Source organism: Sediminitomix flava, from assembly GCF_003149185.1.
GTDB classification, from domain to species: domain Bacteria; phylum Bacteroidota; class Bacteroidia; order Cytophagales; family Flammeovirgaceae; genus Sediminitomix; species Sediminitomix flava.
In genome coordinates, this window is the sequence record NZ_QGDO01000006.1 from 1 (window position 1) to 349,624 (window position 349,624).

Below are 349,624 nucleotides of genomic sequence, written 5' to 3' on the forward strand. Positions count from 1 at the left end.
TTCACCTCTTCCCATTCCGCACAGAGCAGTTAAGCCCTACCGCGCCGATGGTACTGCCGTAACAGGTGGGAGAGTAGGTCATTGCCAACCTTATTCAAATAGCAAATGCTACAAGCGAAAGCTATAAACAAAAGCTCAGTTGACACAAGATGTTAGCTGAGCTTTTTTGTTTTATATATACCTGATCTTTTAGTTTTCTTATTAAACTATAAGTCATGTTTTTTTAGCTTTATCATTACTTTAGATCAACAGGTTAGATAAAGTAATTCGATTACTTTTTAGCTCAATACTTAGATAAATAAGCACTGAAATCTACTTTTAGGAACAATTTTTCCTAAAAGATGAAAAATTACACTTAAGCGTTTAACTTTATTAGCAAGTCTTTTGGATTAAACACATATATCTATAGTTTTGCACTTGGAATCCCTGAATGTGATTTAAATCATTCAGAATAGTTCCATTTTTTGTCTTATAAAATTTGAATGATATTCTAATACTTTATAAGGCAAAGGAGAAAGTAAGTTCATATTGAAACAAACTATATTAGAATGTCAAATCTTGGTAAGATTACTCAGGTTATCGGACCGGTAGTTGACGTGAGCTTCGAAGGAGGCCAACTGCCTGCCATCTATAACGCTTTGTCTGTTAAGAAAACAGACGGTACTGAAGTGATCCTTGAGGTACAACAGCACTTAGGTGAATCAAGAGTGCGTACGGTTGCAATGCAAGGTACTGAAGGGTTGAAAAGAGGAGTGGATGTATTAGACCACGGCGCACCAATTTCTGTCCCTACGGGAGACGAGGTTAGAGGACGTCTTTTCAACGTAGTAGGTGAGTCTATTGATGGGTTAGAAACTCCTAAGTCGGAGGTCACTTTACCGATTCACAGACCTGCTCCAAGCTTTGACCAGCTTTCAAACTCTACTGAGATCCTTAATATTGGTATCAAAGTAATTGACTTGTTGGCTCCTTATCCTAAAGGTGGTAAGGTAGGTCTATTTGGTGGTGCTGGTGTTGGTAAAACTGTATTGATTCAGGAATTGATCAACAACATCGCTAAGGCTTATTCTGGTATCTCTGTATTCGCCGGTGTAGGTGAAAGAACTCGTGAAGGTAATGACCTTTTGAGAGAGATGCTTGAGTCTGGTATCATCAAGTATGGTGATGAGTTCATGGAGAGCATGGAAGAAGGTAAGTGGGAATTGGATAAAATTGACAATGAGAAATTGAAAGAATCTCAGTGTACAATGGTATTCGGTCAGATGAACGAACCTCCAGGTGCTCGTGCGCGTGTAGCACTTACTGGTCTTACTCTAGCGGAATACTTCCGTGATGGTGATGGTGAAGGACAAGGTCGTGATATCCTTTTCTTCGTAGATAACATCTTCCGTTTTACTCAAGCAGGTTCTGAGGTATCAGCCCTTCTAGGTCGTATGCCTTCAGCGGTAGGTTACCAACCAACGCTTGCTACTGAAATGGGTGCAATGCAAGAGCGCATTACTTCTACAAAGAGAGGTTCTATTACATCGGTACAAGCGGTATACGTACCTGCCGATGACTTGACTGACCCTGCTCCGGCAACAACTTTCGCCCACTTGGATGCTAAGACAGTATTGAGTCGTAAGATTACTGCAAAAGGTATTTACCCTGCGGTAGATCCATTGGATTCAACTTCTCGTATCCTTACTCCAGATATCGTAGGTCAAGAACACTACGATGTTGCACAAAGAGTAAAAGAGATCATCCAACGTTACAACGAATTGCTTGATATCATTGCAATTTTGGGTATGGATGAACTTTCAGAAGAAGATAAAAACGTAGTACACCGTGCTCGTCGTGTGGAGAGATACTTGTCTCAACCATTCCACGTAGCAGAGCAGTTTAACGGTATGCCAGGTGTATTGTGTGATATCAAAGACACTATCAAAGGATTTAAAATGATCCTTGACGGTGAACTTGATCACTTGCCAGAAGGTGCTTTCTTGTTCGTAGGAGCAATTGAGGAAGCTATCGAGAAAGGTGAGAAAATGCTTGCTGAAGCAAAATAAGACAAAACAATATAAGACTAGGGAAAGAGTAGTAAACTCTTTTCCTATTCTTTTGCCTTTAAAATCTGATCATTATGCATTTAGAATTGCTAACTCCGGATACTAAAGCTTTCGACGGCGAGGTAGAATCTGTAAAGGTTCCTGGTTCAAGAGGTACTTTCGAGATCCTTCACAATCACGCTGCAGTAGTAAGTACTTTGGTAAAAGGTGAAGTACGCATCCTTTCAAAGGCCAAAGGAGATCAGGTCTTTACCATCGATGCTGGTACGGTAGAAGTGTTGGACAACAAAATTGTTGTTTTAGCAGAATCTATCATCAATGAGTAATAAATCTTTTTCTTCCTAAAATGGGAGGCAAAAGTATTTTATATAAAAAGCGATATAGGAGAAGTCCTGTATCGCTTTTTTATTTTAAAGGAAAACAAGATAACCTCTCTTCTGTGTTGTTTTGATAATAAGTAGAAAAATATTGAGAAATGTGTGAATACTTATCTCTTCTAATTTTTAGATGTAGATTTGCAGAAGGTAATATGATTTTGTAGAATGCGCATTTCCAAATTCATAATTGAAAGCAGAAGTACTGAAAAGTTGTAATTGATATGAAGTTTGAACTAGATGCAAAGTTTAAACCGATGGGTGATCAGCCGAAAGCCATCGAGACTTTAGCTAAAGGAATTGAAGACGGAGAGGAATCTCAAGTTTTGTTAGGGGTTACAGGTTCTGGAAAGACATTTACAATGGCAAATGTGATTCAGGAGGTGCAACGTCCTACACTTGTTTTGAGTCATAACAAAACTTTGGCGGCACAGCTTTACAGTGAGTTCAAACAGTTTTTTCCAAATAATGCTGTTGAATACTTCATTTCATATTACGACTATTATCAGCCCGAAGCTTACATTTCAACAACGAATACTTATATAGAGAAAGATCTTTCGATCAATGAAGAAATTGAGAAGCTTCGATTGGCAGCTACTTCTGCGTTACTTACAGGAAGACGAGATGTAATTGTGGTAGCCTCGGTTTCTTGTATTTATGGTATCGGAAACCCAGATGAGTTCGGGAAAAATGTATTGAAAATAAAGGAAGGAGATATCATCACTCGAAATCAAATGCTCTTTGGTTTGGTGGACATCCTTTATGCAAGAACAGATGCTGAGTTCAAACGAGGGAATTTTAGAGTGAAAGGAGATACAGTAGATGTTTATCCTGCCTATGCAGATTTTGCTTACCGTATCTATTTCTGGGGAGATGAGATTGAACGAATTCAACGAATTGAGCCTGAAACAGGAAAGAAAATTTCTGATGAAAAAGCAATTACAATTTTTCCTGCAAACCTTTTCGTAACAGGAAAAGATACTTTACAACAGTCAATCTATGAGATTCAAGATGATTTGGTTGAACAGATTAAATTCTTTGAATCAGAAAATAGAATGGCTGAAGCAAAGCGAATCAAAGAACGTACAGAGTTCGATTTAGAAATGATGCGTGAACTAGGTTACTGTTCGGGAGTAGAGAATTATTCAAGGTACTTTGACCGAAGAAAGCCTGGACAGCGCCCTTTCTGTTTGCTCGACTATTTTGCGGATGATTTCATTTTGATGATTGATGAGAGTCACGTGACTTTACCACAAATCAGAGCAATGTGGGGAGGTGACCGTTCACGAAAAGTATCTTTGGTTGATTATGGATTCCGTTTGCCATCAGCATTGGATAACCGACCGCTTACTTTTAATGAATTTGAAAGCTTAGTAAATCAGACTGTTTTTGTGAGTGCTACACCAAGTGATTATGAACTTCAGAAAACAGAAGGTGTAGTAGTAGAGCAAGTAATTCGTCCGACAGGATTACTTGATCCAGAAATTCAAGTTCGTCCTACGCTCAATCAGATTGATGATTTGATGGAAGAAATTAATCTGACGATTGAGAAAGGAGAAAGAGTATTGATAACGACCTTGACCAAAAGAATGGCAGAAGAGTTAACGAAATACTTTGAACGAGTGAATGTAAAAGCGAGATATATTCACTCCGAAATCAAATCTTTGGAGCGTGTTGAGATATTGAGAGATCTTCGATTGGGACTTTTTGATGTATTGGTCGGAGTCAATCTTTTGAGAGAGGGACTTGATTTACCAGAAGTTTCTTTAGTGGCAATTATGGATGCCGATAAGGAAGGTTTCCTTCGAAATGAGAGATCATTGGTACAAACAATTGGTCGTGCTGCTCGTAACTCAGAAGGAAGGGTAATCATGTATGCTGATAAAATTACGAAGTCAATGGATAAGGCAATTAGTGAGACTAATCGACGTCGTAAGATTCAGATGGCATATAATGAAGAACATGGTATTACCCCAAAAACTGTGAAGAAGAATATCGATATGCTAGATCAAAGTCCTGCTGAAAGTACAACATCGAAAGAAAGTACTTACTATGAAGAGCCAACTCCAACGGTTGCTGCAGATCCTGTAGTAGCTTATATGAATTTAGATCAGTTGGATAAATTAATTCAGCAGACAAAGAAGAAAATGGAGAAGGCTGCAAAAGATTTAGACTTTATGGAAGCCGCTCGTTTGAGAGACGAGATGTTTGAATTGGAAAAACTGAAGAAGAAACAAGCTAGTAAATAGATGAGAGCGATAGGTAAATTAACATTGTGGAGCATTACTCTTTTGCTATTGTTCTCCTCGTGTCAGAATGATATTAATCAAAGTGAGAAAGTAGTTCTTGACGAGACTCTAGGTGAGTTAAGTTTAGAAAATCAAGATGAGCGTTCTCTAGCTTATTTGAATAGTTTACTTGATGAGCAAGGAGATCGAACAGCTCAGAACTATTATCAACGAGCGAGAATTTTTTTAGCTCAAGAGCAATATCAACGTTCAATGGAAGATATCCAGAAGGCAATTGATAAATCGCCGAATGAAGGGAAATTCTATTTCGTACTAGGGAAATTACAGTATCAGAAAGGTTTATATAAAAAGGCCTTTGAGGCCATTCAAAAATCAGAAGCATTTGGTTATCGTCACCCCGATAATTTTACAATTGAGGGAGTGGGTACTTATGAAGAAGGAAATCACGAACTAGCATTGACATTTCTGAAGCAATCAGATATTCTTCATGACAACGATAGTGTTACTTATTTATACCTTGGGCTGATTTATCAAGAACAGAACGATACTACTCAAGCAATGCCGATGTTTAGAAGAGCTGCACAATTTAAGTCATTGGAAGCTCAAGCTTACGGAAATATGCAGTTGACCTATAATAGCCTCAGGCAACCATATAAATCGTTAAGTTTATTGGAAAACCTAGATGAGCAAACAAGGAATAATTCCGAAGTTATCTGTCTTCAGACTGCAAAAGCGTTGGAAATGATTGGGAGGAGGGATAGTGCCAATGTTTGGTATGGCAAAGTTTTAAAGCTTAATCCAGGACAATGGGATGCCCAAGAAAAATTAGGCGAATATTATTATCAGAGAAGGGATATGGAAGTAGCTGCAGAAATTTATGCAAATGCCATTAAAACCAATCCTGAGAAAGCCTTACCTTATTTTAAATTGGGAGTCATTCAAGAATTCTACAAAGCCAATATTGATAGTGCTCAATCTTTATTTATAAAAGCAGCTAAGCGTGATACATTAGATAGCTCAATTCAGATGGCCGTTCGTAGAATTGATAAAAAAGTAAGTAGAAGGAATTATTTTAGAGATAATCCTGAAGCTTTGGTGAGGTATAGGGCAAGGCAGAAAGCAAAGCAAGATTCTATTCAGAAAGCTCAACAAGCAACTCAAGTAGTTACAGAAGAGGAATAATAGAAAAATGAAAATCTCGATTGATCGTTCTTGAATCAATCGAGATTTTCTTCTTTAGGACTTAAAGAAAAACGGATGTTTCTCTCCAGGCCTTCTAATTTTGTTCTTTTTACAGCAGACTTTCTAAAAATCTCATTGAATACCTCTCTTGTGATTTCTTGCCAATCTTCTTTTTTCATTTGTGAAAGCTGTTCATGGGGCAGAAATTCGGATGTAGAATGTGGCTTTGAGAAACGATTCCAAGGACAAACATCTTGACAAGTATCGCAGCCAAAAATCCAATTGTCTGTTTTTCCTTTAAATTCTGATGGTATATTATCTTTTAACTCAATAGTCAGGTAGGAAAGACATTTACTTCCATCAACCACACCTTCTTTTACAATTGCATCAGTAGGACATGCATCAATACATCGTGTACATCTTCCGCAGAAATCTTTGGTAAATGGAGTATCTGCTTCTAATTCTAGATCAAGAATAAGTTCAGCTAAAAAGTAGAAACTCCCATTTTGTTTACTGAGCAGCAGACTGTTTTTTCCAATCCATCCCAATCCACTTTTTTGTGCCCAAGCACGCTCCATTACGGGTGCTGAGTCTACAAAAACTCTTCCGTCAACTTCACCTATTTCGGCTTGAATGTCGTCTACGAAAGTTTTGAGTTTATCTTTTATAATAAAGTGGTAATCCTTGCCGTAGGCGTATTTAGCAATCTTAAGTTCGTTTTCTTGAGCAAGGTCTTTTTCAGGATAATAGTTGAGCATTAGCATTACAACAGACTTGGCTCCGGGAACAAGTTTTCTAGGATCAAGACGTTTATCGAAATGGTTTTCCATGTAGCTCATTTTGCCATGCATTCCTTGCGTCAACCATTTTTCCAAACCTTGAGCTTCTTCTTCTAAAAAGTCAGCTTTTGCAATACCACAAAAGTCAAAGCCTAATTCGTTGGCTTTGTGTTTTATCCATTCTGTTCTTTTTCTAAGCTGATGATTCATTGTCTAATTCCCTTCAAAACAATCACAAAATTACGAAATGTAATTGGGATTAGAAGTCTTACTTAGCGGTTGATAACCATTTTGGTGCTTGAAAAAATGAAGATGAAGGGAAATGGTCATGAAACCCAGGAAGGTCTTGAAAAGGTGCTATCGTTTCGGGCATTGAAAGATGACGGGTATGTCGAGACTCAGTAGTTAGGCAAAAGTCGGTAAGTAGGTAATGTTGGCTAATCACTTTTTCTTGCTGATAAAAACTAGCTGAATCCGCAATATAAGAATATGCAAGTAGCCCAAAGAGGAAAATACTTTCTAAACCCAAAAACCAAAATAACTTTTTCCTTAACATTGCTTGTTTGTCTTTATCTGAGAGGTAGTTGTCTTGATAAAACAACCTTTAAACAAAATTACACTCTATACGTTTAATATGCCTGTGTAAGATTCTTTTTTAGAATCTTAGAAGTACATTGAAAGTGAATTATTAAGACTGTTCAACTGTTCATAGTAGTGCTTCGCCCAAGCTCATTTAGGAATATTAGGGAGGTAAAAGTAGCAATTACATAATAAAACTAATCTTTTTCTAAAGAATAAAAAGAAAACTTGTTCCAAGTATAGGGATTGGGTAATTTTAAAATTGTTAATGTTGTGTAAGTTCCAAAGTGTTTTTGTACCGAATCGGACTTATAAAATGTTACGAAGAAGAGAATAGGTAATTTCTGGAAATATAATAGCAAGAATTATGATCATGAGCACCCAAGAAGAAATTGAAGTTCTAGAACTAGATGAGACCGAGATTGATTCTTCGCTCAACCGAGAGTTGATTGTATATAATGATGATGTTAATACTTTTGAGCATGTGATCAGTGCTCTTGTAGACATTTGTAATCATACTTCTCATCAGGCAGAACAATGCACATTGATAATCCATTATAAAGGAAAATGTGCTGTGAAAAATGGAACATTCGATGAATTGGCTCCAATGAGAAATGCGATCTGTGACCGAGGTATTTCTGCTGAGGTTTTGTAAAGATTTGAATTTCAAATTATAATAATTGCCGTATTTGACTTAAAAACTGAGACAGATACGGTATTGTATTTTTAAATAAACGTAAAACAATACAAATGAACTTTCCTTCTAAACTTGTAGAAGATGCCGTAATGGAGGTGGCCAAATTACCTGGGATAGGGAAGAAAACGGCTTTAAGATTAGTTCTTTTCTTACTTCGTGAGGAGAAAGATACTACTGCTGATCTTGCTTCTGCTCTAGTAAAACTTAGAGAGGAAATAAAGTATTGTGTGAGGTGTCACAATGTATCAGATCAAGAACTTTGTTCTATTTGTAGCAATAAAGGGCGAGACGAACAAGTGATTTGTGTGGTTGAAAGTATTACTGATGTGATGGCAATTGAAAACACATCGTCTTACAATGGACTATATCATGTTTTAGGAGGTGTCATTTCTCCAATTGAAGGAATTGGGCCTACAGACCTAAACTTAGATCATCTCATCGAACGTGTAAAAGAAGAAAAAACATCAGAAATAATATTGGCGCTAAGTGCTTCAATGGAAGCAGATACGACTGCTTTTTATATTACACAAAAGTTGAGTATCTTAGGCGTTAAAGTTTCAACTATTGCGAGAGGAATCCCAGTTGGTAGTGACTTGGAACACACCGATGAGGTAACTCTTGGACGAAGCATACTAAGCAGAGTAACATATCAAACGCAATAACTATGTTTGACTAACACCAAAAAATCATATGGAGCAGATATTCAATTATAAGTCTTTATATTCCTTTTTCTTGGTATTCTTTATGAGTATAGGTATTACTCTTGCGCAAACTAGTGTGGTTGATCAAGTGGGGAAAGCAATGAAAGCGCACGATGCATCTTCAATTACATCATTGATGGCATCTAAAGTAAAAATTAATATAAAGAATCAGAAAGGAGAGTACGATCAGAAAGGAGCTGAAGCGATCTTAAATAATTTCTTCAAAAATTATCCTCCATCATCATTCCAATATCTTCATAAAGGAAATGATAGTAGTGTACAAGCTTACACCATCGGAAGATATAAATCTGATAAAGGTAGTTTTCGAGTCTATGTATTGATCAAAGATGGAAAGATAGATACATTAGATTTCAAAGAAGAAGGGTGATCTTAAAAGATCACCTTTTTTAATTCAGTCTCTTTTGGTAGCAAAAAAGAACCTCTATTTTTGCAGTCATATCATTTGGAGACTTTTTTTCTGTTTAAAAATTTAGGTTGTGAAATACGATTACTTAACGAAAGAAGCCATTGAAGCCTTTATTAAAAGTGCTTTAGAAGAAGATATACAATCAGGAGATCATTCGACTTTAGCCTCTGTACCAGCAGATGCTAAAGACAAAGGGCAGATCTTGATGAAGGATGAGGGAGTTATTGCTGGTTTAGAAATGGGGCAATACATTTTTGAACAGGTAGACCCAAACTTAAAAGTCGAGATACATTTTAAAGATGGTGATCTTGTGAAGAAAGGAGATGTGGTGATGAATATCGAAGGCTCAGCACGTTCTATCCTAATAGCAGAAAGACTTGTCTTGAACTGTATGCAACGTATGAGTGGAATTGCTACGCATACACGCAAAATTGTAGACTTATTAGAAGGAACAAAGACACAAATTCTTGATACCAGAAAAACAACACCTAATTTCCGAATGATGGAAAAGTGGGCTGTGAAAATTGGTGGAGGGAATAATCATCGATATGGATTGTTCGATATGGTCATGCTTAAAGATAATCATATTGATTATAGCGGAAGTATCACAAAAGCAGTTCAACAAACTCAAGCTTACTTGAAGGAAAATAATCTAGATCTTGAAATAGAAGTAGAAACTAGAGATTTAGATGAAGTAAAAGAAGCTTTGGAAGTAGGAGGAGTAGATGTAATCATGCTTGATAACATGGACTATGATACCATGAAGACTGCTGTTCAGATGATTGATGGAAAATGTCGTACTGAAGCCTCTGGAGGAATTACTATTGATAAGGTAAGATCTGTAGCTGAATGCGGAGTCGATTTTATTTCATTAGGAGCACTTACGCACTCAAGTGGTATATTGGATATCAGTTTAAAAGCGGTAAAATAAAAAATCATCTTTCTAAGAAGAGATTTTAATAATCAAGGATCACAAAAGTCATTCAGATTGCTTTAATTTGTGTTTTGATTACGAAAAACGTATTGACATTTAGTATAGGATTGTTTTAAGATGATTATTAAGACTAAAAAATATCAGCTGGAAACACAAACATTCGTGAAGTTGGGAATGGAGAGTATTCTCAAACAAACGTGGTGGGTGTGGTTTATTCCTGTCGCAATTATGCTTATTCCTATCTTCGTAGAAGGTGCTTTAGGATGGTGTATCGGAATTGCATTGACTTTGAGTATTCTTTATGTATTGTTCTGGTGGATTCAGTTTACTGGAATGACGCAAATGGAACAGAATAAGGTGTTATTTGAAAAGCTAGCTTACGAAATTGACAGTCGTCAAATTATGATGAAGCTAAATGCAAAACAAGGAATGCCAATGGGCTGGGATAAAATTACAAAAGTAGAGAAGAGAAAAGATGCTTTTGTACTTTATATGAGTAGAGTTCAGTTTATCCATTTGCCATTCAGAGTTTTCAAGAATGAGAATGACATCAGATTCATGGAAGCTATTTTGAAAAGAAAGAATTTTCTAGCGGCATAATTAAGTACTGAAAAGGTATAAAAAAACTTCTGGAGTAAATGAACTTCAGAAGTTTTTTTATGTAGTAGCTGGCGGGCTATCATTATGCTTTTTGCCAGTGGTAAAATCAATGTTAGACGGAAATTGACCTTTTCTTCCTGACGCCTCCCAAATCCTTCGATAAGTGTCAAAAACCTCTGCATTTGCTTTACTTTTTGTAGCCCAACCTTCTAAGGCAGAACGTTCCTCTATGGTACATTCACCTGCGAAATATCTGGCAACTAATCGCAAATTATTCATGCTTAAGGTTTTAAAGTTTAAGAAACTAAAACAAAGAATAGTCCAATAAGATGGACTGTCTACATTAATACGATCAATTTAGATTCCTTTAATATATTAAATATTATGCTTTCTAATCCAAAAAGGGAGCAGATTCCAATGATTACATTGGAATAATTCAATTTTTTTACTGTTTAATAGATTAAAAAGTGGTGAAATTGATCGTTTAGAAATGATTTTGTCCTGTTTCCCTAAAATGAATTGAACCTCTATGCCATTTGAATTTATATATTCAGACAAGGATATGTTATCTATGCGAAAATCAAAATAATACAACCAAGTTGATTGTACTTTTTTTAAATGATTGATGTTAGAGCCAATTTCAAGTCCAAGTTTACGAGTGTTTTTATCTAAAAAGAATAAATGTTTTACAGTCTGTTGAAATAGATTCTGTAGTAAACTAGAGTTGATGAAATAATCAAATAGGTATTTACCAGATTTATTACCAGCTAAAAAAGAGAATAACACATGATTTCTTATGCCATCTGGGGCTATAAGGGTGACTTTTTGTATATTTAAAATTCGTAAGCTTAAAATTTTAAGGCAAGGTCTTGCCCCGATTGAGAAAGCAATCAATTCGAGAGAAGGGCTTTCTAAGCTTACCCAATACTGTAAGATCTGTTGAAGCCATTCTTCTTGGGAATAAGGTTTCAAGTTGCCTCCATGATATGCGAGGTCAAAACAATGAAAGCTTTTGTTTGGATATTTCTTAGCTAAATTTTTGAAGACTCTGTGGTCTTGACCAAAACCATGAAAGCACCATACATGGTGTTCACCTTTGCCGTAAATATGGCAAAATAAGTCTCTTCGTAAATGCGTTTCTTGGTTATGCATATAGATTCTTCAAACAATTTTGCGTGTCACTGAGTTGGAAAGAAGTAATCACAAGGGAGCTACTGCTTATTGCACTTAAGCGAATTTAACAGATTCTTTATAGTATATCATTTTAAATATATGCTTCTGTAAAGGTGTTTCAATAGAATTTCGCCAATAGGAACTCTCTCAATGAAATCTTTTTAATACAAAAAGAGGGAAAACCAATTGCAGCTATGAGTACATATTCTATTCGAGATCTAGAGTATCTCACGGGCGTTAGAGCCCATACAATAAGAATTTGGGAACAAAGATATGACATCATATCTCCAAAAAGAACAGATACAAATATCCGATACTATGATTCGGATGATTTGAAACATATGTTGAACATTTCTTTGCTAAATAATCACGGTTATAAGATATCTAAGATAGCCAAGATGAGCAAAGAAGAGGTTTCACGTACTGTTTTCGAAACGATGAACTCTCAGAGAGGAGACTCGCAAGAAGATCAAATCAGCAGTTTGACAATTGCGATGGTGGACTTGAATGAGGATCGTTTTGAAAAGGTCGTGTCAACAAGCATTTTGCACCTTGGTTTTGAGGCTACAATGCAGCAAGTAATTATTCCATTCTTGGTGCGTATTGGTTGTCTTTGGCAAACAGGTTCAATCTCGCCTGCTCAAGAACATTTTATTACTAATCTGATCAGGCAAAAACTTTTAGTGGCTATTGATGGTCAGTGTCCTGATTATTCAGAATCGCACAAAAGAGTATTATTGTATTTGCCAGAAGGTGAAATGCATGAGCTAACACTTTTATTTGCCTATTATTTAGTGCGTTCTAGAGGACATAGAGGATTTTACTTCGGACAAAATTTACCAGACGATGACTTGAAGTCGGTGGTTGATTTGGTGAATCCTGATATGATTTTGACCGCTCTTACTTCAATTCCAAAAATTGAGTGTGTTAAGAAATACATCAATATGCTCAAGGAAACTTATACTGAAATACCTGTATTGTTATCTGGTTCTCAAGTATTAGGTTTAGAGTTAGACCTTCCTTCAAACTTCCAGATCATTCCTAATTTTGATACATTCACTGAGATCTTAGAAAATTTTCATTCGAATAACTCTTAAAATAAGCCAATAAGCACTGCAATAATTTATTATTATGTAATTTCGGGAATCTTATAAACTGTCTTTGTAGGATGGTTTGATGCTTTGAGAAGGCAAGAAAAATATTATTTGATGAAGCGTTTTTTTCGAGTTACAAGCAGTATTTATTTTATTCTTTTCTTTGGAGCTTGTGTAGAGTGTGACCCTGTGAGCTTTCCTGGAAATGAAGCCCTATTGAAATTTGTAGATGCAGGAGAAGATATGGATGATACTACTATCCCAGCTCTTGATATACAAGTAGAGAGTATCCGTACTGAAGATGGGCGTGAAGTTTCTTATAATGCTACAGCTGGAGCTTACTTTTTACCTCTCAACCCAGAGGATACCATCAGTAGTTTTATAATAGAAGTGGCAGGAGCCAATGGCGTGGATAGTCTTCCGATTGTCTACAATCAGCAACTGATAGTTCAAGGTCCAGAATGTACTGCATTTGAGCAAATCAATAAATTAAGGTTTTCTTTTCTGACAGAAGAAGGCGAAAAGGTTCAGTCTTCTACAATTGACTACGACACTGAGAGTTCACTGGATTCTTCTGTTGTATTGATGAGTGGTCTTCAGAATAATATAGTTGATCCTAACATCGCTGTATTTGTAACGACTACAGGTGTAGCAACGAGTAATAAAAGATTAAATATTGGCTTCTTTGATAGTACTACTGGAGAAGCTGTCGATCAATCATTTGAAAGTATTTTTGCAAGTAATGCAAATAAAGAACTTAGTAGATCGGGCAATTCGGAAGTATTTCTAGATCTTGTTACAGATGCTTCTGGCGAAACCATCACATTTTCTAGATCAGGTGAAGAGCAAGTGATTAATATTTCATATGCTCAGAATACATTTATGATTGATGTAATTGATGATAATGAGACAGAGGCTACGGTAATAGATGGCATAAGTAAAATACGTTACCTAAATATTATACCAGATGGAGAAGATGAAGATGGTGACCCTATTTTTAGGTTTGAACCAGAAATTGAAGCTGATTTAGATGGTGCATTCTTTTCGCGTATAGAAGTGGTTACTGATCGTTTGCTTACAAATGCATCTGAGGTAGAAGTGAAGTTATTTATCAATTAGTCCGTATTTTTTGATTTTATATCCTAGCGTTTATGCAGTTCAATAAATATAGTCTCATTCTGTTTTTAGTCTTTTCTCATTTTGTCGTCAATGCTCAAGAAGTAATTGAATGGGATAAGGGTAAACCACAGACTTTAACAGATAATGAGCATGTAGATATAAAAGTAGAGTGGCCAAAGGTTCCAATTCTTGGGGTTCGTTTAGGAACGGAAGTTGTTGGACCAGCTACTTCAGTATTAAAATCGGGTTTTACTTCCTTTGAAATAGCCGGAGAACTTCTTTTTAGAAACCGTTTCTTTTTGAGCTTAGAATATGGAAACACTGATGTTACCCGAGATGATTTAGATACGGAACAGACTATTTTTCCTGGAGATATCCAAAACCCAAGTAAGGCTACTTACACATCAAATGGGAATTATTTTAGAATAGGTCTTGATTATAATTTCTTGCATAGGTCGTCAATTAATGATGCTGTCACTTTAGGTTTTAGATATGCGCAGTCAAGTTTTGATCAGTCTGCTACGGTATTTTCTGAAGGCAATGATTTTTGGGGACAACCTCCTGGATTCAGAACTTTTGAAGATAAAAACCTTAGTGTAAAATGGTTTGAAGCGGTAGTCGGCTATAAAATTATGGTCGTAAATAATTTATACATTGGAGCATCTCTCCGATTTGCGGTACTTTTGGATGAACCACAAAATCCGAATGTGACACCAAATGATATTCCGGGTATAGGTTATTACAACGGGGACGATAGCAAGATTAATCTCAATGGTTATATCGCATATCGAATCCCTATAGGTAAGCCTAAAGTTACTTATACCGAGAAGAAGTAAGACAAAAAGCAGACTTAGGTTCTGCTTTTTTGCTTTTATTGAAGATCAATTTTTCATTCAAAGTTGATTTTCTATCTTATGTAAGATTTTTTGTACAAATCCACTTTTCAGTCCTAATTCGAGATTAATGATTGCGAAAACTTTTGGTAGTAGTGTTTTGGGTGTCAATGCGTCTATGATAACCATAGAAGTGAATGTATTGAATGGCACAGGGTTTTATATGGTTGGACTACCAGATAATGCAATTAAAGAAAGCTTTCATAGAGTAGAGTCAGCCTTAAAACATGAGGGGTTTATTATCCCTAGACAGAAGGTTGTCGTTAATTTAGCTCCTGCCGATATTAGAAAAGAAGGCGCTGCATTTGACCTTCCGATAGCCCTAGGAGTAGCAAAAGCATCTGGGCAGATTCATACCGAAGATTTAGACAAATATGTCATTCTTGGAGAATTGTCACTAGATGGAAAACTTAGACCTGTCAAAGGAGTATTACCCATTGCGATAGAAGCTCGAAAAAGGGGATTAAAAGGATTTATTTTACCTAAAGAAAATGCACATGAGGCAGCAATCGTAAATGAGCTGGATGTCATTCCTGTAGGTAGTTTACAGGATGCGATTGACTTTGTAGAAGGAAACAAAACGATCGCACCACTAAAGGTTGATACAAGAGAATTATTCTTTGACACACAAGGTGATTACTCAGAAGATTTTGCTACAGTTCAAGGGCAAGAAAATATAAAAAGAGCATTGGAAATAGCTGCTGCAGGAGGACATAATGTGATTATGATTGGCCCTCCGGGTGCAGGTAAGACGATGTTAGCTAAAAGATTACCAAGTATTTTGCCACCTCTAGATCTTTATGAAGCTTTGGAAACCACAAAGATTCATTCAGTAGCGGGGAAATTAGGAGATGATGCGGCACTTATTTCAAGAAGACCTTTCAGAGCACCTCATCATACTATCTCTGATGTAGCACTCGTTGGTGGCGGTGGTAATCCGATGCCAGGAGAAATCTCGATGGCTCATAATGGGGTACTATTTTTGGATGAATTGCCAGAGTTTAAACGCACTGTTTTGGAGGTCATGCGTCAACCTTTGGAAGAAAGAATGGTGACGATTTCAAGGGCGAAAGTATCAGTTGATTACCCTGCTAATTTTATGCTGATAGCGAGTATGAATCCGTGTCCGTGTGGGAACTTGAATCATCCCGAAAAAGAATGTGTATGTGCTCCTCCAACTATTGAACGTTATTTGAATAAGGTAAGTGGCCCTTTAATGGATCGTATTGATCTGCATGTAGAAGTCACGCCTGTGTCATTTGATGAAATGACTTCTGACCGAAAAAATGAGAGTAGTGAAGAAATTCGAGAACGAGTAATTTCTGCAAGAGAACGTCAGAAAGAGCGTTTTAAAGAGGTTACAGGAGTTCATTCCAACGCAATGATGGATGCTGAAGATTTGAAAGAAAATTGTCAGATTGATACAGTGAGTAAGGCATTACTAAAGTCTGCAATGGAAAAGTTAGGGCTTTCAGCAAGAGCTTATGCTAGAATTCTAAAAGTAGCTCGTACGATTGCAGATTTAGCAGGAAAAGACCAAATTATGGCGGAGCATATAGCCGAAGCTATTCAATATAGAAGTTTAGATAGAGCTGATTATTTCAAGTAGAATTCTTTTGATGAAGAAGTGTTGCCTGTGGGGTTGAAAGCGGAGATAAGCTCATTTTTTTAAATTATTGAGTCCCAATAAACCAAATAATAGTGGAGCACGTTTTAAAAACTTTTCAGAAACGGCTGACAAATTTGAACAGCCGAAATCGTACTATTTTTTTAGGTAAACTCTACAAAAAGCAGTTTCTAGACATTCATGCTTTAGATCATCTGTTGGGGAAACCCTCGTTTTTTATCATAGAACAACTTCTGAAAAGTAATAAACGCTTCGCAATCTCTGAGTTGATTGACAACAGAGATGAAGATACCAATAAAGTGAGTCAGCTTTTAAAAGGTATCTATAGAACTGAGCGATTGATTTATGAGGAAAGAGGAGCTAAAGATCTCTATTTGGGCGCTCTGTTTGTTGAAGGAAAACTGAAAGATGGGACAATTATTCGTGCACCATTTATCTTTTTCCCTGTTCAGTTGCAAATAGAAAATGGAAAGTGGTATCTCAAAAGAAGGGAGAATGTAGCTATATCTTTCAACAAGACATTCCTACTTGCTTACAGTCATTACAATCAAGTTCCATTGGAAAAAGACTTAATTGATTTTGACTTTGACAGAATGCCAACCGATCCCAAATTATTTCTTTCAGAACTTTATCAACTTCTTGAAGAATCGGGCTTATCTATTTATTTCTCTCAAGATATTTTATCAACACGTTTAAAGACTTTTAGCGATAAGAAGAAAAGTGATATAGACCTCATCTACAAGTTTGGAGAGGTTCGTTTAAAGCCACAGGCTGTATTAGGACTTTTTCCTCAGGCAGATTCTTATTTGATGCCCGATTATGAAGAGCTTTTAGATGATGGAAACACTAGAGATCTAGAAGACTTTTTTATTTCTGCCGAAGAGTTAAGAAACCGTCCGGGAGTCAGAGAAACAATGGTTCGAAAGGCTCAAAATGAAGAAGAATTATTCACACCTTTTGCTATTGATGCATCTCAAGAACGAATTCTGAAAGCTGTAAAAAGTGGACATTCTTTAGTTGTTCAAGGCCCTCCTGGTAGTGGAAAGTCACAACTGATTTGTAATATGGTAGCCGATGCGATTGGGAAAGGGAAAAACGTATTGGTTGTTTGTCAGAAGAAAGCGGCACTTGATGTTGTTTACGATCGTCTGGCACAAGAACAGTTAAGTGACTTTGTTGCAATGATCTCTGACCATCGGAATGACAGGAAACAGACTTATGAGAAAGTAAAGCATCAGATTGACCAATTGGAACATTTTCAGCTTGAGAATAATAGCTTGGATGCGATTTTTTTGGAAAGAGAGTTTTTAAAGGTTAGTCGAGAAATTGATCAAATTGTAGAGAAATTACAGGAGTTCAAAGAGGCTCTGTTCAATGATAATGAATGTGGAAAGTCTCCAAAAGAGCTTTATTTATCATCAAATCCTTATAAAAGACATATCATTTTAAATGGGCTATTTGACCACTTTCACTTCAAAAATTACGAGAATTTTCGTACAAAATTATCAACCTATATAGATTATGCAATTGTACTAGAAGCAGAGTTTTACCCTTGGAAAGATCGAATTTCCTTTAAGGATTTTGATACAGAAGATTACATAAAACTGCTTGAAATCGTACGCGAAATAAAACCTCGTCAGCAACAACTCTCAAGGGCGTTGAAGGACGTGCTTAATGTTGAGTTTGATCTAGATGATTGTGTTTGGTTGGCTGATAGAAAGCCCCAAGTGGAGAGTTGGTTAGCTGTTTTAGAAAATCCGCAAGATTTTGCATTATTCCGTAAACTGACAGCTTCAAAAGTAACCGTTCAAGAATTGGAAAAAATCCGATTCAGACTAGAAAAAGCTTATGGAGAAGAAGGAGTTGAGGCGACCTTACCACAAGAAGATTTAGGGAAGTGGCAAGAGATTTTAGAGAGTACGTTGAACATCTTTAAATCTTGGGATAGACGTTGGCGTTGGAAGATGTTCTCCAAAGAGAAGCAAGCTGTTTACAGACTTCTTGAGGCAAATCAGCTAGAGGCTACAGAAAAAGATATTCGATTGTTGATGCAGAGAATCGATAATCGAATGAATTTAGAACATATACTTAGTAAACTCAGAAAACTGCATGAAGCATTTGATATTCCTAAAACATTTGAACTGTCAGTATTAACCAAGTGCATCGATAATTACATTGAGGTTGTAAGAGGGCTTGAATTATACCGAGAGTTGAGAAAAGCATTACAGTTTCTAGATCTCAATGAACTCAGCTATTCTAAAATAAAAGAGAAAATAGAGCGAGCATTTGAGTTGGTAGGTTCTATACCTCACCTGAAATCTCATTGGATGCATTGGCTAGGTAAAAACCAAATGAGTCGGATTCTCACGGGCGCAATGCCTGCTGAAGATTTTATTGAAGCTCTACAACGCGACTTCGATAAGCTCTGTGCTTTTGATAAAATGAAAGCAGATTTATATCATTTTGAAGAAGAAGTGATTTCTGCTTTAGAAGATAAGTTAGGTTTCTTTCATCTTGAAAAAACAGTAACTCTTTTTGACAATAGCATTCATCTCAGTTGGGTTAAATATTTGGAAGCAAAATACCCTATTCTACGAGCTGTATCGAGTGGTGAAATAGAACAATTAGAAGAAAGGCTACAAAAGCTTACAGCCCAAAAACAGAAACTTTGTGGGGATATCGTTTTACTTCATGCACGTGAAAGAACGTATAATGATGTTCAGTTTAACCGCTTGAATAACAGAGTTACTTACCGAGATTTGTACCATCAAGTCAATAAGAAACGTCATGTTTGGCCTTTGCGAAAACTGATATCTTCTTTCTCTCACGAGTTGCAAGATTTGATACCGTGTTGGCTGGCATCCCCCGAAGCTGTATCTGCTTTATTTCCACTTGAACAATATTTTGACCTTGTCATTTTTGACGAAGCATCTCAATGCTATGCAGAGAAGGGTATTCCTGCAATTTATAGAGGAAAACAAGTTGTTATTGCAGGAGATAGTCAGCAGCTGCAGCCATTTGATTTGTACAGAAGCCGATGGGAGGAATTGGATGAATCTGAAGAGGTCGATTTTGAACTAGAAGTTGAATCGCTTCTCGATTTGGGAACAAGGTATCTTTCTCAGTTCAATTTAAATGGACATTACAGAAGTCAATCAGCTGATCTTATTGCATTCTCAAATAAATACTTTTATAGCAATATGCTTCAGTATGTACCTTCTAGGCAAAGTAGTACAAAAACTTCCTTAGCGTATATCTATCTTTCTGAAGGTATTTGGGAGAAGCAACGCAATTTCTTAGAAGCTCAAGAAGTTGTATCACAGGTCAAAACTCTAATTGAAGAAGGAGAAAAAAGTATTGGTGTTGTAACTTTCAATTATCAGCAACAAGAGTTGATCAGAGACTTATTGGAGGATGCTAAAATTGCATTGCCAACTGAGTTGTTCATCAAAAATATTGAAAATGTACAGGGAGATGAAAGGGATTTCATCATATTCTCGATAGGCTATGCAAAGAATACCAGAGGAACTGTTCAAGCTAATTTTGGTACCCTAAACAGGTTGGGTGGAGAAAACCGTCTGAACGTAGCGATAACAAGAGCTCGTAAAAAGATTTGTGTGGTAAGTAGTTTGTTACCGCATGAATTACATGTTGACGAAACAAAACATGAAGGACCAAAACTATTAAAAGCATATTTAGAATATGTTTATGACATCGCCAATGGAAACTTGAAAGTGAATGATATTCAACTGAATCATACGACAAGATATTCTAAGAGTTTGAAAGATGTACTGCAACAAGAACTCGAAGGAAAATCTTTCGATTTAAGTTTAAGTTATGCTGATCTTGTGCCCAATGATTTGGAGTCAGATAAGGTAATTTTGACAGATGATAATTTATTCTTTGATAGTATTTCAGTCAAAGATGCCCATGTATATCAGATAGATATGTTAAAAACAAAAGGTTGGTCTTGTAAGAGGTTCTATACAAGAAACCAATGGATTAATCCTGACAATCAACGATCATTACTTAGTAAATTCTTTTCTGAATAATTTTTTTCCCTTCTATTTATCTATATAAGGTGTTTTTTACACTTTTCTCTTCTAAAAAAGAAAATCTGAAATAAAATATTATGCATGCATAACAAATTTTTATATATTTGATTTGTGCGAGGTAGTAAGATACCTCCAAACGACCAACTAAGAACAGTCTATTTAAGTCAGTCAGACTAACAATCAATTAGAAGTGGATGAATGCATATCAGAGTGAAAAACAGAAGAAATCGATCGACTTTAGCATAAAAGCGACATGGTTAGCGATTTCGAAGATGTATAATGTGCTTGGGGGAGATTATGATATAACTCACTCGACTGGATTTGTACTATTGAATATTGATAAAGAACATGGTACTCCTGCAACCAAGATAGCTCCGATGATGGGGATGGAAGCAAGAAGCTTGACGCGAATGCTCAAGACCATGGAAGAGAAAGGCTTTATCTACCGAGAGGCAGATGAGCACGACCGAAGAAAAGTAATGATCAAATTGACAGAAGAAGGACGTCGTAGACGTGAAATGTCAAAACAAACGGTAAAGGTATTTCAGGGCAGAATCAATGACGTAGTAACGGACAGAGAGATGCAGAACTTCTTCAAAGTGATCGATAAAATACATGGTGTGATTAACCATCAGCAATCTATGTTGCAGGAAATTCAATCAAACTTAGCCCTTAAAGGGATTAAAGACGAAGATTTAAAGAAGGCCTAGTGCTCGACTTTTTATACACATGCTATTACCAAGGCTTAGAAGCCTATAAAACTAACTAAGCCAGATTTTAACACTTAACCAAAAAATGAAAAACAGAAAGATCAACCGCGTAGCCGTTCTTGGCTCAGGTGTAATGGGATCACGTATTGCGTTACATTTTGCCAATATCGGAGTTGAGGTACTTCTGCTCGACATAGTACCCAAAGAATTGGATGAGAAGGAAAAAGCAGCAGGACTAACATTAGAAAGTAAAGCAGTTCGTAACAGGATTGTAGATACTGCTTTAAAAACAACACTAAAATCGAAACCATCAGCGATATATCATTCTAAAGTAGCAAAACTTGTTACGACAGGAAACTTCACAGATGATATGCCAAAGATCGCTAATTGCGATTGGACAATTGAGGTTGTAGTTGAGCGTTTGGATATCAAGAAGATCATTTTTGATGAAGTAGAAAAATACCGTAAGCCTGGTACTTTGATTACTTCAAATACTTCGGGTATTCCTATGCAGTTTATGACAGAAGGTAGAAGTGAAGACTTCCGTAAAAACTTCTGTGGAACGCACTTCTTTAACCCACCAAGATACTTACGTTTATTGGAAATCATTCCAGGTCCTGATACCACGAAGGATGTTGTAGATTTCTTGATGCACTATGGAGACCTTTACCTCGGTAAAGAAACTGTACTTTGTAAAGACACACCAGCATTTATCGCAAACCGTATTGGAGTTTATTCAATCATCTCGGCTATGCACACTATTGAGGAAATGGGCATGACTGTAGGTGAGGTTGATAAATTGACTGGCCCACTTATCGGTAGAGCTAAATCAGCTACTTTCCGTACAATGGATGTAGTTGGTTTGGATACTATCGTAAACGTAGCTAATAACCTTTACGAAGGTTTACCACATGATGAGTCTAGAGAAAGATTCAAGCTTCCTCGAGTAGTAAGTGAATTGAGCGAAAGAGGATGGCTAGGTGATAAAACAAAACAAGGATATTTCAAGAAGACCAAAGATGAAAATGGTAAGAAGAAAATTCTTGAGTTGAACCTTGGCACATTGGAGTATGGAGATCGTACGAAAGCTAAATTCAAAGCTGTAGAGGTAGCAAAAGATATCGAAGACTTAAAAGAAAGAATTTTCAAGCTTGTCAACTTTGATGATAAGGCGGGTGAGTTCTTGAGAACTACTTTCTATGATGTTTTCAAATACTGTTCTTTCCGTATGCCAGAAATTGCTGACGATCTTTATAAGATTGATCAAGCAGTAGCTGCTGGTTTCGGTTGGGAAATGGGACCATTCCAAACTTGGGATATACTCGGCGTAAAAGACACAGTAGAAAAAATGGAAGCGGCAGGGCAAAAACCTGCACAATGGGTATATGATATGTTGGCTTCAGGTGCTGAAACATTCTATTCAGCAATTGATGGTAAAAAAGCATATTACCATATTGAGAAACAATCTTACGAAGTTGTACCAGGTACAGAAAGCCTAGTATTACTAGAGTCTTTGAAAGAAACAAATGTAGTATGGCAAAACGCAGGTACTACCTTGTATGATATCGGAGATGGCGTATTGAACCTAGAGTTCCATACAAAAATGAACTCAATCGGTGCGGAAGTGATCGAAGGTTTGAACACTGCAATCACAAGAGCTGAAGAAGAAGGTTGGAAAGGCCTTGTAATTGGTAACGAATCACAGCAATTCTCAGCAGGAGCAAACCTTGCGATGTTGTTCATGTTTGCTTGTGACCAAGAATGGGATGAAATCAACATGATGATCGCTCAGTTCCAAAACACAATGATGCGTATGCGTTACTCAGATGTACCTGTAGTAGCTGCAACATCTGGTTTGGCACTTGGTGGTGGTTGTGAACTTTCATTGCATTCAGATGCGATCCAAGCACATACCGAAACTTACATGGGATTGGTAGAAGTTGGTGTAGGTCTTATTCCTGCAGGTGGTGGTACAAAAGAATTGACACTACGTGTTTCTGACCGCTACATGAATGGAGATGTTGAGTTCAATGCTCTTCAAGAAGCATTTATGAATATAGCTACGGCTAAGGTGGCAACTTCAGCATACGAAATGAAAGAGATGGGCTTCATGAATGCTACTTCAGCATTTACTTTGAACCGCTCAAGAGTTATTGCAGATGCGAAACAAAAAGTGTTGGAGCTTGATGCAGCTGGATATACGCAACCATTCAAACGTAAAGATATCAAGGTTCACGGACGTTCTGGTATCGCTACATTTGAGGCTGGTATCGCAGGTATGCAGTACGGACATTGGGCATCTGAGCACGATGCAAAAATTGCTCGTAAAGTAAACTACGTAATGAATGGTGGTGACTTGTCAATGCCAACTACAGTTTCTGAGCAATACTTGTTAGACTTAGAGCGTGAAGCATTCTTGAGTCTTTGTGGTGAGCAAAAAACGTTGGAGCGTATCCAAAGTATCCTTTTCAAAGGGAAACCACTTAGAAACTAAGTCATTCAACTCATTCATTTACCAAAAACAACAAATTGCAAAAACATGGAAGCTTACATTGTAGCTGGATATAGAACTGCAGTTGGTAAATCAAAAAAGGGTGTTTTCCGTTTTACACGCCCTGATGATCTAGCAGCTGACGTAATCAAACATTTGGTGGCTGATGTTCCAGCCCTAGATAAGAAAAGAATTGATGACCTAATTGTAGGTTGTGCAATCCCTGAGGCAGAACAAGGGATGCAAATGGCGCGTATGATTTCTTTACTTTCATTCGCTCCAGATACAATTGATGTACCAGGAGTTACCGTAAATCGTTACTGTGGTTCGGGTATCGAGACTATCGCAATGGCAACAGCTCGTATCAAAGCAGGTATGGCAGATTGTATCATTGCTGGTGGAGCAGAGTCAATGTCTATGGTTCCGATGCTAGGTCATAAGGCGGCATTGAACTACAAAATGGCAACAGAAACGCCTCAGTATTACTTGAGCATGGGATTAACTGCTGAAGAAGTAGCTAAAGATTTCGGCGTAACAAGAGATCAAGCAGATGAATTTGCTGTAAAATCTCACGAAAAAGCTTTGGCTGCAATTGCAGATGGGCGTTTGCAAGATGGTGTAGTGCCAATTACAGTGAAAGAAACATACTTAGACGGTGACAGAAAGAAAACTAGAGAGTATGTAGTAGATAGAGACGAAGGACCTCGTAAGTCTTCTGTTGAAGGTTTGGCAAGACTGAAGCCTGCTTTCAGAATGGGCGGACAAGTAACTGCGGGTAACTCTTCTCAAACTTCAGACGGAGCTGCATTTGTGATGGTCATGTCTGAAAAAATGGTGAAAGAGTTGAACATTGAGCCTATCGCGAGATTGGTTTCATATACTGCGGCAGGAGTTGACCCTCGTATCATGGGTATCGGGCCAGTAGCAGCAGTGCCAAAGGCATTGAAGCAAGCAGGTCTTCAGTTGAATGACATCGAGCAAATTGAGTTGAACGAAGCATTTGCAGCTCAAGCTTTAGCCGTTATCAAAGAACTAGACTTGAATCCTGATATCGTGAATGTAAATGGTGGAGCGATCGCATTGGGTCACCCACTAGGATGTACAGGAGCGAAGCTTTCAGTTCAATTATTCAATGAAATGAGAAGAAGAAACCAGAAATACGGAATGGTTACTGCCTGTGTAGGTGGTGGTCAAGGTGTAGCTGGTATCTACGAGCTTTTGAAATAAAATATTAAAGATAATATCACCCTCTGATGTTGCCCTCTCCGAATGGTTTCGACCGAAAGGAGGGGGATTTTTTTATTCATTTTTCAGATACTCCGAATATTTAGGAAGTTCAACTATAAAAGTACAACCTTGAGAAGGAGAAGAATTGAGGTAAATTTTTCCACCCAATTTTTCAGTCGCTTCTTGCGCGATGTATAACCCAATACCAGAACCATGACTTGTATCTGTAGCTCTGTAAAAAATATCAAAAACTTTAGACTGATGCTCAGGTAAAATACCAGGTCCATTATCACTCACTCTAATCATAAAGACATCCTTTTTTTCTTCCAGATGGACATGAACCCTAGGTGTATCCGTAAAATTTGAGCTGAATCTAAAAGCATTTGAAAGTAAATTATTCAGAATAACATTTATCCTAAAAGTATCTGTGTAAAAAGGCTGATCAATATTGATAAAAACTTTATGAATGACTTTTGGATAGTTGATTGTCAGTGGTGCGATTACCTCATTGATGACATTCTTAAAATTCAATACTTTCAAATTTAAGGAAGCACGAGTATTTCTAGAGTATTCAATAATGTTGATAATGAATTCGTCTAGTTTATTGATACTCTTTTTTTCTAAGTCTAAGTAAATTTTGGATTGCTTGGTATTTTGCTCGTTGCTGTGCAATTCGATTAAGCCTTTGATAGACAGTAGAGGTGCTCTTAAATCATGAGAAACTCTGTAAACAAAATTATCTAGTTCATTATTCGTTTTTACAAGTTGTCTATTATTCTCAGTCAAGTCACTGACAGAGTTCTGTAAATGCTCATAAATAAAGTTGATTGCATAGGAAACTGTACTTACACATATAACGAAAGAGGCAATTGAGGTCAGCCAAAATGATTTAGAAGTTTCAGTATAGATTAGATCAAATGGAGATACTTTTAGAAAAGACAGTCCTGTTAGCGATAGTAATGAAATTAGTGTTATTCCAATAGATATATACGAGCCTCTTTTTCCAAATAAAACGGCTGAAAGTACTGAAAAACTAATAAGGAAAAGTAAACCATTTCCTTTACTATAAACATGACCAATACCTACTATACCCGTAATGTAGAACAGTGTGACTAGAATGATTCCTTTCAGATTATAGCTCAATCGTTTGGTGCATAAACTCAATGTAGTGAGTATGGCCATGACTACTAAATGTACATTCATGACACCCAGCCACCCAAGTTCGAAGTAACGACTCAGAGAAGCAGCTAAACCAACATATCCTAGAATGGTGGAAAGTTTTAATAGGCGATTTAAAAGTTTGTTTTTTGTATCTAAAAAGTATTGATCTTCTAAATTCATTACGTAAAAATAGGTCAGTAATAGTTACACGCAAGTTATAGCTTTTTAGCTGGTCTTTTAATAATAACTCTAAAAGAGGAGGAAATGGTATATTAAATTCGCTTTGTATTTAAGGAAAGTTGTATGAAAAAGAGTTTATGATCAACTATTTTTTATAAATAAACCTAGAAACCCTGTGTAAGCGATTATTAACAGCTTAATATATTGAAGGTTAACATCTTGGCGTAAAAGCATTTCTTATTCTCACTGATTTAATGTAAGTTTGAAGAATCCATTGTTGTCAATTTTGTGAGTCGAAACTAAAGGAAGCGCAGAAAGCATATGAAAGTATCTACGGATTTACCTTACCAAATTGTTTACTCTCTCTTCGAGCATCAGTACCTCGGGTACTTGTTCGAATCCTTTGTGGTGCAGTTGGATTCCAACAATAAACTAACATTACAGTATCAAAATATTTCTCATCTGAACGCCAATGAGTTTTCTGAAAAGCTAGATGAAAAGGATTATGAGCTGATTGAGTTGATGGATGCTATCCAACAAGATGCAATTATTAAGAAGTTTGGGAAGCGTTTCAAGAAGATCTCGACTGAAAAATTCTTCCTAACTATTTACGATAAGGAAAAAGGAGACAAAGCACTCCAACAACTTATTCATGAATATATTGAAGAGCGCAGAGCTAAAATCATGAATTTGTTGGTAGGCAAGCTTGTCTTTGAAATGGGTAACGATGGTGTTCCTCATGCAAAAACAATCCGTGTACAAGCTGAAAAAGCAACGGTTCGTTTCCATTTCCACAGAAACCCGGATAATACTCATTACTATCCGACAATTAAGCACGAAGGGCAAGTACTTGATTTCCGCCAGAAAGGAGGAATGGTTATTTGTCACCATCCGGCTTGGCTACTACTCAAAAAAGATAGTACTTCTTTTGATTTATATTCTTTTGAAGGAAATGTAGATGGTAAAAAGTTACAGCCATTCCTTAGAAAGAAATTTATAAATATTCCGAAGAAAATAGAGGCAAGTTACTATAGCAAGTTTGTAGCACCACTCTTGGAAGAATATGATATTCTAGCAAGAGGGCAGGGCTTGTATATTGAAACTGAAAAATTTGACTGTGAGCCTGTTTTGGAATTTGCAGAGATGCAATCTTCATCTGAGAATCTATTTTCAAAATCATCGGAAAATAATACCAATGAGCAAATTTCTTTCCACCTCAATTACCAATATGGGCCCTATAAAGTTAGTGGAGGGAAAAACGATAAACGCTTTTTAGTAGAGTTGAAGGAAGAAGAAGATTCTTTTACATTCTACAAAATTGGTAGAGATGAAAATTATGAGAAAAGAGTATTAGATCTTCTTTCTCAAAAAGGACTTGACCTTACAAGAGGTACAACTTATATCGGTAAAAATGAAGCTTTTTCATGGCTGTCAGAATATGCTCATGAGATGGAAAATCTTGGAGTTGCCGTGAAACAAGTAGCGAATAGTGATAAAAAATATTTTGTAGGACAGGCGACAATTAGTGTAGAAATCAAAGAGAATAAAGACTGGTTTGATATTCATGCTATTGTCAAATTTGGCGCTTTTGAGATTCCTTTTATTCAATTAAGGAAACTCATTCTCAACAATACAAAAGAGTTTGTCTTACCGAACGGTGAAATTGCAGTTATTCCAGATTCGTGGTTTGCGAAATATGGCGATTTACTTCACTTCATGGATGCACAAGAAGATGTTTTAATGCTTAAAAAACATCATTTGGCTGTGGTTCATGATTTACAGGATAGTAATCTTGCGAGTGTTTCATTCAATCGAAAATTGGAGAAACTAAGAGACTTTGAGAAGATTGAAGATTTCGCTATGCCTGAAGGCTTTAAAGGTGAATTACGACCTTATCAGAAGGCAGGGTATAACTGGATGAATTTCTTGGCATCTTACAACTTTGGTGGTTGTTTGGCTGATGATATGGGACTTGGTAAAACAGTTCAGACACTTGCTATGCTTCAGGCACAGAAAGAGTCTTCGGGCGGTTTGACCAACTTATTAATTATGCCAACCTCTTTGCTTTATAACTGGGAAATGGAAGCAAAGAAGTTTACACCAGAGCTGAAAGTATTGAATTACACAGGTTCAAACCGAAATAAAAATCCTCAGATTTTTGATTGGTACGATCTTGTGATTACTTCTTATGGTATTGCTAGAATTGATAGTCATATTCTTCAAGAGTATTTCTTCAATTACATCATTCTAGATGAATCTCAGGTGATTAAGAACCCTAACTCAAATATTGCAAAGGCAGTAAAAGAGTTGAAATCTCGTAGAAAACTGATTCTTACAGGTACACCAATTGAGAATAACACACTTGATTTGTGGTCTCAGATGACTTTTGCTAACCCAGGATTGTTGGGTACGCAAAATTTCTTCAAGAAAGAATATCAGACCCCTATTGAGCGTAAGAATGATGAAGAAAAATACCAAAAGCTTCATGCGATCATTAAGCCGTTTATTTTACGTAGACATAAATCGCAAGTAGCGACAGAGCTTCCTGGTAAAATTGAGAAAGTACAATATTGTGAAATGAGTGATGCTCAGAAAAAACGTTATGATGAGGTGAAATCATCTTATCGTAATGAAATTTTAGAGCAGATCGAAACACAAGGTTTGAAAGGTTCTCAGTTTATGCTTCTGAAAGGTCTGACAGAACTGAGACAGTTGGCTAATCACCCTAAAATGGTTGACGAAACGTATGATCAGACATCTGGAAAAATGGAAGAAGTACTTAGAGCTTTAGATAATGCACTAGGTAAAGAACATAAGATTTTGATTTTTAGCCAATTTGTCAAGCATTTACATATTCTGAAAGGGCATCTTGATGAGAACAAAGTAGACTATGCTTATTTGGATGGTTCAACAAAAGATCGTCAGCAAGAGGTGAATAAATTTCAAAATAATAAGAAGTGTCAGGTATTCTTGATTTCACTGAAAGCAGGAGGGCTTGGCTTGAATTTGACTGCTGCAGATTATGTATTTATCCTTGATCCTTGGTGGAACCCTGCAATTGAAGCACAGGCGGTGGATAGAGCACACCGAATAGGACAAGAAAATCAGGTCTTTATTTATAAGTTTATAACTAAAGGTAGTGTAGAAGAAAAGATCTTAGCATTACAAAAAAATAAATTAGATCTAGCCAATAACTTGATATCAACTGAAGAGAGTTTTATGAAAAAACTCACAAAAGAAGACATCGAAGCCTTGTTGAACTAGAAAACTGAAAAAGAAGAGTTACTTTACTGAAGTAACTCTTTTTTTTAGCCCAAAACTTGAAATGAAAGCAGTATTATTTTTACTGATAATTTCTTCTAGTCTTCTTTCTCCACTACTGGCTCAATCTGCTTTAGAAATCAGAACGTCAGCTCCTACCTATCCAAATTATGTCCGAGTAGATGATACTCTAAAGGTTTTTTCCAATGAACTATCTTATGTCAATGGAGTCAAAATTAAAGATCAATATTCGGTCGCAATTCCTCCAATGGAAGAAGACACAGTTGTCGAGTTTCGCTTGAAACAAGAAATAGAAAATACGTTTACAGTCAATCAAGACCGAGCATTTATTTTAGCAGAAAAAGGACTTTATGTCTTTTTTGCCGATAGTGTAGATAAGGTGAATACTCAATCTGTTTTAGTCACTCGCAAAGATTTTCCAAAGTATAAAAGTCTCTTCGAGTTGATGAGAAGTTTAGCTTACATTACAAATGATGAAGAGTATCGAGCAATTTGGAAATCTAATGATTCGTTGGAAGCTTTTGGCGGCTTTTGGCTGAAACTTGGAAAGACTGAAGCAAAGGCACAAAAGCTTATCAAAGAGTATTATCAGCGTGTTGCATATGCCAATGAGCATTATTCGTCTTATAAAGAAGGTTGGAGAACTGATAGAGGAATGGTGAGGATAGTCTATGGCAAACCTCAGAATATCAAATCAGAAAATGGAAAAGAAACTTGGTATTACACCATTGGTGGAAAATCTGTAATTTTTGAATTTGTATACACCCCTAACAAACTATCTCAAAAGACGTATATCTTGACTAGAAGTGAAAGATATAAAGAGAGTTGGTATTCAGCTATTAAAAAGTGGCGCCAAGGAATTCTATAATTTTCTCTTTCATTTTTTTATATTGACCTCAAATCAAAAATAAGTAACTCCCTATGATTTTCTCTGCAAATATAACTGTTGATCCATCTCAACTTACACAAATCCATAAGGTGGAACCTACAGGTTTATTTAAAAAAGTATTGTTTAACCTTACAAAGGGCTTAGTAGCTGATCAGGAAGAACATGAAACGTTTACTGCGGTTTCAATTCTTCAACAACTCAATGGTACATTCTCAAATTTGGGAATCGATAACATCGTACGTCTTTCGCATGATGATATAGATTTTTATCTGGATACTGAGGGGAAAAAAGGAGATTTACAAGAGGCTTTTGATAGTTACGATCTCAAGATTGATGAGTCGATGTCTACGGTTTTCAATCGACTAAATTTGGTTTTAGAGCATGAAGCTCGCTCAATTTATTATCTAATTGAGATAGATATAAACAGGACGCATAAAGTAGGAGAGTACCCAATCGAGATCAAGGTTAATGGTTTATTGTCAGAGTTTAAGGCAGATAACCAAGATACAGCCGATGACCTTAAGAATAAGATGGATGCTATTTTTAAGAACCAAGACAGTTATAATGCTTTTCAGTTGAAAAAAGAAGCTGAGTTCAAGCAGTTTACTGGAGAATTGAAAATGGCAATTATGCGAAATATTCGTGTAGATGATGTACGAGTTGTACACAAAAAGAAATTAGTAGCCTCACAATCAAAAGTGACAAACAGAAAGGAATATCAGCCCACTCAACCTACAGGAGGATATTACGAACCTGTATTCTATCCTTATTTTGGCGTATTAGATATGTTGTTCTATACTTCAATTTGGTCATCTATGATGCACGATAATCATATCCAGATCAATGATGTAGATGTACTGAATGATAGTGGTGAATTACTACAATCTATCGGGGACGAAGGTTTAGATACCGCTGATTTGAATGTATTTGATGAAGAAATTCCATATGATGAAGCTGTAACAGATTTAGAAACAACAGCAGGAGATATGATGACTACTGAAGTGGCAGGTGATGAAAGTTCTTGGTTTGACTTTGGTGGAGATTCGGATTTTGGCGGGGGAGACTTTGATATGGGAGGTTTCGATTAATGAATAATTCTAAGTTTAGAATAAACAAAGGTTCAAGTATAGACATACTTGAACCTTTGTTTTTATATGAAATACTGAGTTTTATTTTGAGAATTCTTCAACCATTTCTTTCCCCATATTCTCACCTACTTTTGAGAATGAGTAGTTAAGCGCTTCCATTGTCATATTTATAAAATATTTTGAAGCAGGATCCTTCCAAACTGCAACATATTTCTCTAAATCAGCATCGCTAATATCTTTATAAGTATAGATAGACATAGCAACCAATTGACTAGTCAATTGTTGTTCAAACCCAGCTGGGAAAGCTGATGCAATACCTTTCAAGATTTCATCTTCGGATACTCTTTTGTCTTCTGGCTGCAGCGTATTCGCACCTTTCGCGATAGATACGATCATATTCTTCATTATGCTTACAGTCATTTCAGCTGTTCCTAATTCTTTATGAAGCTCTACAACAAGTTGTGCTCTTTCTGGCGAAGGAGGGGATGATTGAAAACCTTGGAAGAAAGCAAGCATTTCAGCTTGTTTGGATGGATCATTTGCAGATGTTTCTGTTTCCTTCATTTTCACCACTAATGGATTTTCATAGATTTCAGAAACTATCTGTAATGTATCTTCATTTGCTTTTTGCTCAAAATAAGAAATAAAGTCTCTTTTTAGTGACTCAGAGTTAAAAGCGCTTTTCATGAATTTCGAAAACTTTTCGAAGTCTTCTTCATTTTCAAAACCTGCTTTTCGAGCAGCTACTTGAGCATCAATCATAGCATCTATTTGATTGAATTGTACTAGAGAACCCGACTTTTCTAATACCTCAGCAACTGTTTCTTTCGGTGTTTGTGCAAAAACTTGACTTGTTAGTAAAGTCAGAATGATTGTTAGATTTAAAATATATTTCATACCTCAAAAAAATTAATGTTTTGTGATTAGCTAAGATAAGTGGAATTCAATTACAGGAATGGTAATAGAATTTATTTAAGACAGCTTAACGCCTTTATAAATAAAAACTCCAAACCAGCCGAAGCCAATTTGGAGTTTTTGTATGTTGAATCGCTACACTTTAGGAGTGTAGGGAAGAATTATCTACCAGTAGAAACTCTTACGAAAGATTTAACAGTAAGACCTGAAGCAACGCCTCCTAGGTATTGAGCTACAGTTTCTTTGTTAGAACCTTTTACGAATTCTTGAGCCAACAAAGTGTTGTCTTTCAAGAATTTCTTAGCGTTTCCTTCTGCAATTCTGTCAAGGATAGCCTCTGGCTTACCTTCTGCAGCAGCTTTCTCACGAGCGATTTGCTTTTCTTTCTCAAGAACTTCAGCATCAACTCCGCTTTCGTCAACTGCAAGAGGGTTCATTGCAGCAACTTGCATAGCTACGTCTTTACCAGCAGCAACAACAGCATCGTTGTTCGCACCAGCTAGCTCAACAGCTACAGCAATTGCTCTACCGTGAAGGTATGCAGCAACAGCCTCACCAGTTACGTAAGCGTAACCTGCGATAGTGATTTTCTCACCCATTTTACCAGTCAACTCAACGATGTGCTCGTTTACAGTGTGACCTTCTACTTCAATAGCCAAAAGCTCTTCTGAAGTAGCAGCTTTGCTAGCTACAGCAGCTTGAAGGATCATGTTACCCAATGCAGCGAAGTTTTCGTTTACTGCTACAGGCTCAGTTTCACAAGCCAAAGCCAATACGATTACTTCAGTGTTAGTGTCGTTGTTCCATGAGAAAACAGCACCTTCAGTAGTTTCGTTGTCAGCTCTTTTTGCTGCTACTTTTTGTCCTTTCTTTCTTAGGATTTCGATAGCCGCATCCATGTTTCCTTCAGCCTCTTGAAGGGCTTTTTTACAATCCATCATACCAGCACCAGTTGCTTTTCTTAGTGCTTGTACATCTTTTGCAGTAATTGCCATTGTATGTAAAAATTATTATGTGTTAAATGTCCTTATAACCTGAACAAGATAGAAGATGAATATCAAAATAGTTGAAAAACAGTTTTTTGATAGGCTCAAATGAAGTTGCAAGATAGTTTTTTATATGATTTCAAGATGAATTCGATATGAACTTCAAGCAGTAATTTGCGCGTACACCTTCTATGGTAGAAAGCCCCACAAGAGAAAATAAGCTTCTTGGGGGGCATTTTTATTTCTAATTGAGCGGATTACTTCGCGTATGCAGAAGTAGCTTGTGCTTTCAGCTCGTTCAATTCTTTACGAATTGCTTCCAAAGCTGCAGCGTCACGGTCAGCTTTTTTCTTGCTGATGATCTCAGACTGCTTACCTTTTAGCTCAACGATTTTTGCTTCGATTTCTTTGATGTTCATTCCATCGGTGATTTAGGCGATCCGAAGACCGCAGTTAGCGAATAAATATCGATTACGAAACAGAAAGATTACTCTTTGTCACCTTCAGCGTCAGCAGCAGGTGCTTCTGGAGCTTTAGCCTCTTCAGCTTTGTCAGCAGCGATTTTCTCTGCTTCCAATTCAGCTTGGTTAGCCTCTTCTTTCTCTTTCTTTCTTTCTTGGATTCCTTCCTCAATTGCAGAACCCACCGCTTTAGTCAACAATGCGATTGACTTGAATGCATCATCGTTACCTGGGATAACGTAGTCGATGTCTTCTGGGTTTGAGTTAGTATCTACGATTGCAAATACAGGGATACCCAATTTTTTCGCTTCTTTCACAGCGATGTGCTCACGCTTCACGTCGATCACGAAAAGAGCTGCAGGAAGACGAGTTTGGTCAGCGATACCGCCCAATACTCTTTCTAGCTTTTCTTTTTCACGCTCAAGCATCAAACGCTCACGTTTTGCAAGGTTCATGAACTCTTCAGACTTCATCAATTTGTCGATAGAGTTCATTTTCTTCAATGACTTACGTACAGTAGCGAAGTTAGTAAGCATACCACCCAACCATCTGTCAGTTACGAAAGGCATTTTCAAACGTGCCGCCTCAGTCGCAACCACTTCTTTCGCTTGCTTCTTAGTAGCAACGAACATGATTTTACGACCAGACTTTACAATATTTTTAATTTGCTCCTGAGCTTGCTCAAGAGAAACTTTAGTTTTGTTCAAGTCAATAACGTGGATACCGTTACGCTCCATGAAAATATATGGAGCCATTCTTGGGTCCCACTTTCTTGTCAAGTGTCCGAAGTGAACACCAGCGTCAAGAAGCTCTTTATATTCAATCTTTTGCATTGTCTTACAAATATGATATTAAAGTATTAGTAAACTCTAATCTGTCGTACTCCCTTTAGAAGTATAACAAATAAAATAGCTGGCCAATACGCAAATGACGTATTGACACAAGCTGGTGGATAGAGATTAACGTTTCGAGAATTGGAATTTACGTCTCGCTTTTCTTCTACCTGGTTTCTTACGCTCAACCATACGAGAGTCACGAGTAAGGAATCCTTCTGGTTTCAATACCAATCTGTGCTCAGCGTTGATTTCACAAAGCGCTTTAGAGATCGCAAGTCTTACTGCTTCAGCTTGACCTTTGATACCACCACCTTGTACGTTTACTTTGATGTCATATTTGCCACCTTCATTTGTAAGATCAAGCGGTTGGTTAACGATTGTTCTTAAAATGTCTGATGGGAAGAAATCAACAAGTTCTTTTTTGTTGACAGTAATAGTTCCTTCACCTTCGCTCAGGTAAATTCTCGCGACAGATGTTTTTCTTCTGCCTGTAGTGTTTATTACTTCCATCTCTGGTTCTTAATAAAATTAAAATTTAAGTTCTTTAGGCTGTTGTGCCTCATGTGGGTGCTCTGCACCAGCGTACACGAATAGGTTTCTGTAGATTTTACGACCTAAAACACCTTTTGGAAGCATACCTTTAACAGCATTTTCTACCATTTTGAAAGGTTTTTTAGCCATAAGCTCTTTAGCAGTCAACTGACGTTGTCCACCTGGGTAACCTGTGTGGCGGATATACAATTTCGCATCCCACTTGTCACCTGTCAATTTCACCTTGTCTGCGTTAATGATAATCACGTTATCTCCGCAGTCTGCATGTGGCGTGAAGCTAGGTTTGTGCTTGCCTCTAAGGACTTTAGCAACTTCTGAACCTAAGCGACCCAACACAAGATCCGTAGCGTCTACGATAAACCACTCTTTTTTGATGTTTGATTTATTCGCAGATTGTGTTTTGTAACTTAAAGTATCCACTTTTCTACTAGATTATTTTAGAAAATAATTCACGTCATTAAACACTGAAAACCAAAGGTTTTGTCGTGCTTCTTGAACAAATTCAGCTTTTTAGGGCTGAAAAATGACTCGCAAATGTAAGGCTTTATTTTGTAATCACCAACTCACTTGCGGTAAAATATTGTAAATGAATCTTTTAATTCTACTTGTTTTCAAGCATTTCTTAAAACAGGAAGCCAGACTTAAGTCTTTGAAATGTAGTTAGATGACCTAAGTCATCATGGAAAGTAAGTGCATAAAAAAATCCCGATAGCTGATTCCTATCGGGATTTTGATGTAGAAATGAATATTTCTTACAATTTATGGATGCACAACAATCTTTACGAAAGCAACAATAAATGGCATTGCAATCAAGATACTGTCAAATCTGTCTAAGAAACCACCATGACCAGGAAGTACATGTCCTGAGTCTTTGATCTTGATACTTCTTTTGAATAATGATTCTACCAAATCTCCGTAAGTACCAGCTACCACAATAATACCAGCAATAGCAGCCCATTGCCAGTTCACGAGGATATCCCAATAATAAGCACAACCTTGGCTGACTAGTAGCGCGCAAACAGCTCCGCCAATACTTCCTTCCCATGTTTTCTTTGGAGACACTCTTTCGAAAAGTTTATGTTTTCCGAGCATTCTTCCTGAGAAATAAGCACCAGAGTCACTAGCCCATTGTATAAATAAAGAACCAAGTAGAATTTCGAAGTGATAATGTTGTTCGATGAGCACAATTTTGTGCATCAAAGAGAATGGTAAGGCTACATAAAGAATCCCTAAAAAGGTATACGCAATGCTTCGGAAAGGCTTCACATCTCTTTTGCTGTATAGCTTGATCATGTAGGTAGAAGATAAGCCAATAAGCAAGAAGTAATATGAGGTGTCAGTCACGAATTTCTTTTCGACACAAAAAGAAATGGTATAAAGTGCCAAACCTAAAAATGTACCATAAGATTTCAACGGTAAGTTACCATTGATACCAAGCAGTTTGAAAAATTCCCGCATGGTAAGGGTACAGACAAGGAAGAATATACCAAAATACGTCCACTCATTATAAGCAAGACAAAACAAAATTAGTGTACCACCAATGAGTGCAGTTATTACTCTTTGCCAGAGTTCCGAGAGCTTATTCAAATTCGACATCTTGTTCGATGATTTTTTGCGCTAGTTCTACTTGTTCTTGAAGGACGAATACTTCTCTATCACCAAAGTCTTGATAAGAAGAGTCCATTTTATCTATAATTATAGCTTCAACACCTCTTTCGATAAGCGTATCCTTTACTATAATAGCATGTGCAAAGTTGCGATCTTTAAAGATACAAACCCAATCTTTTGATTCAGACATTCAAAGAATTTTTAAAATTTTTACGGAAAAATAACAAAATCAGGCTACTTACGACGATAGAAATGCCAATACTGAGCAGTGAAAGCTCTGTATTTTCCTCCATTGCTTTCTCAATTGGGTCGAATCCGGCTACGTAAGTCATGATGACCATATAGCCATTATTAAAGATATGTGCTAAAATTGGATAACGAATATCCTTTGACCACCAATAAAAATATCCGAATACTGCGCCAAGAAGCATTCGAGGGAAAAATCCGTAAAATTGGAAATGAATAGCACTAAAAATAAATGCAGTGAGCCAAATAGCTACGTGCATATTTTTTGTGATTCTATAAAACAAGGGTTGAAGTAGTCCCCTAAAAACAATTTCTTCCCCTACACCAGCCAAAACTGCAATGACAAAGAAAGAAAATAAGAAATCGCCAAAGGAAGTGAATTCTAGCATTCCTTCGGTCAAACGCATAGCATTAGCTTCTTTTTCCTTAAACCATGCTTCTAGATCTTTTAAGCTTTCTGGGAAAACAAAGGCTTCATTCCATTCAACTAATGCTTGCAGTGCTGGTCCCATGAATAGCATAAATAGTACCATTAAGAATAGAGGAGGAATGGAAAAGTGATCTCTTTTCACCAATACTTCAGAAATATCTTTCTTTTCAACCCACTTGATGTAGGCTAAAGGGGCTAAGATAAATGTGAATGTAGCAGTAATTCCTTGTGCTATTAAAAGAACTTTTTTGTCAGGTTGGGAACCCATTGCCGCTTGCAAAACGTTTGTTACTTCGTTGAAGTCGTAGTTCGAAAGAGGTAGAAGTGCAATAAAAACCACAAATTGCCCCACAAAAGCTGCCGCAATTACTAATAAAGCAAAACGTAATAGGGCTGAAAAGGGAGAATAAGGGGAGTCTGACAGTGGTATTTTCCAATCCTTCATTTTCTTCGTATTTTTGTGAGCTTCAACAACAACTAAGCTTGTAGCTGTTTGGAGGACATGACTTTTGAGTCATAAACATAATCGCTCCCAACAGAGTTGAAAAAGCTGGTTATCTGATATTAAAAATATTCAATTCAAAATATAACAGTGGCAAAGATAGGAAATTTAGATTTAGGAGATTTTCCTTTATTGTTAGCACCAATGGAAGATGTAAGTGATCCTCCATTCCGTGCGGTATGCAAAGAGAACGGTGCTGATGTGATGTACACAGAGTTTATTTCTGCAGAGGGTCTGATCCGTGATGCAGCAAAGAGTGTACAGAAGCTTGATATTTACGATTACGAACGCCCTATCGGGATTCAGATTTTTGGAGATAACATAGAGTCAATGATTGAGGCGGCCGCAATTGCTGAAGAGGCAGGTCCTGAAATTATTGATATAAATTATGGTTGCCCTGTAAAAAAAGTAGCTTGTAAAGGTGCTGGAGCAGGAATTCTGAAGGATATTCCTAAAATGCAAAAGATGACTGAAGAGATCATCAAAAGAACATCTATTCCTGTAACGGTGAAAACACGTTTGGGATGGGATAGTAACAGCATCAAAATTCATGAGGTTGCTCAACGTCTTCAAGATGTCGGAACGCAAGCGCTTACTATCCACGGACGTACTCGTCAGCAAATGTACAAGGGAGTCGCAGATTGGAATCCTATTGCTGAGGTGAAAAAAGATCCAAGCATCACAATGCCAATTTTCGGTAACGGAGATATTGATTCACCAGAAAAGGCCGTAGAATACAAGGAAAAATACGGTGTAGATGGAATCATGATTGGTCGAGCTGCGATTGGTTATCCTTGGATTTTTAGAGAAATCAAACACTATCGTGAGACAGGGGAGTTACTACCTCCTCCAACTTTGGAAGAAAGATTAGCGACTTGTCGTAGACATCTTGATTTTTCTATTGAATGGAAAGGCGAGCGTAAAGGTATTTTTGAGATGCGTCGTCATTATACGGCATATTTCAAAGGTCTAAATAACTTTAAGCCTTACCGTATGCGCCTTGTGACTTCAGATACTTATGAGGATACTCAGAATATTTTGAAAGAATTGGAAGATGAATTTTTAGGGAAGGATATTATTGTATAAACAATACCTGTATTGACTATAAATATGAGCCACAGCTTTTGAGAGTTGTGGCTTTTTTTCTGCTGATTACTAAACCATCTCCCCGTCCTTCATTTCTATAATTCGATCAACTGAAGAATGTTCTTCTACCAAAGGGTCGTGCGTAGTCATCACAATAGTTTTTCCTTGATTTTTGAGTTCAGTAAAGACATCCATGATGTTTTGTGAGTTCTCACGGTCGAGGTGAGCAGTAGGCTCGTCTGCAAAAAGGATTTCTGGATTTCCTACCAATGCTCTAGCAATGGCTACTCGCTGTTGTTCTCCTCCAGAAAGTGTATCTACCTTAAATTGAAGACGCTGGGATATATTTACCTTTTCAGCAGCTAAACTTGCTTGAGCTTTTAATTCTTTAGCAGATAGTCCGAGTGGGAGAAGAGGGGTATAAATGTTTTGTTCAACACTAAGACCTTTAATAAGATTGAAATGTTGAAATACAATTCCGATATGTTTTTGACGAAAGCGAGTTAAGAACTTTTCAGTCCATCGAGAAACTTGTTCTTCCATGCACCAATAACCTCCAGAACTTGGACGAGACAAGCAGCTCAATAAGGTGAGAAGTGTTGTTTTACCAGAGCCGGAAGGACCTTTTAGTACCACACATTCTCCTTTTTTGATAGAAATCGAGATATCTTTTACAGGAGTGACTTCATTGAGTTTTCCTTGATTGAACGTTTTTGTTAGTGCTTTAGTCTCGATGATGTTCATGTTGCTTCCTCTTCAAAAAGTATAAATAGATACAGAATGAAGTCCAAAGGTAGGAAAAGGATTTAGCTATCTGAAGAGACAACATAGAAAAAGCAAACTGCCGAATAGACAATAGTCAATCCGACAGTTTGATGATAAGAAACGTTCTTTATTTGTAGCCTACAATGACTTTTTTCGCATAGCCTAATTTCTCGTTTACCTTAAACTCTAGTAGGTAAGTGTCTTTTTGTAAGTTGTAAAAGGCTTTATTTAGTAATTCTTCGACTTCTTTTTGCTTTCCTTCGGCAGAGAAAACAATATCTCCACTTTCAGAATATAGCTTTAACCATAACTGCTGAAACTTTGGTGGAATTCTAAAACTGATTTCATCATAAGCTTCTGGTGGAGTATCAGGTAATTGATCAAAAGGAACAAATTCTGAGCTAGGAATCGGCTTAAAGTCATCTCTTCTAACGACAAATTGCAATGGACTGTATTCGTAAGTTCCGTCTTCCCTAATGATCTTTAGGCGATAATAACAGGATTTATCAAACTCAAAATCATTGAAAGTATAGTATTGTACCTCGTGATTGTAACCTTTGGCCATCATATTCCCGACAGGATAAAAAATAACTCCATCGTGGCATTTTTGTACTTCAAACTTTCTTACATTTTCTTCACTCATCGTAGACCACAGTAGTCTCGATCTTTCCATGTCAACTTCATAGCCCCATATAGAACCAAGTGAAACTCCTTCAAAACGATAAACTTGAACTTTCTTTGTAGGACTAATTGTCCATACCCCTGCTAATTCGGTTCCTGTATGAGCTATACAATTCTTGATTTGGTCATGAGGAATTCCAAGTCCGTATTCCCAATCAAGTGTTTGATGGGTAAGTGTAAAGCGCTCTGATTTATCTTTTAGATCAGAGATTTCAGCGTAATCTGAAGGCGTATATTTAAACATCAGACTTCCACCTTCAATGTGCCCTTCCACGAGTTGTATTTCAAAGTATTTACGAATGCTTTTTGTGTCACGACCAATGCGTCTATGTCCTCTCCATATATCTACAACCATTTCTTTTGTATGATTATGTTGAAGGAAAATTCCTAGTCCAGCAATATCTTTTTCAAGGTTTTTATAATCGATACTTCTTTGGTTGGCTACAATCATTCCTTTACCACCATCTTTTTCGCTATCATCATAAAAAATATGGTAAGGAGCATTCGAAGTCTGTTCTTCAATACTCCCAGTCATTCCTAAGATAAGATTATAACCATTGAGGTTTACAGAGGCACCTTTCAAGATCGTTTTACCAGCTGCATATACGCTTTTTCTCAGTTTGATTGGGTGCATGATATAAATATCTTTTTTGTACCCTTTCGGAGGTTCTTCACTTTCGATCCAGTTTCTTCCATCAAATTTAGACCAAACAGCATTAACGGATTGGTTGTTTGCGGCTTTATCACTTGGCCAGAAACCTCCTTTTGTGGTCATGTAGTCTCCTTTTTTGAAGGAAAGACTTTCGATGTCGACACCGCTACCTTTCACTGCAATTGAAAATACAGCGGAGTCTTTCAGTATATAGTTTAGAGATAACTGATGTTGAAAAGCTTGGGCTGAATTGGGCTTAAAGTTTAGCTTGAATTCTAAAGCTTTTTTTCGCTTTAGTGTAAAAGGCGTACTTACCTCCAGTCCGCGAACAGAAAATGGAGCTTTAGACAAGAATGATAGATCAGTAATATTGATTTCTTTACTCGAAGTATTACTCAGCTTAAGCTTGAGAGTCTTGGAATTATTCACTGGAATGCTTCCAAAATCAATATATTTTTTAGCCTCAATCCAATTACCATCACTCTCATAATACAGAGTTAAGTTAGAAGAGGGCTTAGCAAAAACATTGTTCAGAGAAACACCAACTATAAACAACAATATGAAAATAGAGGGTCGCATACGCTAGTCGGGTTAAATGGGTTTTAGGTAGAAATTCAAATCTGGGTTGGCAAGTCCTTTAATTGCACTTACAAAGGTCTGAAGTTAGAAAGGGCTTGCTGTCTATTTCTAAAGTAAGCAAGCATGAAGTCATTTACAACCAGCTAATTCTATAATGAAAAAAGTATCTTGATAAGTACAAAGATAATTCGGTAGGGTAATAAAATTTAATATTTTTTTAATTTTTCAGAACATCATTCTACAAATTTATTAATCTATATCTGAAAATGCTGTTTGTACTTCTTTGAGTTCTGAATAGGAATATTGTCATAATCGAAAAGCGAAAATGCTGATCTCAAATTATGGGTATAAGTGGTTTAGCTGAATAAATAATGATTCAAATGTGAATATTCTAAGGGTTTGGGTCTTGTTTGCTTTTTAAATGCAGATGAAAAAATAGAATAATCAGAAGATGAACCATAGAGCTTTATTCTACTGAAGCCAAATTGTAAAACCGATATAAAATGAAATAAGAAGGACAGCACCTACAGTTACAAAAATAAAACTAGAGCGTCTGTCTTCACGATCACGTCTGTACTGAGAAAAGTCTATACGGTTCTTCAAGTTTTCTCTCTGCTTTTCTAAGCTAGCCCTTGTTTGACTATTTTCAGCATCAAGTTCTGCTTGAATTTCTTTTTTACGGTTTTCTATACGCTCTTTGTCAGCATCATAGAATCGAGTAGGGAAATCGAAATGTTTATTACTTGGTAACTTGATAAATGAAGGTAGTCTCATGGCTATTCTTTCTTTAGTGATACCTAACAAAAATAAGGAATTATCTTCAGAACTGCTTTAGTTTTTGAACAATTCCATGAATAAGTCTGTCCTTATGTACTTTATCTAGTGATTTCTATCAAACTGATTTGTAGATATTTATTAATTTACAATTATGCCAAATACTAACTAGTCATACCTACTACAATTATTAACCTAATTTGAATGCTACTCTGCTCCATTTTATACCCAAAGATGAAACAGGTTATCAGACTTATACCTTTACTTATTGTAAGCACATTGTTATTTGCTCCTCGACCCATTTTGGCTCAAGCAAATTATGACCCTTCGGAACAATGGGCTGATAGCCTCTTGAATACCCTCAGTTTAGAAGAAAAGATAGGACAACTATTTATGGTTGAAGTACGCCCCAATGTCAAAGGAAGCCGAGAGAGTGTACAAAGAATGATAAGAGATTATAAAATAGGAGGAGTAGTTTTTTCTCAAGGTAAAAGTAAGAAGCAAGCCGAGATTACGAATCAATATCAGTTATCTAGCACAATCCCATTACTTGTTGGTATTGAAGGCGAAAATGGATTAGGTGAGCGTTTAAGTGATGCCATTACTTATCCCAATGCCCTAACTCTTGGAGCTATTCAGAATAATATTTTTCTCTATAACATGGGGGCTGAAATAGCGCGTCAATGCCAGAGGATTGGAGTTAATATGAATTTTGCTCCAGCACTTGATTTCAATAATGAGGCAGATAAAACATTGAATGGGGAGAGGTCTTATGGTGAAAATAAAGATTGGGTAGCTAGAAAAGGGCTAGCCTACATGAAGGGAATACAATACAATAAAGTATTGGCTTGTGCAAAACACTTTCCTGGAAATGAGGGCTTAGAAAGAAGTGAAAAGCTTTTACCTGAAATTGATAAAAATATAGAAGAGCTGAAAGGGGAAAGTATGTTTCCTTTTAAAAGACTGATAGATGCTGGCTTGAAGAGCACAATGTTAGGGCACTTGAGTGTTCCATCTATAGATGACCAAAAAGGTATGCCTTTGTCTTTTTCTGCCAAAAGTATTGAAGGTATACTCCGTGAAGATTTAGCTTTTGATGGTTTGGTTGTCACTGAAGCGCTAAATCAGCAAAAGATTTCAAAATTATATTCAGGAGGGAATGCTGAGTTAAAGGCCTTTATGGCAGGGAATGATGTGATCTTAAAACCGATCAGCTTAAGTAAAGGCGTGAAAGCAATTAAATCAGCGTTTGATAAGGGCGATTTCAACATTGAAGTATTAGATGAAAAGGTTCGACGAATTCTAAAGGCGAAATATTTTGCTGGACTTCACAAAAGAAAGAAAATTAAGACTCAGAATATTGAGTCGGACTTGCATTCTCCTGCAGCAGAAGCATTACGAAGAGATTTGTATGAACAAGCCATCACTGTGGTAAGGAATAAACAAGATGTTATTCCGATTAAAGGTACATACATGAAGAAGTTTGCTGTAGTGACAGTAGGAGGTGACTCATCCCCCTTCGTTAAGGGTTTAGAAACATATACGGATTTCAAAAAGTATGTTTTTAAAGGGAGTACTTTCCCTGCTGAAAAATTGAAGAGTTATTTACCGACTCTAAAAAGTCAAGACGTAATTGTACTTGGTATTTATCCTTCCTCCAACAATGCGAATAAGCGTTTTGGAATTAGCTCATCTGTTATAAATGCTATTCAAACTTTACAACAATACACAAAGGTAATTACTGTTGTTTTTGGCTCACCTTATGGTATGAAATACTTGCAAGATGCAGAACATCTGATTTGTGCTTATGAGCAAATACCGATTATGCAAGAATCCGTTGCTCAATTGGTTTTTGGAGCTATAGAAGCAAAGGGAGTATTACCTGTTTCTGTAGATACAGACCTTCCAGTTGGTACCGGAATTAGATTGAAATCAATAGGACGTTTAGGTTATGCTTATCCAGAAAATGTAGGGATGGATAGTGAGGTATTGAAAGGAATTGATGAGATCGTGAAGAAGGGAATAAAAGAAGAGGCGATGCCAGGTTGTCAAGTATTGGTGGCTAAAGATGGAAAAATAATCTATGAAAAAGCCTTTGGTTATCAGACGTATAAAAGAGCGAGGAAGATTAATAAGAACTCAATTTATGACCTAGCTTCTATAACTAAAGTAGCAGGAACCCTACAAGGTTTAATGTACCTGACTGACCAAGGTAGTCTAGATATTCATCAGAGAGTAAGAGAACATTTACCCGAAACAGATACTACCAATAAAGGAGATATGGTCATCAAAAATATATTGATGCATTGTGCTGGGCTAAAAATTGGCTATTTCTTTTGGGGTAAAGTGAAGAATGGAAGATCATTTAATTATAAATACATCAGACGAAATCCAGCACCAGGATTTTCAGTGAGAGTTTCCAATAAGGTATATGCAAAAGATAGTATCAAAGATGATATGTGGAAATGGTTTTTAGATGGAGGGATTTCTTCAGACCCGAATATTAACGGCATTTATCCTTATAAGTATAGTGACTTGGGCTATTATATTTTCCAAAAAATCATAGAAAGACAGACTGAGCAAAACCTAAATGATTTCTTGAGCGAAAAGTTTTACCTTCCATTGGGGTTACGAACAATGAGCTATAATCCACTTGATAAGTTTAACTATTATAGAGTAGTACCAACTGAGCTAGATAATTATTATCGGAAAAACCTTGTGAGAGGATATGTTCATGACCCTTCTGCTGCTTTATGGGGAGGGGTGGCAGGGCATGCAGGTCTGTTCAGTAATGCATATGATTTAGCTGTACTGATGCAAATGAATTTACAAGGAGGGTATTATGGCGGACAACGCTTTTTCAAAAAGGAAGTAATGGAACTCTATAATTCTCAGCCCTATAGCGATATCGGAAATCATAGAGCTTTAGGTTGGGATAAACCTCGTTTTAGCTTAGAAAAAGGTTATGGACCAACTTCTTTTGCCGCTTCTCCCGATACTTTCGGGCATACTGGATTTACAGGAACTTGTGCATGGGCTGATCCTGAGTATAATCTTGTCTATGTGTTTCTTTCAAATAGAGTATATCCTTACGCACGTAATAAGAAGCTAGTAAAAAAGAACATCAGAGAACGTATACAATCCGTAATTTATAGATCTATGGGAATTGTGAAGGAGGAAGACCATGTGTTTGAACAAGAACAGTAAGATCTAACGGTACAATAATGAAACGAAAGGAAAAAATTCGAGCGAGTTTAAACTCTTTATTTCAAAAGGTAGATAAAGCAGGGAACGATGAAAAAGAGTTTGAAACCACAAAAAGTGAGACAGTCAAAACTTTCATTCATGAAACAACCGTTGAAAAAAAATCAGAAGAGTTAAGTATAGAATTAGAAGAAACTAGTGAAAAGGAGCGATCAGCATTTATAGATAATGTACTAGAAATCAAATATAAAAAGCTAGCAGATTTACGAAATAAAAGTATTGATGAAATTTATAAAGAAGCATTAGACTTCTATTTGGAATTTCAGCTAGATCTTCCCGAAGAGTAAAATAAAAACCCTTTGTACTGATGTTTAGTGCAAAGGGTTATTCAATTAGAAACTTTTCTTTTTGAAAACTGTGTATCCATAAATCAAAGCACCAATCATCGGAGGTACCATAAAACAAATGGCAGCGATTGCTAGGATATTCATAGTTAAGATCTATTTTAATATTTGTCAATAATGCAATTTTAGCTAATAAATATATAATGAACAAGTAAAAGCGAAGTCCTAACTATTATATGAGAAGGAATAGAAAGACTTGGTTATGTGAAAATTGCTACAATTTTATAAATTTTGCTGTTTAACCTTTCATATATTAAACTTTCTTTCGTAATATAATGTTTGAACATATGAACTTACTACCAAGCTCTTATGTGTAATCTCGTAAGAACAAAGTTTTTATTACTATATCTCCTTAAGGGGAACTAACTATTAACGATCAGAATTTCCCGTCAGAAATTTAATGATCAAAGAGACTATATATTAAATATCTATCGTGTAATTCTACACATAAACAGTCGCAATAAATCTATACTTATTAATACAATCCAAACCAAAAAGGGTTATGAATAAAAAAGAATTAAGGAGAAAAGTAGACATGCTTATCGGTAAGGTAGGCAGATTGTCTGGAAATCTGCTAGACAAACATTTCGTACAAGCAGGTTACAATATCACTCGCGAACAATGGGCTGTACTTCAGTTTTTGAAAGACAATGAAGGTGTACCTCAACAAGCACTTGCTGAGGAATTTCAGAAAAATAAAGCAAGTATCACAAGTTTGATCGACAACTTAGAAAAAAGTAATATGGTTGAGCGTAAAGCTCACGAAAGTGATAAGCGTAAGAAGTTGTTGTTCTTGACGAAGAAAGGGAAAGGTGTTCAAGATGAACTTGCTGAAATTTCAGTAAATACGAACAAAATTATCACAAAAGGCTTAGACAACGACCAATTGAATGTCATCGATCAGAGTTTGACTGTTATGATTGACAATATCATAGCGGCATACGAAGAGAAGAAATAATAAGGTTTGGATACAATTTTTTATAATTAGATTATCAATTTTTGGGGTATAAGAAAGTCAGTGTATTATGCACTGACTTTCTTTTTTCTAGACATCTTCATGAATAATGTATTCTTTGAATTGCTTGATATAACTTTCTTCTCCAACAGTTAGAAGCCTGTGATTTTCTTGAAGAGGTGTATTCTCAAATCCCCAGCTGTATGTATTGCAAACTTGCTTTGAGCGTTCTTGATGATCTTCAACGATTTCTTTTAAAGCGATAATGTTCACACGATGTGTTGAACGAATTTGAAGTTCGTGAATGGTTTTTCCAATGAACTTAGAAGGAATTCTGAATTCTGTAATAAAGAAATTAGGTGCAATTTCGTCCATTGAAACAACTCCTTTATTTAAGAGCTCTAAGGCAAATCTTTTCGCTTCTAGTTTTTCAGGGAAAAGAACACGAGTCAGTTCCATTCGACTCATGATTTTATATTGAATATCTTTGGCTGCACGCGCGTATATTTTCTTAACGCCTAAGTCTTTCAACATTTCAGCTTGTAATAGTTTATCCTCAAAAGCATCACCTCTTGAAAGAATAACAATATCGTCTTGTTTGACAAATTTACGGAGAAGTGTCATGTCCAATACAGGTGCATGGACGACATATTCAAAACCTTCTATTTTAAGCTGATTTACATTATCAGATAAATGATCAATCACCAAAACTTCAGCATGGTGTTGGGTCAGTGTCCTTGCAATTTCTTTCCCGAAAGCGCCAATTCCTATAAGAACAAATCTTTGCGAACTACTAAACATTATAAATTCAATTTTATTTTAAACCTTTCAATCTGCTCTTTTTATCCGACACTAATATTTGTGATCGGATATTGATAAACAGGATCTTGACTTTTCCCTCCTAAGGCAAAAGCAAAGGTAAATAGCCCTACACGTCCAAAGAACATAACAATAGTGAGTGTCAGTTTTCCTAGTGGAGAAAAAGAGGCTGTAATTCCTCTGCTGACACCTACTGTACTTAAGGCAGAAATACTTTCAAAAACTAAGTCTTCGAATGCAAACTGACTGTCTGTTATAGTGAGTGTAAGTATGGTGAAAAATATCGTAATCATAGAAAGAACAAACACAATGAGTGCTCGCTGAATACTACTTTCTGAAATCGTATGCCAATCGATATGAACTTGACTTCGCCCTTTAATTTTAGAAAAGAAATATGACACAAGGACAAATAAAGTTGTGACCTTAATCCCTCCGGCAGTTGAGTTTGGAGCTCCACCAACATACATGAGCAAGATCATAATCATGAGTGTCGGGTAAAGCAAATCACCCATTTCTACAACTGAAAAACCGGCAGTTCTACAGGTGACACTTGAAAACATGGAGTAATGAAGCTGTTGCCACCAAGGTAAATCTTGCCAACTACTCCACTGACAAAGCCATATAAGAAATGCTCCTCCAAAAGTCAGGATAAATGAAATTTTTAGAATCCATTTACTTTGAAAGCTAAGTCCTCGGTTCATCGAGAGTTTGTTTTTCTCAACTGTAAACAGATCACTGATTGTATATGAACCTATTCCTCCAATACAGATGAGCGCACAAATGACAAAGCCAGATGGAATATCATTGGCGAGTTCTGGTGCTTGAAGTCCTTGAGGGAAAGTACTAAATCCTGCATTACAGAAAGCCGAAATGGAGTGAAATAAGGCATGGAAATAAACATCTGGAGTATCATGAGAGAGAGAATTTTCCCAAATAAGATATAAGGTTAGGGCACCTATAATCTCCGTCATGAGTGTCAGAATAATAATATTTTTGAGTGTTTTCCCAATGAAATTAATATTGTCTTGGTCTAAGGCTTCCTGTAGCATGAATTGATCTTTCAAGTACATATTCCGACGAAGAAGTAGAACAGCAAAGGATGTCAATGTCAGAATTCCGAGTCCTCCGAGTTGGAATAATATCATGATGACCACTTGTCCAAAAGTAGTGAAATCAGTGGCTAGGTTTAGTGTACTTAATCCTGTGACACAGACAGCAGAAGTAGAAATAAACAGTGCATCAATCCATTCTATACCGTTTGTTGTTGCATTGGGCAATTTGAGAAGAAGTGTACCTGCTATGACTAGGTTTAGAAATGAGGAAACCATCACTCTCACTGGTTTTTTAGAGAAATAAAGCCACTTTTCTCGGTGGAGAATGAGGTAGATGAGTGCTTTTAGGAAAATATAAATTTGAAGAGCTTGGACATAAACGGTTTTTATATGCCTGACAAACTGTTCATCTCTATGAGCTAGAAATATATTTTCTGTAAAAATAAAGAGTAAAATTACACTGGAGAGCAATAGGTCAAGTATGTCTTTGCGGAGATAATGATGTAGTTTCTTTTTTCCTAAAATGACCTTTCCGTAGGTAAATGCTGTAAAAAGAAGAGCGATTACCTCACTCATAATAAGAATGAGAACATTTACATTGTGATTGAATTCAAAGCCCCAGTAGCTAATCATAAGTACTAGTGCACATCCCCCAAGAATCACCTCTGCTTTATCGATGTACCGTCGGAGTACTTCATAAGATGTTTCCATACAACTTAACTACAAATTAATCCCGTCTACTTATCGTATTACATGTTTGATTGCAAAGTACCCCTCTAAAGAAGTAAAAGAAAAATAATCAGCGCATTAATATTTCCTAATCTGATTAGAGGGAGTAACAAATAGAGAACACTTTATTTGAGAAAAAAATGGTCGGATGTGTTGAATTTGATTTTTTAGGAAGACGATAAGTTGAAAGTGGCCTATAAAAAAACTCCCAAAGATGAAATTTCACCTTCGGGAGTTTAATTTTAAGAGTCAGTCGAAAGACTATTTATGATTAGCTATACGGCTAGATTTCTTATTTATTCATGATCTCAAGGTCACGAGCGATAAAAGCAGAAAGCTCAGCACCTGTCAACAAACCTTGTGACAATTGAGCCAAGTCATACGCATGACGAGCCAAAGTGTTTTGTGCAGTTTCATCCTCTGATTTCAAGATACGCTCAACCATTGGGTTGTTTGCGTTGATCACGATGTTCTTAGAACCTGGCATATCGCCCATTCCGAACATTCCGCCTCCGCCTTGCATTTCTGCCATTTCCTTCATTCTACGCATGAATTCTGGAAGAACGATACTTACTGGCATTTCTTCAGCAGGAAGTGCTTGAACTTGTAAGTCCATGTTGTCATTACCCAATGCCTTCTTGAAGATTTCAACTACTTTGTTTTGATCGTCTTCAGAAAGTAGAGATTCCATAGAAATTTCTTTTTCTACCAATTTCTCTACGGTATCCGCATCTACACGCTTCAATTGAACTTTCTCTAGCTTTTGCTCAACGTTGCTCACAAAGTGATTGTCGATCATGCTATCGAACTTCAATACATCGTAGCCTTTACGTTTTGCAGACTCGATGTAAGTGTGTTGCTGACCTGGGTTTGTTGTATATAAGAATACGTGATTTCCGTCTTTATCAACTTGTTCAGCCTCGATTTTCGCTTTGTACTCGTCGAATGTGAACAACTTGTCGTCCATGTTCTTGTACAAACAGAATTTCTTAGCCTTGTCGAAGAATTTCTCATCGCTCATCATTCCGTATTTTACGAACAAACCGATGCTTTCCCATTTCGCTTCGAAACCTTCACGGTCAGAGTTGAACAAGCTATTCAATTTGTCAGCTACTTTACGAGTGATATAGTTGCTGATTTTCTTCACGTTTGCATCCGACTGCAAGTACGAACGAGAAACGTTCAATGGAATATCTGGAGAATCAATCACACCGTGCATCAAGCCCAAGAACTCTGGCAAGATGTCTTTCACTTCATCAGTGATAAACACTTGGCGAGAGTACAATTGTACCTTGTTTTGGTGTTGAGTGATATCGTTTTTGATCTTAGGGAAGTAAAGGATACCTGTTAGGTTGAATGGGTAATCAACGTTCAAGTGAATCCAGAATAGTGGCTCTTCTCCGTAAGGGTAAAGCTCTTTGTAGAAGTTTCTGTAATCTTCGTCCGAAAGCTCTTTAGGGTCTTTAGTCCAAAGTGGAGCCGTGTTGTTGATTACTTTTTCCTTCTCGATTTTCTCTTCTTTCGCATCATCGCCTTCACCTTCTTTGATCGTTTCAGTCTCAGTACCGAAGATCACAGGGATAGGCATGAACTTACAGTATTTGTTCAAGATCTCTGAGATGCGGTGATCTTCCAAGAATTCTTTAGAATCCTCATTCACATAAAGAATAATGTCAGAACCTCTTTCAGCTCTTTCAGCATCAGTGATTTCAAACTCAATAGAACCATCACAGCTCCATTTTACGGCTTGTGAACCTTCTTTGTATGATTTAGTAACGATCTCTACTTTGTCAGACACCATAAATGCTGAGTAGAAACCAAGACCAAATTTACCGATGATGTTAGAAGTGTCTTCGTCTTTGAATTTCTCAACGAATTCAGTTGCACCAGAGAACGCGACTTGGTTGATGTATTTTTCTACTTCCTCAGCAGTCATACCCAAACCACGGTCAGAGATAGTCAATGTACCCGCTTCTTTGTCGATTGAAATTTTTACGTTCAAATCGCCAAGCTCTCCATTAAATTCTCCCATTGAAGCCAATTTTTGTAGCTTTTGAGAAGCATCCTCAGCATTGGCAACTAATTCTCTTAAGAAAATATCATGATCTGAATAAAGAAACTTCTTAATGATCGGAAAGATATTCTCGGTGTTTACTGAAATTTTACCTTTAACAGCCATAACGGTTTTTATATTTTTAATTTCTTGATTTTCGAATATAAAAGTGAATAATTCTGCTTGACCGATAGACAGAATCTGTTCCAATCCGTTCAAGTCTGTAATTTTGACAGTTTTATGTAAATGAAATAAGAAAAGGCATGACATTTTTTAGGTCTGACAGGTCAGAATAAGAAAAAACCTACCCTTAAGTCAGTGACAGGGTAGGCTTTAAAATTGATGTTCGATGAGTAATATTATAGCGTGGTTGATGTTCTTTAGTGTGGCTCGTGTTTATATCTCGCAACCATCAGGACCACAAGCATTGGCATCATCCAATGGGAGTCCTTCAATTTGTTCAAAGGCTTGTTTCCATACCTCGGCAGGTTGAGCACCTTGAATCATGAATTTGTCATTGATAATGAATGTTGGTACTGCAGAAACTCCAGCATTTCGGAATTGTGTTTCTTCCGCAATTACGCTTTGAAGAGCTTCTTCTGAGCTATCAAATTTGCTAATCGCTTCTTCCGAAAGTCCAGCTTGTTTTCCGCATTCAACCAAAATGTCTTTATTTTCCATATCCTTTCCTTCTACGAAATAGGCTTTGAATAAAGTCAGAGAAAGTTCTGTGTCTTTCTTTTCCTCTCTAGCGTAATGCATCAAACGATGCGCATCCAACGTATTTGGGATGTTCAATACTTTATCGAAGTTCATTTCTACCCCTTCTTGATCGGCAACTTGCTGCATCTGATCAATCATAGGCTGAGGGTCTCTTTGGTATTTATTGCCTAAAAATTCAGCTGCATTTAAGTTTTGTCCTTTCGCCACATCTGGGTGAAGTTGGAACGGATGCCAAGTGATTTCGGCCATGATATCTTTATTTTCTGCTAAAGCTTTTTCCAAACGACTATTCCCTACATAGCACCATGGGCAAACAACGTCTGAAACAATATCTATTTTTAGTTTTTTAGTCATTTCTCAGTTCTGTGTATGATTTTTATTTACATAACAACTTTTTAAACGTCATATAATTCATATTGTTTAGAATTACTATTCATTTAGGTTATGAGGTATGAAACGGTGTGTTCATTTTGGAAGATGATATATCATTTGAATTTAAAGTAGACTTAATTCTAGAGCGAATTGTGCGTGACAAGTTTGTGGAAATCTGAAAACAAACTATTGTAACCAAGAACAAATGAAACAATTTTTTCAAACTGTGGGCTTATTAGCCTTGCTAGCAACTCAAGCTTGTACAAGTGATGATGATAATACTGGCGGTTTTGAGATTCCAAATGAAGAACCATCGTCATTTACTCAAGTGAGTAAAATTGAATTGGAAGGTGGTGAAGGAGCAGCTGAAATTGCAGCTTTTGATGCAAAAACAAATCAACTTTTTGTGGTAAATAATGCTGGTGATAGTCGTATTGATGTGGTTGATTTTTCAGACCCTACCAATATGTCTATAGTGTCTTCAATCGATATTACTAGTTTTGGAGGTGGAGTAAATAGTGTAGCAGTAGGTGGAGATTACTTAGCTGCAGCTATTGAAGCTGATGAGTCAACAGACAACGGTAAAGTGGTGGTGTGGAATACTTCAGACCTTTCAAAAGTAGCCGAAGTAGAGACAGGGGCATTGCCTGATATGGTAACCTTTTCACCAGATGCAAAATACATTTTAGCTGCCAACGAAGGAGAGCCAAGTGATGATTATTCAGTAGATCCGAAAGGAGGAATAACGATCATTGAAGTAGGAACTTTCTATGAAACTCAGCTTAATTTTACTTCTTTTAATAATGAAGAAAGTAGTTTGGAGGCTGCAGGTTTTAGAGTCGCGGGACTTGACGCTTCATTGGATGCTGATGTAGAGCCTGAATATATTTCAGTTTCCTCTGACTCAAAAACAGCATACATAGCGCTACAAGAAAATAATGGTTTAGCTATTGTTGATATTGCTTCAAAGTCAATCACTGATTTGGTTGCTTTAGGTACAAAAGATTACAATGCTTTAGGACTTCAAGTAGACCCTTCTGATAAAGACAATAAAATAGAGTTGAGAGATGTGCCTGCAAATATTTATGGTGTTTATCAACCTGATGCAATTGCTACTTTCAACGTAAATGGAGCCGAGTATATCATTTCTGCAAATGAAGGTGATGGTAGAGAGTATTTCTATGATGCAGATGAAGCTACATGCGATGCAAACGGAGGTGATTTTGATGAAGAAGATGGCTGTCTATCTTTTACAGATGAGTCAAGATTAAAGAAATTAGATTTAGACCCAGTAGCATTTCCAAATGCTGATGAAATCCTATTGGAAGAAAATTTTGGTAGATGGAAAGTGATGACTACTGAAGGGGATTTAAATCAAGATGGTCTTTATGAAAAAGTGTATACTTATGGTGCAAGATCATTCTCAATTTGGGATGCAAACGGACAATTGGTGTTTGATTCTGGAGATGATCTGGACCGTAGAGCAATTGCGGCAGGAGTTTATGAAGACGGCAGATCAGATGATAAATCAGTAGAACCAGAGGGCGTAGTAGTAGGTAGTGTAAATAACCGTATGATTGCTTTTGTAGGTTTGGAAAGAGTTGACGCTGTAGCGGTTTACGATGTGACAACTCCTTCGTCTCCAGTATATTTGAGTATGCTTTCTGTAGGTGATGCTCCTGAAGGAATGTTATTTATAAATGCAGAAGATAGCCCAACAGGTGAATCTATCTTAGTAGTTACTTGTGAAGATGATGGAACTGTTTATGCTTTTTCTCCAAAATTAATTGAAGGGTAGTATTCTTCTTTTATATATTTTTAAAATGGGTAAGTCACAGATTGGTGGCTTACCTTTTTTTATCTCATATACTAGGTTCGACCTTCGAGTATTTTACTTTTTTACATATCTCAAAATCCTCAAAAATGTGTTTTTAGTGTTGATTTTACTGTTATTTCAATTTTCGTCGATAATTTTCTCTCAAATTATTATGCATGCATAATAATTTTTTTATATTTGCTAAAGCAGAAAGTTATGCATGCATACTAAAAAGCATTCGTAATTCTCTTAGACAACACTAACTATAATTACAACACACATATACCAATGAACACATTTGCTAACAAGAAAAGCGCTATCAAAGGTGGCGAGTTTTTGATCAGAGCTACTGATGCACAAGATATTTTTATCCCAGAGGACTTTACAGAGGAACAACGTATGATGGCGCAAGCCACTAAAGATTTTGTTGACACTCGTATTAACCCTGTGGCAGAGCGTCTAGACAGTATGAAAGAGCCAGAGCTTTTGCTTGAACTTTTCAAAGAAGCTGGTGAACTAGGATTACTGGGTGTATCTGTACCAGAAAATTATGGTGGATTAGGAATGAGCTTTAATACTTCACTTCTAATCGCTGATATTATGGGAGCTTCGGGTGCGTTTTCAACAACCTACGGAGCACATACAGGAATTGGTACTTTGCCTATTCTTTACTACGGTAACGAAGAGCAAAAATCAAAATATGTTCCTAAGCTAGCAACGGGTGAGTGGGGTGCTTGTTACTGTTTGACAGAGCCAGACGCAGGATCGGATGCTAACTCAGGAAAAACAAAAGCAGTGCTTACTGATGATGGAAAGCACTACTTGATCACAGGACAAAAGATGTGGATCTCAAATGCAGGTTTTGCAGATATCTTCATCGTGTTCGCGAAAATTGAGGACGACAAGAACTTGACAGCATTCATCGTAGAAAAAGATTTCGGTGGAATCACTTTCGGTGAAGAAGAGAAGAAAATGGGTATCAAAGGTTCTTCTACACGTCAAGTATTCTTTAACGAGTGTAAGGTTCCTGTAGAAAACATGCTTTCTGAAAGAGAGAATGGTTTCAAAATCGCAGTGAATATTCTTAACATCGGTCGTATCAAATTGGGATCGGGTGTATTGGGTGGTTGCCGTGAGGTAATCAAAAATGCAGCTGTTTATGCAAAACAACGTAAGCAGTTCAAAACACCAATCGCAAACTTCGGAGCGATCAAGCACAAATTAGGAGAAATGGCGATCAAGACTTTCGTAACGGAAGCATTATGTTACCGTGCGGGTCAAGACGTTGAAGATAAAATTGATGCTTTAGTTGCAGATGGCATGGACTCAGAGCAAGCAAAACTGAAAGGAACAGAAGAGTTTGCTGTAGAGTGTGCAATTGCTAAAGTATTCGGATCGGAAGCATTGGACTACGTTGTAGACGAAGGAGTTCAAGTTTACGGAGGAATGGGCTTCTCGGCGGACGCGCCAATGGAGAGAGCTTATCGTGATGCTCGTATCGCTCGTATTTACGAAGGTACAAATGAGATCAACCGTATGCTTCTTGTAGGTATGATGGTCAGAAAGGCAATGAAAGGTCAGCTTGACATCATGGGACCTGCAATGGATGTAGCGAAAGAATTGACTTCTATTCCTTCATTCCAAACAATTGATACTTCAGTGCTATTCAATGAGGAAAAAGAAATTCTGAAGAACTTGAAGAAAGCAGCCTTGATGGTAGCGGGTAAATCAGTTCAGAAATTCGAAGCAAAATTGAATGATGAGCAAGAAGTATTGATGAACATTGCTGATATGTTGATTGAAATCTATGCAGCAGAGTCAGCAATCTTGAGAGCTGAGAAATTGGTTGCTCAAAAAGGTGAAGAAGAGTGTAAGCTTCAAATCAATATTGCAAAAGCTTACTTGCAAGAAGCAGTTGAGAAAATTGCTCAAAATGCAAGAGAGGCTATTCCAGTAATCGCAAGCAGCGATGAAATGAAAGTAATGTTGATGGGCTTGAAACGATTTGTGAAGATTGATTACAAAAATACACACGCTATGCGCAGAGAAATCGCTGATGCAATAGTGGATAAAGAAGAATACATTTTCTAGTAGAAATACAGATGATTATCAAATACTTGGTTACACGTGGAAAAAGTGCTATCGATTCGATAGCACTTTTTTATTGTCCAAAATCAAGAATGTTTTACTTGTAAAGAGTCAAAAGAATTCTGCATATTGTGATAGAAATAGTTAGAATATAATTTTTAATAACCAATAGGAATATGAATCAGATTAAAGGACTAAACTTTCTAGTGGTCTTGCTAGGAATCCTACTTTGTGCTTGCGATGCTCAAGCTCAAAAATTCTCAGACTTGGATAAGTCACCAATGGATATGGTTTACTACCGTGAAGGTGGAAGACAAGGTGAAGTTGTAGCAAGAGTGCTGTACAGTCGTCCACAAATGAAAGGAAGAGAAGTTTTCGGTAAACTTGTGAAATACGGAAAAGTATGGAGAACAGGAGCGAATGAAGCTACTGAAATCACATTTTTCCAAGATGTGAAGTTTGGTGGAAAAGAGGTTAAAGCTGGTTCTTATTCGCTTTATACTATTCCAAATGAAGATAAGTGGACTGTGATTCTGAACTCAGATTTACACGTTTGGGGGGCATATTCTTATAAAGAAGAAAATGATGTAGTTCGTGTAGAAGCACCAGTTACAAATGATGGGAAAAGTTTAGAAGCATTTTCTATTACTTTTAATAAAGATGGTGATGCTACTGATTTGGTTTTGGGCTGGGATACATTACGTGTAGCTGTTCCAATTACAAAATAATTCAGCGATTCTTAAAAAATAGAAACTCACCTCTTTTTGCATAAGGAGGTGAGTTTTTTTGTGGACTTTTGACTATAAGTCAAGGTCGAAAGGCGAGTCTTCATTTTTCTTTTCTTGTAAGTGATAATGAGCTAAAAGACTACCGCCGCCACCGACCATAATCATAGAAAAATAGCAGGCTGCATCTTCAAATGGAGTGACAGCAGCAAATACGCCACCGAAGAAAATTCCAGCGCCCACACCAGCAATTAGAAAAGCTAGTTTTTTGAGAAATGGGCTACTTTGTTTTTTAGGAGCACTAAGATCGATACCTCTTTCGATCATTGCCATACGTTCTTTATGGCGTGTAGAAATAATTAAGTAGGCTAACCCGAAAACAGTCGAGAATAGAGCCATCATGACGAACATTTCTGAAGCAGGCATATGATAAAGTTTAATGTTTCAAATTTTGTATATTGATTCACCTCAATTTTTTGGGTGCTTCTGTTGGTATGACCACACAAACCAGAGTAGGTTACAGGTCTTAATCAGATTTTTTCAAAAAACTTTTTTTACCAAAAAATGGAAAAAGACTGTAACCAGAAGAAAACTCTTTGGTCTAATCCCATGAGATGAAAAACAATACACCAGAAAAAGAACTAATCATTATTCAACAGGTGCTCAATGGGCAAAAAGATGCTTTTCGCTATTTGGTTGAAGAGTATAAGAGCTTTGTGTTCAATTTGGCTTTCCAATTATTGAAGAATAAAGAGGAAGCTGAAGAGGTTGCACAAGATAGCTTTATCAGAGCCTATAAGTATTTGAGTTCTTTTAATGGGAAAGCCAAGTTTTCAACGTGGTTATACAAGATTGTTTATAATACTGCACTTACACAGCTCAAAAGAAGGAAAAAGTTTATTAGCTCAATGGATGATGTTGCTAGTTCGGAGTTGCCGAAGACAGCAGCAGAGCAAGCAGCAAATGAAATACATAAAGAAGATCAGAAGTATTACCTTGAAAAAGCAATTGCAAGGCTTTCTTCTGAAGATCAGGCTTTGATTACTTTGTTTTATATGCAAGAATTATCTTTGCAAGAGGTGAGTCAAGTCGTTAATTTGCCAGAGAATACCATAAAAGTGAGGTTACATCGTATCAGAAAGCGTTTACAAAAGCACCTTCAAATATTGTTACCTGCAGAAACTCAAGAAATCATATGAAACCAGATATAAATACTACCGATCAACTTCTCAAAGATTACTTTCAAGAAAGTAAACAGATCGCTCCAGAGAAAATGACTGATGAAGTGATGCGAAAGATTGAGGAAGTAAAACCTTTAGAGAGTACAGCGATTCACTTTTCTAAGAAAATTTTAGGAATGAGTGTCTTTGTTGCGCTTTTGTTCTTTGTTTTGGCTATTGCTTTTGGTGATCATTCTACAACTTCTTCTTCTTTGCAGATTAGCGTTCCAAGTATTGGACTAGATGCTGCAATGAAGCCAATTTTGATAGGGTTAGTAGTTGGTGTTTGGGGGCTTTTACTTTTCGATAAGGTATTGAATATTTTCTCTAAAAAGAGCCGTTCAAATACTTAGTTATTTGAAGGTTCGAGCTTTCTTTCGTTGCTTAATTTTATCAATAACCCAATAAGATACGTGAGTTGAAAGTAAGCCAATACCTGCCCCAACCAATACATCTGAAATGTAATGTTTGTTATTCATTACTCTCAAGACTCCTGTAAAAGCAGCTGTAGTATAGCCCATAGCAGTGAGCCAATGGCTTTCATCTCCTATTTCTTTATGTAAAATACTCGCAGCCATAAATGCTTGGGCGGTATGTCCTGAAGGGAAGCTATCAACTTCTTCAGAAGGGTGTGGACGTTTATGTCTAGTTGTATTTTTGATGGTGTAAACACTTCCTAGCATTAGAGCTTCAGCAAGTAATGTTTTGGTAAGACTCTCCTGCCAATTATCATAATCTTTATTTCCTATTTTATATCCTAATGTGATGGCAAGAGGAGCAAATTGGAGGTAGCTATCGAGTTGAGTATTAAAGTCAGCATACTTATTCTGAATACTTCTCTGTACCTTAAACTTGTTTAATTCTGTATTGGTATAAACTGTCCAAACGCCTGTTCCAATTAGTAATGTAGGAACAATACTTTGTTCTAGGAGAGATTCTTTATGCTTAGGAATATCTAATTGATAATTTTTATCCTGACTGTATGATGGAAACCCTAAAATGAGCAATAAGAAAAGTGAAAAGTAATGTTTCGGCATAGTTGAGAGTTTTGTCTTCGCTAAAAAATAAATTACCAATTCAATACTTTAGATAAAGCTTAAAAAGCCTCGATAGAATACATAGGCTAGTATTATGTAAGGTTTTTACTTTAAATCATCGAAGATTAAAATCAAGGTGTATTCATTTAATCCTTATAAGAAATGAAGAGCTTCACACTAGAAAAATAATTGTGTAGGCTGTTTTTAATACTTCTTGGGAAGGATTCTTAGATAAAATATGATTCACTTTATTCACAATCTTACTTATCTTTCACTTTTAAGTCATTTTTTGATAAAAAATACCTTCGAATGCATACAGAATTAGACCTCAAAGCACTTCAGTATCCTATTGGTGAATTTGTCTCTCCAGAAAATATAGACGACAAACAAGTAAAAGAATGGATTGAAGATATTGCACTTTTCCCTTCAAGACTTATTGAATTGGTTGAAGAATTAAAAGATGATGAACTAGCATATATCTATCGTCCAGAGGGCTGGTCAATCCTACAATTGATACATCACTGTGCCGATAGCCACATGAATTCTTTTATCCGTTTCAAGTTAGCTCTTACTGAAGATACACCTACTATCAGACCATACTTGGAAGACAAATGGGCGAAATGTCCAGATACACTTGAAATGCCAATAGAAACTTCATTACAGATTCTTACAGGGCTTCACGCTCGTTGGTCACACCTTTTAAATAGACTAACTGAAGAAGGGTTGAAGAGAACTTTTGTACATCCTGAACATGGAAAGCAGTTTTCATTGGCGGAGGCTATTGGGATGTATGCTTGGCATTGTTACCATCATTTAGCTCATGTCAGTTTAGCATTAAAATTTAAAGGTGAATTTTAAATATGAAAGAGCTATCTATTCGCCCCTTAAAAGCTGAAGACTGGAAACGCGTTGCTCATATTTATGAAGAAGGAATCGCGACAGGAAATGCAACTTTTCAGCAAGAAGCTCCAACATGGGATAGCTGGGATAATTCCCACATGCAATCTTGTCGATTTGTAGTAGAAGTAGATACGAAGGTTGTTGCTTGGGCTGCATTATCGAAAGTTTCAGACAGGTGTGTATATGCTGGAGTAGCGGAGGTTAGTGTGTATGTAGGTTCTGAAGCTCGTGGAATGAAGTTGGGGCAAAAGCTTTTACAGAAACTGATAACTGAGAGTGAAAATAGAGGAATATGGACGCTACAAGCTGGTATTTTTCCTGAAAATGAAGTGAGTATCTATTTACATGAAAAATTAGGCTTTAGAAAAATAGGTTACAGAGAGAAAATCGGTCAGATGAATGGAGTCTGGCGAGATACTGTACTTTTAGAAAGACGCTCGAAAATTATATAAGAATTTGTGGATAGCAGCATTTAGAAATTGGCTTCGAGGGATCAGAAATTATCTGTATTTGAAGTTTATGAAAAAGACTTTTGCAGATCAGGGTGAAATTCTGATTTTCAGCGAGGCAAGAAGTGGAAGCACTTGGCTTATGGAAATCCTAAGCCAATTGCCTAAAACAGTCACTAATTGGGAGCCTTTGCATCAGAATTTTGGTACAATTCCTAAAAAACTGAATTGGGGGTGGCGTCCTTTCATTCCTTTTTCGGACAGAAATCCACTTTTTGTAAAAATTATAGAAGACAGCTTATCACTATCGACTTTTACTCCTTGGACTGTACAGTTTAATTCTCTAACACAGTTGAGGGAAGGAGAGATTGTCATTACCAAGTTTGTCAGAGCAAATATGCTTTTACCTTGGTTTTTAAAACGAATAAGCCTAAAACGAAAGCCTATATTACTCCTTCGTCATCCTATAGATACTTGTCTTTCACAGGTAAATACCTTTGATAAAGGGAAAGATATAAACATTCCCAATTGGATAAATAATGAACGTTTCATAACACATCATTCTTTCTTAAATACACTTGAAACCAAGCTGGAAATAAGGCTTGCTAATTGGTGTATAAATAATGTGAGTGTAGTTCAGAATAAAGAGGTTTTGAGGGACGTAATTCCTGTTTTTTATGAAGATTTATTACGTGATCCTAAGAAGGAACTAAATCGAATTTTAAAGGAACTAGAAATAGACACTGATGCAAAAAATCTTCTAAAAAATATCAAGAAAGGAAGCTATACCGATTTTCAGAAAACCTATTTAGAAGACTCAGAGCAACAATTGGAAAAGAGGATTCTTCAATTAGATGAACAAACAAAAGAGCGAATTCAGCGAATCTTTGATCATTTCGGACTTACAATTTATAATGCTTATTCTCCTATTTCGTCGAAAAAAAACATTAATCTTGCATAGTTAAGAGCAAATAATCAGCCTTTTGAAAGAAAAACAGGCGAATAAGTTTTTCGCTTGTCGAATGTCATTTTTTTTGTTGATTATTAATTAGTAAAATGCAATACCTTGTTGTATTAAACAGAAATACTTAAGGTTACGCCTCTAAAGGTAGTTATTCGTTTGTCAACTATTCTGATCTATATTCAGCGATAAACTACCAATTAAAAAGGTGTGTGTACAAGAAATTCCAAGTCAGAAAAAGACAATCATTGCAAATAACTTTCGAGTGTTTTTGAAGGAGTGGAATTCCTATTATTTTAGATTTAGCTTCAGCATTATAACCACTAATATTTGAAGTGAAAATCATACAATCATCTGTACCAAGTAGACAGATAGATGATCTGTAAAGATGAAAATGAAATGAATTAAAAACTTAATAACCAAATTATACCTACCACATGAAATTACGATTTAAGGTCAACTATTATACGCAATGGGGGCAAAGGCTGTATATCGTTGGTTCTGTACCAAGTCTTGGAAAATCAGATTATACAAAAGCGATACCTATGAATTCATTCCCAAATGGAAATTGGGAGCTAGACGTTGAATTTAAGGGAAGATCGAGCAAACTCGAATACAGATATTTTGTAAAAGACGAAAATACGGGTGCGATTATAAAAGAAGAGCACGGAGATGACCGTATTCTTAAAGTTGATAAGCAATTTGATCTGATCGAAATTAATGATGCTTGGCGCAGTAAAGATGTTTATACTTCATCTTCTTTTACAAAAGCGGTCTTTGGAGGGAAACGTACTTCAGCAAAAGCAAAAGCGATTAAAGTATCTTCAAAGCAAAAAGAGCTCGTTCATCGTTTTGAGATATTAGTCCCAAGAATTGGTGATAATTATGAAGTTCATATGGTTGGTAATATACCTTCTTTGGGCGAATGGGATAATTCAAAAGCTATTAAGTTAGTTGCTGATGAAGATGGTGTGAGATGGTCTACGACTGTAAATCTTCAAGTTAGCCACGAACATGTAAGATATAAATTCTTCTTAGTAGATTCTAAAACAGGTGAAGTTGTTAATTATGAAGCTGGTGACAACAGATATTTGTACGTTACAGCGGCAGGTGATGAACATATTCTTCAAATTATCTCAGAAGGAATTTTCAGATATGATGCCAATGCATGGAAAGGTACAGGAGTAGCAGTTCCTGTATTCTCTCTGCGTACGCATGAAGGCATGGGAGTAGGAGAGTTCAACGACATTAAACTGTTGGTGGATTGGGCAAAGCGAGTAGGAATGAAGATGGTACAGATTCTTCCTGTAAATGATACAATTGCATCTCATTCTTGGATAGACTCATACCCTTATGCAGCTATTTCAGTTTATGCACTTCATCCTATTTATATCAATCTTGAAAAAGTTGGTTCATTAAAGACGAAGAAAAAAATGGACGAACTAGAGAAGAAGCGTAGAGAACTAAACGCTCTTCCTGAGATTGACTATGAAGCGGTCTTGAATACTAAAATGACTTACTTAGAAGCTTTATGGAAAGAAAAGAAAACAGCATTCTATAAAGCCACAAAAGTTAAAGCATTTATCAAAGAGCATGAGCATTGGTTGAAACCATATGCTGCATTCTCATATTTGAGAGAAAAATTTGGTACACCAGATTTTAATACTTGGAAAGGATATCAAAAGTATTCAGCAAAGAAAATTGATGCTCTTTTCACAGATAAAGCCTCTAAAGATGCCGTACATTTCTATATTTTCTTGCAATATCACCTTCATCTACAATTGTTGGAGGCAGCTGAATATGCAAGAGAAAACCATGTGGTGTTGAAAGGTGATATTCCGATTGGTATCTACAGAAATAGTACTGATGCTTGGTTTGAGCCAGAGCTATTTAACATGGATGGACAAGCTGGTGCTCCACCAGACGACTTCGCGGTGAACGGTCAAAACTGGGGATTCCCAACCTATAATTGGGATGAAATGAAAAAAGACGGGTATAAGTGGTGGGTAAGCCGAATGACACATCTTTCTCAGTATTTTGATGCATTCCGTATTGATCATATTCTTGGCTTCTTCCGTATTTGGGAAATTCCATTACATTCAGTTCAAGGACTTCTTGGTCAGTTCAGTCCTGCGGTACCTCTTCATATCGATGAGTTTAGACACAAAGGAATGTACTTTGATTATGACAGATTATGTAAACCATATATCAGAGGTCATTTCTTAGGCGATTTGTTCCATGAGTCTACAGACATGGTTCGTGAAACTTACTTTGATGAATATAAGTTTGGTGAGTTTCAGTTTAAGGAAGAATTCGATACTCAACGTAAGCTAGAGGCTCATTTTAATAAAATGAAGCCAAAGTCTGATGGAGAGAAAAAGCATAATGATTGGCTTAGAGATACACTTTATCATTTGCATAATGAGGTAATTCTTATTGAAGCCAAAGGTCACGATGATAAGCAACATTTTGTACCTAGAGTATCTTTAGATCGTACAAGGTCATTCCAAGAACTAAGTAAGAATGAGCAGAATATTATCCGTGAATTATATCTAGATTACTTCTATCATAGACAAGAAGGACTTTGGAGAGAGCAAGCTTTAGAAAAGCTTCCTGCAATCACCAATGCTACAAACATGCTGATTTGTGGAGAAGATTTAGGTATGGTTCCAGATTGTGTACCTGGAGTAATGGATGAGTTAGACATCCTTTCTTTGGAAATTCAGCGTATGCCTAAAGATCCAAAAATTGAATTTGGACACCCTGCCGATTATCCATATATGTCAGTAGGTAGTACTTCTACCCATGATATGGCTACTGTAAGAGGCTGGTGGGAAGAGTCAGGTGATGCAACCCAACGATTCTACAATCAATGGATGGGACATTGGGGGGAAGCACCATTCTACTGTGAGGCTTGGGCAGCAGAAGAAATTCTGAATATGCACTTGTATTCACCAAGTATGTGGGCTGTATTCCCAATTCAAGATATAATGGCAATTGATGCTGAGCTTCGCCGTAATGATGCAAAAGCAGAACAAATCAATGTTCCAGCAATAAAACATCATTATTGGAGATATCGCTTCCATATGTATTTGGAAGATCTGTTGAAAGAAGATGCATTCAATAATAAGGTGGAAACATTGATCAAGAGATCAGGTAGAAATACACCATTCTAGAAAAATTGATATTTTCAAATTGAGATATATAGCTCCTGTCTTTTGGCAGGGGCTTTTTTTATGATAAAAAAAAAGGGAGGTGAACCAAAGTTTACCTCCACAGTTTCTATCCCCTTTAAATAATTCACATGTAGTCAAAAAAGAACTAAAAAAGTTATGTATACATAGTCTTACTCCTCAAAAATTTAAAATGATTTCATTTGAAAAAGTCATCCGTACTAGACGGTGGAAAAAAGTAATGAACCACTTTTTCACCTTAATCTTAACATGATAAAGCACAAGTTTCCCCCATTTGTGACTTTACCGTATTCTTAAAAAAATTAAACTTTAAAAAATTAGGTTAATCAGAAAAAATCTAAAGTTTTATTCAAAAACAAACGTGAAGTCTATAACTAAAAAATGGAACTATGATAGACTTGTTATACGTTGTTGACTAATGATAACATTACAAAAGTAGAGAAATCAGTAGCTTGAGGATTGCAAAAAAAACGATAATAGTTGCAAAAAAACATTAAACTAGTTAACGCGACTACAATGTTACGGTAAAGTTAAAAATCGATGGATCAACTAGTTAAGTTTACCTTAGGAAGAGGCGATATGAGCCACGTATTGTCAGAAATAAGTCAAACCTATCCAGGAAGCAGTTGGGATGGGCAAGTTTTTACGGTAGATACGCCCAATACAAGTGTAAAAATCACTAATCTAGATAACCTTCCTGGGGTGAATATGAGTATCAACGAAGTATGGTTTGATTACGATGTATTATTCCAAGAAGAAGCCCAAGAAGAAACAAGTATTCTTATCCGATTTGTACATGATTCTGTTCTTTTCCATCAAGGAACAGGAAACGGAGCTGTAGGGGAAAATCAACTTAACAGTGCCGCAATGTATAATACTTTAAGAGCCCATCAAGTTTTTATACCAAGACACCGTAACATCCGATGGCTTACTTTTAGAGTAAGCATTGAAACTTGGAAAAAAGTTACTTATGGTTTATTGCCAAGTATAGATCAATTGCTTCAAAGAAAAGAAGAGTGGATCATCTTTGAAACAATCGATTACAATATGGAGAAGTGCATTCGCCGTATTTTTGAGGTGCAAAGTAAAAACAGAGCTGAGAGACTAGGTTTTAGTTTAGCTAAAGGTATGGAGCTGCTAACTTATTTCTTCAGACAACTTTCCAAACGACTAGAAAATGATCATAGTGTAGGATTAGTCACAATGGATGTGGATACCATCTTTCTTATAAAAAATGATCTCATCAAGAATATTCAAAGTCCACCGAGTATTGAAGACCTTTGTAGGAAATATGGAATGAGTGCAGATCGTCTCCGTAATAACTTTAAGAAAGTATTCGGATTACCTCCGCGTCAGTATGTGCTCAAAAAGCGTTATCAAGAGGCTTATCAACAAGTAAAGCAAACCAACGAATCCCTTAGCTCTATTGCACATTCTTTAGGCTTTTCTCATTCGAGTCATTTTGCCAATGGTTTCAAAAAACACTTTGGCGTAAGCCCATCTGCTTTAAGAGAAAATAAATAAAGCATACGTTCTGCATAGAATAGAACAACAAAGACACTCTATTTTTTAATTCATGCTTTTTTATCTGAATTACTTCGAAAAATACTCCAATCACTTTCCTTAGGCGATATATAACATTCATAATATTTCGATTTATAGTCGGAATTTATTTGAAAAAGTCACTGTTGCAATCAGTGTGAAGTTGGTATGTGTAAAGACTGAAACCGAAAACTAAAAACAAACATCCTAACTAAATAGGAGGATAAACCAACATTCATGAGAAGACAACATAGGCTAGAAACGACTTTTCTCGTATTAGTCATCCTACTTTTTTCTGCCTGTAAAGAGGTCAAGCAAAAGCCTCCTGCTCCTGTAGTCTCCATTACCAAATCGCATCAACGCGATGTCGAAATTTTTGGTGAATATGTAGGGCGAACAAGAGCATTCCAACAGGTTGAAATAAGAGCAAGGGTGAGTGGCTTTCTTCAGAAAGTAGCTTTCAAACAAGGAAGTAAAGTCAAGAAAGATGATCTTCTTTATATCATTGATCCCCGACAATACAATGCTGATTATAACCGAGCACAAGCCCAACTTGAGCTTGAGAAAGCGGGTGCTCTAAAAGCACAAAGAGATTTGGAGCGTTTAAAACCGCTTTACAAAGAAAATGCAGTCAGTCAGCAAGATTATGATAATGCGATTGCAGCAAAAGCCTATGCAGATGCTTCGGTAAATAGGAGTAAGGCAGAGCTCAATCGGATGGCACTTCAACTAAGTTTTACAAAAATAAAAGCACCAACCGATGGTTTTATCACAGAATCATTAGTGGATTTGGGTACACTTGTAGGTGGCGGAAGTGGAGAAACATCTCTGTTGGCAACTATTGTAAAGACTGATCCAATCTATGTAAACTTCAGTATGACGGCCTTGGATTATTTAGCTTCTCAACGAAGAAATGTAGGAGGTGGAGATAGTACTAATCTTACAAAGAATGTAGTGACAATCACACTACCAGATGATACAGAATACAAGCAGAAAGGTAGTCTTAACTTCACAGAGCATAAACTGAATCCTGAAACAGGTACATACTCTGTACAAGCTGTATTCCCGAACCAAAGAGGAGTTTTACTTCCAGGACAGCCAACAAGAGTGAAACTGTTACTAGATATTGTAAAAGATGCAGTAGTAGTACCGCGTAAATCAGTTCAGATTGAAGATGGTGGTGCTTATCTGTTCTTAGTTAGAAAAGATACAACGGTAGAAAGACGCTTTGTAGAGTTAGGTCCTGAAATTGACAATGAAATTATCATTGAAAGAGGACTGAATCCGCAAGAAACGGTTATTTCTGAAGGAATGCATAAAATTAAAGCAGGGCAAAAAGTAAAAATAGCAGAGCCAGAAGCAGAAGAACCAGAGGAAAACCAAAAAGAAACTTCCAAAGAAAAATCAACAGAAGCAGTTTCTGAAAATAAAGCTGAGAAGGAGGCAGCCAAGTCATGAATGTATCAAAGTTTATTGATAGACCAGTACTTTCAATGGTAATCTCGGTATTGATTGTGCTTGTAGGTGTGATCTCTCTTTTCCTTTTACCTATTGAACAATATCCAGATGTAACACCACCAGCGGTTCGTATTAGGGCAGTCTATCCGGGTGCGAATGCGAAAACGGTAACAGAAGCGGTTGCGACACCAATCGAGCAAGAATTGAATGGTGCTCCAAATATGATTTACATGGAGTCTAAAAATACCAACAATGGTGGTATGACCATTATGGCTACGTTTGCTGTAGGTTCCGACCCCGATCTTGCTGCTGTAGAAATCCAAAACCGTATCAAATTGGCAGAGGCTCGACTACCTATTGATGTAGTTCAGAATGGTATCGAGATTGAAAAAGTCTCTCCGAATCAGTTGATGACGGTATCCCTCATTTCAGATGATCCAAGATATGATGAAGTCTACTTGAGTAACTTCACGAGTATCAATGTACTTGATGTATTGCGTCGAACACCAGGTGTAGGTAGGGTAGTGAACGTGGGTAAGCGTAACTATGCCATGCGTATTTGGGTGAACCCTCACCTTATTGCCTCATACGGACTTACAATTAAGAATATTACGGATGCTATTAAAGATCAGAACCGTGAATCTGCGGTTGGTGCTTTAGGTATTCTTCCCAACAAAGGAAATATAGATATAACCCTGCCAATTACCAGTCAAGGACGTCTTTCCACGACAGAACAATTTGGAAATATAATTATCAGAACTGCAGATGATGGTTCGGTTATTCGGATTAGAGATGTAGCAAGAGTCGAACTTGGAGCATCGGCTTATCGAGATGCTTCCAGTTTGAACAATGGTAATGCTGCTATGATGGATGTATTTCTTCTTCCAGGAGCAAATGCCATGGAAGTTTCAAAATATATCAAAGAAAAAATGAAAGAGTTGTCCAAATCCTTTCCCGATGGTTTGGATTATGTGTATTCCTACGATGCAACTCAGTTCATTGAAGCTTCTATTAATGAGGTATATCAAACGCTTTTTGAAGCGATCTTTTTGGTAATCCTAGTAGTTTATCTTTCCCTTCAAAGTTGGAGGGCTGCACTTGTTCCAACTATTGCGGTACCCATCTCTTTGGTCGGAACATTTGCCGTCATGCTCGCTTTCGGATTCTCCTTGAATACACTTACCCTTCTAGGGCTTATTCTTGCCATCGGTATTGTAGTAGATGATGCCATTGTGGTGGTAGAAAGTGTAGAGCAGATTATGGAGGAACAAAAAATTGGAGCAAGAGAAGCTACACACATTGCGATGAAAGGACTTTCGGGAGCTTTGATAGCAACCTCTATGGTATTGGCCGCAGTATTTATTCCTGTAAGTTTCTTAGCTGGTATTACTGGAGAGTTATTCCGACAATTCTCCGTTACGATTGCTGTATCTGTACTGATTTCTACGATTGTAGCACTTACGCTCAGTCCTGCCTTGTGTGCAATTATAATGAAACCGAGAACAGGGAAAAAAAATTGGTTATTCCGAGCAATTGATCAAGGACTAGAATATGGAAATTCAAAATACACAGGCTTAGTAAAAGCTACGATCAATAACCATCGAAGAACATTAGCTTGCTTTGGTGTATTGATTGTCTTGACGGCATTTATCATCAAAATAGTGCCTTCAAGTTTCTTACCTGAAGAAGACCAAGGGTGGTTTACAGTAGAGATGGAACTTCAAGAAGGAACTGCTTTTCCTAGGATGAGTAAGGTGATGGATAAGGCCAATGATTTCTTACTTACACTCCCAGAGATTGAATATGTCCAATCTTTAAAAGGACGAAGTAATCGAATTGGAGGTAGTGAAGCAAGAGGTGTTTTGACGGTAGTTTTAAAGCAATGGGAGGAACGTTCAGAGTTACGTTCATTAAACGAAATAATTGATGTAGTAAGAGCTGAATTCCAAAAATATCCCGAAGCAATAGCCAATATTTCGAAGCCTCCAGTAATTCCAGGATTGGGTACAGGTGGTGGTTTTGAGTTTCAGTTACAAGACCGTTCGGGAGGGAACTTTCAAAATTTGATGGCAGCCTCTGATACGATGATGTATTATGTCAGACAAAGTCCGATGCTGCAAGACGTGAGTACGAACCTACTACCAGAAATCCCAATGCTTTATTTTGACCTTGATCGTGATAGGGCAAGATTCTTAGGTATTCCTTTAGGTGAAATATTTACAACGATGAAAGCCTTACTCGGTTCGGTTTACATCAATGACTTCAACCTTTTCAATCGTATTTATCGGGTGTTCCTTCAAGCGGATGAAAATTACCGTTTACGTCCGAGTGATCTGAACAACTTTTATGTGAAAGCGGATAATGGAACGATGGTTCCACTTTCTGCACTCGGTAAAGCTGAATTGAGTACAGGACCTGGTACAATCACAAGATTCAACCTTTTCAACACATCCACTTTTGTAGGAGTCCCTGCAGCAGGTTACAGTTCGGGGCAAGCCATGGATGAGTTGGAAGATATTGCTGATAAGCATTTACCCGAAGGAATCGGTTATGAGTGGAGTGGGGTTTCGTATCAAGAAAAGCAGTCGGCAGGGCAAACAGGGCCAATTATGTTGGTGGTACTCTTATTCGTCTTCCTTTTCTTGGCAGCACAATATGAAAGTTGGATCATCCCGATAGCCGTTCTTCTCTCTATGCCTGTTGCTGTATTTGGAGCATTTCTAGGCGTATGGATGAGAGGTTTGGAAAATGATGTTTATTTCCAGATTGGTTTGGTTGCACTGATTGGTCTAGCAGCAAAAAATGCCATTCTGATTGTAGAGTTTGCCAAAGAAAAATATGAGTCGGGAAGTACACTGACCGAAGCAGCGTTAAGTGCTGCAAGTCTCCGATTCAGACCTATTGTGATGACATCCCTAGCCTTTATTTTGGGTATGATTCCATTGGTGACAGCCACAGGTGCGGGGTCTGCAAGTAGACATTCGATCGGTACTGGAGTATTTGCGGGAATGCTTGTCGCAACTTCTCTAGGAATTGTATTTGTTCCGTTATTCTATGTTGTCATTGGTAAAATGAAAGAAAAATGGAATAAGAAATTGGGAAAAGAGAACACCACTAAATAGGTCTTTTATGAGAAAAATGTACCGTCCAAATTATGTAGTCTCTCTTTTCTTTAGTTTGAGTTTTCTCTTACTGTTCTCGACTTGTAAAGTAGGACCAAATTATACTCGTCCTACCATTGAGTCACCAGCAAAGTGGCAGTTGTCAGAAGAAGAAACAGAGACTTTAGCAGAAAAACCTTGGTGGGAATTGTATCAAGATACTGTACTTACCAATTTGATAGATGAAGCACTTTTTGCCAATAGAGATTTGAGAATTGCAGCCGCAAGAATCAATGAAGCGGCTGGTATCAGAAGAATTGCAACGAGTAATCTGATACCAAGTGTAAGTGCTGTTGGTGATGCAGAGTTTGAATCAGATCCTGTAGATGGAAATGATAGCAGTCCCGATGGAATAGAAACCATTCAGTTTTATGGAGGACTTAGATGGGAAGTAGACCTTTGGGGTAAACTAAGACGAGGGAGAGAAGCTGCCATTGCTGAATTTATGGCATCAAGAGAAGGGCATCGAGCTTTAGCAATCCTAATTACGAGTAGTGTCGCACGAGCTTACTTTGAATTACTAGATTTAGATTATCGACTAGAGATTACAAATAATACGGTAGATGCCCGTATTGAAGCTTACAGAATTGCTGAGTTGCGATTTAAAGGAGGGCTTACATCTGAACTAGAACTCCGACAGGCTGAGGTAGAATTGATTCAAACCCGAACAAGAATACCATCTCTTGAAAAGTTGATTGTATTTAAAGAGAATGAATTGAATGTGTTATTGGGTAGAAATCCAGGGGCAATTCAAAGAGGTCTGCAATTGACTTCTCAACCTATTCCCCCAACAGTACCTGCAGGTCTTCCTTCAGAACTATTACTTAGAAGGCCAGATATCATACAAGCAGAGCAGCAGCTTATTGCAGCCAATGCTTTTATAGGAGTGGCAAAGGGTAATTTTTATCCTTCATTGACACTGACAGCAGAAAATGGTTTCGAGAGTCTTTCTTTACGAGATTTTAATCTTATTCCTTATTGGGATGATATTATAAACCTTGACCTTCCCATTTATACAGGTGGAAGAAACAAAGGACAATTAGCTGCGGCAAAGGCACGGTATGAGCAGAGTCTGAATTTCTATCAACAGACAATTTTGATTTCCTTTCAAGAAGTGAGTAATGCACTAACTGATTACCACAAATCGAAAGAAAATAAAAACCTTCAAGTCAGATTTGCAGCTACTTCTGAGCAATACCTTCGTTTGGCAACCTTACAATATATGAATGGGCTCAAAAGTTATATTGATGTACTTGATGCCCAACGTCGTTTGTTTGAAGCCGAGTTGGCAGTCAGTGAAGCTATCCGAAGCGAGTTACTATCTGTTGTAGACCTGTACAAATCTTTAGGTGGAGGTTGGCAGACATTACCGAAAGAGGAAGAAACAACTTCGGAGAACTGATAAATTTGAATGAAAGAAACTTTTAACTACTTAAAAATAAATAACATGTAAACATTTTTATTTATTTTAAGTTTTAAGAGAGACTATGACCAAAAACGCTATTGTACATGATCCGTTCAAGTATTTTTTTAGGTATAATATCTATCCTTATATCTTCATGCATTGGAGATGATATCAAATTTGATACAGTAGAGCAAAGTGTAAGTATTTCAAATCCTATTGACTCCCTTAAAGTTGGAGCTAGTTATCAGTTTGAGGCTATTTATCTGAATAATGTTGGGCAAGAAGAAGCTCAAGATATTATGTGGGAAAGCTCAAATGAAGAAGTTGTAAGTATTACCAGTGGTGGCCTTGTAGAAGGTTTGACCGAAGGTATGACAACTATTTTCGCTTCTGTTCAGATGCCTGGAGATAGTTTTGTCGATTCGATAAAACTAGCCGTTGATGAAGATTTGGAGCAAGAGGTTATAGGTGGTGCTAAAGGTGGGACAATCCAATCAACAAGCTCTTATTTATTGGAAGGAGACTTTACCGTATCATCTATTAACGGAGGAGGTATCCAAATTGATATAGCTGACAATTACAGAGCATCAACAGCTCTTCCCGACTTGGTACTTTACCTCACAAATAACCCATCAACAAATGCCGGAGCTTTAGAGATAGGTTCAGTACAAGTTTTTGAAGGGGCACATTCATACATTATTCCTAATGTAGATATAGGTACCTACGAATATTTGCTTTACTACTGCAAACCATTTAGAGTTAAAGTTGGTGACGGAAAAATTGAATAAAACCATAGCTAAAAATATACGAACATGAGATTCTTTCTAATACTATCTTTTTTGCTCTCGCTATCTTTTTCAGCTATGGCGGGAGGACCTTGGCCACAGAAAAAAGGAGAAGGCTTTTATAAGTTATTCCAATATTGGGTTATAGCAGATCAACATTATACGGATACAGGTGAAATTGATCCGAATGTAACAACAGGGTTTTTCAGTACAAACCTATATGCCGAATACGGAATTACAGATCGTCTTACTGCGGTAGCTTATCTCCCTCTTTTTGTTCGAACCTATTATAATAATGAGGTTTCTGCTACAACTGGAGAAACTTTAGAGCCTGGAGATGATTTTAATAGTATCGGGGACATTGATCTGAGTTTTACGTATGGAATAATTAGAGATAGAAGAGTAGTGATGAGTGCATCGGTACTATTGGGAATTCCATCGGGGCAGACAGGAAAAGGTGGGTTAGGTATACTACAAACAGGAGATGGAGAGTTTAACCAAATGTTGAAAGTTGATGTAGGTACAGGATTTAAATTAGGAAGTCTGAATATGTACTCTTCGGCTTATGCTGGTTATAACAATCGTACGAATGATTTTTCGGATGAATTTCGTTATGGTTTCGAAGCTGGAGCGACATTCTGGAATGATAAGATTACAGCTATTGCACGTTTTACAGGTATTGAGTCGATGCAAAATGGATCAGCTCCATCTTTATCAGAGGTTTCAAGTCTATTCTCAAATAATCAAGAGTATTTGGCATTCTCTCCTGAAGTAGCTTATAATTTCAGCGAAAAGTGGGGTGTTTCAGCCACTTACAATACAGTATTCTTCGGAAAACTTATCATGGCAAATCCTGCATATTCTGTGGGTGTTTTCCTTAAAATGTAATTAACCAATTCAACTATACATTAAAGAGAGGTAATAAAGGTCGCTGATCATCTGAGGATGATAGCGACCTTATTCGTTTTAAACTTTTACTTCATGATTGATTTCCGAATCATATCAATCGGAATGATTGAGAATGCAAAACCAAAAACAAGTCCCCATTCTTTTAGATTCAATGGAACAGTACGCAGAATGCTTCCGCCAATGTAGGTAAATACAATTTGCAGTACTGCAATTCCTAGCATCACTTGGAAGAACATCAAGTTCTCTTTTAGGTGTTCAAACAAGTTCCTCCTTTCAGTACGCACATTGAAGGCATTGAATAGGATAAGGAAAATGAAGATATTGAAAAAGGCGGTAAGGAATACTTTTTCATTGAATACACCGTCTCGAAGGAATAATTCTTTGAAGAATGGAACGGTCAAGAATAGGATTGAGAATAGCGTGATATAAATTCCGCTAGAGAGAATGGAAGTTCGCATATTTTTGGTGAGAATATGTTCTTCACGATCAATCGGAGGTTCATTCATATAACGATGTAAAGCAGGTTCACCACCAAAGGCAATAGCAGCCAAAGTATCCATGATCATATTGATCCAAAGTAATTGGATAATGGTCAATGGAAAATCGACACCAATCAGAGGGCCTAGAAAGGCGGTACTCACTGCAGCCACGTTTACGGTAAGTTGGAAGGTTACAAACTTTCTGATTGAACGGAAAATAGTTCTTCCGTAACGAATAGCATTTCCGATAGACAAGAAGTTGTCATCAAGAATGACGATACCACCAGCTTCTTTAGCAACTTCTGAACCACTACCCATAGCAAAGCCTACATCCGATTTTTTCAAGGCAGCAGAGTCATTTACGCCATCACCTGTCATACCGATTACTTTACCGATACTTTTAGAGATTCTGACCATTCTACTTTTATCGGTAGGTAGCGCTCTTGCAATGACTCTCAAACGAGGAAGAATTCCTTTTACCTCTTCATCGCTCATTTTATTCAGATCGGCTGAGGTAATGACAATATCATCCTCAGACTGAAGTAGGTTTGTTTCTTTTGCTATCGCTTGTGCAGTTCCTTTACGGTCGCCTGTCATCATGACTACTTGCACACCCGCTTCCTGTACTTCTCGGATTGCACTTTTCGATTGTACCCTAATTTCATCTCTGATACCTAATACACCAACCAAACTGGTATTAGAAGGCATTTTCTTTTCAATCGGATCAATCGATTCTTCTGAAACGGCAAGAGCAATGACACGAATACCTTGATCTGCCAATTCATCTAAATGTTGACTAAAAGCTTCTTTATTGTCAAAAGATACTTTCTTTCCTTCAGCATTGAAATAAGAATTACAGTGGTCAAAAATTGCTTCTGGAGCACCTTTGATCAATGTGATTTCTTTTCCTAGTCCATCAAAGATAGTCTCGGCACTCTGAACTTGAGTAGCTGAAAACTTAATGGTACTATTGAATTGAATTTGATTGATGGTTTGTGTACTGACTTTACTCTCTTTTTCTAGTACTGAGCGAGAGATATAAGCTAAAAGTGCTTTCTCAGAAACGTTTCCACCAATAATTTCTCCACTAGGATCAATGTGCGCTGTCGCATTTTCTTGGATAGTGAATTCGCAATATTCCTTTAGCTTTTCTGGGATTTTGAAGAAGTCGTGGTAAGAATTGCCATCGGGAGAAAGAAATTGTGTTACCTCCAATTTACCTTTGGTGATTGTTCCTGTTTTGTCAGAAAAGAGAATATTCAGACTACCTGCTGTTTCGATACTCAATAACTTTCTGACCAAAACTTTCTCTTTCAGCATTTTTTTCATGTTGAGAGAAAGTACAATAGCCACCATCATAGGAAGTCCTTCGGGAACGGCTGCTACCACAATAATGATAGAAAGCACAATTGCATCCATCAAGTCTTTGATGACAACATCGGTATTCTGAAAATATTGAGAAATCAGATCGGGGTCAAAACCATTGGCAAAAATCGCTTTGTTGGCAAAAAAGACAACAGCAATTAGAACCGCAACTCTGTAGCCAATATTACTTATGAGTTTAGCCAACTCTTTTAGTTTGACTTGGAGTGGAGAAAGTCTTTGCTCTGACTCGCCTAATTCTTTAGCCAATTTTCCATAGAAAGTGTGGTCGCCTACATTTTCGACAAGCATGATCGCTTCTCCTTCTTCAACCAAAGCACCTCTAAACACAGAGTTGGGATCAGAGAAATCTCTCTCCAATGCAATACGTTCTTCGGGAATAGGCGTACGTTCTAGGGCTTCGCTTTCTCCCGTAAGTGATGCTTGGTTGATTTTGATTCGTCCATCAACCAAATAGCCATCGGCAGGGATTTTATCTCCTGCTTGAAGTAACACGTAATCTCCTTTTACGATTTCTCCGACAGGAACAGCTTGTACGTTACCATCTCTGATCACGTTGTTATTAATTTTGGAAGCTTCCCTTTGCAGCTCTTGGAAGGATGATTCGTTGCTGTACTCTGAGTAGGTGGATACAAGAGTGGAAAGTAGTACAGCCAAACCAATTGCGAGGGCTTCATACCATTCTGTTAGCTCATAGAGCGATAGTACAATCATGGCTCCTAATGCCACTAACAAAATGATGATAATAGGGTCTTTAAAATTTTGGATCAGTTTATCCCCGAAAGTCTCCGACTGAGGGGGCGTAAGCTCATTACTTCCGTGTGTGTTGCGAGAAGTATTGACCTGATCATTGCTTAAACCTTTTATTTTATAGTGCATGATCACTAAAAGTTAATCTTTGGACGTCCTCTTTCCTAAGTTCGAAATAAATCGAGAGAATAGTGCAGACGTCCCAGATTTTGTTTGCGTTCAGATTATTATGCAGAACGGAAATTCATCAAAGCTTTTGAATGATTTCCTTTTTTCCACACGAACGTAATCTTTCGCTTAAAGTTGGCGTCTGTGATCGGTAAAAATTTTACACCAACATTTTCTTTTCTAGGTTTAGGTAAAAGTGATACACCAATTCCCGATGCAACGAGTGCCAAAGCAGTGTCATCGCCATTGGCAGTAAACACATAATCAGGCTCTATTTGCTTTTCTTCAAAGGCAGAACTCACTTCTTTGAAAAGAGAACAATTACATCTTTTGATAAAAGAAATTTTATGCAGCGCATTTAGTTCTACTTTATCTTTCATGGCCAACGGATGTGTGTCGGGAACACCTATCATCAGTTTATCTTCCGAAACAACACAATGCTCCAGTTGCTCCTCTTCGGGTATAGCTTTGCTAAAGTACCCATCCAATTCATTCCGCTGTAATTTTGAAGATAGGTATTCATGATCTCCTTCTATGAGGTTGACTTTACAGCCACTATGTAACTCTTTGAAGGCTTTCATTTTCGGAACAATCGTATCGAAATCTAAGGTGTTGAGTACACCAATATTGAGTTCTTTTATGGTTTCGTGAGCAAATTCGGTCTCCATACTGTTCCATATAGAAAGCATCGATTTTGCTTTTGGAAGTAAAATCTCTCCTTCTTTTGTGAGGCTTACATTTCGTCGGTCTCTAAAAAAAAGTTGGCAGCCTAAATGTTCTTCTAGCTTCTTTATTCCTGTTGAAAAGGTAGACTGAACAACGTGTACTTTGTCGGATGCTTGCGTGAAATTCTGCGTTTCTGCTAGCGCCACGAAGTATTTTATAAATTGAAGATTCATGTTATCGCTAAAATAGATTACTGTGATTGAATAAATCTATTTTACAAATATACAAAATATACTTTCCTTTGTATCGTCAAAAGGGATTAGTAGATCAGAAAAAATTCATAATAACGATTAAAATAAATATTCCATGGCAACACTAAACGAAAGACTTGAACAATTAAAAGAGCGCCTTGAAGGAAGTATGCCTCCTGAAGCTCTAAAGATCATGCATGGAGCAACGGACGATCTTCGTGCCTCTGGAATTATGGAAAAAGTAGCTAAAGTGGATGATACATTTCCAAGTTTTACTTTGGTAAATCAAGATAATGCAGAGGTGAGTTTAGCAGATCTTTTAGCAAAAGGACCTGTAGTAGTGACTTTCTACAGAGGAGTTTGGTGTCCGTATTGTAACGCTGATTTGGCAAACTTGAAAAAGTATGCTGAGGAAATTGAGTCTTTGGGTGCTTCGGTGATTGCTATTTCTCCTGAGAAACCAGAATTCTTGAAAGATATCATTGCTAAGCAACGTCTGAACTATGACATTCTTCATGATGCAAATAATGAGTTAGCAGCAGAGTTGGGCTTGAAGTTCCACTTGCAAGAAGATTTGAAAGTCTTGTACAGAGATGCATTTAAAATTGACTTAGCAGGACATCAAGGAAATGACGAATGGGCATTGCCTATGCCTGCTCGATTCTTAATTGATAAGGATGGAAAAATTCGTTTTGTGGAAACTGATCCAGACTACCGAATCAGACCAGAAGTAGAACCTTTAATCGAGGTTCTGAAAAGTATTTAAATAGAAACAGACAACAACTTCAGAATAAGAAAATATTAAAATGAAAAAGGTACTTATTATCAACGGACACCAGTATTATCCGTTTTCAGAGGGGAAACTTTCAAACACGCTTGTAGACAATGCAAAAGCCTTTTTGGAAGGAAAAGGTTATGAAGTAAAAACAACAACTATGCGTGAGGAGTACGATGCGCAAGCGGAGATTGACAAACACCTTTGGGCTGATGTCGTGATCTTGCAGTCTCCTGTAAACTGGATGGGTGTTTCTTGGTCATTCAAAAAGTACATGGACGAAGTTTATACCTTGGGTATGATGGGACAGCTTTGTAATGGTGATGGTCGTACGGAAGCAGAACCAAAGAAAAATTATGGTTCTGGAGGTTTGATGCAAGGTAAAAAATATATGCTTTCACTTACATTCAATGCACCAAAAGAATCTTTCAATAACAAAGAAGAGAAGTTCTTTGACGGAGGAAGCGTAGATGATTTGTTCTGGCCAATGCACCTAAATTATAAGTTCTTTGGTTATGAGCCGCTAGAAACATTTGCGGCTTATGATGTAATGAAAAATCCAGACGTAGAAGAAGATTTCAAAAGATTTGAAGCGCATCTAGCAAAGCATTTCTAATCGATATCAATAGCTATATTATTAACCCAGTTTTTAGTGCTTAATAAGCATTGAAGACTGGGTTCTTTATTTTTGGGAAAAATTACTTTGAACCAAAGCTCTAATTCTTTGAGCTATTTCTCCCATTCTTTCCTTTTTCTAAAGCTCACCTTTGTAGTGTACCAAAGACAAAAAGGAAATGAATCAAAGCTTAGTAAAACTCAAACTCATTGTTATCGGATTATTATTCAGTACTGTAGTATTAGCCCAAGAGCAAAAAACACAGGAATTTACAGTTGAAAGAATTATTCCTGTATCGGCAGAACGTGTATGGAAAGTAGTCGGATTAGAGTTTGCGGATATCGCGAAGTCTCATCCAAAACTAGCCGATTCGCATTATGTGGAAGGAACACCCATGACAGGTGAAGGTTGTGAAAGAATCTGTACATTTTCTGAAGATGGAGAGAAGTACACAAAAGAAAAGATTGTAAACTTTGACCCAGAAAATTATTCTTTCAGAGCTGAAATTAATGGAATAGCAGGTTTACCGCTCGAAACAGATATTAGCTATGTCATTTATGATGTTGACCCGATTTCTGAAAACTCATGTAAGTTAAGCTTGAAGATGGTTTATCGTACAAACCCAGCGGTAATGGGAGTATTAGCGAAAGGTCGATTCAAAAAGAACTTAACCGATTATACGATTGCAATTGAGCATCATGTAAAAACAGGCGAAGATGTAAACCCAGAAACATTCAAGCAGATCAGAAAGCAGTATTTATAATAAGGAGAATTGTCATTCTAAAATCCCTGTATCTGAAAAAGATATGGGGATTTATTTTTTCTATTGGTACAATCTGAAGCTTCAACGTCAGAATGAGAAGGAATTCGAGAACTAATTTGGGTATGACTTTACAGCCTTTTTTATAACTGTAGCTTGCAAGTAGTTTAATCTTTCCAAACAAGAGAGTGAAGTTTATATGCCTGAGGAAAAGAAAAACACAGACCCATCTAAAGAAATAAAAAACCCAGAAGTTCAGCTCGAAGTTGATGCGATGATCGAGGAGTATGAGATTGAACTTCGGAGGGAAGCTGATTTAACGCAATCAAAGTCTTTTCGTGAGATTGAGCGGAAAAAGAAGACCTTCTACCAACGTATTTTGGAATATGAGTTAGAAGATATCCGCAGAGATGTAAAAGAGATTGAGGAAGAAGAAGAAACCATAATCGGTTATAACTTTTGGATAAGTTTAGGAATCTCCATTCTGATTATTGTCTTAGCATTAATTGCAGGAGATCGATTGATTGAGATATCGGATAGTATTTCAAAGTTCATTACACACAATCTCAATTGGTTTTATGTTCTGATCAGTTCCGTATTCTTAATATTCCTGATCTATATTGCTTCTAGTCGTTTTGGGCAAGTAGTTCTAGGTCCTCCCAACGAACGCCCTGAGTTTAGCGACTTTTCGTGGTATTCTATGCTGTTTTCGGCAGGGATGGGTGTTGGTATTTTATTTTGGGGAACAGCAGAACCTTTACATCATTTCTTCTCCCCTCCTGTAGGAGAATCTAAAAGTATTTTGGCTGCTCAAAACTCTATGGCAATCTCTGTATTCCATTGGGGTTTACATGCTTGGGGAATTTATACGATCTGTGCTGTAGGAGTGGCTTATTATGGTTTTAGAAAGCGAAAGAAATACTTAATTTCTTCAAGTATTATTGATTTTTCAGCTAAACGTAATACAAGAAAACTAACCAGATCAATTGTAGATCTGATCTCTATTTTGGCTGTCATTTTTGGTGTGAGTACTTCTCTAGGAATGGGAATCATACAGATGAGTAGCGGAATAGAATTAATCTTTGGAATCAATTCTGCGAGTACCGCAGGCTATATAATCATTTCAGTAGCAGTAACGGCTGTTTTTATAGTTTCCTCTTCTACAGGTTTAGATAAAGGCATTAAAATACTCTCAAATACCAATATTATTGTCGCTATAGCACTCATGCTTTTTGTGTTTTTCACAGGACCAACATTATTCAACATAAAGGTATTTGTAGACAGCATAGGACAGTATCTTTCTCAAATTACCCTTTTCAGTTTTAAGGTAGACCCTTATGAGCCTCAGTTTGAAGAATGGATGGGAAATTGGACATTGAGTTATTTCACATGGTGGATTTCATGGTCGCCTTTTGTTGGGATTTTTATTGCAAGAATTTCCAAAGGCAGAACAATCCGAGAGTTGATTTTTGGTTGTCTGCTTATCCCTACCATTTTTAGTATTTTCTGGTTTTCTGTATTTGGTGGTTCTGCTATTCATATGGAAATGGTAGAAGGTGTGTCTATCGGAGATAAAATCTTGAAAAATGCAGATTTGGGTACTTTCTTACTGTTAGATCAATTGCCTCTTTCTAAGATTACATCTTTTATAGCTGTTTTACTGATTTTTACATTTCTAGTTACTTCAGCTGATTCTGCCACATTTGTGATCAGTATGATGACTTCCAAAGGAGATTTGGACCCAAGTATGAAAATGAAAATCATTTGGGGAATTGTATTGGCAGCTTTGAGTCTGATCCTTTTACTTGGAGGAGGTTTGAAAGCACTACAGGCAGCAACACTCATTTTTGCATTCCCATTTTCAATTGTTTTGATCATGATAGCACGATCCTTCTATTTCAGACTTTCTATTCAAATAAAGAGTAAAAGGAAATAGAAAAGCTGTTGATTACGTATTTTATACAAAAATGATTTGTAACATAGGTCACTGACTTACTAGGGAAAATGTCGGAACTTTGCATAAAATAAATAACGTACATAAAGAAAACGATCATGGCTACAATAAAAATGACAGCAGAGGTATTCAAGGAAAAAGTATTTGATTATACCACTGAAAAAGAATGGAAATTTAAAGGAGAAAGACCTGCTATCATTGATTTTTATGCAGATTGGTGTGGACCATGTCAGATGGTTGCTCCAGTATTAGAAGAACTTTCTGATGAGTATAAGGACAAGGTAGATATTTATAAAGTTGATACAGAAGTAGAAGAAGAGCTTTCAGCTGTTTTTGGTATCAGAAGTATTCCATCTCTTTTGTTTATTCCGATGGATGAAACACCAAAAATGCAAGCAGGAGCATTGCAAAAGCAAGCTTTTGTGAATGTGATTGAGAAAGAATTATTGAAATAAACAATGCAATATTTTATTGCCGACTCAGCAAGTATATAGTTTTAGGAAATCCCAGCTTCGGTTGGGATTTTTGTTTTTATGAGTTTTAGCCTCTTTTACCTAAGATTTTCACACAACTATTTACCATTGGAAATTCCTTTAATTCTCGCAATAAAGGTACGTTGGATAAATTTTAATAATAATTGGAGAATAAGGTTAAATATCTAGATCAACTTCAGACTTGATTTTACTCTAAGTACTTAATTATTAATATGTAATTGAAATAAAGTACATGAACTAAAAATATGAGTTGACCAATAAATACTAACCCTATGATCGCTAAAGAAAACCAAACTATAACAGCTGAAGCAGAAAGAAAGGAATGGTTATTTGAAAACATCATTGAGGGAAGCCTAGCAGGTTATTGGGACTGGCTTGTTCAAGAAGAGTATGTCTATTATAGCCCAACATTGAAGAAAATGTTAGGTTATCATGAAGATGAACTTGAACATAACCTAGAAGCCTTACAATCAAAGCTTGTACCTGAAGATAAAGTGAGGGTGATAGAAACTTTTGAGAAGCATATATCCCTTCAAGGAATGGTCCCCTTTGAGGTTGAGGTTCGTTATTACCATAAAAATGGAGGGATTGTTTGGGTAATGTGTAAGGGGCAAGTCGTTTCTTGGGATGAAAATGGCCATCCTTTACGTATGATCGGCTGTCATATTGATATTACAGATTCTAAAAGAGCTGAGGAAACACAACGGAAGTATACAAAGCTTTTAGAATCAAAGTATAGGGAGATGGAACAGTTTGCTTTTATCGCGAGTCATGATTTGAAAGAGCCTCTAAATACATTGATGGGATTGACCAATATTCTGCATAAGGAATATGCCGATAAACTCGGTATATCGGGAGAAACTTACTTGGACTATATTAAGCAGACTACAGATCGAATGAGTGGATTAGTTCAAGGTTTATTAGAGTATTGTCGATTGGGAGGAAATAAAGAACGAGAAAAAATAGATACAAACATATTAGTCACTGAAGTACTAAAAGACTTGGGTTTAGAGGCAGAGCTTAGCTCAATTAAAGTAGTCTCAGAAAACCTGCCCACCATTTATGGAAATCCTACTGATATCCGACTATTATTTCAGAACTTGATTTCTAATGCCAAGAAGTTTAGTCGATATTCTGAAAATCCTGAAGTAAGGATTTCTGCAACTAAAAAAGGAGAGTGTTGGCAATTTGCGATAAAAGATAATGGTATTGGAATTGACCCGAAACATCATGGTGTTGTATTCAATTTATTTAAGCGACTTCATGATCAGAGTCAATTTGAAGGAACAGGAATTGGACTCACACATTGTCGTAAAATAGTTGAAAACCATCATGGAAAAATATGGGTAGAGTCTGAAAAAAATAAAGGTGCAACATTCTATTTTACGCTATCTGTAAATTGTAGCTAACTGAAAATAAGAATCCATAAAAGAACCCTCTGCAAGACGAATTGCTGAGGGTTCTATTTTATATCTTAATAAGAAGGATATTTATACCTATTTTACATACTCGCCATTATATTGACCAGTAAGTGTGTGTAAGAATAGTACAATCTTATCTACATCTTCATCAGGTAATTCTTTTCCTACTTGATACTTCAACATCTTTTCAGTCGCTTCTTTTAGTGTTTCAACGCTACCATCGTGATAATATGGAGCAGTTTGAGCTACATTTCGAAGTGTAGGAGTTTTAAAACGATGTTGGTCAGTTTCCTTTTTGGTTACGCCAATACGACCGTGGTCAGCTTCAGTTTCATTGCCTCTATCAGCAAAGTAATCTTCTTTTAAGCCCATAAATTCAAAAGATTGACCACCCATAGCTTGACCTACGTGACATGTAGCACAGTTATTATCTTTGAAAAGTTCATAACCTCTAATTTCATCAGCAGATAGCGCATCTTTATCACCTTTCAAATACTGATCAAATCGGCTATTTGGAGTAATAAGTGTTTTCTCAAATTCAGCGATAGCTTCTGTAATTGTTTCCTCAGAATAGCCCTCAGGATATACTTTTGAAAACTCTTTCGTGAATGATCGATCTGCTTCTAGCTTTTGAATGATCTTTTCCCAAGACTGACCATCCATTTCAACTGGGTTCATAGGAGGGCCTCCAGCTTGTGCTTGTAAGTCATCTGCTCTACCATCCCAGAACTGATGGCTATTGAACGCTGCATTGTAAACCGTTGGAGCGTTGATACCGCCTTCTTGTTGACGGATACCAATCGAATATTTCTTTTTATCTACACCACCTGTACCAAGGTCATGACAAGAGGCACAAGAAACCGTATTGTCTCCCGAAAGTCTTGTATCATGGTAAAGTGCTTTTCCTAAGGCAACCTTCCCATGATCAACTTCCATGCTGTCTAAGATTGGTTGAATAGGTTCGTTCGCAAATTCTTTGGAAGCTGTTCCTGTAGCATAATAAGCAGCTCTGCTTTGTGAAATCCATTCTTGCATACTTCTTTTTTCATCAGAACTAATAAAGTTAGTCCAGTGCATTAGTTGGTATTGTGCAGGAGGCATTGTATTGTCCTCCAACATTTTTTCCAACTTTGCTAGATAAACTTCAGAAACGGCATTATCATTTTCTAAGGCACTTATAACGGGACTTAGGTTCGCATGTTTTAAAGCCTGATTCACATCTTTTTTTACCAAATCTCCAACTACAGGGAATTCAGCATAAAATGGAAGTTCAACTTTTTCAGCATGGCAGCTCATACAGCCATTGTCTGTTATAATTTTTTTTACAGTTTGATTTAGCTCGTGAGAAGGTTGTAATTCTTCAGTATTTTTTGAATGAAATTGAGCTTGAATAAAGGGAATACTCAACATTGTCGAGAGTCCAATTATGAAGATTGCTTGTTTCGCTTTCATTATTGTGAATGTTGTTGTCGCAAAATAAGTTGCGAAACTAAAGAATTGTTTTTGTTGTGTACATGATGTTATACTTTATTAGGTAATTGATTTGTAGTGTTCTTATAGAACTGTAAATAGAAATGATCGGGGTCATTATTTCAGACTTTTTTGCGATATTTTATGTCGTGAATGTGGTTTATGTGAGTTCTAGTCTTGGCTTTATATTTGATAAAAAGAAGGGAAACTATTAAACCAAAATAATGAACCGTATTAAGATTTTTAAAACCTTTTTATTTCTAATACTGGCTATCTTGAGTGCTTGTTCGTCCGATGATGATCCTCAAAAAGCATGTAGTGATCTTTCACAATATTTATTTCAAGAACAAGATTCATTGATTTTAGCAGAATTTGAAGACGCTATTTTTGAGGGAGAAGATTGGAAACTGGTTAAGTCAGATCAAACTACAGGTAGCGGTTATATGGTTTGGCAAGGAGATGATTTTCTTGGGAATCCAGGGAATGGTTTAGCAACTTTTAAACTGAATATAAACAATGTTGGCACTTACCGTTTTATTTGGAATTCGGCGGTAACTAAAGGGGATAATGGGACCGAACATAACGATACTTGGCTACGATTTGCTGATGCTAGTGATTTTTATGGAAAGAAGAATGGGCAAAGAGTATATCCTAAAGGTACTGGTAAATCACCGAACCCGAATGGCTCATCAAAAGATGGATGGTTTAAAATATATAGAAGCGGAAATGATTTAGACTTTAAGTGGCAAGCGAAAACATCAGATAATGACGGGCGGGATATTTATGTAGTGTTTGATGAACCCGGTACCTATTTGATGGAAATTGCAGCGCGTTCATCTTGGCATGGCATTGATAAATTTATGCTTTTCCAAGAAGAAGCATATACAGAAAAAGAAGCGGTTGAAATAACTGATTTTAGTACAATTAGCTGTGAATAATTGAATTCCTATTAAAATAAAAACCACAGTACATGGAGTACTGTGGATTCTTTTTATACAATATATTTTGTGAACAAATCTTCTAAGATTTCAGCAGGTTCGTTACACATACCCGGATGAACCTTAGAACTTTGTATAATCGTACTTCGGGTAGCAGTCAGCCAACGGAATCGTCCTCCCATATCAAGTTGGGCGATATGTCCTCCTTTTACACTTCCTTGGCATACCAAATCCCAAGAATTGAGATAATTCAGCAGTTGTTCGGAAGTACAATGCTCTGGAAAGGCAGCTAAGCGCTTTTCATCTATCTGATATTTTAAGCCTAGATATTTTTTATTCTTACAATAAAGGATAACTCCAACATTGATAAATTCTTCTCGCTCTACTCTAGGGACGTAGCGAATTACGGCATACTCATACACTTGCTTTTCTTGCATCCTTAGCTTCTTTCGTTAGTAATTCAATATTCGCAAATCGTCTACTCAAAAATTCGGTATAGACAGTTCTCTTTTCTTCAGCAGTGATATCACTTCCTTCTTCGGTAAGTAAATCAGCTGGAATATGCGAAACTATCTCTTTAATCACAGATTTATCAATAGATTGTACAATTTCTTTTGCAGCTTCATCCAACTTAGATGCTTCAGCTAATAATACATGATCTTTGATTGCAGGGAAAAGTCGTCCAGAATGTTCTTCCCAATTGTCCCACATATGATGGAAATAAAGACTCGCGCCATGGTCTATAAGCCACAGTTCTTTTTTCCAGTTCAATAAGTTTGTATTTCTGTGTGTACGGTCAATATTGGTAATCAAGCTATCAAGCAATACCACTTTAGATGCAGTCATTGGATCTGCAATAGGCAAAAGTGGGTCGTAAGTGATAGCACCCGATAAAAAGTGTAAGCCAACGTTAAGTCCAACACTAAAATCTAGTAGATCTTGAATTTCTTCATCAGGCTCTGTTTTGCTGAATGAGTCATTCAAAGTCATAAATACGATTTCAGGAACTTTAAGTCCCATAGCTCTAGCCAATTCCCCTCCAATAAATTCGGCGATCAAAGCTTTCTTGCCTTGCCCAGCCCCGCGAAATTTGATGACATAAGGAAATTCGTCATCAGCCTCCACAATTGCAGGTAAAGAGCCTCCTTCTCTCAGTGGTTTTACATATCGAACCACATCGACTGTACGTATTTCTAGTTTTTTCATACCTCTTATACACTAAATCGTGTGCGATTGTTTGTGCTGTTTAATATTTAAAACACAATTAAGTTATTAAAGTATAAATGTGCTTTTTTAGCGTGATTGAGAAGGTAGAAATGGCGTGATATCTAGCTCGATAAGTATGAGAGATTTTTTGACTTCTTTTTTTAGTTCTGTCATATTAATGATAACAGTTCCATTTACGGCATTCTTATGAATAGCACTCAGTTTCTCAGTTTCACGTTTCTCTTTATATACATAAATACTTTCGATCATGTTAGGATCTATAAATGATGTGATATTATCATTATTATCTGAATAATAAGCTTGCTCCTTGTGAATGAGAATGAAAAGGGGGGCATGATCTGGGATACTTGTTGAATTCTGCAAACGTATGCTTTTAATATCATCTTTATGTTCTGCATCTAATTTTCCTTGCTGAACAAGTTCATCGAGTAGCTCTTCTTCATTACATGAAAAAAATGCGAATGTGAGTAGAATTAAAATAGAGGACAATAAGTATTTCATATGTGATTCGTTTTTTTTGATTTAGTATTAAATTTTAATTCTTTAAACTGTATTTCCCTAGTCTTTTAAATTGATTTAACGATAGTTAGTGGTTTTTACCAATGTGACCAGAATATTAATTAAGTTGAATAGGTCTTGTGAAAAAATCTAAAACCCGTTTCTTTGCGAGGCATTAAAATTAGCGCAATGACAACTTCAGAAATTTTAGAGAAATACGAAGGAAAAGCATTAACAGAAAATGATATAAGCTCTTATGAAAAATGGTCTCTGAATTTTTTTCATGAACCTCAAATTGTAAGAGAACCTTACTTGCAGATGACTTTACAGTTAGATGTCACTGAGGCATTAAAAGTTTACAAACAAAAATATGCAGGTCATAAGGAGGCTTCTTTCACTGCTTATTTGATGTGGCATCTTGTACAGACACAGAAAGCACATCCATATTTTAGATACAGAAAGATTGAGGATAAATGGTATATATTTGAAAATCTACCTGTTTTTGCTCCTATTGCAGTGGGTGGAGATAAAAGGTTCTCTGACATTGTATTAGAAAATCCTCTGTACTTAAGTTGTGAGGACTTTTTTAAGGCTTATAGAGAGCAAATTTATCTGAAAAAAGAAGGCCAAGATTTTAGTCCAATTGATGAAAAAGTCTGGCAGATAGCACATTTTGTGGGTAATTTACCTAATCTTCAATTTACAGGTTTTACTTTACACATGTCGGCTATCAATTCTGGTAGACCTTATTTCTATTTTGGAAAACGATATGTTCAAGAAGGGAAAACACAAATCCCACTCTTAGTATCTTTCGATCATGCAAACCTAGATCCGTTTGTGTTGTCAGCATTTATTGCCGATTTCGAACAAAGTATCAAATCGTAGCCTAAGCTTTATTTAGAAAATTGGAATCCACATTACGTAACTCGTACTGTGGATTTGTTGTATATATAGTTCTAAAAAAGTGATATGAAAAGACTACGTTTATTTACAACAGAACATGATCATTTTCAAAAAGCTTGGCAACTTTATGAAGATGCCTTTCCTATTGATGAAAAAAGAGAATTAGGTTTACAAAAAGAGATTATTAAGAATCCGAAATATCACTTTGATGTCATCTTTGATGAAGATGATTTTGTCGGATTTTTACTTTGGTGGGAGTTTGAAAGCTTTCGGTATATAGAGCATTTAGCTACGCTTTCAGTTCATAGAGGGAAAGGTTATGGTAAGCAGATTGTGAAGCAGTTTATTTCGGAGTCTGAAGATGTGATCATTTTAGAGGTAGACCTTCCAAAAGATGAGGTCAGTAAAAGACGAATAAATTTCTATGAACGAATAGATTTCAAGCTCAATCAATATCCTTACAAGCAATTGCCTCTAAGAAAAGGTGGGGAATATGTTGATATGCTTCTTATGTCATCCCCTCAAATCCTTTCTAAACAGGATGTAGACAGGTTTAAAGAACAATTTAAAACAGAATGTTATGAGCCATATTTCTTGGGATAGAAAAAATCCACAGTTTTCTATGATGAAAATTGTGGATTTTGAGTACTCAAAACTACTGTAACTTTGCTCTTATTTTCAGTATTTGCCTGTAAATGAATTTATTGAAAAAGACATTTAATTGATAGTTCCAAGTATAATGACTCTTGTAGTAGGTAGTTGGTAATGAGGTGTTTTTGAGTTCTTCTTGGTGTTCTTTTATTCTTTTTGGGTAGAGCTCATTTTTTACATATTCGTACAACTGAATGTCTAGCTCATTAGCCTCTGTTAATAGTTTTAGTTTAGTCGGATTATTTAAGATCTCTTTCTTGATAGAGTTATCTTGAGCAATATTCATCTTTTTAAACTTAAGATTAAGCTTTTCTGGGCTAGTAATCTTAAAAAGTTTCAAAGACTCATCAAAACGTTCAGTTAACCCAATAAAGAAATATTGTTCATTTAAAAGCCGTTTAGCTTTTTCTAAATCATCGTTACCTGCAATTCGCTTAACTTGTAGGTTACGCATATCTTTATTTTGAATCCATGTCTCAAAGTCCATTTTAAGACCATTTCGAAGACATTGATCCTGGTAATGAGAAGCGGTTCTAGTAAGAGGATCTCTTAAGAATGTAAATATGTGAAGGTCTTTATCATTAAGGTTTTTTGTGGGTTCTACTAAGTTGTGACCCGCCAAGCATTCAACATTTCCGAATATTTTTTTTGCAAAGTTGAGATCATCTTGGCTGAAAATGGCTTTTTTATTTTTTAGGGTATCAACCTGTCCTTTACCAAAGGTATTTCTAAATATAAACTTCAATGAAGTACCAGCAGTTTTTTCGATATGTACGAATACTAACATAGTGATCAGTTTTAAATATTTAAATATTACTCAGAGTGAATGCAAGAAAAGAGAAAAGGAAAAAAACTGAGATCTATAGTTTATTCGAAGAACTTAAGACCAAAAAATACCTTTTGAAAATCATCATTCGGGCTAAAAGTAATTGTGCTTTTATATAGATTGGTACAAAAGTAATAATAATTAAAGACATAAAGCCACAGAACGAATTGTACTGTGGCTTTATATCTTTTTCTGAACAGAAAAATTAGAATTTTCCATTCTGGTTTTTCCAATTGCTTTTAGCTGGGATTTCCTCTATTGTATCCCAATGTTCCACAATTTTCCCACCTTCAATTCTGAATAGATCATAGAAAGCGACATACTTCTTCATGAAAATCCCTTCAGATGCAGATAAAACGAAATTTCCTTCACCAAGAATGAAGTGATTTTTCTCGTAAGTCATTGGTGTTCTCGCTTCAGCCATCGCAGAAAGTGCTTCACCAAGTCCTTTAAGTCCATCTTTCACATGTGGGTTATGTTGGTGGTATTGAGTAGTTGAGATGTACTCTGTGATTTTGTCTGGATTTCCACCCATCAGAATATCTTTTACAAAGCCTTCAATAAGTTGTTTGTTCGCTTTAGTTTTATCTAAATCTTGAATTTCTGTAGGGCCATCAAATTGCGTTCTTCCAGAAGCAGTTTCGTCTACAATGTCTTGGAGATTATCCCAGTGCTCGACAATTTTTCCATCTTCAAAACGGAAAATATCAAAGCCAGCTTTAGGGCCAAAGAAATTATATTTTGTATGTGTGACTACGTAATCACCATCTTCGAAAACTCTTTGGATGTCAACTTTAGCTGAACCTTCGGGTAATTGTTGAAGAACAGCTCCAAAACCTGCTAAGCCATCAGCAACGGCAAGGTTATGTTGAATGTATTTATTCGGGTTGATAAATGTGACAGGAGCAGAGTCTCCAGTTTCAATGCTTTTAAGAAGAGCTGTAACTTGTTCTTTTTTTGGAGTAGTCATTTTGGCTTTAGGTTCAGATGTTGAAGTTTTGTTTTCTGTATTTGTACAAGCACTAAATAAAGCAATAGCACTTAGGAGAATTAGCTGTATCGTTTTCATTTTTCTTTCTGTTTTAATGACAATACAAAGCTCCGAAATCTGACCTAGCACTTAAAGGTTCTTTTTTCTTCTTGAATGGTACTTTTCTCCCATCTGATTACTTCAATTGTGTTTTGAAGTGAATAGGGGATTGTTGAGTATGCTTTTTAAAGTACTTTGTGAAATAAGAAGGGTCTTCAAAACCTAGTTCGTAACTGATTTCTTTTACATTTTTCTGATCGTGAACAAGCATTCTTTTAGCATGAAGAACGATACATTCATCAATCAACTGTTTTGGTGTTTTATCGATGAGGTTTGTTGTGATTTTGTGCAGTTGCTTTTCAGTTTGATTGAGTTGAGACGCATAGAATTGAACAGACTTTTCTTTCCAGAAATTTTCTTGAAGGAGCTGATGAAAGGATAGTAGAACTTCTTTCTGAGGACTATTTTCTATGATTTTTATTCCTGTTTTTTGAAAAACACGCTCTGCATGTAGCATGAAATTGTGTAAGTCATTTCTAAGGATACTCTCATCGATTTCATCAAATGGTAGAGCCAATTCAGTCGAAATGCTCTTTATGACATTTTTAAGAGAAACTTCTGTACCTATAAATAATGGAAGTCTTTCATATAAAGAATTCCAAAGTAAAGAGCGGTTTAAATAATTGCTGTGCGTTTGTGTGGCACAAAAGAAATCATCTGTGAATAGTATAATTTTACCATCGTAAGAATGTCCTCCATTCGCCCCAAATTTATTGATTGCATTGAATGGGATGAAAAGAAGATCGTTTTCATTCAGCTTATGGTCAATAAAGTCGACTTGATGAATCGTTTCACCTTTTTCAATCCAGAGTATCTGAAAAAATTGAGCACGATGAGGCGTTTCTAGAGGTGTATTTTTTTGAAATAGATCAGATATTCGGATAATCTCAATCCCGATAGGTTGCTTCTGGTTGTTGAACTGGACTTTAGAAATTTCTTCGTGCATCTTTTCTGATTTTGTGGTAAAAATATGATTTAAGAGTCTATATGGAAAGTTGACTTTCTGAGTGTTTAATGTTATTAGAATGAAGAGTGTTTGATAAGTTGTGAGATAAAAGTAAATACTCTAATATTCAATTGTTTTAAACTTGATAATCAGATATGTTTGTACTTTGTTAATACAAAATTCTATTATTTTTTAATCAACCCTTTTTATACTAAATACACCCAATTAATTATGAAACAAACATTTTACAAATGGCTAACTATTGTATGCATTGCATTCTTGATAACTAATGTTTCATGTCAAAATGAAGAAGTAATCGATCAATATTTGAGTGGAGATATAACTCTTAATCTGAAGATGGGTAATGAAAATAAAATTACTCAAAGTAGATTATCGTCAGAGGTTTCTACTGATGATTTTTCTATACTTATTAACCTGGTTGGCTCAGAAGATACTACTGCATTTTATCCTCGATATGTAGATATGCCTTCTAGTATTACGTTGAGACAAGGAGGTTACATTTTGTCTGCTTATTCAGGAACTGAACAAAGTGCCTCTTTTGAAAATCCAGTTTATTACGGAGAGACTGAATTTGAGGTAACAGCAAGTAATGAAACGGCAGTAAGTGTAGAGTGTTTATTATCTAATGCTAAAGTAAGAGTAAGTTTTACTGAAGATGCTATTACTCGTTACCCCGATATTTATGCGACTATTAATCATGGTATTGATACTTTGATATATACTCAAGGTGAGAATCAAGCTGGATATTTTGGATTAAGTGATAATGATTCAATTTATCTAGATATGACGATATATTATACTGAAAATGATGTATTGGAAACTTATGAAAAAAGCTATGAAGGAGTAAAGGCCAATGACTTCTATTCTATAACGATCAATGCATCTTTAGACGGGCAAGCCTCAGTAGGAGTAAGCATAGGTGATGAGAATGTTATTGAGGATGAAATTATACTTGGTGAAGAGACTGAGATCTTGACTTGGAGTAACTATTTTGGAGATATAGATAAAGATGAAGAGGTATTTAGTCTGATTGAAAGTATAAATGGAGGTTATATTTTAGCAGGGTACAAACAAGGGGATGCATGGCTTTTTAAACTTGATGAAAAAGGTGAATTACTTTGGGAGCAAGAACAACTATCAGGTGATGAAATTAGAGGTATAGCAGAAGATGATTTAGGAAATATATTAATTGTTGGAGTAACGAGTACGCTTGGTAACGGAGAGGATGATATTCTTTTTGCTAAACTAGATCATGATGGAAATATAGTTTGGGAAAAAACATTTGGAGGAGACTATAATGATATTGCATTCTCTATTGAGAAAAGTAAAGATGACAATTACTTTATAGTTGGCAGTAAAGAGGTCGAACATAACGAGTATGATTTGTGGGTTATGAAGATAGACAGTGAAGGGAATCTAATATGGGAATATACTTCATCTATTTTAGGAGGATTCACAGGAGCTCAGTCAATTTCAGAAAATACTGAATATGATTTATTTATTTCGGGTTACACTAATAAGAATAATCTAGTTATCTCAAAGTTGAATTCTGATGGTGTATTGATTTGGGAAAAAGTTTTTAATGATACAGTTTTTTTTAGCAATCCAGGGGGGATGACTCATAAAGCTAGTCTGATTGTTTCTAGTGAAGGCTATATTTATTGGGTAGGAAATAAATGGTCCAATAATAATATTGATTTTTGGTTATTAAAACTTGATTCATCTAATAATGTTTTATGGGAGACAAGTATTGGTGGAGGAGGTTCTGATTATGGAAACTCAGTAACAGAGGATGTTGATGGAAGTCTATTACTTGTAGGGAGAACATATAGTAAAGGAGCTGGTAGCACTGATGCATGGGTTATAAAAGTTGACACTGAAGGAAACCTTCTTTGGGATATTACTTATGGAAACACAAGCTTGGATGCAGCTAATGATGTTATTAAAAGTAAGGGTGGAGAAATAGTAACCGTAGGCTATACTAGAGTACCAGATACAGGGGATAATCAGGCTTGGGTGCTAAAGTTAAATGAAAGCGGAGAATTATAATTCTTTGTTTGAATTATATTGAAATAAAAAATCCACAGTATTCTTATTTGAACACTGTGGATTTTTGTATTGAATTGGTTTAGAAAAGAAGATTATCTAGCTGCTTTATCATTTACAAGTAGACCTCTTTTCTTCAATAAAGGCTCAATGCTAGGCTCTTTACCTCTGAATTTCTTGTAAAGTGTCATTGCTTCTTCTGTTCCACCTCTTTCAAGGATATTTGAACGGAATTTAGCTGCTGTCTCTTTATCAAATAATCCATTTTCTTTGAAGGCTTCAAAAGCATCAGCATCCAATACTTCAGCCCAGATGTAGGCATAGTAACCCGAAGAATATCCTCCGTAGAAAATGTGGTTGAAGTAAGTTGAACGGTAACGAACTGTGATTTCAGGAATCATACCTAATGCGTTCATAGCTTTGTCTTCAAATGCAGCTGCGTCTACTTCTTCTTCAGAAGTGATTGTGTGCCATTGCATATCCAAGAATGAAGCCGCTAAGTATTCTACAGTTGCAAATCCTTGGTTGAAGTTTCCTGCTTTTCTTACTTTCTCGACTAGTTCAGTAGGGATTACTTCGCCAGTCTCGTAGTGTTTTGCATATAAAGCAAGCATTTCTGGCTCACCTGTCCAGTTTTCCATAACTTGAGATGGAAGCTCTACAAAGTCTCTCGCTACAGAAGTACCCGAAAGACTGTTGTACTTACAGTTAGAAAGCAATCCGTGAAGTGCATGACCGAACTCGTGGAATAGCGTTTCAACTTCGTCCATGCTCAAAAGTGCAGGCTTATCACCTACAGGCTCAGAGAAGTTACAAACCATAGAGATTACAGGAGTAACACCTTCTGATTGCTTACGGTAGCTCGTCATCCAAGCACCAACACGCTTAGAAGCACGAGGGTGGAAATCTGCATACAATAATCCTACGTGCGTACCATCAGCTTCTTTTACTTCATAAACGGAAGCCTCTGGGTGATATTTAGGAATATCAGTTCTTTCAGTAAATGAAAGACCATAAAGTTTTTCAGCCAAAAGGAATGCTCCGTCCAATACGTTTTCCAATTGGAAATAAGGACGTAATTCGTTTTCGTCTAGGTTGAATTTTTGCTTCTTCAATTTCTCAGCATAAAACCACCAGTCCCAGCCAGCAAGTTTGAAGTTACCACCTTCTTTATCAATGATTTTTTGTAATTCAGAAGCTTCACGCTTAGCCATTGGAAGAGCAGCGTCCCAGATTTCTGTCAAGAAATCAGTTACTTTCTGAGGCTCTTTAGCCATGTTTTCAGCCAAAATGAAATCTGCATGAGAGTCATAGCCCAATAGGTTTGCTTTCTTCAGACGAAGAGAAGCAATTTTAGAAATGATGGCTTTGTTGTCGTTCTCATTTCCGTTATCACCTCTTTTGATATAAGCCGTATAGATTTCCTCTCTCAATTTTCTGTTTTCAGCATATTGTAAAAAAGGAATCATACTTGGTTTCTGAAGCGTAAACAACCACTTACCTTCATGACCTGCTGCTTTTGCTGCGCTTGCCGCTCCACCTTTTACCGCTTCAGGAAGACCCGCCAAGTCTTTTTCATCTTCAATGATAAGTTGGTAAGCATTTGTTTCAGCCAATACATTCTCACCAAACTTCAACGAAAGCATAGAAAGCTCTTTGTTGATTTCACGGAAAGAAGCTTGCTTATCTTCTGCAAGGTTTGCTCCACCTCTTACAAAACCTTTGTATGTTTTCTCAAGAAGAACTTTTTGCTCTTCAGAAAGCTCTAGTTTATCTTTTTGCTCATAAACCGCTTTTACTCTTGCAAAAAGAGCTGGGTTTAGGTTGATGTCATCTGAATGAGCTGAAAGTAATGGCGAAACTTCTTTCGCAATTGATTGAAGCTCGTCATTGGTGTTCGCTGACATCATGTTGTAGAAAACAGTAGACACTCTGTCTAACAATTTTCCAGAAAATTCAAGCGCTTCAATCGTATTAGCGAAAGTAGCCGCATCTTTATTATCAATGATCTTTTGTATTTCAGCCTTATGTGCTTCCATCCCCTGTTTGAAAGCCGGTAAGTAATGACCATTTTGAATTTGCTCAAATGGAGGAACTTCAAAAGGTGTTTCGTATGCTGAAAAGAATGGATTTTCTTGATCTAGCATGTTATCATTTTTCGGTGTACTGCAAGCCATCATGAGACTACCTGCAGCTAAACTCATTAAGATTTTTTTCACTATGATACCTTTCTTTAAGTAAAAAAATAAACGTTATACCAGAGGTATGAAAACACTTTTTTTTACAAACTATTTTCAAAGAGCGTCAGCGTGAAATGCGTCTTCCTCTTGGTAAACATGAAATTACAAGGAATTAGAATATTATATCCTTAATAAATGCAAAATTCTAAATAACTGTAAATTGTGAATGTGTGTTTTCAGCGACAATACGCATTCTTCAAATAACTAAAATGTGTAAATTGCTAGATATACAAATCTTTGGTTAGAGCTAACGAACGGTGAACATTCCTGAAGAATATAGATTTATTGTCCAACTCGGACGTGCCTTGCACAAGTATGGCGTTCCTTCTTATCGAATTCAAGAGTACTTGAAAGAAGTTTCTGCGACTCAGAATATTCAAGGTGATTTTATGGATTTACCCACATGGGTAAATTATGTATTTTATGATTCTGAAGATCAGCACACCTATAATTATATCCGTAACGTTCAGCCCGGCGAATATAACTTAAGTGCTTTGGGGGAAACGGTGGATATTACCAATCAATTTCTTTCAGGAGAATTGAAAGTTTCTGAAGCGAGACAGGCTTTGAAAGACTTGGAGCAGAAGCCAATGCTACATCGTAAAATGGTACAAGCTTTTGCTTATGGCGTGACTGCTTCTGCATTTTCAATTTTGATGGAAGCGAATTATATCACGATTATCACTTCTTTTATCATTGGTTTTGTGATAGGTGCTTTTGCAATCATGGCACAGCGTTCGTCTTATCTCAATTCGGCACTCGAATCTTTAGCCGCATTTATTGCTACAATTTTAACGGGTTGTATATACTTTTTCTTTCCGCAAGTAAATCTATTACTGACAGTTATTGCCTCTATCATCGTTTTTGTACCTGGTATGGCAATTACGCGTGCTTTAGAGGAAATCACCTCTAAGAGTTTAGTTTCGGGTACCGCAAAATTGTTTGATGCTTTAGTTTCTTTATTCAAGCAGTTTTTTGGTGTAATGCTAGGGCTTTCAATCTGGAAATATATTTTTGATCTGCCACCAATGACGGCTGGTACTGTTCCGCCATCTTGGTTAGGCTGGATAGCAATACCCTTATTTTTATTGAGCTTAGTTCCTATTTTCAATATTCGAAAGAAAGATATTGTAGGTTGTGTTATCATTGGTTTTATCAGCTACGGGTTGATGCTTTCTTTGGATGAACTAGGTCCAATGGTCAGTACATTTATTGCATCTGTATCTGTGATTTTGATAAGTAAACTAATCAAGAAAATTACAGCATCTCCAGAAATTATATTTTCTACTTTAGGTATTCTAATGCTCGTGCCAGGAAGTAAAGCTTTTCTTGGTTTGAGTAGTGCTTTTCAAATCAATGAAACAGTAGATAATGCGAGTCAGATCGGTTTGCAAGTAGCTTATATTTTGATGGGAGTAATTGGAGGATTAATATTCTCGGGTGTATTTAAACAAACGAAGGGCTAATATAAAAATAGGTTTTATTTAATTTATAGTCTTACTACTTTTGTGGCGTAGTCTCACGATGAGGTGAGAAATTTTTTAGATAAGATAAATTATATAGAAACTATTTTTTATGAAAAAGCTAGTATTACTTTTCACAGTATTGATTGCATCAATATCGTATTCTAATGCTCAAGAAAAAGGACAATTTATTCTGGGAGGAAGTTTGTTGATTTCAACTAGTTCATTAGATTTTTCTCAAAGTGGAGAAACAATCTATGAAGAGAAGTCTAATGCCATTCGTATCAGCCCAACAGTAGGACTTATGGTAAGTGATAAGACTGCAGTTGGTCTTTCTTTAGCGTATGAAAAGAGCAATATTGAAGAAGGTCGAGATCAATCCTTTGAATCAAAGAATCTTGCTATTTTTGGTTTTCTGAGAACCCATCAAAAGATTTCTGAACGATTTACTAGTTATGTGGAGCCTTATTTCGGTAAAGAAATAAATTTAGAAGATGAGGATATAAAATTACCATTCCAGTTGGGTTCTAATGTAGGTATACTATATTTTCTATCTCCGCAGCTAAGTTTAGAAGCAACGCTCTTAAGTCTCAATTATTCAACATTGGTAGAAAAAGAAGACGATACTAAGCTGAGTGTAAATGAATTCACTTTTGGTTTTCTATTAGATAATCCAGTAATCGGTTTAAAATATTATTTCTAATCTTAGAAGAATTCTAATATTGATAATCCCATCCATACATTTAGTATGAGTGGGATTTTTTTGTTTTAAATTCTAGAATTATATCCTAAAAAGTACACTAAGGAATATTGCGTATAGCAATCCAAGTTTTTATCGGTAGACCAATGAGACGCAATTATGATGGGTAAGATTAGAAACTTGGCATTCACTATTTTCAGTTTTTTGAGTTTATCGTTATTATCTGCTTGTTCAGATAGTAGTGATGGAGACATAAATATTGCCTCTGATTTTGAAAACTCACGTACGTACTTTTCCACCAGTACGAGTGTAGAATTAGAGGTTGTTTATGAACCAGATGCAGCACCTTTGACAGAAGATACATTTGGAGGTGGAATACCGATTTGGGGAATTACACAAGCAAATATTGAAGAGGTATTTTCAGATAGACCCTTACCTGTATTTGTAAATGTACCAACCTCTTTAAGTCAAATGACTCAAGTTCCAACTCAGAATAAAACAAGGTGGACAGTAGAAGACATCTTGCAGTTTACAGATGATTTCAGAAGAAATCGTTCTTCAGCTATTCAGACCTATTTCTTTGTAGCATTTGTAAACGGAATTTTTGTGAATAATGACGGAGTGGAACAGCCCTCTACAATTGGGCTAAATGTTACAGGAACGCCAATCTGTTTTATTTTTAAAGATGTGGTGAGTGCTGGGTCTTCTGGTGATAATAATGCTCTCGTAGCTTTTTTAGAACAATCGACTTTAGTTCATGAACTTGGTCACGCTTTTGGTTATGTAAATAATGGTATTCCTCTCGCTTCTGACCATTGGGATGAAGAAAATGGAGCACATTGTACCAATGAAAACTGCGTGATGTTTTGGTTAAATGAAGGGGTGAGAAATCTGACACAATTTGTTGAGCAGTATATGGACTCTGGAAGTCTGATTCTTTATGGCGAAGAGTGTATATTGGATGCAAGGGAATATTTGCCTTAAACATTTTTTGCAGAAAATATCTACTAACTTGCCAACAGAGTGTAGTCAGAAAAGTTAGGAATAAGTATGCGAGTAATTGTTCATGAAAAATTCTGTCGTTTGATCAAAGTTCAAGGAATAACCCTATATCCGTGGGTCATTCTGCGAGATCAGTATAGTAAATCAGATCTGGTTTTGCTCAATCATGAACATATTCATATTAAGCAACAGAAAGAGCTTTGGATTCTTCCATTTTACATCTTTTACCTCACACATTATCTGTGGAACTTGCTCAAATACAGAGATCATTATAAAGCTTATCGAATGATTTGTTTTGAGAGAGAAGCTTATGATCATGAACATGATTTCACTTATCCCAATAGAAAGAAGTGGGGCGCGGCTTTTAGATATCTTATCTCATAAAAGCTCGAAATCTTCCAATATTTTCCACTTTTAAGGTATTGCTTCATGGGCTAGATTTTGGTAAACTTCAATACGAAAGTTACATCAACCTAGCCCATGAATTATGCCCAAATACCTAATCATAATCCTACTATTTACTCGCTTTTTAGCTAGCGCTAGCTCACCTCCTCAAATTGTGTCCTCAGAAATAGGTATTAATGGATTGACCTGTTCTCTGTGCAGTCAGAGTGTGGAATATGCACTCAAGCAACTCCCTTTTATTGATAAGGTAGAAATGAATTTGAGCGAAACTACCGCGCTTATTTATTTCAAAGGAATTGGACGAGTAGCACCCGATCAAATAGCTAAAGCCGTTCAAGATGCAGGTTTTTCCCTCAGATATTTAAATCTAAATGTGGTTTTTGATCAGCAAGAAGAGCCTTGTATCGAAATCGCTTCTTATCAGTATTACCTCCTTTCGACAGAACAGCAAACCTTGAATGGTACAATTAGCATTCAATTGTTACATCAAGATTTTTTATCCCGAAAAGTCTTTAAGCAATGGAAAGAAAAACTCCAAAATACAACTCCATGCCACACTACATCAAATACCTATTTTGCTGCCTTACTTTAATCATATCAATAAATGGTGCTAATGCGCAAGAGCTATTTATTCTCAATGATGCTGCTACGCCTATGCCCAAAGGTGTTTGGGGCGTTAGAGGACAGGTGGAATATTATGAAGAAGGTACAGCCCAAAGATATATGACTTCTGTACGTCTGATGTATGGTGCATTCTCAAAGACATCTATTTATTTGACGCTTACAGGAAGCAATCATCATGGGAGTAAGCTAGAAGACGATTTTATTAGTCATACGCATTCGGGTTCTGGATTAGCTCCTGAATATCCTTTTGCTTTTGCAGGAATTCATCTTTTCGGGAAATACAGTTTTTTATCTTTAGATGAACAGAACAGGCATTTCAGAATGGCAGCTTATGGCGCAATTTCATCTTCAAATGCCGCACATGATGAAACAGAACCGCGCTTGATGGATGATACAAGTGGGGGAGAATTAGGGCTAATCACAACGTGGCTCAATAAACGCTTTGCTGTCTCTCTGACTTTAGGTGGTATTTTACCTTTAGCATACACAGAAACACAATTTCCGAATACCATTTATGAACGTGATGTGGAACTTCAATTCGGAAGGGCTGTCAAGTATAATCTATCTTTTGGTTACCTTCTCTATCCTAAAAAATACAAGGATTACGAACAAGCAAACTATAATGCTTATGTCGAATTTTTAGGAAAGGCTTTTGAAGATGCTGTTGTACTTTTTGATGGAGAACCACAAGAACTACAAACCGCTTTTTTGAGACAAGGACATTATGTCGAAATGCATTTAGGGATTCAGAAAATCATCAGATCGAAGAGCAGAATAGAACTTTCTGTAGGTTTTAGTTTGATTAATGAAGCTCTTATTCATCAAACACCAATTGTGAACTTAGCCTATCAAGTATTTTTATTTAAGGAAAGAAAATAGGTGACTATCGATTTTTAAGGAAAAGAAGTGATCAGCTATTTTTAATTTGATATTCATTAATTTAGAATTTCTTTATGATGTAAAATCAACTACTTAAGCTGATGAATTACCACAATAAAACTTTTAGACCTGTCTCAAATACAGAAAATGGAGAGACTTCCGAGGAGACACTTTTTTACTATAAACAAGAAGGTAACATTCTGACTTCGTCTTATAAAGGAGGTAAAATAGTAGAAGGACATCTGATAGGAACAGTAGATGAAAATGGTCAGATTGATATGCGTTATCATCAAGTCAATACCGATGGAGAACTGATGACAGGAAAGTGTATTTCTCGACCTGAGATTTTAGCGAATGGAAAAATTAGATTACATGAGACATGGGAGTGGACATCTGGAGATTTTTCAAAAGGGGAGTCAATCATTGAAGAAGTATGATACAAGAGGCCGTATTCCTTTACGTCAAACCCGAATTGACCACACAATTTGAGAAAGATTTTGTAGAAGCAAGTCAATATATTTCCTCCATTGACGGCTATATCTGTCATAGTTTACAGCGATGTTTGGAGCAAGAAAATAAATATCTGCTTCTGGTAGAATGGACGAATCTAGAAGCACATACCATTGGCTTTAGAGAATCGGAAGTTTATCAGAAATGGAAGAAAATACTCCATCATTATTATGAGCCATTTCCAGTAGTGGAACACTTTGAGATGGTCTTTAAACAAGCTAAAAAATGCTATGATTTTTAGAATATATATCCGTTGCATCGGACATTTATTTTCTATAAAAAAAACACTACTTTTATCGAAACTAATGACTGGATATTTTTTGATTATTTAAAACTATCAGATAATCATTTGGTTGAGTTTTATTGCTTGTTCATTTTTTATACTAAACAATATTTTATCTCTATTTGCTGAATATCTGCTTCTGAGAGGTGTATCATTAAACGATATGTTATTTAGATATACACTTACAGTCGATTACTAAACATTGTGCACAGAATGTAGGAAGTGTGGTTTTAATCTAAAAATGTCTCATAAGATGCTGTGATACATTTTTTTAGTTTTGGGATTTCTGGTGATACATTTTCTTTTTCACTTTTGCTCATAATGAAGCTATATACAGACTCATTATGCTGATACCTATTCCATTACCACCACCTTGGAGTCTGGTATATTTTTAATCTTAATCTCTACTGATGGTAGAGTCCCAAAACTATATTTTTAATGATGAAATTTTTTTTAAGAACACTCACAGTTATCTCGCTAGTTATTATTGGTTTTTCTTGTAGTCAACAAGAGGAATTAAAACAGACGACAAACACAAATTTATCAGATTATATCATTAACCTGTCTTCTGATTTTGAAGGTGATTTGACAGGTTTATCAAATGTTCTTGGCTTAGACGAAAGTGCAATTACTGCAAATTATGATTTACTAAACACAGTTGTTGTAAAGCTTACAGAAGAGCAAGCGGATCGTTTAGCAGGACATCAGTTAGTAGATGCTATTTCATTGGATGAGAAAGTGGAATTTGACTTTTCTCAAACAATCAATACTGCAAATGTTTCAAGTGTAAACTCAGGATTCCCTTGCGAACTACCTGATTTTTACGCAGATGAATACATTGGGCCTGGTATGAAAAATAAGGCATGGATTTTATCTACAGGAATTAATGACCATAAAGATCTAAATGTGAATAGAGCATTGGAAGCAAACTTTATTGGCGGCTCTAATTACGATATTTATGGACATGGAACAGCAATAGCTGGTATTGTAGCTGGGAAAATTTATGGCATAGCTAAAGGAGCTGAAGTTGTTTCTGTAAAAGTTTTAACAGATGCAGGCTCAGGTTCTACCTCAGGAATTATTGATGCCCTTAATTATACGGTTGGTCAGATTATCAATACAGGAACAGCAGATGTTATTGTGTTACCAATTGGAGGCGGTAAAAACTCTGCTTTGAATTCCGCTGTAAATGCAGTTTCAGCTGCAGGGATTAGAGTAGTTGTACCTGCAGGAAATTCAAATTCAAATGCATGTAATTTTTCACCAGCTAGTGCAGAAGGCGATAATGTATATACAGTTGGAGCTGTAGATTATAGTAATACATTGGCTCCTTATAGTAACTGGGGGATTTGTATCGATCTTGTGGCTCCAGGAGGTCCTTATACTACTTTAAGTAATACTTCTACTAATGGTTATTCAACTGCTTATGGTACATCTTATGCATCAGCATATGTAGGTGGTTTATTCTTACACACACTTCCTGGAGATACACTACCAACTAGTGACGATTATAATAAGAGAGGAACACCTACAGTAGCCCCAAGTATTGTACAGTGTAAATAATTAGAGCTTATCAGGTATCAGCATAGGCATAAAAACAGCTCAGCTTTAGAAAAGAAGTTGAGCTGTTTTTATGCTAAAAAAAAATTCCCTAACATACAGGGTATGCAGGGAATTGAAGTTTGTTAGTTTGTTTATTAAAGTGGTTCTACTGATTATTCTTCGTAGAACGTAATATAATTCAAGTTAAATGTTGATGTCGCTCCAGTAATTTTTGATCCCACATATCTGAAAGCGATATAGACATTCTTATTCGCATAGGCAGAGAAATCAATATCTTCAAGAGGAGTCCAAGCTTGGGCTTTAAGATCCCCAGACTTAACAACCGCAACTGGTTCACCCCATGCGTTTTTATCTATTTCTAATTCATCTGGATTATATGTTTCCGAGATGTAGATTTCTAATAATGTATGAGGCTCAGTAAGTGAAGGAGTTGTTTCTCTTAGCATCAACTCTGCTTTAGGTGCCGAATATCCCGATAGTGAAATAGGGTCTTCCGAAATTAACCAAGTCACATTCTGAGCGGCGTCAACTCCGCCGTAATATGCCGATGCAGAAACATAACCAGATTCACCCATCCACGAAATCTTTCCATGCTCGATGATGTTTTGCCAGCCTTCAAATTCAGTATCCTTAAACTTCACATCAGCGAAATCTTCTCGATAAAAGATATTGTAATCAGTACGAGGCTCGTCTAATTCTACATCTTCTACCTCATTTATATAAAGGCCATATTCACCATCTACTTTTCCAAGAATTGCAGTTATTGAACCTTGTCCATTAGGCAAAGTTTGAGAAGCAAAATTAGCTGAGGCATTCGTGAATACATATTTTGTGCCTCCAGTAGGTCCTTCCAAAGTCCTTTTTGTTGGCTCATCACCAGCTTCGGCGTAACTCATTCCTACTTCAACAAATTGTGCTCTATTGATCTTGACAAGGCTACCTACAAGAGTATCGCTCAATACTGTAGTAGGGAAAATTTCATGTGCTTCAATCGTATTGCTAGCGCCAGTTCTTGTAAAGTGATTGCGGACTTCGGTTTCAGTGATTCCTCGATATGAGCTATCGCCACTACCTTCATCATAACCACCAATTTCAACACCATTTTTAGCGTCTTTATTGAAGTATAAGCCTTTTGTACTAATCTTGATTTCTTCTCCAAGTACAAAATTCTCATATATTTTATCTTCATCAATATAAATACGAATACCTCCTGTCGAGTCTTGTAGATAAAGGCTATTCGCTAGGTTTCCAGAAGCATCATTTCCAATCACAACCCCAGTTACAAAACTTGAATCTGATACTACACCATGTGCTCTATTCTTGAATGACTTAATATCGTATTCCAATACCGGAATCGTCTCATCATCATCGTCATTACATGAATAAATGAATAAGGGTAGTGCTAGAAGTAGATAGATAAGTCTCTTTGAAATTGTGTTTGTCATCACTTTACTGTTGGTTAAACCGTTCAATTTTCAGTAAGAGAGACAAAGTTTTTCTAAAATTCGTTGTACTGATTTAGTTTCTTTTGCAATTGGATAGCTTTAAAATAGCTCTATACCAAGATAGGTAGGAAAAAAGAAGAGTAAACGTAACTTTGTTTTTGGACGAACAAGATATAAAGACGATGAAGAGAATTTGTTTTGCAACGAACAATCAGAATAAACTGCATGAGATAGCTGTACAACTTGGTGAAAAGTTTGAGCTAGTAATACTAAAAGAAATTGGCTGTGATGAAGATGTACCTGAAGAGCAAGAAACTTTAGAAGGAAACTCAAAACAAAAGGCTGAATACATTTGGGAAAACTACAACCATTCTTGTTTTGCAGATGATACAGGTTTAGAAATAGAAGCTTTAGGTGGAGAACCAGGTGTTTACTCTGCCAGATATGCAGGCCCACAAAGAGAAAGCGAAGATAATATGGCCTTGGTGCTAGAAAAAATGCAAGGACAGACAAATAGAAATGCACGTTTTCGCACTGTTATTACATTGGTCATTGATGGAAAATATGAGCAGTTTGAAGGTATTTGTGAAGGTGAAATTATAGAAGAAAGGACAGGTGATAAAGGTTTTGGTTACGACCCGATCTTTAAGCCAAAAGGTTATGATGTGACTTTTGCTCAGATGAGTACAGAAGAAAAAAATAAAATTAGCCATAGAGGATTAGCTGTGGCTAAACTAGTAGAGAGACTTAAAAGTCTGTAAAGTATAAAGAAACAAAAAGAGGCACTGTTCAATGAACTGTGCCTCTTGTATTGTAATCTAATCTATCTGTAGAATGCACAAATTAGAAATTAATCTGTGCCTGTAATCTCAAAATATTACCAGCTTGATAATTTGGTGTATAAACACCGTCATTGAATGATGAAGCAGAATCGTCATAACGACGGTCAGCAAATACATACATTGCAACAAGCTCAAAAGCTTTGTGTGGTTGCCACTCTATACCAATCTCAAGGTCATTAACCTCGTAGCTTCTAGCATCCAACTCGAATTTCTTACCTCCATCATAGTAAATATAGCGAGTAAAAGGGAAAAATGTATGGTGTCCAATATCAAATTTACCCATTACCATAGCATATGCGCCATGTAAGTCTTGTACTTTGATGGTATTAGTTGCACCATCGTACTCAGGACCTTCACCATAGTTATATTCAGCTTGGAAACCGATTGGTTGAGGATACCAAACAAAAGTAGCTCCTACACGACGGTCAATAAAGTTGTATCCATTAGCATCGTCAGCAATTCTTTCGCCACTAGCATCAGAAACACCTACACCTTCACTTACTGAAGTTGTAACATATTTACCCGTATATGCATGAACTGAAAGTTCCATGATTTGATCATTCGCAAATTGGAAAGGATAAGATGCTCTTACAACAGTGTGTAGATTATCATTTTCATCTTTCTTATTTGCAGTTTGACCATTGAAAGCACCCAAAGCAAAAGCACCATAGTTACCACTATGTTTCAAATTGTTTGCCTTTAGGTATTTGTATACCTCACGAGCAGGCTCTGGAGTATAATATAACACAGCCATCATATCACGCTCATTTTTCAATGCAGAGTTAATTGCATCAGAACGGTCAAGAGGTAGACGGTGTTGAGAAGACTGCATGTTTTCGTAACCGAAAGGTACTTTAGATTGACCTGCTCTTACCCAAAGACTTTTGTTGTCATCTAGGTAAAGATCCATATATGCATCTTTTAAAGAGAATTCTCCTGCAAAGTCTCCTTGAATGTACATATAAACTTTTTCATGGATCCATCCACTCACTTTTACACGTACACGTCTTAATGAAAGACCTTTATCTGCACCCCAGTTTTTATCCATTTGCTCAACGGCTAAATCTGGATTTGTTTCAAACAAACCGTTGTATCTAGATTGTACATATCCAGAGATTTTGATCGTTTCAAACCACTTTCTCGGAGGAGTAGGCATTTCTACCTGTGGTAATTCTTGATTAATAGAATCTTCTACTGAAACAAGTTTGTCTTGAGCAACAGACGTGCGCGAAAGACCCATCACAGCCAATAGAAGGACTGTGATAAACCCAAAGTTTGAAAATTTCATGTTAGTTATATACAAGCATTATTTATTACACGCTGCAAGTCTAGTACATAGCTCTGAACGGTCAAACTCAAAGGCTTATAATTAACATTAAGTTCATTTTGAGTTTTCTTTAAATTAAGTTAAAGTCACTTTTCGGTGAACGAATGTAAATATAAAGTGAACGAGCTTCGTTATTCACAAAAATATATGAGAAGAATTCAATGGTGTTCATTTTAAGTTTAAGTGTTTTTTGAGCACTTTTTAAGCTTGTTTTTCTTGCTCTTTTAACAAAATAAGTTGGATGTCTTCATCTATCTTTTTTCGGAAAGTGAAAAATTGAATGATACCAATGATTAAGCAAGCAGAACTGAGTCCGGTCATAAGAACGAAGGTTCCAAATACAAGTGGAGTTTCATGTCCGAAGTGAAGTATGGCTAGTCCTAAACCTAAAAAAGCAAGTCCTGTTCGTATCCAAGCAAGTAGCGTACGCTCGTTGGCCAAGGAAGTTCGTCTTTTTGCTAAAATATCTGTGATTTTCATACCCATTACCCTCATATTCGATCTTCTATTCAACAAGGAAATCTTGATCAGTTGTTCCAGACTTAGCAATTGACTTTCAAAGCCTTTTAAGGAATCTGTTTTGGTGATCTTGATCAATAAAAGCTGTTGGTGCCTTTTGTAGTTTTGCTAGTAGGTGTTAATACACACCGATCTCATAACATCATCGCATTATAAAGTGGGGAGAAGAAACTAACGATACATGAATCATAACATCACAACTACCGACCATGACAAAGATGCCAAGTGTTTCCATTGTGGCGAAGATTGTCTGGATGAAATTATAAAAGAGGACGATAAAAGTTTTTGTTGTACAGGTTGCCATACAGTATATAGTTTGCTTTCGGCAAATGATATGGGAGCTTACTACGAAATGAACCTTCAGCCTGGAGCTTCTCAAAAGGATACCGTTGAAAATAGTCGTTTTGCATTTCTTGACGATGAAAATACACGAGCACAACTTATCGAATTTACAGATGGAACAATTACAAAGGTAAGTTTCAGTCTACCTCAAGTGCATTGTTCATCTTGTATTTGGCTATTAGAGAAACTTCCGATTTTTAATAAAGGAATATCTCAATCTAAGGTGAATTTCATGCGAAAAGAAGTCTATGTGACTTTTAATGAAAATGAAATTAGCCTACGTCAATTGGCAGAGCTGTTAACTTCACTTGGTTATACACCTCATATTAATCTTGATGCTTTAGGAAAAAGTAAAAAAGAAGAAGAAGAGAAAAAGAAAAGTCGTTCGTTTTATATAAAGCTAGGCGTTACAGGTTTCTGTTTCGGAAATATCATGTTGCTTAGTTTCCCTGAATACTTAGGAATTGGAATTCCCGATCGTCAGTTTGTAGAGCTTTTTGGTTATCTGAATTTGGTGTTATCGCTTCCAATCTTCTTTTATGGAGCTTATGATTATCTCCATTCGGCTTGGGCAGCACTTTCGCATAAATCAATCAATATAGATGTACCGATCTCACTCGGAATTTTTGCATTGTTCTTCCGTTCGGTGTATGAAATCTTATCGGCTACAGGGGCAGGATATTTGGATTCTCTTGGTGCACTCATATTTTTATTATTGATAGGGAAGTGGTTTCAGCAAAAGACTTTTACCAATATTTCCTTTGAAAGAGATTATAAGTCCTATTTCCCAATTGCAGTTACGGTATTGAGAAATGGAGAAGAAAAAGTAATTCCGATAGCGAACCTTGAAATTAAAGATATTCTGAGAATTCGTAGTGGAGAGCTAATACCAGCTGATGCACTTTTGTTGAAAGGAAAGGCGCATATCGATTATAGTTTTGTGACTGGAGAATCGAAAGCAATTCCGATAAAGGAAGGAGAGCATATTTATGCTGGAGGAAAACAAAAGGGAGGAATGATAGAGGTACAAATCATTAAAGAGGTATCTCAGTCGTATTTGACAAGATTATGGAATGATGAAGCTTTCCAGAAAGATCATTCTCAAAGTTTGAATAACCGAACAAATAGGCTTAGTAGATATTTCACAGCCGTAATTTTGGTTGTTGCCTTTTCTGCAGGAATTTATTGGTGGATGCAAAATGATGTAGCAGCGGCTGTAAATAGTTTTACTGCTGTATTGATTATTGCGTGTCCGTGTGCTTTAGCTCTAAATATTCCATTTACACTCGGAAATGCTCTTCGTTTCTTAGCTCGAAATGGACTATATGTAAAAGATACCGATGCTATAGAGCAAATGGCTGAGTTAGATCATATGGTTTTCGATAAGACAGGGACAATTACTGTGGCTGAAAAAAGTAGTGTAAGTTATGTTGGTACCACACTGACGGAGGAAGAAGAGCAATGGGTAGCAGCTTTATGTAATCAATCGACTCATCCAGTAAGTCAGCAAATCCTAGATCGATATGCACACAGAAAGTCTAATGTAAAAGTAGAAGACTTTAAAGAACTAAGCGGAAAAGGAACAGAGGCTATTATTGGTGGTAAAAAAGTGAAGATTGGGAAAAGGTCATTTGTTTGTCCTGAAAAAGAAGTTGATCAATCCATCCAGTTTGAAACACATTCTTATTTCTCTATTGATGACGAGACAAAAGGATATTTCTTATTGAAACAGCAACTTCGTTACGGAGCTGATAAGCTAATTTCAGATTTGTCCGAAAATGTAGCTGTTTCCATGCTTTCCGGGGATAATAAAGGAGAGGAGGAAAGATTGAAGGAAATCTTTGGAGAGAATGCAACACTTCGTTTCCAACAATCGCCTCAAGATAAGATGAACTACATTAAAGCTTTACAGGCTAAATCTGAAAAAGTGATGATGCTTGGTGATGGTCTGAATGATGCAGGTGCTTTGAAACAAGCAAATTTGGGAATTGCAGTGGCAGAAAGTGTTCATCAATTTTCTCCAGCTTGTGATGCCATTTTATCTGCGAAGTCATTTCATCAACTTTCTCAGTTTGTGAAGTACACCAAGAGCTGTATGAAAGTGACCTACATCGGGTTCGCTTTTTCTATCCTATATAATATAGTAGGTGTAAGCTTCGCGGTACAAGCAGAGTTGTCTCCTGTAATTGCAGCTATTCTGATGCCTTTGAGTTCTGTGACTGTAGTAGGACTTGGTGTGTTGCTATCATCTATTGTAGGATGGAGAACATTGAAGAATTAGTAACTGCTTTTGATAAAAAAGAATCCCGACCTCTGAGCAAGAAGTCGGGATTTATTTTTTACTGATAATGTTTCGGATCTAATGCATTTGGTGTCCAAAGCTCAAAGAAACGTTTTACTTTAGCTTCATCATAACCTTGACCACTTTCCAAGTATCCAGAATCTTGTGTGTGCAGACGGTTTCCATTGCCATCTAAGATTACAAATGAAGGATAGCCAAAACGTTGAGGATAGTTGAGCTGAGCTAATGCTTTCTCATTCTTATTATCATTACTGTAATTGAGTTTTACAACTACGTAATTATCTTCCAAAATCTGTTTTAGTGTTTCATTTCCTCCAACAAATTTATGGAACTTGATACACCAGCTACACCAGTTACCTCCCACTTGAACAAATACATGTTTACCATCTTGTTTCGCTAGTGCAATAGCTTCTGTAAGCTGCTTTTGTCCGTCTAGAGAAGGATCGTAGATTTTGTGTTTTTGCGCCATTCCCAATAAGCATACAAATTGGAACAAGGCTACTAATAATATCTTTTTCATCATATTCTTAAAAATTGGGCTCAATTTAGAATACTCAAAGATATCCAATTTGTTAGCGCTAGTCGTGTCAATAAAAGTGAATGGCTAATTTTGAAAATAAAAAAAGGAAACCGTTTTCGGTTTCCTTCATTCTAAGACTCCTTATTTTTTTTGAGGTTTTTCTAGTACCCCATTTCCTCCTGAATCATTTGCGCTTTCAGTCTCTGGAACTCTTTTTTTTTTAGGACTCTTAGCTCTTTACTTTTTTCTGTAACCCATTTTTCACGGCTGTATTTGCCATCAGGGTGAACCATCTCGTAGTAGGTGTATTCTTCACCTAACGCATTGTATTCTGTCTCGAAGTTTTCTTCGATCAGAATAAAGTTCATTACTACATTTGATTTTAAGCTAGAGATTTCTGCAGATTCTTTTAGCATCTGAGATTCGATTTCTTTGAAGTGAGCTTCTTGCTCGGCAGCAAGCTTAACTTCTTCAACGTGCGCAATTTCTTCTTGAGATTGCCCTTCTCCCCAAACTTTAGATACTGGTTGCGCTTTTTCTTCAGCTACAACTTTTTCTTCAATACTAGCTTGAATAGTAGCAAGAAGTTCAAGCTTCCAGCTTTCTACTCTTTCTTTTTCGTTGTAGGTAAGTGTAATCCAAGGCTTACCAACGTATGTACTCCACAAAAAAGTACTTCCAGGGTCAGAAGTTAACATTCCCCAGATTTCAGGCTTATTAAGAGGGTCAGTACCCTCTTCGGCTTGTGCGAAAGAAGTTCCTGCAATAGTGATCGCGAGAGAACACAATAGTAATTTAAAGAGTCTTAGAATGTTCATTCTCATGGTTTTTGTTTTTGTATTTCACAGCAAAAAAGTTGCCGAAATATTGCTTGTTGCCTATTAAATATAAATATATTGTATTATAACTCCAATTTTTTTCACTTTACCGTTGTTGAAGTGTTTATTTAACACATTTAATTCGCTTGTTTCCAGTAACGTGAAGCAATCATGTAATCAACAATTTTTTTTGCTTCATCAAGTGTGTCAGCCATCTGAATTACTTCGTAACGTTTCTCTGGGATATTAATCAACTGCATGATAATGTATTTGTTTTCTGCTTTATGCACTTTATATCCTCGGTAATTGATATCTATTTGATTATTCATAACCACAGTGATTGTTTGGTTCTCACAATAATGAAACACCACGAGTAAATTTTGGGTTTATCTGAATCCGACTTAAAAAAGAAAGAAGAATACTTCTGTAAGTATTCTTCTTTTAGTTTAATCAATTTTTCCGACTAGAGTGAAAAGTTCGGTGTTTTTACCATTTATAAATTTAAAAAGGCAAAATGCCTATGTAAGATTTTAGCGAGAAGGTAAAAGTTTTGAGCGTACCTCACCGAAACCAACGCGAAGATCACCTTTTTGGCAATGAGCGCTCATAACCACAGTATCTCCATCACGTAGAAATTTTCGAGTTTCTCCGTTTGATAAAGGGACTTCTTTTTGTCCTGCCCAAGAAAGTTCGAGCATAGAAGCAAAGCTATCTGGAGTAGAACCACTAAGGGTACCAGAAGCCATCATATCTCCAACTCTAATGTTACAGCCATTAACGGTGTGATGTGTCAATTGCTGCGCCATAGTCCAATACATATATTTGAAATTGGAATTACAGACAACCGTTTCTTCACTATTTTCGGGAGCAATGGCTACACTCAAGTTGATATCATAGCTTTTATTTCCTTCATATTGTAAGTAAGGAAGAGGTTTTGGGTCTTGAGTAGGACTTTCTACTCGGAAAGGTTCAAGAGCATCCATTGTCACGATCCAAGGGGAGATAGAAGAGGCAAAGTTTTTTCCTAAGAACGGACCTAAAGGAACGTATTCCCATTTCTGAATGTCACGAGCAGACCAATCGTTAAAAACCACCATTCCGAAAATATGATCTTCGGCATTTTCTGTGGAAACAGTTTCTCCTAGTTCCGTATTTTTCCCAATGATAAATGCCATTTCCAATTCGAAATCCATTCTTTTTGAAGGACCAAATTCGGGTGTATCAGCTTCTGCAGCTAAAGTTTGCCCTTTGGGTCTGTGGATATCTGTGCCCGAAACTACGATGGAAGATGCTCTACCATGATAACCAACAGGTAAATGTTTCCAGTTTGGCATAAGTGCATTATCAGCTCCTCTGAACATCGTCCCGACATTTGTGGCATGTTCGATAGAGGAATAAAAATCTGTATAATCTCCGATTTCTACAGGAAGAAGCATTTCTGCATCAGCCATTTCAACCAAGACATCTGTTTTGAAACTTTGTAATGCATCATTCTCACTATCCAATAACTCTGTTAGTTTCTGTCTGACAGCAGTCCAATTTTTCTTACCTAAAGAAATAAAGTTATTGAGAGATGAAGAAGAGAAAACACTAGTGTCAATATTTAAGTCATCGAAGAATCCTAGACGAGCAACTTCTTCGAGCACCAATATTTGTTCTCCAATGGCAACGCCTACGCTCGCTCCTCTTTTTTCAGTTTGGAAAATGCCATAGGGCAGGTTTTGGATAGGGAAGTCTGAGTTTTCAGGAACATGTACCCAAGAGTCTTGTAGTTTTTGTGTTGTTGTTTTCATGGTTTATTGTGTTTATCACTTTATAAATCGGTGATAGTGTGAATTGTTTTTGAGTTATGCTTCTAAAAGATAGAAAGTTCCTAGCTTTTTTTGAGTGCTTATTCCGATTAAAATCGGTGTGAATGAGTCAATGAAGCTGTTTCTTATCATATGAAAAGTACAAAAGCATCTAAACTGAAGATATAAATCCTTCACCATTGCAGCAATGTTTGTATTTTTGTCTGAAGGAGCTAAATAAAAAGGAGAAGATGATAGTTATTGAGCAAGCCCAAGAAGCGCTAAAAAAGTATTTTGGTTACGATCAATTTCGTCCCCATCAAGAAGAAGTCATTAAGGCTGTACTTGAAGGGAAAGACGCTTTGGTGCTGATGCCAACAGGTGGAGGTAAGTCAATTTGTTACCAAATACCTGCTTTGGTGAAAAATGGCGTAGCTATTATCGTATCGCCTTTGATTGCTCTGATGAAAGATCAGGTAGAAGGGCTTCGAAACAACGGTGTGGCTGCAGCTTATCTGAATTCTACTCAGAGTGGACAAGAGCAGCAGATGATTGAAAATAGTTTGCTGAATGGCCAACTGAAAATGTTGTATGTTTCTCCAGAGAAATTATTGACACAGCATTTTATCCGTTTGGTTTCTCATGTTCCTGTGAGCCTTTTTGCCATAGACGAAGCACACTGTATTTCGCAATGGGGGCACGATTTCAGACCAGAGTATACACAGCTCTCATTTATGAAGTCGCAATTCCCAAATATCCCACTGATTGCGCTTACTGCTACTGCCGATAAAATTACACGAAGGGATATTCTTCATCAGCTCCATATTCCGAATGCAGAAGTTTTCTTAAGTTCCTTTGACCGTCCAAACTTGAGTTTGACGGTTGCCGGTGGTCAGAAGAGAATTCAGAAAATCATTCAGTTTATAGAGAAACGTCCTTATCAGTCGGGAATCATTTACTGCTTGAGTCGAAAATCTACAGAAAGTGTAGCTTCAAGTCTTCGAAAAGAAGGATTGAAAGTAGCCCATTATCATGCAGGAATGAGTGCTCAGCAACGAGCGAAAGTACAGGAAGATTTCCTTCGAGATAGAACACCTATTATTTGTGCGACCATTGCTTTCGGGATGGGAATTGATAAATCCAATGTTCGTTGGGTGATTCATTATAACATGCCTAAAAACTTGGAAGGCTATTACCAAGAAATTGGCCGTGCAGGTCGTGACGGACTTCCGGGAGAGACTTTACTTTTCTACAGTTATGCTGATGTGATTGCGCAACGCAAGTTTGTAGAAGAAAGTGGGCAACGAGATTTACAGCAAGCCAAGCTGGAACGCATGAAGCAATATGCGGAGTCGTTGACTTGTCGTCGAAAAATCTTGTTGAGTTACTTTGGAGAATCTTTAGAGCACAATTGCGGAAACTGTGATGTCTGTAAAAATCCTCCGAAGTTCTTTGATGGTACAGTGATCGCACAGAAAGCACTTTCGGCATGCGTTCGTCTGAAAGAGGAAGTTTCTACAGGTATGCTGATCGATGTATTGAGAGGCTCAACCCGAATTGACCTTCGTCAGAAAGGTTATGATCAGATCAAGACTTATGGCGCTGGACGTGATTTATCTTTTATTGATTGGCAACAGTATTTCCAACAAATGCTCAATTTGGGCTTGGTGGAAATTGCCTACGATCAAAACAGCCATGTGCGAGTAACAGAGGCAGGGCGTGAAGTCCTTTTTCAAGGAAAGAAAATAGAATTTACACATCTATCCGAATTTGAAGAAAGAACTCAAAAGCAGAAAGCTGCCGAAAAACCAAAAACAAAAGAACAGTTATTCAGAGAAGAACTGTTCGAACAACTTTGGAAACTTCGTAAAGAAATTGCAGAACAAGAAAATCTGCCACCTCACCTTGTCTTTAACGATACGACGATCTCAGAAATGGCAAGTGACCGTCCGTACACAATCACAGATGTCAGAAATATATCGGGTGTCAGTGAAGAGAAACTTCGTAAATATGGTCGTCCATTTATCTCAGCTATTGCGAAGTTTATCTACGATAAATATGTAGATGGAAACAGAATTAAAGGAGGGACACAACTGTGGAGTTACAATCTTTTGAAAAGAGGAATGCCTGTTTCAGAAATTATAAAGGTAAGAAAGCTATCGGCTGGAAGTGTGTATGGACACTTTGCTTTCCTCTATGAGCATGGATACAATATTGATATTTTTAAATATATCAGCCATGATGAGCTAGACCGAGTGAAATTGGTTTGTATGAAACTCGGCACTAAGGACACGCTAGAAAGAAAAATAGGAGAGAGTATCAATCCAAAACTTGAACAGTATAAAGTTGGACTAGCATTAGCACATTTTAGAAGGTTTGGTTTAAATTAGGAGAATATTAGAAAGTTGTGTTCACGCTTTGATGTGAATACAACTTCATATTACTCTTTGTTGATTAGCTAAACTTTTTAAAGTTAAATGGAAATTTTTCTGAACTCAGAAACATGGGTAGCCTTACTTACCCTTACTTTTTTAGAGATTGTTTTAGGGATAGACAATATTATTTTCATCTCAATTGTCACGAATAAACTACCAAAAGAACAACAACCGAAAGCAAGGAATATAGGATTATTACTAGCACTCGTTTTTAGGGTTGGATTGTTGCTTGGTCTCTCTCATATTATTGGAATGACAAAACCTTTGTTTACGGTTTTAGAGTTTGAGGTGAGTGGACGTGATTTGGTACTATTTATTGGAGGACTTTTTCTTATCTATAAATCCACCTCAGAGATCCATCATAAAATAGAAGGAGAAGAACATACCGAAGAATCTTCGAATGGAAAGAAACATAGTTTTAATAGCATCATTACTCAGATTGTATTGTTGGATATAGTCTTTTCTTTCGATAGTATTCTAACAGCAATTGGTTTGACTGAGCATGTTCTCATCATGATTACGGCTGTAATTATTTCATTATTTATCATGATGGCATTCTCTGGAAAAATAGCAGATTTTATCAATGCACATCCGAGTCTTCAGATATTAGCTTTATCATTTCTAATTCTGATTGGTTTCATGCTAGTGCTAGATGCATTCCATAATCATGTGCCAAAAGGATATATCTATTTTGCAGTTGCTTTTTCGCTTGGTGTAGAGTTCTTAAATATGAGATTTAGGAAAAAAAATGTTCGAACTCAGTCGAAGTAGAAATATGCTTTTAAAGTACTTTTTTGTACGATATAAAGATATTTAAGGATAATTAATAAGTGTGTATGATGTTAGCTAATCGAATATTTTTTTAAGAATTTTTTAAAATATTATTAAAAAATTTATATATTGCATACATACCAATTCAATTATTTATCAATATAGAAATTCATGGAATTTCGTTTTTACTACTTATACTCATTGCAAAAGCCTATTCCTTTTAGGGAATAGGCTTTTTCTTTTTAATGAATAAAAAGTTTGAATTCATTTTTTTATTTATTCAATGGAATAAACTTTTCTTTTCCCCTTAGAAGGTCAAAAAACATGACAAAATCAGATGCTAAGCTGTAGAAAGGATAGGTGAAAGTGGCGGGTTTATTTTTCTCAAAGAAAGCATGACCAACCCAAGCAAAACCATAACCAGCCAAAGGCATTCCCCATAAATAGTTAGCATTTTGAAGATAGACTGAAAGGCCAAGAAAAATAAATACGATGAAAGTTCCGATAAAGTGAAGCGTACGACAAGTTGTATTTGAATGCTCAGCTAAATAGTAGGGATAAAATTCTTTAAAGCTTTTGTATTTCTTTTCACTCATGAGTAGTTCGTTTTTGTGTTGATAAGTTGGTGATTTTAAATGATAGAAGATACAAATTTTTCATTTGAAAGTTATAAAAAATAAAACCCCAAAGAGCAATTAAGCTCTTTGGGGTAAACACACTACATTTATTCTGAGAGTAATTATTCGTTGATTGTGATCGTTAATTTACCATCATAATAAGTGGTCTCAAGATCAACATCAGCAATTTCAGTACCTGGGTCATAGCCATTCCAGTAGATATCAATTTCTACTTTTCCTGTAGCAGGATCATATGTACCATTTGAAGAAGACATGATCCAATAATCATCGCCATTACTTTCTCTAGTTCCGTAAAGTTGCTTAGGAATAGAAACTGTGCCATTCTCTTCATCGATTACTAGTTCGAATGAACCTACGAATAGGTAAACAGCATCACCCGTGATTTGAACTCTATCACAAGCTAAGCTTACTGGCTCTGCAGCAGAACCATCAGTATCTGTTCCACTGTATGCATCTGCATCAAAGAAATCTAGATAGTCAAGTGTAAGAGAGCTACCGATCAACATTTCACCTAAGCTAGTACAAGCTTTAAATGCACCCAATGAAATAGTAAGCTTACCATCATAGAATGAATCTTCAAGATCTACTTCTGAGATGTCAGTACCTCCAGCGTAACCATTCCAGTAAATGTCAACGTCAATTTCACCTGTTGTTGGATTATAAGTACCATCTGAAGAAGACATGATCCAATAGTCATCGCCATTGCTATCTCTAGTTCCGTAAAGTTGCTTAGGAATAGAAACTGTACCATTTTCCTCATTGAAAATCATTTCAAAAGAACCAACAAAAAGAGCAACAGCATCTCCAGTGAATCTGATACGGTCACACTCTAAAGAAGTTGGTTCAAGTGCAAGACCATTTTCATCTGTACCACTATAAGCATCAGCATCATAGAAGTCTAAGTAGTCTAAAGTAACAACTTGATTTAAATAAAGGTCAGATACAGAAATACACGATTCATATTCTGGGAAGTCATCGTTCATTAGCATAACTGAAGCTGATGAATAAGAATCTGCAGTACCAAGACCAACAGTTGCTCCAGTAGCTCCTGTAAGACTTACAGTTACACTGATATTTTCATCAATTAAATCATTATCGATTGCTTCTAGTTGAATAGTACCAAGGTATTCACCAGAACCCAATGTAACAGTTCCTCCAGTTACATCTTTCAATCTAGATTCCCAACCATCGGCACCCGTAATAGCATAAGTTACACTAACACTTCCAGAAGCATCTGTAGATGTTAATCGAACTGGGATTTGAATTTGTCCTGCAGTTCCATCAACTGATTCTGTAATGGTGAAGCTTGTTTCAGTAAGAGAAACGTATGCATCACCGCTGTAAATTACATCCGTATGTTCTTCACATGCCGCTAGACCTAGCGCCATTGTGGCACCAAAAAATAGCGATTTGATATATTTTTTCATCATTGAATTTCGCTTTTAGAGTTAAAAATTATTGCCACATTGGAGATTGAACCAAGTTTGGATTTACAATCAATTCTCTTCTTGGAATTGGGAATACCCATCTTTTATCTCCAGCAGGTAGGTTATTAACAGTAACCTTTGGCTCATCAGCCATAGCACTTCTATCTAAGTCCTTACCCAAACGTTTGAGGTCATAGAAACGATGACCTTCAAAAGCTAACTCTCTTCTTCTTTCATCCAAGATTTCTTGCTCACTAAGAGAAGTAAGGTTTGCAACACCTCTGTTGGCTCTCAACGTATTTAGTCTTGTTAGAGCTTGAGTGGCGTTATTTGTTCTGAAGTGTGCTTCAGCACTGATTAAATACATTTCACTAACTCTAAGGACATCTAGAGATCTATTTTGAAGAAATGCTCCACCATCGTTAGTAGAGAATTTTTTGACTAAAGTACCAAGAGTAGCATCCTCTAAGAAGAAAGCATCATATCTAGCATCACCAGCTTCGTATAGATCAATTAACTCTTGAGAAGCTCTTCTCGTTACACCTGCTTCATTCGCAGCCCAATATCCTGTAATGTATTCATCATCTACTTTACTGAAAGCTCTGAAAAGAACTTCTCCTTCACTCACACTACTCCAATTTGAGACAAAAGCATCAGCTCCTAAAAGTGAAGTCTCAGTAATCACGTCATCAGCATATTTTGCAGCATTGGCATAATCTCCAGCATAAAGTGCTACACGTGCAGCAAGAGCTTTTACACTAACTTCATTGAAACGGTAGATATCAACAGCGCCTTTTCCACTTAAAAGCGAAATAGCTTCATCAAGATCTGCGAAGATTTGATCATATACTTCAGCGACTGTATTTCTTGAAGGGTAAGAAACTTCAGAAGCTAACATTACTGGAATACCTGAATTTGCTTCAGAATGATTTCGATCTAATGATGTACCAAAGTTTTTCAGAAGATCAAAGTGTCCCATCGCTCTCAAAGCAAGAGCTTCTCCTCTGATTTGTTCCTCTAGATACGCGTCTTCACCTGTAAATTCTTCAAGTTTAGCTATAGTGAAGTTAGCTCTGTCGATTAAGATGTAACCATCAAACCACGCATTTTCTAATCCTCCACTGATCACTGTGAAATCAAAGTTACCAAAGATAAGTACAGTACCTCCACCAGTACTTGGTGTGTTGTATACATTATCAGACATCATTTCAGGGATATTCATACTGTAGTGCAAGTAGTCTGCCCCTACCTCAATAATTGAGTTGTATGAACCAATCAAGGCTTTCTTAACATCCTCTACAGATTGGAATGCATTTAATTCCGTCTGACTTTCAAATGGCTCTTCTTCCAAAAAATTCTCACAACTGCTAAAAGCCATAGAAGCAGCCATAAGTGCTATGATCGATTTATTTATGAATTTCATATTTATTCTCTTTAAGGTTTTAGAAAGTCAAGTCAACACCGAATGTAAGTACCTTACTCAATGGGTAAGCGTTGTTTACATTAGTACTTCCTGTACCGTTATTTGTTGACTGAACAGCCGTTGACATTTCAGGGTCAATACCCGTGAAAGATGTGAAAGTATACAAGTTCTCTCCTTGAGCGTAGAATCTAGCTTTTTCAACACCTAGTTTCTTTGTCCAAGTTTGAGGAAGTGTATATGCCAACGAAAGGTTTTTCAATCTTAAGAAAGAAGCATCTTCCCAATGGTCAGTTGTTGCGAATAATGCTTGACCTGACTCTGCTTTAGGGTAAGCAGAAATGTCTCCTGGCTTTTGCCAAGAATCTAACAGTTTAGTTGAGTGGTTTTGATCTGCATAAAGCACTCTTTCAATCTCAACTCTATCCCAGTTTAGTTTTGTTGCTCCTTGCTCCCAGTTGAAAAGAGCTCTAAGCTCAAGTCCTTTCCATGTGAACGTAGTTCCAAATCCACCAAACCAAGGTGCTTCAGTAGTTCCAAGAACAATTCTTTCAGCTTGGTTGATATCATCAACAATGCTTCCATCAGAATTTCTGAAAAGTAAACGACCAGTAGCAGGGTCTACACCTACTTTATCGTAAGCTCTAGCTAAGAACAATTGCTCTCCTTCAATATTTGCAAGTTCATCAACTTGAAGTTGTCCAACACCTCTGTATTCTACACCTTCTTCATTCAACTCAACTGCTTTAGACTGATTACGAGTTAGGTTAGCAAAAAGTGAAACTCTCAAATCTTGAGTTAAGTTAAACTCAGAATTTAATGTAAGCTCAACCCCTTGGTTATTCAAGTGAGCATTGTTTCTTGTTTGACTGCTGAAACCAGAAGTGTAAGGTAGTGGCGTATTGATGAATGATTCAAAGGAGTTATTGTTGTAGTAGTTGATACTACCTCCAAGTTTTCCTCCGAATAAAGCAAAGTCAACACCAGCATTCAATTGCTTAGAAACTTCCCATTGTAAGTCTGGGTTTGAAGGCTTATCTCTGTATAAACCAGCTCTACCATTATAACTGATAGGGCTAAGAGTTGCTAGAGAACCGTATCTGCTAATTGCTCCTTGGTTACCAACAGTACCATAAGATACGCGAAGCTTAAGGTTGTCAATCAATTCTGAATCTTGAAGGAATGCCTCGTCAGAAAGAACCCAACCAGCACCAATACTGTAGAAATCACCCCATTTTTTGTTTTCACCAAATACAGAAGTACCATCTCTACGATAAACCCCTCTTAAGATATATTTTCCTTTGTAGTCATAATCAACATTTGCGAAATAAGACATTTGAGTAAAACGCTTATCATAAGCACCTGTAACACTTGGTTGGAAAATGTCAGGAGAATGTAATGCAGGTGAAACGACATCAGTGAATCCATAAGCATCAAATCCTTCTGTAATACCATCTTCCAAAATATATTCTTGGAAAATACCAGCCGAAATTGTGTGGTCACCGAAAGATTTATCGAATTGTAGAGCACTTGTACCTGTCACTAAATAATCTTGATAGTTACGAACACTTAGGCTTCCTTTATCACCAGGAGTCAAGTTTGCGTAAAGGCTATTAGGGGAAATAGCATCTTTTGTACGCTCTTGGTCGTATTCAACACCTGTTCTTGACCAAACTTTCAAGAAGTCAGTCAATTCATATGTAAGCTTCAAACTAGAAACAATACCTAGAAGAGAACTTGAGTTCTCACCTTTATCAATTCTTTCAAATGCATTTGAACCGTTGTAGTCAAGTGGAAGATACTCTCCGTTTTCATCTTGACTTTGGTAGTATGGAAGCATTGTAAGTACATTGTATGCATCATTTCTATAAATGTTATCGATCGTTGCAATACCCACTTGTGTTCTTAGGTCTACATCTAATCGTCCCATTTTTTGAGAAAGGTTCATACGAACTGTACCTCTTTCCATACCTGTTTTACGAACTACACCTTCTTGCGTGAAGTAGTTACCTGAAATATAGTATTTGCTATCATCATCACCACCTGAAAGACTCAATTGGTGTGATTGCGTAATACCTGTACGATAGAACTCATCAAACCAGTTAGAAGTAACATCTGTATTTGGCTCTTGAAGCATGTAGCCATAACTTCCTGGTGCATATGTAGGTCCATCTTGAATCATTTCTTCAAACTGCTCTCTTTGTTCTGAATCCATCATGTCGAATCCATTTGTTGTAGCTTCAGCAAAACCCATATAAGAGTTAAGTTTTAGAGTAGCTTTTTCAGAACCTGCTTTTGTAGTAACAACTACTACACCATTAGCACCTCTAGAACCGTACATAGCTACTGCAGAGGCATCTTTCAAAACCTGATAAGAGCTAAAGTCGTTAGGGTTAAGAGTTGCGAAAGTTCTTCCGTCTACTTGTACCCCATCTACAATAAATAAAGCTTGGTTAGCTCCAGCTAAAGAACCTGTACCTCTAATTTTTACAGAAGCGGCAGCACCAGGTGCTTTAGAGTTCATGTTTACTTGCACACCGGCTACTTGTCCTTGAAGCGCTTGTTCAAAAGTAGGAACTGGTCTTTGTTCAAGTGCTGTAGCGTCTACAACAGCTACAGTAGAAGTCATTTTTTTAACGTCTTGTGATGAGTAACCATCAACAACGACTTCTTGTAATTGAAGAAGATCTTCTTCAAGAGTAATTTCAAAATTAGTTTGATTACCTATCTCTACTAGTTGGGTCTTATAACCTACAAATCTAACTTCGAGAGTTGTAGCCCCAGCTGGTACCGATAACTTAAATTCACCATCTATCCCTGTAACTGTACCTGTTGTTGTGTCTTTAATAAGTACAGAAACTCCTGGCAATGGATAAGTTCCATCGCTAACAGTACCTGCGATGAACCTTTCTTGTGCTAATCCTGCTGCGCAAAATGTTATGAGCAGAAGAATGGTAGAAAATAGTTGCTTCATAAATGATAAATAATTGAGTGGCTCTATGTATAGCTTATTGTTATAATAAAATCATTAGCCTCAATGAAAAAGTATTCACTGAATGAGTAATCCAATATTTAGTCTACACTTCAATGTTAGGAGATTAAATATAGGGGTGCATGAACGAGGCCCTAGAATAGGGTGTCATGTTGTCTTTGAGAAAGTGTTGTTGAGAAATCATGTATAAAGAAAATTATACATGTGCAATCGTTAGTTTTTGAGGTAAAATAATAGCGTAAACGTAGTACGCATAGATCGTTAAACACACAAACTGATTGCTTTCACATGATAGTGAAAACTAACAGTCAAATATTGGTTGAAGTCCTTGTAGTTGAAAAGACTTACAAAAAGAAACGTTATGGTTGTTGGAAAAAGTCATTTGTTTTGCTTTTCGCTTTACACAATTTTATATAATAATTGTAAATTTTCCAAAAAGGAATGATAAATTTTTAAATGGAATTATCCAATTATTATGAATTTATACATAGGTGTATAAAGTACGTCTAAATAATTATTTGTCAGTTGTTTATGTGAGTGAATCTATTTTGATTCAATTCAAACACTTTTGAAATAGGTGTTTTAAGGAGGGGAAGAGTTAATTTATAGTTACTTTTGTACAGTGGAAAAATCGCAGTCTAACCAACAACTAGAAGAAGGTTATTACCTCCTAAATTTTTTAAAATTAATAGACTTTGTTTGTGTGCAATATGATGATCTTCTTTCCGAAGAGGAGAAATTATTTGTAGAACAATTCAGAAGTTTATCTCAAGATGCACAACGATTGTACGTTCGATTGTTGAGTAGGAAAGGGCCTTATTTTTTAAGCTCAAAACTTCAGTATAAAGAGGTATTATCAATAGAAAATGCAATTACTGAACTGATAGATGATGACTTTGCAAAAAGTAATGATCGAGAGAATGCAGTTGTTGCACTTTATACGCTAACGAAAAGTGAATTAGTTGATTGGTTAAGTGTACAGTCGTTTCCATTTCCAAGTAGTTTTACAAAGGCTAAAAAACAGACAATCATTTCGTATCTGTTAGAAATGGAAAATGATAGTCTTTGGGATGCAATCGATTCTTCCATGAATTTTATTAGCCTTGAAAAACTAACGTATGTTCAGTTATTCAGATTGTTGTTTTTCGGGAACCTCGAACAAGAGCTTCATGAGTTTATTTTGGAGGATTTGGGTGTACTCAAATATGAGAATTACCCAATTCGGAAAGAAGATCGTTTTTTTCAGACCAGAGAAGTTATAGAAGCGAGTTTTTTGATGACTAACCTTAAAACTGAATTATGGTTGGCACAAGACGCTAAAGATGTAGATCGGGTTTTAGAACTTGGAGAAATTCTTCTTTCGTATCCTTTTCCTGAACGTTTGACCAAAAGAAGAGCTAAAGCGTGCAATCAGATAGGGCGATTTTTGGAAACCTTTAAACTTTGGGATCAAGCATTATTTTTCTATCAGCAAACAGAGCAGTCTCCTTCAAGAGAAAGACAGAGTAGAGTTTTAGATAAAGTGGGGGAGTTTGAGCAAGCACTTTCGATCTGTAATGAAATCATGAAGAATCCGAAAGATGACGAAGAAGCTGAGTTTGCTCAGATGTTTGGTGAGAAGTTAAAGAAGAAATTAGAACTACCTTTTGAAAAAGCGAAACGAGTAAATTACCCGACAGAAAATTTGATATTGAAGAAAATCGAAGTTCGAGTAGAGCAAAGTGTTCTTCAGTATTATCAGACTTTAGGTTATGATGGATTTTATACCGAAAATTTGATTTGGTCTGCTTTATTTGGTTTAGCTTTTTGGGATATCATTTTTCAGCCTGTACCTGCGGTATTTTTTCATGCTTATCAACGTGGTCCTGTAGATTTGTTTCAAACAGAGTTTAGGGAGAAGAGAGAGGTTGAAATAGCTGCTCGATTAAGAGAATTAGAAGAGGGTCAATTCTTAAGGAAATTAGTCTTGGAACGTTGGGACGAAAAGTACTTGACAGCAAATTGGTTGGTGAGCTGGAAAAAAGTAGAAAAGTATCAACTAGAAACAATCTTGGATTGGCTGTCGAGTAAACAGCTCGTTTTACTTTTTGATCAGATGAGTAAAAGTTTGAGTGATTTTAGGTCTGGTTTTCCCGATCTATTTATTTTTCACCCAAAAGAAGATAAATATGCTTTGGTAGAAGTAAAAGGTCCCGGAGATCAGCTAAGATCGAACCAAAGAAGATGGTTACGTTTTTTTGCTAATCATCAGATTCCACATTTTGTAGCAAAAGTGAAATGGGATGAATAGGAAATAAAAAAGCCGAAAGCAATTTGAGTTGCTTCCGGCTTATATTTTTGATCAGTAAACTGATTATTTATTTTTCATTACAGTTTCAGTACGGTCTGGACCTAAAGAAACGATAGTGATAGGCACCTTGATGTAATCTTCGATATACTTCACGTAGTCAAGAAGCGCTGCAGGAAGTTGATCGAAATCTACTGAAGGGTTAACTTCTTGATTCCATCCTTTCAATGTATCATAGATTGGTTCAGCTACATCTTCCAAATCGAATGGTACTTCTTCTGTGATAGAACCATCTTTCAATTTGTATGAAGTACATACCTTGATCTCTTCAAAGTTGTTCAATACGTCAGCTTTCATCATGAATAGCTCAGTTGCACCGTTCAACATTACTGCATATTTAAGCGCAGGAAGATCTAACCAACCACAACGTCTTTCACGACCTGTAGTAGCACCAAACTCATGACCTTGTTGTTGGATTTGCTTTCCAACTTCGTCAAATAGTTCCGTAGGGAATGGACCAGCACCTACACGCGTACAGTAAGCTTTGAAGATACCGTAAATGTTTTTCTGACGGTTTGGTGCAACACCAAGACCTACAGAAGCACCAGCACCAAATGTATTTGAGCTTGTTACGAATGGATAAGATCCGAAATCGATATCCAGCAAAGAACCTTGAGCACCTTCAGCCAATACTTTCTTACCAGCATCAAGCGCATCGTTGATCATGTATTCGCTGTTTACGAACTCAACTTTAGTTTTGAAGTACTCAACAGCCTCCATGAATTTCGCTTCCATTTCAGCAAGAGCTGAATAATCGAAGTCGTAGAATTCAAGAATAGTCTTATGTTGATCTACTAACTTAGTGTAACGCTCTTTGAAGTTATCTGCGAACAAATCTCCAGTACGAAGACCTACACGAGCAGATTTATCTTGGTAAGTAGGGCCAATACCTTTTAGTGTTGAACCGATCTTATCTTTCCCTTTGCTTTTTTCGTAAGCAGCATCAAGCAAACGGTGAGATGGGATAATCAAGTGTGTCTTTTTAGACATCTTTAGTTTATCAGTAACAGAGAATCCTGCTTCTTCTAGTTTTACAATCTCATCTTTCAAGATTGTCAAATCTAGTACTACACCATTACCAATAATATTTTGGGTATTGTCTTGGAAGATACCTGAAGGGATTTGGTGAAGAACATATTTTTGTCCTTCAAATTCCAAAGTATGCCCTGCATTTGGTCCTCCTTGGAAACGAGCAACAACATCATATTGAGGAGCTAGAACATCGACAACCTTGCCTTTGCCCTCATCACCCCATTGCATTCCGAGTAAAATATCCATCTTTCTATCTATCTATTATAATAGGTATTTTCAACCTAAGTTTATTCGCAAAATCTATCCTCTCGCTTGCTGACGCAACAAACGCACTCCTTCCGAGCGAGTGTCAACAGTGACAAACGCTAAATCTAATTTTGTAATCTTTAGGAGCTTTTTGGTTTGAGCGGGAGGGTTTATCAAAACCATATTGCCATGCAAATGGTCTACAAGGTTCAGAATACGTATCAATAGGCTCATACCACGACTATTGATATGTTTTATATCTGAAAGGTCTACGGCACAATGCTTCACGTTTTCGTTTAGGTGTAGGCGTGCTATTCTCACAAGTGCAGCTTCATGAGGTAAGCCAAGTAAATCTCCTTCAACTCTCAGAAGAAGAATATCATTATGTAAGTAATAGTCGAATATCACAATCCGTCAACTTAACTATAAAGACCGTTTCGTAAAAAAACCTTGCAAATATATTAAGAGTATTCCGATTAATAAATAATTTGAGCTATTACTACGATCATAATATCTCTAAAACCTTCAATTATTTTGAAAAGATAACTCTCTGTAGAACAAAAAAACTTACAATTTATATCCTATTTGAACTTTTTAGTTTTTTACAAGAGACTTCTTTTTACCCATAAAGTTTTTAATCAAAAAAATGTAACTCTTTAATTCTCCTTTGTTAACACTTCTGACAGTCTTGAAATTAAAAGTGTTTACCTTTTCGTTAGTTGTAGTTTGGTTTGTATTTTTATTGTCTCTATTGCAAAAAAATATATTTCATATTATGGTGTTAATTCGATTCATAGAAAATGATGTGATTTTGGAGATTCTTTGAAATTTTTTTGAATAAAAAATAGTGTTTTTCAAAAAATAGGGATTGACCTATGAAGAGATAATTTTGAGTCTTCACGATGTATTTTTGTTAAAATCAAAATCGATGGATTTGAAAAAAAAAGTGAAAAAAAAATCACTAGAATATTTGGAGGTTTATGTGGTTGATATTCAGTAGTTATTGCTTGTTTTTTAATGCTCTTTCTATGAATAATCCTACTTGTAAACATAGTGTTATCGGCGGTAGTAAAGATTCAACTCTATTTTGAATTGAAAAATCCATTAAATTTGTTGGATGCAAGGATGAGAATATGGTAAGATATCTTCATCAGCAGAGAATATATTTTCGTTAGACAAAGACAAACAATTTACGAGATTGGGAGTTCATTTTAGCTGAGTCACCTATGCTAGAGTGAAGAGTGTAAATTTTGTGATCATATGAATATTTTTGAAAAAAGAACAGCGTATAAACCATTTGAATATCCAGAGATTCTTCAGTTCACGGAGGCAATCAATCAGACGTATTGGGTGCATACAGAAGTGAATTTTGATGCTGATGTACAGGAGTTTAATACTGTTTTGAATGACAAGGAGAGATCTGCGATCACAAATGCACTAAAGGCAATTGCACAGGTAGAGGTAGCTGTAAAAACGTATTGGGGTAACCTTTACAACCACTTGCCAAAGCCTGAGTTTAATGGTTTGGGTTCTACTTTTGCAGAATGTGAATTCCGCCATTCTGAAGCATACAGCCGTTTGCTTGATGTGATTGGTGTGACAGATTTTGAAGAATTTATTCAAGATCCTGCTATTTCTGATCGTTTGTCGAAACTAGGAGAGTATATCTCATTGGGGAAAGCATACACTCCTCGTGAGTTTGCAATCTCTATGGCTACTTTTGCTTTGTTGGTTGAGAATGTTTCACTTTTTAGCCAGTTTGCAATTGTACTTTCATTTACGCGTTTCCAAGGCATCATGAAAAATGTAGCCAACCAGATCGCGTGGACGTCAAAAGATGAAAATGTACATGCAAAGGCAGGAATCTATATTTTCAATAAAGTTGTAGAAGAAAATCCTGAGATTTTTGACGAGGATTTGAAAGCTACGATCAGAGAAGTAGCTCATTTGTCTATGGAAACTGAAACTCGAATTCTAGATAAAATTTTCGAGAAAGGAGAGTTAGACAGTATTCCAAAGAATCGTTTGGTTGAATTTATGAAGCAACGTGTAAATGAGTCTTTTGAAGAGATTAATTTACCAGCACTTTTTGAAGTAGACTCAGAAGAAGTAAAACAAATGCGTTGGTTTGAAGAGGAAGTTTTTGGTAATAGCCAAGACGATTTCTTCGCGAAACGTGTGGTTGATTACAGTAAGCATGATACTGCTTTTTCTGAAGACGATTTATTCTAGTTTTTTATCAAGAATAATTTTTAGAGAATACACATAACAGGAGCTGAGTTGAACTCAATGATTCAGTTTCTGTCTATTGCTTTTTCTACCAATATAAAATCTGCATGTACCATATTAGCTCCACTTTCTCAGCAAATTGCGGCTAGGTCTACATGCTTGTTCTAATTCTATTAGGTTCGTTAAATAAAATAATAATGCAACAAGGATATTTTGATTGGTTGAACGAAGAGTCCTTGACCATGTTGGAGAGAGGCTATCTGCTAGAAGGGGAAACTGTAGAGGATGCCGTACATCGTGTTGTAAGTTCAGCTTGTAAGTATTTGAACAAGCCAGAAATGTACGATGAATTCTACGAGATGATAGCCAAAGGATGGGTGGCTTTGTCTTCACCTATCTGGTCAAACATGGGGACAGAAAGAGGCTTGCCAATCGCTTGTTTCGGATCTTATGTAGGAGACTCGATGCACCGTATTTTGGAAACATTCGCAGAAGTAGGGATGATGACCAAAGTAGGTGGAGGAACTTCTGCTTATTGGGGGGATTTAAGACCAAGAGGGGCTGAGATTAAACATAATGGAACGTCTAACGGACCAGTGGCATTCATGAAAATGTTTGACACTGAGATGAAAATCGTTTCACAAGGGAGTACACGTAGAGGTTCTTTTGCCGCGTATTTGCCAATTGACCATCCAGATGTTCATGAGTTCTTGGAAATTCGTGATATCGGGAATGACATCCAACAAATTTCATTTGGAGTGACAGTGAAAGATGCTTGGATGGAAGAGATGATTGGTGGAGATACCGAAAAGCGTAAGATTTGGGCTAAAGTGCTGAAGTCTCGTAAGGAAAAAGGTTATCCGTACATCATGTTTGAAGACACTGCCAACAAAAATACGGTAGATGTTTATAAAGATAAAGGTTTGAAGATCAATCAATCAAACCTTTGTACTGAGATCATGCTTCCAAATAACAACGAAGAATCATTCGTTTGCTGTTTGACAGGTATGAACTTAGCTAAGTTTGATGAATGGAAAGATAAAGGAGCTGTAAGGCTTGTAACTTTCTTCTTGGACGCTGTTATTTCAGAGTTTATAGAGAAGGCGAAAGATGTTCCGTTCTTGTACCGCGCAGTTAAATTTGCAGAAAGACATAGAGCTTTAGGTATCGGAACATTAGGTTGGCATTCTTACTTACAGCAAAAAATGGTTCCATTTGATAATATGTTGGCAACTTCTCATACGAGAATTGTTTACAAACACATCAAAGAGGAAGCATACAAAGCATCTGCTGAGTTGTCAGAGATTTATGGTGAGCCAGATGAGCTAAAAGGATACGGTAGAAGAAATACAACTTTGATGGCTGTTGCGCCAAATACAAGTTCTTCATCTATTCTAGGTCAAGTATCACCAGGTATTGAGCCATTCAACTCAAACTACTTTACAGTAGGTCTAGCTAAAGGAAACTTTACGCGTAAGAATAAAGAGTTGGAAAAACTTCTTGATGAGAAAGGACAAAATACAGATGAGGTATGGGTGTCTATCATGAGAAATGAAGGATCTGTACAGCATTTGGATTTCTTGACACAAGACGAAAAAGATGTGTTTAAGACGTTTAAAGAAATCAATCAATACGAATTGATTCGTCAAGCAGCTATTCGTCAAGAATATATTGATCAAGGTCAATCGTTGAATATTAATATTCCACCAGAGACTTTGCCAAAAGATATTAACAGATTGTATATCGAAGCATGGAAATTGGGTGTGAAAGCACTTTATTACCAACGCTCGCAATCAGTGTCTACCAGATTTATGACATTAGACCCTGAATGTTTGGCGTGTGACGGTTAATACAATCCAACTTAGCCATAAAAACTAAATAAGGTCGGGAACGCAATTTCTCGGCCTTTTTAGTTTATAGCAAAATTATAATTGGAATAAATCAATATTTATTTGTTATATAAATAATTGATTACTAAACTTATATTAAACTAGAAACCTACTCAGAGAGTCTCAAATCACAAACTATTATGAAAAAGCTAAATTTAGTACTAATCCTTGTTGCACTTCCTATAATTACATTTGCTCAAAGTGGGAGAGTTCAAGATATGGTTGATCCTTTTAATACAAATACATCCCTCATCTATGGGAAAGGAAACGAAAAGATCAATGGATCACCCTTCTTATACGAGTATTGGTCAAGGTTAGAAGTTTTAACTAAGAAAGATAAGATGATAACTTTTGACAAAGGAAAGTTAGATGTCTGCTCTCAAAAAATTCTTTTTGAAAAAGATGGGAAAGAACAATGGCTTCAAGATAACCATGTAAAGCAAGTTTCATTATTGAATGCAGATGGATCAAAAGAAGTTTATTATAGAGCCGCTTTAGACGGCGAAACGGTATATTTAAGACATTTGGTGGAAGGAAATCAATCACTATTTGTACACTATCAGATTAATATAGTTAAGCCTAAACAAAATTTTGAACAAGGTTATGGCTCATCTTCTTCAACTAAAAAAGCTTATTTTTCTAAGATTAAAACTAATTATTTGGTAAGTGCAGATGGGTTGAGTTTTAAATTGTTGAAAACTAAGAAAAAGCAAGCTCATGAGGCATTTCCTGCTCAATACCATTCAGAGATCAAGTCACTTATAAAAAAGGAAAAGCTTTCATTGAAAAATGAAAGTGATGTAATTTCTCTTGTAGAGAAGATTAATGGGATTATCCAGCAATAAAAATAAGAATAAGGTCGGGAAAGCAATTTCTCGGCCTTTTTAGTTTTTGTTTTTGAAGTCAAATTTCCAGGTAAAACCAGCACTGACAAACCAGTCTGAAATATTCTCGCCATTTTTTGAGTAACCTCCAAAAGTATCAAGTTGTAGATGAGGAGTTAATAAGAAGGCTAAACCCAAATCTACTTTACCATCCCAATCGTCTTTTTGAAAAAAAGCATAATGTTCGATAAAGCAAGTCCAACTTTTACTAAAGCCAAACCCTAAATTAAGTACATATGTCCCTAGAGGGTGTGGGGTATTGCCGTCCCAAATAGATCCGAAATTTGTAGAAAAGCTCCATCGTTTACCAAAGGATTGTTGAGTAGCGATGATGACTTTAGGAGCGATGTCTTTTGACTTGAAATCATCTAAAACGGCAGGAATGCTCATTAAAAACTGAAATGCAATAGATGGGATAGCCCCTTTTCCTACAAGTAAAGTATTTCTAACTCCTAGTGATAAGTTATCAATTCCTGAAGGAGTAAATTCTTCACCATTTATAGTATTATTCTCACTTCTGATGGATATATCTAAATCGACTTCAAAGGTTTCGGTCACTCCAAGACGAAAGTTGCTATTGACTAAAAAGGCATGCCCATCATTTGAGCCATTTTCATAGCCAGATATTTCGGCTCCTGTTTGAATAAATAGAACATTTTTACCTACTGTAGATGAAGAGATGGCAATGCCTGGTCTATCGCTTTCAAAATCATGTATATGTTGTGCAAATAAAATATTGGGTAAAATGAAGAGGTAAGTGAAAGCTGCAATACTTCTCAAATTAATATTCACTTCGGAATCCAGTTTCATAGTAGTTAATTGGGCTTCTAAAAAGAAAGGTATAGAAAGAAAAGTTTCCAAAAAAGTGATGTTCGATACAAGTTTTTGAGCAATAGTCTTTTGAGGGAAAAGTTGGATTATTTAAGTTTGAAATGTGATCATGCTACCTTTATTTTCAGATCTGTGATATTTTGATATATTATGGATCGTAGCTTAAGGTTAAATATCTGAAAATGGCTAGGATATTGTAGCTTGTGACTATCAAAAAATTAGATAAAAAACTATTTTCTCAATTAACTGCTTATGAATCCCGTATTCATACTTTCACTTTTTTGTCTATTCGTATTCCCAATTTTTAAAACTTTCGGACAAGACAAAAATTATATTAATCAAGGAAGCTCTTTACTCTATCAAAATCGATACGATGAAGCCTTGGTCGCTTTTAAAAATGCACTTGAAGAAGATTCTTTAGAAGTGACAGCACTTTATGGGATGGCTTATATTCTTTACAATAAGGAGCAAAGTCTCAAGAAAGCTCAGAGTCGGAAGATGCTATTAAAAGATTTGACGGGGCTTTACGATACTTTGGAGGTAGCGTATGACTTTTCGCTTAAGGCTCAGAAAGAATATGAAAAACTTTCGGATGGAAAAAAAATGGCTGTACGGCAGCGAGTGGCAATTTCAGAAGATGAAATTACGCAGTACTTGCCTGTCCGCATTAATAATGAAGCCTTCAAGCTTTTGAATGGCGCACCTTATCGAAAGGATACTTATCAACTTTATGCTTCAAAACTTTATAATAGAACTCTTCACGCTGATACACTTGGAGTTCTAAGAGAAAGTCTTTTTGATTTATGTACTCGTTTTCTAGATGAATTTCCTAATGAGGGCTTTAATAAAAAAATAGGTCAGCTCAGAAAAGATCTACTGAGAGAGTATACTCAAGTTCAGAGCTTGAGACAATATGGAGACCGTAGTGGGAAAATGTATGAAAAGCATTGTCTTCAAGTTTTAGAGCTATTCTCAGATCAAGAAATTAAACATATTTTCCCTGAGTTTTATGCGAGTGAATTTGATATAGGGGTGAGAAGTACTGCTCATAATACCAATTATAAAAAGTTGGAATCTTTAGCAGATAAGTACAATACAACAATTCTAGACTTATTGTGTCAGTTGAATATCCATTATGGTGGTTGTGGTGAAAATAATCAGAAGTTGTATCATGATTTTATCACGACAATGGCTCCTTTAGATATTGCTTATATCGCATTGCAAAGGAAAGCAAGACCATTTATACATAGTAGGGATTATGAAAATGCTGTTGCTGTTTTTAATCAGTATAAATCTCTTTTTCCCAATAAAAAAGAGATGATTGCAAAAGTCATTGACTTACTAAATGAGCATGACGGAGGACGACATTTGGTTAATTTAGGTAGTAAAGTGAATAGTCCTAATAATGATTATGAGCCTGTAATCAGTTTGGATGGTTCGACATTGTATTTCGCCCGAAAAACAGGGGAGTCTGGAGAGAATGTGTACATGTCTACCAAAGATATTCATGGAAATTGGACAGAAGCAATTCCATTGCCGCCATCTATCAATACTAGTTCTCATGAAATTCCTCAAGGTATAAATGCAATGAATGATACCTTGTTGTTGTACGGAAATTATAGCCGTCTGAAGCGATTTGCTTATGTGAACAGTATAGAAAGTAGGTTAGGGAAAGGGGATTTTTATTATTCTTCTAAAAACAAGGAAGGGAAATGGGAAAGTATTAATGTCTTTCCATATCCTGTAAATACAAAACACTATGAGGCTGGCTTGAGTATCACTGCTGATGGGCAAGCGCTACTTTTTGCGTCTGATCGTCCATCTGGAGCTTATGATTATAACCCAAATTATCCAGATAAGAAATTATACTATCATGGTTCTGGGGAATTTAATACAGATTTGTATGTGTCTGTGAAAGATGGAAAAGAGTGGGGAGAACCTATAAATCTAGGTAAGGTAATCAATACTCCTTTTGCAGAGAAAAACCCTTATCTACATCCTGATATGGAAACCTTGTATTTCAGTTCTGATGGACACTACGGCTTGGGAGGCTATGATATTTATATGAGTAAAAGACTCAATAAAGATTCTTGGACAGAGTGGAGTGAGCCAGTGAATATTGGGAAAGTGATTAATAGCCCTTACGATGATACTTTCTATATCAGTCCGACAGGGAAAACAGCACTCTTAGTCTCAAATAAAGAGTCTGAGAATTATGGTAAATCGGATATTTATGAAGCAGAATTACCTGAAGAAGTTCGTCCTGAACCTATTTTGATTGTTCCAGGAAAAGTAACAGACAATATTGGTCAGCCTATACAAACTGAAATTGTAATTACCGATAAAGAAACTCATGAGGAAGTAGCTACAGCGAAAAGTAGTTCCAAGGACGGTAGCTTTATCTTATTCTTATCTCCAGAGAAAGAATATCTAGTTTATCCTAAGAAAACGGACTTTTTTGGTAGTGGAGTGCTTTTAGAAATCAATCAAGATATGGGTGCTCGAATTCATAAGAAAGAAGAGTTGAAAATGGTCAATACTTCTGATACCGGGATAGGGGAGCAAACCTTTGTATTGAAAACACTCTACTTTGACAATAACAGCGCAACTATACGTCCAAAATCATTTTTTGATCTTGATCGTCTATTTGGTGTATTAGAAGCGAGTCCTAAAATGAAGATCAGTATTGAAGGTCATACAGATAGTAACGCAGATATTGATTTTAATTTAGACCTTTCTGAACGAAGAGCCGAAGCTGTAAAAAACTACTTAGTAAATAAAGGTTGTGAAAGCGACAGATTATTTACAAAAGGTTTTGGGGAAGAAATTCCAATTGCTGAAAATGAATCGTCGGAAGGGAGACAGTTGAATAGGCGGGTAGAGTTTCGAATTATTGAATAGATATATAAAAAGCCCAGTGAACTTGCTGGGCTCTTCAACATATCTTTCGTTTACGTAAATGAACTTCAAAGAAGTTAAATACAGTGACTGATTCTATAAAACACTACTAAACACTTACCAATCTATTAGCTAGAACTATGTGTTCTGCTATGTTGGTATCACAATTCTACGAATAAGTATTTTATATTCCTATTTATTTATGACTTTTGTCATCTTTATTTTTGGTAAACGTCATTTTTAGCTCTTTATGGGCGATTTTAATCACTAGTTTTCATCTAATTGATTAAATTTTAAATTGAATAAAATAAAAGTGTATTAAATACGTTGTAGTTTTTCGGGTTGTGTTTTTATGAAGTTTATGAAGCGAAGTTTTTAGGTTTAGTCCTAAAAAATTATATTTATAACATTTCTTTTTTTGAATTACTCTGTAGTGGTTTAGCTACTTACTCCTACTTTGTTTAAATACTGATTAGGTATGTTTTTTAATCGTAGTACAGCTATTTTCTTTTTCTTAATTTTCTCGTCTCTATTGAGTTTTGCTCAATCAGAAGCTTCAAAACATCCACAGTTTGTTGTGACCAAACAACAGCACCCTGATATGTGTCATGTAGGAGGTTTAGAGATTACAGAAGGAATGGTGCACTCACCTAAACCTCATGAATTTGTAGATGTCTTGTTGTTCTTACAGAATTATGATGGTTCATGGACTCGCAAGTTTTTTACAAGGAAAGGAAGCGGGCCTATAAAAATGAAGTTGTCGTCGTGTAATTTTACAGGGAATTACTACGCATACGCATACTTTAGTAAAGAGCGACCTTCTACTCTGCCAACGTCAAAAGATGTTGAGGCACGACATAGAAAAAGAGGAGAGAAACCAAAATTTAGAATTGCGAAGAAAAGCCCAAACCCAGAATGCCATCAGAATGCCCCAAGTTGGTTCCTTGAACAAGGTGAAGTATTTACTCCGAATGGAGAAGCTGTAGAGGTGACTCTATTTTTGCAACGTCATGATGGTACGTGGCGCAAAAAGCATTACTCTCAGATTGGCTCTGGATTTGTTGATCTTAATATCCAAGACTGCACTTTAAATGGGAAGTACCGTACATTGGTTCAAATCATTTCTTTATAGTAAAACCCTATATTTTTAAAATTATCAATTGAATTCTTCAATCTTCTTAAATTCCTCAAAACATTAATAGTTGCAAATAGTTTGTATGCTGGGCACTTTTTTAATGTTTCGAAAGAGGGTGCGGAAAAACTGTTTTTTTCCCTACCTTTGTGTCTATTTTGAGAAGAAGAATTAACTAATACCTTATTGATAATGAGCCAGCCACAAAAAATTGAATTGATGGCACCAGCAGGTGGCTTTGACTCTCTTGTTGCAGCAATTCAGGGGGGAGCAGATTCTGTATACTTTGGTGTAGAGCAGTTGAACATGCGTGCGAGAGCAAGTATGAACTTTACGTTAGATGACCTAGACAAGGTTGCAGAATTATGTAACGAGCACAACGTAAGAAGTTATATCACACTGAACACTATCGTTTATGACCATGACATTTCGATCATGAAAACGGTATGTGATCGTGCTAAAGCAGCAGGAATCACTGCAATTATTGCATCTGATCAAGCTGTAATATTCTATGCACACACCATTGGTTTGGAAGTGCATATTTCTACACAAGTGAATATCACAAACGTAGAGACACTTAAGTTCTATGCGAATTTTGCCGATGTAGCTGTAACTTCTCGTGAGTTGAGTTTACGTCAGGTAAAACATATCACAGACCAAATCAAGAAAGAGAACATCAAAGGTCCTTCGGGAGAGTTGATGCAAATCGAGATTTTTGGTCATGGAGCACTTTGTATGGCAGTATCGGGTAAATGTTACTTGAGTTTGCACACACAAAACTCTTCAGCAAACCGTGGCGCATGTGTACAGAACTGTCGTAGAAAATACAAAGTTATTGATATAGAAGATGGTCACGAAATGGAGATTGACAATGAGTATATCATGTCTCCAAAAGATTTGGCTACCATCAACTTCTTAGATCAAGTAATTGATGCAGGAGTAAAAGTATTGAAAATTGAAGGTCGTGGAAAAGGACCTGACTATGTTAAAACTGTAACGCAATGTTACCGTGAGGCAATCGACAGTGTGCAAGATGGTACTTACTCAGATGAGAAAGTAGCAGATTGGATGGAAAGATTGACTACAGTTTACAACAGAGGATTCTGGAGTGGATATTATTTAGGACAAGAGCTAGGTGAGTGGACTGATGCTCCGGGTTCTAAAGCGACACAAAAGAAACTTTATATTGGTAGAGGAAGTCACTATTTCCCTAAAATTGGTGTTGCTGAGTTCAAGATTGAAACGCACAAAATCAATGTGGGAGATCGTATTATGGTAACTGGTCCTACAACAGGAGTGATCGAGCATACCGTGACTGAGCTACACGTAAATGATGAGGGACAAAAAGAAATTGCAGTAAAAGGAGATAGTATGGCTATCAAATTGGATCAAGTAATTCGTCCTTCAGACAAACTATACAAGATTGTAGATGCTGAAGAAGTATCTTAAGCAGAATTACAACTATGGCAACGATAATACATCAAAGAGATAAATGTATCGGCTGTAACTATTGTGTAGAGTTTGCCTTTAACCGTTGGAGAATGTCCAAAAAAGATGGAAAAGTTGTACTTCTTGGTGCAAAAAACAAGAAGGGCTTTTGGTCTGTAAAGGTTGGAGAAGAAGAACTTGAAGAAAACAAGAAAGCAGCGGAAGTTTGTCCCGTTAAGATTATAAAAATAATTGAATAGAAATATTCAAGTGAAGAAATTGAAAAGGATTGACACTTTATTATGGCAATCCTTTTTCTGTTATTAAAATCCTAGAGGTCTTTTAAATCTGATGATTGCAGGCTTATTTCCTTTTAGCTTATATTTTTCTTTAGCAAAATCTGTTACAGAGTCTGCGTTGTTATCTAAGCCAATCCATATTTCATTCTCAGAAAGCAATAAGGCTTCAGCCATTCCGTATTTAGCATCAAATAATTTCCCCTCAGGAGCAGAGCAAACACTACGATAGCTAAGTTTATCAACTACTGTTTGCGTTTCTAAATCAATTTTAGTGATATAATTTCCATTTCGCTCCAAAACGTATAGGAAGTTATTCTCATATTTTAAGTCACCAATATCGTTGCTGTGAGTGTGAGGAAAATCGTAAGCTTCTATGATTTTATTTTTAGATCGATCGAAAGTGTAGATCATTCTTGGCTCTCTTTCTTTCCCGAGGTATGCAATGTTATTTTTAGAATCGATAGCAAGACCTTCCAAGCCAGTATTCATTTTCCAGTTATTAGGGTGAATATCAGCTTCTAGATAAGGAGGAGTGACTTTTTCTAACTTTTTTGATTGAAGATTGTAGGTGAAAAACGACTGATCAACTTCATTGCTGATATAAAAAATAGAGTCTGCATAGTCTAGAGCCTCAAAATCAATTCGACTGTCTGATATTTCTAGATCTATTTGAGAAATTATTTCCCAAGTAGTTTCATCTTTTGCCCAGTCAAGCTGATAGATCGCAGTGTTGTGAGATTTGTCAGCGACAGCCCAAATGCTATTTTCAGGTCCGAAGCAAATACCACTAAGATCAAACCTCTGATTGTAGCTGTTTCCAAGTTGTCTTATTTCTACAAATTCCAATTCACGAATTTCTTCATGAATTATATTTCCTTCTTGAATGAGCTTTGTATCCTTTTCTACAGTTTGATGACAGGAGTTTAAAATAAACAGTGGTAATAATAATTTGATCAACCTTTGCATATCCCTTTAATTATTTCGAATTCTAATCTTAAGGAAAAGATATGACATTAAGTTGATCAAATTATAATGTGAAGAAAAACAATTCGGATTTACTCGTTCATACGTTGCGTGATTGCAATCGGATGTTTCTTGACAGTGTGTTTATCGTGGATTGCATGTGTAAAGAAAAACTTTAAAGTCATATGAATGATAATGAAACAGAGTATAGGTCCGAAAACATACAGAAACGTTAGTTTTCTACTTAACATAAATGGTTAGTCTTAAAATTAGGTTAATACTGATAATAGGTTTTGCTTATTAAACAGGCTGATTGCTCGAAATAGTTTTAGCGTAATGACTTTAGGAAAATTGTTGGGGTAAGTTTTTCTCAAATAGAAAGATAAATGATTAAGAAGGGAAAAGGATCGTGAAAATACTGTGAAAAGAGAAGGTTAAAATAGCAGTATTTAAAGAAATGAGATCGATTTCTAATGAAAACATCGGTTTTAAACCTTTGTAAGAAAGTCTGGAAAATAAAAAAGGGTCTCTAAAATGAGACCCTTTATCTATAAGCTATTGCTAATTATTTAGCAGCTTCAAATCTTTTAGAAACTTCTTCCCAGTTTACTACATTCCAGAATGCAGAGATGTAATCTGGTCTTCTGTTTTGATATTTCAAGTAGTAAGCGTGTTCCCAAACATCAAGACCCAAGATTGGAGTACCGTCACAACCTTCGCCCATTACTGGGTTATCTTGGTTTGCAGTAGAGCAGATTTCCAATTTACCATTAGAAACACACAACCAAGCCCAACCAGAACCGAAACGAGTTGCTGCTGCTGCATTGAATTTTTCTTTCATTGCGTCGAATGATCCGAAAGCCTCATCGATAGCTGTAGCCAATGCACCAGTTGGGGCACCACCACCGTTTGGAGACAAGATTGTCCAGAACAAGTCGTGGTTGTAGAATCCTCCACCGTTGTTTCTAACAGCAGGAGCTAGGTCACCAGACTTAAGGATTTCTTCGATAGACTTACCTTCAAGAGCAGTTCCTTCGATTGCTTTGTTCAAGTTTGTTGTATAGCCATTGTGGTGCTTGCTATGGTGGATTTCCATAGTTTGAGCATCAAAATGTGGTTCTAAAGCATCGTATGCATATGGAAGTTGAGGTAATTCAAAAGCCATTTTTGTATTGTTTTAGTTTTTGTAAATTTAGATCTAACCTTGTTTAGAATTAACAAGACAGTATCCGTATTGTTTAATAGAATAATAACTTAGTGAAAAGATAAAGACTTGAAGAGTAATTTTAAATCATTTACCTCTTTTTTTTAGTATTGATTTTTAGTTGGTTAAAGAGGAATGAATCTGAACTCTTTATTTCTTTACTATTGATGTGGGAGTCCTTATTTTTTTCTCAGTTTTTTGAAAAAACTTCGGATTAATTCTTCACATTCTTCAGCTTTGATTCCTGAAATAACCTGAGTTTTTGGATGGATGATTTTATCACTGACAGTGCTATATCCTCTTTTTAGGTCTGGAGCACCGTATACAATCCCTCCGATCTGACTCCAATACAAGCCTCCTCCGCACATGACACAAGGTTCCAAAGTAACATACAATGTACATTGATCGAGGTATCGATTTCCTAAATATTGAGTAGCGCTTGTAATCGCAATCATTTCTGCATGAGCTGTAGGATCGCCAAGTTTCTCAGTTTGATTATGACCTCTGCCTATAATTTTATTTTGACAAACCACTACTGCACCTACAGGGATTTCATCTTCCTCATATGCTTTTTGAGCCTCTTTAAGGGCTTGATTCATAAAATATTCGTGGCTATAAAGCTCCATAGTTTTGTTAATGCTGAAGGTTGAATGATGTTTGGCACAAAGTTGGATAATATTAAGATATATTCCGATTTCGTGTTATACGGTCGAATATGTAATTCTTTGAATAATCGCTTAAAATTATGGGGAAATCACTTCTTCGAAAGTGAATAGAATCCCTTTTTTAGATAGAAATACTCATAAATTCGGTAAACACAGTCTTTGAATAGACTAAAAATTTACTCTTTTATTGTGATTACCTTAAAACCTTTAAATATTTGTTAGGAATACCCAAACAAGTAAAACTGTGATAATTCACAAGAAGACTCAAATTCAATCAAAGGTTTTTAAATAGAATAAAACTAAGAATTTTATTTTTTTCACTTGCTAAAAACTACAACCAATGGGGAAATATAAAGTTAAAGATTCTGATCTTGTTCAGCAGTACAAAAATGGAAATGAATTAGCTTTTGAAACCTTATTAAATAGGTATAAAAACAAGCTATTTACTACAATCTTACTTGTCGTGAAAGACTCTGATGTAGCTGAAGATTTACTACAAGATACGTTTATCAAAGCTATAAATACGATAAAGTCTGGGCGATACAATGAAGAAGGTAAGTTTATGCCATGGATCACTCGTATTGCTCACAATATGGCTATCGATTATTTCAGAAAGCAAAAAAGATATCCATCTATGGTCATGGAGGAGAGCCTTCCATTGTTCAATACGATGGACTTTGCAGAGGATTCTTATGAGTCGGTGCAAATCAAAAAAGAAACTTATGATAAACTACGTTTCTATATTGAGCAGTTACCAGATACTCAGCGTGAGGTCTTAATGATGCGTCATTACATGCAGATGAGTTTCCAAGAAATAGCAGATTCTACCAATGTGAGTATCAATACAGCTCTTGGGCGTATGAGATATGCTTTGATCAACTTGAGAAAGTTGATGGAACAAAGTGCTACTTTTGAAGTAAGTGAGGCACTGATCTAATTCGAATATATTTCCCCAATAATATATGATGAACTCTTACCAAGCTTGGTAAGAGTTTTTTATTTCTTAGCTGTTCACTTTCAAGAACGTCTCAATATCTTCATCTAACCCAAAAATGACAAGTTCATCTTGTGCTTCTAGCTCTATATCCGATCGAATCTTTTTGATTAAATGCTGCTGACGATAGCGGTGTCCATCTTTAGTGGTTTCGTAAGTACGTTTGATTGCCAATAATTCTAAGTTGTAGTTTTCCTCAAAGTCTAACTCACCAACAGTTTTTTGAATTAATCGAATGGGAAGACTTACATCTGCAATTTGATGGTTGTCAGGTAAACTCAAAAAAGAATGCATGTGAGGGTTCAACAGCGTTTCAGCAATTGCTTCTCCCATCGCATCTTCGGGAGAAATAACTTCAGAAACCCCTAGTTTGTCTAGGATGATTTTCTGCTGAGGGCTTACAACCCTTGCTATAATTCTTTTAATGTTCAATTCAAGCAATTGAACAACAGTAAGTAAAAGCCCTTCAATATTTTCCCCAATAGCCACAAGTACAGCATCCATATCTTGAACGCTTTGTGCTTTTAGTGCTTTCCCGTCAGTAGAATCTAAAGCTACAGCAAAAGCTACTTCGTCTTTTATTATTTCTATTCTATCTATGTTTTTGTCTATGGCTAGCACTTCTGCACCTTCGTGAGAAAGTTTACGAGCAACGGCAGAGCCAAATTGCCCTAATCCAATGACTGCGAATTTCTGAGTCATAAAATTTTATGAGTTAAATTGATGTGTTGTAACCGATTTTTTTACGTCGAAAAAAAGAAGTTGGTTAAAAATACGATTGAATTTTAAATTGAACTTGTTTTTCGGCTATTGAAAAGAAAAAAGTTCTAAATAATTTATTTTATATTGACCTAAATATACTTTTCTATTCTATTTTGGCTCAAAATCTTAATAAGTAACTCTTAGTTAAAAATAGACAAAGTACTTTTTGCAAATTTTATAGTTTTTAATTTCGTTTTGAAGAGTAAGTAGTAATACTTCTTAAAATGTTTTCTTCAAGCTACAAAAGCATAAAATAAAGTTAAGATATTCATAAGAATCGCTGTTTGGGAAAAAACAGGATTCTTAGCAAATTTGCATTGTATTATCTAGTTTTTTATATGTACAATTTTAAGGATCTTCAACAATATCTAGCAACACCAAGAAAGGCTGTTATTTTGCCACACCAAAAACCAGATGCAGATGCATTAGGCTCTTGCCTAGCTTTGGCTTCTTACTTGGGAAAAGCAGGGCACAATACTACAGTTATTTCTCCAAATGATTATCCTACCTTCTTGAATTGGATGGAAGGGCATGATAAGGTTGTTGTCTATGATAATGGCAATGAAGAAAAGTCAGCTAAGATTATTGGAGAAGCAGACATTATCTTTTGTCTTGATTTCTCTTCTTTAAATCGAGTTGACAAAATGGAGAATTTGGTGAAGGCTCAGCTAGGAAAAAAGAAATTCGTAGTTATTGACCATCACCAAGGAAAAGAAGACTTTGCAGACTTTGAACTATGGGATATCAGTGCAGCAGCAACAGCGCAACTGATTTATGAATTCATCTTGATGGACGAAGGTAGCCATAAGATTGACATCCCGATGGCAGCAAATATTTATGCGGGAATAATGACTGATACAGGTTCTTTCAAGTATCCTGGTACTTCAAGCAGAACTCACCGCATAGCAGCAGACCTTAAAGACTTAGGTTTAGACACCGCTAAGATTCATAACCTTGTTTATGACAATAACTCTGAGAATAGAATCAAATTTTTAGGTTTTGCCCTAAATCAAAGATTAACGATTCTCAGACCACTTAAGGCTGCGTATTTTGCCATTACTGAAAAAGACCAACAGCGTTTTAATACACAAACAGGAGATAGTGAGGGCGTGGTCAACTACGCTTTATCTATTGAAGGTATTCGAATTGCAGCATTTTTTAAAGAGCAAGAAGGGAATGTCAAAATTTCTTTCCGTTCGATCGGTGATTTCTCTGTAGCTGAGTTGGCTGCTAACTATTTTAATGGTGGTGGGCACAAAAATGCAGCAGGAGGAATTCTGAGAAACTCAAATCTTGATATTGCAATTCAAACCTTTGAGGAGGCGCTTTCGAGTATGTTATCAGTTAAAATCGAAAATCAATAAAAAACTTTTTAATGAACTGGAGAAAAAAAATACTTTGGAGTGCATGTGTTGCATCTCTAGGGTTGTATACGGCTTGTAGTTCTTCTGAGGAATCAGGTGAGACAAGTGCGGGTCACAAGTATAAGCGAATCATTGCCGCTGAAAATAAAGGCGTAGTAGACTCTTTACTAGTAAAGCCAAAGTCTAATACTTACGTATCGTATAGAGGAGAGGTAGTAAATGCCAAAGATTCTGTATTAGCAGAGTTTGGTTATATGTATGATATGCCATCTTTTACACCTATTCGTAATGCTGAGTCTCCAAGAGGACTAGAAGAAATCTTGGTATTAGGTGCTCAAGGCGATAGCTTGGTGATGAATACAACAGCTGGTGACATGATGTTCAGAGGTCTTGATCCACAAGATGAATTAGAGCTTCGTGTACGTCTTCTAAAAGTATATGACGATGTTAAAGTTGTAAGAGCTGAAGCTGATTCTCTTCGTAAGATTGCAATGGAGAAGCGTGAATCTTTTATGGAGGAACGTTATGAAGAAGAAAAAGCAAGCATCGAAGAATATGCAAAAGCAAATAATCTTGAGTTGTTACAAGCTGAAAATGGTACTTACTATGTAATTACTGAGCAAGGTAATGGCGGTAAATATACAGAAGGTGAAACAGCTGTAATGAACTACAGAGGTACTTTGTTAGAGTCTGGAAAAGAATTCGATAACTCTTACGATAGAGGAGAGTCTTTCAAATTTAAGCCAGGTAAAAAACAAGTTATAGCGGGTTGGGATGCTGTTGTTCCTTTATTGGATGAAGGTTCGAAAGCTATTATTCTTATTCCTTCAAAATTGGGATATCAGGATAGAGTAAGCCCAACAATTCCAGCAAATGCTACATTGAAATTTGAGGTTGAAGTAGTAGGGTTCATGGATGATGTTGAACTTGAAGAGCAACGTCTGAAAGATATGGAAGCTCGTGTACAGAAAGAAAAAGCTGATCTTGTTGCCTACGTAAAAGATAATTCTTTGACAAGTACAAAAACTGAATCAGGTTTACAGTATGTAATCACAGAAGAAGGTTCAGGAGAGTATCCTCAAGTAGGAGATACTGTAGTTGTGCACTACACAGGTACTTTGTTGAATGGTAAAAAATTCGATTCTTCATTGGATAGAAACGAGACTTTTGAATTCGCTTTAGGACAAGGTCGAGTAATTAAAGGATGGGATGAAGGTATCGCATTAATGAAGAAAGGTTCGAAGGCAACACTATTGATTCCTTCCAATTTAGGTTATGGAGAAAGAGGTGCTGGTGCAGATATTCCTCCATATAGTCCATTAAAGTTCGATGTAGAGCTTGTGGATGTTAAAAAGGCGAAGTAATAAAAAGAAATCTTCAAAAAACAACGTTTTTTTCATTGAACGTGTCTAAATTAGTGGTCTATTTCCTATGGCTTAAAATATGTCATTTGAAATTAGACCACTAATCGTTTTTAAGACACAGTAGTGCGGATTCAGACTTCTACTTTTTATGAGAGCAAAGATATATACGTTGATGTTAACAGCTTTGAGTTTTTCTATGACTAGCTGTTTTGATGATACAGATGACATAACACAGGAGAATATCAACACCATTGAGGCATTTTTAACTGAAAATGACCTTTTAGAGAATGCAGTAAAAACCTCAAGTGGTTCTTATGTAGTTACAGTAGAAGAGGGAAGTTCTAAAAATGCTGAGTCTAATTTAGTTTTAGAAACCGATTACTACGCTTATATCTTTGATCCGAACGCTGAAAATGGAGAAGGTCAATATCTTGGAATTTCACAAGGTTTTAAATTCATTCCGGATTCATCAATTTTTTCACTAGGATTTAGTGAAGGAGTTCAAGAGATGACTGAAGGTCAGCGTGCAGAATTTTATATTCCTTCGGGAATACCAGCAGGTGCTTCTCCTGGTTTTTCTACTGATGTTCTTATTCCATCAGGGGCAATTTTCAAATATGACACACGTCTTAAAGCTATTCGCACCTTGGCTGAACAGAACGCCATGGAAGATGAGTTGATTGAAGAGTCATTAGATTCTTTGGCTAGAGATGTGTTAACTGAAATTGGAGAGTTACCAGAACCTTTTGTTATTGAAGATTTAATCGAAAGATTAGATTCTGGGGTAGTAAAAGTTAGAATTTTATCGAGAGGAGATACAACCTCAGTAACAACAGATAGCCAAGTGAATGCAGATTATCAAGGTTTTTTCCTTGAAAACGGTGATATGTTTGATGAAGCATTCGATACAACTTTTGAACTAGATACAACAAGCTTTGTATTTGGTTTTAGTCAAGGGCTATTGAATATGAAGCAAGGAGAAAGAGCATTGATCTTTATTCCTTCAAGAGCTGGTTATGGGGCTACAGGTTCATCGGATGGAACTATTCCTCCATTTGAACCAATTTACTTCGATGTTTATGTACGAGAGGTAACAGAATAATAACGACGAGAGCTAGAAAACAACGAATAGAATGAGAAGAAGTATTATTTATAGCTTACTCTTTTTGGGTAGCATTTTTACATCTTGTAATAATTTTGGAGGATCAGAATTTGACCAATCAGAAATTGAGCAAATGCAGATAGAGACGCATATTGATTATCTGTCTGATTTATTTGCTGCTGAGTATGGTCTAGGAGATGATTTTGATTTCAGACAAGTTGAAGGATATCAGATCACAGAAGAAACGGGGATTCATATTCTTCCTATTCCAAGTCCATTTCCTCAACCAGATACAATAATCAATGCCACAGTTGGAGACACACTCTTGATTGATTATATCGGGTCTACTTTAGATGGGGTTATTTTTGATCAGAGCACTGATATTTCAGGCCCATTTGAAATGGTTGTAGGAGCTACAGATGTTATTCCTGGATGGACTGAAGTATTTAGAGGAGAACTACCAGTAGGAGGTTCTACTATTTATCTATTCCCTTCTGCTACGGGTTATGGGGTTACAGGTAGGTTACCCGAAATCAAATCTAATGCAATATTACAGTTTGAAGTAACGATTGATAGTGTAAACTTTAAGGCACCTATTTAGCCTTCATAATACTTCTTTTCAAAAGAAAAAGCCTTTCTATTTTACATGAATAGAAAGGCTTTTTCTATTTAGAAATTATATCGTTTTGTATAAATCTGCTGATTTTTTTCTAACCTTCTGCATCTGCTGATAGCTATCATCTTCTGAGCGATAGCCAAGCGGAATAACAACCGTCGGTAGCAGATTCTTCTCGGATAAATTGAGTATTTCTACATATGCTGCAGGGTCAAATCCTTCCATAGGGCATGAGTCAACATTTTCAAGTGCAGCAGCTGCTAATATGTTACCCACAGCAATGTATACTTGCTTCTGAGCCCATACCGTTAGTTCTTCTTGTGATCGAGAATTTACGGTGCCTTTCATCATTTGACTGAACTCTTCTAACATTGAAACTTCTAACCCACGAGTATCGGCTATTTGTTTAATATAAAGGTCAACATCATGTGTAGAAAGGCTTGAGTTTGCACACAATACTAACAGGTGTGAGGCATCCACAATTTGAGTCTGATTCCAAGAAGCATCTTTAAGTTTAGCTCTCAGTTCTTTATTTTCTATAAGAAGAAATGTATAAGGTTGTAAGCCGTATGATGAAGCAGAAAGGCGTCCAGCCTCTAAAATGCGTTCAAGTTTTTCTACTGAAACTTCTTTTGTGTTATCAAATTTTTTGACGGCATATCGCCAATTTAGTGCATCAATGAAGGTATTCATGATTTATTTACGCAATGTTTAGTGTGAATTTGGTTAAAGTATGAATTACTATTTGTCTAAATATTAAGGTGATGAATATCTAAAAGTTTAAGTATTCATACTAGAATATCTAAACATTAATTAAATGATACAAGCGAAGAGTAAAATGTGCATAGTTTTTGCCTAAAAAGCTTGAAGTAACTAAAACCAAATCGAGATCAGGAAAGCAACTGATTATATACTATAAAAGGAGACTTTTCGTTCTACTATAAATAACACTCAAAGGATAATGAATCTTATGAAAAGATTAGTTTTAATAGCCTCATTATGTTCGGTTCTGGGTATTTTTTCAGCTTCAGCTCAAGATAATGCCGATATGGTATTCTTTAAATTGGGTGAGCAGATGAAAGCCAAAGGAGATTTTCAAGCAGCAATCAGTAATTATGATTTAGGTCTTGCAGTCGCAGATACTTCTTCACTTATTTACAATTCAAAAGGAGAGTGTTTGTTAGCATTGAAGCAAACTGATAAGGCTATTGAGGCATGGAATAAAGCATTGAGTTTGAGAAGTAATTACCCTCAAGTATTTCAGTCATTATTGAAGGTTTATAAAGAGACTAAAAATGATTTAAAATACATTGAAACGCTAGATAAATATGCACAAGTCCTTTCTCCTGGAGATAAGGCAACAAGTTATTTAGAGATCGCAAATCTTTATTATAACTCTGGAGATAAGGTTAAAGCGCTTGAGTATAGTCAAAAGTCTTATAAAGAAATTTCTGCTAAGACAGAAGCATATTACTTAGCAGGTTTGATTTATAATGAGCAAAAGAAATTTGCAGAAGCTGCAACTGTGCTTAAAAAAGGTGTTGGTTTTCTGAATTCTTCAGACCCAAAATCTAGTGCTAAGTTTTATTATAACTGGGGATTGGCTCTTTACAATGGAGGAAAGTTTGAAGAGTCGGTTGAAATTCTTCAGAAAGCAAGTTATGGACCTTACAAGCCTAAGGTTGCTAGATTGATGCCTGATTATTATTACAATGTAGCATCAACTATGATGACTCTTCATGAATGGGATGAGGCAGAAACAATGTTGAAAAAAGCATTGACTATTGACCCTAGCTTTGCTAAGGCAAACTTAATGTTGGCTGATTTAGCCCTTAAAAGAGCAGGTACTGCATCGGCTGTTGGTTATTATGATAAAGCCTTGAAAGGAAAGACAGGAAATGATAAGCAAACAGTAGAGATTTACTCAGAATATATTGACTTATTGATTTTGAGTCATAAATATTCAGAAGCTTCTAAATTGGCAGAACAGTGTTTAACTAAGTACCCTCAAGCTCTTGGAGTAGCTTATTTGAAAGCAGTTGCTTATGGTAAGAATAACCAAAAAGATGCTGCAATTAGCCAGTTGAAGCAGTTGTTGACAAAACCAGGACTTGCACCAATTGATAAAGTGACTTATACGTTCACTATTGGAATGTTTGAAAAAGATGCAAATAAAGAAAAGGCTACCTCAACGTTTAATAAAGCGAAGAAAGGTCCTTTCTCAAATGCAGCAGATTATATGTTAGTACAGCTAGGAGCAGTAGAGCTTTAGTCTGTAACTAAATAAAAATACCAATTAGCTAAAAACTAAGTAAGCCATTGAAGATTAATTTCTTCTTTGGCTTTTCTTTTTTGTATCATTAGTTGCGCAGAAAAAGACAAACCCCGAAGAATAGGTTTAGCCTAATTCATTCGGGGTTTATTTTATTACAAGAATAAAATACTATTATAATAGTTTATGTCTTATCCTAAGTAAGGCTTCAAAGCTTTACTTCGTGATGTGTGACGAAGTCTTCGTATGGCTTTTTCTTTAATTTGACGAACTCTTTCACGTGTTAAGTTGAATTTTTCGCCAATCTCTTCAAGAGTCATAGAATGCTCTCCATTCAAACCAAAATACAATGTGATGACATCAGCTTCTCTTTTTGTAAGCGTCGAAAGCGCTCTTTGAACTTCTCTTCTAAGCGAGTCATTCATCAATTCTGTATCAGGCTTCTCTTCTTGATCATTCTCTAAGACGTCGTAGAGGTTGTTTTCTTCACCTTGTACGAATGGAGCGTCCATTGAGACATGACGACCTGAAATTTTCATGGTGTCAACAACTTCATTAGTTGTTACATCAAGAACTTCAGCAAGCTCGTCTGGAGATGGCTCACGCTCGTACTTTTGCTCTAACTCTGAGAATGTTTTTGAGATTTTGTTAAGAGATCCTACTCTGTTTAGTGGTAAACGTACAATTCTTGATTGTTCAGCTAGTGCTTGAAGAATTGACTGTCTAATCCACCATACAGCATAAGAGATAAATTTGAAACCACGAGTTTCATCAAAACGTTGAGCAGCTTTGATAAGACCAAGGTTTCCTTCATTAATCAAATCACCAAGAGAAAGACCTTGGTTTTGATATTGTTTAGCCACCGAAACCACAAAACGTAAGTTTGCTTTTGTAAGCTTTTCCAAAGCTCTTTGATCGCCTTCACGGATTCGCTTAGCCAATTCCACTTCTTCATCGGGTGTCAATAGATCGACTTTACCAATTTCTTGAAGATACTTGTCTAGTGATTGCGATTCCCTGTTGGTGATCTGCTTACTAATCTTGAGTTGTCTCATTAGATGGTGCCTTTAATATAATTTGTGATAATTAGTGCCTTGTTAACGAGTCGTTCTTTTGAATAGTTCTTGAATTTTCTAAACCAAACTTAACAACTACAATAGTTGGTTAGTGTTTGAAAAAAAAGACCTTTTGTATAGAATAATAATGGCTATGTCCTATAAATTCATCGGATGAATAAACTGTTTCTTTTTTTTATAAATCGAAAGTGTTCGAACTATTTTTAATAAAGAAGCCTTTCATTCTACAGTAAAATCTCTTTTTCTTCTAACCTTTGGCGAAAACGTACAAAACAGGAACCGTTATTCACAGCTCCTGTTCTGCTAGCTTTATTTCTATATTTATAACGTTAATATCTAGGATTATTGTCCATTTTAACGTATGAAACTTTCTAAATATTTCTTATCTGCGTCCTCTGCCGTCTCTGTCTCTACCGTTTCCTCCATCTCTACGTGGTCCACGGTCACGACCTCCACCACGATTTTCTCTTTCACGACGGTCTCCGCCACCTCTACGAGGTTCACGTTCTACATAACCTTCTGGCTTTGGAAGTAAAACTTTTCTTGATAGACGGAATTTACCAGTTTTTTGGTCAATCTCTACCAATTTTACTTTTACTTCTTCTCCAATTTCCATTAAGCCATCCATAGACTCGATACGCTCCCAAGAAATTTCAGAGATGTGAAGAAGTCCTTCTTTACCTCTCATGAATTCAACGAAAGCTCCGAATGGTTGGATAGATGTTACTTTACCTTCATAAACAGTTCCTGCTTCAGGTACAGCTACAATCTCGTTCACCCATTTCTTAGCCGCTTCCATTTTTTCTTGGTCACTAGCGAAGATATTAACAAGTCCTGCATCTTCAATTTCTTCAATCACAACAGTTGCTTCTGTTACTTTTTGAATCTCTTGAACAACTTTACCACCAGGACCAATTACAGCACCAATCATATCTTTCTCGATTCTGATTGATTCGCATCTTGGAGTGTGAGGCTTCAAGTCAGGTCTTGCTGCTTCAATTTCTGCATCCATGATGTCCAAGATGTGAAGACGACCTTCGTTAGCTTGCTTCAAAGCAGTAGTCAGTACTTCGTAAGAAAGACCGTCTACTTTGATATCCATTTGACATGCAGTAATACCGTCTCTTGTACCAGTAACTTTGAAGTCCATGTCTCCTAGGTGATCTTCATCTCCTAAGATATCTGAAAGAATAGCATAGTTTCCAGTTTCAGGGTCTGAGATCATACCCATTGCGATACCAGAAACACCACCTTTGATTGGCACACCAGCATCCATTAGAGCAAGAGAACCCGCACAAACAGTAGCCATAGAAGACGAACCGTTTGATTCTAGGATGTCAGATACAATACGAATTGTATATGGATTATCCTCGTCAGAAGGAACAACTTTAGATAAAGCTCTGTGAGCAAGGTTACCGTGACCAATCTCACGACGTCCAGGACCTCTATTTGGTTTTACCTCTTTTGTAGAGAAACCAGGGAAGTTATAGTGAAGGATAAATTTATTAGTACCTTGAACCATAGCTCCATCAATCATTTGCTCGTCAAGCTTAGTACCAAGCGTAACAGTTGTCAATGATTGAGTTTCACCTCTAGTGAATAGAGCAGAACCATGTGCTGAAGGAAGTAAATCTATTTCAGGAACAATTTGACGAACTTCAGTCAATTGACGTCCATCCAAACGAATGCGGTCATTCAATACAAGATCACGAGCCGCTTTCTTTTCAACTTTACCTAAGTATTTTTTGATCAACCCGAAGTCGATTGAATCATCATCTTCAGGGAAAGTTGCGATATATTCGTCTTTAACCGCTGTAAGAGCAGCTTTACGGATATGCTTTTCTTTGATTGTTTGCTTAACTACTTCGTAGAACTTGTCGTAAGTGTCAGCAAAAACTTTTTCTTTCAATTCTTCATCTGAAGGAGGGGTTGAATACGCTCTTTTTTGCGTTGTTCCAGCTAGTTCAGATAGCTCAAGTTGGGCAGCACATTGTACTTTAATCGCCTCGTGAGCTTCTTTGATAGCCTCAACCATATCTTCTTCAGATACTTCGTTCATTTCTCCCTCAACCATCATAATGTTTTCGGCAGTACCGGCAACAATTAGGTCTAGGTCAGAACCATCCATTTGAGCTGGAGTAGGGTTGATGATGTGAGCACCATCTTTTTTGATTACTCTAACTTCAGAAATAGGCTCTAGTACAGGGATATCTGATACTGCAAGTGCACAAGATGCCGCCAATGCTGCAAGCGCATCTGGTTGAGCTTCTTGGTCTGCAGAAATCATATAAATATTGATTTGCGTATCGCAATGGTAGTCATCTGGGAAAAGAGGTCTGATTGCTCTGTCTACAAGACGGCAAATCAAAACTTCTCTATCACTTAATTTACCCTCTCTTTTTAGGAATCCTCCAGGAATTTTACCTGCAGAAGCAAATTTTTCTTGATAATCGACTGATAATGGTAGAAAATCGACGCCTTCTCTCATGTCTGGAGTAGCTACTACTGTAGCCAATAACATGGTGTCGCCCATTCTTAATACAACAGAACCGTCTGCTTGTCTTGCCATCTTCCCTGATTCGATATGAATCTCACGGCCATCAGGGAGCGCAATTGTTTTAGAAATTATGTTTTCAAACATGTTTTATTACTTATAATGCTTTCTTTCTTACATCGAGTACGACCGTCAAAAGTAATCTGGTTATGGGGAAATTCAGTAGAGAGGGACTGACTGTCTTAATATTCACCAGTATTTTGTGATCGACCAGTTAAATGACTTATCGTCAAATATACAGAGGTTTCTGAATAAAATATCTTATCCAGAAAATAAATCCACTAAAAGAGTATAAAAAATAGGATAAAGAGTGTTTGTGGATTTGAAGACAGATCTATTCTATAATTTTAAGGGTATGAAAAAGGAATCCTTTTGAAAAAAGGATTCCCTTTAGATCTATTCGAATGATTACTTACGGATACCAAGTTCTTTGATAAGAGCTCTGTAACGCATAATGTCTTTCTTCGCTAGATAGTTAAGCATTTTACGACGCTTACCTACAAGTTTCAACAAACCAAGACGAGTTGCATTGTCTTTCTTGTTTTGTTTCAAGTGCTCAGTCAAGTGAGAAATTCTCAATGTGAACAAAGCGATTTGAGCTTCTGGAGAACCAGTATCAGTAGAACCTTTACCGTATTTCTCAAAAATAGCTTTTTTGTACTCTGGAGTTAAGTATTCGATATTTTCCATTGTAAACTACAAATAATTTATAAATAAACTGAGAGTTCATTGCCTAGTAGCCAAGCTACAGGGATTCAATCTATTCGCAGCATATTTATGTGTTAAACATAAAAACGGTCGCAAATATACGCGATTTATGTGTAAACTACAAGTTATTAATAGCTTAATACTTGCTAATCTAATTCATTAACAGTCTAAAGACATCAAGACTTCTTTTTCTAAGCTTATGATATCAAAATGCCCATTCTGGTAAATAGCATAAGATGGAGGATAACCGCCTTTTGGTAGAGCAATTGAACCAGGGTTGATAAAGAAATAGTCGCTTTCCTTTTTTGCTACAGGTATATGTGTGTGCCCCGAGATGATAATGCTGTTTTTAGGAAGAGTAGGTAAATTTCCTTCATAATAAATATGGCCGTGAGTTAAGAACATTTTTTTATCTCTATCACAAAACCACGAATAGTCAGCCATTGTAGGATAATCGAGAAGCATCTGATCAACCTCCGAGTCACAATTTCCTCTAACGGCAATAAGCTTTTCTTTAAATGAGTTTAGACTATCAGCTACTTCTTGAGGGTTGTAGCCTTCAGGTAAGGGGTTTCTAGGTCCATGGTTGAGGGCATCACCAAGCATAATGATAAATTCGGGATTTTCATCTTCAATGATTGGTAACATCTTTTTTAGGGCAGTGGCTCCGCCATGAATATCTGAAATAAAAAGGATTTTCATGATTGATGAGTTTTATTTGTAATGATATTACAAATAAAAGCTTTTTATCAGATGTAGTAAGCTAATAAAACCTGCGAGGAAGGAAAACCTTGACCAAGACCATTCGGATAAGGTAGCTACTTTATAGATTTTTACTTCCCTATTTAAAGGAATTCTATTTTGAATGAGAAGTACTGAAATTCCGATGAAAAACCACTGTATTAAATTGTATGTTTGATAAAAGTAAGGGTCGAATAAGAATACTACTGAAATGATAAGGTAAGGTACAAGTGTAATAGCTCTGAGGTAAAATAAAGCATTTTTTCTTTCTCTTACGCGTCTTGTTGCTGCCAATGAAAGAAATGGTTTAACAAGAGTTTTACTGATAAGAATAAGTCCTAATACGCTGCTGAGGGCTAAGATGATATATACAATTCGGGCGAGATAACTGTTATCCATCCAAGCCATAGCTAAACCTAGCTCGCGCATATATAGATTAGCATAGAATAAGTCAGTTACAATTTCACTTATACTGATGAGGTGAACCCATAAAACAATACTAGCAAGTGCTACTGACTTACGAAGACTCCAATTATAAATTCTACGGCTAATTACCGCAAGAAAAAAAGTAAAGATGCTACCGATCGAGTGAGTGAGTATGATTTCTGATTTCTGCCAACCATGCTGAGGTCTAAGAATCGTTACACTCAACTTATCGAGTTCGTAAGGCATATCTAGAAACTCTGCCATTCCAATCTTTGCACATAGGGCTAAAATGTGAACAAAGTAGAAAGAAAATGCCAAGCAAAGTGACATATTAATGATAAGTAGTTTAATCGGATCTTTTGATAGTATTGGGTTTAAGAGTCTCATAAAAACTATGAAGGAATAAAAAGTTGGATTATTACTTTCAATTTAAACTCTACAATCTAAAATGAAAAATAATTTTTCCTTTAAAAACAGATAAGAGCTTATTTCTTATCTGTTTTTCTTTTACGCAAATGGTTGAGTCCATATGCAGCACCTGCAGCTAACAATGCAGATGCACCTCCATCTATAGGTACACCTGCACCACCACCTTGTGGCCTGTCTTGAGCTTGATTTTGTATAGGAGGTGGAGGTGGAGGTCCTTGAGCGAGTACGCTGGAAAAGGGTAAAATTGAAAATAGAATGATAGTGTAAAGGAGTTTCATAGGATAGTTTTTAGGTTTTGAAATTTGAGATAGGTAGAAATGAGGATTTGAGTGTCCATCATTAGGTATATTAAAGGATGTAGATGTACTACTGTTAGACAGTAGTCGCTTGTTGATTGATTTTTACCCCACTAAAATAATTTGTCCATATCATCCACATACAGAAGATAATAAGATAGACGGCAATGGCGTAAGTGTATTTGTGGTTAAAATCAAAAGTCAGAGGGCTTTTTACATAATTGATCGCTAGAATCATTACCCTTAGAGCATTTGAAGCATAGATGAGTAAAACCCCTATCAGTCCGTAGCTGACTTTGGAAATGATTTTACCAGGAGAACTTCCAATAAAACCCAAGAATAAAACCATCAAAGAAAGACCATTACAAGCGTGACCAATCCACACTGCAGGAATTTGATTTAGGAATACCTGATTTTTAACTCCATAAGCATCGTATCCAAAAAGTTGGAGTAGGTAGACACTAGATACAGCAACACTTTCAGTTAACCAGATATCTAAATGTCCTGCAGGTTTTAACCAAAAAATATAAGTCGTTTGCCATAATAGATACAGCACGACTGCTCTTATTAAAAATAAATGAAGAGAAGATAATTTGGGTAGGTGTATAGTCATATGTGTTAGGTAATTAGGTTAAGGTTGATACAAATGTAATCTTTGATAGATTGAGTTTCTTTCAGATAAAGAGAAAAGCATTACATGGCAAAGGTCTAGTAGTTAAATATGTTTTCTTCGAAAAAATCGACTTGAGGCAGTATTTAATGACATGTGTATTTATAAGGTAAACCTTTCAAGGGAAGTGTAAAAAGCCTTGTGCGAAGGTTTGAAACAAATCTGATCAAAGTTGTAGCTACTTGATAAATAATCTGTTTGATGTTTATTTAGTTTATACCCATAACACAATACACTGTTTAAATCAAGGGTAGTAATGTTTAATGGTAAATAATTTTAATCAGTGTTAGGCGTGGCATGATTTTGTCTAAATCTATTTTTACTATTTAGAAATACTGAACTTTTTAGTGGAATGTTAGGAAAAAAGAAGGGATTTATCCGGAAACTCTTAATTACTGGAACTAGCAGAAATTACTCCAAAGAACTAAACCAATCAATAGGAACTTCAAATATCATCAATGTCACATTTTTTTGTTTGGCCTTGGTTACTGCTATCATCTATTCGGTAAAAGAGCAATATGAAATAAGCCTTCCTGTTACGGCATTAGCATGTAGCATGATAGGTGTTTATTATATCACCCATAGAGGAGGACATCAATTCTCCAGACTAGTTTTAGCTGTTTTACCCTCTATTTCTATTGCGTTGATTGCATCGGTCAAAAAGTACTATTTGCATCATGTAATGGGAACAGTTGGTATTATGGAGTACGTAGTGCCTAAGATAATATTGTTAGGTTTTGTAGCGATACCATTGGCTCTATTTAGTCTACATGAAAAGAAATCGTTGATTTTTACTTTGTTGGTAAATGCAGGAATTATATTGTTTATAGATAATATTCTTACCTATTATAAAATAGATATTGCATCAGTAGAGTTAATGTTGAAACCTCGAAACTTGTTGCAATTCGCTATTTTCCTATCTATTTCTATTACAGTCACGACACTTTACATTTATAAAAAGAGGAGTCATGATGCTCAAGAAGAGACCCAACGTAAAAATGAGCAATTGACTGCTACGGAAGAGGAACTACGTCAAAATATAGAAGAGCTTACGATTATTCAAGAAAAATTAGCGGCTCAAGAACGTGATTTACAAACAATCTTTGATGCCGTACCTCAACCTATTTTTATTACAGAAACGAAAGGACGAATCTTAAAAGCAAATAGAGCTGCTGAAAATTTTTATGCTCCGAAAGGGGAGAGCTTGATTGGGCTTAATACCGATTATCTATTTAGAAATACGAAGGATGAAAAAGGTCTTTTGTCAGAAGTTAAGCGAAAGAAGATTGTAGATGAGTACGAAGTTGATCTTATCAAGAATGATAATTCGATTCATCCTACACTCGTTTATATGCGACCTGTCCGTTACAATAGAGATACTTCTTATTTAGGCTCTATTGTAGATCTAACAACGGTAAAAGCTATGCAAAAGGAACTTGAAGAAACAAATCAAGAACTGAAGCATCAGCATGAAAGTAAGATTAAGAGTATTCGATATGCAGAGACTATTCAAAGGTCAATTTTACCTTCGAAGAAAATAAGTGAATCAATGTTTCCAGAAAACTTTATTCTTTATAAACCAAAAGATATTGTTTCTGGAGATTTCTACTGGATGTCTGAACATAAAGATGGAAAGAAATTAGTAGGGGTAATAGATTGTACAGGGCATGGAGTACCAGGGGCATTTGTCTCAATGGTTGGTAATAATATTTTATCAGAAATTATCTATCAAAAAGGGATTCTTGACCCTGCAGAAATTTTAGATAGATTGGATAAAGGTCTAGTGAAAGCACTTCAGCAAGAGGACGGAATCAATGACGATGGGATGGATATTGGATTATGTTTGGTAGAATCCATTGATAATGGTCAGACAAAAGTCACTTATTCAGGTTCTAAAAATACATCTTACTTCCACACTAAGAATGAACTGCAAGAGCTAAAAGGAGATCGTAGAGCAATTGGTGGAATAAAAAGATCGCAAAAAGCGACAAAGCAGTTTACTAATCATGAAGTTTTGTTGGAGAAAGGAGATATGTTGTATTTGACAACGGATGGTTTCCAAGATCAGCATAATGGAGAAAGAGATAAACTAGGTTCTGTGAAATTTAAGCAATTGCTAGATTATTCATCTAAGTTAGAACCTTGCGAACAGAGAGGTTTATTAGAAGCTGCTTTAGCAAAACATCAAGCTGAAGAGTATCAAAGAGATGATATTACTATTTTAGGTATCAGAATATAGATTCCGATTTAGCTAAAAGAATAAAAGCCTGTCATTCCACTAAGGAAGACAGGCTTTTTATTTATCTAAAGTTTAGAAACTTATACTGTTTCTACTTCTTCGTTTTCTACGTAATCTGAAACTGGAATACAGCTACAAACAAGGTTTCTATCACCAAAGGCATTGTCTACACGACGAACACTTGGCCAGAACTTGTTCTCTTTCACGTATGGAAGAGGATAAGCAGCTTTTTGTCTAGTGTAAGCAAATTCCCAAGTATCAGCAGTAATCAAAGCAGCTGTATGAGGTGCGTTTTTCAATACACTTTCTTCAGCAGCATAGATTCCATTTTCTACTTCTCTGATTTCTTCACGGATAGCGATCATTGCATCGCAGAAACGATCCAATTCACCTTTTTCTTCACTTTCCGTAGGCTCAATCATCAAAGTACCCGCCACTGGGAATGATACTGTAGGAGCGTGGAAACCGTAGTCCATCAAACGCTTCGCAATATCTTCTACCTCAATTCCTGCAGCTTTAAACTGACGACAATCCACGATCATTTCGTGAGCAGAACGTCCGTTTTTACCTACATATAGAACAGGATAGTGATCCTTCAATCTTGACTGTAAATAGTTTGCATTCAAGATGGCAGTTTTTGTAGCATTTGTCAATCCTTCTCCACCCATCATCGCGATGTATGCATAAGAGATTGGCAAGATACTAGCAGAACCGTAAGGCGCAGCAGAAACTGCGTGTGCAGCTTTTTCTCCAACACCATTGTCAACCAATACGTGACCTGGCAAGTATGGAGCAAGATCTGAAACCACACCGATAGGACCCATACCAGGACCTCCACCACCGTGAGGAATACAGAATGTCTTGTGAAGGTTCAAGTGACAAACGTCTGCACCGATAGTAGCAGGGCTAGTAAGACCTACTTGTGCATTCATGTTTGCACCATCCATATATACTCTACCACCGTTTTGGTGGATGATATCACAAATTTCGATGATACTTTCTTCGAATACCCCGTGAGTAGAAGGGTAAGTCACCATAAGAGCAGAAAGGTTTTCTTTGTGCTTTTCAGCATTTGCTCTTAAGTCTTCTACATCAATGTTTCCGTTTTCGTCACATTTTGTAACGACTACTTTCATACCTGCAAGAACTGCAGAGGCAGGGTTTGTACCATGAGCAGAAGAAGGAATAAGAACAATATTACGGTGTCCTTCGCCTTGTCCTTTGTGGTATTCACGGATAGTCATCAGACCTGCATACTCACCGTTTGCACCAGAGTTTGGTTGTAATGAGAATGCATCAAATCCTGTAATTTCACATAGCCATTGCTCAAGGTTTTGTGTCAATTCACCGTATCCTTCTGTTTGTGTTTTAGGAGCAAATGGGTGAATTTGACCAAACTCAGGCCAAGTTACAGGAATCATTTCTGCGGTAGCATTCAACTTCATTGTACAAGAACCCAAAGAGATCATTGAGTGTGCCAATGAAAGGTCTTTGTTTTCCAAACGCTTCAAGTAACGAAGCATTTCGTGCTCTGAATGATAGCTGTTGAATACTGGGTGTGTCAAGTATTCTGACTCACGCTTTAAGTTTTCAGGAATTTCTAACTCAACAGTCTCAGCCAATACTTCGATGTTGATGAATTCTTTTCCTACTACTTCTGCCAAGATATTTGCAATCTCTTCGATGTGAGCTGCTGTAGTTGTCTCATCGATAGCAACACTGATAGAACCATCAGCGAAGTAGTTGAAGTTTACTTGATGTGCTTCTGCAGCTTCTTTGATACGAGCAGCTGTAGCTGGCTCTGTGTTTAATTTAACAGTATCGAAGAAGTTTGAGTGTGCAACATCATACCCCAATTTAGCGGCAGCTTTACTAAGCAATACAGCCAAACCGTGTGTCTTTAGACCAATTTTCTGTAAACGCTCAGGACCATGATAGATCGCATAAGCAGCCGAAATTACGGCCAAAAGAACTTGGGCGGTACAAATATTTGAAGTTGCTTTTTCTCTCTTGATGTGTTGCTCACGTGTTTGGAGTGCCATACGTAGAGCATCGTTTCCATCTCTATCTTTAGAGATACCGATGATACGCCCTGGAATTTGACGTTTGAAAGCGTCACGAGTTGCGAAGTATCCTGCGTGAGGACCTCCGAATCCCATAGGAACACCAAAACGTTGCGTTGTACCAACTACGGCATCAGCACCCATTTTACCTGGCTCTTTCAAGATTGTAAGCGCAAGGATGTCTGCTGCTACGGCTACTTTCACATTGTTAGCAGCTGCTTCGCTAATGTAGTCAGTATAGTCAATCACTTCACCATTGGCATTTGGGTATTGAAGTAATACACCAAATAGTTCAGGGTCAGAAAGATCGAATTTGCTGTAATCACCCACTGTGATTTCGATTCCTAGAGGTTCAGCTCTAGACATCAAAACATCAATTGTTTGTGGGAAGCAGTTCTCTGATACAAAAAATTTGTTAGCCTTCTTTTTATCCTTCTTTCTCACTGAGAAGAATAAGCTCATAGCCTCAGCTGCAGCAGTACCTTCGTCAAGAAGAGAAGCATTGGCTAGCTCCATTCCTGTAAGGTCTGTTAGCATGGTTTGGAAGCTCAAAAGCATTTCCAATCTTCCTTGAGCAATTTCTGCTTGGTAAGGAGTGTAAGCTGTGTACCATCCTGGATTTTCAAGGATGTTACGTAAGATTACATTTGGAGTGAAGGTGTTGTAATAACCCATACCGATGTGCGAACGGAAAACTTTGTTTTTCTTCGCTAGCTCGGCAAAAGAGCTTAAAAATTCGTGCTCACCTTGTGCTGTTGGTAAGTCTAGTGGTTTCTTTAGCCTGATTTGCTCAGGAACTGTTTGGTTTACCAATTCGTCTACTGATGATACGCCAATTACCTTTAGCATATCCTGAATTTGAGTATAGTTGGGGCTGTTGTGCCTTTCCTCAAATCGCTCAATGTTGTTTAAGTTGATCTTCATTCTTTTTTAGAATTAACGCAAAAACTTATCTGTGTTCATCAGTGAGTTTATGAGGGGTGGTAGATTGTTCCCGCTCCCTCCCCGCTAATGAAGCTGCAAATATATAGAAAAACGATATATTTTATTATTTGTTAATCCAAACTGGATAATTAAGTATCATAAATTGATTAAGGTATGCTCTTGTATACGTAAATTAATATTATTGGTACACAGTACTTTCTACCTCTTTATTACTCAATCGGATTCCATTTAAAGCTAGTGCTTTCATTTCATCTTCCCCTGGAAATACAACAATAGGGGCTAAATAAGAAATGTATTCTTTGATGATGTTAACAAGGAATTTGCTGTAAGCTAGTCCTCCTGTGAAGATAATCGCATCGACTTTTCCTTTCAAAACTGTAGCCATTGCACCTACTTCTTTTGAAATTTGATAGCCCATTGCCTCATAAACTTGTTTGGCAAGTTCATTTCCTTTGGCAATGTCATTTTCAACAGCAAGTGCATCATTTTTTCCACAATAAGCAACCATTCCACCTTTACCAACAACCATAGAATGCAGCTCTTTTTCAGTGTACTTTCCGCTGTATGCAGCTCTGATGATATCGCCGACAGGAAGTGTTCCACTTCTTTCTGGTGAGAACGGTCCTTCGCCGTCCAATGCCTGATTTACATCGATTGCTTTTCCATGTTGGTGCGCTGCTACCGAAATTCCTCCACCCATATGAATCACGACAAGATTAAGTTCTTCATAAGACTTACCAATCTGATCGGCGTATTGGCGAGCAATTGCTTTTTGGTTTAAGGCATGAAAAATTGACTTTCTAGGAAATTCTGGATGCCCAGAGAAACGAGCAACATCCGAAAGCTCATCCACGACTACAGGGTCAGCAATATATGCTTTGATGTTTAGCTCATTTGAAAGCGAATATGCAATAATAGCGGCAAGGTTACTTGCATGCTGTTTTGGAGAAGTTTTGAGGTCTTCTACCATTTGCTTATTCACTTGGTAGACACCAGAAGGGATTGGTTTTAACAAACCTCCTCGTGACATGATCAAGGTTAATTCACTCAAAGCAATACCTTCTTTTTCGAGTTCAGATTCGATTGCTTCTTTTCTGAATAAATATTGATCTTTTATTTCTTTGAACTTGGCCAATTCTTCATTGGAATGATGAAGATTTTTCTGCCAAAAGAGTTCTTCATTATGAAATACGGCAACTTTCGTTGACGTAGAACCAGGGTTAAGTACCAGTATTTTTTCCATCGTGCTTATTTTTGGAATGAATAAGAAGCTGCTGACAGTAAAATACTGTTAAGCTTGGTTTCTTCAGAATCTGAACGAGATGTAAGTACGATAGGAGCTTTTGCGCCTAAGATAATTGAGGCTACTTTTGCATGAGCGAAGAATACAAAAGCTTTGTAAAGTACATTTCCTGCTTCGATATCTGGGCAAAGTAGAAGGTCTGCATTACCCGCTACATCTCCTGTAATACCTTTATGCGATTTACTTTCTAAACTAATAGCATTGTCAAAAGCCAAAGGACCATCAATTTTACAGTTTTTGATTTGTCCTCTTCGTTGCATGATAGAAAGTAAGGCTGCATCTGTTGTTGCTGGCATTTTTTCATTTACCATCTCTACCGCTGCTAGTACTGCAACATTAGGTTCTTCTACCCCAATTTTGTGCATAAAACTAACGGCATTGTTTAGAATATCAATTTTGGTAGAAAGGTCAGGAGCGATGTTCATCGCTACATCTGTTAAAGCCAGAAGTTTGTGGTAGGCAGGAATTTCAAAGAGAGCGAAATGTGAGATTGTTTTTTTATCTCTCAAACCCCATTCTTTATTCAAAACGCCACTTAGAATTTGTGCTGTAGAAATGTGTCCTTTCATCAAGATTTCCCCATTTCCTTCTCTGATTAGAGATACAGAACGCTGAACCATTTTTTTAGGGTCCGTCTCATGAATGATCTGAACACCTGTTAGATCATACCATTTTTCTTCCGCAAGTTTTCTGATTTTTTGCTCATCACCCACCAATATAGGTTCGATATAACCTGCTTTGTATGCTCTGTATACGGCGTAAAGCGAATGTTCATCTGCGGCGGCACACAAGACAAGCCTTTTCTTGGTCGGGTCTTGTTCCACGATCTTTTGCAGATCTGAAATATTCGTTAGCATAGTTAAATAGGATAGTTAGATGTTTATACGTCAGTTGCTCCTCTCACAAAACAACCGTAATCTCAAGTGTTTCTTAATAGGTACAAATATAATTGATTGAAAGTAAGTTACTCAATAGTATGTACATCTTTTACTTTTAAAATAACTTCTCCGTGATCATTTGTATAGAAAGCTTTTTTAAATTTCTTATCCCAAACAAAATCGTCAATATGATAAGAATGTTTGATATGCAAGTCTTCATAGAATGCCTCATCATATGATGTGATGATAATTAAGATTTCGGCATCATAGTCTTTCAGCTCTTGATGAGAAAGGTTGAAAAATGGGCTGTCTTCATCAATTTCGTGTACCACTGTCCAAGTGAGTGGGAAAAAGTAAATATGATCAATCTGTAGATCTAAGTTGTAGTATTTTCTAGAATAACTGCCATCAGAAGTTTTATTCTGTAGAGATAAAATAACAGTAGCATTCGTTTCCAATAGGTTTTCCTTTCTTTCATTTACCATTCGAAACATGAATGCTTTTTTTCCATTTTTGTACTCGGTTATAAGTGCATTTTTACTGAAAACTACACGGGCTGTAGGTCTTGAAAATCGAGAAAAAAGTAGTCCAGTTGTGAGGGCTGTAATTAATAAACCCAATAAAGCTTCAAAACTAGAAATAGCTTTTACACCAAAGCTATCGGGGTACATACTTCCATAGCCAACTGTCGTAAAGGTTTGTACACTAAAGAAAAAAGCATCGGCAAATCCTTTCCAGCCAGTGGTATGGTCTACTCCTTCAATATGGTGAACACCAACAAAAAAATAGAGACAGGCAAATATTAGATTGATGCCTATTAAATAGAGGGCTGTAAAAAAAATGAAATTAGTCCAACTTGTAGTAACCATAAGCAAGTAGATATCTTTTATTCTTGACTGCCTACCTACACGTTGTACATTAAAAGTACCGTTCTGATTTATAATACGGTGTGATTTCTTATCGTATTTTTCTCCTATTCCAGGATCCTTTGTCTTTCTAATCATCTGTAACTTCATAGAATATCTCAATCTAACCGTTAAATCTAATGTTATGTTAGCTTAGAAACCAAAAAAGATAGCAGAGTAAATATCAATGCTATCTTTTCGGTACTACTTATTAAGATTTTCTATGGGACTTCATTTCCTTCTGCAGCTTCCCAGATACGGAACCAATCTTCTTGATCCATATTGATTTTTAAGGCATCTGCAGCAGATTGGATACGTTCAGTTTTTCCTGTTCCCAAAATCGGTATAATTTGACTTGGGTGTTTAAATAACCAAGCGAAAAGTAATTGATCAAAACTAGCGTCATACTTTTCAGAAAGCTCGGTTAGAACTTTACGAACTCGAACGACATCTTCAGCTTCTTTATCTGTGAAAATACGTCCGCTCCCTAGCGGTGACCATGCCATTGGCTTAATGCTTTTCTCTAAGCATTTGTCAAGTGTGCCGTCTAGGAATGGATCACGATGTAAAGCAGAAATTTCAATCTGATTTGTGACAAGCTCAACTCTAGAGTTCAACATATCAAACTGTGAAGGAGTGAAGTTTGAAACTCCGAAATGCAATACCTTACCGCTATCTTTCAATTCTGTGAATGCTTCCGCCATTTCATCAGGGTGCATCAAAGGAGAAGGTCTGTGGATAAGTAAAAGGTCAATATGATCAGTAGCAAGATTCTTCAATGAATTCTCAACAGAGAAAAGGATATGTTCTTTGCTAGTATCGTATGATTTAATTTTATGAGAAGGGCGGTTCTCTGAAATTAATTTGATCCCACATTTTGTGACAATTTCCATCTCATTTCGAAGCGATGGATTAGCTTTGAGTACTTCACCGAAAAGTGCCTCACAGCCATAGTTACCATAAATGTCAGCATGATCAAAAGTGGAGATTCCAGCTTCTAAACTAGCTTGTATAAGTTTTTCTATTTCAGTAGTTGAGAAGTTGCTACCCCATTCTCCCCACTTCCATACGCCTGTTGCTATTTTAGAAAGCAAAGGACCGTTGGCAGATAATTTAGTTTTCATTTTCAATACTTAAATTTTAGTAATTTTATAACAAGTGTAATACGAATTGATCGGATTTATCGTTTTCTCGTAAATTTATGGGTAAATGTAAGTTACACGGATATTAATCGTTATAAAAATTGTGATAAGTATCTTATAAGTGTAACTTGAACCTAACTTTATCTTTAAAGTAAGCTGAAATGCTTACCTATTTCTAGTTAGAAATTTTAAAATAAACTTTAGTAATAACCATGGATGATCCAGCCCCGGAATTTTATATTTCTATATTTCTACTCTTTTCAGCTTATTTATGCCTTTTAGGGTATCTAGCTTTACAACAAAACAAACTTAAAAAAATCCATCAGAGGCTAATCTCTAGAATACAGCGAAAAGCAGAACCATTTATGAATGATGAAGAAGTTCAAGCTGCAGTGCAAGCATTGAAAACAGAATTGCTTGTGACCGATAAGTCAATCTTTAAAATAGAAACAGCAATTGAACGAATTCTAAAATCGGCAGGTGTAAATCAATCAATCCAATTAGACAAAGCATATTCGTCAAAACAAGAAAAGCTCCGAAGACTTAATAATTTTATAAGTCGCGACTTTGAAAGTCTATTGGCAAAATAAATCATTTAAAAAGGACAGCGTTCAATATAGTATGAACGCTGTCCTTTTTAGTTTTATCTATTTTAAGTTTCTAGGAACTATCTAGAAAGAACTTTATCTCTTTGAGAAGATGAATTTGTTTCTTTTTTAGGCTTTTTACCTTCTGGCATATATTCTTGATCATGGAGTTTTGTCAACGAAAGCCCGACTGCAAGCAAGACACCAATAACTGTTAGTAAACTAAATACCGCATAAATATCAGTAACGATACAAGCCATAAAAGTTAGTGAAGCAGTTAGAGCAACAATTCCATAGATAATCAGAACCGCATTTTTAGGGCTAAATCCATATTTCACCAATAGGTGAGAAGAATGATCTTTTCCTCCTACATATACAGGACGGCCTGAACGTGTTCTATTGATTGATACAAGTGTAACATCAAAAATTGGATATGCTGCTAATCCGATTGGTAAAGCTAATTCCCAAGAAGCTGAGTCTGTAGCCATCCAAGAAGCTTTCATTGATATTGTAGCGATAAGGAAGCCTAATAACATACTTCCAGAGTCTCCCATGAAAATCTTAGCAGAAGGGTAGTTGTTAGGGATGAAGCCTAATAGTACAGCTCCTAAGATTAAAGCAATCATTGACCAAGATTCCATTTGATAATAGAATCCTGCTATTCCAAAAATAAAGAAGGCTCCAATACATGCTACTCCTGTAGACAAACCATTCATATTATCTATCATATTATAGGCGTTCATAAGGCCTACAATCCAGAATAATGAAAAGATGTAATTAAGAGGTGCAGGAAGAAAACCAACAGGCCCTACAAATACTAGAGCTATAGTCGCTACTAATATTTGAAAGAATAATTTGACTTTTGGCTCCATTGCTTTTGACTTATCATCGAAAGCACCTGTAAGGAATATGATCTCAGCACCTGTGAGTAGCCATAAGATTTCTTGATCTAAGTAAGTTTCAGGATATAAAAAGATAATGCTTATAACACTGCTTAAGACAGTGATTACGGCCATTATGTGTGCCTTTTTATTTTGCTGATTGAACAGAAAATAAACTGTAGTACTAAGCATTACAAATGAAATTACACCCCAACCCACTGGAACAATATTAAAAAAGGTCAGTGAGCAAATGAAAGCAAGCATTATAGCGATACCCCCCATTAAAGCTGTCGTCTTCGTATGAAAACGGTCAGCACGAGGTTTATCAACAATGTTGTATTTCAAGGCTTGTTTGATTACTACTTGTGTAAGTACAAAAGATAATAGTACTACACAAACAGTAAAGCCGAGCATAGTGGGAATAGTATTCATGAAAAAAGGTTTTGATATGTAACGGATAAGTCTTGGATTAGGCGGTCGATGTTAAATTTGTTGTATATAAAGTCCTGTTGGACAGTCGTAATATGATTATAAAATTCTTGGTCTGTTAATAGCTTTTCTGTCTTCTCAACATAGTCATCAATATTCGTTGGTTCACAAAGGAAATATTTTCCTTCTTCAGTAAACAAATCAGGGACGCCACCCACATTACTAGCAACTACTCCAGTTCCACTGGTCATAGCTTCAATGATAGAAACAGGAGACCCTTCATTTTTTGAAGTTAAAAGCAATATTGAAAGATCAGCAAAAACAGAAGGAAGGTCCGATAAAAATCCTGTGAATGTCACAGAATCAGAAATACCCAATTCAGCTGCTTTAGCTTCAAGCATTTCGCGATCTTCACCATCGCCTACCATCATGAAATGAAGTTTATCATTTCGTTCAATAAGCTTTGCTGCTATTTCAAGAAAAAGAGAAAGGTTCTTGATTGCTGTAAAACGAGCTACAGTGCCAATAAGAATACGATCTTCTGGAATATTGTATTGTTGATGAAGTGACTTAGGCATTCTTGGTTTTTCCTTAAATTTCCTAAGGTCAAGCCCAAGAGGAACAATCTGATGATTGATTTGGGTTCCAATACCAAAGTCTTTAATCTCGATTTGTTGTTTAGGAGTAATTGTGATAATGATATCAGAAAACTTCCCTAAAAAACGCTCAATATTAATGAATAGGTTTGTCTTTAAAGTTGAAAAATAGCTATGAAAGACATGCCCATGAAAAGTATGTACGATTTTGATTTTATTTTCAGCACTTCTAAAAGTGTTCAAATAAATGGCTGCTGCTCTACCTATAAAGCCAGCTTTAGCTGTGTGAGTATGGATAATGTCAGGATTAAACTGACGAATAAGCTTTACCATTTCCCAAAAAGCCTTAGCATCTTTCATTGGAGAAAGTTCGCGCTGTAAATGAGGGAAATGATTGATGTCAACATTTTTCTCACGAGCGAGGTAGTGCATATTTCCTTCCTGTTCTGCTTCACGGCCCGACACCAACATTGTTTCGAAAGTGTCATTATTCATACCATCTGTCAAAAGAATTGTATGTATGGCAGGCCCTCCAACATTTAAGCGTGCGATCACTCTCATGATCTTGAGCTTCTTCCTGCTACGTATAGTCATAGGTTGGTTTCGTTTTTCGATAGGCTATTCCTAGAGAAATTCATGCCAATCTTTAAAGCGTAAAAATATGTACAAAGAGATCTATAAAGCTGAAGTCAATTATAGGCTTTTTGATAATTCGTATAAATTGAAATCTTAAAAATTGAAGGAAATTCTTTAGTATATTTAAAATTTGAATTGAAAAAATACCACACTCCCTGAATTTTAACTGAAACTCTAGCTTTTGTACTATTTTATTTTACTGTAAACTTCTTGAAAATCACACAAATTTTGACGAAATCATATTAAATTCCAAATCAAGACGGATTTGAATTAGCTTTTATTTATTAATCTTATTGCTTTTTCTCGAATGAAAAAAACATTTCTAATCCATGAAATTCTACTACTTCTCCTTTTTTTAGTGATTTACTTTATTCTGAGTTTACTACCTAGTGTAGTTTCTATGAATGCCCAAAGCAGCTTTTACCAAAAGTATTATTCCAACATCTTCGGAATTTCAATTCCAAATATTTTATTATTAATCTATCTGTTTAGAACAATAATTGCCGTAGGTACCTATTATTTGAAAACAGAAGTGTTTAAGAGAAAAAAATAGTATTTTGCCTTACAAACAGTAAGATTATGACGTCAAGAAAAACCTTTTTAATCGCAGTAATTGCAATCTTTTTTTCATCATGCGGATTGAAAGAAGAGAATGAGCAACTTAAGAAAGAGCTTGAGACGCTTAAAGTAGAAAAGCAAAAAGGGGAGGAAATGGCTGAAGAGCTTGATAAAATTGGTGGAATGTTAGATTCTATCGATATCTCTAGAAATGCCTTAAGGTTAGAGTTGGAGTCTGGTACAACTTATAAAAATTATTCAGAGCGTGTTGAAGAACTGAGTAATTATATAGCTGAAACCAATTCCAAGTTAGCCGAAATGGAAAATGAGTTGGGTGAGACTGAAGGAAAAAATTCTTATTTGGCTCGTACTATCAAGAAATTGAATGGGCAGTTGGCTCAAAGAGATAAAGATATCACTGGTTTGAAAGATCAAGTTGATAATTATCGAAATGAAAATGAAGCCTTGATTAAGACCGTTGATCTTCAAAGCAGAGAAATTGCTGACAAAGAGAAAGAGATTTTGAAGAAACGTGCCGAGCTAGAAGAATTGGAAACTAGCATTGAGAGTATGTTGAAAGAGGCAAAAGATGCAGAAGCAAATTCTTTCTATGCGAGAGCAGAAGCACTTGAAGAAGCTGCAAACAGAACGAAGCTAGCTCCTAAAAAGAAAAAAGCAACTTATAAAGAAGCTTACGAATTATATAAAAAGGCTTTTGAGGCAGGTAGAAAAGATGCTTATCAAAAAATGGAGACTTTGTCTTCTAAAATTGACTAAGCTAATTGATCATAAAAACAAAAAAGCCCTAAAGTGAAATTTCACTTTAGGGCTTTTTTAATTATCTGGATGTTCCAAAGTTTTGAGTCCAATAGTAATTATAAATACCTACACCCAATTCTTTAAAGTTTCCGTTCATCAAGTTTTTACAGTGTCCAGGACTTGCAATCCAACCAGCCATCACGGTTTCTGGAGTACGGTAGCCCATTGCAATGTTTTCTCCGTAAGTTCTCCATTGGTAACCTTCCGCAGTAATTCTGTCTCCAGCACTTCTTCCATCCAAGCTTGTATGACTAAAGTAATTGTGATCAGACATGTCTTTACTGTGTTTGTACGACGATGCTGCAAGTTTAGCATTCCAAGTGACAGGAGCTACAGGCGGATAATATTGACCTCCGCAGTCACAACCTTCTGCACGTACTTCATTTACAAGTTCAAGGATTTTAGCTTGATCAGCTGATACGCCTGCAGGAACCTCAGGTTCTACTGGTGTAGGTTCGGTTGGCTCTGGCTCTACAGGTTCTTCGGGAACAACAGGCTCTTCTGGTGTAATTGGATCTGGGGTTTCTGTCGTGTCTTCATCGTTGTCAGAATTGCCTGGGTCTTCTGCATCATCTTTGTCGCCATTTTCAGATCCTTCTGGAGATTCTGAATCTTCAGATCCGCCTTCTCCATCGCCGTTGTTGTCACCTTCTTCGTCTTCGTTACTGTCTTCTTCTTTTTCTTGTTCACCACTGCTACCGTCTAGAGGAATTTCGGTGTCACCAGAGGCAAAAGGGTTTGAGGATTCAGATTCTTTAGTACATGATGAGTAAATTAGGGCTATAGCAAGTATAGCCAATTGTAGTAGGCGTTTGTTCAATACCATGTTAGATTAGTTTAGTTGTTATGATGTGATTCTTCTGTAATTTAGGGAGTTATGGTATTAAATCAAGAATCTATTATATAACGTTTTCAGTTTTTAAACTTTTTTTGGTTAATACAAGGTGTTGATATACAGATTTTTATGTTTTTGAGCATTTTCGAGTTAAATCACCTTTAATTTGAATGGTGATTTGAACTTTTTTTACAATTTAAAAGAAGTTCTACGCTTGGGAAGATGTAAAAGGGGGTAAATAAAAAAGACTATCACAACGTGACAGTCCTTTCTGATTTAACCTAATTTATTAACCTATTATCAATCAAAGTATCAGTGTGTAAACCGATGACTTTGATTGATAATTTTTGGCTTTGAATCTAGGCATTTGATAAGATTCGACCGTAAGAAACTAATTAACACAATTCCTTCAAAGTCTTTCACTATTGAATTTGGTGAAAAAAGGCGCTTTTTACAAAAAGAAATATGTAGAATTTAAAAAAAAGTGCAAATCCGATCGGTTTTTGTGTTTTTTTAGTTCATAGAGATACGGAAACCTATAAGCATAACATCATCAGTCTGTTTTTCAATCCCTTTCCATTCCATAAATTTCTGTTTGAAAATCTGACTTTGCTCCTTCATGGAAAGTTGATGATGGTTATACAACAATTCTTGTAATCTTCTTCTTGTGAACTTCTGACTTTCTTCTCCTCCAAACTGATCTTTGAATCCATCTGAAAACATATAAAAGCAAGTATCTTCAGTAATGGTCAATGAATGTGTGTGAAATACTTTCTTTTTTTCCTTTCTACGATCAAAATATCCGATAGAAAAGCGGTCGGCCTTAAACTCGTGTAATTTGTTATTCTGTATATAAATGAGTGGATTGTAAGCACCTGCGTATTGGAGTTCTAGCGTATTTTTATTTAACACACAGATTGATAAATCCATACCTTCTTTATTAGATGATTCTTCTTGTTTGAGAACTCGCTTCAATTCTATGTCTAAACAGTAAAGGATTCGATCGGGGATGAGGATTTGATGGTCAACTACAATTTTCTCCAATAGACTTTTCCCGATTACAGACATAAATGCCCCAGGTACACCATGACCGCTACAATCTACACAGGCAACAACGGTATGTTCGGCTGTTTGATGGAACCAATAAAAATCTCCAGAAACAATGTCTTTCGGTTGATACATGATAAAATTGTCTGGAAATAGTGTTTCAATTTCTTGGCGTTTAGGAAGTACAGCTTTCTGAATTTTTTTTGCGTAGTTGATACTTTCTGTAATGCGTTGACTCTTGTGTTGAATCTGATTGGCTTTCTTTTTTATCAAGACTAGAGCTCCAATCACAATAATGAAAAGCAAAATACTTACGAGATAGAAAAGGCTAATGATGCGTTCGTATTGCTCATTTTTCTTTTCGAAAACCATCAAATATTCTCCTTGAAGTTCTTTGATAGTTGATGACAGATTTTGATCACTTATAGCACTGATAATACGTTGCTGTCTGATTTTCTGATCTAAGACTATACTACTGTGATAGATTATGAGTTGTAAAACCTTTTCATCATAATCTGATTCTACTTTCTCATATTTATTCTGAAAATTGCTGAGTGTAGTTTTAAGTTGTTCCCTTTTAAAGTCAGAAGGAGAAGTAATGTAGATCAAGGCATTCAAAACGATATCATTTACCTCTTCATGAATTTGAAGTTCAGAATTATTTGCCTCAAGTTCTTTTTTAAGGATAGGGAGTGAAGTAATCGAGTTTTTTAGAATAGAGAAATTGGATTTGAATTCTTCAATGTGCTTCCTCTTTTCTTTTATTTTGGCAGTAGTGACTCTTATTAAAGAATCTATATTTTCATTATTTTGCCCATATAACCCTAATTCAGTAGAGGAAATTCGTTGGGCAAAATGATCTAATGTATTTGAGTTTTGAACCAAAGGATCATAATCGAAGAAAAGACGATGGCTGAATTTGAGCAGATTTTCATCGGTCTGATTATTTTCACTACGTAAACCATCTAGTACATTTGAGATCTGATGGGCTTTATTTTTATCTATGAAGCCAGTGAATACAAAAATCCCTCCAATAGAAAATACAAGAAATGCGGCTATGCCTATAACAAACTGAAGTTTCATAGATTTATTTTACTTAGGCTTATTTTTGGGTTAAAATTTCTGTTGTACTAGGTTCGAGTTCTTCTCCTGTAAGTGACTGAAGAAAGGATTCGATCAGTTTGACTTCTTCTTTAGAAATGATACGTCCTAATTGATATTCCGCCATAATTTGTATGACTTCTTCTAAAGTTTGAGCTTTCCCATTGTGAAGGTAAGGAGCTGTAAGAGCTACATTTCGGAGAGAAGGAACTTTGAATACAAACATATCAGCTTCATCTTTTGTGAGGTTAAATCTCCCGTAATCAGCTTGAGAAGTGTCAGAGAAATAATGTTTCACAATGCCTAGTTTTTGGAACATATTTCCTCCTACATTCTTTCCTTGATGGCAAGATGAGCAGCCATATTCTTTGAAGAGTTGGTAGCCATGACGTTCGCTTTCTGAAATGGCATCATAGTCACCTTCCAAAAATCGATCGAAACGAGACGGAGTGACCAATGATTTTTCAAACTCAGCGATAGCATCTTTTATATTTTCAGAAGAGATTCCTCCTTCGTAAAGGCGATTAAAAGATGTTTGATACTCATTATCCTTTTCAAGAATTGAGGTAATGGAATTCCAATCCATTCCCATTTCATTTGGGTTGTGGATAGGACCATCTATTTGATCAAGTAAATTGTCTGCTCTACCATCCCAAAACTGTTTGAAGTTTTGAGATGAGTTATAGACCGTAGGAGTATTTATGTTGCCAAGTCGGTCATGAATACCTTTTGAAAATTTTTCTTGGTCTACTCCTCCAGTTTCTAGGTTATGGCAACTTGCACATGAAATTTTATTCGTTTTGGATAATCGGGTATCATGAAATAATTGTTTTCCTAATTCTACCTTATCGATAGATACAATGGGTAAATGAATAGGTTTAATAGGTTCTTTAGTAGTTACACTTTGCTTACTTGTAGTGTCATTAAAAGTGGAATGCTTGTTATTTGGATTCTCACAAGAATATAGAAATAATAAGCTACTCGTGATAATAGAGAGTAGAAATCCAGGGTTCATAGCTAGGTGGTTATTCAATTAAAAATTGAGTAACTCAAAATTAGATGAATTACGGATAGTTACTTTTTGATTTTTAATGACAATCAAACAGATGACATTTTTTCGATTATATTTAAGTATTGGGTATGGTTTTTAAATGGAGAAAAGTAAATATTTAAAGATTGTTGTTAATGTTCTGTAAGCTTTGAGTGTGAAGTGTGCAGTTTTTTTTATTAACTCTGTTAATTGTTTGGGTGATAATAAGGAGAAGTTTATGAGGATTACTTTAGGGAAGATTTCGTGTGTTTGCGTTTTATCGATGATAATTTTTAAGGCTTGGGCTACCATCAAAGAAGATAAAATTCATTGGTTGGCTTTTGACGAAGCTGTTACAGAAGCTCAGAAAACTGAGCGAATGATTTTGATTGATGTTTATACTGAATGGTGTGGATGGTGTAAGCATATGGGAAATAAAACCTACCAAGATGATCATTTAGCATCGTATGTCAATTCACATTTTTTACCTGTAAAATTGAATGCCGAAACACGAAAGAAGATTTTATTCAAAGGAGAACCAATTCCAACAAAAGAATTTGTAAGACAGCAAGGAGTCAAAGTCTATCCGTCTATCATTATTATGGATGATAAAGGAAGCATCCGTCTGTTGGAAGGATATCATAATGAAAAAGAACTAATGAGTGCATTGAAAGCATTAGAGGAAAGTAGATAAGACTTATTTTCCCTCTTTAAACTTCTTCCATCTTTCTTCTTCACGTTCCAAAAGGCTATGAAATTTATTAGGTGTTTTTACTCCAATTTGCATTACTTTCTGAGTAATTGGGTGTGGAAACCAAAGTTCTACCGCCGTTAAGAAAAGTCCTTTTCCTTTTAGCATTTTCCCTTCTTTACCATACATCTGATCGCCCATAATCGGATGCCCACTTTCTGACATATGAATACGAAGTTGATGTGTTTTTCCTGTATGCGGAAATAGACTAACCAAGCTCAAATACTCGTTACTCAACGATCGCACACACTTTTCCACTATAAATTCACTATGGCATTCTTTGCCCTCAATTGGTGTATAAATATGCCCTCGTTCCTCTGATAATTTTCCTGTGACAACTGCCTGATATCTTTTCTTGATTGTTTTTTGTTCAAACTGTTTACCTAGTTCTACTCTTGCTTTAACCGATTTCGCAATCACTAAAAGTCCACTTGTAGGGGCGTCCAAGCGATGAACAGGTTTAGGCCACTTTAGTGCATCTTTTGCTTCAGAAGGTTTCAGATTTCCTTGAAGTGCGTTTTCAATAGTTCGGAAAGCATTTCCACTGACCATTATACCTGCAGGTTTATAAATCACAGCCAAATCATCATCTTCATAAAGCACATCTAGCTGTAGAGGAAAAACTTTGGGCGCTTTTTCCTCAAGATCAATGAGGGTAATGACTAGCCCTTCTTCAATCCATTCACTTCCCGAAGCCATTTTGCCATTCAGTCTTAAAGCTCCTTTTTTCAAAGCTTTTTTTATTCCATTACGACTCACAATGGTATCGATTACTTCTAAGGAATAATCAAGCAAGCGAAGTCTTGGCGGATTAGCAGGAATGGTATGTGATTGAATAATATTCATATGCTTTCTTAAATCAATAAAGTGCAAAAATAATAGAGTCACTTATTTTTCTCAGCTTATTCTGTATTTCAAGAGGTCAGATTTATTCTTTTTAGCATTTGGTGGAATAGTACTAAATTTCTCAGATGTGAAAATTATGATAGGAAGGAACAATTTTTGTCTTTTCATTTCTACCTATCTTTAAATCCTACTGTTTAAGGTAGCAATTTGTTAGAGTCATATTTCGTTCAGCTATGCACAAAATTATATCTAGCCTTTTAGGCATAAGCTTATTTTTCTCTGCACATTTCAGCTTTGCACAAGTCTGGAATTCTTCTTCTTATGACATTACGCCTGCAATTTCAGCAGATGGGAAAACCTTAGTTTTTCAGTCTTACAGAGATGGTTGGAGTTATTTTTATGAATCTAGGAAAGATAGTGCGTGGCAGTGGTCAGAGCCTAAGCGTCTTAAGTTTTTGGATGGCATAGCTACAGAAATGGATGAAATATACACTCCGTCTTTGAGTGCCGATGGTCGACAACTCTTTTTTAGTGCTTGGCTTTTTGATGAATCCGAAAGTGCTGATCTGTATGTGGCTGAACGAACAGAAGATCAGAAATGGGTACGCCCAAGACAAATTAAGAATAAGACGATTAACACTGAGCTTTACGAAAAATCACCTTCCTTATCGGCTGATGGAATGGATTTGTATTTTGTGAGATTTAAACCTGTCAGAGGAGGAAAACCAAAATATTCGATTTGGACGGCTAGAAAAAATGAAGATGGAAGTTGGGGTGATGCTCAAAAGTTACCCGCTCACATCAATAACGGAAGTGCTTCAGAACCTAAAATCCATTACAATGGCAAATCCTTATTTTTCCTTTTAGAAAATAAAGAAGGTTCACAGTGGATGGTTAGTCAGCGATTGAAAGATGGGAGTTGGGAAGAAGCAACGCCTGTAAATTTCATTTCTGAAAATGTAAGATCGTGGAGTATGTCTGAGTTTGCAGGTACAATTTTTAAGGAAAAAGAAATTGATGGAAAACGAAATATTTCAATAGCACTTTTACCCGAAAATGATATGCTTTTCCTTTCGCCAAAAGCATTGGTAGAAGATTATGTGACGGAGAAAATGAGAGCTTGGCAGCAACGAGGAAAATTTGAACCTTCTTCAGCTTACAGAAAGAGAGTGAATAGTGCGAGCATTTTAGAGCAAACAGAATACTATGTTCGAGAAATTGCTCAGAAAATTGCAAATGCTCGAATCAATTGGTCGAAAGTGAATAATGAGTACGACCCAGATCGTCAAGTTTTCCAGATTACGTATGAAGGTTTTCAACCATTCTATGTAAAAGTACCATTGGATAAGGCTGAGACTTTTGACAAAGAATTCAAAAATATTCAGTGTAAAACTCCAATTTTTACTTTCGGAACAGAAAAACCCGCATTCGTATCTGCAGACTTACAATTGCCAAGTTTTGATGATACTTTCTCTTACAGACAAGGAGATGTTATTCAATTTGAGTCTGCTCTAGCAATGAATGAACAAAGTAGATTTGAGTTGAAAGACTATCACAGAAGTTCGAGCGTAAAGTCTAAGATAAAGCCCGAAGTAGAAGAAGAAAGCTTTGACTTCGGAGATGATTTTGACATTATGGCTCCACCTCCAAGAAAAGATTATGCACTTGTCATTGCTACTGACGAGTATGACCAGTGGAATAATTTGGTGAATCCTGTAAACGATGCAGAAACAATTTCGAAAGAGCTAGAAGAAAACTATGGTTTTGAAGTCAACTTCGTAAAAAATCCGACTACAGCACAAATCATGAGTGCACTCCGAAAGTTCGCTTCTAAAAAATACAATTTCTACGATCAGCTTTTCATTTTTATTGCAGGACATGGGCAGTATGATCCGATATTCCAAGAAGGATATATTGTTGGTAAAAACTCCTTGATTCATGATGAAGGAAAAACGACTTATGTTTCACATTCGAGTCTTCGAACCGTAATCAATAACATCCCTTGCGAACATATTTTCTTAGCTATTGATGCCTGTTTCGGAGGAACATTTGATCCTACAATCGCTTCTTCAAGAGGAAATTTATATGATGAAATTTCTAAGCAAGATTTCGTAGACAGAAAGCTTCAATTCAAGACTAGACGCTACCTTACTTCGGGAGGAAAAGAATATGTTCCCGATGGTAGACCCGGACATCATTCGCCATTTGCTCGAAAGTTTTTGGAAGCACTCCGAAATTATGGAGGAGACGACAGGATTTTAACGATGGGTGAATTATTGAATTATACCGAGCGATTAGAGCCTCAGCCTCGCACAGGTGAATTTGGAGATAATGCACCAGGCAGCGACTTTATTTTTATCTCGAAATAGATTGCTGTCAAATATTTTACTAATTTCCGTCTGTGTGTTTCCTCAAAAAAATAATCAAATATGGCAAACTCCATGGAAAATGATGTAAAGTCGATTAGGCGGATTTTAGTAGTATTTTTAGTGGCAGGGATTCATTATCTTCTCTATGCGTTATCGAGCCTTGTGACTCCACTTATTTTATCTTCTTTTATAGCACTATTACTGTATCCTGCTTTACAGTTTTTAGTGGACAAAAAAATACCAAAGTACTTAGCACTTTTTGCTGTAGTGACTGTTGTATTTCTTCTTTTAGGGGGGATCACAGCCATGATCCGAAGCTCTGTCATGGAGATTTATGCAGACAAAGAACAGATATCTGAAATGTTTCTGGAAAAGGTAAATTCCCTTGGATTTAGTGTAGGAGATTTGGATGGCTTTTTCTCAGAATTTATAAATCCAGAAAAAATCAGTGAAATGCTCACTCCTGTACTTTCAGGTGCTGCTTCTTTTTTAGGAGGTTCATTCACATTTTTCTTTTACCTCTTACTGATTTCTAGTGGACTTTTATCCTATAAAAAATATCTAAAAAGGTTTGGTAATGGCGAGGATAGCACAAAATGGTTTGATGTCTTCATCAAGATTAAAGAGTCATTTTCGGTTTATATCCGAGTGAAAGTATTGATTAGTTTAGGAACAGGTTTCTGCTTCTGGATTATCTGTTCTTCTTTTGGTATAAGCTCAGCTATGTTTTGGGGATTCTTAGCTTTCTGCCTCAATTTCATTCCTACCTTCGGTTCTGTGATAGCCACAATTATTCCTGTATGTTTCGGTTTCCTTTATTTAGAGCCAACTCCTCTCATTATTTATGGAGCACTTTTAGGTGTAGTCCAATTCATTTTTGGAAATATACTTGAACCTATTTTCCTAGATAAACAACTTTCAATCAATACACTTACGATTTTGTTTGGTCTTGTATTTTGGAATGAAATCTTAGGGGTTACAGGCCTTTTCTTGGCAGTGCCTCTTTTGGTACTTACCAAAATCTTACTGGAAAATATAGAGGGAGGAAAAAAGATTGCTCTCTTTATGGAATCCTAATTTTTAGGGTGTAATGATTCTGTATATTTTTTAGAAGAGCTAAAAACCATTTTACACAATTCAATTACTATGCGGATACTTTTATTTATAGGAATGATGAGCTTTTTATCATTCTCAGTTTTTGCTCAATTTGATGCTGAAGGTTATTTGGATAAGGATTTTCACAAGTCGAGGAGAGAAGCTTTTAGGACTTCTATGGAAGAAAATTCAGTAGCTGTACTTTTTGCAAATCCGATAAGAAATAGAGCCAATGATGTAGATTTTATATACCACCAAGATCCTGATTTTTATTACTTGACGGGCTACAGAGAGCCGCATGCTGTCTTATTAATTTTCTCAGAAACACAGACTTCACCTACAGGGGTTACTTTTGATGAACTACTATTTGTTCAGCCTAAAAATGAACTCTACGAAATGTGGACAGGCGAGCGCTTGGGTATTGAAGGTACAAAAACAGCATTAGGTTTTGAGAATGTCTTTGCGAATACAGACTTCGAAGCCTTTGAATTGAACTTTGACAATTTTGATCGCCTATATTTTTATGCTTTTCACAATGACGTAAGAGATAACGTTAGAGACAATGGTGATTTATTTAGTCTGATTGAGCAGTTCAAAAGCAAGGCTTCAATTCCAAAATTTTTGAATAAGGTGAGTGCTCATCTATATCAGATGATTAGAAGCACGGATATTGAAAATTCTGCGAATGTAGCCCAAGTTATAGCCAAGCAAATGGATAAAATGCCTTTACTCAAACTAGATCCTTATTTGAAAGAGTATGTGGTAGAAAAAGACGAAGAGAATAGGCTTAAAATTGCTTCAAAATTACCAGATCACAGATTTGATATTTTAGGTCTGGAACAGAGAATGGCAGCATTGAGAGAAGTTAAAACTGAAGCTGAAGTACAGTTGCTTCGTAAAGCTGTTCGTATTTCTACAGTTGGGCAAGAGGAAGTTATGAAAGCGATGAATCCAAGTATTTCAGAAAGAGAAGTTCAAGGAATTCATGAGTTTGTATTCAAAAAATACGGAGCGGAGTATGAAGGTTATCCTTCAATTGTTGGGGCAGGACATAATGGTTGTGTATTGCATTACATTGACAATAAGAAACAACAAATTGAAGATGGCGAGTTGATCTTGATGGACTTGGGCGCTCAATTTAGAGGATATACTGCTGATGTGACTCGTACAATTCCTGTAAATGGTAAATTCAGTAAAGAGCAAAAACAAATTTATGAGCTAGTTCTAAAAGCTCAAGAGGAAGGAATAGCTGCTTGTAGAGTTGGTGCCGAATTTGGCAGTCCAAACAAAGCTGCTGCGAAAGTTATAAAAGAAGGGCTTTTGGAGTTGGGAATTATCGAAAACGAAAAAGATTATCGCAAATACTTTCCACATGGTACCTCACATCATATTGGTTTAGATGTGCATGACAAAAGTAATTATGGCGAGTTTCAGCATAACATGATTATCACCGTAGAGCCTGGTATTTACATTCCGAAAGGAAGTCCTTGTGATGAAAAATGGTGGGATATTGCAGTGAGAATTGAAGATGATATTCTGATTACAAATGAAGGTGTTGAAAACCTATCTGCAGATGCTCCAAGAACAGTAAAAGAGATTGAAGCTTTGATGAAAAAAGAGAGTATACTTAGTCAGTTTATTCTTCCAAAAATCTAAAAAAAACAAGAGGTTATAGATGAGTCTATAACCTCTTGTTTTTTGAAATGATGATTTATTGAGCACTAACTTCTAGCTGACCAATTTTCTCCCAAGTAGGATCAGGAGTAAGCGTAACAGCAAAGAAAATTTGCTCATTGTTTTTGCTATTCATTACAGTCGCAGGACTTTTTGTACCAAGTTGAGCAATAACTTGATCTGGAGTTAATTTATACATTGCACCACTTGCAGCGTCGATAATAATTCCAACAAGTCCTCCAAAAAGAATGTTACCTAAAAACCATCCGTCCATTTCTCTTTTGATGATAACCTCATAAGGATAGAAACCTTCTAGTTCTACTTTTACATTATAAGATTGTTTGGTAGATGCTTCACCTTTCAAACGTCCCATTCTTTTTAGAGAAACAGTACTAGGTGTTTGTCCGTATTCTTTTCCATCAATAAAAATTTTAGCACCTGATGGTTGACTACTGAAGTTAACCAATTGCGAAGGTCCATGAACAATTGAAGCACAGCCTGTTAGTAAGAAAAGTACTAGTAGAGAATAAAAAAGTCTTGTTTTCATTTAGAATAAAAATTAAAAGCCCCATAAATACAGTAAAGTATTTCTAAGGATAGTTATTAAACAATATTCTTAAAAGTAAAAGAAAACTTGTTTAAATACAAAATGTTATACCTGTGCTCACTAGCTAAGTATAGTTTTGTATGCCTCTCCCAGATTATTGATAATATCAGAAGCAATCATAGCTGTTTCACTTTTTTCTTTTGCAGCAAAATCACCTGCAAGACCATGAAGGTAAACACCTAATATAGTCGCATATTCTGGGCGGTAAGATTGCGCTAAAAGCCCAGTAATAATTCCCGTTAGAACATCTCCGCTTCCCCCTGTAGCCATTCCAGAATTCCCTGTAGAGTTGAAATAGACTTCCCCCGAAGGAAGAGCAATAGAGGAATGAGCACCTTTTACTAGTACTGTTACTTCGTATTCTTTGGCAAATTCTCTTTGTACTTCCAATCTTTCATATTGGTTGTGGTATTTTCCCGAAGTCAATCGTTCAAACTCTTTAGGATGGGGAGTGAGAATTGAGCCTTTAGGAACTAAGTCCATCAAGGCAGGGTATTTACCAATCAGGTTTATAGCATCTGCATCTACTACTATCGGAAAGTTAATTTGCTGAAGGATACTAATGAAAAGACTTTGCGCATTTGCATCAGTTCCCATCCCAGGTCCAATTCCGATACTACTAAAAGAGTCAAAAGGCGGATGTGTATTTTCATCTTCATTTTGTTCAGTGATACACATCGCTTCGGGTACATTGCTTTGAAGAATTGTATATCCGAAACTAGGAACACGTGCGCTTATAAGCCCAGCTCCACTTCGGAGAGCAGCTTTTGTGGCTAAAACTACTGCTCCAATTTTACCATAGCTTCCTCCCACTAAAAGTGCATGACCATAAGTACCCTTATGATCAAACTTTTTTCGTGTTTTCAGAATGCTAGAAATATAGTCTTGATCAATGAAAAAGAAAGATGTTGGTAGGTGTTCAATCTTTTCTTTGTGTAATCCGATATCTTTTATAGCCCATTCACCTACATAAACATGGTTTTGGGGTAACATGAAAGATAGTTTCGGAAATTGAAAACTTAAGGTATGATCAGCACGGAAGATATTTTCATCAGCATTGAAGTTGTCACAGAATAAGCCAGAAGGAATGTCAATGGATACTTTAAGAGCAGCAGAGTCATTGAGGTGCTGAATAAGACATGCCGTAAAACCTCTGATTGGTCTATTAAGTCCAGAGCCGAAAATGGCATCTATAATAATATCTTGCTCTCCTAATTCTGGGTGTTTACTATTTTCATCAAGCCGAATGATTTTAATGGGCAGTTTGCTTAATCTTTTCTCATTCTTATGAAAATCAATACTGCCTGTATCGCTGTATTTTATGATATAAACTTCTACTTTATACCTGTTCTGATAAAGCATTCGAGCCACAGCTAAACCATCACCTCCATTATTTCCCATCCCAGCAAATATTTTGATGGTCTTTTGACTAGAAAATTTATTGGAAAACCATTCACTAAATCGGAGAGAGGCTCTTTCCATTAAGTCAATAGAAGCGATAGGTTCATTTTCGATGGTGTATTGATCGAGTTGTCTGGTTTGTTCAGCATTAATAATTTTCATAGCTCAATCCGTTAGTGAGTATAGATGGCAACAGAATTGGAAAAAGAAACATTGGGTGAAGTAGTAAAAAAATAAAAGTCACCGATATACCTACTTCATCAAGGAAGTTCAAAATAAATTTAGGAATCTGAGAACATTCCACCTTATTTTGAAGTAGAAATAGAGAAATATGCAGTTCATTAAGATCGTTTATGGTGATCTCTTTGACCATTCGATTTTAAAAACTTATTTTTGGATAAATTACTAATAAACAAAGATAAAGATGGAAGTTTTGTCAATTCTATTGTTCGGAATGCCAGGCGGATGGGAAATGGTATTAATCTTTTTAGCCATCCTTTTGTTGTTTGGTGCTAAGCGAATCCCAGAGCTAGCTAGAGGACTTGGTAGAGGTATCCGAGAATTCAAAGACGCAAAAGACCAACTTAATCAAGAGTTGGAAGGCGGTTTGAAAAAAGATGACTCTAAGCCAAAAGAATAAATGAAAGAGTATCAGCTATGATGAAAAGTCTTAACTGATGCTCCTTTCTTTTTACGAGTTTCTGAGTTCGATTCTAATGTTTTAGAAATCTCTAATTTTTGGCTGTTTTATTATTAAAATGACAATGTTTAGGTTCTTATCTTAACTAAATAAGCTTATCCTTGTCCTTTTTTTGAAAAAGACTTTAATTAGAGTTGTGAAAATATTTTGAGGTTTTATTGCAAAATAATTAGGCAAAAGACCTTTCAGTTGGAAAAGATCAAATAGAATCAGGTGTACGGTTCATATAAAGAAATTCGTGAAGCGCTCTCTAAGCAAGAGACTACAGTCAAGAAATTAGTGGATTATCATCTGCAAAAAATTGAGGAAAGCAAACATTTGAATGCTTTCCTTGAAGTTTATACAGATGAAGCTTTGGCTGCTGCTGCGTTGGTAGATCAGAAAATTGCCGATGGCACTGCTGGGAAACTAGCAGGTCTGGTAGTGGGGATTAAAGATGTGATCTGTCATAAAGATCATGGAGTACAGGCAGCAAGTCAGATTTTGGAAGGTTTTGAGTCGCAGTTTTCAGCTACAGCTATCGAACGCTTGTTGGCAGAAGATGCGGTAATTATAGGACGTCAAAATTGTGATGAATTTGCAATGGGTTCAACCAATGAAAGTTCATCTTTTGGTCCAACACTAAATAATGTTGATAATGAGCGTGTACCGGGTGGTTCTTCGGGAGCTTCAGCGGTAGCTGTTTCAGCAGATTTGTGTCAAATTTCTTTAGGTTCTGATACCGGAGGTTCCGTAAGACAGCCTGCAGCATTTACGGGTGTTGTAGGATTAAAGCCAACCTATTCACGTATTTCTCGTTGGGGACTTATTGCATACGCATCATCCTTTGATACCATTGGGATTCTTTCTAAAAATGTAGCAGATGCGGCATTGGTGCTAGAAGTAATCGCAGGAGAAGATGAATTTGATGCTACAGTTTCTAGAAAAGGCGTACCTGCCTATTCGCAGAATCTTACCCTTGAAGAAGGAAAGAAATTGAAAGTAGCTTACATCAAAGAAACGGTAGAAAGTGAGCACTTAAATGCAGATATCAAAGCAAATACAAAAGCCAAGATTGAAGCACTTAAAGCCCAAGGGCATGAAGTAGTAGCTGTAGATTTTCCACTGTTGGAATATTTATTGCCTACTTATTATATCCTTACAACGGCTGAAGCAAGTACCAATCTTGCTCGTTTTGATGGGGTACATTATGGCTATCGAAGTGATAAATCCGTAGACCTTGAAAGTCTTTATAAGCAATCAAGATCAGAAGGATTTGGACGCGAAGTACAAAGAAGGATCATGTTAGGAACCTTCGTACTTAGTGCAAGTTACTATGATGCTTATTTTACAAAAGCACAAAAAGTACGTCGACTGATAAAGGAGGCTACTGAGAAAATATTTGAAGATTACGATTTCCTTTTAATGCCAACAACTTCTACACCTCCAGCCAAAATTGGAGATTACACAGAGGAGAATGTATTGGAAATGTATCTGGGAGATATTTATACTGTTCAAGCAAATGTGGTAGGAATGCCTGCTATTTCTATTCCTAACGGAGTAGATGCTACAGGTCTGCCAATTGGTTTGCAAGTAATGGCTAATAAGTTTGAGGAAGAAAAAATGTTGGCTTTCTCAAAATACCTTTCAGAACTCTAATGAAAGTAATGTAGAGGGAAAAGGGGTAGCCTTACATATGTAGGGCTACCTTTTTTTTATGTGAATAAAAGGAAATACAATGGATAAATTGAAAGACAAGCCTGTTTTTGCATTGTCCAGAAACAAAAAATTATTGTATGATCCGGGTCTTAACAAGGACTAATATGAGTTCAATCAAAAAAGCCTTTTTAGTAATCCTACTATTAGTAGTTGGGGGAGAAGCTGCAGTTTATGCACAAGATTATAGTTGGGAAGACAGTGTCTATACTGTTCAGGCTCCCGAGGGGTATGTTTTTCCGATGTCGGAAGATGAAGTAGTGGAAGCTGCTACATCGGCTCCGGGTTGGGATGAATATGCCGACTTGGGTTTTGATCCAGATAAAGCAATTATTCTCGATGATTTCATCAGAAATGATGGATATATTCCTAGAGTTTCCAATGAAGTTTTAGAAGAGCGTTTGAAAGCTGTAGAAGGCGATATTCCGCTAACATTCAACAACAATGTTAGAATGTTCATCGATTATTTTTCGGTGAAGAAAAGAGGATATACGCTTGAAATTATGCAGCGTACAAATATGTATTTCCCAACTTTCGAACGAATCTTAAATGAAGTAGGTGTTCCGGAAGAGTTGAAATATTTATCCATTATTGAGTCTGCACTTAAGCCTGTGGCCTTGTCTCGTGTTGGGGCAAAAGGTTTGTGGCAGTTTATGCCTGCAACAGGTAGAAGTTATGGCTTAAAGATGAATTACTACGTAGACGAAAGAATGGACCCAGAAAAGTCTACAAGAGCAGCTGCCAAATACTTGAAGTATCTTCATGATTACTTTGGTGATTGGGAGTTGGCGATTGCAGCTTATAACTGTGGACCTGGAAATATTAGAAAAGCACAGCGTAGAACTGGTAAATTCCATTTCTGGGATATTTATCACAAGTTGCCAAGAGAAACAAGAGGGTATTTACCTCAGTTTGTGGCTATGCTTTATGTTTTGAATTACACAGAAGAACATAACTTATTCCAAGATAATCCGAACTATGAAATTCCTGCAGCTGAAATATTTGTCAGTCAGTCGGTTGATTTGTCAAAATTAGCTTCAGAAATCAAGGTTTGTAAAGAAGATTTGTATTTGCTGAATCCTGAGCTTCGTTTGAAGTTTGTCCCGAAATCAGCAAAGAACTATGCATTGAATATTCCTGCGGCAAGAGTTGAAAACTTTGAAGAAAACAGAGCCTCAATTCTGAAAAATGTAAAATACACAGGTAGCAGAGAATTGGATGGCGAAGGAATGTTCTACCACAGAGTTAGAAGTGGAGACAACCTTGGTAAGATTGCTCGTATGTACGGGGTGAAAATCTGGCAAATCAAGGATTGGAACGGTTTGAGTGGTAGTATGATCCGTATCGGTCAGAAATTAAGAATCTACGGTAGAGGATATACTCCTTCAAAGGCAAAAACAGCTAGTTCATCTTCTTCTACATCTTCAAAACCAAAACCTGTATCAGTAAGTACGAATGGAACACATACAGTAAAATCGGGAGAATCTTTATATGTAATTGCGAAAGCTTACGGAATGACTATCGAGCAATTGAAGTCAGCAAATGGTTTGACGAGCAGTAAAATTCGTCCGGGACAAAAGTTGAAGGTTTCTAAAGGAAGTACCACTGCCAAATCGAGCAATACTTCTAATTCAACTTCAAAAGCATCTGCATCTTCAGCGAATATGCATACTGTGAAGTCAGGGGATTCTCTTTGGAGTATCGCAAAGAAATATGCCACAACCGTGTCTCAATTGAAAAAGTTGAATAACTTGAAGTCTGATAAGTTGAGCCTAGGGCAAAAACTTAAAGTCAAATAGAATTAGCATAAAGAGTATTATATAAATAGCAATGTTAGATTTTATCAAGAACCTTTTCGGAGGGGGAACAACAGGCTTCACTGAACTAACTTCAGATGAATTTGAGGCGGCTTTGAAAGATGGGCAAAAAAAGATGATTTTGGATGTCCGTAGTGCATTTGAGTTTAAAGATCAGAAGATCCACCAAGCACTTAATGTAGATATCCAACATCCTGATTTTGATACTAAATTAGCTCATTTCGATCACGAAAAACCAGTTTATGTTTACTGTCAATCGGGAAGTAGAGGACGCAAAGCTTGCAGAAAACTAGTACAACTAGGATACAAAAACATTTATAACTTGAAAGGTGGTATTTCTCAATACGATGGGAAAACAGTCTAAATTTTAAGTTTTTGGATATAAAAAAGGTACAATCTGTGTAAAACGGATTGTACCTTTTTCTTTTTTATCAGACCGATGAAAATTAATGGTCTGAGTCTAGAATATCAATATCTGAGATTAAGACTCTCTTTGAAATGGCTTTTCCCGTAGGAGTAGCCGCTAACCCTCCAAGTGCAGTTTCTTTGTAACGATCTTCCATACTTGCGCCAACTTCTCCCATGGCATCTACACATTCATCTACAGGAATGATGGCATCTACACTAGCCAATGCAATTTGAGCAGAAGAGTTGGCAATAGCAGCAGCACTTGCATTTCTGACAATACAAGGTACTTCCACAAGGCCGGCCACAGGGTCACATACCAAACCAAGCATACACTGTACGGTAATTGCAACTGCATTGAAAACTTGGTCAATGTTTCCGCCCAAAGCATAAACAATGGCTCCAGCAGACATTGCCGCTGCAGTTCCTGTTTCGGCTTGGCAACCACCTACTGCACCTGCAATGCCTGATTTTTTCTCCATAATCAATGCAATACCAGCAGCAACTAATAAGGCTTCGTGCATTTTTTCATCGGGAAGATTATGTAATTCTTGTAGCGTGACAAGTACGCCTGGCATTATACCAGAAGCACCAGCAGTGGGGGCAGCTACTACACGTCCCATACAAGAGTTTACTTCTTTGGCCGCAAGAGCTCTAGCAATTAATTTTTGGAATTCGGGTGATAAAACAGTGATGGGACTGTTGTATACTTTTTTACCTGAATTTTGTACCATTCCAGATACAGAAGTCATATCATCTGTGAGTCCTGTTTTTACTGCATCTTTCATGACCGAGTAAGCTTTTGCTAAACCAGCAAGAATGTCTTCTTGACTAGCTTCTTTCTCGACCATTTCATAGGCTACAACAGGTTTAAATAGCTCACGTTGTTTTTCCTCACAGTAGGTTTTCCATTCAATAAATGAATCAAATAAAATAGCCATACTATTTACTTAGTTATAATGTGTTGATGTTTGTGTTTATCTCAATGTTGCTTCGAATTTAGGATAAAAAAACTATTTTTCTTGATAAGGAATGAAAAGCTATGCTATTGACATAGAATAATATTACTTGAAAGTTAATAGTGTGTTTTAGTGTAGAATTGAGAGGAAATAGAATGATTAAAACTTCAATACCCTATTTTATAGAAATTACCCCTAGAGTGTGAAAGATGCTATTATCTTGATTGGTCAATCTTTTATACTCTAACTTGGTGTCACTGAGCTCTGTAAATCCTATATCGAAGGCTAAAAACCTATTAAATCTATCACTGAAAGATCACGTGGCTCTTTTTACGACTATAGTGGTTTTAATTATGTGGTGGATGTTTGTAGGGATTTCTACCATATATCTCAAAGTAGAGCTAAGTACACTGAATACGCTGATCATTATTTTTCAATGTGTCAGTTTTGTATTGCTGTTCTCCGAATACACTTTTAGAATAGGCCTTTATACCCTCTGGTTTATTCCACTTTTTAGCTTTATCTATTCTTGGTCGGGTATTGTTGGAAGTATACAAGGGGGAGTCGCTTCAATGATCGTTTCTTTGATTGCCCTCATCTTCATTATCCGTAATCGTACTCAGAAATTATTTGTAGTAGCAGGCCTAATAACCTATTTGATTATAGCTGTTGCCTTAAATAATGTATTCATGCTTACTGCAATGACTACTGCAGGAGGTATTTTTGAGATATTAAAGTTTGTGCTCATTTTTCTTGTGATGACTCACATTGGGGTATTATTAGTTTATATCACAAATCAAATAGACTCTCAGAGTGAGAAGATCAATGAGAACAACAAGCAACTTTACATTCAGACTACCAAGTACGAACAACTAATCAAATCAATCAAGGAAGATTATTTTCTTTTTAGTGAAAACACAGATGGCAAACTGAGTTATGTAAGTCCATCTTACTTTACAGTATTAGGTTATGATGAAGTAAAAACAATGGATGAAATCATCTCTGAAGATGAAGAAGTATTGAGGTGGATTCATACACGAAATCGACTTTTGAAAGGAACTACGGATACGGTAACACTAAACTTTAAAGTAAAAAGCCAGAAAAATGAGAAAGGAGTTAGTGTACTTAAGGTTCAGCAAAATGTGAGGAAAGGTATAAATGGTGAAATCTTAGGTATTGATGGAATCGCTCAAGATATTACAGAAAGACTGACATATCAAACACATTTGGTTGAAGCACTGGCAAAAGAAAAACAATTAAATGCTTTAAAAACAAACCTAATCTCTACGGTGTCTCATCAATTTAGAACACCGCTTACAGTCATTCAATCTTCAACTGAGCTTTTACAGTTATACATGAGAAAGCAGGAGATTGAATCGCCTAAAACGCAAAAGTTAACTAACCGTGTTGTAGATACAGTTCTTTACATGAATGAAATGGTTGACGATATTTTATTCTTTAGGTCATTAGAAGAAAATCCTCAATTGGAACCTCAGTGTACTGAACAATCTTTTTCTGTATTTATAACAAATTTAGTTACTAAGTACAATCCTCTGATAAAAGGAGATAAAACAATTCTATTAGACCAAATTGGTGAAGAAAAGACTTTCTCATTTGATGAAAAAATAATGGGGCATGTCTTTGGGAACCTACTTTCTAATGCGATAAAGTATACCCCACCCCACTGTGCCAGTCCAAAAATAAAGGTAGAGTATCATACAAACTATTTGAATGCCTTTATCATCGATCATGGAATCGGAATTAATAAAGAAGATATTACTAAACTTTTTACACCTTTTTTTAGAGGAGAAAATACCAAAAACTATAAAGGGACAGGACTTGGGCTAGTGATCGCAAAGGAGTACCTGCAATCTCATAGAGGGGCAATTAGGGTAGAGAGTGTTGAGGGAGAAGGAACGACTTTTAAAATCAGACTCCCTTACCAAAGAGGCTAGTTGTCTTTGCCATTTTTTAATTGTAGCTTTTCTATGACTTTTTATAATAAACCAAGAACTTATGTTACCAATTCGATTATTGGGAGTATGCTTACTCTCACTTTTTTCATATCAAGCACTCGCTCAAGAAACTTATATTTTTTGCGGGAAACTGATAGATGGAAAATCAGATAAAGTCAGAAATGAAGTTACCCTGATTGTTGATGGAAACCGTTTGAAAGAAATCAAGAATGGTTTTGTAGATGCTCCAGATTCAGTAAAAGTAGTTGACCTTTCGAGCAATACGGTTATGCCAGGACTAATGGATATGCATGTTCATTTAGAAATGGAATTCAATAAAGCAGCCTATTTGAATCGTTACACTAAAAACGAAGCAGATATTGCTTTTTTCTCAGTTGTAAATGCAGAAAAAACATTGATGGCAGGTTTTACAACCGTAAGAGATTTGGGGGGAACAGGTGTAAATACATCGTTGCGTAAAGCGATTGATGGTGGTTTGGTTAAAGGACCGAGAGTTTTTAGTGCTGGTAAATCGATTGCGACAACAGGGGGACATGCAGATCCTACAAATGGAGCAAAAGCAGCTTTGATGGGAGACCCAGGACCAAAAGAAGGTGTAATCAATGGGGCTGATGAAGCTCGCAAAGCTGTGCGTCAACGTTATAAAAATGGAGCCGATGTAATCAAAATTACAGCAACAGGAGGAGTATTGAGTGTGGCAAAATCTAGTAAAGCACCACAGTTTAATATGGAGGAACTGAAGGCAATTGTAGAAGTGGCTAATGATTATGAAATGGTGACAGCTGCTCATGCGCATGGAACAGAAGGAATGAGAAGAGCTGTAGATGCTGGAATCAATTCTATAGAACATGGGACTTATATGACCGATGAAGTGATGGAATTGATGAAAGAAAAAGGAACATATTATGTCCCGACAATTACGGCAGGGAAAGAGGTGACTAACAAAGGGAAAATAATGGGCTTTTACCCAAAAATAGTCGTTCCAAAAGCTTTAGAGATCGGTCCTAAGATTCAAGATACTTTTTCAAGAGCTTATAAAAGAGGCGTGAAAATAGCCTTTGGTACAGACGCTGGAGTGTTTCCTCATGGGTTAAATGGAAAAGAGTTTGGTTATATGGTAGAAGCAGGTATGCCAGCTATGGAAACCATCAAGTCAGCAACAATGGGTGCTGCGAGTCTTTTGAGAATTGAAGATGAGCTAGGTTCTATTGAAGAAGGTAAGTTAGCGGATATTGTGGCTGTAGAAGGAGACCCTTTGGAAGATATTTCAGTAATGGAAAATATCGTCTTTGTGATGAAAGATGGGGAGATATATAAAAAGCCACAGTTTGTGGAATAGTTTTGAGACTATGAAGAAAATAACCATTCCAAGCCATCTGCTGGAATGGTTATTTTTTTATGTCTGAATAGTAGAAGTGACTTATTTCAGAAAAGCTTTAGCCACAAGTAAATCTTCTGGCGTTGTAATTTTGATGTTTTCATAATTTCCATCAATCAACTCTACTTTTTGCCCCATTGCCTCCACAACACTAGCATCGTCGGTAAAGGTGTTTACAAACTCTTGTTCATAAGCCTTTTTGAGTAATTCAACTTGAAAAGTTTGTGGGGTTTGTACCAAACGGAAAATGCTACGGTCTTGAGCAAAAGAATTATTCCCATCTACTTTTCGGATAGAATCCTTTAGTGCAACAGCCGTAATTGCGGCACCATTTGTCTCTGCTACTTGATAAGAAGTTAAAATGACATCTGGATTTACAAATGGTCTTACGCCATCATGAACAGCTACTAAACCTATTTTTTTTTCAATAGCATTCAAACCATTTTTCACAGAATGAAAACGCGTTTCTCCACCTTTACGAACTTGATGAGGAATTTGAAAATTATGCTTTTCACACAAATTTTCCCATGTCTTTATTTCCTCTTCTGGTAGAGTAAGAATGATCTTAATATCTTCAACCGTTGTATAAAACTTCTCAAGGGTATACATCAGAATTGGTTTGCCGTCTAAGTCTATAAATTGCTTAGGTACAGTGCTTTTCATGCGGCTACCTATTCCTCCGGCTACTATAATGGCAAATTTTGATTGGCTCATTTGTGTTATAGTCTAAGTGAGTCTGGTTTACTCTCTTTTGATGAATGATGTTTTGCGTGAGATCATGTGCATCAGAATCGATTAACAAATATTGTATTTTATACAAAATCTTAGCACATTTACGCCTAAAACGAAATTAATAAAGTTTTTAATGTTATTGAGAAAAAGCTTGTTTGTTCGAAAGACTTTAGCTTAAACAATTTTACGGTGACTTAGTTATTTTGACTGGTTATAGTTGGAATAATCATAGATTACAACCTTCAATAGCACTAAAGACAGATAGAAAACGAAAATAAGCAGCTTCTAAACTGCTGAAAAACTATACGAAATATGTCAACTGAACAAGTAACAAAAGAAAGAACTTTCTCGAAAGAGACCTACATGAAGTGGTATGAGGATATGCTCCTTATCCGTCGTTTTGAAGAAAAGTGTGGACAGTTATATGGTCAGCAAAAGATCAAAGGTTTCTGTCACTTGTATATCGGACAAGAAGCTTGTGCTGCTGGTGCTGTTTCAGCGCTTGAGGAAGGTGATAAGTACATCACAGCTTATCGTGACCACGCACACCCACTTGCACTAGGTACTAACCCAGATGCTGTAATGGCTGAGCTTTACGGTAAAGCAACTGGTTGTTCGAAAGGTAAAGGTGGTTCTATGCACATCTTTGACAAAGAAGTTGGCTTCGTAGGTGGACACGGTATTGTTGGTGGACAAATTCCTTTAGGAGCAGGTCTTGCTTTTGGTGAAAAATATAACAAAACAGGAAAACTTTGTATCTGTTACTTTGGTGATGGTGCAATTCGTCAAGGTGCAATGCACGAGGCGTTCAACATGGCGATGACATGGAAACTTCCTGTAATCTTTGTAGTAGAGAACAACGGTTATGCAATGGGTACTTCAGTTGCTAGAACGTCAAACGTAACTGAATTGTATCAATTGGGTGCTGCTTATGATATTCCTTCAAGACCAGTAAACGGTATGGATGTACAAGAAGTACACATTGCTGTTGAGGAAGCTGCTGCATATGTAAGAGAAGGGAAAGGTCCTTATTTCTTGGAATTCAGAACTTACCGTTACAAAGGTCACTCAATGTCTGACCCTCAGAAATATAGAACGAAAGAAGAAGTTGCTGAATACAAGAAGCAAGATCCAATCGAGCAAGTAAAACAAATCATCTTGGAGAAAGAATATGCTACTGAAGATGAGTTGAAACAATTGGATAAGAGTCTTAAAGCAAGAGTAATGGAGTCAGTGAAATTTGCTGAAGAGTCTCCATACCCAGATGCAGGTGAGATCTATAAAGATGTTTATGTAGAAGAAAATTATCCTTTCTTGGAGACTAAATAATTTTCTCTGCTTCATCTTTTAAAATATATAAAGCTGACACCATTAGTTTGGTGTCAGCTTTTTTTATTGAACAAAGTAAACAGAGAGGCGTTTAAATCTTGGAACTGAAAAAAGGTTTCTTGACGATCTATTTCTGTTTCCTAAGGGTTTTTGAAGTAAGTATTTCTTAATAGTCAATAAGAAATGTTTGAAGACTTTAAAAAAAGCAGGAAAGGACTAATTTTGTAGGAAGTAGACAAAAGGCTCAATTCTGAGTTTAAAAACAACATAGTGAAAACTTTTTCATCTTAATAAATAAGTCGAAGCATCGGTAGGTGCAAAAAGCAAGAATTTATGGAGCAGAAAGGTATTGCGATACTAGGTGCAACAGGGTCTATCGGTACGCAAACATTGGAAGTGATAGCAGAGCAAGCAGATCGCTTCAGAGTAGAGGTACTTACAGCAGGTAACAATGCCGCTTTACTTATAGAACAAAGCAAGGAATTCAAGCCAAGAAAAGTAGTTATTGGCAACGAAAATAAATATGCAGAGGTAAAGGAAGCTTTAGCGTCTTTTGACATTGAAGTATTGGCAGGGAATGATGCATTGTCTGAAGTAGTTCAAGATGATCGAGTTGATATTGTATTGACAGCTTTAGTGGGCTATGTTGGGTTAAAACCAACAATTGCAGCTATTGAAGCAAAAAAAGATATTGCCTTAGCCAATAAAGAAACATTGGTTGTCGCCGGTGAAATCATCATGCAAATGGCGAGAGAACACGGAGTGCATATTCATCCCGTAGACTCAGAGCATTCAGCTATTTATCAATGTTTGACTGGCGAAGAACAAAACCCAATTGAGAAAATTATCCTGACCGCCTCAGGAGGTCCTTTCAGAGGCAGAACAAAAGATCAGCTTTTAGGCGTAACTAAAGAACAAGCACTAAAACACCCGAACTGGGATATGGGAGCTAAAATCACGATTGATTCGGCATCTCTTATGAACAAAGGTTTGGAAGTTATAGAAGCTAAGTGGTTGTTTGATCTTAATGCAGATCAGATTGATGTAATTGTTCACCCTCAATCCATAATTCACTCAATGGTTCAGTTTGAAGATGGAAGTATCAAAGCACAGATGGGCTTGCCAGATATGAAGCTTCCAATTCAATACGCACTCGGATATCCACAAAGATTGAAATCTTCTTTTGAAAGGTTTGACTTTACGCATTATCCGAGCCTTACTTTTGAGAAACCAGATACAAATACCTTTAGAAATTTACATCTTGCGTTTGCTGCGCTAGATAAAGGTGGAAATATGCCTTGTATTTTGAATGCAGCAAATGAAATAGCTGTTGCTCGTTTCTTGAGAGATGAAATAGACTTCTTGGCTTTGGCAGAAGTCAACGAGGCTTGTATGGAAAAGACGAGTTTTATACAAAATCCTTCTTATGAAGATTATGTGGCTACAGACGAAGAAGCAAGACGAATTGCGACGGAGTTGAGCTTATAATCACAACAGAAGCACAAACACTTATCAATTAGCTGTTTTCTTCAATTTGGTTTGAAGAATAAAAAACAAAAAATTAGCAAGAGCCTCTCCAAGAAGAGGTGATGAACTTATAAAAATTATGGAAGGAATTGTGATGGCTGCCCAACTTATTTTGGGGCTTTCAATATTAGTCGGATTACACGAACTCGGTCACATGTTGGCAGCAAAGATGTTTGGCATGCGAGTGGAGAAGTTTTCCATCGGTTTTCCTCCAAAGGTATTCAGTTTTACTTGGGGTGAAACAGAATATTCATTAGGAGCAACGCCGCTCGGAGGCTTTGTGAAAATCTCAGGAATGGTAGATGAGTCTTTGGACGATGAACAACTAGCATCTGAGCCAAAACCTTATGAATTCCGCTCAAAGCCCGCATGGCAACGTCTGATCGTAATGCTTGGCGGTATCATAATGAATGTACTGACAGGTATGGTTATTTTTGGTTTCCTTACTTACTCACAAGGAGAAACACTTCTCACAATGGAAGAAGTAAACAAAGATGGTGTTTACGTAGGTGAGTTAGGAGAGAAAATTGGTCTTCAGACAGGAGATAAAATTCTGAAAGTAAATGATAAAGACGTTGTTTACTTTTCGGATGCCACAGATATGAATGCAATTCTTTCTGAGAAATGTACTTATACAGTTGAAAGAGACGGAAAAGAAATGACTTTGGAAGTTCCTTCAACATTCTTGGATGAATTGAGTGACAGAGAGAATCAAGATAAAATTTTCATTCAACCTTTGGTACAATTCCATATCAAAGAAGTAATGCCAAATTCAAGTGCGTCAGCAGCAGGGCTTGAGGCAGGTGATAAAATTTTGGGTGTAAACTCAATCTCAACGGTTTATTTCCATGACTTGAAATCAGCACTTTCAAAGTTTGCAGATAAGGATGTTACTTTAAAAGTTGAAAGAGAAGGAGAAGTACTTGATTTGCCTGCACACGTTCAACCAGCAGGAACACTAGGTTTTATGCCACAGCTAGAAATCAACTATGAAAGAAGAGATTATAGCTTAGGAACTGCAATGGTGATTGGTACAGAGAGAGCTTTCGGGATCATTACTTCTCAAGTGAAGGCTTTCAGCAGAATGCTTAAAGGAGATGTGTCTCCTCAGAAAAGTCTTTCAGGGCCTGTTGGTATTGCTCAAATGTATGGTGGCATTTGGGATTGGATGCGTTTCTGGACATTGACAGGTATGCTTTCAATGGTCTTGGCATTTATGAACCTACTTCCAATTCCAGCACTTGATGGTGGTCATGTTGTATTCTTATTATACGAAATGATTTCTGGAAGAAAGCCAACAGATCAATTCTTAGGAGTAGCACAAAGAATTGGAATGGTTATTTTATTAACCTTGATGGTATTTGTCTTCGGAAATGACATCTATAATCTGATTGTGAGTTTTATAGGTAAATAGATTATTTTCCGAAACAGAAAACAAAAAGAGCTTGTTCTATCTTTTAAAAGAAAGGGAGAATAAGCTCTTTTTTGTGCTTTAAATGAAAGCGTGTATTCTATAATTTTTGAAAAGACAAGCATTTATGAAGTATAATCCGAGCTATTTTCGAACGGGTTATAGAAAAAATGTTAATAAAATATTTAACAATGAGGACTAGACTTTTATAAGGTCAAAACCTCTATTATATTTGCACAAAATTATAAGACAAATTAAACTTTTAATTAAGTCAAATGGATTTATCAGTAGTAGTACCTGCAGCAATTGGTGCGTTTACTATCGTGATTTTGCTTTTGGTATTTATGTTGCTTTTCGCTCAGTCTAAATTAGTTCAGAGTGGTGACGTATCTATCGTAGTAAACGGTGACGAAAGTAACCCAGTTGTAGTAGCAGCAGGATCAACACTGCTCACTACACTTTCGGCTCAAAAAATCTTCTTACCATCAGCTTGTGGTGGTGGAGGTACTTGTGCCATGTGTAAGTGTAAAGTGCCAGAAGGTGGAGGTGATGTACTTCCAACAGAGGTAGGACACTTGAGCAGAAAAGAGCAAGCAGAGAAAGTACGTCTTGCATGTCAGGTGAAAGTAAAGAATGACATGCAAATTGAGATACCTGAAGAAATCTTTGGAATTAAGAAATGGGAATGCGAGGTAGTTTCTAACTACAACGTAGCCTCTTTCATTAAGGAGTTTGTTGTAAAGCTTCCTGAAGGAGAGATTCTTGACTTCCAAGCTGGTGGGTATATTCAAATTGACGTTCCTGAGATTACAGTTGACTTCAAAGACATGGACATCACGGCTCACCCACGTATGGGTAAAAAGCCAGATGAGTTCCAAGATGAGTGGGACAAATTCGGTCTTTGGGATCTTAAGATGAAGAACGACGAAGAAATCTTCCGTGCTTACTCTATGGCTAACCACCCTGCTGAGGGTAATATCGTGATGTTGAACATCCGTATTGCAACTCCACCATGGGATAAAGCTAAGAACGGTTGGATGGATGTAAATCCAGGTATTTGTTCTTCTTACATCTTCTCAAGAAAACCAGGAGACAAAGTAACTATTTCAGGTCCTTACGGTGAGTTCTTCATCAAAGATACTGACAAAGAAATGATCTACGTTGGTGGTGGTGCAGGTATGGCGCCAATGCGTTCGCACTTATTCCACTTATTCCACACGTTGAAATCAGGTAGAAAAGTATCTTTCTGGTACGGTGGTCGTTCTAAGAGAGAATTGTTCTACACTGAAGATTTCAGAAAAATTGAAGAGGAATTCCCTAACTTCAAGTTCTACCAAGTATTGTCTGATCCTATGGAAGAAGACAACTGGAAGGCAAAAGACGGTTTGGAAGGAGAAGGCGATGGTTTCTTAGGTTTCGTTCACCAAGCGTTGATCGATAACTACCTAGGTAAGCACGAAGATCCAGAAGATATCGAATTCTACTTCTGTGGTCCTCCAATGATGAACGCTGCTGTTATCAAAATGTGTGATGACTTTGGTGTTCCTCCTGAGAACGTATTGTTTGACGACTTCGGTGGTTGATAAATACCATTCTGATATACAGAAATCCCCTTTGCAGCAATGCGAAGGGGATTTTTTTGTATTAAATTGTAGCTATGGAAGCCAAAGTTGCAGATATCTTATTCGAGCGAATTCAGAAAGAAGCCATGATCGCTTTTGTACAGAAGAATGATCAGAATTTTTCTGAAGCCATAGATTTAGTCTTAGGGAATCAGTATCCTCTTTCATGGAGAGCATCTTGGATTTTAGGACATGCCATGAAAAAGAATGATGGGCGTATCAGACCTTATGTGGATAAGCTAATTGACTTGATAGAACCTGCAGAACATGATGGGCAACAGAGGGAGCTTATGAAGCTTTTATTCAAGATGAAGTTAGATGAAGAACAAGAAGGAAAGCTCTTTGATATCTGTATGAATCTTTGGGAAAAAATAGGGAAAACGCCTTCGGTAAGATCTACAGCTTTCAAGTTCATTTTAGATATTATCAAAAAATATCCAGAACTGAAGGAGGAAATAGCTTTTGTGATGGAACCACAATATATAGAACCGCTTTCTCCAGGAATTCAACGATCAATTAAAAAGCAATTGGCAGCTATTAATATGAAGGTTGTTGAATAGTTTAAACGGTTGCTTGTGTAACTATTTATTTGTTGCGTTCGTATTTAAGAATTCAACATCAATTGAATATATGGATACGAATAATATCTATGAAGGCTCAAATACAAAAGCCTTCTTTAATTTAGCTTGGATTTCATTTGGAATTTCTTTCGTGGGAACAATGATTGGGATATACATTTTAGAAGTATCTCTACCAGCTAAAGGCTTCTTTTTAATGTCTTATTTGTTTAGTGTTTCCTCATGCTTTACGGTAGCAAAAGTAGTGAGAGATAAACAAGAGGCAGAACGTATCATTCGAAAGGTGGAAAAAGCGAAGACTGAAAAAATGATAAATGATTATGTCTCTTCAGAGGCTAATTAATCTGAAATTAAAAAGAGTTATTCACATAGGCTGTGGATAACTCTTTTTTTGTGGATAAGTCATACTAAAATTAGCAAATAGAAGAATAACCTCCGTTTATTTCTTTGACTCCCAATCGTTGATCGAAGTTAATATCAACACGCCCGAGGTTGATACCTGCCCAACCTGTTTGTACAATCATCACTTCTTTACCATTCTTATTTTTGACTTTATCTGGAGTGGTAAGGAATGTATGTGTGTGACCTCCGATAATGAGATCAATATGTTCACTGTTTGCCGCAATTTTTGTATCGCTCACAATCTCAGGATTACGGTAATTGTAACCTACATGTGATAGACAAATCACCAAATGACAGCCTTCTTCCTCTTTTAGCTTTTTAGCATATTCTTGAGAAACGTCTAGGGCATCATTGTACTTTGTCTCTTTGTACATTTTCTTGTCAACGAGACCATCCAAAGAAATTCCGACAGCAAATACACCTACTTTGATTCCTTTCTTATTAAAAATCTTATAAGGCTTGAATTGTCCCTCAAGAGTCGTATTTGAGAAGTCATAATTTGCGTTCAGAATTTCAAAATTGGCATTTGGAAGTTGCTTTTTCAATCCTTCCAAACCATTGTCAAATTCGTGATTTCCAATAGTTCCTGCATCGTATCCCATCTGACTCATTAGCTTGTACTCCAATTCTCCACCAAACATGTTGAAGTATGGCGTGCCTTGAAATACATCTCCAGCATCAAGAAGTAGAATATTATCTTCTTGTTCACGGATTTGCTTGATCAAGCTAGCTCTGCGAGCAAATCCACCAAGTCCTGCATATTTCGGGTGATCGGCTGGGAATGGGTCAATGTGACTATGTACGTCGTTGGTGTGAAGGATACATAGTTTCTTTGAGCCGTCTGCAGCTAACAGACTTGGAAGAGGAGTTAGGCTAGCGAGAGCTGTAGCTCCAAGTATATTTTTAATAAATTGTCTTCTTTCCATGATAATAGTAAGGTTAATTGAGTTCTTTGTAACGACCATCTAATTCGACATCGATGCTCTCTTTTGTGAGGCAATACTGTTTTACAGCTTCACGAAGTAAGATATCTGTAGCTTCAACATGCTCGACATCTTTAAAGAAAGCCATTCCTCCGCCTCCTCTTTGTAGGTAATCAATTGTTGCAACTCTGTAGACCTTATTATGATCGAAAGGCTTGCCGTCTATCTCAACTTCATAACTATCTGAAGAAACTACCATTGTCATGTTAGCAAATGGTTCGCCATGTCTTCTGACAATAAAGTCAAACATATTTTCTAGTTGTTTGCCTTTCATCTCAACAATTACAAGACGATTATCAAACGGAAGTAAGGTGATTAGCTCTCCTCTAGTGAAATCACCTTGGGCAACAGCATCACTTCGCATACCTCCCAAGTTGAGTAGGGCAAAATCTATGGTAGAGTCAACCTCTGTCTTTACATAATTGAAAAAGGCATCGGTTACAAAATTTCCGAGTGTACTTTCTCCTTTACTACTTTCTAAATTTCTAGCAATATGAGTGATGGATCTACTCATCTCTTCCTCCAAAGATTCTCTGAATGGTGCAATAAAGCTCTCCATAGAAGCATCTGCAGTAATTGAATTATCTTGAGGAATTAGGTTTCCTTCAATCTTTTGAGATGAACTAGTCTGTTGTACTACCTTATTTGGGGCACTACAAGCACTCCAGAGCACAAGACCTAATACAAATGTTAGTAGTTTGTTCATTTTTAAGAAATGTAATATTGTGTTTCTGCAATGATAGATATAAATCTTTGAAGATAGAACATTAATTAGAATTGTTAATAGACTTACAATAAAATGTTCATTTACAGAACAAAAAAGAGTATCGGTATAGACCAATACTCTTTCAATTATTATCTAATCATTTATATTTTAATCAAAATCGAGTCATCAACTTATTTATCAGATTAATAGAGGTCATAATCTGAACTAGAGTCACTTCCTTTTCCTCCTTTTGACTTTCTTTTTCCACTAAAGGCATTTTTCAGTTCGCCGAAAGTATAAGAGAAAGAGATGTAAGCAATCTGAGATTCTCTCTTGAAGTCTCGGTATTGCGCATAGGTTTCATCATAGTTGTACACATTTCCTTGCCATATATCCAGTGGGTCAGAGACTGAGAGTGTCAATGTTCCTCGGTTTTGTAATACTTTTTGCTGTAAGCCCAAGTTCATAATTGTCATACTACCAAATTCTCCTGTCGGAACTTGTTTTGGAGCGTTGTAGCTTACAGAAGCTTGTAAACTAGCTCCTTTCCAGAGGTTAAAACGGTTATTGACTTTTAAACTCCAAGAGGTACCGCTGTTGCTTAGGTCTGTGCCACTTTCATCTTCATGCCCCTCATAAACTTGATAAAAATAATTGAAGCTACCATCTATGTTCCACCAAGAAGTCAGTTGGCTATTCGCTATAAGTTCAAATCCTGTATTGGTTCCTTGTGCTAGGTTTGCGTAAGTACTCATGATGGTATCGGCAGCTACAGCATAGCTTACACGAGTGATAGCATTGTCGGTGTATTTGTGATAAACAGCACCAGTAAGTGTCAGTTTATTCCAAGATTTAGTATATCCGATCTCATAAGAATCAGCGAATTCTGGTTCTAGATATGGATTACCTTGTCTGAGGTTTTCTGGGTTTGACTGATCGATATAAGGATTCAGCATTCGATGATTTGGACGATTGACTCTTTTGCTATAAGAAAACATCAATTCAGATTCGTTATCGAATGTTTTACTAATGGCAAAACTCGGATAGATTTTGAAGTAAGGATAATCAAATGCTTCACCAGTAGTTTTCAATTCAGAATTGATATATGCCTGTTCAATTCTTAAACCAGCATCTACGCGAAGACTAGGTAAGACCTCTCCACTTACCAATCCGTAAGCTGCGTAGATCTGCTGGTCATACAAAAAATTGTTATCTAGTCTAGTATCTCGAATCAAAGAACCATCAGAAGCTCTGTTATAGGCTATAAAATCTTCTTCGGAGCTATTTAGGGTAATCATAGTACCTGCTTCTAGTTTAAATCGATCACCTAAAGGTTGTGTATAATCAATTTGGAAGTTCGCCATTTTCATATCACCCCTAATGTCATTGAAAGTTTGTGTACTACCAAAGTCTTGCGTACCGCCATTGTTCCCTTCAGAGTAAGATGCCGATATTTCTAGGTTTTGAGCTGGGTTTACGAATTTCTTTTGATAAGACAGGCTGACTTCTGCCATCTGATTTTCATTATTCATAAAGTTATCAGAGGTAGTTGTCGAGCCATTCTGATCGATGTTTGTTTGTAAAGTTTTTCGATCCATATTGAAGGAATTGAATTTACCTCCAAGCGTGATCGAATTATATTTATTAAACTGATATCCAATTCCTGTAGTGAACATATGAGCGTTACGTGTATGATTACCTGTCGAGTTTTGGTCAGAAGTAGAAATAATATTTCCATTTTCATCAAAACTTTCTCGGTAAGCATTTGACTCCATCCAACGTTGGTCTGAACGGAAAGAATAATTCGCATTTACATTGAATTTTCCTTGATAATGGCTTAGCCCAAGAGTTGTGTTGTACTTATCTCCCGTACCCGCAGAAACTTTTACCATTCCTTGTGTCCCTTTGAGCTTTTCTTTTTTGAGTTTGATATTCAAGATACCCGACATTCCTTCAGGACTATATTTGGCAGAAGGATTTGTAATGACTTCAATACTCTCAATACTTTCAGATGGAATCTGTTCCAAATAGTCGGAACTACCCAATACAGAGGGTTTGCCATCTATGAATATTTTCACATTAGAATTTCCTCTTAATGATATATTTCCATCAAGATCAACATCAATAGAAGGTACATTAGAAAGAAGTTGTAGGGCATCGCTACCTGTAGAACCCAGATCGGCAGCAACGTTGAAAGAACGTTTTTCTAAGCCCGCAGAAACTATTTCTTGTTCGCCTACTACCACAACTTCATTCAACTCTTGAGCTGAAGATGAGAGTATGATTTTTCCAATATATTTTTTATAGTTATCGGGCTTAAAACCTATCATGTTGGGGTAGGTGTAATTGTCATATCCTACTAAACTTACTTTCACTTGGTATCTGCCAAAAGGAATTTCATTAATACTAAATTTCCCTTCGTCATCGGCTAGAGCGCCAGTCACCAATTTTGTGGTATCTCGCATACTGAAGAGAGAAATTGTGGCAAAGGCAAGTCCTTCCGATGTTTGTTCATCGATAATTTGTCCACCCAAAACACCAATTTTTGGCCTTTCTCTTCCTTCCATGCCTTGAGGACGACCTTGTGCCCAAGTAAATGTTGGAAGCAGTGATAAAATGAAAAGTAGAAGTTTGTTTGACATTGTTGACACCGATTTTTATTTCTGATAAAACAAAGGTGTTTAGTCTCTCTTAGTACAAAAAATAAAATCAACGAACGTAATATTTCATTCAATGAATAGAGGATTAGGCTGTAGGAGGGAAATGTCAATATTGGATGTTTACATTTGTTTTTTAGTGAATAATAGAATTTGGGTATTGGATAAAAATAAGTGGAAGTGGTGTTATAAGAGTAATGTGTCTCTTAATTCTAGCCCTATGAAAACTATCTACTATCTACTGACCATACTATTGATTACCTCTTGCACCACAGCTCAGATCAGTTCAGACTACCAAGCTTACACTGATTTTCAGCAGTACAATTCATTCAATTTCAAATCGGACTTTTCACCTCAAGAAATGAATGAATTTGATCAAGCACGTTTCAAAAGAGCAATTTCTCATTCTTTGGCAGACAAAGGTTACTTTGAATCTGAAGCCCCAAAAATGATGATTGATATGAATGTTTCTACAGAAACGAAACAAAGAGTGGTGACTTATAACAATCCGTCTTATTATGCTTACGGACCTAATTTCGTTTATGGAAACTGTGGTCCTTATGGCGGAATAAGTAGTTACTATTTTGCTGGACCTAATTTTTACAGATACCCTTATGCTTATCGTGGTGGCTTTGCAGGCTATGGATTGACGCCTCAGCAAGAAGTTGTAGAATATGAAGAATGGACACTCGTTGTTGACTTCTATGATGCTGATAATGCGACCTTGATTTGGCAAGGAAAAATGGTGATTGAAGACCTTGATTTGGACACTTCTCCTAAGCGAAAAGAACAATTGATTAACCGTTATATGGAAAAGCTTTTGAAACAGTATCCACCTGAATCATAGGTTGTTTAGAAGTATTGAGTATCATCTTTTTACTCCCAATTATTCTTTTCATAGATTTGAATATTTTTTGATTCAAACATATATGGAAATGAATAAACACATTGCGGTTTTTGATATAGACGGTACACTCAGACAAGTAGTAGACCCTTGGATGCTTTTGCACAATCATCTGAATACAGCTGAGAAAGGAGCTGAAATTTATAAGGCTTGGGCTGCAAATGAAATCAGCTATGACAGAATGTGTGAACTAGATGTGGCTTTGTGGAAAGGCATTTCTAAAGAGAAAATGTTGGAAGCTTTAGCCACCAATCCTATACGAAAAGGAGCTAAAGAACTAGTGAGCTGGTTTAAAGAAAGAGGCATTACTTGTATCGGGATAAGTACAGGCTTATCATTTCTCAATGAAATAACAGCAAAAGAGTTGGGTTTAGATGAAGTCTATTCCAATGAAGTATTGTTTGAAAATGGCATTTGTACAGGGCAAATGAATATCCATGTAAGAGAGGAAAGCAAGGATGAAACTTTGGTAAATGCGCTAAAGAAACACCAAATTGACGGAGATGTTTTTGCCTTTGGAGATGGCCCTGCAGATGTGAAACTATTCTTGAATGCAGACTTTTCTGTGGCTGTTTTTCCTAGAAATGAAAAAATAGCTGAATGTGCTGATATCGTTGTTGCAGAAGAACCTCTTCATACGGTTTTAGAGCAATTGGAAGAGACTTTCGTCTAATTTTAAATTTTCATGAAACTTGTTCTTTACAAGTTTCGTAATTACCTTTAATTAGACATTTGTCTAAATATCTAAAGAAGTGATTGATGAATGCATTATTTAAAGCCTTAAACGATCAGACAAGAAGGCGAATTTTAGAACTATTGAAAGATAAGGATCTGACAGCAGGAGAAATTGCAGATGAGTTTGAGATGAGTAAACCAAGTATTTCACATCATCTAGACTTACTCAAGAGAGCTGATTTGATCTATTCGACACGTAAAGGACAGCACATATTGTATTCTTTAAATATGACTGTATTCGATGATATAATCAATTGGTTATTACATTTTAAAAATCCAAAAACATGAAAAACTCAAAACTAAACGAAGGGCTTATTCTTCTTTTTACCATAGTGCCACTGATCTACCTTTTTATAGTCTTTGATCAATTATCTGAGCAAGTACCTATTCATTTCAATATAAAAGGAGAAGCAGATAATTTTGCTGATAAAAGCTCAATGTGGTGGATTGTCGCACTGATGATGTTTGGGACTTATCTCTTGATGAAGGTAATACCTTTCATTGACCCAAAGAATAAGAATAATATTGGGGCTTCTTATCCCAAATTCAGGTTAATGATGGCAATGTTTATGAGTGCTTTGGCTTGTTTCATTATTCGAGTAGGGCATGTAGGTACAATAGGTATGGGAATGGACAATGTATTGGCTATTCTTTTATCAGTAATGATGATTGGTCTTGGGAATTATCTCACGACTATAAAACCCAATTATTTTGTAGGCTTGCGTACACCTTGGACTTTGGAAAATGAAACAGTGTGGAGAAAATCTCACCGAATGAGTGGGAAATTAGGTTTTGCTTTGGGCTTTGTTGCGCTCTTTTTGACTTTGTTATTATCGTCAAAAATTAAAGTATTGGTGGTTGTCGGCATTATGTTGATTTGGGCATTTTATTCTATTTATTATTCTTATAAAGTGTATCAGCAAGAAAAATAAGTCGAAGTAGTTACTTCATTATTCTAAAAATGTTAGATTTTGCCCCATAACGAAGAACAGTAAAAAAATGAAAAAGAGAATAGGGTATATCTTTTTGTTGTGGGGACTTACTTTTTTAGCTCAAGCGCAGTTTCAGATTACACCAGGAACATCACAAAATACACAAACAGAAGAGGAGGATGAAGAGAAAGTAGACCTTGATATCTTTGCACCAGATGACCATCGTAAATATCAATTTGTAAAGAAAAATGGAAAAGAATTCTCTTTAAGTACGCCTTATCATACCATAAGAACGCACCTTTCTTTTTTGAGTAGTGAAAACTATGAGCCTGAGATTTCGGCAATGACCATTTTTATGGGACAGTATACCGATCAGGAACGTGTAGATTTGGCCTTGAAAATCGAAGCCATCTATGATCGTTTGGGAATTGTGATTGACCTTAATGATGTATCAATAAATAAAGATTATCAGTATTCACCAAATAAGAAATCACCTCCTCAGAATCGCTATATCGTATCTGAAAAATACCCTCAGATTTTCTTAGAAAAGTATGGGGTAGATTGGCTGTATTCGGAGGCAACCTGCAAGTATATTCCTAAGCTATACGAGAAGCTTTATCCGTTTAAAACACATAAACTCCTTGAGTTAAGTCGTAAAATAGATAGTGATGCAGCTAAGAAAACCTATTTCGGGATTCATATTTGGCAATACTTCGGGATAGCACTTTTTATATTGTTGGTGACGGTCATGTACCGAAGTTTGAGGTATCTTTTTAGAAGAGCAATCGTCAGTATACTTAACTATTTTCATTTCAATGAAAACATCATAGAGCCCAATAAGCGAATTTCTTCGCCTTTGGCTTATCTCTGTGTAGTGTTTATTGGTTGGCTTGTGTACCCAGTACTCCAAATGCCAGCTTGGCTTACAAATTATCTTTTATATCCTGTAAATATTTTCACCTTCACCCTGCTGATCATGGCTATGCTTAGGGTGGTGCGATTATTTTCATATTATGTAAACAGGTCACTTCAGAAGCATCCGACTCCTATGGATCAGATTCCAAACAGGATGCCATTGGCCAAGATCATAGAGAAATTACTTCAGTTTCTAGTAATCGCTATCGGTATCACTTGGATGCTAAATGCCATAGGAATAGATACGACAGGTTTTGTAGCAGCCTTGTCTATTTCTTCTGTGGCAGTTGCTTTTGCCTCTCAAGATGCGCTTAAAAACTTAATCGGTTCTGTGATGATTTTTATTGATCGTCCGTTCCAACTCAATGATTGGATTGTTGGACCAGACGTAGAAGGAGTTGTAGAAGATATTGGTTTCAGAACAACACGAATCAGAACATTTAACCATTCTCTTGTAAGTGTTCCCAATGGTAAGCTTTCAGATTATACAATTGATAATCTAGGAGAACGAAAGTACCGACGCTTTAAAACCTATATTCAGATCACTTATGATACTCCACCAGATCTGATTGATGCTTTTGTAGTTGGTTTGAGAGATATTATCGAGTCGCATCCGAGTACAAGAAAAGATTATTATCATATCTATTTGAATGGATTTGGAGCGCATTCTTTAGACATATTATTCAATATCTATTTCATAGTTCCCGATTGGGATATGGAACTGAAGGCAAGACATGACATTATGCTGAAGGTAATTCAGTTAGCAGGAGATTTGGGCGTAAGGTTTGCATTCCCTACACAAACAATGCACATCGAAGCCTTCCCAGAAAAGCAAGGATTAACTCCAGATTATCCATATACACGAGCAGAGTTTATGGAGCAAATGCGTAAATCTAGAAATATAGAGTAGGAGCAGAAATAGCGTTTATTTATTGGACAGTGATGTATTTAGCAGGATGAAAGATAGCTTCATCACCTAAGATATGTAATTCTCCTGTTCGGTAGTAAGCTTCAAGATGTCTTACGTTTATACCTTTCGGAAGCTTGAATTCGCGAGTAGAACTTTGTAAAATATAATGTTCTACATAGGTATAGCCATTAAATACATCTTGTCGGATTCGCTCTTTCGCACATACATATAGTATTTTCCCTTTTACCCAAATGGAAATATGATTTTTGTGAGTGAGCATCGGGATGATGATATGCATATCATAAACTTTTTGAAAATGCTTTTTTTCTGAAGGTGTGAGTCGACCTGATTCTCGGATGATTTCATCGCCAATAAGGTCAATCTCCATAATGGTATTCTTCGCAAATTCTATAAAATGTGCTTTTAGTCGTTCAAAACTAATATTTGAAATATGGTTTAACCGAGCGCGAAGTGACATTACAGCCTTTTTTGAGTTGTAAATGATCTATTGAATTCTAAGAATATAACATAGTAATTCTGCTTTTTGTACCAACTGTAAAGGGATGATATTGAAAGGGGAACATTATTCTCTAGTACTGAAAAAACGAAAAACTGTTCACTTTACAGATTGAATGTTCATATGTGAACAGTAACTGATAGAGTAAATATTACGTTTTTAGTGTTAATGGTCAGTTTATCAGTAGTTTATGACTAATGGTATAAGAATTGAATTTATAAAAATGTTTTTGACCCTATGAAAAAAGGAATCTTGAACAAATAATTGAATTGGAACAGAAAGCCCGATCGATATTCGATCGGGCTTTTTTTATGGCTACCAAAGAACTTTTTTCTCTAAATGAATATCTAAATAAGGTGAACGAGAAATACCACCAGGATTTAAACCTGCTTCTCCTTCAGGGATTGGTGCTCCAAGTTTTTCGAAGTAATCCACCCAAATTGGAAACATCTCGTTGGTATCTGGGTCTTTGTAAGTCATCGGGAACAGTTTGAAAATCTCTTTTCCACCATTAGCATCTTTGAAAGTTTCATAAACTAATTCCGAACAATAATAACTATCGTTTGTGATATCGAAGATATCATCATATTCTTTGCCGAGTAAACTTTCGGCTTTTACAATACTTTGAGGAATAAGGTTTTGATAATCTTTTTTCAACCTTCCTACCGTAATAAAATCATCTTTGACCTTTTTATTAAAGAATTCCTCAATTGGAGTCGCCATTACACCTTTGCCCACAGCTTCTAAAACAATACAATTTCCTGCACTATCATAAGAAACAATGCCACAGTGTGAATAATCATTGCCTTCATAACCTTCAGTTACTTTTGTAATTGCTTCACAGAAAGGTCCGCAGTCCAGATCTTGGAAAAGGATATCACCAGTCTGAAGTTTGAAGTTTTCTTTTGCGGTTTGTGTTTCTTGTTTGGTCTGACAAGAAAAGAATCCCAAAAGGAGTGTTAGAAGGAGAATATTATTTTTCATTGAATTTAGTTTAGTCAAAAGTATCTAGTGTGTTTCTATCTCTTATGTTTTTTCTTGAACCTTATTTTTTAAGTCTAATCTAGAAATAACATCTTCTTCTTAGCATTAAATCTATTTCAACTTTAAAAGATCAAATGTAATAGAATCCTTTTATCAGCCCAAAAACATAGAAATAATACAAAAAAATCAGAAAAGTGATTGAGTTTTAAGCTTTTCTTTAAATGCTAATAATAAAATTCTAACTTTGCGGCTCAAATTGACACCAACATGTTAGAACAACTTAAGCAACTAGATACCGAGCTTCTGATTTTCTTGAATGGTTTTCATAACGAAACCTCAGATCAAATCATGTTTTTTGTCTCTGAGTCTAAGACTTGGATTCCGCTTTATGCCCTTATCATTATAGGACTTTGGTGGAAGTACGGCTGGAAAACAATGCTTGCTTGTGTTTTGATCATGGGGGCTGGAGTAGGTTTGGCAGATTATATCGCTTCAGGTATTTTCAAACCATATTTTGCCCGATTCAGACCTTCTCAAGATCCTGAGCTAAAAGAGTTCGTTCATATTGTCAATAATTACAGAGGAGGAAAGTACGGCTTTGCCTCATCTCATGCTTCTACCACTTTTGCACTAGCTACTAGCATTTGGCTATTACTCCGAAAAAATCACGTATGGATTTTCTTATTTTTCTTTTGGGCAGCTTTTGTGGCTTACAGTCGTATTGCCTTGGGAGTACATTACCCTGGTGATATTATTGTAGGGGCACTTATTGGAGTATTTAGTGCTCAAGTAGCTTACCGATTGGGGTATTTCATTGATTCAAAGTACGCTAACGGAACTTTAAAAGAATTGAAATAGTAATTTTTTTAAAAAACGTTAAGTCATTTTATATTTTTCTTTGTGGCATTTACGCCATTCTTCCTAATTTTGCACATGGCTGACAAAATTCTTATCTACGATTTCGGGTCTCAGTACACACAACTGATTGCCCGCCGCGTAAGGGAACTGAATGTTTATTGTGAGATATTCCCTTACAACCACACTCCAAGAATCGATCACACTGAGTATAAAGGGGTGATTCTTTCTGGCTCTCCACACTCAACGCTAGAAGAAGAGGCTCCAAACTTTGACGTATCAGACATCCGTGGTAAAATGCCACTTTTGGGTGTTTGTTATGGTGCTCAACTTTTGGCAAAACAAAATGGTGGTAAAATTGAGCCATCAAAGATCAGAGAGTACGGACGTGCGAACTTGAGCTATATCAACCACAATTCTCCTTTGATGAAGGGTATTCCGGAAGATTCTCAAGTATGGATGTCTCATGGTGACACGATCTTGGAATTACCTGAAAACTTCAAAGTAATTGCTTCTACAAGCGATGTAAATGTGGCTGCTTACCGTATTGAGGGAGAAGAGACTTTCGGTCTTCAATTCCACCCAGAGGTAACACACTCTACTGATGGAAAAATGATGCTTCAAGATTTCATTGTAGGTGTTTGTGGCTGTAAGCAAGACTGGACTCCAGAATCATTTGTTGATTCTACAGTAAGAGAGTTGAAAGAGAAAGTAGGTGACGATAAAGTGATCCTTGGTCTTTCTGGTGGTGTTGACTCATCTGTAGCAGCAGTACTATTACACAAAGCAATCGGTGAAAACCTTCACTGTATCTTCGTAGATAACGGCTTGCTTCGTAAAGACGAATTCAGTTCTGTATTGGAGTCTTACAAAGGCATGGGCTTGAACGTGAAAGGTGTAAATGCAGCTGAAGAATTCTACAAAGAATTGGAAGGTGTATCAGAGCCAGAAGCGAAGCGTAAAGCGATTGGTAAAGTATTCGTAGACGTATTCGAGAGAGAGTCTAAGCTAGTAGAGAATGCAAAATGGTTGGGTCAAGGTACTATTTACCCAGACGTTATTGAGTCTGTATCGGTAAAAGGTCCTTCAGCTACTATCAAGTCTCACCACAACGTAGGTGGTCTTCCTGACTACATGAAACTACAAGTGGTAGAGCCATTGAATACACTTTTCAAAGATGAAGTACGAGCTGTAGGTCATACTTTGGGTATTGACGATGCGATCTTGAAAAGACATCCATTCCCAGGACCGGGACTTGGTATCCGTATTTTGGGCGATGTAACTGCCGAAAAAGTAGCTATCCTTCAAGAAGTGGATCATATCTTCATCCAAGGATTGAAAGATCATGGTTTGTACAATGATGTATGGCAAGCAGGTGCAATCTTCCTTCCTGTACAATCTGTAGGGGTTATGGGAGACGAAAGAACTTATGAAAACGTAGTAGCTCTTCGTGCTGTAGGTAGTTTGGACGGTATGACTGCCGATTGGATTCACCTTCCTTACGAGTTCTTGGCAGAAATCTCTAACAACATCATCAACCGTGTGAAAGGGGTGAACAGAGTTGTTTATGATATCAGTTCTAAGCCACCAGCAACAATTGAGTGGGAATAAGACACTGATTTGATATAAATTGAAAAAGCCTACTTCCTTGCTTTAGAGCAAAGAGGTAGGCTTTTTTGTGCTTTACTTCTTCTAAAACTGCTTTCCTCTCAAGAAAGCCTCAATATCCATACGTTTTTTACCTTGCATCTGCCAGTTTTTCACACTGATATAGCCATCGGCAGTTTTGATATAGAAGAAGGTTTTGTTGTCGGTCACATAGCCTTTTTCATCACCTTCTAGCTTCTCATCCATTACTTTTTCTACGTTGAAAAGTTTGTAGGTAACACCTTCAATTTCTGTCCAAGCAGCAGGGTAAGGAGATAGCCCTCTAATAAAGTCATATACGTCTTTGGTAGTTTTCGAGAAATCAACCTCACACGTTTCTTTGAAGATTTTTGGAGCACTTTTCAGTTCTACGTCCATTGGCTGAGGGATAGGATTTACCTTGTCTTCCTCAATCAGTTTAACGGTTTCCAATACTGCTTCACCTCCAATATTCATCAAACGACCATAAACATCGCCTACAGTATCTGAATCAGCAATTGGTTCTTTCTTTTGCAAGATCATATCTCCTGTATCAATCTCATGGCGCAAGAAGAAAGTTGTTACTCCTGTTTCTGTTTCACCATTCATGATTGCCCAGTTGATAGGTGCTGCACCTCTGTACTGAGGAAGGAGTGATCCGTGAAGGTTGAAAGTACCGAGTTCTGGCATATCCCAAACAGCTACAGGAAGCATACGGAAAGCCACTACAATTTGAAGGTTCGCATTGTAGCTTTTTAGTTCTTCCAAAAATTCAGGATTCTTCAAATTGGTCGGTTGAAGAACAGTCAAGTTGTGCTTGAGTGCACATTCTTTTACAGGCGATTGCTGCAATTTACGTCCTCGTCCTGCTGGTTTGTCAGGAGCTGTGATTACAGCTACTACATTATAGTTATTAGCTACTAGTACTTCTAGAGAGGGAACCGCAAAATCGGGTGTTCCCATGAAAATAATACGTAGGTCTTTCTTCATATGCTTATCGAATGGCTGAAAATAGAAGTCTTATACCTTCCAACCATTTATTTATGGCTCAAGTTCTTATAGAAATTCTCAATATGTAATTCACTTCTTCGGATACATTTCAGTACCCAGCGCATAGCCAGTACTTGACGTTCATCTTCTGACATTTGCCATGCAATGTTTTCGTCTTTTCTGAGTTTCGTAGCTATGGTATTTAGGCAAAGGGCGGTACTTACAGAAAGGTTAAAACTTTCGGTAAAGCCATACATTGGGATTTTGATTTGGTAGTCGGCTTGTTCCATCGCTTGATCAGTCAAACCTGTACTTTCTGTACCCATCATGAAAGCTACTTTTTCATTGACAGGAAGCTCGTCTAAAGTCATTTCGGCATGAGGGCTTGTTGCAACAAGTTTAAACCCTTCTCCTTTTAACTTATCCAATGCTGATTGAGTAGAAGTATATCTGTGGATATCGACCCATTTAGCAGCCCCTTTTAGTACTTTTCGGTTCAAGTTATATCTGTGATTAACCTCAACCACATGCACATCTTGTATTCCGAAACAATCTGCAGACCTGATAACAGCACTTGCATTTTGCTCTTGATAAATATCCTCTAAAAGTACAGTGACATGTCTTGTACGTTCAGCCAATACTCTTGCAAAATGTTGACGTTTATTTTCGGTCATAAATGCCGCTAAGTAGGCATATAAGTCTTTATCACGGTAATCTATATCCAAGATTTTCTCCTCCCAATACATAAGTCCCTTTCTATTTGAAAACGCAATTTACGTTTTGAAAAAGTTAGAATAAATAAATTGCTCAGAAAAGCTATTTCTTCAGAAGAATAAAAAGGATGTAGAATGGTCAATTTGTTAATGTTTGGGAATCGCTAAAGGCTGAAGAGTAAAATTTTATGCTGATATAGTATATTTATAATGTTAGTGTATTTGGTACACCTAACAATGAGAGATGTTATAAATCAATCGATAAAATGGAATAGGAATCTCATTAGAATAGATTGATTTTTGACACATCTTTTTTAATTAAGCTTGTATTAATTGCAAGCAAAGTCACTTTTTGAACGAAAAACAGGGATATATCTTCAAAAAATAGCAACAATAATGAGTTTGGTGATATTGCTTCTGTTTCATTCGTTGAAAAATGCGTAAAATTAGAATTTTTAAACAGAACTCTTTCAAAATAATATTCCATGAAAAAGGTTGCAATCGGTATTGATATCGGAGGAACAAACACCGTGATTGGTGTAGTTGATCAAGAAGGTAGTGTATTGGCTAAAGGAAACATCCCTACAGGAAAGCATATGGATGTAAACCTTTACCTTGATGATATGCAAGCGGAGATCAATCGCGTGTTAGATTTCATCAATGAAGAAATTGAGGTGATGGGAATCGGTCTTGGTGCGCCAAACGGAAACTATTATTCAGGTGCTATTGAATTTGCTCCAAACCTTAATTGGAAAGGTAGAGTAGAATTGGTAAACCTTCTTAAAGAGAGATTTGAGTACCCTATCATTACATTGACAAACGATGCCAATGCGGCTGCAATCGGTGAAATGATTTATGGTGAAGCAAAAGAAATGAAAAACTTCATCATGATCACTTTAGGTACTGGACTAGGTAGCGGTATCGTAGTGAATGGCGAAATGGTTTATGGTCATGACGGATTTGCGGGTGAGCTAGGTCACGTACGTGTAGAGAAAAATGGTAGAGAGTGTGGATGTGGACGTAGAGGTTGTCTAGAGACTTACTGTTCGGCTACAGGTCTTGTAAATACTGTTTATGAATTGATCGGTACTTCAAAACTTCCTTCAGTACTAAGAGAGAAAGTACACCAAGGAGAAGTAACTTCTAAAATGGTATTTGATGCTGCTACTGATGGTGATGAGCTAGCAAAAGAGGCATTCAGATATACTGCTGAGAAGTTGGGTACTGCTTTGGCTGATTTCATGACATTCTCAAGCCCTGAAGCATTTATCCTATTCGGAGGATTGGCTAATGCTGGAGACTTGTTGTTGAAGCCAACTTACGAGTACATGGAAGAAAATATGTTGAGCTGTTTCAAAGGTAAAGTAAAACTTATCCAATCAGGTCTTCCAGGAGCAGATGCTGCTGTTTTAGGTTCTAGTTCTTTAGTATGGCAAGAATTGAATAAAGAAGTATTGGCTTAAGCTTAGCTATTTCTTTATTTCCTATAGATATAAATTAAGAGGGCGAACGGAATATATATTCTGTTCGCCCTCTTTTTATATAAAGTGCTAGGACAGAAGATTTCAAAACTTAGTGAGTTGTCCTAGATAGATTGTGTCTGAGCTTTTATCTATGCTCTTCCTAGCATTTGATTTTTCTGAGAATCTAGCTTCAAGAAAACAAATAATAGGATGGTGAATGACCAAAGTGACGAACCTCCGTAACTCACAAATGGTAGTGGAATACCAATTACAGGGAATAGTCCGATTGTCATACCGATATTAATCATAAAGTGGAAGAATAATATGGATGCTACACTATAGCCATAAACCCTAGAGAAACGAGATTTCTGCCGTTCTGCAAGCATTATAATTCTAGCGATAAGGATAAAGAATACGGTGAAAACAAACATAGCACCAAGCCATCCATGTTCTTCTCCGATAGTACAGAATATAAAGTCAGTACTTTGCTCAGGTACAAACTCTAGTTTGGTCTGTGTTCCTTCTAAGAATCCTTTTCCTAATAACCCTCCAGAACCTATCGCAATTTTAGACTGTGTTACTTGATAACCTACCCCTAAAGGATCACTTTCAGGATTGATCAAGATTTCAATACGCTTACGTTGGTGAGGTTGGAGTACAGTATTAAATACAAAGTCAATACTAATGGTAAATAGAAGTGCAAAAGCAAAGTAAGCCCCTTGGAAGGTAATCCATCTGAAGCTTCTGAAATTGCTAAAGCTTGCAATCACAATGATTGCAAAAACAAAGAATAGTCCTATTGATATATAAGTATGGTCAAAGTAATAATACAAGCCATACATTACGGAACCAACAATTCCCCATCCTGCAAATACTTGATATATATTTCGGTCAGCTAGCCAAGAATAGATAATACTACCTAGCCCCATGACCCCAACATAAACTCCAAGAGTGGCAGGGGGGACAAAGAGTCCTGCTATAAAGAGAATGATGGCTGTAAGCCCTAAAACCATGAAAGTAGAAGGTAATCCCTCTCTGTATAAAGCAACAACTAAAGCCGCAAAGACCATTGCAGAACCTGTATCATTTTGTAAAATAATGATTAAGGCAGGTACACCTATAATCAATAAAGCTCTTGAATAGGTGTTGAAGTTTTCAACTTTCTTATTGGGTGAATTTAGGTATTTGGCTAAAGCTAAGGCTGTCGCAAATTTGGCAATCTCTCCGGGTTGTATTTTTAGAGGACCGATCTTTATCCATGCGGTTGCTCCGTTTGTGGTAGCCCCTATAAAAATTACGGCAAGGAGCAGCAGCATGATAGCCCCATATATAATGTAGGCAAAGGTCTCATAAAACTTGTAATCTATAATCAGAATGGCGGCAATCAGAATTCCTGCCCCACATATCCACATCAACTGACGCCCTGAGTTGATACCCATATCAAAAATACTCTGTTGTGCATCGGGTTGATACACCGCAGCGTAAATGTTGAGCCAGCCCAATATTACGAGTATCAGGTATAAGAGGACTGAAACCCAATCAATCCCTTGTGCTATACTACTACTTCTTCTTCTCATCTTCTGTTTCTCAGACACTAAAGCGCTCTCCACGCAAACAATAAATGTATTCTCTATTCAATCATTTCATTGAGCGTTACTCAAAGTGAAATACGATTTTAGTATGCTTAATTCCTGTAGTTTACAGCTCTTATCATTTAGAGAAGCTTATTAACAAGTCTATTCTCTAATTTAAAAAAATAAGGGAAGCTTATTCCGTGATTTGAAATAAGCTTCCCTTATTATATATGATCGTTGTATAACTATGATGTAGGTTACTTCTATCGTCTCTGAAAAGAACGAGAAATAGCCATTTTCATATACTTCTTAACTCAACATTTTCAATAAAGAAGCCAGTTTGTTTTTCAAATCTCTACGATCTACTATGAAATCTAGGAATCCATGCTCTAACAAGAACTCTGAGCTTTGGAATCCTTTCGGTAAATCTTTACCAATTGTTTCACGAATTACACGAGGACCAGCAAAACCGATCAATGCTTTTGGTTCTGCAATGTTGAAATCTCCTAACATCGCGAATGAAGCTGTAACTCCTCCTGTAGTAGGATCAGTTAGTAAAGAGATGTATGGAAGTTTAGCTTCTGAAAGTAAAGCCAATTTTGCAGAAGTTTTACCCATTTGCATTAATGAATAACCTGCTTCCATCATACGAGCACCACCAGACTTTGAGATCATAAGGAATGGCATCTTGTTCGCTAGTGCATAGTCAATAGCACGAGAGATTTTTTCTCCTACTACTGAACCCATAGAACCTCCAATAAATCCGAAGTCCATACACGCAATCACAAGATCAAGTCCGTTAACTTTTCCGTAAGCACTACGACAAGCATCTTTCAAACCTGATTTCTTTTGCCCAGCCTTGATACGGTCTGGATATGCTTTTGTATCTACAAAATCCAATGGGTCTCCAGAAATCAAATCTTCGTCCAACTCTGTAAATTCATTGTTATCGAAGATGATTTCGAAGTATTCTTTTGATCCGATACGAACGTGGTGATTATCATCTGGACAAACATACGCGTTTTCACGAAGTTCGTTCATATGGATAATTTTTCCTGAAGGAGTTTTGTACCACAATCCGTCTGGAATATCTTTCTTTTCAACAGTAGGCGTATTGATGCCTTTCTCTTTTCTTTTAAACCAACTCATAAAAGTTTTCTTTTTGGCTTGGTGAGGAAAAAAATTCAGATCCTCGAATCTGTCCGTTTATTTATTGGTCACCTCGTAAGCCAGATCTGATTATCAATAAGCTTAGTATTCTAGACAGTAAATTTATTGATTTTTTTTCTTCTACCGCCTTTCTCCTTTTTTTTTTCATTTTTCAAGGTTCACAAATCTGTAAATTAAGTTTAATTATTGCAACTAAGTTGCAATTGAAGGCGTTTGTAAGTTTATTGCGAATAAATTGCAGATAGATTATTTATATGTTGAAAGTATTTCAAAAATACGCTGATCATTTAGGGATTACAGGCTCATTTATCTGTTTGATTCACTGTCTAGTGACGGCAGGAATTAGCTTAATGAGTGTTGGGATGTCTCACTTACATAGCCATGGAGATTTTGACCATCTTGGTTTTTGGGGCTGGGTAGATTTATCAACCGTATTTATCAGTATTTTAGCGGTTTGGGCAAGCACAAGGCATAATCACAATAAAAGTGTCCAGTTTTCACTTTGGACGTTTCTTGCCATTTTTGTGACAGTTGTTATGCTTCGTCTATTCCATGTTCATAATCCAGTACTTGATATTTTAGGGTACTTGGGTTCATTAGGACTGATATTCTCACATTTCTTCAATATTTATATTTGTAGAAAAGAAGAAGCCGCAGTGTGCGAAGTTAGAGGCTAAAAAATTATACTTTTCATAGATGAAAGTAAAAAGCATCTCTCATGAAATATGGGAGATGCTTTTTTATTTAGCTAAAAAGAAAGGCCCTTCTTATGGTCGTGTAGAAGAGCCGTGAACACCTTCTCTGCTTAGAGAAGAATTGGTCGTATTTAATATGTTGAATTGATTAGATAAGACAATACCAAACTGCAATGAAGTGACTTAAGCCACCAAGCAGTACAAAGAAATGCCAAACGACATGGCTATATTTCATTTTTTTCATGAGGTAAAAAATAGTACCTACAGAGTAAAATACACCTCCTGTTATTAACCAAGTGAAGCCAGCTGTACAAAGGTTTTCAACAATCGGTTCTCCAATAAAAACTACCATCCATCCCATGATGAGGTAAGCAACCGTAGAGATGTATTTCAATTTTCCTGTTGAGAAAAACTTAATACCAGTTCCTATAAATGCGATTCCCCACATTAAGCCCAAATAATAAAATTTGAGAGGAGCCTCTACAAAGAAAGTGATAAAAGGAGTGTAAGTCCCAGCTATCAAAAAGAAGATTGCAATATGATCTAATTTTTGAAACCTTTCTTTTGCTTTTGGACTGATCTGTAAATGATATAGGCTTGAAGAAGCCAACATAAACAGTAATGATAAACTAAACACTAAAACGCTACTACCGCCCAACACACTTGATTGAAAAGCTGTTGTGAGCAGAAAAGGGACACATATCAGGGCTATAAAAAAGCCGATCGCGTGAGTGAGGACGTTCCAACGTTCCTCTTTCTCTAACAGAAAGTAGTTCATCTGTTCTACAGTTTATGATATGATTTTACAAATCTCTACTTAATTAGACCCTTACTTTTTTGAAATGTGACAGTTATTAACATACATTCAGAATAAAACCATTCTGATCGGAACTCTTTCGTGAAACTTGAAAATAGCTGTAACCCAAATACTTCTAAATTATGAATAAAAGCTTACTTTATTTATTGGTCATTTTATGCTTTTCCTGTAAGCATTCTTCTCCATCATCAAGTAATAATAATTTTTCGCTAGAAGACCTTAAGATTGTAGATCTCAGCTATGACTTTTCTGACAGTACAGTCTATTGGGTAACAGCCAAAGAATTTGAGCTAGAAGAAGTGAGTAAAGGACATACTGAGAAGGGGTATTATTATTCGGCAAATAATTATGCAGCAGCCGAACATGGAGGTACACATATAGATGCTCCAATTCATTTTGCTGAAAATAGGCAGAGTGTAGATGAAATTCCTTTAGAAAAATTGATAGGTTCAGCCTTAAAAGTAGATGTTTCAGAGAAAGCCAAAGACAATCCGGACTATGAGGTAAGCATTGAAGACTTTTTAGAATGGGAGGAAAAGCACAAAAATATGCCAATTCCAGAAGGAAGTATTGTATTGCTTTATACAGGATTTTCGAAGTATTATCCAGATAAAATGCAGTATATGGGAACTTGTGAAAGAGGAGCACATGCCGTCAAAGATTTACATTTCCCAGGTTTAGCTCCAGATGCAGCAGAATGGTTAGTGAAAAATAGAAAGATTAATGCGGTGGGAATAGATACACCAAGTATAGATTATGGACAGTCGGAGTATTTCCAGTCGCATGTAAACTTGATGACGAATAATGTACCTGCATTTGAAAACTTGGCAAATCTTGAGCAGTTACCTTCGGTTGGTTTTGAGGTTGTGGCTTTACCTATGAAAATAAAAGGTGGTACAGGTGCACCTTTAAGAATTATAGCTTTATTAAAATAATGAGAAAAATAAAACCCGAAGCGAGTTTGCAGACTGCGCTTCGGGTATGATAGTTTGTTTTTGTGTATTGTCCTTTAGTAAGGAGTTATGAGTATGAGATCTGAGTCAGAATTTTCCCTCTTTATATCGTTAGCTAATAGAGCCCATTACTCTCTTCATAAATCCGTTGAGAGCTTCTTTTTCAGTTTTTCCTTCTTTTACTAGTTCACGAACTTCCAAAGCACCATACATATTGGAAATCAATTCACCAATAACATCTAGTTCTTCATCCTTTAGTCCTTCGCACTCAGCTAAGTTTTCAAGTACTTCAAGGGCCTCGATCACGTAGTCTTGATCGTGTTCTTTAATAAACCCGTGTACGTGCTTAATTATTGGTAGCCTCATCGATCATTTCTTTTAAAGGTTCAACTTTATTTGTTTGAAGTTGTTTTGCCAACTCACCACTCTTGAATACAGCGAAAGTAGGTAAGTTGTTCACATTTGCTAGTTTTCTAGAGTTCGGGAATTTCTCTGCATCAACTACTACAAATGGAATATCTGGATTTTCACCTGCAAAACGCTTGAACTTAGGCTTCATGATACGGCAGTTTCCGCACCATCCTGCTGAAAATTGTACCAATACTGTATCGTTGTTTGCTACTAAGCTTTCTAGGTTGTCTTCTTTCAATTCTTCAAACATGATCTCTAAACTTTATGATGATGGTATATTTCTTTATGATGATTGATAACAGGTTACTGAATAGGGGGAGCAATGGGGGCGCTCCCCTTTTTCAAGTGTGGTCCTCTCTTGTTATAATTTCTTAGTTATTGCTTAGGTAATCTGCAACACCGCTTCTATCTGCAGTCATTGCTTCTTTACCTTCTTCCCAGTTTGCTGGGCAAACTTCACCGTGTTGTTGAACGTGCGCATAAGCATCAATCAATCTGATGAACTCATTTACATTTCTTCCTAGTGGCATGTGGTTGATACCTTCGTGGAATACTGTACCTTCTTCATCAATTAGGTAAGTTGCACGGTAAGTCACGTTATCACCTACTTTAAGTTCTAACCCTTCTTCGTTCGTAATTGTTTCGTGTGCATCCAAAATTCCTAGTGTAGAAGATAGGTTACGGTTGCTATCTGCAAGGATATTGTAAGTTACACCTTCAATTCCACCGTTATCTTTTGGTGTGTTCAACCAAGCGAAGTGTACTTCTGGAGTATCTACTGAAGCTCCAATTACGATTGTATTTCTTTTAGCGAATTCTTCTTGTGCTTCTTGGAAAGCGTGTAGTTCTGTTGGACATACAAAAGTGAAATCCTTTGGGTACCAGAACAACAATACCTTCTTGTTATTTTTTCTTGCTTCTTCAAGAACGTTTACTTGGATAGTGTCACCCATTTCGTTCATTGCAGGTACTGTGATGTTCGGGAATTTCTTGCCAGTGAATGCCATAATATTGTGTTTTATTTTTCTTGTTTCTGAATGATTACATGACAAAAGTATGGTGTATATTTGTTAGAAGAAATCGAATACATCTATAAGGGTTTTAGATTTTATCTATCATGAATTTTCAACAGCTCGAATATATACTTGCCGTAGATCAGCATAAGCACTTTGGGAAAGCTGCTTTCAGTTGTGATATCACTCAAGCAACGCTGAGTGCCATGATCAAGAAATTAGAAGAAGAACTTCAAGTGGTCATATTTGACAGAAGTCGTCAGCCTATTCAAACCACCGAGGAAGGAGAACAGATTATGGAACTAGCAAAAAAGATTCTTGCAAATAGGCGAGAGCTGCTAGACTTGAAAGATGATCCAGACGAAACATTAAAAGGAACAATCAGAATAGGAATTATTCCTACAGTAGCGAGTTCGCTTTTACCTATTATAATACCCGACTTCTTAAAATCTTTTCCAGAATTAGAATTGGATATTGTAGAAATCACGACTGAGCGTATCCAAGAAGAATTGGCAAATGAGAATATTGATGTAGGAATTTTAGCTACTCCTTTGGAAAACGAGAACCTAGAAGAGAATATTCTTTATTATGAAGCTATGATGGTTTATGGGATAGGCGAAGACGATAAGAAGTTTGTGACTCCGAAAGATGTTATCAATAAAAAAGTATGGCTTTTGGAAGAAGGAAACTGTTTCAGAAATCAGGCAGTAACGCTTTGTGCTTTAAAAGAAAAAGTAGTAGAGCCTAAAAACTTGAATTTTGAAGCTACATCTTTTGATACGCTTCTTCATCTCACAGATCAGTTTGGAGGAGTTACACTTGTCCCTGAGTTGTATTATAATCTGATGCCAGAGAACCGAAAAGAAAAAACAAAGCATTTTACAGCTCCAATGCCTGTTCGAGAAATTAGTATGGTTTATCAGCGCCCGTATGTGAGAAAGCGTAGTATAGATATCCTTTCAGAAAAAATACGAGAGCTTATTGCTCATAAGTTGATCACTCATAAATTCAAGCCAAAAGATATGAGTATTATAGGGATTTAATATTTGGTGTATTGAATTAAAAAAAGGATTAGACATGCTTTAATGAAGGTATAGCTAATCCTTTTTCTTATTTATGATTTTTCTATCTCAGTTTTGTAGAGTTTCATTCCTCTAGCTTTATAATTATTCAAGGCACTCGGATGGTCTAGTGAACAGGTGTGTACCCACACTCTTTTTGCTCCTTCCCATTCCCATGCTTTTTTGAGTGCTTCAGATAAGAAAAATCCGCCTAGTCCTTTCCCTAAGAATTTTTCTGCTAAACCGAAATAACGAATTTCCACATTTCCTTCTTCTTGCATTTGGAGTTCAAAGTAGCCCGCAGGACTTCCTTCTTGGTAGGCGACCCAAGTTCTGAGATTGTCAGCTTCAGCATATGCTTTCCATTCTTCATCCGATTCAGATAGTTTGTCTGTCCAATCCCAAATACCTCCGATAAGTTGATATAAAAATTTATTGTATTGAAACTGCTTAACAACACATTCTCTGATTTCAAGTCCTTTTGCATCAGTTTTTGCGTTCAATTCAGAAGCAGCATGCATTTCTAAATAATAGATTGTAACCTCTTTCATTTCCCTTAAATTCTAAAAGACATAAGCTCGAAGATAGAGTTTTTTTAGATGAAAATGGGTAATAGGAAAAATGAGAAGCTTGGGGAGGGTGTAGTTGAAGTTGTTGTTTGGACAGCTAGTAAATGTAGGGATTAAGAATGAAGAGTGTTTTCTTCTAAAAGCCATTCTTTGGCCTCATCTTCTCTTAGAAATGATTTATACCAAATACCCCTGTTGTATGAAACATCTTCAGCAAATTGGTAAAGCTGTTGGGCATATTGGGACTGATCTAGATGAATAATCGCTAGTTTGTAATGCCTACTCCAATTGTATAGTTCTGCCCCTTGACTAATAATTTCATAGGCCTCTAGGAGAGTGATCTTCCCTGTAACATTCCAAAGTGTCAAGATTTTAGAGCATTGATTTTCTTCACAGAAATTGGCAATGACTTTCCAGACTTCTATCAAATCATCTTTTTCTTTTCCAATAGTGTATGTCCCTTGAACCTCTACTTTGAGTATGTTTTCTTGAATTTCAAAGCTTGGTTGTAATTTCATTGATTGTTTTCATGTAGGTAAAAAATAGTTTTTCTGATAATTAGTGGTTGATGCATATAAAATAACTTATAGATTATCTTGGCTGCTTTCAAGGATAGGATAAATTTATACTTTTGAGTATTAGAAACTTTATAATGTATCGTAAAATATGAATAATTGATTCTATTGGTGAAACTTTCTAAAAGCTTATTTCTTACATAAATATTAGCCACACCATATTTCGTTATAAACAAGTCCTTTTATCTTTGGGTTGAATCTAAGAACCGTATAGAAAGATCGTGAGTACAGATACATTTAATAACCAAGAACACTTAAGAGTAAAAGACTTTTTAAAACTGTTTCAAGCAGATAGTGATATTAAACTGTTTCTGCATGAAGTAAAGAAAGAAAAGAGTATTCAAGTAAAAGGTTTGGCGGGAAGCTTCGATGCTATCTTGGCTACAATCGCGTATTTGAAAAACAGGCGAACCAACCTGTTCGTACTCCACGATTATGAAGAGGCAGTTTATTTTCAGAACGATCTGCAAAGTTTATTGCCTCATCAAGAGATTCACTTATTGCCTTCTTCGTACCGAAAGCCATACAGTTTTACGGAGGTTGAGAATGCCAATGTATTACAACGTGCTGAAATTCTTAGTATCCTAAATCAGAAAAAAGAAGAGGGAGAACTTATTGTTACTTATCCTGAGGCTCTGACGGAAAAAGTAATAAACCAACGTTCACTTCTAGAAAATACATATACGGTAAAGAAAGGTGAAGACTTAGATTTGAGTTTTATCTCAGAGTTGTTGATTGAATATGATTTTGAGAAAACAGACTTTGTGTATGAGGCAGGGCAATTTGCTGTTCGTGGAGGTATCATTGATGTCTTTTCTTATGCACATGATATGCCTTTCCGTATCGAACTGTTCGGAGATGAGGTAGACGGTATTCGTACTTTTGACCCAATTACTCAACTTTCTGTAGAAGAAAAAGAAGTTGCTCCAATCGTTCCCGATGTTCAAACGAAGCTGATTCAAGAAATTAGAGAGTCTTTCTTAAGATTCATTCCTCAAGACACGAAAATTTGGTTCAAAGATTATCAACTCACTATAGATACAATTGACAGCTACTTCCAAAAAGCTACTGAAGAGTTTCAAGATATTCTTTCCAAAAATAATAATACGAAGATCATCAACGATCCCGAAGAACTGTATGAGTCAGTCGCGAACTTCGAGAAGTTTGCGGAAGAACTGACACGTATTGAATTTGGAAAGAAATTCTCATTAGAGACAAAGTCTGTAGTAAAGTTCGAGCTACATCCTCAACCTTCATTCAATAAAGATTTTGATTATCTCAGCGATCAATTGACGGAGAAAAAGCACGAAGGAAAAGACATTGTCATCACTTCTGATCTGCCAAAACAAATTGAAAGACTTGAAAATATCTTTGCTGAAATCAATCCTGATTTAAGATTTCAGTCTATCAATATTTCACTTCGTGAAGGTTTTGAAATGGTAAACACACCACTTTTGTGTTATACCGATCATCAAATTTTTGAGCGTTTTCATAAGGCAAAAGGCAAAAAGAAATATTCGAAGTCAAAAGCAATGACGCTTAAAGAACTTCGAGAATTGAAAATTGGGGATTATGTCGTTCACGCCGATCACGGAATTGCTCGATTTACAGGTTTGGAAAAGCAAATTCATAACGATAAAGAGCAGGAAGCAATTCGTCTGATCTTCCGAGACAATGATATGATGTATGTGAGTTTGCATGCACTTCATAAAATCTCGAAGTATTCTGGTCAAGATGGCGTAGAGCCCAAAATCAGTAAACTAGGCTCCGTAGAGTGGGAAAACAAGAAGAAAAAAGTCAAGAAGAAAGTAAAAGACATCGCTTCAGACTTGATCAAGCTCTATGCTAAGAGGGTGAAATCGCATGGTTATGCCTATCAGCCCGACAGTTATTTACAAGCGGAATTAGAATCTTCATTTTTCTATGAAGATACACCCGATCAAGCCAAAGCTACGGGGGAAGTAAAATCGGATATGGAGCAACCTTATCCGATGGACAGACTTGTTTGTGGAGATGTTGGTTTTGGGAAAACAGAAGTTGCGATTCGTGCGGCATTCAAAGCCGTTTGTGATAGTAAGCAGGTGGCCGTAATGGTTCCAACAACCATCTTGGCACTTCAACATTACAAAACTTTCAAAGCTCGAATGGAAAACCTTCCTTGTCGAGTAGAATATGTCAATCGTTTCCGAACTGCTAAACAAATCAGAGAGGTTCTCAAAGATTTGAAAGAAGGAAAAGTTGATATTCTGATCGGAACACACCGAATTGCAAGTAAAGATGTTCAGTTTAGAGATTTAGGACTTCTTGTTATAGACGAAGAACAAAAGTTTGGCGTAAAGACTAAGGAGAAAATCAAGGAGATGAAAATCAATGTAGATGTACTGACATTGACTGCAACTCCAATTCCTAGAACACTACATTTCTCTTTATTGGGAGCGCGTGATCTTTCAGTCATCTCAACTCCTCCTCCCAACCGTCAACCTGTCACCACAGAGATTCATACTTTTACAGATGAAGTTTTACGTGATGCCATCAGTTTTGAGTTAAAAAGAGGAGGACAAGCCTTCTTTGTCCATAATCGTATCAATGATCTGGAAAAAATTGCAAACCGCATTCTTTCTCTAGTCCCCGACGCAAAAGTGTGTTATGCTCACGGACAGATGGATGGACCTCAGTTGGAAAAAATGATGCTTCGCTTCATAGAAGGTGAATACGATGTACTTGTTTCTACCAATATCATTGAATCTGGTCTTGATATTCCGAATGCCAATACCATTTTAGTCAATCAAGCACATATGTTTGGACTTTCTGATCTGCATCAGATGCGTGGTCGTGTCGGGCGTTCAAACAGAAAAGCGTATTGTTATTTCCTTACCCCTCCAACCATCAATTTGACTGGTGATGCTCGTAAACGTTTGAGTGCTTTGGAAGAATTCTCTGACTTAGGAGATGGATTCAAAGTAGCGATGCGAGACTTAGATATTCGAGGTGCGGGTAACTTATTAGGAGGAGAGCAATCGGGCTTTATTTCAGATCTTGGTTTTGAGATGTACAATAAGGTATTGGAAGAAGCGGTTGATGAACTGAAAGAAAATGAATTCCAAGACCTATTCAGTAAAGAGATTTCGAAGAAAACCATCAAGGTCAGTTGCAGTATAGAAACTGATTTCGAAATTCTGATTCCTGACGAATATGTGAGTAATATTTCTGAGCGTCTGAATTTGTATATTACAGCAGATAAACTCAAGAATGAAGAAACTTTAGAGAAGTTCAATCAATCCCTAAAAGATCGATTTGGGCCACTTCCTACAGCAGTGAAAGATTTATTGCTTACAGTAAGACTTCGTTGGAGTGCTGAAAAGTTAGCTTTTGAGAAGCTGATTTTGAAAAATGGAAACCTCAAAGTTTATCTTTTGGAGCATACTCACGCTCACTATTATCAATCGGAGGAGTTTGGTAAGGTTTTAGCTTTTGTTCAGAAGTACCCAAGAAAGTGTAGCTTAAAAGAAACCAAGAAACGCTTGATTTTGAATATTGCAGATATTCCATCAATTGAAAATGCACTGAACTGCCTAGCAGAAATTAATCAGGTATAAATTGATATTCTCTTGGAATAAAACCTTAAATTTGAGTTCATGCACTTTTCAAAAAACTAAATAGTAAAGTTTGGAAAGGTTTTTGGTCTCTTCTGAGAAAGAAAAATTTAGTTTTTTTTACAGTGTTAGAATAATTGGGTACAATTATTGGGAATGCTGAAAAGACTATTATTGATTAAAACAGCCCACAGTATTCTAAAATAATCCTTAATATTGGGCGATTATAACTGAAATCGAGAAGATTTTTTAATAGAATAATTATGGATCAAGGTAAAAAAATTACTACTTATCTATCCTTGTTTTTATTAGCGGCAGTGTCGTTAACATCATGTAACGTAGGAGGTGGATACAAGCCTGATAGTTACAACACAGGAGCTTATAGTACTATTACTGGTGCTGAATATAATTCAGGAGGAGATGGAGAATTTGTTGTAAGAGATTACCAAGGAATGCCTGAAGCTCCAAACATGAGATATATCGAAGGTGGACGTCTTATCCTCGGTTCATTCGAAGAAGATATCATGAAAACAGGCGACAATGTTGAGCGAACTGTTTCTGTATCGTCTTTCTGGATGGATGAAACTGAGATTGCTAATATTCACTGGTTAGAGTATCTACATTATTTACAGTTGGATTCAGGACAACAAGCGTATGATGAAGCTTTACCTGATACAACAGTATGGCAAGCAGAACTAGCATTCAATGATCAATATGTTGATCATTATTTAAGATATCCTGGTTTCCGTTTTCACCCTGTAGTAGGTGTGACTTGGGAGCAAGCAACAAAATTCTGTCAGTGGAGAACTGACTACGTGAATAAAATCTTAGCTCTTGAAAACGGTGAAGATTCTGAAGTAGAAAAAGCTGAAAATGGCGAGCGTATTCCTCTAGAGTCAGGAATCGTACTTCCTAACTTTAGACTTCCTACAGAAGCTGAGTGGGATTATGCAGCACAAGCTTTGATCGGTTTGCAAGAACTTGATGAAAACTACGCTGAGCGTCGTATCTATCCTTGGGATGGTCATACATTAAGAAACCCTTACGGTGAAGAAATGGGTAACTTTATGGCTAACTTCAAAAGAGGTAGAGGTGACTATGCAGGTATTGGTGGTGAGCTAAATGATGCTGCTATGATTACTGCATGGATTTACGATAACCCTCCAAACGATTTCGGTCTTTATAACATGGCTGGTAACGTTAATGAGTGGGTTGAAGATATCTACCGTCCACTATCATACAAAGATTTCTCAGATCTAAACCCTGTCAGAAAATCAGGTTATTTAGATGATGCAAACTGGGGATATGAGTATGACTACGCGAACTTCTACTCTTATATGAGTAACTCGATTCGTGTTTATAAAGGTGGATCATGGAATGATGTAGCATACTGGATGGCTCCTGGTACAAGAAGATTCTTGGAGCAAGATTCAGCTACTTCAACTATTGGTTTCCGTTGTGCAATGATCAATGCAGGAAGCAACTATTAATAAGTAGAACTCAGATTTCAGAAATATAAACTCTCCTCTATACGAGGAGAGTTTTTTTATGCTCAAAATCTAAGAATCATATTTGATCACAGTCTTACTTGAGTAAAAAAGACTTGTTGATTAATAGGCAATTATTGAACTATAAAAAGATTTCAGCTCATTAACTCTTTTTTTTTTCTAACTTCTGTACATAACCCAATACAAAGTTTAGACTTTGAATTCCCGATGTGATCGGGTACAATCCTGGTAACCTTAGCTAATATCTCTTCGACAAGAATTGCACTATCTTAACCCATGTATTTCAAGAATAGCCCAAAGAAAATTATATACTCATTATTGATTCTTTTTCTACCTATAGCTGCATCTGCCCAATTTAATACAGATGAAAAGTTTGGAAAGAATAGAATTCAATATGATAAATTCAATTGGAGAATGGTCTCCACTGCACACTTCGAAATTTATTATTACGATGGTGGTTATACTACTGCACGTATAACAGCGAAGTATGCAGAAGAAGAATTTAATCGAATAACTGACTTAATTGGCTTTGCACCTTACACCAAAACCAAGCTTCTACTTTATAATTCGGTAGATGACCTTAAGCAAAGTAATATTGGAATTAATCAACAAGGCTTTGCTTTTAGTGGTCAAACCAATTTTTTCCGCCCAGAATTAGAGATTGCTTTCACTGGAAATAAGTATGACTATAAGAAAGAACTGCTCTATCGTTTGGCATATTCTTATGTGCTAGAAATGATGTACGGAGGTAGTTTAAAAGACATGCTTCGCAGTAGTTACTTACTTAGTTTACCACAATGGTTTGTTAGTGGTGCTGCAAATTATGTAGCTGAAGGTTGGTCTTTGGAGATGGATGATTTTATGCGTGATTTTCTTAAGCAAAAGAAAGTTCCTAACCCAACTTGGTTGGAAGGTGAGAAAGCAAAATGGGTAGGACAATCTATTTGGAACTACATCGCTGAGAAATATGGAAAAGAGAATATTTCCAGTATTCTAAACTTAACACGAATTGTACGAGATGAGCAAACAAGTATCCTAAATACATTGGGTGTTTCATATGAAAGATTCATCCAAGACTGGGAAGGCTACTATGTCAATCAGTATGAACCATTAGAACTTTTACATATACAACCCGATGATGAGTATGTGTTGAAGAGCAATAAGAAAGAGCGTTTGTATACTCAAATGGTTCCTAGTCCAAATGGAAGTAGATTAGCTGTTGTTGAAAATCATAGAGGTAAATATCACGTAAAACTCATTGATACAGTAACTAAAAAAGAACAGATAATTTTAAAAGGTGGGTATAGAGTTGTAAACCAAGATATTGATTTGGGTTTGCCTTTAGTGGCTTGGATTGATGAAACAGAAATTCTATTTATAGCCGATGAGAAAGGAGAGTTGACGATGTGGACCTACGATTTAGAGCAATCGGCAGTTCTACATTGGACTCGTAAAAAGAAGAAAAAAATACATTTTCCATTTAGTAATATCAATGCAATTGACATTTCGCATAATGGAAAATACCTTTTGATTAGTGCCGAAAAGAGAGGACAAAGTGATTTGTATTTACACAACCTTGATAAAAGAAGGTCAAAGCAGATAACTAGAGATGGATATGATGATCTGCAAGCGCGTTTTTTACCTAAAAGTTTGGATGTGGTGTTTAGCTCCAACCGTCCACTAGATTCACTTAACTTCAATGTTTCAGTAAAAGATATTCCAGAAGTTTCAGATCATCTCAATTTGTTTATTTACAGGAGTAAGAGTAATACTTTAGAAGCTCTGACAGAAAGCGAAAGTGATAATATACGTCCATATCCTATAGACAAGAATAACATTTTATACTTGAGTGATAAACGCGGAATTTCACATCTGTATAAAATGAATCTAGAGACCAAAAAGTCTATACAGCTTACAAATTACTTGTATAGTATTATGGACTTTGCGATGGTTAATAGACAATTGAGTTTTGTAATGAGGGAAGGGAAAAGGGAGCAATTATTCTTAAGCCCTTTAGAATTATCAACTCCAGTGGTGACAAACAAGACAGAACGTCAGAAAGTCTTGGATATGAGGTTGCTTAAGCAAAAAAAGAAGGAAGCTTACCTAGAAGAACAAAAGAAACTTAAAGAAGAAAGAGATAAGCAAAAAGAACTTGAGCGTCAGAAAGCTTTAGCAAATGATAGTATACAAACGATAACGACAGACTCCATGGCTACTTTGGAGGAAGAAAAAAAAGATGTAGAAGTTGATACCGATAATTATCGTTTTGATTCATTCTCAAAATCTTCAAGACAAAGGTTCCTAGAAAAATATAAGAAAGCAGTAAATGCAAGGAATAAAGGTCGTCGTTCGGGATTATCGAAACCTGTACCTTATGAAAGCCGATTTGGTGTTGAAAACTTCACCAGTAACCTTGTAGTTGACCCATTAAGAGGTTGGAATTTACTCTTTGAGACTTCGATGTCTGATGTACTTGAAAATCATAAAATCAGTGCGGGAATGTTTGGTGTATTGCCTGTAATCAACCGTTCGAGTTTGTATGCAGAGTATCAGTACTTGGGTAAAAGAGTAGATTTTAAAACAAGATATGAGCAGATTCTATTAGAAATAAAGAATACAAACCCTGCGAGTGCCAATACCCAAATTAACCATTTATATACACTAAACCGCTTTAAACCAACGGTATCATATCCTTTCACAATCCGAAGCAGGGTAGAAGTATCGCCTATGTTTGAAAGTACGAGTTATATCAATAAGCGACAGTTATTTATTCCTGAAGAACGGACAAATTATGCGGGTTTAGCAGTGGAGTATATCTATGACAATAGTTTTGTCATGGGAGATAATATGATGAGGGGAACAAGAGGACGTATCCGATTTGAAAACCATACAGGAATTTCTGATGCTGACGATTCATTCTCTGAGATTTATATAGATTTTAGGCATTATCATGAGTTGTACCGATCACTTACCTTTGCCTCAAGAGTTTCTATGGGTAAATTCTTCGGAAGTGCGCCTAAAACCTATCGTTTGGGAGGTACAGCAAATTGGTTGTTCCCATCGATTACGAATAACCCAACAGATGTGAGTGAACCTGTCTCTCAGCCTTTAACAAACTTAATGTTCGACAGATTTATCCCAACGGTTAGGGGTTTTAACTATAATACTTGGGAAGGAGAAAACTTCTTTAGCTATAATGGAGAGATAAGATTCCCCCTTCTGAAGTTTATCACCAATAAGCCAATTCGCTCATCTTTCTTCAGAAACTTACAGTTTACAGCCTTCTTTGATGTGGGAACAGCATGGTCTGGGGCAGATTTACTATCTGAGTCTGATAGAACCAATCAAGTGATAGAAAGAGGAGAGTTTACAGTAGAAGTAAAAAGCTACAAAAGTCCATTCCTCATGAGTCATGGAGCAGGGGTTCGTTCTATTTTATTTGGTTACTACCTCAAATTGGATGTCGCATGGACAATAGAGGATGGATACAGAAGCGAAAGTCCGAAATATGTAATTTCAATAGGTCATGACTTCTAAAATTTTTCATTAGTGTTTAGTGTGTTTGTATATGAGACAGCCCTCAGATGATCTTTCTGATCGTTTGGGGGTTTTGTTCTTTTCAGGTAATTCTCAAAGATTCCATAAATGATTGAGTGTATGTTTTGAGCTTGTGATTTTCCAATGTAGCTTTGTCAAAATTTTTATTTTTGGTGCCTTATTTCTGTTTTCTTGTGTTATAGGTGCAGGTAAAACTTTAGTAAGGGAATGGGACGCATTATGGGAACTTGTTTATTTATTGGCATTGCTGGTGGAAGTGGAAGTGGTAAAACAACCATAGCGAGAAATCTTGCAGAGCTCTTCGATGTAGAAGATGCAATTCTACTAGAACAAGATGCTTATTACAAAGAGTTAGATCATCTGAGTTTGGATGAAAGAGCGAAGACAAACTTCGATCATCCAGATGCAATAGAATTTGAACTGCTAGAGCAACACCTTAGAGAGTTGGCAAATGGCAATCAGATTGAACGTCCTATCTATAATTTCAAGACTCACGCCAGAGAAAAAGAAACAAAAATCTTAACACCTGCCCGCATAGTTATTGTAGAGGGGATTTTAGTTCTCGCAATGCGAAAAATTCGAAAGCTTTTAGACATCAAAGTATTTGTAGATACAGATGCTGATGAAATGCTTTTGCGCAGAATTGAAAGAGATATCAAAGAAAGAGGAAGAACATTGGAGTCGGTGAGAGATCAGTATCTTGCTACTGTGAAACCAATGTATCTTAAATATTGTGAGCCGAGTAAGCGTTATGCCGATGTAATTGTTCCTGAAGGTGGGAAAAATAAAGTGGCAGTGAATATGCTCATCAATCACCTTAGAGATTATTTACAGAAAGGCGAATAATGCCTGCTATCATTTTAGAAAATGGAAAATAATAGAAATAAAGGAGCCGTTAAGGATATGATTTACGGGATTCAACCTGTATTGGAAGCCTTACAAGCTGGCAAAGAAATCGACAAACTTCTGATTAACAGAGAAAGTACAAATGCTCAATTGGCAGAGATTCACCGATTGGCTAGGGAACAAAATATTCCTGTTTCTCGTGTACCAGAGCCTAAGTTGATGAGAGTTACACGTAAGAATCATCAAGGGGTTATAGCTTATATGTCGGTTATTTCTTATGCTTCTCTAGATAACATTATTAGTTCAGCGTATGAGACAGGTCAAGTTCCTTTCGTTTTGGTGTTAGACCAAGTAACGGATGTTCGTAATCTTGGTGCTATTGCTCGTTCGGCTGAATGTGCTGGTGTTCAAGCTTTGATTATCCCTACAAAAGGTGCTGCACAAGTAACAGCTGATGCCGTGCGTACTTCAGCAGGAGCTTTGAATCATATTCCTGTTTGTAGAGTAGAAGATCTTCCTGAGACAATTTCTTACTTACAAGGTTGTGGTTTACAAGTAGTAGGATGTACTGAAAAAGGAGAGAAAACCATTCATGAAATGGACTTCAGTGTGCCTACTGCAATTGTGATGGGTAATGAGGAAATTGGTATTTCAAATACAATTCTTCGTACTGCAGATCATTTAGCTAAGATTCCAATGAATGGAAAAATCAATTCATTGAATGTATCAGTCGCTTCGGGTATTATTCTTTTTGAAGCCGTAAGACAAAAGTCACTTTAGTAAAATATAATACAGAGCTTAGCCAAAGGTTAAGCTCTTTTACTTTTTAAGATATGAAAGTTCTCATTATTCGCTTTTCTTCTATTGGAGATATCGTTCTTACAACTCCTGTAATCCGTGCATTGAAAACGCAACTTGATAATGCAGAAGTCCACTATGTGACTAAAAAGCAATATCACGGAGTACTGAAGGAGAATCCGTATATTGATAAAATTCATCTTTTGGATGGTAAACTTTCTAGTTTGGTTAAAGAGCTTAAGAAAGAAAAATTTGACTATATCATCGATCTTCACAAAAACCTTAGAACGTCACTGATCAAACTTCAACTTTGGGGTGTGAAGAGCTATTCGTTCAATAAGATCAATCGTGAAAAATGGCTTTATGTAAATTGGAAATTGAAAAATGTCATGCCCAATGTACATATCGTAGATCGGTATATGGAACCAGCCACTAAGTTAGGGGTGAAAACAGATGCTTTGGGGCTTGACTATTTTATAGCTCAAGAAGACGAGGTAGAGCTAAGTTGGATTGGTGAAGATTATACAGGTGAATATGCTGGCTTTGTGATTGGAGGACAACATGCTACCAAGCAGTTGCCTTTTGAAAAAATGATTGAGCTAATGGATCGAATTACGATTCCTACAATCATTTTAGGTGGTCCTGAGGATAAAGAAGTGGGAGATAAATTGGTTGAGTATTATGAAAAGAATTTTCCAGAAAAGAAGGTCTTCAACAGTTGTGGAAAATTCAAGCTTAATCAATCGGCTTCATTGGTGAAACAAGCGAAGGTGATCTTCACGCATGATACAGGTTTGATGCACATTGCTGCAGCCTTCAAAAAACAAGTTTATAGCATTTGGGGGAATACAACTCCTGAACTAGGAATGTATCCTTATAGAACCAGTTTTGTAGTCTATGAACGTAAAGATTTAGATTGTAGACCTTGTTCTAAAATTGGGCATAAAGAGTGTCCGAAAGGTCACTTTAAATGTATGCGAGAGCAAGAATTTGATTTTGAAGTTTAAATAAAAAAATAGCTCAGTTCAAATACTTTAGTAATAAGTAGATGAACTGAGCTATTTTGTTTTTTTTTCTCCCTTTTAAACATCTTCCAATTTCCAAGTTCTTACCCAATCATAAGAAGTTGTTCGATCTTCTTCTGAGCCAGTCATTCCACCATCTTCAGGAACAGGATTCCAATTGTAGGTTTCAGTAACCATTCGTAAATACATTGGTAAATCAAAATCAGCTTCGGGGTGAACGGTGTAGACATGCTTACCATCTAAAAAGAATAAAATCTCAGATTTACTCTTCCACCAAGCAGCATAAATATGGAAGTCTTCAAAGGCTAAACCTCCAATATCAGTATGATTACCCCATGACCCAACAGGTGTTTCAGGGCATTGCGTATTTCTACTGTGAGTATTAGAACCCATTTGTCTAAATTTATTTTGTGCCCATTTTTGAGGATTAGTAACAATACCTACACATTCTTGAATGTCTAATTCTGCTGTTCTTTTATCACAGTTTTCACCATCTCTAGTATTATTGATAAGCCAAAAAGTGGAAGACATAAATGTTTTATTTGCCTTCATTCTACATTCGATATAATGCCCAACAGTAACGGGATGTTGAGAACCCACATATCCGCCAGCATGAGTAAAAATATCCTCTCGGATTTGTTCAGGAGATGAAAGCTGATAGTTTGTAAGCCTTAAACTTCCTTGATCAAGACTAACTACATCTTTCTTAAATATTCCAGGAGGTCTACCTATCCAGCCTTTAGGCTCAGTATTTTTCCACTTACTCTCGTCTAGAGCTACGCCATCAAATTCATCTGAAAGTTTATCGACTAATACCCATTCTTTGTGCTTAGGTTTTGGGTCTTCGCCATCATTGAAAGACGGTCGGATAGCTTCTTTACATCCTTGAGAAAAGAAAACGCAGATGAGCAGAATATATAGTTTATGCATTGATCAATTGTTTATTAGTTATGAATGAAAAAAATATTGATAGAAATAGACTATTTGGCAGTCTTTATAATGGAAAGATATCTGAAAAGAGTGCTTTTCTATGGGAAAAAATGAATCAAGCTTAAGGGGGAAATTATTATTTGTATTATCAATTCTAAAAGTTTTATAGATAAAAAAGAGACTGCTCTATACAGAGACAGTCCCTTTTACTTCCCTCAAAATAATTATTACTCTTTCACGAAACGTACTGTTTTATTTATCGCTTCATTTTGTAGCTGTAGTATATATACTCCTTGTTTCAGATCAGAAATATTGATTTCCATTTGATTATCCACATTTATGAATTCAGTTTTCATCTGTTTTCCTACAGAATTGTAGATCGTCAACTGATATTTTCCGCTGGTAATTTTTGAGAACCTCAACTTTGAATGAACAGGGTTTGGTGAGAGTATAAATTCATCAACAAACTCAGAGGAGCTATTTGAAATTCTAGCATTTGAATTGTTGTAAGTGATTTTGAAACGTTGCCAATCAGATACCCCTGTACTGGTACAAAGCATATTATCTCTGAGATATAGATTATTATTTCCCTTTAAAGCATAGATGTTATTGCCATAATCGATCAGAGTGAATTTTTCCCAAGCACCAATTTCAGTTCTTGTACAGGTCATTTCTTTTGTACCATTTTCAGATGAAACGTATTTACCATTACTTCCTTTTAAAGCTACTTTTCCATCTCCAATATCAATAATCTGAAACTGTTCAGTTGTACCAGCAGTAGCTTTATTACTCATTTTATTTGGGTCTGTGGCGCTCATAAAGTTAAAGCTACCTTGATTTTGTAGTGAGGCCATTTGCACGTCAGCAGTAACATCGAAGTTCACAAATGAGTAATCAAGATTAGATGAGAAATCTCCTCCAACAGGACGAATAGCGATACCAAGCTTGTATCCATTTGCTACATTCCAATCCGTGTCTTGGTTGACTGTTAGAGTTACAGCTCCTGAACCTGCCTGTACTGTTGTTTTAGCATTAGTGAGCCAAGCTCCAGAAGGATCATTTACGATTGCTAAAATATCATTCTGACTTGAAGACACATAAGAAATAGAGACATCGAATGACTCAGAAGTAACCACTTTTGAAGGTGCGCTATTCAATGATACAGCGTCAGTAGTATCTTCTAGTTTCCAAGTTCTGACCCAATCATAAAAGGTTGTACGATCATTCCAAGAACCTGTCATTCCACCATCTGAAGGAACAGGATTCCAATCATACGTTTCAGTTACCATTCGTAGGTACATCGGGAGGTCAAAGTCTGCCACAGGATTTACGGTGAAAACATATTCTCCATCTAGGTAAAAGAGAATTTCAGATTTGCTTTTCCACCAAGCAGCATAGACATGGTAATCGTCATAGGCAGCTCCTCCGATATCAACATGATCTCCTTTTGAGCCAACAGGTGTTTCAGGGCAAGAAGTATTTCTACTGTGGGTATTTGAACCCATTTCTCTAAATTTATTTTGAGGCCAAGAGTCGGTAGAAGTGACTGTACCTACACATTCTTGGATGTCCAATTCAATAGTTCTTTGGTCGCAGTTTTGTCCTTCATTTCTTTTGTTTATAAGCCAAAAAGTGGAAGACATGAATGTTTTATTGGCTTTCATGCTACATTCTGTGTAGTAACCTACTTGAGCCGCTTTTTGGGAAGTAATATTTCCTCCTGCATGGGTGAATGTATTTCCATTTACGACTTCTGCAGCAGATAATTTATAGTTGGTTAGTCTAAGGTTACCTCCGCCAACTGTAGCGACGTTTTCTTTGAAAATTCCTGGAGGTCTACCTATCCAAGCTGTTGGATCTGTGTTTTTCCATTTTACTAAATCTAGTTCAGATCCATCAAATTCATCGGATAGGTCATTTACCAATACCCATTTTTTACCTGTGGGTTTAGGGTCTTCTCCTGCATTGAATGTGGGTTGGGTGGCTTGTGAAAAAACTTGATAGTTGTAGAAGCACGTGATCAGAATAAAAATGAGGCTAAGTTTAAAACTTTTCATTTGTGTGTTATTGGTTTTGGGTAAAATAATAGCTGTGCTTAATGAGTGATGTACAGCTTAAAATGTATTCCCAATATATTCTGAAGGGAAAGTTTCAAGCGAAAAAAATAGTATTAGGCTTAAGGGGGAAATAGTTTTTATAGAAATGGATTGGTAGGAAAAGAATAGCTATAAATTATTTCCCCTACCAATTTTTCAAGGCTAAGACGAGGGGGAATTGAAGGGCTTTAAATACAAAATCCCCACGATAGCCTCAGCTAAAGTGGGGATGATATTTTTAGTTTAAAATGACTAATTCAAAGTCTGAGAAATATCAATTAAAGGGCGAGTTTCACCGCTTACTTTTGGAAGTTCGCCATTCCATTTTTTCACTTTCTCATAGTTGATCAAGTTTGGAGTAATCGAACGAGCTTTTATTTGGTTAGCTTTTGCTTCAGCTTCTGCTCTTGTAATAATCTTATAAGCTTCCGCTTTCGATTTGATAGAGTCAATTTTGAACTGAGCACGAGCTGTGGCTACTTCATTTTCACGCTGTTGAGCCTGTTGCTTTGCTCTCATTTTATCATCAAGAGATTTCTTTACAGACTCTGGAGGAGTGATGCCACCCACTAGATAAACTTTCTCAACGGTGATTCCATTTTTGCCTGCTTCCTGCTTCACGATTATATTGATTTCTTCCATAAACTGTGCTCTTCCATCTCCATAGATATATTGAGCAGTGTATTTAGAAGAATTTAATGTAAATGCATCACGAACAATATTACGCAAATTGACATTTGTGATCTCAGAAACTCCTTTTCTGTATGAAGTAAAAATGGTTGGAACATCTTCCTTCTTAATTCTGTAACTGATCCCGACATCAGCATTTAGTTGTAGACCTTCGTTAGACTGAAAGTCAAAACCTTCTTGTGAGCGAGAGTCTTCGTTTATATCGTCTGTCCATACTTTATTCTGAAGGAAAGTAGGGAAAATGTATAGTTCCTCATTTACGCCAACCCAGTATCTTCCTGCACCCAAAACTTCCATTTCACCTTTGTTATCCCCCAACAAATTGACTTTGATAGCTACATTACCATTTCTGACTTTAGTACAAGAAGCAGTTAGGAGTAGTAATGCAACTGCCCAAAATAGGTTTTTCGTTTTCATTATTTTCTTAAAAATTTGAGGTTAAGAATAAAGGTAGCGACAAGAATCCCTGCCCCTAATAAATTATCTGTTGTGGAGTTATTACTGATAAGTGGTGGAGCTATAAAGCCAAGAACAGCAAAGTCTAGTAGACCTATTCCGAGCCATCTCCACAGCTTGTTATTGCTTGGCGGATTATAGCTTTTTGTGCTCCGTTTACCTTTCATAGTTTTATGAATTGTAGTAAAAAATCTTCTGGTTTCAGAAGATGTGTTGTTTTTAGCAATACAGGATTATACGAGAGAAATCTAAAAAAGGTTAAATGCAGATAGTTTGTGGAGAAGGGAAAGTGTGAAGCACTTATGCTAGAGGAAATGGGAAATGCTATTTTGTGAGATTATTCAATCGGCTTTACCTAATTTCTAGATAAAGCCGAATTCAGTAGATGGACATATAATTTCGAGATAAAAATTTACTGTTCTTAACTTATAAATGGATATCAGAGTCTTCAGACTCGACATCTTAGCAGATTTTGGAGTCTAAAGAACTGCGTCCGCCTCTTTCATTCATAGTAATTCATGCACAGTGGATATTGTCTTTCTTACTCTGATTGTAGTGTTCATTTCTTTTCTTGATAAAAGAAACGAACCAAAGAAAATCAAGTCACATAAAAAACGGTCACCCCACTTGCCTTTGCTCCTCCGCTTTTGTGGCAAGCTTCCCACTAATACGTTTAAGTGGGCTGTTAGTCCCATCGTGTGGAGCTTAGGCTGATTTGCGGGAAGGACGATTGAATGGGACTTGATTTTTTGCTTCGTTTTTCATCAAGGAAAAATGAAGACTACAATTAAATCAATGAATGATTGTACTTACTAAGGCAGATCAATTAGAATGAAAATCGAAATTACCCAAACACATATGTCCACCTTCTTATAAATTGATCGAGAAATTTACGATTTTTTGAAATCTATAATCATTTCATCTAAGCTCTGATGTGGCCTTCCCGTAACTTTTTCAAAGTCTGAAACTACATCAAAAGAGCCTTTTTTGATACCATCATAAATACCTGTCACAATCACGCCAAAGAATTCTCCAAGTTCATTTTTACGATCAGCTAAATATTCTTCACTGCTCATTTCTTTGTAAGTGAGTTTTGTGTTGAAATCTCTATTGATGGTATCGGTCAATTCTTGCTGTGTGATTGGCGTTCCAGATAAATTGTAGATTTCGCCATTCAGATCATCATTAGAAAGCAAGGCAACATAAGCTTTGGCTAGTTCGGCTCTGCTTGTATATGCACATTTTCCATCAGCCGCACTATTCCAAATACAGCCCTTTTCAGCATATTTTTCTACATATTCTAAATCGGGTTCAATGTAAAGTCCATTCCGTCCGATAGCCCAATTCAATTTTGAAGAGGAAATATCTTGTTCTGTCTGACGATTACTTTTGATAATAGCGTCAAAAGCTGTACCTACTTCAGAACCGATAATACTTGTGTAGACTAACTTTTTTACGCCATTTTCTTCAGCAGCCTTGATGATATTACGGTGTTGTTGAATTCTTTTTTCTGGGGCATCTAGCCCAGAAACCACAAGAACTTTATCAATGCCTTTTAGTGCTTCATTGAATTCATCAAAAGAGTTGTAGTCACCTTTACGAATTTCAATACCGAGTGATTTGGCTTTTTCTGGTGTACGAGCAATACCAACTATACTATCTTTTCCATAAACATCGATCAATGCATTAACGATTGCTTTTCCGAGTTGACCACTGGCAGTAGTTACAGCTATTTTCATGATCTATTTTTGAGTAGTGAATATGAGTAGAAATAGTAACAAGGTACTCATTCTGTGGTAGCTTGTTACTTATCTTCAAAAATTATTTGATGGAAATAATCTCCATAGAACCTTTTGATCTTACGTACAGAATGCTTTCATCTGTAGTAGAAAGTTGATGCTCGGAATGACCTAAGGCACTGAAGTAACTTCCTTCCTCTAAAGTAGTCGGTTGTTCACTTTTAGGTGTTTGGTATTGAGGTGTACCTTTAATAACAACGGCTCGAAAATCTGGGCTTTTACTAATGATTTTCCCCTTGAAGTTTACAGGCAATTTGATCAAACGACCATTGAATTCAGTACTACTTGGCTCTCCCCATAAGAACGCAACTTTTGCATCCGATTGATCAATCCATTTAATATCAGCAGCATCTAACCAAACCATATTTGATTGATCTACATTGATTGGTTCTTCTCCACTGTCAAAGTGTTCTTCTGTGGGCATTACGAGGTACGGGCCTTCTTCTATCTCAATATATGCCATGGTATTACTGCCTTTTGCAGAAGTAATATGAACAGCTCCTTTTGGCTGTGTCCAGAATGAGCCAGAAGGCAGCCACATATTTTCAGCCTTAGGGTCATCATTATGCACAAGACCGTTAATTACAATCCCTTTATAAGTCACATTATGAATGTGCGGAGGTGATTGAAAACCATCTACAGGTCTAAATAAAAAGCCTGTCGCTTCTTTTCCATTACGATCTCCCCAAAGAGTACCAGCCAAAGGACTTTGGTCGCCACGAGCAGGGTTGAGTTTGTCAAATTTGACATCAGAAGTCAGTATTAGCTGATATTCGGTATCCGTATTTTTACGATCGAATGTGTTTTGTGAGTTAGAGTTTGTACAAGCAAGAAAAAGACTTGTAGATAGAATTAATAAAAAGGGTCTCATTTTAGATGTATACTTAGGTAATGATTTGACTTTTAGAATGTATGACTACATTAAAATCAGTCTGTTCGTATTTATAGTTCCTCTCAGTCTTCTTTGGTTATTTAAAACTTAAAAGAGTTCTAAGATTTGAACAAAGTTAGGTCTGATCTTAAATGATAAATGAGATAAAGCTTTAATAATCGCAAAGATTAAGACTTTATCTCATTAATTCTTTATGTAAGAGGCTGTTGCTTAAAAGGTCGATAGAACTGTTTTTTTATTCACATTAAGATCAATGCCATTTCTTCTTTTATAAACAATAGTGAGGGTAATGACGATTAGTATGGTAATTAGCCTAAAAATATTAGCATACAAGTTTCCGCCAGCAGTACCCGTTCCGTCAAAGAGGAGCCATGCTAAGTTCATAAAGAAATGTAGTCCGATTGGAACCCACAAATTGAAATTCCATTCTGCATAAAGCCATGCAAATAGGAGTGCTCCTGCGAAAGTGACTAAAAATATCATCACTAATTCCATAGGGTCTTGACTTTGGTACAAATGGCCAGCAGCAAAAATAAGTGCACCAATGATAATTGAAGGTAGAAAGCCTAATTTCCCGTATTTGAAAAGCTGTCCGAATAAGAAAGCTCTGTAATACAATTCTTCAAAAAAAGCTGCGTATACAGCAGATTCAATGACTATTCCGACAGTCGTTTCAGACTCAAACTTGAATAAAAAGCTAAATCCGATAAACAGAGGAATTGTAGACAAGAGACCAACACCAAGACCTTCAAAAATTGATTTGTTCAAACCAACGCTCTCAAGCAATTGAGCAGGCTTGTGTAGGAGTAGCAATCCTATAAAAATAGGAATTCCAACAAGTACATAGGTGATCCCATAGCTGACAAGAATATTATCTATATACTCGTCTAGACCATACATAATATCAGCGAAAGATGACTTTTGAAGGAATTTGTATATAGCAAAAACAATAAGTGTGATGAGAGAAATCTTGATACGATGATTAGTAGTTGGGGTTTTCATAGAAAAAGTTTAAATAATTATACTTAAAGTTAATTTCAAACTAAGTATTTTTTAGTATAAAAAAAAGTCTAACTCAATCACTTCTATTGAGTTAGACTTCTGATTCTCTTTTCTATGTATAACTAGTTCTTACTTGCGTAAAGCAAAGTAGAGCTATTTTCATTTCTCAATAATTCTTTAGCAAGTCGGTTTACTTGATCTACACTTACTTTCTGAATTAGTTCTTCTTCTTTATTTACAAGCTCAGTATCTCCCAGTACACTAGCGAAAGCGAGTCCCATAGCTCTTGGCATCAATTCTTGTTTGCCATAAGCCATACTAAACTCTGCTTGATTTTTAATTTTCTGAAGTTCGGTATCAATTACACCTTCTTGTGCAACGGCTGCCAAGGCATTTTCCAATGCAGCATTTCCTTCTTCAAGACTGATTCCCTCTTGCATTTTACCAGAGAAAGTCAATAAGCCATTGTCAAAAGAACCCGAGATATAAGAAGAGAAAGAACTGAAGATTTTATCTTCCTTCACCAATTTCTGATAAAGCTTTGATGATTTACCTCTACCCAAAATCTCAGAAAGAATATCTGTAGCATAGAAATCAGGATGAAGTTTATCGCACATATGATAAACTTTATGCAGAGCATCTACAGGTACATTTTCTTCAACTTTCAGTAAACGAGCCTCAGTCTGAACAGGCTCTTTTGGAAGGTTGCGGGTATATTTTTCTCCTGATTCAATATCTCCAAACCACTTTTCTGACAAGCGTTTTACTTCTTCTAAAGTCGTATTTCCTGCCACAATCATGACCGCATTACAAGGTCTGTAATATTTGAAGAAGAATTCTTTTACATCATCCATTACAGCTTGCTCAATATGAGCGATTTCTTTGCCAATAGTTGGCCAGCGGTAAGGGTGTACTTTGTAAGCCAATTCTCTTAGTTTCATCCAAACATCGCCATAAGGTTGATTGAGGTAACGTTGTTTGAATTCTTCGATCACTACTTTTCTTTGTACTTCTAAGACTTTAGGATCGAAAGAAAGGCTTTTCATACGGTCAGATTCTAACCAAAAAGCCGTTTCAATATTTTGTGCTGGAAGATTGATGTAGTAATTGGTTACATCAGGACTTGTAAAAGCATTACAACTTCCACCTACTCGCTGAAGTGGAGTGTCAAATTCTGAGATGTGCTTTGAACCACCAAACATCAGATGCTCGAAAAGATGGGCAAACCCCGTTTTTTCTGGGTCTTCGTCTCTCGATCCTACATTATAGATTATATCTAAAATGACATTAGGAAAACTCTGATCTTCATGAACAATTACTTTCAATCCGTTGTCGAGTGTAAAGCTTTTATATTGAATCATCTATGTTTTTTAGCTATGCTTTGTCAAATGTACACAAGAGGATAAAGTAGCGGCTCTTGTTTTTTTTATGTGTGAAGTCTGTGGACTTCTTGATGTATTCTAGTATTTGGATTTGGCGAAGATAATCGCGCGAGCAACAATCTTAAAAACTCAGATATTGAATTCTGATAAGCCTTTAAAATAAACAATCTAATTGGACTTTTTTAGTTTTTGTTGCATTTAAACAACTAAGTTACGCTTTTTGTAGTTAGGTAAAATCTTTTCACCTTCTTTCTCTTAGAAATAACATATTAGATATGCGAATAGCAGTTATTGATTTAGGAACAAATACATTCAAATATATTCTTTGTGAGCTTCAAGATGGGAAACTTGTAAGATTGGCTTCTGACCTTCAATTTGTGAGATTGGGAAAAGGAGGAATCAGTGACGGGAGAATTTTACAAGAAGCCGTAGATAGAGCCATTCATACCCTGTCTGATTTTAAGAAACAAATCAATCGTGTTGGAGCTGATGAGATTGTGGCGATTGGTACGAATGTATTTAGAGCTGCTAAAAATGCAGAAGAAGTCATCGAAGAAATTTATGAAGAACTAAGAATAAAAGTTCATGTGATTTCGGGAGAAGAAGAGGCAAGACTGATCAGTTTTGGGGTTCAGCATGAAATAAACTTTGAAGGGGAAAAAGGCTTGATCATGGATATTGGAGGGGGAAGTACCGAATTCATTATCTGTGATGAAAAAAAAATCTATTGGAAAGAAAGCTTTGAAATAGGTGCTCAACGCTTGATGGATGCATTTTATAAAGAAGATCCAATTTCACTGGAGAGTCAAAAGGAGATGTATGATTTCTTTGATGAAGAATTGGCATCACTTAACGAGCAGATCAGTATTTTTCAGCCTAAAAAACTAATTGGTTCGGCAGGAACATTCGACACCATCAGAAGTATGTACGAAGCTCGAACAAGAGAAACCTTGACTGAGGAAAAGAATTTTGTGGGTACAGGTATTTTCAATGCCATGTATCAAGAGTTGTTGACTTTACCTCGAGTTCAGCGTCTTCAAATTGCAGGTTTAATATCTGAACGTGTAGATATGATTGTACCTGCGGCTATTTCACTCCAATATGTGATAGAGCAAGTTCAGACTGATCGTATCTATATTTCAGAAAGCTCGCTAAGAGAAGGTATTTTTTGGCAAAAGCATTCTTGATGGAATTATGAAGGATTGAAACGTAGTTATGGGGGTAGTATAATTTTCCAAAAACAGACTTCTCTCTAAAAACTATGAAAAGGCTACTTTTCTATATAACTATATTCTTATTCCTAAGCATGAGTGCTTTTTCTATTGAAAGAAAAGCACTTATTATCGGGATAAACAATTACGAACCCAAAGAAGGGCTAGACGCTGTAAAATCGGATAGAATGTGGATTAACTTGGATGGCTCAGTGAATGATGCCCTTTCCATGAAAAGTATCCTTCTGAATAAGTTCGGTTTTGTTGAAAACAACATCATAACATTAGTAACCCCCGAAGAGACCACAAGAGATAAACTTATCGAAGGCTTTAAGAAGCTTGCCGCCATGACCCAAAAAGGCGATGAGGTATTCATATATTATGCAGGGCATGGTTCTCAAGTTGTGAATTCAAGATCGCCAGAAGTAGACAAGCTAGATGAGACGATAGTACCTTCCGATTCTTACACGGGCGTGTTGGATATCAGAGACAAGGAACTGAATGAGCTTTTTTCCAAAATACAAGACAAAGGAGCTGTTCTGACAATCATCTTTGATAGCTGTAATAGTGGTTCTGTGAGTCGCTCATCAGGCTTGCCAGAAATGTATAAAGCAAGAGCCATCAGAAGAGACAATAGAGATGTGAAAGAACCTTTTGACCCGATTGATATTGCCTCGAAAGGAGCACTTGTGATTTCAGCATCTCAAGATTATGAGTTAGCGAAAGAGTTTACGGATCCCGATGGGCAAAAACATGGTGCTTTTACTTACGCATTTATGAAGGCACTTCGGGAAAGCTCACCGAATGAATCGGCTTTGAATCTTTTCAAAAGAACTCGTTCTATTCTTTTATATATGGGAGTGCCTAGTCAACATCCTGTTTTTGAAGGGAATATTTCACGCTCTCGCCTTACCCTTTTTGGCTCAGAATCTGAAGAGAAATATACCAAAGTAGCTATTTCTGATAAAGAAAAAGATGTAGTAGAACTAGATGGAGGATTTGCGATTGGTTTATCACCAGGAACTACTTTAGCAAGTTTGAATGAAGATGGAGTAGAACTGCAAGTTACTGAAATGACGGATATCAATAGTTGTTTGGCAAAGGTGATTAATGGAAAGCTGGGAGATATCGAGATTGGTGATTTTTATCGAATTACAGGAATGCCATTTATAGGAAATAGGGCATTGAAAGTTTGGTATTCGTGTAGCAATTATAAAGCTGAAGACCTCAAGGAATTACATAATGGTATAGGTAAAATAGCCTCCAAATATGAACTCAAGGTATTAGAGGAACTGACTGTAGAAGATGTTTCTATCAAATGTATTTTTGATGGTACAGCTTGGCAGTTGGTCAATCATTGTGGAGAAAAAAGAATGTTACCTATCAAATTTGATGAAGCTAGTTTTGAAGAAGGAATTAAGAGTCTAGTGAATTCGGGTTGTATGGAGTTTGGAAATACCATTTGGGTCAATTATCCTCCTGTAAAAGGTGTCGGAGACCTTATGGAAAAGACATTTCTACATGAAGGTTCGGGAGTAGAAAAAACATTGAGTATCCCTGAAGCAACTTATTGGCTAAGTGGTAGATTCAATAAAAGTGGGCAGCTAGAATATGCTTGGTATTACTCTGAACTTTCGGCAGAGCTTTACCCACTGCCTAACCGAACCAATTGGGTACTTTATGATTCTGATCGTACAACATTTGAAAGTCTTTATAGAAGCAGTAATCAAATCTCTAAATTATATGCTTGGATGACCTTGCCTTCACCTAGCAATGATGCTTCATTTCCTTATTCCTTAGCGATTAGGGATGTTATCTCTAAAAAGGTGATCAAAGATGGAAATACAATTGAAGGTTCTGTCTATGAATTTGTGATGATGCGTGACGAGGCTTTATTTAAAAAGTGGAATAGGCGAGACCGTTTTATTTACATTTTTATGATGGATAGTAACGGGCAAATGACACTTGTTTTTCCTCGAAATAGTAGTGTAGAGAATAATACTTATACTTTGGCCAAGAGTGAAGGAGGAAAGTATTTGGAGGAAGTTGTTATTCCGAAAAGTAAATTTAGGGTAGGTCCGCCTTATGGCGCAGACACGTTCTTTATGCTTTCTAGTAAAGAACCTTTAAATGACCCTTGGGTCTTGGAAAGCCCTGCGGTGGTTACACGCGGAGGAGCAAAAGTTCAGAATCCGATTGATATACTCCTAAACAGAGGTGTACAAAGAGGCGATAAAAAAGCCTCGAATTCATCTGATTGGTATATTGAAAGATTTACATTGTATAGTCAAGGAGAATAATCTTCTCATGAATTATTATAAATAAAGTAAAGAAGCTAGTTCGGAGTATGAAATAGCTTCTTTACTTTATATTTTTCATTCTAATATTCCGATTCGCTAATAATTCCTATCTTGCTATGATAAGATTATAAATATCGAGCAAGGATGAAGAAGTCATTTTTATACCTACTTTTTCTGACAGCACTGATAGGCTGTCAATCACTTCAAAAGAATACAAAATCCTCCAACATAGCGGAAACAATCTCAGAACCTCTTCTTACTGTGGATAGCCTAGAGGTATCCAAAGATGAGTTTTTGTATTTGTATGACAAAAATTATGGAAAAGAAGCAAACGCTTATTCCGATGAGAGTCTGAAAGAATACCTAGATCGTTACCAAGTTTTTAAGCTGAAAGTAGCGGAAGCTTACAGTAGAGGTTTAGATAAAGACCCTGCTTTGAAGCAAGAATATGAGATGTATCAGAAACAACTTGCAGATTCTTATTTAAAAGGTCGTGAGTTTTCTGATGCGATTATTAAGGAAGCTTATGAACGTTTGAATAACGAAGTGGAGGCCTCACATATTCTTATTCGTGTGAGTGAAGATGCTCCTGAAGAAGATACTTTAGCTGCTTTTCAAAAAATCACTGAGATCAGAACAAGAGTTTTGAATGGTGAAGATTTTGGAACTGTGGCTCAAACTTCATCTGAAGATCCTTCAGCTAAGAAAAACAAAGGATACTTAGGCTATTTTACAGCATTCCAAATGGTTTACCCTTTTGAATCGGGAGCCTTTAATACTCCTTCAGGGGAAATCTCGGAGATTGTACGTTCTTCTTTTGGTTACCATATTATCAAGGTACACTCTAAAAGAGAAGTAAAAGGAAAGTATCAGATGGCACATATTCTTCTTTCTGTACCGAAACAATTTGATGAAGCTCAAAAGTTGAAGGTAAAGGAGAAGGCTGATGCAATCTATGAAAAATTGATGGCAGGGGAAGATTGGAATACAATCTGTCAGCAATTCTCTCAAGATACGCGTTCATCTCGAAATGGCGGAATTATGCCTCCTGTAAGACTAAGTAGTGTTCCTAAACCAATCGCAGAGGGGGTAAGATCATTATCTCAAGAAGGTGAAATCACTGAACCTGTACGTACGCAATACGGCTGGCATATTGTGAAGCTGATCGAAATTCAGCCTATGCCTTCATTTGAAGAAATGGAGCCAGAATTGAAAAAGCGAATGAAGAGAGATGCTAGAGCAGAAGTTTCCCAACAAAAATATTTAGCACAGCTAAAGCTTGATTACGATTTTGAAGTAAATGAAAAGTTGAAAGCAAGTGCATTGGCTAGTTTCGATTCTACTTTGCTAGAGGGGAAATGGAAACAAGTTCCAAATAAGCAAGACAAAAAGATTGTACTAAAAGTAGGAAGTGAGCGAAAGTCACTACAATCTTTCTATGAGTTTGTGACGACAAGACAAAATCCTCAGAAAGGGAAAAACTTGAAAAGATATAGCTCACAATTGTGGGAAGAGTTTGAGACAGAAAGTGTGATGGCTTATGAGCGTACACAGTTACCAAATAAATACCCTGAATACAGATACTTACTCAAAGAGTATAAAGAGGGGATTATGCTTTTCAGTATAATGGAATCTGAAGTATGGGGTAAAGCTGCCAAAGACACTTTGGGAATGAAACAATACTACGAAGGTCATTTGGACAAGTACATGTGGAATGAGCGAATGAAAGCCAAAGTGTATAATGCAGGTAATCAACGTACTTTAGAAAAAGTAGAAGAAGCTCTTGAGCTAGGACGCTTTGAGATTATTCCTTCAGAGGTAGTACAGCTTTCTTACAGACGAAATTATACGAACCTCACATCTACACACAAAAGAGATTTACGTAAGGTTGCTAATCTTCTGAAAGAAAACTCAAACTATCAGATTGCATTTTATATGCCACTAAGAAGTTCTGAAAGTGCAGGTATCGCCACGAAGCGTTTGACTAAAACAGAAGCTTATTTGAAAACACTGGGTATTCAGTCAGATCGAATTGTGACAACAACGAAATCAGAAGGGAAAGCAGGTACACTCCAAATCGTTTATTACGATACAGACCTTAGTCAATTAGAAACTAAGCTGAATGAAGAGAATGTTTTAGCATTGAATATCTCTGAAGAAGTAATTGATAAATCAGACAAAAGAGTTGAGCAAGGACAGCTTACTTGGGGAGTCGAAAGTCAGTCGATTTACACTGAAAATAACCGTTCAATTTTGGTTGTAGCCGAAGAGATTTTACCACCTTCTCCGAAAAAATATAAAGAGGTAAGAGGCAAGGTAATGGCAGATTATCAAGACTTTTTAGAAAAGCAGTGGGTAGAAGATCTACGTCAGAAATACCCAGTCACTATAAACGATTCGATCTTCCAAAGTATAGCTTTGCAGCCTTAGTTTAACTAAATTGTTTAATGTTAGTTAATATACTGTAAGCGCTGATTAACTTTGTGTTAAATCTGTTGCTTGAAAGGGACAGACTAGGAAGAAACGAGTAAATACTTGTAATTTTATGGATATCCATTAGGATTTAGCTATTCAAAAAAATTGGTATGGACAATAAGAAGTACAAGGTTCTGGTAGTTGATGATGAGCCAGATATCGTAGAGATTCTTACTTACAACTTGAATGCAGAAGGCTATGATGTATATTCTGCTTCGAATGGTAAAAAAGGCGTAGATAAGGCAAAAGAGATTCAACCAGACTTGGTTTTGATGGATATCATGATGCCAGTGATGGACGGAGTAGAAGCGTGTCGTCGTATCAAAGAGATACCACAAACTTCTAAAGCGTATATCATTTTCTTGACAGCCAGAGCTGAAGAATATTCTGAAATTGCAGCCTTCGATGTTGGTGGAGACGATTATATTGTAAAGCCAGTAAAGCCTCGTGCTTTGATGAAGCGTATTAAGACTGTTCTTGAGCGTAAGCAAGAAACTACTGGAGAAGAAGATAGAGATGTATTGAGTAGAGGCAAATTCACTATTGACCGTACAAGTTATACGCTTTTCGTAGAAGGAGAGCCAATGACTTTACCGAAAAAAGAATTTGAATTACTTTACTTCTTAGCTCGTAATCCGAAGAAAGTATTTAGCCGTGATGAGCTTCTGAAGAATATTTGGGGTTCTGACGTATATGTACTTGCTCGTACTGTAGATGTACACATTCGTAGAGTAAGAGAAAAAATCGGAAATGAATTTATCAAGACCGTAAAAGGTGTAGGATATAAGTTTGAAGTCCATGAAAACTAATTTCATGTGGTTTTAAATCTAGCATAATAATTTAGGCGAAGCCTCCTGTTAACTGATTTTCAGATGACGGGAGGCTTTCGTACTTTTGTGTTTTCAAAATTAGATAGGAATATGTGGTTTAGCTCGAAAGCGGTTTCTTTTTTACTAGCAAGTTGCGTTTCGCTTATTACGGTCGCCTTTTTGAGTCTACTCAATGGAGTAGATTGGGTGGTTTATGTGGTAGCAGGAACAATTTCTTTTTCATCAGCTTTTATTTTGACTTATGTGACTTTGGAATTTATGATCTTCAGAGAGCTGAACAAAGTCAATAATCAGATAGAAATATTAAAGTCTGAGTCTGTTTCTCCTGAAGAACGAATCAAGATTTTCCAACAAGGGTCTTCTAAGATCTTCCAAAAGATGAATGCAGATATTGCAGACTATGCTCACAAGAAGGAAGAAGAGATTGATCGACTGCGAAAAATGGAAATATATCGTAGAGAATTCTTGGCAGATGTTTCTCACGAATTAAAAACTCCTATTTTTGCAGCCCAAGGTTATATCCTTACCCTTTTGGATGGGGCCATAGACGATGAAAATGTGAGAATGAAGTTCTTGAAACGAGCAGCGAAAAGTTTGAATGGACTTGATGCTTTAGTAAGAGACCTTCTGACGATTTCTCATATGGAGTCTGGAGAAATTTCGATGGATATGGAAATCTTCGATCTTCAGACATTGGCAACAGATGTAGTCGACCAACTGGAAGGGAAAGCACACAAGAAAGGCTTAGAAATCTATTATGAAGTAGAAAACGATGACGAAATTGCCATTGAAGGAGATTACAACCGTATTCGTCAAGTATTGGTAAACCTTGTAACCAACAGTATCAAGTACAATAAAGAAGACGAAGGTTGGGTAAAAGTCATTCTTGAAGACAAAGGCGAGGAAGTTAATGTTGTTATAGAAGATAATGGTATCGGAATCTCTGAAGAAGATTTGCAAAGAATCTTTGAACGTTTTTACCGAGTAGACAAAAGCCGTTCTAAAAAGGCAGGAGGAACAGGCCTTGGATTAGCCATTGTAAAACATATTATAGAGGCACATGACTCTAGAATTCATGTGAGTAGCGAATTGGGCAAAGGTACACGTTGCGAGTTCGCATTGAAGAAATACCAAGATTTAGATGAAGAAGTTTAGTATAAAAGATTGTATCCTTTTTGAAAATGACAATTATATCTTGATGAACAAGCCTCCTTATGTGGCTTCTCTTGACGAAAGAGATTCGACTAGGGATAATATGTTGGGCTTGTTGAGAGAGTATTGTCCTGAAGGAAGGTTGTGTCATCGTTTGGATAAAGAGACTTCTGGTGTATTAGTGGCAGCAAAAAATGATGAAGCCTACAGAAATCTTTCTATTCAGTTTGAGAATCGTGAAGTTTCCAAAGTCTACCATGCAGTAGTTGGAGGCGTTCAGAATTTCAATGAAACGAAAGTAAATTGGCCTATTGCGGTTTCGGGACGTGGAAACGTACGTATCGATACTGTAGAAGGAAAGCCTTCCCTTACAATTTTCAATACCTTAGAGGCATACAAATCTCATACTTTGGTAGAATGCTTGCCATATACGGGGCGTATGCACCAAATCCGTATTCACCTTGCAAGCTTGGAAGCACCAATTGCGGCAGATATTCTGTATGGTGGAAAATTTCCATTCCTTTCAGATATCAAACGCAAGTTTAATTTGAAGCAGCAGACAGAAGAACAAGCTTTGATTAAAAGGGTAGCACTTCACGCAAGAGCAATTGTTTTCAACGATGTAAACGGAGAACCAATTGCTGCTGAAGCAGATTATCCAAAAGACATTAGAGCATTTGTGAATCAGCTAAGAAAAAATAAATAAAACACCCTTCTAAAAGGGGTTTTTGAAGTGATACAGACATTGTTTGTATCACTTTTTTTATGAAAAAAGCCCAGTAAAATATTTACTGGGCTTAGTAGTGATCGATAAGTTGTTGTTATGAACAGGATTACGTTTTAGCGAATCCCGAATTTGAGTATTGTTTTCTCAGAATATAACCTCCCTTTTTCCAATAAGGTAGATGGAAAATGTGAATGATTCGGGCTGTCAGGATAGTATTGAGCTTCTAGTGCTAGCCCTGCATGTTTTTCAAAAGTATTCCCTTGTGTATTTTCAAAATTGTGCAAAGAATTTCCTGTATAAAGATGAACAGATGGATAGGTTGTGTACACATCTAATGTTCTTCTGGAATTAGGTTCGTAGACCGATGCGGCATGTTTGAGTACTTCTTTTTCGGCAGAATTCAATACCCAATCATGGTCAAATCCTGATGTGAGTTTGACTTGTTCGTAATCTGTATCTATATGTTTTCCTAAAACTTTTTCGGATGTAAAGTCCATCGGAGAGCCGCTTACAGGCATCAGTTCTCCACTAGGAATATGGTTTTCATTGAGGTGTAAAAATCGATCAGCATATAATCGAATTTGATGATCTAAGCAATTCCCACTTTTAGCTCCTTTCAAGTTGTAGTAGGTGTGGTTGGTTATATTGACATGCGTATCTTCATCAGAAACTGCTTCAAAATCTATTCTGAGTTCATTTTTATCATTCAGATAGTAGGTTGTGTTTACCTGCAAGTTACCAGGGTAGCCTTCTTCTAAGTGTTTTGCCACGAAAGTAAATCGAACACCAACTCTGTCATTTTCACGGATTCGTGTACCAGTCCAGAGCTTTCGATCAAAACCTTCTACACCTCCATTAAGGTGGTTTGGTGCTTGATTTTGAGCTAGTGCATACTCTTTGTCTCCAATCCTAAATTTTCCTTCATTTATCTTACCCGCAAACCTTCCGATAGTTCCACCAAGAAAAGGATGTTCACCATTATGATAGTAGGCATAAAAACTTTCATGATTGAGAGTGATTTCATCATTCATACCATCGGCATCATTTGTTTTGATTGAGGCGATCATAGCTCCAAAATCCGATAGTGCAATTTGAGTTCCTAGGTTATTCTTCAACGTATACAATGAGACAACTCTTCCATCATCGAGAGTCCCCCAGCTCTGTTTGTGTATTGTCAACATGATAGCTTGTGTTAAAGTGTAAAATTGGTTAAGAGTAAGCGATAATTTGATAATTGTTGTAAATATATGTAAAAAATACACTTGTTTAAGCAAAAGCTCCAAACTGATTTTTAGGATTATATTCGTACTTCTGAATAAAAAGCATTTATTTCAAACAAAAACAACGGATTCGTTTTTAGTATTGTGTTGAAAATCACATTCAAGAAATTTATTCTATAGTAAGAAGTATGAAAAAAATACAGTTGTGGGTGGTACTTCCCATTATTTTTTTGAGTTTGGGACTAGCAGTTTCTAAGTTAGGTGTTCTGGATGATGTTGGGATAGAAGTACAAGAACAGGAAGGGTTTCGATTAGTAGGGAAAGAGTTCAATGGAACCGTAGATGATAAAAAACTTGGTAAGATAATGGAAGAGGTCTATGGCTTATCGGAACAAACACAGCTACAATATGTGGTGTATTATCAAGGAAATCCTGATCAGTCAGACGAAGCCATCAATATATTTATTGGGTTAAAAACTTCTGAAAATCTGGAAGGTGATTTTAAAGAATTGGTGTTGAAACCTTATAAGGCAGTCCGAACTGAAATAGAAAATAGCTTTTTTGCACCAAACCCTGCCAATGTAAACAAAGCCATTAAAGAGTATGCGGCGCAGCATCAACTAAAGCTAGAAGATACTTATATTGAGTTTTATGACGACAATAAAGTAATTACGGAGATTGTCTGTGCGGAATAATAGCAAAGTAGATGGCATTGAGTAAGATATATTATAATCAGAGTTTTCTGAAGTGGTTGATCGTTTTGGTTGCAGCAATTGTAGGGGCTATTTCTTACCTATATACTGATCTATTGGTGAGTCAGTTGGCAGATCGAGAGAGAAGACAAGTAGACCTTTTTGCGAAAGTACAAGAACGAATAACCTCTCAAACAATAGATGATGAGGATTTGACATTTCTTCTGACAGAAATCGTAACCTCAAATGACCTGATTCCTGTTATCTTACTCAATGGCAACAAAGAACCTGTTGCTTCTAGAAATGTAGATATTCCAGAGGATTTGACAGAAAAGGAAAGTCAGGAATTTCTTAAAGAGGAAGTTGTCAGAATGACTGAAAATTATGACCCAATAGTCATTGAAGGCCCAAATTGGACAAACTATATTTGTTATACCAATTCACATTTGGTAACTCAGTTAAAATATGCGCCACTTCTTCAGCTAATTGTACTCACTGTTTTAGCAACTCTTGCCTATCTTATTTTTACAACATCCCGAAATGCCGAGCGTGAAAGATTGTGGGCAGGTTTGGCCAAAGAAACAGCACATCAGCTCGGAACACCAATATCATCATTGATGGCTTGGGTAGAATATTTCAGAGCAGGAGGAGAAGTTAATGAGGTAGTAGCCGATGAGTTGGATAAAGATGCAAAACGTCTTTCAATGATTACTTCTCGCTTTTCAAATATCGGATCAATTCCTGTTTTAGATAAAGAGTACAACCTCGGTGAAACTGTGGAAACAATAACAGGATATTTGAGAAGTCGCATTTCTCAGAAGGTCGACATCAACGTCAATTATCTGACGGATAAATTTGATCTAGATGGAAAATACAATCCACCCTTGTTAGAATGGGTTATTGAGAATATCTGCAAAAATGCTGTTGATGCCATGAATGGGCAAGGGGTGATTACAATCGATTTATCGTTTAACCAAGATACCAAAAGACTGGTTATGGATATTTCTGATACAGGAAAAGGGATTCCGAAGTCAAAACAAAAGACCGTTTTTCATGCAGGCTATACAAGCAAAAAACGAGGTTGGGGACTAGGATTGACACTTGCCAAACGTATTGTAGAATCTTACCATAAAGGGAAAATTTCGATCACTCAATCCTCTCCCGAAACGGGAACAACCTTCAGAATCTGTTTGCCAAAATAGTACTTGATTGAGTTGAGAAACCGAATGACTTCCATTTCTTTCAATTCAAGGATTAAACAGTTCAACAAATCAATAGATCTATGCTTATCTTTGTCTATTCTTAAAGCAAAATAGGTGTAGGCATGATGGAGATGAATCCTTCGGATTATTTATTTCAACAATTCAAATTTCCGCCAACGGCAGGACAAGCAAAACTTTTTGATCTACTGAATGAATTTATCTTAGATAAAGGCATCAAACGCCATACTTTTTTGCTTAGAGGATATGCAGGTACAGGTAAAACTTCTACTGTAAATGCCCTTGTTCGAGTTCTTCGCAGATACAACTATCAGACCATGCTTTTGGCGCCAACAGGACGTGCAGCCAAAGTGATGTCTTATTATGCGAAACGCAGATCATACACCATTCACAAAATTATATTCAAGCAAACAGAAGACCCAGACAGTGGTGTACTGAGGTTTGAACGTCAGCGAAATACTTCCCAAAATACCATTTTTATTGTCGATGAGGCTTCTATGATCAACGATCAGGCAGATATGGGAAATGCAGGATTACTGACTGAGTTGATTCAGTATGTTTTTCAAGATCCTAAATCTGGAAATAAATTACTCTTGATTGGAGATACAGCTCAGCTTCCACCAGTTCATCAGCAAATTAGCCCTGCGCTAGATGCTATTGTTTTGGAAAAAGACTTTCACCTCAGACTTATAGAGCACGAACTGACACAAGTTGTTCGTCAAGCAAATGAATCGGGAATCTTGGTAAATGCTACGGGTATTCGTCAGCAGTTAACTGTTCCAGACCCAAAAATTACGCTATGGACGAAAAGCTACAAAGATGTTTTTAGTATGACATCTGAGCGACTGGAAGATGGATTACTTTATGGCTATGATAAGTTTGGGACAGAAAATACCGTTATAATCTGTCGTTCAAATCGTCAAGCAACTCAATATAATCAGTACATCAGAAGGCAAATTCATTTTAGGGAAGAAGAATTAGAGCCTGGAGATCAACTGATGATTGTTCGAAATAACTATCATTGGCTACCTGAAGATTCTCCTGCGGGATTTCTTGCCAATGGTGAATTTATAGAAGTTTGTAGTGTCAGAAATATAGAGGAAATGCACGGGCATCGTTTTGCCGATATTTCTTTTAAACTACTTGATTATGATGATCACCCGATTATTGAAGCAAAAGTTTTACTCGATACCTTACATTCTTTTACCCCAAGTTTAAGCCAACAAGAGAACCGAGAACTTTATCAAAACGTTGTTGCAGAATATAATGATGTAGATAGCAAGGCGAAGCGCATGAAGATGATCAGAGGAGATCAATATTTGAACGCCTTACAGATTAAATTCTCTTATGCTTTAACTTGTCATAAATCTCAGGGTGGACAGTGGGACGCTGTGTTTGTAGATATGGGGTATTTACCTAACAATGAGATTGACATTGATTTCTTAAGATGGCTTTATACTGCAACAACTCGTGCACAGTCAGAGCTGTTTTTTATGAACTTTCCATCAACATATTTTAAATAATTGTAAATATTTCAAACTAATTGTTTGATTATTCGCAATGACCACTTACTTTTGTTGCAAGCGTTTAATAAAATCGCTCAGAAAAAATGAATAAAGCAAGCAACCATATCACCCTGATATTCTTCGCTGCTCCTATCGCTAGACAGGAGGCGGTTGCTCGCGTACGACGTTTCCGACGTCCCTAACGGGGACATAAAATCATAGGTTGTTCCTATCCGAGACAACCACACCATTCTACAAAATGCTGATACGGATCGATGAAAATTCAGCAAACAAATTCCAAGAAAAAGTTAACAAGCTCTATTTATAACCGAATTTTGTATTCTTCTGACGTTTCCAAGTTATGAAGTATCATTCTACTGATTTTGTGTTGGCGGTAGCCAATGAATCGCATATGAGTTATGCAGATACGATTTGTGCCACAATCGAGGAATCTGCCAAGGCGAGAGGTACGGGTATTGCCAAAAGAACCGTAGAGTACATCAACCTTAAGATATCTGAGGGTAAAGCTGTTATTGCTTTACACCAAGATGGTAGATTTGCTGGTTTTTGCTATATCGAATCATGGGGACACAACAAGTTTGTGGCCAACTCTGGTTTGATTGTTTCTCCCGAATTTAGAGGTGCAGGACTTGCAAAAATGATTAAGCAAAAAGCTTTCGAACTTTCGAGAGAAAAGTATCCGAATGCTAAACTTTTTGGTCTGACTACGAGCTTACCTGTCATGAAAATCAATAGTGAACTAGGATATAGTCCTGTTACTTTTTCGGAATTAACTGACGATGAACAGTTTTGGAAAGGCTGTCAAAGTTGTATCAATTATGATATTCTGACGCGTACGGAAAGAAAACACTGCCTCTGTACGGGTATGTTATATGATCCTGACAAAGTAGAGGCAAAAAAGGAAAAGGATCTGAGCCTTTCTGAAAAAGTAGGCATCTAAAGAAATAGCAAAGAGCAAACTCTATATAAACAACCAATATTTTTAAGAAACTTATGGAAAAGAAAAAAGCTGTATTGGCATACAGTGGTGGACTTGATACATCCTTTTGTGTAAAGTACCTCACTGAAGAAAAAGGTTACGAAGTACATACAGCACTCGTACAAACTGGAGGATTCACTCAAGAAGAACTTCAGGATGTCGAAGAGAAAGCTTACCAAATGGGAGTAACATCGCATACCGTGTTAGATGTTACAGATAAATACTACCAAGACTGTGTGAAATACTTGGTTTTTGGTAATGTCTTAAGATATAATACTTACCCACTTTCGGTATCGGCAGAAAGAGTTTTCCAAGCGATGGCTATCGCACAATATGTACAAGAAGTTGGCGCTGATTATGTAGTACACGGAAGTACAGGTGCAGGAAATGACCAAATCAGATTTGATATGATTTTCCAGATTATGATTCCAAATGTGGAAATCATTACGCCAATCAGAGACTTAAAACTAAGCAGAGAAGAAGAAATAGATTTCCTTAAAAAGCATGGTGTTGATAAAGATTGGGAAAAAGCAAAATACTCAATCAACCAAGGAATTTGGGGAACATCAGTAGGAGGAGCAGAGACACTCACATCTCATCAATCATTACCAGAACACGCTTATCCTACACAACTTAGCAAAGAAAACTCAGAACAAGTAGAGCTTTTCTTCGAGCAAGGAGAGTTGAAAGGAATAAATGGAAAGCATTACGATAATCCTGTAGATGCAATCCAAGAATTAAACGACATAGCAGCTCCATACGGAATAGGAAGAGATACCCACGTAGGAGATACGATCATCGGAATTAAAGGAAGAGTAGGTTTTGAAGCTGCTGCCCCTGTGATCATCATAAAAGCCCACCACACTTTAGAAAAGCATACACTTACGAAATGGCAATTGTACTGGAAAGAGCAGTTAGGTAACTGGTACGGAATGCTTGTTCACGAAGGACAAATGCTTGATCCTGTAATGAGAAATGTGGAAACATTCTTGGCAGATACACAAGAGCATGTAACTGGAAAAGTCTTTGTAGCCCTTCATCCATATCGTTATGAAGTTTTGGGTATTGAATCTGAAAATGACTTGATGTCTAGCAAATTTGGTGCTTACGGAGAAATGAATAATGCTTGGACAGGCGAAGATGCAAGAGGTTTTGCAAAAATGTTGGCCAACCAAACAATGATTTACCATAAAGTACACGAAGACAAATAATCCAAGCAGAATAAACGATACTAACATGAAAACGATTAAAGCAGGAATCATTGGTGGTGCAGGGTTTACAGGTGGAGAACTCATCAGAGTATTGCTCAATCATCCAAATGTAGAACTAGGATTTATCCATAGTAGAAGTCATGCGGGAGAGCCTCTTCACAAAGCACATGCTGATTTGGTAGGAGAAACAGCTATACTTTTTACAGATAAAATTGAGCATGACGTAGACGTAATTTTCTTATGTCTAGGTCATGGCGAGTCTAAAGTTTTCTTGGATGGACAAGACTTCCCTTCTTCCGTAAAGATCATTGACCTTAGCCAAGATTTCAGATTGAGAGCTTCAGCAGAAAAAGGTGGTAGATCTTTTGTGTATGGTCTTCCAGAACTGAACAAAGAAGAAATTAAGACTGCAAATAATATTGCAAATCCAGGTTGTTTCGCGACAGCAATCCAATTGGCGCTAATGCCTTTGGCAGATGCCAAGCAATTGAACTCCGATATTCATATTTCTGCAGTAACAGGTTCTACAGGAGCAGGACAAAGTTTGACAAAGACAACAGGCTTTACTTGGAGGAACAATAATATTTCTCATTACAAAGCTTTCAAGCACCAACATCTTTTCGAAATATCGGAAAGTTTGGATAAGTCACAGGAAGGATTTGAACAAAGCATTCACTTTATCCCATACAGAGGGAATTTTACTAGAGGTATCTTAGCTTCTGTTTATCTTAAGACAGATCTTTCTGAAGATGAACTAAAATCAATCTTCCAAGAGTATTACCAAGATCATGTATTTACGCATGTGATTGATCAGCCTGTAGATGTAAAGTTGGTGGTAAACACTAATAAATGTCTGATTCATGTAGAAAAACATGGCGATATGGTCTTGATTACTTCTGCGATTGATAACTTACTAAAGGGAGCGGTCGGACAAGCTACTCATAATATGAACTTGCTATTTGGATTGGAGGAAAAAGCAGGGTTGAATTTAAAACCAAGTGCATTTTAGTAGTCAGATGCTCTGAAGCTATTATCTAAAACCAAAACGCTAATCCGAAATTATGGCAAAATTATTTGATGTATATCCGCTTTTTGATATCCAACCCGAAAAGGGAAATGGTGTATGGATTTACGACAAGAACGGTGAGAAATACTTAGACTTATACGGAGGACATGCCGTGATCTCAATTGGTCACAGTCATCCGCATTATGTGGGTATGCTCAACGAACAATTGAATAAGTTGGTATTTTATTCTAACAGTATTCAAAACCCTTTGCAATCTGAATTGGCCTCTAAGTTAGGTGAATTATCGGGCTACAAGGATTGGCAATTGTTCTTGTGTAATTCTGGTGCTGAAGCCAATGAAAATGCATTTAAGCTAGCTTCATTTCATAATGAAAAGAAGACAATCATTTCATTTACGAAAGGCTTTCATGGTAGAACCTCTCTGTCCGTAGCAACCACCGATAGTGCAAAAATAAAAGCACCTGTCAATCAAGTTCACGATACAATGATGCTGCCTTTTAATGATGAAGATGCATTGAAAGAAGCGTTTGAACAGAATTCAAATATCTGTGCAGTTATTGTAGAGGGAATTCAAGGAATCGGAGGTATTCATGTACCAACGGAAAGTTTCATGAAGAAAATCAGAGAGTATTGTAGCCTTTACAATGCTGTGATGATTGCTGACGAAATCCAATCGGGATATGGAAGATCAGGTAAATTCTTTGGTCATCAATGGGCAGGAGTAGAACCAGATATCATCACGATGGCAAAGGGTATGGGAAATGGTTTTCCAATTGGAGGAGTGTTGATTTCTCCAAAGTTTGAAGCTTGGCACGGAATGTTAGGTACAACTTTCGGAGGAAACCATTTGGCTTGTTCCGCAGGAATTGCTGTTTTAGATGTGCTTCAGAAGGAATTCTTACTGACCAACGCTACTACTGTAGGAGATTGGCTGATGGAGGAATTAGCAAAAATAAGTGGGGTAAAAGAAGTCAGAGGAAAAGGTTTGATGATCGGTGTAGAAATGGATACCGAAGTTGCTTCTATCCGAAAAGACCTTCTTTTTGATCACCATATTTTTACAGGAGGAGCTTCAGAGAAAAATACATTAAGATTATTACCTCCTTTAAATCTAACAAAAGAACAAGGACTTAAATTTTTGCAAGCCTTCAAGAAAGTAGCAGAGGAAGCTATGGCTTAAGTGGTAACTTTTCAAAGTTTAAGTTCAATAAGGAATTACATGTAATGAAAAAATATACAACAGCCTACGACGTCCCGAATATCAATGACTTCGCAGATAAAGCACTAGAACTAAAGAAGAACCCTTTTGCTTTTGATACACTCGGAAAACACAAAACGTTAGGTCTGATTTTTTTTAATCCAAGTCTTCGTACACGTTTGAGTACGCAAAAAGCGGCGATGAGCTTGGGTATGAATGTCATTGTCATGAATGTAGATGGCGATGGTTGGAAATTGGAAACAGAAGAGGGTGTCATTATGGACAGTGACAAGGCAGAACATATCAAAGATGCTTTTCCTGTGATTGGCCAATATTGTGATATTATCGGAGTACGTTCTTTCCCAAGTCTGAAAGACAGAGAAGCAGACTATGCCGATAAAGTGATCAATGATATCGTAAAATACACCTCAGTTCCTGTGGTTAGTTTGGAATCTGCAATTCGTCATCCGCTTCAAGCGTTGGCAGATTTAATGACAATCAAGGAATTGAGTCAGAAAGCAAAACCTAAGGTCGTTTTGACTTGGGCGCCACACCCGAGAGCTTTACCTCAAGCGGTTTCAAATTCTTTTGCTGAAACGATGAATTTGGCAGATGTAGAATTGGTCATTACACATCCGAAAGGTTATGAGCTAAATCCTGAATTTGTTGGAAATGCTCGAGTGGTTTATGATCAAAAAGAAGCCTTCAAAGATGCTGACTTCATCTATGCAAAAAACTGGTCTTCTTATAATGACTACGGACAAATCCTATCTCAAGATAAAAGTTGGGTAGTGGATGAGGAAAAAATGGCATTGACAAATAATGCTCACTTTATGCATTGTTTGCCTGTTCGTAGAAATGTAATTGTGACGGATGGAGTGATTGACAGTCCACAGTCGGCGGTTATTCAGCAGGCAGGAAACAGAGAATTTGCCGTTCAAACGGTATTGAAAGAAATGTTGGAAAATCTTTAAGGAGAGCAGATGAAAGTATCAGTAGTTAAAATAGGCGGAAACATTATTGATAATGTAGAAGCATTAGACACTTTTATCCAGCAATTTGCACAGCTCGAAGGATTAAAGGTTTTAGTACATGGAGGTGGAAAATCAGCTTCAGCATTAATGAAGCAAATGGGGCTAGAGCCACAAATGATTAATGGGAGAAGAATCACCGATGCTGAAACACTCAAAGTAGTGACAATGATGTATGGAGGTTTGATCAACAAAAACATTGTGGCAGGACTTCAAGCACAACATTGCAATGCATTAGGACTTACTGGAGCAGATGCCAATATCATCGAAGCACATAAACGACCTGTAAAGGAAATTGACTTTGGCTTTGTTGGCGATGTAGATAAGGTAAATATTGCACCTCTGAAAGCATTTTTTGAGGCAGGTTTAGTACCTGTTTTTTGTGCGCTGACACACGATAATCAAGGCCAATTACTAAATACGAATGCCGATACTATAGCTTCACAAATAGCGGTAGGACTCTCAGAAGCCTATGAAGTTTCTTTGAAATATTGCTTTGAGAAAACAGGAGTCTTGATGGATATCAATGATGAAAGTAGTCTGATTGCGCATATTCATCAAGGAAATTATTCAGGACTAAAAGCTGATGGGGTAATAGCAGATGGTATGATTCCAAAATTGGATAATGCTTTTGATGCAATCGGAGAAGGTGTGGCAGAAGTACAGATTGGTAAGGCAGAAAATTTACTACAAAAAGAATTTATCGGAACAAGCATAACAGCCTAATCCGTGTAGTATAATCTTTTTCTATAAATGAAGGGGTATCTAACAGAGATACATGAAGATGAGTGTGTGATAATCAATTTTTAAGATTCTTAATCTAGAATAAAAATGAATGCCCTAAACAACAACACAATGAAAACTACCTCAATCTATTCCGATGCAGTGACTTTATTAAAGCAACTGATCGAGACACAATCGTTTAGTAGAGAAGAAGTAGATACAGCCGCTCTTTTGAAAGAATTTTGGAACGAACTTTCAATTCCTTACGAAGAGAAGGGGTTCAATATTTGGGTTAAGAACAAATTTTTCTCATCTGATAAACCTTCAATTTTACTCAATTCTCATCATGATACGGTAAAGCCAAATAAAGATTGGACAAAAGATCCTTTTGTAGCCTTGGAAGAAGATGAAAAGCTCTTTGGATTGGGTAGTAATGATGCAGGAGGAGCCTTGGTATCTTTGATGGCAACTTTCAGATACTTTTATGATAGAGCAGATTTGCCTTTTAATCTGATCATGGCAGCGACTGCCGAAGAAGAAATTTCTGGAAAGAATGGTATCGCGTCTATTTGGGATGATTTAGGAGAAATCGATCTTGCAATTGTCGGAGAGCCAACAGAAATGCATTTAGCTATTGCTGAAAAAGGTTTGATGGTCATTGACATGACGGCAAAAGGAAAATCTGGTCATGCAGCTCGTGATGAAGGTGTCAATGCCATTTCTATTGCAATGAAAGATATCCAGTGGTTTCACTCTTATCATTTTGCACAGGAGTCTGATTATTTAGGGCCTGTAAAAATGAGTGTAACGGTTATCAATGCAGGGACACAGCATAATGTAGTTCCTTCTGAATGTCATTTCACCGTAGATGTGAGAACGACAGATGCCTATTCAAATGAAGAGACACTTGAGATTATAAAGACTCATGTAAAAAGTGAAGCCAATGCTCGTTCAACTCGTCTGAATCCATCATCAATTTCGGCAGATCACCCAATTGTAAAGGCGGGCTTAGAAATGGGAAGAGAAACTTTTGGTTCTCCTACACTTTCAGATCAGTCTTTGATGCCTGTTCAGAGTTTGAAAATGGGGCCGGGGCGTTCGCAACGTTCGCATCAAGCAGATGAATTTATCTATTTGAAAGAAATTGAAGAAGGTATTCAGATTTATACAGAGCTCTTGGAAAGATATGCTCACACACATTAATTAGAAAGAAACAACACACAAGTAAGAATATACGAAAATGAAGCTTTGGCAAAAAGATTTTGATGTAGACAAAAAGGTGGAAACTTTCACTGTCGGTAAAGATAGAGAGTTAGACTTAGATTTAGCTCCTTACGATGTGTTGGGATCTATTGCACATGCTACCATGCTGGCAAAAGTAGGTCTACTTACGGAAGATGAAAAAGATCAGTTAGTGGCAGGACTACAGCAAATCTATAAAGAAGTAGAGGCAGGGGATTTCGAAATCAAAGATGGAATTGAAGATGTGCACTCTCAAGTAGAATTTCTTCTGACTGAACGACTAGGAACTGTAGGTAAAAAACTCCACTCGGGAAGATCAAGAAATGATCAAGTTTTAGTAGATCTAAAGCTTTACATGAGAGGAGAAATAGAGCAATTGGTAGATAAAGTTTCTACTGTTTTTGGCTTGCTAAACAAGTTGAGTGAAGAACATAAGGAGCTTCTGATGCCGGGCTATACGCATATGCAAGTAGCAATGCCATCTTCTTTCGGACTTTGGTTTGGAGCATATGCCGAAGCTTTGATCGATGATTTGGAAGTCTTGAAAGGAGCGTATAAAGTAGTTAATAAAAATCCTTTGGGTTCTGCTGCAGGTTATGGTTCTTCTTTCCCGCTTGACCGTCAGATGACAACCGATCTGTTAGGCTTTGAAGTCATGAATTACAATGTAGTTTATGCGCAAATGGGTAGAGGGAAAGTCGAGTATATTGTATCTAATGCACTAGCTTCTATTGCCGCTACAGTCAATAAGCTTTCGATGGATACTTGCTTGTACATGGGGCAAAACTTTGGTTTCTTCTCATTCCCATCGGAATTGACAACGGGTTCGAGTATTATGCCGCATAAGAAAAACCCAGATGTATTGGAGCTGACAAGAGCAAAATGTAATCAGCTTTTAGCACTTCCAACACAAGTCAGTATGTTGACAAGTAACTTACCTGTTGGTTATCACAGAGATTTTCAGCAGATCAAAGAATTGCTGATGCCCGCATTCGGTATGTTGAACGATTGTTTGGATATGGTGATGCTTATGTTTAGTAATATCACGATCAACAAAGACATTCTTGATGATGAAAAGTACCATTACCTATTTAGTGTAGAAGTGGTAAATCAGTTGGTGTTGGAAGGTGTACCATTCCGTGAAGCTTATAAACAAGTGGGAATGGATATTGAAAAAGGCACATTCAAACCTCAGAAAGAAGTAAACCACACACACGCAGGTAGTATCGGGAATCTTTGTAATGAAGAAATTGCTGCTGAAATGCAAAAAGTAGTAGATGGTTTTGAATTCAAATCTTTGCACGAAAAACTAAAAGCACTTCTTGCATAAATTTAGTAAGATAAATAATACAGAAAAGGACGATAAGAAATCTTACAGGATTTTCTATCGTCCTTTTTTAATTCCTAGAACTTAGAAATTAGGCAGAAAGTCTGATCGAGGTACACTCTCCGTTTTGATCGTAGATATCAATGATAGATAATTCACCGTTGTCGTGCTGTACGGTATAAATATCTACAGGAGCTTTCACTGTGTGGAATAAAGTATCACCATTATTACCTTCTAGTGTAATGATGATGTCATTTCCTTTGCCAACAGGGTCGTAGTCAACATCTCTCAACGCCTTGTCTTCAGCTAGTGTATTGTTCTGCACTTCCAAAACAACATGTCTACCTTTGTTACTAGAGTTGATCGATTGCAGTTTATCCGACCATTCTTCTTGCGATAAATGTTTTCTGATACTCATATTCTTAAGCCTATTTTATGTGAATAAAAATGAGATTTAAGCACCCTTGAGTGTTTGTGATTTACTCCAAGAACAAAAGGGATTTGTAAAAGTTTCAGAAGTATAAAAAGCGAATGAAAGTGGTTGTTCGTTTATGAATCAGCTTCCCAAAGTCCATTTTCAATGACTTCTAGAAGGTGTCCGTCGGGATCTTCAAAGTAGAAGGATTTTTTCTTGGCAGACCATTTCCAAATTTCTTCATGTAAGATGGAGATGTTTTTTTCTTTTATTTCCTGCTTAAGCTGCTCATATTTTCCACGAGGAGCTTCAAAAGCAATATGAATTTTTCCACCACCATAATGTCCTGGTAAATCCCCGCCTTTTTTACTTTCTTCAGAAATAAAGCAGAGTAATACCGATGTTCCTACTCGGAAAAAGATATGCCTTCCTTCTACTTTACCAATAACAGGAAAGCCAAGTAAATCATGGTAGAATGCCTTGCAGTCATCAAGGTCTTTGACATAAAGGCAGGTTTCTTTGATCTGGGTAAATTCCATACTAGAATTTAATAAAAAATGAGTTTACCCGATTGCTCAGATAAACTCATTTTTAGGGAGAAGAATTATAATTAAAGTTCTTCTCGGATACGTTTTAGTAACTCCACTGAAGCATCAATTTCTTTTTTACGAATAGAGACACTTTCTATATTGAAACCTACAGGAATGTGCTTTAAGTGAGCATAAGAATACAAATCCTTGAAGATATCAACACAATAGTCAACCGAATGATGAAGAATATCTACTGAGTTTGCCAACTCGTTTTCTATCCAAGTAGGGAAAGAAACACCTAGCCACTTCATAAACTCCATAGTTTTAAGAGAACCACAAGGGGCTAGTGTAAATATGATTGGCTGCATTTCGATATTTTCCTTCTGACAGTGATAGTAGTAATCTGAAAGGAAATCTTTAGCCGCAGAAACATCATAAACTGTTTGTGTGATAAAGAATGAACATCCTTTCTTCGCTTTCTCAATCATACGAAGGTGTTCATCTTTTTTAGTCTGATGTCTTTCCGGAATACAAACGCCACCAAGTTTGGTATTATTTGGTGTATTCTGATACAGAGAATAGGCATCGCCGAGTGTCATCATGACTTGTTGTTTGCTAGAAGCAGCTCCAACAAACACCATACACGAGTTTGAATCTTTGTTGCTTAGTTCGTTAGCGAGTTCCTCTTGAGAATATTTTCCGACACAACGATAAACGATTTTAGGGACATCCAACTCATCTAGATAAGAGTCTGAATATTCCATTGAATCTAATGACGGTAAAAACGGAAAAGGACGTTCTTCTGAAGTACGGTCACTTTCATCTTGAATGTCATAAATCACCAATGCATCAATATCAAGTTCCTTGATACGTCGGATTTGATTTTGAGAAATCTCGGTAAGTTTTTCAGGGGCATTTCTTTGTTTTGGGGGAGTGATCCCGTATGTGATGAACCCTGTTTTTTTGGTTTTAATTATTTCTTTGAACATAGTGTACTTAGTCCTTCATGTAAATTGCAGTTACAAATTAAAAGAATACTTTCGCAGTTTGAAATAAAAAAGGTTAGATATCTCTTTTAGGAAATGAAAGACAAAATAAAATTCTAGAAAAAGTCACTTTTTTGATTCTGATACTATTTGATCTTCTCATAAGGCAAAATCTTTTGAAAAACTATTTTTTGCTCAAAGATTTATAGGTGAGAGAAATCATACTTTAAGAGAACATATGTCATAATCTAAACTAGAAATAGCCCTTATTTTTGGAGCAGTGGATAATTCTGATATGAAGCACAGCCAGAAGAGGGGAAACCTTTGGAGGTTGTGCTTTTTTATTTTTTTGAAAAAATATTTTTGCTCCGTAATTCATTTACGGTCTATGCCTATAATTTTGTTAGAGTAATAAGAAGATAATTAGATAAAATATTAGAAAAATTTCTATATTTTCGGAAAATCGATACAAATCATTTAGATCATAGATAAATTTCAACGATCATGGCAGCAGACAATAAAGAACAACAAGAAAAACTCAATGCACTGAATACAGTCATTTCTAAGCTTGACAAAACCTATGGTAAAGGTACAGTCATGAAAATGAACGATGAGAATGTAGTAGATATTCCTGCAATCTCAACAGGTTCATTGGGCTTAGACCTTGCTTTAGGTGTAGGTGGTTTACCTAGAGGTCGTATTGTAGAGGTTTATGGACCAGAATCTTCAGGTAAAACAACTTTAGCTTTGCACACTATTGCTGAGGCACAAAAAAATGGTGGAATGGCAGCTTTTGTAGATGCTGAACACGCATTTGATAAAGTTTATGCTGAGAAGTTGGGGATTGATATGGATCGTTTGTTGATCTCTCAGCCAGACCATGGTGAGCAAGCTTTGGAGATTGCAGAGCACTTGGTTCGTTCTGGAGCTTTGGATGTTGTGGTTATTGACTCGGTAGCAGCTTTGGTTCCTAAAGCGGAATTGGAAGGTGATATGGGAGATAGCCGTATGGGACTTCAAGCACGTTTGATGTCGCAAGCACTTCGTAAGTTGACAGGAGCAGTTTCTAAAACAAACTGTGTATGTATCTTCATTAACCAATTACGTGAGAAAATTGGTGTAATGTTCGGTAACCCTGAAACAACAACGGGTGGTAATGCCTTGAAATATTACTCTTCTGTACGTTTGGATATCCGTCGTATTGGAGCGATCAAAGAATCTGCTGATAATATAGTAGGTAACCGCACAAGAGTAAAAGTTCAGAAAAACAAAGTAGCACCTCCATTCAAACAAGTAGAATTTGATATTCTTTATGGTGAGGGTATTTCACGAGCTGGTGAGGTTCTTGACCTTGCTGTAGATATGGAGATTGTGAAAAAAGCAGGTTCTTGGTTCTCTTATGGAACTACAAAACTTGGTCAAGGTCGTGAGGCTGTAAAAGAAATGATCAAGGATAATCCAGAGTTGATGGATGAGCTTGAAACTAAGATCAAGGCGAAAATTGATGGAATTGAACTTCCTGAAGAAGAGCCAGCAAAACCAAAGAAAGCAGAAAAGGCAGATAAAGAATAGTCTTTATTTCTAAAAGATAAATTGAAAGGCATCCCTATTAAAAGGATGCCTTTTCTTATTTCAGATCAATGCTAGTGACTTTTCCACTCTCTATATTGAAGGAAATAGATTTATCTTTTAATCCTTCTGTGTTAGAAAGCTTTTCAGCACTCCAATAATCAAGCAGATAACTTTCTTTTTTTACAGGGTCAAACAGTAAATATTTATCGACTGTTTTTGGTCCATTTTCGGTGTAAAACAGGATGTCATTTTTGAACCAACCAATAACTTTATAACCTGTAAGTTGATCACTTTTTGAAGAAAAATAGGCAAGTGTATCCATTTCAGATTTGACCAAAAGGTCATGTAGTTGAAGGCTATAGTTATCAAACTCTCCATTTTTTAGTTTCCGCTTCATTTGAAGACTGTCAGCCAACAGAAGCTGAGAAGAAAAACTTTTGTCTTTACTCAGAAGCTCAGAAGTTACTTTGAGTTTCTTCTTTATTATAACTTCTTTTTTCGTTTCTACTTTATCAGCAGTGTCTTGAAGATTACTGTCTTCTTGTTTTTCACTACTACATGAGATCAGTGAGAAAACAAGAAATCCTAATATATATTTTAGGGTATTCATCGATTTGTTCAGATTTAGTTTAGTATAGAAATTTCCCCCAAACTGTGTAACGAAAATTCAGCCGTAAATATACGAAGTCAATCGTATTTCAACTTCTAAAATAATGCGACTTCAAGGTTGTATTTGGAAAACAAGATGAGAGATAAGTATTATTTAGAGTTGAAAATGAGTTCCCGAACCTAAGTATTTATTTTCTTGATTCAATTTTAGAAATTCTAAGACCTCCAGTAAACTGAAGTCTTAGTTCATGCGACGTTTTATAAAACCCATATCTATATTTTTATTCTTCTTTCCTTTATTTATAGACCTTTTTGCACAAGATGTTGAGAAGGATTCTGTAAAGCTCTTTTCATATGGACGTATAGGAATTTCTGCTACAGATCAAGGACAATTAGGATTGCGTTTGAATCTTAATGGTTTAGGTCCTGTGGGAGGCCGACATGAAGAAGGTGATTATATAGAATTAGGAACAAGAGTCTATCTCAATCGACTGAAGCAGCGACTAGGAATGGATGTACTCTTTGTGATGCGTTTTGCAATGTTTTCTAGCCGAGGGGTAATGATTGGTAATGGATCAAACTGGGACCCAAATGATTTGGCGATCACATTGCCAGAAGTATATCTTCAGTTGAGAGCTAAAAATGGTTTAGTACTTTGGGTCGGATCAAGGTTTCACTATCCTCCGGGTTATTATTTGGAGTGGTTTGATCATTTTTTCTTCAATGAAAGAGGAGAGCAGGGTATTGGGATAGAATATAAAAGGTGGAAATGGATGATTTTGGCACAACAGCAATTGGATGATGCAGGTGTCACTCGATTACTTTATGATAATACAGGTGGTCTTTTGGGTAACCAAACCGATCGACAACGTTTGATGCTCATTGGAGAGTATAATTATCCTTTAGGAGAAAATCATCAGCTAGATATTAACGGAGAAGTTCATTTTCTTCCTAAAGACCCAAATGGTTTGCTACTACAGTCTGAAACTATTGCTGAGACAGACCCCGACGGAATTGTAGTTCCTGTACCTACAGAATGGGGTTTCGTGTTAGGAGCTGGTTTGAAATCTACTTTTAGAAGATTGGAGAATGGGCAAGAATCATACAATCAGTTAACTGCTCGATATGGATATGGAATCGCCAATGGTACAATTATAGGTACGTTTGCTCGTACGCATTTTACATATGGTGGTTTTGATGAAGATTTATCTTATGACGGCGCTTATGGATGGGCGTTGGTGAATAAGTTTGTGTGGAATACAGATGACCAGATTGGTTTACAGTTTTATCTACTTTATGAAAATGCAAAAGGGGGAGCTTCAGGAAATACGTTAACTGTGGAAGATGAGGAAGGGGAAATGGTAGTTTTCAATAATAAGAAAGAATCTTTTGTGGCGGGTAATCGCTTTACCTATTTTTTCACGGATAAATTTCACCTTCATTTTGATGTGAGTTATCAACAAAGACAGGAAGGTGATATGACACAGTTTGCACGTATGACTAAGTTTGCTGTTCAGCCTACTTTTATGTTGACAAAAAACAGAGATGTTCTTGGTATGCCACTCATCCGCTTTATCTATTCATTAGGTGTTTATAATGATTACGCGAGAGAAATCCAGTATTCTCAGTATTTGGAAGTAGATGGGAGTAATAGATTCGGTCACTATTTTGGGCTTAGAACAGAATGGTCATTCTAAACCTAAAAAAGAAGCCCATCGAAATAAATCCGATGAGCTCTAGACAATTGGTTTTATATTTTAGCTAAGCTTTAATACTTTCCTTTTCTTCTTCTTGAGGTCTTGTTTTCCAACGCTCATGAAGCCAAATCCATTGTTCAGGCTTTTGCTTGATAAAGTGAACTTGAGAATCTGAAATACGTTGCGTATTATCAATCAAGTCTTTTTCTTTATCACCAGTTTGAACAGCATATACTGGGTCGCCAACTACAATAGCATGGCTTAAATCTTCATTTCTTGTAATGCTAATTGGAAATACAGGAGCTCCAGTTTTAGCGGCAAGAATAGTAGCCCCAATAGGTGTAGAAGCTTGTGTACCCATGAAGTCTACAAACACATTTTTTACTTTCTGAGTATCTTGGTCAACCAGAAGAATTGATAATTCCTTAGATAAGATACCATTCAGTAAATGTTTGAAAGCAGAAGCACTTCTGGTCACATATTTCTGTCCTTGATGCGATCTGTTTTGAATAAGTAATTCGTTCAAACGCTCATCTTTTAGAGGAGCACCTACAACTGTTACACCTTTCTCGATTAGACCAGCATAAGCATTTACAAGTTCAAAGCAACCGTGGTGTGCACAAAGGCCAATAACACCACTGCCTTCTAACTGAACCTTCGTTATTTTTTCCCAACCTGTTACGGTTACGATATCATTGAAATCTTTAAATGTATTCAAAAGAGGTAGACGGAATGTTTCAATGGCATTCATCCCTAGGTGTCTCCAACTTTCTTTTGCGATCCATTTCTTCTCTGAGTCAGACTTAGTATCACCATAGGCGATATCAAGATTTTTTAGCGTTTTTAAACGCTCGCTTTTCATAAGCTTATAGGCAAGCACCCCTAAACGTCCGCCTGTGCGGAGTAGAGGTTTTCTAGGCATTTTTTGAAGAACTTTTACGCCTCCTTTCACAAATGCATAGAGTAAGTCATATTTCAACTTTTTCAATCCCTTCTTTTTTCCCATCTCAAAAATACCTTAGCCTTTAGTGAAGATTAAAGAGTAATCTTGCGAGTAAACAAATGATTGCATAATATTAATAATTAATATAAAAGAATTCTGTTAATAACGGAACTTTATTCACCAATTATTGTGATTACTAGCTTTCTTGGACCTGCAAAGTCACGATGTTCACACAAATAGATGCCTTGCCATGTTCCTAACAGAAATTGACCATTGGCTACGGGAATGTTAACACTACTACCTAGAAGCGAAGATTTGATGTGCGCAGGCATATCATCAGGCCCCTCATAAGTGTGTTTGTAATAAGGTGCATTTTCGGGAATCATGACATTGAAATGACTTTCAAAGTCTTCTCGAACAGTGGGATCTGCATTTTCATTGATAGTCAATGAAGCAGAAGTATGAAGAATAAATACTTGAGCAGTACCAGCTTTAATCTTAGATAGTTCTGGTATAGCGTTTTCTATTTCTGATGTGATCAAGTGAAACCCTCTTGAATATGCTCTTAATCGGATTTGTTTTTGGATAACCATTTCGAAAAAAAATAAATGAAATAGATTAATGTGAACACCTCTTTAGACTATTGAGAATGTTATCATGACGAAAGACTCTTTGATTAAGCTAAAAAAAGAGTTTTAAAGTGGTAAAAGCTGATCATTAAGTCTTTCTGTTTGCAAAAATACAGATACTTCAACGACACAACAAGTAAATAATGAGTAGAGAAGAAGAGCAAAAACATTTATTAAAAACGAGTAATTTGATTGCTAAGGATTTTGGCGAAATAGGAGAGGAATTAGAGGTGCAATATGATCTTCAGCAATGGTTGAGTAAGAGAATAAATTATATGTTACGCTTTGAGTTTGATCAATTGATGAATGCCCTTTATCGAATTGATGTTGACGAACAGAAAGTAAAAGAAGCTATAGCGAGTGATGCTCCTGCGGATGAGCTGGCAAAACTGGTTTTGGAACGTCAGTGGCAAAAAGTAATCATGTGGGGAAAGTATGAAAGTTAAAAAAGCAAAGGCTCCGTATAACAGAGCCTCTGCCACTAAGGTAAAGTGATGTAATCTTTATGCATGCGAAATAAGTTGTACTCATTTGCTATTCAAAGAGACAGTACATGCTTGTAATTGGTTGTAAGTGTGTTGATAAAAACTTTTAACTGTATAAGAACATTTGAATGAGCATATAGGTAATAGCTCCTCCAAAGTAGCCTGCAAGGGCTAGCCAACTGACTTTTTTGATATACCAACCAAAGCCAATTTTTTCCATTCCCATAGCAGCTACACCTGCAGCAGAGCCGATAATTAGTGCACTACCACCAGTTCCAGCACAATAAGCAATAAACTCCCAAAGCCAATGGTTTGTAGGGAAAACAGCAAGGTCGTACATCCCAATAGCGGCAGCAACAAGAGGCACGTTGTCCACAACGGCAGAAAGTAGCCCTAGTATAAGACCAATAGCATATATATTACCAATGGTCTCATCCATATAAGTAGCCAAATCTTTTAGAATTCCTGTCGCTTGAAGACTTGAGATAGCTACCAAAATTCCGAAGAAGAAAAGCACACCTGCGACATCTACTTTTTTGATAGTGTATATTACTGAGAGTTTTCCTTTAAGTTCAGGGTCTTTATGCTTATGCATAATCTCAGTGATGAGCCACATTACTCCTAATCCAAGTAAAATACCCATAAAAGGAGGTAGGCCAGTTAGTGTTTTGAATATTGGAACAAATAGTAGTGCAGAGATTCCTAGAATCAAGACTGTCAGTTGTTCATTTCTTTTTATCAATTGATATGGAGAAAAAGGGACATTTCCGAAGCCTAAAGCTCCACCTTGTGTTGATGTATTTCCGAGAGTAGTAGTAGCAATTGCTACAGGAATAATAAGACAGACAAGACTTGGAAGAATGAGTTTTACAATGATGTTTACCGTAGTAACCTGTCCTCCAATCCAAAGCATGGTTGTTGTAACGTCTCCAATTGGAGACCATGCACCTCCTGCATTGGCGGCTATTACGACTACTGAAATAAAGAAAATACGTATTTCTCGTTTTGGTATAAGTTTTCGGAGTACCGAAATCATGACAATAGTAGTAGTCAGATTATCTAGTGCAGCAGAAAGAAAAAAGGTAGCTAAGCTGATTGTCCAGAGTAAGGTAGACTGTTTAGAAGTCGAAATTCTGCCTGTAATTAAGTCGAAGCCATGATGAACATCAATTAGTTCGACAATAGTCATTGCGCCAAGAAGGAAGAATAATACCCCAGATATTTCCCCCAAATATTCGTAGAGTTCATGAGTAACTACATGATGATCTTTAGGACTTAAACAGATATAAGCAGTCCAACAGAGTACACCAATGATAAGAGCGGGGGCAGATTTGTCGATATGAATGTTGTGTTCCATAGCAATTAGCAAGTAGCCAATCACAAAAGTGAGTATGATAATGGTAATCATAGGCAGAGGTCAAGTTAGGTTGAATGTAGCTGGTAGCTAAAATACCCCCAAATTTAAGCAGAGCTTTCAAATAGAAACACAAGGGGCTTTAAGAGAACTTACAGATGTAGGATGTGATAGTGTAATGAATGTATTTGAGAATTCTAGTTTACTGTAAAGAGCTTAACATAGTGTGTAGATTTTTAACGAATTATACCATAACGAAGAGCTAGAGAAGACTGTTGTTAAAGCAGTATCAAACAACTTCAAATCGGTTATCATGAAAAAATCATTATCCTTAGCATTCTTTTCAGTACTTTTCATCAGTTTCTTTACTTCAAATGCACAAAAAAGTGTTTCCAAAGAGATGGAAAATGTGAAAGTTATTTTCTTAGATGTTAATGAAACACTCCTAGATTTAGAAAGTATGAAGGCATCAGTGTCTGAGGCTTTGAATGGGCGTGAAGACTTAATGACGCTTTGGTTTTCAAAAATGCTACATTATTCTCTGGTCTCGGTGAGTATTGATAGATATGAAGATTTTGGAAAAATTGGGGTAGCTTCTTTGATGATGGTAGCCCAAAATAATGGCATAGAATTAACTGAAGAACAAGCCAAAGAGGCAATCATACCACCTTTACTTTCTTTGCCAGCACATCCAGATGTTGTAGACGGACTAAGAAAATTGAAAGCAAAAGGATATAAACTCGTGACATTTACAAACTCGTCTTATAAAGGTGTCGCTACTCAGTTGAGAAATGCAAACTTAGAAGATTTAATCGAAAAGCAATTGAGTACAGAATCTGTGAGGAGTTATAAACCTTTCTTAGAGACCTATCAATGGGCTTTGGATAGTATGAATCTTCAGCCTAATCAAGTACTAATGGCTGCAGCTCATGGATGGGATGTGGCAGGGGCAAAGGAAGCAGGAATGAAAACAGCATTTATTGCTAGACCGGGAAAGGCTCTTTATCCTTTAGTAGTAAAACCAGATTTTGTAGTAAAAGATTTTTTAGAGTTGGCAGAAAAAATGCCCTCAGTTGGTAAATAAAGTCTATTTTTTAAAGAAAAGCTACTTTGGAAAAAATAGAACAACTCATCTCTTAAACAGAGATGAGTTGATCCTAGATTATATATCTAGCTTTGATTGGTCTTTAATGCCTCTATAATTACCATCTAATAGAAAGTGTATGTTTAAATTATTTTACTGATATTCGATGGTATATTTTTTTACAACCTTTTTTAGTCTTTTAAATATTATGGCAGATATAAGTATTGTTACTCCAGGGATTGGGCTTATATTTTGGACGCTTCTACTATTCTTTTCATTACCCATTACTATTCTGTGGATATATGTTATTGTTGATATCCTCCGATCAAATCATTTTGATTCCAATACAAGATTGATGTGGATAATTATTGCTGTATTTGTTCCCGTTATGGGATCAATATTATATCTCATAATGGGAAAAGATAAATCTAGAAGTGGAATGTAATGCTTCCTTTTTAGGAGTACTAGAAAAGGAATTTAGGTATAGAGAAATGGAGTTTGAGCAATTAGAAACAGAGCGACTGTATTTACGGAAGTTGACGGATGAGCTTTATGAACAGATTTTGAAGAATTCATCGGATGAAGAGATTATGCGAGAATTGAATTTGGATGCTGGCGAAGTTTCAAAAGAAAAGACTAAGGCAATAAAAGGCTTTTCGACTTTCAATAAGTCATTGTTAATCTTTCAGTTGCTTGAGAAAAGTACTCATAAGATTATAGGCTGGTGTGGTTTTCATACTTGGTATCTAGATCATGATCGTGCAGAAATTGGTTACACTTTAAAGGATGAACAAGCGAAAAGAAAAGGATATATGAGCGAAGCGATTTCAGCGGTAGTAAAATATGGTTTTGAAGAGATGAAGCTCAAACGTATTGAAGCATTTATTGAACCTAATAATATTCCATCTATCAAATTGGTGCAAGGCTTAGGCTTTCAGAAGGAAGGGCATTTACGAAACCATTATCAGAAAAATGGTAAACTTGAGGATTCTGTAATCTATGGATTACTTTTAGAGGAGTATCATTTATCTGAAAAAAAAATGAGATAGCACTTTCTGTAAGTTGAGCTATCTAAAATATAAAGTAGAAACCCCATTCTTAACTTGCTTTTAGCGAAGATAAGGATGGGGTACTTTTTATTATTCTATATTTGAAGGTCACTTTTTTTAGAAAAGCATTTCAAGTAAATCTAATAAAGGAGGCATAATGTAAGGAGTAATAATAGCTGTACAAACACCACAAAGTCCTAGTGCTAATCCTCCGTATGCGGCATGCGTTTTACCAAGTTGAGCAGCTTGAGCAGTACCAATTCCGTGGGCAGCAGCTCCCATAGCTAAACCAATAGCTTTTGGTGATTTGATACCTACAGCTTTCAATATCGGGATTCCGATAATGCTACCACCAATTCCTACAATGACAACAATAACTGCTGTAAGGGCAGGGATTCCACCAACAGTATCAGAAATACTCATGGCGATCGGAGTTGTTACAGATTTTGGAGCTAAAGACAAAAGTACATCTTTTGACGCCCCTAATGCATAGGCAACTACAACTCCTGAAATCACACCAACCAAAGAACCAATGACTACGGCTGTGATGATAGATTTTTTCTCTTTCTTGATTTCTTCAATTTGCATATAAAGTGGTAAGCCCAAAGCAACCACGGCAGGACCAAGAAAGCCACTGATATATTTTCCGCCAGCTTCATAATCTGAATATTCTAAACCCAATCCACTTAGTACAAGAATAATCGTAGCAATACTTATCAGTACAGGGTGAAAAAGGAAAAAGTTGTTTGTTCTAATGTATAATTGTTGTGAAGCGAAATAGACCACACAAGTTAGTGTGATCGCAAAGAGTTCACTGTGTATAATTTCATTCATCGTCTTTGCTCTTGTCGAGTTTTTGTTGTGTAAATCCGACTACAATTAATACAACTACAGTACTAATCAGACACGAACCCAAGATTGTTACGAGTTCAGATTTTAGGGTTTGAAAATGGAGCATAAGTGCAACACCCGGAGGAATAAACAAGAATGCCATGTGCGTGGTCAGCAAATTTGCAATTCCTTTAATCTGATCTACTTTAACTATTTTAAAATGAAGTAAAGCGGTAAGCATTACCATTCCGATGATACTACCCGGTACAGGAATATGCAAAAGGTAGGAAATCGTGTTTCCTAAGAGTAGTAATCCAAATATGATTGCCAGACTTAAAATCATAACTATAGAAATTATGAAATACAAAAGGGAAGCTGATACAGATTGTATGCGAGCTTCCCACTATATTTTGATTCAAAGATTAACCTAATACAATATTCTTGTTGTCTTTTCCTTTTTGGAAATCAAGAATGTTTTGAAGCGTTACTTTAGAAATCTCATCTAGGGCCTCTCTTGTAAAGAATGCTTGGTGAGAAGTAATCAATACGTTCGGGAAAGATAATAGACGAGAGATTTTATCGTCTGTAATTACTTTTTCAGACAAGTTGTGGAAGAATAGACCTTCCTCTTGTTCGTATACATCAATACCTAAAGAACCTAATTTTCCACTTTTCAATGCGTCAATAGCATCCATAGTATCGATAAGACCACCACGACTGGTATTGATTAGCATAGCTCCATCTTTCATTAAGTTTAAGGTGTACTTATTGATCATGTGTGCCGTTTCAGGTAGAAGTGGTGTATTTAAGGATACAATATCAGAGCTGCTTAATAACTCTGTAAGGTCAGTATATTTGATGCCTTGCTTCTTTAGTTCTTCATTCGGATAAAGGTCGTAGGCTAAAACCTTACAGCCGAAACCTAACATAAGATTACAGAAGATTGCTCCAATTTTACCTGTACCAATAACTCCGATCGTTTTTCCATACAAGTTGAAACCTGTCAAACGCTCAAGTGAGAAGTTTCCTTCACGAACACGGTTATAAGCCTTATGCGTTTTTCTATTCAATGTTAGGATAAGAGCAACGGCATGTTCAGCAACCGCATGTGGAGAATAAGCAGGGACACGGAAAACTTTTATGCCATGTTGTTTTGTAGCATCCAAATCTACATTGTTGAAGCCTGCACATCGCATTGCAATCATCTTCACACCTAACTGAGCAAGGTTTTCGATAATAGGTCTGCCTAAGTCATCATTTACGAATGCACATACAGCATCACATCCTTTAGCGTATACAACGGTTTCCTCAGTAAGTTTTACTTTGAAGTATCTGAATTCAAATCCGTACTCCTCATTAAACTTGTTGAACCATTCTTTGTCATAGGACTTATACGAGAAAAAGGCAATCTTCATCTTATCAATATGTTAAGTGTGTAAAAGAGGAATCCGCATACGAGAATACCTCACAAATAGAATAGGTTTGTGTAAATGAAAGTTCAAAATAAGTAAAAAAGGAGATGGTTTTATAGTAGTCGGTTGTAATTAAATGTTAATAATTTTAACACTCAAAATCAAACATTTAAGTGTATTTAATACAGCTAGCACGCATGTTTTAGTCATTTTTTAGATTCATAAGAGAGTAGATTGACTTATTCAGATTGGAGAAATTATACATAATTTTTTTAGCCTAGCTAACGGTGTCTAGCAACGGTAAAATGTACACCTGTATAAGATGCTCATCTGTTAATAATTGAAAGTGATTTGAGCTATAGTAGGGCATTCAAGGTTAAGTTCTCAGAAACAGCGTAGTAGCAAAAAGAAAAGTACAAAAATTTTAGGGTGGGGATTTGAATATTAAGAAAATGTTTCTACCTTTGTGATCCCAAATCTCGGGAAACTCTGTTCATAATTTGAAATGAACAAAAGTCCCATTTGAACAATACCGTAATAAAATACAGCATTTTTAGTTCGTCTTAGTTGCGTGTGTAGCAGGATGGAGGCTTGTGTCCGAGAGGGAGAGTATATTAATTGATTTGCATTATCAACTTAAGCGGTGACGACTGCTTTTAAATATATTTTCGGTTATGTTACAGCCAAAAAGAACAAAGTTTAGAAAACAGCAGAAGGGCAGAGTGAAGGGGATGGCTCAGAGAGGTCATAGACTTTCATTCGGTAGCTTCGGTATCAAATCCCTAGAAGCTGGTTGGATTACTTCAAGACAGATTGAGGCTGCACGTATCGCTGTAACTAGAGCGATGAAAAGGGAGGGTCAATTGTGGATCCGTATTTTCCCAGACAAGCCTATTACAAGTAAGCCTGCCGAAGTAAGGATGGGTAAAGGTAAAGGTGCGCCTTCATATTGGGTAGCAACAGTGAAGCCAGGAACAATTCTTTTCGAATCTGACGGTGTGTCAGAGGAGATCGCAAGAGAATCATTGAGATTGGCAGAGCAAAAGCTTCCAATGAGAACAAAGTTTGTGGTTAGACCAGATTATGTAGGGTAAATAATCATGAAGACAAAAGAACTGAAAGATCAAGTAAAGGGACTATCAGTAGAAGAGTTAGTAGCTCGTCTAGCTGATGCTGAGAAGAATTTAGAAAATTTGAAATTCGCTCATGCGGTAAGTCCAATCGAAAATCCTTTGCAAATCAGAACTGAGCGTAGAACAATCGCTCTTCTGAAAACAGAGTTGCATGCGAAAGTGACTGAGATTGTAAAAGAACAACTTAAAGCGGAAAACGTAACGTTGGAAACTGCACGTGAGTTCTTGGCAAAAAACAGTTTTGCAGCACCAGTTAACTTGGCAATGGTGAAGAAACTGATTTCTCAAATCAACTAAGCGCTTAGCACAAGATTATGGAAAGAAATTTCAGAAAGCAAAGAATTGGTGTAGTTGTAAGTAACAAGATGGATGCATCTATTACTGTAGCAGTAGAGACTAAGAAAAAGCACCCTATCTACGGTAAATTTACTAAACAAACTACAAAGTTTATGGCTCACGACGAGAAGAACGATTGTAACATTGGAGACACTGTTCGCATCATGGAGACTCGTCCATTGAGTAAACGTAAAAGATGGAGACTGGTAGAGATTCTTGAAAGAGCAAAATAATTTTTGCATTCAACTACTACCAGAATAAAACAAGGTTTTAAAATCCGAAAAGGATACAACAATGATACAACAGGAATCAAGACTTAACGTAGCGGATAATTCAGGCGCAAAAGAAGTGCTTTGTATTCGTGTACTGGGCGGTACTGGTAAAAGATACGCTTCTGTAGGCGATAAAATTGTTGTTACTGTTAAATCTGCCCTTTCTTCAGGTAATGTAAAGAAGGGTACAGTATCAAAAGCTGTAGTTGTAAGAACAAAAAAAGAAATCCGTAGAAAAGACGGTTCTTACATTCGTTTCGAAGACAACGCAGCAGTGCTTCTTAACCCGCAAGATGAGCCAAGAGGAACTCGTATCTTCGGCCCTGTAGCGAGAGAATTACGTGAGAAGCAGTTTATGAAGATTGTTTCACTTGCACCAGAGGTATTATAATCATGAGAAAGAAATTTCATATCAAAACTGGCGACAAAGTTGAAGTAATCGCTGGTAATCACAAAGGTCAACAAGGAACAGTGAAAGCTATCCTTGCTAAAAATGACCGCGTGATCGTGGAAGGCGTGAACATGGTTACGAAGCACGTGAAGCCAACTGCCGAAAAGCCAGAAGGAGGCGTGAAAAAAGAAGAGGCAGGCATCCATATTTCTAACGTAATGTTAGTAGATCCTAAATCTGGTGAAACTACTAGAACAGGTCGTAAAGCGGATGAGAATGGCAAGTTGAAGAGATATTCTAAGAAATCAGATCAATTCATCGACTAATGGCAACTCCAAGACTTCAGAAAAAATATAACGAAGAAATCGCTCCTGCTCTTAAGGAACGTTTCCAATACAAGTCAGCAATGCAAGTGCCTAAGGTCACTAAAATCGTGATCAACAGAGGTATCGGTGAAGCGGTAGCTGACAAGAAGCTAGTGGATATCGGTGTAGAAGAGCTTACGCTTATCGCAGGTCAAAAAGCTGTTCCTACTTACTCTAAGAAAGCAATCTCTAACTTTAAGTTGAGAGAAAATATGCCGATCGGAGCGAGAGTGACACTAAGAAGAGACAATATGTACGAATTCTTAGATCGTCTTATCTCAATCTCTCTTCCTCGTGAAAGAGACTTCCAAGGTGTGAACACTAAATTGGATGGTAGAGGTAACTATACTTTGGGTATCAAAGAGCAAATCATCTTCCCAGAGATCTCTATCGACAAAGTGAAGAAAGTAACTGGTATGGACATCACTATCGTTACTTCTGCAAACACTGACGAAGAGGCGTATGAGCTTCTAAAACAATTCGGAATGCCTTTCAAAAAATAATTAGAAATTTAGAATTATGGCAAGAGAATCGATAAAAGCGAGAGAGCGCAAAAGAGAAAGACTTGTAGCAAAATACGCTGACAAAAGAAAGCAGCTAAAAGAAGCAGGTGATTATGTAGGCCTGGACAAGTTGCCTAAAAACTCTTCACCAGTGAGATTGCACAACCGTTGTAAGCTAACAGGAAGACCAAAAGGTTATATCCGTAAGTTCGGTATCTCAAGGGTGACATTCAGAGAAATGGCTTCTGCTGGTAAAATCCCTGGCGTAACGAAAGCTAGCTGGTAAGATTTTAAGGAGTTTTTAAGAAGAATTAAAGCCTACCCATAAGGGAGGAACTAAAATATTTGAGCAATGACAGATCCTATTGCAGATTACCTGACAAGATTGAGAAACGCTATTCGTGCAAACCGCAGAGTAGTGGATATCCCTGCTTCAAACTTGAAGAAGCAGATCACTAAGGTGCTTCACGACAAAGGATTCATCCAAGGTTACAAATTCGAGGATGGCGTGAACACACAAGGTAACATCAAGATCGCTCTTAAGTACAATGCAGTGACTAAACAACCAGCGATGATTTCTCTAGAAAGAGTATCTCGTCCAGGTTTGAGAAAGTACGCTAAAGCGTCTGAAATGCCACGCGTATTGAACGGTTTGGGTGTTGCTATTTTGTCTACTTCGAGAGGAGTTGTTACAGACAAAGAAGCACGTGAATTAAACGTAGGTGGCGAAGTTCTTTGCTACGTATACTAAGAGGAAATATTCACACGAATAGAAATAATAGATAGCAATGTCAAGAATTGGTAAAAAGCCTGTAGCCGTACCTGCTGGTGTAGAAGTGAAAATTTCTGCAGAGCATGTGCTTGAAGTGAAAGGCCCAAAAGGAACGCTAACTCAGCAAATCGATAAAGATATCGAAGTAGAAATTGCTGAAGGTGAAGTAGTCTTGAAAAGACCTACAGAGCAAAAGCGCCATAAAGCAATGCACGGTCTTTACCGCGCGTTGATCCAAAATATGGTTGTTGGTGTTAGCGAAGGTTACAAAAAAGAATTAGAATTAGTCGGTGTTGGTTTCAAAGCGGCTAATCAAGGAAATATCCTAGACCTAGACTTAGGTTACTCTCATAAGATTATCTTTGAGGTACCTTCAGAAGTTAAGGTAGCAACTGAGACTGCAAAAGGTAAAGCACCTCGCGTAATCTTGGAAAGTGCTGATAAGCAACTTATCGGACAAGTGGCTGCCAAGCTTAAGTCTCTTCGTAAAGTTGAGCCTTATAAAGGTAAGGGTGTTATGTTTGTTGGTGAGTATATTAGAAGAAAAGCTGGTAAAGCAGCTGGTAAATAATAAATACCATGGCTAATAAAGTTAATAAAAGACTGAAAATAAAAAGAAGAATCAGAGGAAGACTCTCTGGTACTGCTGAGAGACCAAGACTCTCTGTTTTCAAAAGTAATACAGCCATCACTGCTCAGCTAATCGATGATGAAAAAGGTCACACTATGTTGACTGTTTCTTCTAGAGAAATCAATGCGGAGGCTAAATCAGCAAACATTGCATTGGCTACTGAAGTAGGTAAGAAAGTTGCTGAGAAAGCTACAGCTGCAGGTGTTTCAGCTGTTGTTTTTGACCGTAACGGCTACTTGTACCACGGTAAAGTAAAAGCCTTGGCTGACGGAGCAAGAGAAGCTGGTTTGAAATTCTAAAAAAATTACAAGTAATGAAGAACAACATCATTCAACGTGTAAAATCAACCGACCTCGAGCTTACGGAAAATGTAGTTGCTATCAAAAGAGTAGCTAAAGTAGTAAAAGGTGGTAGAAGATTCTCTTTCTCTGCGATCGTTGTGGTTGGTAATGGTGATGGTATTGTAGGTCACGGTTTGGGTAAAGCAAACGAGGTGACTGACGCTATCGCGAAAGGAATCGATGAGGCGAAGAAAAACCTAATCAAAGTTCCTGTATTCAAAGGTACTCTACCTCATGCCCAAAAGGGTAAATTTGGTGGTGGACGTGTATTGATCAAGCCAGCATCTCAAGGTACAGGAGTTATCGCCGGTGGTGCGATGCGTGCTGTATTGGAAGCTGCAGGTATTCACGACGTATTAGCAAAGTCTCAAGGGTCATCTAACCCTCACAATGTGGTTAAAGCAACTATCGATGCACTGACTCTTTTAAGAGATCCTAAGATGGTAGCTGCACAAAGAGGAGTATCTTTGAGTAAAGTTTTTAACGGTTAATCAAGCAGTTTCAAATGGCAAAGATCAAAATCACTCAAATCAAGAGTACAATTAAAAGACCTGAAAATCAGAAGCGTACTCTTGTTGCACTTGGCCTTGGCCGTATCGGAAAGAGCGTAGAAAAAGAAACTACGCCTCAGATCAATGGCATGGTAGCGAAGGTGCAACACTTGGTTAAAGTTGAAGAGTTATAATATCTTTTGTACTTTTGCACATCCGCAATAGTACGATGTAGATGTTTGCATACTATAATCAGCATCTTAATTATGAAATTACATACATTACGTCCAGCAGCGGGAGCTGTAAGAAACAATAAAAGGGTTGGTCGTGGACAAGGGTCCGGAAAAGGTGGTACGGCTGCTAAAGGACATAAAGGAGCTCAATCAAGATCAGGTTACTCACGTAAACTAGGTTTTGAAGGTGGTCAAATGCCTCTTTACAGACGTGTACCTAAATTTGGATTTAAAAACCCAAATAGAGTAGCTTACACTCCTGTGAACTTAGACACGCTACAGAAGATTGCGGAATCTAAAGGGATTACTTCTTTTGGTCCTGCTGAATTCGTTCAATTAGGATTTGCTTCTAAGAACGAAAAAGTAAAGGTACTTGGAAGAGGTGAGCTCGCTACAGGAATCGAAGTTTCAGCACACGCTTTCTCTGCTTCAGCTTTAGAATCAATTGAAAAAGCAGGCGGGAAGGCTCAGACACTGTAAGAGCTATGAAATTTTTCACAACACTAAAGAACATCTTTTCAATCAAGGAACTCAGGGATAAGATTATTTATACCCTGGGCTTCTTGGCAATTTTTAGGCTAGGTTCGTTTATTGTTTTACCTGGTGTAGACACAGAAAGCTTGACAAGTCAGTCAGGTGGATTTTTGGGATTCTTAGATGTATTCCTAGGTGGGGCATTTAACCGTGCTTCTATCTTTGCCTTGGGTATCATGCCATACATCTCTGCTTCCATTGTGATCCAGCTGCTTTCTATGGCTATTCCTTATTTTCAGAGATTGCAAAAAGAAGGGGAGTCTGGAAGAAAGAAAATCAACCAGATTACTCGTGTTTTGACAATCCTAATCACATTTGGTCAGGGTACAGGATATTTGATGTCTACTATCCCGTCTGAAGCGATTATGGTTGAGCAAAGCTTCTTTATTGCTTCATCTTTGATTATTCTCACTGCAGGTACGGTGTTCTGCATGTGGCTAGGTGAAAAAATTACCGACAAAGGAATTGGTAACGGTATCTCTATGCTTATCATGGTAGGTATTATTGCCAGTTTACCAGGTGCAATCGTAGAAGAATTTGCCGCTAAGGGATCTCGCGGTTTCCTTATCCTATTTATCGAATTACTAGCATTCTTCATCGTAGTGATGGGAGTGGTATTGCTGTCTACAGCAGTACGTAAAGTGCCTATTCAGTATGCACGTCAGGTAGTAGGAGCTGGTGGTAAGAAAAAGACTTTGAACACAGGTCAACGTTCTTACTTACCATTGAAGGTTAACGCAGCAAACGTGATGCCTATCATTTTTGCTCAATCTCTTATGTTCGTTCCACCACTAATTGCAGGGGTGTGGCAAGAAGATTCAGATACTGCTAGAACTATTTACTATGCATTCTCTGACTTCACGAGCTGGCAATACAACCTAACGTTTGCCCTACTTATTATCCTTTTCACATTCTTCTACACAGCTATTACGATCAATCCACAGCAAATCTCTGAGGACCTTAGACGTAACAACGCATTTATCCCAGGTGTAAAACCAGGTGAGCCAACAGCTGATTTTATTGCAACAGTAGTGGATCGTATTACGATGCCTTCTGCAATTTATCTAGCTGTTATTGCTATTTTACCTGCGTTTGCAGCTTTGATGGGCGTGTCTCAAGGTTTCGCTAGATTCTTTGGTGGTACATCATTGATCATTATGGTTGGAGTAGTGTTGGATACATTACAACAAATTGAATCGTATTTGTTGATGCAACACTATGAAGGTATGATGAAGTCAGGTAATGTCAAAGGTAGACAAAACGTGGCTACAATGGCCTAATATTGCCTAATGGTATACTATAAAACAGATAGTGAAATTGAGCTTATGCGACAGAGTGCTGACCTTTTAGGTCGTACGCACGGTGAAGTTGCTAAGCATATCAAAGAAGGAGTGAGTCTTAGCCACCTTGATAAAATCGCTGAAGATTTTATCAAGGATCATGGGGCCACTCCTTCTTTCCTGAATTATAATGGTTTTCCTGCATCCCTTTGTATGTCTCTCAACGATGTAGTTGTACACGGAATTCCGAATGATTACGAGTTGAAAGATGGAGATGTCATTTCCATCGACTGTGGGGTTTACTTAAATGAATATCATTCTGATAGTGCATTTACTTATCCTGTAGGGAATGTAGCACCGGATGTGATGCAATTACTAAAAGTTACCAAAGATTCTCTTTATCTTGGTATCGAACAAGTAAAGGCAAACAACCGAATTGGTGATGTAAGTTTTGCAATTCAGGAATACGCTGAAAAACATGGATACTCTGTAGTAAGAGAGTTGGTAGGCCATGGATTAGGACGCAGTCTTCATGAAGAACCTGAAGTTCCTAATTATGGTAAACGAGGGCGAGGAATTAAATTCAAAAATGGTTTAGTAATCGCCATCGAGCCAATGATCAATATGGGGACACGTAATGTTGTTCAGGATAATGACGGTTGGACAATCCGTACTCGTGATTCGAAACCATCAGCTCATTATGAGCACACGGTGGCTTTCCATAATGACAAGGCAGAAGTCTTAACCACATTTAAGTATATAGAAGAAGTATTTAAATTCTGATATGCCAAAACAGTCGAATATTGTTCAGGACGGAACAATTGTAGAAGCACTTTCAAATGCTATGTTCCGTGTCGAGTTGCAGAATGGGCACCAAGTCATTGCCCATATTTCTGGTAAGATGCGTATGCACTACATTCGTATTCTTCCTGGAGATAAAGTAAAATTGGAGATGTCTCCTTATGACTTGACTAAAGGAAGAATTGTATACAGATACAAATAAGACTGAATGCTTAACATTCATTAAAGCTGTATCGGGAACAATTTAGCTCTATTTTGTTTTCTTTTGCGGGAACTTTATAGAACTATTCCTATGGTGATCAGGAATTTAAGGTTCGTATTCAGTATTTTCAACGTATATACAAATGAAAGTTAAAGCTTCAATTAAGAAGAGAAGTTCTGATGATAAGATCATCAGACGTAAAGGTAAGCTTTACGTGATTAACAAAAAGAATCCTCGTCATAAGCAAAGACAAGGATAATTAATCACTTTAGCCGAACAGAAGAAAATTAGTAATAAAGTTCAAATTATCTAGTTAAGACAAAATGGCACGTATTTCAGGTGTTGATATTCCAGATAATAAGAGAGGAATCATTTCTCTTACTTATATCTTCGGAATTGGAAGACCATCTGCTGCAGTGATCTTGGAGAAAGCAGGAGTAGATGCAGATAAGCAGGTGAAAGATTGGACTGATGAAGAGGCTCAAAGCATCAGGGAAATCATCACAAACGATTTCAAAACTGAAGGTGAGTTGAAATCAGAGATCCAATTGAACATCAAGCGTTTGATGGACATTGGTTGTTACAGAGGTTTGCGTCACAGAAAAGGATTACCTTTGAGAGGACAAAGAACTAAAAACAACTCTCGTACTCGTAAAGGTAAGAGAAAAACTGTAGCAGGTAAGAAGAAGTAATCATTAGTTGTTTGCGAAATAGCCTAAACTAATTCGCAAGCAGATATTGACTCAAAAAAATTATTTGAGAATGGCTCAAAAAAGAAAAGAAAAAGCGAAAAAGAGAGTTGTTCGCGTTGATCAAGTAGGTGAAGTACACATCAAAGCTTCTTTCAACAACATCATCATCTCTATTACTAACAAGGACGGACAAGTTATCTCTTGGTCGACTGCTGGTAAAATGGGCTTCAGAGGTTCTAAAAAGAACACTCCTTACGCAGCTCAGCAAGCAGCTTCTGATTGTGCAAAAGTTGCACATGAGTTAGGTATGAGAAAAGCAGAGGTTTTCGTAAAAGGACCTGGTTCTGGTAGAGAATCTGCTATCCGTACAATCCAAAACTCAGGAATCGAAGTTACAGCGATCAGAGACGTGACGCCACTTCCACACAATGGATGTCGTCCTCCAAAAAGAAGAAGAGTCTGATATGACTTTTCATGGGATGTTGTTGATATAGTTGGCCACTATAAAAAAAGGCCAAGATCATTAACACACTCTTTATTTTTATTCAACGAATTTAATTCAATAAGAAATGGCTAGATATACAGGCCCTACTTCGAAAATTGCTAGAAAGTTTAATGATCCAATTTTCGGAGCGTGCAAAGAGCTTAAGAAAAAAGCTTATCCTCCAGGACAACACGGAAACAAGAGAAGAAGAAAGCAGTCTGAGTATGCAATCCAACTTGCAGAAAAGCAAAAAGCTAAATATACTTACGGTGTGCTAGAGAAGCAATTCCGTAACTTGTTCAAAGCTGCTGCTGCTAAACCAGGTATTACTGGTGAAAACTTGTTGAAGTTCTTGGAAGCAAGATTGGACAACACAGTTTACAGATTGGGTATCGCTCCTACTCGTAGAGCGGCTCGTCAATTGGTGTCTCACAAGCACATCACTGTAAACGGAGAGATTGTAAATATCCCTTCATATACGTTGAAACCAGGTGATATCGTTGGTGTGAAAGCTAAATCTCAAGCAATGGGTAAAATCCAAGAGGCGCTTTCTGGACGTCAACGTGCTTCATTCAGCTGGTTAGAATGGGATACTGAGCGTATGGTTGGTAAGTACATCACTCAACCTGAAAGAGAGGAGATTCCTGAGCAAATCAAGGAACAGCTGATTGTCGAACTTTATTCGAAATAATTTTCTTCTTATCAGAAAACAGTTTTGTGGATATTTTACTATCTTCAAGACTGTTTTCTGCATTTCATAAAAATCAATATCAAAAGCAGCATATATGTCCATATTAGCTTTTCAAATGCCTGACCGAGTGGTGATGGAAAAAGCCGATGATTTTCATGGGCTTTTCGAGTTTAAACCGCTTGAGAGGGGATATGGGGTCACCATTGGTAATGCTCTTCGTAGAATTCTTTTATCTTCTCTTGAAGGCTATGCCGTTGTCGGTGTGAAATTCCCTAGTGTATTACACGAATTTTCAGCAATCGACGGCGTCGTAGAAGATGTTACTGACATCATCTTGAACTTGAAGCAAGTTAGATTCAAGAAAGTAACTGAAACAGAAGAGCAAGTTTACAAAATCAATGTAAATATTAGCGGTAAAGAGCAGTTCACTGCTGGTGATATTGCTGAGTTTACTGAGGATTTTGAAATCTTGAACCCTGATTTCGTCATTGCACATTTAGATTCATCTTCTAACCTTCAAGTAGAACTTACTTTGAACAAGGGGAGAGGTTATGTTCCTGCAGAGGAGCACAATCTAGGTGACGAAATGGTGGGATTCATTCCGATAGACTCAATCTTTACCCCTATTAAGACGGTTAAATACCACGTCGAAAATACAAGGGTTGAGCAACGTACTGACTACGAAAAACTCATCATTGAGATCGAATCGGATGGTTCTATTCACCCAGAAGAAGCATTAAAAGGTGCTGCACATATTTTGATCCAGCATTTCATGCTATTCTCTGATCAAACAATGACGTTGGAGCTTCCGAACAAGAAAGAAGATGAGCCTATCGATGAAGAATTCTTGCATATGAGAAAACTTCTGAAGACGCCTCTTTCTGAGCTTGATCTTTCGGTACGTGCATACAACTGTTTGAAAGCAGCAGATGTGAAGACTCTTGGTGATCTTGCCTCTCTTGAAATTTCTGACATGATGAAATTTAGAAACTTTGGTAAGAAATCGTTGACTGAGTTGGAGCAATTGATTGCTGACAAAGGTTTGACATTCGGCATGGATGTTACAAAATATAAACTAGACGAGGATTAATCTTCAATTCTCGTACTAGTCTAAAACAAGCTGTCGGGCAACGATCTGGCAGCACAAATTCATGAAAGATCCACTTTCATGCAAAGTGCTAGTACCTCATACGGCTAGTACTTCCCAAAAAAGTAAAGTTTTAACAGAAGAGCCAGTACCTGATACGGCTGGTTTCTTGCATTTTAGATTGAAATGAGACACGGTAAAAAATTCAACCACCTAAGCAGAAAGTCTGCACACAGAAAAGCAATGTTGTCAAACATGGCTATTTCTTTGATCGAGCACAAAAGAATTAACACTACTCTTGCGAAAGCAAAAGAGTTGAGAAAATTCATTGAGCCATTGATGACTCGTTCTAAAGAAGACAATGGTCACAACAGACAAGTTGTATTCTCTTACTTGCAGAACAAAGGTGCAGTAACTGAGTTGTTCAACAACATCGCAGATAAAATTGCTGACCGTCCAGGTGGATATACTCGTATTATCAAGTTGGGTAACCGTCTTGGTGACAACGCTGAAATGGCGATGATCGAGTTGGTTGATTTCAACGAAATTTATAACCCTAAAGCTGAGAAGCCTGCTAAGAAGACAAGAAGAAGAAGAAAGAAATCTTCTGATGCTTCTGAAGCTCCTGCAGCAGAAGGAAATACTGAAAATACTGAAGAGTCAGCTGAGTAATCATTACCTAGTTGATATCTATAAGAAGGGATTGGTCTTAGATCATTCCCTTTTTTTTATGCCTTTTTTAGAGCATTTCAAGATAATTTTGTTAGGTAATAGGAATTAGTAGAAAAATAGTTGATTTGTTAATAGAGGGCTTAAAAAATGCCTTGATTTGATTATTATTTCTATAATTTTTGATTTTCAGCATAATTTATTGTCAATAAGTTAAGAAATTTGATTGATCCTGTTAATTTTGCGGGAATGCTTAAAAATGGCTTACTGAAATGAAGGAGAAACAGACTGCAATTCTGATGTTAGCGGATGGTAGTGTCTATCATGGTACTGCTATCGGGAAAATTGGTACTACAGCCGGGGAAATTTGCTTCAATACTGGGATGACTGGTTACCAAGAAATTTACACGGACCCCTCTTACCACGGTCAAATCATAGTGAATACCGTGTCACATATTGGAAACTACGGTACCGTATCTACAGAAACCGAATCTTCGGAAGTACGTATTAAGGGTTTGGTAGTGAAATCATTTTCACAAACTCACTCAAGAACTACCGCTGAAGAGTCGCTACAAGATTATTTAGACAAATCTAACATTGTAGGTATCGCGGATCTTGATACTCGCCAACTCGTAAGACATATCAGAGAGAAAGGAGCTATGAATGCGATCATCTCATCTGAAGTTTCAAATGTTGAAGAACTTAAAGCAAGGCTTGAGGAAACTCCTAATATGGAAGGCTTGGAACTTTCATCGTTAGTGACGACCACAGAGCCTTATTTTGTAGGTAATCCTCACGCTTCTAAGAAAGTAGCTGTATTGGATATCGGTGTTAAGAAGTCAATTCTTGACAACCTTGCTAAAAGAGATGTATACTGTAAAGTTTTCCCAGCAAAAACTTCTTTCGAAGATATGAAGAAATGGCATGCTGACGGATACTTTATCTCAAACGGTCCTGGTGACCCTGCAGTAATGGAATATGCTGTAGACACTGTAAAAGAAATTTTGGAAGAAAATAAACCATTGTTCGGTATCTGTTTAGGACACCAAATTCTTTCAAGAGCTTCAGGATTGAGCACTTACAAAATGCACAACGGACACAGAGGTTGTAACCACCCTGTGAAAAACTTGCAAACAGGATTGTGTGAGGTGACTTCTCAAAACCACGGTTTTGCAGTAAGTAAAGAATCTGTTGAAGGTTTAGAAAATGTAGAGGTAACTCACATTAACCTAAATGATGATACGATTGAGGGAATCAAACGTACAGATAAGCCTGCTTTCTCTGTGCAATATCACCCAGAATCATCACCAGGGCCACATGATTCAAGATATTTGTTCGATGATTTTGTGAAATTAATGGAGCAAAACTAATCGAACTCTCAAAAGAGTTTTCTTTGAATCCGTAAGTTAATCGCTTACGGATTTTTTTATTTTGAAATGGAAACAACGAACTTAGCTGAAATTGAGTAGAATCTACTTGAAACAGTTTGTTTGTTAGTGAGTTTTATTTTTAAGCATCGATTTTTTAAGATTACGATCAACCTATAACTTACTTAGCTAATCATTATATTTTTTTTAGAACATTTTGAGCGTCAACTAATATATGTGGAAGTCAATTTTAGTTTTATTTCTTTTTGTAATTCTCCAGTCACAAAGTATTCTGAAGGCACAATCAGTTCTAGCTGATGGTGATGTCTATAAATTCAGAGTGACTTCCTCACAACTGTATAAGCTTGATTATAATGATCTATTAAACCTAGGAATCAATGTAAGCACATTAGACCCTAAGAAAATTCAAGTCTTCGGAAACACTGGAGGTATGTTACCTCAAGAAAATGCAGCTTTCAGATACAATGATCTCTTTGAGAATGCGATTTACATCGAAGGCGAAGAAGATGGGAGTTTTGATACTGGCGACTATATCCTATTTTATGCTCAAGGTGCTCACAAGGAATATTTTGATGAAAGTGATCAGCTTTTAAAACATGAGTTCAATTGTTATGATGATGCCAATTTTATCTATTTAAAAATAGGGGAGAGTGATGGTAAAAGAATTACAGAAACAGAGCAGATTGAATTAGCAGGTAATGAAATCTCAACTTTTGATGATCTTCATTTTTATGAAGAAGATGAGGTTTATCCAATGCTCGAATCTACTGGCAGACGCTGGTTTTCGTTTTACTATTCCTCTACACAAGACTCTGAACACACATTTTCGATTCCAGGTCGTATTCCGAGCGAAAAAATAAAACTTACGACAGCTGTTCTTTCAAAAGCAGAATCAAGAGCTACTTTTACTTTTAGTATCGATGGAAGCGAAGTGGATACCGTAAGTGTGGCAGGAACGACTCCGAATAAATATTATAGACAAGGGTATATTGTTGGGAAAACAATGCAAGCTGAAGGTAATTATGGAGAAACATTTACGATTGGAGTTAATTACAATCGTCCCACATCTTCAGCTAAAGGATATCTTGATTATCTGTCTATAAATACTAAAAGAGAATTAAAGTTATACGATAATTATGTCCATTTCAGAAGTATAACTTCTTTAAATGAAGAACAAGTTATTTACCGTATTCAAGGACTTGAAGGAAATAATGCACAAATTTGGGATATTTCAAATCCTCTAGAGCCAAAATCAATTCCCTTTTCATCTTCGAGGTTTAGTGATTTTCCGAATGGAAGTTTGAAAGAATATATCGCTTTTTCAGGGAGTTCATTCCCTTCTCCTGCATTTGAAAATAAAGTTGTTCAGCAAAATATTCATGGATCGAGTGTACCTGATTTTATCATACTTACGCATCCTAATTTTTTATCAGAAGCGAATCGTTTAGCTGATTTCAGAAGAATGAATGACCAGTTAGATGTATTGGTCGTAACCACTGAACAAGTTTATAATGAATTTTCCTCGGGTAGACAAGATGTTACTGCCATTAGAGACTTAGTACGTTATTTTTATCTCCAAGACCAATCGAAGTTAAAGTATTTGTTGTTGGTAGGAGATGGAACATATGATTTTAAAAACACACTCAAAGAATCAACTTTTGTTCCTGTATATGAATCTAGAGAGACACTTTACCCTGTGAATAGCTTTTGTTCGGATGATTATTTTGGTATGATGGACGAACACGAAGGTTATTGGGCTGAAACGCTAGATGGAGAAGTTGACCTAGATGATATGGAAATAGGTGTTGGACGCCTACCAGTAAGTACATTGGAAGAGACCGAAGCGATAGTTTCTAAGATTATATATTATGAAACGCAAGAGTCGCTTGCTGGAAATTGGAAGAAAAATATACTTTTTGTGGCTGATGATGTTGATGGAAATCTTCATCAAGAAGATGCTGATAAATTGGGAGTATTAACCGATTCTCATTTTCCTCACATAGATGCAAAAAGGTTAATGTTGGATGATTTCGAGAAAACACCTACACCCTCAGGAAGTGAATCTAAAGAGGCTGAGGCTTTCTTATATCGCCAAATTCATGATGGTGTTTTGATCGTGAATTATAATGGACATGGAAATGTGGCAGGATGGTCAGCAAAAAGGATTCTAACCTCAAGCCATATTGATACATGGACAAATCTTGACCGATTGCCTCTGATGGTTACAGCTACCTGTGATTTCGGTCGTTTTGATGACCCTTATGTTTTTTCAGGTGCAGAAAAAGCAATTCTAAAGTCAGACGGAGGAGCAATAGCACTTTTGACAACCACTAGGCCTGTTTTTCAAATATCAAACTATGAAATTAATGAGGTTTTCATTGAAAATGTTTTTGAGTTAGAGAAGTCTGGTGAAATGGCTCGTTTGGGAGATGTCATGCGAAAAACCAAAAATGAAGGAATTTATTCAGACAATAACAGAAACTTTTCTTTGTTGGGCGATCCGACTTTACGTTTGAGATTCCCCAAAAAACAGATTCAATTGACATCCATAAATGAGAACTCAGTATCGGGCGAAAACATTGTAGGTGCTTTAGAAAGAGTAGTTCTAGAAGGGCAAGTGCAAGTGGCAGATGCTGAAGTAATCCGAACGGACTTTAATGGAGAGCTTTTATTATCAGTTTTTAGTCGAAAAGAAAGACAGACAAAAGGAATAGATTCGCCAGTTTATCCTTATGAAACTATGGATAATGTCTTATTTAGAGGTTGGGTTTCTGTAGTAGATGGGGAATTTGAAGCTTCCTTTGTTGTTCCAAAAGATATTTACTACTCCGAAGAAAATCTAAAAATAAGTATGTATGCTACAACAACGGGCGATCAGCTCGAAGAGGTAAGTGGTACATTTACGGATTTGAAACTCGGAGGGACAGCTCAAGAACCTGTGATAGATGATGAATCACCTTCAATTGCTCTATTTATGGAGGATGACTCTTTTGTGGAAGGCAGTGTAGTAGGGAGTGATAGTTATATGTTTGCTGAACTAGAGGATAATATAGGCTTCAATACATCCTTAATCGGTGTAGGGCATGAAATGCTTCTGACATTAGATGATGATAGTTCTTGGGTTGTCAATGATTATTTTGAAGCAAGCTTAGATCAACCAAACAAAGGAACAATATTATTTCCTTTGAAAGGCTTAGAAAAGGGAGTACATACTTTAAAATTAAAGGTTTGGGATGTCGGGAATAATTCAGCAGAAAGTACAATTACATTTAGGGTCGCAGACAACAGTGAATTTGTTGTTGAAAACTTTAAAAGTTACCCTAACCCGATTAGCTTTTCATTCCAAAATCCAAAGTTGACTTTTAATCATAATCAAGCAGGAGAAGACATTTTAGTGAATGTGAAAATTCTGAAAATGTCTGGAGAAGTGGCATCAAAATTTGAAACAGAAATTTCGAATGCAGCAGCGATTGTAGAGAATTTGGAATGGGAGTCTCAAAAACTACGTCCTGGGGTGTATATTTTAGTGGCTAATTTGATGGTAAAAGGTACAGAGCTGAATTCTCAGAAAGTATTTAAAATTATAGTAGGAGATTGATGTTAATACTTAACATACATTGATATAAGATTTACAAAGATTTGTACATTCGTATAAAATAGCTGAAATTCGTATATTATCGAGAATTACAGCTTATTACTTAGCTTGTTTTTAGAAAACTGAAGAAATCTGACTATATGAAATAACCTCTACTAAATACTATATTATTACATCTCGAGAGCTTTTAGCTTTATTCTTTTTTTGCGACTCAGAGTTGTAATGTCTTTTTTTAATTAAAACCAGACAACTAGAGGAAAATGTCTAAAATATTTAACAAACTAGCCTTGTTGTTAGTGTTTGGGCTAATGACAAAAGTAGCCATCGGACAAACTACAGGTGGGAATCCGGTACAGGAATCTACAACAGGAGCTATTGTGACTGCGGTTCCATTTCTAACTATAGCACCAGATGCGAGAGCTTCAGGTATGGGTGACGTAGGGGTTGCAACTACTCCAGATGCAAACTCAGCACACTGGAACCCTTCTAAATATGCCTTTATTGACAATGATTACGGTTTTGCATTTTCATACAACCCGTGGTTATCAAAAATTGTCAATGATATGTACTTGGCTTATGTTTCAGGTTATTTTCGTTTGAATGACCGTCAAACATTAGCTGCAAGTATGAAATATTTCGACTTAGGAGATATTCAATTTACAGATGATATTGGAAATCCTGTTCGATTTTTCAATCCAAGAGAGTTCTCGTTTGATGTGACTTTTGCGATGAAACTTTCAGAGCGTTTCAGTATGGGGGTTTCTGGTCGTTATATTTATTCAAATCTATCTGGAGCAACAACTTCTTCGGGGCAAAACTTTGATACAGGGCCAGGGAGTACAGGAGCTATTGATATTTCGGCTTATTGGCAAGGACCTGAGTTCAATTTAGGTTCATACCGTTCAAATCTAGCATTGGGAGCAAACATTTCGAATTTTGGTTTCAAAATGGATTATCAAACAGGAGCGAATAACTCTGAAAACTTTCTTCCAACAAATTTAAGATTAGGTACAACTTGGACAACTGAGTTTGATCCATACAATAAGTTGGCTTTAAGTTTAGACTTTAATAAGTTACTAGTTCCTTCTGATCCAACAGCCGCAAGTGAAGACTCATTTGTTTCTGGAGTATTTAGTTCTTTCTCAGATTCACCTGATGGATTTTCTGGCGAGTTACAAGAGATTATGATTAGTACTGGTTTAGAATACTGGTACAACGATATATTTGCTGCAAGAGCAGGTTACTTCTACGAAAATCCAAACAAAGGAGATCGTCAGTATGTAACGCTAGGTCTTGGTGTGCGTTACCAAGTTTTCGAAGTGGATTTCTCTTACCTAATTACAACCAAGCGTAACAACCCATTAGAAGATACGCTTCGTATCGGGATGAAATTCAATTTTGGAGACAGTAAGAGTGGAGCGAAGAAGAAGAGAGGAAGAGATAACTCTTCTCCTCTAGATAATGAAATTTAAGAACTCACTGAATATAAAGAGCCTCAATTCTAACTTGAATTGAGGCTTTTCTTTTTTTGTAAGTCTACGAATAGATTTCAGTGATCAATTGTTTGATTATAAGGATTTAAATTCTTAGGTTTGCAAAATTTTTTTTCAAAGCAAGGCGCTTAAAAGAAAGGATAAATTGCGTATCATTTAGTTAAAACAGAAAGAGGATAGAAGTTATGGCTCACTATTTCAACGAAATTTCAAGAACGTTCAATGAATATCTCTTGATCCCAGGATTGACAACAAAGGACACCAATCCGGGTAATGTATCTCTGAAAACACCGATTGTGAAATACAACAAAGGCGAAAAGTCAGCGATCGAGTTGAATATCCCTTTTGTTTCAGCAATCATGCAGTCTGTTTCAGACGATGGTCTTGCAATCGCATTGGCTCGTAATGGTGGTTTGTCATTTATCTACGGTTCTCAAGCAATCGACACACAAGCTGAAATGGTTAGACGTGTGAAGAAGTTTAAGGCTGGATTCGTAGTAAGTGATGCAAACGTTACTCCAGAGCATACGCTTGCAGATATTTTGGCATTGAAAAAGAAAACTGGACACTCTACAGTAGGAATTACTGAAGACGGTTCACCAAACGGAAAGTTTGTAGGTATCGTAACTAGCCGTGACTACCGTGTTTCTAAAACTTCTTTAGACACGAAAGTGAAAGAGTTTATGACTCCTTTCTCTAAAATGGTTTATGGTAAAGCAGGTATCACACTTTCTGAAGCAAACGATATCATTTGGGATAACAAACTAAACTGTTTGCCAATCGTAGATGAGGATCAGAAATTACAATACTTCGTATTCCGTAAGGATTATGATGATCATAAAAAGAACCCGAATGAGCTTTTGGATGAAAACAAAACGCTTATGGTAGGTGCTGGTATCAACACAAGAGATCATGCTGAGCGTGTACCTGCATTGGTAGAAGCTGGAGTTGATATTCTTTGTGTAGACTCATCTGATGGTTACTCTGAATACCAAAGAGAAGCAATTGAGTGGGTGAAAAGAGAATACAATGGAGAAGTGAAAATCGGTGGCGGTAACGTTGTAGATAAAGACGGATTCATGTATTTGGTAGAAGCTGGTGCTGACTTCGTGAAAGTTGGAGTTGGTGGTGGTTCTATCTGTATCACTCGTGAGCAAAAAGGTATTGGTCGTGGTCAAGCTACTTCTATCATTGAGGTTGTTGAGGCTCGTAATGAGTACTTCGAGAAAACAGGAATCTATATTCCAATTTGTTCAGATGGCGGTATCGTACAAGATTATCACATGGTATTGGCATTGGCAATGGGTGCTGACTTCATGATGATGGGACGTTACTTCGCTCGTTTTGATGAGTCGCCAACTAAGAAATTGAAAGTAGGAGGAAACTTCGTAAAAGAATACTGGGGTGAAGGTTCAGCTCGTGCTCGTAACTGGCAACGTTACGATATGGGTGGTGACGAAGATAGCAACGACGGTATGAAGTTCGAAGAAGGAGTTGACTCTTACGTACCATACGCTGGTAAGTTGAAAGATAACTTGAATGTTACTTTGGCTAAGATCAAATCTACAATGTGTAGCTGTGGAGCAATTTCAATTCCTCAATTACACACGGATGCAAAGATCACTTTAGTATCATCTACAAGTATTATTGAAGGTGGTGCTCACGATGTAATCTTGAAAGAAACATCTAACGGATAATTAATATCCATTTAAATATCTATCTAAAAAAAGCTTGGCTGTACTTTACAGTCAGGCTTTTTTGTTTTCTTCCTATTCTTTAATTTGTCTTATCACTTTTTTACATAAGATCTGAGCAGAAAATGGAAGTCACACTAGAAAATATTGAGACAGAGAGAACAATTCTTCGAGAGTTGAATGTCAATGACATCGAGGACCTCTATGAAACATATTCTAATGTGGAGGCCATGAAATATCGCTACAATCCTCCGCTATTGAGTATGGGAGAAGCATTGGTAATGGTAAAAGAAGCTCATAGAAATGCTCGTATGCAAAAATCAATACGATGGGGAATAGAGGAAAAAGAAAGTGGTCGGTTGATTGGTACAGTTGTTTGGTTTCTGAAAGGTTCTTATCGAAGAGATGAAATAGGCTATTCCATTAACCGAGATTGGTGGGGAAAAGGCCTAATGACCGAAATATTAACAGAAGTACTTCATCATTTACAGTCTGTTGGAGTAGAAACACTACGCGCTAGAGTTCATAGAGAAAACCTGTCTTCTCAAAAAGTATTGGAGAAAAATGGTTTCACAAAAGAAGTACATTCGAAGACTGATACGATTATTCATTTTCACATTAATTTTTCCAATTAAATAGATACTCCGATTCTAATAGTTTTGTCTGTTAGACTCATTTTTTACTCAATTCATTAAGAAGTCAACTATGAAGATTTTTTACATCATAACACTACTTGCTATTGTTTTTTCAGCTTGTCAACCTAAAAAAGCTCCTATTGCAGAAGCAAAAGTGGAGGTCAGTACAAATAGTTATGATTCCGCTTTGGCAGAAAGACTAGGAGGAGATGATTATGGTATGAAAACCTATGTAATGGCATTTTTGAAAAAAGGACCAAACAGAGATCAAGATTCTCTCGCTGCAGCTGAATTGCAAAAAGCACATATGCTGAATATTGAGCGAATGGCTGAAGAAGGTAAATTAGTAATGGCAGGTCCTTTTTATGAAAATGATCAAGAACTTCAAGGTTTGTATCTATTCAATGTAGAAACAATAGAAGAGGCAAAAGCTTTAACAGAAACTGACCCAGCCATAAAAGCAGGAAGACTGAAAATGGAATTGATGCAATGGTATTCATTGGCAGCCATTCAAGAAATAAACTCAATTCATAAAAAGATTATGAAACAGTCGGTAGTAAAAGAGTAAAAGATTCTATCAGAGCAGAGGAATAACAAACCCGAGACGAGTATAACAATTACTCTTCTCGGGTTTAGTTTTATCGGGAATCTAATGAAGGTATTGGAAGTTGAAGTCAAATAGAGCTTGATTTTCCCAACTAGAACCATTTGTAGCTTCATTTCCTCTGAAAGCAACCCAATCAGGCGCCCAATAACACCAACCGAAGGCATCGGTTCTTAAGATGATATTGTCGATTTCTTTTAGAAAAGCCTTTTGCCCTTCGGGGCTAGCAGGGAAATCTGAAATTAATTGAGATTCATCTCCAATAATGTTATTGGTCCAATCATTCCACCCTAACGTAAAAGGATAAGCAGTCTCGGCTATTAGTACTTTCTTTTGATGGGTAGATTGGAGAGATGTGATTTTATTTTCTAAGTCTGTCAAATCTTTGCCATGCCATTTGGGATAATAAGAAAGTCCAATCAAGTCATAATCTACATTGAAAGATTTTAGTATCCCGAAAAACCAATCGGCACCTTCAATACCAGCAAAGTGTAAAATGATCGGTAGTTCTTTGTCATAATCTCTTGAGGCTTTTATTCCTTCCTTGAGTAAGTCTGTAAATTGCGCTTGGTCAGAAATATTTCCTTCAGGCCAAAGCATTCCATGATTGATTTCATTCCCAATCTGTACATAATCTGGTCGAACCTCATTTAATGCAATAGTAGTAAAAGAATAAATGGAGTCTTTCAAAGCCGCTAATGAAAGTTCTTCCCATGCTTTTGGTTTATTTTGTTTTGCAGGGTCTGCCCAACTATCAGAATAATGAAAATCTAACCAAACTTTATAGCCTAAGCTTTTCAGTCTGTTTGAGAACGTTTTCACTTCATCCAAATTACAGTGCCCGTTTTCAGGGTTATTCCAAAGTCTTAGTCGAACAGTATTGTAGCCCTCATTCTTCAAGATTTCGTCAGCTTGTTGAGGCGTATTTTCAGCGTCAAAAAATGTAGTTCCTTCCGCTTCTATTTCGGGAAGAAAAGAGAGGTCAACACCCAACATGTGTTTAGCTTGTACGGGAGGAGGCGTAGGGCTGGTAGAATCAAGATCAGTTGAAGATTGGCAACACAAAAGAAAACCAATACTGAGTGTGATTAAAAATTTAAAAATTCTCATACTGAAGCTTATAAAAGGATAGTCTATTTTCTTCTGAAAGTTAAAAAAATATGCATTGTATACACTAGCCTAGATTTAAGCTTAACAAAAAATCATTCTGGTACTATCATTATTTTTTATTGAATGAAGACTAGATTTCTCATGTTCCATAAATAGGGTATTAAATCATTAAGGAGATGGGAAATGATATTGATAGCGGAAAATGGGACTGTTTTCAAGCGGGACTCAGAGGAATTTTAATACAGAAAGGAGATGATGCATATGAGGATGCTAGAAAACTCTATAATGGAATGATAGATAAATCTCCAGCTTACATTGTGAAATGTGCAGATGTGGCAGATGTGATTACAACAGTGAATTTTGCAAGAGAAAATAAGTTGAAGTTAGCAGTAAGAGGAGGAGGGCATAATGGTGCAGGTTTAGCTTCTGTAGATGAAGGAATGGTTTGTGATCTTTCTGATATGAGAAGTTGTAGAGTAGATTTGAAAACGCAAACGGTGAGAGCTGAAGGAGGGTGTAAGTGGCGAGATGTAGATCATGTGACTAATGCCTTCGGAATGGCAACTTCTTCAGGGATTGTCTCGACAACAGGAGTAGCGGGTTTAACACTTGGTGGAGGACATGGCTACCTTGCTCGGCAATATGGATTGACCATTGATAATTTAGTAGAAGCAGATGTGGTATTGGCTGATGGTAAGTTTGTGACAGCAAGCAAAACAGAGAATTCAGACCTCTTTTGGGCAATAAGAGGTGGAGGCGGAAATTTTGGTGTTGTGACTTCTTTTGTTTTTCAGCTTCATCCAGTTCATACGGTTCATGCAGGAGTAACACTTTGGCCATTAGAAAAGGCTAAAGAGATACTGACATGGTATCAAGACTTTATTTTGAAGAGTAAAACGGATTTATACGGATTTTTTGCCTTTATGAGAGTTCCTCCAGCACCACCATTTCCAGAAGAATTGTATACACAAAATGTATGTGGAGCAGTATGGTGCTACACAGGAGATTTTAATAAGGTCGAAGAAGTTTTCAAACCGATTACAGACACAGCACCTGTTTTCTCGCATCTTGGATCTATGCCTTTTCCAATTTTGCAAGGCCTGTTTGATGATCTTTATCCTTCGGGACATCAATGGTATTGGCGAGGAGATATATTTAAAGAACTAAGTGAAGAGGCTATTGATAAATTTGTCAAACATGGTTCAGAAATACCAACGGTTCATTCTACCATGCATATTTATCCGATTGATGGGAAAGTAAACGAAATAGGAAAAACGGCAACAGCATTTAGTTACAGGGATGCAAAGTTCTCCGTTGTTTATGCAGGAGTAGACCCAGACCCAAAAAATGCCGCCAAAATTTCAACTTGGGCGAAAAAGTATTGGGAAGATTTACATCCTCATTCAGCAGGAGGAGCGTATGTGAATTTCTTAATGAATGATGAGCACCATGATAGAGTAAAGGCGACTTATCAAGAAAACTACAGGAGATTAACTCAGATAAAAGAGAAATATGATCCAACGAATTTCTTCAGTATAAATCAGAATATTCCTCCTCATTAATATTTTCAACTAGGTTTTAGTTGAATAGCTACCTCTCTACACTTTGCCTGAGAGGTAGTTTTTTTTGTGTTCAAACATTTATTAATTTTTTTTCATTTCATTATTTGGATTAAATCTTAATAACATTTAGATTCGCATCGTATTTAAAATTAATCTAAATAAGTCTTCGGATGAAACTAAAATATTCTTTACTAGCTACTGCTTTTTTATCAATGTCACTTTTTTCATGTGAAGAAAGTTCAAATGATGATCCTACAATGGAATTGCCAACATCTTATAACTTCGAAAATGTAAGTTATAGTGGTCAAACAAATCGTATCATGTTATTGAGTGATTTGGAGGCTAAAATGAAGTCGGCAAATGATGGAGAAACTGTCGTTACAGCAGATGAGTTAACAGCAATCTATGAGAATACGGCTGGAAACTATGATGAGACAAAACAACTAGCGAATAAAACATACAGCGGAGAGGATAGAAATGCTCAAGCTGAGATGTATGAATATTTTGCTTCTTTAGAAGCTATTAGTGGAAATTCTGAAAACCTAATTGGTGGTCGTTTGTTTGATGAAAATGGGGTAGAACCTACGCAAATGGTCGCTAAAGGATTGATGGGTGCTGTGCTTTATTGGCAAGCAACTTCAGTTTACTTCGGTGAAGATAAAATGAATGTAGATAATGAAGAGGTAACTGAAGGCAAAGGAACAGCAATGCAACACCACTGGGATGAGGCATTCGGTTACTTTGGAGCAACTACAGATTATTTGACAAGTGGTGAAACGCAATATTACTGGGCGAGCTACGCAGCAAAACGCGCAGAAGTTTTAGACTTACGTGAAACTATTTTCAATGCGTTCATTAAAGGTAGAGATGCAATCGACCGTAAAGATTATGATGCTCGTGATGAGGCTATCGTTGAAGTACAAAACGCTTGGGAAAAGCTTGTTGCCGCAAACGTAGTTCATTATATCAATTCTTCTTTGGCTAATATGGCAGATGCTGGTGAGTATTACCACGCGTGGTCTGAAGCTAAAGCATTTGCGGGATGTTTATATTTTAATGCTAACAAAACAATCTCTAACGAGGAGTTTGCTCAGTTGGAAACACTACTTGGTGAAAATCCAATGGTAGCAACAAAGTCAGATCTTGAGGCTGCAAGCCTTCTTTTACAAGAAGTATTCGGATTCACAAATGATGAGTTACTTAATCTTTAAGAACTAGACTATCAAAAATATATACACCCCCTTTTTTAAGGTGGGTGTTTTTCTGTTTAAAATCACTTTTAAGAAACAGGGTATGAGACTAAAGAAAACGTTATTCACTTTTTTATGTGCAGGAAGTTTGTTGGGGCAGACAGCTTGTGAAACAGAAAAAGATAAAATATCAGATTTTGACCAAGCTGCAATGCTTGAAAATTATAGTGAAAATCTGATGTTGTCTAACATTGCAACATACAATACTTCAGTGAGTGCTCTCGCTACGGCAGTAAATGCATTCGTTGGAGCGCAAAATGAGGCAAATCTTTTAGCGGCTCAAGAGGCACTACTGACAGCTTATACAGATTGGGCATTGGTAGATGGATTGCAGTTTGGGCCAGCAGAAGAGCAGAATTTCTTTGTCAATTCAAATACTTTCCCTGCTCGATTTGATGAGATTGAAGCTTCAATTGAGAGTGGTAGTTGGGACTTATCAAGTGTATTTGCAAAAGATGAAAAAGGGCTTGCTGCTCTTGATTATCTTTTATTCAATGGCGAAACATCCGCAGATATTTTAGAAGGTTTTGAGAATACCTCTCGCCAAAATTATTTAAAAGAAGTAGCAGAAGATTTATCATCTTCAGCGATGACTCTTTTGGATGCTTGGAGAGCGGATAGTGGAAATTATGCCGCTGAGTTTGCTGCAAATACAGGCAATGACCCAAGTAGTTCATTAGGTTTCTTGATCAATGAATTCAATAAATCTTATGAACGCAGTAAAAATCAGCGTTTGGGTTATCCTATGGGGAAAAACTCTTTGGCAGGAATAGTAACACCAAAAACTTTAGAGGGCTATTACAGCAAGCAATCACTTCGTTTGCTAAAAGCCAATGTTACTGCGGTAGAGAATTTATTTAAAGGTCAATATGGTGAAACAAACGGTTTAGGTTTGGATGATTATTTGACTTCTTATACAGAAGCTGGAATTATAGATAAAGATTTATCGAAAGAGATTTTAGCTCAATTTGAACTTATCCATAGCAAACTTGACGCATTAGCTGATCCTCTTGCAGATCAACTGGAAGCAGAGGATTCAAAGTTGGAAGAACTTTATGTTGCAATGAAGGATATGACCTTTATGATAAAATCTGAGATGTCTACAGCTTTAGGCGTTTCGATCACATATCAAGACAGTGACGGAGATTAATTTTACCATCGAGGGTAAATAATTGAGCTTAATTAATTCTAAATACAAATATTAAAGGGAGTTGGAATGAGCAGTTTTTTGAGAAGATTCTTTCAGTTAGGAATTTGTACGCTTTTGTGTTTTCAGTTATTCTCTGCATCGGCACAAGATGTGAGAATCTATGGCTATGTAAAACGACATAATTCAAATGAAAAAATTGCTGATGCAGCCGTTTTTGTAAAGGGAACTTCTATAAAAGTAATTACAGACAAGAAAGGCTTTTTCCAACTTCCTTCTTTACCCTTAGGGCAAACTTACATTATCTCGGTGTTTAAACTTGGGATGCAAACAAGCTCTAAGGAAGTCACTCCACAAACTTCAAAATTAAAACTTGATCTCACATTACAAGACTTTGAAGAGCTTCTGGAAGAGGTTTCTGTCAATGGTTTGGATGAGTCAAGTGAGATAGCCCGACTGAACGAAGTAGAAGGAACAGCAATTTATGCTGCAAAGAAGAGTGAAGTTATTCTTCTGAAAAATTTAACTGCAAACCTTGCAACAAATAATAGCCGTCAAGTATACAACAAGGTTCCGGGTTTGAACATTTGGGAAAGTGACGGAGCAGGAATCCAACTCGGGATTGGAGGTCGAGGCTTAAGCCCAAACAGAACATCAAATTTCAACACTCGCCAAAATGGCTATGACATAGCCGCAGATGCCTTAGGTTACCCAGAAAGTTATTATACACCGCCTTTAGAAGCCGTAGAACGAATTCAAGTAGTACGTGGAGCTGCATCTTTGCAATACGGGACTCAGTTTGGAGGAATGCTTAATTTCCGAATGAAAAAAGGAAATTCTGAAAAGCCATTTGAAATAGTATCTCGTCAGACAGTAGGTTCTTTTGGTCTTTTCAATTCATTCAATAGCGTAGGAGGTCAAACAGGAAAACTCAATTACTACACAGCTTACCAATATAAAACAGGAGATGGTTGGCGTCCAAATTCTGAATTTGATGTAAATACCCTTTATTCAGCCTTCAATTATCAATTCACAGAAAAATTTAAAGTCGGATTAGATTTCACACATATGGATTACTTGGCAAAACAACCAGGTGGTCTGACTGATATACAGTTTGAAACTGATCCGAGAGCTTCTACTACCGATAAGAATTGGTTTAAAGTAGATTGGAATATTTTAGCCCTAAATGCCGAATACAGATTTTCTCCAAGAAGTAGATTTGAGATGAGAGCGTTCGGTCTGTATGCAGGAAGAGATGCTTTAGGTATCAACCAACGTTCAGAGTTTCCTGAGACTGATCCAAGACTTTTAGTTTCAGATAAATTCAGAAATATAGGAACAGAACTTCGTTACATTCAGCATTACGATCTTTTAGGAAAGTCTTCTGTATTCTTAGTCGGAACAAGACTTTACAGAGGTTTTGACTTGAAACAACAGGGGAATGCTAGCAACGGTTTCGATGCAGATTTTTCTTTTACAGATGAAAGTAGTCTACTTTCTGACCATGATTTCTATATTCATAATTACGCTGGATTTATAGAAAACATTATCAATCTATCCGATAAATTTAGTATCACACCAGGAGTCAGGTTTGAATGGATTGGAACTGAAGGAATCGGTTATTTTCAAGAGGAAAAAACGATTGGAGTTGATGATTTAGGTTTCCCAATTACAGGAATGGTAGATGTAGAGGACAATATTAGTAAGTATCGTCCAATCTTCTTGGCAGGAATAGGTCTGAGTTATAAACCGAAAGAAGGAATGGAGGTTTATGCCAATTTCTCTCAAAATTACCGAGCGATTACTTTCTCAGATTTGAGGGTATTGAATACCAATGTTCGTATTGATCCAGACCTTCAAGATGAGAGAGGTTATAGTGCTGATTTAGGACTTAGAGGAAGAAATGATTTTCTAAATTATGACCTTTCTGCCTTTTACTTAAAGTACAATAATAAAATTGGATTGGCTGTTCCGAGTAACCCGATTCGCACAAATATTGCAGATGCGTTTACAACAGGAATCGAAGCTTTCGGAGAACTGAACGCACTTTATTTTATAGACCCTCAGTGGGAAAGCCGTCTGAATATTTTTGCCAATATTTCATTTATCCATGGGCAGTACATTTCTGAAGAAAATACTTACGATGGAAATATGGTAGAGCTTGTTCCTCCTTTCAACCTTAAAACAGGTTTTAGTTTTCAAAAAGGTGGATTTGCAGCATCATGGCAATACAGTTTTGTTGATAAGCAATACACAGATGCTTTCAACACTGAAGAGCCTTTAGCTGATGCTGTTTATGGTCCTATTCCTTCTTATCAAGTAATGGATTTATCATTGAAATATAACTACAAGTGGTTTACGGTAGAAAGTGGTGTAAACAACTTGACAAACGAGATGTATTTCACACGTAGAGCTACGGGGTATCCAGGACCGGGTATTATTCCATCTGATGGAAGAAATTACTATTTAACTTTGCAGGTTAAGTTGTAATTTTACAGCATAAATCCTCTTTTGTCTTTTTGCAAAAAGGGGATGATTAACTAACAACAAACCTAATTCACTATGAGCTACAAAGAAATTATAGATATACTTTCAGAGGCTATCCAAATGCCTTTCGGTTATCTTTTTTCTTCCAGAAAGAGAATCTATTTTTTGTATCTACTGACTTCTGCAGTATTGGCTTTTTTTGTCTATAAGAAGACCAAAGAAGAAGGCTCATTTTTCAAGTATCTTTTCAAGAAAGAAATATGGTGGAGCAAATCTGCTTGGGTAGATTACGGCTTGGTATTTTTTAATGCTCTTGTAAAAGTTGCGCTGATTGGCCCTTACCTTATTTATGGCTTGTATTTGGCACATTACACCAATGAATTTCTCTTAGAAAACCTTGGACATTATGACTTTGGAATGTCGATGTGGACAACCATTATTGCTTATACATTTGTACTGACTCTTGTAAGTGATTTTGCGAGTTTTTATGTGCATTACCTTATGCATAAAATTCCTTTTCTATGGCAGTTTCATAAAGTACATCACTCCGCAACTACACTCAATCCAATTACACAATACCGTCTTCATCCATTGGAGTTGATCTTGAATAACATCAAAGGGATTTTGGTTTTTGGATTGATCACAGGATTGTTCGATTTCTTGTCAGAAAATCAGGTACAAAAATGGACTTTTTTAGGAGCGAATGCTTTTAGTTTTCTATTTCTTTTATGGGGAGCAAACCTAAGACATTCACATGTGAAGCTGACTTATTGGAATCCTTTGGAATATATCTTTATCAGTCCTTTTCAGCATCAAATTCATCATAGTGATGCACCAAAGCATTTCAATAAAAACATGGGTTCTAAACTCGCTATTTGGGATTGGATGTTTGGAACTTTAGTAAGATCAAAAGATACAGGTGATATAGCTTTTGGACTAGGGAAGTATGATAATAAGCGGTACGATACCTTCTGGAAAAACCTTGTAGCTCCCTTCCAATGGATGTATGGAAAAACCAAAGAGTTAATGAAGTAATGAATTGAAAAAGCCTCCAATACTGCAGTATTGGAGGCTTTTATATGGATACAATTTGAGAACTATCTTACTGTTCTAAAGAAGAAAGCTGTAGTAAAGCTAAAGAACAAGCCCATAAAACAAATATCTAGGGTTTGCATACTTGCTTGTGCAAGGAACGAATTGGCTGCCCAATTCAGCATTTCTATACTTTGTTCTACTTCCTCTGCTGTCATATCAGGAGCGCTATTCAATAAAGTAGTCATGTCTTGTATACCTTGTTGAACGACACTATCATCTATAAATTTGAAATAGAATGCTCGTAACAAGCCGTAAATGACTCCTGCGATTAATGACGTAAGCAGTCCTAAAGTGAAGCCTTTTTGGAAAGTTACTACTCCATTATTCCAATTTCTATAATCGCGAACCGCAAATATAATGGCAACAGATAAGAATAGGTAAATAGCCATCATAGCCGATGGACTAGCAATACCCAACATCAATAAGGCTGTAGTATACCCAAACAGTCCCAAACCTAATACACCGCCATATTTGAGCGCTATGGGTTTGGTAGATACGTATGTTCCCTTCAACATTCTCTTTCTGATTAATTTCTTTATGCTAAAACACAAAGATAAGACTATTTCAAGTTTTTGGTAATCATAAAAATCACTCTAGTCAAGTAAGTAACTAGCATAATCACCATCATCGTTTGTGAGTAAGTCGTGAGTGTCACCTCTTCTCGCAAAGCCCAGCTCATAGCATAAACAGCCCCTGTACAACCTAAAAATGCGAGGACAAAAAAGATGACTTCTCGTTTGATTAGTTTATAATTCATATCTGATATCTTGATTATTTCTTCTTCCCTTTTTTTGCAGTTTGTTTTTGTTGATTTCCTTCGTTTTGTTCAGCTTCTTGTCTTTTACGTCTTCTATAGACCATGAATAGGAAAAAAACACCAGAAAAGGCAAAGAAAAAGTAACTCAGTTCCAAACCATAGATGAAGGTTTGATGAATTCCGATAATGAAAAAGACTACTGCAAAGGCAAATAGTAGACTATCTAGTATTTTCATGATTGTTAGCTTATCTTTTTTATAACAGAAATAGAACCCTAAGACTGTGTGAGTGTTTATTTTCGAGTCGTAAAATGCAAGATTTTTTTGACTGACCATAAATATTAGTTTAAATAATTGAGACTTTTCGAGACTTATGCCTAATTTGGGAACTGTTTTAACGGAAGACATTAATCAATTAAATTGAATTTAGTGTTGCTCAAAATTATTCAACGATGGTTTATCAGGTATTCCGAGCAAGACCGCAAATTGGATAAGGCTGTAACTGGAATTACAGGTAGAAGGCCTTACAATATCCGATTATACCGTTTGGCTATGAAACATAGCTCGGTAGCTGCGGAGACAGTCAAAGGATTCAAAGAATCCAATGAACGCTTAGAATATTTGGGCGATGCTGTACTAGGAGCCATAGTCGCGGAGTATTTGTTCAAACGTTACCCTTTTAAAGATGAAGGATTTTTGACCGAGATAAGGTCACGTATCGTGAACAGAGAATCGCTGAACAAATTGGCAGTAAAAATTGGTTTGAGTCAATTGGTGGAGTTCGAAGGACGCAAACGTTCGAATCTATCTCACAAGTCGATCTACGGAGATGCCATGGAAGCCTTCATTGGGGCGGTATATCTAGATAAGGGCTTTCATTTCACTCGCCGATTCATTATTAGAAAGTTGCTCATGCAACACTATGATATTGAGGCGGTGATTGAGACTACTACAAACTTTAAGAGTTTGGTGATTGAGTGGGCACAAAAGCTGAATCACAAAGTAGAGTTCAATATCTCAGAAACACGTGGATCAAAACACAACAAGCAATTTAAAGTGGATTTGAGTGTAGATGGTGAAGTGGTAGCAACAGGAAATGGTTTCAGCAAGAAAAAAGCGGAACAAGATGCTGCCCGAAAAGCTTGTGAAGCATTAGACATTCCATAGTGAGTACAGTATCCAAAAAAATCCCCTGAAGATGGAGTCTTCAGGGGATTTTTTCATTTAGAACCAAATTATTGTTGAGTAGCAACCGCCATAGGGTTTGGGTATTTCCATTTAATCCCAAGTCGGTTTACAACCTTATCTGAGTTTACAATTTTGTAAGGAGGATTGTCTGTTGCATCAGGAACTTCTGGTAAAGGTAGTCCAGCAGCTTTTGCGCCTTCAGTGTAGTAGTCTTTTCGTATCGGGTGTTCGGGAGCACAAACATTAAAAATCTCATTCCAAACATCTTGTTTGATGATCTCTTCCATTACTTGAATACAATCATCTCTATGCACGGCATTCATTGGTGCATTCCAAATCTTGTGAAATCTTCCTTTTTTAAGACTGTATTTAGGTACTCTATCTCCTCCAATTAGTCCAGAGAATCGTAATACAGTAGTATCTAGTTTATCGGTTTGTAAATATAATTGCTCTATCGTTCTCAAAGCTTCTCCGTTAGGACTAGGCGAAAAGTCTGTACAACTTTCATCCACTTCTTTCTGATTATCTGGGTAAACCGATGTGGAACTCACTAGTATAACTTTATTCACTGATGAGGAAGAGATGATCTCATGAAGCTTTTCTAGTCGTTTTTTATAAACATTTGCTCCATCAATATCTCTTTTAGGAGGAAGAAGTATCAGACAAACATCTACATCTAAAAATGATTGCCAGTCTGTTAATTCGGAAGTATCAATATCTAATAAGAAAGAATTAATCCCTTTTTGAGAAAGCAAAGTAAGTTTTTCTTCTGTGGTCGTTGACCCTTTTACTTCGTATTCTTTTTGACTCATATATTCTCCGAAGGTAGTCCCTAACCAACCACAGCCAATAATTGCAATGTTTTTTGATGTCATAATCCTAGTTTGTGATGGATGATAATCTCTATGTATTTGGTAATCTCATAAATATAGATTGTATTTTTCTGATATACATTTCCTTTTTTTATTTTTGATTCGATCAAACGTTTGAACATGCAACATTTAGATATATCGATAGTCGTACCTCTACTGAATGAGGAAGAATCTTTACCTGAATTGGTCTCTTGGATTTCCAAAGTAATGACGGAGAAAGGGTATTTGTATGAAGTGATTTTAGTTGATGATGGAAGTACAGACCGTTCTTGGGAAGTTATTAAAGAAATACAGAAAGAAAACCTTTACGTAAAGGGTATTTCATTCTTGAGAAATTACGGGAAATCAGCAGCACTTCATTCAGGATTTCAAGTGGTTCAGGGCGATGTCGTGATCACAATGGATGCGGATTTACAAGATAGCCCAGACGAAATTCCAGACCTCTACCGAATGATTATGGAAGAGAATTATGATTTGGTTTCGGGATGGAAGAAGAAACGTTATGATCCGATTACGAAAACAGTTCCAACAAAAATATTTAATGCAGCTACTCGTAAGATGTCGGGTATTGAGTTACATGACTTTAACTGCGGACTGAAGGCTTATAAGAGAGATGTGGTAAAGAATATTGAAGTGTATGGCGAAATGCATCGATATATTCCTGTGATCGCAAAGTGGGTAGGTTTCAAAAATATTGGAGAAAAGGTCGTACAGCATAGAGCCAGACAGTATGGAGTGACCAAGTTTGGTTTGAGCCGTTTTATGAATGGTTTCTTAGATTTGCTATCGATCTCTTTTGTCTCAAGATTTAAGAAAAAACCGATGCACTTCTTCGGAACATTTGGAGTGTTGAGTTTTATCGTTGGTTTTGGCTTTATGGCTTACCTTATTTTAGATAAAATGTATCGCTCGTATATGATGTTGCCAATTCAAAGAGAGGTGGTAGAACAGCCGCTATTTTTCTTAGCAATTACAGCTATAATTATTGGTACACAATTATTTTTGGCAGGCTTCCTAGCTGAACTAATAGCCTTAAATACACCAAATAGGAATGATTATAAAGTAAAGGATCGTATTTGATCTTGCTAAACTACATTGATAAATAACAGTGAGTACACGAACTATTGAATAGTCTTCAACTCACTTTCTTAAAAGGCAATATGATTGATTTCATATTGCCTTTTACTTTTATTTTAAAAAATATATTAAAAAAGTGATATAAAAAGGTAGGGTAAAATTCATTTCGATTGTATCCTGTATGGATAGTCATCAAAAACTATGAACACCATGAGTAGTTTCTGAGAGACTTTACACAATTATTTACTTAATGATAAAACTAGGAGTCTGAAAATCACCATTCATTAGGACTTCTTTTTGGGGTGAAATACAGGTTACTAATTTTTTAACTAACAGACCTATTATATATGCTTTATAAAGTGAAACTGAAGAATGCAGACAAACATGTTATTCTTTCAGATGAGGCTTATGAGTTCATTGAAAAAAATGAATATTATAAGGAAATCAAACTATTAGAAAATTTGAGGCAGCACTCAAATGGCTATGCGTTCTTTCAGAGAAATTACCCAATTAAAAAAGGGTATAAAAATGTAACCATCTATTTGCATAAGCTTGTAGCTGAAAAGTATGTTGAGAAACCTGATGTAGAGAAGCGTTTATTTGTCAGATTTATCAATGGAAATCCGTTGGACTGTCGTGTGAAGAATTTGGAATGGACTACAATGTCTGAGCTGAGAAGACACCAGAAAAAACACAATAACAAGACAGGATACAGAGGAGTTGTACAGGTAAGTAAAAATAGCTTTCGAGCTGTTATCTACACGACAAATGATCGATTTGATTTGGGCTTGTTTCCAACTGCTGAGGAAGCCGCAGATGCTTATAATAAAAAATCTGAAGAGCTTTTCGGGAAAACGAAGAGTATGAATAAAATTGCTGAAGATACTTTACTAACAGAGTAAAGGTCTAGTAAAAGAAAAATCCCCTTACTTGTATTTAATGAAATCAAGCAAGGGGATTTATTTATTTCAAACGACCAATCGGGTCGAATTTGTCGAATACATGTTCTGTATGCGGAGCATCTGCAAGTTCTTCTGTCAGATCTTGACCAGCCCAATGCTCATAATGCTTTCCGTTTCGCCACAACCTAGATTTACTAACATCATAGATTAGCCCTTTGTAGGCACACCAGATTTCTTCTCGGTCATCGCCATTACGAAGTGCAAGCTGAGCTTTAGAATAAAGAGGTAATTCCATTTATTTTAAAGGCACATTTACATGTCTCTCTGCATGATAAGAAGATCTTACCAATGGTCCAGATTCAACATATGTAATTCCTCTTTTCAGTCCTTCTTCTTTATAGAACTCAAATCTGTCAGGGTGAATGAATTCAGCAACTTCAATGTGCATTTTAGTTGGTTGAAGATATTGCCCCAAAGTAAGGATGTGTACTCCTGCTTCAGCCAAATCATCCATAATTCTGAAAACTTGATCCTCAGTTTCACCAAGTCCAAGCATCACACCTGTTTTTGTTCTCTTTCCTGCTTCGCTAATACGACGCAGTTCTTCTAAACTTCTCTCGTATTTACCTTGAGGTTTTACTTTACGGCAAAGCTCTTTTACCGTTTCCATATTGTGAGAAACAACTTCTTGTCCGCCTTCAATCATACGATAAAGTGCATCCCAGTTATTTCTTACATCAGGAATTAGCGTTTCAATAGTTGTAGAAGGGCTAATTTGCTTTGTTTGAACAACGGTTTGATACCAGATTTCGGCACCTCTGTCTTTTAGCTCATCACGGTTTACAGAAGTGATTACAGCATGTTTTACCTTCATTTTCTGAATAGCATCCGCTACTCTTCTTGGTTCGTCTTCATCGTATTCAGTCGGACGTCCTGTTGCTACAGCACAGAAAGAACAACCTCTAGTACAGATATTACCCAAGATCATGAATGTAGCAGTACCAGCTCCCCAACACTCACCCATATTGGGGCAGTTACCACTTTCACAAATTGTGTGAAGTTTGTGTTGGTCTACCAACTTACGAACGTCGGCATACTCTTTTCCTACTGGTAATTTTACTCTAAGCCAATCAGGTTTTCTCGTTCTCTTTACTTTATTTTCTTCCGAACCAATTACAGGTAACTCAATCATAGTTCATCTATTTAAATTAGGTGTAGAGCTGTAGAACTGTCATGCTGTATAGCAAGGTTAAACAATTCTTTTCTGAGCAACACCTATAGCTCTCATCTTAAATGTTGATTATCTAGTGCTTGAACACTTGAAAGTCTTGTTGAGACATTGAAAAATTCAAATCTCATACAATTAAACAAAAGTACGGACAGAAGGTTTTGTAATCAAATTTTAAAACTGAAAGAGATGCGTAAAAAAGAGACAAAATCAGGTTTTATGCCGATGATGTCTCTGAATAGATTAGATAGATAAGTTTTTTTCAGACTATTTTCGTGCTCCGAAGAAGAAAATTAGAAAAATGGATGTAAAAAATTGATAGTTATCGGGTACAGCCATTATTTCTATTTGTTCAGGATAATATTCGATCATCGTTCCAGCTTCAAAGCCAGAAGTACTTCGGTTTGATGATCCGAGTTCAAAAACAACAGATGCTTTAGCCGAAACTCCAGCTGTAATACTAGATTGACCAAGACTCTTGAAAATAGAGCCAACGCCTCGTATTTCATTGGAATTTGTATGAACCTCTGGGTCGTATTGAACTTCTTCTTCTCCACTTCCGCTAGCTACCCGAATAAGGTATGGAGCAACAATTCCGATGGAAGGACCTCCTGCAACAATTGCATTAACTTGGACGCCTTGTTCTTTTGCTTTACGGAATAGGATCCATTCTCTACCGAAATGTGGTCTTATAGAGAATAAATAATTGGTTTTTCTAAGAATAAAAGAGTTACCTGTAAAGGCACTGGTTTGCTGTTCTTCTTTCGGATGTTTTACATTTACCATCTCCAATGAAATATGATGGTAAGAATTTTCTCCCGTAGGGGTTCTATTGAAGAGTGTTTTTCGAGACCAACGGATATTGACACCTCCTATAAGTCCTGCATTGGTATTCATATTCAGACCAATTGCCCATTCTTTTTCATAGTTTTCGTCTTCAGCCTCCGGTTGAGGTTTAAGTTGAGCTGAGGATTGAAAATGAATAAAAAAGAGTCCGCAGAAAATTAGATATAGCAATATGGGTTTCATTATATTTGGGGCTAAATTGGGTTCTAGTTTTTTATAGAATTTGAATTGTTTATAACTTAGTGACTAAGATGGAGTTGGTCAATATTTTAGGCTGATTGTATTTTCTTTATACTAGATAATTAAGTAATAGTACTATCATTGCCGAAGAAAACGATATGTTATAGGTGTAATGTATCTGTAAAATTTAAGCCAATTCGATAAGGTAAATTCTTGACTAGTTCACTTCAATTAAATCCGGTATCTGTACCTTTTGCAATGCGAGTTTGCTTAAATACAGAAACTAATAAAATGTTTAGTTCTGAAAGTATAATTCCTATCTTTACATTATGATTATTGCATATACTGATGGCGCATCTTCGGGAAACCCTGGTCCTGGAGGATATGGTGTCGTCTTAATTTCTCCAAAACATAATCTGAGGAAAGAAATTTCTGAGGGTTTTAGATTAACAACAAACAACAGAATGGAGCTTTTGGCAGTGATCAAGGCACTAGAGGCACTAAAAGTAGGAAAACAAGAAATTACTATTCATTCAGATTCCTCTTATGTGGTCAATGCAGTGACAAAAGGTTGGTTGTGGGGATGGATCAAGAAAGATTTTAAGGGGAAAAAAAACAAAGATTTATGGATTAGGTATGCCAATGTAGCCCAGTATCATACGGTACATCTGAAATGGGTAAAAGGTCATGCTGGAATTCCAGAAAATGAACGCTGTGACCAATTGGCCACAGAAGCGGCTAAACAATCAAACTTGAAAATAGACGAAGGCTACGAACAGTCTTAATCAGTGATTTTAAATATGAATACATCGATTATTGTTGCCAAAGCACTAAATGACGTGATCGGGAATGGAAACAAACTTCCATGGTATTTGCCTGCCGATCTGAAACACTTCAAACAACAAACTGAAGGGCATCATGTAATTATGGGAAGAAAAACCTTCGAGTCTATCGTAGACCGAAACGGTAAACCACTTCCTAACCGTACTAATATTATTGTAACAAGTGACCGAGAGTACTATGCAGACGGTTGTGTGTGTGTACATAGTATCGAAGATGCTATTGCTTATGCAAAAGACGCAGGCGAAGATGAAGCATTTATTATTGGAGGAGCACAAGTTTACGAGCAGTCGATAGACTTAGTAGACGTTTTATATATCACAGAAGTTAAAGACTCATTTGAAGGAGATGTTTATTTCCCTTCTGTTATGATGGAAAATTGGGAAGAAATCAGCCGTTTCGATTTTTCAAAAGATGAGAAGAATAAAGTAAACTATGCTTTCGTGAAATACGAACGAAAGTAATTGATATAAATGCTCCTGTTCTACTTTTCTGAATAAGAATGGGAGTAAACTGTTTTCTAGAAGTATTTTTTATGCTCATGTCTTTTACACGCCATTTACTTTATACCTTTTTTCTATTATCCGCAAATCTAGTTTTTGCTCAAAATGGAGGACAACATTCTTTCGAGTTTGTACAAATGCCATTTGATGCAAAAGTTGCGAGTTTAGGAGGTGTAAATGTATCTGCTTACAATGAGGATGTGAGTATGTTTTTATATAACCCATCTTTGCTCACATCACAAGAGCACCAACAATTAGCATTTTCTTATATAGATTATTTTACGTCAACAGGTAGCCAAGTTGTATACAGCTATAGCTTACCGAATGACTTTCAATTAGGATTTGGAGCTTTATACCTCGATCAAGGTACAATACCTGGTTATGACGAAGTGGGGAATCCAACAGGAAGTTTTAATGCTTCTGATGCCCTCATAACATTGGGTTTATCTCATAAGTTATCTTTTTTCTCAATGGGAGTAAACCTAAAATATGCTCAAACAGCTATAGAGCAGTATCGTTCGTCAGCCTTGATGTTTGATATTGGAGGTACATTTACTCACCCAACGAAAGACCTCACATTGGGTCTTGTTTTCAGTAATTTTGGTTTTGCATTCTCAAATTTTGTATCAGAAGAGTTAAGTACTCCTTTTGATATTACGGCAGGGATGACTTTCAAGCCCGAAAAAATGCCTGTAAGATTTTCAGTTACTTATAAGCAATTCAACAACTTTGATATTGCCTACGATGACCCTAAAGATGACAACCAAGATAATGGTTTAGGGGAGCAAACAGACAATACTGTCGGGTTTGCTGACAAATTGGCAAGGCATTTTATAGTTGGAGGAGAATTTGTGTTGGGAAAAGTGCTGAACCTTCGTATGGGGTACAATATCCAGAGAAGACAAGAGATTAGCCATGAAGACCGAAGAGGACTTTCAGGCTTTAGCTTTGGAGGTGATTTAAAATTCTCTAATTGGAGAATAACTTATGCCAATGCCGTTTACCATCAGGCTGGCGCAACCAATACACTAACTTTGAGCGTAAATACCGCAAGTTTTTCTAAGAAGAAAAGAAAAAAGGTAGTTGTAGAATAACATCCCTTCTATTTAGTAATTCTCAGCTAAGATTGTATCCTAAAATGATTAAATGCTTGATCGTTAACAATCTTGCCATTTAAGGTTGTGTTCTGCACAAAGAAAAATATATTGTGTTGAAATTCTCTAAATATTTGATACATGCTGGAACAAGAAAAATACTTAACCCCAAGACAGATTGTAGAAGAGCTAGATAAATATATTATTGGGCAAAACGATGCGAAAAAGAATGTCGCAATCGCACTTCGAAACCGTTGGAGACGTATGAACGTGAGCCATGAAATTCAGAAGGAGATCATGCCTAACAATATTTTGATGATCGGTACAACTGGGGTTGGTAAAACAGAAATTGCCAGAAGACTTGCCAATATCGCGAAAGCTCCATTCGTTAAAGTTGAAGCTTCCAAGTTTACCGAGGTAGGTTATGTAGGTAGAGATGTTGAAAGCATGGTCAGAGATTTGGCTGAGCAAGCTGTCAGCATGGTCAAAGAGCAAAAGCAGAAAGAGGTTAAGGAGAAAGTTGCTCAGACAGTTGAAGACATTATCCTTGATGCGCTTATTCCTCCGCTGAAAACAACAGGAGTAGTAGTCAAAGAAGGAGAGTATGAGTCTCCAGATCATGAGCTAAACGAAAAAACTCGTGAGCGTTTCCGTGAAAAATTGAAAAACGGAGAGCTAGAAGATCGAAAAATAGATATCACAGTAGAAAATCCTGCACCAAACGTAGGGATTTCTGGTGGAGCCATTGATGAAGTTTCTATGATGAATATTCAAGAAATGATCAGTGGTATGATGCCTAAGAAAAGCAAAAAGAGAAAGGTTTCTATTGCTGAAGCTCGTAAACTTCTGATTGAGGAAGAAAGTACAAAACTCATCGATATGGATGAGGTGAAAGAAGAGGCTATCTTCAAAACAGAAAATACAGGTATTATCTTTATTGATGAGATTGACAAGGTAGCTGTAGGATCAGCTTCTAAAGGAGGACCTGATGTTAGCCGTGAAGGAGTACAAAGAGACTTATTACCAATTGTAGAAGGAAGTGCTGTAAATACAAAATACGGTATTATTCACACAGAGCATATCTTATTTATTGCTGCTGGAGCCTTCCATATGGCGAAACCATCAGATTTGATTCCTGAACTTCAAGGACGTTTCCCTATCAGAGTAGAATTGGATAGCTTGTCTAAAGAAGATTTCTTCAGAATATTGAAAGCACCTAAAAATGCTCTTTCAAAACAATATGTAGCACTTTTAGCTTCGGAAGACGTAGAGTTGACATTCAATGAAGATGCGTTGGAAGAAATTGCAGAAGTAGCTTATCATATTAACTCTGAAGTAGAAAATATTGGAGCACGTCGTTTGCATACTGTAATGAGTCATTTATTGAATGAGTTATTATTTGAAGTTCCAGATAAAATTGGACCTAATGCAAAAATCGTGGTTACTAAAGATATGGTAAATGAGCGATTATCAGGGCTTGTGCAGAACAGAGATTTGAGCCAATACATTCTCTAATTTGGGAATTAGTCATAAAACTAAAAAGACCTTCCAGTTAAAATTGGAAGGTCTTTTTATTTCTAGTACAAGAAATATATTTTTTAGAATAAACGTTGAAGGAAACTTTTCTTTTTCTCCATCTCTTTTTTAGGACGTTCTTCGTCTCCAACATAGCTATTGTTAATGTCGAATCCAGAAATGATAGGAACAAAAGTCTTATCAAATAGGAAGTAGAGTTCGAATTCAATTCCCGATTTAAAGGCATAGAGGTGACTTTTACAGAAGTAAACTTTATCGTCTTCAGAAATTAACTTTTTAAGTTTGATTTCAAAAGCCTGTCTATTTAATACCTCGTGAGAAGGGACGTAACCATATATATCAGCATCAGCAAGATTTGCCCATTTTGTGACATAACTTGCAATAACGATATTATCTAGCTCCATGAGCATTGCATCTCTCATTTCTTGATGACCAAGCATATTGGCAGGGACAAGCTTCTCACAGATTTTTTTCTCATTCACTTGATTAACGAGAAGGTATGTCGCACCCGAAAATTTACCTTTTATGTCAGTCCCTAAAACATAAAATGATTCTTGATTATAATGTGCTAGGGCATCCTCTAATTTATCAAAAGCGATTTCGGAATAAGATTTTACAAAGACCTCATCTCCTAACATTTTTGAAAGAGAATGGGCGATATGGTTCAAGGCGATGATTTGGATATTGCCTATTAAAAGTTTTTGGTTCTCTGTGAAAAATGTATTCATAATCTAATGAGAAATAACTAGGAGTTTAAGGTCTTTAATTTTGCTGTGGAAGAGTTGAACAGATATTCTAAAATGGATGGTATATCTAAAGTTAGACAAACATTTCCATTTCCCATGATCGTGGCACCGCTAATAAAGCGGACATTTTCCACAGGTTTACCAAGTGGTTTTTCAATAATTTCTTTTTGTTGGAGTAGTTTATCAACTACAAAGCCAACCATTTTATTGTAAGCAGAAACGACAATAAGGTAGAGTTTTTCATCGTTTGCGTAGCTATCGTAGGTCTTATGCAGGATATTTTCAGAGTAAAGCTCTTCTACAGATGAAGCTCTAAAAATATCATTGAGAAATACTACAGCTATAGTTTCATCAAGGTGAGTAGCAACAAGCCCGTTGCCCACTTTATGTACTTCAGATTTTTTGACTGAAATTACAGCTTCTGTAAACGAAAGAGGAATGGCAAACTCTGCACCACCAAGTATGAAAAGTAAGGCACTTTTTACAGCCATAGATGAAGGTAACCACATACTGAAAGTAGTTCCTTTTCCTACCTCGGTTTCAAAGGTGATTTTTCCCCCGATGGAATCGATGGCTCTTTTGACAACATCCATGCCTACACCTCTTCCCGAGATTTCAGAGACAGTGTCTCTACTTGAAAACCCTGGTTCAAAAATGTATTTAACGATTTCGTCATCGGAAATTGTATTTGCTATATCAGCTGTAATCAAGCCTTTTTCTAAAACTTTCTTTCGAATGATATTAGCATCAATTCCTTTCCCATCATCAATGATGTCGATAATGACATGATCTTTATCGTTATTGGCTCTAAGAGTTAGTGTACCTGCTTCGTTTTTACCCGTTTTTTCTCTTTCCTCTTTACTTTCTAATCCATGACTGACTGCGTTTCTAACTAAGTGGATTAAAGAATCACTGATAATCTGAAGAATGTTTCTGTCAATTTCAATTTCAGTACCTTCTAGAACGAGATTCACCTTCTTGTTTTCCAATTGGGCTACGTCTCTGACTATTCGGTGAAATTTATTGAAAAGAACATTGATCTGAACCAAACGAACTCCCATAACAGAGTATTGGAGATCGGAAGAAATCCGATAAAGTCTGGCAAAGTCATTCCCTCCTTTTTGTCCGTAAACAGTAATCAGACGGTCTTTCTCGATAGCTAATTCACCAACAAGGTTAAGAAGATTATCGAGTTTATTGACAGGTACTTGAACAAGATCTGAAAAACTGATTTGAGGAGAAGAAGACTTTTTAGCTTCTTTTACTTCTTCGTTTAGTTTATCTAATTTTTCTTTTTCTTGCTTTTTGCTATTGTCTGATTTTGGTTCAGGAACAGGAATCTCTTTTACTTTCCGTAAAATGATTTTCAGCTTTGCTTCAATTCCCTTGTATGAAACACTTTCGTCTGTTTTTACACCTTGAATAAGTTCTCCCAACTTATCAACAGCTCTAAAGAGATCATTGAAAATAGCGGTGGTGAGCTCCATCCGATTATTCTTGATCTCACTGAAAATGTCCTCAAGTAGGTGTGCCAAACTAGCGATTGCCTCAAAGCCCATTGCAGCCGCATTAGCTTTAAGTGTATGCGTAATACGAAATACAGCTTCAATAGCATTTTTGTTGGAATGCTCTTTTTCTAGTTCGGTAAATAAACGGTTGAGCTCTTCGAAATTATCAAGTGCTTCAGCAAAGAAGATCTGTTTAAGCTCTTCGTCTTTTGAGTTCATGGCTACAGGGTTAAAAATGGCAGGGAGAACAAAGGATCGTGTGAGACGATTTACTGAAGAACTTTATCAACAGTTTCGTTGAGTTGCTCTGGGGTAAATGGTTTAACGATATAGTCGTCTAAACCTAGTTTTAATCCTTCATCTACTACAGACTGCTGTCCAACGGCACTGATCATAATGATTTTTGCTTGAAGTTCTTCCTCTCTTAATGTTTTCAAGATGTCAAGACCAAGCATATCTGGTAAGATATTGTCTAATGTTATTAGGTCTGGAGATAACTCTAGAGCCATGTCGATTGCTTCTTCACCATTGGCTGCTTGTCCTACAATTTCGTGTCCTTGACTACTAAGAGCATCTTTAATTATTGTTCTCATGTAAAGAGAATCATCGACAATCAATACTTTCTTACTCATCGGTTAATTTGGGTTGTTTTGAAAATGGATTTTTTAAATGAATTAGGTTCGATGTAATCAGAATGTCTATTATGCTTTAGACATGGTAGAACTGATATCTTCTTTAGAAATGACTTTAAAAAGGTCAATTAAAATAATCAGTCTATTTTCTAGTTTGATTACACCATTGATATATTGATGTTCTTGAGTGCTATCATTGATAATATTTGGAGTATAATCAATATCAGCAGTAGCTACTGAAAGTGTATTAGGCACTTCTTTGACTAAGATTGCCATATTGTATTCTTTACTTTCTACAACCAGAGTGTAGTTCGATTTTTCCTCTTGTGGAATGTCACTGTCAGTTTTTAGAGCAAACTTTTCTTCGAGATCAATGATGGCTAGAATATTACCACGTATGTTGGCTACTCCTTTTATAAACTTGGGTGTAAGTGGAATTTTGGAAATTTTTGGGGTAAGAACAACTTCCTTGATCTGATCGATGAATAATCCGTATTCTTCATCTCCAAGTTTAAATACAATGATCTGATTCATTTCTCCAGCATTTTCTTGCTGAAGATCTTGAGGGCGTTCTAGGTTGATTTCTTCTTGCATAAAATGATAAGGTTAGATGAAAATAATACTGAGCTGCAAAACTAGAGGCAGCCCAGTATCGCCCTCTGATATTACTTCAATTTGAACTTACTGATATTCATATTCAATTCTTGGGCAAGTTTTTCAAGGTCTGTACTTGTGATACCCAATTCTTGTACCGAATCATTCAATTCTCCCGCTGCACCAGATGCTTGATCTGTACCTTTTGCTGACGTTTCCGAAATTTGAACGATCTCTTGTATGTTTTTCACGACTTCATCAATAGCCCCTTTCTGACTGTTTGTAGATTCAAGTACATCTTTTGAAAGGGTCAGTGTTTCTTGGCTCGAATCTAGGATAGATTTGAATACATCTGAGGCATCATTGGTTGCTAGGTTTCCATTTTTTACTGAAGATTCCATGTTTCCTATAGCCTTAGATGCAGACGAAACGTCCTTTTGAACATCTTGAATTACCTTCTCAATACCAACCGCAGATTTTCTTGAGTCTTCAGCTAGTTTACGAATCTCTTCAGCTACAACGGCGAATCCTCGACCAGCATCTCCGGCTCTTGCTGCCTCAATAGCAGCGTTCAATGCTAGTAGGTTGGTTTGAGCTGCAATATCTTGAATTACGTTTAGTGCTCTTGAGATTTCTTCAGAACGTTCAGTCAATACCTCAATTGAGCCTGATGTAGATTGAGCTGAAGATTCAATATCGTTCATGTTGGAAACTAGCTGTTTGATAATGGTCATACCATTCTGACATGCTTCCATACCACCTTCTGCAGATTGTGTAATAATTTCGGCTTTTCCTCCAGTGTCCTCAGCGGCTTTCAAGATACCTTTTACCAGTGTAGATGCTTCATCTGTTTTACCTACCTGAATTTTCATACCCTCTGAAATATCTCCAATAGAAGATACTACGGAACCTGTGTTATCTTCCATTGACTGGAATTTCTTCAGCATGGTTGTAGATGAATCATTTACTGTCACAGAGCTTGTTCCGATTTCAGTAAGTAGTTGTGACAAGCTTTCTAGGGCAGAGTTAAGAGAACCACCCATTTCTTTTACATCACCAGCGGCTTGTCTTACAAATCTTGGAGTAAGGTCTCCATTAGCCATTTTTCCTAGAATATCGTTGATATCCAAAATTGGTTCAGATATGGCACTCAACAAGTCATTCAATGAATCGATAAGCTCTTTCCACTTACCTTCAACTCCCTTAATTGTCAATCTCTCTTGAAGCTTTCCTTGATTTCCTGCAAGTTGTACTACACGGTTAATTTCAAGAATTACTTCTCTTAGGTTATCCCTCAAAGCTTTATTGTTCTCAATCATGAGGGCGATATCTGATCTCACTTTCAAGTCACCTAAGTTAATTTCTGCATCGAAATTACCTTTTTTCAACTCACTTAAGAATTCAGATAAGGCATTGAATGCAAGCTTAAAGTCAGTGACATCGGTAGCATATTTTACTACTTTATAGACTTTGCCATCGTGGTCTTTAATTGGGTTGTAAGTGGCTTGAATCCAAATTTCTTTGCCTCCTTTTCCTACTCTCTGATACTCACCTTGAGCATATTCACCTCTATTTAGTTTCGTCCAGAACATACTATACTCTTGTGAAGCGCCGTATTCTGGATCGCAAAGCATTCTATGGTGCTGATTCTTGATTTCATCTATGGTGTAGCCAATGACATTCAAGAAGTTTTCATTGGCATTGATAATCGTACCATCCATGTTAAACTCGATCGTACCTTGTGATTTATCAATAGCGGCAAGTTTTCCACGGTTTTCAGCATTGACAAGTCGTCTTTCGGTTACATCTTGTGCAATTTTTACGACTTTAAACATGTTTCCATCATCATCAGAAACAGGGTTGTAGGTTGCTTCAAGCCAAATTTCTTTTCCAGCTTTGGTTACACGTTTGTAAACTCCTTTTTCAAACTTTCCTTGCCCAAGTCTTTCCCAGAAATTGCGGTATTCTACAGAGTTTGCGTATTCAGGAAGGCAGAACATCCTGTGGTGTTGTCCTTCAATTTCTGAAAGTTGATATCCTGCAGTCTGTAAGAAAAGATCATTTGCCTTTATGATAGAACCGTCAGGGTTAAATTCAATTACAGCATATGAGTTTTCAATAGCAGCAATTTTACCACGGTTTTCAGCATTACGAAGTCTTCTTGAAGTTACATCTTGAGCAAATTTTACAACCTTGAAAAGATTACCTTCATCATCAGCGATTGGGTTGTAAGTGGCATCTAGGAATATTTCATTCCCTTGTTTGTCAATACGTTTAAAAGTGCCTTGAACATACTCACCTCTAGCTAATTTATCCCAAAGGTGCTTGTACTCTATACTGTTTGCATATTCTGAATCACAGAACATTCTGTGGTGTTGTCCTTGGATTTCATTTAGAGTATAGCCCGTCGTTTTACAGAATAGCTCATTTGCATTGAGAATAGTACCATCAAGTTCAAACTCAATCATGGCATTGGACTGACCAACGGCAGAAATTTTACCACGGTTTTCCGCATTGGCTTTTCTACGTTCGGTTACATCACGAGCAAACTTTACAACTTTAAAGAATTTACCTTCATCATCTGTAATGGGGTTGTAAGTTGCATCTAGCCAGATATGATTTCCTAGTTTGTTTACACGTTTATAAGTTCCTTGAGCAAATTCACCCCGATTTAGCTTTTCCCAGAACTGCTTGTATTGAACACTATTTGCATATTCTGGCTCACAGAACATTCTGTGGTGCTGTCCTTGGATTTCATTCAGTGAATAACCAGTAGTTTTACAGAATAGCTCATTTGCTGTAACAATTGTTCCGTCAAGGTTGAATTCAATCATTGCATTTGATTCACCCATTGCTGCAATTTTACCACGGTTTTCCGCATTGGCTTTTCTACGCGCTGTAACATCCCTAGAGAACATGACAACTTTGAAGAGATTTCCTTCGTCATCAGCAATAGGGCTATAGGTAGCATCTAACCAAATATGATTTCCAAACTTATCGATTTGTTTATAAGTACCCTGTGCGAATTCACCCCGATTTAGTTTTTCCCAAAATTGCTTATACTCGATGCCATTTGCGTACTCAGGTTCACAGAACATTCTATGGTGTTGTCCTTCGATATCAGCTAACGAATATCCAAGAGTGTCACTGAAAAGTTCGTTTGCTGTTATGACCGTTCCATCAAGATTGAATTCAATCATGGCATTGGACTGACCAACGGCAGAAATTTTACCACGGTTTTCCGCATTAGCTTTTCTACGAGCTGTTACGTCTTGTCCGAATACAGAAACTTTATATGGGACACCATCGAGGTCGGTAATTGGGGAGAAAGAACATTCTAACCAGCGATGTTCACCATTTTTATGTTTCATTTTGTAAACGCCTCTTTGAGAGTTTCCTTTTTTCAACTCATTCCAAAGTGTGCCGTATTCGTGAGAATTTATGAATTCATTAAAACAGAACATTTTATAGTTTTTGCCAAACATTTCTGCCTCAGAATATCCTAATGTTTCTCTCCAAAGTTCGTTAGAAAGCGTAATGTTTCCATCCATATCCATGTCAAGTTGCGTATTGGCAGCACCAATAGCTTGCAACTGGCTATCCATCTCAATTTCTTTCAACTTTTGTTCAGTGATATCGAAACGAATACCGATGTATTTGTAGGGCTTTCCTGTATCATCGAGAAGTGGTGCAATAGTTACATCTACCCAATATGGTTCACCGTTCTTTTTCTTATTCTTAATCGTCCCTTGGAAGATTTTACCCGCCTGTATGGTTTCCCACATTTCTTTAAAAACAGATTTAGGTGTATCGGGGTGACGAACAACACTGTGTGGCTTTCCAACTACTTCTTCTCTTGCATATCCAGAGACTTCACAAAACTTATCGTTTACAGAAAGAACATTTCCGTAAAGATCCGATTCAGAAATAAGTGCAGCACGATCAAGAATGGAGTCTCTCGCAGTCAACTCACGTTCTTGCAGCATTTTTTCTGTTAGATCAAATCGGATTCCTATATATCGGTAAGGTTTTCCGTTTTCATCTAATACAGGCGCAATTGTAGCATCTACCCAGTATGGTTCTCCGTTCTTCTTTTTATTCTTGATGATCCCTTGGAAAATTTCTCCATTTTGGATCTTTTCCCACATTTCTTTAAAGACTAACTTAGGAGTATCGGGGTGTCTTACAGTACTGTGAGGTTTACCCACAATTTCTTCTCTGGCATAACCAGAAATCTCACAGAATTTGTCATTTACAGCTAAAACATTTCCATATAAATCGGATTCAGATACAAGAGCAGCTCTATCAAGTATGTTAGATTTGGCCTTTAGTTCTTTAAGAAACTTTTGACCTTCGTTACTTATCTCATCTTTGGGAGGAACAGGTTTATCTAAATCAATTCCTTTTTTAGGTGTGTGTCCATCTTTTTTGATATTGTCTCCAAGAGCCATCTGAGTAACTTTTATGGGTTTAATAATAGTCAAGGGAAAAACCCCTTTGATAGTAGAGTTAGTGTAAGGAACTTATCACAAGGTTATTAGGTGAAAAGGTTCTGAGAAAAGTTCCCTATCAGTAATTTTGATGCTACATTTTACTGCTTTTAGCTAAAAGACTAAAGCGTTTGTAAGTTATTACAAAAGATTGTAGTGTTTTTATCTGGTTGTTTTGGAAACTATTTAATGAAAAGTTAGTTAGAGGCGAGAATTGAATTATCTGTTTGAAGTTTGAGTAATTCTTTTGCAAAAGCTTGATATGCTAAACTACTCGTTGAATTTGGTGCATATTCAATAACGGATTGTCCAAAGCTTGGGGCTTCTACTGCTCGAACATCCACAGGTACTCGATTTTTGAAAATTCTTATACCAAAATGATTTTGAAGATAGTCTAGAATTTCTGAGGTGATATTTCTTCTGTAATCTACCATAACTGGTAGTATTCCTAGTATAGATAACGACGAATTATAAGATTCTTTTACTTGAAAAACTGTATCAATGATCAAAGAAAGTCCTTGAAGGCTTAAAACTTCAAGTTGTAATGGGATTAAAACACCATTAGAGGCTGATAACATATTTATAGTTAAAAAAGAGAGGGAAGGAGCACAGTCGATTAAGATGAAATCATAGTTAAATGCAATTTCAGAGATAAGTTCTTTAATTATATATGCCCTGTCTTTCGTGTGATGGAGGAACATATCTGTTTCAGCTAGGCTAATATTTGAGGGAATAATGTCAATCCCTTCTTTTTCTTGGATGATTTCTTGAATAGAGCATTCACCTTTAATTAGCTGAGTTAAATTTCTTGATTCTACATTCTGAATTCCAAAATGAAAACTTAGACAAGCTTGTGGGTCAGCGTCTATCGTTAAAATTTTATATCCTTTTTTTTGTAAGGCTTTAGCTAAGTTAGTGGTAGTTGTAGTTTTTCCAGTTCCACCTTTCTGATTGATGATAGAGATAATATTAGTAGAGGGTGTCATATGTCCTATATCTTAAGTTTGAGTGGAATGAAATTGTTAAAACCTACATTTTTGCTACAATTCATCTTTTTTTAATCCAATCTCAGATAGAAATATTAATGACTTTTTGTAGTTTTGTAGCGTAACGTTTTTAATGTGATTTACTTTCTCATATCAAGACCGATTATTTTTTGGTTTGAATTTTTAGTATAAAATGAAAGAAAATAACCTATCTCAAGATAATTTATCTAACTCAGAGGTAAATAATCCAAATTTGGAAAAGAAAGATGTAGCTCTTCATGACATTATTCTAAAGCAACATGACATGTTACTAAAACAGTATGAGGTCATAGCAAAAGAAAAAGAGCGTAAAGAAGATGAAATCGATTTAACTGCACTTTTACCGTCCTTTCTTAAGAAGAAAAATGCTAATAATGAAGAGATAGATTCATTAGAGTCTGCTTTATTAAACAAATCTAAAGAAAGCTTACTCGCAACTGAAACTACTTTAACTACAGCTGGAAACTGGTTTACTAGATCTGTTTCAACCTATTTTAATGGTATTGCTAATTATTGGTTATTACTATTGATTTTAACTGGATTAGGAGCCGCGGTAGGAGGATTTATTTTTACAACTGCAGAGCCAACTTATAAGTCACATATTACATTAGTCACTGAAAATGTGGGGTATAAGGATGTGTATAAAGGTATGGTTTTAACCCTTGATGAGTTAGCTGAAACAAATAGTAATTCTGCATTAGCTCAACGAATTGGTGTCTCAGAAGAAACTGCTTCATTGATCTCAGGGATAAAGTATGAAGAATATTTACAGAAAGCAGATTCTATTGTAAATGATTCAACAGTAATTAAGGCTCCTATAAGCCCATATTTTAAAATCTTTGCAGAGGTAAAAGATAATAAAGTATTACCTGAACTAGAGGAAGGATTATTTTCACTTCTTACTGAAAATGAACCGTTAGATCGTCAAGTTAAGGCTGAGAAAGCATTACTTAAGCAAAGTCTAAGAGATTTAGATGCAGAAAAATCACTTATGGATTCATTGAGATTAGTTGTAATGAATCGAATTGGTGATACAGAAAATAAGAAAGATGACTTTTATGTAAAACAATCAGGTATTGAAACAGGAGGCGGTCTTATTTTGAGTGAAAATAGAAAATTGGAGATAGAACCAACTTTACCTTTCAATAAGTTGAAAGAAATAGATGCTCAAAAGAGATCAATCATTAAAAAATTGGAATTAATGGAATATAAGCTTCAAGTTATTGAGAACTTTGCGGCTATTAATAAGCCTGTATTTCCAAGAATGAGACATTTATTGATTCCGATCATTCTAGCATTTGCATTGGGTACAGTTTTAACAACTATTTTATATAGCTTAAAAAGAAGAAAAACTGCATAATGCTTTATAAAAATAAATAAAAGCTCACGTTTACGTGGGCTTTTTTTTATGTTTAAAGTATAGAATAAAATAATTACTGTAATATATTTTCATTTATGGAAATCATTAAGACCAAATTAAAAGATTGCTACATTATTGAACCTAAGGTTTTTGGAGATGAAAGAGGGTATTTCTTTGAGAGCTTTCATAAAGAAAAGTTTAAAGTAGAGACAGGTTTAGATATTGATTTTGTTCAAGACAATCAGTCTAGCTCAAAATATGGAGTATTAAGAGGCTTACATCTTCAATTTGGTGAATATGCCCAAGCGAAATTAGTAAGAGTATTATCGGGCAGAGTTTTAGATATTGCAGTTGATTTGCGTGAAGAATCTGAAACTTATGGTCAGTATGAAGCAGTTGAATTGAGTGCAGATAATAAAAGGCAATTTTTTGTACCAAGAGGTTTTGCACATGGATTTGTTGTCTTAAGTGAGTCTGCAGAATTTTTTTATAAGTGTGATAATTATTATGCACCATCTTATGAAGGTGGGATTTTTTATAATGATAAAGACTTAAACATTGATTGGGGAATTCCTCAAAGTGAAATGATTATTTCAGAGAAAGACCAAAAATTACCTAGTTTATCAGACTTTAAAAATACCAAATTATCATGAAAAAAATCCTTATAACAGGAGGGAATGGCCAGTTAGGGAATGAGTTTAAGTGGCTATCTGAAAAGAATGATAGCTTTGAGTTTGTATTTACTGATGCTAATGACTTAGATATAACTAGCCTTGATTCTTTGATGACTTATTTTTCTGTAAATAAGTTTGATTTTTGTGTGAACTGTGCCGCTTATACTGCAGTAGATAAGGCTGAGGCCGAAGTAGAATTATCACATCAGATAAATGAATTTGGAGCTGAAAATTTAGCTAAGGCATGTAGTGAATTTGGTGTTGTATTATTTCATATTTCAACGGACTTTGTCTTTGAAGGGAATAATTTTAAACCTTATACTGAGGCAGATTTAACACATCCAATTTCTGTTTATGGAGAATCAAAATTAGGAGGAGAAAACCGGATAGCTGAAGTATTAGATCAATATTTTATTATCAGGACTTCTTGGTTATATTCTTCTTATGGTAATAATTTTGTGAAGACGATGTTGCGTCTAGGTGAAGAAAGAGATCGTTTGAATATCATTTCTGATCAGATTGGGTCGCCTACTTACGCTCGCGATTTAGCAGAATATGTCCTACATATGATTGGAGCTCATTTAGGAAATGATTTTGGTGTTTACCATTTTAGTAATCAGGGAGTTGCAAGTTGGTATGATTTTGCAAAACAAATATTTGATATTAAAAATATTGATGTAAAAGTTAGTCCTATTCCAACTACTGACTATCCAACGCCAGCTAAAAGACCGCATTATAGTGTGATGGATAAATCTAAAATAGAAAAGACATTCGGTAAGGAAATTCTTTATTGGCGTGAGAGCTTAGTTAAATGCTTAGAACTATTATAACCTAAAAATATAACTTTATAACGTTTAGAGATCAATGAAAAGTATTCTTATAACTGGTGGTGCTGGTTTTATAGGCGCTAATTTTGTTCCTTATTTTCTCAATAAATACAATGAATATTTTATTATCAATCTAGATTTATTGACTTACGCTGGAAATCTTGAAAATTTAGCTGAGATAGAAGTAAATCACCCTCGATATAAATTTATCAAAGGAGATATCTGTAACAGAGAATTAGTAGAATATATCTTTGAAGAATACAATGTTGAAGGTGTTATCCACTTTGCTGCTGAGTCTCATGTAGATAATTCAATATCAGGACCAGAAGCTTTTGTGAAGACAAATGTCAATGGTACATTCACATTGCTTGATGTGGCTAGAAAGTATTGGATGAATGCCCCTTTTACTTACAAAGAGGAGTTTTCGAATTGTAGATTCCATCATATCTCAACTGATGAGGTGTATGGTACTTTGGGTGAAACGGGGTTATTCACAGAAGAAACACCTTATGCGCCAAATAGTCCATATAGCTCGTCTAAGGCCTCTTCAGATATGCTAGTGCGTTCGTATTTTCACACCTATGGAATGAATGTAGTGACAACGAATTGTTCTAATAACTATGGCCCTAAACAGCATAAAGAGAAATTAATACCGACCATCATTCGTAAGGCTTTATCAGAAGAACTAATTCCAATCTATGGTGATGGAAAAAATATTAGAGACTGGTTATATGTTTTAGACCATTGTAAAGGAATTGATCTAGTTTATCATGAAGGTCGATCTGGAGAAACATATAATATTGGAGGGCGCAATGAAAGAGATAATCTCTACATCGTAAATCATATTTGTGAGCTTTTAGATCAAAAACAGCCTTTAGAAAGTGGTAAATCTTACAAAGAATTAATTTCCTTTGTTAAAGATAGGCCTGGTCACGATAGAAGGTACGCAATTGATGCAACTAAGCTTGAAAGTGAATTAGGGTGGAAGGCTGATGAGAATTTCGAAACAGGAATTGAAAAGACAGTTGATTGGTATTTGAATCAATATCAAGAATTTAGCGTATAGTAGTTACTTAAGTATTTTAAACAATAAGAGGTAGTATCCATTGATAATATCTCTTATTGTTTTTTATAAATTATTTAAAAATTATAATTTTACTGCAGTTCAGCTATTTATTTAATCTAATATCAATATTTTTTGCCCCTAATAAAAAACTCTACTAAATTTGTAGAGTATTCGTTTTACTTCAATAAGTCTTGGAAAAATAAGACTTGGTAATTTGATAATGTATTGGAGTTTTCAGAGCCTTTAAATGCATATTTAGTTCTTGCTGTTCTTTCAGTAATGATTATTATGCTTATTCGTGATAAATATCTTCCGTCACTAGTTTTTATAGCAGCGGTATCTCTATTAGTTATATTGGGAGTTATCAGTACAAAGGAAGTAGTTAATAATCTAGCAAATAAGCAGATTTTAATAATTTTCTTGATGATTATGTTGTCATCAATCATTAAGGAAAATTTTAATATTGTAAACTGGTTTCATAAGTCTACCTCACGTCTCAAAACACCTAAGGCGTTTTTAGTAGTAATGAATTCTGTAGTAGCAGGTTTATCCTCTGTATTTAACAATACACCAATAGTTGTTATGTTGGTGCCTTTAGTTTATAGAAAAGCAAAAGAATTAGGTGTGTCTCCGGCAAAGTTTCTTATGCCATTATCCTTTTCTGCAATTCTTGGAGGTATGATTACATTAGTGGGAACTTCCACTAATCTTGTGTTAAATGGTTTTTTGGAAACATATAATGAGCCTTTATTATCTTTTGTAGATTTTATGGGGTTAGGTATACTCGTATCAATTTTGGGGATAGTGTATATGTTTTTTTATGGGTACGATCGTTTAGGACATTTAACTTTACCCCTTCAGCAAACAGAAAATCAATATAGAGAGTACTTTGTTGAAACGCAATTGACTGAGCGTTCAAATTATGTGGGGAAAACTCTTTTTGATACGCAACTTAGAAAATATGCTGGAGTAACTTTAATAGAAGTTATTAGGGGAGAACGAATATATAATGTTGTTGCTCATGTCCCCAATTTTGTATTTGAAAAAGGAGATCGATTGATTTTTACTGGTCGGGGAGATGAAATTTTAGATTTTTTAAAGCACAATAATGAGCTTACTCTGGCAAAAAATGTCAAATTTAATTTGAATGACCAGATGCATCTTTTAGAGGTATCTGTTCCTTATAATTTTGTCTTAGAGGGAAAGAGAATTAAGGATACAAATTTTAGGAAAGCATATAATGCGGCGATTATTGCCATTCATAGAAATGGTGAAAAACTGAGTGGGAAAATTGGTGAAATGATTTTTAAACGAGGAGACTTATTAATGCTTGTTACAGGTCAAGCAGGTGCTATGGTCGCTTTGAAAAAAGATTTTTATATCATTTCAGATAGCAGTGAAGTAAATATAAAAGCACATAAAAATCTTAAGTATTTTATAGGTTTTTCGATGTTAATGTTAGTTTTGTTGTTGAGTGGCACATTAGACTTATTTTCAGGTTTATTAGGTATCATTTTAGGAGCTCTCTTTTTAGGTATAACATCGTTACATAAATTACGACAAGAGATAGATCTAGATTTGTTAATTATATTAGTAGGGTCATTAGTTTTAGGAGAAGCATTTTTGTCATCAGGGGCAGCAGAATTAATTTCCTCAAATTTATTATTGGTTTTAGCACCTTATGGAAACTCTGCAATTCTTGTAGGGTTAATGATTTTAACAATATTATTGACATCTTTTATAACAAATGTAGCTGCGGTATCAGTAGCATTTCCTTTAGCTTATTCAATATCCCAACAATTTGGTATAGAAGGAGAACCTTTTTATTTAGGTGTAGCATTTGCTGCTTCAGCTGCTTTTATGACTCCTATTGGTTATCAAACTAATTTATTGGTGACAAGTGCTGCAGGTTATCGTTTTAAAGATTTCTTAAGGGTAGGGTCGCCTTTAACTTTAATTTATATTATTACTTGTATTGTTTATTTAGTATCTAAATATCAACTAATCTAATTATGGCTGAAAAATTACATATTATCCCTCATAAACTTTCTATATCTAGAGAAGATAGAAATAAGCAATTAAAACATAAGTCCTTTGTTGTATGGTTTTCAGGTTTTTCAGGTTCTGGAAAGTCAACTTTAGCTAATAATTTAGAGGTTAAATTACATGAGAAAAGCATCCATACGTATTTATTGGATGGGGATAATATTAGAAAAGGTATTAATACTGATTTAGATTTTTCTGAAGAAAGTAGAAAAGAAAACCTACGTCGAATAGGGGAGATTGTAAAGTTATTTATTGACGCAGGGACTGTTGTTATGGCAGCTTTTGTATCTCCTTATCGAGAAGATAGAGATAAAATTAAAGAATTAGTTGGAGAGGAAAACTTTGTAGAAGTTTTTGTCAACTGCCCTATTGAAGTATGTGAACAAAGAGATGTTAAGGGCTTATATAAAAAAGCAAGAAATGGAGAAATTAAAAACTTTACAGGTATTAGTGCTCCATTCGAAGAGCCTCTTAACCCTGATGTAGTTGTAAAAACACATGAAATGACTACAGACGAATCTCTTGAATTATTATGGAAAACTGTAAAAAGTAAATTATAAATAAAATGAGCAAGTACTATTTGACGCACTTGAAAGAATTGGAAGCTGAAGCAATTTTTGTCCTTAGAGAAGTTGCAGCTCAGTTTGAAAACCCTGCAATTCTATTTTCTGGAGGGAAAGATTCAATTGTTGTCACTCACTTAGCACGTAAAGCTTTCGCTCCTGCTAAGATTCCGTTTCCGTTGCTACACGTTGATACAGGGCATAACTTTCCTGAAACGATCAAATTTAGAGATGATTTAGTAAAAAAGCTAGGCGCTAGATTATTGGTTGGATCAGTTCAAGAATCAATCGATGAAGGTCGAGTTTTAGAAGAGAAAGGACGTGATGCCAGTCGTAATGCACTTCAAACAACAACATTATTAGATGCTATTGAGAGTAATCAATTAGACTGTTGTATTGGTGGAGGTCGTCGTGATGAAGAAAAGGCTAGAGCAAAAGAACGTTTCTTCTCACATAGAGATGATTTTGGACAATGGGATCCAAAAAATCAGAGACCTGAGCTATGGAATATCTTTAATGGAAGATACCATAGAGGAGAGCACTTTAGAGCATTCCCTATCAGTAACTGGACTGAGATGGATGTGTGGCAATATATTATGTTAGAGAATATCGAGATTCCATCACTTTATATTGCTCATGAAAGAGACGTAATTTGGAGAGACAATACTTGGATTCCTAATTCAGAGTTTATTACTCTTAGACCAGGAGAAGAGGTTGTTAGAAAGAAAATCCGTTTCCGTACTCTTGGTGATATCACAATAACTGGAGGGCTTGAATCTGATGCAGATACATTACCTAAAATTGTAGCTGAAGTTGCTGCAGCACGTCAAACAGAAAGAGGTAATCGTGCAGATGATAAGAGATCAGAAACAGCAATGGAAGACCGTAAGCGTCAAGGATATTTCTAGGATTAAGAAAATTTATTCATTTTTCGAGAGAGTATCTTTTACTTTTTCAGTTTAACAATCTATTTCAAGAAACAAATGTCTGAATATAAAGATATGCAGCTGCTTCGTTTTACCACAGCGGGTAGTGTAGATGATGGAAAAAGTACTTTGATTGGTCGTTTGCTATACGATTCAAAGTCAATTTTTGAAGATCAGTTAGATGCGGTAAAGCGTTCTAGTGAGCGTAAAGGATTAGAGCACGTAGAGTTGGCTCACCTTACTGATGGACTAAAGGATGAGAGAGAGCAAGGTATTACAATTGATGTAGCATATCGTTACTTTGCTACACCAAAACGTAAGTTTATCATTGCGGATACTCCAGGTCATATTCAATATACAAGAAACATGGTTACAGGAGCTTCAACAGCTCAGTTGGCATTGATTCTTGTAGATGCTCGTAAAGGAGTAATTGAGCAAACAAAGCGTCACTCTTTTATTGCATCTCTCCTTCAAATTCCACACGTATGTATTTGTGTGAATAAAATGGACTTAGTAGACTTTGATGAAGCTGCTTTCAATAAGATTGTAGAAGAATACAAAGATTTCGCTAGTAAGTTGGAGATTAAAGATTTCCGATTTATACCAATGAGTGCCTTGAAAGGAGACAATGTTGTAGAGCCTTCAGAAAATATGCCTTGGTACAAAGGTGGTACACTTCTAAATACTTTGGAAACGATTCATATTGAGAGCGATCACAATTTTGTTGATTGTCGTTTCCCTGTACAAACGGTAATTCGTCCTCATAGCGATGAGTACCATGATTATAGAGGTTATGCGGGAAGAGTATCAAGTGGTATTTTTAAACCAGGTGATGAGGTAACTGTTCTTCCTTCAGGTTTTACATCTAAAGTGAAGTCTATTGATACTTTTGATGGTGAAATCGATGAAGCATTCCCTCCATTATCTGTAACTCTAACTTTGGAAGATGAGATCGATATCAGTCGTGGAGACATGATTGTTCGTACTCAAAATCAACCAGAAATGCTTCAAGACCTTGATGTAATGATGTGTTGGTTGAATAATAAAGGTCCACTTCCAAGAGGAAAGTATACAGTGAAGCATACTTCAAATGAAGTAAAAGGTATGATGAAAGAAGTATTGTATAAAGTAGATATCAATACGCTTCACCGTATCGAAGACGATAAAGAGATCAAAATGAATGATATCTTTAGAGTGAAGCTTCGTACAACCAAACCATTGATGGTAGATCCTTACAATCGTAACCGTGAAACAGGTAGTTTGATTCTTGTTGATGATACAACAAACGAAACTGTCGCAGCAGGTATGATTGTATCGAAATAATTTTTGAATAAAGAAGTTTTGATAAGAGGCAGCTAATAGGCTGTCTCTTGTTGTTTTCCCATTAATTACAACCTTAAAAATGACAACTCAAGAAATTAAAGATCTTATAGAGGTAGCAATCGAAGCAACTTCTCATGCAGATAAAGAAATATTGAAGGTATATGAAAGCGATGATTTTGGAGTAGAGGTAAAAGGCGATGATTCACCTTTGACAAAAGCAGATAAAGCTTCCCATTACGCGATCGTAGGAATTCTTGAAAAAACAGGATTACCGATTCTTTCAGAGGAAGGTAATGATATTTCATATGAAGATCGAAAGGATTGGGAATACTTTTGGATGATTGATCCATTAGATGGTACAAAGGAGTTTATTAAGAGAAGCGGAGAGTTTACCGTAAACATTGCATTAATACATAAAGATACACCGGTAGGTGGAGTTGTGTCTACGCCTGTACTTGGAGAAGTTTTTTGGGGAAGTATAGAGAATGGAGCTTTTGTAAAAAGAAATGGGGAGATAAGAGAGCTTTCAAAGTCAAAAGCAGTTAATCTCAATCAGAAAGGATTAAGAGTTGTTGCTTCAAAATCTCATTTAAATGACAAAACGCGTGAATATATTGAGAAGTTGAGTGAGCCAGAGACCGTATCTATGGGGAGTTCACTTAAATTCTTAATGCTAACTGAAGATAAGGCAGATTTATATCCACGTTTTGCACCTACAATGGAGTGGGATACAGCTGCTGCCCATGCGGTATTGAGTGTGCTAGGTTATAAAGTTTATAATATGGAAGCCAACGGGACTGAGTTGGTTTACAATAAAGAAAATCTTCTGAATCCAGAATTCTTAGCGATATAAAAATAAAAAAGGTGAATCAATCTTAAGATGATTCACCTTTTTCTTTTTTACAGAATTTCAAAGTAGAATGAATTGCTAATTGTTCGTTCCGCATCTGATCCATTATTGATGTCTCGAGCATTGATTGTTAGTACATATATTTCTCCAGATTTAGCCGCATTAGGAATTGTAATTGGATAAATATCTTTTAGTACTTCTTTTAAATCAATGTAGTTGGCATTAGTCTCTAGTGTAAAGATAGGTTGGCTTTCTACATCCATTCTTTGCCAATAGACTTCTAAATATTCTATCCCGATATCATCTGAGATTTTCCCTATTACTTCTATTTCATTTCCTCTCGATACAATCGTCGGAGAACTTAAATTACTGTATAGTCCTTTCAGTTCATTATTGATGTATATTCCCTCCTCATTCATTTTAGGAAGTGCATCGCTTGTTATGTAGAGATTAAAGGACTTTATACTTCCTTTTTCATAACCTCCGATATTATCGGCAACTTCAATAGTAATCTCTTCTGTTTCTCCAACAGCAGATGTAGGTGTGAATTCAAGAGAAATATAATCAGCAAGATTGATTGAATCTATTTCATTGATAACTGCTTCTGAAACTTCTTCCTCTCCATTACTTTTTCTTACTGTTTTTCTAACAGAAATAATAGAGTCATTATCGATAACCTTAAAATTTGAAATGGTATACGGAGAGTTTTCAACAACTGAAACCTCATTTTCATCCATAGTAAGGTTTGCTTCTTCAATAGATAATTGTGGAGGAAGATCTAAAAGTATATCTAAGTTTCTTTCCACCGAATTATTGAATGTATCTGTTGCAACAAGACTAATTGAAAAATCCTCTTCAAGAGCATCTGTAGAAATACTATTAGGCGCTCTTAGTGAACTTACATTACTAAGTAATTCGGCAATATCAATTTGCTTAGCAGAACCTCTCAATGTTTGGAAAACTTGTGGAAGTACAAATGTTAAGCTAGAAATATGAAGATCATCACTCACTAGACCTGAAATTTCAATTTCATCATTGGGTCTAGCAGCGTATTTTCCATCAACCTGAGTGAGATTAAGCGCTAATTCTTCAAAAACAGGGGCGCTTGTGTCACCTATTATTTCGAAATTATAAGCTAATGGCGTTTCATTACCTGCTTTATCAAAAGCTGAAACTGTAAGAGAGTATAAGCCTTTTTGAGAGTATGCAGGAATTGCTAATGGAATGCGTTTGCTTTGTCTTCTTCCATTGATGTCAATTGCAGAATCAACTCTCCAGATTAATCTATCTTCGGGAGAAGTGAAGCTTTTATTAATACTAATATGAGCAGAGTCGAGTCCGAAATTATCAGTGTATGTCAGATTGAGAATTAGTGAATCAAAATAAGCGTATTGTTCTTGAATACTTATTTCCTCGGCAACAGGGCTAAGGCTGTCATCTATAGGTATGCATCCTTGTAAAAAAGCGACACACAACAAGAGCATCGAGAATTTCTTCATTTTTAATTGTTTTGGGCTACAAAAAATAGCAGTATTCTAGCAAGTAGAGCTTAAAATTAATAGAATAGCATGGATTTTTTTGGTATTTATAAAGTTTTTTACGGATAATTTCTTTTTAGCTCAATTTTTATAGAATCTTGATACATAAAAAATTAGTTATTTTGTAGCATGATGAAACAGACGGAGACTTTAGAATTAGAGAGTAGGGGATTGAAGGATTTGCCAAGAGTTGCAAAAGAAATAGCTGAGTTTGCCCAAGACCAAACAGTTTGGTTGTTTGAAGGGCATATGGGGGCAGGTAAAACAACTTTGATCAAAGAGATTTGTGATCTTTATGGAGTGGTTGATTTAGTGAATAGCCCTACATTTTCTATAGTGAATGAATATGCATCAGCAGATGATACATTTTATCACTTTGATTTCTATCGTTTGAGGGAGGAAGAGGAAGCTTTAGATATTGGCTTTGAGGAATATGTTTCATCAGGGCATTTATGTTTAATTGAATGGCCATCAAAAATTCCATCTTTTATACCTGATGAATATCTATTGATTGAGATTGAGGCAATTGATGAATCAAGAAGACAAATAAAAGTATCAAAAATTCAAGATTAGATAGCTAGGATATTACTCGAGAAAGGTATTTTTTTGAGATTAATTATGTAGTTTATAACTATTCTATTTTCAAGTGTACTCCGTACTAACTTCAAAACTTTAAAAACACAAGTATGATGATGGGTGAAAAAGATAAAAAGGAGGGATTGTCAAGACAGGAAGAGTTTTCATTAACACCACAAGAATTGTTGGTGGAGGAAGCTGTAAGTAAAAGTAATCGAATGACAATTGGAGTACCTTGTGAAACAGACTTGGAAGAACTACGAGTGATGATTAAGCCTGAAGCAGTAACTGTGTTGACTGCAAATGGGTTTGAGGTTAGGGTAGAAAATGGTGCAGGTATAGGAGCTAATCATTCTGATCAAGAATATGCCGATGCTGGAGCTATCATGACTTCTAATCATGAGGACGTATTCAAGTCTGATATTGTTCTCAAGATCAATCCACCAACATTAGAGGAAATTTCCTTTATGCGAAAAGGCAAGACTGTCGTGTCTGTTTTGCAATTCAACTCACTCAACAAAGAATACCTCAAAGCTGTTAATCAGAAAAAGCTGACTTGTGTAGCATTCAATTATATAGAAGATAGAGTCGCAGGATTACCGTTTGTTCGTGCTATGAGTGAAATAGCAGGAAGTACGGTTATGCTTGTAGCTGCTGAATATATGAGTAATAGCAAAGGTGGTAGAGGTGTGATACTCGGAGGAATTACAGGTGTACCATCAGCGCGAGTAGTTATTCTAGGAGCAGGAACTGTTGCTGAATACGCCGCCAGAACTGCTGCTGGTTTGGGTGCTGAGGTAAAAGTCTTTGACAATCATATTTATAAACTTCGTAGACTAAAAGAGAAATTAGGTCAATTTCACCTGTTCACATCAGCAATTGACAACCTCATGCTAGAGGATGCAATTAGTCGTGCAGATGTTGTAGTCGGAGCACTTCGAAATAATCAAGGGCGATGTCCTACAGTTGTGACTGAAGAGGTTGTGTCCAAGATGAAAGAAAATGCAATTATTATTGATGTGAGTATCGATCATGGAGGTTGTTTTGAAACTTCAGAACCAACAACGCACCAAAATCCTACTTTCAAAAAGTATGGAGTGATTCATTATTGTGTACCTAATATTGCATCTAGAGTTTCTCAAACAGCTACGGCAGCTATTAGTAATATTTTTACACCATACCTTATTTCGTTATCTGAAACAGGTAGTGTAGAGAAATTGATGTTAGCTCATCAAGGTTTTACAAAAGGTGTTTATGCTTACAGAGGGAGTATGACCAATGATGTATTAGCTTCACAATACGGGATGTCATCTAAGGATCTAAACCTCATTTTAGCAGCAAGTATGGAGACCCGAATGGGGTAATTTAAAATGAAAGAATTTCAGTAGGCTTCTTCTGAATAGAATTTAAAAGTGCTTTTAAACGATCAATATTACCATTTGTATAAAAAGTAATAGAAGGATTTTCATTATTAGTTTTTAATCGACTATCATTTAAAATCCTTTCTGCTTGTTTAGCGATGGCAGGAGCAGGGTCTATTAACGAGACCGAAGGTCCCGTGATTTTTTGAATTTCTTCAGATAAAAAAGGATAATGAGTGCAGCCAAGTACTATTTGGTCAGCTTTATCATCTAACATTGGTTGAATGTATTTTTTCAGAAGTTCATGACATTCTACTGTACCAATTTTACCTTCTTCCACAATCTCGACTAATCCCTTTCCAGCTTGAATATTGGTATGTACGTGGGAAGCATACTTCTGACTAGTTTCTAGGTATAGTTTTCCTTTAAGGGTACCTGCTGTAGCTAGTACGCCAACACTATTATTTTTAGTTTTTGTTGCCGCTAACTTTATAGCAGGCTCCATACCTATAAAAGGAATTGTAGGGTAAGTTTCTCTTAAAGTTTGAATAGCTGCTGCAGTTGCTGTATTACAGGCTACAACAATCATTTTACAATTTTTAGAAAGAAGAAAGTCAGTAATGGCTAGTGATCTTTCTATGATTTCAACCTCTTCTTTATCTCCGTACGGACTGTGTTTACTATCTGCCACATATATGAAATTTTCAGAGGGTAATGATTTTTGTAAAACACGCCAAACTGAAAGTCCACCTAATCCAGAGTCAAAGACCCCAATAGGATTAGTACTTTCCTCCACAATTCCCATTTGATTTTCCTTTTTGAATTCGACTATTCTTGCATAAATAAGTTCTCAGACTCAATACTTGGTGGTATTTCTGAATTATTCTTTTTGCTGAATGCAAAGCCAAATAATGAACCACAGATACCTCCTAGAATATGAGCAAATTGTGAAATGTTATCATTGGCAAAAACATTAAAGATTTCTTGTCCAAAGAAAATGATAGCAATCAAGATGAAGGTAAGAGGAATGTGTCCTTTCTGAACGTTAACTACTGAACTCAAGATAATAAACATAAATACTACACCACTAGCACCCAAGAGCGAAGTGTCAAACATTACAATGTTTAGAACACCTGTGATTAAGGCTGTAAGGGCAAGCATTGTAAACAGTCTTTTTGAGCCATATTTTTCTTCCAAAATAGGGCCTAAAAGAAGAATGAAAGTAAAGTTATTGACAAAGTGTTCCACATTTGCATGACCTATTACGTGAGTAAAGAGTCTCATGTAGTCCACTGGGTCGAGGAAGTTCATTTGTCCTCCTACAGAAAAAAAGTAAGTAAGATCTATACCAAATTCTTTTAATAATAAAACAGCAGCACTTATAAATGTGAATGTAAGTACTACAGGAGCATTATATTGAATTTTCATAGGGTGTAAAAATAAAAGTTAAATCATTGACCTATTTAAGTTGATATACTTGTTGTTCTATCTGTTCATATTTAGAGGCAATCAGAGGAATCTTCTCAAAAAGTATCGGAATGATATTTTCTTTATCAATAATGATTTGAGGCATATCCTTCATAAACTTACGTTGAATAGAAGATAAAGATTCGTATGCAAATGGAGGTGTTAATTCCTTAGACGCCAAGTCCCATTGTATATACGGAAGACTAACATGGTTTCCTTCATAATATTCAATAGCACCACCAGTAACCCATATTTTCTCACCAAGGTTTTGCCATTTAGCTTTTTTTACATTCATATTCTCATATGTAATGAATTTTTGTAATGGAGAATCGGGTTTTACACTCCATATTCCTATTAAAAGAATGGTAAGTGTTCCAAAAGTGAAAATAGTTTCGGCAATCCAAGTTCTTCGGATTAGTAAAAGCTGATGAGAAATGAAAAATGCAATTACAGGAACGAATAATGCAAACTGATGTATGGCATATGAAGAAGAGGTCATGATAGCTACAGAAGCTGCCATTAACCAGAATAGAAATATCTGTTGAATATTGACTTGAAAGTTGATGTAATTTCGTTCAGAGAATATTTTAAAGATGGCAAACGTTAACCAAACAGCCGGAAATACACCAAGTGCAAACATTTCTTCAAAAGAATGTAAGATGTGTTTTTTAATGGAGAATGACCCTAAAATAAATTGGTCAAAGAATGCAGTAATATCTCCAAAAAAGAATTGATAGATCGCAATTGCGCTTACGGGGAAAAAGAAACCATATAATTTGGCTGTAATGATACGGATAGATCCATTCCCGTAAATAATATTGACAATAATTCCCATCAGTAAAAACCAAATACTTTGGGCAAAAGCAAGGTAAGCTATACCTAACCAAATGCCCGTTCTGAATGCAATTGAGGGTGAATTATTTTCATCAGGGCGTAAAGAATGTCCTAAAGCTGGTAATAAAAAGGTTAGTCCGATAAGTACAGGTGGTAAGCTTGTGAAGTCAGGACTTAGTAACATAAAAATACAGTATAATAAGCCAGGGATATTCGTTTTTTCATTATATGCTTCATTAGCCTGTAATAATGAGTTAAAAGTGAAGGCTTGGATTAATATGAGCAAGACAGAAAATAACTCATATCCCCAAGATGTTCCTTGTGAAATATTAAAAACAAGCTCATGAAACCATGCAGATAAAGGTGGGTAAGTTGTCCACAAATCAATGTACAATGATTTATCATTACTCAGAGCATCACCTATCAGGAATTGCATCAATTCTTGGTTGGTCAGTGGAGTATCATACATCCATGACGGAATCTTTAAGATGACAAAAAGTATAGCAATAATTAAAAAAAGAATATTGTCGTTTTTTCTAAATAAACTTATCACGGATCAGCACTGTTAAATTATATCTGTTACAACGCTCTGAAGAGGATTGCTTTTACTATGGTGCAAATTAAAAAAAATAAAGCGATCAATTATTAGATTTTTTATATCCCAAGAATAGGGAAATGAAACACTTTAAAAGAAATAATAAGTGTAATCTTATTTTGGGTATGAGAATTAGGAGATAATGGAATTTTTCTACCCGCTATGTAAGTATCAAGAATGTATTCATGGACTTTTATAATCTCATCCATTTAACTTTTGAGACTGTAAAATTGGGTTTAAATCTAAAAGCGTTTGATCACAAATGAATGTTCGAAAGTTATATACTTTGTTAGTAGCTGGTCTAATGGTGTTCTTATTGGTGATTCTAGGTAACATCATTTCTGTAGGTGAAAGATTAGATCAGATTCATTCAGGTTTGGCTTATTTCTTTTATTTTCTACTATTTTTTTTACTGAATGTAGGTGTTTTGTATCCACTTTACCGCATTCTCAAATCCTCAACTCTTGATTTGTCCATTCTTTATGAAGACGATGGACAAGTAAGAAGTAAGGAAATTCGACAGTTGGCTGAAAAATTTAAGAATGAGTCAGATTTAAATGAGGATCAAAAACAAGTTTTGCAAGAAACTGTCCGCGTCGAGCAGATAACGACTACAAAGAACTTATTAAAACAGTATGTCGATGAGCGTTTTACTCAGATGGATGAAGCTATTTTTGCAAAAGCCCAGTTAGTTTTTGTCGCTACAGCAGTTTCACAAAGTGGTCGAATCGATGCATTGACAAGTTTAGTTTTTAATATCCAATTAGTAACTCAGTTAATTAAAATATTAGGTTTCCGTCCTACCTACTACCAATTGGCTAAATTATATCTTAATGTTTTTCTCACAGCACTTCTTGTAGAAAGTATTGACGATTTATTTGATGCTGAAAATGGAATATTGGCAGGGACTTTATCTCCTTTATTAAAAGGTATTCCCTTCATAAAAGAAATAGCAAACTCTACATTAGATGGAGCATTTAGTGCTTTTTTAACTCTAAGAATAGGTTACATAACGAAAACTTATTTGAAAGGAGAGGATAAAATGTTTTCTAGAAAAGGAATAAGAAAGAGTGCAAGACTATTTGCGAAGCAGAGTATCTCAAGTGTAGTAAAAAAAGCTGTTTTAAATTTAAAGTTTAATTCGAACAAGAAAGTCAAGGTCTCGTAAGAATGAACCATTTTATAATAATACTTCTTCTTAGTCTATAATTTATCGCTTAATATCAGTGTGTTAAATGTTATGAGTGAAATTTTATTCATTTAATATTTGCACAGTCCAAATAAAACCCTCACTTTTGCACCCGCTTCAAACGAGAAGCACGCTTGGAAAACAAGGTTCAAACACAAGTTTGCTAAAGAAATAAGAGAAAGCTTAAGTCTTTAAATACTGAAAATGAAGTCAGTTCACTTTATTTAAATCGCTTAACAAAATTAGATTTGGAAAGATCAAATTAAATCTCTTATCTTTGCAGCCGTCTTCAGTGAAAACGTTCACTGAAAAGACGTAAAACAATGTCATGCGTAAAGGTTTTGAAGAAATGCTTCTCAAAACACTCCAAAAAAAAACTTGAAAAAAGTTTTGGAGTTGAAAAGAAAAAGTTCTTACCTTTGCATCCGTCTTCTGAGGAAAACGACTCAGAAAACGAAATAAATAGAGGCTGAAGAAGTCAGTTTTTACATTGAGATTGAGAGTTTTAAATGCTTTAAAATTCTGATAGAAAGTCTCAAAAGTTCTTTGAAAGAATAGTTATGTAGTAATCAGGTAAGT

General features: G+C 36.5%; 313 protein-coding genes and 1 rRNA gene. 188 read left to right on the forward strand and 126 right to left on the reverse strand.

Features of this window, described 5'->3' with window-relative positions:
* The 5 genes from rrf to BC781_RS19040 all read left to right on the forward strand — a co-directional run.
* Positions 1-90: ribosomal RNA gene (gene rrf, locus BC781_RS19020) — 5S ribosomal RNA — on the forward strand; the annotation flags it as partial.
* 458 nt (positions 91-548) lie between these two features.
* A complete protein-coding gene (atpD, locus tag BC781_RS19025; RefSeq protein WP_109620829.1) occupies positions 549-2,048 on the forward strand; it encodes a F0F1 ATP synthase subunit beta in 1,500 nt (499 codons plus the stop codon).
* 74 nt (positions 2,049-2,122) lie between these two features.
* Positions 2,123-2,374, forward strand: coding sequence for an ATP synthase F1 subunit epsilon (gene atpC, locus BC781_RS19030; protein ID WP_109620831.1), 252 nt, complete (start codon positions 2,123-2,125; stop codon positions 2,372-2,374).
* A 272-nt stretch (positions 2,375-2,646) separates the two neighbouring features.
* Positions 2,647-4,671 (forward strand): excinuclease ABC subunit UvrB, encoded by a 2,025-nt coding sequence (gene uvrB / locus BC781_RS19035; RefSeq protein ID WP_109620832.1) that lies wholly within the window; start codon positions 2,647-2,649, stop codon positions 4,669-4,671.
* Entirely contained in the window at positions 4,672-5,853 is a 1,182-nt protein-coding gene (locus tag BC781_RS19040) for a tetratricopeptide repeat protein (protein ID WP_109620834.1), read from the forward strand.
* Between the two features lie 35 nt (positions 5,854-5,888).
* Here BC781_RS19040 and queG read toward each other — a convergent pair whose 3' ends face one another.
* The gene (gene queG / locus BC781_RS19045; protein WP_109620836.1) at positions 5,889-6,842 is read right to left on the reverse strand and encodes a tRNA epoxyqueuosine(34) reductase QueG; all 954 of its coding nucleotides are present in this window, start codon (positions 6,840-6,842) and stop codon (positions 5,889-5,891) included.
* Between the two features lie 58 nt (positions 6,843-6,900).
* Entirely contained in the window at positions 6,901-7,188 is a 288-nt protein-coding gene (locus tag BC781_RS19050; RefSeq protein ID WP_146201734.1) for a hypothetical protein, read from the reverse strand.
* 396 nt (positions 7,189-7,584) lie between these two features.
* Between BC781_RS19050 and BC781_RS19055 the strand changes: the two genes are divergently transcribed.
* From BC781_RS19055 to BC781_RS19075, 5 genes are all read left to right on the forward strand, one after another.
* Entirely contained in the window at positions 7,585-7,866 is a 282-nt protein-coding gene (locus BC781_RS19055) for an ATP-dependent Clp protease adaptor ClpS (RefSeq protein WP_394342341.1), read from the forward strand.
* Between the two features lie 95 nt (positions 7,867-7,961).
* On the forward strand, positions 7,962-8,570 hold the full coding sequence (gene recR, locus BC781_RS19060; RefSeq protein ID WP_109620842.1) for a recombination mediator RecR: 609 nt from the start codon (positions 7,962-7,964) through the stop codon (positions 8,568-8,570).
* A 28-nt stretch (positions 8,571-8,598) separates the two neighbouring features.
* Positions 8,599-8,997, forward strand: coding sequence for a DUF4783 domain-containing protein (locus tag BC781_RS19065; protein ID WP_109620844.1), 399 nt, complete (start codon positions 8,599-8,601; stop codon positions 8,995-8,997).
* Positions 8,998-9,106: 109 nt separating this feature from the next.
* On the forward strand, positions 9,107-9,967 hold the full coding sequence (gene nadC, locus BC781_RS19070) for a carboxylating nicotinate-nucleotide diphosphorylase (protein WP_109620845.1): 861 nt from the start codon (positions 9,107-9,109) through the stop codon (positions 9,965-9,967).
* A gap of 120 nt (positions 9,968-10,087) precedes the next feature.
* A complete protein-coding gene (locus tag BC781_RS19075) occupies positions 10,088-10,570 on the forward strand; it encodes a YcxB family protein (protein WP_109620847.1) in 483 nt (160 codons plus the stop codon).
* Between the two features lie 57 nt (positions 10,571-10,627).
* Here BC781_RS19075 and BC781_RS19080 read toward each other — a convergent pair whose 3' ends face one another.
* On the reverse strand, positions 10,628-10,849 hold the full coding sequence (locus BC781_RS19080; protein ID WP_109620849.1) for a hypothetical protein: 222 nt from the start codon (positions 10,847-10,849) through the stop codon (positions 10,628-10,630).
* A 96-nt stretch (positions 10,850-10,945) separates the two neighbouring features.
* Positions 10,946-11,722, reverse strand: coding sequence for an alpha/beta hydrolase family protein (locus BC781_RS19085; RefSeq protein ID WP_109620851.1), 777 nt, complete (start codon positions 11,720-11,722; stop codon positions 10,946-10,948).
* Positions 11,723-11,937: 215 nt separating this feature from the next.
* Here BC781_RS19085 and BC781_RS19090 point away from each other — a divergent pair, with 215 nt between their 5' ends.
* The 8 genes from BC781_RS19090 (at position 11,938) to BC781_RS19125 (ending at position 24,959) form a co-directional block, all read left to right on the forward strand.
* Entirely contained in the window at positions 11,938-12,840 is a 903-nt protein-coding gene (locus tag BC781_RS19090; RefSeq protein WP_109620853.1) for a MerR family transcriptional regulator, read from the forward strand.
* A 111-nt stretch (positions 12,841-12,951) separates the two neighbouring features.
* The gene (locus BC781_RS19095; RefSeq protein WP_109620855.1) at positions 12,952-13,956 is read left to right on the forward strand and encodes a hypothetical protein; all 1,005 of its coding nucleotides are present in this window, start codon (positions 12,952-12,954) and stop codon (positions 13,954-13,956) included.
* A gap of 32 nt (positions 13,957-13,988) precedes the next feature.
* Positions 13,989-14,792: a DUF6048 family protein gene (locus tag BC781_RS19100; RefSeq protein WP_109620857.1), complete on the forward strand. Its 804-nt coding sequence runs from the start codon at positions 13,989-13,991 to the stop codon at positions 14,790-14,792.
* 127 nt (positions 14,793-14,919) lie between these two features.
* Positions 14,920-16,458, forward strand: coding sequence for a YifB family Mg chelatase-like AAA ATPase (locus tag BC781_RS19105; protein WP_109620859.1), 1,539 nt, complete (start codon positions 14,920-14,922; stop codon positions 16,456-16,458).
* A 92-nt stretch (positions 16,459-16,550) separates the two neighbouring features.
* The gene (locus BC781_RS19110; protein ID WP_109620861.1) at positions 16,551-20,528 is read left to right on the forward strand and encodes an AAA domain-containing protein; all 3,978 of its coding nucleotides are present in this window, start codon (positions 16,551-16,553) and stop codon (positions 20,526-20,528) included.
* Between the two features lie 197 nt (positions 20,529-20,725).
* Entirely contained in the window at positions 20,726-21,241 is a 516-nt protein-coding gene (locus BC781_RS19115; protein ID WP_109620863.1) for a MarR family winged helix-turn-helix transcriptional regulator, read from the forward strand.
* 85 nt (positions 21,242-21,326) lie between these two features.
* Positions 21,327-23,735: a 3-hydroxyacyl-CoA dehydrogenase/enoyl-CoA hydratase family protein gene (locus BC781_RS19120; protein WP_109620865.1), complete on the forward strand. Its 2,409-nt coding sequence runs from the start codon at positions 21,327-21,329 to the stop codon at positions 23,733-23,735.
* Between the two features lie 45 nt (positions 23,736-23,780).
* Positions 23,781-24,959, forward strand: coding sequence for an acetyl-CoA C-acyltransferase (locus BC781_RS19125; RefSeq protein WP_109620867.1), 1,179 nt, complete (start codon positions 23,781-23,783; stop codon positions 24,957-24,959).
* Positions 24,960-25,031: 72 nt separating this feature from the next.
* Here BC781_RS19125 and BC781_RS19130 read toward each other — a convergent pair whose 3' ends face one another.
* Positions 25,032-26,300 (reverse strand): sensor histidine kinase, encoded by a 1,269-nt coding sequence (locus BC781_RS19130; protein ID WP_109620869.1) that lies wholly within the window; start codon positions 26,298-26,300, stop codon positions 25,032-25,034.
* Positions 26,301-26,621: 321 nt separating this feature from the next.
* Between BC781_RS19130 and BC781_RS19135 the strand changes: the two genes are divergently transcribed.
* The 3 genes from BC781_RS19135 (at position 26,622) to BC781_RS19145 (ending at position 31,559) form a co-directional block, all read left to right on the forward strand.
* The gene (locus BC781_RS19135) at positions 26,622-29,564 is read left to right on the forward strand and encodes a DEAD/DEAH box helicase (RefSeq protein ID WP_109620872.1); all 2,943 of its coding nucleotides are present in this window, start codon (positions 26,622-26,624) and stop codon (positions 29,562-29,564) included.
* 61 nt (positions 29,565-29,625) lie between these two features.
* Positions 29,626-30,450 carry a GWxTD domain-containing protein gene (locus BC781_RS19140; RefSeq protein ID WP_109620874.1) on the forward strand — a complete coding sequence of 275 codons (825 nt, stop codon included), beginning with the start codon at positions 29,626-29,628 and terminating at the stop codon, positions 30,448-30,450.
* A 53-nt stretch (positions 30,451-30,503) separates the two neighbouring features.
* Positions 30,504-31,559, forward strand: a complete 1,056-nt coding sequence (locus BC781_RS19145) for a hypothetical protein (protein ID WP_109620876.1) — start codon at positions 30,504-30,506, stop codon at positions 31,557-31,559.
* An 81-nt stretch (positions 31,560-31,640) separates the two neighbouring features.
* Here BC781_RS19145 and BC781_RS19150 read toward each other — a convergent pair whose 3' ends face one another.
* The 9 genes from BC781_RS19150 to BC781_RS19185 all read right to left on the reverse strand — a co-directional run bounded on the left by BC781_RS19150 (position 31,641) and on the right by BC781_RS19185 (position 38,038).
* Positions 31,641-32,456 (reverse strand): hypothetical protein, encoded by an 816-nt coding sequence (locus tag BC781_RS19150; protein ID WP_109620878.1) that lies wholly within the window; start codon positions 32,454-32,456, stop codon positions 31,641-31,643.
* Positions 32,457-32,635: 179 nt separating this feature from the next.
* Positions 32,636-33,469: a translation elongation factor Ts gene (gene tsf / locus BC781_RS19155; RefSeq protein ID WP_109620880.1), complete on the reverse strand. Its 834-nt coding sequence runs from the start codon at positions 33,467-33,469 to the stop codon at positions 32,636-32,638.
* Between the two features lie 248 nt (positions 33,470-33,717).
* The gene (locus BC781_RS25540; protein ID WP_158281526.1) at positions 33,718-33,879 is read right to left on the reverse strand and encodes a hypothetical protein; all 162 of its coding nucleotides are present in this window, start codon (positions 33,877-33,879) and stop codon (positions 33,718-33,720) included.
* 68 nt (positions 33,880-33,947) lie between these two features.
* Positions 33,948-34,754 (reverse strand): 30S ribosomal protein S2, encoded by an 807-nt coding sequence (gene rpsB, locus BC781_RS19160; RefSeq protein WP_109620882.1) that lies wholly within the window; start codon positions 34,752-34,754, stop codon positions 33,948-33,950.
* A 126-nt stretch (positions 34,755-34,880) separates the two neighbouring features.
* The gene (gene rpsI / locus BC781_RS19165; RefSeq protein WP_109620884.1) at positions 34,881-35,267 is read right to left on the reverse strand and encodes a 30S ribosomal protein S9; all 387 of its coding nucleotides are present in this window, start codon (positions 35,265-35,267) and stop codon (positions 34,881-34,883) included.
* Positions 35,268-35,285: 18 nt separating this feature from the next.
* A complete protein-coding gene (gene rplM / locus BC781_RS19170; RefSeq protein ID WP_109620887.1) occupies positions 35,286-35,729 on the reverse strand; it encodes a 50S ribosomal protein L13 in 444 nt (147 codons plus the stop codon).
* Positions 35,730-36,068: 339 nt separating this feature from the next.
* Positions 36,069-36,905 carry a phosphatidate cytidylyltransferase gene (locus tag BC781_RS19175; protein ID WP_109620890.1) on the reverse strand — a complete coding sequence of 279 codons (837 nt, stop codon included), beginning with the start codon at positions 36,903-36,905 and terminating at the stop codon, positions 36,069-36,071.
* Positions 36,889-37,107, reverse strand: a complete 219-nt coding sequence (locus BC781_RS19180) for a DUF2007 domain-containing protein (RefSeq protein WP_109620891.1) — start codon at positions 37,105-37,107, stop codon at positions 36,889-36,891. The genes BC781_RS19175 and BC781_RS19180 overlap by 17 nt, the downstream gene beginning before the upstream one ends.
* Positions 37,100-38,038, reverse strand: coding sequence for a CPBP family intramembrane glutamic endopeptidase (locus BC781_RS19185; protein WP_109620894.1), 939 nt, complete (start codon positions 38,036-38,038; stop codon positions 37,100-37,102). Before BC781_RS19185 ends, BC781_RS19180 begins: the two co-directional genes overlap by 8 nt.
* A gap of 147 nt (positions 38,039-38,185) precedes the next feature.
* Between BC781_RS19185 and dusB the strand changes: the two genes are divergently transcribed.
* On the forward strand, positions 38,186-39,181 hold the full coding sequence (gene dusB, locus BC781_RS19190; RefSeq protein WP_109620896.1) for a tRNA dihydrouridine synthase DusB: 996 nt from the start codon (positions 38,186-38,188) through the stop codon (positions 39,179-39,181).
* 69 nt (positions 39,182-39,250) lie between these two features.
* Here dusB and BC781_RS19195 read toward each other — a convergent pair whose 3' ends face one another.
* The 3 genes from BC781_RS19195 to BC781_RS19205 all read right to left on the reverse strand — a co-directional run bounded on the left by BC781_RS19195 (position 39,251) and on the right by BC781_RS19205 (position 42,632).
* A complete protein-coding gene (locus BC781_RS19195) occupies positions 39,251-39,925 on the reverse strand; it encodes an ABC transporter ATP-binding protein (protein ID WP_109620898.1) in 675 nt (224 codons plus the stop codon).
* A gap of 148 nt (positions 39,926-40,073) precedes the next feature.
* Positions 40,074-41,858: a hypothetical protein gene (locus BC781_RS19200; protein WP_109620900.1), complete on the reverse strand. Its 1,785-nt coding sequence runs from the start codon at positions 41,856-41,858 to the stop codon at positions 40,074-40,076.
* A 471-nt stretch (positions 41,859-42,329) separates the two neighbouring features.
* The gene (locus tag BC781_RS19205) at positions 42,330-42,632 is read right to left on the reverse strand and encodes a hypothetical protein (RefSeq protein WP_146201735.1); all 303 of its coding nucleotides are present in this window, start codon (positions 42,630-42,632) and stop codon (positions 42,330-42,332) included.
* A 234-nt stretch (positions 42,633-42,866) separates the two neighbouring features.
* On the opposite strand from BC781_RS19205, the gene BC781_RS19210 reads away from it, so the two are divergent.
* From BC781_RS19210 to BC781_RS19220, 3 genes are all read left to right on the forward strand, one after another.
* Positions 42,867-45,839, forward strand: coding sequence for a glycoside hydrolase family 3 N-terminal domain-containing protein (locus BC781_RS19210; protein WP_158281527.1), 2,973 nt, complete (start codon positions 42,867-42,869; stop codon positions 45,837-45,839).
* A gap of 17 nt (positions 45,840-45,856) precedes the next feature.
* Positions 45,857-46,183 carry a hypothetical protein gene (locus tag BC781_RS19215; protein ID WP_109620906.1) on the forward strand — a complete coding sequence of 109 codons (327 nt, stop codon included), beginning with the start codon at positions 45,857-45,859 and terminating at the stop codon, positions 46,181-46,183.
* A gap of 559 nt (positions 46,184-46,742) precedes the next feature.
* A complete protein-coding gene (locus BC781_RS19220; protein ID WP_109620909.1) occupies positions 46,743-47,198 on the forward strand; it encodes a MarR family winged helix-turn-helix transcriptional regulator in 456 nt (151 codons plus the stop codon).
* Positions 47,199-47,285: 87 nt separating this feature from the next.
* Here the strand turns inward: BC781_RS19220 and BC781_RS19225 are convergent, their stop codons facing one another.
* From BC781_RS19225 to BC781_RS19240, 4 genes are all read right to left on the reverse strand, one after another.
* Entirely contained in the window at positions 47,286-47,996 is a 711-nt protein-coding gene (locus BC781_RS19225; protein ID WP_109620911.1) for an NAD-binding protein, read from the reverse strand.
* Between the two features lie 41 nt (positions 47,997-48,037).
* Positions 48,038-49,777: a TrkH family potassium uptake protein gene (locus tag BC781_RS19230; RefSeq protein WP_109620913.1), complete on the reverse strand. Its 1,740-nt coding sequence runs from the start codon at positions 49,775-49,777 to the stop codon at positions 48,038-48,040.
* A 310-nt stretch (positions 49,778-50,087) separates the two neighbouring features.
* The gene (htpG, locus tag BC781_RS19235; RefSeq protein WP_109621436.1) at positions 50,088-51,974 is read right to left on the reverse strand and encodes a molecular chaperone HtpG; all 1,887 of its coding nucleotides are present in this window, start codon (positions 51,972-51,974) and stop codon (positions 50,088-50,090) included.
* Between the two features lie 270 nt (positions 51,975-52,244).
* Positions 52,245-52,925, reverse strand: coding sequence for a DsbA family oxidoreductase (locus tag BC781_RS19240; RefSeq protein WP_109620915.1), 681 nt, complete (start codon positions 52,923-52,925; stop codon positions 52,245-52,247).
* Between the two features lie 223 nt (positions 52,926-53,148).
* On the opposite strand from BC781_RS19240, the gene BC781_RS19245 reads away from it, so the two are divergent.
* The 3 genes from BC781_RS19245 (at position 53,149) to BC781_RS19255 (ending at position 57,575) form a co-directional block, all read left to right on the forward strand.
* Positions 53,149-54,741, forward strand: coding sequence for a choice-of-anchor I family protein (locus tag BC781_RS19245; RefSeq protein WP_109620917.1), 1,593 nt, complete (start codon positions 53,149-53,151; stop codon positions 54,739-54,741).
* A 306-nt stretch (positions 54,742-55,047) separates the two neighbouring features.
* Positions 55,048-56,850 carry an acyl-CoA dehydrogenase family protein gene (locus tag BC781_RS19250; protein WP_109620919.1) on the forward strand — a complete coding sequence of 601 codons (1,803 nt, stop codon included), beginning with the start codon at positions 55,048-55,050 and terminating at the stop codon, positions 56,848-56,850.
* Between the two features lie 173 nt (positions 56,851-57,023).
* A complete protein-coding gene (locus tag BC781_RS19255) occupies positions 57,024-57,575 on the forward strand; it encodes a DUF2911 domain-containing protein (RefSeq protein WP_109620922.1) in 552 nt (183 codons plus the stop codon).
* A gap of 72 nt (positions 57,576-57,647) precedes the next feature.
* Here the strand turns inward: BC781_RS19255 and BC781_RS19260 are convergent, their stop codons facing one another.
* Positions 57,648-57,974 (reverse strand): DUF6249 domain-containing protein, encoded by a 327-nt coding sequence (locus BC781_RS19260; protein ID WP_146201736.1) that lies wholly within the window; start codon positions 57,972-57,974, stop codon positions 57,648-57,650.
* A 212-nt stretch (positions 57,975-58,186) separates the two neighbouring features.
* On the opposite strand from BC781_RS19260, the gene BC781_RS19265 reads away from it, so the two are divergent.
* Together BC781_RS19265 and BC781_RS19270 are read left to right on the forward strand one after the other, a co-directional pair.
* Positions 58,187-58,771 (forward strand): RNA polymerase sigma factor, encoded by a 585-nt coding sequence (locus BC781_RS19265; protein WP_109620926.1) that lies wholly within the window; start codon positions 58,187-58,189, stop codon positions 58,769-58,771.
* On the forward strand, positions 58,768-59,145 hold the full coding sequence (locus tag BC781_RS19270; protein WP_109620929.1) for a hypothetical protein: 378 nt from the start codon (positions 58,768-58,770) through the stop codon (positions 59,143-59,145). Before BC781_RS19265 ends, BC781_RS19270 begins: the two co-directional genes overlap by 4 nt.
* On the opposite strand, the gene BC781_RS19275 is transcribed toward BC781_RS19270, so the two are convergent.
* Entirely contained in the window at positions 59,146-59,829 is a 684-nt protein-coding gene (locus BC781_RS19275; protein ID WP_109620931.1) for a phosphatase PAP2 family protein, read from the reverse strand. It lies immediately after the preceding gene.
* Positions 59,830-60,138: 309 nt separating this feature from the next.
* On the opposite strand from BC781_RS19275, the gene BC781_RS19280 reads away from it, so the two are divergent.
* From BC781_RS19280 to BC781_RS19325, 10 genes are all read left to right on the forward strand, one after another.
* Positions 60,139-60,687 (forward strand): YfiT family bacillithiol transferase, encoded by a 549-nt coding sequence (locus BC781_RS19280; RefSeq protein ID WP_109620933.1) that lies wholly within the window; start codon positions 60,139-60,141, stop codon positions 60,685-60,687.
* Positions 60,688-60,689: 2 nt separating this feature from the next.
* On the forward strand, positions 60,690-61,181 hold the full coding sequence (locus tag BC781_RS19285; protein WP_109620934.1) for a GNAT family N-acetyltransferase: 492 nt from the start codon (positions 60,690-60,692) through the stop codon (positions 61,179-61,181).
* A 67-nt stretch (positions 61,182-61,248) separates the two neighbouring features.
* Positions 61,249-62,139 (forward strand): sulfotransferase domain-containing protein, encoded by an 891-nt coding sequence (locus BC781_RS19290; protein ID WP_146201737.1) that lies wholly within the window; start codon positions 61,249-61,251, stop codon positions 62,137-62,139.
* Between the two features lie 437 nt (positions 62,140-62,576).
* Positions 62,577-65,315, forward strand: coding sequence for a 4-alpha-glucanotransferase (locus tag BC781_RS19295; RefSeq protein WP_109620938.1), 2,739 nt, complete (start codon positions 62,577-62,579; stop codon positions 65,313-65,315).
* 558 nt (positions 65,316-65,873) lie between these two features.
* Positions 65,874-66,857: a helix-turn-helix transcriptional regulator gene (locus tag BC781_RS19300; RefSeq protein ID WP_109620939.1), complete on the forward strand. Its 984-nt coding sequence runs from the start codon at positions 65,874-65,876 to the stop codon at positions 66,855-66,857.
* Between the two features lie 255 nt (positions 66,858-67,112).
* A complete protein-coding gene (locus tag BC781_RS19305; protein ID WP_109620941.1) occupies positions 67,113-68,333 on the forward strand; it encodes an efflux RND transporter periplasmic adaptor subunit in 1,221 nt (406 codons plus the stop codon).
* Positions 68,330-71,455, forward strand: a complete 3,126-nt coding sequence (locus BC781_RS19310; RefSeq protein WP_109620943.1) for an efflux RND transporter permease subunit — start codon at positions 68,330-68,332, stop codon at positions 71,453-71,455. The genes BC781_RS19305 and BC781_RS19310 overlap by 4 nt, the downstream gene beginning before the upstream one ends.
* A gap of 7 nt (positions 71,456-71,462) precedes the next feature.
* Entirely contained in the window at positions 71,463-72,896 is a 1,434-nt protein-coding gene (locus tag BC781_RS19315) for an efflux transporter outer membrane subunit (protein ID WP_109620945.1), read from the forward strand.
* 107 nt (positions 72,897-73,003) lie between these two features.
* Positions 73,004-73,687 carry an Ig-like domain-containing protein gene (locus BC781_RS19320; RefSeq protein ID WP_109620947.1) on the forward strand — a complete coding sequence of 228 codons (684 nt, stop codon included), beginning with the start codon at positions 73,004-73,006 and terminating at the stop codon, positions 73,685-73,687.
* 24 nt (positions 73,688-73,711) lie between these two features.
* Positions 73,712-74,572 carry a hypothetical protein gene (locus BC781_RS19325; RefSeq protein ID WP_109620949.1) on the forward strand — a complete coding sequence of 287 codons (861 nt, stop codon included), beginning with the start codon at positions 73,712-73,714 and terminating at the stop codon, positions 74,570-74,572.
* An 86-nt stretch (positions 74,573-74,658) separates the two neighbouring features.
* On the opposite strand, the gene BC781_RS19330 is transcribed toward BC781_RS19325, so the two are convergent.
* Both BC781_RS19330 and BC781_RS19335 read right to left on the reverse strand, forming a co-directional pair.
* Positions 74,659-77,334: a calcium-translocating P-type ATPase, PMCA-type gene (locus BC781_RS19330; protein ID WP_109620950.1), complete on the reverse strand. Its 2,676-nt coding sequence runs from the start codon at positions 77,332-77,334 to the stop codon at positions 74,659-74,661.
* A gap of 98 nt (positions 77,335-77,432) precedes the next feature.
* Positions 77,433-78,272: a LysR family transcriptional regulator gene (locus BC781_RS19335; protein ID WP_109620952.1), complete on the reverse strand. Its 840-nt coding sequence runs from the start codon at positions 78,270-78,272 to the stop codon at positions 77,433-77,435.
* A 133-nt stretch (positions 78,273-78,405) separates the two neighbouring features.
* Here BC781_RS19335 and BC781_RS19340 point away from each other — a divergent pair, with 133 nt between their 5' ends.
* The 6 genes from BC781_RS19340 to BC781_RS19365 all read left to right on the forward strand — a co-directional run bounded on the left by BC781_RS19340 (position 78,406) and on the right by BC781_RS19365 (position 84,298).
* Positions 78,406-79,056 (forward strand): peroxiredoxin-like family protein, encoded by a 651-nt coding sequence (locus BC781_RS19340; RefSeq protein WP_109620954.1) that lies wholly within the window; start codon positions 78,406-78,408, stop codon positions 79,054-79,056.
* 40 nt (positions 79,057-79,096) lie between these two features.
* Entirely contained in the window at positions 79,097-79,681 is a 585-nt protein-coding gene (locus tag BC781_RS19345; RefSeq protein ID WP_109620956.1) for an NAD(P)H-dependent oxidoreductase, read from the forward strand.
* Positions 79,682-79,859: 178 nt separating this feature from the next.
* A complete protein-coding gene (locus tag BC781_RS19350; RefSeq protein ID WP_109620958.1) occupies positions 79,860-80,444 on the forward strand; it encodes an SRPBCC family protein in 585 nt (194 codons plus the stop codon).
* A 196-nt stretch (positions 80,445-80,640) separates the two neighbouring features.
* Entirely contained in the window at positions 80,641-82,377 is a 1,737-nt protein-coding gene (locus BC781_RS19355; RefSeq protein WP_109620960.1) for a BCCT family transporter, read from the forward strand.
* 116 nt (positions 82,378-82,493) lie between these two features.
* On the forward strand, positions 82,494-82,850 hold the full coding sequence (gene trxA / locus BC781_RS19360) for a thioredoxin (RefSeq protein ID WP_109620962.1): 357 nt from the start codon (positions 82,494-82,496) through the stop codon (positions 82,848-82,850).
* A gap of 311 nt (positions 82,851-83,161) precedes the next feature.
* Positions 83,162-84,298: a sensor histidine kinase gene (locus BC781_RS19365; protein WP_109620964.1), complete on the forward strand. Its 1,137-nt coding sequence runs from the start codon at positions 83,162-83,164 to the stop codon at positions 84,296-84,298.
* 87 nt (positions 84,299-84,385) lie between these two features.
* On the opposite strand, the gene BC781_RS19370 is transcribed toward BC781_RS19365, so the two are convergent.
* The gene (locus tag BC781_RS19370) at positions 84,386-85,762 is read right to left on the reverse strand and encodes a cytochrome c peroxidase (protein ID WP_109620966.1); all 1,377 of its coding nucleotides are present in this window, start codon (positions 85,760-85,762) and stop codon (positions 84,386-84,388) included.
* A gap of 242 nt (positions 85,763-86,004) precedes the next feature.
* On the opposite strand from BC781_RS19370, the gene BC781_RS19375 reads away from it, so the two are divergent.
* Positions 86,005-86,718 (forward strand): hypothetical protein, encoded by a 714-nt coding sequence (locus tag BC781_RS19375; RefSeq protein ID WP_109620968.1) that lies wholly within the window; start codon positions 86,005-86,007, stop codon positions 86,716-86,718.
* A 53-nt stretch (positions 86,719-86,771) separates the two neighbouring features.
* On the opposite strand, the gene BC781_RS19380 is transcribed toward BC781_RS19375, so the two are convergent.
* The 3 genes from BC781_RS19380 to BC781_RS19390 all read right to left on the reverse strand — a co-directional run bounded on the left by BC781_RS19380 (position 86,772) and on the right by BC781_RS19390 (position 88,446).
* Positions 86,772-87,155: a DUF3037 domain-containing protein gene (locus BC781_RS19380; RefSeq protein WP_109620971.1), complete on the reverse strand. Its 384-nt coding sequence runs from the start codon at positions 87,153-87,155 to the stop codon at positions 86,772-86,774.
* Complete coding sequence (locus tag BC781_RS19385) at positions 87,133-87,924, reverse strand: HipA family kinase (RefSeq protein ID WP_109620973.1); 792 nt, start codon at positions 87,922-87,924, stop codon at positions 87,133-87,135. The genes BC781_RS19380 and BC781_RS19385 overlap by 23 nt, the downstream gene beginning before the upstream one ends.
* 87 nt (positions 87,925-88,011) lie before the next feature.
* Complete coding sequence (locus tag BC781_RS19390; protein WP_109620974.1) at positions 88,012-88,446, reverse strand: hypothetical protein; 435 nt, start codon at positions 88,444-88,446, stop codon at positions 88,012-88,014.
* Positions 88,447-88,632: 186 nt separating this feature from the next.
* Here BC781_RS19390 and BC781_RS19395 point away from each other — a divergent pair, with 186 nt between their 5' ends.
* Complete coding sequence (locus BC781_RS19395) at positions 88,633-89,328, forward strand: CatA-like O-acetyltransferase (protein ID WP_109620976.1); 696 nt, start codon at positions 88,633-88,635, stop codon at positions 89,326-89,328.
* An 84-nt stretch (positions 89,329-89,412) separates the two neighbouring features.
* Positions 89,413-89,949 carry a GNAT family N-acetyltransferase gene (locus BC781_RS19400; RefSeq protein ID WP_109620978.1) on the forward strand — a complete coding sequence of 179 codons (537 nt, stop codon included), beginning with the start codon at positions 89,413-89,415 and terminating at the stop codon, positions 89,947-89,949.
* A gap of 52 nt (positions 89,950-90,001) precedes the next feature.
* Here BC781_RS19400 and BC781_RS19405 read toward each other — a convergent pair whose 3' ends face one another.
* The 3 genes from BC781_RS19405 to BC781_RS19415 all read right to left on the reverse strand — a co-directional run bounded on the left by BC781_RS19405 (position 90,002) and on the right by BC781_RS19415 (position 92,859).
* Positions 90,002-90,784: a sulfotransferase family 2 domain-containing protein gene (locus BC781_RS19405; protein WP_109620982.1), complete on the reverse strand. Its 783-nt coding sequence runs from the start codon at positions 90,782-90,784 to the stop codon at positions 90,002-90,004.
* A gap of 244 nt (positions 90,785-91,028) precedes the next feature.
* Positions 91,029-91,892: a nuclear transport factor 2 family protein gene (locus BC781_RS19410; protein WP_109621438.1), complete on the reverse strand. Its 864-nt coding sequence runs from the start codon at positions 91,890-91,892 to the stop codon at positions 91,029-91,031.
* Between the two features lie 97 nt (positions 91,893-91,989).
* A complete protein-coding gene (locus BC781_RS19415) occupies positions 91,990-92,859 on the reverse strand; it encodes an AraC family transcriptional regulator (RefSeq protein ID WP_109620984.1) in 870 nt (289 codons plus the stop codon).
* 231 nt (positions 92,860-93,090) lie between these two features.
* On the opposite strand from BC781_RS19415, the gene BC781_RS19420 reads away from it, so the two are divergent.
* Positions 93,091-94,929 (forward strand): DUF4493 domain-containing protein, encoded by a 1,839-nt coding sequence (locus tag BC781_RS19420; RefSeq protein WP_109620986.1) that lies wholly within the window; start codon positions 93,091-93,093, stop codon positions 94,927-94,929.
* A gap of 92 nt (positions 94,930-95,021) precedes the next feature.
* On the opposite strand, the gene BC781_RS19425 is transcribed toward BC781_RS19420, so the two are convergent.
* Entirely contained in the window at positions 95,022-97,106 is a 2,085-nt protein-coding gene (locus BC781_RS19425) for a M3 family metallopeptidase (RefSeq protein ID WP_245935642.1), read from the reverse strand.
* A 317-nt stretch (positions 97,107-97,423) separates the two neighbouring features.
* On the opposite strand from BC781_RS19425, the gene BC781_RS19430 reads away from it, so the two are divergent.
* The 9 genes from BC781_RS19430 to BC781_RS19470 all read left to right on the forward strand — a co-directional run bounded on the left by BC781_RS19430 (position 97,424) and on the right by BC781_RS19470 (position 104,595).
* Positions 97,424-98,632 carry a threonine/serine exporter family protein gene (locus tag BC781_RS19430; protein WP_109620991.1) on the forward strand — a complete coding sequence of 403 codons (1,209 nt, stop codon included), beginning with the start codon at positions 97,424-97,426 and terminating at the stop codon, positions 98,630-98,632.
* A 109-nt stretch (positions 98,633-98,741) separates the two neighbouring features.
* Positions 98,742-99,332 carry a porin family protein gene (locus tag BC781_RS19435; protein WP_109620993.1) on the forward strand — a complete coding sequence of 197 codons (591 nt, stop codon included), beginning with the start codon at positions 98,742-98,744 and terminating at the stop codon, positions 99,330-99,332.
* A 156-nt stretch (positions 99,333-99,488) separates the two neighbouring features.
* On the forward strand, positions 99,489-100,313 hold the full coding sequence (locus tag BC781_RS19440; RefSeq protein WP_146201738.1) for a hypothetical protein: 825 nt from the start codon (positions 99,489-99,491) through the stop codon (positions 100,311-100,313).
* A 66-nt stretch (positions 100,314-100,379) separates the two neighbouring features.
* Positions 100,380-100,715 (forward strand): hypothetical protein, encoded by a 336-nt coding sequence (locus BC781_RS19445; RefSeq protein WP_109620997.1) that lies wholly within the window; start codon positions 100,380-100,382, stop codon positions 100,713-100,715.
* 103 nt (positions 100,716-100,818) lie between these two features.
* A complete protein-coding gene (locus BC781_RS19450) occupies positions 100,819-101,328 on the forward strand; it encodes a heavy-metal-associated domain-containing protein (protein WP_109620999.1) in 510 nt (169 codons plus the stop codon).
* On the forward strand, positions 101,256-102,239 hold the full coding sequence (locus BC781_RS19455; protein ID WP_146201739.1) for a hypothetical protein: 984 nt from the start codon (positions 101,256-101,258) through the stop codon (positions 102,237-102,239). The genes BC781_RS19450 and BC781_RS19455 overlap by 73 nt, the downstream gene beginning before the upstream one ends.
* Positions 102,240-102,340: 101 nt before the next feature.
* A complete protein-coding gene (locus BC781_RS19460; RefSeq protein ID WP_211323895.1) occupies positions 102,341-102,676 on the forward strand; it encodes a n-acetylglutamate synthase in 336 nt (111 codons plus the stop codon).
* A complete protein-coding gene (locus BC781_RS19465; RefSeq protein ID WP_109621004.1) occupies positions 102,673-102,990 on the forward strand; it encodes an antibiotic biosynthesis monooxygenase family protein in 318 nt (105 codons plus the stop codon). The genes BC781_RS19460 and BC781_RS19465 overlap by 4 nt, the downstream gene beginning before the upstream one ends.
* Positions 102,991-103,470: 480 nt before the next feature.
* Complete coding sequence (locus BC781_RS19470) at positions 103,471-104,595, forward strand: S8 family peptidase (protein WP_109621005.1); 1,125 nt, start codon at positions 103,471-103,473, stop codon at positions 104,593-104,595.
* Positions 104,596-104,747: 152 nt separating this feature from the next.
* Here the strand turns inward: BC781_RS19470 and BC781_RS19475 are convergent, their stop codons facing one another.
* A complete protein-coding gene (locus tag BC781_RS19475; protein ID WP_109621007.1) occupies positions 104,748-106,040 on the reverse strand; it encodes a DUF5689 domain-containing protein in 1,293 nt (430 codons plus the stop codon).
* Positions 106,041-106,222: 182 nt separating this feature from the next.
* Between BC781_RS19475 and BC781_RS19480 the strand changes: the two genes are divergently transcribed.
* The gene (locus BC781_RS19480; protein WP_109621009.1) at positions 106,223-106,801 is read left to right on the forward strand and encodes a non-canonical purine NTP diphosphatase; all 579 of its coding nucleotides are present in this window, start codon (positions 106,223-106,225) and stop codon (positions 106,799-106,801) included.
* A gap of 82 nt (positions 106,802-106,883) precedes the next feature.
* On the opposite strand, the gene BC781_RS19485 is transcribed toward BC781_RS19480, so the two are convergent.
* A complete protein-coding gene (locus BC781_RS19485; protein ID WP_245935637.1) occupies positions 106,884-108,170 on the reverse strand; it encodes a porin in 1,287 nt (428 codons plus the stop codon).
* Positions 108,171-108,410: 240 nt separating this feature from the next.
* Positions 108,411-108,695 carry a YidH family protein gene (locus BC781_RS19490; protein ID WP_158281528.1) on the reverse strand — a complete coding sequence of 95 codons (285 nt, stop codon included), beginning with the start codon at positions 108,693-108,695 and terminating at the stop codon, positions 108,411-108,413.
* A gap of 214 nt (positions 108,696-108,909) precedes the next feature.
* On the opposite strand from BC781_RS19490, the gene BC781_RS19495 reads away from it, so the two are divergent.
* Entirely contained in the window at positions 108,910-111,351 is a 2,442-nt protein-coding gene (locus BC781_RS19495) for a heavy metal translocating P-type ATPase (protein ID WP_109621011.1), read from the forward strand.
* Positions 111,352-111,409: 58 nt separating this feature from the next.
* On the opposite strand, the gene BC781_RS19500 is transcribed toward BC781_RS19495, so the two are convergent.
* The 4 genes from BC781_RS19500 to fahA all read right to left on the reverse strand — a co-directional run bounded on the left by BC781_RS19500 (position 111,410) and on the right by fahA (position 114,503).
* Complete coding sequence (locus BC781_RS19500) at positions 111,410-111,895, reverse strand: thioredoxin family protein (protein ID WP_245935638.1); 486 nt, start codon at positions 111,893-111,895, stop codon at positions 111,410-111,412.
* 158 nt (positions 111,896-112,053) lie between these two features.
* Positions 112,054-112,710 carry a hypothetical protein gene (locus BC781_RS19505; RefSeq protein ID WP_146201741.1) on the reverse strand — a complete coding sequence of 219 codons (657 nt, stop codon included), beginning with the start codon at positions 112,708-112,710 and terminating at the stop codon, positions 112,054-112,056.
* Positions 112,711-112,847: 137 nt separating this feature from the next.
* A complete protein-coding gene (locus BC781_RS19510; protein WP_109621015.1) occupies positions 112,848-113,039 on the reverse strand; it encodes a hypothetical protein in 192 nt (63 codons plus the stop codon).
* 201 nt (positions 113,040-113,240) lie between these two features.
* Positions 113,241-114,503 carry a fumarylacetoacetase gene (fahA, locus tag BC781_RS19515; protein ID WP_109621018.1) on the reverse strand — a complete coding sequence of 421 codons (1,263 nt, stop codon included), beginning with the start codon at positions 114,501-114,503 and terminating at the stop codon, positions 113,241-113,243.
* A gap of 248 nt (positions 114,504-114,751) precedes the next feature.
* Here fahA and recQ point away from each other — a divergent pair, with 248 nt between their 5' ends.
* Both recQ and BC781_RS19525 read left to right on the forward strand, forming a co-directional pair.
* Positions 114,752-116,890, forward strand: coding sequence for a DNA helicase RecQ (gene recQ / locus BC781_RS19520; protein WP_109621019.1), 2,139 nt, complete (start codon positions 114,752-114,754; stop codon positions 116,888-116,890).
* Between the two features lie 87 nt (positions 116,891-116,977).
* Complete coding sequence (locus BC781_RS19525; protein ID WP_109621021.1) at positions 116,978-117,706, forward strand: TerC family protein; 729 nt, start codon at positions 116,978-116,980, stop codon at positions 117,704-117,706.
* A 272-nt stretch (positions 117,707-117,978) separates the two neighbouring features.
* On the opposite strand, the gene BC781_RS19530 is transcribed toward BC781_RS19525, so the two are convergent.
* The 4 genes from BC781_RS19530 to BC781_RS19545 form a co-directional block, all read right to left on the reverse strand.
* Positions 117,979-118,302 carry a DUF962 domain-containing protein gene (locus BC781_RS19530; RefSeq protein ID WP_109621023.1) on the reverse strand — a complete coding sequence of 108 codons (324 nt, stop codon included), beginning with the start codon at positions 118,300-118,302 and terminating at the stop codon, positions 117,979-117,981.
* 143 nt (positions 118,303-118,445) lie between these two features.
* Complete coding sequence (locus tag BC781_RS19535) at positions 118,446-119,774, reverse strand: hypothetical protein (protein ID WP_109621025.1); 1,329 nt, start codon at positions 119,772-119,774, stop codon at positions 118,446-118,448.
* Between the two features lie 25 nt (positions 119,775-119,799).
* Positions 119,800-121,194, reverse strand: coding sequence for a RagB/SusD family nutrient uptake outer membrane protein (locus tag BC781_RS19540; RefSeq protein ID WP_109621027.1), 1,395 nt, complete (start codon positions 121,192-121,194; stop codon positions 119,800-119,802).
* 19 nt (positions 121,195-121,213) lie between these two features.
* Positions 121,214-124,165 (reverse strand): SusC/RagA family TonB-linked outer membrane protein, encoded by a 2,952-nt coding sequence (locus BC781_RS19545; protein ID WP_109621029.1) that lies wholly within the window; start codon positions 124,163-124,165, stop codon positions 121,214-121,216.
* Between the two features lie 640 nt (positions 124,166-124,805).
* On the opposite strand from BC781_RS19545, the gene BC781_RS19550 reads away from it, so the two are divergent.
* Positions 124,806-126,473: a VRR-NUC domain-containing protein gene (locus BC781_RS19550; protein WP_109621031.1), complete on the forward strand. Its 1,668-nt coding sequence runs from the start codon at positions 124,806-124,808 to the stop codon at positions 126,471-126,473.
* Positions 126,474-126,536: 63 nt separating this feature from the next.
* On the opposite strand, the gene BC781_RS19555 is transcribed toward BC781_RS19550, so the two are convergent.
* Positions 126,537-127,808, reverse strand: a complete 1,272-nt coding sequence (locus BC781_RS19555; protein WP_109621033.1) for an adenylosuccinate synthase — start codon at positions 127,806-127,808, stop codon at positions 126,537-126,539.
* A 54-nt stretch (positions 127,809-127,862) separates the two neighbouring features.
* Positions 127,863-128,216, reverse strand: coding sequence for an STAS domain-containing protein (locus tag BC781_RS19560; RefSeq protein WP_158281529.1), 354 nt, complete (start codon positions 128,214-128,216; stop codon positions 127,863-127,865).
* Between the two features lie 852 nt (positions 128,217-129,068).
* Here BC781_RS19560 and BC781_RS19565 point away from each other — a divergent pair.
* From BC781_RS19565 to BC781_RS19575, 3 genes are all read left to right on the forward strand, one after another.
* Complete coding sequence (locus tag BC781_RS19565) at positions 129,069-130,040, forward strand: ribonucleotide-diphosphate reductase subunit beta (protein ID WP_109621037.1); 972 nt, start codon at positions 129,069-129,071, stop codon at positions 130,038-130,040.
* Positions 130,041-130,234: 194 nt separating this feature from the next.
* A complete protein-coding gene (locus tag BC781_RS19570; protein WP_109621039.1) occupies positions 130,235-131,887 on the forward strand; it encodes a ribonucleoside-diphosphate reductase subunit alpha in 1,653 nt (550 codons plus the stop codon).
* 179 nt (positions 131,888-132,066) lie between these two features.
* On the forward strand, positions 132,067-132,771 hold the full coding sequence (locus tag BC781_RS19575; RefSeq protein ID WP_109621041.1) for a hypothetical protein: 705 nt from the start codon (positions 132,067-132,069) through the stop codon (positions 132,769-132,771).
* Positions 132,772-132,810: 39 nt separating this feature from the next.
* Here BC781_RS19575 and BC781_RS19580 read toward each other — a convergent pair whose 3' ends face one another.
* Complete coding sequence (locus tag BC781_RS19580; RefSeq protein ID WP_146201742.1) at positions 132,811-133,620, reverse strand: transporter; 810 nt, start codon at positions 133,618-133,620, stop codon at positions 132,811-132,813.
* A gap of 273 nt (positions 133,621-133,893) precedes the next feature.
* Between BC781_RS19580 and BC781_RS19585 the strand changes: the two genes are divergently transcribed.
* From BC781_RS19585 to BC781_RS19600, 4 genes are all read left to right on the forward strand, one after another.
* The gene (locus tag BC781_RS19585; protein ID WP_109621046.1) at positions 133,894-136,542 is read left to right on the forward strand and encodes an OmpA family protein; all 2,649 of its coding nucleotides are present in this window, start codon (positions 133,894-133,896) and stop codon (positions 136,540-136,542) included.
* Positions 136,543-137,017: 475 nt separating this feature from the next.
* Positions 137,018-137,671 (forward strand): hypothetical protein, encoded by a 654-nt coding sequence (locus BC781_RS19590; protein ID WP_109621048.1) that lies wholly within the window; start codon positions 137,018-137,020, stop codon positions 137,669-137,671.
* Between the two features lie 192 nt (positions 137,672-137,863).
* On the forward strand, positions 137,864-139,120 hold the full coding sequence (locus BC781_RS19595) for a peptidase U32 family protein (RefSeq protein ID WP_109621050.1): 1,257 nt from the start codon (positions 137,864-137,866) through the stop codon (positions 139,118-139,120).
* A gap of 14 nt (positions 139,121-139,134) precedes the next feature.
* Positions 139,135-139,359, forward strand: a complete 225-nt coding sequence (locus tag BC781_RS19600) for a ferredoxin (protein WP_109621052.1) — start codon at positions 139,135-139,137, stop codon at positions 139,357-139,359.
* 63 nt (positions 139,360-139,422) lie between these two features.
* Here BC781_RS19600 and BC781_RS19605 read toward each other — a convergent pair whose 3' ends face one another.
* From BC781_RS19605 to BC781_RS19615, 3 genes are all read right to left on the reverse strand, one after another.
* Entirely contained in the window at positions 139,423-140,364 is a 942-nt protein-coding gene (locus BC781_RS19605) for an esterase-like activity of phytase family protein (RefSeq protein ID WP_109621054.1), read from the reverse strand.
* A 562-nt stretch (positions 140,365-140,926) separates the two neighbouring features.
* Entirely contained in the window at positions 140,927-141,526 is a 600-nt protein-coding gene (locus BC781_RS19610) for a superoxide dismutase (RefSeq protein WP_109621056.1), read from the reverse strand.
* Between the two features lie 218 nt (positions 141,527-141,744).
* On the reverse strand, positions 141,745-142,191 hold the full coding sequence (locus tag BC781_RS19615) for a nucleoside deaminase (protein WP_109621058.1): 447 nt from the start codon (positions 142,189-142,191) through the stop codon (positions 141,745-141,747).
* Positions 142,192-142,570: 379 nt separating this feature from the next.
* Between BC781_RS19615 and BC781_RS19620 the strand changes: the two genes are divergently transcribed.
* On the forward strand, positions 142,571-143,167 hold the full coding sequence (locus tag BC781_RS19620) for an RNA polymerase sigma factor (RefSeq protein ID WP_109621060.1): 597 nt from the start codon (positions 142,571-142,573) through the stop codon (positions 143,165-143,167).
* A gap of 66 nt (positions 143,168-143,233) precedes the next feature.
* On the opposite strand, the gene BC781_RS19625 is transcribed toward BC781_RS19620, so the two are convergent.
* Complete coding sequence (locus BC781_RS19625; RefSeq protein ID WP_109621062.1) at positions 143,234-143,926, reverse strand: potassium channel family protein; 693 nt, start codon at positions 143,924-143,926, stop codon at positions 143,234-143,236.
* A gap of 398 nt (positions 143,927-144,324) precedes the next feature.
* Between BC781_RS19625 and BC781_RS19630 the strand changes: the two genes are divergently transcribed.
* From BC781_RS19630 to BC781_RS19645, 4 genes are all read left to right on the forward strand, one after another.
* Complete coding sequence (locus tag BC781_RS19630) at positions 144,325-145,350, forward strand: DHH family phosphoesterase (RefSeq protein ID WP_109621064.1); 1,026 nt, start codon at positions 144,325-144,327, stop codon at positions 145,348-145,350.
* Positions 145,351-145,361: 11 nt separating this feature from the next.
* Positions 145,362-146,714: an FKBP-type peptidyl-prolyl cis-trans isomerase gene (locus BC781_RS19635; RefSeq protein ID WP_109621066.1), complete on the forward strand. Its 1,353-nt coding sequence runs from the start codon at positions 145,362-145,364 to the stop codon at positions 146,712-146,714.
* A gap of 148 nt (positions 146,715-146,862) precedes the next feature.
* Positions 146,863-147,816: an FKBP-type peptidyl-prolyl cis-trans isomerase gene (locus BC781_RS19640; protein WP_109621068.1), complete on the forward strand. Its 954-nt coding sequence runs from the start codon at positions 146,863-146,865 to the stop codon at positions 147,814-147,816.
* Between the two features lie 31 nt (positions 147,817-147,847).
* On the forward strand, positions 147,848-148,417 hold the full coding sequence (locus BC781_RS19645; RefSeq protein WP_109621070.1) for an FKBP-type peptidyl-prolyl cis-trans isomerase: 570 nt from the start codon (positions 147,848-147,850) through the stop codon (positions 148,415-148,417).
* 75 nt (positions 148,418-148,492) lie between these two features.
* On the opposite strand, the gene BC781_RS19650 is transcribed toward BC781_RS19645, so the two are convergent.
* Positions 148,493-149,125, reverse strand: coding sequence for an NAD(P)H-dependent oxidoreductase (locus BC781_RS19650; RefSeq protein ID WP_109621072.1), 633 nt, complete (start codon positions 149,123-149,125; stop codon positions 148,493-148,495).
* Positions 149,126-149,402: 277 nt separating this feature from the next.
* On the opposite strand from BC781_RS19650, the gene BC781_RS19655 reads away from it, so the two are divergent.
* On the forward strand, positions 149,403-150,704 hold the full coding sequence (locus BC781_RS19655; RefSeq protein WP_158281530.1) for a tetratricopeptide repeat protein: 1,302 nt from the start codon (positions 149,403-149,405) through the stop codon (positions 150,702-150,704).
* 191 nt (positions 150,705-150,895) lie between these two features.
* Here BC781_RS19655 and BC781_RS19660 read toward each other — a convergent pair whose 3' ends face one another.
* The 7 genes from BC781_RS19660 to BC781_RS19690 all read right to left on the reverse strand — a co-directional run bounded on the left by BC781_RS19660 (position 150,896) and on the right by BC781_RS19690 (position 157,490).
* Entirely contained in the window at positions 150,896-151,759 is an 864-nt protein-coding gene (locus tag BC781_RS19660) for a sigma-70 family RNA polymerase sigma factor (protein WP_109621077.1), read from the reverse strand.
* 403 nt (positions 151,760-152,162) lie between these two features.
* Positions 152,163-154,421, reverse strand: coding sequence for a polyribonucleotide nucleotidyltransferase (gene pnp / locus BC781_RS19665; protein WP_109621078.1), 2,259 nt, complete (start codon positions 154,419-154,421; stop codon positions 152,163-152,165).
* A gap of 321 nt (positions 154,422-154,742) precedes the next feature.
* Positions 154,743-155,024 carry a 30S ribosomal protein S15 gene (gene rpsO / locus BC781_RS19670; RefSeq protein WP_109621080.1) on the reverse strand — a complete coding sequence of 94 codons (282 nt, stop codon included), beginning with the start codon at positions 155,022-155,024 and terminating at the stop codon, positions 154,743-154,745.
* Positions 155,025-155,201: 177 nt separating this feature from the next.
* Positions 155,202-155,744 carry a phosphodiesterase gene (gene yfcE, locus BC781_RS19675; RefSeq protein WP_109621082.1) on the reverse strand — a complete coding sequence of 181 codons (543 nt, stop codon included), beginning with the start codon at positions 155,742-155,744 and terminating at the stop codon, positions 155,202-155,204.
* A gap of 27 nt (positions 155,745-155,771) precedes the next feature.
* Positions 155,772-156,473, reverse strand: coding sequence for a hypothetical protein (locus tag BC781_RS19680; protein WP_146201743.1), 702 nt, complete (start codon positions 156,471-156,473; stop codon positions 155,772-155,774).
* Between the two features lie 221 nt (positions 156,474-156,694).
* Positions 156,695-156,916 (reverse strand): PID-CTERM protein-sorting domain-containing protein, encoded by a 222-nt coding sequence (locus BC781_RS19685; RefSeq protein WP_109621087.1) that lies wholly within the window; start codon positions 156,914-156,916, stop codon positions 156,695-156,697.
* Between the two features lie 94 nt (positions 156,917-157,010).
* Positions 157,011-157,490, reverse strand: coding sequence for an archaeosortase/exosortase family protein (locus tag BC781_RS19690; RefSeq protein WP_158281531.1), 480 nt, complete (start codon positions 157,488-157,490; stop codon positions 157,011-157,013).
* A 466-nt stretch (positions 157,491-157,956) separates the two neighbouring features.
* On the opposite strand from BC781_RS19690, the gene BC781_RS19695 reads away from it, so the two are divergent.
* Positions 157,957-159,843 (forward strand): SpoIIE family protein phosphatase, encoded by a 1,887-nt coding sequence (locus BC781_RS19695; protein WP_109621091.1) that lies wholly within the window; start codon positions 157,957-157,959, stop codon positions 159,841-159,843.
* Between the two features lie 80 nt (positions 159,844-159,923).
* Here the strand turns inward: BC781_RS19695 and gcvP are convergent, their stop codons facing one another.
* The 5 genes from gcvP to BC781_RS19720 form a co-directional block, all read right to left on the reverse strand.
* Positions 159,924-162,830: an aminomethyl-transferring glycine dehydrogenase gene (gcvP, locus tag BC781_RS19700; protein WP_109621093.1), complete on the reverse strand. Its 2,907-nt coding sequence runs from the start codon at positions 162,828-162,830 to the stop codon at positions 159,924-159,926.
* 199 nt (positions 162,831-163,029) lie between these two features.
* Entirely contained in the window at positions 163,030-164,094 is a 1,065-nt protein-coding gene (gene buk, locus BC781_RS19705) for a butyrate kinase (RefSeq protein WP_109621096.1), read from the reverse strand.
* Positions 164,095-164,099: 5 nt separating this feature from the next.
* Positions 164,100-165,011 carry a bifunctional enoyl-CoA hydratase/phosphate acetyltransferase gene (locus BC781_RS19710; protein WP_109621098.1) on the reverse strand — a complete coding sequence of 304 codons (912 nt, stop codon included), beginning with the start codon at positions 165,009-165,011 and terminating at the stop codon, positions 164,100-164,102.
* 107 nt (positions 165,012-165,118) lie between these two features.
* Complete coding sequence (locus tag BC781_RS19715) at positions 165,119-166,036, reverse strand: ion channel (RefSeq protein WP_158281532.1); 918 nt, start codon at positions 166,034-166,036, stop codon at positions 165,119-165,121.
* Positions 166,037-166,158: 122 nt separating this feature from the next.
* Positions 166,159-167,061, reverse strand: coding sequence for an aldo/keto reductase (locus tag BC781_RS19720; protein ID WP_109621102.1), 903 nt, complete (start codon positions 167,059-167,061; stop codon positions 166,159-166,161).
* A 383-nt stretch (positions 167,062-167,444) separates the two neighbouring features.
* On the opposite strand from BC781_RS19720, the gene BC781_RS25430 reads away from it, so the two are divergent.
* The gene (locus BC781_RS25430) at positions 167,445-167,669 is read left to right on the forward strand and encodes a hypothetical protein (RefSeq protein WP_146201744.1); all 225 of its coding nucleotides are present in this window, start codon (positions 167,445-167,447) and stop codon (positions 167,667-167,669) included.
* Positions 167,670-167,746: 77 nt separating this feature from the next.
* Here BC781_RS25430 and BC781_RS19730 read toward each other — a convergent pair whose 3' ends face one another.
* Together BC781_RS19730 and BC781_RS19735 are read right to left on the reverse strand one after the other, a co-directional pair.
* Positions 167,747-168,979 carry an MraY family glycosyltransferase gene (locus tag BC781_RS19730; RefSeq protein WP_109621106.1) on the reverse strand — a complete coding sequence of 411 codons (1,233 nt, stop codon included), beginning with the start codon at positions 168,977-168,979 and terminating at the stop codon, positions 167,747-167,749.
* Positions 168,976-170,133 (reverse strand): glycosyltransferase, encoded by a 1,158-nt coding sequence (locus BC781_RS19735; protein WP_158281533.1) that lies wholly within the window; start codon positions 170,131-170,133, stop codon positions 168,976-168,978. Before BC781_RS19735 ends, BC781_RS19730 begins: the two co-directional genes overlap by 4 nt.
* A gap of 654 nt (positions 170,134-170,787) precedes the next feature.
* On the opposite strand from BC781_RS19735, the gene BC781_RS19740 reads away from it, so the two are divergent.
* The gene (locus BC781_RS19740) at positions 170,788-171,543 is read left to right on the forward strand and encodes a hypothetical protein (RefSeq protein WP_109621111.1); all 756 of its coding nucleotides are present in this window, start codon (positions 170,788-170,790) and stop codon (positions 171,541-171,543) included.
* A 61-nt stretch (positions 171,544-171,604) separates the two neighbouring features.
* On the opposite strand, the gene BC781_RS19745 is transcribed toward BC781_RS19740, so the two are convergent.
* The 3 genes from BC781_RS19745 to BC781_RS19755 form a co-directional block, all read right to left on the reverse strand.
* The gene (locus BC781_RS19745) at positions 171,605-172,411 is read right to left on the reverse strand and encodes a CAP domain-containing protein (protein WP_109621113.1); all 807 of its coding nucleotides are present in this window, start codon (positions 172,409-172,411) and stop codon (positions 171,605-171,607) included.
* A gap of 522 nt (positions 172,412-172,933) precedes the next feature.
* Complete coding sequence (locus BC781_RS19750; RefSeq protein ID WP_109621115.1) at positions 172,934-174,550, reverse strand: DAHL domain-containing protein; 1,617 nt, start codon at positions 174,548-174,550, stop codon at positions 172,934-172,936.
* 19 nt (positions 174,551-174,569) lie between these two features.
* Positions 174,570-175,583 carry a cytochrome-c peroxidase gene (locus BC781_RS19755; protein ID WP_109621117.1) on the reverse strand — a complete coding sequence of 338 codons (1,014 nt, stop codon included), beginning with the start codon at positions 175,581-175,583 and terminating at the stop codon, positions 174,570-174,572.
* 298 nt (positions 175,584-175,881) lie between these two features.
* Here BC781_RS19755 and BC781_RS19760 point away from each other — a divergent pair, with 298 nt between their 5' ends.
* Positions 175,882-176,292, forward strand: a complete 411-nt coding sequence (locus BC781_RS19760) for a thioredoxin family protein (RefSeq protein WP_158281534.1) — start codon at positions 175,882-175,884, stop codon at positions 176,290-176,292.
* Positions 176,293-176,295: 3 nt separating this feature from the next.
* Here BC781_RS19760 and BC781_RS19765 read toward each other — a convergent pair whose 3' ends face one another.
* Positions 176,296-177,195, reverse strand: a complete 900-nt coding sequence (locus BC781_RS19765) for an RluA family pseudouridine synthase (RefSeq protein ID WP_109621120.1) — start codon at positions 177,193-177,195, stop codon at positions 176,296-176,298.
* A gap of 233 nt (positions 177,196-177,428) precedes the next feature.
* On the opposite strand from BC781_RS19765, the gene BC781_RS19770 reads away from it, so the two are divergent.
* From BC781_RS19770 to BC781_RS19780, 3 genes are all read left to right on the forward strand, one after another.
* Positions 177,429-179,564 carry a caspase family protein gene (locus BC781_RS19770; protein ID WP_109621122.1) on the forward strand — a complete coding sequence of 712 codons (2,136 nt, stop codon included), beginning with the start codon at positions 177,429-177,431 and terminating at the stop codon, positions 179,562-179,564.
* Positions 179,565-179,624: 60 nt separating this feature from the next.
* Positions 179,625-180,641, forward strand: a complete 1,017-nt coding sequence (locus BC781_RS19775) for an AI-2E family transporter (RefSeq protein WP_109621123.1) — start codon at positions 179,625-179,627, stop codon at positions 180,639-180,641.
* A 69-nt stretch (positions 180,642-180,710) separates the two neighbouring features.
* A complete protein-coding gene (locus tag BC781_RS19780) occupies positions 180,711-182,315 on the forward strand; it encodes an aminopeptidase P family protein (RefSeq protein WP_109621125.1) in 1,605 nt (534 codons plus the stop codon).
* Between the two features lie 55 nt (positions 182,316-182,370).
* Here BC781_RS19780 and BC781_RS19785 read toward each other — a convergent pair whose 3' ends face one another.
* A complete protein-coding gene (locus BC781_RS19785; RefSeq protein WP_109621127.1) occupies positions 182,371-182,880 on the reverse strand; it encodes a PEGA domain-containing protein in 510 nt (169 codons plus the stop codon).
* Between the two features lie 120 nt (positions 182,881-183,000).
* Positions 183,001-184,503, reverse strand: coding sequence for an NAD(P)H-hydrate dehydratase (locus BC781_RS19790; protein ID WP_109621129.1), 1,503 nt, complete (start codon positions 184,501-184,503; stop codon positions 183,001-183,003).
* A 262-nt stretch (positions 184,504-184,765) separates the two neighbouring features.
* Between BC781_RS19790 and BC781_RS19800 the strand changes: the two genes are divergently transcribed.
* The 4 genes from BC781_RS19800 (at position 184,766) to BC781_RS19815 (ending at position 188,917) form a co-directional block, all read left to right on the forward strand.
* Positions 184,766-184,981, forward strand: a complete 216-nt coding sequence (locus BC781_RS19800; RefSeq protein WP_109621134.1) for a Sec-independent protein translocase subunit TatA/TatB — start codon at positions 184,766-184,768, stop codon at positions 184,979-184,981.
* 273 nt (positions 184,982-185,254) lie between these two features.
* Entirely contained in the window at positions 185,255-186,679 is a 1,425-nt protein-coding gene (gene gatA / locus BC781_RS19805; protein WP_109621136.1) for an Asp-tRNA(Asn)/Glu-tRNA(Gln) amidotransferase subunit GatA, read from the forward strand.
* 164 nt (positions 186,680-186,843) lie between these two features.
* Positions 186,844-188,535, forward strand: a complete 1,692-nt coding sequence (locus BC781_RS19810; RefSeq protein WP_158281535.1) for a lytic transglycosylase domain-containing protein — start codon at positions 186,844-186,846, stop codon at positions 188,533-188,535.
* 31 nt (positions 188,536-188,566) lie between these two features.
* Positions 188,567-188,917, forward strand: coding sequence for a rhodanese-like domain-containing protein (locus BC781_RS19815; protein ID WP_109621140.1), 351 nt, complete (start codon positions 188,567-188,569; stop codon positions 188,915-188,917).
* A gap of 82 nt (positions 188,918-188,999) precedes the next feature.
* On the opposite strand, the gene sdaAA is transcribed toward BC781_RS19815, so the two are convergent.
* Positions 189,000-189,899, reverse strand: coding sequence for an L-serine ammonia-lyase, iron-sulfur-dependent, subunit alpha (gene sdaAA / locus BC781_RS19820; RefSeq protein WP_109621142.1), 900 nt, complete (start codon positions 189,897-189,899; stop codon positions 189,000-189,002).
* Between the two features lie 380 nt (positions 189,900-190,279).
* Here sdaAA and BC781_RS19825 point away from each other — a divergent pair, with 380 nt between their 5' ends.
* Positions 190,280-191,872, forward strand: a complete 1,593-nt coding sequence (locus BC781_RS19825) for a sensor histidine kinase (protein ID WP_211323896.1) — start codon at positions 190,280-190,282, stop codon at positions 191,870-191,872.
* 61 nt (positions 191,873-191,933) lie between these two features.
* A complete protein-coding gene (locus tag BC781_RS19830; protein WP_109621147.1) occupies positions 191,934-193,232 on the forward strand; it encodes a metal-dependent hydrolase family protein in 1,299 nt (432 codons plus the stop codon).
* Between the two features lie 81 nt (positions 193,233-193,313).
* On the opposite strand, the gene BC781_RS19835 is transcribed toward BC781_RS19830, so the two are convergent.
* Positions 193,314-193,985, reverse strand: a complete 672-nt coding sequence (locus BC781_RS19835; protein WP_109621149.1) for a 2-C-methyl-D-erythritol 4-phosphate cytidylyltransferase — start codon at positions 193,983-193,985, stop codon at positions 193,314-193,316.
* A 330-nt stretch (positions 193,986-194,315) separates the two neighbouring features.
* Between BC781_RS19835 and pdhA the strand changes: the two genes are divergently transcribed.
* From pdhA to BC781_RS19865, 6 genes are all read left to right on the forward strand, one after another.
* Positions 194,316-195,332, forward strand: coding sequence for a pyruvate dehydrogenase (acetyl-transferring) E1 component subunit alpha (gene pdhA, locus BC781_RS19840; RefSeq protein ID WP_109621151.1), 1,017 nt, complete (start codon positions 194,316-194,318; stop codon positions 195,330-195,332).
* A 333-nt stretch (positions 195,333-195,665) separates the two neighbouring features.
* Positions 195,666-196,820 carry a 1-deoxy-D-xylulose-5-phosphate reductoisomerase gene (locus tag BC781_RS19845; protein WP_109621153.1) on the forward strand — a complete coding sequence of 385 codons (1,155 nt, stop codon included), beginning with the start codon at positions 195,666-195,668 and terminating at the stop codon, positions 196,818-196,820.
* Positions 196,821-196,938: 118 nt separating this feature from the next.
* Positions 196,939-198,273: an RIP metalloprotease RseP gene (rseP, locus tag BC781_RS19850; protein WP_109621155.1), complete on the forward strand. Its 1,335-nt coding sequence runs from the start codon at positions 196,939-196,941 to the stop codon at positions 198,271-198,273.
* Positions 198,274-198,545: 272 nt separating this feature from the next.
* The gene (gene nqrF / locus BC781_RS19855; RefSeq protein WP_109621156.1) at positions 198,546-199,853 is read left to right on the forward strand and encodes an NADH:ubiquinone reductase (Na(+)-transporting) subunit F; all 1,308 of its coding nucleotides are present in this window, start codon (positions 198,546-198,548) and stop codon (positions 199,851-199,853) included.
* A 74-nt stretch (positions 199,854-199,927) separates the two neighbouring features.
* Positions 199,928-200,452, forward strand: coding sequence for a hypothetical protein (locus BC781_RS19860; RefSeq protein WP_109621158.1), 525 nt, complete (start codon positions 199,928-199,930; stop codon positions 200,450-200,452).
* 70 nt (positions 200,453-200,522) lie between these two features.
* Positions 200,523-200,813: a YiaA/YiaB family inner membrane protein gene (locus tag BC781_RS19865; protein WP_109621160.1), complete on the forward strand. Its 291-nt coding sequence runs from the start codon at positions 200,523-200,525 to the stop codon at positions 200,811-200,813.
* Positions 200,814-200,883: 70 nt separating this feature from the next.
* On the opposite strand, the gene BC781_RS19870 is transcribed toward BC781_RS19865, so the two are convergent.
* The 3 genes from BC781_RS19870 to BC781_RS19880 all read right to left on the reverse strand — a co-directional run bounded on the left by BC781_RS19870 (position 200,884) and on the right by BC781_RS19880 (position 205,203).
* On the reverse strand, positions 200,884-201,798 hold the full coding sequence (locus BC781_RS19870; RefSeq protein WP_109621446.1) for a bifunctional metallophosphatase/5'-nucleotidase: 915 nt from the start codon (positions 201,796-201,798) through the stop codon (positions 200,884-200,886).
* A 13-nt stretch (positions 201,799-201,811) separates the two neighbouring features.
* Positions 201,812-202,561, reverse strand: coding sequence for a 5'-nucleotidase C-terminal domain-containing protein (locus BC781_RS19875; RefSeq protein WP_109621162.1), 750 nt, complete (start codon positions 202,559-202,561; stop codon positions 201,812-201,814).
* A gap of 203 nt (positions 202,562-202,764) precedes the next feature.
* Complete coding sequence (locus BC781_RS19880; protein WP_109621164.1) at positions 202,765-205,203, reverse strand: TonB-dependent receptor domain-containing protein; 2,439 nt, start codon at positions 205,201-205,203, stop codon at positions 202,765-202,767.
* Positions 205,204-205,438: 235 nt separating this feature from the next.
* Between BC781_RS19880 and BC781_RS19885 the strand changes: the two genes are divergently transcribed.
* From BC781_RS19885 to BC781_RS19905, 5 genes are all read left to right on the forward strand, one after another.
* Positions 205,439-206,065 carry a DUF4136 domain-containing protein gene (locus BC781_RS19885; protein ID WP_158281536.1) on the forward strand — a complete coding sequence of 209 codons (627 nt, stop codon included), beginning with the start codon at positions 205,439-205,441 and terminating at the stop codon, positions 206,063-206,065.
* An 88-nt stretch (positions 206,066-206,153) separates the two neighbouring features.
* A complete protein-coding gene (locus BC781_RS19890) occupies positions 206,154-206,795 on the forward strand; it encodes an HAD family hydrolase (protein WP_158281537.1) in 642 nt (213 codons plus the stop codon).
* Positions 206,796-206,881: 86 nt separating this feature from the next.
* On the forward strand, positions 206,882-207,145 hold the full coding sequence (locus tag BC781_RS19895) for an autorepressor SdpR family transcription factor (protein ID WP_109621171.1): 264 nt from the start codon (positions 206,882-206,884) through the stop codon (positions 207,143-207,145).
* Positions 207,142-207,789 (forward strand): SdpI family protein, encoded by a 648-nt coding sequence (locus BC781_RS19900; RefSeq protein WP_109621173.1) that lies wholly within the window; start codon positions 207,142-207,144, stop codon positions 207,787-207,789. The genes BC781_RS19895 and BC781_RS19900 overlap by 4 nt, the downstream gene beginning before the upstream one ends.
* Positions 207,790-207,856: 67 nt before the next feature.
* Positions 207,857-209,614 carry a mechanosensitive ion channel family protein gene (locus BC781_RS19905; RefSeq protein ID WP_109621175.1) on the forward strand — a complete coding sequence of 586 codons (1,758 nt, stop codon included), beginning with the start codon at positions 207,857-207,859 and terminating at the stop codon, positions 209,612-209,614.
* 19 nt (positions 209,615-209,633) lie between these two features.
* Here the strand turns inward: BC781_RS19905 and BC781_RS19910 are convergent, their stop codons facing one another.
* Entirely contained in the window at positions 209,634-210,092 is a 459-nt protein-coding gene (locus BC781_RS19910) for an Hsp20/alpha crystallin family protein (protein WP_146201746.1), read from the reverse strand.
* A 354-nt stretch (positions 210,093-210,446) separates the two neighbouring features.
* Positions 210,447-211,115, reverse strand: a complete 669-nt coding sequence (locus BC781_RS19915) for a YiiX/YebB-like N1pC/P60 family cysteine hydrolase (RefSeq protein WP_109621179.1) — start codon at positions 211,113-211,115, stop codon at positions 210,447-210,449.
* A gap of 267 nt (positions 211,116-211,382) precedes the next feature.
* On the opposite strand from BC781_RS19915, the gene BC781_RS19920 reads away from it, so the two are divergent.
* Both BC781_RS19920 and guaA read left to right on the forward strand, forming a co-directional pair.
* The gene (locus BC781_RS19920) at positions 211,383-211,973 is read left to right on the forward strand and encodes a phosphatase PAP2 family protein (RefSeq protein WP_109621182.1); all 591 of its coding nucleotides are present in this window, start codon (positions 211,383-211,385) and stop codon (positions 211,971-211,973) included.
* Positions 211,974-212,048: 75 nt separating this feature from the next.
* Complete coding sequence (gene guaA, locus BC781_RS19925) at positions 212,049-213,581, forward strand: glutamine-hydrolyzing GMP synthase (protein WP_109621447.1); 1,533 nt, start codon at positions 212,049-212,051, stop codon at positions 213,579-213,581.
* Between the two features lie 81 nt (positions 213,582-213,662).
* Here the strand turns inward: guaA and fmt are convergent, their stop codons facing one another.
* Positions 213,663-214,586 (reverse strand): methionyl-tRNA formyltransferase, encoded by a 924-nt coding sequence (gene fmt, locus BC781_RS19930; RefSeq protein ID WP_109621184.1) that lies wholly within the window; start codon positions 214,584-214,586, stop codon positions 213,663-213,665.
* 47 nt (positions 214,587-214,633) lie between these two features.
* On the reverse strand, positions 214,634-215,332 hold the full coding sequence (locus BC781_RS19935) for a TrmH family RNA methyltransferase (RefSeq protein WP_109621186.1): 699 nt from the start codon (positions 215,330-215,332) through the stop codon (positions 214,634-214,636).
* A gap of 452 nt (positions 215,333-215,784) precedes the next feature.
* Here BC781_RS19935 and BC781_RS19945 point away from each other — a divergent pair, with 452 nt between their 5' ends.
* Positions 215,785-216,762 (forward strand): ROK family protein, encoded by a 978-nt coding sequence (locus BC781_RS19945; protein ID WP_109621190.1) that lies wholly within the window; start codon positions 215,785-215,787, stop codon positions 216,760-216,762.
* A gap of 149 nt (positions 216,763-216,911) precedes the next feature.
* On the opposite strand, the gene rodA is transcribed toward BC781_RS19945, so the two are convergent.
* Both rodA and accD read right to left on the reverse strand, forming a co-directional pair.
* A complete protein-coding gene (gene rodA, locus BC781_RS19950) occupies positions 216,912-218,339 on the reverse strand; it encodes a rod shape-determining protein RodA (RefSeq protein ID WP_109621192.1) in 1,428 nt (475 codons plus the stop codon).
* A gap of 306 nt (positions 218,340-218,645) precedes the next feature.
* Positions 218,646-219,485 carry an acetyl-CoA carboxylase, carboxyltransferase subunit beta gene (accD, locus tag BC781_RS19955; protein WP_109621194.1) on the reverse strand — a complete coding sequence of 280 codons (840 nt, stop codon included), beginning with the start codon at positions 219,483-219,485 and terminating at the stop codon, positions 218,646-218,648.
* Positions 219,486-219,760: 275 nt separating this feature from the next.
* Between accD and BC781_RS19960 the strand changes: the two genes are divergently transcribed.
* Positions 219,761-220,183: a MerC domain-containing protein gene (locus BC781_RS19960; RefSeq protein ID WP_109621196.1), complete on the forward strand. Its 423-nt coding sequence runs from the start codon at positions 219,761-219,763 to the stop codon at positions 220,181-220,183.
* 166 nt (positions 220,184-220,349) lie between these two features.
* Here the strand turns inward: BC781_RS19960 and trhA are convergent, their stop codons facing one another.
* Positions 220,350-220,979 carry a PAQR family membrane homeostasis protein TrhA gene (gene trhA, locus BC781_RS19965; protein ID WP_109621198.1) on the reverse strand — a complete coding sequence of 210 codons (630 nt, stop codon included), beginning with the start codon at positions 220,977-220,979 and terminating at the stop codon, positions 220,350-220,352.
* A gap of 161 nt (positions 220,980-221,140) precedes the next feature.
* Between trhA and BC781_RS19970 the strand changes: the two genes are divergently transcribed.
* Positions 221,141-221,953: a cyclase family protein gene (locus BC781_RS19970; protein ID WP_109621201.1), complete on the forward strand. Its 813-nt coding sequence runs from the start codon at positions 221,141-221,143 to the stop codon at positions 221,951-221,953.
* 129 nt (positions 221,954-222,082) lie between these two features.
* On the opposite strand, the gene BC781_RS19975 is transcribed toward BC781_RS19970, so the two are convergent.
* The 3 genes from BC781_RS19975 to BC781_RS19985 all read right to left on the reverse strand — a co-directional run bounded on the left by BC781_RS19975 (position 222,083) and on the right by BC781_RS19985 (position 223,389).
* Positions 222,083-222,337 carry a DUF6952 family protein gene (locus BC781_RS19975; RefSeq protein ID WP_109621203.1) on the reverse strand — a complete coding sequence of 85 codons (255 nt, stop codon included), beginning with the start codon at positions 222,335-222,337 and terminating at the stop codon, positions 222,083-222,085.
* Positions 222,318-222,632 carry a thioredoxin family protein gene (locus BC781_RS19980; protein WP_109621205.1) on the reverse strand — a complete coding sequence of 105 codons (315 nt, stop codon included), beginning with the start codon at positions 222,630-222,632 and terminating at the stop codon, positions 222,318-222,320. Before BC781_RS19980 ends, BC781_RS19975 begins: the two co-directional genes overlap by 20 nt.
* Before the next feature lie 121 nt (positions 222,633-222,753).
* Positions 222,754-223,389, reverse strand: coding sequence for a peroxiredoxin (locus tag BC781_RS19985; protein ID WP_109621207.1), 636 nt, complete (start codon positions 223,387-223,389; stop codon positions 222,754-222,756).
* 110 nt (positions 223,390-223,499) lie between these two features.
* Between BC781_RS19985 and BC781_RS19990 the strand changes: the two genes are divergently transcribed.
* Complete coding sequence (locus tag BC781_RS19990; protein ID WP_109621209.1) at positions 223,500-224,438, forward strand: hydrogen peroxide-inducible genes activator; 939 nt, start codon at positions 223,500-223,502, stop codon at positions 224,436-224,438.
* A 71-nt stretch (positions 224,439-224,509) separates the two neighbouring features.
* On the opposite strand, the gene BC781_RS19995 is transcribed toward BC781_RS19990, so the two are convergent.
* Together BC781_RS19995 and BC781_RS20000 are read right to left on the reverse strand one after the other, a co-directional pair.
* Positions 224,510-225,007: a GNAT family N-acetyltransferase gene (locus BC781_RS19995; RefSeq protein ID WP_109621211.1), complete on the reverse strand. Its 498-nt coding sequence runs from the start codon at positions 225,005-225,007 to the stop codon at positions 224,510-224,512.
* Positions 225,008-225,138: 131 nt separating this feature from the next.
* Positions 225,139-225,543 carry a hypothetical protein gene (locus BC781_RS20000; protein WP_109621213.1) on the reverse strand — a complete coding sequence of 135 codons (405 nt, stop codon included), beginning with the start codon at positions 225,541-225,543 and terminating at the stop codon, positions 225,139-225,141.
* Between the two features lie 278 nt (positions 225,544-225,821).
* Here BC781_RS20000 and mfd point away from each other — a divergent pair, with 278 nt between their 5' ends.
* From mfd to BC781_RS20030, 6 genes are all read left to right on the forward strand, one after another.
* The gene (gene mfd, locus BC781_RS20005; protein ID WP_109621216.1) at positions 225,822-229,196 is read left to right on the forward strand and encodes a transcription-repair coupling factor; all 3,375 of its coding nucleotides are present in this window, start codon (positions 225,822-225,824) and stop codon (positions 229,194-229,196) included.
* 260 nt (positions 229,197-229,456) lie between these two features.
* Entirely contained in the window at positions 229,457-230,683 is a 1,227-nt protein-coding gene (gldJ, locus tag BC781_RS20010) for a gliding motility lipoprotein GldJ (RefSeq protein WP_109621218.1), read from the forward strand.
* A gap of 294 nt (positions 230,684-230,977) precedes the next feature.
* Positions 230,978-234,241 carry a hypothetical protein gene (locus tag BC781_RS20015; protein ID WP_109621220.1) on the forward strand — a complete coding sequence of 1,088 codons (3,264 nt, stop codon included), beginning with the start codon at positions 230,978-230,980 and terminating at the stop codon, positions 234,239-234,241.
* A gap of 228 nt (positions 234,242-234,469) precedes the next feature.
* A complete protein-coding gene (gene udk / locus BC781_RS20020) occupies positions 234,470-235,108 on the forward strand; it encodes a uridine kinase (protein ID WP_211323897.1) in 639 nt (212 codons plus the stop codon).
* Between the two features lie 21 nt (positions 235,109-235,129).
* On the forward strand, positions 235,130-235,888 hold the full coding sequence (gene rlmB / locus BC781_RS20025; RefSeq protein WP_109621224.1) for a 23S rRNA (guanosine(2251)-2'-O)-methyltransferase RlmB: 759 nt from the start codon (positions 235,130-235,132) through the stop codon (positions 235,886-235,888).
* 53 nt (positions 235,889-235,941) lie between these two features.
* Complete coding sequence (locus BC781_RS20030; protein WP_109621226.1) at positions 235,942-236,913, forward strand: glycosyltransferase family 9 protein; 972 nt, start codon at positions 235,942-235,944, stop codon at positions 236,911-236,913.
* Between the two features lie 75 nt (positions 236,914-236,988).
* Here BC781_RS20030 and BC781_RS20035 read toward each other — a convergent pair whose 3' ends face one another.
* The 8 genes from BC781_RS20035 to BC781_RS20070 form a co-directional block, all read right to left on the reverse strand.
* Entirely contained in the window at positions 236,989-237,861 is an 873-nt protein-coding gene (locus tag BC781_RS20035; RefSeq protein WP_109621229.1) for a family 16 glycosylhydrolase, read from the reverse strand.
* A gap of 227 nt (positions 237,862-238,088) precedes the next feature.
* On the reverse strand, positions 238,089-239,918 hold the full coding sequence (locus BC781_RS20040) for a T9SS type A sorting domain-containing protein (RefSeq protein WP_109621230.1): 1,830 nt from the start codon (positions 239,916-239,918) through the stop codon (positions 238,089-238,091).
* 291 nt (positions 239,919-240,209) lie between these two features.
* Positions 240,210-241,064, reverse strand: coding sequence for an SPFH domain-containing protein (locus BC781_RS20045; RefSeq protein ID WP_109621232.1), 855 nt, complete (start codon positions 241,062-241,064; stop codon positions 240,210-240,212).
* Complete coding sequence (locus BC781_RS20050) at positions 241,064-241,270, reverse strand: hypothetical protein (RefSeq protein WP_109621234.1); 207 nt, start codon at positions 241,268-241,270, stop codon at positions 241,064-241,066. Before BC781_RS20050 ends, BC781_RS20045 begins: the two co-directional genes overlap by 1 nt.
* Before the next feature lie 723 nt (positions 241,271-241,993).
* Positions 241,994-242,842, reverse strand: a complete 849-nt coding sequence (locus BC781_RS20055) for an SDR family oxidoreductase (RefSeq protein ID WP_109621236.1) — start codon at positions 242,840-242,842, stop codon at positions 241,994-241,996.
* Between the two features lie 82 nt (positions 242,843-242,924).
* Positions 242,925-243,773, reverse strand: a complete 849-nt coding sequence (locus BC781_RS20060) for a DUF4437 domain-containing protein (protein WP_109621238.1) — start codon at positions 243,771-243,773, stop codon at positions 242,925-242,927.
* 231 nt (positions 243,774-244,004) lie between these two features.
* Positions 244,005-244,796 carry a CPBP family intramembrane glutamic endopeptidase gene (locus BC781_RS20065; protein ID WP_109621240.1) on the reverse strand — a complete coding sequence of 264 codons (792 nt, stop codon included), beginning with the start codon at positions 244,794-244,796 and terminating at the stop codon, positions 244,005-244,007.
* A gap of 122 nt (positions 244,797-244,918) precedes the next feature.
* Complete coding sequence (locus BC781_RS20070; protein ID WP_109621242.1) at positions 244,919-246,157, reverse strand: M16 family metallopeptidase; 1,239 nt, start codon at positions 246,155-246,157, stop codon at positions 244,919-244,921.
* A gap of 296 nt (positions 246,158-246,453) precedes the next feature.
* On the opposite strand from BC781_RS20070, the gene BC781_RS20075 reads away from it, so the two are divergent.
* The 6 genes from BC781_RS20075 (at position 246,454) to BC781_RS20100 (ending at position 254,852) form a co-directional block, all read left to right on the forward strand.
* Positions 246,454-247,365 (forward strand): Ppx/GppA phosphatase family protein, encoded by a 912-nt coding sequence (locus tag BC781_RS20075; protein ID WP_109621244.1) that lies wholly within the window; start codon positions 246,454-246,456, stop codon positions 247,363-247,365.
* 74 nt (positions 247,366-247,439) lie between these two features.
* The gene (locus BC781_RS20080; protein WP_109621246.1) at positions 247,440-249,689 is read left to right on the forward strand and encodes a caspase family protein; all 2,250 of its coding nucleotides are present in this window, start codon (positions 247,440-247,442) and stop codon (positions 249,687-249,689) included.
* 144 nt (positions 249,690-249,833) lie between these two features.
* Entirely contained in the window at positions 249,834-252,119 is a 2,286-nt protein-coding gene (locus tag BC781_RS20085; RefSeq protein WP_109621248.1) for a peptidylprolyl isomerase, read from the forward strand.
* A gap of 155 nt (positions 252,120-252,274) precedes the next feature.
* Positions 252,275-252,973 (forward strand): response regulator transcription factor, encoded by a 699-nt coding sequence (locus BC781_RS20090; RefSeq protein WP_109621250.1) that lies wholly within the window; start codon positions 252,275-252,277, stop codon positions 252,971-252,973.
* 63 nt (positions 252,974-253,036) lie between these two features.
* Entirely contained in the window at positions 253,037-254,149 is a 1,113-nt protein-coding gene (locus BC781_RS20095; RefSeq protein ID WP_245935639.1) for a sensor histidine kinase, read from the forward strand.
* Positions 254,136-254,852, forward strand: a complete 717-nt coding sequence (locus BC781_RS20100) for an RluA family pseudouridine synthase (RefSeq protein ID WP_109621252.1) — start codon at positions 254,136-254,138, stop codon at positions 254,850-254,852. The genes BC781_RS20095 and BC781_RS20100 overlap by 14 nt, the downstream gene beginning before the upstream one ends.
* Positions 254,853-254,986: 134 nt before the next feature.
* On the opposite strand, the gene BC781_RS20105 is transcribed toward BC781_RS20100, so the two are convergent.
* A complete protein-coding gene (locus BC781_RS20105) occupies positions 254,987-256,054 on the reverse strand; it encodes an aldose epimerase family protein (protein WP_109621254.1) in 1,068 nt (355 codons plus the stop codon).
* A 227-nt stretch (positions 256,055-256,281) separates the two neighbouring features.
* Here BC781_RS20105 and BC781_RS20110 point away from each other — a divergent pair, with 227 nt between their 5' ends.
* The 11 genes from BC781_RS20110 to argH all read left to right on the forward strand — a co-directional run bounded on the left by BC781_RS20110 (position 256,282) and on the right by argH (position 268,272).
* The gene (locus BC781_RS20110) at positions 256,282-256,788 is read left to right on the forward strand and encodes a GyrI-like domain-containing protein (RefSeq protein WP_109621256.1); all 507 of its coding nucleotides are present in this window, start codon (positions 256,282-256,284) and stop codon (positions 256,786-256,788) included.
* A gap of 11 nt (positions 256,789-256,799) precedes the next feature.
* Entirely contained in the window at positions 256,800-257,987 is a 1,188-nt protein-coding gene (locus tag BC781_RS20115; RefSeq protein WP_109621258.1) for a sensor histidine kinase, read from the forward strand.
* Positions 257,988-258,109: 122 nt separating this feature from the next.
* The gene (locus BC781_RS20120) at positions 258,110-259,528 is read left to right on the forward strand and encodes an ATP-dependent DNA helicase (RefSeq protein WP_109621260.1); all 1,419 of its coding nucleotides are present in this window, start codon (positions 258,110-258,112) and stop codon (positions 259,526-259,528) included.
* A gap of 343 nt (positions 259,529-259,871) precedes the next feature.
* Complete coding sequence (locus BC781_RS20125) at positions 259,872-260,471, forward strand: GNAT family N-acetyltransferase (protein WP_109621262.1); 600 nt, start codon at positions 259,872-259,874, stop codon at positions 260,469-260,471.
* Between the two features lie 53 nt (positions 260,472-260,524).
* Entirely contained in the window at positions 260,525-261,721 is a 1,197-nt protein-coding gene (gene argG / locus BC781_RS20130; protein ID WP_109621264.1) for an argininosuccinate synthase, read from the forward strand.
* Positions 261,722-261,746: 25 nt separating this feature from the next.
* Positions 261,747-262,730 carry an N-acetyl-gamma-glutamyl-phosphate reductase gene (argC, locus tag BC781_RS20135; protein WP_109621266.1) on the forward strand — a complete coding sequence of 328 codons (984 nt, stop codon included), beginning with the start codon at positions 261,747-261,749 and terminating at the stop codon, positions 262,728-262,730.
* 52 nt (positions 262,731-262,782) lie between these two features.
* Positions 262,783-263,928, forward strand: a complete 1,146-nt coding sequence (locus BC781_RS20140) for an aspartate aminotransferase family protein (protein ID WP_109621268.1) — start codon at positions 262,783-262,785, stop codon at positions 263,926-263,928.
* A gap of 44 nt (positions 263,929-263,972) precedes the next feature.
* Positions 263,973-264,920 (forward strand): N-acetylornithine carbamoyltransferase, encoded by a 948-nt coding sequence (locus BC781_RS20145; RefSeq protein WP_109621270.1) that lies wholly within the window; start codon positions 263,973-263,975, stop codon positions 264,918-264,920.
* A gap of 9 nt (positions 264,921-264,929) precedes the next feature.
* On the forward strand, positions 264,930-265,703 hold the full coding sequence (gene argB / locus BC781_RS20150) for an acetylglutamate kinase (protein WP_109621272.1): 774 nt from the start codon (positions 264,930-264,932) through the stop codon (positions 265,701-265,703).
* A gap of 129 nt (positions 265,704-265,832) precedes the next feature.
* Entirely contained in the window at positions 265,833-266,903 is a 1,071-nt protein-coding gene (locus BC781_RS20155) for a M20 family metallo-hydrolase (protein ID WP_245935640.1), read from the forward strand.
* A 37-nt stretch (positions 266,904-266,940) separates the two neighbouring features.
* On the forward strand, positions 266,941-268,272 hold the full coding sequence (gene argH, locus BC781_RS20160) for an argininosuccinate lyase (RefSeq protein ID WP_109621275.1): 1,332 nt from the start codon (positions 266,941-266,943) through the stop codon (positions 268,270-268,272).
* Between the two features lie 88 nt (positions 268,273-268,360).
* Here the strand turns inward: argH and BC781_RS20165 are convergent, their stop codons facing one another.
* The 3 genes from BC781_RS20165 to BC781_RS20175 form a co-directional block, all read right to left on the reverse strand.
* The gene (locus BC781_RS20165) at positions 268,361-268,687 is read right to left on the reverse strand and encodes a DUF5335 family protein (protein ID WP_109621277.1); all 327 of its coding nucleotides are present in this window, start codon (positions 268,685-268,687) and stop codon (positions 268,361-268,363) included.
* A gap of 131 nt (positions 268,688-268,818) precedes the next feature.
* Positions 268,819-269,223 (reverse strand): VOC family protein, encoded by a 405-nt coding sequence (locus BC781_RS20170; protein WP_109621279.1) that lies wholly within the window; start codon positions 269,221-269,223, stop codon positions 268,819-268,821.
* Between the two features lie 71 nt (positions 269,224-269,294).
* Complete coding sequence (locus BC781_RS20175) at positions 269,295-270,203, reverse strand: methylenetetrahydrofolate reductase (RefSeq protein ID WP_109621281.1); 909 nt, start codon at positions 270,201-270,203, stop codon at positions 269,295-269,297.
* 501 nt (positions 270,204-270,704) lie between these two features.
* Between BC781_RS20175 and recA the strand changes: the two genes are divergently transcribed.
* A complete protein-coding gene (gene recA / locus BC781_RS20180; RefSeq protein WP_109621283.1) occupies positions 270,705-271,772 on the forward strand; it encodes a recombinase RecA in 1,068 nt (355 codons plus the stop codon).
* 55 nt (positions 271,773-271,827) lie between these two features.
* Here the strand turns inward: recA and BC781_RS20185 are convergent, their stop codons facing one another.
* On the reverse strand, positions 271,828-272,382 hold the full coding sequence (locus tag BC781_RS20185) for a hypothetical protein (RefSeq protein WP_109621285.1): 555 nt from the start codon (positions 272,380-272,382) through the stop codon (positions 271,828-271,830).
* Between the two features lie 247 nt (positions 272,383-272,629).
* Between BC781_RS20185 and BC781_RS20190 the strand changes: the two genes are divergently transcribed.
* Positions 272,630-274,078, forward strand: a complete 1,449-nt coding sequence (locus BC781_RS20190) for a carbohydrate porin (RefSeq protein ID WP_109621288.1) — start codon at positions 272,630-272,632, stop codon at positions 274,076-274,078.
* A 64-nt stretch (positions 274,079-274,142) separates the two neighbouring features.
* Here BC781_RS20190 and BC781_RS20195 read toward each other — a convergent pair whose 3' ends face one another.
* Positions 274,143-275,084, reverse strand: coding sequence for a lysophospholipid acyltransferase family protein (locus tag BC781_RS20195; protein ID WP_109621290.1), 942 nt, complete (start codon positions 275,082-275,084; stop codon positions 274,143-274,145).
* 110 nt (positions 275,085-275,194) lie between these two features.
* Entirely contained in the window at positions 275,195-275,614 is a 420-nt protein-coding gene (locus BC781_RS20200; RefSeq protein ID WP_109621293.1) for a secondary thiamine-phosphate synthase enzyme YjbQ, read from the reverse strand.
* 179 nt (positions 275,615-275,793) lie between these two features.
* Between BC781_RS20200 and BC781_RS20205 the strand changes: the two genes are divergently transcribed.
* Positions 275,794-276,096: a hypothetical protein gene (locus BC781_RS20205; RefSeq protein ID WP_109621295.1), complete on the forward strand. Its 303-nt coding sequence runs from the start codon at positions 275,794-275,796 to the stop codon at positions 276,094-276,096.
* 145 nt (positions 276,097-276,241) lie between these two features.
* On the opposite strand, the gene nhaD is transcribed toward BC781_RS20205, so the two are convergent.
* The gene (nhaD, locus tag BC781_RS20210; protein WP_109621297.1) at positions 276,242-277,543 is read right to left on the reverse strand and encodes a sodium:proton antiporter NhaD; all 1,302 of its coding nucleotides are present in this window, start codon (positions 277,541-277,543) and stop codon (positions 276,242-276,244) included.
* Positions 277,544-277,802: 259 nt separating this feature from the next.
* Here nhaD and BC781_RS20215 point away from each other — a divergent pair, with 259 nt between their 5' ends.
* The 3 genes from BC781_RS20215 to BC781_RS20225 all read left to right on the forward strand — a co-directional run bounded on the left by BC781_RS20215 (position 277,803) and on the right by BC781_RS20225 (position 279,622).
* Positions 277,803-278,573, forward strand: coding sequence for a haloacid dehalogenase type II (locus BC781_RS20215; RefSeq protein ID WP_211323898.1), 771 nt, complete (start codon positions 277,803-277,805; stop codon positions 278,571-278,573).
* A 208-nt stretch (positions 278,574-278,781) separates the two neighbouring features.
* Positions 278,782-279,018 carry a PLDc N-terminal domain-containing protein gene (locus tag BC781_RS25885; RefSeq protein WP_158281538.1) on the forward strand — a complete coding sequence of 79 codons (237 nt, stop codon included), beginning with the start codon at positions 278,782-278,784 and terminating at the stop codon, positions 279,016-279,018.
* 46 nt (positions 279,019-279,064) lie between these two features.
* Positions 279,065-279,622, forward strand: coding sequence for a GNAT family N-acetyltransferase (locus tag BC781_RS20225; protein WP_109621452.1), 558 nt, complete (start codon positions 279,065-279,067; stop codon positions 279,620-279,622).
* A 117-nt stretch (positions 279,623-279,739) separates the two neighbouring features.
* Here BC781_RS20225 and BC781_RS20230 read toward each other — a convergent pair whose 3' ends face one another.
* From BC781_RS20230 to BC781_RS20240, 3 genes are all read right to left on the reverse strand, one after another.
* Complete coding sequence (locus BC781_RS20230; RefSeq protein WP_109621301.1) at positions 279,740-280,456, reverse strand: LrgB family protein; 717 nt, start codon at positions 280,454-280,456, stop codon at positions 279,740-279,742.
* Positions 280,449-280,796 (reverse strand): CidA/LrgA family protein, encoded by a 348-nt coding sequence (locus BC781_RS20235; protein WP_109621303.1) that lies wholly within the window; start codon positions 280,794-280,796, stop codon positions 280,449-280,451. Before BC781_RS20235 ends, BC781_RS20230 begins: the two co-directional genes overlap by 8 nt.
* Before the next feature lie 79 nt (positions 280,797-280,875).
* Positions 280,876-281,868, reverse strand: a complete 993-nt coding sequence (locus tag BC781_RS20240) for a 2-hydroxyacid dehydrogenase (protein ID WP_109621305.1) — start codon at positions 281,866-281,868, stop codon at positions 280,876-280,878.
* A 671-nt stretch (positions 281,869-282,539) separates the two neighbouring features.
* Here BC781_RS20240 and rplP point away from each other — a divergent pair.
* The 28 genes from rplP to BC781_RS20380 all read left to right on the forward strand — a co-directional run bounded on the left by rplP (position 282,540) and on the right by BC781_RS20380 (position 303,146).
* A complete protein-coding gene (rplP, locus tag BC781_RS20245; RefSeq protein WP_109621307.1) occupies positions 282,540-282,959 on the forward strand; it encodes a 50S ribosomal protein L16 in 420 nt (139 codons plus the stop codon).
* A gap of 6 nt (positions 282,960-282,965) precedes the next feature.
* On the forward strand, positions 282,966-283,295 hold the full coding sequence (gene rpmC, locus BC781_RS25830; RefSeq protein WP_211323900.1) for a 50S ribosomal protein L29: 330 nt from the start codon (positions 282,966-282,968) through the stop codon (positions 283,293-283,295).
* A gap of 17 nt (positions 283,296-283,312) precedes the next feature.
* Positions 283,313-283,567, forward strand: a complete 255-nt coding sequence (gene rpsQ, locus BC781_RS20255) for a 30S ribosomal protein S17 (protein WP_109621309.1) — start codon at positions 283,313-283,315, stop codon at positions 283,565-283,567.
* A 61-nt stretch (positions 283,568-283,628) separates the two neighbouring features.
* Entirely contained in the window at positions 283,629-283,997 is a 369-nt protein-coding gene (gene rplN / locus BC781_RS20260; RefSeq protein WP_109621311.1) for a 50S ribosomal protein L14, read from the forward strand.
* A gap of 2 nt (positions 283,998-283,999) precedes the next feature.
* Entirely contained in the window at positions 284,000-284,323 is a 324-nt protein-coding gene (rplX, locus tag BC781_RS20265; protein ID WP_109621313.1) for a 50S ribosomal protein L24, read from the forward strand.
* Positions 284,323-284,865, forward strand: coding sequence for a 50S ribosomal protein L5 (gene rplE, locus BC781_RS20270; RefSeq protein WP_109621315.1), 543 nt, complete (start codon positions 284,323-284,325; stop codon positions 284,863-284,865). The genes rplX and rplE overlap by 1 nt, the downstream gene beginning before the upstream one ends.
* Positions 284,866-284,881: 16 nt before the next feature.
* Positions 284,882-285,151 carry a 30S ribosomal protein S14 gene (rpsN, locus tag BC781_RS20275; protein ID WP_109621317.1) on the forward strand — a complete coding sequence of 90 codons (270 nt, stop codon included), beginning with the start codon at positions 284,882-284,884 and terminating at the stop codon, positions 285,149-285,151.
* A gap of 66 nt (positions 285,152-285,217) precedes the next feature.
* Complete coding sequence (gene rpsH, locus BC781_RS20280) at positions 285,218-285,616, forward strand: 30S ribosomal protein S8 (protein WP_109621318.1); 399 nt, start codon at positions 285,218-285,220, stop codon at positions 285,614-285,616.
* Between the two features lie 37 nt (positions 285,617-285,653).
* Positions 285,654-286,208, forward strand: coding sequence for a 50S ribosomal protein L6 (gene rplF / locus BC781_RS20285; protein WP_109621320.1), 555 nt, complete (start codon positions 285,654-285,656; stop codon positions 286,206-286,208).
* 8 nt (positions 286,209-286,216) lie between these two features.
* A complete protein-coding gene (rplR, locus tag BC781_RS20290) occupies positions 286,217-286,567 on the forward strand; it encodes a 50S ribosomal protein L18 (RefSeq protein ID WP_109621322.1) in 351 nt (116 codons plus the stop codon).
* A gap of 14 nt (positions 286,568-286,581) precedes the next feature.
* On the forward strand, positions 286,582-287,100 hold the full coding sequence (gene rpsE / locus BC781_RS20295; protein ID WP_109621324.1) for a 30S ribosomal protein S5: 519 nt from the start codon (positions 286,582-286,584) through the stop codon (positions 287,098-287,100).
* A gap of 14 nt (positions 287,101-287,114) precedes the next feature.
* Positions 287,115-287,294, forward strand: coding sequence for a 50S ribosomal protein L30 (gene rpmD, locus BC781_RS20300; RefSeq protein WP_109621326.1), 180 nt, complete (start codon positions 287,115-287,117; stop codon positions 287,292-287,294).
* A gap of 72 nt (positions 287,295-287,366) precedes the next feature.
* On the forward strand, positions 287,367-287,813 hold the full coding sequence (rplO, locus tag BC781_RS20305; RefSeq protein ID WP_109621328.1) for a 50S ribosomal protein L15: 447 nt from the start codon (positions 287,367-287,369) through the stop codon (positions 287,811-287,813).
* Between the two features lie 5 nt (positions 287,814-287,818).
* A complete protein-coding gene (gene secY, locus BC781_RS20310; protein ID WP_109621330.1) occupies positions 287,819-289,147 on the forward strand; it encodes a preprotein translocase subunit SecY in 1,329 nt (442 codons plus the stop codon).
* A gap of 9 nt (positions 289,148-289,156) precedes the next feature.
* Positions 289,157-289,930, forward strand: coding sequence for a type I methionyl aminopeptidase (gene map, locus BC781_RS20315; protein WP_109621332.1), 774 nt, complete (start codon positions 289,157-289,159; stop codon positions 289,928-289,930).
* A 1-nt stretch (position 289,931) separates the two neighbouring features.
* Entirely contained in the window at positions 289,932-290,150 is a 219-nt protein-coding gene (gene infA / locus BC781_RS20320; protein ID WP_109621334.1) for a translation initiation factor IF-1, read from the forward strand.
* 142 nt (positions 290,151-290,292) lie between these two features.
* Positions 290,293-290,409 carry a 50S ribosomal protein L36 gene (rpmJ, locus tag BC781_RS20325; RefSeq protein WP_109621336.1) on the forward strand — a complete coding sequence of 39 codons (117 nt, stop codon included), beginning with the start codon at positions 290,293-290,295 and terminating at the stop codon, positions 290,407-290,409.
* Positions 290,410-290,473: 64 nt separating this feature from the next.
* Positions 290,474-290,842, forward strand: coding sequence for a 30S ribosomal protein S13 (gene rpsM, locus BC781_RS20330; RefSeq protein WP_109621338.1), 369 nt, complete (start codon positions 290,474-290,476; stop codon positions 290,840-290,842).
* Between the two features lie 70 nt (positions 290,843-290,912).
* Positions 290,913-291,305: a 30S ribosomal protein S11 gene (gene rpsK / locus BC781_RS20335; protein ID WP_109621340.1), complete on the forward strand. Its 393-nt coding sequence runs from the start codon at positions 290,913-290,915 to the stop codon at positions 291,303-291,305.
* A 106-nt stretch (positions 291,306-291,411) separates the two neighbouring features.
* On the forward strand, positions 291,412-292,017 hold the full coding sequence (gene rpsD, locus BC781_RS20340) for a 30S ribosomal protein S4 (RefSeq protein ID WP_109621342.1): 606 nt from the start codon (positions 291,412-291,414) through the stop codon (positions 292,015-292,017).
* 94 nt (positions 292,018-292,111) lie between these two features.
* Positions 292,112-293,107 carry a DNA-directed RNA polymerase subunit alpha gene (locus BC781_RS20345; RefSeq protein ID WP_109621344.1) on the forward strand — a complete coding sequence of 332 codons (996 nt, stop codon included), beginning with the start codon at positions 292,112-292,114 and terminating at the stop codon, positions 293,105-293,107.
* Between the two features lie 183 nt (positions 293,108-293,290).
* Positions 293,291-293,776, forward strand: coding sequence for a 50S ribosomal protein L17 (rplQ, locus tag BC781_RS20350; protein WP_109621346.1), 486 nt, complete (start codon positions 293,291-293,293; stop codon positions 293,774-293,776).
* A 269-nt stretch (positions 293,777-294,045) separates the two neighbouring features.
* Positions 294,046-295,143 (forward strand): glutamine-hydrolyzing carbamoyl-phosphate synthase small subunit, encoded by a 1,098-nt coding sequence (gene carA, locus BC781_RS20355; RefSeq protein ID WP_109621348.1) that lies wholly within the window; start codon positions 294,046-294,048, stop codon positions 295,141-295,143.
* A 232-nt stretch (positions 295,144-295,375) separates the two neighbouring features.
* Positions 295,376-298,759 carry a type IX secretion system sortase PorU gene (porU, locus tag BC781_RS20360; protein ID WP_109621351.1) on the forward strand — a complete coding sequence of 1,128 codons (3,384 nt, stop codon included), beginning with the start codon at positions 295,376-295,378 and terminating at the stop codon, positions 298,757-298,759.
* 257 nt (positions 298,760-299,016) lie between these two features.
* Complete coding sequence (porV, locus tag BC781_RS20365; RefSeq protein WP_146201747.1) at positions 299,017-300,228, forward strand: type IX secretion system outer membrane channel protein PorV; 1,212 nt, start codon at positions 299,017-299,019, stop codon at positions 300,226-300,228.
* 206 nt (positions 300,229-300,434) lie between these two features.
* Positions 300,435-301,946: an IMP dehydrogenase gene (locus tag BC781_RS20370; RefSeq protein ID WP_109621353.1), complete on the forward strand. Its 1,512-nt coding sequence runs from the start codon at positions 300,435-300,437 to the stop codon at positions 301,944-301,946.
* A gap of 122 nt (positions 301,947-302,068) precedes the next feature.
* A complete protein-coding gene (locus BC781_RS20375) occupies positions 302,069-302,578 on the forward strand; it encodes a GNAT family N-acetyltransferase (protein ID WP_109621355.1) in 510 nt (169 codons plus the stop codon).
* A gap of 70 nt (positions 302,579-302,648) precedes the next feature.
* Positions 302,649-303,146 (forward strand): YciI family protein, encoded by a 498-nt coding sequence (locus BC781_RS20380; RefSeq protein WP_109621357.1) that lies wholly within the window; start codon positions 302,649-302,651, stop codon positions 303,144-303,146.
* Positions 303,147-303,227: 81 nt separating this feature from the next.
* Here BC781_RS20380 and BC781_RS20385 read toward each other — a convergent pair whose 3' ends face one another.
* A complete protein-coding gene (locus tag BC781_RS20385; RefSeq protein ID WP_109621359.1) occupies positions 303,228-304,292 on the reverse strand; it encodes a glycoside hydrolase family 53 protein in 1,065 nt (354 codons plus the stop codon).
* A gap of 176 nt (positions 304,293-304,468) precedes the next feature.
* Between BC781_RS20385 and BC781_RS20390 the strand changes: the two genes are divergently transcribed.
* From BC781_RS20390 to BC781_RS20410, 5 genes are all read left to right on the forward strand, one after another.
* Positions 304,469-305,854, forward strand: coding sequence for an FAD-binding oxidoreductase (locus BC781_RS20390; RefSeq protein ID WP_109621361.1), 1,386 nt, complete (start codon positions 304,469-304,471; stop codon positions 305,852-305,854).
* 170 nt (positions 305,855-306,024) lie between these two features.
* Positions 306,025-307,065, forward strand: a complete 1,041-nt coding sequence (locus BC781_RS20395; RefSeq protein WP_109621363.1) for a DUF4856 domain-containing protein — start codon at positions 306,025-306,027, stop codon at positions 307,063-307,065.
* An 82-nt stretch (positions 307,066-307,147) separates the two neighbouring features.
* The gene (locus BC781_RS20400) at positions 307,148-308,254 is read left to right on the forward strand and encodes an imelysin family protein (RefSeq protein ID WP_109621364.1); all 1,107 of its coding nucleotides are present in this window, start codon (positions 307,148-307,150) and stop codon (positions 308,252-308,254) included.
* Positions 308,255-308,320: 66 nt separating this feature from the next.
* On the forward strand, positions 308,321-310,741 hold the full coding sequence (locus BC781_RS20405) for a TonB-dependent receptor domain-containing protein (RefSeq protein WP_109621366.1): 2,421 nt from the start codon (positions 308,321-308,323) through the stop codon (positions 310,739-310,741).
* Between the two features lie 72 nt (positions 310,742-310,813).
* Complete coding sequence (locus BC781_RS20410; RefSeq protein ID WP_109621368.1) at positions 310,814-311,773, forward strand: sterol desaturase family protein; 960 nt, start codon at positions 310,814-310,816, stop codon at positions 311,771-311,773.
* Between the two features lie 62 nt (positions 311,774-311,835).
* Here BC781_RS20410 and BC781_RS20415 read toward each other — a convergent pair whose 3' ends face one another.
* Genes BC781_RS20415 through BC781_RS20425 form a run of 3 tightly spaced genes read right to left on the reverse strand, consistent with a single transcriptional unit; the run spans position 311,836 to position 312,826 of the window.
* A complete protein-coding gene (locus tag BC781_RS20415; RefSeq protein ID WP_109621370.1) occupies positions 311,836-312,348 on the reverse strand; it encodes a DUF4199 domain-containing protein in 513 nt (170 codons plus the stop codon).
* 44 nt (positions 312,349-312,392) lie between these two features.
* Positions 312,393-312,590 carry a hypothetical protein gene (locus BC781_RS20420; protein ID WP_109621372.1) on the reverse strand — a complete coding sequence of 66 codons (198 nt, stop codon included), beginning with the start codon at positions 312,588-312,590 and terminating at the stop codon, positions 312,393-312,395.
* 14 nt (positions 312,591-312,604) lie between these two features.
* Positions 312,605-312,826, reverse strand: a complete 222-nt coding sequence (locus BC781_RS20425; protein WP_146201748.1) for a hypothetical protein — start codon at positions 312,824-312,826, stop codon at positions 312,605-312,607.
* A gap of 192 nt (positions 312,827-313,018) precedes the next feature.
* Here BC781_RS20425 and rnc point away from each other — a divergent pair, with 192 nt between their 5' ends.
* On the forward strand, positions 313,019-313,756 hold the full coding sequence (gene rnc, locus BC781_RS20430) for a ribonuclease III (RefSeq protein ID WP_394342344.1): 738 nt from the start codon (positions 313,019-313,021) through the stop codon (positions 313,754-313,756).
* Between the two features lie 68 nt (positions 313,757-313,824).
* Here rnc and BC781_RS20435 read toward each other — a convergent pair whose 3' ends face one another.
* Positions 313,825-314,652 carry a Rossmann-fold NAD(P)-binding domain-containing protein gene (locus tag BC781_RS20435; protein WP_109621375.1) on the reverse strand — a complete coding sequence of 276 codons (828 nt, stop codon included), beginning with the start codon at positions 314,650-314,652 and terminating at the stop codon, positions 313,825-313,827.
* Between the two features lie 117 nt (positions 314,653-314,769).
* Between BC781_RS20435 and BC781_RS20440 the strand changes: the two genes are divergently transcribed.
* Complete coding sequence (locus tag BC781_RS20440) at positions 314,770-315,729, forward strand: glycosyltransferase family 2 protein (RefSeq protein WP_109621377.1); 960 nt, start codon at positions 314,770-314,772, stop codon at positions 315,727-315,729.
* Between the two features lie 344 nt (positions 315,730-316,073).
* Positions 316,074-316,628: an HNH endonuclease gene (locus BC781_RS20445; RefSeq protein ID WP_109621379.1), complete on the forward strand. Its 555-nt coding sequence runs from the start codon at positions 316,074-316,076 to the stop codon at positions 316,626-316,628.
* Positions 316,629-316,689: 61 nt separating this feature from the next.
* Here BC781_RS20445 and BC781_RS20450 read toward each other — a convergent pair whose 3' ends face one another.
* From BC781_RS20450 to BC781_RS20460, 3 genes are all read right to left on the reverse strand, one after another.
* Complete coding sequence (locus BC781_RS20450; protein WP_109621381.1) at positions 316,690-316,923, reverse strand: cytochrome b5 domain-containing protein; 234 nt, start codon at positions 316,921-316,923, stop codon at positions 316,690-316,692.
* Positions 316,924-317,820 carry a lipoyl synthase gene (lipA, locus tag BC781_RS20455; RefSeq protein ID WP_109621382.1) on the reverse strand — a complete coding sequence of 299 codons (897 nt, stop codon included), beginning with the start codon at positions 317,818-317,820 and terminating at the stop codon, positions 316,924-316,926. It lies immediately after the preceding gene.
* A 303-nt stretch (positions 317,821-318,123) separates the two neighbouring features.
* Complete coding sequence (locus BC781_RS20460) at positions 318,124-318,885, reverse strand: hypothetical protein (RefSeq protein WP_109621383.1); 762 nt, start codon at positions 318,883-318,885, stop codon at positions 318,124-318,126.
* A gap of 326 nt (positions 318,886-319,211) precedes the next feature.
* Between BC781_RS20460 and rnhA the strand changes: the two genes are divergently transcribed.
* From rnhA to hslU, 4 genes are all read left to right on the forward strand, one after another.
* Complete coding sequence (gene rnhA, locus BC781_RS20465) at positions 319,212-319,667, forward strand: ribonuclease HI (protein WP_109621385.1); 456 nt, start codon at positions 319,212-319,214, stop codon at positions 319,665-319,667.
* A gap of 15 nt (positions 319,668-319,682) precedes the next feature.
* Positions 319,683-320,186 carry a dihydrofolate reductase gene (locus tag BC781_RS20470; RefSeq protein ID WP_109621387.1) on the forward strand — a complete coding sequence of 168 codons (504 nt, stop codon included), beginning with the start codon at positions 319,683-319,685 and terminating at the stop codon, positions 320,184-320,186.
* 71 nt (positions 320,187-320,257) lie between these two features.
* The gene (porQ, locus tag BC781_RS20475) at positions 320,258-321,319 is read left to right on the forward strand and encodes a type IX secretion system protein PorQ (protein ID WP_158281539.1); all 1,062 of its coding nucleotides are present in this window, start codon (positions 320,258-320,260) and stop codon (positions 321,317-321,319) included.
* A 141-nt stretch (positions 321,320-321,460) separates the two neighbouring features.
* The gene (gene hslU, locus BC781_RS20480; protein WP_109621391.1) at positions 321,461-322,834 is read left to right on the forward strand and encodes an ATP-dependent protease ATPase subunit HslU; all 1,374 of its coding nucleotides are present in this window, start codon (positions 321,461-321,463) and stop codon (positions 322,832-322,834) included.
* 83 nt (positions 322,835-322,917) lie between these two features.
* Here hslU and BC781_RS20485 read toward each other — a convergent pair whose 3' ends face one another.
* From BC781_RS20485 to BC781_RS20510, 6 genes are all read right to left on the reverse strand, one after another.
* A complete protein-coding gene (locus tag BC781_RS20485) occupies positions 322,918-323,583 on the reverse strand; it encodes a chemotaxis protein CheC (RefSeq protein WP_109621392.1) in 666 nt (221 codons plus the stop codon).
* A 17-nt stretch (positions 323,584-323,600) separates the two neighbouring features.
* Positions 323,601-325,328 (reverse strand): chemotaxis protein CheA, encoded by a 1,728-nt coding sequence (locus tag BC781_RS20490; RefSeq protein ID WP_109621394.1) that lies wholly within the window; start codon positions 325,326-325,328, stop codon positions 323,601-323,603.
* A gap of 50 nt (positions 325,329-325,378) precedes the next feature.
* On the reverse strand, positions 325,379-325,741 hold the full coding sequence (locus tag BC781_RS20495) for a response regulator (protein ID WP_109621396.1): 363 nt from the start codon (positions 325,739-325,741) through the stop codon (positions 325,379-325,381).
* Positions 325,742-325,810: 69 nt separating this feature from the next.
* The gene (locus BC781_RS20500) at positions 325,811-326,335 is read right to left on the reverse strand and encodes a chemotaxis protein CheW (protein WP_109621398.1); all 525 of its coding nucleotides are present in this window, start codon (positions 326,333-326,335) and stop codon (positions 325,811-325,813) included.
* 71 nt (positions 326,336-326,406) lie between these two features.
* Positions 326,407-330,786: a methyl-accepting chemotaxis protein gene (locus BC781_RS20505; RefSeq protein WP_109621400.1), complete on the reverse strand. Its 4,380-nt coding sequence runs from the start codon at positions 330,784-330,786 to the stop codon at positions 326,407-326,409.
* A 236-nt stretch (positions 330,787-331,022) separates the two neighbouring features.
* Entirely contained in the window at positions 331,023-331,811 is a 789-nt protein-coding gene (locus BC781_RS20510) for a ParA family protein (protein WP_109621402.1), read from the reverse strand.
* A 193-nt stretch (positions 331,812-332,004) separates the two neighbouring features.
* Here BC781_RS20510 and BC781_RS20515 point away from each other — a divergent pair, with 193 nt between their 5' ends.
* From BC781_RS20515 to cysQ, 9 genes are all read left to right on the forward strand, one after another.
* Entirely contained in the window at positions 332,005-333,210 is a 1,206-nt protein-coding gene (locus BC781_RS20515) for a hypothetical protein (protein ID WP_109621404.1), read from the forward strand.
* Between the two features lie 95 nt (positions 333,211-333,305).
* The gene (rfbC, locus tag BC781_RS20520; protein WP_109621406.1) at positions 333,306-333,863 is read left to right on the forward strand and encodes a dTDP-4-dehydrorhamnose 3,5-epimerase; all 558 of its coding nucleotides are present in this window, start codon (positions 333,306-333,308) and stop codon (positions 333,861-333,863) included.
* The gene (rfbD, locus tag BC781_RS20525) at positions 333,860-334,714 is read left to right on the forward strand and encodes a dTDP-4-dehydrorhamnose reductase (protein ID WP_109621408.1); all 855 of its coding nucleotides are present in this window, start codon (positions 333,860-333,862) and stop codon (positions 334,712-334,714) included. Before rfbC ends, rfbD begins: the two co-directional genes overlap by 4 nt.
* 34 nt (positions 334,715-334,748) lie before the next feature.
* A complete protein-coding gene (rfbB, locus tag BC781_RS20530) occupies positions 334,749-335,777 on the forward strand; it encodes a dTDP-glucose 4,6-dehydratase (protein ID WP_109621410.1) in 1,029 nt (342 codons plus the stop codon).
* A gap of 225 nt (positions 335,778-336,002) precedes the next feature.
* Positions 336,003-337,787 (forward strand): SLC13 family permease, encoded by a 1,785-nt coding sequence (locus BC781_RS20535; protein WP_109621412.1) that lies wholly within the window; start codon positions 336,003-336,005, stop codon positions 337,785-337,787.
* A gap of 2 nt (positions 337,788-337,789) precedes the next feature.
* Positions 337,790-338,383, forward strand: coding sequence for an adenylyl-sulfate kinase (gene cysC, locus BC781_RS20540; protein WP_109621414.1), 594 nt, complete (start codon positions 337,790-337,792; stop codon positions 338,381-338,383).
* A 5-nt stretch (positions 338,384-338,388) separates the two neighbouring features.
* Positions 338,389-339,294 (forward strand): sulfate adenylyltransferase subunit CysD, encoded by a 906-nt coding sequence (cysD, locus tag BC781_RS20545; RefSeq protein WP_109621417.1) that lies wholly within the window; start codon positions 338,389-338,391, stop codon positions 339,292-339,294.
* Positions 339,295-339,369: 75 nt separating this feature from the next.
* On the forward strand, positions 339,370-340,635 hold the full coding sequence (cysN, locus tag BC781_RS20550; protein WP_109621419.1) for a sulfate adenylyltransferase subunit CysN: 1,266 nt from the start codon (positions 339,370-339,372) through the stop codon (positions 340,633-340,635).
* Positions 340,636-340,714: 79 nt separating this feature from the next.
* Positions 340,715-341,488 carry a 3'(2'),5'-bisphosphate nucleotidase CysQ gene (gene cysQ, locus BC781_RS20555; protein WP_109621421.1) on the forward strand — a complete coding sequence of 258 codons (774 nt, stop codon included), beginning with the start codon at positions 340,715-340,717 and terminating at the stop codon, positions 341,486-341,488.
* A 47-nt stretch (positions 341,489-341,535) separates the two neighbouring features.
* Here the strand turns inward: cysQ and BC781_RS20560 are convergent, their stop codons facing one another.
* On the reverse strand, positions 341,536-342,984 hold the full coding sequence (locus BC781_RS20560; RefSeq protein ID WP_109621423.1) for a hypothetical protein: 1,449 nt from the start codon (positions 342,982-342,984) through the stop codon (positions 341,536-341,538).
* A gap of 168 nt (positions 342,985-343,152) precedes the next feature.
* Here BC781_RS20560 and tsaE point away from each other — a divergent pair, with 168 nt between their 5' ends.
* Positions 343,153-343,596: a tRNA (adenosine(37)-N6)-threonylcarbamoyltransferase complex ATPase subunit type 1 TsaE gene (tsaE, locus tag BC781_RS20565; RefSeq protein ID WP_109621425.1), complete on the forward strand. Its 444-nt coding sequence runs from the start codon at positions 343,153-343,155 to the stop codon at positions 343,594-343,596.
* A 113-nt stretch (positions 343,597-343,709) separates the two neighbouring features.
* The gene (locus BC781_RS20570) at positions 343,710-344,963 is read left to right on the forward strand and encodes an alanine dehydrogenase (protein ID WP_317047246.1); all 1,254 of its coding nucleotides are present in this window, start codon (positions 343,710-343,712) and stop codon (positions 344,961-344,963) included.
* Position 344,964: 1 nt separating this feature from the next.
* Here the strand turns inward: BC781_RS20570 and murI are convergent, their stop codons facing one another.
* The 3 genes from murI to BC781_RS20585 are packed head-to-tail and all read right to left on the reverse strand — an operon-like array spanning position 344,965 to position 347,730.
* Positions 344,965-345,765 carry a glutamate racemase gene (gene murI, locus BC781_RS20575; RefSeq protein WP_109621427.1) on the reverse strand — a complete coding sequence of 267 codons (801 nt, stop codon included), beginning with the start codon at positions 345,763-345,765 and terminating at the stop codon, positions 344,965-344,967.
* Positions 345,766-345,788: 23 nt separating this feature from the next.
* Positions 345,789-346,388 (reverse strand): rhomboid family intramembrane serine protease, encoded by a 600-nt coding sequence (locus BC781_RS20580; RefSeq protein WP_109621429.1) that lies wholly within the window; start codon positions 346,386-346,388, stop codon positions 345,789-345,791.
* Positions 346,389-346,419: 31 nt separating this feature from the next.
* On the reverse strand, positions 346,420-347,730 hold the full coding sequence (locus BC781_RS20585; protein ID WP_109621432.1) for a hypothetical protein: 1,311 nt from the start codon (positions 347,728-347,730) through the stop codon (positions 346,420-346,422).
* 388 nt (positions 347,731-348,118) lie between these two features.
* On the opposite strand from BC781_RS20585, the gene BC781_RS20590 reads away from it, so the two are divergent.
* Complete coding sequence (locus tag BC781_RS20590; RefSeq protein WP_109621434.1) at positions 348,119-349,024, forward strand: DUF697 domain-containing protein; 906 nt, start codon at positions 348,119-348,121, stop codon at positions 349,022-349,024.
* Positions 349,025-349,624 lie beyond the last annotated feature (600 nt).

What these genes read in the sequence shown, in the direction of transcription:
- BC781_RS19475 (WP_109621007.1), bottom strand. Translation starts at nt 106,040, where the DNA reads ATGACAAACACAATTTCAAAGAGACTTATCTATCTACTTCTAGCACTA.
- BC781_RS19760 (WP_158281534.1), top strand. Translation starts at nt 175,882, where the DNA reads ATGATAATTTTTAAGGCTTGGGCTACCATCAAAGAAGATAAAATTCAT.
- BC781_RS19750 (WP_109621115.1), bottom strand. Translation starts at nt 174,550, where the DNA reads ATGAAACTTCAGTTTGTTATAGGCATAGCCGCATTTCTTGTATTTTCT.
- BC781_RS19865 (WP_109621160.1), top strand. Translation starts at nt 200,523, where the DNA reads ATGGATACGAATAATATCTATGAAGGCTCAAATACAAAAGCCTTCTTT.
- BC781_RS20145 (WP_109621270.1), top strand. Translation starts at nt 263,973, where the DNA reads ATGAAAAAATATACAACAGCCTACGACGTCCCGAATATCAATGACTTC.
- carA (WP_109621348.1), top strand. Translation starts at nt 294,046, where the DNA reads ATGAAGGAGAAACAGACTGCAATTCTGATGTTAGCGGATGGTAGTGTC.
- BC781_RS19985 (WP_109621207.1), bottom strand. Translation starts at nt 223,389, where the DNA reads ATGGCATTCACTGGCAAGAAATTCCCGAACATCACAGTACCTGCAATG.
- rpsB (WP_109620882.1), bottom strand. Translation starts at nt 34,754, where the DNA reads ATGCAAAAGATTGAATATAAAGAGCTTCTTGACGCTGGTGTTCACTTC.
- BC781_RS19790 (WP_109621129.1), bottom strand. Translation starts at nt 184,503, where the DNA reads ATGAAAATTATTAATGCTGAACAAACCAGACAACTCGATCAATACACC.
- lipA (WP_109621382.1), bottom strand. Translation starts at nt 317,820, where the DNA reads ATGATTGAGTTACCTGTAATTGGTTCGGAAGAAAATAAAGTAAAGAGA.
- BC781_RS19730 (WP_109621106.1), bottom strand. Translation starts at nt 168,979, where the DNA reads ATGAATACTATTCCCACTATGCTCGGCTTTACTGTTTGTGTAGTACTA.
- BC781_RS19895 (WP_109621171.1), top strand. Translation starts at nt 206,882, where the DNA reads ATGAATGCATTATTTAAAGCCTTAAACGATCAGACAAGAAGGCGAATT.
- BC781_RS20510 (WP_109621402.1), bottom strand. Translation starts at nt 331,811, where the DNA reads ATGACACCCTCTACTAATATTATCTCTATCATCAATCAGAAAGGTGGA.
- rplF (WP_109621320.1), top strand. Translation starts at nt 285,654, where the DNA reads ATGTCAAGAATTGGTAAAAAGCCTGTAGCCGTACCTGCTGGTGTAGAA.
- BC781_RS20185 (WP_109621285.1), bottom strand. Translation starts at nt 272,382, where the DNA reads ATGAATACCCTAAAATATATATTAGGATTTCTTGTTTTCTCACTGATC.
- BC781_RS19715 (WP_158281532.1), bottom strand. Translation starts at nt 166,036, where the DNA reads ATGATTAGAAAGACAAAGGATCCTGGAATAGGAGAAAAATACGATAAG.
- BC781_RS20395 (WP_109621363.1), top strand. Translation starts at nt 306,025, where the DNA reads ATGAAACTAAAATATTCTTTACTAGCTACTGCTTTTTTATCAATGTCA.
- recA (WP_109621283.1), top strand. Translation starts at nt 270,705, where the DNA reads ATGGCAGCAGACAATAAAGAACAACAAGAAAAACTCAATGCACTGAAT.
- BC781_RS20240 (WP_109621305.1), bottom strand. Translation starts at nt 281,868, where the DNA reads ATGAAGATTGCCTTTTTCTCGTATAAGTCCTATGACAAAGAATGGTTC.
- queG (WP_109620836.1), bottom strand. Translation starts at nt 6,842, where the DNA reads ATGAATCATCAGCTTAGAAAAAGAACAGAATGGATAAAACACAAAGCC.
- BC781_RS19540 (WP_109621027.1), bottom strand. Translation starts at nt 121,194, where the DNA reads ATGAAATTCATAAATAAATCGATCATAGCACTTATGGCTGCTTCTATG.
- BC781_RS20490 (WP_109621394.1), bottom strand. Translation starts at nt 325,328, where the DNA reads ATGAACTCAAAAGACGAAGAGCTTAAACAGATCTTCTTTGCTGAAGCA.
- hslU (WP_109621391.1), top strand. Translation starts at nt 321,461, where the DNA reads ATGCTGGAACAAGAAAAATACTTAACCCCAAGACAGATTGTAGAAGAG.
- BC781_RS19825 (WP_211323896.1), top strand. Translation starts at nt 190,280, where the DNA reads ATGTTTGTAGGGATTTCTACCATATATCTCAAAGTAGAGCTAAGTACA.
- BC781_RS20095 (WP_245935639.1), top strand. Translation starts at nt 253,037, where the DNA reads ATGACGGGAGGCTTTCGTACTTTTGTGTTTTCAAAATTAGATAGGAAT.
- BC781_RS19105 (WP_109620859.1), top strand. Translation starts at nt 14,920, where the DNA reads ATGATTGCGAAAACTTTTGGTAGTAGTGTTTTGGGTGTCAATGCGTCT.
- BC781_RS20500 (WP_109621398.1), bottom strand. Translation starts at nt 326,335, where the DNA reads ATGCAAGAAGAAATCAACCTAGAACGCCCTCAAGATCTTCAGCAAGAA.
- BC781_RS19405 (WP_109620982.1), bottom strand. Translation starts at nt 90,784, where the DNA reads ATGTTAGTATTCGTACATATCGAAAAAACTGCTGGTACTTCATTGAAG.
- BC781_RS19600 (WP_109621052.1), top strand. Translation starts at nt 139,135, where the DNA reads ATGGCAACGATAATACATCAAAGAGATAAATGTATCGGCTGTAACTAT.
- htpG (WP_109621436.1), bottom strand. Translation starts at nt 51,974, where the DNA reads ATGGCTGTTAAAGGTAAAATTTCAGTAAACACCGAGAATATCTTTCCG.
- BC781_RS19585 (WP_109621046.1), top strand. Translation starts at nt 133,894, where the DNA reads ATGAATCCCGTATTCATACTTTCACTTTTTTGTCTATTCGTATTCCCA.
- BC781_RS19915 (WP_109621179.1), bottom strand. Translation starts at nt 211,115, where the DNA reads ATGAAAAATAATATTCTCCTTCTAACACTCCTTTTGGGATTCTTTTCT.
- yfcE (WP_109621082.1), bottom strand. Translation starts at nt 155,744, where the DNA reads ATGAAAATCCTTTTTATTTCAGATATTCATGGCGGAGCCACTGCCCTA.
- BC781_RS19815 (WP_109621140.1), top strand. Translation starts at nt 188,567, where the DNA reads ATGTTAGATTTTATCAAGAACCTTTTCGGAGGGGGAACAACAGGCTTC.
- BC781_RS19370 (WP_109620966.1), bottom strand. Translation starts at nt 85,762, where the DNA reads ATGAAAGCGAAACAAGCAATCTTCATAATTGGACTCTCGACAATGTTG.
- rpmJ (WP_109621336.1), top strand. Translation starts at nt 290,293, where the DNA reads ATGAAAGTTAAAGCTTCAATTAAGAAGAGAAGTTCTGATGATAAGATC.
- BC781_RS20140 (WP_109621268.1), top strand. Translation starts at nt 262,783, where the DNA reads ATGGCAAAATTATTTGATGTATATCCGCTTTTTGATATCCAACCCGAA.
- nqrF (WP_109621156.1), top strand. Translation starts at nt 198,546, where the DNA reads ATGGATTTATCAGTAGTAGTACCTGCAGCAATTGGTGCGTTTACTATC.
- porV (WP_146201747.1), top strand. Translation starts at nt 299,017, where the DNA reads ATGTCTAAAATATTTAACAAACTAGCCTTGTTGTTAGTGTTTGGGCTA.
- BC781_RS19285 (WP_109620934.1), top strand. Translation starts at nt 60,690, where the DNA reads ATGAAAGAGCTATCTATTCGCCCCTTAAAAGCTGAAGACTGGAAACGC.
- BC781_RS20235 (WP_109621303.1), bottom strand. Translation starts at nt 280,796, where the DNA reads ATGATTTTAAGTCTGGCAATCATATTTGGATTACTACTCTTAGGAAAC.
- BC781_RS19145 (WP_109620876.1), top strand. Translation starts at nt 30,504, where the DNA reads ATGATTTTCTCTGCAAATATAACTGTTGATCCATCTCAACTTACACAA.
- rplN (WP_109621311.1), top strand. Translation starts at nt 283,629, where the DNA reads ATGATACAACAGGAATCAAGACTTAACGTAGCGGATAATTCAGGCGCA.
- map (WP_109621332.1), top strand. Translation starts at nt 289,157, where the DNA reads ATGGTATACTATAAAACAGATAGTGAAATTGAGCTTATGCGACAGAGT.
- rpsO (WP_109621080.1), bottom strand. Translation starts at nt 155,024, where the DNA reads ATGGAAAATATCGAATACTTAACTCCAGAGTACAAAAAAGCTATTTTT.
- BC781_RS20435 (WP_109621375.1), bottom strand. Translation starts at nt 314,652, where the DNA reads ATGACATCAAAAAACATTGCAATTATTGGCTGTGGTTGGTTAGGGACT.
- BC781_RS20580 (WP_109621429.1), bottom strand. Translation starts at nt 346,388, where the DNA reads ATGAAAATTCAATATAATGCTCCTGTAGTACTTACATTCACATTTATA.
- BC781_RS25885 (WP_158281538.1), top strand. Translation starts at nt 278,782, where the DNA reads ATGGCAGATATAAGTATTGTTACTCCAGGGATTGGGCTTATATTTTGG.
- BC781_RS19900 (WP_109621173.1), top strand. Translation starts at nt 207,142, where the DNA reads ATGAAAAACTCAAAACTAAACGAAGGGCTTATTCTTCTTTTTACCATA.
- BC781_RS20080 (WP_109621246.1), top strand. Translation starts at nt 247,440, where the DNA reads ATGAAAAGGCTACTTTTCTATATAACTATATTCTTATTCCTAAGCATG.
- nhaD (WP_109621297.1), bottom strand. Translation starts at nt 277,543, where the DNA reads ATGATTACCATTATCATACTCACTTTTGTGATTGGCTACTTGCTAATT.
- BC781_RS19250 (WP_109620919.1), top strand. Translation starts at nt 55,048, where the DNA reads ATGAACACATTTGCTAACAAGAAAAGCGCTATCAAAGGTGGCGAGTTT.
- argH (WP_109621275.1), top strand. Translation starts at nt 266,941, where the DNA reads ATGAAGCTTTGGCAAAAAGATTTTGATGTAGACAAAAAGGTGGAAACT.
- rplX (WP_109621313.1), top strand. Translation starts at nt 284,000, where the DNA reads ATGAGAAAGAAATTTCATATCAAAACTGGCGACAAAGTTGAAGTAATC.
- BC781_RS19625 (WP_109621062.1), bottom strand. Translation starts at nt 143,926, where the DNA reads ATGACTCAGAAATTCGCAGTCATTGGATTAGGGCAATTTGGCTCTGCC.
- BC781_RS19330 (WP_109620950.1), bottom strand. Translation starts at nt 77,334, where the DNA reads ATGCACTATAAAATAAAAGGTTTAAGCAATGATCAGGTCAATACTTCT.
- BC781_RS20030 (WP_109621226.1), top strand. Translation starts at nt 235,942, where the DNA reads ATGAAAGTTCTCATTATTCGCTTTTCTTCTATTGGAGATATCGTTCTT.
- BC781_RS19890 (WP_158281537.1), top strand. Translation starts at nt 206,154, where the DNA reads ATGAATAAACACATTGCGGTTTTTGATATAGACGGTACACTCAGACAA.
- rpsD (WP_109621342.1), top strand. Translation starts at nt 291,412, where the DNA reads ATGGCTAGATATACAGGCCCTACTTCGAAAATTGCTAGAAAGTTTAAT.
- BC781_RS20225 (WP_109621452.1), top strand. Translation starts at nt 279,065, where the DNA reads ATGGAGTTTGAGCAATTAGAAACAGAGCGACTGTATTTACGGAAGTTG.
- BC781_RS19310 (WP_109620943.1), top strand. Translation starts at nt 68,330, where the DNA reads ATGAATGTATCAAAGTTTATTGATAGACCAGTACTTTCAATGGTAATC.
- BC781_RS19945 (WP_109621190.1), top strand. Translation starts at nt 215,785, where the DNA reads ATGAAAAAGGTTGCAATCGGTATTGATATCGGAGGAACAAACACCGTG.
- BC781_RS19300 (WP_109620939.1), top strand. Translation starts at nt 65,874, where the DNA reads ATGGATCAACTAGTTAAGTTTACCTTAGGAAGAGGCGATATGAGCCAC.
- BC781_RS19230 (WP_109620913.1), bottom strand. Translation starts at nt 49,777, where the DNA reads ATGGAAACATCTTATGAAGTACTCCGACGGTACATCGATAAAGCAGAG.
- BC781_RS19345 (WP_109620956.1), top strand. Translation starts at nt 79,097, where the DNA reads ATGAAAAAGGTACTTATTATCAACGGACACCAGTATTATCCGTTTTCA.
- BC781_RS20445 (WP_109621379.1), top strand. Translation starts at nt 316,074, where the DNA reads ATGCTTTATAAAGTGAAACTGAAGAATGCAGACAAACATGTTATTCTT.
- BC781_RS20070 (WP_109621242.1), bottom strand. Translation starts at nt 246,157, where the DNA reads ATGATTCAATATAAAAGCTTTACACTCGACAACGGATTGAAAGTAATT.
- pnp (WP_109621078.1), bottom strand. Translation starts at nt 154,421, where the DNA reads ATGTTTGAAAACATAATTTCTAAAACAATTGCGCTCCCTGATGGCCGT.
- BC781_RS19305 (WP_109620941.1), top strand. Translation starts at nt 67,113, where the DNA reads ATGAGAAGACAACATAGGCTAGAAACGACTTTTCTCGTATTAGTCATC.
- BC781_RS19495 (WP_109621011.1), top strand. Translation starts at nt 108,910, where the DNA reads ATGAATCATAACATCACAACTACCGACCATGACAAAGATGCCAAGTGT.
- BC781_RS19150 (WP_109620878.1), bottom strand. Translation starts at nt 32,456, where the DNA reads ATGAAATATATTTTAAATCTAACAATCATTCTGACTTTACTAACAAGT.
- BC781_RS19365 (WP_109620964.1), top strand. Translation starts at nt 83,162, where the DNA reads ATGATCGCTAAAGAAAACCAAACTATAACAGCTGAAGCAGAAAGAAAG.
- BC781_RS20040 (WP_109621230.1), bottom strand. Translation starts at nt 239,918, where the DNA reads ATGAAAAGTTTTAAACTTAGCCTCATTTTTATTCTGATCACGTGCTTC.
- BC781_RS20190 (WP_109621288.1), top strand. Translation starts at nt 272,630, where the DNA reads ATGCGACGTTTTATAAAACCCATATCTATATTTTTATTCTTCTTTCCT.
- BC781_RS19080 (WP_109620849.1), bottom strand. Translation starts at nt 10,849, where the DNA reads ATGAATAATTTGCGATTAGTTGCCAGATATTTCGCAGGTGAATGTACC.
- BC781_RS20090 (WP_109621250.1), top strand. Translation starts at nt 252,275, where the DNA reads ATGGACAATAAGAAGTACAAGGTTCTGGTAGTTGATGATGAGCCAGAT.
- BC781_RS19710 (WP_109621098.1), bottom strand. Translation starts at nt 165,011, where the DNA reads ATGCTAACGAATATTTCAGATCTGCAAAAGATCGTGGAACAAGACCCG.
- BC781_RS19810 (WP_158281535.1), top strand. Translation starts at nt 186,844, where the DNA reads ATGAGTTCAATCAAAAAAGCCTTTTTAGTAATCCTACTATTAGTAGTT.
- rplO (WP_109621328.1), top strand. Translation starts at nt 287,367, where the DNA reads ATGAAATTACATACATTACGTCCAGCAGCGGGAGCTGTAAGAAACAAT.
- BC781_RS20125 (WP_109621262.1), top strand. Translation starts at nt 259,872, where the DNA reads ATGAAGTATCATTCTACTGATTTTGTGTTGGCGGTAGCCAATGAATCG.
- BC781_RS19435 (WP_109620993.1), top strand. Translation starts at nt 98,742, where the DNA reads ATGAAAAAGCTAGTATTACTTTTCACAGTATTGATTGCATCAATATCG.
- BC781_RS19210 (WP_158281527.1), top strand. Translation starts at nt 42,867, where the DNA reads ATGAAACAGGTTATCAGACTTATACCTTTACTTATTGTAAGCACATTG.
- BC781_RS19590 (WP_109621048.1), top strand. Translation starts at nt 137,018, where the DNA reads ATGTTTTTTAATCGTAGTACAGCTATTTTCTTTTTCTTAATTTTCTCG.
- BC781_RS19720 (WP_109621102.1), bottom strand. Translation starts at nt 167,061, where the DNA reads ATGAAAACTAAATTATCTGCCAACGGTCCTTTGCTTTCTAAAATAGCA.
- BC781_RS20440 (WP_109621377.1), top strand. Translation starts at nt 314,770, where the DNA reads ATGCAACATTTAGATATATCGATAGTCGTACCTCTACTGAATGAGGAA.
- BC781_RS20380 (WP_109621357.1), top strand. Translation starts at nt 302,649, where the DNA reads ATGAAGATTTTTTACATCATAACACTACTTGCTATTGTTTTTTCAGCT.
- BC781_RS19740 (WP_109621111.1), top strand. Translation starts at nt 170,788, where the DNA reads ATGACGTCAAGAAAAACCTTTTTAATCGCAGTAATTGCAATCTTTTTT.
- tsf (WP_109620880.1), bottom strand. Translation starts at nt 33,469, where the DNA reads ATGGCAATTACTGCAAAAGATGTACAAGCACTAAGAAAAGCAACTGGT.
- BC781_RS19765 (WP_109621120.1), bottom strand. Translation starts at nt 177,195, where the DNA reads ATGAATATTATTCAATCACATACCATTCCTGCTAATCCGCCAAGACTT.
- BC781_RS20585 (WP_109621432.1), bottom strand. Translation starts at nt 347,730, where the DNA reads ATGTATGATACTCCACTGACCAACCAAGAATTGATGCAATTCCTGATA.
- BC781_RS20035 (WP_109621229.1), bottom strand. Translation starts at nt 237,861, where the DNA reads ATGCATAAACTATATATTCTGCTCATCTGCGTTTTCTTTTCTCAAGGA.
- BC781_RS20570 (WP_317047246.1), top strand. Translation starts at nt 343,710, where the DNA reads ATGATGATGGGTGAAAAAGATAAAAAGGAGGGATTGTCAAGACAGGAA.
- BC781_RS20000 (WP_109621213.1), bottom strand. Translation starts at nt 225,543, where the DNA reads ATGAAATTACAACCAAGCTTTGAAATTCAAGAAAACATACTCAAAGTA.
- BC781_RS19920 (WP_109621182.1), top strand. Translation starts at nt 211,383, where the DNA reads ATGTTAGAACAACTTAAGCAACTAGATACCGAGCTTCTGATTTTCTTG.
- BC781_RS19620 (WP_109621060.1), top strand. Translation starts at nt 142,571, where the DNA reads ATGGGGAAATATAAAGTTAAAGATTCTGATCTTGTTCAGCAGTACAAA.
- BC781_RS19565 (WP_109621037.1), top strand. Translation starts at nt 129,069, where the DNA reads ATGAATATTTTTGAAAAAAGAACAGCGTATAAACCATTTGAATATCCA.
- BC781_RS19130 (WP_109620869.1), bottom strand. Translation starts at nt 26,300, where the DNA reads ATGAATTTAGAAGATCAATACTTTTTAGATACAAAAAACAAACTTTTA.
- BC781_RS19320 (WP_109620947.1), top strand. Translation starts at nt 73,004, where the DNA reads ATGATCCGTTCAAGTATTTTTTTAGGTATAATATCTATCCTTATATCT.
- gldJ (WP_109621218.1), top strand. Translation starts at nt 229,457, where the DNA reads ATGGATCAAGGTAAAAAAATTACTACTTATCTATCCTTGTTTTTATTA.
- BC781_RS19040 (WP_109620834.1), top strand. Translation starts at nt 4,672, where the DNA reads ATGAGAGCGATAGGTAAATTAACATTGTGGAGCATTACTCTTTTGCTA.
- BC781_RS19800 (WP_109621134.1), top strand. Translation starts at nt 184,766, where the DNA reads ATGGAAGTTTTGTCAATTCTATTGTTCGGAATGCCAGGCGGATGGGAA.
- BC781_RS20065 (WP_109621240.1), bottom strand. Translation starts at nt 244,796, where the DNA reads ATGAAAACCCCAACTACTAATCATCGTATCAAGATTTCTCTCATCACA.
- buk (WP_109621096.1), bottom strand. Translation starts at nt 164,094, where the DNA reads ATGGAAAAAATACTGGTACTTAACCCTGGTTCTACGTCAACGAAAGTT.
- BC781_RS20495 (WP_109621396.1), bottom strand. Translation starts at nt 325,741, where the DNA reads ATGAGTAAGAAAGTATTGATTGTCGATGATTCTCTTTACATGAGAACA.
- BC781_RS20470 (WP_109621387.1), top strand. Translation starts at nt 319,683, where the DNA reads ATGAATACATCGATTATTGTTGCCAAAGCACTAAATGACGTGATCGGG.
- BC781_RS25430 (WP_146201744.1), top strand. Translation starts at nt 167,445, where the DNA reads ATGAATGATGAAGAAGTTCAAGCTGCAGTGCAAGCATTGAAAACAGAA.
- BC781_RS19185 (WP_109620894.1), bottom strand. Translation starts at nt 38,038, where the DNA reads ATGAAGGATTGGAAAATACCACTGTCAGACTCCCCTTATTCTCCCTTT.
- BC781_RS20100 (WP_109621252.1), top strand. Translation starts at nt 254,136, where the DNA reads ATGAAGAAGTTTAGTATAAAAGATTGTATCCTTTTTGAAAATGACAAT.
- BC781_RS19880 (WP_109621164.1), bottom strand. Translation starts at nt 205,203, where the DNA reads ATGTCAAACAAACTTCTACTTTTCATTTTATCACTGCTTCCAACATTT.
- BC781_RS19845 (WP_109621153.1), top strand. Translation starts at nt 195,666, where the DNA reads ATGGAGCAGAAAGGTATTGCGATACTAGGTGCAACAGGGTCTATCGGT.
- BC781_RS19115 (WP_109620863.1), top strand. Translation starts at nt 20,726, where the DNA reads ATGAATGCATATCAGAGTGAAAAACAGAAGAAATCGATCGACTTTAGC.
- cysC (WP_109621414.1), top strand. Translation starts at nt 337,790, where the DNA reads ATGGCTGAAAAATTACATATTATCCCTCATAAACTTTCTATATCTAGA.
- BC781_RS20195 (WP_109621290.1), bottom strand. Translation starts at nt 275,084, where the DNA reads ATGGGAAAAAAGAAGGGATTGAAAAAGTTGAAATATGACTTACTCTAT.
- BC781_RS19295 (WP_109620938.1), top strand. Translation starts at nt 62,577, where the DNA reads ATGAAATTACGATTTAAGGTCAACTATTATACGCAATGGGGGCAAAGG.
- BC781_RS19445 (WP_109620997.1), top strand. Translation starts at nt 100,380, where the DNA reads ATGCGAGTAATTGTTCATGAAAAATTCTGTCGTTTGATCAAAGTTCAA.
- BC781_RS20415 (WP_109621370.1), bottom strand. Translation starts at nt 312,348, where the DNA reads ATGTTGAAGGGAACATACGTATCTACCAAACCCATAGCGCTCAAATAT.
- BC781_RS19860 (WP_109621158.1), top strand. Translation starts at nt 199,928, where the DNA reads ATGGAAGCCAAAGTTGCAGATATCTTATTCGAGCGAATTCAGAAAGAA.
- BC781_RS19205 (WP_146201735.1), bottom strand. Translation starts at nt 42,632, where the DNA reads ATGAGACTACCTTCATTTATCAAGTTACCAAGTAATAAACATTTCGAT.
- BC781_RS19255 (WP_109620922.1), top strand. Translation starts at nt 57,024, where the DNA reads ATGAATCAGATTAAAGGACTAAACTTTCTAGTGGTCTTGCTAGGAATC.
- BC781_RS19910 (WP_146201746.1), bottom strand. Translation starts at nt 210,092, where the DNA reads ATGTCACTTCGCGCTCGGTTAAACCATATTTCAAATATTAGTTTTGAA.
- BC781_RS20410 (WP_109621368.1), top strand. Translation starts at nt 310,814, where the DNA reads ATGAGCTACAAAGAAATTATAGATATACTTTCAGAGGCTATCCAAATG.
- BC781_RS19635 (WP_109621066.1), top strand. Translation starts at nt 145,362, where the DNA reads ATGAACTGGAGAAAAAAAATACTTTGGAGTGCATGTGTTGCATCTCTA.
- BC781_RS19140 (WP_109620874.1), top strand. Translation starts at nt 29,626, where the DNA reads ATGAAAGCAGTATTATTTTTACTGATAATTTCTTCTAGTCTTCTTTCT.
- BC781_RS20060 (WP_109621238.1), bottom strand. Translation starts at nt 243,773, where the DNA reads ATGAGACCCTTTTTATTAATTCTATCTACAAGTCTTTTTCTTGCTTGT.
- BC781_RS19125 (WP_109620867.1), top strand. Translation starts at nt 23,781, where the DNA reads ATGGAAGCTTACATTGTAGCTGGATATAGAACTGCAGTTGGTAAATCA.
- BC781_RS19505 (WP_146201741.1), bottom strand. Translation starts at nt 112,710, where the DNA reads ATGAACATTCTAAGACTCTTTAAATTACTATTGTGTTCTCTCGCGATC.
- BC781_RS19385 (WP_109620973.1), bottom strand. Translation starts at nt 87,924, where the DNA reads ATGAAAAAACTAGAAATACGTACAGTCGATGTGGTTCGATATGTAAAA.
- cysD (WP_109621417.1), top strand. Translation starts at nt 338,389, where the DNA reads ATGAGCAAGTACTATTTGACGCACTTGAAAGAATTGGAAGCTGAAGCA.
- BC781_RS19260 (WP_146201736.1), bottom strand. Translation starts at nt 57,974, where the DNA reads ATGATGGCTCTATTCTCGACTGTTTTCGGGTTAGCCTACTTAATTATT.
- BC781_RS20485 (WP_109621392.1), bottom strand. Translation starts at nt 323,583, where the DNA reads ATGAATACATTTTTCACAGAGAACCAAAAACTTTTAATAGGCAATATC.
- BC781_RS20165 (WP_109621277.1), bottom strand. Translation starts at nt 268,687, where the DNA reads ATGAGTATCAGAAAACATTTATCGCAAGAAGAATGGTCGGATAAACTG.
- BC781_RS19090 (WP_109620853.1), top strand. Translation starts at nt 11,938, where the DNA reads ATGAGTACATATTCTATTCGAGATCTAGAGTATCTCACGGGCGTTAGA.
- BC781_RS19455 (WP_146201739.1), top strand. Translation starts at nt 101,256, where the DNA reads ATGGAAAGAAAAACTCCAAAATACAACTCCATGCCACACTACATCAAA.
- BC781_RS19180 (WP_109620891.1), bottom strand. Translation starts at nt 37,107, where the DNA reads ATGTCTGAATCAAAAGATTGGGTTTGTATCTTTAAAGATCGCAACTTT.
- BC781_RS19120 (WP_109620865.1), top strand. Translation starts at nt 21,327, where the DNA reads ATGAAAAACAGAAAGATCAACCGCGTAGCCGTTCTTGGCTCAGGTGTA.
- uvrB (WP_109620832.1), top strand. Translation starts at nt 2,647, where the DNA reads ATGAAGTTTGAACTAGATGCAAAGTTTAAACCGATGGGTGATCAGCCG.
- BC781_RS20205 (WP_109621295.1), top strand. Translation starts at nt 275,794, where the DNA reads ATGAGTAGAGAAGAAGAGCAAAAACATTTATTAAAAACGAGTAATTTG.
- BC781_RS20560 (WP_109621423.1), bottom strand. Translation starts at nt 342,984, where the DNA reads ATGAAGAAATTCTCGATGCTCTTGTTGTGTGTCGCTTTTTTACAAGGA.
- BC781_RS19830 (WP_109621147.1), top strand. Translation starts at nt 191,934, where the DNA reads ATGTTACCAATTCGATTATTGGGAGTATGCTTACTCTCACTTTTTTCA.
- BC781_RS19770 (WP_109621122.1), top strand. Translation starts at nt 177,429, where the DNA reads ATGCACAAAATTATATCTAGCCTTTTAGGCATAAGCTTATTTTTCTCT.
- BC781_RS19615 (WP_109621058.1), bottom strand. Translation starts at nt 142,191, where the DNA reads ATGGAGCTTTATAGCCACGAATATTTTATGAATCAAGCCCTTAAAGAG.
- BC781_RS20175 (WP_109621281.1), bottom strand. Translation starts at nt 270,203, where the DNA reads ATGTTCAAAGAAATAATTAAAACCAAAAAAACAGGGTTCATCACATAC.
- BC781_RS19525 (WP_109621021.1), top strand. Translation starts at nt 116,978, where the DNA reads ATGGAAATTTTTCTGAACTCAGAAACATGGGTAGCCTTACTTACCCTT.
- rfbB (WP_109621410.1), top strand. Translation starts at nt 334,749, where the DNA reads ATGAAAAGTATTCTTATAACTGGTGGTGCTGGTTTTATAGGCGCTAAT.
- BC781_RS19335 (WP_109620952.1), bottom strand. Translation starts at nt 78,272, where the DNA reads ATGAATCTTCAATTTATAAAATACTTCGTGGCGCTAGCAGAAACGCAG.
- BC781_RS20015 (WP_109621220.1), top strand. Translation starts at nt 230,978, where the DNA reads ATGTATTTCAAGAATAGCCCAAAGAAAATTATATACTCATTATTGATT.
- BC781_RS19650 (WP_109621072.1), bottom strand. Translation starts at nt 149,125, where the DNA reads ATGAATACCTTCATTGATGCACTAAATTGGCGATATGCCGTCAAAAAA.
- BC781_RS20515 (WP_109621404.1), top strand. Translation starts at nt 332,005, where the DNA reads ATGAAAGAAAATAACCTATCTCAAGATAATTTATCTAACTCAGAGGTA.
- BC781_RS20055 (WP_109621236.1), bottom strand. Translation starts at nt 242,842, where the DNA reads ATGAAAATAGCTGTAACTACTGCCAGTGGTCAACTCGGAAAAGCAATC.
- rpsQ (WP_109621309.1), top strand. Translation starts at nt 283,313, where the DNA reads ATGGAAAGAAATTTCAGAAAGCAAAGAATTGGTGTAGTTGTAAGTAAC.
- BC781_RS19500 (WP_245935638.1), bottom strand. Translation starts at nt 111,895, where the DNA reads ATGATGAAAAAGATATTATTAGTAGCCTTGTTCCAATTTGTATGCTTA.
- rlmB (WP_109621224.1), top strand. Translation starts at nt 235,130, where the DNA reads ATGGAAAATAATAGAAATAAAGGAGCCGTTAAGGATATGATTTACGGG.
- rplR (WP_109621322.1), top strand. Translation starts at nt 286,217, where the DNA reads ATGGCTAATAAAGTTAATAAAAGACTGAAAATAAAAAGAAGAATCAGA.
- recR (WP_109620842.1), top strand. Translation starts at nt 7,962, where the DNA reads ATGAACTTTCCTTCTAAACTTGTAGAAGATGCCGTAATGGAGGTGGCC.
- BC781_RS19995 (WP_109621211.1), bottom strand. Translation starts at nt 225,007, where the DNA reads ATGAAAGAGGTTACAATCTATTATTTAGAAATGCATGCTGCTTCTGAA.
- BC781_RS19545 (WP_109621029.1), bottom strand. Translation starts at nt 124,165, where the DNA reads ATGAAGCAACTATTTTCTACCATTCTTCTGCTCATAACATTTTGCGCA.
- BC781_RS19065 (WP_109620844.1), top strand. Translation starts at nt 8,599, where the DNA reads ATGGAGCAGATATTCAATTATAAGTCTTTATATTCCTTTTTCTTGGTA.
- rfbD (WP_109621408.1), top strand. Translation starts at nt 333,860, where the DNA reads ATGAAAAAAATCCTTATAACAGGAGGGAATGGCCAGTTAGGGAATGAG.
- BC781_RS20050 (WP_109621234.1), bottom strand. Translation starts at nt 241,270, where the DNA reads ATGAAAGGTAAACGGAGCACAAAAAGCTATAATCCGCCAAGCAATAAC.
- trhA (WP_109621198.1), bottom strand. Translation starts at nt 220,979, where the DNA reads ATGAACTACTTTCTGTTAGAGAAAGAGGAACGTTGGAACGTCCTCACT.
- rpsK (WP_109621340.1), top strand. Translation starts at nt 290,913, where the DNA reads ATGGCTCAAAAAAGAAAAGAAAAAGCGAAAAAGAGAGTTGTTCGCGTT.
- gcvP (WP_109621093.1), bottom strand. Translation starts at nt 162,830, where the DNA reads ATGAAGATCAACTTAAACAACATTGAGCGATTTGAGGAAAGGCACAAC.
- BC781_RS19530 (WP_109621023.1), bottom strand. Translation starts at nt 118,302, where the DNA reads ATGAGTGAAAAGAAATACAAAAGCTTTAAAGAATTTTATCCCTACTAT.
- BC781_RS20115 (WP_109621258.1), top strand. Translation starts at nt 256,800, where the DNA reads ATGGCATTGAGTAAGATATATTATAATCAGAGTTTTCTGAAGTGGTTG.
- BC781_RS19460 (WP_211323895.1), top strand. Translation starts at nt 102,341, where the DNA reads ATGAATTACCACAATAAAACTTTTAGACCTGTCTCAAATACAGAAAAT.
- BC781_RS19905 (WP_109621175.1), top strand. Translation starts at nt 207,857, where the DNA reads ATGAAAAAGAGAATAGGGTATATCTTTTTGTTGTGGGGACTTACTTTT.
- BC781_RS25540 (WP_158281526.1), bottom strand. Translation starts at nt 33,879, where the DNA reads ATGAACATCAAAGAAATCGAAGCAAAAATCGTTGAGCTAAAAGGTAAG.
- BC781_RS19135 (WP_109620872.1), top strand. Translation starts at nt 26,622, where the DNA reads ATGAAAGTATCTACGGATTTACCTTACCAAATTGTTTACTCTCTCTTC.
- BC781_RS19960 (WP_109621196.1), top strand. Translation starts at nt 219,761, where the DNA reads ATGTTGAAAGTATTTCAAAAATACGCTGATCATTTAGGGATTACAGGC.
- cysQ (WP_109621421.1), top strand. Translation starts at nt 340,715, where the DNA reads ATGACAACTCAAGAAATTAAAGATCTTATAGAGGTAGCAATCGAAGCA.
- rplQ (WP_109621346.1), top strand. Translation starts at nt 293,291, where the DNA reads ATGAGACACGGTAAAAAATTCAACCACCTAAGCAGAAAGTCTGCACAC.
- argG (WP_109621264.1), top strand. Translation starts at nt 260,525, where the DNA reads ATGGAAAAGAAAAAAGCTGTATTGGCATACAGTGGTGGACTTGATACA.
- recQ (WP_109621019.1), top strand. Translation starts at nt 114,752, where the DNA reads ATGATAGTTATTGAGCAAGCCCAAGAAGCGCTAAAAAAGTATTTTGGT.
- BC781_RS19355 (WP_109620960.1), top strand. Translation starts at nt 80,641, where the DNA reads ATGCCTGAGGAAAAGAAAAACACAGACCCATCTAAAGAAATAAAAAAC.
- BC781_RS19695 (WP_109621091.1), top strand. Translation starts at nt 157,957, where the DNA reads ATGTTAGGAAAAAAGAAGGGATTTATCCGGAAACTCTTAATTACTGGA.
- BC781_RS19395 (WP_109620976.1), top strand. Translation starts at nt 88,633, where the DNA reads ATGACAACTTCAGAAATTTTAGAGAAATACGAAGGAAAAGCATTAACA.
- BC781_RS20425 (WP_146201748.1), bottom strand. Translation starts at nt 312,826, where the DNA reads ATGAAAATACTAGATAGTCTACTATTTGCCTTTGCAGTAGTCTTTTTC.
- BC781_RS19610 (WP_109621056.1), bottom strand. Translation starts at nt 141,526, where the DNA reads ATGGCTTTTGAATTACCTCAACTTCCATATGCATACGATGCTTTAGAA.
- rplP (WP_109621307.1), top strand. Translation starts at nt 282,540, where the DNA reads ATGTTACAGCCAAAAAGAACAAAGTTTAGAAAACAGCAGAAGGGCAGA.
- trxA (WP_109620962.1), top strand. Translation starts at nt 82,494, where the DNA reads ATGGCTACAATAAAAATGACAGCAGAGGTATTCAAGGAAAAAGTATTT.
- BC781_RS19885 (WP_158281536.1), top strand. Translation starts at nt 205,439, where the DNA reads ATGAAAACTATCTACTATCTACTGACCATACTATTGATTACCTCTTGC.
- BC781_RS19465 (WP_109621004.1), top strand. Translation starts at nt 102,673, where the DNA reads ATGATACAAGAGGCCGTATTCCTTTACGTCAAACCCGAATTGACCACA.
- BC781_RS19175 (WP_109620890.1), bottom strand. Translation starts at nt 36,905, where the DNA reads ATGTCGAATTTGAATAAGCTCTCGGAACTCTGGCAAAGAGTAATAACT.
- tsaE (WP_109621425.1), top strand. Translation starts at nt 343,153, where the DNA reads ATGATGAAACAGACGGAGACTTTAGAATTAGAGAGTAGGGGATTGAAG.
- BC781_RS19270 (WP_109620929.1), top strand. Translation starts at nt 58,768, where the DNA reads ATGAAACCAGATATAAATACTACCGATCAACTTCTCAAAGATTACTTT.
- BC781_RS19290 (WP_146201737.1), top strand. Translation starts at nt 61,249, where the DNA reads ATGAAAAAGACTTTTGCAGATCAGGGTGAAATTCTGATTTTCAGCGAG.
- BC781_RS19485 (WP_245935637.1), bottom strand. Translation starts at nt 108,170, where the DNA reads ATGAAATTTTCAAACTTTGGGTTTATCACAGTCCTTCTATTGGCTGTG.
- BC781_RS19640 (WP_109621068.1), top strand. Translation starts at nt 146,863, where the DNA reads ATGAGAGCAAAGATATATACGTTGATGTTAACAGCTTTGAGTTTTTCT.
- fmt (WP_109621184.1), bottom strand. Translation starts at nt 214,586, where the DNA reads ATGAAGAAAGACCTACGTATTATTTTCATGGGAACACCCGATTTTGCG.
- BC781_RS19200 (WP_109620900.1), bottom strand. Translation starts at nt 41,858, where the DNA reads ATGCGACCCTCTATTTTCATATTGTTGTTTATAGTTGGTGTTTCTCTG.
- BC781_RS19225 (WP_109620911.1), bottom strand. Translation starts at nt 47,996, where the DNA reads ATGTTTAGTAGTTCGCAAAGATTTGTTCTTATAGGAATTGGCGCTTTC.
- BC781_RS19775 (WP_109621123.1), top strand. Translation starts at nt 179,625, where the DNA reads ATGGCAAACTCCATGGAAAATGATGTAAAGTCGATTAGGCGGATTTTA.
- rseP (WP_109621155.1), top strand. Translation starts at nt 196,939, where the DNA reads ATGGAAGGAATTGTGATGGCTGCCCAACTTATTTTGGGGCTTTCAATA.
- BC781_RS19075 (WP_109620847.1), top strand. Translation starts at nt 10,088, where the DNA reads ATGATTATTAAGACTAAAAAATATCAGCTGGAAACACAAACATTCGTG.
- BC781_RS19785 (WP_109621127.1), bottom strand. Translation starts at nt 182,880, where the DNA reads ATGAAAACAAGACTTTTTTATTCTCTACTAGTACTTTTCTTACTAACA.
- BC781_RS19685 (WP_109621087.1), bottom strand. Translation starts at nt 156,916, where the DNA reads ATGAAACTCCTTTACACTATCATTCTATTTTCAATTTTACCCTTTTCC.
- BC781_RS20590 (WP_109621434.1), top strand. Translation starts at nt 348,119, where the DNA reads ATGAATGTTCGAAAGTTATATACTTTGTTAGTAGCTGGTCTAATGGTG.
- BC781_RS19195 (WP_109620898.1), bottom strand. Translation starts at nt 39,925, where the DNA reads ATGAACATCATCGAGACTAAAGCACTAACAAAAACGTTCAATCAAGGA.
- pdhA (WP_109621151.1), top strand. Translation starts at nt 194,316, where the DNA reads ATGTCAACTGAACAAGTAACAAAAGAAAGAACTTTCTCGAAAGAGACC.
- BC781_RS19595 (WP_109621050.1), top strand. Translation starts at nt 137,864, where the DNA reads ATGAGCCAGCCACAAAAAATTGAATTGATGGCACCAGCAGGTGGCTTT.
- BC781_RS20385 (WP_109621359.1), bottom strand. Translation starts at nt 304,292, where the DNA reads ATGAGAATTTTTAAATTTTTAATCACACTCAGTATTGGTTTTCTTTTG.
- BC781_RS20460 (WP_109621383.1), bottom strand. Translation starts at nt 318,885, where the DNA reads ATGAAACCCATATTGCTATATCTAATTTTCTGCGGACTCTTTTTTATT.
- rfbC (WP_109621406.1), top strand. Translation starts at nt 333,306, where the DNA reads ATGGAAATCATTAAGACCAAATTAAAAGATTGCTACATTATTGAACCT.
- guaA (WP_109621447.1), top strand. Translation starts at nt 212,049, where the DNA reads ATGGCTGACAAAATTCTTATCTACGATTTCGGGTCTCAGTACACACAA.
- BC781_RS19660 (WP_109621077.1), bottom strand. Translation starts at nt 151,759, where the DNA reads ATGAGACAACTCAAGATTAGTAAGCAGATCACCAACAGGGAATCGCAA.
- BC781_RS19835 (WP_109621149.1), bottom strand. Translation starts at nt 193,985, where the DNA reads ATGAGCCAATCAAAATTTGCCATTATAGTAGCCGGAGGAATAGGTAGC.
- rpsM (WP_109621338.1), top strand. Translation starts at nt 290,474, where the DNA reads ATGGCACGTATTTCAGGTGTTGATATTCCAGATAATAAGAGAGGAATC.
- accD (WP_109621194.1), bottom strand. Translation starts at nt 219,485, where the DNA reads ATGAGTTGGTTTAAAAGAAAAGAGAAAGGCATCAATACGCCTACTGTT.
- BC781_RS19575 (WP_109621041.1), top strand. Translation starts at nt 132,067, where the DNA reads ATGAAAAAGCTAAATTTAGTACTAATCCTTGTTGCACTTCCTATAATT.
- BC781_RS20085 (WP_109621248.1), top strand. Translation starts at nt 249,834, where the DNA reads ATGAAGAAGTCATTTTTATACCTACTTTTTCTGACAGCACTGATAGGC.
- BC781_RS20405 (WP_109621366.1), top strand. Translation starts at nt 308,321, where the DNA reads ATGAGCAGTTTTTTGAGAAGATTCTTTCAGTTAGGAATTTGTACGCTT.
- BC781_RS19375 (WP_109620968.1), top strand. Translation starts at nt 86,005, where the DNA reads ATGAACCGTATTAAGATTTTTAAAACCTTTTTATTTCTAATACTGGCT.
- BC781_RS19990 (WP_109621209.1), top strand. Translation starts at nt 223,500, where the DNA reads ATGAATTTTCAACAGCTCGAATATATACTTGCCGTAGATCAGCATAAG.
- BC781_RS20375 (WP_109621355.1), top strand. Translation starts at nt 302,069, where the DNA reads ATGGAAGTCACACTAGAAAATATTGAGACAGAGAGAACAATTCTTCGA.
- BC781_RS19555 (WP_109621033.1), bottom strand. Translation starts at nt 127,808, where the DNA reads ATGGATATTTTACTCGGAATGCAATGGGGTGATGAGGGCAAAGGCAAG.
- porQ (WP_158281539.1), top strand. Translation starts at nt 320,258, where the DNA reads ATGCTCATGTCTTTTACACGCCATTTACTTTATACCTTTTTTCTATTA.
- BC781_RS19645 (WP_109621070.1), top strand. Translation starts at nt 147,848, where the DNA reads ATGAGAAGAAGTATTATTTATAGCTTACTCTTTTTGGGTAGCATTTTT.
- murI (WP_109621427.1), bottom strand. Translation starts at nt 345,765, where the DNA reads ATGGGAATTGTGGAGGAAAGTACTAATCCTATTGGGGTCTTTGACTCT.
- fahA (WP_109621018.1), bottom strand. Translation starts at nt 114,503, where the DNA reads ATGAAAACAACAACACAAAAACTACAAGACTCTTGGGTACATGTTCCT.
- BC781_RS20045 (WP_109621232.1), bottom strand. Translation starts at nt 241,064, where the DNA reads ATGAAAACGAAAAACCTATTTTGGGCAGTTGCATTACTACTCCTAACT.
- BC781_RS19780 (WP_109621125.1), top strand. Translation starts at nt 180,711, where the DNA reads ATGCGGATACTTTTATTTATAGGAATGATGAGCTTTTTATCATTCTCA.
- rnhA (WP_109621385.1), top strand. Translation starts at nt 319,212, where the DNA reads ATGATTATTGCATATACTGATGGCGCATCTTCGGGAAACCCTGGTCCT.
- udk (WP_211323897.1), top strand. Translation starts at nt 234,470, where the DNA reads ATGGGACGCATTATGGGAACTTGTTTATTTATTGGCATTGCTGGTGGA.
- rplE (WP_109621315.1), top strand. Translation starts at nt 284,323, where the DNA reads ATGGCAACTCCAAGACTTCAGAAAAAATATAACGAAGAAATCGCTCCT.
- BC781_RS20200 (WP_109621293.1), bottom strand. Translation starts at nt 275,614, where the DNA reads ATGGTTATCCAAAAACAAATCCGATTAAGAGCATATTCAAGAGGGTTT.
- BC781_RS19510 (WP_109621015.1), bottom strand. Translation starts at nt 113,039, where the DNA reads ATGAATAATCAAATAGATATCAATTACCGAGGATATAAAGTGCATAAA.
- BC781_RS19425 (WP_245935642.1), bottom strand. Translation starts at nt 97,106, where the DNA reads ATGATGGCTTGCAGTACACCGAAAAATGATAACATGCTAGATCAAGAA.
- BC781_RS20230 (WP_109621301.1), bottom strand. Translation starts at nt 280,456, where the DNA reads ATGAATGAAATTATACACAGTGAACTCTTTGCGATCACACTAACTTGT.
- BC781_RS19870 (WP_109621446.1), bottom strand. Translation starts at nt 201,798, where the DNA reads ATGGAAAGAAGACAATTTATTAAAAATATACTTGGAGCTACAGCTCTC.
- atpC (WP_109620831.1), top strand. Translation starts at nt 2,123, where the DNA reads ATGCATTTAGAATTGCTAACTCCGGATACTAAAGCTTTCGACGGCGAG.
- BC781_RS19245 (WP_109620917.1), top strand. Translation starts at nt 53,149, where the DNA reads ATGAAACAATTTTTTCAAACTGTGGGCTTATTAGCCTTGCTAGCAACT.
- BC781_RS19275 (WP_109620931.1), bottom strand. Translation starts at nt 59,829, where the DNA reads ATGCCGAAACATTACTTTTCACTTTTCTTATTGCTCATTTTAGGGTTT.
- BC781_RS20450 (WP_109621381.1), bottom strand. Translation starts at nt 316,923, where the DNA reads ATGGAATTACCTCTTTATTCTAAAGCTCAGCTTGCACTTCGTAATGGC.
- BC781_RS20420 (WP_109621372.1), bottom strand. Translation starts at nt 312,590, where the DNA reads ATGAATTATAAACTAATCAAACGAGAAGTCATCTTTTTTGTCCTCGCA.
- BC781_RS20370 (WP_109621353.1), top strand. Translation starts at nt 300,435, where the DNA reads ATGGCTCACTATTTCAACGAAATTTCAAGAACGTTCAATGAATATCTC.
- BC781_RS19420 (WP_109620986.1), top strand. Translation starts at nt 93,091, where the DNA reads ATGAAACAAACATTTTACAAATGGCTAACTATTGTATGCATTGCATTC.
- BC781_RS19415 (WP_109620984.1), bottom strand. Translation starts at nt 92,859, where the DNA reads ATGCACGAAGAAATTTCTAAAGTCCAGTTCAACAACCAGAAGCAACCT.
- BC781_RS20505 (WP_109621400.1), bottom strand. Translation starts at nt 330,786, where the DNA reads ATGGCTCTTGGAGACAATATCAAAAAAGATGGACACACACCTAAAAAA.
- BC781_RS19280 (WP_109620933.1), top strand. Translation starts at nt 60,139, where the DNA reads ATGCATACAGAATTAGACCTCAAAGCACTTCAGTATCCTATTGGTGAA.
- BC781_RS19470 (WP_109621005.1), top strand. Translation starts at nt 103,471, where the DNA reads ATGATGAAATTTTTTTTAAGAACACTCACAGTTATCTCGCTAGTTATT.
- BC781_RS19875 (WP_109621162.1), bottom strand. Translation starts at nt 202,561, where the DNA reads ATGAACAAACTACTAACATTTGTATTAGGTCTTGTGCTCTGGAGTGCT.
- BC781_RS19980 (WP_109621205.1), bottom strand. Translation starts at nt 222,632, where the DNA reads ATGTTTGAAGAATTGAAAGAAGACAACCTAGAAAGCTTAGTAGCAAAC.
- BC781_RS20345 (WP_109621344.1), top strand. Translation starts at nt 292,112, where the DNA reads ATGTCCATATTAGCTTTTCAAATGCCTGACCGAGTGGTGATGGAAAAA.
- BC781_RS19085 (WP_109620851.1), bottom strand. Translation starts at nt 11,722, where the DNA reads ATGCATAACCAAGAAACGCATTTACGAAGAGACTTATTTTGCCATATT.
- atpD (WP_109620829.1), top strand. Translation starts at nt 549, where the DNA reads ATGTCAAATCTTGGTAAGATTACTCAGGTTATCGGACCGGTAGTTGAC.
- BC781_RS19570 (WP_109621039.1), top strand. Translation starts at nt 130,235, where the DNA reads ATGCAACAAGGATATTTTGATTGGTTGAACGAAGAGTCCTTGACCATG.
- secY (WP_109621330.1), top strand. Translation starts at nt 287,819, where the DNA reads ATGAAATTTTTCACAACACTAAAGAACATCTTTTCAATCAAGGAACTC.
- BC781_RS19055 (WP_394342341.1), top strand. Translation starts at nt 7,585, where the DNA reads ATGAGCACCCAAGAAGAAATTGAAGTTCTAGAACTAGATGAGACCGAG.
- BC781_RS19480 (WP_109621009.1), top strand. Translation starts at nt 106,223, where the DNA reads ATGAAGAGAATTTGTTTTGCAACGAACAATCAGAATAAACTGCATGAG.
- BC781_RS19240 (WP_109620915.1), bottom strand. Translation starts at nt 52,925, where the DNA reads ATGACTAAAAAACTAAAAATAGATATTGTTTCAGACGTTGTTTGCCCA.
- BC781_RS20120 (WP_109621260.1), top strand. Translation starts at nt 258,110, where the DNA reads ATGATGGAGATGAATCCTTCGGATTATTTATTTCAACAATTCAAATTT.
- BC781_RS19745 (WP_109621113.1), bottom strand. Translation starts at nt 172,411, where the DNA reads ATGGTATTGAACAAACGCCTACTACAATTGGCTATACTTGCTATAGCC.
- BC781_RS19605 (WP_109621054.1), bottom strand. Translation starts at nt 140,364, where the DNA reads ATGCAAAGGTTGATCAAATTATTATTACCACTGTTTATTTTAAACTCC.
- rpsI (WP_109620884.1), bottom strand. Translation starts at nt 35,267, where the DNA reads ATGGAAGTAATAAACACTACAGGCAGAAGAAAAACATCTGTCGCGAGA.
- BC781_RS19050 (WP_146201734.1), bottom strand. Translation starts at nt 7,188, where the DNA reads ATGTTAAGGAAAAAGTTATTTTGGTTTTTGGGTTTAGAAAGTATTTTC.
- BC781_RS19935 (WP_109621186.1), bottom strand. Translation starts at nt 215,332, where the DNA reads ATGTATTGGGAGGAGAAAATCTTGGATATAGATTACCGTGATAAAGAC.
- BC781_RS19755 (WP_109621117.1), bottom strand. Translation starts at nt 175,583, where the DNA reads ATGAACCCTGGATTTCTACTCTCTATTATCACGAGTAGCTTATTATTT.
- BC781_RS19315 (WP_109620945.1), top strand. Translation starts at nt 71,463, where the DNA reads ATGAGAAAAATGTACCGTCCAAATTATGTAGTCTCTCTTTTCTTTAGT.
- BC781_RS20390 (WP_109621361.1), top strand. Translation starts at nt 304,469, where the DNA reads ATGGGAAATGATATTGATAGCGGAAAATGGGACTGTTTTCAAGCGGGA.
- BC781_RS19400 (WP_109620978.1), top strand. Translation starts at nt 89,413, where the DNA reads ATGAAAAGACTACGTTTATTTACAACAGAACATGATCATTTTCAAAAA.
- BC781_RS20075 (WP_109621244.1), top strand. Translation starts at nt 246,454, where the DNA reads ATGCGAATAGCAGTTATTGATTTAGGAACAAATACATTCAAATATATT.
- BC781_RS19680 (WP_146201743.1), bottom strand. Translation starts at nt 156,473, where the DNA reads ATGGCAGAGTTTCTAGATATGCCTTACGAACTCGATAAGTTGAGTGTA.
- argB (WP_109621272.1), top strand. Translation starts at nt 264,930, where the DNA reads ATGAAAGTATCAGTAGTTAAAATAGGCGGAAACATTATTGATAATGTA.
- BC781_RS19220 (WP_109620909.1), top strand. Translation starts at nt 46,743, where the DNA reads ATGAATAAAAAAGAATTAAGGAGAAAAGTAGACATGCTTATCGGTAAG.
- BC781_RS20110 (WP_109621256.1), top strand. Translation starts at nt 256,282, where the DNA reads ATGAAAAAAATACAGTTGTGGGTGGTACTTCCCATTATTTTTTTGAGT.
- BC781_RS19655 (WP_158281530.1), top strand. Translation starts at nt 149,403, where the DNA reads ATGAAAAGATTAGTTTTAATAGCCTCATTATGTTCGGTTCTGGGTATT.
- sdaAA (WP_109621142.1), bottom strand. Translation starts at nt 189,899, where the DNA reads ATGGCTATTTTATTTGATTCATTTATTGAATGGAAAACCTACTGTGAG.
- rodA (WP_109621192.1), bottom strand. Translation starts at nt 218,339, where the DNA reads ATGAGAAGAAGAAGTAGTAGTATAGCACAAGGGATTGATTGGGTTTCA.
- BC781_RS19735 (WP_158281533.1), bottom strand. Translation starts at nt 170,133, where the DNA reads ATGAGAGTGATCGCACGCTTAAATGTTGGAGGGCCTGCCATACATACA.
- BC781_RS19450 (WP_109620999.1), top strand. Translation starts at nt 100,819, where the DNA reads ATGCCCAAATACCTAATCATAATCCTACTATTTACTCGCTTTTTAGCT.
- infA (WP_109621334.1), top strand. Translation starts at nt 289,932, where the DNA reads ATGCCAAAACAGTCGAATATTGTTCAGGACGGAACAATTGTAGAAGCA.
- BC781_RS20170 (WP_109621279.1), bottom strand. Translation starts at nt 269,223, where the DNA reads ATGGAATTTACCCAGATCAAAGAAACCTGCCTTTATGTCAAAGACCTT.
- BC781_RS19580 (WP_146201742.1), bottom strand. Translation starts at nt 133,620, where the DNA reads ATGAAACTGGATTCCGAAGTGAATATTAATTTGAGAAGTATTGCAGCT.
- BC781_RS19410 (WP_109621438.1), bottom strand. Translation starts at nt 91,892, where the DNA reads ATGAAAACGATACAGCTAATTCTCCTAAGTGCTATTGCTTTATTTAGT.
- BC781_RS19325 (WP_109620949.1), top strand. Translation starts at nt 73,712, where the DNA reads ATGAGATTCTTTCTAATACTATCTTTTTTGCTCTCGCTATCTTTTTCA.
- BC781_RS20215 (WP_211323898.1), top strand. Translation starts at nt 277,803, where the DNA reads ATGAAAAAATCATTATCCTTAGCATTCTTTTCAGTACTTTTCATCAGT.
- BC781_RS19440 (WP_146201738.1), top strand. Translation starts at nt 99,489, where the DNA reads ATGATGGGTAAGATTAGAAACTTGGCATTCACTATTTTCAGTTTTTTG.
- BC781_RS19970 (WP_109621201.1), top strand. Translation starts at nt 221,141, where the DNA reads ATGAATAAAAGCTTACTTTATTTATTGGTCATTTTATGCTTTTCCTGT.
- BC781_RS19390 (WP_109620974.1), bottom strand. Translation starts at nt 88,446, where the DNA reads ATGAAATACTTATTGTCCTCTATTTTAATTCTACTCACATTCGCATTT.
- BC781_RS19100 (WP_109620857.1), top strand. Translation starts at nt 13,989, where the DNA reads ATGCAGTTCAATAAATATAGTCTCATTCTGTTTTTAGTCTTTTCTCAT.
- rpsN (WP_109621317.1), top strand. Translation starts at nt 284,882, where the DNA reads ATGGCAAGAGAATCGATAAAAGCGAGAGAGCGCAAAAGAGAAAGACTT.
- BC781_RS20155 (WP_245935640.1), top strand. Translation starts at nt 265,833, where the DNA reads ATGAAAACTACCTCAATCTATTCCGATGCAGTGACTTTATTAAAGCAA.
- rpsH (WP_109621318.1), top strand. Translation starts at nt 285,218, where the DNA reads ATGACAGATCCTATTGCAGATTACCTGACAAGATTGAGAAACGCTATT.
- rpmC (WP_211323900.1), top strand. Translation starts at nt 282,966, where the DNA reads ATGAAGACAAAAGAACTGAAAGATCAAGTAAAGGGACTATCAGTAGAA.
- cysN (WP_109621419.1), top strand. Translation starts at nt 339,370, where the DNA reads ATGTCTGAATATAAAGATATGCAGCTGCTTCGTTTTACCACAGCGGGT.
- BC781_RS20105 (WP_109621254.1), bottom strand. Translation starts at nt 256,054, where the DNA reads ATGTTGACAATACACAAACAGAGCTGGGGGACTCTCGATGATGGAAGA.
- rpsE (WP_109621324.1), top strand. Translation starts at nt 286,582, where the DNA reads ATGAAGAACAACATCATTCAACGTGTAAAATCAACCGACCTCGAGCTT.
- BC781_RS19975 (WP_109621203.1), bottom strand. Translation starts at nt 222,337, where the DNA reads ATGAGGCTACCAATAATTAAGCACGTACACGGGTTTATTAAAGAACAC.
- BC781_RS19490 (WP_158281528.1), bottom strand. Translation starts at nt 108,695, where the DNA reads ATGGGTATGAAAATCACAGATATTTTAGCAAAAAGACGAACTTCCTTG.
- BC781_RS19630 (WP_109621064.1), top strand. Translation starts at nt 144,325, where the DNA reads ATGTACAATTTTAAGGATCTTCAACAATATCTAGCAACACCAAGAAAG.
- BC781_RS19340 (WP_109620954.1), top strand. Translation starts at nt 78,406, where the DNA reads ATGGCAACACTAAACGAAAGACTTGAACAATTAAAAGAGCGCCTTGAA.
- rpmD (WP_109621326.1), top strand. Translation starts at nt 287,115, where the DNA reads ATGGCAAAGATCAAAATCACTCAAATCAAGAGTACAATTAAAAGACCT.
- BC781_RS19265 (WP_109620926.1), top strand. Translation starts at nt 58,187, where the DNA reads ATGAAAAACAATACACCAGAAAAAGAACTAATCATTATTCAACAGGTG.
- BC781_RS20400 (WP_109621364.1), top strand. Translation starts at nt 307,148, where the DNA reads ATGAGACTAAAGAAAACGTTATTCACTTTTTTATGTGCAGGAAGTTTG.
- BC781_RS19535 (WP_109621025.1), bottom strand. Translation starts at nt 119,774, where the DNA reads ATGATGAAAAAATATATCAAATCGCTATTTTTTGGTGCCACAATGGCG.
- porU (WP_109621351.1), top strand. Translation starts at nt 295,376, where the DNA reads ATGTGGAAGTCAATTTTAGTTTTATTTCTTTTTGTAATTCTCCAGTCA.
- BC781_RS19215 (WP_109620906.1), top strand. Translation starts at nt 45,857, where the DNA reads ATGAAACGAAAGGAAAAAATTCGAGCGAGTTTAAACTCTTTATTTCAA.
- BC781_RS19350 (WP_109620958.1), top strand. Translation starts at nt 79,860, where the DNA reads ATGAATCAAAGCTTAGTAAAACTCAAACTCATTGTTATCGGATTATTA.
- BC781_RS19380 (WP_109620971.1), bottom strand. Translation starts at nt 87,155, where the DNA reads ATGCAAGAAAAGCAAGTGTATGAGTATGCCGTAATTCGCTACGTCCCT.
- BC781_RS19095 (WP_109620855.1), top strand. Translation starts at nt 12,952, where the DNA reads ATGAAGCGTTTTTTTCGAGTTACAAGCAGTATTTATTTTATTCTTTTC.
- argC (WP_109621266.1), top strand. Translation starts at nt 261,747, where the DNA reads ATGAAAACGATTAAAGCAGGAATCATTGGTGGTGCAGGGTTTACAGGT.